The following is a 405,169-nucleotide window of genomic DNA, read 5'->3' on the forward strand; positions in this document are numbered from 1 at the left end:
ATCGACGATTTGAGTTAAGAGCTCATTGGTTTGCTTATCCACTTCCTTGGTGGATTGAACATACAGAACTAGGCCGACGATAGAGGAAGATATCACTATAACGATCACGAAATATACGAACATACGCAATGCCAAGCTAGATCTCATTATTTGATCCCCAGCATACTACGGTATTCCGTCGGCGAGCAGCCTGTCATCTTCTTGAAAATTTTAGTGAAATAAGGGTAGTTCTGATAACCAATCGTCACACCGACATCAACAACCTTATAATGTGGCATCTCGAGAAGTTTCTTAGCCATTTCGATCCGTTTCTTCATACGGTATTGAACAAACGTTTCATTCGTCATTTTCTTGAAAATATAACTAAAGTATGTGGGTGCAAGTCCCATTTTCTCTGCCACTTCTTCGAGGCTCAGCTCTTCCGAAATGTTATTGTCAATGTAGGACTTCGCTTCTTCAAATAAGCTCTTCTGATTCCCACCCCGCCATTGAAACAATTGATGATACAGATGGACGAACTCTGATCGTAAATAGTCCATAGCTTCAATCAAGCTATTCAATTGTACTGGCGAAGCCTGAGTGGTAAAAGTCACCAAGCCACGAGAGTTCAGTTTTTTGACTACAATCTTCAACCCATCTGCCATCATCTGATCCAACTGCTGAACTTGAATCCCTTTCATCATGTCGCTTTGTGACCACTCATCTATAAGGGCATGGAGGGCAGCCAAATCCGCAGACCAAATCGTTGCTTCAACGCGTTCCAGCCACTCCTCTATTTGAAAGAAGGAGATGGGCGTCGCCTGATCTTGCTGTACAAGCAATTTATTAAGCACGGGATACAACTCATGTTCCGTAAGCGGTTTCAATAAATATTCTTTGACGCCGAAAGTAAGGCATTTCTGTGCGTAAGAGAAATCATCATACCCAGAAATGACAACAACAGGGAAATTCACATGCAACTCTTGAATGGCTTTACACAATTCCAATCCGTCCATCTTTGGCATCCGTATATCCGTTAGCATCATATCCGGACGTTGCTTGTTGATTTGCTCGAGAGCCTCTACCCCATTCGCTGCGACGACCGTGCGAAATAAAGGGCTGCACTGCCTGACAAGCTGGGCCAGCCCCATCCGAACCATCGGTTCGTCATCTACAATGAGGATATGTTTCATTTCGCTAGCACTCCCTTTTTGAGCTGGGTTAAAAAAATCCTTGTGAACATTTTACCACAGTGCTAATTCATAAGTAACTTTTTTCTACACTATACGCCTCGTAGTCATACCATTGTATTATGTTTTTTTACGATCCTATATGTTATTTTACTACATGCATTCTCCAGATCCCCACCTATGATTTAATGGACCCGACCATCATGCCCTTCATAAAATGCTTTTGCAAGAACGGATATACCAACATGATCGGTATTGTAGCGACGACGATAACGGCCATTTTCAGCCCCTCGGGTGAGACCAAGAGCATCAAGTCTGAGGTTGTATCCGATGATCCCATATTATCCGTAATAACAATCTCCCTTAACCGAACTTGGAGCGTAATCAGCGAGCGCTTGTCAATATAATAGAGGGCTTGTGAATACATATTCCAATTCGATACCGCATACATAATCCCCATTGTAGCCATGACCGGTTTCGACAGTGGCAGTACGACTTTCCAGATCATCCGAAGCTCGCCACATCCATCAATACGGGCTGAATCCAACAGCTCAATGGGAAGATGGATAAAAAAAGAACGCATCACGAACAGATTAAAAGCGCTTATCGCGGATGGAATCATTAATACCCAAAGTGTATTAAGCATATGCAAATTTTTCAAAAGCAAATAATTCGGAATCAATGGTGCATGGAAAATCATCGTTATCAACACAAAAACCAATGCAGGTTTCCGAAATACGTATTCTGAACGGGATAACGGGTACGCTAAACTTGCTGTTGCCGCTAGATTAATGAACGTTCCGAGAACGGTAATCGTTACACTATTGCGAAATGCCATCCAGATGGTGGAATCCTTCAGAATCATATGATAATTCTCCAGCGTAAATCCTACCGGCCATAGGCTGACCTTTCTGCTATTAATTGCGACAGCGTCGCTGAAGGATTGGGCAATCACATGCAGCAGTGGAAGAAGCATAGTAAGTCCGATCATTAACAGCAATATCATGTTAACTACCTGAAATGCTCGCTGGCTGGTTGTAGAAATCACATCTTTTACCTCCTTGTGACTAGCGTTAGTATAGACTCTCTCCTGTTGTTCTTTTACTCAGCGTATTGCCAACAATAATTAATGCTAAACCAACAAATGATTTAAATAGTCCAATCGCGGTGGTGAAGCTATATTGACGATCGACCAACCCTGCTCGATACACGTAGGTATCCAGAATTTCTCCATTTTCGCTGTTCAGAGGATTCAGGAATAAATACACACGTTCGAAACCGAAGTCCATAAAATGCCCGATTTGCAGCAGTAGCAATATCGTAATCGTCGGGAAGATAGATGGTAACGTAATCGACATCACCTGACGGAACCTGCCCGCTCCATCGATCTCAGCTGCTTCATACAAATCTGGGTTAATGCCAGCAATTGCAGCAAGATATATAATGGTACCCCAGCCGCTGTCTTTCCATATGCCAGATCCAATCAGAATAGATCGGATGTAACTGCTCTCGCCCATAAAATAAATAGAATCCACACCTAACCAACCTAACACTTGATTTACAATGCCTGTTGTCGGGGACAGCAATCCAATAATAATTCCGCCGACAATGACCCATGACAGGAAGTGCGGCATGTAAATAATCGTTTGTACCAATCTCTTATATCCATTAAACCGAATTTCATTCAGTAATAAGGCCAGAACAATAGGTACGGGGAATGCAAATATAAGGTCATACATACCGATTAACAGTGTGTTTTTCAAAATGATCAGAAACTCCGGATACGTAAATAAACGTTTGAAATGTACCCAACCAACCCAAGGACTGCCCGATATCCCCTTGAAAATATTATAATTTTGAAACGCGATGGAGGAACCGAATAAGGGGATATACTTAAACACTGCAAAATACAGGAGCCCAGGAATTGAAAGCATATACAAGGGCCAATATTTCTGAATAAATGCCCACTGAGATCGCGCATTCGCAAACTGGAACTGTTTTTCTCCAGAGATGTCCGTTTTCGAAGCCATAGGATTAGCTCCCTTCATTTTTTTGGCATCAACATGTTGATCTTCGTGCCTTGCCCAATCTCGCTTACAATCTGCAATCCATACTGCTCACCAAACACCATTTGAATCCGACGATGCACATTTAAGATACCTATGCCGCCGATCCCTTGCGTCGATCCACTTTCTGCAAGCCGGTTCTCGCTAAGCTTCTCCCGCAGCTCTTGCAGTCTTGCTTCTGCAATCCCTACGCCGTTATCTTCTACACTAATCCAAAAAATCGAATCATCTTCGCCCGCGTGAACACGAATAGCATGGTGGTCCTCCACACCGTCTGGAAAAGCATGCTGAAACGTATTCTCCACTAACGGCTGAAGTGTCAGCCGCACCATATGACGAAGCAAATAAGTCGGATCAATGTCTACTTCCATATCAAACTCTCGTCCGATCCGGTGTTTCATCACGAGCAAGTAGTGCAGAACATGTTTAAGTTCATTGGCTACCGTGATTTCTTCCAAATGAGTCTGTACAGAATAGCGAAGCATATAGGCCATTGCCTTCACGATCTCATAGATTTCCTTACTATCCTTAATAACCGCATAGCATACGATCGTTTCTAGCGTGTTATACAAAAAGTGGGGATTGATTTGTAGTTGCAGCGATTGAAACTCAGCTTTCTGACGCTCAATACGATTTTCCTGATCCCTTAGCTCGGCTTGATATACTTCATCAACAAGCTCTGCGAGTCGACTAACCATCAGATTATAGCGATTAATCAGCTCTACAATTTCATCACGGTGATTGGGAAGCGGCAGAATGACCCACTTTCCTTTCTCCGTTTCACGCATCGCGCTTTTTAGTTTGCGTATCGGGCCTGTGATCGACTTCCCAAACCTGAAGGCAAGCCATAGAGCGAGAATGAGTGTAAACCCTCCAACAATAATCGTTGTAGTCCGTATCGTGTCGGTTGGTCTATGCAATTCATCGACGGACATGGAGACAACAAGCCGCCAATTGCCATATTGGGAACGACGGCTCATGAACATGCGTGATTTCCCATCAATCTTAGAGGTGAATGCATGCGTACCCGCTTCTATAACCTGTTGATGAATTGCTTCCGGCATCCCCTTGCCGATCTGCTCTGCAGTTGGATGATAGACATAGTTTCCGTTACCGTCGGTGATAAAGAAATAACCATCGCTCTCTAAATCGATGCCCTTCCATAACTCAGACAGCTCCGAAGCTCTCATCTCAATGGCGAGAATACCCTTAAGTTCTGTAGACGAAAGCCCGCGGATACGGCGAACGAGCGTCAGTGTCTGATTGGCTTGCTCCGGTAAAATACTATGATTCAGTACAACCAAACTGCCATTCGTCGTCGTATTATGTTGGAAATAGTCTAGCTGTTGTTGTATTTGCTCCTTCGTGAACGAACCCGCGTTAATCCCGTTGTAAACATACATGGCATTGCCATTGAAATTCATTAAGAAGATATCAGTAATTTCCGGATTTCTTATAAAAATAGGTTCGATGCCTACTTCTTTGACAAGTTTACGAAGTTCGTAATAAGGATATCCGATTTCCCCTTCTGGCAGATCAATGAATCGTTTAACATCGTTATTGCTGAGCAAAGACACCATGGAGCGCTCATATGCGCGAATATAATAGTCAGTGTGATATACCGCATTACCTACGACTTGAGTCAACTGCTTCTCAACAATGTGTTCCAACTCACGCGAAGAGGCTTTGTACGAGAAGTAACCAACGCTAGTTAAAGAAATTAAAATGACGACGAGGTAAGATAGAAACAACTTCTGATATAAATTAAAATTTTTCATTTAATTCCTATGGAATTACGGTATTCCGACGGGGACACGCCATAAATTTTCTTAAAGGTTTTGGTAAAATGCGGGTAGTCTTCATAACCTACTTCAATGGCGATATCAAACGTTCGCATATGAGGAATGGCGAGCATGTCCTTCGCTTTTTCCATCCTTTTATTCATCCGATAGCTTACAAACGTTTCGCCCGTCATCCTTCTAAATAACGTACTGAAATAGGATGGAGAAACCCCGATCAAATCCGCCACCTCTGTTAGCGTGATCTCAACAGATAATCGCGTATCGATGTAGAGCTTCGCCTCTTCCATTGGATCTTTGTAATTACCCTGCCGTGAACATTGTAGTTCTTTCATCAAAGCTCTCATGCGACACTCAAACAAGATATACAGATCCTCTCGCGTCGAAGCCTTTAGCGGATCTTGCAAACCTGGCATGCTAAATTGTTTCTTTTCTTGAAAAAAGTTGCCCAATAGGTGCAATACATCATCTAATTGATGTTTCAATTGATTGATAGTTAACAAGCTGCAACGTTCTCGCCACTCCGTCATGAGTTGGGTCATTTCATCCATCTGCAGCGACCAAATACTCTCTTTTATCCGTTCAATCCACTCTACGTACCCTGAGATCGATATACAACTTTGCGCATGCAGCTTGAGAATCTGATCGAATATATCGTGCAAATCAGGCGGCGTAACAGGTTTCAACAAATAGTGCTTTACCCCGTAAGACAAACACTTCTGCGCATACTCAAAATCGTTATAGCCGGAAATGACGACCTTAAGCAAATTAGGATGACTATTGTGCAGGATGCGACAGAGCTCTAATCCATCCATTTTGGGCATACGTATATCGGTGATGAGTAGGTCCGGCTCAAAATGGCTAAACCGATCGATTGCCTCGAGTCCGTTATTCGCCGTCTCAATCGTTTGAAATGGTTGCGTGTATTGTTGGGCCATCTTCATCATCCCGCTGCGAATTATCGGTTCATCATCCACAATCAGTACTTTCATCCTTCAATCCTCCACACGCCTAAGTATGACTGATAGATGAAGCGGAGCCTCCAAGATCGAAACTTGCCTCAGCTTCAGTTCAAATTTGTCAGTGCTGTCTCTTAGTCCAACAGCTGATTCAGGAAATAAAAGATCTATTGGTTTGCAGCCTTGTGTAGAGCGGAGCATGATGTCGAGCCTACCTTCAGACACATCCCACTCTAACGTGCACTCGACTCCGCCACGCGCTAGCAGTGGACCCGCTTTTCCTTTTCTCCAACGGGCAGGCAGCGCAGGTAAAATATGCAGCTCACCGGGAATTGAGAAGAGCAGCATTTCTTGGATGGCAGATGTCCATCCCATATTGGCATCGATCTGCACGGGAGCCCAATCCATGTCAACACCGATTCCCATACCGCGCCAGTCATTATGCAGGGTAATTAGATTGTTCATGACACAGGATCGGGCCAATGTCTCCAGACATTCGAGTGCCGAATCGCCTTGACCCATTCGCGCATAATTGTTCGCCATATGCGCCAGCGACCAGCCTGATTGCTCTTTCAATCCCAAACCTAAGCGTTTCTCAATGGATGTGACGAAAGCTTTGTAAAGAATAGGATCGTTCTCACGCGTTACCTCAGTTCCGGGAAATACAGGGTATACATGCGATTCATGGCGGTGATGATCATTTTCCTCATAATAAGGATGCATCCATTCCCTAATGGCGCCATCTTCCGTTAGTTGATACGGAGGGATTCGTTCAAGCATTTGCCGCCATGTCGAAATGTCTTCCAGATACATCCCAGTTGTCTCGGCCCCTTCGATGAGGTGTGTCAGAAGCTCCTTGGCAATGGCAAAGTCCATCGTTGCGTTCATCGTGGTTCCCATTGAGCTGCCAGGACCCTTCCAATAATTTCCTGGTGTATTTTCTGGTGAATTAGAAGGGGAACTCTTCCAGTATCCGTCATCATCCATCGTAAAAAAGTCTTCATAGAACAAAGCAGCCTCCCGCATGAACGGCAGCGCCCGCTCTCGCAGAAATGCCAAATCTCCCGTGTGCAGGTAGTAATCATAATAATGTTGACTAACCCATCCCGCTCCCCCTGTCCAGTGAATAATATGCGGGGACGTATGCTTTAACAGCCCTGAGCCTGGTACGCTAGGTGCCGGGATAAAGATTCCGCGACAGCCATACAACTGTCTGGCATTGACTCGGAAATCATCCATGAGCTTTTCCATATAGTTAAAGACGGCAAGTAACAGCTCTGTCATGTTGCCCGACAATGCCTGCCAATACATCATCTGAAGGTTCTCATTGACCATGTGAAATGCCCAAACAGCGTCATAATCGCCGAACCATAAGCCGTATAAATGGCAAGGCTGCCCCTCTGCACGAGAACTTGATATTAGCAAGTAACGACCATATGCCCACATTTTCTCAATTAGTGCGTCTGGCGCTTCCCCTTGATAGGCTTGCATCAACAACTCTTCGTTGGATAACTCCCGCCCATCTGCTGCTAAGTCAAACGCCATCGCCTGAAATAAGCGGCCGTGTTCCAGCACGTGATCTGAAAGCAAGGTATCATAGCAAGTGGGAAGCTCGTTCAGCTCTTCATCCAATCTGCGCCATTCACTTTCCCTATTTCCACGAGTAAATAGCTTAATAATGACGAAGACCGACTCGGCATTCTTCACGGTTATACCAACCTGTCCGGAACTTGTATGTCCACCTTGATGGATGACGCGGGCTACGCCTCCGAAATCATCCCCGTCCGGATGTTCTGCGGCATAATAAATGGTATTACCCGTAGATTGCATGTCTTCGCCTTCGGGGAACACAATACCTGACTTGCGAAAGTCTCGTTTATCATGAAGCTGCATGCGTAACTGCGCTTCAATCGATTGCGGTCCCCATTTGCGAATATCGATGACGACGGCATCCGCAGTTCGGGATACAAACAACCTCCGCTCGTAACGGGTATCCCCATCTGTCCAGCTAACGGACACTTCTCCAGTCTCCATTTGAAGCGTTCTTTTATAGGAGCGGAATGCTCGGCGAAGGGGCATGAATATCTTAAGATCTCCCAGTGGCAGAGGGGACGCCAGTTTGGGTTGGTAACCCTGATCTTTCAGTGCATCTGAAAGCACTTTGTCTGCTTCGGGAGCTTGACCTTCATTCAGCAAGCGTCTTACCTCTGCCAATCGATCACTCACATCCGGCAGCGGCATCGTAACACCGTTCCACCATAAGTCTTCGTGGTTCAGAAGAACCGTCTCTTCGTGAACCCCTCCGTAGACAGCCGCTCCAATCCTACCGTTACCAGAAGGCAATGCTTCCCGCCATAAAGAACGCCACCAAGAAGCTGGATAGTTCATTGAGATGAGATTTTTCGTGTTCACTGATGTATCCTCCTAGTCATTGTGCATAAAGAAGGAAAAGTATTTGCTTGGAAAACCAAACAAATACTTTCCATCATGCACATGGGCAGCTATTTTCGATTACTTGAAACGATCACACCTGAGCCTTTTTTATAACGGTCGTTTGCTTCTTTAAGAATCTCGTTTCCGCCTTTGCTCTTGTATTCTTCAATCACTTTCGGCCAGTCTGATATCGGCTCTTTGCCATAGATCATTTTGATCATATGGTCAATGATCTGTTTAGGACCAACATCATCGCCTAGTGGCGCTAAATCCGGATACCTAGAGAAAGATTCAAGTCCTGGTACAAAACGAACCGATCCTAGACCTTCTTTGGAAACAACCGTATCCAAATACTGAATCATATCTCGACCTTCCGGCGTCAACTCTTCTCTTGCCTTATTGTATTTCGCATCATGGACGAACCAGAACATGCCCCGGAATCCGTCCTCATCGATCTCTTCTGGTTTGGTTGGCGGCGTAAACTTCACTTTGCCATTCTCCATGGTGTACGTTTCGCCTTCAATGCCGAATGAGAAATATTTCTCAGCTTCCGGTGTCGTCATCCATTCAAAGAATTGAATGATTTTAATCGCTTTATCCTTCGATAGCTTACTATTCAAGTAGTAAGATGTGTTAATACTTGAATACAGCATGTGACCTCCCCAATTCTCAGGTCCACGCGGAGAAGGAATAATGTCAATTTGGGCATTCGGAACTGCCGTCTTGACCTTGTTGCGGTAATTGGATAATCCGGCCGCGTTGGCCGACCACATCCCGACCTTGCCGGCATCAATGTTTTTGCCGTAGTCCGTAGAGGAAATGGACGCAAAATCCTTCGGAATTAATCCTTCATCGAACATCGCTTTGTACGCTTGAAGTGCTTTTGACATATTATCTACATCAAAAAATTTCGGAACCACTTGGTCTCCCTGTACTTCGAATTGAGAGGGAAGGACATCATAAGCTCCCAGTATGGTATCTGCATATTTGAAGTTTTCACGCAATTGATAGGGATTTTCAACTCCTATCTTTTTAAAAGCACGCATGACGTTCAAGAAATCATCAACTGTTTTGGGTGCGGGCAAACCTGTTTGAGCAAGCAAATCAGCCCGAATGAATGTCGCACGCCTAGATGGATTGGATAACCAAGAAGGTATTCCGTATATTTTTCCGTTGAAGCTCGTTTCTTGCCACGCTTCCTTCGGTACCGCTTTCATAATATTCGGTGCATATTGTTTGATCAGGTCATCAAGCGGCATGAACACACCAGCTTCCACCGAGCCAGCCATACCTTTCGTGGTAGCGCCTCCAACATTTTGCACAACATCAGGAATATCATTGGATGAAAACATCAAGGACATTTTGGAATCAAAATCTTTGAGTGGGATCATCCGAAGGTCTAAGTCCGCTTTGGTCAATTCCTCGAGCTTCATCACCCACTTTTCTTTATTAACATCTGCTGATTTCTCGGCATATTTATTCCCAGATGTCGTTATCGACATTGAAAATTTCAGCTTTTCATTTACCTTTGCAGTCTCTTCACTGCTCTTCTGTGTAACTTCACTACTGCATCCTGAAATTACGCTGATCGCCAAAACACCGAGCCATACCTTACCCCATATTTGTTTCACATACCCACCTCTATTTCAAGATTAACTCAAGTTACACTTGGTTATTCCTATCTTAATCTTCCAAATAACCGATGGGCATGTATTTTTTTACACTACTCTTGTGTTTATTTTTAAAAATGACTAGCCCTGGTGCCCAAAGACATGCACAGGTGTACTCACGATATAACCGCGTTCATCCGTGATTTGAATGAAACATGCAGACGTGTTTTCCTCAAGTACTGCTCGAATTTCATTTGAACCCCATTCGATGTGTGCTTCCTTCGTAAGCCATTCAATCTCAAACCAGTCTGATATCTGTGTCGCGTATCGCAGCTCTGCCTTCACAATGGGAAGCTCTGACCTAAATACGACGATTACTTCCCCCACGTTCACTTCTTCACGTAGAATCTGTGGCAGTGCGCGACCACCCTTCGTTATGTGATCAGCAAAGGCATAAATCTCTGGTGGTTTCCATCCCGCTGCATGCGAGTGTCTCAATCCAAAATGAATGCTAAGGCTTGAGTCCACGCTGCCCTTGCATGACGCTTGATACGATTTACTAAATAAGTGAAGCGGAAAATGAGGATCATGACTCCAATTCACCCATAGCATGGGAATCGTAATCCGATCGAAATACGCCGAAGGATCCCACAATTGCTTCATCTTCTTCGCATACTCAGGCGGCATTTGCTGAAAGCTTTGTCCATACTTATTGGTTGCTTCGAACAAATAGCCACAGCCATAGACTGGAATGGCATAAGAAAACCGTTCATCCACACCTGCAACAATACTAGCCACGATTCCTCCCCACGAAATCCCGTGCAGGCCAACTTGATCGCTAGCCACGTTTTCAAAGGAACGCAGAAAGGAATGCGCCAGAATGACATTCGCAACGGCGTGGAACATCCACTGCTCTTCCACGGGGATTACATAATCTGCAAATTCAACTTGCCGAGAGGGTCCGCTCCATGCGTGTTCTGGCCATACACCTTCCGTAGTCTTGGTCGTAGCGATATGCCCTTCCAGATCCATGGCGATGGCTGCATACCCCCGGTCGTTCCACAGCTGTACCCATTCTTTGAAAGCAGTCCCTCCGCCTCCATGAACGAGAACTACGCCAGGGATCTTGGCTCCTAATGCAGCATCAGGTATCCCATAATAGGCAAATACGCGTGTTTGCTTACCTTGGTAAGGCAAGGCCTCATACATAATGGCTTTGATCTGATCATCATCCATTTCAGGAACGGATACTGCCTGTGCCGCTTGATATAGTGATTCCAGGTTCCATGGCAGAGGCGGGTGATTGTTTTCCCTGTTTTGATATTCGTTTCCCACTTGATTTCCTCTCTCCTTCGCTTCGTATTGATTATCGTGCCGCTATCGTTATTTGGGCAGATTGGAGACCGATCGATGTTCCCGAAACCACAATCTCCCCCGGGGTACTTCCGCTCTGAATTAATAACAGGCAATAGCCATTAAATGCCCGACGACGATTCGCCTTATCAGGTTCATGACTGCTTGGATTACCGTTGCCAACCCCCAGAATGGTCCCGGCGCCTTCTACCGTGAAGTATACTTCGTTATCCGCGATCGGTACAAGGTTATCCGCTTGGTCACGAATCGCTACTTTAACTACACAGACATCCGTTCCATCCGCCTGTATGTCGGTGCGATCTGGCTCCATATGTACTCGGTATGGTGAATCCGTCGTCTTCACCTTTTTCTCAGCAAAAAGTTCGCCTTCCTTATAGGAAATTGCTGTAAGTTCCCCAGGTTCAAAAGGAACTTTCCATTCTAAATGCCCAGCTTTAATCATAGGCTGCATGCCAAGCGTTCGTCCATTTAGCTGCAGTTCAACCTCATCCCCATTGGAATAAACCCAGACGTCCACCAGTTCGCCTTCTTTTCCAGCCCAATTCCAATGCGGCAACAGATGTACCATAGGCTCTTCCGTCCAAACGGATTTGAGATAATAATAAACATCTTTTGGGAAACCGCATGTGTCCATGATGCCAAAATGAGAAGAAATGCACGGCCACCTGTAAGGAGTGGGCTCGCCACGATAATCCAAACCTGTCCAAAGGAATACGCCTGTCAAAAATGGATTCTCAATTACGTCGTTCCACGCTTTTTCCACGGTACAAGACCAAGAAGGCATATAAATCCCTTCATAGGATGGACAATAGCCTCGTTCTGTATCAATGGCATAAATACCGCGGGTGGTTGTGCTGCTAGCGCTCTCACTTCCAAGAATGATTCTAGACGGATGATTGAAATGATCGGTCAGATCTTGTTGCTTTCTTTGCCCGTAATTGTAACCGACAATGTCAACTTGATCGCTGTACCCCTCTCCATTCCAGCCATGATTCATAGCCGCAAGCGTTGGTCGAGTAGGATCCAGTTTGCGGGTCAGATTGGCAAGTGTTCGAAGAATGCGTGAGCCTGTTATCTTTCCTTCCAATATCTCTTCATTCTCCATGCACCAAACAATAATTGAAGGATGGTTTCGATCCCTCCGGATTAAGCTTTCTAGATCGGCAAGCCCGCTAGGAGAACTATCCAGCTTCCGATTCTCATCAATGACCATCATGCCTATACGATCACAGATAGCAAGCAATTCCGGGGTAGGCGGATGATGTGCGCTTCGATAAGCATTACAGCCCATTTCCTTCAATAACTGAAGCTTATATGCGATAACACGATCTGGTAAGGCAACGCCAACCCCTGCAAAATCTTGATGATTACAAGTACCCTTGAGTAGAACAGGTTTTCCATTGAGTAGGAATCCTTCTCTCGTAAAAGCAAGGGTACGTATACCGAAATGGGTTTCATAGGTATCCACGACTTTCTTCCCCATACTCACTTCCGTGATCAATTGATAAAGAACTGGATGATCAGGTGACCAGCATTGTGGGAGTGCTACATCTACCCTGTTCTCGACTTCCACCTGATCGAACCAGGCTACCTCTACGCTTTCCGATGTAAAAGCAACCATCTCACCGGCTTCATTCACGATCGTGGAAGTAAGCCAACATACGCGATCCTTCTCATACTCGTTGTGAATAACTGTGCGGATGACTACCTCAGCACGCTGCTCCGTCACATGAGGTGTCGTTACATAAGTTCCCCAATGTGCGACATGGAGACGGTCCGTTTTCTGCAGCCATGTATGCCGATATATGCCGCCTCCCTCATACCACCAGCCTTCATATCGCGTAGCGTCGACTCTTACAACGATGACATTATTCCCTTCATCACCGTAGCGCGCTTGATCAGAAATATCATAATGGACTTCCGTGTATCCACTTTCATGTGTTCCAAGCAGATGTCCATTAAGCCATACGGTACTGACACCCATGACGCCATCGAAATGAATAGTTATCTTTTTCCCACAATCTTCGGCGGGTAACGCAAACATTTTCCGATATAAGCCAATACCCGTAGGCAAATAGCCATGACTGCCAGGCCGGCTTCCAAGGTTCGGATCATTCCGCACTTGTTCCTCCACAACCTAATCGTGAGGAATGCTGATCCGTTGCCAATCCTTTGGTACAAGGGCATCTTCTGTCGTTTGATCTACAAAAGCAATTTCTAACCATTCTCCCTGTTCTTGACTCCCAATGTCTGTGATGCCACCTGTCTTTCCTGCTTTTACAGCGTATGGAATCGGTATATCCCCTTTATGGAAAAACCAATCCCTGTCGAAATTCACTTTCGATCTTACTTTTTGATACGTCATTTCAATGCACTCCTTTAACAATAAATGTATGCCATATAACTTTATTGAAATTATATCCCCGAACAAAACCTTCAACAATCAAAGAATATTTATGATAATATAACAATATTAATATGAAGAATGAGCGTGATGACAATGAAACATTTCTTCTGGCATGTCCTAACCGATATTGACTTTCAATTACCTCTTTATCTGGTCTCGACGGGCTACTGGGTGAATCAACCAACCGTAGTGAGAAAGGATGGCTACAAGGCATATCAATGGATTCAATGCTTTGATGGGCAAGGAATTCTCGAAATCGAAGGGAAGTCGATGACACTTTCCAAAGGACAAGGCATGTTACTATTCCCGGAAGTACCTCACCGGTATTATCCCGTAAAGGAACCATGGACGGTACAATGGGTTGAATTTAATGGACATTTCGCTGGGCCACTTCTGCAATCCATGGAATTTAACTGCTCTATGGTTCTCTTTATGACGAAGCCTGACTTGGTCGAAGCCAGAATCAATGAAATTAATCATCTGTACAGCATTCGCAATCAAATCTCAAGCTATGATGGTTCCCATCTGTTGTATGGCTTGCTTATGGATTTATTCCGATATACATCCACATCAGATACGCGCTCGAATCAGGAGCAATTGGAGCAGCTAAAGCCGGTTATCGACTATATCCAGCAGCACTTTGGGCAGCCCCTAACCCTTCAGGACTTGGCCAATCAACTGGGTGTTACACCACAATATACGTGTGTTCTGTTTCAACAAACATTAGGTACAAGGCCTTTCGCCTATATCAACCAGTATCGGATTCTTAAAGCGAAGGAATTTCTTCAATTATCCCCTGATCTCGAAATCAACCACATTTCGGCGAAGGTTGGCTTTGAAAGTCCAAGCTATTTTATTAAGTTGTTTAAACGAAGTGAAGGCATCACGCCAAATCATTTCCGAAGCGTGTACAAACCAACATGAAAAGGCTATATCTCACTGTAGATGAACTACGAGAGATACAGCCTTGTTGCTGTTAATTCGAGCAATAGTAGCTTGAGAATAAAAAATCAGTTTCCTTGTTTTCTAAGGTTACTTCCGGCCAATATTAGTTCCGCTAGGTGTTCCTGTGCCGATCAAATCACTGCCTGTGGTAAGCTTCAAGAAGTTGCCTACATTCGGTGACCCATCGGCATTCCGAGTGAGCGTTGGCGTTAAACTTACGAAGTCTGCATCACTCGCTAGGAGACCTGCAGCATTGGTACTCTTCCCGCTTTTCCACCAAACATTCGAACTAGCTACATCCGTTCCGCTGGTCTTGTCACTCGAAGTCCCTTTGTAAGACAAGTTATTCGTGAACGTATGTGTGCCGGTGTCAAAAGTAAAATTGCCTTCACCATTACTAAATGATGTATTATTCGTCAGCGTAATGGATCCAGGGTTACTGTTGAACGTAAATCCGTGTTTTTTATTGAGATAGGCGACGGAATTAATCACAATATGGTTGACTGCTATTTTTTCCCCACCTAATTTATACCCGTTCCCGTCGCTACTGCTGGTCGAGTTTCCTGACGATGTTTGACCGTTATGATGCGCTACGCTATTCTTAATCGTGATCGGATCAATCGGCCCTGTATCCGATTTGGTATACAAATCCCAACCATCATCCGTGTTGTACGACGAAATACAACCATCAAACACATTGCCAGGTCCCGTAGTTAGCTTAGCAGCGAATCCATCCGCATCTTCCCCGTTATCGGGATCGAAATTGTCGTGCGAGTACACGTTCACAATGTTATTGTTTGCAGGCCACTCACTACGAGTTGCTGTTGAAGCAAAGCGACCAAGCTGAACGCCTGTATCCCGATTATCGTGGACGTCCAAATTCTCCAAACGATTGTTATTCCCTGCTACATATACACCATTATCGGCGGCTCCCTTAATCTCGATCCCCTTAATCGTCCAGTAACTGCCATTCACTTGTAAGCCTCTGGCATTCAGGGATACATCTGCTAAATTATAGCTCTGTGAAGAGAAATCCAGGACTGGCTTCTCGGATCCATAAGGCATGATTTGTTTGATTGCGCTAGCAGTACCATTATTCGTTCGATCAATTGTAATTTGATTGTTGTAGCTATACGTTCCGCCTCGCAAATAAATAACCCCGCCGGGAGCTACCTTCGTCAGCGCTGAACTCAGTGTCGTCGGGCTTGTCAATGTCCCTGGATTGCTATCAGAGCCATTCGGATCCACATAAACTGCGCCTGCTGTTGGAGGAGGCGTAGGTGATGGACTTGGTGACACTGAAGGTGATGGTGTGGATGATGGTGATGGCGATTGTGTTGGTGCCGGTGTCGATGTTGAACCGGAGCTATCGGAAACGAGGATATCATCAAAACTTGCTGCCGCCTTAAAGCCCACTAAACCAATGCCGCCAGAACTTAAGCTCGTATCTGTTGCTGTTAGCTGCAAAGTACCATTCACATATATGCGTATTGTCGATCCAGCTAGTTCTAGCTTAACGGTATACCACGTACCTACGGTAAGCGGGTAATCCAAGGTAGCCAATGTCGTACTGGAACCGCTTACCTTTTTGCGAATTTCAAGCTTGCCTCCATTGCTATTATACAATGATGCGGCGTAGAAATTGTTTCCATCTTGATAACGACCCGCCACATAGACGCGATTGGAACCATTCCAATTATCGATTTTCACCTTGGATTCAACGGCATAATCTGTCCATGATGCATTCCCCGTTGATGCGCGCCCTTCACTCGAACTGGTCTGGCGATACACATAGGAGCCATTGTCTTGAACCACCGTCCATGCGCCATTCTGTGTCGACCAGCCGCTTGCGTCCCCATCATTGAAATTGTCACTGAACAGATTTGCTGCGAAGACAGAAGGAATGACCAACACGCCAGCAATCACTGAGGATGTTAGTAGCGCTGTAAGGGAGTGCGCAGGTTTAAGCTTTTTCATTATTGAATTTCCTCCTTCAAGTGATTTCTTGCTTAATGAACACGTTAACATTTAATCCATACTGCCACGTTAAAGTGAGGCTAAGCCGTTAATCAGCCCCCCCCTCATCCTTATTTCTCCCGGCTTCAAAGAGGAATTAACCTGTATCCAAGTCACTATCCGACTATATCCAGTGATTACCAAGTGCGGCAATAATCATTTTTACATAAATTAACTTTTCAATCTAAAAATAGGTCTCTTTAACCAGGAACAATCCCTAGCTCAGAAGATAATCATTTAGTTTGTTTTGAGGCTAGAGAGCTGTTCTGAAGGTGCGTTCTAGTTAGGTTCTACATTGCCCTGCGTTACCGCGAGTATAATCGTTTCCCTCGCATATTCAAATTCTTTCATCTCCTAACGGACAAGAAAAACGTTATTTGGCATGGAGAGAGACTTCCCCGAATCTAACGGACACGTCTGCTGCTATTTGCACCTAAACGCACGAAATAAGCAAAATTCTAGTGAATAGTGGCGTTTGTGTCCGTTAGAAGTTCAAAAACACTGTTTTGGAGCAAATAACGGCCACTGTGTCCGTTAGCCAACTACTTTCATCTAAGCGCTCAATCAGTTGTATAAATCGCTTCCTCCGCTTCGAACTACAACGAACAAAAAACCGCTCCCCTGCATCGCTCCAATGAGCGCTATGCAATGAAACGGTGTGTGCTTCAATCCGTTGATCTCCATTCTCAAGGTGAACATACATCCAGTTCTATACTCGGATATCATGCTGTTTTCCTTTTTCCAAAAAAGTTATACTTAATCCTATGAATCCCCTAAAAGGAGTGATCCATCCTTGCAGTATGAACGCCTGCCCCTAGCTGCCGGCTACACGATCCAAGAGAAATACGCCCAATTCACCGACCATGATTTACATATGCATGATGCTCTCGAGGTCAGTATAGCGCTGGACCAAGGGATGAAATACAAGATCGGAGATGCCTGCTATTATGCAGGTCCAGGGGATATCTTCCTGCTGCGCCCCTTCGAGCCACATTGGAATTTAACCCAAGAGGAGGGGCAGCCCAGTCGCTGGATTATGCTGCTCTTCTCTCCATCTTTCGTTGGGGTCATGCCCCGAGGTTCCAGTTTGCTTACACCTTTTTACATGACGAAATCTTCACCACTCATTCCAGCGGATTCGGTCTACGCTCAATCGGTAAAAAGACTGGCCCTTGAAGCTCTCGAGGAAGCGAAGCACGCACTGCCCGGCTGGGAACTTCAGCAGCAAACCTTGATGATTCAAATGCTTGTTCATATGCAGAGGTACTATGTGACGCATAACCGCGATCAACTACAAGAGGATTCCTCCGCGCAGGGCATTATCCAGGCCATCGAATATCTCATGTCGCATTGGGCTGAGGAAATAGATATGGACATTGTGATTGAACGATCTCACCTCAAGAAAACGTGGTTCTATACCAAATTCAGGGAAATGACGGGCTTAACTCCGAATGAATTTATCATTCGGTTACGGCTTCAATATGCCGGTCATTTGCTTCAATCCACAGCGAAATCCATTACGGACATCGCCCTAACTTGTGGCTTCGGGTCAGCGAGTTATTTTAATAAAGTATTCAAAGAGCTCCAGCACTTGACTCCAAGAGAATACCGCAAGCGTTGAACCCTTGTCGTACCCACTCCGCCTAGAGTTGGTATCCTGATAGTTGAACACGGTCTTCCAGCAGCTTGCCCGTCTTCGCGTAACGGCAGTTCGCCGCTCCAACTTGGAAGGCATAGGCGCGTCTTGGCTTATCCGTATGGTTCATTTTACTGTGGTGAAGCGTTTCGCGATGGAAAAATACCGCATCCCCCGGTGCCATCGGATCGCAAGGCGTTCCGTTAGCAGGCTCAGCTGCTCGCTTATGCCCCTCTTCTGTATTAAGATTGGGTTGTCGACCTAGAAGATGGGAACCAGGCGCGAGCCAAAGTCCCGCATTTTGCTGCGTAATCGAATCAAGTGCAATAAAACCATTCAGCATATGACCAAGAATGTGCGTATATTGATTATCCTGGTGCCACTCGAGTCCCTTCCCCTGCGGATCCACGACAGCGTACATCCCCATCCACAGCTTGACCTCATCGCCCAAAATCCGTTCAAACACACCAACGACATCCTGATTCGTCAGAAAACCTGTTGTTTCAGGATAAGCAGCTTTCTCTTTGGCGATATCGATAATCGCATGACTTTTCCATTGCCCATCGCCTAGCATATTCGCGAACACCGCATTCTCATGGTTGATCGCTTCCACGGTCTCCGCAGTTATAAATCCTGGTGCATAGAAGTATCCCTCCCGATAAAACTTGTTGATCATTTCCTCTGTTAACTGAAAGTTCGTAACTCTTGACATCGCAACTGCCTCCTCATGATCCCTTGATTACTTCCCTTTCATCGTACTGAATGTAGCGTGAAATTTCTTGCAATTACGAGAGCGAGAATTAGCAATTTTGTTCAGTGGCGGCATGTTTCATGGTTCTGGAGAAAGAGAAATTGCCGCAGATTAGTGATCTGCGGCAGTTGGATAGAGCGTTTGTCTCTATTTGCTAGACTAGATGGAAAAAGTACAGTTATTTCCGCGTTTTCTCCCCTGTTTTATAAAATAACTGGAAAACATACAGCTAAAATCAGGCTTTCTCAGCAATCTTAGCCGAAACACGAAAATTAGATGGAGTTTTTCCAGTTAGAATCGAATCTAGTTCAAATTGAGTTGAAATAACTGGATATTTTCCATCTATTTACGAAAACTGCTCACTCAGCCGGTTTAGCGAGTTGAAACATCCCATTGCTCACCTCGATGTGCCAAATAACTGTACGCTCCAACGGATGCTTGTTCGGCTGATGAATGGTCAACTGGAGTGTAGTCCCCGATTCATTCTCGTACAGCGTGCCGTCCAAGCATTCCCAATCCCGTGGCGTCAGCGTATCCCCCGCAGGTTCAAATGGCCCCATCGGTGTAATTACTTCACATCGACCACAATGGAAGGCAGCAATCGTCCGTGTACATACGGCAGTAAACGCCAACGACCTTTTTCCGGGAGCATCATCAGGGTAGGAAGATGTCGGTCAGCACCATTGTTTGCTGGCCCTAAAGCGTTTGCTGATGACGATAGATTAGATGAAAATACTTCGACAAATGTATGCGTTCCTTCTTTTACGGCATAAACTTGGAAGGGCCCAGCAAGCTCTTCATCCGTCCCCCAGAAATGCCACATATATTTCTGATTCCTTCCAGCTATAAATCCAGCATCAATAAAGCCAATCTGTTTTGCAATACCGCGCATCCAATAATTTCCTGATTGAAACATCGGACTTAGCTCCCAAGATGGTGTTCCCAAATTTACGGTTACATGTCCGAATAACTGATCGTCTAATTTCACGTCTAATCGCCACATGCCTTCAAGGGGAAGCGCAAATCGGGTCGTATACCTGTCAAGGCCAAGATACCCAGGGCTAGGTGTTTTAATTTTCTCAGAAGCGACTGTTTCACTTCTTCCAGTTTGTAGCTGTACAGCCTGAATAGTTAACGTTTTACCTATAAAGGTCTCCATTGCATCTTCAAAATGGAACATATACCCATTCATTTCTCCAGCCCTCGCGTTAGGCTCAGGAGCTACATAAAAAATCAGACGCCCCTGCTCATAGTAAGCTTTCTGTTCTTGGACAATCGCAACTTCAGAACTCGGCGTTCCTACGAAACCAAACACAATCACAATAACTAGGAGTAAAGTAGCTACAATCCCCCATTTATATCTACGCCTAGAGGAATCACCCACTTCCTTGGCACGATGCATGACACGATTTGCGAGTTGTTTTGTAAAATGTCGATCTGCAAAAGGCGAATCTGCCATTCGCTTTGCCCAGGCAGGCTTTTCATCATTCATACCCTACACCTCCTCCTTGTTATAGGTAACTAAAGCATTCATCTTTTTCTTGGCCCGGTTTAATCTTGATTTGACGGTACCAACCGAGACATGCAATAGCTTGGCGATTTCATTCATTTTAAGTCCATAATGATAATCCAGAATAATCACTTCCCGATATTTACGAGGTAATGTCATTACCAAGTCCCAAAGATCACGGGTGTCGCTCCGATCGAAAACAACCTGCTCCGCAGCTGGCGAGCTGCCCGTCGAGATGAACCGATCCGTCAAAGTTACTTTTCGAAAGAATGCCCCTTGCAGATAATGGAGTGATTTATTTCTTGTGATTGTAAGCAGCCAACTCTTCACCGAGCAATCCCCGCGAAACGCATACATCCCAGTAAATGCCGCAAGGAATACATCTTGGGATATATCGTCTGCCACATGAGAACGGTGTGTTAAGAAAAAGGCAAAGTTCCATACATCATCCCCGAAATCTTCCATTAAGTCTCGTAGTACAAGCTCCCGGTCGTACCCTTGAGCCAAATATTTTAAATACTCGAAATCGTTCGCCACGCGCTCACCTCTACTAATAAGACCGTACAACTCGGAAAAGGTTCCTTATTGTGGAAAAAAATAGCTCCAGACTTATATAAAGTCTAGAGCTACCGTTTTACCGTTCAAGTATTATTCTTTTACACGGTCCAAATAATCCTCAGCCAACATCGCGAACAACACGTGATCCTCACGTACGCCGTTAATTTCTAACAGCTTGCGAGCCAGTCCTTCTTGTCGGAAGCCTGCTTTTTCCAAAACACGCATCGAGCCCACATTACGCGGCATGACACCTGCTTCTACACGTTGTAATCCTATTTCTTCAAACGCGAATTTCATAATCAGTTGAATCGCTTCTGTCATATACCCTTTTCCATTATGCGCCTGATCCATGCTATAACCGAGAATGCACTTCTGATGTGGCCCACGTTGGACTTCAAAAAGCGAAATATCACCAATAAGTTGATCCGTTTCCGTTAGAAAAATGCCGAACGCGTATCGCTTATCTTCTTCTCTTTGTTTGATCCCGTTTTCAATACCCTTCTCTTGTACTTCTTTTGTATAAACAGATTCACAGCGCTTAGGACTTACGCCCTCGAATAATTCACGATTACGCAGCATGTGGTTTAGCATATCATCAGTGTCACTTACATCCAGAATCCGGATATAGACTCTTCCATTCTTGTTATTCATGAATTCCATCATCCTTTATCTCGAAGTCCTGTTATTATACGTCGGAATAAAGAATGGTTCAAATCACACTATTTTTGTTTATGAAAATAGCGCTGTAATTGGTTAGCAAGCTCATCATCCGAAAGGGGATTCCGGTGTGTGTTTTCCAAGTAAATATATTTCTCCGTTTCTGGCATGAGGTATTCTTTGTACCAGTGGAAAAAGTCTGGACTATCCCCCTGCATACGCAGGAATCGGCGTAGTGTATCTACATTAGTAACGGTACTCGCGATATTCGTTAGCCAATCGGCACGATAGAAATTCGCCCATTTGCCATGCTCAGCCAAGCGAAGTGCCTGTAAACCTTTGTCGTAACACCACATGGATTGTGAAGCCAATACGAAGGCTTGCGCATACTGCTCGCTGTAAGCAGCTATATAAGAACGGCAGAGCCAGAGCAATCCCTCCGAACCCGTCTGGTGAATGACACCTGGCAGCCACAAATGGTCAATAACTCGCTGTTTGTCCTCACCATCCAACTTGCTCAGCAGCTCCTCACATACCTGGACCCACTTAGACCAAGAAGCATGCCCCTCTTCACCTCGCTGTTCAAACCATTGTATTTGCTCAGCGAAACTACATTCTCCCGTCGCCCACAGCAACCCGCGGTCCGCTTCACTTGTACGCCCTTGCAGCCAATGCCCGATTAATCTTCGCGCAGGATGATGATAAAACTCGTCTCCAGCCAAATCATCAGCATGTGGCCCATAAGCAATGGAGGCTTCTGTATACGTGCGATACAAATCGGCAATTTCTTCCTGATGACTTGGGTAATAGCGACTAACAAATGCCTGTAAATGAGTCTCGATATCCATCGTTCCTTGAAGCCACAGTTCACGAACAAGATCTAGCATATACATGTGCTGACGAATATTCCCGCAATTCAGCAGGAGATAATCGGTACATCCCGCTTCAAAAGCGCTCTCCACTTCCTCCTTCACAAAGGCAGCCGCACCCTGAAACATCGTCAAATGATTCGATGCTTGAAGATCATGGAAGGTCACGTGGTAATAGATACCATGCTGACCACCATCATCCGCAGCAGGCAGCGCTGGCATCCGCACATTCACATTGCCGTGTCGGCGTGACACCATTTTACCATACCCATTATCCGCCCAAATTTTGATCACATCATGTGGCAATTCAATATAACCGCCCTTATATAGCTCCGCAATCTCACCATACAAAGCTACACAATAGACAGGGTTCTCAACGGCTTCCTTAATCATCTCATATTGACGATAAATGACGCGGGAAATCATTTCCCCACGCTTGGTTGGTGTATCAAAGGATGGATCATTCTCCCAAAAAGGCTTATCCCCCTGCCCTCTGAATGAGAGCACCCACAGGATGTTTTGATCCTTTTGCTTCTCAATGGCTTCCAGCCATAGTTTTTCAAATAATTCAGGGGCTTCCTGATAGCTGGCCGATCTGCCAGTATAAGCTCTTAGGAACATTTCTGCGCCCAAAGGCTCCGCATGATGATGGGTTAACCAAAGGCCCATTTCTACTGCAAGCTCCCAATGAATACCTGTCTTCGGTAGATCCGTCCCCGGAATCACCATATTTCCACCGCAGCGAAGCAGCGCTTCAAAAACAGGCAGCCATACTTCACGCGAAGGTGGGTACGTCTCTTTCCATCCAATGAGACATACCTCATCGTTGACGAACCACCCGCGGAATCTCACTTTAGCTACTGGTGAGTCATACGGTTCGCAATTCACTTCTATCGTAGTGCGTTGCTTAATCGGCTGATCCATCCAATACCAAAATGGATGAATGCCTAGCATCGTTTCACTCACATGCAAGATACCGTAAACGAGCCCCAAGTCATCATTCGCCACGATATGCAGCTGCAATTTCTCACCATCGTGCGTATATCGCAGAGCAAATGCTTCCGCATGCATCGCACAGCCATCATGCTCAGACGCATAACGTATGACAAGCTCTGCTTCAGCAGGTTCATGTACAAGAATTGGCTCCGTACCGAGCACATGCAGGATATCTCTCGTCAGCATATCTAAGGAGTGACGAACTGGTGTTCCCAAACGATCTGGCGGACAAATGGAAAGCCTTCCCTCCAGCCGTAACGTTGATTTACTATTTACATTTATATGCATGTCTATACCCCTATCGAAGGAAAAAATCATGGCGCGTCCTAAGAAGCGACAACGCCATGATTCAAAGCAATCAATTATTTTTTTACTGCTGTATCATACTCTTTCGCTTTTTTCATTAATTCTTCGTAAGCTTGATCTGCTGTTGCTTTGTCGAACATGACTTTCTCTACGATCGTTTTGTAATCTTTCTTGAAGTTACCCCAGCCTTGCGGTTCAGCCACGAATTTCTGTGCTGCCGGTCCTACTTTGTTAATAAAATCAACGGATGTTTTGTCAGACGCGCTGAAATTTGGTGCTAGTGTCGTTACGATTTTCGCATTTCCTGGAATACCACGTGTTAATGATAGTGTTTTCCCTGCTTCCTGGTCGTTAATGAACCAATCAACGAATTTCTTCGCTTCATCTTGTTGCTTGGAGCCTGCGTTCACACTCCAGAACATGCCTGGTTTCAACCAACCACCCGTTTGTCCTGCTTTCGGAAGTGTTGTAAATCCAAAAGCGTCTGGTTTAAGACCATTAATAGCACCCACTTGGTTGGAGAAAATGTGACGAGCAAGCGCTGTTCCATTGACCACACTATCCATTTTCGGATCAAGCTCTTTGTCTGTCACCGTAATATCAGCAGGTGTAACGATGCCTGCTTTACGCATTTCGGATTGCTTATTCATGTATGTAATCCATGTATCTTTATCGATGGATAGCTTGTTGTCTGTAAAAGACTGCCCTTTACCTTGGCTAAGCTGATAAGCTGTATAGTCAACTAAATCTGAGCTTTGATCAACGAAAACGTATTTATCTTTCCCTAGTTTGGCTTTGGCATCTTGACCGAATTTATAGTAATCATCCCAAGTCCAATCCCAAGCTGGTGCCTTTAAACCTAATTTCTCAATCACCGTTTTATCGTAAGCCATGCCAAGTGCGGCAGTTCCTAACGGCATTGCGAAGAGCTTGCCATTCACTTTACCTGATTCAATAAGTGCTTTATCCATATCCGCTACATTAATGCTTGCTAGATCAGCGACCAAATTACGTCCAACATACTCATTCAAGTAAGCAGCATCCATTTGGATAATGTCAGGTGCATTTTTCGCTGCGAACTGAACGCCGAGCTTATCGAAGTAGCCGTCCCAACCGGAGAATTCGCTTTCAAAAGTAACATTCGGATGAAGTGCCGTATATTGAGTTAATGCCTTCTGAGTCGCATCATGACGCTCTTGCGCTCCCCACCAAGCAATACGCAATTTGACTGGAGCGGCTGGTTCCGCTTTAGTCGTGGCTGCTGCTGTTGGTTGAACCGAAGCTTTCGCTGGCGCTTCCTCCGTTTTGGATCCACAAGCTGACATGGATGCCACGACAACAAGTGATAGTGCAGTAGTCATTAATTTTTTCTTCATTGTATAATTACCCCTCTCGCATATGTCGATCTCACACACTTATCGTATCGCTGAAAGCCTCAACGGTATAGGAGAGAATCGAACTGATTTCTTTCAGTTTTTGAAACAAGCGGGGAGAAAACCTACTTTTTCAGCAAATCACTCGGGTTAATTCCGCAATATTTCTTGAAAAGAGTACTGAAATATGGCACATTTTGATATCCAACCTGCTCAGAGACTTCATAAATCAACAAATTCCCTTCTAAGAGAAGCGCCTTCGCTTTCTCCAGTCGGACACGAATGACATAGTTCATAAAGGTTTCCCCTGTCACCTTTTTAAACAACTGATTCAAATAATTTTTCGAGATAAATAGCTGTCCCGCCAACTCATCCATCGTAATGTCTTTGGCATAATGCTCATGAATGTAACCGAGCATAAAATCGACGGCTCCTTTATGCTTCTGGTTAATGCTTGGCTGTCGCTTCAGTCCAATGCTTTTCACCTTGGCTTGAAGGAAGCTCTCTACATCCGCACGATGAATAATCGTATCCGTTGACGTTACCAACTCATTCTCGTCCGTAGGGGTAATCGACATGTCTGCTTGCTGTGCTGCATATTGCAGCAACGTCCAAATTTCCGTCGCTAAGACACGATAGAATAGCTTGGGATCGCCGCCTTTAGCTGACGCCTCTTGCCGATTAATGAACCGCTGAATATGCGACCACAGCTCTTCTTCACTGCTTTCCTGCAAAGATTGGGAAAGATAACGGACCAGATCCACCGCACCTTGTCCTTGTTCAAATGCTTGTAATGATTCGAAAGCAACATCTGCTGACTTTTTCAAATCTTCCCATTTACTAATGCGTTCACCTACCGCCGCTTTCACCGTTAAACCCAAATATCGCAGCATGCTGCTTGTTAAGGTCTCTATGAAGCGAGCAGATCGTTCAAGAGATTGCTCATCTGCTTCGCTGCGAGGAATATGTAGAACAAGTGCTGAATACGGCCCGAATAGCCAAATAAACGCTGATTCCGGCCATTCCTGCTGCGTCAGCTCCTTCGTGATATTGGACATGGCGAAGCGAAATAAATGCCAATCTGCCACTGAGATATCCGTCACCCTGTCTGTCTTCACCAGTTCAAGTACGACGACCTGCTGATCATAGTCTGTCCAGTACGCTTCGACATGGGGCAGTTTCATGTCAGCCGAATTAGGCTGAAGAGTACCATTAAGCAGAGCGGCAAGCTGCTCATCGGCCATTTGTTTCTCATAGTTTTGAACAAAACGAACAAGCCGCTTTTTCTCCATTTTTTCCAGATAGAAATCTTCTAATTGTCCAATCGTCCGAAACAAAACTTCGCGAATCTGTTCGATTGTTATTGGTTTATTCAAATAATCGTCGACATCCAGTCGAATCGCTTGCCTCGCATACTCAAAATCGGTATATCCGCTATGAATAATAAATCTGCCCTGAAAGCCTTCCCCCCGCAGTTTCTCGATCATTTCAATCCCGCTAATACCAGGCATATATAAATCCGTAATGACGATATCAGGCTCTACTTCACGGATTAACTCTAGTCCACTTTCTCCGTCAATCGCCTCTCCCGCGAATTCAGCATCCAGCTCGGCCCAAGGAATGATATGCCGTAAACCTCGCAAAACCTGAAAATCGTCATCCACTATGGCTATTTTCCACATGCTCATTTACTCCCTTATGTTATGAATATGGTTATTGGTCTGATAGTGGGAATCGAATGTCAACTTGAACGCCACCTTGTTCCCGGTTGCTCAGTTGTAAGTTATATTGATTGCCGAATAAGGCATCCAGTCTTTCCTTCACATTCCGAAGTCCATAGCCTCCGCGCTTCCTAGGCTTGTTCTGCCAATTATCACTGAGCCCCTTGCCATTATCTGTAATGGTTACATATAAGTTGTTCTCATCTCGATTAATGTCTATACCTATCTCAGCTTCGGAAGCGCCATGAAAGCCATGCATAAACGCATTTTCTACGAACGGCTGCAGAAAAATCTTCGGCATCAGAGAGTGCTTACAGCTCTCATCCACTTTAATTTGATATGACATTTTATCTTCCCAACGCACCTGCTGAAATTTCAAATAGTGTTCAATGTGCGCGACTTCCTCCGTCACAGCCACCAGACTATTCGTATTAGATAGCGCTAAACGAAACATACTCGCGACTTGCGCGAGCATAGAGCTGATCTTATTCTGCCCCGCCTCGATCGCTGTCCAGTTAATCTGATCGAGCGTATTATATAGAAAATGAGGATTGATCATCATTTGCAACGATTTCAGCTCTGCTGCCCGCTGCTGCACATGCTGCTCCCGCAGGGATGCATAGAGGTCTTCGATGCGTTGTGTTAATTTACGATACCCATGAAATAATTTCCCAAACTCATTCTTATAGTCGGTTGGTAAACCTTGATCTTCCCCTGGTGAATACTGCCCCATGGCTCGAATCAATTGATTCATCGGTCTCATGAATCGGCGGGATAAGAATAAGGTAAGCAGCAGCACGAGCACAATCGAGGTAGCTCCAAGAAGAAGGAAGAGCTTCGCCATGCTTTTACTGCCTTTGGTCATTTCACCCCAAGAACTTGCCTCGAAGAGTGTCCACTGGGAATCTGGTGATTTGGCCCAAACGAAGAAATCATCCTCCACACGTAAGGAACCGCTTGGTTTATCCAGCTCCCCCTTCAATGTGAGTGTCGCTTGCTGCAATTTGCTGCTGTTGCCAGAATGCGTAATCAATCTGCCTGCTGCATCAAGTAACGCCATATTGGTCGTGTCGTCTTCACTTGAAATCAGATGCCGAATGCTCGATACCTTAATATTGAAAACCATCAAGCTGTAATACTGATTGCTATTATTGATGACTTTGCGGGCGAAACTTATCACCGATTCTTCACGTCCATTGGTCATAATTTTGTGCTCGCCAAGCCAAGCGCTGTCCGTTTCTAGAATACTCGGATACCATGCTTCCTTATCTAATAGCGACATCTGGAAGAACGTAACAGGGCCTTGGGTATCCGAAGTAAATGGGTAATCTGAATAGACATGGATCGATTGCAGAATCGGCGTACCGAAGACAAGATAGTTCAATTGACTCTGCAGATCCGTCTCGATTTGCAGGCGCTCATAAGCGTCCTTATCTCGTAATCGGCCGTATAGGAGATCGACATTCTTAGCCGAGGTTCCCGAGGTCTGCTCAATACCAATTAAGCTTGTGCTCATTTTTTTGCTCAATTCATTCAGCAAGCGCTGCTGATAGAAAGAAGTATTGGAAGCAATTTCACTCGAAGTCCCCGAATAACTAACGGCAATAACAATACCGATCAACATAGCAATAATGACGGCTGAGCTGAAGAAATAAACCGCGATAATGCGATACGTTTTGAATGGATTTTGCAGCATGTCTCTGCCCTCCGTATGATTCAAACTAAGGTCTTATGCAAAGAAAGCCGCAGCAAATGCAGCAGCTTTCCTAGTCAATCCTAAGCTTATCCTTTTAAAGCACCCGAAGCAATACCTTCGACGAAATGCTTCTGTGCGATGAAGAAAATGATCACGGCAGGCATAACAGAGACTAAAGACATGGCTAACATTTGCCCCCACGGCACCGTTCCCGCAGAATCAATGAACAGCTTCAAGGCTAAGTTTACTGTGTATTTATCGACGGAATTGATATACAGTAATTGACCAAAGAAATCATCCCAGTTCCAAAGGAAACAATAAATTGCGACTGTAACCAGTGCAGGCTTGGTCAATGGAATGATAATGCGCCAGTAAATTCCGAACCAAGAACATCCATCTATTTTCGCAGACTCATCCAACTCTTTCGGTATGGAACGAATAAATTGCACGAGCAAATAGATGAAGAAGGGGCCGCCCACGCCGCCTGCGAGCAAATGAGGGACATAGAAGGGTAAATACGTATTAATCCAATCAAATTTACTGAATAACACATACTGAGGTACAATCGTTACTTGCGTCGGAAGCATTAACGTCACCAGCAGGATACCGAACCAAAGCTTACGAAGCGGGAAGTCTAGTCGGGCGAAAGCAAACGCAACAAGGGAACAAGATACGATACTTGTGAATAATACGCCAATAATTAACTGAAAGTTATTGATATAGAATACGCTGAAGTCATAGTTAGGAACCGATACCCAGCCTTCGGTGTAATTAGCCCAACGGAATGTTTCGGGAAATAAATTCGGCGAGCGCATCTCATCATTCGTTTTGAGCGAAGCGCCTAACCACCAGAACACGGGATACATCATAATGATGCTTGAAATTAGTAATAATAGATGGGTCAAACCTTGGCGTCTTGCCATCATTTCCCCTTCCCTCCTTGCGTCTCATAGTAAACCCAGTATTTAGAGGTTGCGAAAATAAGCGCGGTTACCGCTGCAATAATGACCAGTAGAATCCAAGCTAGCGCTGAGGCATAGCCCATTTGAAACTTCGAGAATGCTCGCTCATACAAGTACATGACGTATACATACGTTGAATTTACAGGCCCCCCATTGGTGATGATAAATGCCTGTGTAAACATCTGGAAGGAATTGATCGTTGATTGCACAAAGTTGAACAAAATAATCGGAGACAACATCGGCAGCGTGATCGTGAAAAATTGTCGTACCTTGCTCGCGCCATCTACGGAAGAAGCTTCATACAAATCCGTTGGAATTTGTTTCAGTCCGGCAAGGAAAATAATCATCGCCGATCCGAATTGCCACGCAATAAGTAGTACTAGTGTCCCTAACGCAGTGTCAGGGTCAGCAATCCATGACTTCCCTTGAATGCCGACAAGCGCTAAGGCTTGGTTAATAAAGCCGTCTTTGCTGAAAATGTTTTTCCATAGAATCGACACTGCGATACTCGTCCCGATCAATGATGGGAAATAGATCATCGTCCGATAGAAGGAAATCCCTCTGATTTTCTTATTCAGCAGCATCGCCACCAACAGCGCTGTAACGAGCTTCAGTGGTACGGAGAATACGACGAATAGCAAAGTTACCTTGATGGACTCGCGGAAAGTATCATCCTCCATCACGATATGCTTGTAGTTCTGTGCCCCAAGCCAATGCGGTGCATCCAGCAAGGAGTAGTCCGTAAACGAGTAATACAAGGACATCAGGATTGGCCCTAGTGTTAACAGGAAAAAACCAATCAGCCACGGGGACAAAAAGAGGTAACCGGCCACGGGAGACTCCCATCGGCTCAGAAACGGGATTTTCTTTTTCTTCGGTTTTGCAAGCAAACGGTCTGTTTGCTCCACGGTGCTTTCCATTAATCATTCCACTCCCTGTTCAAAGCGCTACGAGATTCGCTTGTTATCTTATAGGTTTATTATAAAAGGCATCTCCGATTAGTTACATTGCGCATCGAATGAAGTTCTTTCACTATTTCACAGTAAAAAAACTACGACTGACCAATCAACTAACAAGGACTTCCAACCACCTCTGTTGAAGTATGTAAGACATACTTTAACGGAGGTTTTCTCATGCCATTACCGAAGAACCGGATCACTCCTGAAAGAAAAATATACTTCCAGCCCGAATTTTCTTGCTGCGTTCACTGCGGAGCAAAACTGAAGCGAAGTCATACGGCTTGGAAGAAAAATATCTCTACACTAAACGGTGTCATTCAAGCTTGGAGCATGGCCTATGTTTGTTCTAATGCAAACTGTGCCTACCCAAAAACATACTACAAATCCGCGGAAGCAGCGTTGCTCGCTATGAAGCATACTTCATATGGCTTTGACGTGCTTGCCTTAGTTGGTCAACTTCGCTTTAAACAACATATGACCATTGCTGAAATTACCGAAGAACTTATGGAGCGAGGTGTGTCCACATCGGAGCGTAATTCGCAAAGATTGTATGAACGCTATCTAACACTGTTACGTTCGAGTGTGACCGAATTTGTGAAGGATGAACTTCAGCACGTTGTCAATCAACACGGCGGAATTATGATCTCCATGGACGGTGTCCAGCCTGAGAAAGGGAATGAGACCCTTTATGTCATTCGAGAAGTTTTCAGTGGGACAATTCTCGTCGCAAAAAGCGTAAAGAGTAGTTCTGCTGAAGAACTGAAGAGCCTCATTCAACCTGTTATCGATTTAGGTTTTCCCATCATCGGCATCGTTTCAGACGGACAGCAGTCTATTCGTCTAGCTATGGAATCACTGCTACCAGAAGTTCCGTATCAATATTGTCAGTATCACTATTTAAAAGATATTGCCAAGCCTATCGTGGATCTAGATCGAAAATTAAAAACGGGCATAAAGAAAAGCCTTCGCGGTATTCGTGCTATCGAAAGAAAGCTAGAACAAGATGTCTCCGAAGAAGCCGAAGTTGCAAGAGATTATTTGGCTTCGGTGCGTTCTGTTCTTTTGGAAGATGGTAATCCACCGCTGGATTTGCCAGGTCTTCGAATCTATGAAACATCAGAAGCTATACAGGCATCCCTTGAAAGTTGCCTGAGTAAAAAAAGAGCCCTCTCTACTTCAAAACATAATCAGAATATTCAGTAAACTTAATGAATTCAGCACACTGTACATAGATGTAAAACGTTGGTCACTCCCACTCCAGTACGTAGCAGATATTTTAAATCCAACTGACGACCAAAGCAGTGATTCGGTACGATTTCACATGCAGTGTTTGCTACAGTGGGTAGATTTGACCTATACCAAAGAAAGTGATCAAATCATGGTTTCAAATCTGAGAAGCTACACGAAGGGATTTTGGAAAGGGCTTTTTACTTGTTACGACCATTCACATGTCCCCCGTACAAATAATGACCATGAGAGATTCTTTAGAAAAACGAAAACACGCCATCGGCGAATGACAGGACTTCGGAGTTGGAACGAGTACATCGTTCGCTCCGGAGAATTTGTTGTATTTGTTGATGACGCACTCCGCCAGAGGAACTTAGTAGGCAGACTCCAGAGCATTACCTATGAAACTTTTCATACCGAAAGACAACGCTGGTCCCTACGGTTACAGGAAACAACCAATCGTCGTCGCTTCAGAAGAAATCCCGCGAAATACCTTAAAGCGGCAGAAAATAAATTCTGTATGTTGATTGGTCAGTCGTAGAAAAAAAAGAAGACCCAGAGCACTGTCGCCCTGGGTCTTGCCTTAATACGATTACTTATTCACTACAATCCGATGAATCAGAACCGCCGCCTGTGCGCGGGAGAGCTCCTGCTTCGGATGAATGCCTGTTTCATCGCCTTGAACAAAGCCTTCGGCGGTAAGGGCTGCAATGCTGCCTTTGGCGTAGTCAGAAATGTCGGAAGCATCTGTATAGTCTAGTTTTACCTCTATTGAACTTGGACGACTAGGAAGCTGCTTACTTACTTGAAGCGCTCTTGCGGTCAGTACCATCGTATCCTCACGCGTGATCTGTTTCATCGGTTCAAACAAGTTATTTCCTGTCCCCGTTGTAATACCATATGCCTTGGCATTGGTGAGCGCATTGAAATAATAATCATGGCTGGCTACATCCGTGAAGGCATCCGTTGTACGCGTTGCAAGATCCAATGCTCGCATTAATAGAACAATGAAATCTGCTCGTGTAATGCTGTTTTGTGGGTCGAACTCGTGTATATTCCTGCCTTCAATAACTCCCTTGGCTGCAAGTGTTTCAATCGACGCTTGTGCCCATTTCACAGAAGCTAGATCCATGAAAGTCGGACTCTTATACATAATTGCATACTGGCTAAAATGTTTAGTTGTAAAGATGACTTGACCTGACTGTACGTCATAATGCCCATTCGGTACAGGAATCATCTGTCCTTGTGGATTGACATAAAAAACGGCGATGTGATCCGGATTCTGCTTTTCTTCTTGTGAAGGCAAATAAGGAATCTGAATAGTAACTGGTGCTTCTGGATTATGCCAAGCAATGGACTCTCCATTGGCTAGAAGCTGTATGTCGTAAACAGGATGATTATCAATCGAGTTAGCTTTCTTTAAGCGAATTTCCACCATATCACCTAGATTGCCCAGACCATTCAGCATTTGATCAGATATCACAATAGTACCTAACTCCGATTGAAGTTTAAGTTCAAATGCATGCTCCTTCGCCTTCAACAGCTCTGCTGGGAGCAGCAGGCCAACTTGATCTAAGGATGAGTTGTTGGGTTTCAAGTTAACAACGATTACTTTTTTGCCATTGGAATCATCTTGTGTGGATTGAATAGCGCTTTCTAAGTTAGCCTTAGTAATCGTTGCAGTCCCTTGGTCGTTCGACTCTAGCAAAAATGGGGACGGGTCTTTCGTCGTATTCGTTCCCGTGTCTGGCTTCGTAACCGGATCAGGATCTGGTGATGGATCTGTGGTTGGATCTGGATCTGGTCTCGGATCAGGATCTACAATCACTACTCGTTTGATCTCAAGCGCATGTTCTGAAGCCGTCGCTTGAAATAGATCTCCCCGCCCATTCGTTACATCTGATCTCGTTAATCGGATGACTGTTTCACCTGCGGGAGCTAAGTCTTTTACCTTCCAATTTACAACGAAGAGATCGGTATCTGGCGGGATAGCTTGATTGACATCCGCCATCAACACTTTCATCGTAAGTGATCCCTCAGCTGTTTGATCACTCTGAATAATTTGCAATTGCGATGAGCTTGGAAGTGTAGATATCCACTGCAGCTTTGTTGAATCAAAGCCCACGATGAGGTCAACCGAATACACGGCCGAGTACACACTGCTCGACACATTGTTAATTTGGAATGTAGATTGCATCGATTGGCCTGGTGTCGCTTCTGCGACGCCTGTTAAAGATGCTATGGCTCCATGTGCTTGCAAGAACAATGGGTTCACTGACGTAGTCTGTCCAACCGTCACCGTGACATTACCCATCGTAGCTTCGTCATAGCCTGCTTTTTGTGCTGTGACCGTAAATTCTGTATCAGGCATCACGTCAGAGAAGGTAAATGTACCAGTCGCATCTGTTATCGTAGTTCTTGAGTCGCCAAGTTTCGTAAGCGTTACATGAGCACCAAATACATTATGGTTACTTTGATCCTTGACTGTTCCTGATATTTGACCATAAGGACTATTGGCCCTGTGAACGCCAATCTCATACGTTTCGTTTGCAGTTCCATCTGGTGAAACTACGTAAACGACAATGAGATTTTGTCCTTCCACTAAAGGAATTGCTTCTGAAGTTGCACCATTTAACACCGTTTTTCCATTGATCGTGATATCCGCTTGGCTGTTGCCTGCAGTCGGAACCAGTGTGAGGTCATGAATGTAATAGGGTACATTGATTTGATATAGCGTTATGCTTGGATCAAAATCAGGTGATAATGTACCACCATTCACAAGTAGTCCTTGTAAAGATGCATCTACCTGAGCAGAGATCCGATGAATCGAAACGGTATAGGTTGCCGTTGTCAGATTATCTTCTGCTGTTACAACAACGGGAATGTCCGTGTCATCTCCAGTTAAAGCAATGGAATCAGAACTATTACCACTTCCAACAGGTACACCGTTTACAAGAATTGATTTTACATTAGGACTGCTAGCTACAGGTGTCAGATTCACCTGCTCCACGTTACTCGGTACTTGTATCGCGTAATGTGTTTCATCCAGACGTGTTAAGGTTCCTGCATCACTTGATAACTCTGCAAGTGTTGCGTCTGACTTCGAGTAACCAATCCCTTGCGTGATTCGGACATTATCGATATACACACTGCCATAATTGGTGCTGTTCGCATAAAAATCAATTTTCTTAATATCCGCCATAGCGATTCGGTATGGGGCACGATCTACTATTTTAATACCATCGATGTATAGATCGAAACTCTGTGCAGCCATGTCGATCACCATACGCGTGTTATACCATTGGCCTACAACATACTTCATAAAATCAGTCGTCGTTGTACCCTTATATCCCTTTATTGTGCCTTTATCAAAAGCAAAGCTAATGCCAGGGTTCGTTAGATTCGTACTGCCATACACATAGGGCAAGCTAATCCAGTTATTCCCGCTAACATACGTGTCTTTTCGTTTCAAATCGGCTTCAATGGTGACAATCCCTGTTAGTGGTGTAGCAAAAGTCTGAGACAAACTGGTGCTTCCAGAGTTGCTGCTTCTCGTTAAGAGGACACTTTTATCTGACACACCAGGGACCTCAGCGACCTCAACACTCCCGCCACTTGCGCTGACAGTCAAATTATTTCCCGAGCTCAATGTTCCTGTCGAAAGATTATTAAATGTATGATTGTACAGCACTTGCGGTTGTTTGCTCGATAGCAACACTTTGCCAATATCCGTGAGACTCTCCGGTGTAATACTGACATTACCTTTGGAAACCGTAAAGTAACCTGCTTTCGAGAGCACAATTGTGTAATTCTCGCCGATCGGCACCTGACCTAATTGCAAAATGCCTGTATGATCGGTTGTTCCGCTTGCAATTTCCTCACCTTCATACATGACTTTGGCAGAAACTCCCTCAAGCGCGGACATCTTCTCATCCAAAATGGTTCCGCGTAGAATGCCATAAGGACTTGTGGACGTAATGACAATATCCAATGTCGTCATATTCGGTGGTTGAATCGCGATTGTCGTCGTCGTCGTCGTATAACCCGTTTTTTCAGTTTTAAGCTCTACCCCCGAAGCTAACGGTACATCCGCAATCACGAACGAGCCTTTCGCATCACTGGTTGCCGTATAACTCACCGTATTAACAACCATGGATATCTTCGCTCCAGCAACTGCTTTGCCAGAACCATCCTTTACTTTTCCGTTCACTGATTCAGTTGTGCTGCCTGCTTCTGTGTAATATTCAAAAGCCCCGATATCCGGGAGCCCGTTATACAGCGTCTTACCCGCATAGTCTTTCGAACCGTTATTCGGCATCGCTATTCCGGCATTGATCATCGCTGAACCTGACTTTGAACGGAAACCTAGCGCTGAATCTAACCTAGGTCCTGTTTCAATTGTTCCAGAGGGGCCACTCACCGTGCTTACAAATTTAGGATCTACTTGTAGGGCCTTGGTATCACTAGTAGGAATCATTAATCCGGTACCATAATAATTGTTATTCTCGTAGAACGTTGTTCCACTAGTCGTAATCGTTGCTCCTGCACGTGTCGTGTACAGATTATTATTCCGAATGTTGTAGGTTGCGTCTAAGGATGTGCCATAGCCGTAGATCAAATAATTACTTTTATCATTATAAATGGTGTTGTTGTACACCTCAGCTATCGCCTTCTTATCCGAATGCAGATATATGGGGTATCTGGTGTTGCTTTTAATCACATTGTTACGAATCACGGTATCGCCGAATGAAAATTGGCAGATTAGAATGCCATCTCCATTATCATGAATATAATTATATTGAATGAGTATTTTTGTTGTCGCTTTATCCGGATCAATCCCATTGGAATCGGCTCCGCCCGCTTTTTGCGTTGTCTCATAAACCTCATTGTGCTGCACGACGATATCATCTGCATAGTACATTTCAATCCCTGAGGTTCCTGCCTTATAGACGACATTATTTTCAACAAGTCCGCCTCTGATATCAGTCAAATACATCGCATTACAGCCATATGCCGTATCTTTTTGCGTTATATAATTGTCTCTAATAATAATATTGGTATGCGGTGTGAATTTCGGATCGGTCCCATTGGCTCGCTCGCCCCAGCCCGTCGATACGGCAATGGTATTCCCATCCGCATCCTTCCCATCCCCTGTGTATTGCTTAAATGTAATACCCGCGAAAGAAGTATTCGTAATTGTGGATTGTTCCACAATGACATCATTAATAACTGTCGCTTGACTAGGGGGACTAAATATATTTGGCACAGTTGTGTCGAATACGATGCCTCCTGTTTTTTTGGAACCGTCCCAGCCAGTCTTAAAACGGATGCCTGGCTGTGGTGGAACTGGCTGTGTACCGCTAATCCAGTTGATTTGCCCTGTTACATCATGAACATCGACAGCTACGATACGGAAATAATCCAAGGTTGTACTATTATCACCAGAGATATGAATCCCCCTGTAATCACCAAGGTTCTCTCCTGGTGTTGCCGTTGCTGGCTTAGCATTGGATACGTCTACATGATGAATCTCCCAATACTCCTGATTGAATAAACGAACCGCATCTTGTACCAAGCCTTTCCCTTGTATGGCAGGCTTACTCCCGCTGCCATATTGATCAATGATAATCGGCATGCCTGGGCTGCCTGAGCCCTTGGGCCATAACTGACCTTCCCAAACTTCACCTGATTTGAGCAAAATCTGATCCCCAGGTTGAAAAGTGGTAGCATTTACTTTTTCTAGCGTTTTCCAAGCTGTGCCTTCACTTGTACCTGTATGCGAATCATTACCTCCTGTCGCATCTACATAGTAGATCATCCCCGTGACGGGTGACGCCTGAACACGAGATACCGGAAGCAGAGAACTTACAATTCCAAACACGAGTACAATGGCGAGGATCAAGGATGACCATTTCAAACTTTTGGGCTGAAGCAACATGTGTGACCTCCTCTTAATTTCGATATGCCATATTATAAGATCGATTTTCCCATCAATACCAGTAGGTAAATGAACGATTCTCTTTCACTATTCCAATCATTCGGGTTCACTTCGCACAAAAAATCCCAAATCACCGTCTCCGGCAATTCGGGATTTCAACAATCGTAATCGTTATGGCGTATATACCCTTACATTGTCTACATTCGTTGTGCCCGTTTGTGAGTTATCCGCATAGAATTCGATCTTTGACACATTCGCTACTGCTGCTCTCATTGTCGCTTGGGATAGCTTCAACGTGCCATTAACATAGAAATCAAATTTATCGGTATTCGTATCTAGCACGACTTTGAAGTCATACCAGGTGTTCGCCGTGAAGGCTTGAATGGTCGTCCAAGTCCCATTCACATTAGCTTTGATATTCCCTGAATCCATCGCGATGGATTCAGCTACGACACCAGTACTGTCATAGAGGTAGGGCAAGCACCACCAAGAGTTTGTTTCACTCCGTTTAACTCTTGCCTCCATCGTAATTGTACCGCTTGTAGCTCCAAACGATTTGGACATAGAGGTTTTGGCCGATGCCGTCGGCTTGCTGAGCTGCACACTCTTATCGGCGGCACTTGGTATGGCTTGCACGGTAATCGCATTCGGACTTGTGCCGTTGGCAATGGTCCAACCTGTTGGGGCACTCCCCGTGGTCACGGCATCGAATGTATCATTTACCAAATAAGTAGGTCCCGTACTGCCTCCCGTAACCTGCGTTTCATCTGCACCAATATCTGCTGAGCCTGTGTATAATGTATCTCCCCAGAAATCAAGCCCGCCATTAGACGCAATCGTAACCCCTTGATTAATAATCGGAGAGCTCGTTTGAAGCTTATAGCCGCCTAATGTGCTCATAGCAGGTCCGCTCGCTTCTGTTCCTGTACCGCCAGTTCCTGGACTCACTAATTTCGGGTCGCCAGTTTTCGGATTCGCATCTCCAGAGGGAACCGTAAGCCCAGTCCCATAGTAACTATTCGTATGATAAGCAATACCTCCGCCAGTTGTTAGCACCGCTGAACTCTGTGTCGAATCCAGAATATTATTTCTTATCTGATAGCTAGCATTAATATAGGACCCGTAACCATAAATCAAATACGTGCTATTCGTATTGTAGATCGTATTATTATATATTTGCGAGGTCGCAGCCGAATCAGAATGGAGATAAATTTGATATCTCGAATTACCTGTAATCACATTGTATCGGATGATGGAGTCGCCAAAGCTGAATTGACACAGCAGGATCCCATCTCCATTGCCATGAACATAGTTGTATTGGACGACCTGTTTCGTCGTACCTTTATCCGTGTCGATGCCGTTAAAGTCAGCGCCACCGGCTTTTTTCACCACACCATACGTCTCATTCTTCTGTATAACTACATCGTCTGCATAGTAAGTTTCAATCCCCGAAGTGCCCGCAGCCGCAACGACATTACTCTCAATCAACCCTCCTTTAACGTCTGTCATATAAATACCATTACAACCATAGATCGTGTTAGCTTGGCTAATGAAGTTATTCTTAATCGTAATATTCGTAAAAGGAACCCAATTCGTATCCGAAGCCGAGCTCCGAACACCCCAACCTACCGAAACGGAGGCATTGCCATTGTTATCTTTTCCATCCCCGGTATATTGCTTGAAAATAATCCCCCCAAAAGAAGTGTCCTTAATGGAACTATTGGAAATGACCACATCGTTAAATTTACTCTTCACTGTTGCTGCCGCCGGCGCTAGCACGTTCGTTGACATATCGAACACAATGCCGCCAGTTCGCTTGGAACGATCCCACCCTGTCTGGAAAGTGATACCTGTTGCATTATCGGCCACATCGCCGCCAATCCATTTGACTTCACCACTTACATCATGCACATTGAGCCCATCTAAACGGAAGTAATTGAGCGTTCCAATATCTGCTCCTGTAATATGTACACCTCGAAGATCACCTACGGAACCCGTTGTTTGGTTACTAATATCTAGATTGTGAATTTCCCAATATTGCTGATTGTACAAATAGACGGTAGCCTTCACCGCACCTTGGCCCTGAAACTTTGGTTTGGCTCCTGTGCCATATTGATCAATGATGATGGGGTTCCCTGATGTACCCGAGCCTTTCGGATATAACTGACCCACCCAGGTATTCCCGGCCTCAAATAAAATGCGATCGCCAGGCTGGAACGTTGTGCTATTCACTTTCGTTAATGTTTTCCACGCCGTTGCCGTACTTGTGCCATTGTTTGAATCACTGCCGTTGCCAGCGTCGACATAGTAAGTTGTATTTGCAGCAAATACGGTTGCCGGTACAAGCATTATCAATAATGAGAACATCATCATAATGGTTACGACGAATGCACTTAACCTTTTACCCTTTTTCATAAATAATCCCATGATCCTATCCTCCTCCTAATTGTAAGCGCTTAACTTTTTTGCGGAAATAAAACGACTTACTTGCATGTGTACTCCATAACGATCCAACTTCCTGCTCATCCCTCCCTTTGTCTCAACAGCCTGGCATCTCGCTAGGATATTTACTCATGTTGTATGTGCCCGCCCATTCAATTTTGAGTTCAGTATAATTCACAATTAGGGGGAGAACATAGGGGAGGATTGAACAAATTTCTTTCATTTTATTAGGAAATAAATGGATAAGATACAGTTGTTTTCTCCTGAAATCTTGAATAATTTCATTTAACTGTAAAATATACATGTAATTCGAATAGAATACTTCGAAACCACTCAAATACTGAGAATTAGCTGTACATTTTCCATTAAAACTTAAAAATTAAGCTAATAACTCAAATATAGATGGAGTTTTCCCAGTTATTTGGTTGCCCACACCCCTTGCGGCACCTGCCAGAAGCTATATCGAAAAAAAAGCGAATGCCAATAGGCATCGTTAACAGAATTTCAACTATTTGTATAGGTATAACTCCATTCAAGCTACCTGCTTCCGAAAGGTCATCTTCCAAACCCACCAAAAATCTCAGGCACTTCGCTTGCCTCAACAGGCCGGCCAAATAAGTATCCTTGTACCGTATCGCAATGAAAGTCTTGCAGCAGGCGTAAATCTTCCTCATTCTCTACCCCTTCTGCAATGACATTAATCTTCAGATTGCGAGCTAAGGTGATGATCGTGTTGACGATGGCTGCATGTGTCGGGTTCACTGATATATCTTTCACGAAAGATTGGTCGATCTTCAGATGATGGATCGGAAATTCTTTCAAGTAACTCAATGAGCTGTAGCCTGTCCCAAAGTCATCCATGGCGATCTGCAAACCCATATTCTTAAAACTATTTAATGTCGCTAGAGCGACTTGAACATCCATCGTCATACTTTCTGTAATCTCCAACTCCAAGTACTGAGGCTCGAGCCCTGTATCTTGTAGGATATTGGAAATTTGCTCACAAAGTGATCTATCGTAGAACTGCTTCGATGATAAATTCACAGCTATGGACACCTTCGGTAATCCTAACCTCTGCCAGTGCTTATTCTGAGCACAAGCCTCCTCAATCACCCATTTGCCAATGGGATAAATAAGACCTGTTTCTTCCGCAATCGGAATAAATTCTAACGGTGAAACCCGCCCAAGCTGAGGGCTATCCCAACGGATTAAACTTTCAAAGCCGACGATCTTATTTTCTATCACGTTGACCTGCGGTTGGTACATCAGGATAAACTCGTTCTTCTCCAGCGCTTTACGCAAATGCTTCTCCAGCGTCATACGCCTCTCGATTTTGGCATAGATGTGCGGGCTGAAATACTGAACCTGATTTCCGCCAAGCTCCTTCGCGTAATCCATCGCGATATCGGCGAAACGAACGAGCGTTTCAGGATCTTGGTCATCCTCTGGAAACTGACTAATCCCGATGGACGGCGAAATGTAAATTTCATGCTCCTGAATCCGAATCGGTTGATTGATACTTTGAACAATGTTCTGTGTATAGACATCCAGCTCATCCTTCGATTTATGCTTCACGAGCCCGATAAATTCATCACTGCCCACTCGAAAAACATGCAAATTATGAGTCAGAAAGCTATTCTTCAACCTCCGGGCGATGACCTGAAGAATACGATCACCAACCTCATGCCCTAACGATTCATTGGCCAACTTGAACTGGTCTAGATTCACGAATACAACGGCGAAGCGCTCCTTCTGTACAATGGCATCTTCAATCCATTTCGTTAATACCTGTCGATTGGGAAGGCCTGTTAAGGGATCATGATGGATCAAATACCGGATTCGCTCTTCCATACTCCGTGACTCCGTAATATCGACAGTTAATGAGATAATCTCGCGAATGACGCCATTATTTTTGATCGGTCGAAGCACCGTTAAGAAATAATAGCCATGCCATTCCGTCTCGAAGTCAACAACCGCTCCCATCGACCAGGCCCATTCATAGTATTGCAGCATGTGATCTGCCATATATTTGGGGAAGATCGTGTGGATATCCTTACCTATCGCTTGTGCCTCTTTGATCCCCAGTCGATCGAACAAGGAACCCTGCCATGTGGTGTAGATAAATTCATCCTGCTCTTTGCGAAATTTCTTTAAGAGTCCGTTTTGCTGCCTAATCTTCTGATGGAGCTCATCTTGAAATTGAAGCAGATCCTCTTCCATTTTAAGTAGAAAAGTAAGCATTTCGATATGGCTTTTGACGGATAGCTCTTTCCCGAGCATGTTGGTCTCATTACGTAGGAATAACTTTTTTCTCATGGCTGTTTTGCACCTTAACAGAAATTCCTCTTCCGTCAGGGCATTACGTGTTTTCTGAAAAAGAGTTTCCTTCTGAAAAAAATCCATCGCGCCGTACTCCAGAGCTTTCATCGCTGCGTTCGAGCCTTCTTCCGTGTAGCTGCTCAGCATGATAACCGGTACCGGATGAAATGTCATAATTTGATTCAAAGCCGTTAAACCATCCATTTCCGGCATCTCGATGTCGAGTGTGACCAGATCTGGCTGTAGTTCTACGATTTTGTCCAAAGCATCAGCACCATTAACCGCGAATCCCACTACCGTAAATTGTGGATCTTGATCAAAGAGTTTGGCAATCATATTACGCATTACGATGGAGTCGTCGACAATTAAGACACGGAATGTTCTCATACTTGTCACCTAATTCTTAAGTATTCGTCTTCAACTGCGAGAGGAGCTGCTCTCGATCGAAAACTTGGATAAGCCGATCCTCTTTCTTATAAATACTCCGAATCGTAGAAAGCGAGGCTTTGCTTTGAACAATCTCTTCATGGGTATCGTGCTCAAACACAGTTACAATTTCGGTTACGGAATCCACAGCAATACCAATGGATTGTTCCCCATCCCGCACAATGAGAACACGAGATTTCGCGGAACTGGATGGTGTAGACAATCCCATACTGCTACGCAAGTCATAAACCATCAGCAATTCTTCTCTAATAGTCAAGATGCCCAGCACATGTGGGCCAGCCCCAGCAATCTTCGTCAAAGATGGCATCGCCAATATTTCTTGCACATGTTCAAGATGGAAGCCGTACCATTCCGCATCGAAATGAACAGTGACCAACTCTCGCTTTGTGTTATGTTTGCCTTTATTTACTCGATCCTTCATGCCGAAACGAACATGTCCAGAAGATGATTTCTGCATCATCGCGTTCACATCTAGAATGAGAGCAACCAATCCATCTCCAAGAATAGTCGTTCCAGCAATATACGGAATGTGACCGACGATATCATCTAAAGATTTAATAACGATTTCTTGGTTGGCAATTAATTGATCCACGACCAGACAAATCCGTTTCTCTGCCATCCCGATCATAAGTATCGACCTCTTGGTCTTAGATGCCTCTTCGTTCACGCTGCTCTCTGGTGAAAGCAAGGTATTCAACCTCAGTAAAGGCAGGATTTCACCTCGTACATGGCAAATTTCTTGACCATGAAGCAGTTGAATCTCTTGTTCATTGTACCTGAAGATTTCAATAATGTTCGAAAGAGGTACGGCGATCGTCCGCTGCGCTTGACGGACAAGAAGTGAGCGAATAATAGCCAAAGTTAAAGGCAATTTCAAAGTAATCGTGGTTCCTTTGCCAATTGCCGTCTCGATATCAATCAGCCCATTCAACTTCTCAATATGCGAACGAACAATATCCATCCCAACGCCTCTGCCTGACAACTCTGTGACTTGCTCTGCCGTGGACATACCAGAGTGGAAGATGAGCTTAATGATTTCCTTCTCTGTCATAAGCTGCGATTCTTCTTCTGAAATAAACCCCTTATCCACTGCTTTCTTGCGGATACGTTCTGGATCAATGCCACGGCCGTCATCTGTGACCGTAATCACGATCGAGTTCTCTTCATGTGCAGCCTTCATCCGGATATGCCCTTTTCTTGGCTTCCCTGCTGCTTCCCGCTGGTCAGGTGTTTCCAACCCGTGATCTGCCGCATTGCGGAGGATATGTATCAGCGGATCGCTGATTTCTTCAATCAACGTGCGATCCAGCTCCGTTTCTTTCCCTTCGATCGTCAAGGCAATCTCTTTATTGGCTGTTTGAGACAAATCTCTAATTAAGCGAGGAAATCTGCTAAAAAGCTGCTCGATGGGGATCATCCGCGTCTTCATCATGCCATCACGCATATTGCTAACGATTTTGCCTAAATGGTGGGTAATATCTTCGAGTAAATGAATATCAGCATCTTGTTTATACTTGTCTTGCAACCGCTTCTTAACTTCAACAAGCCGTGTATTATCAATCAGCAATTCGCCAACCAAATTAATTAAGTGCTCTAAACGCTGAACATCCACACGAACGGTATGGGAAACTGCAGCGGCTTCTTTCACAACGGCTGGTGCTGGTTTAGCTGGTTTATGCTCAGCATCTGGTGTCGAAGTCGATGACCGCGCAGATTCGTGTCCTTGATCCTCGGGCTGAGCTTGAAAGGGTCCAACAATCACTTCTGACAATTGCGAAATGCGATTGATTCTCTCTTGGATCTCCTTACAATCTTGGTTCGTTGAGATAAGAAAATGGATGGGAGCCTCAAGGTCTTCATCTGCACTCGACGCATTGAAGTGCGGCTGTGTCGATAACACATCGCCCATTTCCTGAAGCTCACGAAGCACGAGTACGGCACGGACTGCTTTCATCACAGTGCCTGGTTCAATTAAGATGCGTATAGACAGAAGTTCAGGCTCCGCTGTGACGGATTGTACAGGCACAAGTGCTGGTGCTGGTTCCATAGGTATGGAATCCCCATGAGATAGCTGCTCAAGAACGGCAATGAGATGCTCCACCGCTTGCTCTTCATAATTCCCTTTCAAGAAGAGCTCTCTTTGCTGCTTCATGTAATCAATACTTTGGAACAACACATTCATTAGTTCTGTGTTCACTTGAATCCGATTATTGCGGAGATGATCAAAAATATTTTCCAGTTTATGCATCATTTCTTTCAGCTTATCAAACCCCATAGCAGCGGCTGAGCCTTTGAGCGTATGAGCGATCCGAAATATGGTTTGAATCGTTTCCGGCTTACTGCCATTCTCCTCAAGTTCCAATAGACTTTTATCCAAGAGAAGAAGCTGTTCACTCAATTCATCCAGAAAGACACCCATATAGACTTCCATCTGAAAATCACTCATTGCCCCGTACCTCCTGGAGAAACAGCTCGCCGATATCTAATATCCCAACAAAACTGCCATCAATTTCACCGATAGCTTGTAAGTATATGCTGCCTTGTTGACCAAATTCCTCTGAAACAGGCTTGACTTCCGTAAATCCGATCACTCTGCTCACACAATCCACCACAAGCCCTAGTGTTTTACCAGCTAGATGAACAATCATGATGCGTGTATGCTTCGTATCCATGACAGGTTTAATTTGCAGCATGGAGCGCAAACAATAGATGGGGATAATAATGCCGCGTAAATTGATGACACCACGCAAATTTTTCTTATTTCCTGGCAAAACCGTAATCTCATGCATCTTGATGATTTCTTGAATATACGCGATAGAGAAGGCATAGTGCTCTTGCCCAATCTGACCTTCAACATATAAAGGAGTGACCGTCGTTGTCATGTGCAACCCTGCCCTCTCACACTTTGAAATTTGAAACGGATTGATTCAAATCATCTGCTAAAGAAGCTAACGATTGGGAAGAGCTTGCCGTTTCCTCGGCAGCAGCCGCAGACTCCTGGCTAACGGAGGCAATGTTTTGAATGAAGCTAAGCACTTCTTCTGATTGAGCGGATTGCTGCTCGCTAGCGGCAGCGATTTCTGTCACTTGCTGTGCCGTATTCGCGACCATCCGAACGATATTATCAAACTGGATTCCTGTGCGTTCCGATAGATCGGCTGCTTCTGAAACTGCTTTGACACTCAAATCCGTATTGTTTTGCATCCCTTTAATAATAATAGCAATTTGTTTCGTTGCTTCACCGCTGCGTTCAGCTAATTTTCTAACCTCTTCCGCAACAACCGCGAAGCCTCTGCCCTGCTCTCCTGCTCTTGCCGCTTCGATTGCAGCGTTAAGTGCTAACAAATTCGTTTGGTCGGCAATATCATCAATGACCTCAATAATTTGGCCAATCTTCTGTGCATCTTGCTCGAGCAAAGACATCTGCTTCGATACATTCCCCATAGAAGTAATAGAAGCTTGTACCGCGATTCCACCTTCTTTGGCACCGTTTCTTGTTTGTTCAGACAGTTCAGCAACCACCTCGGCATTTTGGGCAACAGAGTCGATGGCAAGTGAAAGTTCTTTAAACAAGCTATTTACGGTTTGCGTGGATTCCGCTTGATGCATGCTTCCTTTAGCGATTTGCTCCGTTGTCGCAGAAATTTCTTCTGCAGCAGCTGCAACATTTTGGGAAGAAGATACTGTTTTACTGATGAGCATTCGGAGATTTTCTAACATATCATTAAAGGCCTCGGCCAATGCGCCAAGCTCGTCCTTCGTTTTCGAAGTTGCTTTCTCTCTCAAGTCGCCTTCAGATGCTTTCGTGACGACGGATAGAAGGGATTGAACGGTTTTCGAGATACTGCCAGACATATATAGCGCTACACTAATCCCCATCAAGATTGCGAATGCACCAAGTATGATAATGGTCAGTGTGCCTGATTGATTCTCGGATACAGCTGTATCCACTTCTGCTTTGGCGCCTACCTCATTATAGTGGATCCACTTTTCGAATAAATCCGTTGTTTGTGTACGAGCTGGTCTTACTTGCGTGATCGCATCATAGGCCAACTTATCTTCATTCTTGCTTGCTAGCCCAATAATCGTATCCGCTTGGTTCATATAAGTTGTCATTGAAGCCAATATTTCCTCATAAATTTTCGTTTCTTCCCCTGTGTTTACTAATTCCGCATATGCTTTCATTTCTTTTAAAGCATTTTCTTTGTTTTGTATGATGTTGGTCTGAGCACTAGCGATTTTATCGGGATCCGTTTCAAGAATGATTTGATGAAATGCCACTCTGACTTCAAAGAAATCAGTTTTAATTTGATCAATCTTGAGAATACTAGGTAGCCAATTTCCCTGAACATTTACTGCTGATTTTTGAATGGCATTCATACTCATAATAGCCACTAGCCCAACTGTAAATGTGAGTACGAGTACAAGGATAAATCCTGCTAATAATTTCATTCTAATCGTTGCCTTCATCATTAAATCCCCCTAAGTATTGGTTACATGTTTTTTAATTGAATCGCTGAGAACACAAGATCAATGATTTCCCCACGTGCTTGATTTAAAAAACCTAATGATGTTTGTTGTAAATTTTCAATCGAGATACAAGATGTTAAAAGAATCTTATCCGTGAAATAATACATAGAAAGTTCGTAGGAAGAAGATACACTCTTAACAACTTCACTTATATTCGTGTTCTTGTATTTCTCAGGAAGTTCAATCGCATACATTAAGTACAATGGTTCATCTGGCATTTGTGTCATCTGAAAAAAATCTTTATACATATTCGTCGTAAACGCTTTCCATCGAAATCCAAATTGATAAAATGGCTCCTCCTCCCAATTCGGCTCGAATTGTGATATTAATTCGAGAAATTGCTCGCGGTAGTAGTGGATTAGATTCATTGTTGTAGTCCCTCGCAATTCCATAACAAAATTTGTTATTTCTCAATATCCTAATCTTACCGATGAATTGTTGTGAAACTTCTATTTCGGATTTTAGCTAAACATGTTTTTTACTAATAATTAGCTAATGATTGTCAGAATTTTAGGTTAAAGTGATTAGAAAAGTCCTAATTTGTAAGGATTTTATCATGAAATTAAGCCTTAAGACCTACGTACACCCTTGCAAATGCAAGACTTTTAACCCTGTCACATTGAATATCCACGTAAAAAGCGAACAAAAAAACGCCCCTCCTTCTGCTAAATTCAGCGAAGGATGAGCGTACTTCTTTATGTATTATATAGCTCTGCGTATGGCGTCCAAAACACGATCACCTTGAAATGGCTTAACGATGAAATCCTTAGCTCCAGCCTGAATCGCTTGTACGACCATGCCTTGCTGCCCCATGGCTGAGCACATCACAATTTTGGCATTCGCATCTTTTTTCCTAATTTCCTTAACCGCTTCTACGCCTTCCATCTCAGGCATCGTGATATCCATCGTTACGATATCCGGTTTAAGCTCCTGATACTTCTGGATAGCTACGAGTCCATTTTCCGCTTCACCAACAACATCATGTCCACCTTTCGTCAAAATATCCTTTAGCATCATACGCATGAAAGCTGCATCATCTACAATTAAAATTTTCGCCATGATCTCTCACTCCTCTTATTAAGACTCTTTCAATAAAACGACACGGATATCTCCAACTGTCTGAATGGAAATAGGCAGCATCAGCTTGTTAGCCTGATTGTCACAATGGTAATTCTCCTCCAACAAAGACGGCGGCGTAATATCCAATGCAACACCTTGTTCACCAAGGATCGTGGTGGTTCTGCCTGCAATAATGTTGGCAATTTCGCTCACACAGCTATCTAGCATTTCACCTTCCATGTACATCCCAAAAATCGCTTCGCTCATTCGACTAAATACGACACGCTGCCCATCTAAAATCATACAATACTCACTATTCGTGAAATTGATGGAGACGCCAATTTCATCCTTACGGATCGGTTCATTACTTATACTAACTTCGGTTTGATCTAATGATTGCGGTAGCATGTTGCCAATTGATACTCGGACGCTGTCCAGTAATAAATTTTGCAAGTTCTGAGTCATACTTCTCTCCCCTATTCAGTTGGTTGTAACCGGTTAACACTTCGTTCAATACACTCACTTTAGCCTATAATTGTTAGATAACTACAATCCTAATTGTTAAAGATGTATGTGAAAATGAAAAAAAACGGAGCCCGCTTATCGCGGTGCTCCGTTTTTTTACGTTTGAGACGCTAAGATAAATCATGTAATAATTGCTGGAATGCTGCGGCATCTGTTCTAAATTGTTCAACTGTGTCCCCCATAACAAACTCCATTAGCATGTAGCGGTCTTCACGGGTATCAATCTGTGCCAAGTATTGAGACCACTCGTGAATCCCCTCAGCAAATGGTCTGCGAATATCGCCTTTCCAATAATAAGCGTGAAGGTTTAACAGCTTCTTTCGCGCCGCTAATTCCTGTAGTCCTTCACAACGTTCTTTCACGGAAAGCTCCGGTGTTGGCTGCCACAAGCAATACAGATTGGCATGATCTGCCTCATCCAACAGCCGCATAGACGATTGATTCGTGTCCGTTAGTGTCCCTCTATGCCACTCAAGCGCAACTTTTATACCTTCTGCAGCAGCCATCTCAGCGATATGTGTAGCTTCTTTAGCAAGGCGTGCATAATAGTCAGAATCCGCTGCCGATGAGGGCAATGCTCCTGCCCAAATGCGAATGAGCGGGGCATGCAAAGCTTTCGCAGCAATCAAGCTCTCTCGAAAAACTTGCTCAGGTTGTTCGTTTGCAAGCAATCGAAAATAGGAACCATATGCGGCTACCTGCATGCCGGAATCAATTGTTCTTGTGTACAGATTGTGTGCTCCAACCTCATCCCCAGGCCCAACATGCGCATTCTCCGACCATTCAATTGCTTTCAGCCCACAATGGCTGCTTAATTCGAGTATTTCAATTGCTGATCTTTCACGAAATGTGACGGATACAATTCCAGGTAAAATCATAGTTGCTTCCTCTCACTTTAACATAGTCTCAAATTACATAATTCCCTAAACGATTGTATTTGTAAAGAAAAAAAAGACTCCAGTCACCCAAGTAGGAAGAGTGATTGCAGTCTTTTTAAACATGTACCTAAAACAAATCGTCTAGCGTTTGAAACCTTGCAGTTGTTGTTCAGCGATTTGTACTAGTCTCTTCGTGATTGTACCACCGATTGAACCTGCGTCGCGAGTAAGGAGATTTCCATTATAACCATTTGGTTGCAAGGCAATCCCTAATTCTTGTGCAACTTCATATTTCAATTGATTTAAAGCGGCTTTGGCCTGTGGAACTAGCAATGTGTTGTTGTTAGCCATTCGTAAATCACTCCTTCTTGTGGTGTAAACTTAGGATGTGGAGTGTAAGGAAATCTTATACATTCAAATATTTATTTTTCATGTTTTAATGGAATGACAATGGAGAACGTTACGCCAGTCTCTTGCGTTGTGAAATCAATACTTCCTTTATAGCGTTCAATTAACTGCTTAATAATATGAAGGCCAAGACCTTTATTGTTCTTTCCTTGTTTGGTCGAGAAGCCTGATTCAAATATTCTTGTGTGGATGTCAGGAGTAACAGGATTACAAGAATTCTGCACCTGAATCGTGAGTTGGTTAGCTTGAACAATGCCTTCCACATTGATTTTTCTTTCGTTGACAGGCAACTCGATCGTCGCGTCAAAGGCATTATCGATTAGATTGCTTAATATGCGGACTAAGTCCGTGGTTTTAATCGTCGTGAGTCGCAAATTTTCCATATTTTTAAAATCAACTTGCATGTCAATGTTATGCACTTCGGATTGTGCCAACTTCGCTTGGATAATTCCGCTTAATGCTGGAATATTAATTTCAACCGCTTTAATTTTGTTATCCATCATTTTCGCTTCTTGGATTAGAGGATCTATGTAGTCTTGCAGACTTTCATATTTCTTTAATTTAATCATCCAGGAGATGGTTGTAATATGGTTGATGATATCATGACGCTGTTCTTTGATCGACTGAACAATCGAATTAATATTCGCCAGATACACATCTTGAACTGTTTTCACAGCTCCTTCATTCTTCTTCCGCGTAACCGAATACAGAATGATAATAACAACGCAGACTAACAGTGTGACAATGCTCATGAATATAAAAACTTCACGAAACTGCTGATGTAATGTTTTTTCGATCTGTGTGTAATCGGTTGCAACCATAACCACTTTGGGTAAGTCATCACGCTTATACTTCAGATTGGTTGTGACCATCGGTGTAAAGCTTTTTAGAATGTTCGTTCCATTAATTACAACATTGTAAAACACCGTACTGTTCTTGGTCAGCGCTTCCTTTATTTTGCTCTCTTCAATGCCGTCCCTATACTTATAGCTGCCGTTTAATAAGAGTCGCTCTGAATACCAGCTAGCCCTATTATTTGGTGTTGGCGTTTTATCAAAAATCTTTTCCGGATTTAGGACGCCAATCTCAATTAAATTTCCTTTATTATTGTCAAGGAGCTCCTGGATACTAGCATCCACACCTACTTTTTGGCGATAATGTTCAAGGCTGCTGGATACGTCCAAATAGGGATTAATAATATAATTCGTCGTTCCGTCGTAATATTCTCCCCATTTCCTGATATTGGCATCATCCGTCGAAGCAGTATCAATCGGGCCACTCCAGAAATTTTCGAGGGTCAAGCCAGTACCTACATCTACACTTTTACGATCCGTTAACTGTAATTGCGCTGAATATACGATCCCCCACGTTTTCGAGCTTGCGTTGATTTCTTTGGGATCCGAGGATCTTACCCCAATGAAATCATCACCTCGTCTCTCGAATAATGTAATCCCTTTAATATTCAATTCCTTCGCCAAGGTAACCAGTTGTTCGTTCGTGACTTGGTGGAAATCAGGATGTAAGGACTTCTGAATAACAATCGAAGCGGTCCGTAGTTCATGACCCAACATTTCATCATAAGTTGCCTCTACTTCACTTTGCTTTCCAAGTTCCGCAGAAATCGTAGAAGTCACTAATTGTATTTTCTCTTTTTGATGATTATTTAGAAGCACCTTCGAATGTTGAAAATAAGTTAGATTCATACTTAATATGGCGATTAAGAAAATTAGTATTGTTTTTAATGGGAACTTGTCTACTGATGAAAACATGCTTACGACTCCCTCAACAGCATTTTGTATCCTTATTATAAAGCAAATATGTCGAATTTTGCAGTTTTTTTAAAATAATTGTCCTTTGGTGTATTTTAGATAATCGAAAACGATTTTTAGTATCTCAAGTGTTTCCTTATACTGCTGTAAAAGGGCTGATTTCTCAAATCTTTCGTGGGCGATATCCTCTTCTATTAAAAGCAACAACCAGAAGGAATACAACGCACTGTATTTATGATAATCCGAAATGAAGTTACCTTGTGTTGGAGATTGAAGGTTCTCGCGAACGGAAATATATCTAGCAAGAATTGCGAGACGTGAATCCTCCTGGATGACCAATCGCCTGTATTGCGGGCTCGTAATGTCCATCAACGTATACAGATCCCAGAATACGCTATTCGTATGAGCGTACTCCCAATCGAAAATATAGACTTGATTTTTCATCTCGGCGATGTTTAACGGATACAAATCTCCGTGCGCAATAACGATTTCATTTTCAAATTGATCCTGGCGTAGAATATCCTCATAAAAGTAAGTGATATGCTCATCTCGAAATCCTAGACGCTCGAATAATTGCCTCGTTTGCCTATCCTTAGCCAAAATATAACGCTGAATTTCCTTAATTTTCGGAGTGTGACCCTCAAATTGTTCAGGTAGAAGTGATGTCGGCAAGAGATGCCAATAAGGGATAAATTCTGAAGTTTTTAACATCATCTCACTGCTGAAGTTATGCTCCAATTCGCCCAAATCTTCGAAAACCATCCATTCCTTTTCCGGCTCCAGCGTTTGAGAAGCGAAGAGGATCTTGGGGATGTTCACCTCAGGAATTCGGACGAATAAATTCGCTTGCAGCCATACTTCTTTTCCCTTATTGGGATAGTTCGTAAGTGGTTTATAAATAAAACTCGATATCGTATCAACTACATTCACCTGAATGCGCTCAACCTTCTGACCATTACGACCCACGTAGATAACTTCTCTTACATGCGGAATACCATCACGAACCTTGCCAGATTCTAAGAAGATTCTCTCGTTCATTGCTGTCATTATTTCTCACCGTCCTAGTCCTGCTCATTATCTTAATTTACCATATCACAAATGTTAATAGGCATGATATCCACGAAAAAATATGATATATTTTGCATATAGAGTTAATTCATAGTCGCCATGGAGGCTTACTTATCATGTTACATGTACTTGTAGACGAAAATGATCAAACAGCTTGGTATCCCAATTATCTCAGCGGTTTAAAAAAAGGACTTGATTCCGCGGGAGTCCCGTATACCTTTTCCCCTCAGCTGCCGGAGGACCCACAGACTCCCGTTTTGATCACACGCTTCACGCTATTTGATATGATCAAAGAAGCAAGTCCAGTTCCCCAGCATCTGTATATTCAAGAACATGACGTCTGGAACCCTTTCACGAACGTGTTAGACTTAGAGTCATTATGGATTTTCCGTCATCCCTCATTGAAAGCTATTTTCTATACGAATCCTAGCATGGTGCCTTGGGGCAAACGTTGCCTGCCTGCCGGATCACAAGTCGAAGTCATCGCAGCGGGCTTTCCTTATGACCATGACTATGTGAATGCCACCTTGAATGGCATCACACCTTCTAATGAGCGAGAGAAACTAATTGTCTTCCCAGGCCGAATGAATGAATTCTATCAGCCTTATCTCTCCGTCCGATTGGCATTTGAATTTATGGAGTTAGGGTATCGCGTAGTAATCGCCTCGCCTGTTACACCTTTGTCCCATTATCCAGTTGCCATGTGGAGAGAATTAGGCATTGAAGTGGGAAGGCTGCCGCATGCTGAGTATTATCAACTTTTATCCAAAGCAACAGCAGCGGTATCTGTCACGATTGGCGGTAGTCTCACCTTGGCGCTCTACGAAGCTCAGTTACTAGGCGCCACGCCAATTGCACCAAAGGGAAGGGAAGATCTGCCTCCGTTCACCGAAATGTATAGCCCTAGATATGATCTGCTGCATCCAAGAGAAGCTATTGACATGGTAGAAAATAAAGTCCCTGTTACCATAGATACGCGTTGGTTCAGTATTGATGCCTATGTCCGAACAATACTGGATACAGTTTCCAACCATTAAATTATGACACGTACCTGCGAGATTTGGAATGGGTCCCGCCCACGCTGGAACGCCTATAAGACTTAGTTACTCCTAGTAAATAGTAAATAAACCAGTTAACTTCCGCTATTGTAGATGTTAACTGGAAAATCTACAGCTATTTATGCGAAATTTCCTCAAAAATTCGAATTAACTGGAAAACATGTAGGTAAAACTGCCTATTTTATTCAGATCGGGCAAAATGGTTAAAATTAACTACAGATTTTCCATCTATTCTGGGTTTGTTCGGAAAACCCTAAGATTTAACTGTAGATAATCCATCTATTTGCCGGGAGATAAAAAAACGCTCACTCCATAGGAGTGAACGCTTCGCTTCAAACTCTAAACACTAGGGAAGAACATTTCCCGCGGCACGATATATCTCATACCATTCTTGACGAGTCAACTGAATATCGCCAGCTTTGGCGCAATCGATTAATCGATTGATATTCATTGTCCCCGTAACAGGCTGCATCCGCGCAGGATGACGAAGAATCCATGCAATCGCGATTGTCGTATTGGATACTTCATATTTCGCCGCGATTTCATCAATCTTCCCATTCAACTCTGGGAATTTCTCGTTATCAAGGAAAACACCTTCAAAGAACCCGTATTGGAATGGTGACCAAGGCTGAATCGTGATATCGTTCAATCGGCAGAAATCAAGAATGCCGCCATCACGGTCCACTGCGGAATCATTCAGCATATTCACGTTGATACCATTCGAAATCATCGTTGCGTTGGTAATGCTTAACTGCAACTGATTCGCTACAAGCGGCTGTTTGACCGACTTTTTCAGCAATTGAATTTGGAGAGGTGTCTGGTTGGAAACACCGAAATGTCTGACTTTCCCTGAGCTTTCCAGTAAATCAAACGCTTCAGCAACTTCTTCAGGCTCCACTAAAGCATCAGGACGATGTAGAAGCAGAATATCTAAGTAATCCGTTTTGAGCCTTTTCAAAATGTTGTCAACTGATTCCAAAATATGTTCTTTGGAAAAGTCGAACATCCCTTTGCGAATACCGCATTTGGACTGCAGTATAATTTTCTCTCGTACATCATCGTTCATATGGATGGCATCCGCGAAAATTTCCTCACAAGTCCCCCCACCATATATATCCGCATGGTCGAAGAAATTAGCTCCGATATCCAAAGCCCCTTGTACGAAGCGTTCAGCCTCAAGCTTGTCCAGCGAGTTAATTCTCATACAGCCTACTGCAATAACCGGAACTTCTAAGTTACTGGTTCCAAGTTTCATTGTTTTTATCATAAATAATTCCTCCTTCAAAACTGCATCACATACTACTTGTTCCTGAGTTACCTCTCCTATTGTCACACATTGCTAACTCATATTCAAGAATCGCGATCCCTGACATGTAGAACGAAGCAAAAAAACCATCCACACAATAGACAGCCGATTAGCTGTTTGTGCTGGATGGTTTCCACAAGTTACCATGTATCGCTTATCACTTTTTCAAATAAAAGATTGCCGCATCATTCGCGACCACGTTCACACTCAAGTTCCCGTTCCGATGCTGTGGACGCTCGCCATATAAGCTCTCTTCGACATGCCAGCCTGCTTTCATCACCAATGGCACTTCTCTATCTTCCTCGGAGTAGTTGATCAAGACTGCAATCGTTGTGTTCACATCCGAAGGGTGCTCCGTAATCCCGATTTGCGGCTCGTTCACATGAAGAACACGAGCGCCCCGCGCCTCTCGGGAAATGGTTTCATACATTTTCCAGTACGGAAATTGCTCCGGATTGTAGCTGACTCCTGGCTGTTGCGACATCGCTAACTCGAGTGGCAAGGCACAGAAGTAGACGATCCCTTGGCCATAAGTTGCTTTGGTTAGTACGGGATTGCCATCCGCTTCTGCAGCCAAAACTTCCGCACGGTCGTTGCGGAAATCCAACTTAAACGTACTTGGAATGGTGAGCGGAATGTCGCCGCTATCCGCTTGTAGGTAAGCAACCGCTTCACTTGCTCTGCGACGGCGATTCTGTACAGTAAGCCCTGTCAGCTCTGCAAAGTTGAGCATATACCCGTCATTGGAGGACACATATAGTGTCGCACCTTCGCGGACTTTCTCCAGCAGCTGCTCCCAACGCTGCTTCGCAACCCCGAAGACGCCAGTTACGCAGGGCAACAGATAGAAGTTCGCATCCGGCAGCGGTTGATCCTCGAAGCGGAAGTCGATATCGAAACCGGCTTGCTTCGCTAACAGAAAGGCCCCAATGGCCGTAGCCCAATGATCCTGTGTGCTGTTAAGAATACATACAGCCTCGACGCTGCGCGCTGGCAGATTCTCGAAAGGCATGGCTTGAATGACTTTCTTGAGCCGGCCCATTTCATGCAGTGCTGGTTTTACGCGCCCTTCCTCCGTCATGAGCCCAAGCTCGCCTTCACAAGCTACCCAGTCATATGGTGCATGGTTAAGTTTCGTTTGATCATTCGCACACCACCACAACAAACCAGGAAGACCATGTGCCCACTGCGATAGCATGCTCGTACGTGCAAATGCCGCAGCGACCTCTTCACCGCAAACCATGGGTCCCATCGTTCCCATTTCCTCAGCGAAGCAAGGCTTCTCCCCAATCTGTGCGTACAACAAGCTTTCCATCGTGGCATGTATCGTTGGTCGCATCGAAGTCAATGGATCGAAATCCATGTAAGGTGTCCAGAACGGGTAAGGATGTGTTGTCAAAATATCCGTGAGCTCCCCTTGATCCTGCATCGTCCAGTTCCCCTTCGGATGCAAGCTATGCATCCCTGAAATGAGCGGACGCGTCACATCCTTCGCCTTAATCGCATTCGCAATAGAGGCCGTCCACACATAAGCCTCTTCTTGAGAGGCAACCTTGCCCATCACGTTACACTCGTTCCCGAGATCCCAAGCAATGATGGAGTCGTTATGTTTCATTTGTTTCACGAAATACTGAACGAAGCGTACTTGCCAGCGAATGGCATCTGGATCGGTCAGAATCGCCTTGCCCCTAAGAGCAGGGGGAACGAACAACCGACCACTCATCCAGCCCGTGACTAGTCCGACAATCAGCTTGATGTCATACTTCTTGGCGATGTCCGTAAAGGCTTGAAAACGCGCCATCATTTCTTCAGACATGCCCGCTTTACCCGCTTCTGTATCCGGCAATCTTTCTTCACCGAACCGGTAACCGAAATGCTGCCCTTCCCCTGAGTACATATTCTCAATCGGCTGAAAATCCGGCCACAACGGGAATACTCGTATTACTTCAATACCCGCATCGGACAATCTGAGTAAATCAAGATCGACCTGCTCGGGATTCCAATCCGACCACATCGCGGTTCCTGCATGCGACGCCCAATAATTACAGCCTACAAAAAATGTGCTTGGCAAATTTAATAACTGATTCAAGATACGTTCCTCCTAGTAGTAGCTGACTATAACGTATCTCAAGCGTACATAAAGTTAGACGCATACACTATAATAAAAATACCAAAAAGTATAACGATTCTACTTTTTGTAAGTCAAAGAACCGAGCAACAGCTGCTCGGCTCTTCCAATCTCATCTCGCTAATTACTTCACGAACTTAATGACATCATTTAAACGAGGTATTTATCCGCTGGAATTGGAACTCCGCCTCGAGGATGTTCAACCCCTTGATAGCTAGCTGGCAAATTAGGATCTCCGGAAATGTAATCGGGAAGCTTCGGTTAAGGGAAAATAGGTCTTTGGAAGTCCATGCCATTCGGAGCAAAACCATCTATAAACGCGGTAGCGATAAGTGTATCTGGCGCTTTTTCGTGCTCAACCCAGTCAACCATTGCGGCTAAAATGTCATGTTCGCGATCAACTGGTAAACTGGAAACACCTCTAAAACCTATCTCATTCAACCCCGGTCCACCTCCACAATGACCCATTCCTGGCACAAGGAATAACCGGAAGAAATCCTGGGTTTGATCAAGGCCTCCCTGATGTTCAATCACTCGCTCATAGTAGTGGAGTGCATCTTGATACGGCACAAGCGGATCCGCCATGCCAGTGTACAACAAGATTTTCCCACCTAGAGCTTTCATCTCGCTGACATCGGGATTATTTGCATTAAGAATTGGCGCTAATCGCTCATTCAACGTATCCAAATCATGATCAAAATCAAATGTCGAATAATCGAAATCCGCCCCGAACACCCAATGAAATGGATATAACAGCGAAGATGGTAATTGTTCTGGATCTTGTTGAAGATCCAGCCCTCCCCCACAAGCCTCACTCCCAAATGGAAGTGGTGTGTAGATACGTTCGCCTGTTCGTGGATTGGTTGGACCCGCATAAATCAGCTTCAGTGCGGAGATCTGTTCTTCGGTGAGGCTAACCCCGTCATCGTCAACCTGTGAAGCCGCCAACGTCTCTGGGCCGAATTGCAGAACCCTTGGGTCAGTAAAGAAGTTATCACCATGAAGAACACCGCCATCCTTCCCCCGTCCATGTTCGACTACTTTGCGAGTTATGGATGCAATTTGTTCTTTTGAAAAATGCGCACCTGTTCTTTGATTCGTTGCTTTGAAATTCCACAAAAATCCAGTATGCAAGTGAGTGCGATTGTTTGCTGGCGCCCCAGCGATAATGCCGTGGTAATCAGACGGATAGCGCTGAGCTTCCATTAACGCTTGTTGCCCACCCGTTGAACAACCCATGAAATAAGCGTAGCTGGCTGATTTTCTGTAATATAATTGGATGAGCGATTTCGCCGCTACCGTCATCTCGTGTGTGGCACGATAACCGAAATCCACCCATCGTTCAGGATGTCCTATCGCCTCGAAGGCATTTGGCGAAGTGCCCATATCCGTATTCGCTGTCGCATATCCTCGCCGCACGCCAAGTGCAAGTGGATTGTAGCTAATATAACTTGCACTACCTCCATTGCCCGTGCCGAGGAATCTGCCATTCCAATCTTGTGGCAGCCAAAGCTCCACTCGAATGTTAGAATCCGAGGTTGGCCTCAGCTGGAGGCAAACTCGGCAAAATTCTGGTAAGTCCGTAAAGATTCTACCGTCCTCTAAGGTGAGACTTCCTTCTGGCACCATTTGAACATCCATAATCGTACAACCAGGTATGTCAACATTCTTAAATATTCCTTCCAAGACGCCGTCCTCCTCCTAAAAAATGTTCACCATATTGACTTCAATGACATCTGATTTCAAACACTCTAGCATGATCCAATCCATTCGTGCTTAAGACTTCCAAGCGTAGCCTATTTACTTGCTCTAACCCTACATGGCGTGTTACTTGCCGTTGGTAATTATCCTGTATCATCATCACTTGACGAGCATCCTTGTCTGGCATCGCAGTATACGCAATAACCCGGAAATCCTTCAACGTTTCCGGCTGCGGTCCCCATTCATTTTTCTTATGCAGCTGATCCTCTTGTGTCAGGGTTAGTCTCCGGTGCATGCCTGTATCAAGCACGATGGTGATCTCGCTAATGGCAACTGGTGTTTCCCATGCTAACTCAATCCAAGGTGCTTGATCATCAGGACGTGACATCCACCTGTGAGAACCAGGAACGACGAGGTCTAGCCTAACGCCGTTTGTGCCATGCATGGCACGGGTATAGCCATCTATTACATTCGATGCTTGGCCTTGAGGTTGTTCGGAAGAAGCTCGAACTGTCGCTTGGCTACACAAGTTATCGCTAGCGGGAATACCAGGAAGAAACGCATCCTGCCCGATAAGCCTTTGTTGCGTTTTCCCAATCAATTCTTGATTCTTATAAGCCATCTCAAGTGAAATACCTTCTTGAATGGCCAAAGCGGCGAATGTTCCCGCACCTTGCCCCATTACACCACAAGTAGCCATGACTCTCGTGCTTGAAAAAGCAATATGTGTAGCGGATATATGACGTCCAACAAACATCAAATTCTCCACATTAGCACTGACCAATGACCTTAAAGGGATGCCATAAACATGGTTTGTATGCGGTTGATGGCAGGGATCGATCTCTTTGGCCTCAATCCCCTGTGGTGGATGTGTATCCATCGGCCACCCTCCATATGCGATGACATCTTCGAAATGAACCGCTTCTTCTAGATCCCTTTGTGACAATACATGCTTGCCGATGAATCGACGTGATTCCCGCTTGCCTGGCACGAAGCCGAACCAATCCAGCGCCCACGTCTCAGACTCTGGGTGATGACCACTATTTTTGATATGATCCCAAACGCCCATCATGATAGCAAGCAGTTCGTCACGAATCATTTCGTTATCTGAGATTGTATCCAGTAATCCGCCAAACTCCACCCACCAATACCCATATTCCCATGACGCATGACTGCGGTATTTCAAATCCTCTTCAGAATATCGCTTCGCCCATACAGGAGGGATGAATGCCATCGGTTTACCCATATTTCTTGCTGTAAATAACAGCGAAGAACCGAGACGATACGTATCGGCTACTTCCCCAGCGAAAGACTCTCCATATTGCTCGGAAGACTCACGTCCTGTCGTGAATCGCGCTCCTGCTTCTTTGCCAAGACGACCGTCTCCTGTACAATCCATGAATATGTTCGCACAAATTTCGAAGCTATGCTCCGTGCTTTCCCTCGTTGCCCAAGCTGACACAATCCGATTCCCATCCATTCGCACGCCAATTATGGCCGTATTCAGCATCAACGTCAGGTTCGGTTCCGATCTGCATTTGTCATATAAAAGGAGATCCAGCATCGAAGCGCTTCGCTGTGGATTGCGGACAGCGCACTCCAGAAGAATTTCTTCCAGGATGCCACCTTCTCTTGCTTCTGTTTCTAATACTGTCCCTCGTTTGGAATGCGCCGCCCCGACAATATGCATACGGATCTCGGAAGAGGCATTGCCTCCCAGCACTGAGCGATCCTGACAAAGCGTAACCTTGGCACCATTCCTAGCAGCAGCAATGGCAGCTACAACGCCCGAAATGCCGCCACCGGCAACTAGGATATCTGTGTGAACCAGTTGTTTCTTGCTATCTCCACTTATCATGGCTATTCTCCCTCACGATCTTATTTAGAATGACAGAATAATTTCGTAAGCGCATACATTCCTGCAAGAATACCTTTCTTCCCCTTGCCAGAATCGTAACATATATTTTTTTCATAGTAACCCTTCTTCCTCTAGTATAGAATAATTTTTTTACAAATATATTGTGAGCTTGGACGGCACGGATAACGCTTCTAGCACCAAATAGTCCGAATTTGCCGAATTAATCTCACTATCCGCCACATTGTATTGTGTTTAGTCCGAATTAACCCAACTAAATCGACCAATTAAGCCTCCGAACAAGGATATTCGGTAAATAGTTCGGCAGAATCGGACTATGGGTCTTTTTCACAAGTAATCCTCGTTTTAATTCGGAAATTTCGGACTAACGCAGTCTCCGCCCCTGCTACACAAAGAAAACGCCGCTAGCTCCAGTAATAAGGAACTAGCGGCGTTTCTAGCATAAGCCTAATGCCAACTTTTATTTCGGGCGCGCAGCGACCCCTGCCAAGAAGCTAAGCATGAACTGTACCGCTAGTCGCGAGGTCACATTGCGCACATCGATAGTTGGATCGATGCAGACGAAGTCCAGTCCCTGCACCTGCGGTAGCGATCCGAGTCGGTAAAGAGCATCCAGTGCATCCCACGGATTCATCCCGCCAGTACCAATCGCGGGGCATCCCGGTGCGTAAGCCTGGTCAATCACATCCACATCGAAACTCACGTACAGCACATCCGTGCCGTTCCCCGCAAGATGAAGCGCCTGGTCGAGCACAGCATCCATGCCCATCCGACGGATATCACGAGATGTATACACATGTACCCCTTTACCCTTCACGTAGTCATGATAAGGTTTCGAATTCATGAAGCCTCGAATGCCAATTTGTACGATGTGATGTCCCTCTACCACACCCGATTCGAGGATACCTCGGAATGGCGTACCGTTGGTGACGCCACCATCCTCAAAATTACGGACATCATGATGGGCATCAAAATGAAGAATACCCACTTTTTTCCCAGGATGACGGCCCACGAAAGCTTTGATCGACGGGCAGCTCGTCGAATGATCGCCGCCGAAGATGATCGGAATTAAGCCCGGCTGGTCGATATATAGCGCGCGCAAGCTTTCCTCGATGCGGCGGTGACATTCCGCGATGTCTGTCACATGCATTTGGATATCGCCGAGGTCGCGAACGGCTATGTCTTGCAGATCAACACCATACTCCATAGAGTATGTCGTAAACGACTTGAACGCCGCACGTACAGCTGCCGGTGTCGTCGAAGCACCTGAATGCGAAATCGACGACTTAGACAGCGGAATGCCGATGATGCCTGCAAGCAATGGCTCTTGACCGTCCCACTGGCGAATCCAATGGGCAACCTTGGTTTCCTTGTGATCTCGGAACACAGCTTGATCAGGTGATTTGAGAAAAGGGATCTCATGGCTCATCGTGCCCCCTCCTCCTTACCTGATTCTTTTGGCATGATGGTACGGTCCCATACGATCACCTTTCCGTTTTTGATGACCCCAAACGTATGGTTAATCCCGAAATGATACGGCAAATATGCCAGATTCGGCGCATCAAATATGGTTAAATCCGCACGCTTTCCCACCGCAATCGAACCGATATGTTGCCCTCGTCCCAAGGCATTCGCCGCGTTGATTGTGCATGCCGTTAAAATCTCCTCCGGCGTCATCTTCAGGTTCAGCGATGCCAACATCATGACGAGCTGGATCGACTCGGTCGGACAGGACCCCGGATTATAGTCCGTTGCGATAGCCACCGGCAGTTCAAATGCATCGATCATGTCGCGGGCACGCGCATGCTTAGTCAGGCCTAGATTGAACGAAGTGCCCGGCAAGAGCACTGGAATCACGCCTTGTTCCGCCATGGCAGCGAAGCCTTTATCGGTCGCTGCAAGCAAATGTTCAGCGGATATCGCACCGATTTCACCTGCCAGTTCCGCTCCGCCAAGCGGTTCTATTTCGTCTGCATGTATTTTCGGAAGCAAACCGTACTCCAAACCTTTTAGCAGAATTCGGCGCGTCTGTTCAATAGTAAAAACACCTTGCTCACAAAACACATCGCAAAACTCCGCAAGCTCCTCTTCAGCCACCATGGGAATCATGTCATTGACGATGAGGTCTACATATTCCTCGGTACGACCTTTATACGCCGGCGGCACCGCATGTGCCCCCATAAATGTCGATACAATTTCGACTGGGTTAGTATCATTCAAATGTTTTGCCACACGCAGTTGCTTCAATTCATCTTCCAGGGTGAGACCGTAGCCGCTTTTCGCCTCAACTGTCGTGACACCATTCAACAACATCTCGTTCAAACTTCGATGCGCCTTATCATAGAGCTCCTGCTCACTCGCTGCGTGTGTACTTTGCACTGTGTTAAGAATGCCACCGCCCTGCGCCAAAATGTCCAAATACGAGACACCCGACCGCTTCAGCGCCAGCTCATGTTCACGGGAACCGCCATGAACGAGATGGGTGTGCGGATCAACCAGCCCTGGCGTGACCATGCGTCCACCTACGTCGATGATTTCTACAATTTCTACGCTTGCAAGGAGGCTCATGACATCTCGTGCTGCTCCAAACGCCACGATTCTCCCTTCGCGAATAGCTACCGCCGCCTCGGTGATTACATCGACTTGCTTCATTTGTTGCCCGCAGCGCGGTACATTCCCAGGAGGGGAAACCAAACGACCAATCCCCGTAACGAGTAAATCAATCCGCTCCATCTCCTCAATCCTCCTTCAATGTCCCTGCTCACGCATAGGTATGCGGATCCCGTGCTCTTCCGCTGTCTCAATCGCTTCATCATAACCCGCATCCACATGGCGGATAACCCCCATGCCGGGGTCAGAGGTCAGCACACTGCGGAGACGCTCATCTGCTTCAGACGTCCCATCCGCAACAATTACCATGCCAGCGTGCAGCGAGTAGCCCATCCCGACACCTCCGCCATGATGGACAGAAACCCAAGAAGCTCCTGCTGACGTATTGATCAGCGCATTCAGGATCGCCCAGTCACCAACGGCATCGGAACCGTCTTTCATCGCTTCCGTTTCACGGTTTGGCGACGCGACGGAGCCACAATCCAAATGATCGCGACCGATCACAATCGGTGCTTTCAACTCGCCAGTTCTCACCATGTCGTTTAATGCCAGACCGAATTTTTCGCGCTCACCATAGCCTAACCAGCAAATACGCGCCGGGAGACCTTGGAACGCGACACGCTCACTCGCCATCGTAATCCAGCGGCGCAGGTGATCATTGTCCGGGAACAACTTCACCACAAGTTCGTCTGTTTTGCGAATATCTTCCGGATCACCGGAGAGTGCTACCCAGCGGAAAGACCCTTTACCTTCGCAAAAGAGCGGCCGGATATAAGCTGGAACGAATCCGGGAAAATCGAAAGCATTGGCAACCCCTTGGTCGAAGGCGACTTGACGAATATTGTTGCCATAATCGAACACAACGGAGCCCATTTGCTGAAGGTCAAGCATCGCTTGCACATGGGTCGCCATACTGCTTTTAGAAAACTTCACGTATTGCACAGGATCCTTCTCACGAAGCAGCGCTGCTTCGGCCAACGTAAATCCGATTGGAATATAGCCAATTAGCGGGTCATGAGCCGATGTTTGGTCTGTCACGAAATGTGGCTTGATGCCGCGACGCACGAATTCTGGGTATATGTCCGCAGCGTTACCTAGCAAACCGATGGCTAGCGGCTTATTCGCTTCCATAGCTTTACCTGCCAGCAGCAGCGCTTCATCCAGTGTTTCAGCCAGCACATCGCAGTAACGAGTTTGAATTCGGCGCTCAATGCGCGTTCGATCAACTTCGACCGCAATGACAACGCCCTCATTCATGGTGACGGCTAACGGTTGAGCGCCGCCCATGCCGCCAAGGCCTGCGGTCAACGTCAACGTACCTTTGAGCGAACCGCCTGTATGTTGGCGGGCCGCTTCGGCAAAGGTTTCATACGTACCTTGCAAAATCCCTTGCGTCCCGATGTAAATCCAACTGCCCGCGGTCATTTGGCCGTACATCATCAGCCCCTTCTGCTCCAGCTCACGAAAATGCTCCCAATTCGCCCATTTGGGCACGAGTACAGAGTTAGAGAGCAGCACGCGTGGTGCACGTTCATGGGTTCTGAAAACACCGACCGGCTTGCCGGATTGAATTAACAATGTTTCATCGCTTTCCAGGCGCTGCAATTCGCGGATGATAGCATCAAAGGAAGGCCAGTTACGAGCCGCTTTGCCGATGCCGCCATACACAACGAGATCTTCCGGTCGTTCTGCGACATCCGGGTCGAGGTTATTCATCAGCATACGCATAGCCGCTTCCTGTACCCAGCCCTTGCAAGATAGATCAGTACCGCGAGGAGCGCGTATTTCTCGCTTCTGAGGATTGGAATTCATCTTAGTGATCTCCTCTCATGTCAAAATAACTTGCCAGTCACAGCCTCAACCGCTTGCAGCCACTCGCCTTCCAGTAAAGCAGTCGCCACGTTTTCGATATCGCGGGAGGTCGAACGGTCCTCCAGAACAGGGGGAACGAGCGCCCGCAGCTTGTCGTACAGAACCCGGGTCGCCGGAGCAAGGCCCTCCGTCCCTACAAATTCAGCTGCTTCCGCTGCACAAATCAACTCGATCGCCAGCACCTTAGACACGTTGTCGATGACCTGCACGGCATGGCGCGCTGCTGTTGTTCCCATAGACACATGGTCCTCCTGATTCGCCGAAGATGGTATCGAGTCCACGCTTGATGGGTGCGCCAGCACTTTATTTTCCGAAACGATCGATGCACTTACATATTGCGCGATCATCATGCCTGAATTCATCCCTGGTTGATGGCTCAAAAATGCAGGAAGTCCACCTGAAAGCGCTGGATTAACCAGCCTTTCGGTACGGCGTTCCGAAATGTTCGCGAGCTCGCTCATGCCGATTTTCAGAAAATCCATCGCGAATGCGATCGGCTGACCATGGAAATTACCGCCAGAGATGACGAGACCTTTCTCCACGAATAACAACGGATTGTCCGTCGCAGCGTTCATTTCTATTGCAATCTTATCCTGCACATAGGCAAGAACTTGGCGTGTCGCACCATGCACTTGGGGCAGACAACGCAGTGAGTAAGCGTCTTGTACACGAAGCTCGCCTTGGCGTGTCGTCAACTTGCTGCCTTTCAGCAGCTTGCATAAGTTCTTCGCTACGCCGATCTGTTCTGGATAAGGGCGTACCTGATGCACCTCTTCCGCAAAAGCTTCCGGAATGCCGCGCAAGCATTCAACTGTCAGTGATGCAACTACATCGGCAATTTTCGCAAGTGATTGTGATTGGATAAGCGCCAGCGTACCAATGGATGTCATGATCTGTGTGCCGTTAATAAGCGCTAGCCCCTCTTTTGCCTGCAAGCTAATCGGTTTAAGCCCTGCAGTTGCGAGTGCTTTCTCACCCGGCAGACGTTCACCCTTATAAAATGCCTCGCCTTCTCCCATCAGCACCAGTGCCAAATGTGACAATGGAGCCAAGTCACCACTAGCACCAAGTGAGCCTTGTTCCGGCACGACGGGGTGTACGCCACGGTTGATGCAGTCGATCAATAGCTGCAGCGTTACCGGGCGGATGCCCGAATATCCTTTGGCTAGCGCGTTTGCGCGCAGCAACATCAATGCGCGAACCGTCGGTTCCGGCAGCGGTCTGCCGACGGCGCAGGCATGGCTGCGAATCAGGTTAACTTGCAGCTGGACAGCGTCTTGTGGTGAAATCGTCACGTCGCTGAATTTGCCGAACCCCGTCGTGATCCCATAGACCACTTGGCCAGTTGCAACCAGTTCCTCCACCATGTTGCGGCACGCAATCACACGCTGGAGCGCCTGTTCATCTAGTCCGACCGGTACATGATCATAAACAACCGAAGCTACTAACTCTGGTATCAATTGCACCCCGTCTAATACAACCGGAGTCGCTTCTAAGTCGTTTTCCTGCTGTTTGTATACCATCGCCATGTCAACTCAGACTCCTTCCTTTCTCGCTTTACCAAAAGAAAGGGACCGTACGGAAGTTGTTAGCTTCCATACGGTCCCTTTTTTAAATAAGAGGGTTATATGCGATTGTCCGGTATCAAACTCCAGCCGATCCTTCATCGCGATCACCACTTTATCGTTTATTATGTTTTTTCCTAATCTTACCTAATCTTATTTTCACACGCTGGTTCGCGAGCTGTCAAGATGGCTATAAGCCCAGTTGTCGCCGCTAGTCTTGTCGAATTACGCATCACCGCTTAAGGATCGGTTCCAATTGTGCAATGATATCCTCCATTTGCTTCGAGCATTGCTCGTACATCTCTTTGGCCTTTTTATTATTGGTGGACAATCCATACAACATTAAATCGCCTTCGCATTTTTTTAATATTGCAAATAGCGATGCTTTTTCCTGTGGCACAGGTACGGCGATCTTATCATCATACAAGTCCACAAACAATTGGCCGTAAGAATCCACTTGACCTAGAAATACATTTTCAACTGTAACCCCTATTTTAACTAATTCGGTATTCAACCACGCTCTGCTAAAGCTTAGTGTAGCCAATGATTCATCCATGATTACGCCATCCATGATCACCGCTTGGGGCTCTTTCTCTGGCGCAACCTTAATGCCTAAATGTTTGGGAGTCAACGGTAAATTCTCTCGCGTTAACAGGACATTAATCTCTCCGCTTGGTTCCATGATAGCAAACTCGACATCAGCAACTTTAAATACCGACCTCTTGCGCAATTGCTCCATGAGTTCATCTGTGGTTAGGCGTTCTTTCTTTAAATTATCTTCCATAATCTTGCCTTCACGAATGAGTATAGTTCCTTTACTATCAATGAAATCCCGCGCTTTTTTACTTTTCATCTGCAGAAATTCAATGCCCAACGTACAAGTCACCCATACCCCAAGAGAGACCAATCCAAGATACCATTTCGTATCCGTGTCCAGCGATATGTACGCCGCCAGATTACCAATTGAGATCCCGGTTATGTATTCGAAGAAGGAGAGCTGGGTCACTTGCCTTTTACCTAACAGTTTAGTCATAAGGAACAGCACCACAATTGATAAAAATGTGCGTAAAACAATTTCAACCCAATCTAACACATGGGATCCTCCTCAATATCTAATAAATTCCATTGTATTCAATTGTTTGTTGAATGCGTGAAATTTATGCAAATAAAAGGAAATTATTCCAATCTCTATTATACCTTACAAACCCCATGGTAACCTAGCAGATGATAAAAAGGTCCATTCATATCGCTGCTTAGCCGCCATTTGATATCGCTAATTAACGCATAGGCATGCTTGGCCTGTACCTGATCATAAGCCTGAAGCAGCGTGACTTCCTGTTCACATCGTTTCATACAATCCATCAGAAGTGCATGTCTATTTTCCAACTTCGTCATCATGAGCATGCGATACCTGAAGAACATCTCCGTGTGCACTTTGAAAACTTTAACGACCTGTATTTGATAGTCCAGACATTTCCTCAATGCCGTATAGTCCTCATCAATGAGCTCACCTTGACATTGCTCTAAGATTTCACTCATTTTCAAGATATTTATAAGTGCCTGTTCTTTCTCAGCGACGATAAGCGATAAATTTTCTTCCGTAGGCTCTAAAATCCATTTCCGTTCCTGACCTGCTGTATTATAAGGATGATCCATGTAGGCCAGCTGCCACTCATATCTTTCTATAGAGCCAATAAATGAGGAATGAAAATTATTCACGACAGATTCAATGGCATACTGTGCTTGTTCCGCGACTTTCTCCGACAATTGGAAAAATTCGAGCATCTGATCAGGGTATCCCCTTCTCTTACACATTCGCCATATATCGGCGAGCCCTATATTCATATCCCAACAGGTCTTGAAATAGACATCATATTTAATCGACTGTACGCCTTTCAATACCGCATAATCCCCGATAAATGTGGTGTTCGGACCTAGGGCATATCCCCGTATCCTGCACATGAAGCCACTAATTCCCTTGTCGTAGTAATGCCGCATGCGATCCGGTATGAATTGCAGCGCACAAGTGATCCATCCAGCCCAATCCCCTCTGTACTCGCCGCCGAGATCGAACTCTACCCATTCCCTGCCCGGAGAAAGTCTGCCTGGGAGTGTTGCTGGCGAATGGAAACGATAGAAGTCCTCAACCTGCATTTTACTTCGAGAGTCGCAACGTTCAGGTAATCTCCCCAGAATATCTTCATACACTTTCTCACAATCAGGATGATGGGTAAAGCTAGAACAGATAATCCTCGCATCACTTCTGCCTGCTTCATCCATGGCCTCAAGCGCTTTCTCATACATCTCGAGGAAAAGCTCCCCAATCGATCTTGTATCTGTCTCAGGACGATAGCATTGCCAGACTTCCATAGCCTCTCCTGTCCAAAGTTCAATACCGGAAAGGGCAGGGAAATCCACCATGACCTCTTTAATTTTGGATTTGTAGAATAGCCAAGTATCCTCACTATCTAACCGCAGCACGCATAATCCCGTATCCGGATTGCGATAGAACATGTCTGGGTGTTTCTTAAGCAGGTCTTCAGGGATATTAAACTCGGTGCAAGACAGGTAAAAGTCCATTCCCCAGTTTTTCGCCTCATTAATAATGGAACGAAGGCATTCCTTGGCAAGCTTAATCTTGCCCAACTGATCTTCTCTTTTCAGAATCGGAAAGTATGCAAAATCAAGGAATGGATACCAGCTCATACTGATCCAACTATCGATCCACATCAGATGATTAACTCGTTTTCTGGCCAAAAGTTTGATCAGGTTGAGATTCTCTTCCAGGTTTTCCATCGATGTCATCGAAGGACCCCAATGCCGCTCAACGCCTCTTTTTTTAATATCAGGTGTAGAGGTCATATTTAATCGGGGTAACCGCACCTCACCATCCAGAACGTATGTTTGGTCAAGGATTTCACATATGCCATAGAGGATTGCCTGTTCACTTGCACCGGAAAGATTGATATGATAATAACCATCTTTCATTACTGTAACAATTACAAACGTTTGTTCACTATAACCTTCAATTACTTGCGGCTCGAGAATACGAATTCGGTTACCTTCACTGGAATCCGTACACAAGGACAGGTTCTTAACTTGATACTCGTCTCGCCATTCTTCGATCAACAAACCCACCGCATTATTCGTAATGATGCCGCTGTTATAGCAAATCTCAATACTTAGCTGACAATCACCATGTTTTGTTATGTGCAAATCCATCTTGCCAAATTCTCCTTCCATTCAAAGCTAACAATCAGGCAACAAGATGATTTTACCCGTAGGTTCAATAATAGGCAGCCTGACGGTAACTTTGGTTCCTTTACCCGCTTCGCTAACGACATTCAGACCATATGGTGATCCAAATTGTAGTTTTAATCGCTTATTAATATTACCTAGTCCTATGCTTTGTTTGTCCGTTCCTGATAGTTCTGCATGCTCGTCATCTCGAATGCCTTTACGTAGTTCGGCTAACCGTTTGTCCGTCATTCCGATGCCATTATCCTCAATGTCAATTTGCATATAACCATGTTCGGATATGTGTCCGCGAATAAACAGACGTCCAACGCCAGATTTCATTTCCAGGCCATGGTACATCGCATTTTCCACAATCGGTTGAAGAATCATTTTCAACGACTTCATTTCTAAGAAAGACTCTTCCATCTCGATCACGATCTCAAATTTACCCTTATACCTGATGTCCATAATTAACAGATAATCTTTAATACAGCTCATTTCGTCCTTGATACTCACGATCTCTTGGCCCTTAATGCTATATCTGAATATGCGCGACATCGCTGACGATATACTGACGACCTCACTCACATCATAGGCCAAGCCAATGCTACTCAGGCAGTTCAATGTATTATAAAGAAAATGGGGATTAATTTGGCTTTGCAGCGCTGACAGTTTCGCTTGTTTTTTCGATAACTCGGCTTCATAGAGAGACGTTTGGTTCTCAACAATATCTCGCGTCATCGTCTCTACGTTATCCAACATCTGATTTATATGGGTAGCAATAATACCCACTTCGTTTGTTGACGGGATTTTTAATCTATGCTTTAAATTCCTCTCACCCACATGCGATAGGAATCTCACGATTAACATGACAGGACGTGTCGTATTATACATAAAAATACTGCCTATTACCGTCAATAGGACGATCATAATAATACTCAACCAGATGCCTAAGGAAACGATTGGCTTCATATCACTTGTAAGCTCGGCAATCGGAAGAACACTGATGACTTTCCAGTTCACACTATCAATCTTCTTATATTGGACGAGCGATTTTTTACCCTCATACACAATTTCATCTTTGGCTGTACTGCTTATGCCTTCCTGCCAAAAAACATTCTCATAGTAGTCGCCTGCTTTAAGCCCTTTATTACTTGCAATCACTCGATTGTCAGTATCAAGGATCAGAAAGAGTGAATTCTTCGTTAATTCGGTTGTATTCACTAATTTCTCTAATTCCCTCGTATCAAGTAGGAAAATACAGTTACCGATTTTGGAATAATCCCCCGTAGCGTCAAAAGAAGAAAAGATAGGTGAAATATACGAATAATAATAGAACGCATCACTGTTGTCTCTCACAATCGATGAAAACACAGGTTTAATAAACTCTTTGCTTCGAAAATTGTACATTTTCCCCAACGTTTTCAATATATCATTGTTGTAATGCAGATTGTCTGAGATCTGTCTGTCATTATTATTTAAGAGAAGAATGCTATAAATATTTTGATTGGAAGACCTTGTATGCGTGAAAATTTCAGAGACATAGTCATTTAATTCCGCACTCCGAATGCTATTCGTCGACACCATCAATTCCTGTACATACTTACTATAACTAACCGTTATGGAATCTCTCTCCACACTTTTAGCTATCGTATCTACATTTAGTGCTACCTGTTCCATCAGATTGCCCGCATACTTAGCCGCACGTTCCCGAGTAAGTGAATTGAAGAAAACATTATACATGCTCTGTATCAAAATCATCATAATCAGTGCAATCAGGATTAACAGCGATATTTGGTGCTTCAGCTTCAGATTACTAATTAAGCGCATTCAAGTCTCCACTCGTTTTACGATATTTGGAAGGTGTACACCCTAAATTCCGTTTAAACACTTTATTAAAATAGAAATAATCACTATAACCTACACTCTTACATACGTCTGCAATAGACAAGTTACTATTCTGGAGCAATTCAGAAGCCTTTTTCATCCGCAAATCCGTCATATATTGCGAAAACGTCATGCCCGTAACCTTTTTAAACAACTCACAACAATAACTCACATTAATGAAAAATTTCGTGGATAAGTCCTTTAGAAATAGTTCCTCATGAAAGTGTTTATTAGTGTACTGCAACAGTTCCTTAAATTTATTATTGGCATCCCCTTGTTGATCTCGTTCTGGATCCGATAGCAATTCAAATACATATTCGCTTAGCGATTCTAGATTCATGAACTTTTCTTTCATTTCACTATAATCCAGAAACTCAAAATCCAGTAATTGACTACTGCTATCACTGTCTTTTAATGTATGCATAACAAATTCATTCCATAAAAACACCGCGTCTTCAATACCTAAATGGTGTTCACTAAAAAAGGCCGTTATCACGGAAGACAGTTCCTTCATGTTCTTATATTGAACGCGTTCAAGTGCTTCAATAATGCTTTCAGCAAACTGTTTAACTACACTTTTTTTGCTCTTTTTGTATAATGAAACTCGCTTTGAACGATCGACAAAACAATCATTGCTTGCGATATCCGACGTTTTTAAAAGCATGGATACATGATCAGCTCCATCACTGGATAAACTAATCCCTGCCCTATCCACGACATGTTCTTTGGAAATAAGACTACGATAGATCAACTCACTCTGATCTTCATCACTATTAATAATAAACACAGTTTTTCTAGGGCCTAATTTTAAGGTAGTTAGTTGTGCTCTACTTCCTAATTCCAATAATACGACATCATCATATTCCGCATTTTCAAAATACACCGTTACAATCTGATATTTCTTGTAAGGTTTATGCCGCAATCGCGTATTCAAAAGAGACTGATTATCCTTAAATTCTTCCAGCAAAGACATATATAAACTTAAATCATTTGTACTGCGTTTATTCTCTAACTTTCTATAAAGCTTGTCTAACATTTCCTCTGCCTTTTCCATATCCAACGGCTTTAATTGATAATCCATTGCACCTTCCTGAAGTGCATGCTGCACATAGGAGAACTCTGCAAACCCACTAATTACGATAAAATCAGTGTCTATCCCTTGTGATCTCGTTTTTTGCATCAGTTCAATCCCTGTCATGTCAGGCATTCGAATATCCGTAAAAACGACATCAGGATGTTCTTTACAAATTACTTCTAAAGCTTTGGCTGGTTCGGTCGTTTCACAAATAATTTTAAACCGATTCCCGTTGCGCTCGATTAATTTACGAATACCGATCAGAGCCCAAGGTTCATCATCAACAATGACCACACGATACATACAGGATTCACCACATTTCTGCCAGTAATATCTGGAAAGGGAACTCTTTATCCGTGGACAAAGAGTTCCCTTTTTCTTGACTTATACTAATAATAGCATAACCACAATTATTTAATTTTAGAATTTTTCTTCGCAGAAGGCAACAATTCTGGTGTAAGTTTCAGTTGCTTGAAATCTTCTGCAGATAACATCTTATCTTTATTTTTTTGATAGTAGTCGTTGTAGAACGCATCCACATCTTCACCGCCGGCTTTTTTCCAAAGCTCTTTCGCATCTGCTACAGCTTTCTCAGCTGTTAAATTAGGTTGTGCTAGTGCTTTTAAGAGGAAATCGTCGACAGCTTTGGTTCCATTCGTTTTCTTCAAAAGCGTATCAGAGGCAAGTGCTGGCAGTGTTTGTTGCCATTTTCTTGGATCAATAGCTTCTGGCTTATTAACAACTTGCGCCATCTTATAGTACAAATCTCCAAACTCTTGCAAGACAGGATCGCTCGATTTGAGATATGAGTTGTAATATTCATTGGCAAGCGGACTAATTGCAGAACCTAAGTTAAAATCGAAAGTTCTAATGATACTGTAATCTGTTGCATAATCGTATTCAATTTTATTCTTCGCCGGATCTACTACAACTACAGTACCTTCAGCATCTCTCTTTTTATAAACACCTTCAGGTCCATTTACCAAGTAATCGGAAACTTTCGGATCGTTTAGCCAGTTAATGTATCTAGCAGCCGCATCTGGATCTTTGGTTGCTGCATTAATAAAGCCAACTGTAGATGGTCCACCATTGATATAGCCTTCAAATGTTCCATATTTTGTCGCAGGCAAATCAAATGTATCCAGTTTAGCAGTCGGATTAGCCTTTTTGAAATTCGCAAATGTTGGTGAATTCAGTTGACTAAATTTCCCAGTCAAGAAAATACCGATCTTGCCATTCGTGAAATCCGTTAGTGCTTTGTCGCCTTTATCAAGTAAGAAGTCCGGATCAACAACCTTCGCATCAACAATTTGTTTCGTAAACTTCAACCAATCTTGGATTCTGTCCCATACAAATGTCAGCTTGCCATCAACGACAGCATACTTCTCCGGATTACCAAAACCAAACATATGAGAAAGCACTCGTTGGGAATCCGCATTTAACGTCAATCCATAGGTATCATTCTTACCATTACCATCCGGATCTTTCTCTGTAAATGCTTTTGCTACAGCAAGCAAGTCTTCAGGTGTTTTTGGCATAGGAAGATTTAACTTTTCTAACCAATCTGCACGAATGACTGCAGCGTGATTAGGTGAAACAGGTGATACGGTTCCGACCGTGTAACGTTTACCATTAACTGTCGTAAGCTTTTGAAGTGCTGGATATTTATCTAAAGTCTTTTTATAATTGGGCATTTTCGCCAGCAACTCATCTGTGATTTCTAAAGCTTGCCCTTTGGAAATAAATGGCGTCATATCTTCATAGTTGGCTACGACATCCGGACCTTCCCCAGCTGCGAACAGCATGTTCATTTTTTGAGGAGCTTCTGTTCGTGGTACCACAATGAATTTCACTTCTTCAAACGGCGCATTTTCTTGAATCCACTTCGTCCAACGGTTATTATCATACGTACCTTCGGAAGCAGGAATGAGTCCTCGATCATAAACCATAACCGAAACTTTACCTTTTTTCACGTTAGCAGCGGGGGTAGTTGTTGTAGCAGTTGCATTACCTGACTTTTTAGGCTCTTCTTTCGTAGTGCTGCATGCGGTAAGTCCAACAGAAACAGCCATCACAAACGATAATGCTACCACACCTCGAAATTTTTTCTTCATACTCATGTTGCCTCCCTTTTTTAGTAAAAATATGATCGAAATTATGAAATCGCTTTCGATATATATGTGAAGAATACGAATCAATTATCGTACCCTTTACAATCAACAAATATTCCCTACATCTTAGCTTCAATGCGCTTAACTTAACCTTTAACAGACCCTAGCATAACACCTTTAACAAAATACTTTTGCAGGAATGGATAGACGGCAAGCATCGGCAATATCAGCACAACAACACCAGCAGACTTAACTGATTCGGAAATGACCTCTCCTGAACCAGAAACCGCACCTAAATCTTGACTCGTCCCCAATTTTATTTGCTCTAATTGGAAAACCATCTGCTGTATGAGCACCGGTAAGGTATACCCCCTCGAATCACTGATATACATCAGTACTTTCAAGAAACTATTCCAGTACGCAACTCCGTAGAAGAGGGCTAATGTAGCTATTACAGCTTTGGAAAGCGGAAGATACATCTGAAGTAAAATTCGCCATTCGGAACAACCATCAATTCTAGCCGCTTCTTCCAACTCTTCGGATATATTTTCAAAGAAAGACTTCATAATCAACATATTGTAAGGGCTAATTAGTGTTGTTAACCAAATGGACCAGTAGGAGTTCATTAATCCAAGTGATTTCACCAATAGGTAGGTTGGAATCAAACCACCGCTAAACAACATAGTGAAGACGATTAGAAAGGTTACTTTTCTTCTAGCAAACATTTTCCTTTTGGACAAGGGATACGCACAGAGAATTGTGAAAATCATGCTAAGCGCAGTCCCAACTACAGTAACAACGACACTATTCTTAAAATATTTAAATAAATCTGTGGATACAATTAAAACTTTATAAGCTGCTGGTGTAAAATCAACCGGCCATAAAAATACTTTGCCTGATTCAATAGCTGCACCGCTGCTGAATGAAGTAGCAATAATATAGATGAGCGGAAGTAAACACGACAGCGATATAATAAATAGCACGATGTTATTAATTTTATAAAAAGCTTTTTCTCCCGTCGAGATTTTCAAGGGCCTGTCCCTCCTTCATATGTCTAAGTTGTTAGTCGTTTAAAATAAGGCATTCCCTGACATCTTCGCTAATCGGTTCGCCACAAGCACAAGGATTAAACTAATCACAGAATCGAACAATCCCATGGCTGTCGTTAAACTAAATTCGCCTTGTTGAATACCCATTTCATAAATAAAGGTGGGCACAACATCCGTCATATTCTTTACAACTGGATTTTGGAGAACGAAAATCCGGTCAAATCCAACTTCCATAATTTTCCCCGTTGCTAAGATAAACGTTAGGACGATGGTTGGGACCAAACTAGGAAGTGTAACTTTCGTAATTTGCTTCCACTTGTTAGCGCCATCGACAACCGCCGCTTCGTAATACGTAGGATCTATGCTCGAAAGTGCTGCTAAGTAGATAATGGCATTAAAACCTGCATCTTTCCAAATCCCACTTCCCAGGAAGATGCTCATCCACGCTGTGTGATTAAACAAAAACTGAATGGGTTCCCCGCCAAAATACTCAATAATAAAATTGATTGGGCCATTTTTAACAGAGAATACGTTTATAATAATACCGCCTACGATGACCCATGAGAAAAAGTGAGGCAAATACAGAACCGTTTGTGATGCTTTTTTGAACCATTTCATTCTTATCTCATTGAGTAGAATAGCTAATATAATTGGAAACGGGAATGAAACAAGGACGGTTAGTAAGCTAATCACTAACGTATTCCTGATAATTTCTAACGTATGTGGCTGGTCAAATATCATTTTGAAATTCCGAAGCCCTACCCAGTCACTTCCCATAATACCATCTATGAATCGATAATCCTTAAAGGCAATCACCGCACCAAACATGGGTACATAGGCAAAAATAATAAAAAACAAAAGTGGCAGTGCTATCATGGTATACAAAGGTATGTTTTCTTTAATTCTAATTTTTCTGTGTAGTTTCTCACTGTTTGTCATTTCGGTTTCCTCCTGAAGCGATAAGTTCTGTCTTAGGTTTGTTGGCTTTATTTCGACTTCCTTTCTTGTTGAAAACGTTTTATTAATTGTGCTTCGCAATGTTATTTGATGTTTTTATTGTATGGCATAAATGGACTAAGAAAAATGTAATTAAATCGTTTCTTTTATGTACTATTTTCGTTATTGGTAGGCAGGAGGACCCAGAACGAGATCATGGCTCGAAGACATTGTTGGTGAATTTTGTAGGTAAAGGGAGACTTGTGCACTATACTTCTAATTTTTAACTGGAAAATGTACAGCTATTTTAGACAAATTCCCTCGAAAATCCGTTTTAACTGGAAAACATGTAGGTAAAACTGCCTCTTTTGTCTAGATCGGGTAAAATGGTTAAAATTAGCTGTAGGTTATCCATTTATTCACCGTTTGATCGAAAAATCCAAAGAGTTAACTGTAGAAAATACATTTATTCTCGTCATCATGTAAGGAAAATCACAAAAACCCAGCGACTCTTACAAGCGCTAGGTTCGTGTGAGTAGATGTACTTTACTAACTACCGGAAGGAAATATCTAAATTAATTGCCGCTTAGCAAGTTGAGCCGGCGAACCTGATACGGAGGTCAACAGTGTGAGGCGGACATGAAAGTGGAAATCCTCCGCCTTCAACACATACTGCGGAAGCACGCCAGGTCCGCAGCTGGCACTGCCGATGCCGTTCTGCGCTAGATCGAGATGCAAGAAGATGCGGTCACGTTCCTTTAAATCAAACGTATGCTTCGCCTTCTCTAGGTCTTCACTCGTATAGCGACGAGCTGTGAACCCGAACTGCGGCGAACCTGTCGCCAACAGACCTGCTCCTTGCGCATTCGTCATCGCGAGCCATCGCGTGTCGGAGCGATTGCCGTTTTCTTGCGGCACGATATATTCGGTGAACAGCTCGCGCACAGTACGCTGATAAATTCCAAACTTCGCGGCTTGCTTAGAATCCGCATACGTTTCACCGGGGCCACGGCCATACCACTCCGCCTGTTCACAATCGTTCGGCAGCGCCAGACGAAGTCCGACGCGAGGGAAAGTTTCCGGAGCGTCGCCGCCCTCGATCGATCCGTTTACTTCGATCGCCACGTCTCCGTTGGCATAGATCGTATACGTGTACAACGTGTCTACCGACCATTTGAGAATCGGTGGCGCTACACGTACTTGGCAGGTAATCGTCACAACCGTTCCACTGTTGTTACAGCTCCAGTCCAAGTCCATTATACGATGCTGCAGCCAGTGCAGCCCTTTCAACTTCCATAGGACCGTTGCTCGTTGATCATCCGCGAGGGAGGTCCTCCAATCGCCGATCGGCCGCATATCGTTGTCCGTCGGAGCACGCCACAGATCGAGCTTCGGCCCTTCCTCTAACAGACGTACACCGGCATGTCTCCAGCTAGCGATAACACCGTAAACACTGTCAAACTGAAGTTCAAAATCACTTCCCTGTATGTCCAACATCACACCGTTCTTCGTAACAGATAATGGTGCGTAGTCAGACAATTTAGCGGTAATTTTAAGCTCCGATTTATTCGGAAGTTCAAATTGAGCCCACGCAACCTCAAAACCAGCTTTAGCCCATGACGTATCAGCAGCAAGCAGAACGCTGATATTTAACCAGTAATCGGTTGCAGGCTGCAAGCGTTCTGGCAGTACATAATGAATGTTCATGTTGTCCGTACGGCCTGGCTCGATCTCGGGCAGCTCGCCCTTGCCTGAGCAAACAACTTTGCCGTCAGCCATGACATCCCATACCAATTGTAAATGCGTCAAATTCACGAAATCGTATCGATTCGTTAGCTTCAACAACCCTACCTGTAAATCTAACGCTTCGATGATCACAGGTTCCATCACTTTCTTAAGTTCCAAAAGTCCTGCCGATGGCACACGATCTGGGTTAACAAGACCATCGATGACGAAATTCATATCGTTCGGGGTTTCTTCAAAATCTCCGCCGTAGGCGAAAAATTCCTTACCATCAGCTGTCCGCTGACGGATGCCTTGATCAACCCATTCCCACACGAAGCCACCCTGCAACCGCTTGTAGGTATAGAAGACATCCCAATATTCTTTCAAGCCGCCTGGCCCATTGCCCATGGCATGCGCATATTCGCATACAATATGGGGTTTATCCAGATCTTCACGCTGGCCAAGTTCGTGCAACTGCCAAATCCTGTTGTACATCGTACTGTATACGTCGGCACTCACAGCTTCTCGATCTTCGGCGTAGTGCACCAATCGTGTTGGGTCGTGCTCCTTGGCCCAGTTATACATCGCTACGTGATTACAACCGTAATACGATTCATTGCCCAAAGACCAGAGGATAATAGAAGGATGATTCTTGTCCCGTTCAATCATCCGTTCAATCCGATCCAAATAAGCCGGTTCCCACTCAGGGTCATCACTTAATTGATTCGAGTTGTCTGTCCGATGGAAGCCGTGGCACTCCAAATCGGCTTCGTCAATGACGTAAAGTCCGTATTCGTCACACAGATCATAGAAGCGTGGATCGTTTGGATAATGGGAGGTACGGACCGCGTTAATATTGTGTTGCTTCATTAGAAGTACATCTTGTAACATCGATTCAAGAGGTATGGTTCGCCCAAGATCGGGATGATGATCATGTCGGTTGACTCCCTTGAACTTAATTGGCGTCCCATTTACAAGTAGTAAACCGCCACTCAATTCGACACAACGGAATCCAACACGTGCGGATGTAACCTGCGTAGTTTCGCCAATTACCCGGATCAACAGCTTGTACAAGTAGGGATCTTCCGCAGACCATTTCCTCGGGTTGACGACAGGAAGCTTAAATAAAGTCTCTTGCTCCTGCTTCAAAACACCGCCTGTTATGACTCCCTCTGCATAACCGCCTTCTACTGCTTTCCCACTTGCATCAAGTAGTTGCAGTTCGACACTAACAGCTTCCTTAGCTTCGTTCCTACTTCCCAAGCTTAATCTGACTTCAAGAGAAGCATCGCGGTATTCACTATCAAGAAGTGTACGAATGGAGTAATCGTATACGTGCGTTTGCGGTGCAGCTGTCATATACACGTCGCGGAAAATACCGCTCAGCCACCACATATCCTGATCCTCGATATAAGAGCCGTCCGACCACTGCATGACACGAACCGCAAGAACGTTCGTCCCCTCGTGAATGTGGTCCGTGATATCAAACTGCGATGGCATGCGGCTGCCTTTACTGAAACCTATTTCCTTGCCGTTTACCCATACGAAGAACGCACTATCTACACCTTCAAAATGCAGCATAATCCGCTGCCCGTTCCAGCCAGCGGGCACCGCAAATTTCCGGCGGTAGGAGCCTGTCGGATTTTCGGTCGGCACTAGCGGCGGGACAACCGGGAACGGGTAGACAACGTTCGTATAATGCGGTTTGCCATAGCCGTGCATCTGCCAACAAGAGGGTACTGCAAGATCATCCCAGTCGCTTGCATCGAACTCTTCCAGATGAAAGCTCGAAGGGGCATGTGCTGGTGTCGGCGCATAATTAAATTTCCAATTTCCATTTAACGGCACATAGTAAGGAGATAACTCCCGTTCATTGCATAAAGCACTCTCATCGTCTGCAAACGGTATGAATGCAGTTCTGGCTGGCAGCCGATTCCGCTGCAGCAGCTTGTGATTTTCCCAGTCGTTCTTCATATGATCTCCTCAATTCTCATTAACTCGTCCTGACTGAAATCCAGATTTTTCAAAGCAGCAACGTTATCTTCAATCTGGCTTACCTTACTTGCCCCTATGAGAGCCGAAGTAACCTTTCCTTCTCTAAGTACCCAAGCGATGACCATTTGAGAAAGTCTTTGATCACGCTCTAGCGCAATAGCGTTCAAGCGTATGATTTTGGACATGACCTCATCCGTGATGGCATTGACACTCAAAGCTCGACTTGCGCTTGCAGCCCTTGAATCGGCAGGAATTCCGGTGAGATATCGGCTGGTCAGCAGTCCCTTTGCCAAAGGTGAAAAAGCTATGGAACCCATTCCTTCCTCTTTCAGTACATCCTGCAGCTCGTTTTCTATCCATCGATCAAACATATTGTACTTGGGTTGGTGAATCAGACAAGGTGTACCCAGTTCCTTCAAAATGCCAGCAGCCTGTTTGGTCTGCTCAGCGCTGTAATTAGAGACGCCTACATACAAGGCTTTTCCCTGTCTCACTGCTGTGTCAAGTGCTCGCATCGTTTCTTCTATAGGCGTCTCTGGATCACATCGATGTGAATAGAAAATATCAACGTAGTCAAGTCCCATCCGCTTAAGGCTTTGGTCTAGGCTGGTCAACATATGTTTCTTTGAGCCACCGTCTCCATATGGGCCTTCCCATATGGGATTGCCTGCTTTGGTAGATAGGATCAACTCATCGCGGTAAGGTTTGAAATCAGCTTTAAATAAACTACCGAAATTCTCTTCGGCAGTACCTGGAGGCGGCCCGTAATTGTTGGCTAAGTCAAAGTGGGTAATGCCAAGGTCGAATGCACGGCGCAGCATTTCACGTTGAGTTTCTAAGGGATTTACACCGCCATAATTTTGCCAAAGTCCGAGGGAAATAGCAGGCAGTTTGAGGCCTGAATTACCACACCTTGTATACTTCATGTTGGCATATCGTTCATTTTTAGGTGCATAGTACATACAATAACCCCCATTTGGGAAGAGAACCCCTTGTCCAAGGACAAAGAGTTCCCTGCTCATTAGTTCAGTCTCGAATTTTCTTCATTCTATGGCATACGTTCATCAATAAAAATGTACTAATCTCGGTTCTTTTATGTCATATATTCGTAATTTGACTACTTAATACTTACTCCAACGTTACTAACTGACAAACTTTTCAGTTCTTATGTAAACTTTTCTTTCCCTGTATACTAACTGTGAACAAACAATTGATTGATGGAGAGGCTGATTGAGCCTAAGGAGGACTTATGGACAAAAAACGTATCATTATTACTGGTGGCAGCGGTAAAGCTGGTCAGTGGATTTTAAAGCATTTTGTTCAAAATAATTACGATGTTATTAATCTAGACGTCAAGGCTCCGGCGGATCCTATCTGTCGGACGATTATTACGGATCTCAATGATTTGGGACAGGTACATAACGCGCTATCGCAGTATAGCACCAGGAGCCGGCAAGAAGTGGCGGGTATTGTGCATTTTGCCGCTATCCCTCAAGCATATACGCACACGAACGACATATGCTTCCGAAATAATGTCATGAGCACTTACAATATTTTGGAGGCTGCTGCAAACTTGGGCATTGGGAAAGTCGTGCTCGCTTCGAGTGAGTCGTCTTATGGCATATGTTTTGCCAGCGAATTTTTCGAGCCTCAGTATTTACCGATCGACGAAGAACACCCCCAACTCCCGGAGGACAGCTATGGCTTGTCCAAGGTTGTGAACGAAGTAACCGCGCAGGCTTTCAACCGGCGTACCGGCATGCAGGTTGTTAGTTTCCGTCTAGGGAATATTCTTGTCCCCGAGAGCTATGCACAGCTGAAAGCCAACTTCGACGATACGGAAGCGCGTTTGCGAATCCTGTGGTCTTACATCGATGCAAGAGACGTTGCTTCTGCATGTCTTAAAGCGATTGAAACAGATGGGCTTGGCGCGGAGGCATTGATCATCGCTGCCGATGATAGTTCATCGAACCGGCTTACCCAGGAGTTAGTCGAGCAATACCTCCCCGGAGTCAAAGAAATTCGTTCCTCGCTAGATGGAAGAACATCTCTTATTTCTAACGCAAAGGCGAAAAGAATATTAGGCTGGGAACCTCAATATAAGCTGATGGAGCAAGAGTAAAGGAAAAAGAGAGGCAGTAAGCCTCTCTTTTTCTCTTTGGCTGAGTTAATCCAGCCTGGATAAGCAATAAAAAGGCGTGGGCAAAGAACGGATTCACCGCTCTTCACCCACGCCCAACACTTCACTAGATGTCTACTTCATTCCTTTAACTGCCACTTTTGATTGCCTCCACTATTATCTGTCCACTGAGTAAGCTGAGCTCCGTCTGCCGTCGTCCCACCACTATCTAATGCTTTACCGCTCTTGCGATTAATGAGTTTCGAGTATCCATTTCCAACATCAACGATCTGCCATTGCTGATTGGTTCCGCCGTTATCCGTCCATTGAGCGACTAGAGCTCCATTCGTCGTAGAACCACCTGTCACTTCCAGGACTTTTCCGCTTTTGAGGTTTTTGATCTTATAATAGCCGCCGCCAACATCAACAAGCTGCCACCGTTGATTCTTGCCACCACTATAATCCCATTGCGATATTTTGGCTCCATCCGTCGTAGAACCACCGAAAACTTCAACAGCTTTACTTGTATCTGCGTTCATAATCTTTATAGTAGCTGGATTTGTGTTAAAAGTAATATTGGATGTGTTCGCACCGATATCAATTAGACCCTGGGAAGCATTCGTGATTAAGTTACCGTTCATCTTTAAATCTGTGATGGTTACATTGGAAACTTTGCTAGAACTGTCGTAACCTTGAATGAAGGAATGAAAATTTCTGGTATCCTCAAAGCTAACGCGAGTCAGTTCTATATTGCTAACGGGACCAACCTCGCTACCACTATATTTGGCCGTCCAGACGAGGAGCGGAGACGTTCTGAATTGGCCGCTGGTTCCATTATTGAAAATCCTTTCCGTACGGATATCGATAAAATGAATATCGTCCCATACTCCATTCCCTTGGTCATGGTCTACACTGACGCCACGATAGCCCTGGATCACGTCAATATTGATAAACCAAACATCGCTAATCGCTGCATTTCCTTGCATACCGACCTTCGTACCCGCTGATTCGGTAAAAGCAACCGAATTTTTGTATACGACATCCGTCATCGGTTCTTCCGTTGATGCTTTCGCATCAAATACGTCATCGCCGGTATAGGCGAAGCATTGATCCACAACAGCAAAGGAAGTATTAACAAGATCGAAACCATCGCCATGAATCCAGTTGACGTTATTGATAATCTTTACATTATTAATTTTGACGTTAGTAGCGTCCTGAATTCTAAAGTTCCAAGTTGTTCCATCTCTTAATGTGAAACCCTCGAAGGTTAGGTTATTCGGCTTCGTACCTGACGCGTTTTTGTATGAATGGATGATATATTCTCGATTCGGCCCACTATCGCCTGTTGTGAGCGTCGTCCCATTGGAGTCGATCATCCCTCTTCCTTTGATAGCTACATTAGAGGCCCCTACGATACGAATGTTGGCATTGGTAAAAATGGTGTTCGTGAAATCATAATCGTTTACATCCGATGACCCGCGAAGTACGGAACCAGCAGCTAAATAGAGGGTGACGTTACTTTTAAGCTCAATTTGAGAAAACTTGTAAATACCAGCAGGGAAATAAACAGTGCCTCCGCCGGAACGAGCATTCGCATCATTGATGGCTTGTTGGATTTTGGACGTCATCAAATTCCCGCCTGTTTTATCTACGCCTGAATAATCCATAATGCTTTTCACGCTTCCGCCATTAGGCGTTGGTGCATCTGTCTCCACAGGATCAGCCATAATGACAAGATTCTCCAGGTTATTAATCTTGATTACTAAGTACCGAGATCCGGCTTGAGGAAGGGAAAAAGTTAGATCCTTTCCGCTTACCGTTGCTTCGATGCCGTAACTATGAGGACTAATATTATAGGAAGTGATATTTTCCGAAGCAGTTACTTTAAATGTTGCTGTTCCGGAATAAGACAACTGAGCAAAGGAATAATCAAACTGCCTGGCAACCCTGACAGTAGTCGAATCAACCTTCAAAGTGTAGGCCGAGCTTGTACCGAAGTAAGAAGGATAAGTCACGACGGTAGCCGCCGATGCAGGCTGAGCCATGCTAACAGTGAAACTAAACATTAGAGCAGCAACCACGATAAGTTTTGCCAACCAATTTCCGATTCGGCTATTCACTTTACTAACATACATTATTATTTCGCCTCCAGTTTCATTCTACTTGCCTACGTTCATCCTTAAAAATGAAATGATCTCGCATCTTTTATGCAAAATATTCGCTAATGAGACTGCCTGGTCTACTGCGCAAATAACCGATATTTCTGATTGTCTCCGCCATTATCTGTCCATTGAGTGAGCTGAGCTCCGTCTGCCGTCGACCCGCTGTTATCTAATGCTTTACCGCTCTTGCGATTAATGAGTTTCGAGTAGCCATTTCCAACGTCAACGATCTGCCACTGTTGATTGGTTCCGCCGTTATCTGACCATTGAGCGACTAATGCTCCATTCGCTGTAGAACCGCCTGTCACTTCTAGAACTTTACCACTTTTAACGTTTTTAATTTTGTAGTAACCACCGCCAGCATCGATAAGCTCCCACCGTTGATTCGTTCCAGCATGATAATTCCATTGAACGATCTTTGTTCCATCCACCGTACCACCACCGAAAACTTCAACAGTTTTACCTGAATTTGCGTTGGTAATTGAGTAATTCGTGACCACCGTGTTAAACGTAATGTTGGATGTGTTTGGGCCCATATCAATGATTCCTTGTGTAGGATTCGTGATCATGGTACCGTTCATCTTCAAATTCGTGAAGTTTACATTGGAAACCTTACTCGCGCTGTCATAACCTTGAATGATGGAGTGGAAATTGCCCAGATTCTCATAGGTAATGCGGGTCAGTTCTACATTGCTAATCGGGCCAACCTCCGTTTTATATTTGGCTGTCCAGATGAGGAGTGGAGCCGTCCTATATTGGCGTTATCAAAGATCTTTTCTGTGCGGATGTCGATAAAATGAATATCGTTCCATACCCCGTTGCCTTCGTCATGACTCTACACGCATTGTTATTTCGCCTCCAGTTTACTTGTGGTTGCGTTTCATTCATTACGTACAAGTTACGCTGCGAATCTGTCATCCATAATGGTTAGCAGGCCCCCCTCCTCACTCAAGTAAGCGTTTGCAAACAACTTCATTCTATGGCATATATTTACCAATAAAAAGGGAATAATCTCGTTTCTTTTATGCACTAAATTCGTTGATGGTATGCTATGGTAAACAAAGAGAGCCCGCAATATATGCATGGCTCTGATAATGGTTTTATTTCTACTATACCTTGTTAGTGCTGGAAGTCACCGTTATACCGGCTGTATAGCTACCCACACTAACTCCTGCGTCCGTGACATTCGAAATGACATTCCCACACAAATTAAGGTCGTTAAATGTAACATTTGTCACATCATTCGCATCACTTGAGCCATACAAATGTATGGGGTTAAAAGCCTGTTTTTCGAAATAAGCGCTATCAATAAAAACATTCTTTACAGGTGCTGTACCTGCTTCTATTTCTACAGGAATACTTTTCCCCATGGAGGTAAATACGTAGTTTTCCACCCTCGTATTTACAAAATGGATATCACTCATCAGTTGCTTCCCTGAGGTTGCTTCTACCACAATGCCTCGTCGTGCCTGAACAACGTCGTTATCTTCAAACCAGACGTCATACATGGGGCTGTGGGATTGCAAACCCGCTTTGAGTCCCGCACAGGACGAGAATACAATATTGTTTTTGAAACGAACATTATACATGGCATAGTCAGTTATCGTTGATTTTGCACAAAGAGCATCATCCACGGTCATGACAAAATTCTTTTCCGCTACCGCGTTCCTAGTTCCGCATAAATCGATACCATCATTCATGATTTTATATTGGTCGGCATTTTTGTGATTAATAACCTTAACATGTCTGACCGTAAATCCTTCGCCACCTTGAATACCGTTAATCGTCCACGTGGTCGAGTCCTTGATGATGATGCCCTCTATCGTAACATGATCGGAATGGTTACCTACGATCACATTTCTTCTGTACCCGAGAAAGGTCGATGATGCACGATCTTTATCCATAATCGCTATGCCACTGGCATCCAGGATGCCTCGCCCTATTATTTTGGCATGAGGAGCATGGTCGATCCGAATCATGGGATCAATAAATATTTTACCTTCCCTACTAGTCGTATAATCATAAAGGGTTCTGTCCGGATTTGACTTGATGACGGCCCCGCCTTGTAGGTAAAGAGTGACATTGCTCTTGATGTACAGGATGTCCTTCACTTTGTATACACCAACAGGAACATATACGATTCCCCCACCTGCTGCTGAGGCATCATCAATAGCCTGCTGGATAAGATGGGTAACATCGATCGTCCAGGTGTTGTCTGCCTGATAAGGAGCGTCGATAATATTATAGATACCTGTCCCTGAAGGTGGCGGAGCATTGCCTTCCAAAGGGTCGGCAAGAACAACCATCTTCTCCAAGTCATTAATCTGTATAACCAGATAGGATGGCTTGACAGAGCTGCTGTCGATCGTGAAAGTCAGCTGATTCCCACTTACTATCCCGGTGATCCCCATGCTGTGTGGACTTATATCATAACTTGTGATTGGCTGACTTGCCGTGATAGTTAATGTTGACACCCCTGAGTAGGAAAAATGAGCATAGTGGTAGTCCAAAAAATGTTCAACAATGACAGCGTTCAGGTCTACCTGTAACTGAAATTCCGAGCTTGTTGTCGTATAAGTTGGCTTCAAGTAAGTAATCAAAGTAGCAACACCTCTCCATTATTGGTATAAATTTCTAGGCATGCGTCTCAATAATTCCCTGCACATTCTCTCACTTGGCGGATAAGGTCAGGAAGGTTTAGCAGTACATCACCATCGTACCAACCTTTCCACTTCCCTTTCTCCGCATGCATACGGATAACTGATGCCAGCTGAAGCTCTGCTAATGCCTCCAAGATTCGGCCACGCGCCTGGTACTTTTCGCTTGTAGATCCGGCAAGTACAAACTCCGCTGCAACAGATAGATGATGAACGGTCCGATATAGCGCACGGATGAGAGTTAGTTGGACGATCAGATTGGTCGTAAAGAACTCTCTGCGCTCCTCGTCTATTTCCTGCAAAGCCTGATGAGCCGCGTTCAAAGCCATGTCCCACTTCGGAAGAGCATCTCCAGTGGCATTTTTATAATAGCTTATGAAATCCTCTGCTTGATCGAAAGCCAACAGGGTTTTGTTCTGGATCTCGTCTTTGGTAAACGGTTGACCATTCAGGATGGCCACCAGCTTAACTGTAAGTCTACGGCACATGCCGTCCATCAGGAGCATACGACCTGCGTATCCCCGGTTGTCCAAGGCGTGGAATGCGCCGAAATAACCTTGATATGCAAGAGCAACTGCCCCTCCAACTTGCTGACCGTAATGTTCGACAGACCAATCTTGCAAGTACGCTTCTGGTTGGTAATTCCCAAAATTCCAACCTATTGCCGCCGTATATTGGGTTCCAAGCAGCATTTCTCTGAGGTTCGTTACATTAACAACTAGGTAGTCTGTATTTCCTTGTTGAACAGCTGCTTGCAGATTGTAGTAAATTTTCTGCGGTGAAGTCCCCTGGACCTGATGGGGTCCACAACTCCAGAAAGCAACGTGATAGTAAATCCCATACTGCCTATCTGGCTCTCGTTTTACCTCATAGAAGCTGTCACCCAACATCTGAGTCGGTCCAAAATCCGCATGGATAATGATCGTTTCTTTCGGGAAGGATAGATGTCCCCCCTTCAGAAGCTCCATACCTTCCATCCACAACGTGGCTGTAGAGGCGAAGTCATTGTGACCTAGTGCTTCGACAATAATCTCATGTTGCTTAGCAATGGCACCAGCAATCAACTGACCTCTTCCACTCGCTGTTTCTGGCGCATAGGGATCATCTGCCCAGACAGGCTTGTCGCCCATGCCACGAAGACCAAGTTGCCAAACCACATTGTCATATCGTGCCCAACGGCTTGCATAAAGCCGCCAAACCTCCTCATACTTCTCAGGATTTTTCGTATAGGACAGTGGTTCAACATCTCCTTTTTCCTGCCAATAGCGTCGAACCCTTTTGGGGAATACCCCTAACGGCTCAATGTGATGTTGGGAAATAAGTAGCCCGCGCTCTGACACCCGCCTGACCAAATCCTCATCGGACGGATCGAGGATGTCTAACAAGGAGCACGGGATCAGCAGATTCTGTTTGAGACGGAGTGCAGTCTCCATAATCGGTTCCAGTGCGTTCGCATAACCCGCATGCTTCGTGAAGGCATTGTTCTGGAAATCCTGATCGAATTTCCCAGTCCATCCCAGCAACAGATCCTCATCATTGATGAACCATCCTCGGTAACGGAACGTTGTAGGTCCATCCATCAACGAAATGCTGCCCAAATCAAGACTTTCCTTGGGTGCAGGTGCATGGCCTGTCCACAGATACAAGGGATTCACGCCCAGAACAACTCGGCTAAATTCGTAAATCCCATAGATCGCCCCTCTGGTATCACTGCCAGCAATTACGAGATGACGCCCTTCTTCGCCTATACTTTTAACAAAATAATATTCTTTTTTTCCATCGATATCACTGAAATCTATCTTTTTCTTCTTTAAGAAATCTGAAAAAGCAGGATTGCTTAAACTTCCTACTAGAATAGAAAAGCCCTCTACATCCGAAAGGTACTTTCGGCAATCGGCCTGAATGTTCATCACATGGCTCAAATCACGAATTAAATCTTGCAAAGCTAGCCCAATACCCTGATGTTCCTGAGCGTCAATCCTGATTTCCACTGTTTCTTTTGCTTGTAAAAACAATATGATACACCTCTCTGCTTCTCTTGCGATCATTTCACACTTCGCTATAGCCTTTTTTAAAATTAGTATGATTACTATATCGCATAAGTTCATCAAGAAAAATGTACTTGCTCCGTCTCTTTTATGTAATATTTTCGTATTTGAGCTCTAATCTAATCAATTGCAAGAGTTCCTCAAGGCATAGACAAAGAAATAAAAAGAGCCCGCCAACATCCCCAGACCGTAGCTTATCGCTATGGGATGGTTCCTACTTTGGCGGGCTTCTATTTGGACAAGCGCCTTTAGTAAACCAAAGGCTTGCTTATTTCAGGGTATCCAGGAGGCTCTTAAGCTCCGGATTAGTCTCTAGAACGTGCAGTACAATAGTTAACGCTTCGGCACGGGAAGCCTGCTTGGCTGGAAGAAACATACCCTCTCCCACCCCGCTGATGATGCCGGCTGCCGCCGCTTGCCCGATCTGCTCCTTATTCCATGTCTCATCCAGATCCGAGAAGCTGGAGGACGCAGTATTAACGCTATTCAGGTTAATGATCTTGGAGATCATTGCAATAATCTCCGCACGACTGATTTCCCGATCAGGCAGGAATGTGCCGTTCTCGTAGCCGGAAATTATACCTTTTTGTTGCAAGGCTATAATGGAGTTTTCAGCCCAGTGACCGGAAATATCACTTAAGGAGCTTCCGTTAGCGTTACCTGCAAGGCCAAATACCTTGGCAATAACCGTAGCGAACTCCGCTCTGGTGATGCTTCCATCCGGGTGGAAGCTGCCGTCCTGATAACCGGTAACCAATCCTAACTTCACAAAGATACCAATGGTGGAGTCAGCCCAATGAGAAGAAGTATCCGTAAATTCCAACGGAGCCGGAATGGACTTGGCTTCCTCAACTTTTTGTGCGAAGCCGGTTAGCACGCTGGCAATATCAACGACATTGGCCATGAATTGCACTCCCGGCTGTACAGGTTCAGTCACTGGTTTTTCTGGATCCGTTCCTGTTCCTGCTCCTGCTCCTGCTCCTGTTCCTGGACCTGCTCCTGGACCTGCTCCTGGACCTGCTCCTGGATCTGTTCCTGGATCTGTTCCAGCAAGTGCTTCTACTGCTGCTTGAATTGCTGCTGCTGCTTCATCCACTTCCTGCTGTGTAGCATTCATATTTGCAGCTACATCTTTTCCTGCATTCAATTTAGTAACTAATGCTGCCCAACTGCCTGCTGTGTAGTCTGCTTCTTTCAATGCTTCTACAGATGCTATTGCTTCATTCAGTTCCGTTTTATCAACAACTTCTGGATCTACAACTACAAGTGCTTCAACTGCTGTTTGAATTGCTGCTGTTGCTTCAGCCACTTCCTGCTGTGTAGCATTCACTTTTGCAGTTACATCTTTTCCTGCATTCAATTTAGTAACTAATGCTGCCCAGCTTCCTGCTGTGTAGTTTACTTCATTTAATGCTTCTACAGATGCTATTGCTTCATTCAGCGCCGTCTTATCAACAACTTCTGGTCCCACGGAATCAATGGCTAATGGTACCTTCACACCATTGTAAGTAAAATCGCTGACTTTGATATCAATTGCTGTTTGTCCCCCGCCTGAACCTGCATAGAAACCTACAGAAAGTTGTGCACTTGCTGCCAAATTTGCATTTGTAGTCGTTTTAGGTGTTCCTTTGTCTGTAATTGCTGTCCAAATTTCACCATCATAGCTATAGGAATTAGTAAATGTACTGCCCGCTTTTTGAATTTTTACGTAAACATCCTGATTATAATTATCATCTGCGTTGTAATATTCAGAGGTACCTCCTGAGGTTGACATTACACCGAGCGCCTGAGGGTGACTTCCCCCCATTATGCCGCTGTGATAACGCCGTCCTGCTGCTACCGATAAGCTATTCGGATTCGCTTTATCAAAGACTGTGATAAATCCACCTTGATAATTTGCCTTAAGGCCACCGGAAATCTTAGCAGTGATCGTAAAGTCTTTATCGCCTGCCGGTACGTCCATAGCGAACATGTTTTTCCAGTTATTAGCGCCAAGTACTCCCGTTTCTGTTGTAATTGTTGCAGAATCGGTATTATTGATAATAACATTTTCACTTCGGTTAAGAATTGACCATTTATTACTATCAAGAACATACCTTGGAGGTGTAACCGTTACTTTAATTTCTTTTTTTACAGTTGCGTTGAAAGCAGAAGTTACCGTTACTGTAGTCTCACCTTCAGCAACGCCTCGGATGACACCGTTCTGATTAACAGTTGCGATTGTTGCATCTGCAACACTCCATATAACATCTTTGAATTCTGCTTTTACCGGACTGAGCGTAAGTGCTACCGGATTAGATAAATATCCTTTTTCTACGGACACTTTTGCCGGAGTGGCAACGATTGAAGTAATGCTATCCAACTCTGCTGTCGGAACTGCACGTAAGGCATATCCGCCACCATAAAGTACATTTACGTCCAATACGGTTTGGTTTGTAACATTCGGGATAATTTTCATATCTAGATCTTGTCTGCCGTTTTCTGTGTAAAGCAATACCGTATACGCTTTGTCTGCGTCAAGCGATTTTAATGGAACTTGCATCGTTTTTGGATTCACACTGATTCCAGAAACATACCAGTTCGTTCCGGCTCTTCTTGCTATGTTCAGATAATCGCCAACTTCACCATTAACTAATTCTGTTTCATCCCATTTTTTCGGGTAATTTTTATAGTAGGACATGCCTTCTGGGTTACTTCTATAAGCATCCGGCGGAGAACCCATACTGTGAATTCCGTCTTCAATCAACGCTGTCAATGCGATCTGGAATCCCATAGTCGTCTTGTTAGGATCTTTAGATTTGATTTCTTCAGTAACCTCTGCCGGTCCAATTGCCGCTCGGATAAACGGAATCATTGTGTACTGTTCCGCAGTAATACCTCCTGCTTCCTGTCCACGGATTGCTTCATGTCCATATACGTTTGGATACGTACGAATTTCACCGGTTGGTTTATTTGCACCATGTGCAAGAACCATGAGCTTGTACTTCGCCGCATCTTTATACAGATCATCATAAAGCTGCATATTACTCTGGCCTTCCCCATCAAAGAAATCCGGCTTGATGCCTACGATACCTTGTGCAGCCCATTCAGAGAAGTGCTTGTCGCGTTCTGCTTGTGTATCAATATCGCTTACATGTACCCAAGCCCACAATCTAACTCCTTTTTCTTCTGCTAACGCTTTTACTTGCGGCCACCAGTCACGCACACCAGTCACGTTACCACGACCGCCCAGAGCCCAGCCTTCATCAAGGATATAATAATCCCATCCGATTTCAGCTCCAAAGTTAATCCAGTTCACATGTGTTTCAGCTTTGGACTGATCACTGATTCCACTTCCCCAGTTAGCTACCCATGACCAGGAAGATAAACCTGGGTCTACCCATGATTCATAATCATATTTTGCATAATCTGCCGGCGTACTCAAGTTTTCAATCATTGTATTTTCGACAATGTCTTTCGTAGTACCTGTGATGGCCGCTCTCCATGGAGATTTGAAAGGCGTCGTTGTCACTACAGCCTTCGTCCCTTGTGTCTTAGAGAATGAAACATCTAACATCCCGTTGTCTTTGACTGTAAACATAGAACCCGTGTAAGTTCCGTTGAGGTCTGCTTCTGAGAACAGCGTCCAGACACCATTTTTCCCATATAAGAATGGTATGGAGGGAGTAGAGCCCGCTGCTAATCCTTCAGTTGTCGTTTTTGTATACTGACCTTCATAGTTCCATGTAGCTGAAGTATAGTTCATCCAATATACATCTGCTTCTTTCGGAAGCTGCAAGCCTGATACTTCATCACTGATTTTAATCTCTTTGGCCACATCTGTGTGGACAGCATATCTGTATGCCGTTCCATCATCATAGGCGCGGATTATCAAATCAAATGTAACAGAATTATCATTCTTCCTTGCAAATGTAAGCGTTTGTTCTTTGTAGTGATTGGTATATTCATTACTCTTACCGGAAAGCACCTTATAGCTTTCGTTGATTTCTTTCACTTCTGAAGTTTCTCTTAATACAAGACCACTCGTAAAGTCACCTAAGCTGGTTACTAAACCAAGTGGTGATGTCCCAATATTTTGTACACCATTCTTTTCCGCAGTATATTGCAGAACGCCACCTGTGATCATTTCTACCTTCATCTTGGTATGGCCATCTGGAGATGAAAGTTCCCATGATTCTTCTGTCTCAATATCTCCAACTTGAATGGCCAGAGTAGCTGTTCTTGTAACTTCGCCCAATGTTGCTTTGGCAGTAATGACTACATTACCGTTATGTATACCTGTAACAACACCATTTTGACTAACCGTTGCCACATCTACATCACTGCTTGTGTAAACTACCGAATCAAATTCTGTAATCTCACTACCATCATAATCTGAACCTGTCACGTTAAGCGGTTGTGTATGTGCAGCACCTACACCCATTTCTGTTTCACCAGAAAGCACAACGGATTTTAATGCCTTTGAATTTATAGCGAAAGGTACCGGTTCACCACCAATTCTCAGATCAGAGAACGTGATGTTTGTAGGTGTATTCCCGCCACCGTTTGCCGCTGCGATTCCTAAATAAATCTTCTCAGGGTCAATGAGTGCATTACCCTTGTCTATGAATTCATAGTTCTTGCCGCCAGTGGTATCAATAATCTGATTCCAATCTGCTTTGTTGTCACTGTACGCCGCTGCATAGAAACCAGTGATTCTTCCGTTCTGCTTCTGAAGTTTCAGATAGAACTCATTGCCGATGGTTGCAGCACCTTCATAATACTCGCCAGGCGTACCACCATTCTGCATAACGCCCATGAGCATGTTTGTTCCATATGTTCCGCCAAGAAATCCATGAAATCTGCGGACCACACCAACGGCATTCGCACGGTTTTTTCCGCTTGCGATCATCAGTTGAGCTCCCTGATAGTTCGCCGTAAAATTCCCTTTTACTTTCACAGTAAAATCATAGTCCGTCTGGTTCGGAAGCTGATAGTAAAGGGTGTTTTTCATTCCCCCTGCATCATTAATTGCTCCACCTTCCGTTGTGATCGTAATACTTCCATCCGCATTAACAACAAGTTTTCCATTTGTCGGGTTTTCTACTTCCCATGCACTATCCAACACCATGCTTGCTCCTGCCGCAGCTGGCAGCTCCGCCGCAAATGCCTTGTTTACCCCATTTGGGTCAGATACATAAGTAGCTTCGGACACCGATGAAATTCCAGCTTTCGTGACGTTGCTTTCATCAGAATTATATTGGTCTTGTTTAAATAGAGGTTGTTCAGAATTGGCAAAGGCGGCATTCGGCAATCCAATTGGCAGACTGACAATAAGCAAGCTCATAATTAAGAATAGTTTTACCGCAATTTTCGGTGTAGAACGTCTTTTTTGCAATGTTACTCCTCCTCTTTTTCTTCATGTTACCTATCGGCCTTAGCACTTAGACTGACAAGTGGCTCAGGTCCGTCTCCCCCGTAATGGTAACGGAATCTCTGGGATTACAATAATTTTCTAGCCATTCGTACAATGTGCGTTGAGGCATTTCGCGCTCTAGAAACAATGTCCCCACCCTTCATCGCATAGCCTTCCAATGGCTTCAATACATACAGGATAACATGAATGTTGGCGCTTCCATGAGTCTCATAATTAATGTTGACTTGTCCATTTCTATGGTCAATCGACTTCTTTTACTATCCGTTTCTTTTCAACATATGTTTATATTCAGTAGGGGAATGTCCCTCAATTTTTTTAAATAAATTCGTAAAGTGACTAGGATTGAAATACCCGACAAGTTCCGCCGCCTCTTGTATCTGGACAGTTCCTTCTGCTAGAATTTCCTTGGCCTTGTTAATTCGAAGTTCAGTCAAGAAACGCATAATTGTAGATCCCGTTTTCTGATGAAACACGGTACTCAAGTAATTCGGCGTGACATGAAAATGCACCGCAATTAAGTTTGTACCGATCTCGTTCCTATAATTGGTCTTCATGTATTGGATAACTTTCTGCACAATATCCTGGGATGGTTCATCCTTGTTCATTCGTTGCAGCATTCGTTCACCACGCTCCTTCAAAAGCACAATACACCTAGACATGGACGTGCCAGACTCAAGCTGAATTCGCATTGTTGTTGTTAAATAAGTGCCAATTGATTCCATAATGCCGCTACCTTCAAAAAGACGTTCACTCGCTGCAGCGTATTGCTTAATCGCAAACAACGCATCCATATATCCTGAGTACCGATTCTCGCGGTAAGCCTTAACCAATCTCTCCATTCGTTTGCACAGTTCGTGATGTTCACTACTAAAGTGCTGAAACGAATGGTTGTTCCACATTTTACCCAACCCCTTCAAGATACGAAAAATACTGCTCTGAATGATGCGATTCACATATTGATTAATATCATGCAAAGGTAAATGCTCCTGTGAAGAAATGACCGTTAGCTTCAATTCAGAACTATTCCAGCTATCAATAATTTGTTGCAGTCGCAAGATAAATTCGTTCCAGCTTTCCTTGTCTTTGACGCTGTACCGAGGGCCCCCAACGATCGTATACTGACCACTCGGGAGGGCAAAGCAGGTAAGCAACACTCCTTTTGCCGTAAACTCTTCAACAATCCGGTTGATTGAGATGTATACCTGTCTAAACAGTAAGGATTCAGCTGTTCCTTCTAGAGAACAATCCCAAAAAACGACAGCCATTTGAACATGCATGTATGTATACTCGTCCTTAATGCAAACATTATCCTGCTCAAATCCATAACACAGATTCTGCACGGAATTCGCGAATTGTCTTTGTTTGTCTACAACCCTTTCTTGAATAGATGCCTTTGCAGAAAGTAACGCTTCCCGCAACTCCCCTAAACTAAGAGGTTTTAGCAAATAGTTAAGGACACCAAGCTGAATACCTTCTTGGGCATAAATGAACTCCGAATAGCCTGATAAAATAAACCATTCCGTGTGAGGAGAAACAACCTTACCTTCTCTAATAGCTTCAATGCCATTCATACCAGGCATCTTGATATCCACAAAAGCGATATCAGGACGCTGCGCTTGAAGGATGTCTAACAGTTCAGAGCCATTGCCCGCTACTCCCACAACTTCCCACTCACCTTCAATTTGGCGAATCATACTAAGTAATGTTTGTTGTGCTAAATATTCGTCATCGGCAATTACTATTTTCAATTGAATGCCTCCTTGATAGGAATTCGAATATGTATGCGAGTGCCCTCTCCAATCTTGCTGTCCAAAGCAAATTCACCTTCGGGATATGCAAGCTGCAAGCGTTCTTTAACATTGGTTAGACCTACACTTTTCCCAGCTTTACTTACATCAAATCCAGCACCATTATCCGTAACCGAAATAGCTAGCGTATGATAGTTCACCACATGAACATCGACGTTCAATTCCCTTTGCTGATTCAGAGGTTCAATTCCATGAATGATACTATTCTCAACAAGTGGTTGAAGTAATAACTTTGGAATTTGAACGCTCATGCTCTCTGTGTCATATCTAATACGGTATTGCAAACGATCCTGGAACCGGAGCTGCTGCAATTGGCAGTACCAAGTGAGAAAGTCGCACTCATCCTTAACGCAAGTCCAATCTCGCCCAGCAAGAATATACCTAAGCATTTTACTAAGGTGAATGATCGACTCTTCCAGCTTCTCATGCTCTCCAATCCGATTAAGACCAATAAAGCCATTTAAGATATTATAAAGAAAATGGGGTTGGATTTGAGCTTGCAAGGACCGATATTCCGCTTGCTGTTGATTAAATTTCGCTTGATATTCGCGAACAATAAGCTCTTCCACTTGATTAATCATTCGATTAAACGCTAAACCAATTTGCGCTACCTCATCCGTCCCCCTAACTTGCAGACGTGTTTGCAAATTACCGATTTCCACTTTCTTCATCGTCCAGATGATTTCTTTAAACGGACGAATAATCCACTTTGATAGAAGAAAGAAGACAATGACTGTTAAGAAAAGTCCGCAAACAGCGAACAATCCCCCGATAATGTACAACCACCTTAGCTGAGAGATAATTTCTGAATTTGGCAAAAAAAAACCAACTTCCAATGGGCTGTTCCAATATCTCGGCGAATAACCGTGTACGTATTTTCATCCTCTACTAACGAAACTGAGGACTCCCCTACGCTTTTACTCATTAATGTAGATAATGGTGCTGTGGAATAAACCACCTGTTGATTGTCATCGAGAACAGCAATGGTAGCGTTTACGTTAAATTGGAAATCTTGGATTAAATTCCGCAGCACCCCAGTATCTGCATCGGCAATAATAAAAGCAAGCTGTAACTCCGTATCAGGATCTCTTATAATCCTAGCTACCGAGAATACATCTGTCTCTAAAGGCTGCTTCAAGTAGTCTTGCTTATGACTACCAATAAAGACGGCCGACCCCTCTGCTGCCAACGCTTTGCGGTACCATTCTGTGGTAGAAAAGGGATAATTGTTAACTGGCGCTGTCAAACCTGTTGATTTGGCATAGATGGAGCCATCTGAAGTGACCAGCGTCGTTCCTGATATATCTTTTCTAGACATCCGAATAAAATTATGGAACTTTTCATTCAGCACTTCATCCATCTTCAATTTCTCAAGGGGGGAAAGCTGCGCTATAGGATCTTGTTTGGCTTTATATTTAAGCGCCTTCATAATATCGCTGTCAAAGTACGGCGTTAAAGTGAGTCGCTCCAGTTCATTCAGATAGCTTTCAATGTTTTTCGTAAAGGCAGCAGCTGTGCTTTCGGTATATTGTGTTGTCTGATGCAGCAGCAACTTTTGAAAAAAGTTCGGTAGAAAGAATACGATGATAACCGTTGGAATTACAATCGTCCAGAAATACAGCATCATGAGCTTAAAGCGAAAAGAATCAGATCTCATTGCGTTCCTGCCTCCTAGCTTCTAGCCCTTTTATTTGGATAGTCGATTGACTTCTTGTTTCATAAGTTGACCGAACTTCTCTGGAGCTACATCGCCTGCTAGCAACTCAATTCCCAGACTCCGCATCACATCCCACATCCCATTTGGCAAATATATACGATCGAAATAGGGGGTGACACGTACTTGTTCATATAGCTTATAGAACGGTACAAATTCATGTTCGGGAGTTACCCCCTTCAATCCCGGCGGAATTTTTACGACGTCTGCAATTTTTTTCATATTGGACGGCTTTGCGAATTCATTCACCAGCAGCTTTGCTTCGGCCAAATGTTTGGACTTTCTCCAGATGCCCATTGTGTTGCGTTCTCCGCTTGAAAAAGCAGGTTTTCCTCCCACACTTAATGATGGAACTGGCATAATACCAATTCGTGTTTTCGGGTTTACTTCATACGCATCGTCTGCAAAAGAGGGAGAAGCAAATGAAAATGCGACTTTGCCTTCGGCAAACAACTCGGGCAAATCGCTGTATTTTGCCGTGAAAACATCTTGATTGATATATCCATTATCGAACATTTCCTTCCATTTCATGGCAAGCACATTCCACTGGCTCCAGTCCGAATCTGTCGCTGTCAGCGGGTACTTTTTAAAAACATCTGACTTTTCAAATAGAGAGCTTGCGAAATAATCAAAATACTGTCCGATCGTCCATGAATCAATGCCGGAAAAAAAGAAAGGAACGACTTTCCCGTGGCTTTCTTTCACAATCTTATCCGCGGCCATCATCAACTCATCAAAAGTAACTGGCACTTGAGTATGATATTTTTCTAAAACATCCATGTTATAGGAGAAGCCATCCCTCGCTTCACTAATAGGCAATACGTATACTTTCCCCTCGTCATCCGTTACAACCGATTTTATCGTATCTGTCAATTGACTCGCCCACGGCTCATCTCTAAGATCCACCAAATACTTCCCATATCGAATCTTGGCCCAACCATGTGTGTCGAAAATATCTGGCAACTCGTTGGTGGCAAGCTTAACTTTCAGAATCTCTTCATACTGAAAACCAGGGAATTGCAGTTCCACTTTAATTTCCGGGTGTGTGGCCTCGAAGGTGCGTGCAATCTCATAATACACGTTCTGTACTCTTACATCGGTCACATACATGTAGACGGATAACTTTACTTCGCTTGAGGATGCGATCTTTCCACGATCCACCGCAGCCACCTGCTCCTGCTGATTGGATCGCCCCGTATCAGCTATTGTGCAACCCGATAGCATAAGAGAGATGGAAAGCAGCAAGTAGACGAACAGATCCACATATTTTCTCATCAAAAGCCTCCGACTTACCTATAATTTTCTTCCTTAATTCAAAACGGTTACTATTCAATTTGATAACGCTTACCTATTGTTGTTTGATAGATTAATGCTCGTATTTCCTTTCGTAATCTTTTTATAAGGTATCCAGACATATAAACCATCTGCCATTTCGTAGCCAATGTTGGTTTGATCCGGAATCTGTCCAGTGGCCAAGCTATGAGCCACGGCATAGGTTGCTTTTCCTTGATTTACTGCATCATTCAGCACGGTTCCCAGAAGTGCCCCATCTTCCATCGCTTTCATAGCCGAGGCTGTGCCATTGACACCAACAACGGGGATAAATCGATCGGCTGCCAAAAAGTCGTTCTCTTGTATGGCGTCAATAGCCCCAAGCGCCATATCATCGTTATTGGCAAAAACAGCCTCTATTCGATTCCCATATAAACCTAGAAATGTCGACATTTTCGCTCTCCCCTTTGAGCGCTCCCACATTCCCGTATCCTCAGCTAGCTTTTCCACCTTAATACCCGCATCTTCTACGGCTTTAATGGCGAATTTGGTTCGCAACTCGGCATCCTGATGGCCAGGTTCTCCTTTCAACATCACATATTGCAGGACATCATCCTTGTTTTTATCCGCTTCCGGATGCGACTTAAAATAGTCAGCGATCAGTTGACCTGACATTGTACCGGATTGTTCCGCTTTAGCGCCGACATAGTAAACCTTGTCCCATTTTTTCATAGCATCTGCCACAGGCTCCCGGTTAAAAAAGACCACAGGAATGTTGGCTGCTTTTGCCTTCGTAATCATCGCGGCTGCTGCAGTCCGATCTACGGGGTTAATCGCAAGAGCATCCACCTTTTCTTTCACAAATTTATCCATTTGATGATTCTGAGTCGATTGAGAGTTGCGACTATCCGCGAACTCGACGATGACATGGCTATCAGCTGCTGCAAGTATGCTGTTCCTCACTTCTGTCATGAAAGTATCATCAAACCTGTAAATTAGGACTCCAATTTTCAAGGGAGATTTCGGTAAAGTTGAATTTGTTGCAGATTGTGACACAATGTTTATTGGCGCATTAGGATCATCTGATCGCATGATGCTGCATCCGCCCATCATAAGTAAAAGTGGAGTTGCAAGGATGTATAATTTCACTCTCTTCTTCATCACATAGTCTCCATTTAAACAAAATATAAATATTCCCATTATCCTAGAATATTTATATTTCAATGTACATGCATTTTTCTCATATCTCCTACTCTATTTTTAAGGTTACTGGTGACGCTCCGATGCGAAACTGTCATCCATGATAGTTAACAGGAATCTCCAAAAAGTAACCAGTTGCAAATAACCCCATTATATGGCAAATATTCACTAATTAAAAGGGATTAATATCGTATTCTTTATGCACTAAATTCGTTTAAACAATTTATAACATCCTCCTTCTCCATAGCGCAAAACCGATCCAAATAACAATAACTAACGCTATTACAAGTGTAATAATCCATGAGAAAGGATCTTTATCAGCAATGGGTAAGGTAACATTCATACCAAAGAAACTAAATACAAGTGTAGGCAGCGTTAAAAAAACTGTAAATAACGTTAGAGTTTTCATTGTTTTATTTAATTCATTTGATATTAGGGAAGAATACGATCCCGTTATGCTATTCAAAATTCTTGTGTATAATTCTGTGGTTTCAATGGCTTGATTATTTTCAATTTTTAGATCTTCCAGAAGATCTTTGTCATCCTCATATAATGTTAAGGATTTGGTACGAAAAAGTTTGGTTATAACATCCGCATTAGCCTTTAAAGAAGTGAGAAAGTAAACTAAACTTTTCTCAATTTCCATTAGGTCATAGAGTTGCTTGCTTGTTAATGAATCACGCAAATGACTCTCTATTTTAAGTCGTTGTTTGTTGAGCAGTTTTAATTTTTCTATATACAGCGTTGAAAATGACAATAATATCTCTAGAGCAAAACGACTCTTCATCGAAGTGTTAACATTTTTCTTGATCATATTTTCTAAGGAGTTACTAGATTGGTTACAAACAGTTACGACGTAATCCTTTCCTAAAATGATTCCAATAGGAATGGTAATATAAGAATCAAATGCATGCGTATTCTCATCAATAATTGGGAAATCGTTAATAATTAGTGTGCACTCCGTCTCTTCATCATATTGAATCCGTGCACTTTCTTCTAAATCTAACGGATCTTCTAAGAATTCAATTGGAATGTTGTATAGTTCAGATACCTCTATAAGTTCTTCCTTTAATGGGGCAGTAATATTAATCCAGCAATCCTTTTCGAAGTGCCCTATTTTTTCTAGATTTCCATCGCAAGAGGATTTGTAGGTAATCAACATCAGTTATCACTCCTTTCTAGCCACCTTAATTAGATGCAGCTCCTGGACACCTTCCCATGGGATTATTACCTTCAGATGAACATTACTCCCTTTCATTTAATATGATTGCTGGAATATATAAGCTTCCGATTAAAACAGTATTCCCAAGTTTGCTTATTTGATGTCGAATTTTGGTAAGTGTAGCTTATATGGACCTCTGTCAAGAAAGTAGACACTTACTAAGAGAAATTAACTAACGCTTAATGTAATATAGTTCTTCAAATCGATCAGGCGAGACGTAGCCCAAAGAACCATGGATTCTTTTACGGTTGTAAAAAGAGCACAATGTACTCGAACATGTCTTGTTAGGCCTGTGCTTTTTTCCAAAATTTCGTGCAGTAAACAAATTCCTTCTTCAGTATGCTGTGGAACACGCCCCCAAACAAATTAGATGGATTTTATGTAGTTATTTTTGGAGAATCTCCTCAATTGGGAGCATTAGATGGATTTCCTACAGTTAAATTCCGCTCAAATCATCCAAACTGCCAATCCCACTTATATTAGCTGTACTTTTTCCATCTATTCGCTAAATCACAGGGAATACGCCAAAATTAGCTGTATTTTTTACATTTATTTAAAAATCCAGCTACTCAACTGACCTCCTACTCCAACTTTCTCTGCTTTTTCTACTTCTACTCTCCCTGCTACACATAGAAAAACGGAGCCTACTTGGCCCCGTTCATAATCAAGACTATATCTTGGGTTGGATAACTTCCAAAGCCGGTACAGCTTTACCAAAACGCAACGCTTCTCGCTTCACTGGCGCAGCCCAACCTACTGCATTGGAGATGACGCGCAGTACGTTCGCATCATGATAAGTCGGGTACAACTCATGACCGGGACGGAAGTAAAAAATCTTCCCTTGTCCCCTATGAAAGCAGCAGCCGCTCCGAAAAACATTGCCACCTTCGAACCAACTGGTAAACACCACTTCGTCTGGTGAGGGAATATCGAAGAATTCGCCATACATTTCCTCCCGCTCCAATTCAAAAAATGGGCCGATGCCCTCCGCAATGGGATGGCCTGGAGCGATTACCCAGAGCCTTTCTTTTTCCCCTACATCGCGATACAACAAGGAACAGGTCGTACCCATTAGCTTCTTAAATACCTTCGCATAGTGGGAAGAATGTAGCGCGATGAAGCCCATCCCCTGCAGAACGCGGGAAGCAACGCGATCAACGATCTCGTCCGTCACCTCCTTGTGAGCGACATGCCCCCACCAGATAAGTACATCCGTATTGGCCAGCACTTCGTCAGTCAAGCCGTGCTCGGGTTCATCGAGTGTCGCTGTATGAATAGCAAAGTTCCCCGTTAAACCTTCAGCGATAGTATGATGCATGCCATTCGGATACAGCTCTCGAACATTTGGCTTCGTCATCTCATGGCGATACTCGTTCCATATCGTTACTCTGATCGTCTCATTCATCGCTTTCTCTCCTATTCTTCAATCTTTGTCCTGAGCTCGGACAAATGACAGCCATCATTGAACAGCTGAATGGGATATGCAGCACTTTCTTTATACCGTTCTATGCGTCCGAAAGTAGGTTTTATATCTACAAATTGATTCCCAAATTTCCTACTTAACGAAGAAATGACCTTATCAAATTGACGCAATATCTCATTCTTATCCGGACGGCCAGGTGACGGACTCGTCGATAATTGCACAACCCGAATTTGACGTTCTTGCAGTCTAGTCAAGAGTGCGAATCTTCGAGCAGGTACGGCTGACGATAACATACCAGTGCGAGGCGTGAGACTTTCGCCTAGGAAGACGACGGTATCTTGACGTTGTAACAACATCGGAACGTCCCTTCCTTCTACCGCCGCAAAGCGGCATATAATTGACCTAACAAACCAGTAGCCATCTGGAACATCACGCGATAACCGCTTCGTTGCAGTGCTTCCCCGCCTTTATTGCTCTGTGCAACATGCCCTAGAACCCCGTCTGGCGTTACATATTGGAGCAGCGACCGTAGCGCACGCTCAGCTGCTAACCGCGCGTGCTCCGGCAGAAGACCGAAATTGGCGCCAAGCGCGAGTGCCGCAGCAATCCCTGCCGAACCTGAGGTATCTGGTCCTGTTGACGGCTCATCCAGAAACACCGACCATAAGCCTTTTGGCGATTGATACGAGAGCGCCACGTTCGATGCACGGATAAATTCAGCTGCGCAACGATCCGCACCAGCGCTCGAGTGCCCTGCTTCACGCAGCTCCATGAGCGTCCGGATCAGTCCGAGCAAGTACCAAGCATGCGCCCTAGCCCAGTGACGGAAAGTAAGACTTCCATCCGTATAACATCGAAGATAGAGATCACCGTCAGAGTGTGTAAGCAGCTGGCGGCGCACCTCTAATTGCCGTACAGCCGTCTCTGCCAACGCCGCATCTTGCCGAACGCGAGCCAACACTGCCATGGGATAAGCGACCGTATAGCTGCCTTCGGCAGATAGCATACCTGTGCCGCAAATGGCTCCATCCTCACGCAGGTGGGATATCCATAAGCTTATCGCTTGCTCCATGACAGGATGATCTGGCTGCAAACGTGCCCATGCAGCGAATGGCAGCGTACCTTCAATACCGTACACTTTTCCGTCAGATGGCTCACTAAGCGGGTCTTCGTATTTCAGACGATTGTTGTCGTCCAAATAGAGTGCCAAATGCGCTCTCGCCGCTTCTTCAAATCGCGGCTCCCCCAGTGCCTGACTCAAATCCATCAGCCCGTCCAGCACACAACCTTCCAGCCAGCCGAACGGCTGAAGGGAAGACAAGGACGACAGCATGCGAAGCATTTGTTGCTCGCTCGCAAATTGTTGCGTCGATGCACTATCCGATACAAGTAGATGGGGAAACAGAAGTGAAGCTTGGTCACGCAATGTTGAGTCCGGTACTAGAATCCAAAACGGCATGCTTCCCTCTCGCATCCGCAATTCAATCCCTTCCTCAATGACAGCTTCCCAATCATCTGGAATGAGCTGAATTGCAAAAGGTTGCAAAGTAGACGCATAACGAATATCAAATACATCCACTAGGCGTCGAGATTTGATTGTTACGGCCTCAATCAGCACCATTTCTCGAACATCCAGAGCTGCAGTAATTCGAAGTTGAATAGAGTCTCCCACTGGGAATACCGGAATCACTTTATCCGTCCAACCCATACGAACTGTTAGTGATTGTGATCCACCTACCGCTACCGCTTGCCATCCGAACGGAATGCGTTTATTCTCCGGCACCGCAACTTCGACTGTTTGCATGATTTCCGCAAGATGATACTTCAACGTCAAGCATACCCCCTCCTCTCATACGAGCTTCGACAAGCGCAGCAACTGCTCATAACTTATCTGTACGGATTCCATCGGATCGCGACGACAGCGATCTTGTTCGACAACGTACCACTCGATGCCATGCTTTTCACCCCACTGTAGAATAGGCACAAAATCGATCTGTCCCATCCCGATTTCAGCGAAGGTTTGCTCCTCGTCATCCGTCATATCTTTCAGATGAATAATCGGCATGCGTCCCGCATAGGGCTCAATAAACGGATACGGATCGTATCCGCCTTTTTTCACCCAATAGACATCTATCTCAGCAAGCAGTGCATGATCTTCAACCGGATCCAGCAAGTAACGAAGTGCGGACTGACCGTCCACTTCCGTCTCGAACTCGAACGCATGGTTGTGATAACTTAGTCGCAGTCCCCGGCTTTTCAAGTACGCAGCGTACTCATTCAGAAGGCGCTTCATTTCGCGAAATCCATCTGCATTCTTCCAATCATCCGGCGTATTGGAGCAGATTAAATCCCGCGTACCGAATATGGCTGCATCCTCGATCAGTTGCTCCATTTGATCTCTCAGTAGTGGAATACTCACATGAAGGCCCGCTACCTTCATCCCTGTCCCTCGAACGACTTCTGCCAACTCCTTCGGGTCGTAACCATGATAGCCAGCGAACTGTACGCCAGCCCATCCCATATTACCTAATGTCTCCAGCACTTGTGGGAAATTCGTCTTACAGCTTTCCCGCAATGTCGCCAGTTGTATCGCCATTTTGTGTCTCATCGTTGCCTCCAACCTCGCATTCTCCTTCAACCGTTGAACCATCCGACCACTGCAAACGGTAGGAGCAGCGTTGTTCCGTATATATAGAGATTGTTTGCTGATCCAAATCATAATGCAGTGTGGCCAGACGATTTACCGATTCCAAATGTACATGAAAATGCTTCGTATACACGTACCCCCCGACCTGCAAGACACCACTTGGAGCCAATTCGATGGGCAGGCCATGCCGCTGACGATTCGCCTCCGACCGTTCTTGCAAATCATGAAGCTGCTGTATTGTGGCCCTTCCCATATGACTCCGATCGCCTACGCTCGGTAATTCGTCATACTGAATCAGATGGGCCTTGCCCAACAGATTCAGCTGTTCCACATACAGCCGCGACATGATAACAGGAATGCGAATATCCCCATCGCCATGCGTCAAGTACAAGGGCGTATGGAGATTCGCTGCAAGCGCCAACCCGCTTCGCGCCGCATAGCGTTGCGGGTCATCCTGCGGATGGCACCCGATCCATACATCCATGTCATCTCGGAATTCACCTGTTAGATCTTGCTCATACCAACGTGCGTAATCCGATACGCCATACAAAGCGGTTGCTGCCGCAAACAGATCAGGAAACTTGGCTACCGCAGCCAAAACATTTCCGCCACCACCGCTGCCGCCTTCTAAATAGACCAGCTCTGGATCAACAATCCAATCGCCATATTCCTTGCGTACAAACTGCACCGCATCATAGATGTCGATCAATTCCAAACCGTTGCAATCCGCCACGCCGCTCGAGAAAGCCCGCCCGCGCATATCCACCTGAACGACCAAGTATGGCGACTCGCCAGGCTGTTCACGTCGTAAGGGTTGAGGCATACTCATATGCCAACCGTGTAACTGAATGAGAATCGGTGCAGGCAATATTGGCTTTATGACATTCATGGCTAGACGCAATTCCGGAGTGACGGAAGATGCGTAATACAGGAAATCTTGATAAGGTGAACGGAAAGGTTCAAGCAACGTCTTGTTCAACCTTTCACTGTCTTCGTATTGTTCAAGCATGTCTATACTCCTTTCGATACGCAGGAGGAACTTACCACTTTAGACACCTCCTAGCTTCTTCGGTACTAATCAAGCCTAACTTCCCTACCGCTCTCAGCGGATTCATAAATGGCACTTAAAATACGGATCATATCCACACCACTCTCTGGTGTGTTGATTGGCTCCTCTTCTCTGAGAACACACGCGATGAAATGATGAATATTACTCGCATGCGGCCTGACCTCACTTCCCCCGAATCGAGGTGATATATCACAAAGCACTCCTTCGATCTCCGTGATCAACTTCAATTCAGCGTTCTTCAAGCTGCATCCAGCTTTCGTCCCACGAAGCTCCATGAACTTGAGATCATCTTCCACATTCGAAGCCCAGCTGAACTCGATTTGCAGCGACGCGCCGTTATCGAATCGAATGAAGCCCGTAGCGAGATCTTCCACATCAAAGACACCTCCATCTTGTGTCGTACCAAATCGCGAATCGGCGGAAATCTGTACCTTCGCATCGGCAAACTTGGTATATGCCGCTCCACTCACTGCGACTGGGCGAGGATTGCCCATCATCCAAATAGCCACATCAATCATATGGACACCAAGATCGATTAATGGCCCTCCTCCAGACATGGCTTTGGTTGTGAACCACCCTCCTCGACCGGGAATACCTCTACGGCGAATCCAACCTGTTCTGCCTGTATAGATTTCGCCCATTGCACCTGACTCGATGTAACGTTTGAGGAATTTCGCCTGCGGAGTGAAACGATTATTGCGCATCACCATGAGCAACTTTCCTGAGCGCTTGGCTGCATCCGCCATCTTCTGAGCTTCCTCAGGACTCACAGCATCCGGCTTCTCACAGAACACGTGAAGGCCGCGTTCCAGTGCTGCAATGGATACCTCGGAGTGATAGATATTAGGCGTACTAACCCCGACCACATCCAGCGTTTCCTGCTCCAACATGTCTTTATAATCACGATACACACGACTAACACCCAACTTGTTCGCCTGTTCTTCCGCATTCGGGAGATGTGTATCACTTATCGCTACGATTTCCACATGTGGACTGGATAACCAGGCAGGAGCATGCGACCCGGCAAAAATTTTCCCAGCACCAACAATACCAACTCTTAACTTATTCATTGCAAAATCAATCCTTTCCATTTCTTCATATTGGAGTGAAGTCGTTACCCTATCACCCTTTGACCGCACCGATCGTTAGCCCTTTGACAAAATATTTTTGTAAGAACCCGAATAGAAACATGACTGGGAGCGAGGTAAGTACCATCATGGCGTACATAATGGCATCAGTTGGCACGTCGGATGCACTAATGGGATTACCCATGGGGTCGACCCCACTGCCTTTTACCAATTCGATATACGACGTAATATTTTTTAAAATGAGCTGAATAGGGTATAAAGAGACTTTATCGATATACAAAATGGCATTAAACGTCTCGTTCCAGTAATGTAAGGTCATCATTAACGCCACCGTTGCTAGCGCAGGTTTCGAGAGTGGCAGCACGATGCTCCAATATGTTCTGAAATCAGATGCCCCATCAATCTTGGCCGACTCAATTAGTGGTGCAGGAATTTCTTGAAAAAACACCCGCAGCATAAAAATCTGAAAAGGCGCTGCAAAGGCAGGAATAATTAACGAAATCAGCGAGTTCTTCCATTCCAGATACTGCACGATAAGAATATAAAGCGGCACAATACCGCCTGAGAATATCATGGTTACGAAAATATAGAAGGAGATCGCATTTCGCAAATGGAAATCTCGTCGGGCCAACGCGTAGGCAATCATCGACGTCACCAGTAGGTTACCTGTCGTTCCGAAAACGACAATGAAGAGCGAATTCTTGTAACCCGCCAGCAGGGAGGATGGATCCATCCATATAAATCGGTACGCTTCCCAGGAAAACTTCTGCGGAATCAGCTGATAACCGTAAGTTTGGATCACAGCTCCGTCTGTCAACGAGATCGATATGGTAAGCACAAGTGGCAGCAAGCACATCGCACAGAACAGAATCAGGCACATGTGGACTAGCCATTTGTGAACAGTATTTTTCTTAGTCATCATTCGGCCACTTCCCACCTTAAAATAGTCCATATTCTTTGTTGAACAATTTAGCAACACGGTTCGTCCCCAAGATCAAGATGAAGCCAACAATGGATTGGAACACCCCAACGGCTGAGCTCATTGCGAAATCACCATTCACAGTCAGCGCACGGAACACATACGTATCTAGTACATCCGTGACGGGAAACAATGCACTTACGTTTCGCGGAACGAAATAGAATAATCCGAAATCCGCACGCATAATATGTCCGATCGCAAGGATCGTCAACATCACCATCATCGGTGCTAGAAACGGGATGGAAATATGTCGAACGGTTTGTACTTTCGTCGCCCCATCGATCTCTGCTGCTTCGAATAGCTCCTTATCGATGCTCATCAGCGCCGAATAGTAGATCAAGCTGCTGAATCCCGTCCCCTTCCAAACGGCAACGAGAGGAAGTATGATGAGCCAATACCACGGCTCGGAGTAGAACGCCACCTCATATCCCGTCATCTTGCGGATCAGCGTAGACAGCAGACCAGTCGATGGATTCAATAAGGTAGTCAGCATCAAACCAACCAATACCCAAGAGAAGAAATACGGGAAAAACATAACGGATTGGTACACCTTCAATGTTTTTTTGCCAGCAACCTCATATAACAGCAGGGCGAAAAAGACACCAGCCAGCAATTCAACAATAATCAGAAGTCCATTGAGCCCAATTGTATTGCGCAAAATACGCCAGGCGTCTGCTGATTGAAAGAAAAACTTAAAATTGTCAAAGCCGTTCCACGGACTTCCCAAGATCCCCTTCGTCGGCACATAATCTTTAAACGCCATCATGATGCCAACCATGGGCAGATAAGCAAACACAAATATTTTAATGATGGCTGGCAGCGACATGACGATTAATTGCCAATGGCTGATGAAGCGTTTGTGCTTCTTGCGAGGGACTCCCACACTCATTACGTTTTGCACTCCTTTTCTGCATAATCTAAACAGCGATTGCTCGGCTTACGGCCTAAGTATATACGGCGCTTATTTCCCTCGAATACTGCAATATTGTCCAATTGAGCTTCAATTATGGAAGCTGTTCAGTTTCCTCCACTTTTAAAGCCAACAGCAGCCGTTAAATGCAAAAAAACCGATCAACAGGATCTGTTGGTCGGTTTCAGAATAAGAATTATGCCAGCTAGCATCAGCTAGGCTCCGAGTTCGTAAGACTCCTGAACTCATTCGGCGTAATGCCGTTGTATTTTTTGAACAAGGTATAAAAGTAGTTAATATTGATAAAGCCGCTGCGTGCCGCTGCCTCTTGGACGGTCGTTTCCATATTTTCCAGCAAGGATTTCGCTTGATCCAAACGATAACGAGTGATGTATTCACCTAAGGACTCTCCCGATGCTTTCAGATATAAGGTCCTCAAGTATTTGGCCGATAATTGCAGATGCTGTGCAATCAGTTCCGGATTGAGATTCGGATTCGCATAATCCTGTTCCACGTAGGCTTGCACTTGGCTCAAAATGCCGCTGTAACGCTCATATTTCCTAATCGTCTTTTGCGAACGGTGAATGACCTCAAGAGGACCTGCGAATCGCTCATTAAGTTTATCCATCATGTCATCCAACGTCTCAAAGCCAGCCAAACGACCTGCTAAGTCAATAAACGGTCCATAGTGAATTTCATCAGCTAGCACGGGGAACTTCTGCATGCCTTCCTTCAGTGAGAGCGCGAGTCGAAGCACCGTAGATTGCAAAGAAGCCATGGAATAACCACGTGTACTTTCGATCATTCGCCTACAACTCAAACGAACTGCGTCATCGTCTCCCTCAAGTAGAGCATCTATAATCTCCGCCACGACCCCCTCAGGAAACACGAAATCCTTCTTCTTGATCTCCTTAATTCCTGAGACATATAGCAGCGAACGCGGGCCATAGAATAACTTGTATTCCAACGCTTCCCTGCATAAACTGATGCTGCCAGGGAGCTCCTCCATTTCCTCTAATCCTTCTCCCAATGCGGCTGAAAGCGACACGCCAAGAAACTTCTCCACGTTGTCCTGGATGGCCTTCACCAGCTCCTCCAATTTGACAGCACTTTCCTCGCTGCCCTGAGCATCCAGATTAAGCAACATACCGATGTACCCGTCTCCAAGATCGACCGCCTCATTCCTGAACTGAGCGCTGGCCAATTCGCCAATCACATTCATCATGCCGTAGGATAACAAAGCACGATCCTCTAGTGAGTATTGCTCACCGAATTGTTCATAGTGGTCGATTTTGAAGAGGACTGTCATAAAGCCCAATTCCAATTGAAAGTTGATGCCGTAACGGGCCAGCCTTTTTCGCACCATCCCGTCTTCCATTTTCTTCGTCACTAACATACGTAGAAACTGCTGTTTCTTCTCAAATCCGTTCGTTTTTTCATTGTCATATTTGTTCTCCAACTCGCGAATCCTACTGCTGAACAGTCCGTACACGAATTTGGAAATGTATCTGACAGCCAGCACCGAAAGCAGCGTGACCACGAGAAAAATGATCAATGTCCATAACATGACTTGCTTCAGTTTACCTGAGACGGCCTCGTAAGGCGTGAATTTGATATATTTCCAATCCAAAATGGGCGAAGACACATAGGTAATCAAATACTTAACCTCGTCGATTGTTTTGATCAAGTAACCAGAAGAGCTGCTCTGATTACTGATCTCACGCAAATCTTCATCGCTCCCCTGAATACGATCCAAATAGTTATAGCGTTCATTCCCCAACACAATCAAGCCAGATGAATCGACCACCAACGTATTGTTGCTCATTCGTGGATCCATTGATTCAATCGTATTCTTGAGCCAAATCTGTGACACATTGAGAACAAGAGCATTGTCAATCTGAGTGGAGTTCCCGTCATAGAAGACGAAAGAGTAGATTTCATCCTTTTCAGGTCGTTCCGCAAGCATTTGCGTGTAGCCGGTAGGGGCAGGAATTTTGCGTGCGATCGGATGCAAATTGGCCATTCCGCCATCTTTTAGCCTATGAATCATATCTTGATCGGGAAAAGTCGAAATGGGAAAGGCCTTGCCATCAAAATAAATCAAGTTCGCTCGTTTATTATAAATATAAATCGAATTCAGGAAAGGCAGGTTGATATTGACCACCCCCACCTGGCTAAGCAGAGAGGCCGTTTCAAGCTCGCTTAAATCCACTTGATTTAACAACTTGAGCACAGCAGGGTTGGCGTACAGCTGCATCAACGTCATCTTGGCTGCCTCGAACATGAAATTCGTGCTGTAACTAATTTGAGCGAGCTCCTCAGCCGTATACGTCTGAACCTGTTTAATGGAATGCCGCTCATAATTCACATACATCGAAGAGGACATCACGATATTCGCCGCTATCACGATGGCGACGAAGGAGATAAAGATCTTGAAGTAGCTGAGCATGGCTCCTCTTTTGTTGCGGCTAATGAACGTGAACATCGTACGCCTCCCTTGCGAAATGAAAAGGAAAATCCAAATGATCTCGCAGATGATACATCATCATCTTCAAGATCATTTGGATGTTGAATCTATCATTGCCCAGGCTCTACCTGGGTAAACTGTTTACTTCTTTGCAGCTATGAAGGCATCAACTTGTTTCTGTTTCTCAGCCAGCACCTTATCTATGCCAGCTGTCTTCAATTTGGCCAGGAATTCGTTATATTTCTTCTCCGTATCGTCCCCAAACATGCCAGTGTTGAACGCAGCTCGGTATTCATTCACGATGGCTGCACTGTTCGCACTCTCCGCCTTGATACTGTCGACGTTAAAGCTAAAACCATAAAGTCTCGATACCTTGGCCGACTCATTCAAAGCTTTGGTTTTCTCCCAAACATCATCCGGTTGCGTGCCGCTGATATAAGCATTGAACTGATTACCGAACATCCATCCATAAGCGGGACCGTACTTGGCACCTGGCAGAGGCTCTACTCTTTTGTCGCTGATCTTCTTGTAATCAACACCTTCAGTTCCCCATACAAGTAAATTATACAAATCTTTGTCTGTATTCAGTAACTCAATCACCATTAATGCACGCTCTGGATGCTTGGAGGTAGTTGAAATAGCTGTCATCGTTGCGATGGCATTCGGTGACGTTAGAATGGGATCGCCGAGTGGAATAATGTATTGATCAGCTTTGTGCGTGTTCTTAACGGTCTCCTCAATGCCTGGCATTAATGTCGCGATTGGCGCAGCCATATACTTCGTAGCATCAAAGGTTGGTCTTGTTAAGGAATCTTTGGCGATGAGACCTTTCTTCTGGAAATCTTTCAGTGTCATAATAAAATCCTTAAATTCTGGCGTATCATATTCATTGAACACTTTCGGATTTGAATCCAAAGATTTGGCCGCGCCGGGCACGTCTGAGCCGCCAATAGATTCCCATTCATAGGACGGGAAGAAATAATTGAACACATTGTTCTTCATTTGCGCATTGTATAATTGGTCCGTTTTATCTGCTGGTTCCCCCGCCTTCACTTTGTCCAAATAAGGAATAAGGTCCGACAGCTTCTTAACGCTTGTTGGATTGAAATTGTATTTATCCGCTAAGGCTTTATTCACATTAAACCCTGATTGACGAGCAAAAATTTGTTGATTGATGCTGGCGTAGATTTTGCCGTTCACTTTGGCCGCGTCCCAAATCGTCGGTTTCAAAAGCTTATAGGTCTCAGGTGCATATTTAGGCAGCATCGTTGAGATATCTACAAACGAACCTTTGGCTGCTTGATCAAAATAATTTAAGTAAGCCGGTGAGGTAAAGGCAAGATCGAACTCCTCCCGTGCGTTCACCATGACGGACATTTTTTGCGTATAATCCCCGTTTGGTACTTTAATGAACTCGACCGTTGTGTTGATTTTCTCTTTCAACACCTTGTTAATCCCATCGTAAACTTCCTGATCTCCCGGCTTGGATACACCAAAGAAATAATACTTGAGGTTTACAGGCTCGAGCGCCTTCTGCTGAGTTGGCGAAGACTCAGAGGCAACTTGCTGCGCTTCTTTATTCTGACAACCTGCCAATAAAACTGCCGACGTCAGGGAGAGAATTGCTGATACTTGGAAAAACTTCTTAATCATGGTTTTGGACCCCATTTCCCCTGTTGGATGTTCCAGTTTCAGTATAGCGCTTACAATCTCGAATATCTATAATGCGCTGCATCCTCGACTAGACAATTCGAAGTATATACCAGACGACTGCCGCCAAATACTGCAATATCGTCTGAATGGGCTTCAAATACGGTACTTTTTCGGTAGTATCCGATTTTGGAGGTCAACGGACAATCGTATATGCTCCACAAGGTAGTGAGGTTTGTAAGATATGGAGCGGCTTGTACGCTGTACAGCATGTATAACTGGAAAATATACAGCTATTTACGGGGATTTTTCGTGAAAAGTCGATTTAAATGGAAATCATGAAGTTAATTATGCCTCTTTTATTCAGATCGGGTAAAATGGTTAAATTTAACTGTATGTTATCCATTTATTCTGTGTTTACTTAGAAAATCGAATGATTTAAATGCAGAAAATCCAGCTATTTGCCAGAAGCATAGAAGATCGCCACATAGCATCCGGTAACTGAATGGTAAGAAAAGGCCCGTGAGCAGGAACTCACGGGCCATTCAATACGATGAACAAGCTTATAAGTATTTCATGAGAAAATCTAACGGTTCATCTTGGGGATTAAACTCGTGTGCGCCGTCAAATACAATGGCCTGAAAACGATTACTGATGCCTAAACGATCGTAGTGGATCTGAGCTCGAGCGCTTTCTTCCACAAAGCCTTGCACAGCGAACAACTCATCCCGTGACCCGCCTTCGATATACAGGGGTCTCGGACAAATCAATCCACACACTTCTGCATCGAGAAACTTATTGCCAGAATTGTGCCAAGTCCAATCCGAACGCCCGTGGGTAAACCGATCATTCACGAAACAGGAGGATACCGCAACGCCAATCCGCGTATCCAATGCTGTGGCACATAGCGTATAAAATCCGCCGTAGGAAAGGCCGACCATGCCGACCCGCTTCGCATCGATGTCCGGCCGCTCGAGTAGATGATCCAGGCTACGCTGGATTTTGAACAATTCAAGCGCTGTGATTGAGCTCCCGAGCTTCTTTAATTGGACATCGATCTGCTTGCGGTCGAATACGGGGCCGAATCGACCAGTCTCCCACAGCAGTAGTTGAGGGGCGAAGACCGCGACTCCCCGCTGAACAATCCTGCGGGTCATCTCATTGTAATTATCAGAATCGAAGAAGCCAGCCGTCATTTCAGGTGTTCCCTGCCCCCCATGCTGCGAGATAACCAATGGAAAAGGTCCATTGCCTGTAGGTCGCATCAGTATTCCGTAGGCATGCAATCCCTCGCGCACAGGAATCGTGACCCGGAAAATGTCACCCAGCTCATCCTCCCCAATTAGCTCGTAGGTAGCCTCCTCTTGAGGCTCATTTGCTGTCTCTTCATGGCTAGATGTTAACACAGGGAGTCCCAACATCGCAGCGAATTCCTTCCGATAGTGCTCCATGCTGCTACTATAAGACTCACAATCTGTATAATCCGGCGTAAAATAAGACTTCCTTCGTACTCCTGATTGATGCTGCAGTCTCGTAATCCAAGCTGTCAGCTCCGTGTATTGCTGCATGCGATGATGATTCCCTTTATCCTCAGGCTCACGATAGAAACTCCTCACACTGCTGTTCCGCCCCTCTCGCTTTTCTCCCACTTGATCCTCACTTTCCGGATTCAGCTCCCGCTCGGCTCAATCGCCAGATTATTATAATAATAAGCACCTGTACGGGTACTCCACAGCACGTATTCCACTCTGGAGATGTTAGTAGCCAGTACATTCTGCATGGACTGCACACCTGATGTCCACGTACGCCCTGCACCTGCCATTTCCTGGACCTTAACGCTAGCCGTATGTGCATCGAAATCAAGCTCCAATGTCACTTGGTACCACATGTTCTCCTGCAAATACGCCGTACTTACGAGTGTGTAGTCCTGATCCAACTTCACCCGCAGTGTGGAGTCGATAATGACAGTCGCAATCACTTTGCCGCTCTTATCGCGGAAATTCACGAAACTTTGCGGATTGGTCACGCCGCTCTCCTTCATGACCTGATAGGATGCCTTGACTTTCCCCGCGATTCCAGCTGTGCTGTAAATTTTGGTCGTCGTGCTTGAAGCCGTATCGGTCGTAGAGGTCTTGTAGAGATGCATACTCTTATCTGCGTCCGTAGGTGCATTCTGAATCGTAAAATATCCTAAATTCGTCGGCGATACGACGTAACCTGATGCTCCACTAATGTTCCCTGTGGTGTAGGTATCAAAGCTCTCATAAATACCACCCGTCACTGGAGCCGAAACAACAATCTGTTTCTCAACTGGATATGTCTCCACCTCGGTTTCATGACTATCTGTCAGTGAAATACGGGATAGCAGAATATCCGAGGACGATGTCACTGTCTTCGCTTTGAAAGTCGCTGCGAACAAATCGATCGCATTATACCCGCTTAATGACGTCCCTGTACCAGTAAAAGTAAGCTGAACAGACCCATATACCGCTCCTGTCACACTTACCGATATCCCGTCATGCAGGGAAGAAATGGCTTTAAACTCAAAAATATTGGGATCGTAAGTAATTTCTGCAACCGTCAGGTTCAGTGTGCTGTTAGGCACAACTGCCCCGGTAAGCGTAATGTTCGAATTCGTAATCGCTTTGCCGACTCCTTTTAGTGAAGCAGACGGATCTTCTGGAATCGGCACCACATCCTCACCCGCTAAACCCAAATCTGTTTCACTGAGTGTCATACTGCCGGATCGCGCATACAGACCGAAGTAGCCATCTTCCGTTATCCGATCAGGACTTGTGTCCAGATAAGTAAAGACGTTCACTCCGTCCACATTCAAAATAATTCTTACGCCATTACTTTCAGTAACCGCGCCAGCTTGCACGAAATGCGTCTCATGGAATGGCATCGCCGTATTCGGATAAGAGGCTGCTCCGAGACTGTCGAACCCAGCGATCTCGCCAAAGAAAACCGTTCGAACACCTCCCGAGAAGCGATGCAATTCAATGATGTTCGGTTTGAAACAGATCATGTACAAGCTGTTGTCGGTAGCTGCAAAGTCCTTCTCAACTTTCTGACTGCGAAGCACGATGGATGGCCACCCGCCAGTCGCGTTAATCTTCAAATTCATCGACAGCAATTCATCTCCGAATGTCCGATCTTCATAGATGGCATATCCGCTTCCTGGTGTATTAATGTCTAGCATGCCTTCACTTGGGGTAATCGTGCCGCTGGTCAATTTGGAATACCAGTTCCGTGGATCCCGAATCGCACCGTTGAGGGAATAAGCAGGAACATCCAGACTATTCGCATCACTGAAATCCACAACATGGATTTCAACTTCTTTGCTGACAGAGATACCGTTAAGTGAACTCGTGAACGTTATATCTGCTGTGCCAGGCGCAAGCGTTGTCAGCAGTCCGTAAACAACCGTTGCGACAGAGGGATTGCTGCTGGCAATCGTCATGTCTGTTCCACCAAGAATTTGGCCTTCTCTTGTAATTCCGCGGGCCACCAATTGTCTTGTGCTGCCAGGAGCGAAAGTCATACTCTCTGGTACGACATGCTTCACATTTTCGAGCGCATAATATACGTCAATATCGTCCAGTTCGTCGTCCACGTACACATCAATCATTTTCCGAACCAGACTATTATTCAAATACACATACATGACGATCTCGGTATGACCAGAATCCACCGCAGTAACCGTTCCGCTTGCATCCACAGTTGCGATCGATGGATCTTTACTCACATAATACGTTTGTGCAGATGCAAGATTAATAGCCGTCCCGTGCCCTGTTTCCGCTTGAAGTGGAAGCGTCACTGTATCCTCTGAAGCTAAGTTTAAAGCATCCGGCACATTCAGAATCTCAATAGTTCCCTCTGCAATATCCTGATAGGCTGGCTGAAGTCCCGCATTCGCGATAATGGCTTGCGCTTCTATTGGCCAATTGCCATTGGGATAGATGTGATCATTCATTTTGACATTCGTGTCGCTGGAACTTTTATTCCAGAAAGCACTCGTCGTACTGTAATTGTTATCAAGCACAATGTCATGCGTGTTCACATTCGTAAACGCCCAGTTCGTGTCATAAATATCGTCCCAGATCGGCGTAGCTCGAAGATCGACAACATTGTTTTCTATTTTCCAAAAATCAGAGGATTGGTCCATATAAATAGTGGAATATCGGTTCATCTGATTCTTGATATAGTTACCAGAGATGACATTGGGATTCAAGGTAGTGCCGCCTGTCACGCCAAACGCATAGATCGCACCGCCGTCAAAGATTCCCTCACCCATGAGATGATGAATAAAGTTATCTTGCACCTTGGCATTCACCGTTGTCGTCACCGGGGCGTACACGCTCCCGAAGAAGCTGATTCCCGAGTAAGGAACATTGAAAATTTCGTTATGTGAGATATCGATATCCATCGGGAAGGCTACCGTAACCGCCGTCGAACCTTTATATTCAACACCAATGTCATGAATGTAGTTGTTTAGAATATCATTGTTCTTCAGAATTTCCCGCTCATCCGAAGGATTGTAAACAGAGGCCGTTTTCTTTGAAGTCTGTCCAGCATTGATGGCCGAACCAGAAATATCATAAAATCGGCTGCCTTGAATCAGGTAGTTCTGAACCCCAGCTAGCAAATTCACACCTGTTCCACCCATGCGTGAGAATTCGCTGCGTTCGAACGCCATATTCTGTGCATATTGCACCGTAATGGCTGCTTTCGGCAGCTCTAGCGTTCCGACCTTGTAATTATTCTGCTCGTCAATCCAACCTCCCTCATCGGTGGGCTGCATCCAGGTCGAATAAGCAAAGCCGATCCCCTCAAATCGGATATCATGCGCCGGTGTAGAAACGCTTCCGCCAGTAATCGTGACCAAATTCTCCAGTACTGGCGCTGTTACAACCGCGCTTTCCATGTTCTCTCCTGGTCTAGGTTTGTAGTAAATCGTCTCGGATTGATCGTCTAGGTACCATTCTCCTGCTTCGTCGAGAAATTCATAGGCATTCTCTAGGTACCACTGCTCCAAATGCGAACGGTTCATCACCGATGTCCACAAAGCGGAGTTTAACGTGATTGCCACCTTCCCTGATTGCGCCGAAATCGACTGAACCCTCACCCGAGGAGAGGTCCATGCCCCTTTGAACACCGCTTCCACATCACTAGGTCGCTGCAAATCTGCAAGCCAAAGGTCGTCACTCACATACCCCGTTGAATTCTTGACTGGATTCGTTAATCCACCCTCCATTCTAGCCCGGGTAGCTCGGATGCCATTGATATACAGCTGCCGAGTTTCTAGATTCACCGCGGACGCAGCATAAATATCATGCTCCTCATCGTATAGGGTCCACCCTGTGATGTCCCTGCCGCCTTCGATGACAGGCTTCTCATTCCCGTAAGCAGCATAAATAACGGCATTTCCTTCCGTACCGGAATCACTCTCATTCAATTGCCAAGTTGTCGATTGCGTATAACGCCCTCCGCGCAGATAGACCACGATATCCCCGGTCATCTCATCATTGGCCTCGCGAACAACTTGCTGGGCTTTCTGCAACGTAGCGAATGGGAGCGCCTCTGTTCCTGGATTCTCATCATCACCATCCGTCGAGACATAATAAGCCGCTTGAATGCCGCTCTCCACGATTTCAGGCTCATCCCCATAAGCCGTATCTGGCGGGAATACCCCCATAAATAAAGCCATCCAAATAGCCATCAACCCAGCGATTACTCGTGTTCCCCGCTTCTTCATTACAAAACCTCCTCGATCCTTGTAATCGTTTTCAAACTTCCGCTCCCTGTGCACTCCCCTCCTTCATTACGTTCAGAACGGATATTCGAATCCAATGCTTCTTCAGTATAGCGAACTGTCTAACGTGAAAAATAGTTTAACATCAGCCTATTCGACTTCAAAATCGGCTGAATGAAAAGAAAAAAACAGCAACAACGCCAATGGCGAGTTACTGTTACACGACTTACACGAATTTGCTTGGCGGCACTTTGTAGTGTTTCTTGAATGCTTTGGAGAAGGAGTACGCATCAGGGTATCCTAAGAGTGCAGCGACTTGCTGCATCGAATAACGCTGCGTGTAGACCAAGTCTCTCGCTCGGTTCATCCTTAGTTGGATCATATACTGTCCCGGCGTAACACCCAATGCTTGTTTGAAATACCGGATAAAATATTTCTCCGACATCCCAGCCACCTCAGCCAATTCCGTAATACGAATGGGGCGATGCAAGTTCTCCTGAATATAAAGGATGGTGGGTTGCAAAAACACTAAATTTCCGGCATGTTCACTTCTAACCGAATCGTTCAAAAATCCCCCTTTGTAGGTTCCAGCACCATAGCATTCCAGAATTCGGGCGATTAGAATCATCAAACTGCCCTTCAACCGCATGCCCGACATGCCAACTGCCTGCAGGTTCTCTTGAAATATTTTCCGCAAACCATCTGCTTCCTCTTCAATAAGACAACCAGCGACGACACCGCTCAAAGGGAAGGACTCTAGAATGCGTTGCTGCTCCCCTAGTCCAAAATCAAAATGAAGATAAATAAAGCGGCATGCTTGTGTACCGTTCATTGCCGTGTATGGGATTCCCGGGTAAAACAACACCAGATCGCCAGCCGTCGCTGTATGGATCGTCTTCCCTGCCTGAATCTCGACCTGCCCTTCTTGGATCAGCCAAAGATCATAATTATGATGGGATTTACTCTCCACCCAACCTGCGTTATGAAGGATCGTATTATAAGAAGTAATGCGTAAAGAGACATGCTCCGATAGATCATTAAATAAATCCGTACCCTTCATCGCCTGATCACCCCCTTACTTTTTGACGTGAAATCCCTAGGACTATAGTTTTCCTAAGTATTCAAGAAGTTATAAATCATACTATTTGACATCTATGTGGAACTATCCTGCATTTTCTCTCGGAGCTAATCTCTTATAATTAAGGCATACCCTGAAATGGAGGAAATAAACATGTCTACTACGCAGATTCAGAAACCCAAGGTTGTCGTCATCGGAGCAGGAAGTTTGTTTTTCGGTCGCCAGTCCATCTGGCAAATGGTGCATAGCCAATACTTGAACAAAGGCACGCTTGCTTTGGTCGATACGGATGAGAAACGATTGAATAAGATGGTGACTCTAGCTAAAATGGTCGCTGCAGAGAATCAAGTGGAATTAGTGATTGAAGGTTCTACCGACCGTAGAGACGTTTTGCCTGGTGCGGATTTCGTCGTCCTTAGCTTTGCTGAAGATACGGTCAAATATAGAGGTATCGACTGTGCCATTTCGGAAAAATACGGCATTCGCATGTGCTCAGGCGATACAATTGGACCAGGTGGTATTTTCAGGGCCATGCGAGAGCTCCCTGTCATTATGGAATGTGCTCGAGATATCGAAGCATTATGTCCTGATGCTTGGGTCATCAATTACATTAACCCATCCGCCGTTCACGGGATTGCCTTGAGCCGTTATGCACCGAAACTGAAGAGCTTCGCTTTATGTGATGGTCATCATATGCCAGGGAAGAAAATCAACTACGCTTGGCGCGCGGGCATTGTGGCAGATCCAAGTGAATACACAGCGGATATGGACAGTCGCTTCGATCTGCGCATTGCTGGCGTCAATCATTTTACTTGGATGCTCCAGGCGGACTATGATGGTGCCGATGTCATGCCTCGTATTGCAGCTTCTATGAAGCAATCCGCTGAGACCGAAACCGCTGGTGGGGATACTGGCGCGAAAGCGAAGGACAATGATGCCATAAGCTATCAATTGTACGACATTTACGGCTATGTGCCGACATGCACGCCACATACGAAGGAATATCTGCGTTTCTGGCAAGGGCTCGGTCGTACGCCGGATGCCATTCCTCCGTTATCCATATGGGAAACAGAAGCGCGTTATATCCGCCATGATGCCATGTGGAAACAAGTCGACGACTTCATCGAGGGAAGAATTCCGATTCAGACGTACATGGACACCTTCGGCCCCGATCACGCGACGGATATTATCGAGAATATGGTCGGAGGTTTGGGCAAACCCTTCTATATCAACACTACCAATCAAGGTGCTGTGCCCAATATGAATGACGACGCCTTCTTAGAGTTATTATGTGAAGTATCGATGGACGGAATCAAACCGTTACCAGTTGGCGATATGCCTCGGGGACTTCGTGGCTTGCAGGAACTCGTCCTGGATGCGCATGAACTGACGGCGGAAGCCGTTGTCGAAGGCAGTCGCGAAAAGTTGAGACGGGCTATGTTGACGGATCCGTTGGTCAATTCCATCGCAGATGCTGATCGTATCATCGAAGAGCTGCTGGAGTTGGAGCGGGATGTCATTCCGAGCAGTTGGTATGCGACAATGGAACAGGATTCCTTGAAAGCGCTGGTTTCCAATCCAGCAAGATAGCTAAGCAAATAACCAAAGTCCGCTGCCTCCCAATCAGGAGACAGCGGACTTTCACTTCCTATTCCCTTTCATACCAATACCCCGGAACCCCACGAACAAGCCGCATTAACGCCTCCATGTAGAAGTAATCCCCCCAGATGACGAAGTCATCCGGTGACATGCCTCCTCGTACATGGTAGGAACCATGGCGCAGCAACCCTTCTGCCTCTGGATCATCGCTAGTCAAGTAGTTCTCCGTCAGTGACTTCATGCAGCGAAACACCGCTCTTTCGAATCGCTCTCGATCAGGATCTCCTTCCGGCAAGCAGTCCACAAGCTCCAACATTCCGCAGCATGCAATCGCTGTAGCCGAGCTGTCCCTTGGCGTTCCCGCTTCAATCAGTACATCAAAGTCCCAATACGTCACTTGATCAGCTGGCAGACGCGAGATGAAATAATTAGCCATACGACGGGAAACATCCAGATACACCGGATTCTTCGTATATGTATACGAAAGAATAAATCCGTATATGCCCCAAGCTTGTCCACGCGTCCACGTTGAGCCGTCATTGTAGCCCTGGTGCGTACCGCCCCCAACTGGCTCACCATTCTCCTGGTCAAAATAGAACGTATGGTACGAGGAATCATCGCCACGTACAAGATATCGCCGGCTCTTCTCCGCATGGGCAAGCGCAACTTCCAAGTACATCTTATTGCCGGTCTTTTCATATGCCCAGTACAAAAGCGGAATGTTCAGCAGGCAGTCGATGATGATGCGGCCACCATTCTTGGGATCGCCAGCAGGTCCCCAAGCCTGAATGTATCCTCCAGCTGGACGCCACCTTTTCACGAGTATATCCGCTGCTTCCAGCCCCAGCACCTTAGCCTCTTCCTCACCTTCCAGCATCCACCACGCCACCGCTGACGGCAAATAGAGAAAGCCAATATCATGGTGATCCAACACCTTGAACCTATCCAATCGATGACGGAAGCTGTGCACTGTACGTACTGCAGCATCCCGGAACGTCTGATCTCCAGTCGCTTCATAGCTGAGCCAAAGCATGCCAGACCAGAAACCCTCGGTCCAGTCCTGATGATCACTCCTTTTATAATCGCCGCCATCAAGTCCCGTCCAAGGAAAGAGATTCTCGAATTTATGTATATTTCGCCGTGTTTTCTCCACAGCATGCGTTAACGCTTCTACCCACATCGTCAAGCGCCCCTTTTCAATGGATTTAACAACTACCCTTTCACAGCCCCAACCATAACGCCCTTAATGAAGAAACGCTGTAGGAATGGATACACGCAAAGGATAGGTAAGGTCGCTACAACAATAGTAGCGTACTTGATCGTCTCCCCGATCTGAAACATATCGCCACCCGTACCAGAAGACATGCTGTCCGTTGAATTGGAAATGAGGATTTCACGCAAAATAATTTGCAGCGGAAACAACTCCCGGTCCTTGAGAAAGATTGAAGCATAGAACCACCCGTTCCATTTGTCGACTGCATAATACAAAGCGATGACAGCAATCGTAGGCAAGGACAGTGGGATAATAATACGGAATAAAAGGACAAAATGATTCGCTCCGTCAATCTTTGCCGACTCTTCCAAGGCATCTGGAATGGAGGCGAACGCCGTCCGCATGATGATGAGATTGAATGTACTAACAGCAAAAGGAATGATCACGGACCACAGGGAGTCCAGCAAACCCACACCTTTGACAATAAGATACATCGGGATCAAGCCACCACTGAAGAACATCGTAAATAAAATGCCGAACATGATCCATTTGCTCCAGAACACATTCTTGCGGGAAAGCACGAAAGCGCCAAGCGCTGTCAAAAGTAGATTGAAGGCAACGCCAACAATAACGATAAACAATGTATTTCCGTACCCAACGATAATGGCCGAATTTGAAAAAACGAGTTTATAAGCCTCCAAGTTAAAACCAAGTGGCCGCCATAATATCCCTTCATGGGCTACAATTTGATCGGCATCGCTGAAAGAGGCGAAAAGCACGTGAAGCAGCGGGTAAATCGTGGCCGCCATTAACAAGGTCAGCACAGTATAGATGACGGCATTAAAGATCCGCTCTTCCCACTTCGATTGGATGGACATCCGGGCACTACCTTTCTTCGTAAAATCAAACCAAGAAGCAACCTGCCAGGCAAGTTACCACAAACTATTGTCAGTCACTTTCTTACTGAATCGGTTCGCCGCTATAAGCAACAACAAATTCAAAACAGAATTAAACAATCCGACAGCCGAGCTGTAGCTCCAATTAAATTCGAGCAAGCCTTTACGATAAACAAAGGAAGAAATGACATCTGAAGTCTCGTACACGACAGGATTGTATAACAGAATAATCTTTTCAAAACCAACATTTAACAAATTCCCGGACCGCAGAATAAACATAATGACAATGACTGGCAATATACCCGGCAGGGTAATGTTCCGTATCTGCTGCATGCGGGACGCACCATCGATACGCGCTGCCTCGTACTGCTCCTGATCAATGCTCGTGAGCGCAGCCATATAAATAATGGATTCCCAGCCGATACGTTGCCAAATATCCGAGATCACATAGAGGGATCGGAATAGTTCCGGCTTTTGCAGCATCGCCTGACCATCCGTACCCATCACCGAAACGAAAAATGTATTAATAAAGCCGCCACTGTTCGTAAAGTCCTTAATCATCCCGCAGATGACGATCATCGAAATGAAATAAGGCATGTACGTAATGGACTGTGCTGTCTTTTTGAAAGTTTTGTTTTTCACTTCATTCAGAAGCAGGGCGAGCAGAATCGGCATCGGAAATTCAAACAAAAGTGAGTACAAGCTTATGAGAATCGTATTTTTAAAAATGCGCCAAAAGTAATAGCTATTGAAAAAGCTCTCAAAATGGGCAAATCCCACCCATGGACTGTCCAAAATGCCTTTCATCGGCGAGTAATTTTTGAAGGCGATCATCGCTCCGTACATCGGTGCATAGTGAAACAAGACGTAATAAGCAAGCACGGGTAAAATCATCAGATACAAATATTTATTCGTAATAAAATCTTTCGCAACGGTTCTACGTAAGGAACCGGCACGGGACGGAGCAACGGGGGCAGCAGTAGTCTGCAGGTTCCGGTTCATGCACAGATCTCCTTTATTTATAAGTGAGGAGAGGCTTTGATTTTGATGAAAGTCATCGCCTCTCCTTATGCAACGGATTAACGTTTGTTGTAACGATCAAGTGCCGCTTTCTGAATCCCGATAGCACGTTCGATCTTCAGCGATTTGATTTTATCCACATACTTGTCGAACGAATCGATCGGCTCTGAGCCCAAAATAATTTTCAACGACATTTCATCCACTAAAGTTTTCACGTCGTTCATAATCGTCGCGAATTCCGAACTTTCATCCGGCGTAGGCGTAATTGGCGGAAGGAGGTATTTGTCTGCATCCGTTTTCGACCATACCGTGATCCCGTCTTTTTGCTCCGGCATCGTCAAATATTGCTCGATATATCGTTTATCTTGCACGAAAGGACCGTTATACCCGCTGCGTGCATACATCGCCAACGCTTGCGCAGGAGCCAGCTTATCCGGATTCTTCATGACAAGATCCGTGTATGTTGGATAGCCGTTTTCCATTTTATAGCTAACGCCTTCGATCCCGAAGTTAAAGAAGTTGTGACCTTCTTCGCCATAGGCATAATCAAGCAAACGTACGGCTGTTTCCACATTCTTCGAGTTGGCTGTAATCGCAACGCCGCCAGTTGTCACAAAAGAAAAGTCCTTTTGACCGAACTTTGGCTTGTCACCACTTTTCAGAACTGGATATGGCGCTGGAGCGAACTGAGCTTTCGGTTCTTTTTCCTTCACGATTGGCTGCCATTTGCCGATGCCTGCACCGGAATTCCATACAGTTGCCCCACTTTTACTTGAAGTCATGTTAGAGTCCATCGTCTTGGTATCGACTGTGGCTATGTTTTTGTCAATTAATCCCTCTGCATACCACTTCTGCATCGTTGCTAGGAATTGCTTATACCCAGGCTCCATAGGACCGTATTTGATTTTCCCGTCTTCCTGATAGAAATTCTTGATCACCCCGAAAGCCCCAGTGAATGCACCGCCATCCAAGCCAAACAGTGCCGTAGGCATACCTAAGAAGGTAAGTGGAGCCGCAACGCCTTTCTTCTCTTTAAACAATTTGAGTAAATTGTACCAATCGTCCATCGTTTGCGGCATTGGGAGTCCCAGCTCATCCAACCAGTCTTTCCGAATAATTGGCCCTTGGTATGTCTTCAACAGATCGTCTCCGCGAATGAACGGAAAGGCATAATAGCTGCCGCTGTCTGTCTTAATTTGCTTATCGACTTCGGGATGCTCCTTCAAATATTTTTTTAAATTCGGTGCATACTTATCCATCGCATCATTTAGTTTAAGGATATAGCCGTCGTTGATCGCCTTTTCTGGACCACCTGGAAAACCAGTGCTCCACACGTACTCGATCATATCCGGAAGCTCACCTGAAGCCAGCAACACGTTCAACGCTTCTTTTGCTTGATTCGCAGGCGGTTGAATGAATTTCAAATTAACGCCTGTCCGCTTCTGCCACTCTTGAAAGAAAGGTACCTCCTGGAACGTTGGTTTCACGCTTCCGATGTTTCCATTGAGCTCCGCCCAGTAGGTGAGTGTTTTATCCGCTTTCATCGGATAGCTGAATGTACCTGTTGTCGTCGCAGGTGTGGCACTTCCCCCATCCTTCGGTTGTTCGGTTGCCGTCTCCTTGGAACAACCAGCGATAACGGAGCCTGACAGGGCTAGCAAAGTTGCCAATGTTACGATTTTTTTGTTAACTTTCATAACGATTACCTCCCTTTTCATTTGACAGCGTCTATGTAACGCCTCGGTCCTTACAGCCTTCATATTGCCGCTTGCGATCACAAAAAGATATATCGAAAAGTTCCAATTTCATTGTTAAAACAGGCTGCAACATGCACAAAACCGCCAATTCCATGTCATTTTATACGGAAAACGGGCAACCACTTCGTGGCTACCCGTCTACCCCCTCAGCTCACGAAATTTGCCCGGCGTAATGCCTTCGAACTTTTTAAATACCCGGATAAACGTCGCCGCTTCATTAAAACCAACCTGCTTACCGATCTCCACGATTGCTTGATCCGTGAAGCCCAAGAGTGCTTTGGCCTGCTCAATTCGGACACGGTTAATATAATCGAGCAGTCCCTCCCCCGTTTGTTCCTTATATAGTTTGGACAGGTAACTCGCTTTCAATTGAAACTGCTCGCCTAGCAACCCTATATTTAAATCCATATCCTGATAATGTGTTTCTACATAGACATTTACTTTGAAAATCAACTCCCGCAGCGATTCCGAACGCCCTTTCAAAATGCTTACGTCCAGTTTGGCTGCTGTATACTCACACACATCTTCCAATAGCAAGTTAAGCTGCTCAACCATTTCCTTCACCGTATCGCTGTTGGCCATCGTCTCCATCCAATTCGGATGCTGGGCTAGGAAGCTTTCATCAACTTCCCCAAGCTCATGGATTGTTTTCATCATCGTGGAAATCAAGTTAAACATCAGTGTACGAACCAGCGTTACGGAGGTCACCGATTTGCCGTAATTGCGCTCAATAACTTCGTCTAGCACTTCTCTTGCGCGCTCCAAATCGCCTATTTTAATAAAATTCATCAATCGCTGTTCAATCTGCAACGGGTAGTAATAGCCCGTCATTGGTTCCTTGTGGAGTTGATCATAGGCAATAATTTTCTGCTTGCCTAATATGAGCTTATATTCCATGGCATCTAGCGCCTCTTGATAAGCTTGTGAAATACCAGCAATCGTCGCTTGTACTCTCGAGATCGATAACGTCAGTTTCATCCGGTACCGCTCCAATAGAAACTGTTGCGCTTCTTCAGAAATCGAAACGAGCTGTTGCATTCGACCTTCCTCGTCGTCTTCAGCGAAATTCACAATGCATGCCAACATATCGCCGACTTCCGCTACGTACCCGCGATGTCCACGCATGCCAACCAATTCTTCCACCACATTCGTTAAAATGAACTGCGCCAACCGACTTTTCTCATGCGGCCCAATAGATGAAATGCTGATATTGACTTCTTCAGGCGCTTCCATAAAAAATAATAATACGGCAAAATGGTCGGAATGCAACTCAATTTGATGCGAAATTAGTGCCTCTTGGAGCGGAATAGGTCCATCAAGCCGCCCTTTGAGCAGACGCGCGAGCATATTAGAACGCAGCATATTATGCTGTTGCTGTAGCTGAACCCGTATCGCTTCTTTTTCACTGAGCGTATCGGAGACGGCACGATGAATGAAGCTGAGCTCATTCACTTCTTGTTTGGCTTCATTGCCCCTTGCTGCTTCTGCCCCGGCTAGCACTTGTACTAATCGTTGGATCGGCGAGTAATTCCTACGCATGAAGAAGAGCGTTAAGAAGGCCGCCCCGACGAGACTAATCGCGACACTAATGTACATCACATTGCGGACATAAACAGCTTTTTGCCAATACAATTTGCTTGGAATAACTGATATATAAGTGAGTTTAGAGACTTCAGAATGAAGATAATAAATCTCCGATTGCTCGTCACTCGTTTTGTTATAAATAACGCCGCTCTCCCTTGCCCCTAGTTGATCCAAGATCGAAGCTGGGAGGCTCGTACTCGTATTCGACAGCAGCACTTTGTTCGCTTCATCCAGTAGGTAGACGTCCCCGCCGCTAAACGATTGCACCTTGGCAATCGCTTTATTGAATCGCTCCACATCCGCCATTACAACCACGGAGCCCGTAGGTCTGCTGATCGCCCCCGCAGGTAGACGCGTAATAAGCGCCAACGCTTGCTTTGAATACATATTGTCTTTGCGAGGCAGCATCGTAAAAGTCGTGCTTCGATTCTGCTTCACCAACTTCAACCAATCGGCATAGCTGATTACTCCTGTCTCATGAATGGTTTCGAAGCCCGCTTGATAATCCCGGGAACTCCCAGGCAGCAAAACGGTATTCTCCCCCTCCCAAGTTACATAAAATTGGTCCACAGAGGCATAGGAAGTCTGATACATTTGAAACTCTTTGGCAACTTGATACGCCGTATACTGCTCATCACTGCTGGACATCCGCGTATAAATCAAACTCTGCACGCGTGTATTCCAGGTAAGCTCCATGCTGAGCCGCTGCATCATCTCAATCTGAGTATCTATCGTTTCTCTCACTTGCTGGAGCATGGTATCGTTAGCTCGATGAATTTCCCCGCGCAACGTATCGCTGGATTCCCTATATAAAATTAAGCTCATAAGAATTGGAATAATAAAGACAGCACTATACGAAATGAGCCATGTAAAAATGACACTTTGGCGCTTCTTCCATAGATTGATTTTGATCGGCATGCGCTCTCTCCTTTGGGGTGTCGTCTCGTATGTAAGCATTCCGTTCATTTCCCCATCCTTCATATTCTCACATATTGCTAAATAGCCGTATAGTGTGGATTTCTGGCAATACGACTCCCTCCATTATGACGGTTTTCCCCTAAGAAAGGGAATGTCTATTTTGTCCAATTACGTTGTTAAAATAATTACGTCTAGACGAAAAAGAGGGAGCCCAAGGCTCCCTCTTCTGGATTTAGTTCATGAAGTTCACGTAAATCAACAATCTGTTCAGCACAACTGCCGCTTCCGCTCTTGTTGAATTAGCAGCTGGCGCGATCTCATTGTCGGATCTACCGTTCATTAGTTCAGCTTGCAAAGCTGCTGCAAGCGGCTCTTTGGCCCATGGGCTTATGAGCGATTGATCTAAGAAATTCTTGAGTTTGTTTTGGCTCGCATCGCCTTGCACCTGCTTGCCTGCGAGCTTCATCGCTGATGTGATCATAACAGCCATCTGCTCTCTCGTGATGGGTTGATTCGGCATAAACATATCTGAGCCGATGCCTTCGATCAGCTTCGCCTGTACCGCCGCCTCAACCGCATCATAGAACCACTCGGTCGGCGCTACGTCATGAAACGTAGGTTGACGAACCGGCTTCGCTTGGTAGCCAAGTGCACGAACGAGCATTGCAGCGAACTCCGCCCGTGTGACCGATGCTTCTGGCACAAAGCGACCCTCCGATTGACCTTGCAAGATTAGCTTGGAGGCTAACTTATCAACATCGGCTTTGCTCCAGTGACCGACGAGGTCATCAAATGTTGTATCGCCTTGGATTATCGTGTAAATGCTCGTGCCGTTTCGCTTCATGCGCACTTCCGTTTGTCCGTTAGGAAGTGTATTGAATACCGCTGGCACATAACTCAGCCTGCCTGTTTCTGGATCATATCGTACGGCGGTTGCCGTATTCGCGTTCAGTTTCGCAGGAATGAACAAGGTACGCTCCACGTAGAGATTCCCGAATTGCGTTACCGGAGCAATCGTCCCATCCTGCTCCAATGTCACCTTGTAATCCACAATCTGACCTACTACTGAAACGTTGCGAAGACCTGAAGCGTTTTTCACGCGATCTTCTAGCGAAGAATCCGCTTTTTCAATCGTGACGGCCAAGGTACTTGTCGACAATTGTGACAGATTTGCCAAGGCTCCGCCAGGCATAAACAACGCCAATGGCAAGGAGATCTCGCCTTGCTGCGATCGAATGACAACTACTCCTTCAGGTGTTGTCTCCGATGCTTTTTGAAGGATGTTAGCTGGGAGCTTCACAACGAATGAACTGCTGCTAATAGACGGAGCAATGACAACTGCCGATGTATTCGGAGTCCATGCTTGCTTAAGGACATCGGCATCCACGGTAACCGTTGTAACTTCTCTTCCTTGGCTGTCTTTGCTTGTTTGGATGGCATCATCCGATAGTTTCAACTGGATGATACTATCTTTCGCTGGTGTCACAGGTTTGGATGGTTCACCAGTGCCAGAACCCGATCCAGTGCCAGTGCCAGTGCCAGTGCCAGAGCCAGAACCAGAACCAGAGCCAGAGCCAGATCCAGAGCCAGAACCTTCGCCTGTTGACGGGTTCAATGAGACGAATCGCAGCGTCGTCACTTTCCCTGCAGGTGCGCCAGTGGACTCATTGGCCGCCCAACGAACGTTAAGTTCGTGAGGCCCGTTAAAATTGATGAGTTTGAAAACTTCTGCATCGTATGTTGCATATTCACTGCCATCTAGGCTATATTCCAGCCCTGTAGTCATCCCCGTCACCGTATTCGCAGCGTCATCCGCTGTGAGCTCAGGTGCCTTCGGCACAACATACACAGTGACCGCAGTTTGCAACTCGGCGTGAGCCGTTGTTGCTGTAATGATCGCTTTGCCAGGCTGCTTCGCTGTTACCAAACCGCTGGCATCGACAGATGCAACTTGCTCGTTGGAGGAGATCCAGCGAACAGTCGTATCATAAGCATTCGAAGGTGTCACTTCCGCGCTAAGTGATACACTCGTCTGCTCAGCCTCTTCAGACGGCTGATCCAATAACACGGCTTGCTCCTCCGTACTCAGCTCCAATCCTTGCGGTTGAATTGGCTGTATATAGGTGTACAACTTCACATTGTCGATCCACAACGGTGCATCCACCGCCCCATAAGACGTATAGATCCGGATATTATCGATCGATGACGACGATTCGTAGAAGCTGAGTCCAGCCTTTTGCAGTACGCCGTTTAAATAGACATTGACCTTCTGGTTCGCAACATCAACTTCCAATCGAATATGATGCCATACACCCGTTGGAACAGATCCAAGCGTGTCCACTTTGCCATCCTTGTACAAATAGCGTAGGGTTCCACTAGTTAACAAGCGGACAACTGTTTTCTCACCTTGCCGCAGTTCATAGAACGGTGTTTTACCGCTGTTTTTTTCTTTCAAATCCCATTCCGCCACGAAGGTGCCGGTTTGCTCCGCAAATGATTGCTTGATCGAAGCGCTAAACTTGTTGTCATTATCATTCAGCAGGATGCTCTTATTGTTCGGATTCGGATCGTCCACTACCTGTACAGGAGCCGTTGTACTTTCAGCAACTTGCCAGGAGCCACTTCCTGCATTAAACGTACTATATACCAGCGTCTGCTCGCCAAAACGATACACAGAGATATCATCAACGTACAGGATCGCGTCCTTCTGCAACGCATCCGTTTCGAAGCGAATGCCGCTGATCGCTGTGACTGGATTGGCAAAGCTTGCGCCAACCGCCGCCAATTTATCGTCCACATAAACATCATATTTGTTGTGCGGAATATCGATCGTCAGTCGAACTTTCGTCCAAGTAGCTGCCGAAACGGGTTGAATATAATGCTCAGCACCCTGTCCGTCAAGCCAATAAAGCGCCCCCGAGCGTGTCACTAAGCGAATGGCTGGTGTTTCGCCGCTGAGTAGCTTGAATTCTTCGCCTTTCGGGCCATACGGCTCCGCAAACGTCCATTCCACTTCGGCTAGCTCGGAAACCGACGGAAATAATCGGGTAGCGATGGCCGAGGCTTGATCGCTCATATCGAGCAGGCGTAAGATGTTGCTCGACTCCTCCGGCAACCGTTCGAGCGTCACAATCGTTTGCTGCGCATTACTAACATTCCATCCACTTGGACCGCCACCAATGGCTTCCAGTCCATTACCTTCGTTATCGAAAGCGGCGTACAGGTTAGCCGAATGGTCTAGCTCACTGTTTACACCTCTCGGATTGACGATTGCTGGAATCGGCGGATGATCCGACGGTCTCGGCTTAGCAGGATCGGTGTCGAACACCGCATGGAACGTGCGTCCTACTGATCCGTTCACACGGACTACCAATCGAATCGTCGGGTATAGCTGAGTGACCATAATCTGCGGATCTGCCTGCAGCATGCCTGCAGCGGAGCGATCCAGCTCAAGCTCAATGGCACCTGAATTCTCCAACGTAGGATCAGAGACAGCGACCTCTAGACGATTATTCTCCTCCTTGATCATAACCGCAGCCTGTCTGGAGCTCGTCACCAAATCCGCCTTCACCTTCTGATCCTTCCAGAAATTCATCGCTGTGAGGCCCAGCCCTTGATGTCGAACTGCCTGCGCCTGATCATTGTTCACCAGTACCTCATAGGTTGGGTGCTCTGCGAATTGCTTCACTTGCTCAGCCGTTTTATTCGGCAAAATGGCATAGCTATACGTTTGCCCTTGCGGGCTTTTCCCGTGGTCAAACCACAGGCTCAGGTAGTTGCGAGATACCGGTGCGGATTGCGCCACACTCTGATTCACATCGCTCCAGCGACCCGTCCGCTGTTCCCGGAGCCCATTTATCGTCGGTCTATCAGGGAAATAATACCCGATATCTGATTGCGCACCGTTTCCGCTGAAGTGCATCCACTGCACGCCTGACATTCGCTCGGTCCAGCCTAGTCCGGAGGACTTAGCTTGCCCGTCAACAATCAACGGATTGTCGCCACTCGCATTCAGCTTGCGCTGTTCCACGATCGTCTCGATCGTCCGGTTATCACTGCTCGAGATGCCAGATCCCAGTGCAACAATCTCGTCTCCGAACATAAACCACGATTTATTCGCTTGCAGCGTGGTACCAATCTGTTTCAGCTGCATGCCGGAACTACCATAGGTGCCCATCTCGACACCGCCTGCCCATGCATTGGCCGGCTTGCCTTCACCGTCACCGTTTTGGTAGTTATCAAACACACGCGGTCTTGTATCTACCGTCGTGCCCGGCAAGCGGTAACGATTCGCGGTTGCCCAATAGTCTTCCATATACTGTGACTGATCACCGTTGTATAGGTAGGTCATACCATCACCGGTATACCAGCCTTCGCCGTTTTCACCGTTGGTCAGCTCATAGGTCTGGATGCGCTTCGAGCTCTTACTGACGCCGAACGAATAGTCATCGCGAATTTGCAGACTTCTAGCCATACCCGCGAACTCATAATAACCTGCGGCTTCTCTATCCGGAGCTATCGAAACGTCGCCAACCCATTGCTTCACAGAACCAATCAGATTCATTGAGGATAAGAAATTGTAGTAGTTAAACTGAGTCTGATCCTGCGTAATCCACGATTTCAGCATGCTCTTTAGTTTCTGCGCATCTTCCGCTGGCGCATTTAGCGCAAGCCTTGCGAGCGCTGACATGATGCCTGCTGCGGTTTTCTGGGCATTATCGGATCCTCGAACAATAGATCTGCCGTTCACCATGTCCATCGTCATTCCTTTATAAATCAACGGGGCAACCCCATCATAGATCCATTTATAAAAGTTGTTCACATTCGGATCGGTAATCGGCCAAGGACTGCCGTTCAGCAAGTAAAGCAGCTGGCTGACCCCTTCCAGCATGACCGAGCCGTAACTGCCCGTGTAGGCGACCGAGGTATGCATCACGAAAGATCCATCATCGTAAAACCCATCCCCTGATGTTACATAAGCAAACAACGGGGACATTTCGGACCCCACAGCGCGTATGCGTGACTCCGATTTCAACAAAATAGCATCCACGAGTTTATACATTAAAATATCAGAACGATTCGCCCCTGTATAATAAGAACTCGTATCAAACAAATTCGATTGGATATCTGGGGTATAATGGTCAATCGCTGCGATATAGCGAGCGATTTGCTCCGGTGCCAACGCATCGTACATCATCACGATGATATCTGTCATTTTAGCCGGAATGCCAATCTCGAAATTCCACCAGTTGCCAAAAGCCGTGCCTGTCTCACTATATTGCTTGACGTATACCCACTCCAGTGCCGAAACAATATCGCTTTGCAGTTGCAGATTGTGGTACAATGCCCCGCCTTTCGTGGAGTAAGCATACGCCATCTCGCGAATTCGCGAAATGTTGTTATGGATGGCATCGGAATTGCCGCTGCTCACAACGGAATCCGTCCACAGCACTTGGCGGTCTGCCGCTTTCTGCAAAGTCGACCAACGCGTCTGACCATTTGTCGTAAGTGTCGCTACCTTAGCCAACACATCGGTGTCTGCCGTATCTAAATTGTCACCGCCATCAAGACCCGCTTTGCGTTTCAATCTTAATCGCTCGAATTCATCGGAAGCTACTGCTTTCTCACTAACTTTGATCATGGTGCTTGCTGTTTTACCTCCATCCACACTAGTCGCTGTAAGCGGCGTCTCACCAAGTTTAAGACCTGTCACTACACCTGCCGAATCGACAGAAGCAATCGTCGCATCGCCAATCGACCAAATGACCTGCTGATTGCTTGCCTGTGCCGGCTGGAAAGTGGGGACTAGCGTAATCGTGTCTCCTTTTGTTACAGTAACCTGGCTTGGCAAAGATATCGAAGCCACGCCCGGCGGCAGCACGGTCACATGCGTCGTCGCATTATAACCGCCATCTTCACTACGTGCGGTAATCACGGCTTGCCCCGCCGATTGTGCGGCGACCAACCCTTGCACGTCGACCGTGGCGATCGCCGTGTTGTTACTTGTCCAAGTGACCCTACGGTTCGTAGCATCTGCAGGCGTAATAACAGGTATTAGCTGCGCAGTTCCTCCTGCTGCTACCGTCTGATCAGCTGGCAAAGCAATGCCAGTAACCGGCACGTTATTGGAAACGGTTATGTTGGTTGAGGCTACTTTCCCGCCATCCAATGTCGTTGCCGTAATTCGTGCGGTTCCAACACCCACACCTGTGACCACGCCATACGTATCGACAGTCACCGTTGCTGGATTTTCCGAGCTCCAAACCACACGCTGATCCGCCGCATCTTCAGGCATTATCTGAGCGGTAAGCACTTGCTGCTTACTTACGCCAATCGTAGCCGCTTCAGGCGTCAGGGAAACGCTTTCAACTGGTGCGTAGGTGTAGATCCGCACATCGTCCAGATAGGAGCTACCAGGCAGCGCCGTTCCTGTCTGTGTAAATTTAAGCGTGTTGATCGTGTCCCAGGTCGCCCCTAACGTAACACCCGTGACGACTTGAACATCATTTAGCAGCACATCCGCCTTTTTGCCGGTCTGATCGATGATTGCTTTGACGCGATACCACGTATTCGGTGCATACTTCCCTAAAGACGTATTCAAGATGGACATTTGCCCTGTTTCCGTCAGTGTGAGAAAGTTCTTCCATACGCCGCTTGTACTTTTTACATCTAACAAACGGATATGTCCAGTGTCTTGTGCCCGCACCGACGCTTCCAACACCACCTTACCCGCGATGTTCAAACCGAATTTACCCGTGTACAGTTGGGTGCCGGCAGTACCTGACACCAGCTTCAAACTGAGATCACTCCGACCGTAAACAGCTTCCCCAACCGTATAATCTGTTCCAGCTTTGGCATTATACAACCCCCAATTCCCGCCTACTTCCGCTGTTGGACCTGAGGTTGAGGGCGCCGTAGGGTACGTATTAAAGCTTGCAGCCACATAATTAGTTACTGCTGCCTGTGCCGTGTTCGGGCCTGTCATACTGAATGGTATGAGCAAATGACTTGCCATGGCGGCAATGAGGATACAAGCACTCCTCCTTTTGTTAAACATGGACATCTCCCCCTCTTGAATCGATACCTACACGCTCATTATAGAAGCAACGCAGCTACTGTTATATTTCCATTTCATCCAAAGGGCTTAACAAATTATTTACACCATGTACAATATGTCCACTTTGATTAACAATACTGTTCAACTGTGTGCCTGCGTCTCATTTCGTGTCGATGGCATTCCTTTACATGCGATCTCGGCGCTCATAAGTTGTTAGTGGAGTTTGGGGCGACTTGGGTCCAATATTACTTCTATTAACTGGAAAATATGTAGCTATTTATTCGGAATTCACTCAGAAAATCGAAATAACTGTAAAACATGTAGTTAAAAATGCCTTTTATGTTCAGATCGCGTAAAAGGCTTAAAATTAGCTGTAGGTTATCCATCTATTCTGCGATAGATCGAAAAACCCAGAAGTTTAACTGTAGAAAATCCATCTATTTGTCAAACATGCTTATAAATTCTCTCGTGTGTGATAAAAAGGCGGCATAGACCGCCAATTTTGATAGTTGTGCGCTAGCACACGACGGCCAGTGTCGCTACTTCCCTTGCGCACATGATTTGTGCGCTAGCACACGACGGCCAGTGTCGCTACTTCCCTTGCGCACATGATTTGTGCGCTAGAGCGCGACAGCCCATGGGGCTACTTCACTTGCGCACATGATTTGTGCGCTAGCGCACGATGGCCAGTCGGGCTACTTCACTTGCGCACATGATTTGTGCGCTAGTGCCCGACAGCCAGTGGCGCTACTTCCCTTGCGCACATGATTTGTGCGCTAGCGCCCGACAGCCAGTGGCGCTACTTCCCTTGCGCACATGATTTGTGCGCAAGCCCGATGCAGCGTTGATCGAGAAAAGCCAAAAAAAATGCTCGGGATTATCCCGAGCATTTCCATAACTAACATACAATTTGTGTTACCCGCTTCCTCAAGCCGCCTCTTTCGAGCCTTTTTTCACCAAAAGGAAGTAAGACAGCATCGCTGCAGCGCTAGTTGTTAAAATAATGACACCCAGCGGAACCGCCGTGTGTTCCCCAGCAATCCCGACTAGCGGAGAAACGACCGCTCCGAGTAAAAAGGGAACGACACCCATTAACGCGGCCGCGCTGCCCGCCATATGTCCCTGGCTCTCCATCGCAAGCGGAAAAGCTGCTGTCGATGTAATACCGATGGACGCTACAAAGAAAACAAGCGGAATCACGAGTGCATACAACGGCCCGTGGAAAATACCCACTAGCAAGACGGCAACGCTGGCTGCTCCAGCCATATATAGACCGAGCAACAAGAAGAATTGCTCCGACACACGATGAGCCATCCGACCAACCAACTGAGAACCGATAATCAAGGTGATTCCATTGGAACCGAATAAAAGGGCAAATACCGTAGGGGAAACCCCATAAATATTTTGATAAATAAATGGTGTGCCCGAGACGTAAGCGAATACCCCCGCGATCATGACACCCTGTGCGAGCATATAACCCGTGAATGAGCGGTCGCGCAATAGCGATCCATAATTGCGCAGTTGCTGAGCAAAATTACTAGGACTGCGGCGCTCGATAGGCAGCGTTTCTTTGAGACTCCATTTGGTCATGGCAAGGAGGAACATTCCCAGAAATGCCAATGCGACGAAGACGCCAACCCAGCTCGTTAGCGATAACACACCACTTCCTGCCACTGGCGCCACAAGTGGGCCCAAATTTCCAACTAGCAAGAGTAGAGAGAAAAATTTCGTGAGTTCGTGGCCGCTAAACATGTCACGTGCGATTGCCCGGGAAATGACAATGCCCGCTGACGCAACAAACCCCTGCACGAGTCGTGCAAAGATCAGCAGCCAAATACTCGGCGCGATCGCGCAAGCAATGGATGCCACAACATAGAGAGCCATGGAAATGAGCAGCGGTTTGCGCCTGCCATAGACGTCACTGAGTGAGCCCATAACCACTTGGCCAACACCAAGTCCGAGTAAACAGGCGGTCAGGCTAAGCTGTACGAGGGATGCTGTTGTACCGAATTTCTCCACAATCTGTGGAAAGGCCGGTAAATACATATCAATGGTAAAAGGGCCGAGTGTCGAAAATAAACCGAGCAGCAGCGCGAGTCGAACGACATGCTGATTGTTCTTGTTTGTCATCTTATGAGTTTCTCCTATACTCCCATTCCATATCCGGAACTTTTCTCTGTATTTGGTTACACCATAACATAACTGTATTGTTTTTGACAACAGTTAATTGTTCACATCGAAATGAAAAACAGACAACTGATCATTCATCAGCTGTCTGCTTCTTTTATTTTATTGCTTGCTGCCAATCACCAGCACCAAGGATGAGTTCAACATGCCATTCATAGGAGGTTTGGGCTGCAATCCATTGCGCCGTCCCGTTTTCGACGGCCATTTCAAGTGAATCGTAATAACCAATACTAGGCTCTAGTGCACAGGTAACTCGATCATTGAACATCCCTTCGTCTATCCATACCCCTAGATAAGGAATTTTATCGGGTGATACAGAGACTAGTAGAAAGTTACCGCTATCTTCGCCAAGTAAGCCAGACCAACCCTCTGTCACGGGTCCTCTGTAATAAAACTTTCGCCCATCACCTTTCACGATTGGGGAGAGCAGCGATACATCCTTCCATGGATAGGACGCTCCATTCTTCAAGGTATGCCCCTCGTACACACAGAGCATCTCTTCCATCTCTGCTGGAAGAAGTATGCGTGTAGGTTCCGTGATGGCGAACTGCGGATGCGGCACCCACAGGAAGGGAATAGACTGGTCACTCATATTCTCTACCCGGTACGTCAGCCTTACACGATCCCCAGTTGTAAACGAAATTCGTCTCGTAAAGCAATACGGAAGCTGCGGACTCTTAACCGAGCAAATAATCTCGTTCCCTTCGATCGTATATGCCCATGGGAGTGCCCATACTTCACCATGATCGGGTAGATTAACACCCTTATCCAACTCCCACGGACATGCCGCAATCGTTGGAAAACATTCATCCCAGCCGCTCATATCCCAATCTGTGAAGGTAGAGCCGTATTCAGGTACTTGCAGTGCACGATCACCCGAATCCAGCATCCATTCCTTTTCAGTTGGTTTATTTACGATGGAGACCAATTTCCCTCCGAGTTCTGGGACTGTTTCGATACGGATCTGTTCACTTTCAAGGATGACCGATGTAAAGCCTTTATAGATACCCATTTGCACGTTTACAACACAAGGATTACTCATTCAACCAATCCACGATGAATCCGTGCACCCGTATGATTCGCTTCCTTAAGAAGCGCTAAGTCAAACTGCTCTTTCGCCAGCTCCTTATGCCCTAAACCGAGATGCCCTAGCCCCATCATATAGCGACAATGAACTTCATTACGGACATTCAAATTATCTTCGAACACGAGGAAGTCAGGTAAAGAAACGGCGAAATAGTCGAATTTCACTTCATCAAATAGATGTTTCTCCGCATAATCAACCAGTTTATTAAAGCGACGCTTGGCTTCCTTCTCATTACCCAATGCCAGCCAAGCCATCCCTTGATAGAAAATCATATCTGGCGGCTGATCATTGTAATACATCGCGCTGGCCGGCTCTTCTAATCCTTGCGATGCAATGCCGAAGCATTCCTGTGCAAGCTCAGTTTCATGTAATCTAAGATGTGCAAGGCCGAGGTAGTAGTAAACATTGTTTTCTTGTGCGCCTGATAACTTACCTTCTCCTAAATTATCCGGATAGACGAGCGCATGCCGCAATAAAGTGACAGCCTCTTTACAGTGATTCTCGGCCAATGCTTGCTTGGCTAGTTCGACATGGGCAAATACGTGCTGGCCTGTCACTTTGCCCTCTCCACCTTCCCAAGGGTGGAAGCTACGTGCTTGGAGTGCTTGTACAGCTTGCTCATGGAAACCTTGCGCATTCAGCAAGGTAATATACTCGACATAGAGATCGTCACGCTTGTTAACCAACGCTTGATGTTCCCCAAGCTTAGTGCAGCGGGTCTCTGCCGTATATCCAAGCTTTTTGTACAATTGATCCAACTCATAGAAAACACGTGCATCATCTTGTCTGCAAGAGAAAGCCTTCTCCATAGCTGTAAGGGCTGATGCTGCATCTCCGCGTTTGTTGAAATAAGCGAGGGATAGATTCCGATGTACGGTTGGGAAATCATCTCGTATTGAACGTGATGCTTCCCAATGCGTAATTGCATCTTCGTGTCTTCGTTTATCGTAATACCAGTTCCCCAGGTAGTAATGCGCTTTGTCATCCGTTGCATCGACCGCGATCACACTTAACAGCACTTGTAAATCGAATAGACTATTCGGGAAGCAGTAGTCTGATGCTGCCGTGTTGCCTGACTTACGATATAACGCGCCTCGTTCCGAATGACCAATTCGCTCATTCAGATAACTCAATGTGTAAGCCAACATGGGATATACGTCTGACTGATTGTGATCTTCCACGACTCGGTCCAGCAATTCAATCGCTTCCTCAAACAATCCGCAATTCGCATAATCGGCTGCTACATTCAAATAATTATGTGCATCTCCGCGCATAAGTCGCATAAGCTCAGCTTTCATTTCGCTAGCTTGTGATTGCTCCCCTAGACTGGAAAGGATAAGATATCTCTCATTCGCTGAACCGAAATCAGCGATATCAAGCGATAATGTCTCTTGGGAGTAGACGAACGCTTCTTGTGTCCGTCCAAGCTTGCGAAGAAGCGCAGCTTTCAAATGGCGTGCTTTGTAATTGCGTGCGTTCCGTACCAGTGAACGTTCAACGAGTTCCAACGCTTCTCCGTAAACACCTTTTTCACAAGCAATTTGAGCGAGTGTGAAGAAACCCGCGTCCTGCCAAGCGGCTGACCACGTCGATTTATACAGCGCAGCAAAAGCTTCTTCCAAACGTCCTTGAAGCTTAAGCGCAACACCTAATTGATAGAGTGCTTCACTGTCGTAAGGATTCGGATTCCGCCACGTGAGCGACTTCACCGCTGTACGGAAATGAGCTTCTGCTTCCGTAAATAAACCGCGGCGGAGTAATAGTGTACCGTAGGCGACATTAATTCGGCTGTCGCTTGGGTCACGTTTTAACCCTTCCAAATAATAAGATTCAGGCTCAAACGTTGCATGGCGATACTGTTCCAGATGCAATCCAGCCAAATATAGCTGCTCATTCGTTTGCAACTCTTCAGGAGACTGCAGCGGCTTAGCTGCATCGGGCACTTGCTCAATGGATGGTTTCGCAGGCTGATAAGCAATCAGCAAGGTGCCATTGGCGTCCCGAACTGTCAGTTTCAAGTCGTGTGGTTGATCGGTGCCATCCAGTGTAATCACGGACTTGAACGTTTGCGTTGGAGACAGCTGTACGACTTCTTTCAAATACGTGCGGCCACTGCTTCTTAGTTCCACGATAGCACCCTCAAATACGGAAGTCGCATAAGCAAGCACAGTCGCTTCGCCTGTCTTCTCATCAACTTCTAAGTTGATGGCCGCATCGATGGATGCATTTTTCACGACACCGATATTTTTGTAAGGCATGAAATACTGCTTGAATGATTTCTCTTCATACGGCTGAAGCCACGTGAAATCTGGTTGATTGTCTGTATAAACACCTGTCATCAATTCGATGTAAGGGCCATCTTCATCGGTTAGATTGCGATCCCAAGCTTGGCCGAACTCGCCATTCCCCCATGTCCACTGCTTTTTACCTGGTGAAACATGATGATTCGCGACATGCAGCAAGCCTGCCCCAACCCCATGATCATAACCACCGACGAAGTTATAGTCGGATTTATAAGCCATATAGGAGGTCGGCACCGGAATATTTTTATAGCGTGAAATATCAACGCCAGCCGAGTAGTCCATTTTGTAATACGTTCCTGTCGCGATTGGAAATCTAGATACATCCCGTTTACCATGGTCGAACACCGCAGTTACATCTGGAGGAAATACCGATTGCGTATGCTCATTCACCGCTACCGCCGGGTTAGCCCACCATAGGAATGTCTGTGGTTCCGGCGTGCGATTGTACAACTGAGCTGATATTTCCAGATACGCTTTGCCCGGATAGAGGGTGAAACCCGCTGTAACTTTTGTTCCGTACATCCGGTCAATTTCACTGACCCAAACGGTCGCGCTGCCATCTTCATTTTCGGTTAGCTTATACTCAACTGGACCATACGTATTCGGACGGTGATGCTGTGGCCAGTTAAACTCGATACCGCCTGAAATCCATGGTCCTGCTAGGCCAACCAAGGCTGGTTTGATCACGCGATTGTAATAGACGAAATCGTAATCATTCGTTTTATCTAGGGCACGGTAAATGCGTCCGCCAAGTTCAGGCATGATCTCAATGCGAACATATTCGTTTTCCAACATCACCATTTGATAGGATTGTGGTTTCTTCTCATCTTCAATTTTATCGATAACCGGATGCGGATACACCTTACCCGAACTTCCTTGATAGACACGTTTCTCTAGGAACATGGGATTGCGATCTGGCTCTCCGATAGCATAAGTCGGAATCGACGTTGTTTCTTCCCAAATGCGAACTTTCTGACTCAACATGATCACTCCTTTATCTTATTGTCTCTACTTTACCCTGACAGAAGCCAATCGCCAATTGACAAAATGCTTAATGTAATGGATTATATTCTTATTTACTTGAAGGAAGTGTTGGAAACTGGATACCACTAGAAAACCTGAAGGATTTAAAGAAGAGAAATTATTTGTTCTCCCCGATTACATGCAGACGGAACTAAACCGTTCAGAATTGACACGCGATTTTTTCATAAGCGATATTGGATATTTCCCCCAAGCACAGCATCATTATCGAGAACGTCCCGAAGGCAGCGATGCCCATATCTTCATTTTTTGCTCAGACGGAGAAGGCTGGATCGAGTTGGATCAACAACGAACAATCGCTTTGACTCAAAATCATTTAGCCGTTATTCCGGCCAAAACGCCCCATCGTTACGGAGCATCCTCGCATACACCATGGAGTATTTACTGGTTTCATCTACGTGGTGACCATGTCACTTCTTTCATACGCATGTATGGGATGGATACAGGTCCACTTCATTTACCGATTGGCGCTATGAGCGAATTTAAAGATGTTTTTGATAAGTGTTATGCTCTTTTATCTGACAAAACGTATTCGTTACCCATCCACACGCACGTATCGCAGTCCATTCGGCAGTTGATTAGCGGCATAGGCATCAGTGCTGGAGGTACGGCCAAAGACAAAAAAAGAGAGCAGTATCTCGAACTCGCCATCCGCTACATGAGCGATCGTCTGGAGGATTCGATTAAGCTCCCTGAATTGGCCAAGCATACGGGCTTGTCGAAACAGCATCTCATTTTGTTATTTAATGAAGAGACCGGATTCCCTCCGATTGAGTACTTCTTGCGTCTGAAAATTCAGAAGGCCGCCCAATTGCTTAGTTTAACAGGTCTGACGATCAAAGAAGTTGCCGCAACCATTGGGATCACAGATCCCTATTACTTTTCGAGATTATTTAAGAAAATGACGGGTTCTTCACCTAGTGCTTATCGGAACGTTCCGAAGGGGTAAGGTCTTTCTCCATAGAGAAATGAAGCTTAATCGGCTTACTCACATCTTTACTTATCCATTGAGCAAGTCGATAGTTGCCATTGCGATTCGGCATCAACCCCGGTAGAAGCTCCAGCTCAACATCGTCAGATTCACCAATAAGCTGAATCACATAACGTGAATTCGCATAGGAGACAACCAGCTTATTCCCCTCTATGCGAATGGTACTCTCATCCGTTCCGTTGGATACGAGTACTGGAACCGTGACGCCAATAGCGGATAATGGCATGTCTTCTGCTGCTTCAACGGACCATTCAGTTGTGACACCTTCGACAGCAATCCGATACGATTCTGTGATCGCCGCTATGCCCTCGACACCGGGTCTTGGCAGCATATCTGCAATGGCTCGCTTATAAGCAAGATGAAGATCATCACCCGGTGTACGCAGATCCATCTCGTTTAAGAGTTGAAGTCCCGTTGCGGCATAATGGACTTGAAAAGACAAGGCAGCAGCATCTGCTAGAACATTTGCCAGATTGGCTTGCCAATGCATCTCCTCAGGTTTCGTTGGCACCCCGTCCTTATCTAAGGAAACAAAAGCTTCGTGTTTTCTTCTGCCAAAGCCTGCTAACCTATGCCAAACGCCGTGCCCGTCCCTCCAAGTGAGACCGATTGCTGCTGGTGTATGCGGACGCGGAATGACTTGCTTGGCTACAAAATAATTCATGTGAACATTTCCGCTAAGCCCAGGTATTCCCATCGAAAGTGCCGATTCCTCTGGCAATTCCGCTTTGTGCAAGCGAACCCAGCCGGTTGCGTCATGCCCCATTTGTGCTGACGTATCCATGACGACATGATAACTGCCTTGCTGCGGCCCTGCTGTTGCATAGATCCGATGAAATGACTCGATCGGTACGACATAGCCGCCTAAATCCGCAGGCGTTGCCTGTTCCTGTATGCTTTCTTCAGCACTTTCAAAGCATGAAGCAGCAATTTGAGCCGCATATAAGCTGTACGTCGAATAATAGGCGTAAAATTCCCACCCATTTCGAAGCTCGCTAGCGAATCGATTCTTCAACAACCGGAATTCTACGGGATCTTCGATCCAGCGTAGAATCGATTGCAGCGCTTTCCTTGCAGCGCGCTTGAAGGTCCCAGCCCATGCGAGATCTCCTTCCTTCGCATAGCGCGCAGCCTCACGTTCACAGAGATAGGCATAGGTCAAATCATTCCAAATGATTTGGTTACTCCTGCCTCCAGAGCTCGTCCCTCCTGTTGTAGATTGCATAAACAGCATCGTTTGGGCACCCTTACGCAGCTGCGAATCTAGGAATTCCTTCCATTCCCCGTCATATCCAGCATCTAGTAGTCCGCTAAGCTGTTGGCGTGCCGCCAAATCATAGGCAGCTGGTAGATTCGGATCGCGATAGAGCCCTTCCCGCGTGAAGCGCGTCATTTGCGGTTTCAGATACTTATCGATGAAAGCCATAGAATCCGTTAAACCTTCGCGATACCTCATCATTTCGCCATGCATCGCATAGGTCGCCCAGTTGCGGATGGAGCGAATATCAGGGAAATTACGAACCGTTTGGCAGTAGAATGACTCTGGCTCAACCTTGGACAAATTCATTTTCCAAGCATCGCTTCTCTTCGTTTCCACCATCGACGTCAGTAATTGATAAGCCCGAACCAGCATGTAGGTCGTGAAATCAGCGTGGTCGTCCGGGACTCTATTCTCCCCTAAACAAGTACAAGCCCAATCCATCGCGAGCAAAATTAGATCTTGCAAATCCTTACAACGATCATTTGCGAGTAGAATCGCCCCAGCTTTGGCAAAAGAAGCGGTCGCAAACTCATGTTCTTTCCCATCGCTAGGATCTAATATTCCTCCGTTTTCATTTTGAAATGGAAAAAATTGACGAACGCGCGCTTCAGCGAAATCCAGATAGCTGTCACGAGATAACCCGGTTACTGCAAGATTATCGTGCTTACTCGCTTGTTGAAACTTATCAATGTGAGGTTGAATCGGGTTGAATCCCTTTAAACTTTCTAAATAATCCATTTCATCTGCGCTAAACATGCTGCACCCCCAGGTCATCGTTAATCTTCTCTGATTTCGAATCGAAACTGGACCGTCATTTCCAGTTCCACTTGCTTGCGATCCAACACAATCCGGTAAAATGGCATACCCGACTTGTAGTGAGAGTCTACCAGGAGATGTTCGATTTCAAGATTCCACTGCTCAGGATCGTAGATGAGTGTCACGGCATTCATTTGCAGCCGGCCGTTCCCTGTCGCTTGAGGCTCTAGAGAACTGATGAAAACCTCTTGAAACGCAGCTGATGCTTTATTCAAAATAACGTGATCCGTTATGAGCAATTGGGGGATCTCATCAAATGGACGTTTCCACACAAACTCTCGCGTGAGGCGTTCCAATGCAACGCAGTCGTAAGCTTTCGTCAAATCAAGGGTTACTTCTAGTTCATTTTCTGAGATTTGCTGGTGCAGGATCTCTGATCTGTATGACTTGCCAAATCCTTGTCTGCAGCCATCTACAATGGGGACGGAATGCCCATGAGAACCTGCGTTGATCATCTCGTACCTAATCTTGGGTTGAAAATATTGTCTGGTGTAGCGTCCTAGTCCTAAATCAGCCAGCACATTCTGACCATTCACATGTAAAATAAAGTGCCCCAGATCATTATGATTGTGTGGCTCTTCATTATGCCCACCTTTAGCAGCAAATGCTGTAATCCCACCATGCGCATGTTTAACTTTCGAAATAACCCATTGATTTCCTGTGAAAATTTGTTCCTGAATCCTCTCGCTATCATCTGCCGCGTGCATAATTTCCGAATCCAATGACCACAGCATCCCTCGCGTTACATCTAGCCAATTACCCGGAACAGGTTTCATTCGGTATTCGTCTGTTGGTAGCTGCAGATTGGGTACATATTGCTGTAAGCGCTGAATAAGTCCTAGATTCAAGGTGACCTCCTCGGCCGAATCCGAGAAATTGACGACTTTCCCCGCTGTTAGCATACAAAATTGCGGAAACTGCGAGATCGCTGCAACCTTCTCATCGCTGAGAAGTGAAATCCGCCCATGGGTTCGTTCTTTTAACAATTCTGCAAAGTAAACGAAATGTGAAAACCCATATTGCCAATAGGCTGGCCCCTCTGGTGTTGCACCCTGCTCATCAAATCCAGAAAAGTAATTCCGCAAGACCCCGATCACACGCCAAAGCATGCCAGCCAGTTTCTCACTATCTTCGATCATGTAAATGGCCGTTGCCCCTATACTTGAGGAGCATACCGCTGGCCAATTATTTGTTTTCAGTTCCCAGTTTTGAGGTGTGGGGTCATTGAAGTATACGTTGAAAATCCGCTTTTCAATCTCCTCATTCACCCGATGAATAATCCAAGGATGCAAACGATCTTGAAGCAAATGAACCGTCTCCGCCAACGTGAATGCGGTCATCCCAGCTAGAAGGTCTACTGTTTCACGAGGTGGAACAGGTTGATCCCAGATACCGTTCGGATATTCATTCACGTATAGTCCCACATGTGCTGGTATTACCCACGTGTATTCATTGCATACGTTCCAAATCGCGTTCTCTAGTCCTGACTTCCATTTCGGATTATCTTCTGTCATCGCAAGCGTGCTGAAAGTATGAATACCTGCATACAACTGTTCGAAAACATTCTGATAGATCGCTCGATCTCCCGTATCACCAAATAAAGTGAACTCCGTAAAAAGCGGGGCTCGAACGGGATTTTCAATAAGATGTTCTGCCCTCTTTTCTAAGGAAAGCCAGAAATCCGAGTAGTTGTCATCTGTCCGGATCCGACGCCAATTCTCAGGATCAGTTGCTTCTGAATAAAGGGTACGTGGTAAATGCTGCGTTTCCTCTAATGCATTCTTTAGCTGACGAAAGGTTAATTGTTGAAGCATATTTATTTCCCTCGCTTTCCTAATAGAAAAGAGCCATTGCTGACAATTGCAATGACTCCATATACGTTGGTTATCTATACATTAATTTTACGAAACTGGGCGAGGTATGAATAGGGAGTCAATTTAAAGATAAAGCTAATAAATTGCTCTCGTGAAAGAGGCTGGATATGAAAAGCAATTAAAGTTACTTTTTTCAACTTATTTTCAACTTATTCATGTAGACGTCTTATGAACAAAAAGAAGGCACTCCTTGTGAGAGTGCCCTCCTTGGCATCGTTCGATATACCTATTCAATCGCTTGTGTTGCTACTAATAAGTTATACAGGACTTGAGCAGCTTCGGCACGAGTCGTGATGCCTTGCGGATCGAATTTGTCCGCTGAGCGACCTTGAATCAAGTTAAGGGACAATGCCGTTTTCACAAATTCAACCGCCCATGGTGATACTTGATCCACATCTGAGAAAGAGTGAGTGGCTGTACTAACAGCTTTACCATTCTTATACTCGTATGCTCTGAGAAGCAAAGTAACCATTTCCTCACGAGTAATTTGCGCATTTGCGTCAAACAATGTGGCGCTCTTACCTTGGACAATACCAGCCTTCACAGCAATGGATACCGCATCAGCATACCATTCGCCTAATTTCACATCGGTAAATGTCATTCCGCCTTTTTCCGTAAGTTTCAAAGCTCTAACCAGAAGCACTGTGAATTCAGCACGAGTTACACTGCGTCCTGGTTCAAAGGTCGTAGCACTTGTACCGGTCAAGATTTGCTTCGCTGCAAGTTCCTTGATTACGTTGGAGGCCCAGTGTCCAGATGGCACATCCGTGAATGTCTTCGTAACTTCAAGAAGAGCATATTTACTAAAGTGGTTGATTTCCGCCGATATGACACCATTGTTTACTTTGCCTCCGACATACTCGAGTTTACCGTCATTCGCCAGATAGTAGATACCTGCCAATTTCGGATTCATCGAAGGACTAACCTTGAATTCAAGCTTGATCGGTTTATCAAACTTCGAAAGATTGATCGTTTTCCCGTCAGCTGTTTGAATGGATAAATTGAATTCAAACACATCACCGAATAGTTTGTTTACTGTATTCGCAGACTGACTACTTTTGTTAATCAGTTCTTTCGCATCCGCAATGGATAGCGGGTTCATCTTCAGTGAAATGGTACCACCTTTTAACTCATCCGCGGAAAGTGTTCTTGTTAGTTGCTTTAGCACATCGGATGGAATAGAAAGTGTCAACGCATCTGATTTGATTTCCAAATTGTTACGCTGAATTAGATCAGCCGTATTCCCCGGAAGTTTGATACCCGTCGTGTTAGCAGGAATCTCGAGTGTTGTTCTTCCGTTTTCGCTTTTCGCTAATTGGCCAGGATCAACAATGACAGTACCATCTGGTTTTGGTACTGGTGGGATATAACCACCCGATCCATTATTCGGTTCTTGTTTGAACGAAACATGGATTGTATGATTGCTCGTTACGCCCACAAACGTGTACGTGTTGCTTGTTACCGTTACATTCGTAGCGTCTACCATCAACGTATCGATCAAATAACCACTGTTCGGTGTAAAGCTGAACGTTCGATCTGCACCATTATCGACATTTACGCTGCCGCTCGGGCTAATCAAACCGTTGCTGCCAGCACTTGCCGTGATTGTATGAGATGTCAGCGGTGCTGGTATGAACGTAACATGAATCGTATGATTGCTTGTCACATTGGTAAACGTGTACGTATTGCCTGTTACCGTTTCACTTACACCGTCTACGGTCAATGCGTCGATCAAATAACCGCTATCTGGTATGAAAGTGAAAGTTGCGTATGTTCCTTCCGTTACAGTTACGTCGCCGATGATGACACCACCGATGCTTGCCGTAGCCATGATCGTATACACGTTTGGTGGAACTTCCGTGACATTGACGTGAATCTCTGCACCGGTGTTCGCAAAACGGTTTCCATCGAAACCATTCCAAGTAAATACATCTGCTCCTACATAATCAGTAGCAGGCGTGTAAGTGAAGTTGGCAAAATCGCTTGCGAGAATCACTTGATCTGCCACTATAGCTGTTCCGCTTAACGTCAGTGTACCATGGGTTGGCAGTGTAAGAATCTTCACACTGCTCAAGGCATCACCATCGAGATCATGGAAGCCAAAGTTTGCAGCCGTAAAATAAACTGCTGTGTTCACAGTAGCTGTCCGTGTTGTGTTAGAAACGATTGGTAGCTTATTCAATGAAATCGCTACGGTTTTGGCAACTGCTTTCCCTAGATTAATACCATCGTAGCCTACAAAACTCAAGGCACGAGGTGCAACGCTTGGGGGTGCTACGTTGTTTTTGTACTGCACAGCTTGGAGTGCGGCTTGCCATTGAGCGGCAGTTGCACCACTTGCAGATGAGAGCGTAAGAATACCTGCAGTTGCATCGTAGCTGCCTGCAATATCTCCCATTGAGCTTGGAGCATTAGTTAGCTGCAAGACATCTTCTGTTTCCTTAAGGCCATCCATGATGCTTACCATTACTTTTGCAGAATTGGGTATCGCAGTAGTATCCATGTCTTTAAAAGTAATCGCATTATCAACAACTACACCCGTTGTATCCGCATAGTATGTGGTCGTATTGCCTGATGGTGTGATCACAGGACCCATCGTGTCAATTGAGTTGGTTACCGCTACATTGTCCCAGTAGGTAGTTAGAACATCGGATAACGCATTCCCCCAAAGGCCACCAAAGGCAATGAAATCGGGCGATTCTGTCGTCAGTGATTCTGTATGCACGAGTGTACCATCAATATATTCTTTGAGCTTACCTGTTTCGGTTAAATCAAACTTGAATTGATGCCATCCTAATGATCTTGTAACGCCAGATTGAACAAACTTATTACCACCAGTACCTGTGCTCGGAGCTCGTTTCGCATACTGGTTTCCTACATTTTGTGTTGCATCCTTAAACTGTGCGAGGAACCAAGAGTTCATAGGAGTAGCCGTATTAGATTTCAGTTGAAGCGCCTGGTTAATCTGAGTCGCATCTGGATTGCTGTCGTAAAACCAACCGCTAACAACTTTGTTTAATAAATTCCAGCCTGAAAGCGTTTGGACTAAACCATTCTTATTGGCGTTATTCGCAGCCGTAGAAGCACCCTTTGAGGCAAAGCTTTGATAGCCATCGTAGCTATTTGCTGTACTCGTGTCAGGTACTGCTGCGGTATCAGCTGTTGTCCAGTTGCCAAGTTTTGACGGGCTTACGGATGTATTGGCTTTTATATTCTCAAAGTTTTCAAATAGGTGTGTCTGGATTACGTTTAAGAAGAATCTCTTTGTAATCACTGTAGCCCCATCCGTTACCGTACAGGTAACTGTATACAGGCCAACCGGAAGTGACATGCCAGATGTAAATGTACTTGTCGTACCGTTAGCATTTGTCACGCTCATGGTAACCTGCGGATTATTCCCGCCTCTGATGTTGGGTATAAAAGTCACTGCGGCACTGGTAACTGATATGCCGATTGTTCCCACTGTTAAGTTGTTGGGGACAGTGAAGTCCAGCGGTGCTGTAAGTGTTGTTGTATCCACAACTGTCACATTATCAAAGTTACCCGAGCTGTTACCGCCTGTGAAAAAATCTCCCAACGCAATCGTGTTAAAAGAAGAAGCCTTGTTGGAATACCCTATCCAAGTTTGATCCATATATAGATCCACACCGGTACCGGATGAATAATCAAATGTCAGCTTGTGCCAACCTGATGTACGAGCAACACGGGATGTTGCCCATGCTCCTGTGCCCATTGTATACGAGTAATACTGAGCGGAGTTGTCTGTATGGACTCCCATGCCGTACATGTTGCCGAGTGCAGCCAAGCCACCAGCCCCACTATTATCTACATGTGCAACTAGACTCTTGGTCGGAGCCATGTCATCATAGAAATCCACAGTGGCAACCTTAGAATAGGATGTCTCGAGGATCTTGTAGATGGCACTTTGGTCACCACTGCCGTCCAGCTTATAGCTGTGTGTGCCTTCCGACTTCTGTGTTGTATCCAGAGCTGGTGATCCGAAACCCCATACCCAATTTAATGGATTCCATGTCGTATCTTCAAAACCATCCTTATAGGTATAAGGTGCTGGATAGGATGGGAATACAGTCTCTGTCAAACCAAATTCATCCACATAACCTCTTAATTTACCGCCGTTACCATTTTGAGCCGCATAGATGGTAACACTGGTGTCGTTAGGTCCTGTTGTAAAGGTGACATTGATTGGCCTAGCGCCTGCACCAGCAGGCCCATAGATCATGGAGGAGTATTCTTTTTTCACTGAACCACCGCTCAAGCCTTCGACTCCGAACTCAATAAAGTCTGTCGTAGAGTCAGGTGTAGAGTCAAACAGTACGAAGTCACTAAAAAAGGCATTACGTGGCGTCGTTGTATTCGTGTTTGTGAATTTCAAATAAACATCATAAGTCCCAGCTCCAAGTGGATTAGTAACGCCAATTGCAGTTTTATAGGACCATCCGCCTGATGATGCGTCATCGCTAAATGGGTCTGTGGCAATCAATACTCCGCCAGCAGCAGGATCTCCAATATACATGTCGATCTTACCCGTAGTGGAAACAGAAGATGTACCAAAATACACTTTGTCCACGCCCGGTGCAAACTCCACATCTTTGAATTTCAAGGTGGTGTCAGCTCCGGTGATCAAGTAACCATCGGTTGCACGGTAAGAAACAGGATTAACGGGTATACTGGACGTCTCCATATCACCAGCAAACACATAGTGTCCCATTACCTTTCCCCATACACTTGCGTTGTATCTTGTGTTGGGTTTCACGAGAATCGTTTGGGAAATCTTTTCGCCGTTTTCCAAAACAACTCCTGTGAAGCCATCTTTGATCAATCCGCCGTTTTTGGCTCTATAGTCCCATGCATTATGTTTGATAACTTCTGGACTATCAGCTGCCGGAGTTGCCGTCCAGTTATTCAAAGCGTCGACAAAACCACCATTCTTCACCAACTGCCTGTAAGGAATATCGTGTATCTGGAAAGTTGGGTTGATAGTAGCCGCATTGGCAAAGTCATATCCCGCTTTCCAAGTCACGCCAGGTTGGACCGCGCCCGGTACCGCAGAAGCAGAAGTATGTCCGTCTGTAACACCGGCAATCTCCGCACTACGGTAGCCTGCTGGATTGGCCAAAGCAAAATTGAAGTTGGCTGCATCTACAAACATAGATCCAATATTGGCAACAGTACCAAGGACATTGAGTTTCTCAGTCGCTCCACCAGAAACCTGTGAGTTAAATGCACCTGTGAAGATATTGCCCATGATCACAGTTCCATAATTGCCGAGTGTATCGTTAGCATCACCCCAGCTGCTATACGCCGTGGCATTGTTATATGCCGTGTTGTTCACCACGACCATACGCTCGCTAGGTGTGTTAATGAGAAAACCGACGCTAGTATTCCAAACGATGTTGTTATAAATCATGGCATTATTGGACACGTTGTCGAAATAAATACCTTCACCATTTGGCGTATCATGTACGGTATTATGGTGAACTTCAGAACCTCCAAAATCGTGGTTCACAACATAAAAGACACCGCCGTCATAGGAAATCTTCATGGCATCATACATGTCATTGTACTGAATAACGGAGCTGCTAAACTTGCCGCCAATCGCACTGCGACCTGTAGCATGTATGGTATTGTGGCTAACTAGTTGATTGTAACCATAAATGGTGACTCCGTCAGCATACACACCATAACGGTCAACGTCGTGTATGTGATTGTTAATGACCTTGTTGTCATGACCTTTCATAATGATTCCAGCGCCGAACATATCTTTGATTTCACTATCACGCACCGTGTTGTTGTAGCCATCCAGTGTAAAACCTGAAACCAAACCATCTGTTATTATACTCGTATCAAAAAGTCTATTGTAGGAATCCACTTTTTCAATAACTGCACCCTTTAATGTGTTGTCGTGGGAGTTTGCGAAGTTGATTCCGGCAGCTCGTACGTCAATACCTTGGATGGTAATTCCTGAACGACCATCTAAATTAAAAACATACGCTCTTTTCTTTGCCTCAACGGCACCGCCGCTTGGATCCACCACAACATTGGAGCCATCCGTCAAAACCATATACAGTTTCCCAGCGGTAACATCCTTATACCAAGCTGCTGTATTGGCTGTTGGGGCTAAGGCAATTCTCTGCAGTGCAGTAAGGGAGTTAGTCAGATAAAAACCAAAGCCTGGGCTCGCGCTTTTCGGGAAATAACCGGAGGTATAAGGCCATTTAAAGGTTAATGAAGTGCTGCTGGCCGTAACTTCACCCGTATAAACGGTAAATCCATTAGCTACAGATGAAACAAGCAACGCACCTTTCCAGGCATCCGTTGTTGTCACAGGTAAGTTACCAGTTACAGATTTGTTAGAATACGTCATATAGCGACCATCAGGTGTTCCGACAGGCCCTGTAGGATCAGTAGTAAATTTTGCATACTTTGTCTTAATAAACATCTCACTATCCTTGATATTTGGCCATCTGGCTTGGCTCATGGATACGGGTTTCCCCGCTGCATCCGTATAAAAGACAATATTGCCATTACCATTGTCAAAATCCCAAGACATAGGTGCTTCATAAATGTTTGCACCAGCGGCTGAGGACGTCCATCCTGTCACCAAGTCGCCTCCGGACATGATCACTTTTTCACCGCCGTAGTTCTTAAATGTTACATTGTCACTTGCAGGTGTAACCGTCTCACGATAAACGCCAGTCCTAATCTCGACGGTGTCACCGCTAGCTGCCATAGTAGCGGCTTTTTGGATGGTCTTAAACGGTGCGGCTAAAGAACCATCGTTAGCGTCGTTTCCATTTGTACCATCAACGAAGTAACTTGCTGCAGCAGCAGCAAATGTTTGAACCGGCATGGATAGAATAGGCGCGCAAATCATTAGAATCGCTACCAATAGGGCAATTATCCTGCGCGATTTTGTAAACGCTGTCATTTGGGAACCTCCTAAAATAAAATCGATTTTTGAGTAAGAGAAAGAGAGCCATTGCAATAAAACAATGGCTCTTTTCTTTACATCAATTTCCTACAACCTATTTCTTCGTTTTCAAGAACTCATCCACTTGCTTTTGTAGTTCAGCTGTAATTTTATCTGAACCTGCCTTTTTCATTTTGTCAATAAATTCCTTGTATTTCGCATCAGAATCAGGAACAGCGCCTGTTTCAATAATTTGTGTTGCTCCTGAACCCGCATATTCTTTTACAACAGCCTGAATCTGAGCAAGCTCTGTTTTAATTGGATCTAGATTAGGTTTATATCCTAGTAAAGGAGAAATTGTTGCACCTGCATTGGTATCTTGCCAAATTTTCGTGAAATTTTCTGGATTTGCTTGTGTTTCGAAACTATTAGCTGTATTACCAGAAGCCCAGTTCCATTGACCATATTTCGCATCTGGAGTCCCTTGACCTGAGTAACCGATAGTTTCAATTTTAGTATCAGAAATCTTCTTGTAATGCTTACCTTCAATCCCCCATACAAGAAGGTTATATAAATCTTTTCCTTTCTGCGAATCTAATAGGTTTAGAAGCTGCATCGCACGTTCTGGATTTTTAGACGTTCTAGGAATAGCTAAGTTAGTAGAATCAGACAAGTTGGAGATCACATATTTCTCTTCCATAGGAATGACCTGAACGGGGAATCCATATCGTGTACTATCAATCTTGGATTGATCTTCAATGCTGCCTACCATCGTATGGAACCAAGCAATATTTCCGTCTGCCTTGCCTTCATCTTGACGTTGATTTTGCATGCTCAAGATATCTTTGCGAATGTACCCTTTGGCATACCAATCCGTCATCGTTTTGATAAACAACTGCTCTTGCTCGGTTTCATAAATATTGACTACCTTTAAACTTTTCGGGTCTTTCAAATCACCAGCTAATTTGAATGGTGCTGTTAACATGTTGTGATGCTGCATTCCTGGAAGATTCGCTGTGCTAAAGCCTTTGCGTAATTGGTTGTTCTGCTTCAACTTCTCCAGATAATTTTCAATAACAGCTAAAGATTCTTTGGAAACTGGCCCATATTTATAAAAGGTTTCCTGCGCAAGCTTCGGATCGATATATCCTTTATCGATAAACTCTTTCGGTACACGCAGCGTTGGACGATTATCTACAGCTTGTTGATAGTTTGGAATCGCATACAATTTACCATTCACACGGGCACGGTCCAACACCCAAGCAGGAATCTCTTTTTTGAGATCAGGTGCGAATTTATCAACCAAGGCATCTAGCTCCAAATAAGAACCTTTGTTGACTTCACCTGGATAATCCAAGACATAACCTGTCCAAGCAATGTCAATTGGTTCTGCCGCTGCCGCCATTAACTTCCATTTATCTGCATAAGCCGTGTTAACAATGGGTTCAAATTCAACCTTTGTATTTGGCAATAGCGTAGCCAACTTCTTGTTAAACTCATCCCAAACCTCTTGCGAATCCGCTTGTTTCCCTGAACCAAACGTGACAAACTTTAATGTCACCTGCTTTGGTGCTTCTGAGGCTGCAGCACTTGCTGTTGCGTTAGTCGTTGTGGAAGGTGAGTCAGTGCTCGTTTTACTACATCCGGTTATAAGTAAAGCCGTTGTCATACTTAGAACAATCGTCTTGCTAAACACACTTTTAAGCGTCTTCATATTTCTTTTATCCCCTTTCAATCTGCTCAAATAGTATATTATACAACTCCGAAGCCAAGCAACAACCTCGGAATTGGTATAAACATGTAATTATCCTTTTACAGCTCCAACTGTAAGACCTTTAGAGAAATATTTTTGAAAAAACGGGAAAACAAGCAGTAATGGACCCGCAGCCACAATGGCCATTGCAAAGCGAATGGATTCAGACGGAAGTTTATATAGATTCACATTTTCCATCGTTAAATTGTAGGTCATCGCATTCTTGAGGAAATCGATTTCCATTAAAATTCGTTGCAACAGAAATTGCAGCGTGTAGAGCTTTTCATCACGAATATAAATTAAGGAAGTAAACCAATCATTCCATTTGTCTAATAATACGAATAGCCCGATGGTTGCAAGTGCTGGTTTAGACAATGGGAGTATAATTTGCCAATAAACTCGAAATTCACTAGCGCCATCCATTTTTGCAGATTCGACCAGAGCATCAGGCAAACCTTGAAAAAACGTGCGTAAAATAATGATATAGAAGGCATTTGCAAGTGTCGGAAGTATATACACAAAGATCGTATTATTTATATGAAGATACTGTGTGATGAGAATGTAACTCGGAATAAGTCCCCCACCGAATAACAGCGTGAAGAAAATAAACATCACAATCGGTTTACGAAGCTTAAAGTTTTTGCGAGAAAGCGCATAGGCACAAGTGGACATCACAATCAATCCACAGAACATACCTCCCACTGCCTGAACAGATGTTGTTAGATACGCGTATAAGATTTGGTCCGGCTTGCCGAATATGAGTTTGTATGCGGTAAGATCAAACTGCATCGGAATTAACTTATACCCATACTGCAACAATGATTCCTCGTTAGAGAAAGAGACGGCGATAACGAGTAGAAACGGTATGATAAACGCTAAACTAAATAATATCAAGATGACATGAATGAATTTATTTCCTAAATTAGCAGAGAATGACTTAGACATTCTGGGCGCCTCCTTCATACTTATTTCGAACACATTAGAATAACGAATTCTCAGGTCTTATTTTAGTTACAATCCAATTACTAATGACGATTAGAATCAGTCCAACAACCGATTGGAACAATCCTACAGCGGCCGATATGCCAAAGTCCCCAGCACGTAATCCTCGATAAACGTACGTATCAATGACATCCGTTGTTGGATATAACACCCCGATATCCCTAGGAATTTGATAAAACAACCCAAAATCTCCTCTGAACAAATTACCAATAGCCAGAATAATGATGATGGTCAACACTGGGGCAAGCGATGGAAGTGAAATGGCGAAAATTTGTTTCATTCTTCCTGCCCCGTCAATTTTGGCAGCTTCAAACAATTCCGGATCAACGCTCATCAAGGCTGCATAATAGATAATGGAGCTTAATCCAACAGTCTTCCAAATTTCAACCGATACGATGATGTAAGGCCAATACTTGGCATTCGAGTACACATCAATCGATTCGAATCCGAAGAATTGCAGCAATTGATTGAAATAACCTAATGTAGGATTGAATAGCGCGTAGGTCATGTATCCGACTAATACCCAGGATAGAAATTTCGGCATAATCATCGATGTTTGATAGAATTTCAAGGCCAATTTCCCACGAATCTCGAACAGCAAAAGCGCCACTGAAACGGCTGCAATATTACCCAATACGATAAATATAGCCGCATAGCTTACTGTATTTCTTGTAATCCGCCAAGCATCCATGGAGGTAAAGAAGTATTCAAAATTTTTGAACCCAACCCAAGAACTCCCTAGAATGCCTTCGCTATACTTGTAATCTTTAAAGGCAAGTATGATCCCGAACATCGGGGTATAGTGGAAAATCAGGTAATAGAGAATCGCTGGCAATGTTAGAGCAAATAAAGCTATATTTTCTCTAACTAATCTTTTAAAGGAATTACTTCTGAGTGGCTTAGCGTTTACTTTACTTTTTGTTTCATCCGATAGGTTATTTATGACTGTCTCTCTCATCCTGCGCTCCCCCTTTGCTTTAATTTAATTCTACGAAATAGGGGTATAATTGAATAGGGAGCCAAATTAAACAAACGGTTAGCAAATTGTGCAAATCACGGGGATAAAGTTACTGAATGCAAGTAAGGTTACTTATTTCAACCAATACAGTGAAAGAACCTAGAAACACTCCAAATTCGAGCTGCCTTTGAGCTATAATGAGGTAAGCGATAAGAAATGCATACAGCGAGAGGATGGCGTACTATGTACAAACTTGTGCTAGTTGATGACGAAGAGATTGTACGCAGAGGATTAAGATATTTCCTGGATTGGGAATCACTTGGGTTTCAAATCGTAGCTGATTTCGAGGATGGTAAAGAAACAATTGACTATTTAAAAAACAATGAAGTTGACATTGTGTTATCAGATATTCGAATGGCAGAGATTAATGGCATCCAATTAGCCAAGCATATCTATGAGAACTACCCGCAGATTCGTGTCATTATCATTAGCGGTTACAAGGATTTCGAATATGCCCAACAAGCCATTGCTTATAATGTAGAGAATTATTTGCTAAAGCCGACGAAATACGATGAAATTACACATGTCTTCGAAAGTTTGAAATTAAAGTTAGATCAACAGAAAAGTGCTACCATTCACCAGCAACAGCAATCTGTTCGCTTTGATGAGCTTCTTCCTCTATTGAAAGAGCAATTTTATACAGATTTAGTCATGGGAGCCTTACGGAATACGAATGAGCTTCATAAACGCGTACAATTATTATCTCTTTCCTTAGACCCAACCCATTGTCCATGTGCTTTGGTTGACTTAGAGCTATGTGAGCCTGAGAAGCTGACCATAAAGCCAGAAAAGCTCACTTATTCATTAAAAAGTATTTTCCTAGCTGAGAATGATCATTTCTTATATAAGGCCGTATTTAATGAATATCAAGGAATGAAGTTACTTGCTTTTCCGAATCAGGAAATACGGCAAGAGGACCTAGAAAATCAACTTGTTCTAGAGCTGAATGAAATTATTTCTCGAATCCGAAACAATTTTGATATTGAGATTCGTTATGACGTAACAGCTACATTTCATAACATGGTTGAACTAGCGCAATTTAGTGTACCCTTAAAGCTGGTCTATGAAGAGACACGGGGAAAAGATCGGTTAGAGCCAATCGAATATGACATTCTGTTGGAGAAGTACAAGCTGTTCATGGCCCATATTACGGACGGTCAAATAGAAAATACCATGAGCTTGCTTGATCGATTCATGGACGAATTTCGAGATTTGCCAATCTCCTTCGTTCATCGTTTGATCATGGACCTGTTCGCTATGGTTTTTCGCTATTATGCTGATCGGGGCTTGGTTGGCAAAATACCTCATGAGACCGCTCACAATTACCATGCTGTCATTGAAATAGGCGATCTGGAAAATGTACGTAAATGGGCCAAGCAGTTCATCCGTGATCTCATGGTACTTAATGTGAATTCCAAAGAAACGAATGCCAAGTTAATCGTCGATGCAGCGCAGAAGTATATCCTGCAGAACTTTCATCGGGATCTGTCGCTTGAGGAAGTGGCTAATCATGTTTTCTTGAATCATATCTACTTTAGTCGGATTTTCAAGCTAGCCGTAGGCATCAATTATATCGACTACTTAACTCAATTACGTATTCAAAAAGCGATTGAATTGTTGGAAACTCGCCAATATAAGATTCATGAAATTACCGAGAAAGTCGGGTATCTTAACAGCAAATATTTTGCTCGCCTGTTCAAACAAACAACGGGCGTCAGCCCTAAGGATTACATTCGACAACAAAGCTTGCGTTCAGAAGGTGCTGCACATGAAAACAAACCGTAATCTACTTCAAGCGGTCCGAATGTATAAGTTTCAAAGCCTTTTTATCAAGAGTTTAATCTTGATATTTCTGCTCGTGATCGTTCCTTTCACAGGATTAAGCATCGTGATGTATGTGCAAATGAATAAAGCCATCGAGACAGAAATAAGCGGCGTTAATATGAATGCCCTTTACCGTGTAAAGGACAGCATTGACACGATTTTCAAACAGATGGACCATGTTTCGCTAGAAATGATTTATCAAGATGACGTTGGATCCTTTATGTTATCTCCTTCTGACACCAACGATCTTTCTACCAAAATGCAATCCATACATGACAAGATTTCAATGTACACGCGATCCTTTAAATACATGGATTCCATTTACGTGTTTTCGGAAAAGAACACCTATATGCTCTCCAATCGTTTTGACTCTCCCTTAACTGAATTTGATGACAAAACTTGGTATAAAAACGTCTATCAGAAAATGGACAGCAATCGCACGTTTATGGATCTGCGTAAACGAAATGATACGTATCCATTCTACATTTCCTTTACGCGACCTGCTTATCTCTATGAGAATAAAATTGGTGCTGTTACTGCGAATATTGACATTGAAGAACTTCGTAAATTTCTAAATCAAGCCGATAAGCAATTAGAAAATACGTACATCGTTGGTGGCGATGTCGTTGTTTACAGCCATAATCGGAATGATTTCATGTCCAACATCCGTGACATTGATCTTCTGAATCGTGCGGAAATCCTTACTGAAATTACATCTCCTACATCATCGATTAAAACGATTCATAAACAGAAATATATTGTTTCTGTGCTTCCTTCTGAGGATAAAAATTTAACTTATATTTCGTTGCTGCCGCTCAATAATTATGAGCAAAAGATGAAGGATCTCCGTACTTTTTTATATGTGTTTTCTGCCATCGGCGTTATCATCGTCTTGGTCGTTTCTATTTTGATCTCTATTAAAACGTTTTCCCCTGTTAACCAAATCATGTCGATGATTGAAGATCAGGAGAAGTTAGAGCCTCTCATGGACTCCAATGAGAAAAGTAAATGGAACGAAGTACGAACCATCACCAGTTCGATCTTTCGAACACTCGACGCCAAGAAAGGCCTCGAACAGGAGCTTCAGCTCCGTATGCATTCGTTACGAAAGGCCCAAACGATCGCTCTGCAAAATCAGACGACACCGCATTTCTTATATAACACCTTGGAAACGATTAAATACCTAGCTATCGAATTAACCAAAGGTCACAATCAAGTATCCAAAATGGTTACAGCCCTTTCAGATCTGCTGCGACGTAGTCTGGATACCGATCAGCCATTGACTGATATTCGGGATGAAATCCAGCATGCAAAGCAATATGTGGACATTATGCAAGCTCGATATCCGAATAAATTCGATGTCATCTGGCAAGTCCAGGAAAGTCTACTTTCTTGCCAAATCTTAAAGATTTCCATTCAACCGCTATTGGAAAACGCGTTTCAGCACGGGATTATTCCTACTCGGAATCCAGGACAGATTATCATTACAGGACTGCGTACATCGGACGGGATTGTCATCACCGTTTCTGATAATGGGAAAGGAATGCCAGAAGATCAACTCGTTAGTCTTCAACAAAAGCTAGCCAGCGGGGTTAATTTGGAGGAAAAGCATATTGGTTTAAAAAACTTAAATCAGCGTATTAAATTACTGTTCGGTGATGCGTACGGGGTGTTCATTACCCCAAATCTACACAGAGGTTTAGCCGTATTTATCGTGATTCCTGAAAAAAGTGACAGTCAAGACATCGAATAAATCAATGAAAACAGCCGGTTTAAGAGTCGTTTGACTCCGAACCGGCTGTTTTTATAGCAATCGCTCCATTTTACGCCAAATCTGCTGGCCCTCTATCGCTTCTTCCCATAGGTCAAAATGAGGGTACATCACCTCGTGCCAATTCGTCGGTGATTGCTTCGTGGTCAGCAAGCCTTGACGAGTGTTCGAGCTAATCCTGCTTGGTAACTCATGATAGGAGAATATCAGCCGGTTATGCATACCAATCATATACGTCTGATTAAAGCTGTTGGGTGACTCTTCTTGCTTCTGGTAATGATAATAGATATAGCTCGGCACCATCTCTGGCTTTAATCTCGCTATCGAACCTACGCGCTCATCTATCGAATGATTGCCGCGCCAATCTTCATCCGGTATGCCATCATGAAACACGTCGATCATGGGAATTGTCAATCGATGCAATGTCTCATTGGTGCTGACACTTGTGTCGGGTTCTTTGGGCCACTTCTCCAGATAGCGTTCGAAAGAAACGGGCCAATCCCACATGGAAGAACTGAACCTACTTACTGCCTCGGCATAGACGCAAACATATAAATCGCAAGCGAATACAGCTGCTTGTTCTAGACCTGCAGTACCCCATTCTTCACGCAGTGCAGCTTCATGTTCCTTTACGATTTGCTTGAATTGGTTAGCCGTTCCTCTACGCGTTTGTGAATAGAACAATACTCTTTGCATGCCCTTCACTCCCCTACATGCCCAAATAAAAATATTTCGCATTGTGCATACGTACATTCGCACGCTCTTGGTCGCTCCAATAATCCGGTAGCAACTGTTCGAATAATTGAACAACCTCTTCGTACGTACCTGCCATTAAAGCAACCGGCCAGTCGCTGCCAAACAGGATACGCTTTGGACCGAATTGCTCTGCCGTGTGACGTATATACGGTGCTAAGCGCTCTGGATTCATGCCCTCTGCGGGAGTGATCATGCCAGACCATTTACAATATACATGAGGGAACTCGGATAACTTATTGATATAGTCTGACCAAATCTTTATTTCACCCGTGCGAATAGGGGGACCACCTAAATGATTAATAACGGCTTTTAAGTTGGGTACTTGATTTAGAATTTTTAATACTGCTGGGCATTGTTCAGAACCAATAAGCAGGTCGACTTTAAAATCATCTACCTCCAACAACTGGAGATTCGCTATCATTTGATCTGACACTTGATCTTTGTATGTCTCGAAGATAGCTCGGTCCAACCTGATCCCAACAAATAGCGGATTGTTACGTAAACGTTTATAATCGTCAGCAAAAGAATCCGCACATGGATCAAGATAGCCGACTACACCAAGGATTCGCTCATCTTGACTTGCGAGTTCAAGCAGAAATTCCGTCTCTGCAACTGTCGGCGCTGCCTGAACCGCTATGAATCCATGTAATTTGTCCGTATGCTTAGCCCCAACAGCGTCAGCTAGATCGGATGGCATGTAATTCTGGTACAGAATCGGATTACTGGGCTTCAGCCAATGATAATGCCCACGCTCCAACTGCCAGAAATGGACATGCGTATCGAGGTAAGCAATCATACGATTCGACCTCTGATCAGCTTCTCCGCAGATTGTTCCACTTCTGCACGCCATGGTGTCTCATAGGTCGGCTGATTCACATATCGTTTCATGTGCAGCTTGAGTTGAATGCCCGCACCTGGAGCCAAACTTACAGGCAACCACTTGCCATCGACGTCGCCTTCGTCAACTTTATCGCCGTTCTGATTATAGCTTTCCATGTACGTAAACTGATGTTCACCGAAGCTGCCCGCTTGTACAACTACTTCATGTTCTTTAAATAAAGACAAGTTTACCAATGTTAGTGTAACAAACTCGTCGCCTAACGCTTCAACCAAAGCACCGATATCCTCCGGTAGACCGCAACGCTTACGTTTTGCATCGAAATAACGTACTCGAGCATGCTGCAAACCACCATGTGAGATGTGCATGGGAGCGCCAAGCATCATTTGAAGCAACCCTTCAAAGTAAACCGGCGAATATTCCTGCCATTGATGAATGCTGTACGGATGATCCCAGTCCCAGCTAGTTGGATCCCCCTCGGGTGAGCGCAGCTTTTCTAACTGTAGGGTGATCAACTCTAGATTTTGCTTTAAAATTTGCTCCGGATAATCAGGGAACTGACCTCTCATATATAAATACCAAGGCACTGTATTCGCAATATAATGTTTCGTTTCCTTACGCGTTACTGGATTTCTTCCCGAAATAGTTGGCATATCAATCTTGCGGAAATGATCCTCGTAGGGAATCCGGTCTACACGAGTTGCATCTTCCTCCGCCATCGAAATTGTCCATAGGTAAATAGGATACGTCGGAACTTGGATTCGATAGTCCGTCCAACCAGCATCAAAATGCTTATTCGGCACATGCCATTTCCCATTGATTTCTTTCCCTAATTCCCAATTTAGATCCAATTGCGAACGTGCCAGATCTAACTTACTACGATCACCTGAAAGAAGTACGGCATTCATGCCCGCATTTGTCAGTGGCTCGATAATAGACATAAATCCGTGCGGCCAGCGGTAGCCATAGTACCCGCCCCACCATTTGCCGTCATTGTACTCACCGATCGTATCACTTAATCCAACGTTATCCGGAATCAGCCCACCGTTACGCTTCGTGCGTTCTTCCCAAGCTGCCAAATAATCCAACACCCACTGGCGATAAGATTCATCACCTGTATACATAAAGGCATTGGTCATGAGTCCAGTCGAGTTCAAATTAAGAGGGACATCGCCTTTCGCTTTACGCTCATTCATTCGGCTTATAATCTCGCGGTAAATGTCATCGTCGGACCACTTGCACTTTCCGCTAGCGAAGTCCACACCTGGAATATCTTCGAATGGGGCTAAGTAATCGTCGAGTACACCGCGGTGCGTGACCCAGTCTTCTTCCGTCATCTCAAACCGTGGTCCCTTGCTGCCTGTAATTGGCGAACGCATCAGCTTCAGCTCCGCATCAAAGTTAGGGACTTCCGGGTTCCTACCCATATAGAGCTCAGCAAACTTCACTGCACGCTGTCGATTCTTCAGTAAATGCGGATCGGATAAACCAAGGAAATAAAAATATAAATAGCCTTCGCCATGATGCATCCAATCATAATAAGCGTCGAATTCATTATGAATTTGACCATATTCGGTCCATTGCCACGTAATGGCATCCCACATAAGACGGGATAATCGCTGAATTTCTTCATTGCCGCCAAGCGTGTACAACAAAGATAAATTCATAAACGCTTCATAAGGGTCATCGGATCCATCCATTCCTGGCCAGTCTTCTCGCCAAACAATGGTGCCATCCTCCCGCGTATAGCGTCGGACATATTCAACTGCTGCTTCATTTAAAGTATCGATTAATTTCCGTTCCATAAGTGCCCAAGTTGGCGGACTCCACGCATCGGCTGCATGGATCGTACTCGTCGTGGCATTGGAGCTATTCTTCTGTGACATGGATCTTTCCTCCTACCAAAATGTATCGTGTACGCCGCGCAGCTTGCAGACCGCTTCTGCGAAGAAATAATCGCCGTAGATCATCGGTACGTTTACGTGTGTTTTCTTAGGGCGATTAGCTGTGCCCATGCGAAGAATGGCTTCCTCACTCGGGTCATCCCAAGCTGTGTATCTCTCGTTTAATTTGAAAATCAATTTCTCAGCCGAGCGGCGATAGAACGCCGACTCACGCTCAGGAACCAACAGACTCAACTCCAACATCCCACTCGCTGCACAAGCTGTGGCACTAGAGTCCATCGCCATATCTTCTTCCCACGGCGCTCGGAAATCCCATGGCGGCAACCCATCCTCGGGTACACTCGCCAGGAAGAAATGTGCTGCACGTTTAGCCGCATCGATATAGCGCTGATCCCTTGTGTAGCGAGCACTCAGCGCCATGCCGTATAGGGACCACGCGGTGCCGCGTGACCATGCCGAATCCGGTGAATAACCCTGCCCACCAAGCGCTTCTTGTCTTCCCCCCGTTTCGGGATCGAAACACACAATATGGTGAGATGACCCATCCGGACGAAGAAATTCTCGCAAAGTCATGTCCGCATGAAGAACAGCCACATGCCGAAACCGCGGATCCCCCGTCTCTTCACTTGCCCAGTAGAGAAGCGGCAGGTTCATCATGCAGTCAATAATTGCCCACCCCGTCCGCTCAGGTTGGTTCCAAGCGCGAATGAATTGCCCTTTCGCATTGTATCGTCCAACCAGATGACTAGCTGCCGTCAAGGCGCGCCGTTTCGACTGTTCACTGCCAAGCAGCTTGTACTGTGCCACGGAGGATAAGCTCCACATAAACCCTACATCATGATGCAGCGGATAAAAGTCAGCAAGCACGGGGTCCATTAAGGTTTCAATCTGGTCTGCTGTTTCTTTGAGTTGATCTTCCTTCGACTCACGATAAACTAACCAGAGTAAACCTGGCCAGAACCCGTTCGTCCACCAATCCGCATCTTCACTGTTATACTTGCCATCGTAGGAGATATATGGGAAATCAGCGCCGATGGAAACGTTCATATGCTCTACTTTGCCTATAATTCTATGCCACAACTCGTCTATCCATGGTGCATTCGTCATCTGAAATTAACCCCTTTACCAAGATAATGGCTGACCTGGAAATAAAGCGAGCAGCCGCTCCAATTCATGTTGTGGCAATCCTACTCCATCGCAATAGCTAGCATTGAGTGCAAGCGATCGCATTGAAGTCGTTCCCGTAAGGGTAACCGTAATATCCGGACTAGAAAGGCTGAATCGCATAGCAGGCTCAATAAGCCCTTTGGGTTCCGTCTTTCTCAGGAAGTCCAACTGTCCTATGCGGCGCTGTGCTTCTTTAAACAACGGCGCATCTTGCTTGATAAATGGCGCTGGCGACTCAGCAAGAAGTCCCATTCCTAGAACACTTCCGTTAATAACGGATACACCATATTCCTTAGCTGTCGGAAGAAGCTCATCCATAGCCGTATAGTCGATTAGCATATAGCGACTGAACGTTTGAATCGAATCGATATGCCCTGACCGAATAAAAGGAAGTAACAACGACGGATTGAAAGCATTAACCCCAATCGCTCGCACCTTCCCTTGTTCTTTCAGTTTAAGAAAAGCAGGAATGGTTTCATTCATCCCCATCTCTGAGTTTAGTTCCGAAAGCTCATGCATCTGAATGAGATCTACATAATCCGTGCCCAGACGTTTCAGACTTTCTTCCACGGAAAGAATCGTATTCTCATAGGTATAGGGCACTCCGCGCATCACGGCTTTGGTAGCTAGGAAGACCTTATCCCTTTTTCCTTGCATCGCCTTCCCGATTCGCCGCTCACTTTCTCCCTTGCCATATAACGGTGCTGTATCGATAAAGTTGATCCCGAGCTCCAAAGCTCGATCGATCACCTCGGTTACTTGTTCGTCTGTTACTGGACCGAAGTCCCCGCCAAGCGGAGCGCCACCAAGCCCGAGCTTTGATACTCGAATCCCATTTTTACCAAAAGTTGTATACTCCACAGGATCACTTCCTTTGTCTCTTCTCTAATAATTTAATACTACGGAACTGGGTTAAACATGCATAGGGAGTCAATTTAAAGATAAGTAGGATAAATTGTTGTACACGGGTACTTGGGGTCACCAAAAACAAGTAAAGTGACTTATTTAAACTTTACCTTTTAACTCTTTGAAATAATCGTCGATGCGAATAATCTGACTCTCCAATCGCGACTTCTCAGCGGCAAACGCCATCAGATGACTCTGAACAGAAGCCCGTGCACTTGTTAGTCCAGCTTCTTCCCCATCACGGCTAACTAAACGAATGAATTCCCGCATAATTCCGTGATCACCACCCCCATGACCATCCAATGGTGCATTCATTTCAATCGTTCGCGTCTCACCCGTAATAAAATTACTAACTTCGATAACGTTTTTCTCCATATCGGCTCTGATCTGACCTCCTGTTCCCATCAGCTTCATCGATCTGCCTCCTTCTTTGGTGAAGGCACACATTGTAAAGGCAACAGTAACCTCGTTCGCGAACTCCAAATTGACGACCTGATGATCTACCACATTGTTATCACAGTGATATACGCATCTGCCGTATGGCCCGTCTTTCAAAGCTTGAAGGACTCCTTCTCTACCGTCATCGTTACTGACAACTTTTCGCAGCATAGAACCTACCCAGTCCTCTCTGTCCAAGTACATTTTAGGAGCATAGTAGGGACATTCGTTCTGGACTGGGCAACCATCTAAACAATACAATGGCGCTCCCTCTGGGGCACTTTCTGCACGAAAATGTGTTAACGCGCCAAATGACGACACCTTCGTGCACTCGGCATCCGCTAGCCAAAGCAATATATCCATGTCATGGCAGCTCTTCGCTAATATCATTGGACTAGAAATATCGGAGTTTCGCCAGTTTCCTCTCACAAAACTATGTGCTTGATGGCGGTGTTCCACATTTTCCGTATGTTGAATAGAAATAAGTCTGCCTATCGCTCCATCAACGAGTAACTGCTTAAGTTTCTTATAGAATTCGGTATACCTAAGTACATGGCAGATGGAAAACACTCGTTTATATGTTTCGGCGTATTCCCCCATTTGGACGCACTCGGTCGGACTCGGTGACATCGGCTTTTCGAGTAGCACATGATAGCCTTTCTCCAATGCTCGAATAGCCGGTTCAAAATGCATTTGGTCTTGCGTGCAAATTAATACTGCATCAGCAAGCTTCGGCCCATCAAGCAGAAGCTCCCAGCTTTCATATACATTTGTATCCGCAATACCATGAGTCTGCTGGAATCGTATCCTTCTTATGGGGTCAATCTCGGCGATCGCTACAAATTTCACTTCATCAGGGTAGTCGAGAGCATAGGATGCGTAAGCATCTGCTCCTCTTTGTCCCGCTCCTATTAATACCGCTGTGATCGTTGCCATCAGATATTCGCTCCTTTAAAATAACCAAATTTATGGAGTCATCTCTCCCCTTGATACTTGGCATTCACTGCCTTTATCAAAAGAGAGGCCATAAAAAGCATTATAGCTTCTCATGGCCACGTTCAATTACTTGCTTGTAGCTTTCCAAGCATCAAGTTGTTTTTGCTTCTCAGCAATAATCTTGTCTCCGCCTGCACTCTTGAGTTTTTCAAGGAATGTTGGCAAATACTTGTTAGGATCAACTGAACCAGAAGCTAGTGCGTTATACAGCTCTGCAATGACTGCATCGGTGTTAGCTTTCTCTGCTTTCACTGGCGTAAAGTCAAAAACGAAGCCCAGTGCATTGGAAGGTGTTGCGTTCTTATTGAGATCTACCCACATTTGCGTAAACTTCTGATCGTTTCCTTTTGGGTCGCCTTCCGATAAATAGGAAAGTGCCATGTTACCAAATTCCCAAGGAGCAAACATCTGGTAGCCGCCTTCTTTAAGCGTTTCTATGCGAGTATCAGAAATCTTCTTGTAATGCTTACCCTCGACGCCCCAGACTAGTGTGTTGTAAATTTCTTTATCCGTATTTAACAAATTGAGGAACATCATCGCTCTTTCTTTATTTGGCGAATTGGCGGATATAGCCGTTATAGTCGCTGCAGCTTTGTCTGTCGTAAGCAGCGGCTTCACGAATTGGAAGTCATAGGACTGTGTATCTGGATTGAAGCCGGACATTCTTCCTGTCGCTTCCATACCTGCTGCTGCGAAAGCCACGGAGTCAATATCGATCTGGCCCAATTGCAGTGCATTCTTTCCAGCCTTCCGATCAGCATTCGTATCTTTCAAGGTCGCTGCGTCTTTCCGTAAATATCCTTTGGAGTACCAATCCCTCATCAATGTGAGATAGTCTTTGAATTCAGGTGTTTCATACTGATTAACTACCTTGCCACCATCTTTTAAGTAAAGATCGCCTGGCGTCTTTGCATCACCTAAACTTTCAAGGCCAAACATCGGAGGCGCAGTTGTGAACGCATCGGTAAACTCCCAAGGAACTAGATTAGGCTCGCTCTTCTTCACTGTTTCCAGGAATGGCGTTAGGTCAGATAACTTGGTCACCGACTTCCAATCCAGTTTGTACTTATCCGCTACTGCTTTCTGTATGATATAGCCGTACCCAGCGGTTGACTGTTGGAAGACAGGAACCCCATAAATTTTTCCTTTCACTTTAACGGCATTCCAGAACATATCTGGGATACCTTTCTTCATGTCCGGATATTTGGCTATCAAATCATCTAACGGCGCATAAGCGCCATTCGCTACATTTTGAAAGTAATTGTTAAAGCCTGCCGCTGTCCATACGAGATCATAGGGTTCGCCAGAGGCCATAGTAACTTTCATTTTCTCTTCGTACGCACCCCAATCAATAAGTTTCAATTTAACTGTGGCATTGATTTTCGGTTTTATGAGTTTATTAACAGCATCTTCTACCGTCTGCAAATCCTTCTGAGGGCCGTTCGGGAAGTAATACGTAAGCTCAACTGGTGCTAATGGAGCTACTGTTGGTTGAGCAGATTGAGCTGCTGCCGTACTTGGGGCGGGAGTTGCAGAAGGCGTTGGCTCAGTCTTAGTAGTACTACACCCAGCTAGTGCGACAGAGAAACCAATACTCAGCATAACAAGCGAACGTTTCATTTCCATTGATTTGTTCATTGTTTGACCTCCAAATTTGTTTTTATATGCTAGACGGGCTGATGCCCGGTGAAGCCGGGGAATTAAGATTTCACTGCGCCTAATGTAAGCCCTTTGACAAAGTATTTCTGCAAATAAGGGTAAGCGAGAATAATTGGCCCCACGGATAAAACGCAAGTTGCCATTCTTGCGGTCTCGTCTGGTTGTAAAGCTGCAGCTTTCTGAGTCAATGCATTTCCTTGGAGGAATGCGATGTTGTTCATGATCGACTGAAGGAGAAATTGCAGCGTATACAACTTTCCGTTCTCAATGTATAAAGCGGCAGTAAACCAATCGTTCCAGAGAAATACAGCTGTAAATAAACCGATGGTTGCAATAACTGGCGTCGATAAGGGAAGAACCAGCTTCAGAAAGGTATGAAACTCGCCTGAGCCATCAATTCTTGCGGATTCTATGATGGATTCCGGAATGGTGTATGTAAAAAAATTCCTCATGATCAGCACATTAACCGATGACACCAAATATGGAACGAAAAGTACAAATATCGTGTCCTTCAGATGAAGGTATTTCGAGATTAGAATGTACGATGGTACTAAACCTCCGCTGAATAATAGGCAGAATACGACTAAGAAAGATATTATGCTTCTGTACTTCACTTCTTTTCTTGAAAGACTGTACGCAAACAAAGACGAGATGATCAGGTGCAGCAGTGTTCCGACGAAGGTTACGATGATGGTTACAAGGTAAGCTCTCAAAATAGGTGAATTCCCGTTCAGAATGTAGGAATAAGCATTTAAACTAAATTTCAAGGGAATGACATGATAGCCCGACTGAAATATCGACTGCTCATCGGACAGAGACACAGAGAGAACAATGAGCAAAGGTATCAGGCATATTGCGCAATACACCATGAAAATAGCGTTAAGAATAAAGTTAGGAAACGTGAGTCGTTTGATCATCTTGTCATCCTCCTAGAACAATGCACTGTCACGATCGTATAATCTAATCAAAAAGTTCGATACAAGAACTAGGACAAATCCAACACATGCTTGATACAGACCAACGGCGGATGACATTCCGAAATCGCTCATGCTTTTCAGAGATCTGTAAACGTAAGTATCAATGACGTTCGTGGCGCTGAACAATACACCTGACTCTTTCGGCAAGTTATAAAACAATCCCCAATCGCCAAAAGCGGCGTAAAAAATTTTCCCCGCCTGCAGCAGCAGTAAAGTAATCGTGATCGGGGCCAGCATCGGAATCGTAATTTTGATAGCTTGCTGAAACTTACTAGCGCCATCCATTTTCGCAGCCTCATAATACTCGGAGGAAATCCCAGCTATCCCTGCTGCAAAAATAACCGAGAAGTAACCAACGTTCTTCCACACATAGCTCGCCGGTAGAATAAACCACCAGTAGAACGGTTCGGAATACCATTGGACAGGCTCGACATTGAATTGTGTCAATAACGTATTAATAATACCTTTGTCCATACTTAGGAAGGTGAAAAGCAAATATTCAGCTACCACCCAAGATAAGAGAAAAGGAAGCAGTAGAATGCTTTTGTAAGCACTCGCAAGATAACGATTGCCAATTTCATTGATGAGAATCGCAATGATGAGTGATAATCCAATGCCAAGAATAATGAAGATTAGATTGTAAGCAATTGTATTGAAGGTGATTTGCAAAATTGCATCTGATTGAAATAGAAATTTAAAATTCGTGAAGCCTACCCATTTACTCTTAAAGATCCCTTTTATGGGGTTATATTCTTGGAATGCAATGACAACCCCTAACATCGGCAGATAAAACATGATAATGATGTAGATGAGTCCAGGAAGCATCATGAGATAAAAAGTTTTGTTTTTAATTAGTTCACTTATAACGGGTATGACAGGCGCTCGCTTTTTTATGGTTGTTTTCGATTCCACAAGCATTCTCCTTTGTGTGGCTGTGATGAATTTGATGTCCCCATCATAAATCGAAAATTAATAACCTGAATACGGAAAAAAAACAGTTTATCACTGATTTTTAAATGAAATCGGACTACAAAATCTAATCAAATCACTGAAAAATGAACCAAAACGGAAAAAGTTTATGCAAAAAGAGCATTCACCGAAATCCAAGGCGAATGCTCTTAGTTCACTTTATTTTAATCAACTTATTTCATTGTCGCTTTCCAAGCATCCAATTGTTTTTGTTTCTCAGCAATAATTTTATCGGAGCCTGCCTTTTTCAATTTATCCAGGAATTGTGGCAAGTACTTCTCAGGGTCTACCGAACCACTCGCGATCGCATAATAAAGTTCATCAATGGCAGCATCAACATTCGTCTTCTCTGCTTTAACTGGTGTAAAGTCAAAAACGAATCCCAGTGCCTTTGAAGGTGTAGCGTTCTTATTGAGATCTACCCACATTTGCGTAAACTTCTGATCATTTCCTTTGGGATCACCCTCTGATAAATAGGAGAGCGACATATTTCCGAATTCCCAAGGAGCAAAGATTTGGAAGCCCCCATCTTTGATCGTCTCAATCCGGTTTTCCGCGACTTTCTTGTAATGCTTACCTTCAACGCCCCAGACAAGTGTATTGTAAATTTCTTTGTCAGTGTTCAGAAGGTTGAGGAACATCATCGCTCTTTCTTTGTTTGGCGAATTCGCAGAGATTGCCGTCATTGTCGCTGCAGCTTTATCTGTTGTAAGTAGCGGCTTCACGAACTGAAAGTCATAAGACTGTATAGCTGGATTAAAGCCAGACATTCTACCTGTTGCCTCCATGCCAGCTGATACTAATGCTACGGAGTCAATATCAATCTGGCCCAATTGAAGGGCGTTCTTTCCCGCCTTACGATCTGACGAGGTTTCTTTTAACATCGCCGCGTCTTTCCGCAAAAACCCTTTGGTGTACCAGCTTCTCATCAACGTAATATAGTCTTTAAATTCTGGCGTTTCATACTGATTGATAACCTTGCTTCCATCTTTAATGTAAAGATCGCCTGGCGTCTTCGCATCCCCTAGACTCTCAAGCCCAAATAAAGGAGGGGCAACTGTGAACGCATCGGTAAACTCCCAGGGTATAAGAGTAGGCTCGTTCTTCTTAACGGTTTCCAGAAATGGTGCTAGGTCTGATAACTTGGTGACAGACTTCCAATCCAGTTTGTACTTATCCGCTAATGCTTTCTGTATAATGTAACCGTATCCAGCGGTTGACTGTTGGAAGACAGGAATTCCATAAATTCCCCCTTTCACTTTAACTGCATTCCAGAACATATCTGGAATACCTTGTTTCATGTCTGGATATTTGGCAATCAAATCGTCCAACGGCGCATACGCCCCATTCGCCACATTTTTAAAGTAATTGTTAAAGCTAGCCCCTGTCCATACGAGATCATAAGGTTCGCCAGAGGCCATGGCGACTTTCATTTTTTCTTCGTAAACGCCCCAATCAATCAGCTTCAGATGAACCGTGGCATTGATTTTTGGCTTGATGAGCTTATTAACAGCATCTTCTACAGACTGCAAATCCTTCTGAGGACTGTTCGGGAAATAATAGATAAGTTCCGCTGGCGCTAATGAGGTTTCTGTAAGTTGAGCTGTTTGTGCTGCCGCCGTACTAGGCACAGGGGTAGAAGTCGTGGGTTCCGTCTGTTGAGAGCTGCATCCAGTGAGTGCTACAGAGATACCAATACTGAGCAAAACAAGCGGACGTTTCATTTCCTTTGATTTGTTCATTGTTTGCCCCCCCATGGGTAGGTAATTAGCCGAATACCAACGATCTACATACAGAAAAATAACTACTGAACACCGATTTTTAATACAAATAGGTCTACAAAAACTAATCAAATCTCTAAAAAATGAACATAGATGGGAAAATAAGACTTTTAATTTGAGTTTCTATAGGGGATATACTAAAATTGATTTGCATCGTACTTCCTTCGATAGAGGTGGCAGCATGTACAAAAAATTGTTAATTACTTTCGTTGCGAGTATCACTGCCTTGATTATAATCCTTTCCTCGCTGTTGTACTACAACTACACTTCTTCTTCGATTGAGACTGTAAAAGAGATGAAAGGAAATATCTTATCTAATATCAGCTACAGTTCTGTATATATGGATAATATTTCAAAAAAGTTTTGCCAATCGTTAATGCTTAACAATTCCATTATGTCTTTCGCATACAGCAAGGAACAGGATATTCTAACGATCAGCGGTGCTATGAAAACATTGAATAATTTAACGATCCCCAACAGCTATATTTACTCTGCCTATATATACAATAAACAAATCGATACCTTCCTCACTACAAACACCTTCTATGATAGCCATGAATTTTTTGATAAAGAAATCGTTGAGATGTTAAAAAGCTCTCAAGTTGCCAAATCGCCAAGTTTATATCCAATTCCAAGAAAAATCCCAGTAACAAATGATTCAAATGTACGCGATAAGAATGTATACACCTATCTTTTGTTTGATACAAATAATAACAAAGGTGACTTCGACAGTGCAATCGTATTGAACGTGGATGCGGACTGGTTAAGGCTGACTATTTCATCCTTAGATAACAAAATGGGAAAAGACGGAAATGAAATCTTCATCTTGGATGATAAGGGCGAAATCGTAAGCCACTACTCACCTGAAATGTTCAAACAGAATATTTCGGATCAGAGTTATATTCGTGACGTTCTTCAAACAGCAGCACCATCAGGTACCTTCTTTCAACAGCTGCATAATAAAAAATACGTGATTTCCTATGTTTCTTCGGATGAATTGAAATGGAAATTCATAAGCTTAACGCCTTATGATACATTTTTTTCGAGTGTCAAAAAGAATGGTTTCCTTACACTTGCCTTTTGTCTAATCGTTCTTGTAATGGGACTATTATTCGCTTTTCTGGCATCTAAGAAGCTTTACCATCCTATTGGAACGCTTACGAGAGGGATTAAACAAAAGCTGGGCCAAGATAGCAAACCTGAGAAAAACATTGATGAGGTTAGCTTTCTCTCAACTGCTTTCAATGGCATGATCAATAAAACCATCCTGTTGGAAAATATGAAACGAAATACAGCGCCCCTTCTTAAAAGTGATTTCCTGAAAAATTTAGTTATGGGCCAGACCTATCTGCCTCTTGAAAAAATATTGACCAAAGAAAGCGAACTTCAAATCGATCTAAATCTTGACAACAACCTGTTCTTGTTTATGTTGAAAATTGACTTTTATAAAGATTTCGTCGACCAGCATAATGAAAAAGATCGTTCTTTATATAAAATTGGAATTTCAAATATTGCCAAGGAAATTACCCACGAGTATTACAGAAATGAAGTTATCGAGACTGGATTCGATCAATTCACCCTATTGGCTGACATTGGAAAACTTACGGAGGAATCGGATTCGTACATAGACATCTTCCATGATATCGTGACTAGAATCCAATTCTGTGTCGAGAAATATTTGAACATTTCATTAACCGGAACGCTTGGCTATGTGATTGATTCACCTGATCAAATCAAATATGCATATGAAAAAACGCTTAACTTGTCCATGTATCGTATGAAATTAGGCCATTATAGTATTATTACCTCAGAGATGTTAAATGACTTGGATGACAGTTCTTTCCAATTTCCCGCCTCCAAAGAAAAACAGCTCATTGATTCCCTGAAGCTAGGGAACAGTGAAGCTGCAAAAGTAGCCTATAATGACATTATTAAAGCCATGGAGCATTCTTCGTATGACACGATTTTAACATCTGTCATCTATTTATTTTTCTCCATTTACAATTCTCTCAATCGAATCGTTGAAGGCTCACAATCTACATTCAATGCGATATCGATTGATTTTTTCAACAAAGTAGCCGGATTTGAGACCCTAGAAGAAATCGAACGTACATTTTTCAATTTATTTGATGATATTATTCTTTTAAAAGATGGTACAAAAGATAAGAAAAAGAATATGATCGTTGACACTGTAATCAATATGATCCACGCTAACTATCCTGATAAAAATCTTACATTAACAAGCTGTGCTGAAGCCTTAACCATTTCCTCCGTTTATCTAGGCAAGCTGTTTAAAAATGCAACCGGCAAATCGGTTGCTGAATTCATTACTACAGTTCGCATGGAGAATATCAAGGACTTACTGGGCCAAACACAAATGCCAATCAATGAGATTTTGGAAAAATGCGGCATAGAAAAATCAAACTACTTTTATACCAGCTTTAAAAAGTACTTCGGTGTATCACTTACTGAATATAGATTACAAAATGTTAAGGTACGTAGTGAGAAGGAAATTTTATAAGACCTTACGTTACATGAATGAAGACCTTGTCATCTTCAATCTTTACCGGATATGTTTTTAGGCTGACACATACCGGCTTACGCTTCGCTTCACCCGTCGTATAGTCAAACCGCCCATTATGCTTAGGACATTCAATCGTGCTTCCCATGACAAGCCCATCAGCTAAATGAAACTTCTCATGGGTGCAGAATCCATCAGTCGCATAATAGTCACTTTTGTCTGATCGATAAATAGCAAACGTACGATCTTGATAATCGAATCTAATAACATCTTCTACTTCAATATCATCGACTTCGCAAGCTTCAACCCAACCCTCTGTATTAGGCATATGTACCTCCAAGTAAGATAAGATTTATTAAACGAGTCCATGCGGACGAAAATTAATTAATCATTGCTCGTGGTTCGGTAGTCGAATAAGGAGATTTGGACCATAGAACGCCGGAAGCCCGACAAACATAAGTGGTAATATACAGCTTCAGTGAGGCACAACTGCTCGAACGGACACTCTAACGCTGGAATATCCAGCTTCAGTGTGGCACAACTGCTCGAACGGACACTCTAACGCTGGAATATCCAGCTTCAGTGTGGCACAACTGCTCGAACTGACACTCTAAAGCTGGAATATCCAGCTTCAGTGTGGCACAACTGCTCGAACTGACACTCTGACGCTGGAATATCCAGCTTCAGTGTGGCACAACTGCTCGAACTGACACTCTGACGCTGGAATATCCAGCTTCAGAGTGGCACAGCTGCTCGAACGGACACTCTAAAGCTGGAATATCCAGCTTCAGTGTGGCACAACTGCTCGAACGGACACACTGACGCTGGAATAACCAGCTTCAGTGTGGCACAACTGCTCGAACGGACACACTGACGCTGGAATATCCAGCTTCAGTGTGGCTTAACTGCTCGAACGGACACCCTGACGCTGGAATATCCAGCTTCTGTGTGGCACAACTGCTCGGACTGACACTCTAAAGCTGGAATATCCAGCTTCAGAGAATGGCCGCTAGTTCGACAGTCGTTGTGAGGTTCGATTCCTACAACTTATTACTGAAGAATTTGCTTGATATCGCATAACTTTCTTGCCATCTTTGGATGCAGGAAGGATTAATCCTTTAATAACGAGTAATTTTAAATATTTAGCGGAAGTTTCTCTGTTGATTCGTAGCGCCCTAGCTACTGAAATTGGCGTGACCATACCTTCATTGCTTTCAACCCATTTCCAAACAGCATATTCTATGGGATGTAACTGGAGTAGATTAGATGTATCTTCCACCCCCCACTTCGCTACAGCCTGCATCAGTGTTTGTTGACATCTACGTGGATTGTTTTTAATATCATCCAACGAAAAACGGAAAATTTTCCAATCGTCCAAGACAAGGTCATTATGACGATGTAGATTGTCGTCGTATCGATTGCGGTCAATGTTTCGAAAATGGGTCCCGAAGGGGTCAATCTCAATGCATATGAGCACGGCGTTGACGATGAACGCAAAATCCAAGTATCGCCAGCCATCTTTAAAGTCTCGGATCTCATATTCGGCGAACAGTCGTCGAAAGCTAAGGAAGGCTGGCCACCAGACTTCCTTGAGGAACAAAGTTTCAGCGTACCGTTTATCGCTAAGCAGCCTCCGTTTTCTTTCTCCTGAGCTTCCATTTATTTGCTCTTCCATAAATCTTGCGTAAGCACGATCAAATGACTCGTCAGATTTCAGTAACTCCTTTATCGGCTCCATTTTTTTCTGCCTCCCGGAAATAAAATAGCCGCCTGTCAGGTTCTAGGAACCAGTAACAGGCGGCGCGTACTTCACGACCTGCTTTGATTATACCACAATAACCAACCCAATATATGGTAATAACTTGTAAAATAGTGAACCGCTTCAAAGCCCGTCGTCGTGACTTATCACCCCGACTGAGATACCGACGAAAGATCTCGATCAGTTACCCTCCGACGCTCAGCAAATTCTCGGCACCTGGGAACGACATAGGAATGATCTTTCCGCATCATCCAGATTGCCGCCCACGTCTCGCGGATAGCTGCCGTGAAGCTCGGGGCAGCAGCTGGGCAGTCAAGTTTGATCTCCTCATGCAAAGCAGGCAAATTATAATAGGGAACCAACGGAAACATATGATGTTCAATATGATAATTCATATTCGTGTACAGAAACCGAAGAATACGGTTTGTATAGAACGTCCTCGCACAAAGCCTGTGATCGAGTGTGTCTTCATACAAACCCACATGCTGCGTTGAGACCAGCAAGCCGTTCAACAAAGCGCCATAGAACGATGGCAGCCCAACGAACATGAGCGGTAAAATGCTCCCTAAATAAAAGCACAAAAGGATTATAACGCCATAAACAAGAATAAAAACGCGTGCTTCCACAAATAATTTCCGTTGCTCGCTAGTCGGGACCAATTCCTTCTCCTCGGCGCTTAGAAGTCCGATTGCATGCTTGAACAGATAGGGCCAGGTACTGTAAATAAATGATTCTCGTAAAATATATCGAAGCACACGTTGCAACTTCGGAGGACGCGGTTCCATAATTTCCGGATCGCTGCCCACGATGATCGTATCCGTGTGGTGGCGCGCATGCGACCAGCGAAAGTTTGTCGCTTGAATCAAAATCAGAAACGAAGTGAACTGATACAAGGCTTCGTTCATCCACGCCGTTCGAAACATCGTGCCATGGCTGGATTCATGCCATTTGGATACGGCAGGTACCGTGTAGACGGTTCCATATACGATGAAGGCGGGTATTGCCCACCACGTCCCCCAAGACAGATAAGCTACATAACCAAAGACGATCGAAATAGCTATCCATAGCAAGGTGTCCCGAATTGCCGGACCGTTCTTGCGGATCATGAGTTCCTTCATACGTTTTCGTGGAACCGGACATTGGTACCATTCTCCTGAAACAAGCCCTTTCTCGATCGCTTTTTGCCGTTCTGGCCCTAGAATACTATAATCCCGTTGTCTAGTGTTTCCCATATGTTCTCTCCTCGTCACTCTGTATTTTGCTTCGATTCTGAATAAGCTAAGCGTACCAGATGGGTTGACACTTGACTTCCCAGAACATATTAAATAGGATCAGACACATAGGAGCAATTCGAACATAGGGAAGGAAGGGCTGATAATGACTAAGATCCACTCGTCTAGTTCGATGCGATGGGTTTTCCCTCTGCATGCTGATAATACTGAGAAATTGGAAAGCGCGACCACCATCAGACTCGTTCCGGAATTGCTCGTTGTTGGATACCAAAAATATGCAGAAGCCTATCCCATTCCCCTTCACTGTCATCATCACGCATATGAATTCGTCTATTTGCACAGCGGGAGTGCTACTTGGGAAATCAATGGTATCTCTTATCCTATGAATGCTGGACAATGGTTTTACACCCGTCCAGGAGAGCTTCATAAAGCTCGCTTCAATCATTTGGAACCTAGCCGGATCTGGTGGATGATCGTGCAGGATCCAGAAGGGACCCCGAACTGGTTCCGCTTAGAAGGCTCTGATCGCGAGTTGGCTGCTTCTCGCTTACAGCAACTTCCACGGGTATTTCGCGCAGGCCCTCGCGTGCACGAACAATTCGTTCGCTTGAAGGCGACATTAGAAACAGAGAGCCCTGATCAAGCATTTTTTGCCCGGCATCAGGTTCTAGACATCATCATGGGACTTCTGCAGCCTACTTCCTCCAAGTCAATAGAGCCCGGTGTCAAAGATGCGGTGATCCACTCCGTTCATCAACTAACGCAAGCGCCAAATCATCGATATTCCGTTGCGGAGCTGGCCCGTGCATCTCAGATGAGCGAGTCTCATTTCTATAAAGTGTTTCACGACATATTCGGGCAGTCTCCTGCTGCTTATATGGAACGCGTAAGAATGGAACGTGCCTGCTCTCTTCTGCAAACGAACATCTCCATTACGGAAATTGCCTTTGAACTAGGCTTTAAAACCAGTCAACACTTCACGACCGTGTTTCGGAAACATATCGGTAGTTCTCCAAGTGAGTGGCGAAAAACGGGACTCTAAGAGGGCTTTAAAAATTGCTGTAGCCTTTCCAGTTATTTCAATTTCAAGACAGAAAAGGACTTGAAGCGAAAGTGCCGCTCAAGTCCTTTTTAACCCTAATAAAAAAAGACTGCATTCACCCAAGGAGGAATAGGTGCGTGTAGTCTTTTGTGTTTGTTTGCAAATACGATCAACTTAGCGTCTGAAGCTTCCTGCCGAACCAGAAAGTTGTTGTTCTGCGATTTGCACTAAACGCTTCGTAATATTGCCACCAATGGAGCCAGCATCGCGTGATGCAAGGTTGCCATTGTATGCTTGAAGCTGAATCCCTAACTCTTGTGCCACCTCATACTTCAGTTGATCCATTGCTGCTTTTGCTTGTGGAACTGCCAATGTGTTGTTAGCCATAATTGTTATTCACTCCTTTTCTTGGTGTGATATTATCATGTGGAGTTTTGAAATTATTATACATGCCTGCGTTAATTTTTTTCTTTTAATTTTTTGAGATCGTTTTTGTAAGCATGCTTCAGTTTCAGTAATGCCTCCACAAAATAGTAATCACCATAAATGAGCGAAGCATCTACATAAATATTTGCCATAAAATATCCGGTCCCATGCAGCAATAATCCCTCTGAATCTTCCTGCCATTCTGTGTAGTCCTGATACAAGGAAAACAATATCTCTTCAGCAGCCTGCCTATAGCGTAATCCCTCAGCCGCTCCCACAATTGTAGCTATTTCTAAAAGTCCCGAAGCGGCAATCGCCGCAGCTGCAGAATCTCGCGGCGCGTCATCTGAATCCTTCGGCAAGCGAAAATCCCAATAGGGCACCTTATCCGCAGGTAAATGGTCAAGAAAGTATTGCGCAACTCGCTTCGCAGTAGATAAGTATCTTTCTTTGCCTGTATAGGTGTAGCTTAGCGCAAATCCATACAGCGCCCATGCCGCTCCTCTGGACCAGGCAGAATCTGCCGCATATCCTTGACCAGCCATCGATCCCACACGAGCACCTGTCTCCGGGTCGAACGCTACAATATGATGGACCGATCCATCTTCTTGCATGAATTCTTTGAGCACCATATCGGCATGAAGCTCAGCAATATGACGATACCGCGGATCAGCAATCTCTCCAGATGCCCAATACAACAGTGGTAAATTCATCATACAATCAATGATCGCCCAGCCACTGTGATCTTCATTCCCCCAATTGGGCCACGCGCGAATGAAGGATCCCGCAGGATTATACCTTCCTGCAAGTAAGCTTGCCGCCATGAGGGCATGCCGTTTGGCAGCTTCATCTCCCAGATGCTCATATTGTTTGATACTGCTCAGCCCGAACATAAAGCCTACGTCATGATGCAAATGCTCAAATTCCCATAAGGTTTGACTGATTTGCTCTTCACACGCAACAGCCAATTCCTGCAGACGTCCATTCTTCGTTTCGCTATAAACCAACCATAGCAGTCCTGGCCAAAATCCTGCTACCCAGTCATGGGCCGAAGTCATCACGTAGCGGCCCTTCTCGGTACCATTCGGAAATGCTGCACCAATGGTATGACTGTTTTTTTCAATTTTATCTACAACCTGTTCCCAAGCCTTCTCTAACCATGCATTGTCCATGTTTATCTCCCCTTCTTCTACCTATACTATTGCTTCCGGAAAATGTCCGGCGTCACACCATAATATTTTTTGAATCTTCGTATAAAATGCTGCGGGCTTTGGTATCCTACTTTTTCAGTGATTTCATAAATCTTAAAGGATGTTTTCTCAAGCAGCCTCTTTGCTTCTTCCATTCGTGCATGTAAAATGTATTCACTCAAGTTTAAGCCCGTAATTTCTTTATAAATTTTGGATAAATAAACAGCATGCAGATACACATGCTCACTAATCGATTGCAGGGTAACATCCTTTGATAAATTCTGATGAATATAAGCTTGGATTTTATTAACCAGCTGTTGGTGATTCTCATCATCCACGGTAGGCGCACCCTCAATCAGAGCTTCGAGAATAAGGATGCACCATGCTTTTAATTGCTTCGCCGAATGAATAACACTATGTTCTTTATGTACGGAGCTAATGCCGATAATATCTTCCAAGACCTTACCTTTCTTATGAGCCAAAAATGTGAAACAGCTTAGGATATGTAAGTAGGCTTCTCGAAGATGAGCGCGTGAGTCTGCCTGTTTTTGTTCCAATTCTTGAAAAATTGTATGTAATTTCTCATTCAATTTGTCGAGATTATTGCTCTCCATCAGTTGTATCAACATAGGGGCTTGGTACAAGGAACGCAACGGTTCCAATCCACGGCTGGAGACATCATACTTGTTCAAGTTGAAAACCCCTTGTCGTTCCGATGCACTAATGGCAGATGAGACGACTGACGTATAGTTGGCATGGACTTCCTCAGGAAAGCGTGCTGGCGTAGACAGGTAGATGGCAACGGTTCCTTTTAAATAACGATTAACTTGTTCCAATAAGAGATTGGCAATCGATACGAGTCCCTCCTCACTCCAAGATGTACCTTCGGAATGAATCGGTTTGAGCATCAAGGAGACATTGTCTTGTGGTGCTTTTCTCGTCCACAGACTGAAATGACTTCGAAGCAATTCCTCTGCCATATTCATGACGGCATATTCAAATAATTTCATATCCGAGGGTGTGTATGATTCATAGAAATGTGGATCAAATTGAATGACCATGAACCGAATGCAATCACCCTGTGCAAAGGGGATTTGATACATCTCCAGCTTTTCTGTCAGCTGCTTATGTGAGATATCCGCTCCTTGCAACAGTTCATTCAGTACATTTTCTTTTAGAAGTGGCAAATTTTGATGGAGAATCGCGTTGGCCTGTTCAAAGGCTTGCGAATGCTGTAAATCATTTTGACGCTTACTGATGACGCGGCTTACAGCATCTATGAGCAATTGATCACGCACAGGTTTAATTAAATACTCAACGGCATGGAGTTCAATTGCCTTCTTCGCATACTCGAATTCTGCATAGCCGGTCAACAGAATAGCATCAATTTTCCGATTGGATTCATGAATTTGTTCTAATATATCGAGGCCACTCATGCCTGGCATGCGGATATCAGTGATGATGATATCAATGGGGTGCATTTCCATAATCGCAAGCGCTCCTTGGCCTTCATACGCTTTATGAATCGTGGATATCCCTAGTTCTTCCCATGGTAAAGTTGCTGCTAACGTATCTACTTGATGCTTATGATCATCCACAATCAGCAATGAAAACATGGTATCACTCACTCCTTTGCTGCTTTCTCCCAACTTAACTCAATTCGTAAACCACCTAGAGCTGAATTATCCAATCGCATACGGGAACGCTGTCCAAAATAATAGTGGAAGCGATGATAGACATTCCAAACCCCTTTCTGCGGGGAATCATTGTGTTCATCTTCCGTCTTAAGCCTTAGCTTCGTCAAAGCTTCCGTTGATAAACCTGGCCCGTTATCCTCAATGATGAGCCGGTAGTGCGGGCCGTCATCGAGACCTACAATGGTGATAAGGCCGTTCAATGAAATCTCCTCGAGCCCGTGTACAATGGCATTTTCAATGAGCGGCTGAATCATCAGCTTAGGAATCTTCATCGCTTTCATCGTCTCGGGCACGGAAATGATGTACCTAAATTTATCCAACTGCTGATTCATAATATTCATATAGTTGACAGCCAGCTCTAACTCCGTACCCAAAGTTGTCTCCAACGTCTCATTTCGGGTCGTATATTTATAGTAATCTCCCAAATTGTGAGCCATCGCAATAACGGATTGATTTTTGTTCATTTTAGCCATATTCACGATATAAGCTAGACAATTGTAGAGGAAATGAGGATTAATTTGCGATTGAAGCTGTTTCATTACGGCCTCTCTCGAGCGGATTTCTTCAGCATACACACGCTTAATCAACTCATCAATTTCTTTCGCCATATCGTTAAAGGAATCAAACAATTGTCTAAATTCGTCCTTGCGTAAGCTCTGAATGCGATAGGCAAAATTTTTGTTCTTAATATGTTCCGAGCTGCGAATCAGAATGCGAATCGGGACCTGGATGTAGAAGTATAAGAAATAGGCTGCTACCATGCCGAGTAAGAGAAGTAAAAAAAGAATAATGTAAAATAAATTCCGACTGTGATTGACCGGGTTTAAAATCTCCTCCAAGGGCTCAATATCGACCAAGCTCCAGTTAAGCTTTTCGGAAGGAAGGACGTAAAGAATATATTTCTTGCCACTTAGCTCTACGATGGTTGAACGCTTCGTCATCTCACTCGCGTCTTTGAAAGGATACTCTTTCATGAGCTGCCGAATAAGTGTCATATTCGCCGTACTATTGTAGACAATTTGGTCGGAACTGCCATAGAAAAAGGCATCGCCATTACCAGCTAGCTTAAACTCGTCTAGTAAATTCGCAATATTTTTTGTAAAAAAATCAACCCGTATAATGAAATCCGATTTCATGATATCCGCCGGCTCCGCATGATAAGGGGAAACGAAGAACCGTGAAAATGCATCCGTTTTGACACCGCTTATATCGACTTTCGTTAATTTCCAATTGGCTGTGTAGTCCTTTAAGATCTCCTCTTGATTCAATTCTGTTGAGGGTACCGTAGACAAAGCAAGATCAATTTTCGGAAAATAAAGCGTAATAATGTTCATAATTTGATTGGTCATACTGAACAAGTTGAGCTTGCTCTCAATAGACTGAACCACACTTACGCGATCATAACTAGCAGGGGGCAATTCACCATAGGCTACCCTTTTAATTTCAGGATCTTTGGTGACGAGTGTGGCGTAGATCATATTCTGATCCAATAGGCTTTCAATTCGGTTGAGAAAGTACGACAGCTTCTCTTCATTCCGTGTATTAATTTGATTTTCAATGACATTTACACTCTGTTTATAGGAATAGGCGTAAAGGGCAAGAATGACGATTAAACTCATCACGATAAGAAGGATCACTCTTTTGATTAGATTCATAGCCGATGCTCCCTATCTTCCATTTGCTCTATTATACCAATTGAAAGCCTATTATTGTTAAAATCATACAATGAAAACAGCTCCTAGGATTTCCCTAACAGCCATTTCATTTTTGATTTATTCTTTTACCGACCCCAATGTCATCCCTTGTACGAAGTACTTTTGCAGAAAAGGATACACGAGCAAGATCGGGACTGTACCGATAAAAATCAGTGCGGATTTTAAAGAACGCTCCGATAATTTAGCCAAATCCTCTGGATTGAGACCAATTTTCGTAAAATCGAAGCTAGCAATTAAGGCTTGCAGAAAAGTAGCTAATGGAAAAAGCTCTGCTTTGTTCATATAAATCATACCGTCAAACCAAGCATTCCAATGAAAAACCATCGTAAATAAGGACAAGGTGGCAATGGAAGGTAAAGAAATTGGCATGAATATCGTGAACAGGATACGGAAATGTCCTGCCCCGTCCATCATCGCTGCTTCTTGCAGTTCTTTGGGAATCCCACGGAAAAAATTCATCATCAGGACGACATTGAAAACATTAACAGCAGAAGGCAAGATCAACGCTAGGAGGGAATTGGTTAGACCTATTTTTTGAACGACCAGATACGTTGGAATTAAGCCGCCATGAAACAGCATCGTGAAGACAAAAAACCAAGCATAGAAGGTTCTTCCTTTGAAATATAAATCGTCTTTCGACATCGAATACGCCGCCAACATCGTAAGGAACATGGTAAATGCGGTTCCAAGCACCGTCCTAAGTACACTCACTCTGAAGGCGATTAAAAAGTTATTACTGTTCAATGCCTTCTCATATGCGGTTAAATTAAAGCCGACAGGCCAAAATTTGACTAAGTAAGCTGTCGTCGCATAGTCTGAACTAAACGACACAGCCAAGACATGAACCATGGGAAGAATACAGAGAAAAGCTGCTAGTGATAGGAATATATAGTTCGAGAATTGAAACATTTTCATGGAGAACGATAATTTAATCATGGCTATATCCCCTCAGAAAATCCTGTAATTTGCATATTTGGATGCTAATTTATAAGTCGTAGCAATGAGAATAAATCCAATGATGGATTTGAAAAATCCAACTGCTGTTGCAAAACTGTATGACCCTTGCTGCAAACCAATACGGTAGACATAGGTGTCAATAATATCGCCTTTCGGATATACAAGTGGATTATAGGTGTTAAATACCTGATCAAAACCGGCATTTAAAATGTTTCCTAATGATAAGGTAACAATAACAATAGCTATAGGAATCACGGCTGGGATGGTAATGTGAATCGTTTTCTGCCAATTATTTGCACCGTCGATATCAGCAGCTTCATACATATTCGGGTTAATGCCTGCCATAGCAGCCAAATAGATGATCGTGCCGAATCCAAAATCCTTCCAAACATCACTAACGACTAAGGTAAAGCGATACCAGTTCCCGCTCCCCAGAAAGAAGATCCGATCCAACCCCATCCATAACAGAAGTTGATTAATCATGCCATTCGTAGATAGCAAATCGGTAAGAATACCACCGAGAATGACCCAGCTAATAAAATGAGGCAAGTAGACCAGCGATTGAATAATTCGCTTAAAGATGACGGCACGAACTTCATTCAGTAGTAAGGCGAAAGTGAAAGGTGCCAAGGCGCCGGCAATAATTTTGAAAACAGCAATGATAAGCGTATTCCAAATGACTTGCAAGGCCGTTGGATCATGAAACATAAATCTAAAATGCTTCAATCCTACGAAAGGTGAACCGAAAAGTCCTAACCATGGTTTGAAGTCTTGGAAGCCAATCGCAAATCCGACCATTGGCGTATAGCTGAAAATCAGCAATAACACAACGGAAGGCAATAGAAACACATGTAATGGCCACGTTTGTCTTAGATTGAAGAAGCCTTTTCGTTTTTTTAGGGGGATTGCCCTCTCTTGCAAAGCGTATTTTATCGTTTCCGATTTCATCCGATTCGTCTCCTATCGATCGTCAGGACTTCTCTATAAAAAGAAAATGCGGAGAACCCTACTTACACCAGCACTCCGCATTTCTTATCAAGTCGTGGAACAATTACTTCAGGCTAGCTGTATACTCATTCACTTCTTTGGTAATTTGTGCACCGCCTTGATCATTCCATTGCTTCACAAAAGTATCAAAATAGTCCGTTTTTTGTTTTCCGTAAATAATTTGCAGAAAGGCTTGCTCTTCCAAGGCAATGAGCTGCTCCCATTTATCTTTCATTGTCGGCGTGTTTGCGCCAAAGAATCCACTTTGCACATCTTTGTTCAACTGCTGGAACGCAACTGAGAACCCATCAATCGTTAATTGGCCATTCTCTGCGGCTAGTTTCTGCTCAAACACATTGTCTCTCTTCCCCGCTGCGACACGTTGATAAATGTTAGGACCAGGCATGACGTTCGTAGGAGCTGTTCCTGAACCTGGTGACATCAGCAGATAAGCATTCAGACTCAGCGTACCTTCAGGGATGTTCTTCCAATCCGGCTTGCCATCTTTCATCACATAGTCATAACCTTCGCCTTTACCGTTAGCAAATGGGCACGCTGCATCCTCAACTGAACAGCCGTACATCGTATCCCAATATTTAAAGATGGCTTCCATATTCGTAAATCCTTCACGGAACACATAATTCCCATAGGACGGCGGTGATGCCTGCCTTCCCACTTCTCCTTTAATTCCCGCTGGAATCGGATATGGTTTGAAATCCAAGGCTAGATTTTTGGCTTTGGCTTCAGTCACTGCCGTACCTACTGGCCAGCCGCCAGCCCACCCTGGCGCAAAAGTGATTCCAGCTTTGCCAGAAGTAAAATCAGCCATAGCTTTCGCTGCGTCTTGCGTACCGAAGTCAGGACTGATATACCCCTTACTGAACCATTCTTGTAATTTGCCTAACGCATCCTTCACACTAGGCTTCGTTGAGCCGTATTGCAGTTTGCCATCTGTCCCTTTCAACCATTGGTAGGGTTGGTCTTGGCCAAAGATAAACGAAGCATCCGTCATGAAGTTCATCGTTGGTTTATGATAGCCGGTGTTTGCCCCGAAGGCCATGCCATACGTATCTTTTTTCCCATTGCCATCAGGGTCATTGTTTGTAAACGCATCCATAACAGCTTCATATTCTTGCACATTCGTTGGCGCTTTAAGATTTAACTTCTTGAGCCAATCCTCTCGTATCCACATAACGGTGTTCCCTACGATCCCATTCGACAGTGTAGGCAAACCATACAATTTTCCGTTTCGCTTGACCAAATTCCAAACTTCCGGATTTTTCTGATACGATTCTTTCACCCTTGGCGTTGCATACTTCTCAAAGGCTTCGTCAATGGATTGAATTTTCTTAGAAGCTACCAGATCTTCAAACACGGTACCAGAGGCAGCGAGAACGTCCGGCAATGCTTCGCCGCTCGTTAAAGCTAAACGAACTTTCGTTTCCAATGCACTCGCGTCCGTGACCACCCATTGATATTTCGTCACAATACCCAGCGTGTCTTTGAACCAACGGGAGATTGGATTATTCTCAGGCGTGTCACCATTGCGCAGCTTATCGGACGGTTTCAAGGCAATTGCTGCCGTGATCGTAACCGGTGGATCAAACTTCGTTCGATCATTCTCTTTCGCTACTACTGTTGTAGTCTTCGTCGCCACCGGACTTGTAGCTGGTGAAACAGTTGGTGTATCATTTCCGTTCGTACACCCAGCCAAAACGCTCATACCTAGCAAGATGCTGACTAATGCTTTTTTTGAAGTGAACTGACGCTTCATGTAATTTGTACGCCCCCTTGTGAACTAACTATCTTACTCTTTTATTATGGCACCTGATAAAAAGGAATGAAATGATCGGGATTTAAGATCATGAACTTTCATTAATCAATCGCTTCGCTCTGAATCACGACTTTCCCGATCTGCGGATGCCAATAATTACCTGTAGTCTGTTTGTACACGATTTTCAAGAACTGTGTTCCAGCCGGAACATTACCGCTGTAGGTTACTTTCTTCCAATCAGTTGCTGATACGGCTTTCACAGGTGAAATAATTGTGTAGATCCCATTACCCGGCGAACTGTAGAGTTCGAAGTCAACAGAAGTCTCGTAGGGCCAGAACCATGTGTCCACTTGATAACTCTTCATGTCCATGTCTGGAGCTGCTTTGTATACAATCCATTCATCGGTATTCCCATTTCGCTTTAACCTTGAAGTATCCCCTCCGAACTTCGTATCATTGGCGGTGTCGAAGCTCAACTTACCGGAATTCTCATACATTTTGCTAAAATTATACACATCATCTGTCACTGTTGCGCTTGACGGCGTTGGTACCTTACTCGTTAGTGTCACCTTGCCAATCTGTGCATTCCACGTATTGGACGAGTGCTGTTTATAAATGATTTTAATATATTGCGTTCCTCTTGGGATCGTTCCGCTGTAAGTCACCTTATTCCAAGCACCTGAGCTTGTTGTCGTTGCAATAGTCGGCGTATAGGAGGAATAGTTCACATTATCTGTAGATATCGCAAACTGAAAATCTGTGGACGCCTCATAGGGCCAGAACCATGTATCCGCGCTGAAACTCCGTAGCTCCATATCCGGTTCCGCTTTGTACACAATATACTCATCTGTGTTCGAAAGTCTTACTAATCGCGTAGCATCATCACCGAATGCTGATGGATTAGCTCCACTAATGCTCAGATTTGCACTTCGCTCGAACATCTTGGTATCGTTGTAGACATTGTCAACGACCGTAATACTTGTCGGCGGAGGAACAATACTCGTCAACGTGACTTCACCTAGTTGCGGGTTCCAGTTATAGGCACCATTCATCATGTAAACGATTTTCAGATACTGTGTTCCTGTTGGCAGCATGCCGCTGTAATTTATTTCTTTGTAGTTTTCAATTCCACCAGTTTTGGTTGGCGTAAACGCTGTATACGTCACATTATCTTGCGAGGTATAGAAAGCAAAGTCGGTTACGCCTGCATCTGGCCAAAACCATGCCTTGGCAGTAAAGCCGGTAATATCCTTATTCGGCTGGGCTTTATAAATGAGATACTCATTGGTTATTGTTTTTCGGATTAACCGAGAAGAATCGCCATTAAATTTACCAGGCTCTCCTCTGTCAAATTTAAGATTATTACTATGCGCAAACGTAAGGGATAGGTCATCCAACACATCGACAATCGTATCTGGAATCGGGTCAACGACATGAATTGGAGGTGCTGTCGGCGTCGGTAAAGGCGTCGACACAGTTGTGTTCAATTGCAGCTTTAGTTTGTGCGATATGCCATCTCTGGCTTGGGTATTAACCTCAAACTTAATCGTAGGTGTGAGCTGTAAGATCGTAATGCTTGCGTCTTTGGAAATCACTGACAATCCGGCTTTATGAATTTCGTAAGTTACCTTAGCTTGCAGATGCGTAGGATCGGAAACCGCGACATCAAGCATACTCCCCTGATCCTGCAACAGGATGGAGGAAGGATTCGATGCCGTGAGATAGCCAAATGTACTTGGTGCCCAGAAATTAGCTCCCAGAATACCTTGTGTTTTCTCCTTCACAGCTTGCACATTCGTATTATTCACTAAGATTTCAATGTTAGGATTAAGGCTGTAACTCGCTGTTTCTTCTGCTGTTTTATTCGGCAGCAAGACGTAAGCGTAATCTTGATAGAACGGATTTGCTCCATGGTCCAGCCAGAGTGTCAAATAATTCTTGCTTAACACCGTCGGCGGTCCGCCATTATTAACCTGAGACCAGCTGCCTTGTGACACATCTCTTTTACCTTTCAGGGCTGTCGGTTGCGGGAAGTAGTACCCGCCAGTTCCTGCGAGGTACGCATAAGAAACGCCGTTCATCGTTTCTGTCCAACCTAATCCGGCCGGCTTCGTTACCCCATTCACCACAAGCTGTTCATCCCCTTTAACCCTTGTGGAGACATGCAGCGGATCTAACACAGGACCAGCAGCTTGCGGGGCATACACTTGAATCTCAGAAACATCATTGGACAAGTCGGTATCATTGCCATGGAAAGTAAATGTGATGTATCTGGCCGTTGTATCAACGACATCGTAGGCTTCAACCTCTGAGGAAAGCACAGTGTTATGACCGCTAAACACAGGCGTCCATGTTGTCCCGTTGACAGATGTTTGAATATCAAAGGCATATTGTTTCTCCTTGCCATGCGGGAAGCTGATTCCTACATGCCCGATCTCCTGAGTGCTGCCTAAGTCATACTTCAACCACTGCCCATCGCCTGTCGTTGACCAGACGGTTCGAATGTCATTGTCCTTCGCCTTCGCGGATTGACTTGATGCTGAGCTATCTGTCACACCGTTCACATACAGTGGCGTCACTGATGGGAGGATGAGAAGATTGCCTGCTGTACATGGTGCATAGATTTGAACTTCCGTGATGCTGTTCCAAGGTCCCGTAGAGTTCTGATGACCGATAATTTTGACGTATCTTGCTTGCGTATCCGGGAAATCGATGACTTGAAGCTGCGAGTCACTTACCAGACTGGAATTCCCCCTATACTCTTGATTCCATACTACGCCATCCTCTGAAGTCAATATTTCATAATTCGTCGTTCTTGCAGATTGAAGTAAGAAGTTAATTCCTATATACCCCACAGCTTGTATCTTTCCAAGATCATATTGAATCCATTGTCCATCACCTGACGACGACCATCTAGATCCAAGATTATTATCAAACGTATTCTCAGGCAGATTCCCATCATTCCCGCTATCCTTTACGGCGTAGATTTTGTGACGTAATGGTTCACTGCCAATTGGTGAAGAAGGAGGTGAATTCAAATCAATGCCATGTGTCACACTCGCTGTTGTAAGCATGCGATTCTCAACCGTTGTTTCAATCGTCCGGTTGTCCGTACTTGTGATACCTGTCCCCAGCGCAACCACTTCATCATCAAACATAAACCAGGATTTCTTCGCCTTTAACGTGCTTCCATATCCCTTCAAATCCATACCCGCTGTGGCATACTGTCCTTGAAGTTCTGTACCTCCTGCCCAAGTTGTCGGACTCCGATACCCTGCGCCATCCGCATCTTCCCTCAGCATCGTATCGACGGTTGTTCCAGGAAGCCGATATTTATTGACTGTTGCCCAGTAATCGGTAAATTGGAGCGGATCCTTGTTATAGAGATAGGTCATACCTACACCTGTGTACCAGCCCTTAGGATTTTCATTATATTTTTCATCATACTCGTATGTCCCAATACGATGCGACGACATACTAACGCCAAAGCCAAATTCAGGACGAAGATGTACGACTTGATCCATCCCAGCATAGACTTTTGAAAGTACCTTCTCTTCTCTTGGTATTACACTGCTGTCATTCATAATTGCCTTGGCAAGGACAAGCATACTTAAATTAATATCGTTATAGAAATTAAACTGACTGTCAGCTACAATCCAAGCTTTCACCATCGCTTTCATTCGCTGTGCATCAGCCACAGGAGCGCCCTGAGATAGGCGAATAATAGAGGCCATGACGCTATGGCCAGTGATATGATCTTGGAAGTTATTGCGTGAGATCGCTCTCCCTCTGGTCATATCCATCATGGCACCATTATAAATGAGCGGTTCAAAAGAATCGTAAATCCAATTGTAAACATTCGCTGCGCCACTAGAAGTTGGTTGCCAAGAAGAACCATTAATCAGCATAAGCAGGTACGATAATTCCTGCAACAAACTTACGCCATAGCTGCCATTGTACGGGTAAATTTCATGTTGAATAAATGATCCATCCCGATAAAAGCCATCCCCTGATGTCACATAATCAAATACCGGATTCAGAGCATCCTTGGCTAAGGTCAGCTTTGCAGCAGATTTAAGAATCACGCCACGTAAGGCAACGACTTGGCATTTCCACATCAAGTTCGCTCCTGTTGCCTCAACTTTTCCCTTATTTGCTTTGCTCGGATCTGGAGAAAATTTCTCTATCGCATTCATGTAATTCGTTATTTTTCCCGGCGTAGCAATAAGGTCGTCATACATAAGTACGACAATGTCATTAATAAGTAGAGGAGTCCCGATCTCCAAGTCCCACCAATTTTCAATCGGTACTGTTGATTCATTGTAACGGTTCGCATACATCCAATCCATCGCGTAAATAATTTTCGCCTTTAGATCCAGATCACCGTAAACACCGGAATTAATCGTCTTGTAAGCTAGCGCCATCCCCTTAATGCGTTCGTAATTCCCTGTAATCTGAGAAGTATCCCCCGTTACGTCTAAATCTTTCCATAAATAAGCTGATGTTGTACTCATCGTACTCGCACTCGTTTGACCTATACCGCTTAGCTTAGATGCTATGTCCGGATCAGATGTATCTAACGATGCTCCTCCTGTCAAATAATTCATCCACCTGATCCGCATCGTATCATAATCATCGTCTGCCGCATGCACCCGAGTTGTGCCAATAAGACCTACTAACGCTAAAATTACAACCATCATCAATAATAAAAACACCTTCATTCCACTTCGTCTAGCTAGCATTCATGAACCACCATCTTTCCTTAGAATAGAAACGACTTTGTTTCCCCATCATTATTCCACTCGCAGCTAGATATTGGATATGATCCTTTATGAAGATCATGAACTTTCGTTAACAAATGTGGGATAAATTGAGAAGACCCGTACCATGCAGGTACGAGTCCACTGTTTTTATGTCTTGCTCGCTTAGATTTGAATCCCCTTACGTTCCAGTTCTGCACGCAAACTATCTGCCATAATGTCATAGCCAAGCACATGCGGGTGAAGCCCATCGTCTGCAAGCCCATCCCGCAACTGGATGCCACCTTCCGTGGTCATCTGCGAATGGTAATCGACATAGATAGCTTCATGTTCGTTGGCTACTTTTTGAAGTTGCTCGTTTACATGGCAAATACTCGTGTTTCGTATCTCATTGTTTCCCGATTGTGGCATATTCGTTGGCAGAATGGAACAGATCACAGGTATAATCCCGTGTTCTCTTGCCTTTACTACCATTTCCTGAATATCATCGACAAGTGCTGGTATGATTTGCTCCGCTGTTCTCCTATGCTCAGTTATCGCGCCATCCAACGACCAGAAATTGTTCACGCCAATTTTAATCACCACAACCTTCGGTTTCAATTGAATCACATCAGCATCAAATCTTCTTAACACATGGCTGCTAATATCCCCACCAATTCCTCGGTTTACAATAAAATTACCGCCGCGACCAAAATAGCCATTTAGCTCCCACATATGCGTTATTGAATCGCCAATAAATACAAAATCAACAGGTACTTTGTGCGCAATCAAGACCTCGTTACCTAGATCGAATTCTCCTCTGCGGCTATCTGCTGCTGCTGCCGTGGCAAAGAAGCCTGGTTTTACAATTTCTACTCGTTTAGTTGTCATGTTTTATTTCCTTTCTGATTCGATTAGAAGTTTCCATTCGGAGTGACATCGAGTAAGGTAAATCTTTATTCTCAACATCTGTCTCTTTCGGCGTGTCCGACATCTCAAATTGAATCAAGGCGCCCTCCATAAGCTGATCATGAGCAAAAAATAAAGGCAGATGCGGCTCATTGTTAACCTGTACACTTTGTACATAAGGATGATCGGCTGCGTTATGCTCGGCTTCGATTACAATCTGTTTGCCGCTCTCCAAATGGATTGTCATACACTCAAACATCGGACTTCCGATGACATATTCAGGCACACCGGGACATAATGGATACATCCCCATGCAGGCAAAAATATACCAAGCACAAAGGCTCCCGTTGTCTTCATCACCGGGCAATCCATCGGGTGCAGAACTAAACAGTTCCTCTGCCGTTTTCCTAACCCAGAATTGCGTCCCAGCTGGTGACCCAGCCGCCGCAAACAAATAAGGAATATGAAAACTAGGCTGATTGCTAATCGCAAATTGTCCGAAGTTAATCGAAGCCATTTCCGACATTTCATGGATTTCAAAACCGTAGCTGCCCACCTTAAATTTAGGTGAAGTTGTCATTAACTCGTTCATGCGAGCTAAGAAAACGTCTTTCCCTCCCATGACCTCGGCTAATCCAACGATATCGTGTTGAACAGCCCAACTGCACTGCCAGGCCCCGCCTTCACAATAAGCTCCTCCCCACTCAATCGGGTCAAATTCTTCAACCCAGCCGCCATCCGTCTTCTTCCCCCTCATAAAACCTACCGTAGGGTCTAGTAATTTGGCATAGTTGGTTGCCCTTTCCATTAACAGCGTGTAATCCTCAGGTTTCCCGATACTCTTCGCAAGTTGAGCAATGCAAAAATCGCCATAGACATAATCCAACGTATTGCTGACACTTTCGTGAAATTGATCCGCTGGCAAATAACCATATTCTTGGTAAGCACGAAAGCCTTTCCTGCCAAGATGAGGATCCTCCGCTGCTCGACAGGCATGCTTCAGCAAGCCTTCATAAGCCGTTTGAACATCAAACCCTCCCATGCCTTTTACAAAAGCATCTGCAAAAACCGCATCAATTAAAGTCCCCGGCATGGCACTGCGTTCGCCAGGTGAAGACCACTTCGGCATCCAACCGCCTTCCTTATACGCACTAACGTAAGATTCTAAGATTTCACCTAAACGGGTTGGAAACAGCATGCTAAACAACGGATAAGAGGTACGATATGTATCCCAAAATCCATTATCACAATACATCGGTCCGCTCACAATTTGACCATTATAGGGGCTGTAATGAACCTTTTCCCCCTGATCGGTAAATTCATGCCAAATCCGTGGAAACAAGCAAACGCGGTACAAGCAGGTATAAAAAGTGCTTAATTTATCCTCATCTTGATCCTCCACCTGTATGCGATTCAACGTCTCCTCCCACGCCTGCGTTGCTTCCGCTCTAATCAAGTCGAATGATTTTGTACCTATTTCCTGAGTAAGGTTGGTTATCGCCTGCTCGATACTTATAAAAGAAGTGCCCATACGAAGATTAACTTCGCCTGATTGCGGTACGTTCAATCCAATAAAAGCACCTATTCGGTCCCCTGCTTCATGTAAGCTGATAGATGCATTAAAATTCTGATCAAACACACCACACGCTTGCACATCCAAATCACAATCAAAATCAATCACAACATACATCGCATAATTCTCAGGAACGCCGCCCGAATTCGCACGAGTATAGCCCGTTAGCCTTCTTCTTACTGGGTCAATAGATACGGACGATTCTCCGGTAAACGGCGCTACTATCACTCTCGCGTCTTGCCGATCATCGAAAGTCATTCGCATACTAGCACAACGTTCTGTTGGGCTCAATTCCAATAACGTGTTGTAGCGTTGCAGCCTTATACGAAAATAATCGGGCTTGATGGACATATCCTCACTACGGAATGAGGAGGATCGCTTAGCGACGGAAAGGGCAAGCGGACCCGTTTGCGGCAGAATAGTCAGATGCCCGTAATCTTCAATCCATGGGCTTGGCTGGTGAGTCAGCCGAATCCCTTCAAAATGACGATGGGATGGATGGAAATACCAGCCTTTACCTGCTTCATCCGTTTGGGGGCTCCAGGCTGCCATTCCGAAAGGTCGCGCAATTAAAGGAAGTGTATTCCCATTGGAAAAATGGAAGGTAGAAGCTGTCCCCTGTAAGGGATTCACATATTGCAAAACATTCATAATCGTAACAACCTTCCTTTCGGATATTTCCTTCATTGTAATCAGTACGTCATCTCACTACTTATCAAAATTATGAAAAACATCTCATTTTTTAAGATTTTAGATTATGATAGCAATAACCGATTCTCATTTAAGGGCGTGATTTCATGATTCCTTTCAACTTACCTGGAGACCCTGAACTCCACAATTCCTTTCCTTATACATTTAAAATTCACAAGCTAACTGCCGATGTCCCGCCGCATACACATAATTTCCTTGAATACACCTATTGCTTTAACGGCAGCGGAACAGAAATTATCAATGGGATTGAGCGACCTATTAAGCCGGGCACGTTCACCCTCTTACTTCCACATCAGGTACATCAAATCAGAATAACGCGAGGTCAAGAGCTGCATCTCTATATTGGGGCCATTGGACTGCAAGCCATATATGGTTCCGATGACGTTGCTGCCTCATTCAGTGACATCTTGCTTCGTGCGGGTACGGAAGGAGATCCGTCCTACCAGTTGGAGGATGAACTCTCCAGCCAGCTTCTTCCTATATTTAAGAGGATGCATCAGGAAATCCTTAGCAGTGAACCCTTGAGTCAGCTCATGTTCAAAACGAAATTAACCGAAGCATTGATCTTATTGGAGCGCAGCTGTTTTACCAAGATAGACAACGATACCTATAAACCCCCTAATAAAAAAGGGAAAATGTGGGAGATCATTCTCTATGTCTACCAACATTTCCGCGATGATATTAAGCTGGAAACGTTGGCAGAGCGTTTCTATTTAAGCGTTCCGCATATCAGCACTTCTTTCAAATCTAGCATCGGAGAAAATTTTCATATTTTCCTAGAGAAAATAAGAATATCGCACGCGTGCAGCCTGCTCATTTCCAGCAATGAGCCCGTGACCGCCGTCTGCTTCGAAGTAGGCTTTACATCCTATGCCACCTTTTCACGCGTATTTAAAGAACGGCTTACGATGACCCCGTCTGCTTATAGGAAACTTAATAGTGGTTCGTAGATTGGACACATACCAAAAACCTGCTGATATTGCTTATCAGCAGGTCCTGCACACTTTTTAATTTCTATCCCTTTTATTCCAGTTGAAATCCGATTCGATACTGACCAACTACAGCCCCTAAGCTATTGCGAATTTCATCTGGACACAACTGACGGAGACGCGCAATTGTAGTCTCATCCTGATATCCGATTTGAGTAAGAATATTGGCCACGACATACGCCCACTTTTCTTCACTTCCATCTGCAACCTTTAAAGCAAAAGCCAATCTCTCTCGTTTCAGAGCAAAACAGTAGATGCCTTTGGCTCCGCCTTTCGCAACAATATTAGCATCATTCAACAACGCTGGACAGATGAGCCCTGTTCCGGATACCCAATCCGGACAGCCATTCATGGCTGCGGTCAAGTCGCGCACAGCAGCGGAAGTGGCCGTATCCTCAATCAGCTCGGGATGTGCGAGCTTCAGAAACGCTTGCGCCGCATGATACAAGGGCATCGCATAGACTGGAAGTCCGCAGCCATCTATACCAAGCTGTATGCGATCCCCCTGGAGGCCCGCCATATCGCCTATGATCGCTCGCAGCTTCTGCTGCAGCGGGTGATCATCCTTTTCATATCCATGAAGCGCGTATTCTTCTGCCTGACATACGGCAAGCATGCCAATGTGCTTCCCTGAACAGTTATGATAGAGCTTCCTTTCCAGATGACCATCATGAAGCACTCGATAATGGCTTGCCGTATGCAAGGGAAAGGATGCCCCGCAAACCAATAGCCCTTCATGTAAACCAAGCTTAACAAGCAACTTTTCTAACGTATTCACATGAAACGACTGTCCTCGATGCGAAGCTGTCAGAATAGCCTGTTCCTCCAAGGTTAGATCATATTTCAAATGAAGCTGTCTGCGAAAAAAGGGAATCGCCTGGAAAGGCTTTGCCGCCGAGCGTAAATACGTGACATGATGGGGATCGCCTACCTGATATCGGATGTTACCTTGCAGGTCGATCCCAACCACATGTCCCCAGAATTCGCATTCCACTAATTGTCCACGCCATTCTTCCACAAGCAATGCTGCCTTCGTCATCCGTAGCTTCGTACCTCCCTACGCCTCATGCCACAACCGCCTTGCATTGTCCATCGCGATCTTCGAAGCTGATTTGCACTCCTCCATGCCTTCAAATTCAATGGTAAGATAACCGTTGTATCCCGAATTCTTAATGAGCTTCATGATTCGACGCATGTCGATATCTCCTTGACCGACGATCGCGCCTCTTAGATAGTTGCCATTCGCGGTTGTAAACCAAGCGCCTTCGCCGGGATGCTCATCGTACGGTCTGAAGTAAAAATCCTTCACATGTATCAGTGAAGCATACGGCAAATTTTTACGCACACCGATCAGCGGCTGCTCATCGACACACATGAAATTGCCGATATCCAGTGTCGTCTTAAAGTTAGGGCGATTAACCTCCGTTAGAACGCGCTGAACACGATCACTTGCCTGTACGCTGAAGCCGTGGTTTTCAATGGTCGTGGTGATCCCATACTGCGCCGCATAATCGGCAATAAGACGACTCCCTCTTACCATCGCGTGTAAATTCGCTTCGAACCATTGAATCGTCATCTTATCAGGCGGTAAAGTAAAGGCAGTCACATCATGTCGCATATGTGTCATACCTAGCCTATTCACCAAATCAACATGATGCTTGACTCGTAGTATCTCAGCTTCGAAAGCCTCTTCTGTGTCCTGGACGAAGTTAGCCGGCATCGAATAATTGGATAGTTCGATGCCAACTTCCTTAGCCTTCTCGCGGACTGCGGCTGCTAGTTCGGGCTGATCAATCAGTGTAAAACCGTAGGGGACGATTTCCATATGTTCGCCGCCATGATCTGAAATCCACTGAATGACGTCTAGGACTGTCATTTCCCCTGTTTTTAATGCACTCAGTAAGCTATATGTGCTAAGACCGATTTTCAACGCATATTCACCTCTATTACTTATTCGATTTCCAGCGCGATCACCGTATCCATATCGTCTGGTAGTTCAGCGCCGGTCAAATGAATGAATGCCCCACTTTCAGTATCCGAATAATGTTCTGCCATCCATGGTGTAGAAACCTTCAGTTCTGAGCCGTCTGCGAGGAGCCTCGCCTTCTTGATTTTCCCCTTAAGCCCCTGGAAATAAATCGGTCCGATGCCTCGATCAAATACGTGGGCATATACCATATTCCCGTTCTGTGTATAGCGTCCCCATTCAGGCTTCGGTAGCGAGGAAGCTCCGCAGCCATAAATACTTTCGCCATTACGTCGCATCCATTCGCCAACCGAGGTCAAAATTCGAGTGGACTCCACCGGAATTTCTCCTCTTGCATCGGGTCCGACATTTAGAAGCATATTACCGTTCTTACCGACACATTCGACTAAAGCTCGAACGACCTGTTTCGGTGATTTGTAGGCATAATCCTTCGCATGATAGCCCCAATTGTCGTTGAGTGTTATACAGGCCTCCCATGGTACATTTACTCCGTTTTCGTCAACAATCCCGCCGGGAGGAACGATTTGCTCAGGAGAATAAAAGTCGCCGGCATACACTTCCGGTTCTGACTTTTTAATATCTCCACCAAGCCGATTGTCAATAATAATGTCTGGTTGCAGCGAGCGAATCAGGTTAACCAGCTCCGTTGCCCTCCACTTTTCACCTGTCATATCATCGTAGGAGAAATCGAACCACATGATATCTATTTTACCATAATTTGTAAGTAACTCTTTCACTTGTGCATGCAAATAATCCACATAACGCTCGAATTGGATGGATCGGTTTGCATAGGCTTCATTGTCTCTCATCGGATGAATGCGATCCCCATAGGACGGATAATCATCGTGATGCCAATCAATCAGTGAATAATAAAAGCCGACCTTCAATCCTTCATCGCGAAAGGCTTCTACATATTCCTTGATCAAATCTCGCTGCGCAGGTGTGTTCGTCGCGTTGTAGTCCGTAAACTCGCTGTCAAATAAGCAGAAGCCATCATGATGCTTCGTCGTAAGGACAGCATATTGCTGCCCCGCCGCTTTCGCTGCCCTGGCCCAAGCCCGCGGGTCATAGCGGTCCGGTCGAAACTCTTGGAAGTACGGTTCGTACGCCTCATTACTCAGTTTCTCGACACTTCGGACCCACTCCCCCCTAGCGGGGATTGCATACAATCCCCAGTGAATAAACATACCGAACCTTGCTTCCCGGAACCAATCTGTTCGCTCCCAACGCTTGTTCATGTTTTCCCTCCATTTTCTCGAATCGTTACCTGCCATCACTTTTTATACACTTTATCGTAAGCATCCTGATAGATTTTGATGAATTGATCCATGCCGGAATCTTTAAGACCTTTCACATAAGCATCCCAATCTTTGTCAATGCTTTTGGCTCCCATGATGAACTGCAGCATAGACTGTTTAACGTAATCCGTAATAATCGGCTTCAATTGCTTCACTTGATTAGCCTGATCGTTCGTTAAGAAAATATCCGTCGGGAACTCTTCTTTCGGTTGGTGTCCCTCATACAATTCTTTGGTAGCCTTGTACAGACGGGTTTCCAAACCATCCATCGTATAGATTTCTTGGCTTGCTGCATAGGCAGTTTCTCGATATTCAGAAGAACGAAGTCCAGGTCCCATTTGATTCCAATGGTCGTTCTGCACCTGACCTACACCATAGGTCGTTTCTTTCACCTTGAACTTAGCAGCGGTTCCGCGTGTGTTCTTATCATTCGGATCCGCTTTCACCCAGTTGCGGCCTTCTTCCCCGAAGTTGGACAATGTCGTGCCCTCATCCGAGTAGAGATAATCGGCTAGACGAATGGCGGCTTCTGGATTTTTATTTTTATTCGTCACGGCAAACACTGAGTTTCCAATGCCAATGTAGTGACCCGTGAACGACGCTCCATCTGGACCCGTAAGTGGCGCAATCGGATCATAGTCTTTGTGGCGTGTTGCCGTTGGAGAAGCATCTGTGAATTCGCCGAACCAACCTGCAGGAATCGCACCAGCTATCGCAACACCAGGACTATTCCCTTTTTGGGAAAGCGCATCCGATTTCTGAGTAAAGGCTTCCTTATCAATCAAACCTTCCGCATACAGTTTGTTTAAGAATTGCAGACCTTTTTTGAAGCCTGGTTGGTCGACCGAGGTTGCCAGTTTGCCGCCGTTCATCATGAAATAATTGTTGTCCGCATTGAAATACACGAATGCATTCATGACGAATGTCTCAATATCCGTATGCCAACCCGTTGGAGAGCCTGTGAACGCAATTTCGTCTGCTTTGCCATTCCCATTTGGATCCTTTTCTTTAAACGCTTTTAACATGTTATAGAAATCGTCTGTCGTCTTCGGTGTGCTAAGGCCCAGTTTTTGCAACCATTTCGTATTCACCCACATTTTGGCAGAAAACTGACAGTGGTAGCACTCATTCACGGAAGGTATCGCATAAATGTTGCCGTCCGGCGCTGTAATTGCCTTCTGTAAGTACGGAATATCTGTGAACGCTTTCTTAATATTCGGCGCGTATTGATCAATCAACTTGTTTAACGGGAGAAGGACGCCTTGTTGACCGTACAACAGCTGCTCCTCTTTCGTTAAATTACCTTGCATGAAAATATCGGGATAGTCTCCACTTGCTAGCAGTAACTGCTTTTTCTCATTCAATGCCGCTGTTTCTCCAGGCACTAGCTGCCAGTTCAAATGAATATTCGTCTTACCTTCCAAATATTTGGTGAACCAATTCGTATTCAAATCGGCAATATTCGCAGATTGCGGCGCGAAGGCACTCATTGTAATTTTATTTGTGGCAATCGGAAAGCCAGTTGCATTAACGCCTTTTCCGCCATCGGAGCTTGCAGCACCTGTTGGACTAGCGCTACCTTGTGGATCATCATTGGACGTGCAACCCACTACAGGCAATGTTATAAATAAAATCAGGACCGCCGATAACCAAGTTTTTCTGGTTCCTTTATTTACCATGCGTAAACCCTCCTAGTTTTTCATAGCTATTCCATTTCCATGTGGACACAACCTTAACACTCTTCCCAGCATCCCTCCCCTCAATGTGTTCCTGGTTTCAACCTTTCAGCGAACCAATCAAAAGCCCTTTCACAAAATGCCTTTGTACAAACGGATATAACATGAGAACAGGAGCGCTCGCCACGACGATCAGTGAATATTTAAGAAGTTCTTTTAACCCTTGCCGATCCGCAAGTTCTTTGACATCCTTAATCATCGTTGGATCAATGGAGTTCAAGATCAGAATATTTCGCAAAATAAGCTGCAACGGATACAATTTAGCCGATTTCAAGAAAATCAACGCTTCAAAATAAGAGTTCCAATAGCCTATGGCATACATAAGAACGAGAACGGCAATGATCGGTTTGGACAACGGGATGACAATGCGGAGTAGAAACTTAAAATCGCTGCATCCATCTAAATGTGCTGCCTCCGTTAATTCCGAAGGAATTGAGGTTTGAAAAAACGTCCTTGCAAGAATGACCTGCCATACGGAAATGGCACCTGGAATAATCATTGCCCATCTCGTGTCGAGCAGCCCCATTCCTTTAACTGTTAAATAATAGGGAATTAATCCTCCGTTGAACAGCATTGTAAAAATAAACAGTGCGGTGATGACGTTGCGTCCATAAAAATTTTTACGCGAAAGCGGGTAAGCCGCTGTTATCGTCAACGTTACGCTAATCAGTGTCCCGAAGAATAGATAGAACAAAGAATTCCCGTAGCCCGTCAGGATTTGCGGATTCTGAAATACGGCCTTGTACCCTCGAAGGGTTGGCTCAACAGGGAACAACCACACCTTGCCTGAGATCACAGCTGACGAGGAGCTGAATGATGAACTAACGATATAAATGAGCGGGTAGGCCACAATGATTAAACAAATAATCAGAAACACATAAACAAAGAACAAATACATTCTGTCGACACTATTTTCAAGAATGCGTGTAGGTGCCTTACTCGCTTTGAGCAGCACGGTTTGCTCGGAATTCACCATCTCATTTACCTCCTACCACAAGCTTGTCTCCGAATTTTTCCTTGCCACATAGTTGACCACAATGAGCAGTAATAAATTGACAACCGAATTAAAAAGTCCGACAGCTGCAGAGAAACTGAAGTTCGCCCCGACCAAGCCCATTTTGTAAACATACGTAGATATGACCTCGGACGCTCCAACATTAATCGCATTTTGCATCAGGTACACCTTTTCGAATCCAACGTTCATGATTTGACCAGCATTCAGAATAAGTAAGATAACCGCCGTCGGCATGAGGCTCGGCAAGTCGATATTTACCATCCTTTGAAACCGTGATGCACCGTCAACTTTCGCCGCCTCATACAAATGCGGGTCTACCCCTGCCAGAGCGGCAATGTAAATGACCGAGGCATAGCCTGTAAACTGCCAGACGTCGGAAAGGACATAAACAGTTTTGAAATAGGCCGGCTTGGACATGATATTTTCCGCTGGAAATCCAAACTTATCCGCTAAGAGATGAACGAAGCCAAGCTGTGGAGAAAGGAACAGCATAATGATCGAAACCATGATAACCGTAGAAATGAAGTAAGGCGCGAAAGTGACTAGTTGTACGGTTCTTTTAAAAATGCCATTTTTCAGTTCATTCAACGCCAAAGCAAGTATAATTGGTGCCGGAAAGCCGACAAGGAGAGAGTAAAGGCTGAGCAGCGCTGTATTTTTGATCACCCTCCAAAAAATGGGCAGATGGAAAAAGTCCACGAAATGCTTGAATCCGATCCAATCACTTCCCCATATTCCTTTCGTGACCATAAAGTTCTTAAACGCGATTTGTACGCCAACCATCGGTATGTATTTAAAAATGATCAAATAAACAAGTGACGGCAGAATAATCAGATAGAGTTGCCAGTTTTTCTTTACCATTTTAAGTGCTATACTCATGGTACTCCTCCTCGATGCAATGGCGATTCGCTTTGTATTAAGCGCTTACAAACCCAATGATAACGGAGTACAGCTCATAATTATAGTGATCATTTTTAAGCAGGTACTGTCCGTTTATAAGGTGGTGTGCTCCGTGAAACTGAAGCCAGCTTTCAGTTATCAGAATTTGTCGATTGTGAAAAAAATGGCAATAGGCTACATCTTTATCATCTTTATTCCGATTATTTCATTCGGCCTGTTTCTTTATAATCAGAACTATAATAGCTTTCTCGAAGAATATGCGCAAGGCAGACAAAAAATTGTGAATCAAGTTCTTAATAACGTCAATTTAAGTACGGTACAGATCGAATCTGCCTATCAGTTATTCCAAAATAATTCGAACACGATTGCCTATTTAAGTGGGAACTACCGGAGCGATTTTGAGCAAGTTTCCAATTTTTTAACCTATATCAGACCCTTGTTTTCTTATATTTTGTCATCTAATCAAATGATCGATGGAATGACCATCTACATGGAGCAGCAAAACGGTATGATTTTCCGACCCGAAATGGCAAGGATGGACGAGTTCAAGTTGGATGAGAGCATTAAGAAGCTTCCGCTAGGTATAGGTAAATGGATAACGTTTACGAATGGCTCTAATCCAGACATCAATCTTCATTATTTTCATAAAATTGGAAATCGGAATTTTGAGCAAGATATCGGACTTCTCGATATCAAGGTCACTTCTAATTTCATAAAACCTTTATTGGAATCGCTTAATTTAAACAGCAAAAGCAATTTTTATGTACTTGATCAAGATAATAAGGTCATTTCTCATATTCAAAAAATTCCCTTATCCAAAGATTCAGAGATGGCCTTATTGAACCAAGCCCTCCAACTTAATGCCAAATACGCGTATCACACGTTTAATGGAAATAAAATGCTGATTGAATCCTTTTATTCTGACAGCTTGAAACTGCAGTTTGTGATGATGGAGCAAGTAGACACCGTCTTTATTGGGATCAAAAAAAACAAGTATATTCTTGTATTGATTGTCGCTCTCCTTTTACTACTTCTTTCCGGCATCTACTATCTGATCGCCAGTTCGATAACGAAGCGCATTCTGAAGCTTTCCAAGCATATGCGGCAAGTTGACGAAAACCATTTCCCTATCTATCGCGGGGAAATTAATAAAGACGAAGTCGGACATCTGACTTCCTCTTATAATGCGATGATCAGGCGCATGGATGAGTTGGTTAATACCGTCCATCGTTCAGAAATGCTGCGAAAGGAATCGGCCTATCTCATGATGCAGGCACAAATCAAGCCTCATTTTCTATACAATACACTCGAATCGATTCGCATGATCGCAGAAGCCAACGATGACCCCGAAGTAGCTGAGATGTCCTATACGCTAGGCAAGCTATTCCGCTACAGTCTATCTGGAACGAAAAATGAGACTTCGCTGCGAGAAGAAGTGGACAATGTCAAAGACTATATTAAAATTCAGCAAATTAGATTGGCTGACCGCCTGAAAGTAACGTTTGAGATCGACGCGGCTATCGATAACTTCCAATGTCCCCACTATATGCTGCAGCCGATCATTGAAAATAGTATTGTTCACGGGATTGCGAATGTAAGAAAACAAGGATCACTTTCGATCCGGATTTGGGAAGATTCTGCGTTCATGTTCATTAGCGTTGTTGATACGGGTATTGGGATTGAGGAAGAACGGCTTGTACTTCTCCAAGGCGTGTTAAACGGCACCATGGATGTCCATCGTTTGCAAAAAAGTGGCGGAGGTCTCGGGATTATGAATGTAAACGATCGTGTGAAAATGTTTTTTGGCGAACGTTCCGGTATTCAACTGGAGAGTAAGTTTCATGAAGGGACGACATGTATACTCAAGTTAGCTAAGGGGGCAACACCATGAAGCTGATGGTAGTCGATGATGAACCTATCATCTTAAATGGTATTATCCGTATGATTGAGAAAGCGCATACACCTTTTATCGAGATCATCGGTGCTGCTGACGGCATTGATGCCATGTATAAACTAACGTCTTTTCAACCTGATTTGATCCTTACCGATATTCATATGCCTGAAATGGATGGACTCACTCTGATCAAGGAAATACAATCTTTGAACCTTTGCAGCCGGTTCGTTATCTTAACTGGTTATGGAGATTTTGCTTATGCCAGACAAGCACTTCGCCACCAAGTCATCGACTATTTGTTGAAACCGATTAACAAGGAAGAACTCATCAACGTACTAAATCAAATCGGGAGAAGCATTCAGGATGAACAAAAGCAAATCAGCGAGTATGACCTACTTCTGCTCAAAGAACATATTCTATTCAATACGCAGTTTGATGACTTGCCGTTTAAACCTGAACAGTTGCAATCCCTGTTTCCCCATCCTTATACGACGATAATCGTGATCCAAGCAACCAATCATATTCCGCTTTTGACAACCGAATGCCTCTCAGGTATAGGTACAGCATGTATTTTCCAGAAATTGTACACATTCCAATCTCGCTTCTTGCAGCAAATTATCATTATTACGAATAGTGTGCATGTCCCAACAAATGAAGATTTACAGCTTGCATGTGGCGAGTTGTTCGGTACCGAGATAAAACAAGACATCGGAATTTGCATTGGGGTTAGCATTCGGAAGAATGATAATGAGCGTATACGTGATCTGTATATTGAGGCTATGGCTGCGATGTTATTCAATCGATACTTCTCCTCGAGCACCATAACCATCTATAAACCGGAGTCGGAATACATACACCAAAACTTTGACAAACTTATAAAATACATTGAACGTTCAATTGACGAACAGCTTTCAATAGAGCAGATCGAGAAGGATGTACATTCCATACTTCCTCATTTTCCAAGCAATACTGTAAGTACTAACAAGCTTCGCAAGCAGTTTCTTATCTGTATTAGTGTTTACTTGCAAAGTGTTGGCCTGACGCCAGAAGCCATCTGGGGTGAACATGCAGCATCTAAGCTTTTTTCTTCGAACAACACGTCACATGCAGATATCCATATCTCGGAGATTATCGCGCAGCTCATTCAACATATTCGCACCTCCAACCACCACCATCCGAACATGCATACAATTGATAAAATCGTCGCTTTCGTGGAACAAAATTACAAGCTGGATTTATCGCTCGATGCGGTTGCCGATCATGTGCAAATGCACCCTAATTACATCAGTATGTTGTTCCGGAAAGAGATGGGACTGACCTTCCTTCACTACTTGCATACCTTTCGACTAACCAAAGCAAAACAAATTATGCAAGATAATCCTGAATGGCCGATCAACACGATTGCAGAGCAAGTTGGTTACGAAAATCCACGGCATTTTTTCAAAGTATTTAAAAAATTCGAGAACATTACGCCTGGACAATTCAGGCTTGAAAATCATTCTTTTTGAAGTTCCATACAACGAAAAAAGCCAGAAACGCTAAAGTTTCTGGCTTTTTAACGTGAAACTAGGAATCCAATTCCTCATACACGGCTATGCTTACTGTTACTTCCGTAAGTATACCTCCGTTGCTGCCTATTGGAGTAACCGTACTTATGGAAGCACTGCTTACAGGAGCTTCCGTATCCCCCTTAAAATAAGCCCAATCCGTCTGGATTCCCACCAGCAGTGCTGGTGCGCTGGCGTTTTCAATCATACTCCCAGGTTGAGCTCCAATGGAAATTCGCGTTCCCTTCATTAGGCTTCCTGTAAAACCATGCAATTGACTTTTTTTCATAATCCCTTCCGTCAATACTCTTCCTGACTTGCCTGGTATTATTCGCTCCAACGTAATGCCAACAAAGCTTCCAGGAGAATCAGCAGCGCTCATGAGCCGCAGCGTGGTATTATCGGTATCAAAACGCACAGCAGCAAATCGAGGAATGCCAACCTGGGTATTATTCTGTAAGGTTAACTGCTTATCTAACACCTGTGGATAGTATTCAGCACCTGTGACGTTATACTCGGCCACTCTGCCTGAAGCACCTAGAATCCCATTTATTTTTGCCAATATAGAGCTATTGGTTTGATTGGTATAATTTTCATTAAAAATGATCGTTTTAGTTGTTCCATCTTCAAAGGTCACTTGAAGTGTTTTATTAAGGATGGTAAGGTCCCCCAGCCTTCTTCCGAGCGTATTATTAACCTCAATGTTGGCATTCAGACCGACTTTGATGCCGGATATATCCCAATAGCCGTATAGATAACCACTCAGGCCACCGCCTCCGTCTCGGGTTTCATACTGACCTAGAATAGCTGGTACTGCATCACCGCTGACCCTTACACTCGAACTGCTGCCTGTGGATTTACTAAACAAAGCTAGTGCTCTTCCTCTATGCTCATCCGAATAGCCAATAGGTGAGCTGTTATTAAAAGTAACTTTATAATCCGCATGATTGGCATATTGATTCTCTGGTTTTTGTGTAATCCAGGGTGAATCGTCCTGAACCATGTAGGTTCCTATAATCTCCGTATTGTTGAAGATAACCTCATCTTGGGTTCCACTTCCTAACGATTGTATGATAATAGGCTTCAAAGTTTCCGTGGAAACAATTTTACTGTCGTTGATGATATTGACCTGGGGTTTGGTGAAATCCTCCCGATTATGCACATACCAGCCATCAGCTTTGGAAACAAACGTGCTGCTATACACAATCTCCGTTACACCGCTGGCTGAACCATACCCCCAAGCATGAGAGCCTACCCCGCTGATCCCTCCCCATACCTTGGCCGGGTCTAGATCTGCGGGTGGAGTAACCCCCGGATGCGCTGCCATCCAGCTCTGTCGATACTCTACTGCTTCCAGATTGCCGTAATGCTCAATATGGGAATTTTTTACGATATGGATAGCATCCCTATTATTGCCATTGTCTTCACTGTGAATCGGATATCTCATGTTTTTGGCGGTGACGGTGAGATTCTCCAGGTTTGCTGTTGCCTTCAACCATACGGTCGATTGATTGGTAATTTCACTGTTCGTGGCTGATGCAGCATTCTCTCCCTTTAGGATAACTTGTTCCCTATCGGTTCCTCGAAGTGTAGTAAACGGCTTTACCACCCAATTTTTCTCTGTGTACACACCCGGATAAATCAGAATGACATACTGCTTGGCAGAGCTGCTATCCTGTATGCTATCATTTGCCAATTTCGGAGAGAGATAATCACCGTTTCCATCAGGCTTCACTGTCAAGGTGACTGTTTCGTAAACTCCTTCTCGGACTGTTACAGACGAAGCAGCCATTTTGCCGCCATCCACTGTTGCAACCGTGATCTGAGCGATTCCCTCCTTTTTCCCGTAAACAGCGCCATTCACGTCCACTATAGCCACCTCAGGATTGTCCGAGCTCCAAATAACTTTCCTTTCTACAGCATTCTGAGGCTCAATTATAGCCCTCAGCCTCGCTATCGCCCCAGGATTCATCTCCATGGCCGTTTTATTAAGACTGATGCCCGAGACTCTAGCAGGGATAGGATCATTGGCATAAGTCACCGGCAGAATCTCCACGTCGTCCAGATAGAAGCTATCTGCCACTGCTGGAAAATCCGTATAAATATACATGGTCAAATTGGTAATAGCGCCGGTTTCATTTAGCTTGAAATACCCTTCTGCCTTTTTCCAAGTAGAGGCATCCATCGCAGGCCCTGTTACCATCACCACCTGTTTGGTCTCTCCATTCACTTTGTACTGCAGACAAATCCGCAGCTTCTCCCCCGCTGTGGAGCCGGCAGCCAGCTTACCCCAAGCCGAGTAATAGTATTCTTTACCATTCTCTACGACGGGGAAAAGAATTTTTCCATAAGCATACTCCTTGGTTACTTTTACCGACTGATGACCGGAATGATACTCCGTGGTGCTTAGCTCAGCAGCGATTCTTTCACCCGATGGCAGCGTATTCATTTCCATCCCTGGATCTGTTAAAACATTATCTCCAACTATCTTGAATGGGCCAGAAACAAACAAGGTCTCTTCTAGCGCTTCCCAAGCAACGTTGTAACCAAATAGTTCGTTTAAATCATCAGATGACACTAACAGATCATAGCTCGTCATCACAGGAACATGCTGTAAGGTTACGGCTGTATTTCCTTTATAAGCTGTAAGCTGTCCAGGCACGACCCGAATAACATGGCCATTCTTTATCGCTAGGATAGCTCCGGTATCATCTCGTTCCGTCATAATCCCGTCTTTCGCCAGAACTTCAGCAAGCGGCAGCATGACGTTGCCGTCGATCATTTCCAGCGGAGTTACGGTTTTTATCGGTTGTCCATTCAGGTACATTTTCACTCCCGCAATGGGAACCTTCACCAATCCTATCTGGTCAATGCTAAAATCACCCGCAGTTGTAAGGGGATCGAACCGGATTGCTTGGATATTTCCCGTCCACTTCTTATTGCTCCACATGGGAACATAATAATCCGTGTAACCGCTATCATTTGGCTTCATTCCATGTTTGATCCGTTTCCGTTATGAAATAAATCTGTCCAGCTGTATCGCTAGAACTATTTTTCATGCGGATATGGATATACGGGTTTTCTTCTGCTGAAATCCCTAAGGCAGGCGGTGAATGAATACCTGGATCACTCCCTGTTGATGTACCTGAGTAGTGTCCTCCTGCTGTGCTTACTTGATAGACTTGCTTCGCTACAGTCCAACCTTCACTGTCCCCATCTGTGTTGAAATCCCACAACTTGCTGTACGTAATAGGACTAATGTCCGTAATGGGTGGGACTTCCACTGTTTTTGGAGGAACAATCCGCCCTTGGGGATATAAGCCTCGGATTCTTTCTTTTTGCGCCTCTGTAGGAACAGTGTCCGAATGTTCTCCACCCTCAGTAAACACATTACGAATCGCGTTCAGATAGTGGAAACCGTTTAATCCCGCTGGCATGATAAAGTGGCCTTCACCATATTCATTCCAGTTATCCAGAAGAACCATCTTCCGGCCTACACTGTTTGCTGGCAAAGATGGCACAAAAGTGCTCTTCACCCATTGACCCGTTGACTGGAACTCCTCAGGCGCAGCATAATAGCCGGCGGGTCCATCCCAGGCACGATCGTCCCTTCCCATGCTGACAACGGGAACCACATCCATGGAACCAGCATCTCGTTGCTGCTCCAGCTTAATCTTTTGCAATTCTTCTTTCCCTGCAAAAGCTCCCCAAGAGTAGGCAAACATGGCATCAAGTCCGGCGTCATTCTTCATTTCTTGTATCATGGAAGCGTCCGAACTTGAATTTGAAATCAGAATAGTAACATCATCGAAACCGGCATCTCTAGCTGCCTGTCTTAAAAACTCCACTTCTGCCTTAACACCCGCCGCAGTTCCTCCAAAATTCCGTTTCAAGCCGGAATAACTAAAAATCCCTATGACAGGCTTATTGTCGATGACTACATACCTAGGATCTTTGAAATAGTATTCCATCCAATACGGTACAACATTGTTTCTGAAATCCTGGCTTCCGCTAACCTTGGAGGATGAAGCCTCCCACATGATCATAAAATCGGCTTTGTCGCTGTACTTGGCATTGAAATAACCATCATGAAGCGCCGCACCCAGGCGAGGCTCCTTTATCGGCTTTCCTTCTGAGCCTGTCGGTCTATACCAACAATACATCTGGAAGTCAATGCCATGCTCCGCCATCCATTTGATTTCCCAGTCTGCAACTTCCGGATTGCCTTCGTCATAATAACCAAGATAAGGCGTCCTTTCTGGATATGGATTGATCCGATCCCATCCAAGGTGCTGCCCTTCTCTCCACAAAGAACAAGCCTGAGCTCCTACCAGCTCATCATCCGAGTTAGCGGGAATAGGTGCGGGCACATAATCCAGAGGCTCTGCCTCCTCGTGATACAAGAGGATATCATCCAGCGACATGCTTCCCCTATTTGGTCCTCCGATTGTAAAGTTAACACGGTTTACACCGCTAAACGGGATGTCAATTTGCTCCACTTTTAATTTGCCGTTGAGATAAAGATCCGCTTTGCCGGTTACGGTATTTAATTTGAGTTTTACATGATACCAGAGGTTTGGAATGTAGTCGTAGAAGGCCACATTTTGACCATTTGCGCTCTTATAAGCAAATTTCCCGTCTGCTGTAAGCCATTGGAAGACTGTCGAATTTTCATTTTTTAGCGTTGCTGAGAAACCGTCCGCTTTAACGGGAATAAATATTTTGTACTCAAAAATCAGGCTTCCTTCCTGAGAAGGAATGGATTTTTCCATGCTCATATCTCCAGCAGCATTTGTCGCGTTCATCTTCAGACTAAACACATCCGGCGGCTTCGAATTATCCATTTTCTCCACAGCAATCACACCACCATTAGGCAGTGAATTCCAATCCTCGGGTAGAGGGCCTTGTACTGTGGATATAAATTTCTCATTAATGGCATACCCTTTGTGAATCTTTACCGGAGCAAAAAAGAGTTCTCCCGTTGTTACATCACCCGTAATAACGAGAAAGTTATCTATCACTACCACATCGTTCGTAAAACTCTTCTCCGATGCTTTTATGATACCGTTTACATAAACCTGAACCTTTTTTGCATCCAGATCAACGATTACTTTGACTCCGTATTCGACATTAGCGTTGATGGTCTGGAGATTGTGACTAGCTTCACCAGTTTCCAGAACTAAACTTCCATTCATCACCCCAAGGCTGACCCCTACGGTTCCTCCGCTTCGAAGCTGCCACTTTACGCCGTTTACGACCGATGGCATCTTAAAACGGTATTCCAGGGTCATGATTCCGTCATTCTGAGATCGCATTTTTTTATTCATGGATACGGGAAGTACATCACTTGTGTCACTGATTTTGAACCAATTGTTAAAACTGTATGAAATCGATCCTCCAGCTCGTCTTACATCCCATCCGCTGGCTACGACTTCACTCGGTTCGTATGACGTGGCGAGGTTAGAAAAATCTTCATCCAACAGGTATTCCGCTTTGTCCGGAGTAGTTGTCGTTTCTGCATAAACAGTGGAAGTTTCCCATGGATTTACGGTTAAAGTGGACAACATGCAAACAATCATAAGGATCGCAAAAAGCATGCGCCTTATCTCCATATCACTTACCCCCTTCATGACCTTAAGTTGTTTCTTGCACCTCTTGGCATAGCATCAACAAGGCAATTCCTTGACCCCATGGCATGATAGACTGCCGGGGAATAGCATTATACGCCAGAATACTTTTTTGAATGCCCGTTCCTGCCGAAACATCCTGCACCGTACCCTCTTCCGAAATATGCCGAAGTACAGCCTTATACCCTTTCTCCGCGCAGAGTAAGTATTTTTTATCCAAATAGCCCATACGCACGCTTTTATTAATTCCATATACAAATCCCGCCGTCGCAGAGGTTTCCTCATAGGAGGAGGCGTCATTGAGAATGGTAGGCCACATGCCATTGTCATTTTGAACTGCCGCCAGTCCCTCGACCTGTAGGTGGATTCTTTCAAAAAACCATTCTTTTTCCTTTTCATAACCACGCAAGGTTGCGAATATTTCCGGTATGCTGATCGTTACCCAGCTGTTTCCTCTTGCCCAGAGACAGCCGCTGAGATGATAATTACCCGACAGACTGTATCCATGGTAAAGCAACCCATTATCCCTGGTTTGAAGGGCTTCGATATGAAGCCTTGCCTGCAGCAGTCCTTCCTCGATATAAGCTGCTTTATTCAGGATCTGTCCCAATTCCGTTAAGAACACTCCGGCCATAAATACAGTATCTACCCACATCTCTCCGGCAAACTTATCGTTAATAACCGTATGCTCAAGAGCCCCATTAGATAAACGTGGAGCTTCCTTCATGAGCCAACTGGCAAATTTTTCGGCAAAATCAAGATAATGAAGTTCTTCCGTTTCTCGATAGAGCAGCAAAACCGAGAGCAGCGGTGCGGTAGTATTGATGTTATACGAAATCTGCTGGCTGTTCGCCATGTTAGAGTCGATAAACGTTTTGATAAAGTTATAAATCTCCTGACTTCCGGTTGTCTCATACACTTTCCGCAATCCGTATAAAGCGACGCCTGCTCCCCAGTCCCAATCGCCTTTCTTGTCTACATTAAAATCCATCCCCATGGTTGTTCGTGCTACTTTTTCCAGAATTCCATTCACTTTTCACACCCCCGGTTACTCTTGCCTAACTGTTATCTGATTAAAATCGTAGGTTGCCTTTTTTCGGTTAGACTTTACTTCAACAATTCCACTGTTAAAAGCTGAAAACATATAGGGCCCGTTATAGGTAGGATAAGGAAAGATCACCTTTTCTCCATTTACGGTTCGCTTAGATTTGTCCATCGATAGTTCCCCCTCCGAGGAGGAATGGTACGATAACTGCATATTTACAGGGTCAAATGCAACACGGTTTTGTAAAATCGTCCTGCGAAACGTTGCAAAATCCGGGAAGTTCATGTTATCTCCCACTTCGCAAATGACCGCATTGCACCTACCCTGACTTCTAATTTCCCTTCTGGCAAAGTCTCCATCTTCTGTCCAGTTATACCCATTGTGGATAAATATAGAGATATAAACCAAGGACTTTCTTAGAAAAAGGTAATTCCCCTCTTCCTTCACCTCATCGAAGGCATCCCTCGGAACATGGACATGAATCCAATTCAGCGGTTGCTCCTGAGGGATCTGATACATGGCCATCACCACATTTTTTTCGCCAAAAAAGTGCCCGCAACCGCAACCCAAATCTCCCGTCCAGTAGCCATGCTCGCTTCCCTCCGTGCCATGATGCCCAGGATGATGACTGAATATTTTCAAATTGGTCTCCTCCACAAGGCTCAGATCCCATTGGTGCTGCTGATGATGGGCATACCAACCCGCTTCACTACCTAGACGGTATGAATCTTGGAAATTCACAGCTCCCATGATATACCGGGGAGTGTAATAGGTATATTTATTGATGCTTCCCTCCTCCTGCGGCAGCTTTTGGTGAGGAGTTTCACAAGTTATGCAGTGTAAATGCTTGCTTTCCTGGTGAACATAGGGCTGCGTTCGCCCTAGTGCAATCTCGTAAATCTGTTGATGGGGCTGATAGCCCGAACAAATGGCAGCAATGAGGCAGGGACCTTGGATCTCCTCCCTGTAGCCATGCCCGAAATACAGATAGTAGAGAGGAAAGGTACCGCTTCGGGCATGATCCAACGCAACAGGCGCATAGATGCGGCCATGGGCCCCTCCGTACAAACCGTCGAGGCTATCGCATACCATGTCCAGCATTAGCAAATCCAGCATCATCTCTGCAAGTTTAATTAGTTCCAAATCGTAAGCAAAATCATAGAGACACAGCAGACACTCCACGACCTCTGGGAGATAGCTGGAGGAATCAAACTCAGCCCAGCCCCGCTTGGCGCGAAAAACAAGGTATTCCCGGAGAAGGTTTCCTTCCTCCTCCAGAAGCTCCTTTCCTTTCTTTCCATACGCCTTAAAGCGCTCTTGCGGATATTTCTGTGCAGCCAGATACCGGGAAGTATGAAAAAGCAACATGTGATTCTCTGACTTGTACTTGCTTTCAAAACCATAATTCAGATAAAAACTTCGTATGGAGTTGATAGTCAACTCCTGCAAAAGTCCAATTGGTTCAAACTGGTAAAGGGCACGTATCAGCTTTATGGCCGTAAAATCCGATTCTCCTTGCGGATCGCGGCCATAAGGATGGGGATGCTCAAACCACTCAGATGATCTCATCAAACTCTGATTACTTTCCTCCACATACATGGCTTTACTCAGGTTCGCAATGGCCATACCTCCATATAGATCCTTGGACAAATCCTTCTGAATTTGCTTATCGAGCAAATAGGAGCTTCTTTCTTCAAGGCTAGCTATCGCATTGCTTGCCAGAAGCTCCGCATCGTCGGACAATCGAATGAAATCCATTTCCATCTCACCTTATTATTTTTTAGCTAGGAACTGGTAAATGTCCTTCGTCAAGAAAGCATTCTTTTTATTCTGCTCATACCACTTCGCGTACCAATCGAAAGTCTGATTTTGTCCAATCTTCTGCTTCAAACTCTTAAGATCGTTCATCGCTTGATCAACGGAATAGGCGTTCCCACTTACTACTGTCTTGGCAATAAGATCCTTGCTTTGCTGGGTCCAATCATTGTTGATTTTTAACAAATCAGCTGGAAGTGTAGGCATATGCTCACCATGTGTTAACATGTACAGCGGCACTGCGGGATTTTCGTACAGATCACGTGTTTCTTTTCTGATTCCAGCCCATTCCTCAGCATTTGGAATATTCTTATCAAGAACTGGAACGTTACATACCTCTTTGGAATCAATCGTTGTCGCTGTCATATACATATCGGTGTTGTAGCCTATTTCAATTTTACGTAAATCCGGATTAGTCGCTCTCGGACATCCGAGCTCATCATTTTTCCAATGAACGTTTTCCGTGCCGAATTTAAGCATTTTCCATGTCTTTTCAGCTAGCATGAAATCAATCTCTTTCACTGCGGAGACCGGGTCCTTTGAGCCCGCATAAACAACCGTTGTCATCTGTAGCGGATTTAACATTCGGATCGTGTATTGTCCAAACTCTGTCTTAGGCATCAGCATGGGGGATATCGTTGCCTCTTTATTTGTGCTGCGGAGCGTCGTTAGTAAATCAACGTTCGCGTTATCAGCCACATAGATTCCAAGCTTGCCAGACAAAAAGTCTTTCTTCGCCTTCTCGCCGTTCTTATCCGTCAAGTAATCACGATCAACAACAGCTTCGTCAAACAGTCGTTTCTTGAAGGAAACGGCCGCTTTCATTCTCGCTTCCTCTTCGACCAGCTTGTCATCTTTAATGAACATCGTATTGCCATGCATAGCATCAATGGCTTCATCCCCTAAATAAGCGAGTGAATAGCCGTACGTGTCCTTCTTCCCATTGCCGTCCGGGTCTTGTTCGGTGAACGCTTTCGCTACTTTAAGCAGATCATCCGGCGTTTGTGGTATGGGCAGCGAGAGCTTTTTTAGCCAGTCGGTGCGGATGAATACAGCTATTTGTACGGTGCTAGGAATAACTCGCCCGATTTCGTACAATTTACCATCAGGCTTTGTCCCGATCTTGCGCATAATAGGATACTTTTCCAGCATCTTGCTGTAATTCGGCGCATATTGTTTGATCAGATCATCCAGCGGCAGCAGCTGCTTCTGGGTATACAGTTGATCCCGATAGCCCGTTTCAAATTCGTTGATCACGTCGGGAGCTTCTCCTGAAGCAAACAACGTATTGAATTTCTGCTTCGATTCAAACCTCGGAATGGCAACAAATTCAACATCCGCTGGCCCGTTTTCGTTAATCCATTTCGTCCAACGATTGTTCGTAATTGATCCTTCCGCTGGAGGTGTGTTGCCACGGTCGTAGAGGGACATTTTGATCTTGCCCCGTTTCTCCGGTGCTGTTGGAGATGATCCTGCTTTTGTTGGTGAGACGGAAGCTCCACTAGCCTCTTCTTTTGGTTTACTACAAGCCGCGAGTACCGTCCCTGCCGCCAATAAAGTCACCACTGCCATTAACGTACTTTTCTTCATTTTGTCTTCCACTTCGTTCATCCCCTTTTGTATGTATAGACTGATTTCGAATCCTTTCATCTTTTCGCCATTACGATTTATCCTTTGATAGCGCCAAGCATCACACCCTTTACAAAATACTTTTGCAGAATCGGATATACAATCAGCATGGGCAGTGTCATGATCACAATGCCCCCAGCTTTCACAGCCTCAGGAGACATATTCTCCAAATCTTCCGGCTGCAAGGCGATCGTCTGCATCAGCATGCTCTGACTCTGCACCATCTGCTGAACGAATACGGTCAAATTCATCTTCTCCGCATCATTGATGAATATGAGGACGCTCAGGAAGGAGTTCCAGTAACCAACCGCTAAAAATAGACAAACCGTCGCGATAACAGGTAATGATAACGGAAGAAATATTTGTACAAGAAGCCGCCATTCCCCACAACCATCGATGCGTGCAGACTCCTCAATCTCTGTAGGAATACCTTCGAAATAGGTACGCATGAGCAGTAGATTATAGGCGCCAACCAACCCAGGAAGCCATAAGGACCAGTAGGTATTAATGAGGCCAAGGCTTTTCATCAGAAGAAAGAAGGGAATCAGCCCACCGCTGAACATCATCGTAAATACCATGGCCAGGGTAATAAATTTGCGCCCAAAGCAGTATGTACGAGACAACGCATAAGCGGCAAGAGTCGTGCAGAGCAAGCTCAACCCCGTTCCTACTATCGTGATGTTCAAGCTGTTCAGAAAAGAGGGAATGACCCTTGAACCGATAAATAGAGTTTTATAAGCTTCCACATTAAAATGAATCGGCCAAAGCCAGACGAACCCGGAATCGATAGCCGCTGAGTCGCTGAACGAGACAGCGATAATATTAATTAGCGGAATAAGACAGCTGACGGCAGCCAGCAGCAGAATTGTATGAACAGAAGCATTAAACCATTTCCCTGCGTAATTTTCTCTCACGTTCTGACTTCCTTTCAAGCCCGATTACCATAGGCTCTGGTTGAATTTACGGGCAATACGGTTTGCTGTTAACACAAGTGTGAAGCCTACTAATGATTCGAATAACCCCATAGCAGCTGGAACGCCGAATTCGCCCCCCTGAATTCCCGTCTTGAATGTATACGTACTGATGACTTCCGAAATATCGGCGACAACCCGATTCTGCATCACATAGATGTGATCGAAACCAACCTCCATGACACGTCCTACACCAAGGATGAGCATCAAAATGATCGTAGGTCGAATGCCAGGAAGTGACACATGCCACATCTGCCGCCATTTGCCAGCGCCGTCCATTGCAGTCGACTCGTACAAGCTCGGATCGATCGTCGTAAGCGCCGCTAAATAAATGATCGCCGAAAAGCCAGCCTCTTTCCAAATACCTGCACTCAAAAAAACAGCAATCCACGAAAACGGTTGATAAAGGAAGGCATAACGTTCACCGCCCAGCTTTTCAAGTATGTCGTTCACCATCCCGGAATCCTGAGAAAACAAGGTGATAAAGATGCCGCCGACAATAACCCAGGAAAGGAAATGGGGCAAATACAACAGTGTTTGTACGATTTTCTTGAACCACATTTTTCGAACCTCATTCAGCAGCAGAGCAACCAATATCGGAAATGGAAACCCAATAAAGCTTAATAAGCTCAGCATGAATGTATTGCGGATGATCTTCCATCCAAGTGGATTATTAAACAAATAATCAAAATGCTTTAATCCAACCCATGGACTCCCCCAGATTCCATCCCAAAAGTTATAATCCTTGAATGCAAGGACGATCCCGCCCATCGGCGCATACTTGAATAGGAGAAAACAAATAATGGCTGGAGTCAGCATGATATACAGCGGAATATTTTGCTTCAGATATTTGCTGCCACGCTTTCTCGTATCTCTGGTTCGAACTGATTTATCCATGTCCAAAGCTGTGTGCTGCGAAGATACTTGCATGTGACTTTACCTCCTATGTCGCCCTGCCGAGCGTGTATCGCTTGGTTGTGATCGTTGCTATTCCGTTCACAACTCAACACTACACGGAAGTCCCTTAGCAAGGCAATTCACACATTTAGACGCGATGCACAACTTCAATAATCAGCAGGAGTTCAGGGTTTAAACGGCATGCCCCACGCTTAGTGGCATGCCATGCACAGTTTTCACACAAGACTCTGTTTCCACAATTCCCTGCACTATTGGGGACAAACGGCTTGTCGGCTAAACAAAAAAACGACCCATTCAGGGACTTTGTTGATCTATCCCTGAATCGATCGTTTTCGATACTTCCTGATTATTATTGTTGGAACTCCTTGCGATATTCACCAGGAGTCCGGCCCACTAGTTTCTTAAATACGCGAATAAACGAAAAGGTATGTGTATACCCAACCTTCACTGCGATTTCCTGGATCGCAATGGATGTTGTGACCAGCAAATATTTAGCCTGTTCGATTCGTTGGCCAGCCAAATAATCAATGAATTTCTCACCGAATTCTTCTTTAAACAAGCGGCTTAAATAATTCGGTGTCAACTTAAATTTCTCACTCAGCATGACGAGTGAGAAATCCGGATTGTAATACTCGTTTTCGATATACACTTTCACTTGGTCAATCAGATCATGCTGGCTTCGTTGCGCGCGAAGGCTATCCAGCCTCCTGCAGGCATCCTCCAGAATACGATGTAATTCTTCCTCCAATTCATCTACCGTGTCGAAAGACACAATCCATTCATTAATTGGATTCATGGCATACTCTCGCCAACATTCCAAATAATCTGCGGACAACCCCGACATTTCCTTGTAGAAGTGAAATAATAAATAATTCATCAGATTGACAACTTGTTCCCGTGAAAATAACTGTATGCGAATTTCCACAAACAGGGCGTTATAGTGGCCTTCCCATTCTGCTTCACCGAGCCTGTAGAAATGGACCAATTCACGAATAGATGGAAGGGATCGGAATATTTCTTCGCCCGACTTGTTATTGATATCCTTGAATTCAATAACGCTGCTGACACCGACTGTGGTCTTATAACTGAGTGCTTCTAACGCTTCTTCGTAGGAACTAGATACCCCCTGAATGCCTGACACTTTCGTTCCAAGTCCACAGGTGATCGTAATCGCTACATTTTCGTGGATCCAATCCACTGTTTTGCGCATAATCTCTCGAAACGGATCACCTGCTGCAATCTCATTCGGCAGTTGACAGACGACGCACAATCGATGCTTTTCGATCCATTCTGGACAGATCAGAATACCCTCATTCTGGTTCAGTTCTTGAACAACGTTATCAATAATAAATTTAATCAAATATTGATCCTTATTATTGTAAGTTGAGGTGAAATTCGAATACTTGTCGATCTCGATAATGGCCACCACATATTGATCGTATGTCTCATGAAATCCGAAACGAGATAACTCCTTTTCCCATCCCTCTTCCAGCTGAAGCTGCGTCCCGGTCAGCAATTCTTCGAACAGATATCGCCGACGGTAGCTAAAATTCTCGTCGTTCTCTAGCCGATACTTGCCGAACTGCTCGAGTAGATGATCAAGTAGATTGTCAATAATTTTGAATTCATCATACTTGACTTGTCCAAGTATATTGGGTCTCTGCAGCGGAACGGATGAGAGCCGCTCCAGAAGTGACTGAATCGGCTTGTAGTTCTGCCGACTCGCGTATACAATCCATAGTGCACCCGCAAGAACCGTGATGATGCCGATCACCAGCCAGAAGGCATTGAGGTTCGAGAGAAAGCGAAAGAAGACGCCGTCGATAAATCCGCTTCTAATCGTCCAACCTGTGTACTCCGATTTCATAACGGTAAAATCTTCCCGATCTAGGCTAGCTCCTCCGTCTATCGCGTCGTCACCGATGATATAATCTCCATTGGCATCAAGTAGGTGAAGATAGCTGAATTTAGAACTGGACACATTGTTGACGAGCTTCGCGATCGTATGTAATTTTATATTTGCAACAAGAACGCCCTCTGTTCCCAACGGCAACGGCATTCGCATGACTAGAGATACGACGGACGTTGTCACTCCGGCGTTGTCGATATACTGACGACTTATACTCCAGCGATTAGCAGGGGGAGCGGCAATTAGCGTATTCAAATATTGGCTATTGGAAAATTGATCGAGCCCCATCATCGACGTGTCACTTAAAACGATTTGGTCACGTGTACGATACAAATACACCGATTCGATCTCGCTGAAGCTGTCTCGCAGCAAAATTAATTTCTTATATACGTCACGGTCGTTAAGATATCGGTTCTGAGAAAACGGAGATGTACTGTAAAAATCGATGACAGATTGGTCATCGAGAAATGTCTGCACGATATATTGTTCGACCGTTCGCAGCTTGGAATCGATGTATTGCATGGTATTTTCTGCATAGATCTCGTTCGCCTTCAGCGCTTGCTGCTTGGACAATTCACTCATAGTGACGAAAAATATCCATAGCAACACTATAATAACGAGAATGAATACTGGCAGATAAGCAAATACAAGGCGATTTCTCCACTTCTTCCTCATGTCAACATCCCCTTTATTCGTACAAAGTACAACGAGTCGGATAGACAAGTCAATACTCAATTTGGAGAAACATGCACATTTAGAAGAATGAAGGCAATGAATGAACCCTATGCCGAAACTTTTCCTATATTTTACAGTATAACATTTTGATTTCAATTATTATCCATTAATACCAAAGAAATGAGGATGAACAATGAAAACGAGCTTTCATACTTTGCATCTTAAGAAGCTTTTGCTAACTTTTACTGCTGTAGGACTCTTGCATACAAGTCCTCTTATTGTATCTTCCGCACAAGCTGCCGCGGACTCTTCCTCTACTTCACCACAACCGGTAAAGGTGTCCGCAGGTTTGGAATCGTATAGCCTTCTCGATAATGAGGGACATGTCTGGATAATCGGTAAACGCGTCCCTACTAGAGTAAAGGGCTTAGAAAATGTTTCTGACTTTGCTTTCAATGGCCGAGGGTTGGCTGCTCGGGAAGATGGGACGGTGTGGGAATGGTCTTATCAATATAATTCACCTGAGGATACGACCTGGTACTTTCCTGTCACTTCTCCGGTTCAAATTCCACAATTAAAAAATATTGTTAAAGTAGCTGAAAATGCTCAACAATTAAACGCAGCTTTGGATAAAGAGGGAACTGTTTGGGTGTGGAATACCAAACACAGCCTGGAGAAAAGAGAAGAAAAAGCTCCTGTGCCGATTCCTGGGCTGAAAAAAGTAAAAGGTATTACCGTTTTTAACGGTCAGGTTATTGCTTTACAAGAAGACGGGACCGTGTTTAGTTCCACTGGATTCGATGATTATACCTACAACTTTTCTGCAAATTGGAATTTACAGATCCATGAAAATACATCCTATAACATTAGAACAAAACAAGTTCCGGGTTTATCTGACATTGTTGAACTAGGAAAAGGAACGAATACAAGGCATCTGCTAGCTTTGAAAAAAGATGGGACCGTCATGGCATGGGGCGATAACCATTATGGTCAACTGATAGGCAAACACGGGGATGCTGAACCGATAGAAGCCGTGCAGGTGCCAGGGCTAACTGATATTATTTCGCTAACATCCGGAAATACACATAGTCTTGCACTTAAAAAAGATGCTACGGTCTGGGAGTGGGGCTATCTAACTATTGATGGAAGCCATGATTTTGAACATATTACCACACCTGTGCAAGTTAAGGGATTGGACCACATTACCGCGATTAGCTCAGGCTTTGGCTTCAATACAGCCATAGGGCAAGATGGAACACTTTGGGCATGGGGAGCAAATAATTTCGAACAGTTAAGCGACGACACCAATACCCCCAAATTTAGTCCGGTCCATGTTTCATTTCCGAAACCAAGATGGATGCTTGATCTTCCAAAAAATTGAATTTCAATCGTGGAATAGAGCCAATCAATGCATGTTAATAATCATTTTAAAAGGAGTTCCTCCAAGCTGTGCAGAATTCCCCCATCTAGAGTAGACCGACAATGATCGGCATTCAAAATGGGGGATGAAGATGACTATTTCAAGCATGTTCAACAGACAAGATTTAAAGCAAGAATCACATCTTTCTCTTCGTGACCAAGACGTTATTCGCCGGAACTTTATTGTTTTTCTTGCCATTTCTGCTACCGCTTTACTCATTTATATGAGTGTGCTTACCTTAGGCGCGGGAGAGATGGACTTTAGTCTTACGTTTACGCTCATATTTGAAACAATCATTTGGTTGACGTTTGCCTACTTGCACTTCACCAAGAAATTTATTCATTATTTATGTTATTTCGCGGTCATTACCAGTGGCATTTCAACTACCGTGCAACTGATTGGAAAATCGGATGTCACCAACATCTTTTCCGTCTATTATATGATGATCATGGCGCTTATTTTCATGAAAATGCTGCCTTGGCTCATCTCTGCTGTATGGGGACTTGCTCTGGTCCTCTACCAATTCGTCGGCCAAAAAGATGCGCTGCAAATCGATCCGCAAACAGCGCCAACCTATCTCATTTATTTTTTCTTAATTAGCGTTCTGATGTTCGCCGTTTTGAAGGTTACTGGCTATATGCACAAAAGTATGGAAGAAGCCCGGACGCAAGCGGAGCAGTTCCTTGCCCTACAGCAGGAACAACGCGAAATCGCCGCTAAGCAAGTTACGCTGGTCACGGAGCATCTGCATTCCATCTCACAATCAGCCGAGGAAGATAGCTCTTCCTTTGATGAAATGAATAACGCCTTCCAGGATATTGCAACAGGCGCAGGCGATCAAGTCGATTCAACACTATCCATTACGGAGTCCGTGAATCACATGAATGAGCTGATTAAAGAGATGTCCGACTCGATCTACAACTTACTCGGAAAAACATCCGAAGCAGCTACACTGTCCGACCAAGGTCTCGGCCGTATGGAGCAGCTTTCAGATACTTTCTTAGCTTTCACCAAAGATATTGAGGCTGTTTCTCATGACACAACTTCCCTGATCACGCGTTTAGATGAAACAAGCCAATTCAGTCATACGATTCAGGATATCGCGAATCAAACGAACCTCCTCTCGCTCAATGCCAGCATTGAGGCGGCAAGAGCCGGCGAACATGGCAAAGGCTTTGCCGTCGTCGCGAATGAAATCCGTAAGCTGGCCGATATGACAGCCAAATCTGCCATTCGCATTTCCGAGCAGTTGCAGGAATTCACAACACTGTCTAGCCAAACTCGCTCCCGAATGGATCAAGTCTCTCTGCGCATGCAGCAGAGCACGGAGATTACAGGCCAAACGAAGCAAGCGTTCGAGTCCATCACCGATTCCGTTACGATGCTTAAGGTGCTTTCTACGAGTTATGGCGAGCTCATGGATCGGATCAGCAACTCGTCCGTCACAATCAGCGATTCAACGAACAACTTGGCGGCGATCTCTGAGGAAGCATCGGCGACACTCGAAGAGTTGTCCGCAACCTTGCAATCTCTGCTCGTCAACAATCGCAAGAACTTGGCTCGTATTAAGGAAGCGGAGCAAAATTTGCGTGTGGTTACTCAATAGGGCTGTATACCATTATTCATTAAAAAACGGAGCCCGCAAACCCGCGGCGCTCCGTTTTTTTAGAATTCAAACTACAAATCCTCCGTATTAAGCGTAAATCCTTCGATAATGACGTCTTCATCAACCTCGATCAAAATACATCGTTTTCCGTGATAATTCACCTGTTTCACGTATTTCAAATCTTGCGGACTGACTGTAATCGTGGCGATCTTCGTATCAATCTTAATCGATTTTGAAGTGAACTTCGGCATGACGCTGCTCGCTTTGATTTCGTAGTTTTTGTCGTCGACAACGTTTTGGAATGCTCGTTCCACCTTTTCTGTCGTCACATTCTCCACGCCACTCGCCGACAGCATGCGTTCCACATCTTTATAATCCAGCTTTGGAGGCTCTTCCTCCTCGTTGGATTCGATGACCCGATGAATTTCCTCGTACACATGAGCAATCGTAGCGGCATCAAGCTGATCCCCTGCCAATTCATTCACGATATCTTCAAAAATGGCTCTCTCTTCTAATGCTGTCACGGTCTTCTCGGCATTTAAGACTTGCTCGATGTATTGCCAATTCGGTTCATGCGCTCTGCCCGAGCAATACAGAATGCGATTCACGTCGGAGTAGTTGTCCGTTACACTAGGATAGAAAAAACCTTGCTCCGGCGTGTTCAATTTGATGATCGGATCTACGAAGACATTATACTTATATTCCCTCTCCACATAGTCAAACATGAGCGTTTTCTTTTGTTGTTCCGTAGAATTCACGCTGCACAGAATGAATAGATTCGCGAACATCTCGTTCTTTTCGCTCTCCATGGCATCTTCGTTCCTACTCTTGGTCGGCCGTGAATATTGTCCACGAACAAAAGTAACCACAGTATCCTGCTCGTATACGGTATCAACCAACATTTTCTCCACCAACAAAAGCATCAGATCTTGCCATTCTTCCGCATTACCGGTCACCAAACCTTGATGCAGAAGCACCTGTGTAGGCTGCTCCGCTTCGTCCTGAAACTTTAACTCATACATCTTCTGATCTAATTCGCCGGTCAGCAGTTTCTTGAAATTGAGCATATATAGTTCCTGCTTTTCCCTTTCGACTAAGGCGAACGGTTGGCGCTCAAAATGGTAGATCTCGTTGGTTTCCTTCATGATGTACACGTTTAAAATATCGTGAATTTTAAGCATTTCGTTATCCAATTTAAAATGCTTCCGAATATGTGCGATTTCTTTCTTTATCATGGTCCTGTAGACGCTCCTATGAAGTAAAATGGACTTCCTAAATGCTCAAATCATAACAAAAGCCCTTCATGAGAAGGGCTTCCACCGTTGCTTCCCTTTATTTCAGATCCAAACTAAAAATGAACAGCACTTCATATATCTCGTAATTGAACATATAGCGATAATTGACACTACTTATGAACTACTTCCTGTATGTTAATTCATAATTATAGATTTCTCAACAATTTTGAGTAACTATCTTCAAAATAAATAATAATTGTAATGTTCAGGCGTACATTTACATTATAAATACGGATCCCGCGACCGAATTGTGCTCATTGTGTACTCTGCCTAATGATGAGATTAGGCTCTAACACCGTCAGTTTTGTCACTTTTTCTTTCTGAATCAATTTGGATAAAATTAACATTGCCTGCTTGCCTAGTTGTTCACTTTACTGCGAAACCGTCGTAAGTTGGCAATCTTGGTTACATGCTGTGACTGGCACGCCGTATTGGTAACATTGGAAGGGTCACGCACAAACAAAAATATTCCCCCTGATACCTTCCAAGATTATGACATCTCTTACTTTGTAACAGATGTTGATTCTTTCAAGGAAATTGATCAGTGGCTTCGAGTTTTCGGGATTCGTGTTATGATGCAAAAACCCGAAGATATGGAGCTTTTCCCATCAGAATTAGGTAATTGGTTTTCATATTTAATGCTTTTTGAGGATGGAACTAAAGTAGACCTAACACTTATTCCCATTAATGAGGTGGAAGATTACTTTACCAATAGCGACGGCTTAGTTGAGGTATTGCTTGATAAGGATACTTTGGTTAAACACGAAGTGATCGTAAATGATCGGCAATATTGGATTAAAAAGCCAACAGCAAGAGAATTTGATGATTGTTGTAACGAGTTTTGGATGGTTTCAACCTACGTAGTAAAAGGATTAGCGAGAAAAGAAATACTTTTTGCTATTGACCATTTAAATGAGATAGCAAGACCAAATTTATTGAGAATGATGGCTTGGAAAATCGGGTCTGAGCAAGGATACACCTTTAGTGTTGGGAAGAACTATAAATTTATAAATCGTTACCTCCCAAATGAAGACTGGGATAAACTCCTATCAACCTATTCAGAGAATGGATATCAGGAAATGTGGAATTCATTATTAACTTGTTATGAGCTATTTAGAACATACTCAAAAGCTCTGTCAGAAAGTCTCGGGTATCCGTATCCAGATTATGATGAAACCATTACGAAGTATACTGAAAGTATTTATTCTTCGTTAGGTAAACTATGGGCGGCTTTACTTATAGATAAACTTTGTTAAAATGGAATGTTTTGAATATAGTTCATCCTGCTGGGTCTTGATCATTCGCATCCAAAATCCCTCCAGAAGTAAAGTAAAAGCCCCCTTGTGAAAGGGAGCTTTGGCTTTTGCGGGTCAAAAAGGGATTCTTTTTGTACTTATTACGTAGTCATGTTCGGCTGCCCACTTCACGAGGCCATTCCAGAAATTTTCACAAACTGAAACGATTTTTGAAGGTTCTGATAACTCTCCAGACATCACCATTCGCACAACATTGTCGAATCCTTCTGGACGGCTAGGGAGTTCCAACGCTTCCGGTAAAACCATTGAGCCAGTCGAGAAAAGTTTTTGGTTGTGTAACCCTTGCGTCAATGGCCAACTTCCTTCAACCGTAGAGGCAGTTTTAAGGAGAACGTCCGCACTTCGGACTTCCACTTCTGCTTTCCAAGGCCCCGCCGACCATTCATAGCTAAAATCTACGGATTCGCTGGATTCATTTAGTACGCAAAACATCTCAATGTCTGAAAAGGGGCCGTCCGTACCTCTGGAAACAGAACCATAGACTCCAATGGCAAGGATTTTTTCTCCATACACCTCGTGTAATCTCGAGGCAATTTCGTGGCAGGTTTCAAGTCTTTCATTTCGAGAAATATTTACAGGTCCATTCATGTGCATTAGTGTGCATCTCCCTTTGATTTATTTGGGTGAATAGTCACTAACACATGGATGGAGGACCTCGGGCTTTGGCTTAGCGGGGGACTTTTTGGGGATGCATTTGATTTCCTCCTACAAAGTTTTCTTATGGAAATTGTACCCAAGACAAGTTATTTTGACAAGGTGTGGCGCGCGTTTCACAAAAAAACTTGCCGGTACAGACAGCGCGGAGAACCCTTAACATAAAATGAATTGGATGGATATATCGATTGCTAATTGGATGGTTACATCCCGTGGATGAACTGATACTATGATTCTGAAAGTATCGTTTTCAATAACTTAAAGGAGTGATAATTTATGTCGTTATATCTTTACTATTTTATATTTGCTGCTATTTTAATTACTGGTGGAGTAGCAACAATAGCGATTGGACACTCTAATTCAAATAAAGAAGGCAATCCGGGATATGATCGCCAAACAAAAAGCATATTCGTTAATCTTACTCTTTATTATGCGGTTATTATCCCTCTAGGATTAATAGCTTTGATCGTTTATATTGTAAAATGAAAAAGAACCTTAGTTCAGTAACTCACTGTACTAAGGTTCTTTCGTTTCTTTTTATAGCTGAAATAAAGCATTACTTCTATAAAAAATGGTTTATTAGAAAGAAAAAGAACCCTGAAAAAATGGAAATAAAAAATATAATTGTTAATGGGAGAAGTCCATCCAATTTCTGCTCATAATTGTTGCTATGTGAATTATTCATTCTTATTCTCTCCTTTTTTCACGTTATTACTGTATTGATTCTGGACTTTTTACATTCAATTTCACGTTCATCTTCACGGATGAGACGAGCCCCACCTATAGCGATAAGCAAAGGACTTGATACGAGCGCAATGCAAAGCATAATGAAAGATAGCAAAGCTGTCACTGGTCCATCTCCTTCCCTCAGTGAATAACACCAAGATTACTTAATAACTATCATAAATTTGAAGAGGACGAATGTAACCAACCAATTACTCAGTTTTTATGCCAACCAATATTGATCTAATCCATGTTCACAGAATGCTAAAGAAGAAAACATCGGTTATTTTTCATAAAAAGTGGTATTATAAATGTAAAATTGGTCTGGTTTGATCTAATATTCAAGGGGATTTTTAAGATGTGGAAACCTGATCGCAGTAGTAAAAAAGCTCTATATGAGCAAATAGCCGACTATCTCGAGCAAAGAATTTCCTATGGGGAGTTTCCTCCGGGCAGTTTGCTGCCCCCCGAACGAAAACTTGCTGAACAATTTGATGTGAACCGCAGCACTGTCATTTCAGCATTCGCGGAACTGCGATCTATGGGGATTATCGAGAGCCGCATTGGTAGCGGAACTCGGGTAAGTACATCCAAATGGGGGGCCACTCCGAAACATACGCCAAACTGGAGTCGGTTTGCTGAAGGAGGAAGCTTTCTTCCTAACCTGCCTTTTTTACGGAGGATCCGCGAAGCGCTAGCTCATAATCCATCATTAATCGATTTTGCGAGCGGTGAGCTATCGGCTGATCTAGCTCCAACTGATGAAATCGCTGCACTCATGAGTAATAACGCATACACGTCCTATTTGGGTTACGTTAACCCTCAAGGTTCAACTCCATTAAGAGAGGCTTTGGTTGATTATCTAACTAATTATCGAGGAATCCGGACAACAGAATCCTCCATTCTTATCACATCGGGCTCTCAACAATCGTTGTTTTTAATTACGCAGTGTCTTCTGTCTCCAGGTGACGCAGTTGCCATAGAAGATCCTTCCTACTGCTATTCGCTGCCCATGTTTCAATCTGCTGGCCTTCGCTTGTTCCGCCTCCCAGTCGATAATCATGGCGTACAGCCAGAGGATATTCGCACTTTATACAAAAAACACCGTATTAAAATGGTGTTTTTGAATCCGAATTACCAGAATCCAACTGGAGCGGTACTAAGCGAAGAAAGACGCAGACGTCTTCTTGATATCATTAGTGAATTAGGACTTCCAGTAGTAGAAGATGATCCCTATAGCTTAACCTCGTATGACGGTGTCCCTCCTTTGTCACTCAAATCCATGGATACGACGGGTTCGGTTCTATATATTGGTTCATTCTCCAAGATCGCAGCTTCTGGCTTACGAATAGGATGGATGGTAGCTCCTCGTTCTATAGTGGAAAGGCTAGCCGATGCTAGGCAACAGATGGATTTTGGATTAAGCATCATTCCCCAGCAAGTTGCGGGGCAATTTTTACAGTCAGCTTATTTTGCTCCTCACTTGGAGCGTTTGCGAATTCAGCTTCAATTTAAACGTGATTTACTCATCGAATCTTTAGAAAAGGAACTTTCAGGTCTGATTGAGTACGTGGTGCCCGTAGGAGGCATTCATTTTTGGTGCAAATTGATTCCGAGTATTCCAGACGGTATATTGTTGGAAGAATCCATTAAGAAAGGTATCGTCATGGTACCCGGGAGTGTTTATGGTTCCGATTCGGGATACGTGCGCTTTACATTCGCTAGGGCGAAGTCAGACGAGATTGCATTGGGGATATCCAGATTTGCTGAAGCACTACGTGAGCTGATTAAATGAAGACTTATAATGAATAACCCCATCCTCCAATGAGATAGGGTTATTTTTATTTCAAACCTTTTGAAAGTAAATATGATCTATAACATCTGTTTCATGTACAGATTAAACCTTCTGAATTGCTCAATTTCACGCTCATGCGTTACCTTGAAATCAGAAGATTTCTTACCGCGACTCTTCAAGGTAATATCTAATCCCTCCAGTTGTAAATAGTAACGGGTGCCTATTTGATAATGCCTTCCTTCATATAAACAGGATGCTCCCAAATAATTTTGCAACCACTCTGCTTTTTGCGGGTCCTTATTCCAGTTATCGGTTAACCAAGCGTACAAATCTGGTTGAAACGTAGCCAACATCCCGCTATATCCACCACCACCTACTTGCATAACCTCGAGCACATGTGGATTATTGGCAACAAATACTTTGAGCGGTGTCCCTTCGGTAGCCTTGATCTTAGCCTTGATTTGCTCCAAATTATTACTGCACTCTTTCATAAAAGTGAACCGTCCTGTTTCGCCGCACCATTTCAACAATTCCGGGGACAACAGTCTCTGATATGGATTTGGGCATTCGTACAGACCGAATGTCACTTCAGGAAATTGGGCTAGCACCTTCTCAGCATTCGCCTTCCATACCTGCTCGTCCTCATGCTCTTGAGCAAGACGATTAGTTACCAGGACAACAGCGTCCACACCCGTTTGTGAAATTGCTCTAATCTCCTCCAGCTGTTGCTGAAACGATTCAGATATATGCCCCGAAGCCACAACTGGAACACGTCCTGCTGCTTTCTCTTGTACAAATCGCGCTACGGCGACTCTTTCTTCCAAACTAAGCAGTATCATTTCACTGGACTGACAAACGGCGAATAAACCATGAACGCCTTTATCTATGTACCAGTCGATTAATTGTTCGAGAGCGGTATAATCAATTTCATTGTCATTCGTATATGTCGTTAGCATAACAGGCCACACACCATTAGGTATTTCTTTCATTTTACTTCCACCTCTCATCATTATGTTTATCCTTTAATCCCCGTTGTGGAGATGCCTTCTACAAAATATTTTTGGAGCGAGAAGAAGATGACTAATGCAGGCAATAAAGCGACAACTGACATGGCGAGTAACGGTCCCCATGCCGATTCCCCCGATGAATCCAAAAATAGCCTAAGTCCTAAAGGTACCGTAAACAGCTTTGCTGAATTTAAATAAAGTAGTTGGGTGAAAAAATCGTCCCATGTCCATACGAATGTGAACAAAGCTGTTGTAATAAGCGCAGGCGTACATAGCGGTAATATGATACGTGCATAGATTTGCCATGGACCACATCCGTCGATTTTAGCCGATTCGTCCAGATCCTTGGGGAGTCCACGTATAAATTGGATCATCAAGAAAATGAAGAAGGCCTCTGTACCCAACCATTTCGGGACAAATAGTGGGAAATAGCTGTCGATCCATCCTAGATTACGGAATAGTACGTACTGCGGAATAATCGTTACGTGATGGGGAAGCATAATTGTCATCATCATTAACCCGAACCAAACCTTTTTCAAGATAAAGTTCATTCGTCCGAATGCAAACGCTGTCAATGAAGTAGATATTAAATTACCAATCACGCATAGTAGACAGACAACAAAAGAATTAATAATAAAAGTGCTGAATTTATTTCTAGCTATTCCTGCCCAGCCTTTCACATAATTGTGTAAGGTAAATTCAGAAGGCCAAATACTTGGATCCGAGAATATCAAATTGCTTGGTTTAAATGAGCTCGCGATTAACCACGCTATCGGATACAGCATAAGAACCCCAAGTGAGATAATGACCAGATGCAGCAGCCAAGCGCGACTCCCCAGACTTTTGGTCATCACTAGTTTCCTCCATCCCCGTATGTGACCCAGTATTTGGACGATAGGAAGATGAGTGCTGTAAAAATTGAAATTATAATCAGCAGTACCCAAGCCATCGCCGAGGCATATCCCATTTCAAAGTAAGTAAATCCTTTCATATACAAATACAAGGTGTAAAATAAAGTAGAATCGATAGGTCCTCCAGTACCCCCGCTAATAATAAAAGCCTGAGTAAATGACTGGAAAGCGCCGATAATTTGAATAATAATGTTGAACAGCAACACGGGCGTGAGTAACGGAATCGTAATTTGAAAGAATTGACGTACCTTACCTGCTCCATCAACTTTGGATGCTTCATAATATTCATGTGGGATTTGCTTCAAGCCTGCTAGAAAAATAATCATAGATGAACCAAACTGCCACGCTGCTAATAGTGAGACTGAAAACAGCGCGTATTTCGGATTGGCCACCCAGTCCGGTCCTTGATAGCCGAACAGGCTTAGTAGAATCTGGTTGATCACCCCATCCCCACTGAACATTTTTCGCCAAAGTACGGCAATGGCCACGCTTCCACCAAGCAAGGTCGGGATATAATACAGTGTGCGATATATCCCGAGTCCCTTTAACCCCATATTAAGCAGCATTGCAATGGCTAAGGCAAAGCCAAGTTTGAGCGGTACAGAGGTGAACACGAATGTAAACGTAACTTTCAATGAATTCATATAATGAACATCATTCGTAAACATTGTTTTGTAATTATCAATTCCAACCCATACCGAGGGCTTTAACATGTCATATTTGGTGAAGGACAAGTATAAAGAACTGATCATCGGACCAAGTGTAAGCAGGAAGATCCCAATTAACCAAGGTAGGAGAAAAAGGTAGGCAGCTATATTATCCTTCCAAGCTCTCTTCAGTTTGTGACCTAATCCTTTGTTCGTAGCAGCAACCGGATTCATCAGGTTTCCTCCCCTTACAGATTAATAAATATGGCATCCGGTTATTTCTTAATTGTTTTATCGAAGGCATCTACGACTTCCTGGGCAGCTTGATCAATGGTAGCTTTATTGAACATCACCTTTTGTGATGCGCTGATAACGGTGTTATTAAACTCAGTGCCATTGGGAAGATCCAAATCTTTAGGACCTGCTTTAGAAATGTAGTTCTCAAAATAACTGTAGAACTTCTTCTCGGTTGCTGTAATCGTTGGTTTGATCATATCGCGAACTGCGGAAGAATTGGGAATGCCGCGCTCACTTCCAAGAATTTTGGCCGCTTCCTCATCATTAATGAAGAAATTGATAAACTGTGCAGCTTCCTTGGGATGCTTCGATGTTTTATTAATTGTCCAAAATTGGCTAGGATGAACCCACAGTCCATTTTTGGCACCTGCCCCTCCGGATGGCAATGCTGTAATCTGCAGCTCATCTTTCATGCCATTCTGGAATGCCGTCAATTGATTCAACCAGCTCATTAGAAATACGGTTTTACCTTTAGGAAATATGGAAGTGTCCACTGATAAATCTGTATAGGTTGACGCTTCTTCCGGCGTTGGGAGCAACCCTTCCTTACGCATGCGATCCCACATACCGTACCATTTGGCGATATCTGCTTTATCAAACCCTGCTTTACCATCCTTATAGATGGTCTTGCCGCTTTGACGCAGGAAATAGTTCATATACAATGAATATCTAGATTGATCGGCAAATGCATAATAACCAGGTCCCAACTTTTGAACGACCTCTTTGCCGTATGCTTCATAATCTTCCCATGAGAAAGTATCCTTAGGTGGCTCCATACCTGCTTTTTTGATGAGATCACTATTATAGAAAAAGCCGATGCCATTCGTGCCAAGACTAATTCCATAATACTTCCCTTGATCTTTCCCAGGCTCCATGAATGCCGGTTCATACTTCTCCAAGTTAATCTCTTTGCTGGTTACATACGGTGTAATATCTAGAACAGCACTGCGTGTCACCAGATCAGTTATGCTTCCAACATTAATTAAGTCTGCAGCATTTCCACCCGCAATTTGGGTATTCAGTTTATCAGTAAATCCATCGGTACCGGAGTATTCAGCATTAATTTTAATATTTGGATATTTCTTTTCAAAAAGTTCAATGACCTTTAAAGTCCGTTCGTGGCGTCCAGCTGTTCCCGACCATGTTGCCCGTAGTTCTACATTCTCCGCCTTCGTATTCTTAACTGCAGCTGTAGTAGCCTGTCCCCCCACTTCCTTATTAGAGCATGCAGGCAGAACAACTAATACGGTGGACAATACTATAAAGGCGATCTTTTGGCTTTTGTTCACAGACAATCCCCCTTGTATGAATGATTCATTTCATGAACTTGCGTTCTACTCTCTTCTGTATCTCTTGCGTAATTGTTTCGCCGCCCTGCTCTTTCCATTGCTGAACAAAATGATCAAAACTATCTAAGGGTGCATTGCCTCTAATAATGTTTAGGAAAGCATCGTGCTCCATACTCTCCAAATGAGTCCACCTGGGATCTATCGTTGCTGCAGAGTCAGAGAACTCACTATATATTCGTTCTATAGAAGCCTGCACAATAACCGACGCGCCGTGTTGTCTTGCTTGGGCGCTAGCCCACGCATCGAGATTTTTCTTCGGATTTTCCTGATCCAGCAGCACATTTTTATACAAGCTTAAATAAGGCGGGGGAAGCTTCTCTGCCAGTATTTTACCTTCTAGCACATTCTTCACAGCTTTATAAGCGCGTCCAGCAGAATCCACATAATCAAGTGGAAGATCAAATGGATAAAGATAACGAGGCTGCACATTATTAGTCTCACGATATGACTTCAGTAATTGTAGCGTCGTATTCTGATCATTTCCAGTTGTGGTTAGGTAGCTATCCACACGTTCGTATTGCGTGAACTGATTAAGCAACCGTATGGCGGCCTCAGGATACGGATAACCTTTCTTAACAACAAGATATCGGTTTGTGATAGGATCCATTTGCGATACAAATTTCCCTTCATTATCCAATGGAGTTGTGTAGGCTCGCCACTCGGCTGTTGTATCAGACTTAATAGAAGCTTTTAGAGGTCCGTACGGTGCAAGCCAAGAACCAATTAAGATACCCGCCTTATTCGCGATGATTAACTCGTTAGGCTCTTTGCGTAGACCGAAATCAGAATCGATAATTCCTTCCTTATACCAAGCAGCTAGCTTAGCCAATGCTTCCTTCGTTTCTGGAGCAATCGAGCCATACTGCATTTGTCCATTTCTATCCCTACGCCAGCTTTTGGGGAATGAATGATATGCCGCAAATACAGGAGTAAAGCTATGATCTCCAGGCATCCCTATGGTATCTTGCTTTCCATTGCCATCAGGATCTTGCTCGATAAACGCCTTGGCTATCTTCTCTAAATCTATTAATGTTTGTGGGCTTGACAGCTGCAGTTTATCCAACCAATCCTGTCGTATCCAAGTAAGGAGTACGGAATCTGCTTCTACCTCAATGTTTGGCAGCGCCATCAGTTTGCCACGAAACGTGACGTCTTTCATGGCAACTCCATGCGTAGAATCATACATTTCTTTTACAAGCGGCGATGCATATTTGCTGTATGCCTCACTGAGGTCAACCAGCATATCCTTCTCTACTAACGTACGAAGTTGCTGCCTATTCACTGTAAAAGCATCCGGTAAATCGTTAGCCGCTATCGCTTCGTCCACCTTTTGCCTGTAGGCATTTCCCTCCCCCATAGCCTGCCAACTGTGAAGAACTTTAATATTCGTCTTGCCTTCAAAATAACGCGACCAAGGATTATCCTCATACGTGTCACCTTGTGCCAACTTGCTTGGTTCATTTGGCAGAGAAAAGGCAATCTTCATGGTTATCGGTTCTTTGTATTTACCAAGTGACAACTCTTCTCCTTTCGCGTTAGCATCACTACATAGCCTGTTGATGGCGTCAGCACAGCTTGGTGGTTGATGGGGGCAGCATGCTGACAAAGTCAGCATCGAAGTCAATAATATGGATAAATGCTTCATGTTCATCTAAGTCCCCTAACTACTGTGCTTATCCTTCCTTGTTATCATACAAGAATAAAGGTTGCCTAAGAGATAGAAAGGGGTTTCAAATCTTTGATTTTTCATCCGCTCTTTGAGAACGAAATTCAACCCTCATCAAACCATTTTCGCTTCCTAGCCATCCGATACTCTGTAGGCAGCATACCTGCTTTCTCTCTGAACACCCTACTGAAATACTTATCATCACTAAATCCTACGGAAGCAGCTATTTCATATATGGCCATGTCGCTAAATTCCAACAAGTTCTTAGCTTGCTTTACACGAAGAGCACGAAGGTAGTCCCCAAACGATTCCTTTACAAGCTTCTTAAAGCATTGACTGAAGTAACTTCGGCTCATATTGACTTCCTTAGCCACTGCTTCCTGATTCAGATCAAAACCAAGGTTCATCTGCATAAGTCGGATGGAGCGAACCAGACTTGACATGACTTCCGTCGTCACGGAAAGCTCATAGGTTTTCAACTGAATATGTGCAGCGTATTCCGCCGACCACCCTTTCCATTCATACCAAAAACGGATCCTTTTCATCGTCGCTGCAAGTTGAGGAGCAGCCGTATGCCAATGAAATACTTCTTCCCAATCACTCACTATTCGCTTTATAACAAGATGAATTTGGTCATATTCGGGGTGAATATCTTCCGTTTCCTCCATCAACATGGACCATTCCGCTTTATTTATAGTCCATGTAAACTGCATCCAGTTGGATAAACAAGCCTCAACAGCACTCGTCTTTTTCCCGCCAAATTGCTGTTCCAAATCTGCATAGGCGATTCGCATTAGAATTGTCTCAGGTCTAAATGTATAAAAAACCATATTCTTAATGCATTTCACAAGTAATCTAGTTACCTGTTCTATCGGCTTTCCATCTAACCCACTTACAAATACGGCACACCATCTACGCAAAACCATATCATCGATGATTTTTACAAGATCGTCATACGAATAGGGCTGACGCAGAGGCAAAAACCATACGTCATCAGCGATTTCTACTATTCTGTGCTTGCGAATAAACGGTTGTTGCAGTAGTTCGGAGCCTGGGGGTGCTTCATCCAACGAACAGAATACGATACCGGAATGTTCCGAATGGTTTTTCGAGTGAGTTTCTGACTGTCTTTCCAGAAGGTATTTCTCCTCGGTATGAATACGATCTACGATCCGCCCCACTGTCTCTTCGAAATTCTCCATGTCCAACAAGGTTTTCACCAAATAGTCTATAGCTCCCAGCCGAAGCGCTTCCTGTACATAATTAAATTCATGGTGACATGTAAGTACGACCGTCCATATTCTCCGTGGCATTACATTCACTTGTTGAATAAGTTCGAAACCCGACATGCCTGGCATCGTAATATCTGTAATTAACAAATCGATCTCAAGCGTCCTCAGCATATCTAAAGCCGACTTACCGTTAGCCGCTTCCCCAATAATATCAATACCTTGAGCTGACCAGTCCACCATGGAAATAATACCTTTTCGTACTAATCTTTCATCATCTACAACAATCGCTTTAATCATCGAAATCCTCCTTGGACATTACTGGAATCTCAATACGGATTACCGTTCCTTTATCTACAATACTGTCGATGGACATCTTACTGGCCTCTCCGTAATACCTTTTAATTAAACGACTTACGTATTGCAACCCAATTCCTAACCCTCTGTTCAAATGTTCATTGTTTGCAGTTAACAACTTGTGAAGCGTCTGCGCATCCATCCCCTGCCCGTTATCCGAAACTTGTAGATGTAGTATGTTCCCTTCATTTTTATGTATGGCCACTTCGATATAATTGTTTCGCTCCCTATTTCCATGATAGATAGCATTCTCAACTAACGGCTGGAGCAGGAACCTTGGAATCGCAGCATTTCTGACACTGGCATCCATATCTAACCTCACGTCAAACTCATGATCATAACGTATCCGTTGCAGCTCAATATAGTTATTTAACGCCTCTACTTCTTCCTGTACGGTTACAATCATACTTTGTTTGCCTAAATTGTAATGCAAGACCTTGACCAGCAATGTTACTAGACGATCAATTTCCTTCTGACCATTCATTCTCGCCAACCATTGTACGGTGTTAAGCGTATTGTGAAGGAAATGCGGATTAATTTGTGTTAACAGTTTCTCAACTTCCAATCGGCTTTTCTCTTTCCCATTTTCCTCTACTTCAGCAATAAGAGCATTAATCTTCAGCTTCATATCCTGAAAATTGATGAGCAGGTGATCAAATTCTTCAACATGTGTGAATTGAACAGGAGAATTTCGATTTTCCGCCATGTAAATAATTTCTTTGTTCAGTTTTTTCATAGGCCTATATATCGTTTTCCAAATAATAAAGGCAAGCAGCAGAGCAAACAATGTCGTTGCTACAACGAGTACTGCGATTTTTCTCAACCAAGCGTAAATTTCTTGATTATACGTTGTTTTCTTAACCGCAATAACGAGCTGCCAACCCTGCTCACTTATCGAATTGAATAACATATACCCTTTATATTCCTCCTCATGGTCTACAGCTTGCTTGATCCGTAAGCTATCCGACTCCGAGAAAGCCTTTTCATTTTCCATGTAGGTAACTTCCCCACGCGCATTAATCAGAAGGTGAGATACTTCAATTCCGAAAGCTTCATGATTCAAAATTTTGCGGAATAAATTATAATTCGTCTCAAGATATACATATAACTTTAAATTATCCTTCGTTTCCAGCTTACGCAGCGAGGAAAAGACAATGTTATTGCTGCTCTTATACATGGTTTTGTGCGGTCCGAAATAGACAGCGCCTTGATATTCCGTAAAATGTGGCAGCGATTTCATGGGAAGGGCGGGATCCACCTGTAAATTCTCAAACTTGTACGGTTGACTGGATTCAGGTTCATAATAAAATATCATACCTAAATTCAGGTTCGTATAGCTGATCATATTTATTTTATCTTTGATGTTTGTCGACATAGTTGCCTTATCGAATGAATCGCCCTGAGGTGTTAAATATTGCTGCACATCGTTCACAATCTTGCCGTCCACGGCAAGCTGCCTTGAAGCAAAATCAAGGTTATTTAATACATTCTCAAGACCAATTCTTTCCTGTGTAAGTGTTGCGAAAATACCATTCTTGATTTTATTCTCAAGTATGGAGTAAATACTTCCGTACGTAATGACAGTTAACAGCATAACAGGTGTTAGTCCAGCAATTAGTAAATAAATGACCAAGCTTCGCTTCAGTGATCTTGAGGTGAAATTGGCAAATCGGTGCCCCTTTTTCAGAAATATAGCAATCGCCTCATTTCAACTTAGATTGATGTACAAGAGTTCCCATTCACTATGGTTATCGTAGTGTTAGATTTTTTAACTGTCAACGTTAAAAAATTGATGCTTGAATGTCATAAAAAAATACAGTTCAGAAATGAATTAGGAGTTTGTGTTTATCAACGCAACAAAAAATTGTGATATTCCATAATTAATTAGAAAACGGAGCCCGCAAACCTGCGGTACTCCGTTTTCGTTGTTTCAGAAAGCATATAGAACAACTTTATCAGCCATAAAATATAATTATTAAGGTCTTCTCCGAAAATAGGGCAATCAGTTAAAGCCCGCTGATTGTTTCAAATGCTTTAAATAACGGGCACGGATCAGTAGAAAGTACAGGAATTGTGCGGCAAGGAAAACGATGCAGACCGTCATGGCTGAATGAATCACTGGCGCATGGAGCAGGTTATGCAGAGCGTAGAGCGCAACCGAGCTATGGATAAACGCGACCGCGAGCGGTACGAAAAACAACAACGCCATCTGTATACTCGCCACTTTCTCAAGCTCCTTGTCGGTCAACCCGATCTTCATTATGGAACGGTATTTCATCTTGTCATCGTTCAGGTCGGTAAACAGCCGGAAATATAGAAAGCTTCCCGAGGCAATAAAAAATACGCAACTGACAAACACCCCGACGAAAAGCATCAGATTATAGGTTCGCTTCATCTGTTCCTCCAAATAGGCAGGAGATGCGAACCAAAAACCGGAAGTTTGTGCATAACCGAGCTGCCCAGCGATGGCCTCCCCCGTGTCCGCCGTTGAATCGGCGCTGTCCGTATCGTAAGCGGTAAAAAGCTGATCATTTTTCGGATTGCCAAAGGAGTCAAGCATCCGATCCTGAACGATCAACAGGGGTTCATCGACAATGGGAGGCGTGACCGCCTTTCCGATGGTTTGTTTCATGTCCAGTGTGACGGATGTTCCCTTCACTGACCACTCGTGTTCCGGAAACGACTGATTTTTCATGGTCCAAATGGTCGCTGCTTCATTTCCCTGCAGCGACAGTACCGGGTAATCCAAGGCTTTGGCAAGCTGGGTATACTCGGACAGGCGGATAAAGTTCAGTGATTGTCCATTTATCGAATCGAAGTTTGCAATATGGACGGACCATTTATCATAACGAATTCCACGTTCTTTGAGCACTTGCTCGATTATTCTCGTTTGAGAGGCTGCTTGCCCGACATCGCCGTTGGTTTGGATGTAATTATAGGCGAACGTGTACGCATCCGAGATTTGTTTGTGGATGGTTTCCAGAAATCCCATCAAGCCACCCATGGCGCAAATGGCGACTGTCGAAACGATCGTCACGAGAAAGAACATGCGGGCGTTGTCCTTCATGCGGTAAGCCATGTCGGAAAAAACAAGCACATTCGTTTTGCGCAGAAAGACAGAGCGCTTGCTTCTTAAAGTGCGGATCACAAACACGCTCAACTGTGTGTACAACAAGTAAGTGCCGATGATGACGATGACCGTGACCGGCAAAAGCGCGAAAACAACCGTCGCGCCTTTCACCAGGAACGATATGATGTATCCGGCAAGAAGAAGGCAAACCGCTGTCATTGAAAGAAAAACGGATGATTTAGGTTCAGGCTTCGGTTTGGCGCCGCCTTTCAGCAGATCGATCGGCTTGCTGGCCCGTACGAATGCGGCAGTGAATGCGGAGATGACGAGAAACAACAGCACGAATGCGGACAGAGTGAGCAGAATTGCTTTGCTTGGCAAGTAATATGGCAGCGGGCTCATCTGCATGACATCGGCCCCGATCATCATGAATAGCTTAGCGAACAGCATGCCGGCGGCAAGACCTGCCACTATGGAAGCGAAACCGATCACCATGCTTTCGATAAAGACGACCCATCGCAGCTGATTGTAGGTCATGCCGAGTATGATGAGAACGCCGAATTCCTGTTTGCGGGATTTCAGGAAGGCACTGACGGAATAGAATACGAAGAAGATAGAGAACACATAGACGATATATTCCGCTACCATGATTGCCTGGGCTGCCGACCAATTGAAACCGGAATTTTTAATGGCAGGGTGAAAAATAAAAACAGCATAAATGAAAAAGATCATCACCGAAAACGTGCTGCTCAGAAAAAAAGCGGCATACGTTCGTTTGTTCCGGCTAACATTGCGGAAGGCAAATTGTCGCAACGTCATTATATTGACCCTCCCGATCCATTAGCTTAATGGTCATCACAAGTCGTGAACTCCTTTTATTTGACACGAAGCGGTGAAAGCTCATGTGCATTCCCTCCCATTAGCGAAAGCATATCGATAATCTGTTGGAAGAAAGCCTGCCGGTTGTTCCCCCGGTAAAATTCATTATAGAGCCGACCGTCCTTGATGAATACGACCCGGTGGCAATAGCTAGCCGCGAGCGCGTCATGAGTGACCAGCAGCATCGTCGTATGATCGGTATGGTTGATGACCTCCATCATTTCCATGACATCACGTGATGATTTGGAATCAAGATTTCCTGTCGGCTCATCGGCCAGTAGCAGCGAAGGGGAATGAATGATGGCCCTTGCAATGGCGGCCCTCTGTAGTTGCCCTCCCGACACTTCATAGGTTCGTTTATTCAGAATTTGGGTGATGCCCAGTTTATCGGCCACCAGATGAAGCTTGGCGTCCATCTCCTTCACGCTTTTCCCATCCAGTGTAAGAGGGAGAATGATATTTTCCCCGATGGTCAGCGTATTTAGCAGATTAAAATCCTGAAAGACAAAGCCCAGCTTCCGCCTGCGGAACAGAGCCAGATCGTGTTTGGATAACAAATGGGGATTTTCTCCATTAATCAACACTTCCCCGGAGGTTGGCGTATCGATTGTGTATATTACGTTCAGCAGCGTTGTTTTGCCGCTGCCTGAAGGACCCATTATGCCGACAAACTCGCCTTTCTCGACAACAAGGTTCATGTCGCTCATCGCCCTATAGGCGATGTTGCCATCATAAACTTTTCCCAGATTGCGCACGATTAACATATCCATCTCAAGTATTCTTCCTTTCATACAGTCGGAATTTCGAATTCCCAATGCTCTCTCGCATCATCATAACCGATCCTGGGTCGCGATCCCATCGATTATTCTTAAACCAATCTTACAATGCTGTAATAAAACAAAGCATGTTCATGGAGCTTGAACATGCGCGATTCCCATCCATATACGTACTGCTGTTCCTTGTCCCTGCTCGGATTCAAGCTCGACGCGATGATCAAGCTTTGAGGCGATCTCCCGAACCAGGTAGAGGCCCATGCCGGTGGATTCGCCGAACCTTCTTCCGTTTTCCCCTGTAAAATACGCGTCGAACACCCGCTTAACATCCTGTTTCGGGATTCCGGCGCCGTTATCCCGAATCTCAAGAAAGGCTTGCTGTCCGCGCACCTCAGAGGTAATCAGGACACGGTTGCTTGCGCCGGCCGAATACCGCACCGCATTGGTGATTAATTGGCCGAGCGCGAAGGCAAGCCACTTGTCATCGGACATGACCATCAATCGATCATCCACCTGAATTTCCGGGAAGACTTTATTGCGGATCCATAAATTTTTGTGTTCAGCTGCCACTTTACCGACCAGCTGACGAAGATGTACCGGCTCTGCCACGAAATCCTGCTCGAACGCATCCAATCGTGAGGTATACAGCACCGTGTCAAGCCCCTTCTTCAGCTTGTCTATTTCCTCTCGCATGCTGTCAAAGAAGGGGTCGGTTTCTTTCTGAACCGCAAGGTGCATAACGGATAGCGGTGTTTTCATCTGGTGCACCCACTGATTGATAAAGGTGATGTGATCGTCTAGTTTCTTACGATATCGCCAAATATCGTTCTGATAAAGACGATACTTCCCCTGGAGCAGATGCCCAAGTGCATCCGCAAGCGGTGCATGCCCGACAAATTCGACTGATTCGTCAATGGACGAAAGAGGACGAGTTAGTCTCTGATACATTCGAAAATGGCGAATATAGCGGTATATCAAGTAAAAAACGAACAAGGCCGTATTTACCATACAGATGTACACGAGATCGAAAGTATTTCGGAACCCGGATAAGCGGCACATATAAACAGTCAGCAGAAGCTGTCCGGCATACATGACCACTAATGGAATATGCTCTCTCCAAAACAGCCTCATGGCTCCTCCCTCCAGAAAGGCCGCAATTTATACCCGGCTCCCCTCACGGTTTCCAACGCTTCTTCAACGCCGAGCTCAGATAATTTTTTGCGGATGCGCGTAATATTGACATTAAGCGTGTTGTCGTCAACTAACTGTTGACCGTCCCACAGCTTATCCAGAAGCCAATCGCGACTGACCACCTTGGGGCTGCTTTCCATGAGTGTTTCCATCAGCAAGGATTCTTTATGACTGAGATCAATGGTTTTTCCGGAAAAGGTCAGCTCAAGCCTTTCGGGATACAACACAAGTCCTGCGCATTCCACGGTCCGTTCACTCTTGCCCGGGGCGTACGAGCCGTAAGCCCGGCGAAGCTGGCTCTTGATCTTGGCCATGACCACTTCATAATCGAAGGGCTTCGCGATATAATCGTCCGCCCCATTCTCCAGCGCCATGACCTGCTCCATCTTGCCGTCGCGGGCGGAGATAAACAAAATCGGGCAGGTGGATACCGTTCGGATTTGCCTGCACCAGTAATAGCCGTCGTAACGGGGCAGATTGAGGTCCAACAGCACGAGAGCCGGACGAATGTCCTGGAACACCTCCATAACTCGGTCGAACTCCTGGACCGCTTCGGCTCGATACCCGTATTTCTCCATGTATGATTGAAGCATCTGCGCCAGCTTGAGATCGTCTTCTACAATCAGGATACTAAACATAGGATTTGGCTCCTCTTCTGATTTAAAAGCACCAGCCTGCCTTCGCCGGTACTGTGTTTCTATGGTTTGAATAAGGCTGGATTAGTTGCTGTTGTAATCTATTATAACTTTAAGCGGCACTCTTTCAAGTTGAAAGAACCCGTTTCACGAGTCCTCAATACCGCGATCCGAATTACAAAGTTGTAAGGTAGATGTAAGGCAAATCGATAGTGAAGGCCAGCCTGGCAGGATAAGATAAGAACAAATAATAACAGAAATTTATTAAAGGAGAATCGATATGAGGCTGTTTGAACTGTTGCTTTTTTTGTCAAACATCGGCTTGTTTGCATTAACCGTCCTATTAAAAAAAGGACATCGTAGAATTCCAGTATTCGTTGCAAGTGGGATTGCCACATTATTACTGCTCATTCATTGGACGGTGGAAGGATACAGAGTTCAGCTATTTTTCCCATATGGCATAACGATCATTTTTTTAGCCATTTCAGGTTATCGCTATTATAAAAAAACCGGCCCGAAAAAAATCCCACGATTCATTTTAGGTTCAGCTTATACCGCTATAGCGATCATGCTAGTCGTAACAGCGGGTCTTATGTATGCTTTTCCTGTATGGAAACTACCTGAACCGACAGGCGAATTTAAGGTAGGAACGCAATCTTTTCATTTCGTGGACACAAATAGGGAAGAGATTTTCGACGAAGCCAGAGGTGGCAAGAGAGAATTGATGGTTCAGGTATGGTATCCGGCTCAAGCTGGCACCGGCAAGTACGCTCCCTTTATTCCCGATACCCGGATTTTACGTTATATGGCTGCAAACTATGGCCTTCCCGGGTTTACTTTGCAACATCTGAAGTACGTATCCAGTCATGCTTATTCGGTGGCCGAAGTCTCTTCCGCACAGACTTCATACCCGCTGATCCTAGCGAATCCCGGCTTCGGCTCTTCCAGGTTCCTCCACACGTCGCAAGCCGAAAATCTCGCGAGTCACGGATATATCGTGGCCGTGATCGACCACACCTACAATACATTTGCAACCGAGTTTCCAGACGGTCGAATCACGACCAGCTCAACCAACGACTTATTTTCGCCCGACCATGATTACCAGACGGAAAGCGGAAATCGCGACAAGTTGGGAGAAATTTTAACCGACGATGTGGCGTTTGCGCTGGACCAATTCGAGCTCATCCAATCGGGGCAGATACCAAGTCATCTAAAAGGGAGGATTGATCTCGGTCATGTCGGGGTGTTCGGTCATTCCATCGGCGGAGCGACAGCTTATGACGCTTCTTACGATCCGCGAATCGCGGTTGGAGTAGACCTGGATGGAGCGCTTTATCGACTGCGTGACAGAGAGAGTATGCGAAAGCCGTTTTTATTCATGAACTCGGAAAGCGAATTCGAACGATTAAAGATGGTGATGGATAACCATGCCTACTCGGAGGCAGAGCTTAAACGTATGGGCAACACAAGAGCGTGGATGGATCAAGTAACGGAAGACAAAAAGTTAGAACTTGAACGGATGCGCGAAACAGTTGCCGCAGGGGGACAATTCCTCTATATCGACAATACGGAGCATTTGAATTTTACCGACATACAGTTCATTTCTCCGATTTTCAAAATCCTGGGCATTACAGGAAAGATTCCGCCCGATAGAGCGAACTCCGTTATCAATGCCTATATGCTGGATTTCTTCGATATGTATCTGAAAAATCAAGGCGGAACCTTAATGAAAGGACCGGATAGCCGCTTTCCGGAGGTGAAGTTCGTAAACTCGCTATTATAAAGTACGGAACAGGCTACCGATTTTGCTAAATAGAACCAGCCGATCGTTCGGTCAATCCTAATTTCGATGCGGTTAAACCGAACAATTGATGGATGAGTTGAACGACAAAAAGGGGTGACGAATGATTACATTCGACTTGCCCCTTTTTGATCATATGCATGGCTTCAATTCCTTGCCGAATCATTGATTCTTGATCAGCCCTGTAGACTTTTTTGGTATTTCTCTGCGTCTTCTGTGACAAGACTGCACCACAGTGATCGCTCAAAACATACAGGCACCGCCCAGCAAAGTAAACATAATCAGCATTAATTAGACTCGGCTACAAGCGGACCTGCCAGTTGCCGTGTGAAAAACAATTTGCCAGGCAACGTCGGCATGAAGGTCGACGGCAACCAAATATTGGCTCCGTGTCGGAGAGTCACCCAAAGCGATAAACCTTGCCATTGCATACCTCTGTCCAGCGTCCCGTCGCAGCCTCCGATAATCCAGTCGGACTGGAGAAACAGGCCAGGGCCTATGGTATTTGCGCCTCTTTCATTGCAGCAGTTTTTTGTAGTTGAGATTGCTATTTTACAGATAGGGTATAACTAACGAATTACTTGATGTTGGTTGCGACATACGCAAGATCCCAGATATTAATTTTGTTATCGTTGTTCATATCAGCAACCTTCGCTTTTGCCCAATCTGCGCTGGTGGAGTTCTTGCCATAGTGATAAGCAACCGTCGCAAGATCACCTACGTCAGTGACTCCATCAGGGACTCCATCTTTTCCACTAATGTCTGTCGACCTGTAAGCCGTGGCCTTGAAGGTGTCGGTGGCACTATTAAGTGCTGCGAGAGCACCGTCTACTTGTGATTGAGTAGAATTCGTGTCGTCTCTTACAACAATTGCTGCGTTGATTGCTACATTGAATGCATCCTTAGCCGATTGCGGATATTGGCCAGGTTTAGTACCGACTACAGCCGCGTTGTACAGCGTCTGTGCACTCATAACAGCTGCAATCAAAGCAGTTTTATCCTGTGGTACAGCACTAATGGTAATAGTCTTACTGCTCGGTACCGCAGTAGTTACGGTTCCATCGAAACCGCCAGTTTTCGCTTCAGAGACTGCAATGATCCCAGTAGTATTCTGAATACCGGCCTTTATTCCAAAGGTTACATTCAAAACAGCTGTGCTGGTTCCAGTTAGCCCTCCGATATTAACGGAAATGATTCTCACTTTTCCAGGGGTAACCGTATCTTCTCTCAGAACCTGAATGTTACTGTTTGCACTTGATGCACTGATATAATCAAATACGCTGGAATCGTAGCTTAATGTGATATCCTGTGCGTATACGCTTTGTGTCACGCTATCCAGGCTAACAACTGCTGTGAAAGTACTTCCAGGTGTCGCACTGTCGCCAGCTGCGATTGTTGCTGTAAGCGATTTCGCTTCTCCATTACCGGGTGTATAGATTCCAAGATCACCCAGGTCAATCCCGTAGCTGTTCTGAAGTTTCTCGTATTCGCCTGCAAAGAAATCATCCATGTATGCATGTCCAAGAACGAATCTGTCCGGATTCACGGCGCCATAGTAGCCGGCATTGGCATTACTCTGACTGTCAAACAGTACATAGCTTCCCTGCCATCCTGAACCAGCTACACCCCAGCTGATGATGTGATCGATGTAAGGGGCAAACCTATTGAACAGTTTGTACATCAGGGCGTACTCATAACCAAGAGCGTCAGACTGTCTAACATTCAGCACTGCAGGTGCGACCGCTCCGCCGCCTGGCGTGTTAGTCGGCATCTTAAGGTCAAGTTCTGAGTAGGCAATACCGGAAAGAAGGCCTTCGTCAATGAGAGAAGCATAGAGGGCCATGGCATATTGGTTATCGCTTGCAAGCGTCTTTCCAATCGAATCGTGTCCCTGAATACCCATGTCTTCGATAAGGGGTCTTCCGTCATACAGTGGATCGGAGAGCCATGCGGTGTTCACTGCGCGAATCATGTTGTATACAGTTCTCGCTTTGGTGCGATTAGAAATGTCGTAATCGTTATAGGTCAGTTTCGGAGGATCATTCACGATATACGCATCAATGCTGCCAACGTTGTCGTGTCCATCGAGCTTCATGTACGCCGGAAGGTTAGCGTAGTTGGCTTTGTAAGCCGCCGCCATCTTGGCGTTAGGGGCCGCGATGTGTGCGTTTTTGAAGAGCATGTAAATGTAATGCTCGGTGATATCGCCGCCAATTAGATCATCCGACATGGCAGAAAGCCAGTTCGTATTTTTGAGTGACTGTCTCCAGCTGTTAGGATCCGCGGGGATCGTTTCGCTGTGACGGCTTTCGTGAACCTCTTCGTTAAGTACATCCCATGAATGGATGGGAATTACTCCGCGAGATACACTTGAGCCATACTTCGTATCTGTGGTCAGGAAGTGTCGCATTACATACATGGTGTGGTTAAACTGCACTCTTCTGGCCATTTCTTTGTCTACTTTAACCGTAGTTGTAACGCCGTTGCCCAATCCGTAGTAATCGGTTGTTCCATTATATCCCAAGGTAAGGGTCGAGGGAATCATCTGTCTCATCCATGCAGGGGCCTGGTTGTACCATGCCAAAACGTGGGCGTGAGACTTATACTGTCCAGGAGTTCCGGAATCCCTGATTGCTTGATAAGAGCTCGTCGGGAAACTGTATTCACCTACACCAGGCGTGGTGGTTGCACCGCTCAGAGCCTCGCCAGTAACGCTTTTCAACCAGCTCGGGCCGCGGGGATGCGTTGCATCCGCCTTGAGATTGTTGCCGTCGACAAAGATTTCATAGTGATTAGCTCTGGTTCCGGTTACTGCTCCAGTTCCGATCGTACCGACCATGAACGTGCCATTCTGCTTGTTGTAAACATTCTTTAAAGGCGTTACGACACTCTGGTTTTCCTTGTTAACAACGTTAGGAAGCGCAACGCCGTTAGGGTCCGGTGCGGTGATTTTGATGTTGCCGACAAGAAGCATACCCGTTTCTGCTGGACGCCCATTCTCGCCATGGAGCTCAAGAATGAAGTTCGAGGAGGTGCCTGTTGTGGCGGTAATGCTTGTGTGCTTCAACAACCAAGTTTCACCGTTGAAGGAGCCAATCCAGTCAGGGTTAAGGTTGTTGTACTCGTATTCCCTGAGATAGGAATCGATGTCAGAGCCGGCATTCCTAATTCTCCACCTCATGAATTTTCCTTGCGCGCTCTTGGGATAGAACACATCAAACTCAATATTTGAGCCTGCGGGAACATCTACACTTGGAGACAACGGAGACTGAAGAGTCATTCCTCCGAAGGTGGTCTTTCCATTATGGACGTAATTGATCTGGAGCACATCAGATTTTCCTTGGGAATCTGCGAACGGATATGGAATCATTTTGTATGTACCACCAGCAAAGTCAGCAGGGACACGGTTGTCAAGCGGGGTTCTTGAGGTCCAGACATTGGTTGGCGCAGTAATATTTACAGGTACTTTACCAGGACCCGGATCAAGACGGAAATAGGGATTTGAACCGTCTGCTTTGATTTTTCCAGTGAAACTCTCTATTGCGTTTTCGAGGCTGGCTATGGCTTCGCCGGCAGGAGTGAGCGCATTGCGCGCGAACGCAAGCGCGTTATTAAGATCTTTGAGTTCGTCAGCGTACACCCAAGGGAAAGCTTTGTTCACATCGGTTCCAACGTCAGTCTGGCTAATCTGGAGCGGGAATTCCTCGTTGCCAGCTTTTAAAGCTTCGGCTTGTGCAATGAGGTCGTTCAGTTCATGTGTCAGTTCGCCTCCGGCCGCAGCGGCCGGGACGGGGGCAAATGCGAATAAAGAGAACAGCATGATGACTACGAGCATGCGGGAGACGTTGATTAATGGTTTTTCACGGTTCATCTTGGTTTTACTCCTTTTCTTGAGGCAACCTCTACAATCTCGGTTTAGAGTCGCCAAATTTTTAAATATCGGAAAATTTTACAACTTTACCGATAAAAATGTTGTTTTTGTTAATGATTTTGGATTTCTTAATGAATTGACCATCAAATATGCCTCCGTTTCTTACTGAACACGTGTACCTTGGGTTACGTCGTACGGGCTTGACGATCAATATAAACACCTCCCTCTTCATGTTGGGCAGATTGCGAAAACGCTTTCTCCGAGGCGAATACAAGGTCTCGACCTTCTACATCCTTAACAATTGAATGCAGCCCAGCTGTTTGTCACCGACGGTGTAGACTATTTTCTTATCTCTGCCACTCTGTATTGACTATTAATATTATGATATACAAACCTTAGAATTAACTCCATGGATGGATAATAGATCATTTGTATTTTTTTAGAAAGCGGTTACAACTTGGACCCTAGTTCATGATCTCTGTTCGCCTTACTTTCATCAAGACCCCTTGATATTCGGATTGTGAAGGTCACAACGAAAATATCCGGCGCTACGTTGGCTGGTTCTTAACAGTGGTGGAAAGATGAAACTCGGTTCCCTCATTGAGAGATAACCGAGTTCCTTAGGTTGCATAGAATTATTTCTTGTAGGATTGTTGATACGCTTGTCTTCTTTCTTTCATGACGGCCTCACCTCCCGCATCCTTCCAATCCTTAACTTGCTGATCATAGATACTGTCGATTTCGGTAGACTTGGCCGTAATAATCTTTGCAAGCATCTGCTTGACCTTGTCGTTCAGAATCTGCGAATACTTAATTTCAGCCTGAATTGGAATGTCCACGCGCGGGCCCGTATAGCCGTCACGTGCACCCGTCTTAATACTGCTGATGGTGAAGTCTTTAAATTGCGGGTCGGTCGCATTGGCTGCCATATTCTTTTCTGGTGTGTCCGTACTCACGTATTTGCCATTCATAATCATGGCGTAATCTTGATTATTAAATAGAATCTGATTAGCTTCAGGCGTTGTCAAAGCAAATGGAATGCCGTCGTCACCTATTTTGTATGAAACGCCTTCTTGTCCGAATTGCAGCGCGATAAGATTCTTCGGTTCCGCCATCCAGTTCAAATATTTGATAACTGAATCAACGTTTTTACTCGCTGCTGGAACCATCAGATAAACACCGCTAGGAGAATATATTGGTTTAGGATACTTGCCGTTCGATGCTTTGAACGGATCAATCGTCGCGAGAACAGCTTCGGGATTGTTTTTCTTCAGGTTTGCATAGTATCCACTGTAAATAGGATCGTTTGTGTTCGGTGAGGCAGAACCTGCAAGACCGCCTACGACTTGCTTGTTAAATGTCTGGCTGAAGTCTGCCGCAAGCGGGAAGTCTTTATCGAGCAGGCCTTCGTTGTATAGTTTGTTTAGGAACTTGAATGCATCCTTGTTACCAGGCAATGTCCACCCATCTGGATCAGCGAACAAGTCCTCTTCGGTAATTTTATTCCAATCCCAGAATGAGTTGGTCAATGGTTTAATATGGAACATATCTATCAACGTAAAAGGAATCACTTTTCCGCCAGTATTACCCGGATCCTTCTCCTTAAACGCTTTCAATGTTTGATACCACTCATCCGTCGTCGTCGGCAAAGGCAGATTTAATTTATCCAACCAATCTTTACGGATAATACTTGTCGTTTGCGATTGGATAACCCGTAACGCTGGAATGGTAAATTGCTTGCCGTTAAAAACGCCGTCCTTCAGTGTTGGAGCAAGCACTTTCTTCAACTGTGGTCCATATTTCTCAATCGCTGCCCCAAGATCCGCAATGCCACCGCTTTGCACGTAACTTTGAACAGTTGGCTTGTCGTACGTAAAGACGAGATCGGGCGCAGTTCCGGAAGCCATTAATACATTCAATTTCTTGACCTCCTCGGAGCGAGGGACAGTGATGAATTTAACCGTGATATTGTTCGGATCTCCGAAGTTCTTCTGAACATACTGCGTCATGAAATTGTCAGTGATTGGCGGTGCGCCTGCTGGCGCATTACTTCGATCAAATAGCTCAACCGTCAAATTGATCGGTGGACCTTTCGGGGTCTCGCTCGCAACTGTCGAACTTCCCGGAGTAGCTGAGTTACTTGGGCTGTTTTGTGAATTGCTGCAGCCTGCCAGCGCGATAGCAGACGTCGCTAAAACTGCCATTGCTACTGTAATGGTTTTGCGAAATTTTACTCGCATGCGTAATCCTCCCTTTAATCTTTTAAGTGTATAGTGAATTCAACCGCTTGAAACGGTCGAGACAGCTATCAGCCTTTAACTGCACCCACAAGCATACCAGAGATAAAATAACGTTGGAGCCATGGGTATACAAGTAAAATTGGCACAGTTGCGAACATGATGCTTGCCGCCTGCAAGCTCTCTGGCACTGGAGAAGAACCTCCAAATCCTTCCTGGGCTATGGCATCGTTCACCTGGCTGTTAATCACGATCTCATATAGCTTTTGTTGAATCGGATATAGGTGTGCGTCGTTAATATAGAACAGCGCATCCTGAAACATGTTCCATCGATCGACCGCAGAATACAAAGCCAATGTCGCTAAAATCGGTAATGACAACGGTAGCACGATTCTCATCAAATAGCGTAAATGACCACAACCGTCCATCCAGGCAGAATCTTCTAGTTCAGCTGGGATCTGGGTGAACGATGTTTTCAGGATAATTAACAAGAATGCATTAATGAGCAGAGGTAAGACCAGCGACCATACGCTATTCAACATATGAAGCTCTTTTATCAACAAGTAGTTTGGGATAATTCCTGGATTAAAGAACATCGTTATGATGATTAGAGCGAACAGGATGTTCTTCCCCTTAAAATTCCGCCGGCTAAGTGGATATGCAGCTAGGATCGTGGCGATCAAGCTCACAATTGTGTAAATGACAACAAGCCAGATCGTAAACAACAGCGAGCGGATCATGCTTAGGTCACCAAATACGTTCTTATACGGTTCGAAATTTAAATCTATCGGCCATAATGTCACTTCGCCAGACATGATTGCCCGATTACCACTGAGCGATAACGAGAAAATATGGATCATGGGCACCGCGCAGAACAAACAAAAGATGCCCAGTAGAAGCATAATAACCGTATTGCCTATTTTCTCAGCCGGATTTTGAATCATAGATGTACCCCCATTAAAAAATGCCTTGATTATTGATTTTTCTCGAAATGAACTCTGCCGACAGAAGAAGAATTAATCCGACTACGGACTGGAACAAACCGACAGCAGTTGCAAGTGCAAATCTTGCGGATTGAATCCCTACAGAATATACATAAGTGCTGATTACTTGAGCGTAATCCATCACATATGAGTTCTTCAGAACATAAGGTTGCTCGAAGCTGATATTGGCCATATTACCAATCTGAAGTATGAACAGGACGACAATGGTAGGCTTTATGCCTGGTAAAGTAATATGCCAGATTTTACGCATTCGGGTTGCACCATCCACTTCTGCCGCTTCATACAATTCCTTATTAATTCCCGTAAGTGCTGCTAAATACAGAATCATTCCCCATCCGGCATTGCGCCAAACCCCTGCCCCAACATAAGTTGCAATCCATAGCGCCGGTTTTTCCAAAAATGGAATGGGGGAAGCCCCAATTGCCATCAACATATGATTAATCGAACCATTATTGGTTGATAACAACTCGATGGCCATCCCCCCTACAATGACCCACGAAATAAAATGGGGCAAATACATCAACGTCTGGCTAATCTTCTTGTACCACTGCGCCCGAAGTTCATTTAGAAGAAGTGCTAAAATAATGGGAACCGGAAAGGTAAGCAATCCGAGCACGTTCAACATCAACGTGTTTCGAAGTGCCTTATAAAATTCGGGCATGGCGAAGATTTCCTTAAAGACTGCGAACCCTCCCCATGGACTGGCCCAAATCCCTTTAAATATGTTGTAATCTTTGAAAGCAACCATAACGCCAGCCATCGGAATATACCTAAAAATGATGAAAAATGCCATTGGTACGACTATCATTACATATAGTGACCACTGTCTTTTCAAATAGGCAACGCCACCTCCTTTGACTGTAAGAATGGAGGTTGTTGTGCTAGCTTTAGTTTTCATTACATCCTTCCTCTCCATATGGTATACTCACCTATGTGTATTTTTTACATAATCTCGATGGCTTCTATGATTTTTTCTTTTTATACTTAAATTGTAAATTTAAGCGCTTTCAAAATCCATGGAAAAACTTTATACCGTTTGTATAAATTATGGATGACTTTTTATTTCGCTCATAACAACAACGAAAAGAACCTCCGAATAAGTGAGAATCAAAGGTTCTTGTCAGGTTAGAACAACACTATATGTTGTTTAGCGTGCATTTGTTTCAGAAATATAGACTATCCTATTAATATCCTATTGCTTAGGGTTTCAAATTCCTGTCGATCAGACCTACTATTCTCTATCAAAATTCTGGATGGAGGGAAACCTTTTATTTTTTTGAATACCTTACTGAAATAATAAATATCTTCAAAGCCGCATTTATAAGCTGCTTCCTGTACAGTAAATTCACCGCTAAGGAGAATATTCTCAGCATTATTGATTTTCATTCTGTTAATATATTCTTTAACGGATGCACCCATGTATTTCTTAAATAGAGTTCCAAAATATGCAGTGGTCAAGCCAGCAATGGATGCTAGCACCTCAACTTCTATTTGATTTTGCAAGTTGCTTAAAATGTATCTAATGGATCTCTGTATTCGTTTGTCTATGTTCTCATTGTTGTCTTTATAGTATAAAGCCTTGAAATAATAATGAAGGATCATAAGCAACAATGCGCGTGCTTTCATTTCATGACCTTTATTTTTCTTTAACCATTCAAATGTTAATTCATTGTACAGTGAATGTAATTCTTCAGGCTCGCCGATATGAGATATTAATGGAAACGGTAGATTAACATCCTTGCCTTCCTTATCGTAGAGTTGAATATTCAGCGCGTAACTGGTCATTAGATTTGCAGAGTCAGTGGTTGCACTTCGGCGACTGCCCTTAGGGATGCACAGGAGATCTCCTTGATTTACTTCATACACATTTCCATTAATGCAGTAGTAAGCCCTTCCTTTGAAGATATAGGTTAAATCGTAAAAATCTGTTGTCGCATCTTCAATAATCCAATTAGGTGTGGAGTGTCTATTGCTGAATAATTCAATTTGAGGATTAATCCCGAAATATTCCATAGAAATTATCCTTTCAAATATAATATTTTAAAAATAACAGCCCTAGAACGCTCATACTGGAGCGCCCAAGGGCTATTAGTCAATTTGGCCGCTATGATTTGTATCGTAACGTTTATAGAGGTTCCAGTCTAATGAATAAGAAGTTTGATTGTAGTGCTAAGCCAATACGCCTAAATCACCAATTGTAGGAGTTGCGACTTTACTGCCCCAAGAAATTATAAATAACTTGAGAAGCCTCTGCTCTAGTTCCGACTCCTTGAGGTATGAATAAATTGCCCTCTCGACCCTCAACAAAATGCAAAGCTCGCGCATTCTTGACATAAGTCGTGGCCCATGAAGATATAGCGTCTTCATCATCAAAAGCGGTTACCGAAGACATAGCAGCATTACTGTGTTGCTTTTCATAAGCACGCATAAGCATAGCGACCATTTCTTCTCGTGTAATCGATGCGTGAGGTGCAAAAGTCGTTTCACTCTTTCCTTCTACAATTCCTGACTTCACCGCAGTCGAAACCTCAGGATAGAACCAGTCTGATACCGACACGTCCGAGAAATTGCTATTTCCATTATCGGTTAAATGAAGTGCTCTCACCAGTAAGGCAGTGAATTCAGCCCTGGTGATCTGACGTTCTGGCTCGAAATCCGTGCTGCTTGTACCCGTTACAATATGCCGAGAAGCAAGCTCCGTAATCACATTTTTCGCCCAATGAACATTAGGTACATCCTTGAAGTTTTTAGTGTATTCTATAGCAGCGTATTTACTAAAGTGATAAATCTCGGCAGATATTACTCCATTTGCGTAGGTACCCCCTATAAACTCAAGCGTTCCATCATCCGCTATATAATAAATGGAGACTAGCTTAGCATTTTGGGAAGGATCTACTTTGAATCGCAAAGTGATTGGTGTAGTGAAATTTTTCAATGACGTAATCTCATTCCCACCTGTAACTATTTGCAAACTGAATTCGTATACGTTGCCAGATGGCTTTAAATCAACATTATAAGACTGCTGGCTCTTGTCTATAAGTGTATCTGCTTCATTATCTGAAAGAGGTTTCATAGTGAATAAAAGCCTGCTGTCATTCCATTGTTCAAGAGATAAATTACCTCTTAATTGCTGCAGCACCTCGGAAGGAAGCTCCACACTAAGATTTTCCTTCTTAATCTCCAAATGTGTCTTAGGATCACTTCCAATTTGGTTCAACGATATATTCACTTCATTGGCAGCAGCCGGAAGCTCAATCGTTTTTTTACCTTTACCATCATCTGTAATCTTTACTGGTTCACTAATAGGGTCAGTGGTTCCACTTCCACCGCTACCATCGTTACCACCATTACCACCATTACCACCATTACCACCATTTCCACCATTTCCGCTATTGCTTTTCTCAATACTAATCGTTTTTTGTGAAACATCGACTGCATCTGAAGATTGCAATTGAGAATCAATTAAAGTGATCTTAGCAAGCGAAATGTCGGCTGAACCAACAGAAAGACTTTCAAATGTAAGTGTATATAAGTTAACATTCCCATCTAATCCTCTTTTGGGTCCTACACTTGTGTGTGCCAATTGAAGTTGATTTCCGTTTTGTATGGTAGGGACTGTAAATTCATTTTTCACATCGCTTACAGCAGTTATATATTTGAGCTTTGTCGAATCATAAGTAAGGTTTAACTCATAGGCATATAAGTCATTCAGCTGCTGGCCTCGAATAGTAACCTTCAGTTCGCTGCCAACAGTTACTGAGTCGGAAGTTGTTGTCAGAACTAACTGAGGTGAATCCTCCGCATGTACAGGAGATACAGGAAGCAAATACATTGTGCATAGAAACATAATTGCAAGAACACTACCCATCAAACCTTGTCTTCTAAGCATACCTTCTTCATCCTCTCCACCGAAATACCGGAAGGAAGGTATTGAATAACCTTCCTCCGGAAACCATTGCTTGCTTTAATAATTCAGGATTAGTCTTGCGATGAACGCAAGGTCAGAGATGTCAATTCGTCCGTTATGATTATTATCATAACGCTTAATTTCGTTCCAGTCCGATGAATCGGAAGTTAAATTATAGCGGTTAGCTAAGTAGCCTAAATCACCGATTGTAGCTTGTGTAAGAATAGAATTCGTGAAGGTTTGCAGTGCACTGCTAAGCAGCAAGGCCGACTGGTTGACCTGATCTTGTGTAGCCGTGGCATTCGATGCTACTCCTTTTGCAGAGTTAACAGCTGCTTGCAATGCCGTTTTGGAGCCGAATGGATATTGTCCCCACAGAGAACCTACCGTTGCCGCATCGAGACTCGCGACTGCTGATTCAATAGCACCATTTAGAGCAGTTTTATCGATTACGATTGCTTCAATGGTAACGGTATACGGCGCACCGCTATTCACATTCGTAACCGTTCCGATGTCGTCGGATACTTTAACATTTGTCAGGTAAACGGAACTATTTACCGTACTGGATGTAGAAAGTGCCTTAAACTGGAATTGAAGAAGGTCCCCACTTGCGTACACAGCATTCGCTACGCCTTGAGAGTATGCCAGGACACGAACTTGTCCCGGAGCTATAACTTGACTGTCTGCTACGGTAACACCTGTTTTCAAGGATTGAACACCTTGAAGCTCCAGTTGGGAGGCGTTAAAGTTTAACGTTACATCCTGCGCATATACGCCTTGTGTTACGTTTACTAGTCCATAGTTTACGTTAAACGACTGACCAGTAGTAACAGTCGTTGTTCCTGTTAATGCCGCTGAGAATCCTGCTTGCCCAATAATAGTAAAGGCATTTACAGTTATCGTTGAGGTACCTTTCGATAGGCTAAGTACATAATCACCATTTGATCCAAGGATTTGGGCGGTAACCCCAAGTGAAATTAAATTAGCATCATTATTAAGTAATTGTTGAGCTTTTGTTTTCAGTGTTACTGCGTCATCACCGGTTGCATTCGGAACTGTAATCGTAGTACCGATTAGCGTTGCTGCTTGTTCTACTGCCTGTTGATCCGCACTAACATCGCCTGAATTAGCCAATGTCTTCACTAATGTCACATTGGAGAATGTCGCTTGCAAATCTGCTGTAGCACTAAAGTTGGCTGCGTACAATTGCAATTTGGCATCATTAAAGAATTCTGGGGAGAAAGTTGTCGCAACATTTGCTGAAGTATTACCTAATGGTGAGTAGGTTGAACCATTATCCCTTGAATAGTACCCTTGCACATCATTTCCAGTCTTCACTATACGAAGATAATAGTCTGTACCACTTAATGTTGTTTGGCCCGTCGTATTAGAATGCGGCGTGCTGCCTACCATATCCGAATTATTGATTTTAATAGAAGTACTATTCTTTCTTGCATTGATTCGGAAGAATTCACCCGTGGAAGCTCGGCTCATCCCTAGACCAATTTGTGTATTCTCTGCAAAAGAAGCGTCACTTAGTGCTTTATTCACGGTGAGTTTCGCTGAAAGTGTCCAGTTCCCGTTAGCAGTACCCGGGAATTGCAGGATATTATGGCTAATCGGATAATCGGTATCCGCTTTTTGAGTTGCGATTGATGCTCCCGTTGCACTGTAAGTTACAGCACTTTGGGGATTTTGAGGATCCGTTGGGTTCGCTACCTGCCAACCTGTTGGAAGACCATTGGCAAAACTTATGACCTCATTAGTACTAAGTGCTATCTTATAGGTTTTCACATTTTGACCTTTAATAAAACGTACAACAGCAGTACCTTGCGTACTATCCGCTTGAGAAATACTTACTTGTACATCTTTATCATTCGTAGATGCCGTTACAGTTGGAATTGTACTTCCAGTTACTGTGTACGTATAGTCAAACTTATTAGCATCAAAGTTGGAAGGTTGCGCTCCATCAACGAAAACACTGTACGATGGTATCAAATCAGGTGTTAGTGATAGTTGATCTGCATAAAGAATGTTGGAATCCTTCGCATATAGAGCCAAAACAACCTTAGCAGTACCATCTGGTTCACTATAAGTGAATGGTTGGTTAGGTGTCTCATGCCAGTCTGCTATCTTGATATCTACAGGCTGGAAGGAGGTTAAGCTGAGTGGTCCGCCCTCAAGGATGCGGCCAACAAACTGGCCATTATTCCAATAGGCAGGATCCCCGGCCTCACGAGCTGCGTATGGTTCAGGCATATCGCGACCATTGATTGGGGTAATGCCTAGTTGATTACCTAAACTATCGTAATATACCAGTTGGGCTTCCACGTCCCCAGGGTTTTCAGCAGCAATATCATAGCTTCCTGGATTAGTCTTCATGGCTAGGAAGTACCCTTTGAAATTGTACTTTTCTCCCTTGACCAGTTTACCAGTAACATCTTGCCACAATCCGTCATACTGCCCTTGGGCATTGACTCGGTTGGCGATTTTTCCAGATCCAGCTACTTTCGACGTGCTGCTGTTTTTCAGATATCGGGATATACCCGAGTAGCTCTGAATGTTATCCGCTGTTAAAACTGGTCCTGTAACGGTCTGTTCAAACGTTCCATTGTTATAACGACCTGCAGACCAATTGTTTGTATTGGAGGCTGTTGTCGTATCAAAGTCTCCATTAAGTAGAATATTGCCTGGTATGGAAACCGTTGAGTTGTTGGCGGCTGTACTCCAATCGGAATCGTTGGCTCCGAATAAGAAACGGTCTACGGTAATCGTATCACTGGATCCGCTCGCAGCAGCTACGATATAGAGATCCTTATGGCCATATGCGCTAAGATCACCTGTATCTACCATATCCTGAAACTTGCCAAATTTATCATTAGCCGGCACGTAAATATCAGCTACTTTTGTTCCATGAGATAGGATATCTCCTGTGTTGTTCACAGATGTTCCCACAGGCAAGACGTATGCTTGTAGATTGCCACCTTTAGCTGCCTTCGTCTGTGCGGTCAGGTATAGCAAGTGTCTACGAACCACACCGCCGTTAGCAGAACCATCTGCGAAGTTTAGATTTTTGTAGGCTAGGTAGTCTCCATTTCTCAAAGTGACTGCCTCGTTGGCACGACCGGCATTACCTGTTGTAGTACCAGGTACGCTATTGTCATTTCCTTCCGCTTCAAGGGAAGAGAAAATATCGCGCTCGCCATCAAGACCGTTATAAGTGGCAAATGTGCCCTGTGACGGTACAATGGTAACGATGCTAGCGGAAGGGATGTCAATAACGAACTTGCCATTACTTACAGGAATCGTAGCCAGCTTCTTCTGGTTCTCACTGTCCGAGGTACGGAACACAGTTACGCTTGAGGTACCTGCTGGGAAGTCCTTCAATGTGAATTCCAATGGCTGAACACTGTCATCATTCTTCGCGTTTGACACTGTCATCGCAAAATCATTATTCATTGGGTTCTTGAAACCGACAACATTAATATCGGTTGCAGGTGCACGTGTTACATCAAAGCGTACGTCGCCCGGCTTAATAAATCTAGAGAAATGACCATAGCCGTAAAAGCGTTTGAACAAACGGTATTCGCCAGTTAGTGTACTTGCGTGCCCAGCCTTCTGTTGGGAATTGGTGTGTGCGAAGCGAATCAGGTCGGAACCATCTGCTCCGTTGCTATCCCACATGCTCCACCAGACGAAGCCATTGAAACCCGGATTACTGGTAAACATATTGGTCAACAGGTTGGACCAACGAACAGCATCATTGATATTCTGATTGTTATACCTTTGCGTATAAGCACCTGCAGAACCATCATTAGTATCTTGATTCATAAATTCGGCTTGCCATAACTTATATTTCGTCAGATATTCCGGATACTTGGATCCATCCTTGGTATAGTCCAATGGACTTTGGGAAAAGTCACCCGTATGGTACAGTTTCGTGTCATCTGTCCCGATACCGACCGTGCCATACAAGTGAGTCGTAAACGTGTCGAGATATGGATTTTTATCTGTTGCATTACCCGGGTCAGTTTCAGAAAATACTGCGCCGCCTCTGCTTAAAGACGCACTAAGGTTGGTACCATCTACAGCAGCAAGCTTAGGTATGAAATCTATAATCTTACCACTTGGGTTCTTAATATCGTAGAGCGCACCGCCTGGCTGCATCGATTTCTTCAGGGTAGGACCGACGTAGCTGTCAATAATTTCTGTCACATAGGCAGCGCTTCCGCCTGCAAGGTCAACTTCATTAAAGGGATTGATATCGGTAATGGGAATGCCGTACTGCTCCCACATACCTCGGATATAATTGACAAGATAATCAGCAAAAGCTTGGTAATAAATTTTTACTGGCTTTCCATCGATTGTAGCAACGTCCGCTCGAATAATCTTGTTAGGTGCATTGGTTGACGAATTACTCATCCAATATGGCGCAGTCCATGTGCAGGCATAGAATTGATTCACGCCATACTGCTGAGCCTGAAGCATTGTCCATACCTGATCGAAGTCAAAAAGCTCTTTCCGTGTTCGTGGCGTGTTTTTAATGATTACAGGATCTTGGCCTGGCGCACTCAAGAGATTGGTAGGGCCTCCATCGTCATTAGCAATCGGTTGATTCCAAGATGGGGAATCCCATACAAATCCCTCTACAGGTACCAATGTACCTGGGGCATGTTCAGGCTCGTTGGGCCAAATACTATCTGTATTCCCGTCATAGAAACGGTCGCTTGCTTCAATCTTATATCCGTACTGACCGGCCGTTCCTCTCATAGGAATCGGATTATTCTGGATATCGAATCCTGGTTTTGTAACATCGGCAAGCAAGCCAGTCAAAGGGTTGAAGCCTGGGCTAGTTGCTGTCGCATTAGCCGTGGTGAGGCCACCGTTATCGCCGATGATGACACGTACAATATCGTGTCCAGTTCCGTCTTTTTCACTGAATGTCAGATTCAGCAAATGTCTGACAGTATCCTGATGGCCTGCTGAAGCAAGCTGCATCATATGGACGGAATCTGTGAAGGCATAGGCAGCACCTAATCCATCCATGGTCTGATATTGCGTGTACCAGTTAGCTGTAACTGGAGCAGCAGTAACCGCTGCATGAACTGAAGGTGAAACCACCATAGGGGCGATGGCCGAGAGCATAAGAGCGCTAATCAAATTAATTGAAAGCGACTTTCGCCAATTATTTATATTCATTCTACATGTTCCTCCTTAGCTTTTTGAATACGCTTTCACTTACTACATCTTCGAATCTTCGCTAAAGCTCCATGGCAGCAATCTTAAACTGCATTTGTTATAGCCAAAACGTTCCGGAATGCTCGAATTCGATTTTGTTCCCCCTTCTATTTTTGATCAATATATTCTCACCTGCCTGTTACTATAGTAACAACTAGGGAATAAGTAATATATATGAATGATCCACGATTTGTTATAAAATAGACCGAAAATATATAAGTCAGATGCATGACCTGTGAAACGATAATCTACAAACCATTTTGCACGTCTATTAATCTACAAACATGGTAACAGATGGAGAAAATCAGGCTTCAAATTCCGCATTATTTAGCCCAATATGGTCTTGTAGCGATCACGGTCTCTCCTGTTTTTATCGCCTTTTCAATCATCATGCCCAAGTAGTGATCCTGGGAGGCCTCTGACAAACTGTAAAACTCTGAACCGCCATTGATATAGGCAGCCATCTTCGCCAGACAGCTGGCGATAGCAATTTCATCATCGTAAAGCCTAGCAGGAGCAAAAGGATTGTGATACAACCATTGTTCCCCGCAAAGAATTCCTTGCAGAAAGTAACCTTCTGCATTTTCATATTCGCCTCGGTTGACTCGTTTCATTTCCATTTGCAATGGCACCGTGTTCTCCTGCTGAATCAGAATCCGGTTGTCGAAGATTTCTCCCCGCTCTCCCCTTACGGAGAGATGGTTGGAACGAGTCCAAGAACGGTGCTGGTCTTTGGTAAAGTCATAAATCCCCAGCCTGTCTCCGAAATCTAACCACGCCATATCCCTTTGCATCGGAATCATCCTGTCTTCCGTTGGTGGACCGCTCCGCGTCGGACCACTAACCCATCTGGATTCAAAACGCATGGCTTTGATCTTGACTTCTTCAAAGGTGATACCTAGCATTCGACGGATCAAACTGACGGCGTGGTACAGATGGGAGATGGAGACTGTCGTTTCCGTAACAACTCCGAGTTTTCCCGAACGGATTAGGGCCAAACGTGCTTCCTGCACGGGATGAAATTGGTATTGTTCAGCTACTTGTACGCGTGCTCCTGTCAATGTTAACTTGTCATGAAGAAGTTCCAATCCCTGCATATCCGGTGCAGGAGGCGTTTCTACCAAAACCGGAATCCCTATTTCCGCTAGCTTAAACAGGTAATCTAGGCTCTGAGATCCGCTTACACATAGCACAATGAAGTCCGGTTGCTCATACTTTAGAAGCTCTTCTAGAGAAGGATACGCTGGAACTCTCCATTGTTCTTGCATCGTTATCCTTTTAGATACATCTCTTATCACCATACTGATGATCTGGAAACTCTCCGGTAAGGCTTGCGCAATTCGCAAAAAATACTGCGCACGGAAGCCAGCTCCTCCGATAATGCTGATTTTCACTGCCATTTTATTAACTCCTAAATAATTCAATATTTAACTAAATATGTAAATAAATCACATGAATAAAGAATTAAGTCATAGATAGCTTTTTATTGAAACGAGGCGCATGAGCGAGAATACCTTCACGTGTATACAACAGGCTTTCTTTCGTTAACGGCAGCTGAACCGGTAGGGCTGTTATAGCCGCTTCGTAGATGGCAGTCACCAATTCGATGACGTTCCTTCCCTCATTACCATCAATCATGACATCTCGTGAATGATTTTCAATATTGCTTAATACATCATGAATTTGTCCGGAGTGACCCGTAAAAAGCAATGAATCTAACTCGTTATAGTATTCATCGATCTTCTGCTCCAATACGGTGTTGCGTTCCGGAAAACCATTCTCTAGCTGCGTCGAGGCACTTATCTTCCAAGGAGCAGAAACCCTTGCGTTCTCTGCTTGAAAAACAATCTGCTGCTCTTCGCCATGATGATTGACCGAACATGTAATTTGGGCCATGCTGCCATTTAAGTAAGACAAATGGGCTATTGATAGATCCTCTACTTCCGAATTCGGATGCAAAGCATTGCTCATGACAGCTTGTACGGTTTCGGGCATACCCATCATCCACTGCAGGATATCAATATGGTGAACACCATGGTTAAGGGTGCATCCACCGCCTTCCGTCTCCCAGGTACCTCTCCACCACAGATCATAATAATTTTGACCTCTCCACCAGTGTGATTCCACCTTGGCATGGATAATTCTGCCGACCAGACTTGAAAATAACATCGTTTTTAGCTTCATAATGGGATCGAATTAACGGTTTTGCTCAACTACAGACAATATCCGCCCCGATTGGTCCGCCGCTTCAATCATTCTGTCGCATTCTTCCAATGACATCGCCATGGAGTACATGCTTGCCTGCATTGGGCATCAGCGATAGATCCTGTTCCGATAAGAGCAATACGAATCAAGCACTTCCACTCCTTTGGATGCATATATATTATATTTGTCAGTAACTCATTGGTAGAACAGGTAGAGAGATCATAGTTTAATGAGGTCTGTCGGGTTCATGCCTGTCATTTTTTTGAAAAGAAGGCTGAAATAAGGAAAGTTTTTGTATCCAACACTCTCTGCAACCTCATAAACCAGCATATTTCGTTCCAAAAGCAGTTCGCGAGCTTTCTCAATCCTGACACGAGTCAGATAGGTATTGAAGGTTTCACCGGTCATATTTTTGAAAATGATAGACAAATGGTTCCGTGAAATGAACACTTTATCCGACAGAATAGCCAGCGTTAAGTCCTCCGCATAATGCTCATGAATGTAGTGCGTAATGAAATCAACGACCTGACGGTGTTTACTGCTCCCCTTCCACTGTCTGCTGTCGCATATAATGGAAATTTTTTCGGATAACCACTTCTGCAGCTGATCAGGCTGGATCAAGTCCTTTATCTCTTTCGCAATCTGGTCGTTCGTGAATAGATCGTCAAGTACATGTCCAGCCTCATAAAGACAGTACGAGATAATCCCCCATAATTCACTACCTAGCATCTGAACATATTCAGATCTTATCCCCACCTGGTTCTCCAGTTCTCCAATGTAATCAGCAACGAGCTGCTGAGCCTTCGTTTTCTGGACACCCTTCATGGCATTCGCGAGCTCGTAAGAGAATTTCACTGGAAACAAGGCGACCTGCTCCTGTTCGGCTGCCGCTTCCCTCTGATATACATAAAACTCAAAGGATGGGCTTACTCGCAGTTGTCTCATATCGATAGCACGGAATGCTTCCTCAGTTGAATCTGGCATTTGAGTCCAATCGGACTTGATGCTTCCGCTTCCGACTCGGCTCATCAATTTCAGATAACTTGCAACGCTTTCAATAATCTGAATGCTCAAATCTTTAATGGCTGTGTGTGTGTATTCATTGTTATCGGATTCCGGATGTATAATTAATACAGCACGAGTGCTGTGAAGCTCTGTATACTCGACAGATGGAAATACCTTACGGGCCAACTCGTAAACGATATTGCTAACGGCGAATCGATATAAGTTCCAGTCCGATACTGAAAATTTGCGTACCCTTTCATCACGAACTAGTTCAATCCCGATCACTGCATGGTGGGTATTGGACCAGAAACGATACGGCTGAGGCAAGATTTCTCCGCTTTGGTTAGCGCTTTCTAATGTACCAACCACAGCTGAACGCACCCATTCCTTCTCAATAAACGGCTCGTACAGCATTAGCTTGTGCTCCAACTCGCCTTGCTTTATCCGTTTTTCTTCCACATCCATCAGCTCTTGGATTACCTTGTTTAGAATCACTTTTAACGTCGGCATGCTGATCGGCTTTGATACATAATCACTGACGTTATACCTCAGAGCTTGTCTGGCATGTTCAAAATCAGAATACCCGCTCAATATGATAATTTTTCCAGGAAATTCTTCCTTTCTTAACTGTTCAATCATATCTAAGCCATTCATAAGGGGCATGTATATGTCCGTTATAATAATATCCGGCTGTGTACTTCGGATCATATTTAACCCATCGAAGCCGTTCATGGCTTCCCCAACCCACTCTGCTTCCAATTCATCCCAAGGAATGGCACGCTTCATTCCTTGAAGCACTTGGCGCTCATCGTCAATAATCGCGATCTTCCACACCATATTTACCTCCTTTAGCTATTGCATTTAGTAGCATTCAAGAGTAACTAGCCTAACATGTATGACTGGATCCTATGCGCTTCCGACTTCCATCATCTTCATAATAACGACCTATTATAAAGCTTTAAATAGGAATGATGCACAAATTATTATAAAATATCACGATTCCTTCATTCTTTCATTTTTCAATTACAATTATTTGGTCGGAGGCTCGGTCAATAACGGAAGGAATATTTCTACCCTAGTCCCCCCCTCTTCCCGCTCGTACAACTCAACACCGTAGATATGCCGGAAATAACCAGCAATTCTTTCCCTTACATTGCGAACACCGTAACCTCCCGTATGACGTTTCCTCTTATTCTCCACCACTTGTTGGAGACCAATACCGTCATCATCGATGATGATTTGAAGCGAGTTCCCCAAACGGTTCATCTGAATATGGACATAACCGGCCAGCCTTGTGTTAAATCCATGAACGATAGAATTTTCTACGAAGGGCTGCAATGTCAGCTTAGGAATATACAGTTCCATAACATCTACGGGCACATCAATGGCATAATGAAGACCGTTCCCCCAGCGAAGTTGCTGGATTTCCAGGTAGCATTTAATATGCTCCAATTCATTTGCAATCGGAATGAAACTGTCTCCGTTAGATAAGCCGATCCGAAACATTTGTCCCATTAGTTCCAGAATCCGGCTAAGCTCTTCGTGTCCGGCCTCAATGGCCATCCAGTTCAGCTGGTCCAGCATGTTGTAGAGAAAGTGAGGGTTAATATTAGCCTGTAGCGCTTCAATTTCAGCTTTACGCTGCTGCTCATATCGCTGCTGGAGGGATACGTACAAATCCTCGATCCGCTCGTTTTGCTTTCGGTAACCGGCAAATAAATAACCAAACTCATTCTGGTAATCTCCTGGCAAATCCTGATTCTTACCACCGATCGAATAAGAGCTCATGGCAGAGACCAGCATATTAATTGGCTTTGTAAATTGTCTGCTTAAATAGAGGGTCAGCATTAACATCAGCAGTACAGCGGCAACACCAATGATACCGATAACCTCCGCCAAACGGATGCTACTGGCAGTAATCTGATTCCACGGTGTCATCTCGACTAAAGTCCAATTGGAATCATTCAACTTCGAATATACCAAAAGCGAATCTCCCACCGTGGAATTCCCGCGAATATGGATAAAGCCGGATTTCTCCGTTTCCATGTTCACCCTTTGACTCATTTCCAACTGCTCCTGCATGTCACCTATTTTCAAAATTTCCTGCCCGTTACTATCTGTCATAATCCGGTTGGAATCCCTTGAGCGGCCTTTTAACAGGGTTCGGATTTCTTCCGCTTTCACATGAATAACAACGACACCTAAAAAAGTATCATTAAATAATATTTTCCGCCCAAAACTAAGAACTGGAACATTCCCCGTGAAGCTAGGAATTTCATACTCGGATGTCCACGCAAAATCACTCTTGTCCAAATACTGACTCCATTCCCTCCGATTATCCAAATCTTCTATATCCCAGAATTGGATGTAACTGTTTTCTTCTTTTCGGAAAGGACGCTCCATATACAGATCAATACCTTGAATGATCGGAATGGAATACGTAAGATTGGCCATCGCATTCTGGACATTATCGGCTTTTTGGTGCCGATCGAATTCATCCTGACTATTCCAAAGAAGTCTAATCAATTCGTTGTCACGGGAAGTAGACAAGGATATCTGCTCAATCATGGTTAGCCGTGTTGAAATTTCGTTATTCAATTCTTCCAGCAATTGTTGTTGATAATGGGAGGTGTTTTTCACCAGAGCTTTAGAAGAAATATTGTAGCTCGTCCACACAATACTGACTAGAACCAGAAAGATAAGAACAAAAAAGCTGCGGAAAAATAGACTCTCAATACGAAACTTCTTGAAAATGTTAGTCATCTGGGGTATCTCCCAACTTTGATTACTGTGAAAGAAAACGGTAAAGCTACGAAGGAAACTCGTCTCTTTACCGTCCAATTTGCATATTCAAATTAATCTTAACCTTTAATACCCGTTGTCGCAATGCCCTCAACAAAATAACGTTGCAGAAACGTAAATACGATTGTTGCAGGGAGTATGGATACTAGAGACATTGCCAGCAATTGGCCCCATTCTTGAGCTGATTGAGCATCATTGATCATCCGCAACGCCAAACCTACGGTATATTTATCTACCGAGTTTAAGTAGAGCAAGTGGCCAAGGAAGTCATCCCAGTTCCATAGGAAACAGAAAATCATGATTGTTACGATGGCGGGTTGGGTCAGTGGCAGAACCACACGCCAGAATATACCAAACCATGAACAACCGTCAATCTTTGCAGACTCATCAAGATCCTTTGGGATACCTCTGATAAACTGAATCAGCAGGAAGACGAAGAAACTACCGCCCGCTCCACTTGCTACCAAGTGAGGAACCACAAACGGAAGATAGGTGTTTACCCAACCCAGTTGGTGGAACATCGCATATTGCGGAATAATGAGTACCTGTGAAGGCATCATCAAAGTCATCATTAGAATAGAAAACCAGAGATTCTTTAACGGGAAATCTAGACGTGCAAAGCCGAAGGCTACCAAGGTGGTTGAAAAAAGTGTTGCTATTAAAACCATGGCTTCAAGACCGAAAGTATTCAGATAAAAGTCAGTAAATGTGCGTCCGGGAATTGAATGCCATCCATCCGTGTAGTTGCTCCATTTGGGAACCGAAGGAAAGATTCCAGGCGATCCAAGCTCAGCATTGGATTTAAGCGATGCGCCTACCCACCAGATCAAGGGATAGACCATAACAATACTGAACACAATCATAAGGGTATGGCGGACAGTAGAATTCCATTTTATGCTCATTTCCTTTTCTTCCCTCCTGTGTCCGTTTCATAGAAGACCCAATACTTTGAAGTGCCAGCAATAATGGCTGCTACTATAACAATCATGACCAGCATAATCCACGCTAAAGCTGAAGCATATCCGAGTTCATAGCGACTGAAGGCCCTCTCATATAGATACAATGCGTATACATACGTTGAATTCATCGGCCCGCCATTCGTAATAACGAAAGCGGAAGTAAACATTTGGAATGAATTAATAACACCCATAATTAAATTAAAGTAGATAATCGGTGAAAGCATTGGCAGCGTAATTTTGAAAAATTGTAAAACCTTATTCGCACCATCAACGGATGAGGCTTCGTAAAGATCGTTTGGAATTTGCTTTAATCCTGCAAGGAAGATAACCATGGCTGAACCAAACTGCCAAACTGTTAGGAGAATCAGCGTCCACAACGCTGAACCTGGATTCGTGATCCAACCTTTTCCTACTATACCGAATATGGATAGAATTTCGTTAAAGATGCCGTCAACACCAAAGATATTACGCCACAAAATTGATACGGCAATACTTCCACCAATTAGAGAAGGGAAATAAACCGCCGTACGGTAAAAGGAAATACCTTTCATTGCCTTATTTAAGAGTGTTGCCACCAACAAAGCCGCAATCAATTTCAACGGCACCGATGCCAGCACATATTGAAATGTTACTTTGACTGATTGGGTAAATCTCGGATCATCTGTAAAGATACGGGTGTAGTTCCGTAAACCAATCCATTTGATGGGTTCGAGCAACGTATAATCGGTAAGAGAATAATACAATGATAGAAACATAGGATACGCCGTCAAACCAAAGAATCCGATTAACCATGGAGAAATAAACAAATAGCCTGCTAACGGGGCATCCCATCTGCTGAAAAACTTGCGTTTCTTTTTCACTTCAGCCCCGTTTGCAGCAACGATAGTAGAATTGTTCAAGTATAATCACCTCTGTACTTTCTTTATAATCGGTATTTTATAACTTAATTATATAAGTCACTCATCTTTGTCTAAAGTAGGGAAATCATCGAATTATTATAAAATATAACGAAAAACGAAGAAGCTAGCCGTGGCTGCTTCCTCGTATTGCGATACATAGAGAGAATTACTTTAGGAATAAATCAATCGTTCGGCCATGTCGGCAATCCCACTTTTTCTGTAAAAATACGTATTGATCCGATCTCTCCATTCTTTGGCATGCTCCACTTGTTCTTCCATACGCTCAGCAACTTGCTTATGCAGTACCTCATCCATGGTTCCAGCTAGACTGTCCCATTGTGAAACAAGCTGCTCTGCCTTTTCCACACCTTCGAAATGCGTGTCATATATATGCTGAATAACGGTTTTGCCTGATTGAAGAACGTGAGTATAAGGAACATGATGGAAGAAAAGCAAAAGTTCATCCGGGCAATGGGCTAGAGATTCATATCGTTCAAAATTAGGTGAATTGTATTGGGACGTATATCCAGTACCTGTTGCCAGTGTCCGATCTACACCGATTCCATGCCAATCGGCATAATGATAGGTCCCCCATTTGGCGTATTCGTATCCATCTACATCAGGGCCATAGTGCGTATGGGGGGTAACCATAAATCCAACGCCTAGCGGTGCCGTATAGGACTCATAAATAGCTGGCGAACTCAATAGCATGTTCTTAATTACATGGATGATATTTGCATTATCGCCGAACGTAAGCTTGATCCATTCCTCGGCAATATGCTCAGCAGTCAAGTCTGGATTCCAAATCAACCTACCATAGCCATACAAATTGGCTTGCGCCAGCAAATGTCCTGTCCAATTCATGTCATCTCCAATATTCGAAACAGCAGCAATCCCTGCCAACCGATTGCCATGAACCGAACCACTAGCAATTCGCTTAATGGTGGATCCGTTACCTTTGGTGTAGGATTCAAAGTCTAGGATTTCCTTCCATTGAGGGATCAAATAAAATAAGTGTCGTTGCTGCCCTGTATACTCTTGGGCAATTTGGAATTCTAGCACCTGATTTGTGGACGGCATGGCTCCCAGCAGTGGAGATACAGGCTCTCTGACTTGGAAATCCATGGGACCGTTTTTGATCTGCAAAATGACGTTATCCTTAAAGCGACCGTCCAAGGGCTTGAAGTGATCATAGGCGGCTCGAGCACGATCCGTTTTTCTATCGCGCCAATCCTGCTTGCAGTTATACACAAAGCAACGCCAAATAACCATGCCACCAAAAGGCTCTAATGCTTCAGCCAGCATGTTGGAGCCGTCAGCATGATCTCGGTCGTAAGTAAAAGGTCCCGGTCGGTTCTCCGAATCTGCTTTTACTAAGTACCCGCCGAAATCCGGGATAACTGCGTAAACGTCAGCTGTTTTAGCTTTCCACCATTGGCGTACATCCGAGTCAAGGGGATCCGCAGTCGTCAGACCTCCGATTTCAATAGGGCTGGCATAATTAACCGATAGAAATAGCTTGATTGCGTACTTACGGAAAATAGCAGCCAGTTTGGCCACGTCAGGCAAAAACTCTGTAATCAGTTTACTTTCCACTTTATGTACATTCACATTATTGATCACAATACCATTCAGCCCTGCTGAGGCAAGCATTCTAGCATAATCTCGGATACGGCCATGATCTTCACTAATCAGGTTGTCTTTGAAAAAGATGGATTCACCTGCATACCCTCTTTCCACGCTGCCGTCCATATTATCCCACTGATTGATCATTCGTAACTTATTGATCGGATTTTCAACAATATCTAATTCGTTAATATCCGAGCCTGTACTTAACAACCGAAGCAAGTGGAAAGTTCCGTATAAAACACCATTAGAGGTATTTGCACCAACTGCCACACATGCGTTTTTCTTATCCGTTATGATGACATAGCCTTCCTGCCCGATCTGTGCAATTTTCTCCGGAGTTACTAGACGATCTACTATAGGATTGTTGCCGAATGTTCCAATGGCAATGACATGTTTCTCTTGTTCTACAATATCGGGCTTCACGCCTAAGATACCCTCTAGTCCATAGGTTAATTCAGATACTGCGGTTTGGATAACGGCATCCTTTTCCGTTACGTGAATTCGGTTAAAATCCGCATATTGATCAAATTGATCACCAGGTAACAATTGGCGGTATCCTAACCATGCTTGATAGCCGCTGCCAGCTTGTAAGTTAGATAATGTACCCATGTATAAATAAATCCTCCTCGTGTTGTCTTCCTGATTTTCTCAGTTTTTGTATTCCCAAATGTCACCTGAAAGACTTTCTATTATACATCCACTGGCCCATGGCATTAGGCAGAACCAGGTACTTGCCGGCGAGCCGTCGCGATATGTCTCTGTTAGAAGCCCTTCTGAATGACAGAATCGCTCGGACATCCAACCCTTCTTCCCATAATCAAATTCATTATCGTACCGATTATAGGTCTGACATCCCCATTCGATGGTATCCATCATCCGATCGCGGACATAGTGATCGTTCGTGTTCTCCACATAGTACAGCAGCTCATCAACAATGTTGCTGGACATAGGATGGATATGCGGATTCGCTGTAGAAGTGACACTGCCCCCACAGCTCGACCATCCAAGTTTACTGAGTGGCGGTACCTTTATCGGCGAATTATAACAGAACTTGAAGGTAAATTCGTAGTCTATCGCATCCCTCATATGCGCCAAATATAGCTTATCGCCTGTAAGAGCATGCAGGTATCGAAGAGCCTTTATATATGCTAGAATACCCTCCGAGTCTACTGCTTTGTCTGCGTCGAGGGGAGCTCCGTAACACTCCATTCGCTTTACATAGGTATCATAATAATGTCTTTCACTTCTCCGTAAGCTTTCAATATATGTCTTATCTCCAGTCAACCAGCTTTTATACGCCATTGCCGCCATACACCATGTACCGCAAAAAGCATCATATTCTATGCCAGCGCCTGTTGTTTCCGATAAAATGTAAGGGTATTCGTCATCTGTATTTTTTGTTCCCTCCATTTTCACAAGAACTTTCGTTACAAAGTCCAGCCAATCATCATGGATGCATTGCTTCATACGTTTTTCGTACTCATATGCTTTGAGAATATAATACATGGCCTGACCTATCAGGTAAGAGGTATGCCCTGGTGTGTGCATGCCGTCAAACCACCAACCGTGGTTGGACCAAGTGCCATTGTCATAAGTTTCAAATGGGAGCCCCGTAGCAGGGTTTAGGGAATTCTCAACCATATTCGTAATACTGGTCAGAGCCTGAGTTCGCATGGATTCATCATCAAGCCGCAGTGCTGCCATCAGGACGGGTACTGCTACTGACAATCCATTTGTCCAGGTTAGAGAAAATATCTTATTATATCGATATCCACCGTTTTCTTTATCTTCAATAACAAATCCTGAATAACTCCGGTCTTCTGGAAGCCATGCATACTGATAAATTGCCTTTGATAAGTCTGCTACTGTTGTTATTGGATCGCTGGCTTTTCTCGGGCTTTGATGATAGCGATAATAAACCTCTTGAATCGCTGCATTAATGCCCAATTCTGATTCAGCCTCATATGCATATAAGTCCATCGTAAACGCCACGGATTCCCCTACGGCCAACTCAAAGCAATTCTCTTCAAGAGGTGCCCGATCTTTAACTAGTGTCGCCTTAATGAACAACCACGGCGCATTTTCATAACCAAGCGTATAACCGACAGTTCCTTTGGAGAGGGAACACGTATATCCGCCGTACTGATAAAATTCCCCTTCGATCTCAGGCTTCCATTGCTGCTTAATGCCATTTTCATAGATGAAATACGGGCTGGCGCTTAATCCGTATATGTTCCCGTTGTCATATACAAATGCAGCAGGGTGAGAGAGCCGATCACTTCTTACCATCCACCAAGGCGATGCCGGACGTGGCGGATTACCTTCCCTCAATCTCGGAAACTCTTTGGGCACGTTCAGGGGAGCTTCCCCTCGATTTCTGCCATACATGAATGCGGGAAGGAAATAACGAGGCTCTTTTTTCACAAACGGCAATTCCACATGGATCACCCCTGACCATGCAACACTGCCTTCATTGCTTACCAATATCTTTGCCTGGTAGGGATCTTTGGGGCTGCCCGTTCCACCGATTATATTTACCAAAGCGCTTAAACCAGCATCTTGCAAATCCGTATAATCCATGCTTTTTACGCTTCTAGCTGTTAGTATCAGACTTTCCATGATATCCTCCAATCCCCATTCAAAAAGATTAAAAGATACCCTGGAACAAGTATCCGTTCCAGGGCATCTGACTTAGACTACTTTTCGTATGACTTCGATGCAGACTTCAACTGATCAAAAGCTTGTTGTGGGGTAATTTTACCAAAAGTAAGTTGATCACCGACCAACGTCCAATCCTTGTCAATGAAATTGGTCCAGCCGCTTGTTGAATCCCAAGTCTGACCGTCTTTCTCTGTTGCACGAAGCAGATCCAAACCGACTTTATCTTGGTCACTGAAGCTAGCTTGAAGAAGGGCCGAAACGTCCTTGTTAGCAGGCAAACCGCGTACTGTTCCCAAAATTTTAGCTGCTTCAGTATCATTAACGAACCAGTTGACAAACTTCTTAGCTTCTTCCTGTTTTTTCGAGTTTGCACTAACAGCCAAGTACATCGAAGGCTTCAACCAGCCGCCCGGAGCGGAAGCGCGAGGCATGGTCACCAAAGCGTAGGCACCTTTTTTCAAGCTATCATACGTACCGTATCCATTAGAGAAAGCATAGCGTACTAAGATTTTTCCTGAAACCATTAGATCCAATTTAGGATCATTTTCTTTGTCAGAGGCATTTACGTCAGCTGGAGGAACAAGTCCTTCTTTGCGCAATTCTTCGAATTTCTTAGTCCATTCTAGGTAAGTCGCTTGATCTACATTAAATTTGCCATCTGGGGAGACAACCGATCCTTTCCCTTTTGCATACTGATAGGCTGAGTAGACGAAGTAATTACCGCCGTAATCCTTAGTGAAATACGTTCCACTAGGTAATTTCGACTTGGATTCTTTAGCTAGTGCAAAGTATTCATCCCAGTTCCAACCATTAGCAGGATTCTTAATGCTTAGTTTATCCATTGCCGCTTTGTCATAGATCATACCAAAGGCAACAGAACCAAGAGGAATACCGTATTGTTTACCACCGGATTGTCCGCCTGCCATCAGTTTGGCATCAAATTTACTTACATCTACAGTTGGCGTCAATTCAACTAATTGCTTGCGGGCAGCCCAATCAGGCGTCCAGCCCGGGTCAAGCTGTACAACATCTGGCGCATTGTTAGCAGCTGCTTGTGTGGACAATTTGTCCAGATAACCGTCCATACCTGAGTACTCAGGTTCGAACGTTACGTTCGGGTTGTTCTTGGTGTACAATTCAAGAGCCTTCAAAGTTGCGTCATGACGATTCTGAGCCCCCCACCACATAATGCGAAGCTTAACTGGCTCTGTGGATACCTTTGCTGTCTCTGTCGGTGCGGCAGTTGGCGCTGAACTAGTAGTTGCTCCTTTGTCGCTAGCACCACAAGCAGCCAGTGATCCTACCAAAGCAGTTGTTGTAGCCAAAACGGCTAAAGAACGTTTCCATTTAAACATTGTTACCCCTCCTGAATGTCATTTATTGTTTTTATTTCTGTTACTATCGTAACAACTCAGCAATGAGATTGATATATGAATGATCCACGAATTGTTATAAAAAAGACCGAAAATGTTTGGAGCTAGAATCATAGTTATGGTAGCAATGAACTTTCATTCCCCTCTGTCGTATCCAGCATCTAGTTAAAAATTATATCAATTTAAAATGATATCAATTTGGGGTGAAATATACTTATAATGGTTTTGTGTAAAGCGGATTTAACTGACATTGCATACAATAAGGGGGGAGTCGTGTGAAAAAGCAGGGATTGGGTCTAAAACTGCAAAAGTTGCATTCTTTAAATGCTTGGATCATATTGTTTCTGGCAATTAGCGGTATTTTACTTTATCTACCACCCATGCGCGCTTTATTAGGTGAGGGCCGGGTTTGGCTGAAGCAGCTGCATATCGCAGCTGGATTGGTATCTCTGGCTTTAATAATTATATACCTTCCGTACATCCGCAAGCATCTTCGCCTGCTGACTACCCGCAAAGCCCAGCAGGGTAATCTGATGCTTGTACTTGTACTATTGGCAGGCTGGATTGTGTCGGGACTTGTCTTATGGAGATATCGGTCATTTCCTCCAGCTTGGAACAATTCGGCATTACTCGTTCATGATTTACTGACTTGGGTCGGCATTCCATACGCCGTTTACCACTCCGTCACACGAAGTCGTTGGTTGAGAAAAGTCGGCCGGGAAGTTGGTCGGAATCAATATCCCCCCTTGGGCAAACCAATGGAGATCGGTACGTATGAACCGACAACGGGCAGAATTTCCCGCCATATGTCTCGTAGATCCTTCATCAAGACGGGTGTGGCGGCGGTTGTGGTGGCGGTCGCCATGCCCCCTTTTATCCGTTGGCTGAATTCTGCAGTAGGCGGCTCGAACCTCTCCTCACTTCAAGAAGAGGAATCCGTGTTCGCGGATTTTCTACAGCCGACGCCTTTGTCGGATTCACTGCCACCGAAGGGGGGCGGAGCGAAGGGCAGCTTCCGGATCTATACAGTGACAGACATACCCAAGTTTGATCCCGATAAGTGGACATTCACTGTCGACGGGCTGGTTAATCAGCCTTTCCAATGGAGTTGGACCGAATTTCTGGCTTTTCCCCGCCAAGTGCAGGTCAGCGATTTTCACTGTGTCACAGGTTGGTCAGTCAACAGCTGTACTTGGGAGGGCATTCCTCTGAACAAACTGCTAGAGCAAGCAGGAGTTAAGGAGGGGGTGAAGATGGTGAAATTTTATTCAGCTGATGGCGCATATACGGACAATATCACCATTGAACAGACCTGGATGGAGGACGTGATGGTTGCAGTCATGCTAGATGGTAAGCCAATTCCTAAAGACATGGGAGGCCCTGTTCGGCTAGTGGTTCCACAAATGTACGCATACAAATCAGTAAAATGGCTGAACCGGATCGAGCTCATCGACAGTGATCATACTGGCTACTGGGAACAGAGGGGCTATGCCAAAGATGCCTGGATTTGGGTTCCGCCTATGTAATTCGCATTGATTCTCATAATAATTTAAGCAATTCTAGTGAACCAATCTACCATACCTAACCTTCAAATCCCGTTTCGCCACTACTATAAAACTGACCCTAACGATCATCGGGAATTGCTATGGGTTCATTTAAATGGGGGCCCATCGTAGGTTATTATGATTAATTTTCCATATAAGGTAAAATATGATATTCTCCCAAACGATTCAATATTTCTCAAGATCGTCGTATGGGAAATCTCTAATCCTCTGCTCTTTTTCAAGCTGGGAAAGAAACGAGTAACTTGAAGACAAAAAAATCAGGATACCCTATAGGGGGTGCCCTGATTTCCATTTTATGATTTTATTTCTTAAGAGCTATTACTTTAAGAATGACTGAAGTAGCTTCCCCTTTACGAAGCTTTGAACCTCTAATATTACCTATATTATTCCTTGCGACTTCTAACGTTCCCTTGGTCAGGTCGGGGATTTCCACTGCTTTACTGTGAAATAATCAACCATGAAACGGTTAAGTATCATGGCTTTTACAGTCCTATCATCTTCCCTGTAAATTATTAGGTCCCGCAATCAATTAAGATCACGAGACTTTGTAATAATATTTCTACTTCTTTAATTTTTCATTAAACTATTCTGGAGTTAGGTCGCCGTATCATCCCCTTAGTTCTCCAGCAGCTTTGCGAGCAAGGTTAGGTCAGTAGGAGTCAGAACGCCATCTCCATCCAGATCGGCCGGCTTCAAGTGCTGCCAATCTGGATCAACGCTCCCTTTACCCAGGTTAACGGAAGCGACAGACAAGTCGCCTACGGACACTTTGCCATCCCGGTTTACGTCCCCAGGAATAACACGTTCAACGAGAATGTCCATCGAGGCAGAAGCTGCTTCGCTTTCGTTGCCCAGAGCGTCGCCTAGCCTTACTTTTGATACCGTAACATTCGCTATACCCGTTTGTTGAACGTTTTTGGCTTTGAACGAAATCGCGATTATGTCCCCCTCGCCGGTGAACCCACAGCAAAGCCCTTGGCTCGCTACAATGACCCGCAGCTTGCCTTCAGCTTGTTTAACAACTCTTACAATGCTGATGCCTTCCCGTAAAGATTGAACGGAAACGTATTTCAGCCATGCAGGATCGAAGTCGACGATAATATCTTGAGCGTACACGCTTTCCGTTACTCCCTTTAACCCGTACCGTACGACAAAATCCTCTCCCGGACTGACAAAGCCGGCACCGGTTAACATCGATTGTGCAGCTGTGCTGGAATTGCTGCTCTGCACCCTCACAGGAACAGCCACTGACAAATGGCTGTAAGTTGCCGTAATGACCGTCGATCCTACCGACAAGCCAGTTACTTTACCCGCAGCATCCACTCCCGCTATGAGCGGACTGCTATTTGCAAACTCGGCATAAGCCGTCACATCCCGAGATGTGTTGTCTGAATAGAGTGCCGTCACCGCCAGTAGCTGCTCGCTGCCTATGTCAACGGGCGAATAAAGCCCGCTAAGCTGCAGCATTCGCACCCCGATAGCTTCCACCGTCAGCTCGTAGAAGGCGGTTCGCCCTCCGAACGTCGCCGAAATCACAGCCGTTCCCGCGCTTAAGCCTGTTACCAAACCATAACGCGACACCGTCGCTACCGCATTGTCGCTGCTTGCGTACTGCACGTCGGCCGTCACATTGCTTTCCGCTCCATTATCGTAGCTTGCAGCCGCTGACAATTGAACGCGATCGCCCTTGATTAACGGAGCGGGGGAGCCCGCGCTCAGTTGAAGCTCTTGAACCGTTGCCCCTTCAGCTTTCTCCGAAAGCGAAACGATGCTGTTAGGCGCGACCGTTACCGTCACCTCTCCGGCCGTTGAGCCTGCAATGTCCTGTCCCGGCGTATTCCGTGCGAATTCGCCACTGCTGCGCACGGAATACATGCGGCTCCCAACCCCGGTAAGCTTCACTTGACGGGTTTCGGTTGCGGCGTTAATCAGGATGATTTCCATCCTGCTGTCGGGCTTTTCGAACGCGACGGTGTACAGGCCGGAAACCGTCGAAGCCTCTGGCCTAGCCCCGATCATGACCGAGCCCGGCGGTGCCGCATTATAAAAATGCTTAAGCATGTCATAGACGGGGTACCACGTTTTGCTGTTATAGCTGTAGATGACTAAACCTCCGCTATCCGTCGCCGAATACGCGAAGTATTGCAGCAAATTCGCCTTGCTGTAAGTGAGCGAATCGTGAATGGCAACGGCGTTATTCATCGCGCGCGACCATTTATCTTTATCAGTTACGATGATCTGGTCCTCTTGCTCGCCGACATGCAGCTTCACGCCGTAAGTCTGGGCCACTTCCTCATACCGCTGCAGCCCTGCGACAGATCGCTCGTAAGCGTGATAGGAAAGCGTATTAAAAAGCCTCTGCCCTTCTTGATTCGCATAAGCGTCTTCGAACAAGACACTTTCTGCATACTGTGCGGCAGATATGGTTGCTGAGTTCGTATCACCAGCCAAATACTCGGTACGATAGCCATTCGCTTCCAGCTTCTGTTTAAGTTTTTGCGTAAGTGACGCGTATCTTGCTGGCGTAATACCGTTGATATAAACGCCGCCGCCGTTCGGCTCGTTGGCGACCGCGATATAGTCGAACGTCACGCCGTAATGCAGGCGGGCATATAGCAAATAGCCTGCCATGCTTTCCACGTATTCGTCGTCCATATCGGGCGGCAGCGTCATCTGGGCACCAGACCAATTGTACCCTGCCGGCTTGCCGACCATCCAGTTTGGAAACCGCCACGAACCGAGCGTCAGCTTCACGCCCCGGTTATAGAGCATTTGCAAAGCTAACAGCTCCTGATGCACATCTCCTTTGTCTCCCGCTTGAAACTTACTCCAGTCGAAGGTTTGCGAATCACCGTTGTCGTTCACTTCCTCCATTAAATACCAGTAGCTGCGCACGCGTATATTCGTCGTTTTCAACTCATCCAGCATCTTATTCATGTAATTCGGATCGTTCGCAGCGAACAAAGGAACATATTGCGGATATATGTTGCCGCCCCAACCCTCGATCGTCTGGTGCCGTTCAGTTGTATCAATATGTACGGTCTCCAGGCTTGGCCCGGTGCTCTCGTACGCCTCGATCTCGAATATGCGCGCCACTGTATCATATTGACAACCGTCCGTCACATATACGCGAAGCTTCTGCGTCTGAACGGGCGCAAATGTCAGATCGTTAAACTGCCCGAGTTTGCCGTCCTTGGTATTGCTGGAAACCGAAGCTGCCTTCACCCACCTGGTGCCGTCCCAATATTGAATCTCGAAATCAACGAGCTGCCAGCCGGGAGACGTCATGTTGCCGCTCCACAGCCGGACGTTATCGATACTCACAGGAGCATTCCACTCCAGTTGAAGCCACTCCGGCGTCTTTGGCGTGCCTGCCGGCGGGGTTGCGTACCATTTAGAGCTCCATCGGCTCGCATTATTGTCCTTGATCCCATCTATGGCTTTATCCGGCGTGTCCTGGGCTCCGTATGTGCTGGCTGTTACGGTTGCGCTCGGAGCGATGTTCGCACTCCCTGCCGCTTCGGCCAGAAGATTTGACCACGGCGAAGGAGCAATGAGGCCGATCACAAGTGTAACAATCAACATTATGATTACAGGTAATATCCTTCTTTTCATCAGTTAACCTCCGTTACTTTTTAGTCTCCGAATAATTGAAAGCGTTTACTTGCCATTGGAAAGAAAAGGCCCGCCATCCTCCGCTAAGCGACCCGAGCCTATTCCACAATCCAGAAATGCTATTTTTTATCCCCAAATTTCAGCTTGTACTGATCGGCATACTCCTTCAATATTTTTTGAACGTCAGGATCCGCCTTTAGACGGTTCAAGTAGGCGTCCCACTCCTCCATTGTGCTTTGGCCGACGACAACCTTCGTTAGGATCGTGTTGCGGTCCTTGAACAAATCGGCCGAACGCTTCGCATTCGTATCAGAGATGAGCCCCTCTAACGGATTCGGCACGCCTTTGGCCGCGTATTGATCGGATACTTTCTTCTGAACCTCGTTAAACTCCGGTGTCGCTTTCGCATGCAGTGCCTTATTGTACGGATCGTAATAGCCGACCATCAGGCTTGCGTTGCCGATTTCCTTCTTGTACATCTCATCGTTCACTTTCGGAAGGCCGTTTTCCTTCGTATGGTGCTTGCCCTCGATGCCGTATTTCTCGAAATCGACGAATTCCTTGGAAGCAGACTGATCTAGGTACTTCAATATTTTTTCGACTTTATCCTTCGGTACCTTAGAGGAAATCATGATACCTCCCAAGTAACCCGACGGCAGAAAGCTCGCGTCTCCTCCCGGTCCTTTGAGCGGCGGCAGCGTCAAAATTTCTGCCTTCGGATCCGTCTTTTTCGTATTCGTCCAAATGTCCCAAGCCCCGTTGATCGAGCTGCCTACAACTCCGGCTTTGCCACTCTGAAACATCTCCGTATCTTGGCCAAATTTCTGTACGGAATACTCTTGGGTAATGATTTTATCCGCGTACAGTCCCCGGAAATATTCGAGCATATCACGGTAACCATTGGTCATCCACGGAATAAGCAGCTTATCTCCCTCGAACGTCGGCTTATTTGCCCCGAACGCCGAACCAAGCGGCGCACTTGCAGAATTGAGCGTAGCGCCGAACACCGCCAGCCCGTACGTATCGTTTTTCCCATTACCATCGGGGTCCTTCTCTACGAACGCCTTCAGCACGTCGCGCAGTTCCTCCACGGTCGACGGCGCCTTTAAACCCAACTTATCGAGCCAGTCCTTACGAATATGCAGTGATTGATCAGTCAGTCCACGTGGACGCGGAATCGCAAATACCTTGCCGTCAATTTTGGAATTATCCCAAATTTGCTTTGGAATTCCCGCCAGATTCGGATATTTTTTCAAATCTCCGAGGTACGGAGTCAAATCATGGAATGCTCCCTGACGTACCGCCCCGATCGTAACGGGGTCGAACAGCTCCAAATTAACGACGACATCAGTCAGTTCGTTCGAGGACAGCGCCAGGTTCAACTGTTCTTTGTAAGCGTTAAACGGTATCGCTTTGATCGCTAGCTTAACGTTAGCTAGTTTATCTAACTCCTTGTAGTAGTCACTCTGGAAATTAGGCGGCTCGTTATAGAGTGGGGTCGTGAAGCTGATTGCAACGGGTTCCTCCTGCTTTGTAACCACACCTGTCGCAGCAGGAGATGGCGAACTTCCTTTACTATCCGATGGTGTTACGTTCCCTCCGCAGCCAGCTAACATCGAGAGAGATAACGAAACTGCAAGTGATAAGGCCAACACACGTTTTCTTTGTACCATTTTTATTTCCTCCCCTTTTTTAACCCTTAACCGAGCCGAGCAGTACACCCTTGGCAAAATATTTTTGCAGGAACGGATACACCAATAAAATCGGCAGCATGACAACAATTAAGGCGGCCATCTTGATCGTCTCTGGAGGCAGCTTGGCTTCGGAATCGAATTGCGTAGCGTCCCCCACCATACTGCTGTTTGGTTCGAGCACAATTTGCTGCAGCAGCACCTGAAGCGGCCATTTCGTCACATCACGGATATACAGCAAGCCGCTGAAATAGGTATTCCATATTCCCACTGCGAAAAAAAGCGAGAAAGCGGCAATCGCAGGCAGTGATAGCGGAAAAATAATCCGCACGAACACTTGAATGTCGTTACAGCCATCGATTTGCGCGGCATCCTCCAGACTGGGCGGCAAGCTCTGAAAGAATGACTTGAGTACGAATATGCTCCACGCACCCGTCAGCCCCGGCAAAATAAGTGCCCAGAGCGAATTGATCAGACCAAGCTCCTTAACCAGCAAATAGTTCGGCACAATTCCCACGCTGAACAGCATGGTAAACAGTGCCATCAGAAGTAGGAAGCGGCGTCCAGGCAACTCCTGTTTCGTCACCGCATACGCAAATGTTGTCGTAAAGAGTAGATTCAGGACCGTTCCGACAATCGTGATGAATGCCGTCGATTTAAAGGAATGAAAGAAGCTGTCTGTCGACAAGATGTACCGATAGGCATCCAGCGACCATTTGGGCGGCAGCAGTACGAGCTCCCCGCTTACGTAGACACTTTCATCCGTGAACGACACCGCCAAAATATAAACGAATGGAAACAGCATCGTAAGTGCAACCGCAATAAGAATGATGTAGTTGAAAGCATCGGCAGCTTTCGAAACGGCGGTAGTTTTTGACCTAATCATTGATTTCTCCTTTCCCGATCAATAAAGCCCCTCTTCGCCTGAACGTTTGGCAAGCTGATTCGCCGAGACAACAAGCAGCAGCCCGACCACCGATTTAAACAAACCGACAGCAATGCTGTAGCTCAGCTCTCCAGAAAGCACTCCGCGCTTATATACATACGTGTCGAATACCTCAGCGACAGGAAGCACTAGCGGGCTTTGCATCAGCAGCACCTGCTCAAAGCCGACATCCAACATATGGCCAAGCCGGAGAATGAGCAAAATAATGGCGGTACTGCGGATCGCAGGCAATGTAATATGCCAGATCCGCCGCAGCCGGCCTGCTCCGTCTACATAAGAGGCCTCATACAACTGCGGATCGACCCCGGCGATCGCGGCTAAGAAGATGATCGTCCCCCAGCCGATTTCCTTCCAAATACTTTGAGCGGTCAGCAGTCCCCAAAAGTAGTTTGGATCCGACATGAAGCTGATTTTGTCCCAGCCCAAGGCAGCGAACACTTTGTTAACCAGCCCGAAATCGACAGACAGAAAAAAATAAGTAAAGCTGACGACGATGACCCAGGATAGAAAATGAGGCAAATAAACAATCGACTGAATAACCCGCTTAATGGACTCTCGACCGACTTCGTTAAGCATGACCGACAACACGATCGGCAGCGGAAAATAAAATACGAGTCCAAACAAATTGATGAGCAGCGTATTCCGGAACAAGTTCCAAAACTGATTGCTCGCAAATAGATTGGCGAAATGCTGGAAACCAACCCATTCGCTTTGCCAAAATCCACGGAATGGACTGTACTCCTGAAAAGCAAGCAAAATACCCCACATTGGAACGTACTTAAATACGAGAAAATACAACGCCGCTGGGAATGCCAGCATGTAGATGTATTTGTACCGTTTCATCCTCTTCCACATTAGACGGTTGCTGCTTTGATCTCGCCTAGTGGCAATAGGAACGGCTTCTAGTGAACCTGAGTTTTGAATCGTTCTCTCTCCCTTCGTTCTGATTAGCCGACTACGACTACAAACAGCTTAATCCGGGAGTAGAGCGGCTGAATAGGTGCAATTGTTGTCGGTATTGGACACTGCCCGAACTGCCCGTTCTATAAGGCCTTTCCGGCATCGCCGGACAGTTTCGACACTGCTGAATCATCGTCCAGGTAAAAAAATGACCGCCCAATCGGGCGGTATTTTACGTGCGTATGGATGCCTCCATCAACGTTTTACTGCTGATTACGGAAATTGGCCGGCGAATAACCAGTCATTTTCTTGAAAACCCGACGAAACGTTCGATCGTTGTAGCCAACCTGCAGGGCGATTTCGGAGATCATCGTATCGGTGTTCAGCAGAAGCTCCTTGGAGCGTTCTACTTTAAGCTCAGCAATATACTGAATAAAGTTATGGCCCGTATGTTTGTTGAACAACCTGCTGAAATATGCGGCGCTGACACCCGTATATTCCGCCATCGAAGTAAGCGAATGATCCAGATCCAGCCGTTCCTGAACGTATGATTTGGCTGCTTCGATTATGACTTTGCCTCGGTCGTCTATTGCATCTTCAAATAAGGGCAGCAGAACCGGAAACACCTTCTCTTCAAACCATCGCACCATATCTCCGATCATTCGGCAGGATACAATATGCTTCATCGCGTCCACCCCGGACAGCACCCTCGCCTGCTCGGGCGAAAGCTCTTGTGCCTTTCGCCTGAGCTGTACGAATAAGGCATAAAATGATTCATAAACCGACGAAACCGGATAGTTGCATTTAGTAACAACCTGCACGAACTGTTCAAAGTAGTGCCCGAAGCCTTCTCTGTTGCCTTTTTGTAGTTCCTGTATCAACGAATGTTCAATCTCATAGGGATAGATGAGTTCATGCCGAAAGGCTGACAAGTCCGCAAATGCGATTGTCTGGTTTCCACCTGCCGTGATTCTCGTTGCTAATGCTTCCTCCGCTTCCAAATAACACTGGCGAATTCCATCTATGTGGTCGCATACCGCACCAATACCTATCGAGCAATCGAATTTCAGATATGTGTTTACCGAAAGCCGGACCGATTCGGCCAACTGGTTGAAGACCGTCCGGCACTGTGTCGCTTTCGTCTCAATCGGTACTTGCACGACAACGATCAGCCGGACTGCATCCTGACCAAAGACAAAATAACCGTTCACATTGTGCTGCTTCATAAGGTCCTGAAAGATACTGGATATAGCCAATAAAATCAGATGCTTGTCATCCTTCTTAAACCTGCTGTATTGCTCGTAGTTTTCAGGTTCTATCAAGATGACGTCCCACCATGCGTCAGCTTGAATCTCATATTGCAAAGCCATTTCCCTGATCCGCTCTGGCTGCTCGTTATCATAATAACCGTAAATCATTTGCATCATGAACGATTCGCGCAAAGAAAGTGTCTGCTTGCTCGATACATCATGGTATTGGCCGATCTGGTTCTTCAAGTTGCCCCAATGATCTTGTATGAGCGCCCATTCATCTAATTTCGTTCCTCCCCGCGCAGATGGCACTCCGGCTTCCTGCCTCAACAAATTGCGGATTGGAGCATAAAGCTTCCTCGAATTCAAGTAGATAAGCAGCATGCCCAAGATAAGCGCACCTAGACAAACGAGCACAGTCGTCTGCGCAACCTGGTTTTTTGGCGAAGCCATGACCGATAGTGGGATATTGAGAACCGTCATCCATCCGTTCATATCCGATTTTGCGTAAACCGTGTAAAAGCCTGCTTTCGCATAATTGAAAAAGCCCGATCGTCCATTCGCGTCCAGCTTCTGCTTCCAGCCCTCCAAATCACCGCCAAAGATCGATCCAAGCTGAGACTTATCGTTATGGGAGACAACTACACCCGTTTCGTCCAAAAGCATCAGACTTCCCCTATCGAACCTCTCCACTGCACCCAAGACCGAATGAAAAGAACTTTCATCCACCTCGACGGTCAAATATGCGCGTGGCGTATCCGTAAAAATAGGTAGCGGCTGCACAAAGGTAATGACGTCGAGCGAGCCTTTCTTCAGCATCATCCATTTCGGCTTAGACATGGCTCCTACCGCATTGAGGAAAGGATAGCTGTCCCTCATAGCGTCAAATTTCTGATAACCCTTCTCACTGGACAGCACGAATTTCTCCTCCGGCAAAAAAAGATTGACCGTATTCGTAAACTCGATTGACCTTGACGCTGCGGTCAACTTGTCCAACACATCGACCATTTCTACAAAGTCGCGGCGATCAGTCCTGTACAAATATTGCTGCATGCCCGGGTCAAGCGTAATCCCGCGCGATGACTTCGATATGGATTTCAAAGCGCCGTCGACGCGCTCCTGAATCTGTTCGATCATTTCGAGGTTAGCCCTATTTACCTGCCGTTCCAAATGGTCGGAGACGATCGCATATGTCAAAAAAGCGGCAAGAAGAATGGGGATGCATAGAACAATAATTCCGAAGCCAAGCAGCCTCCTGTAATACATCCCTCTTGCGAGAACCGATTGGATGGCATCTCTAATCATACCTATGCTTCTCCTCCCTATTCATTACCGTCATGATTTCCTTTATTATAGCTACAATAAAAACGTTTGCATACTTACTCTTTCAAGTTCGAGACATGTTGGTTAAGTCCACTGCTCTTCGTCAGTTGCTACCTAGTTTTTAAAATGTTTAAAGTTAGGTGTGTTTGAGTAACTCAAACGTCAGTTTAAAACTTATTGACATAGTACGCTTATATGAAAAAAAGCCGTTTCATCTAGTCCAAAAGGATCTAAATGAAACAAGCTTTTATCTTAGATCGCTATTGGCTACCCAAGCTTAGCAGACTCATCAAAGACTTCGCTTCCATGCTGTCTGTGCGAACAAGACCTTCGGAGCCGGCAAAACTCTACCGCATAGCGGAAAGAGCCCGGATAGCCGCCTACACGACGAGCGTTCGCAACCCCGATCCTGCCGATTTGACCGGTATCGATCTGCTGCTTCATTTGCGCATATTCCGGGAAAAAGCGCACGACATGTCCAACGAATAGTCGGACCCCATATTCCTCGCAGCATGCGATCCTTTCTTGAGCATCTTCCAGTTGATGGGCAACTTGCTTCTCACAAATGACATGTTTCCCCGCTCTTGCGGCTTGAAGCACGCTCTCCTTATGCAAGTAAGAAGGGACTACGACACTAACCATGTCAAACGCGGCTGCCGAAAGCATCTCCTCAACGACCCATCTCGAAATCAGCTGATACTCCATCCGTCAATACGCCTAAACGTTCAAATACCACCGTATAATCCCTCTCTCTTTCACGTGTCCAAGCATCTCATTATCCTGGTTTCAATGTCATAACTATATCAACAATGTCCTTCATAAAGTTGGCTTTTCTTTCGATGTAAATTTACATTTTTTACGCTTTACATCGTCTCCAGAGTTACTCAATTCACCTCGTCCATGGCAGGTAAGCGATGATTTTATTTTCATTTACAGTTATTTATGAAAAATAACAGAAAGAAGAAATTGTGATATTCCATAATTAATTAGAAAACGGAGCTCGCAAACCCGCGGCACTCCGTTTTTATTGTTTTTAGGCTCGGTACTAGCTTTCTATGTTTGGTTTTTACCCTTTCTCACCATCCGTGTGTAGTGTGTGATATCTACTATATTAGTTACCTTTCTAGTTAAATCTCCCAAGAAAAAAGATGAGAAAGAAAAAAAGTAACGTTTAGGCACTTTCTTCAAAATCTTAAGCAAATATTTGTGAACAATGGCCGTTGGTTATCAGCTATTTTTACTATTGGTTTCATCTGTATGTTTATTAATTTTAAGGGCACTTTTTTATTTATCAGACATACTGGAGGTTAAAAGCTTCTGAAAAGGATGCCTGATTGCTATCCCTTCTGCTGCACTATGTCTTGCTTCATTCATTACAGGTAGAAAAATTGAAAAAAACGAAAGATTAACGAAGTGGATCACTTTTTTTGGGAATAGCAATAGTAACTGCCTCTCTTGTTGTATCTGGCATGGTTCAATCCCTATGCTGGTTAATTACTTTAATTAGTATTGCAGCATTGGTATTGGTGTTACTCTACCCTGCTTAGATTCCTTAATAACGGAAGGAATAGATAAAGCAGAAAGAGGCACAATAACTTTCATCTATAGTTCTATGAGGTTCATTGGCGTTGCAGTTGGCCCCCCACTGGCTTCAGTTCTTGTGAATTTTTCGCTTCAAGTTATGTTCTATAGTATATCTGGTACTTGTGTAGTTGCTGGCTTCATACACTATTCGCTATTAAACCAATTCAAGAAGTAAAGTCTGCAAAGTAAAGAAGATCTCCAATTATTGGAGATCTTTTTCCTATTAAACATGGAGCTCGGGCATTAATAATTAATGCTAATATATTTAAAGGTAAGTGGTCCATATAGCTCACGACATTAAAAGATCTTAAATCTGGGTATCCTAACATTGAATTCAAATCATGTTAAAAAGGAGACCCTTAATGAGAAAGATTATTATGGTTACAATTTCTACTGTTTTCATATTAACATTCAGTTTTCATGCGGTTAATAGCTTACATATATCAGGTATTAATGGACCGAGAGTTGTTGCATCTGGAACTCTGTGATGACCCCTTTTCCTGCTAAAATCGCAAGAAGAATTCGCAGATATTCCTCTAATTCATTAAGCATAATAATAAATTGAGTTTAAATTTTTGTAGGTGTAGGGTTAATTCATAGGCTTGATTATTTAATTGGTCTAAAGTATTTCCAGCATTAGGAAGCCGTGCTTGATTGAGCAGTTGATCGAATTTAGAATAAAATGATTATCTTTCGTCTCAACAACACTATTTATATCCCTCTTTTATTTCAATACTCTAAATTATGACTATTAGTATGCTACTTTAATGGCAATCGGACGATAGAAGTACCATAGTATATAAGCCATTATAATTGGGAAGTCCTTTTCATAACATCGAAGCATCTGATGTGGTACTAGTACCGTTAAAGAACCAATAATTCACAGAATAAAAGCAAGCTGAATCCTAATAATAATGTAGGCTTCAAAGGCCAACATAGATATTTTAGGAGGAACAATAAAATGAATCAATTCGGACAGCAAAGCCTAAACAATGCATCTCAATCGTCCTATACAAACGGATACGCTAATTCTAATACCTCGCAGGAGCCGGTCATTTCTCATTATGGCGGCTATCAGACTCAATATTCACAGGACAACGCATTTACGCAGAATAATTCACAGCCAGTCATTTCTCATTACGGCGGCTATCAAGCACACAATTCCCAGTATAGCTTTCAACCCAACCATGCATCCCAAACAAATGCTTACTCTCAAAGCACTTCACAGCCGGTCATTTCTCATTACGGCGGCTACCAAGCACACAATTCCCAGCACAACATTCAGCCTAACTATGCATCTCAAATAAATGCTAACTCTCAATATGCATCACAACCGGTCATTTCTCATTATGGGGGCTATCAGGCACAGAATTCCCAGTATAGCATGCAACCCAAGCATGCAGCCCAAATGAATGCTTACTCTCAAAACGCCTCACAGCCGGTCATTTCTCATTACGGCGGCTACCAAGCACAGAATTCCCAGCAAAGCATTCAGCCTAACCATGCATCTCAAATGAATGCATATTCTCAAAACATCTCACAGCCGGTTATTTCTCATTACGGTGGCTATCAGGCACAGAATTCCCAGCAAAGCGGATATCCACAACAAGGATCAATACAATCGTCACAACCGGTCATTGTGCATTATGGGTATACCAGTAACTAACATAGTCGATTAAGTAAATTGAGGGCCTTCACCTCTAGTATTTATGGAGATGAAAGTCCTCTTTTATGGTTTAAGTATGAGTGCCGCAGCGAGTTCACCATCCGCACCTCCATACTGCTCAAGAAGTATTCTAGCCATTCTTGGATCGCGTTTACTAACCTTTACAGGATATTGAAGCTTCTTTTCATAAATCCACATCGACTGACCTCCTTCTCAAACTTGCCATGGCCAAGATGTCTCCTCCCATTGCCAAGGCTGCCTCATGAAGCTATGTCCAAAGGGCATCAGTGGACCAAATTCCATTTCAAACTTTCCAACTATATGCATACGTTTCTGAACAATATGATTGTATTGCTGAATGACGTTTAGATCACCAAAATCACTTATTCTACTTTATTTGGTTAGATTCTCCAGTACCAAAAAGTTAGCACGACATTTAAACCTACGAAAGAAATTTAATAAATTGAGTTAGCGTTCAATTCCACCAAATCCCATAATAGTAAAGTTTCAAATTAATCTTTTGAGGAAATAATTAAATGGGAATTTAGTGGAAATCCAAAAGATGAACCTTTGCACTACGGTGAAAAAGAACTAAATAAGGATTAGATTGTCTTGGCTTACAGATAAAAAAATGAGCAGGATCCCAGTGGGATTCTGCTCGCTTTTTAAACCATGATATAACTAAGGTTTCAAAATTATTTTAATAGCCTGATCCTCCTTCTTATTAAAAATGCTGTATGCATGCTCCGCATCATCCAACTTCAATCGATGGCTAATGATATCGGTTGGGTCAAATATACCTTCTTTGATTTGACGATATAATTCAGGCATATAGTGAATGACTGGAGCCTGACCCATCTTCAGCGTAATATTGCGGCTAAACAAATCACCAAAAGGGAAAGCATTGTAATTCATCCCATAAACCCCAGTAACCTGAATCGTGCCACCTTTGCGCACCAGTTTAGTAGCCATTCGGAATGCCCCAAGTCCACCACCTTGGAGCTTAAGCATCGTTTCTATTTTCTCCACAAAGGCCTTCTCCGAATCCAGTCCTACAGCATCGATGACTACATCAGCTCCACCGCCTGTAAGCTCAGCTAAATATTGAAGCAGATCATCTTGTTTTTTAAAATTAAAAACTTCGACATGATTCGTTTTACGTGCATGCTCCAAACGATAATCCACATGATCGATCGCGATAACACGTTTTGCACCTTTCAACCAGGCAAACTTCTGTGTCAGCAATCCCACGGGTCCACAGCCCAGAATAATGACGGTATCACCAGCCTTGACTCCTGCATGATCCACACTCCAATAGGCTGTAGGAATAATATCAGAGAGAAATAGAAGTTTCTCATCCTCCATTTCAGCATCCTCAGGGACTTTGAAAGGGATGAAGTTCCCATAAGGAACACGCAGCAACTCAGCTTGTCCGCCTGCATATCCGCCGAAGGTATCGGAATAACCGAAATACCCGCCTGTATCTCCATGTAAAAAATCATTCGAATTATCACACTGGCTTTCTAATTGATGGTTACAATACCAACATTGACCACAAGCAATGTTAAAGGGAAGGATGACGCGGTCTCCCTTTTTCACTTTGGTAACATCTGTTCCTATCTCCTCTACAATTCCCATCGGCTCATGCCCAATAATAAAGTCGTCTCGCATATTCGGTATTTCCCCATTATAGAGGTGAAGATCCGAACCACATATGGTCGTAGTTGTGATACGAACCAGAATATCATCCGATTTCTCTAGCTTGGCATCTGGTACTTCTTTAACTTTCACATTTCTAATCCCCTGATAGGTTAAAGCTTTCATTTTTACCCTCCTTTTCAATGATTTCATTGTTCTTCACCGATACCCCCTTAATTATCAAGTAGAAGCGTAATGTAGTTATAACTCCAATAACTGGGCAAGTTAGGAGGTAATGATGGAAAAGCGAGAGGAAAGGAGTTCTGAGAATGCTATAGAAAATAGTTCCTAATTCCATTTTCTCGGATATACAATCACTCCACCTTTTACCGTCCAGTAAATTCAATAATATTCCATATTTATCCTCCACCCTGACGAGTGTAAGATCTCTTGTCCTTGTTGCCATTTCTCTTGAAAGAAAATCAAATTTCATTAAATGATCTGGAAGAGAACTGGTATCTTTACCTTTTAAAGGAGTGGCTACTCTGAACTGCATCACATCGGTTGTTTCGGGGGAGGCCCCCTTGAAGACATTTTTAAGAACGATCGTCTTACCGAAAAATCGAGTAAAATCGACGATCACGTAGTTTCTGGGTAAATTCCCTCATGGTCACTTCATAATACGAACCTTTCTTGTATTGGTCGATCGGGGTAATAGTTTTGGGAATCGGCAGTTTATCGACGAATTTTGAAGTTTTACTTTTAAGAGCATATGAGTGGAGACCTCCTCACGGTTAATACCTTAAGAAAGCGTATGAACGACCGATGTCCCACAATGTTTAATTGTGGATTTCCCCTTCATCTATTACAAAACAATTAATGATTTCATCATTACTTTTTCTGTAATCTTGGAATATTTTCCTTTGAATAGTTGAGCGACGAACCTTTATTACGGAAACGCTACTGAGCGAGCTATCGGCAATAATGACTTGTCCAAAATCCGCTTACGATAATATGTCATTGTCCTCCAAATGCTGTTGGTGGGATTTAAGTAAGACCTCTTTAAACTGTACACGTCTTCATTCCAAGATTATTGGAATGACGTTTCTTCATATTTATTGAGCTATCGTTCTGCGTTAGCAGTACAGGTATATTTTGGAAACCAATAGTTACCTTATTAGAAACAGTAGATCATGTCCAGCACCGTTCCATCTGCGATATTTCAAACAACATATGTCCTTAAATACTATGCCATTAAAGCTTCAATTTTTCGTTCGTTCTTACCGCAGTAACGTTTCTGTTGTCCAGCACCACATTCAATTGTTTGTTCTCGAGGTCGCTCCCCTTCCGTTCATCAGATGTTTCGTCATTTGACTACTTCAGGATGCAACTGCCCGTCGCACAAAGAGACCCACAGCAACGGGCTGCGGGTCTAAGTTTATATTTTAAAGGGGGGCTCCGTCGAACTTTTCATTTGCACTAGAAGCCAAGTTATAATTGATGATCCGCTCGATTTCACGGATCGCTTTATAGTGATAGCTTCATAAGCACCTAGGTATCCGGGAGAAGTTCCGCCCGCTATACAAGCCTGAACGGCGTAGCCGTGTTGGTGCGCCCAAATGATGAAGTCGCGTAGTTTGCCTGGATCGTCCTCCAGGATGTCCATACCGGCAAAAGAGCCGACAGCCAAATAAAATGTTGTAATCGGATCGGAGCCGAACGTCGCCGTATCTTGAGCAAGCGTATCGAGTACTGTCCACGAATTTGGGTTAAGCAGCAACTTGTACGTTTCAGACTCCCAAATCTACATGGCGCGATCCTGCTTAGGCATATAGAATGGCTCATTCGTTTTATCGCCATTCCCATTGGAATCCCAATTGTAAACGTATTCATTTTGAAACAGAACAGTATTCAACCATGCGCCGTTATTGATCCTAACCTGCCAGCTTAACGGAGATCCGAATCGACACTGTACCACTGATGGTTACGCCGTCGGTTGGATTAATGATGTTCACCTGATGGAGTCCTGATTCTGGATTGTTCACATTTACGCTAACCGTTTGGCTCCATACCCCGTAACGCGTGATGATGTCACTGCCTCTGGCGATCACCTGCACTTCGCCATTATAAGAGCTGTTATCAAAATCATAATACTAGCTGCCCGTATCGTCTCCTTCCGGATCGACCATCACCGTGTCGACCTGCTTTTCCCCATTAATAAACAGTTTGGACCTCATATGCTTTCGTATACGTTCCTGTAAAACGAGTGACGCCTTTGACTAGCTGTGCTCTTTCCTTTGGCGTATCGATCGTAACTCCTGGGTCTACAGCCGCACCCGCATGAGAAGGCATTCCCACCATCACAGCCAGCAGAAGAAGGGATATAAGCAATCCTATGTGACAAAGTTTTTTCGGGAGCATGACCAATGTATCCACTTCCTTTAATTTAACATGACTAATAATTAGTAAGATCGGATGCTACTCCTCCAGCATGAAGCTCGAGCCAAACAGCATCCGTCCTATCTCAACAAGTTTTGTCTTGTTGCTAATTGCGGCTTTATTTCGATTTCAATTCGACAGACTCTACCCGTTTATTAGCCGTTTTATAGGTATCTACCAGTTTCTGCACGCCTAGTCCTTCAATTTCCTTAACGTATTTATCCCATTCGCTCAAGCTACGAGAGCCCGTAACAAACTTAGCGAAGTTTTCATCTCGGCTCTTTTTCACCGCTTGACCAGTCACAGCCAATCTCTCGTTCTCCTCTTCCGTAAACGCCGGTTTCGGCTGCATTGCCGGTAGATCGTATTTCACAACTTCCTGATAAGCCGCGCGCAAATCTTTGGAGAACAGGGACAAATGCGCTCCGAAATCGATCCAAGTGTAATCGCCGCTCGTCTGAAGGCCTGTTTTCTTGCGCATTTCCGTTACATCTGTAAATTCAGGCTTAAATTTCTTCTGGCCATTCTCCACCGTGAACGTCTCGCCTTCTTTCCCCCAGCTCGTCAACGTTTTACCTTCCTCGGAGTAAAAGAAGTCCATATATTTCATAATATCTTTTACGTTTTTGGATGTGGATGCCACCGTTAAACCACCCTCCAAATATTGGAAGTATGGATTCAACTGCTTGCCGCCAGAAATCCCGGCCGGAGGCGCCATGAATTGCATGTTATACTCTGAATTGTCCTTTCTCATGGCGTTGTTGAAGAAGTCAATACGGCTGATATAGTCGATCGTGATGAACGAATTGCTATTGGAAATCATGTCCTGCCATTGTTTCGTTTGCGTCGTCAGGAAATCAGGCGGGATCAATCCTTCCTTATAAAACTTATTCCAAGCGCCCAACATCGCTTTGTACGCATCTTCCGTCGGTCCGAATCCCCAATCCTTTTTGTCGAAATTATAGTAGACGTTCTCACCAGTATTGAAATTCGTCGTGAGGTTGGCGTACATTTCGTCGGGAATTTGACCGAAACGCATGGAGAGTGGGTAACTGCTCGGATACAACTCCTTCAGCTTTTTCAGAACAGTATACAGCTCATCGTAGTTTTTCGGCGGCGTCAAACCGTTCTTGCGGAAGATGTCTTCCCGGTACAGCCAAATCATCCGGTTTGTTTCCCCAAAGCCTTGGTTCGGGAACATGTACATCTTTCCTTCCGAGGAGAGAACTGCTTTGCCCTCTTCTGGATATTTCTTCAACCATGCCGACAGGTTCGGCATCTGGTTTAAATAATCGAGAATGTTGACGAGTGCACCTTGCTGACCAAATTTATTCGCGGTCACGCGGGTTGGAATATACATCAAATCTGGCATACTATTGGAAGCCACTACCAAATTTAGCGAATCGCCCAGTTTACCGGATGGTGTCTGTACGTCAAGCGTCACACCAGTTTTTTCTTCAATCCATTTCCAAATTGGCCAATCCTTACTGTACGGAAACGTTGGGTTGCTATCCAACAAAGCTTTGAAGGTTTTCTTCTCCAAGACTGGCGCCGAGGTGCTTCCATTACTCCCCGATGCCGTATTCTTTGTTTCTCCGCTTGCATTCTCCTCCGTCTTGCTGCCAGAACATCCCGCTAAAATCGATAATCCAAGCATCACAGTTAAAATCATCATTGCGTTTCTTTTCATTTTTTTCCCCTCTTCTTCTTTTGGTGGCTGACTACATTCCTTGTGCATTTGTGCGTTATCCTTTTACTGCACCAATCATGACACCTTTGACAAAATATTTCTGGATGAACGGATAGACCAATAAAATCGGCAACGTTGAAACCATGATTGTCGCGAATTTCAACGAATCCTCTACAATGAGATTATCACCTCCAATTCGAGTTACATCGCCGGATGCGACGTTGCCGGCCAATACCAGATTGCGAAGAAGAACCTGGAGTGGAAAGAGATCCGGATCTCTTAGGTAAAGCAGCGGCAGCATAAAATTATTCCATAACCCCACCGCGTAAAACAGGGAGACAGTTGCGATGACCGCCTTCGACAACGGAAGGACGAGGCGAAAGAAAATACCGATATCTGTTAGCCCGTCCATTCTGCCGGATTCTTCAACTTCCTTCGGCATGTTGCTGAAAAAAGTGCGCATAATAATCAAATTCCATGTACTCACCGCACCTGGAAGCACCATGCCCCAAATGGTGTCGACTAAACCCAACGACCGTACTACCAGGAACGTAGGTATCATGCCACCACTGAAAAACATCGTGAAAATGATGAGCACAGTCATGGACTTATGAAACCCCATATCCTTTCGCGACAAGGCATACCCCCCCATAGAAGTAATAATGACGGAAATAAGTGTTCCCAAGCCGACATAGATCAGTGTGTTTTTATAGGAGATCCATATTTTCGGATCTTTAAAAACCAATTCATACATCTTCAGATTAAATCCTTTGGGCCAAAGGCTAATCTCCCCTTTCATGACAAATACATCCTTGCTTAATGAAACGGCCAACATATATATGAATGGATAAAGCGTAACGACAATGACAAGAAGCATGATCAGAGAATTTACTAGGCCGAGAAGGCTGATGCGTTTTTTCATACCGTTAATTCCTCCTTTACCATAAGCTGTTTTCTCCCAATTTTCTGCTAATGTAGTTCGCTGAATAGATAAAGATCAGACTGATGATGCCCATAAATAAATCGATCGATGCCCCGTAGCTAAAATTGCCTTGCTCTAGACCTACTCGGTAAACATAAGTGCTGATGATGTCCGCCGTCGAATAAATGGCCGCATTGTACATAAGAAATACTTTTTCGAAGCCGATTTCCAATACTTTCCCCACATTTAATATAAAGAGGATAACAATCGTCGGCGCAATGCCAGGCAGTGTGACGTTCCACAGTTTTCCCCAGCGTCCCGCTCCATCAATACTTGCTGCTTCATAGAGCTGCGGGTCCACAGCGGTCAGTGCCGCCAAATATATGATCGATTCCCAGCCGATTTGCTGCCAAATATCCGAAGCGACGTAGATGGTACGGAACCAACCGGGCTCCATCATGAAGTTGATTGGTGAGAATCCGAACCTTTGTATAATCTGATTAATCAAGCCGCCAGACGGAGATAGGAACATAATTACCATGCTGGCAACAATCACGTTCGAGATGAAATGGGGCAAATAGCTTACTGTCTGGACAAACCGCTTTAAAGCCATATTTTTCAATTCGTTTAGAAGGATGGCCAGAATAATAGGAGCGGGAAAGCCGAACAACAGCTTGTAAAAGCCCAATAAGAGCGTGTTACGCATCAATAGAAAGAAATCTGGATTTTGGAAAAACATCACATAATATTTGAACCCTACCCATTCACTAGCCCAGATGCCCTTAAAGAGATTAAAGTTTTTGAACGTGATCACCAATCCAAACATAGGGATATAGCGAAAAATGACATAGTAGAGCAAGCAGGGCAGAACCAGCAACCATAAATATTTGTTATGGTTCCATGATTTTCTCAGCAGACTCGTTGTCTTAACCTGATTGAACGATTCGACGGATACTTGCTTCTGCTTCTTCTCGATTGCGTGCGTATTCGTTTGGGTCATGCGCATATCTCCTCATTCAGTTGTAGATGCTTGCCTGCTGCTGGCGCCTTCGTGCAGCGGGCTTTAATATCGTCATTATACACATGCCATTCTCGAGAAATAAATCGCCACATTTAATAGAGAACACGCAATTTATTGGATAAGCAAAGAAAGTGTGTATGAATTAAAAGAAATGAATATTTTCCTTTAGATCACTATCCCGTAGTATAGTTGTATGATGAATGTTACTATGGATCCAGCAGGATTTGCAGAAATCGACATAGAGAACATGGGGGTCTATCGGGTGTTAAAATTATGGCGGTTTAGTTGGAAAACCAATTCCTTATTCGCAAAGTTAATGACCAGTTTTCTTGTTGTGATAGCCGTGCTCGCTGTCTTCAATTTCATATCCTTTTTATTTCTGAAATCGAAAATCTACGAAGAAATCGTCAAATACAACCAATCGAACCTAAATCATACGGTGGACCAATACGAGAATCATTTCAGGCTAGTCAGGGAAACGATTATTAGTTTAAATCAAGATGACATATTTATGGCGAATCTGAATCTTTTGCGGAATGTACAGAAATTAAACGCGTATGACAAAGTAGACAACGTCATGTCGGTGATCAAAGTGCTGATCGCCAACCCTTTTCTTTCTATTGACAATATCATGCTCTATTTCAAAAACGATTCTTATGTGGTGGAAAAGGAAGGGACGAGCGGGGCTAATGACTTGTTCTCCAGATATTATGCCAGCAGTGCATATCTTCCGGAATTTTGGTTTCGCCAGTTCGACGAATCCTATACTTACCGGTTGATCCCTACCTCCTCATTCACGGAAATCTCAGCTAATATCCAAAAGAACAAAGGACAGCTGCTTCCGGCTATTGTTAAGCTGATGCCTTATAAAGACATGTATTTCATAGTCATGCTTAATCCGACTAAAATGTTCAACTCGTACCATTACTCAGATCAATTTGATTTATACATAATAAATGAAGAAGGTGTAGCAATATTCTCTTCGTCTCCTAGCATGAAGGCACCGCTGAACCAATCTTTTGAAGGGCAGAACGGAAGCTTTACCAACAATAATCTCTATTATTTCTATCAAAAAGGACAGTTGACCGGCTTGACCTATGTTAGCGTCGTTCCGATCAAGAGCATTTCTAATCAGTTGTTGCGTTTGAATATTGTTTTCATTACTTTACTGGTAATCATCATCCTGTTAAGTATCATAACGTCTGTGGTACTCACGATGCGATTAAACAGGCCTGTCAAAAAAATCATAGAGGCCGTTCAGCAGCGTCACCCATCAGGCGTGCCGGTGAGCAGTCCTATCTACGAATTTAATATGATTAGCGAAAAAATGAGCAGCATCCTCCGAACAAATGATCAGATTACGGAGGATTTGGACAAAAAGAAAGACGAGCTTCGGTATTATGCTTACACAAATAAATTGCGAAACATCCATATGAACTTAACTGAGCTACGAGAGCTGGTTGTTGCCGATACCCCTTTCACGCTCGTGCTGTATCAGTTGACGATGAAAGATAAATTTGGGGAACTCGATTCCGAGCTCGAAAAAGCTGTATACTTTATCCGGGAATATATTAATATTTTCCTGTCACAGACATTCAAGGACACAATTACGTTCCAAATGGATAAGGATACGGCGATTACTCTACTCTTCGGCCCGGACGAGACGGCAGACATTGAATCTGCGTTGGAGCAATTAATTCAGGTACTTGAAGTAGACCGGGACCTGTTTTTCCTGACTATCGCTGTAAGCCCGATTTACCCTGATTCCGGCCATTTGATTTCAGCTTATGAATATGCATCCACCATGTTACTACAGCGGAAATTGAACGACGAGACTCAACTCATCCGCACGTTCCGTCCTGCGAAAGGTGCTGTACATTTCACTGTACTAGTGGAAGAGGAGTTCTCCACTCGGCTCATGTCCGGGAATGAACAATCGCTATTGGACTGGATTCACCGGCAACTGGACGCCCTCTGCAAAAGAGAAGCCTCCGTGGACGAATTCAGAAGGTTCGCCAAAGAAGTTTACGGACAGTTGAACAAGTCGATCATGAAACTAAATTTGCATCGGGAACAAGGTGAGTTGCCGCCTCTGGTTTTAAATCACCTGAACAGCTTTTACAATATCGAAAAATACAAACAATGGTTCAAACAACTTATATCGCCAGCCATAGAAAGAGTGAATCACAAGAAATCGGAACACGATCGGATGACCTATTTTATCCTTGAGTATTTGGTCCAGCACCTGGAGCAGGACATCACGCTGGATATCATGGCGGACAAATTAAACATTACGTCAAGCTACTTATCAACCTATTTCAAAGAAAAAACAGGAGCGAACTTCAGCGATTATTTGAACGGCTTGCGCATGCAGAAAGCGAAAGAATTACTGAATAACCTGGATCTGAAAATCCAAGACGTCTCCGTCAAGGTTGGCTATCAGAATGTAAATTCGTTTATCCGCATGTTCAAACGCTACTCCGGTATTACGCCTGGTGAATACAGGAAGAGATACGGCACGCTGAGGACGTAATATCACCAAAAGAATCCTCCTACAAGAAGCTTAATTGCAGGAGGATTCTTTCAGGTTATTTACATACTGAACACAAAAAGGAGGAACTATGAAATATCTTATTCAACCTACGTATACGGATTCTCCCGTTTCTTGGAATGCAATTAGCGATTTATCCATCGATCATTATCTTTGGCTAGACAATGGCTACAAGCCGACAGTAAAAGTAAAGCTGATGTACACGTCCGAACGAATTCATCTGCATTATAGCGTATATGAAGCGAACCCCACAATCACCTATCGCACAATAAACGAACCAGTTTGCAAAGACAGCTGTGTCGAATTTTTCTTTCAGCCACTGCCAGAGTCGGATCCCAGATATCTGAATTTCGAGTTGAACGCAGCCGGTAATCTTCTGCTGAAACTGGGCACCAATCGGTTTGACCGGACCTATTTGCTGGACGTTGATTCGGCTCTTTTCCTCATCCATGCATCTCCAGAATGCTATGATCGGATTACCAAAATGCCGTATTGGCAGCTGGAATTTTCCATCCCTTTCCGCTGGATCCAAACGATATTTCCGGATTTCAGTCCTGAGGCTGGCCGCAAGATTTGCGCAAATTTTTACAAATGCGGGGATCATACGCCTATTCCACACTATGGATGTTGGAATCGAGTCACTTCGTCCGTGCCTGATTTCCATCGAAGCTGCGATTTCGGTGAGCTTGAGCTTGGTTAACCTTTAGCTTTCAGCTTTTATTCTACATGCTTGTAGGCAGAGCCCTTATAATAAAGGCTTCTTAGTGGCCAAAGGGGGATCTTCTTTTGACTAAATCTCTGATTTCATTAATATTCATAAAATCAATGTCCCCCCACACCAGCACGACCAACAGAGAGAATTAAGTTATGAAGTACTTCTGAGACAAATAAAAGCAGATAGTTCATTGAACTAACGTTCCCGCTAGTTCAACGAGCATTATGATATTCAAAATTAATGATGCTGTCGAGCCATTTGCATTTCCCAGACACGGCTTCTGGTATCGGTAGGTTTGTACTTTTTTAAGAATCCGTGGTCAAATGTAAAAAAGGCGTAACCATCTTTGTAGCCTATTTCAATGAAATGCTTCCCCTCCTCCACAAAAAGGGATGAATAAAAAATTTCTTCTATAGGCGCATCAGGGAAGAGACTTCTATCCCATTGAATAACTGTCGATTCAAAACGATCATATTCTGCGACCCAACGATGGATCTCCACAGCATGCGGGACCCAATCCGTCTGGTTTCCGACCCATTCAGGGACACCGTCATTGTCGAGATCCATCGGAATGGCCGTATGTCCTTGAAAATCTGTTATCTTCCATGAATCGGTTTTAGGATGATAAATCAGCAATCCATTCTGTGCCCCTATTTCACCAAAAGGGATTTCAATAGCCGCGCCAGACACATCCCCAGTTATGAAATTCATCGGATTAATCCAAGCTTGATTTTCATTAAAATTAGGCAAGTTACCCAACTTCCATTCCGAGTTCTTACCCTTGAGATACCCCGTATATATTGGGGAGGCATCACCACCGCTTTTATAAATATGTACTTCCGCCTCAGAGCGAGTTAGAGCAAAGCTTTTGATAAGCTTCGCCTCAGAAGGAGGAGTCCCTGACTCTAGTGGTTGTCCCAAACCTTCACCGAAGGGAAAAGCTATATTCTCAAGAAACATGTCAGGTCTATAGACCGATTGCTGGTTACTATGTCGAGAGTTTACTGTTGGCATACTAGTATGATGAACCTCATCATTACTGCAAGCGAGAATACTAAGCAATATCGGTATCATTATAGCGATAAACCGCACTATGTTCGTCAATATATAAATCCCTCACTCTCCTATTTGTCTTTATCATTAAATACTATCCTTTAATTTTAAAAAAAGGATGAACTTGCGCGTTTAGTTAAACAGACTGCCGTCGATGACGGCAGTCTGTTAGGGTTTTATTTAATGGCATCCTGGGCTTTATATTCATCTTCTAACTTCATGTATATTTCGTAAGTTCGTGTCCGATCTGTGGAGAACATTGTCCCTCCAGGCAATTTCATTTCGATAGGTGATTTAACCGTGAAGCGAATGTTTGCTGTTTGCAATTGACCGACAAAAAAATAATCTTCATCGTTTTGCCCTCTTTATATTACCATAATCTTGAAATTTGATGTCATCAAAATAGAAATTCTTGTTTTACGCTCATGGATTTTGAACATTAACACAATCTTTTCAATCGTTTGTTCAACAAAACAATAATGTCATTGAAGCGCACCGCGTAAGCGAAGAAGGCTACTACTGGATTAGGGTAAGTGTGACAACAGCCATAGAATTGAATGCTTTGCTCGAAGAACTTTTAATATACGGCAATTACAAATTAAGCCCATCAATTGGCCAAATGAAATAGTGAAATCACTAAAATACTTAAAAATACTTAAATATTACTTTAATTCACTTATATTTTATGATAATCTTACTTATAAGAGGTGATGATGATGTATCAAGAAGAACGATTACTGAAAATACTCGACTATATTAATGAACACCATGCGATGAGTGTAATGGATATCTGCTCTCTTCTAGATGTATCTAGGGATACAGCCCGAAGAGATATTGTTAAATTAGTACAAGAAGGGGTCGTTATTCGTACACATGGAGGCGTCGCTTTACCTCAATTGAAGAAGGAAATAGCCACCTATCAGGAACGTTTAATTGACGAAACAGACAGTAAAAGTAAAATTGGGAAGATAGCAGCTAAACTAGTTCAAGATCGGGAAACAGTCATTTTAGACGTATCAACTACGGTACAGTCTGTAGCAGAACAAATTTCAGCTAAAAATATTACAGCTGTCACACATTCCATAGACATTGTAGGGATTCTCTCAGGACGGGAAGATCTCCAAGTATATGTGCTAGGTGGCTATTTACATACCAAAAATCGGTTATTATATGGACCTTCCGTCATTGATAAACTAAGAGAATTAAGAGCTGATAAGGCATTTATCGGAGCTACATCTATACAAACTGATGGGCTTTACTTTCCTTACGAAGATGATGTTTCTGTAAAAAAAGAGATGGCCCGCAGATCGGATCAGGTAATCGTCGTAGCTGATTTCACGAAGTTTACAAGCAAATCGGTTTATCGTTTAGATTTTGACTTTGTGGATATTTTGATTACCGATCAAGAGGTGCCTAACGAAATAAGAGAAGTACTCCATAATAAAAATATAGCGATTATTCAATGTGAAGAGAAAGACAAATACGAGGAGGATAACATAGATGAGTCTTAAAATTTTGCACAACGTAAACGTGATCCAACCAGACGACCTTGTTCTACCTGCCACACTTTGGATAAGAAACGGAATTATTGAAAAGCTAGAAAGTGGTCTTTCTTCTCTTCCGGAGGGCGAATATGAACTTATGGATGGTCAAGGACATTTATTGATACCTGGTATGATCGATGTGCATATCCACGGTGCTAACGGGTTCGATATGATGGATGGCAGTGTGGCGAGTATTCAGGAGGTTTCGCGTGCTTGTGCTGAAACGGGCTGCACCTCATTTCTGGTTACCTCCGTTAGCTCTACAATTGAAGAATTACTAGCCATGATTCGTAGTGTGAAACGTGTAATCGGGCGTGAAGTCGGGGCCAAAATTGTCGGGCTTCATCTAGAGGGTCCGTACCTGAATCCGAAGCGTAAAGGTATGCAAAATGAACGATTTTTACGACATCCGAATCTTACTGAAATGAAAGAAATTTTTAACGAAGCAGATGGACTGATTAAGATGGTTACAATAGCCCCAGAATTACCTGGCGGGATGGAGCTCATCTCTTTTCTGAAAGAAAATGGCATCATAATCGCGGTTGCGCATTCGGATGCCACATACGAGGAAGCAAAGCAAGCCTTTGAAGCCGGAGCGAGTCACGTTACGCATTGTTTCAATGGCATGCGTCCGATTCATCATCGTGATCCCGGTCTGGTTGTAGCCGCTTTTGAAGAAGAACATGTAAGCCTCCAAGCGATTGTGGATGGTATTCATTTGCATCCTGCGATCGTTAGAATGATGCATCGTCTGAAAGGACCAGATGGCATGGTACTTATCACAGATGCTTTGCAAGCCATGGGACTAGGTGACGGGAATTATGTGTTCGGTGGACATCATGTTACGGTTTCCGACGGTGTAGCTCGACTAGAGGATGGGACTTTAGCCTCCAGTACGGTTACGATGAATGAGGCACTTCGTCTAACCGTAGAAACCGGCATTTCTTTAAAAGACGCGGTTCAAATGGCTTCAACCACACCTGCACGAATATTAAGCCTTGATACCCGAGGCAGAATCTCCACGGGCTTTGACGCTGATCTTGTCTTGTTAAATGAACAATTCCAAGTGCAATGGACAATGATTAAGGGTCATATCATCTAATGTTTGGGTAAATTCTCTCTAAGCAGGAATCATCGAAATCCTCGATTACCAATACGCATACTTCACATTAATACAATTTTCCATACATTGATTATTCGTGGATAAATAAGATTTCCCTGCAATTAACATAAGGAAATGCAATCGAGCCAAAATGACCGACTGCCTTCTCTGGTGTTAAACTATAGTTTTCCTTTAACTGAATTGTATATTCATTAAATGTCTTAAGCCCTCTCTCGACTGTCCCTTTTTATGTCTCGCCGCGACTTCTGGAAACAATAGATCAATACCAAAAAAGTTACAAACCTCTTACTAATTGTTTATTCTTCACGGATTACTACTCCCCTTCAAAAAATAAGCAGACAACTGAGAATTCATCAGATGTCTGCTTATTTTTTATGTTCATTCATTTTTTTGTATAAAAATTCAGTCCAAGTAATTCTGAAACAAAACGTCTAAACTTTACTGCAACAATTCCAATTAATTCTTGAATTTCACAGTGTGAATTGTAACTTGTTTTGTCATTTCTATTGCATTATTTTCGTTGTTATCGTATTTAACTTTTGGCATTTTCTGTATTAATATTTGACGGTTTGCATGAATATTGTAATATGAAACGTCGAAAAAAAATGAAAAAAGACAAACTTACGTTCCCATTAATATCATAACAACGTTCTTGATAACAAATCAATATATTTTAGGAAATCAAAAAAATCGCCGTTTTGTCGGCGATTTCTCTTATCATTAAATCCTATTAGAATTTCAAGTATTTTTGAACAGACTGGTCAAAATAGTAATACCAATAATCTTTGGATGACCAACCATACTTCTCACGAGCAATTTCTTCTGTGGCTCTTTTTCCAAGTTCTTTAAAATATTGTATTGGGTCATTAACAATTATATCTGGTATAAAATTTTTGTTATGTGGAATCAAACCATATTTTGCGAAATAGCCACCATAATATCTTAAACGTCTAAGATTAATACCATGAAGACTACAAATTTGGTTCATCTTATATGACTTATTGATATCTAATAAAACTTTACTGTATCCAAAATTTATTAACTCATCGCACTCACCCCAAACATCCCCGGGCTCTATGTATGCATATTTAACCTAATTTTGTCCTATTCTTCAACTCTACTCGCCTATCTAGATATTGTTGTATACTACTAACAAAACTTTGAGGAGGATATGTTGAATAGAATGCTTCCATAGAAATATCTCTATAAAAAAGTTCAGATAAAATATTATCGAGAGTTAACCTAAATTTCGTTTCAATTCCAACTGCATAATACAAAAGCTCAAAGGCCTGACCACTTTTCCTAGGAGAATAAAAAATGTTTTTATGCTTTAGGTATAATAGTGTTACTGACAAATTTTTGTTATTCTCTGAAAACCTAGATGAAAAAATACTTCTATCAAGCAAATAGAGCCAATCTCGAATTATTTTTTCCTGTTTTTCGTTTACGTTAATATTACTAACTTTTTTCATGTTCAATCTTACTCGGCAATGAGGACACATACCATTAATGATATTAATATCTAAATAAGGAATATCTTTTAGACAATTAGGGCAATTGTCTTGTAAGAATTGATTATGTATGTCACATATATTAATATTTTTAACTTGCCAAATTCTTTTAAAGTAGAACTTCTCACTTAAACATGTAGTACAGAATCTTCTTTTTGTAATACTGCCGTACGGCTTCCTTAACAGCTTCAGGTTCGTTGTCCCACCAGACTATTCGGCTGTTGTAGTTACTTTTATTCTTAAGCCAATTAAAGAAAGGTAATGAATGCCTCTTTTGCAACAACAAACAATCAGGCTATACTTACTCTCAACTCCCTCTGGACAGTAAATATGAAAGAATGAAGCCATTTTCTCCTCCTATATATTCACAAAAAAAATAGACTATTCCGTTTCTCAAAACGGATGTCCATATATGGTGTGTAACACTATAAGAAAATACAGTGGATTCATAGTTAGCATTTAGTATTATAGACAATAGTATTAACCTATTTTGGATACTGTTAAATTCATTTCAGCTCATTGCTAAAACTGAAAAGGGCTTTGCTATTCTTGACGATATGGAGTCCACTACAAGCCCCTATCCAACATTTATAGCGGATTAATCGATTCCAAAAAACAATTTAATAATGTCATTTCATTTTCTACAAGCCTGTTTATTCCATGTCTTATTTTTTCTAACACATCTTTATTCTTAGTTAAGGAGTACTTCAAAATCGAGTTTCTATGATACAATGTTTCTCTTTCAATTATTTGGTATTTTACAAACAAACTATCAGCGTTCTTAAGTAAGTCGTTGGTCCCCATGTATTTTATTCTAGAAAGCATACATTTTTTATGATCCCAAAGTGCATGGAAAGGTCGTTTATCAATTTTTTTATCTTCACCGTGTAGTAGACGGCTTAAATAATCATCTAGATGCTGATATACAGATATACCGTAAATAAATTCGTCTTTATAAGTATGAAGTCGTTTATCGTATTGGAAGGAATTTTTCGAATAGAGATATTCAATTATTGAATTGGCGACAAAGTTTAAGTCAAAATCAACGGAGATCTTCTTGTATTTATACATAGATACTCCTCCCAACAAGTCTTCGATTTGACTAACGCTTTTATAAGCATTCTCCAATTCAGTAAAAGTACATCTAGTGAACATGTACTTGCCATCTTTCAAGGAACCGGCAATAAAAAATATCTCCTCTTCAATGTCGTAGCCATAAACAAAGACATTATGAACAAATTTATATGATTGATATGCATTTGAGTCAGGTATGTAATATTCATCAATATAAAAATAATTATAAAAATCAAGATTAATTGAATTAATTAAAAACTCGCAGATGTTTGATTCCCATTTATTTTTTATTAAACTATTATCGACATGTTGCCGGGGGACAAATATCGTGTCATTATGAGCCCAGTCTGTAAAACCTATCATTAATGATTGTTTATCACAACAGAGTTGTACAAAATGTGAGTGGTACCACGGCAATGTCTCTTCATAATTTGCGATTATTGAAAGTACATTTGACTGGATGCTATAGGAAGTAATCTCTGGATATTTCATCGGCAATATTTTCTTCATTGTTACCTCCATCCATAAAGTATTACTTCATCACTCATCATAGTACCGGAACCCGTATTATGATCAATACCTGCATCAAGAAGTGCCTTGGATCCGTGCGCCACAAGAGTTCTTTAATCGATGTAGATTTTCCATTTGTTAACGTTCCAGTTAACATGAGTGTCGATTTTGCTGATTTATAGCCCTTCGATTTCTCGTTGGGCTATACTCAGAAATACTGGGTAATAAGATAAACTCATCACAAATTATAGAACCTAGCTGCAGTCCCGCCCAGAATGGCTTCGCGATCTGCCTGACTGTAGTCCGCTATCGCGCGATTCGTTTCGTTCCACACTTTGCAGTAATCCCCAGCAAGATTGGCCACAGGCCAGTCGCTGCCGAACATTAACCGTTCAGATCCGAAGACGTCCATTGCATGATTGATATAAGGCTTAATGTCATTGGCTGACCATCGATCCCAGATCGCAGCCGTATTTAATCCCGATACTTTCGCATAAACATTCGGATACTGAGCGGCGATCGCCATGCCATCCGCCCATGATTGAAATAAGCCTTCCCGAATCGGCGGCTTTGCCAAATGATCAATAACCAACTTGAGATTTGGAATGTTTTCTGCCAATGTTGGAACATGTTTGAGGTGTTCGGGGAAAATAGCCACCAAATCGTACGGAACACCGGCTACTGCTAACACTTTCAACCCTTCCATCACATCAGGACGAATCACCCAATCGGGATCTGGCTCTTCGTGGTTAAGATGCCGCACACCTTTGAAATAGGGGTTCTTGAGATACGTTTCAAGCTTTCTCGAAACCTCATCCGGCCGATCAAGAGGAACCCAACCGACAACACCGGCGACCCAAGTATACTGTTCGGCCACCTCAAGCATATAGTCCGTATCCGCATAATGATTCATTGCCTGGACAAGAACGGTTTTGTCTACGCCGCACGCTTGCAAGAATGGCTCAAGTTCAGGCGCTTCAATATTTCTGTAAATCGATTTCGTCTCCGCAGTCGGCCAGTGGTACGGGATACGTTCAAAATTCCAAAAATGCTGATGTGAATCAACCTTCACACAGGTTCCTCCCATCTCTCACTTTTTATAATCGTGAACCCATTGGTTAAGTCGATGAACTAGCGTCCGTGAACTTTCGGTTCCCTTAAGTAGAAACTGCTGGATCTCTGCGCCTGCACGGTCTTGGAATCCAATATAGCCATTAAACCGCGGTCGCATAGAACCAAGCTCAAGCGTCTCCAGCGTATCTTTGAAAAATCCATTTGTGACCCTATTTACTTCAGCATCTTTCCATGCACTCAAATGCCCAGGCTGTCCACCGTTTTGAACAAAAGAAGATTTCTGATAGTCACCGCTTACGGTCATCTGGAGAAAGTTGACAGCATGTTCACGATACTTGCAACGTGAGGAGATGGCCAAGCCGACCCCGCCGATCATACTCCCACTCGGGCTTCCGTTCGAGGAAGGAATATTCGTGCAGCGGATAAGACTAGGGCGGAAAGCTTCTCTTGCATAATTGGAGTACCCATAAATCAAAGGAACATAAGCAATCTCATTAGTCGTTGACATCAATTCGTACATACCGATCGGATCGACTGTGGCCGATTGCCGATGTGAAACAGCCAGTAAATTCATAAGTACGCTAAGCGCCTCTTCTCCAACAGCATATGGGATATCCGCATCCTGGCTCCAGAAGGCTTCACCGCCAATTTGTGCGCATAACGTAAAATAACTGGCATATGCGTGTACAGGTACCAGCGGAAGTCCAATCCGACTTCCTTTTGGAAGCTTCTTAACTAACGCAAACACATCGTCCCAACTGCGTGGTACCTCTAATCCTGCGGCTTGGAGCAGATCTTCACGATAAGCAGCAATCTGGGCCGCAGCATCTGCGGCAAGCGCCCATTGCCTTCCCTCCCAGGTGTAGCTATCAAAGCTTAATCCAACACGATGTAACTTTTGATCGGCTAAATACGAAGGAGATAAAAGATCATCTAACGGCAGCAGCAGGTTCTCGGAAATAGCCGCACCAAGATGAGGATGATCAATCATGATCAAATCATATCGATCAGCGAGAAGCTCCAATGGATAATTTTCAAAGTCCTGTAAAGAACGGGCATCCCATTCAATCTTGACGTCCTGATGCATTCGGTTATAGTCGGAAGCTGCGGCAACCAGTGGATCTACTCCCCGTTCATGCTGCCAAGTCATCCCTCGAATCGTTATCATCTAGATCCTCCATTCTACCCTTGCAACGATTTCTTCCTTACCAATAGTAAATGTTCACATACCAATACAGCGGCACCATGCTGATTGATCACTTCCAGTTGTTCTACGACAATTCCGTGATCCTCTCTCTTCGCGTAAGCTCTTTGTTCTTTGATGGAAATACGTACGTGAATCGTATCCCCGATAAACACCGGTTTGATAAAACGCAGTCGGTCATATCCATATGAGAACGCTTCGGGATTTATTTCTCCGGCACTCATCCCAACACCGACACTAAAAATCAAAGTGCCATGCGCGATACGCTGCTTGAAATCTTGAGTTTTGCACCATTCTGCGTCCATATGGTGAGGATAGAAATCACCCGTTTGCCCCGCGTGCACCACAATATCAGTTTCAGTTATCGTACGGCCGAAGGTTTCTCGGCTAGCGCCAACTTCATAATCTTCGAAAAAAATGGATCGCATGCTCATCATCACCCCTATGGAAAACTTGATATATTACAGTTGGTATTCATTACGTACTTTCAACGTATCCTCGCCAATTCGCGGCGAACCTTTAGCTGAAGGAAGTAACTGACCGTCTATTCGCATCGGACAACGAGTCGTGATCATAGCGGAGCCGTTACTGCGCCTTACTTCTTGCATCATGTTCAACGTTTGAAAAGCTTCCTGCTGCATAAGCTGGTTCCAATTCAATACCTCCGTGCAGGGAAAGCCAGCCGGTTCAAGGCAATCCAACCATTCTCTGGTGCTTTTCCGCAGGAGATGATCAGACACTATTCTTTTAATCTCGTCTCTTTCGGTAAGCCAAGAATGGGGATCCACATAACCTAGCAAACCTTCGCATTGCAGCAGCTTTCCTAACTCCGTTACAGATCCCTGCGCCAATGCAAGAAAGCCGTCCTTCGTCCGGTAAATCCCGTAGGGCGCTCCCATGTACGGATTAGCATTGTGAATCTCACTTCGAACCGGCAAATGGCAGCCATTATTCAGGAAAGTAGTTAGTTCCATAAATTGAAAATCCAGTATCGATTCAAACAAACTAACCTGAACATGGCAGCCTTCCCCCGTAATTCCTCTTCGTAACAGTCCAGCTAAAATACCTTGAACAAGATGGGCGCCTGCCGACATATCGGCAAGGGCCAAGCCAAATGGCGTCGGCGGTTGCCCCTGATTACCATTTAACCAAGTCATACCTGAGAGTGATTGGACAAGCAAATCCTGGCCCGGCATTCCAACCCATGGACCTTCATTGCTGTAACCTGTGATTTCACCGTAAATCAACTTTGGATTTATCGCTTTCACCGCTTCGTAGTCCAAACCAAGTTTTTGCATCACGCCCGGCCGAAAATTTTGAATGAGTACATCCGCTTGCTCTATCAGCTTTTTGACCAGTCGAACATCTTCCGAATCCTTTAAATCAGCAGCAATGCTTTCTTTGTTACGGTTAATAGAATGAAAGAGCGTGCTATCACCATCAAGCTCCAGATTTGATATATATAGCGTCCTGCATATGTCCCCGACCACCGGTCGTTCAATTTTGATCACACGAGCCCCCATGTCAGCTAGACGAAGCGCCGCCGAGGGGCCGGAAAGAAATTGACTGAAATCGAGAACCAGTATGCCTTCAAGAGGTTTCGTAAGAGTAACTCCGCTCATGTTGTCACCGCTCTCATCCATCTATCAAATTGAAGTCCATCTCAATCTTTCCATTGTTTTCACCGATGGCAGGCGCCCATTGCGCGGATTTGATGCGTTCACCATTAATCCGAATTGGACAACGTGTCGTCCTAAGCGGTTGCTGACCGGGACGGCCTACCTCCTGAATCATATCCAGTACTTTGAACCCTTCATGATTCATTAATTTATCCCAAGTAAACACGTCAGAGCTCCAGTAATCCGCAGGTTCTAATACACTAAGCCACTCCTCCGTCGTTCGCTGCTTCAAATGCTCGACAAGAAGTCCCTTAATCTCATCCCTGCGCGTAAACCATTCCTTCGGATCGGTAAACGCCGCCACCTCTGGACATTCGAGCAATTGTCCCAGACGGACGATGGAACCCATCGCTAGTGCGATATAACCGTCTTGCGTTTCATAGATGCCGTATGGCGCACCCAAATAAGCATGGGCATTGTTAATATGGCTGCGCTCAGGCAATTGACCACCATCATTCAAATATGTAGTCAATACCTCAAACTGAAAGTCAAGCATCGATTCTAGCAAACTTACCTCGACAAGCCCGCCTTCATCTGTCCGTCCGCGTCGAACCAGGCAGGCCAAAATGCCCTGCGCTAACTGCGCGCCCGTGATCATGTCAGCTATCGCAAGCGCGAACGGCATCGGAGGCTGGTCACCATTCCCATTCAAATAAGCGAGGCCCGTCAAGGATTGAACGAGAAGATCTTGTCCTGGCTTGTTTTTCCAAGGCCCCTCTTTTCCGTATCCGGTAACCGTTCCATAGACAATACGAGGATTTATTTTCTTCACATCCTCATAGCCAAGCCCAATTTTCTCCAAGGTCCCAGGACGAAAGTTTTCAACCAACACATCCGCTTGACCGATCAGCTTGATGAGCTTGGCCAGATCCTGCGGATTTTTCAAGTCGGCGGCGTAGCTTTCTTTGTTACGATTAATCGTTTGAAACAGAACACCGCCTTCGTCCGTTTCAAGATTGTTCAACAACAGTTGGCGGCAGCCGTCCCCAGACCCTGGCCGTTCAATTTTAATGACCCTTGCGCCCAGATCGGCCAGACGAAGTGTCGCTGAGGGTCCGGACAAATACTGGCAAAACTCTAGCACCACTAATCCTTCCAATGGTCTCATCACTTACACCTCAACATTTATTGAATTTCATCCAATCGGACGGGCCGATTTTCAGCCATGGACCGATAGGCCGCAAATAACATCTGTATCGTTAACAAATTATCTCGAACACTATTCTCAGGTTCGCGATCTTCCTCAATCGCTCTCATCAATTCTCCCATTGTCCCCATGAATGCATGCGGGAACCATTTGCCCTCAAGCGTTGGGCTGAACCAATAATTGGGGTCAATTTCTTTCGAAATAAAGCTGATTGTATCCTCTCTGCCAACAGGATAGTTATACAACGCGCCGTTCGTCCCATTAATGATTCCTTTTGTCCCTTCAAATCGGAAAGTCGCGAACCAATCCTCCACATTTGCCCAGTTATTATGGTTGTCATGAACGAGTCCTCTTGTCTCACCAGGAAATTTCATATGCAGCATCGTTCTGGTCTCGCCTTTCACCCTTTGTCCCGGATACTTGGCCCCATCCGCATAAATATATTCGGGTGTACCCAACAAGAATCGAATGGAATCCATGTAATGAATACTGTGGTACATGACCTCGAGCGTATCGACTTCCCGTAAAAATGACCAGTTGGCAAAATTCGTGTTCACATTCACCTGAATGGTAGCCTGGGTCACTTCTCCGAGCCAGCCCCGTTGAATGATCGAGTGACTCGCTCTTATGCCGGGAGCCCACCGCATTTGCTGGTTGATCGCTCCCTTGACGCCTGCGCGATCACACATGTCGACGATGCTTTTAGCGGAGCTAAAGCTGTCTGCAAGCGGCTTTTGGCATAGGACGTGTTTTCCGGCCGCAGCGGCCATTCGCACGATATCCGGCTGTAAATCCGCGGTTAGCGCAATATCAACAATCTCGACTTCCGGATCGAAAATCAGTTCTTCCACGGTATCGTATACCTTGGGAATGTCATACCTGTTTGCGACGATTTCCGCTTTATTTCTTGTTCGATTGGTAATCCCGACAACATTAAACCCTGCCATACGATAGGCCGGAAGATGCGCTTCGCTTACGATTTCACCAGCGCCCACAATCCCGATACCGAAAGATTTGTTCTTGGGCAGCTTCGGTTTATAGTCTAGATCCAACCATGAAGTGTGATCTTTAACGTCCATGTTAGCCCACCTTTACATTTGTCCGTAGTTGTACGACTAGACCATACTAATGCCTTATCTGTAACCGGCAACCTTTTCAAAAAAATTCGCAGTGCCCACCTGTCCGCCCTTGAGCACTAGTTCAAGACCCTCAAACTGAGGGTCTTTCGCATAAGCACGGCAGAGCGGCCCTCCCGGATCCAGTGCAGCTATACATTCAATCGCATACACCCCTAGCTCCCTCGTCACATACCCTGAGGTGTCTCCTCCTGCAATTAAAATACGAGTAATGCCAAGCTGTCTTACTAGCTCTTTAGCTACAGAGCCTAGAGCCATGCCTAACAATCGGCTGCTCTCTTCCGCCCTAATTCCCTTATCGGCCAAAACCTCGCGTAGGGCTGCGATGCTCTCATCATTTGGACCAGTTGCCGAATACATCATGACATTCTTCCCCTGGGACAGCCATTGCCCAGCTTCCAGCTGCAGCTTTACGCGGGCAGCCTCTTGCGTTTCTTCCATGAGCAGCTCAATTGTTGGTACACGAATCCCTACAAATCCTGCTTCCAAGGCAAATTGAATCTGCTCTTCTGTGACTGGCGAACAGCTGCCTGAAATTACGAGCAGGGGAGATGGAGACACTTGACTACTCTCTCTTTTTGGCGTTTCAGTACCCGCCCCAGCTGATGTCCCTAATGCTTTGCGCCAAATTGCTCCTAGCGCATACTCAACCCCGGAGGAGCCGATGACAAATATTCCTTCTTGCTCCGCTGCCTCATCCGAAATAAGTCTGCCCGCTGCTTCCAATCGCCGCTCATCCAAGACATCAAATAGAAGTAGATCAGGCTTTTCTTGCTGGATGACCTTCTCAAGGCGCTCTCGTACCTGGGCATCAGTGCCGTCTAGCGCCAAAATATCCAATAGAGCTGTTCTCAGAGCAGTCTGTTTCGCCAAATGCTTTCGCAAGTCTGATTCCGCCATTGGCGTAACAGGATGCATGGACATCGTCGGATGGTGGTCTAGCCGATGTACCTTTCCCCCACCCATTGCAAAATGGTTGCCAAACAAAGTATAACGGCCCAAATACGGCACACCGACAAGCATGGGAATGAATCGGCCGCCGAACACATCCCGCCCAATTTCCGCTGCTTTGCCGATATTACCAGTGCCAGGCGAAGAGTCAAAGGTTGAACAAACTTTATAATGCACGACGGCAGCTCCAGCTGCTTTTAATGTTGTAAATATCGGTCGCAGTTCCGTCTCCATTTCCTCCGGCGTTAAGGAACGTCCCACCCCAGCCACGCCGAAGCACGCAACATCTGGAAATCGCTCAAGCACTTCAGGTGCGGGCGGCGCTAAGAACAAGACAGTTCTTAATCCGGAATGAAACAATGATTCGAGTACATCCGTGGAACCAGTAAAATCATCACCATAATAACAGAGCAGCCTTTTCGTCACTGAACTTACGGCATTGTAACCTATTACTACCGGGGATTCGTCCACTAACCCTCACCCTTCCCGTATTTCTCAATCGCCCTTTGCAAAATAGGATGCTGAGCCGCATAGGTGTCAAGAGGGATGCCCTGAACCGCTGCTTCCCAACCTAGCTTCATACTCTCAAAACCTGCTGCAGGACCATCTGGATGCGCCAACATGCCTCCGCCGGCCAAGTGCATGACATCCACAGTTTCCGTTGCTGCATAGGTAGCCGGAGCGGTCCCTGCCCACTGGGCTGAGGATACGACTGGCAGCGAGCTGTAGCCGCCAAAGAGAGGGGAAGTACAAGCTTTTATAGAGCGAACGACCGATTCATTACTCTCGTAAAACTTACTATTTAGACCATTCACGTGCAACTGATCTGCGCCGGCTAATCGGCATAGCTTTTGATAGGCCGTAAACTCTATCCCCAGCAACGGTGAACGAGTCAGCATTCCCCATTGATTGCGATGTCCATGGATCGGAACTTCGCTGAACTGGTTCAAAAACGCAAGCCCCGACAACCCGATGCTAAGGATGCTAACCATCACGCAGGTACCGCCTGCTTTAACGACCAAATCATGATTTCTTTGAAGCTCATCATAATCACCTGTAATGTTAAATGCATACATGAGCTTTTTGCCTGTGGCATCTGCAGCCCTTTCGACAGCTTCCATGACTGCTTTCACTTTATCAGCCAAAGGTGCGCAAGGTGGATTCGCATTCAACTCATCATCCTTAATGAAATCCATGCCAGCTCTCGCCAGCTTCCCTACTAATGTTGATAATTCGTCTGTCGTTAATCCGATGCTCGGCTTCACAATCGTCCCCAGAATCGGTCGATCATAGACGCCTGTCAGCTTCCTTGTTCCGCAGGTACCGAACTTCGGACCCGGATATCGCGCCGTAAAGGCGTCCGGCAGTTCCAAATCCAGTAATCGAAGTCCTGACAGCTCCTGAAGCTCAAATAAATTGCCAGCAACAGCAGACATTAAATTAGGAATGGAAGGCCCGAAATTATGGAGAGGAAAAGATACCGTCACACGTCCACGCCGATATCGACCGTCATGATTGGGTGGCGTCTTAGCCCCTGGAAGTGAAGGGGCGTTCACTTCCTCGAGCGGTTCAATATTCTCTATTTTTGCGCCATATAAGTCCTTAAGTGTCAACGTCTCTCCCGGGACAGAGGTGAACGTCCCGGTTGACTGTTCGCCAGCAATACAAGTAGCTGCCCGTTCCAAGGTGTACGCTGTTTCCACTAAATAAACAGCTGTTACGCGATCTTGACTCATACTTTTTTCGCCTCCAAGGCAGCAGCTAGCAGCGCCTTCACCTGCTCGACGCCCGATCTAGGCGAGGAAAGAACTGGCGTGCTGGTCGCCTCGGCCAGCGCTTGCTCCATACGCGCCATCGAGCCTTGCGCCAATACCAATACATCGGCCGTTTCCGCAACCCGCTTCGCCGTTTCCAGCAATAGACGGTCATGCTCTTCCGGGTTACCGCTGATCAGAGCATCAAAGGCCCCCTCTGCGAGTCCGCTCACAAGCTGCACCTGAGCTCCTGCTTCATCCGCTTTACTCTGAATGAGTCGTAATGTCGGTTCCAAGGTTGACGGCAGCGTTGCCAACACGCCAATCCGCGCATAGCTGGCTACCGCTCTGGCGGCCATCGAATCATCAATTCGAACAATCGGTATCCCGATGACTGTACGCGCATCCTCTGCTACGTCCCCAACAGAGGAACACGTATTGAGAATGACGTCAGCTCCAAGTTCCTCTGCATGCCGATAATACTGAACCAGATGGCGAGACACGAGATCCGGGATGTGCCCTGCACGATTCACATCACCGATTAAGCTATCATCAATAATACTAATAAGGCGAATATCCGGCAGCAGCTCTTGAAACACCTTTTTCAAAGGGTCTGCTAAGCCCTGGCCTGTGTAGATTGCAACTACCGTTTGCATCGTACTCCTCCTTGTGTAATCCGCTCAGCAAGCAGAGCAGACTGCGAATGATTCCATGCCTTACCAGACAAATTCCTTATCCAATCGGCGATAATCCCCAGTACGCATTGGCGCCTCTTCAAACACTTGACGTCCGCTGTACAACGGCTTTTTCTTGCCTTTTGGCGTGATATTCACGACTTCGTCCCCGCGCCATTCCGTTTCAAATGTTTGGCCTACTGCATTCTCTATCGTTGTGCGCAAGCTCAGCGGGAAGGTTACCGTGATTTTCTCCCCTGCGACTGCGGAACCAAGTAAGAGGAAGTGCTTGTTCACCCAGCTGCTCGCTTCGCTTCCCTTCCCCTCGATCACTTCACCATTACGTTCCCGCACATACTTGATTTTCGTAAAGCCAGCCCACTCTGGAATTCGAATCTGCAGCCTTGAAATATCCGTGTGAATATCGAGGACGACTTTCCCTTCGTGAGGCAGGTAGGAGCTGACATCCAGCCATTTCGAACCGCGGTTCAAAAGGAAATTGACGCTGATCGTACCTTTTTTCTCCGTAATCGTGTGACTCCAACCCATGAATAGACCGCGTGTTCCAGAGCCTAGACAACAGATCTGTAAATCGCTCATATGACCGCGCCCTTCGTTCACATCGCAAACAAAATCATTAGGCGCCGAGTACCCGGCAAATGATCCCCGCGTGCGCTCCGCAACTTTATAAAAGCTTTTGTTCGCATGAATGTCACAGGACTTATCGTCTGTTTCCTCCACCCAATCCAGATCTAGCAGTTGGGATTCTGCCAAATGGTTGCGTAAGAACCGCTCCACAGTTCCCCAATATTCCACATAACCGCTTTGCGCTAAAGTAATACCTGTAGCAATCAAATCAACCAACGAGCATGTTTCATGTTCGTAGGCTTGTTCATGCAAGTCTCCTGGTGTCCATCCAAAAGTCGTACATTTGGTCAGCGCCCAATCGTAGCTTTTCTTGACCCAAGCCAGCATCGCTGCGTCACCTGTCCATACACCAAATCTCGCGATTGCATCCAGCGTACCAATGCGTGTATGGAAATGCCCGCTCCGATACGCGAGAGAATCGTTGAAGCTGCCGTCTTGATTAAACACGCCGCTTCGTTCGATGATCAGCGCTGTGAAAAATTGGCACAGTTCAAAAGCATCCTGGTTGCCCGTTAACTCATGATATTTCAATAAAGGCATCACCAATCGACCGCAAAATGCCGCCGGATCGGGCGCTAAACGCAGCTGAATCGCGTTACGCGAAGGCCAACCCGTTTCTTTATATTCGGAAGCCGGATAATACCAAACATCGCGCTCTTTAATCGCGATACGTTTTAAAGCCGCCACATGGCGATCAGCCACTTCTTTCACCTTCAGGTCGCCTGATTCCATAAACCATGACGTCAAGGATAAAATGACAGCCCGCTGATCAATCAAATTAGCATTAGGCTCCCAATCATGCGTTGGGTTAATCTGTCTATAGCTCATGCCGTCTTCCTTAAAAAAAGACAGCAGATTCGCGCGATAGCGCTCCTCAACCTCCTTGCCGAACTCTTCTCCTGACATATGACGAGCCAGGATGAGACCATCGATCATTCGTCCATGCGATGAACCGTAATCCCAATCGCCATGTGTCATGAAGGCAGGTTTATGCATCAAATCAGCAGCAAAAAAAGGAATATAATTATGATCGTGATCCGCCATGCCAATCATGGCATTAATGGCGTGGGCGGCACGTTCCTCCAGCATAAGTGTATCGGGAATTAAACGACGTTCAGACATCTATTTTTCGCTCCTCATCATTTTTTGTTGAACTTTCGAAAATATAACTTCCTGATCCGATCTTTTGTGGCGTCGCTGCTTGATCAGTCATATGGATCGTTGCTGTCGTATTGGCAGGTACATCGACATGTAGTCGGAAGTTTCCTTCATCCGAGAGTTGCCACTCCACCTTAATGCATCCGTACAACGACTCATAGCTTGCCTTGACCCAGCTTAAGTTCCCGCCAGGCTTCGGTCTAATGATCACATGCTGAAAGCCAGGCTGCTCAGGATCCGCTTCAATACCGGCCATATATCGGAACATCCACTCACCAATGGAGCCGAGGGAGTAATGATTGAATGAATTCATCGTAGGGGTCTGGAAGCCCTGATCCTCCGTCCACCCATCCCAGCGTTCCCAGATCGTGGTTGCACCGTGCTTAATCGAATACATCCAAGATGGAAACGCTTCTTGCTGAAGCAAGTTATATGCGACGTCCAAACTGCCGTTGTCCGTTAGCGCTGGCAATAAGTAGCCTACGCCGAGAAAGCCCGTCGACAATCGGTTCCCGCGCCCTTGGATATCCGTTACTAGATGCTCAATCGCTTGTTTAGACTGGTTTTCCGTTAAGATTCCGAATTGTAGCGCTAACACATAAACCGTTTGTGTATCGCCGTGAATGCGGCCATCTTCCGCGACAAAAGCTTTACGGAAAGCTTTAGCGATATCGTCAAATAAAGCCTGGTACTGGTCCGCATCCTCGCTTTTCCCCAATACACCTGCAATTTGCGCAAGCAGCTTCGTGCTGTAAGCAAAGTAAGCGCTAGCCAACACTTCGTTCGGCGTGTCAGCACCAATTGATAGCCAGTCGGCATAATTCGCATAACCTGGACGTACCAGCTCATCGGTCGTGTTTTTTAAATAATTCACCCATTTGACCATGGCCTCGTAATGCGTTTCAAGGATTCGTGTATCTCCGTACATTAAATAGATCGTCCATGGAATAATGACACCGGCATCTCCCCAACCAGAGTTGTCCGGTGCGAACCAATTCAGCCTCGTACTCCAGTTCTTGTACCGAATCCAGCCAGCATCAGGGGCCACATCTGTAAAAGCACCTGAAGGCTGCTGACAATCCACCATATCCCAGACATATTTGCTGAAAAATCGGGATACGTCCATATTGTAAGCTGCGGTACGGGCAAAAATTTGCGCATCCCCCGTCCAACCTAGCCGCTCATCCCGTTGCGGACAATCCGTCGGCACTGATAAGAAGTTACCGCGCTGCCCCCATGTAATGTTGGAATAAAGCTGGTTCACCATCGGGTCCGATGTCTCCAACTTCCCCGTCACTGGCGTATCGGAATGAACGACTTTGCCTTCGATCGTATCCAGATCTGGCTCTCCAGGAAAGCCAATCAACTCCACATAACGGAAGCCGTGGAACGTAAAGTGAGGCTCATAGCTCTCTAGACCTTTTCCATTCAAAATGTAATGATTCTGCTGGCATGCTTCGCGCAAGTTCTCTATATATAAACTGCCGTCCGGATTCAACATCTCCGCATGACTTAATATCAGCTCAGTTCCACTTTCGCCTTGCACCTTCACTGACGTCCAACCGACCATATTCTGGCCCATATCATAAATGTAAGTGCCCGCAGCTGTCTTGTTGATGCTGATCGGTTTCATCGTTTGCGTTATGCGGATCGGTGGTTCGATTGCAGCCACTAGCAGCCCATTATATCCAGCACGAACATCTGGCATTTCCCATGACGAATCATCATAGCCAGGCTCATGCCATCCGATTAATTCCGCTCTTGCATCGTAGGTTTCCCCTTTGATCATATCGGAATATTGAATAGGTCCTCTGTTCGTAGCCCACGAATGATCCGTTATGATCCTTTCCATGGTTCCATCTTCGTAATCTAGGCTTACCTGCATGAGGAAAAAGGGTCTTTCTCCATATACCTTATCTCCGAGAAATCCAACCGTTCCGGCATACCATCCGTCTCCTAAAATAACGCCAAAAACATTACTGCCAATCTTTATTTGATCTGTCATATCTACCGCTTGGACCTGTACACGGATGTTATAATCAGTCCATCCTGGAGCAAATCGATCGCCGAGCCGCTCACCATTCAGATTCAACTCATATACACCTAATGCTGTCGCATAAGCGATAGCTCTGCGTACCTTTTTCTTGACTTCAAACGATTTTCTAAAAAAAGGGGATGGCTGCATGAGCAGTCCTTCCTCGGACTTGCGCCCGATCCACTTGGCCTTCCATTCACTGCGTGATAAAATCCCCATCATCCAATACGCCGTCTCGCTCCATTCAGATCGCCCATCAGCACCGTCCCAGACGCGAACCTGCCAATAATACGCTCCTTCAGAGTGAAGTGGTTTACCCTCATATTGCACATGGGTTGAAGCGTTCGAGCTAACTTTACCGGTATCCCACATGTCGGCTTGGTTATCCTCAAGCTTATCAGGTGAAGTAGCCACCCTAATTTGATAAGCACTTTGCACCACCCCACGGTGATCAACTTGTAATTGCCAAAACAACCGAGGTTTAAGGACATCGAGGCCGATGGGGTTATGTGTATATTCGGTTTTACAACTTGTGACTCGTATCATGATTCGTTAACCTCCAACTCAAAAATAAAAAGATTGCCAACAACTACCTAGGCAGAATTGCCGGATCATTGGCAAACTTTTATGTTATCCCATCCTTATTCCTTGGAAATCATGTGAGCAAAATCTGCAGTGATCGTGTAGCTTCGGCCGGCTTCGGCCGTGAAAGCGATCACCCCATCTTCGACCTGCTCCCAATCTGCGGCTTCAACCGCAATTGGCACTGCTGTGCGCACTTGGCAGCGTCCAGACTGTGAAGCTCGGATAGCTGCACTCCGCAGCTTCCCATCTGCCCAGTCTAGATCGAGCTCGTAGCCACCGCGTGCGCGGATGCCGCTTATCCGGCCGGAAGGCCAAGCCTTCGGGAGCGCAGGCAGCAAATTCAATTCGCCAGCATGGCTCTGCATGAGCAGCTCGGCGATGCCTGCCGAAGCTGCGAAGTTGGCTTCGATTGTGAGCGGATAGAATGTGATTTTCGGATGGCGGTGCGCATTGAATAGGTTCGGAAATGGATTGCCCAGCAGCTTCGTCAAATACGAATGTGCTCTCTCCGCATCTTCCAGACGCGCGTATATGCTAATATTCCACGAATAGCACCAACCGATCGTATCCTCGCCTTCGTGTACGCGACGGCGATCTAGGCTGACACGAGCAGCCTTTGCCAGTTCTGGCGTACCGCGAACCGTAATCTGATTGCCCGGATGCAACGGATACAGATGAGCGGTATGACGATGGCCCGGCTCTGCTTCATCAAAGTCGCGATACCATTCCTGCAATTGGCCGTGCTGACCGATTCGCAGCGGAAGCAGCCGCTCCAGAGCATTCTTCAAGAATTGTCTGAACTCCGCATCCATTTCCAAAACACGCGCAGCTTCGATACAGTTCGTGAATAGCTCTCGCATAAGCGCTATGTCCATCGTTGAGCTCATACTAACCGCAGACCGTTGTCCATCGGGTGCAATAAATGTATTCTCTGGAGATGTCGAAGGCACCGAGACGAGATTCCCTTCGCCATCCTCCACCAAGTAGTCGAGACAGAACATCGCTGCTTCCTTCATAATCGGATAAGCCTTGTTCCTAAGAAATTCCTGATCGACCCCGTACGCGTAATGCTCCCACAAATGCTGGCACAGCCATACGCCGCCCATTGGCCAGTACGCCCAGCTTGCCGAGCCTTGGGAAGGACTCGTATTACGCCACAGATCGACGTTATGGTGCGAAGCCCAGCCCTGACAGTTATAGTAAGCCTTCGCCATACGCTCTCCGGCGATTCGCATATCTTCCAGCAAATCGAAAAGCGGTTCATGGAACTCAGCGAGATTGCAGACCTCAGCAGGCCAATAGTTCATCTGCGTATTAATATTCGTCGTATAGTTGCAAGACCATGGCGGCTTCGTCATGTTATTCCAGATGCCCTGCAGTGTCGTCGGCTGCGTGCCAGGACGCGAAGCGCTAATCATCAGGTAGCGGCCGAACTGGAAGAACAACTCAGTAAGCTGCTCATCCGCTTGACCAGCCCGTACAGCCGCGATCCGTTCATCGGTCGGGATGTCATCGTGGCTTGGCGCGTCAAGCTCCAGTTTCACGCGATCGAAGTACGGCGTGATGTCCGCGATATGGCGTTCCCGCAGCTCGACGTAGCTCAGCTTCGCCGCTTCGTTCAACCACCCGTCGCAACGCGGTCGCGGGTCCAATCCTTCGAGCGCGGGATCGCGGTCGAAGCCGTTAAAGCTGGTCGCAGAGGTCAGCAGCAGTGTTACTGCATCCGCTCCCTTTACGACTAGTCTTCCGCCATGCGTCTCGACAGTTCCACCCTCAAGGATGGCCTGAAGATGAACCTGAAACTGAATTCCTTTATTTTCCTCGTAGACCACTGTATCTTCTGATAGCTCTTTCTCGTGATCCAGCAGGCTTGGCGCTGCGCCAGTCAGGATGATGCGGTCGATGCCAAATTTCTCGGCGCGGTAATTAAGCCGGCTGGTGAGCGCCGCCTCTAGCCCGATTGCTCCCTTACGGTCGGCTTTAAATCGCACCGCCATCACCTGATCGACGGCTGACACGAACACCTCTCGTTTTATGCGCACACCATTCGACACATATTCGGTCTGGCACAAACCGGTGCGCAGATCAAGCTCACGCCGGTAATCTTCCACCGAGGAAAGATGGCTCATCACGATCTCCAGATCGCCCATAGCCTGGAACGCATTGCCGACTGGCCCCAGCATATGCTCCTCAATCACCGCTTGAGCATCGCTGTAACGGCCTTCGAAGATGAGCTTGCGGCTCTCCTCTAAAAAACGCAACGGCTCCTCGCGCTCTCCTCCCCGCTTCGTACCCGACCACAATGTGTCCTCGTTGAGCGCAATCTGCTCGCGCTTGATACCGCCATAGACCATGCCGCCCAAACGGCCGTTGCCGACAGGCAGCGCCTCGACCCATTCTTCAGCCGGCTGGCGGTACCACAGTTTCATATGATTGCCGCCTGTATTGTCTCTCATTGGTTCAGCTCCCCCTGTAGTTGTATATGATCTAACACTTCATGCTTTACACTTGAACGACTGCCAAAATCCGCACATCCAACGCTCCCATTTGCAGCTTGCCCTCATGCGAAGTGCCGCTTAACAAATCAACATAGGTGCCTGCACCTAGCTGAACCTCCGCCACTGCCTCGTTATGATTGAGCAAGAACAGAAAATCTCTTCCGTCTTTGACACGGACGGACGCCTCCACACCGGAAGGCGTATCCAGCACTGGCTGTATGCCGCGCGTTTCACACAAATGTCCAATCAGTCCGCTCAGCATAGATGGCTCCGGCGAGGTCGCTACGTACCATGCTTCACCTGCTCCTCGTCGGTTGCGCGTAAGAGCAGGGAATCCTTGGTAGAAGTCGCGCTCGAATACGGCAAACGACTCAGCTCCTTCCGCATGAACAACATCGCACAGTACACCGCAATCGTACGAACCTTTCAGATCGCCAAGCTGCGATGTCATGACGACGCGATTTCGCTGATGTTCCATCGGTGCGTCGATCTCCTCCACCCATATCCCGAGCAGCTCGCGAAGCTCACCTGGGTAGCCCCCAGGCGTAACTAGATCGCTTTCGTTCACGATACCGCTGAATGTTGTGGTAACCAGCGTGCCGCCCTGTTCGACGAAATGCTCTAAGCGTGTGGCATAGCCCGGATGAAGCAAATACATCACCGGGGCAACCACAATCTCATAATCAGCCAGATTCGTATCCACACTAATGAAATCAACCTGTAGATTCCGGCTGTAGAAGGCGTCATAATACTTCTCTATTTCCTTGACATAGCGTAGGTCCACAGTAAGCCCGCTGGAATGCTCGATGGCCCACCAGTTATCCCAGTCGAACACGATCGCCGCCCGCGCATCAGAGCGCGCGCCTATAAACGAATCGCCAAGCTGCTGAAGCTCGCTGCCGATCTTGGCGCATTCCCGGAATACCCGGGTATTCTCATGGCCGGCATGATCGATCATGGCACCGTGGAACTTCTCGAAAGCGCCGAGCGAACGACGCAGTTGGAAGTACATAACCGCATCCGCACCTCGAGCGATGGCATGATGGCTCCATAGACGGTTTACGCCAGGCCGCTTCACAGCATTGCGAGGGCGCCAGTTAAGCTGGGTCGGGCACGATTCCATCAGCAAGAACGGATCTCCGCCTTTCAATCCTCGCATCAAATCGTAGCGCATCGCCATCTGGCTTGGGGTCATGTCGTCTGCCGGATACATATCGAGCGCAATGACATCCAGTTCCTTCGCCCACTTGAAATAATCTAGCGGCTTGTACGTGCCGTTGCCTTGAAAGTTCGTCGTCACAGCCGCCTCCGGACTTACGTCCTTGATCGCGTCCCGTTCCAGCTTGTAGCAGGCCAGAAAGGCATCTGAATTAAAGCGGTCATAGTCGAGTGAAATGCCTTGGAAGGCGGTTTCATCCGGATTGATCAAACTTATGTGCTCGCTGAGTGCGCTCGGAAGTACGATTTCGTTCCAGTCATAGAACGTATGGCCCCAGAATCGGGTATACCAAGCGCGGTTCAGTTCCTCGAGTGTGCCGTACCGGTCGCGCAGCCATACGCGAAACGCCTTCTCGCAGTTGTCGCAATAACATCTCAAACCGTATTCATTATTAACATGCCACAACAGCAAAGCTGGATGATCTTTGTAACGCTCTGCGAGTTTTCGCGCCATACTCTCCGAATAGAGCCGGAAAGTTGGGCTGTTCGGGCAAGAATTATGCCGTCGTCCGAACTTGCGCTTGCGGCCGTCATACTCGACGATCATGACATCGGGATACCGCGTCGCCATCCATGCAGGATGTGCCGCCGTCGATGTACCAAGGCAGACCTTAATCCCCTGTGCATGAAGCTTATCCATCATCTCGTCCAGCCAGTCGAAACAATATGTGTTCTCATCCGGCTGATTAAGCGCCCACGAGAAAACATTGAGCGTGACAATGTCAACGCCGCCGATCTGGAACAGCCGCATATCTTCATCCCAGATTTCGCGAGGCCATTGTTCCGGGTTATAGTCTCCTCCGTACATGATTTTCGGTAAGTTCTCCGTAAACATCAGCTATTCGTCCCCTTGGCATTAAAGAATAATTCGAGCTTTTACATGTAGGTAAGCGCTATCTTTTCTATTCATTGTAATCGCAGAATGATAGCATTACAGCGTTCATTATTAATGAATTTGCTTTAGATTTTGCACAGATAACCTTCATTGAATGCGAAGCCCGCTTTGTTGAACGACAGATAGCCATTGTTTAGCGATCAAACCGTGTCCTGCCGCCGTCGGGTGAACGCCATCCCAAATCCAGTAGGACGGTTCAGCTAGCATGCAAGCCTCATTAAAAGTGGACTGCAGCGGCACGAAGACGGCTCCGAATTCGTCGGCAAGCTTCCTTACGATATCTTGGTAGCACACGATCCGTTCCTGCCAGATTTCCCATCTATCCGAAACTTGAGGAAGTTTGAGTATAAACGGCTCACACAGCACGATACCTGCTCCCGGAAGCACTTCAGATGTCTCCTCCAACAGATGTCGATAAGCCCTCTCGAACCGGTCCGATGCACCACCGTGTTCTCCGTTGACGATCCGCGCGGCGTCATTGACTCCGACCAGGATGCTTATCACATCGGGCCGGAGACTTAATGCGTCTTCGTTCCACCGGGCGTACAGATCGAAAACACGGTCTCCGCTGACACCCCGGTTAATAAACAAGGGCTGCTTCTCGGCCAGCTCAAGCCCCAACTTGCTGGCTATAATGTAAGCATAGCCATGTCCTAATATATGGTTAAGATCATTGTTGCGTCCCCTGCCACCGTCAGTAATGGAATCGCCTTGGAACAGAATCGTCTTGCATTGCGGCATATTGTTCAGCACCTCTCTTACTTTAGATTTTGCACAGAATTAGCGTGAAAGAGGGAGACCTGGCGCCGCATATCCTTGATCGACATCGTCAAGCACCAGCACCCAGTCGTTCCCAGGTGCGCTTACCGCTTGCGGAACGAACTCTTGCGCTCCCTCGTTATCAACCACACCTGCGGATTCACTCTCACCTGTTCGAGGATTAAACCACCAAACCGCGGCCTGCTTGCCAGAGAATAGACCAAGCTGCAAGGTGATCGACCGACCCGTGTAGGTGTACGCCATCAAATAGCTTTTGCCCAAGCTCACGAATAAACGATCGTATCGGTAACCTTGATCACCGCAAATCGTAGTATCGTCTGGCGTCCGCTCATCATAAGGTCTTGAGAGGAACAGATGCTTCAAATGGACCATCTGCTTCGCGCCGTCATCATCCAAGGCTTCGATCCAGCTTCGCGTGCAGCCGTATGCGCCGACGCCCCGCTCCTCTGAATGAAACTGCATAACTGCATTGTGTCCGTAGGTATGCCCGAATGCGCCTGCGAACACAGCCCAATAGGCATAACGCCTTACGTCGTCTGTCGTCCATCTTGGCGCTTCAAGGTTATGTAACCCATGTGGAATATCCTCATAAGAAGGCTCGCCATCTATCGTCGGCTTCGCCGGTACTTCGGACCAATCCTTTTGCACAAATCGCCAGTTGTCTTCGCCGACTAACGTATCGGGATTGGCCTCATCCATCTGCTCATAGCTACGATGCCCCGACTGAAACATATTAAAATCGAGCCAATCCTCATTATGGAACCACGTCGAGGACTGTGTCCGTCCGTACGGATGGAACGTCATCAGGTGATTGGGAGCAGCCTTCCGTATCGCGCGGCCCATATGGAGCCATGCATCCCTATGATCGCTGCCACGGATATCGCCTCCATTCAACCAGATCACGTTAGGACGGTCCTTGTAGCGATTACCGACCCATTCACCATAACGCTCCGCTGTCTCGGCATTGGGGGAATAATACTCAACAACGCTGCCCCATACAGGGACAAGCGCAACATACAGCCCTTCACGCTCAGCCATGTCGATCACCTCATCCGCATAGGACCAATAGCTTGTAAACGATTCAGTATGTTCCGCATCGGGTTGATCCAAATCGAGATCCCGGAACGGCACTCTCCCGTACGCGTTCGCAGAATTCAAATCATGCACAAGCATAATCTGGATGACGTTGTAGCCCTTGTTCTTCCGGTCACGCAGATAAGTTAGCGCCTGCTCCCTCGTCGTCCGTTTTAAGATCAGCCATGCCGTGTCGCCCAGCCAAAAAAACGGAGTACCGTCAGCATGCTGCAAATGGCGTCCGTTATCCGAAACAATGAGTCTTCCGTTATCCCAAGCTCTATGATTATTCATTTCAATTACCTCCAGTTTCATCTACAATATTCGCCGAAAGTTGAATAATGGCATGCCTGAAGAGCCTGATGCGCAATTACGCTCAAGCTCGTTTTATTAAGATCAAGTGATCATCTCTCTACCTGGTTCCCCAGCCATCGCAAATATACGCCCAACGCCTCGGCATAACTGTCCAGCAGTTTCAGACCATTTATGGAGAGCTCTTTCATGCGTTCAGATCGCCCTTGAACCCCGATTTTGTATAACATCAATAAAAACATCTTCCATTCCTTATAAATCGGCTCAAGCAGGGACATCGCTTCGTGATAGCCGGAACGAAGCACAAGACCTGCTTCCTCCGCATACATCTGTATAAATTCGATATGGCTCAGAATGCAGCCAACACGCAAGCCGTAGTACACTTCCTCACAGGACTCCTGCAGTTCCTTTTTACTCATGGTAACCCACTCCGCCAAATCCAAGATCACATGTCTGACAGCGTTGATCCCCCCTGATTCAAGTGCTCTGTCCCAATCTAGGAACGAAGCGATATGGTCCATATAAGCACGCGTCACCACCGAATTGGGCGTCGTCCGATTGTCGGAAGTCGGGCGGTAAAAGGTGATGCACGTACAGCCTTTTTCCAACTCATCCAATGCGACTGGTCCTTGGTACGTATGTATGCAGCCAGATTTGTCGCGCAAATGAGGGTCAACTACATAGGCCTCATTGCGCTCGACGTCCAATCCATAAAGCGTAACAATATGACCGCGGGCTGCATTCTCTGTATAAGCCCTGTGATAACTCAAACATCGGGTTCGTACTGATAACAACACAGGATATCCTTGTGCCAAACTGTCGGTGCAGTCGTTCACAAGATTCACAGGGTATTCCTGTGAGGTGTTATGGAAGGAAAATTGCGGTTGAATCTGTACGAATGGCGTCGTAATTTGCTCCATCCTTTCAAACCAGAACGTCTTTGGGTCCCCAAGATAAGGAATATTCATGCCCCCGCACAGAAAGAATAGCGCCGCCTCCGTCAGATTACTCCCCGAAACACGAAGTGCCTCCTGCATGTTGGCGTATATACAGTCATTGCCTGTTTTTACCTGAATATCAGCAATACATATATTCAAGCTTGCTCCTCCTCTAGACGCCGAACAAGTGTCGCAATTTGGTTCAGCGTACACAGATTCTCAATCAGCATATCTTCCTCTTCAATCAAGATATTAAACTTCAGTTCCAACGCTACGACGAGTTCCACGGCAGCAAGAGAACTAAAATCATAGTTTCGCAGATCGTCATCCTCGCTTAAACCAAATACTGTCTCCTGATCCTGTTTCATGACATTCGTCAGCAAAACCCTTATCACATCATAATAGGTATGTAGTGAATCCACAGTCATTTCACCCTCCTTCAACGCCATTTGCACGACAGTAAAATACATCTGTAAGGACTACTGCATTTTGTAGTGCTGCCGATATTCGCTCGGTGTAAGACCGCAGTACTTTTTGAAAACACTGAAGAAGTGTCGGACGCTCTCGTATCCAACTTGCTCGGATATACGGTGTAAGGAATCCATCGAATCGCCCAACATCAGTAACTTCGCCTTCTTAATGCGGTACAGATGTAAGTAATTGATCAGCGTCAGCCCAGTCTCTTTACGAAAGAGCGAGGAGATATAATTGGGATGCAAGTATACATGTTCGGCAATTTGATCAAGTGAAATATTTTCCCTATAATGTGTCTCGATATGACGGATAATTTTTTTGACGTTTTTGGACATTTGATCGTAGTCAACGCCCGGGACAGTTTCTTCCCAGTCCGATGAGGCATGAGAGTTAACCTCATCTTCACTTTCCAGCAGCTCGAGCGACAGATTCGTCATCACATCATAAAGCTCTGCCTTATTAATTGGCTTCAACAGATAATCAATCACTTTACAGCGTATGGCTTGGTGCAGATAGGCGGGATCATCGTATCCGGTCAAAATGATGAAGCGATCGCATAGGCCGCGCTCACGGACTTTACGTATCAGTTCTAGTCCGTTCATCTCCGGCATCTGAATATCGGTAATAAGCAAATCAGGACGGAAGTTCTCCAGCTTTTCAAGCGCATCAAATCCATCATGCGCACTGACGATCCGCGAGCATGGTGTCTGCCCTTTCTCAATGATATTAATTAGCCCCTTTAACATAAAGGGCTCGTCATCTACGATCATCAAGTTAAGCATGCTATCCCTCCATGTACATACGGATCGATTCGGTTCGATTCCGCTGTACCCATTATTGGAATTTTATTCTATCTATTTAAGTTTAGCATTCTGCTTAAATTTTAAGCAATATGATCAATTGGTTATTTGTCGGCGTACAAGCGAACGGGACCATACAGGCCGCCGGCCGCAAACGCCTTTTCCCAATGCTCAGGCATTGAATCTGGCTGCCAGTACGACACTTTCGGATTCGTAGATCCACCGACATTGCTTGACGGGCGGCCGATTTCATAATGGGTACCCAACGTGTTCGTCACTCGAATACGCAGATGATGCGTTCCCGGGCCGCAATCAAGCTTAAATCGATATGGGCCCCATGCGCGTACACCGAGCGGTTTGCCATTCAGCCATATCTCCACCGTGCCGCGAACATGCCCCAGCTCTAGTACCGCGTTATTGCCCTCATTCCATTCGAGCATCGACTCATATTCAACTACGCCACTATGATGGGGCAGACACAGTGCAGATCTCCAATCGCCGAGTTCGCCTTGCACCTTCGCAACCTCGAACCGAATCGGAGCGAGCAGCACGTCCGTCTCTGTACTCATATCACTTGGCACGATGCGAAGTGCAGCCATTGTACCGGCCAATTGCGCTTCGAACCGCGCTTGACCGTCACGCATTGCTTTCTGCTCGCCGTCTATCCAACATTCACACTCTCCAGCGCAGATGACCTGAAGCGCCGTGGCTCCAGCCGGGAGTGGGAAGCGCAGCCAGATCGGTTTCCCTAGCTGAGATGTGTCGCGGACGAACGGCAATGGCTGAGACGTCGGTTTGGCATCCGGCATCAGCCAGCCGACATTTGGTAACGGATGAGTGCGGCCTGGGAGCCACATCGTCTCCGTCTCGGCAAACTGCAGCACGGCTTCATGCAGAACCTCGGAGTGCTGTCCCTGTTCATTCAACCACGATGGCCCGGTGCAGAACATGTGGTTGCTTCCATCCACACGCTCGATCACGCCGTCCACCATCGCCACACCTTGACCCTCTGGCATGATAAGCTCGATGGTATTGTCGCCGCCCTGCCAGTACCGCGTCAGATCAATCTCTTCTTGACCCTGCCGGATATATGGATTGAAATCGCCATGCTCAGACATTTGCTTGCCGTTCACATAGAGCGCAACGCGCTCCTTCGCACAGAAGATGACGCGAACGCGACTGACACCAACATTCCCTTGCTCGGAAATCGTGTATGACAACCGCGTTTTTGAATTAGGGCTAGGCGAATAAATCCACTTGGGCAGTGGCTCCTGCTCTTCCGCGCACAAGGTAACCCCTGTGCGGATCAGCCCACCCGCCAACGCCTCCGCACACAGCAGCAACGAATTGGCTCCGTGCTTCAGGCTAACGGCCGATGTCTGCTCCTCAGGACCACCGCTGTATGCGATCCGTTCTCCATTCACCCATAGGGCTATTGCCGCATTGCTCTCCGTGCGCAGCCAGTACGTCCCGGCCTTCGGCGCTACGACATGCGTCCTCGCCCATACCTTATCGCCAAGATCCGCCATACTCAAATTCAAGAACTTGCGGGGGACCCGACCCATACGCCCCGCCCATGTTCGGAACGACAGATCTCCCAGCGTATTGCTGTAGACGACCCGCCATTTGCTGCTATCATCAAAGCTCTGATCCCGAGATGCTTCCCAGTAAGCAGCCTCGCTCCACAGTCGCTTCGTCCAGACCGAATCGTCAAAGTTACTCACATGCCAGTAAGCTGCTATGCCGTCTGCTTCGCTCTCCTCACACGCGACAAGCAGTTCACGGCGCTCGATCGGCGCAAAAGCCGTTTGCCCGCCATGTAAATCAAAATCCCCATAACGATTATCCAGCGTGGGCACTGCGAGTACTTGCCAGTCATTCAGCTCTCTCACCAGGTCCTGTACTGCAGGAAGTAACGGTACTTCTGCCGGCTGCGCCAGTCTGTCCGATGGAGGCCTGGATTGGCTGAACACCTCAGCCTCCTTATGATCCCATGGGCATACGACGAATGCCGCTGGCCAGCTGTCGAACTCCACTTCCAGCTCAACCCATTCACCGTCCCTGCTATAGGTAAGCGGGGATACCTGCCCACTCACCGGATCCCACAGCTGCGGATAGCCTGCAGTGCGCAGACGATAGCGCGCGCTCTGCGGAGGCCGTGCCCCCTCACTTGATGGTTCATGCATCGGCAGCAGCTCTCCCGCTTCCGGCAGCAGAAGGAATATATCAGCGTCCTCTGTCCTGCGCATCAACGGCATATTCGGCCCTTTTGCACGACCCAGCGACTTCGATTCAAGAATATCTAACACTTCTTGGGTGGAGCTGACATAGATAGCTCCCTCTAGCACGGGATCATCCTCTCCACACTGCACAGCAATAACCAGTCCGCCGGTTTCAACCCAATCTTTCACCTTCGCCAAGGCAGCATCATCCATCAAAGTGGTCCCACATAGCAAAAGTGCTGAGAACGATTCGTCGCCAATTCGGAGCTTGCCATCCGACACCTTCGCAATCTCCAAAGCGGAATCGTCCGTCACATCAAAGTCGATGCATGCGGAGCGAAGCGCACCTGGTTGATTTCGCTCCTTGCGATTCCAGCGGCCTGTCAGCGATTGGTAAACCTCTTGAACATGCCCGATTCGCTTATGTGGCACCATGTTGGCGACGGCCATCGGATGCTGGAGTGGCCCTCCGTCTGACAGCGACATCCAACCGCATGCCGCGTGCGAAGGATAATGAACCGCAACATCGGCAACATGCGTTCCTTGCGTTAACAGCCAGCACGCACGGCTGACCGTGTCGGCAAACACGCCGTAATGCTCATAATACGGCTGACGCCATCCCGTGTCGGGCGGCGCCCACTCCCACCATCCGCCACGCGTACTGTAATAGACAGAGTGAGGACTGTAAAGCGTCACGCCAGACTGCAGCCAAGGCACAAGCCAGTGCATCGTCTCCTCCATCGTTCCGCCCCAACCGCTCGTATGGAATGACTCCAGGAACACGCGTTTGCCCCCGTGCAAATGAACCATCGAAGCATGTGGCTTGATCTCGCCATCCATATCACTGCCAGCGGCATTATACCAGCGATGCGTGCGCATATAATCCAGATAAAGCCGTTGCGCACCATGCAGATCGACGCGACGCGCAGGTCCGGCCTGGTCGCAGCACTGCAGCATATTATGGCGCTTGTGCCACTCATATTGCAGTTTGAATACCGCTTCCTCCGCCAGCTCGGTCGCTAGTTCGTAAACGCGCCGGCGTATAAGCGAAGCTCCCTCCATATCTTCAAACAAAGCCGGCAATGCGGCAATCAAGTCCTCTCCATACCGCTGGTCATACAGCTTGGGAAGGCTATCTGTCCATAACGGCATCGATGGAAGCTCATCCTGGAAGCTGCCTCCAATCGTCCGACCTAGTTCATTCGGAAAACGCCTCTCGAACTCGCCGTAAATGCGATCGTACAACTGCACTGTTGCGCGCTTGTCGAGCCAGTTAAATCCTTGCCGAACCGTTATGTACCGGTAGCCGCCACTCTCAGTTAGCAAGGCTGCACCTTCAGTCAGTTCCTCGCCATGTGCAAGTCTACGCAGCTGGTAACCGGCCCATTCCGGATGCTCTGCGACAAGGTGAGCCGGGAAGTTGGTTCCCGAAAAGCCGATTTGGTCGTAGAAGAAAATACGCATACCCAATCTTTGAGCTTCACGCAGAGCCACTTCGAACATCGACCACCAACGCTCGCTAAAATATGGCGGATCGTCGGCAACGCTTCCATATTGAGGGCCCGTCGGCGCAATATTGATGATGCCGATATTGCGCAAGCCTCCGCTGCGGAATTTCTGTAATTGCCATCGAATGCGTTCCGGGGTTACTTCCTCCGCACTCCACCACCAGAAGGGCACTGGACCGAAATCCGGATCCGGTGAAGCAAACCTCTCGCGCAGATTGTTGTAATTCATATTAGGATCCTCCTGAAATTCAAAAATAAATGGCTCGACTCAATGGCCGAAATGCTTACGCATTTCGGCCATATCGGCAAGCATCCACTTTTGTAGCGTTTACATCATTCTACGTTTAAAAGTTTTTCTGATATTCTTTGTATTTCGTCGTAGCCCAGGCTTCCAATTTCGGAAGTCCCATACCTTCGGCCTTTTTCATCATGGCTTCGTAATTCGCTTTGGCTTCTGCTTCGGAAGCCGCCAAATAGATTTTCAATTCTTCGGTCGTGACCATATTTGTGATTTGATTTTCAATCACTTGCTCATCTGTATCCGGCTCTGTAGAAACCAGACCCAGTGCAGGGTTGAACTTAAGAGCGGCCCTATTAGCAAGACCCCATTGCGTCATTTGAGAAGTCGGGCTATAACGTTGTAGTGCTTCGTTAACGCCGCTGCTGCCAATCAGACCCCACCAAACAACACCCATTTTCTTTTGAATTTCAGCGTTGTTGAAATCATATTTCATAACCGGATATTTCTCTGCTTCGTTATATTCCCAATCTTCGCCCTTAATACCGTAAAGTCCAAGCTTTTGTCCTTCTTCACTGTACATGAACTGCAAGAATTTAATTGAAGCTTCTGGGTTTTTGTTCCTTTTCGTAATATACATGCCTGCCCAGCCGGATCCACCCATCGGAACACCCGCTTGGTCGCTAAGCAGTTTCGTCACTTGCGTCATTTTGAATGCTGTCCCAAGTTTTTCCAATTGCGCGTTGGTCGCATCCGCATTACCGTGGCCATGGGCAAAGGCTTTACCGTTCAATACCAATTGATCATCTTGCTGAGCGTCCTTAAAGGTGAAGTTCTCAGCCGTCATATATCCTTTGCGGTACAGATTGTTCATGTACAGGTAGTAATTCAAATAGTTTTTATCTTTCAGGTAGTATTTCGCAGCACCGTCTATGTCCACGAAGCCTTTGGCTTTCTTCAATCCGAAGTTGATACGTAGATTTTGACCGATTTGATCTTTATCCCACACGAGCGGCGTCATATCCGGAAACTGAGCTTTCACTTTGCCCAGAACCGCGGTGAGATCATCCAAGTTATTCAGTGGAGGATTACCAATTTTCTCCATAATATCTTGACGGAAAGTCAAACCGCTCGTGCCTGGTATTGCTTTTGTATTATCTTTCCACTCTTGCTCCGTAGAGTATGCATTTCGTATCGTATAGAAGTTACCGTCTGGCATCGTGTTGACGCCCATACGTTCTTTACTAATTTTGAAATCCGGCGCATACTTCTTGATTAAGTCCCCCAATGGATAGGATACATTACTGACGGCCATGCGCGTCAGATCAGTAGCTGTATATACCAAATCAGGTAAATCGCCTGAAGCGATCAGAAGCGGAAGCTGTTTATCGTCCGTAGCAACCTGAACATTCAGCTTAATTCCGGTTTTCTTAGTAATTTCTTCCGGAACCTTGCCGCTCCAGTCTTTCAGAGACCACCATGGCATATTGACGAACACCGTAAGCTCTACAGGTTTTTGGTCAGCTTTCTTGGCTTCTTGCGTGGCAGCTGGTGCGGTACTCGCCTTGCTAGTTTCCGTACTGTTGCCACTGTTGGCGCTTGAACAGGCTGTAAGTAACATCATCCCTGCAAGCGCTATCAACCCTGTCGATTTAAAAACCTTCTTCATTGAATTGCCTCCTTTTTATCTCTACCTTAAATTATTTATGAAACGGAATAAACCCTCTTTTTTATTTGTGGTTTTATTCCGCGTTCCATCAACGTCATACACTAGAAATCAAACAAATGCTGCTTAACCCTTTACAGAACCGATCATAATTCCTTGTACAAAGTACTTTTGTAAAAAAGGATAGACAAGCAGGATCGGTATAACTGCGATAACCATGGCTGTCACCTGTATCGAAAAGGTTGTCACACCCGTAACGGCCGCAGCGTAATCCGCAGAAGCCATATCCGTTGGAACCATACCCTGATTAATAACTTCCATCATACGGTAGGTTAATGGCCGGAGCGAATCCTTATTGACAAAATAGGCCGAATCCATCCATGAGTTCCATTGGCCTACGCCTATAAACAATCCCATTGCAGCAATCAGTGGTTTGGAGACGGGTAGGATGATTTTCAAAAAAATAGTTAAATCCGAAGCCCCATCTATTCGCGCCGATTCCTCCATCTCCGCAGGTATCTCACGGAAGAATGAGACCGCAATAATGAGGAAGAAGATTGTCACTGCACCTGGAACAATATAAACCCAAAATGTATTGAGTAATCCTATGCTGCGCAGTACAACGTAATAGGGGATAAGTCCGCCCGAGGTGTACATGGCAATGATAAAAAATGAAAAGTAGAACTTCTGAAACACCAGATTACGATACGCCAGACCATACGCTGTCAAACACGTAAAAAAGATCGTGACGGCCGCTCCGATACCTGTCCTTATCACGGAGACCCCAAAAGACTTAATCCACTTCGGATCGCTGAGAAACTTCTCATAATTGTTGAAGGTAAAATCCCTTGGCCAAAAATAGATGCCTCCCAGCGTGGTATCAAGCCCGTTATTGAACGAAATAATAATTAAATAGTAAAAGGGGTACATCGTAACCAGCGCAATGATGACAAGCAAACTAATATTTACAGTGTCAACAATGCGATCTTCGATCGTTCTGCGATGCATAATTGACTCCTTTCCGCTGTTAGAACAAGCTGTTTTTGGTGACTTTTTTGGATAAGTAATTGCTTCCGAATACAAGAATAATAGCGATTACCGATTGTATTAAGTCGATTGCCGTCGCATAAGCGTACCGTCCTTGCGCTAAGCCCATCTTAAACGCATACGTTTGCAATATTTCCGAGCGTTCATTATTAATCGAATTACCGAGCAGGTACGATTGCTCAAAGTTGGAACCAACAAGGCCTCCACCGAGCATGCTTCCAACTGCGAGAATAAGTACGACGATAATCGTGCCACGGATACCAGGCAGTGTGATATGCCAGATGCGGCGCAATCGACCAGCTCCATCCATTTCGGCCGCATCATACAGCGTAGGATCAAGACCGCTGATCGCTGCGAGGAAGATAATCGCCCACCAGCCCGCTTCTTTCCACATGGCCGTCGTGACTGCTAGTCCCCAGAAATAATCCGGACTGGATAGGAAAGGAAGCGACTCCTTCACAATGCCTAAACCCTTTAATAAATCGTTTACAATACCAGAGTTGGTCGACAAGAAGACAACGAGCAACCCGGAAACAACGATCCACGAAATAAAATGAGGAAAGTAGCTGACTGTCTGTGCGAATCGCTTAAAGAGCTGATGCCGCACTTCGTTAAACATAATGGCCAATAAAATCGGCATAGGGAAGGTAAAGACCAATTTCAAAAGACTAATAGCCAGCGTATTCGTTACAATCTGCTTGAAATTGTAAGCGTGGACAAATTCATTGAAATATTTGAGCCCTACCCATTCACTAGTAAAGATCCCTTTAATACCTGTCGAGATTGAATAATTTTTAAATGCCATCAAAATGCCGAACATCGGCAAGTAATGGAAGACGAACACAAACAGCATTCCCGTTAAAACGAACAAATGAGCATATTTCTGTTGGACAATTTCATGCCAGATGGATCGTTTCACTGCCGTGAGCTGCTTTGTCCGCTGTGATGTGCCTACCTTCGTTAGCTGCTCCAAACCATCCTCACTCCTCCCTCTCCCCCCGACTCAAGCTGCCGCTTGGAGAATATGACTTTATTGTATAGTCGATAGTTTGACATGAATAGTGTTGAAAACTTAAATAACAGGGTTCATTTTTAAGGTATTTGTAAGCGTAATCAAATTTCACAATTACCGAAATTGTGAAGTGAATATTATTAATTTTTTTGCTTAATATTCAGAATTAGGACGCTTTCAAAAGTATGATATAGTTATATTTCTCCTATTATTGGTCAGAATTCTTTGCGTTTCTCTCAAGCTTACGTTAGAGGTTTTGCTCGCTAAATCTAAGCAACATTTCAATCTTTATTTCGAGTTTCGCGCGCGAAAAGAGCCGACCGTTTATAACCCGATCGCGCTCGTCAAGGCATATATTGCCGGCACTCTGAAACAGTACATCACTACACGCAAGCTCGATTACGTCATTGAACTGCTGGCACACACCTTCCATGGCGCTTCACCAGTCGCCCACAACGCCTCCAGCGACTGGTGATCTCGAATTGTGTCCATGCAAGACCAAAAACCTTCATGCCGATAGGCCATCAGTTGACCGTCTCGCGCAATGAGATCGAGCACATCGCTTTCTAAGCTGTCCGCATCTCCCTCGATATAATCCAACACCTGCGGTTCTAGCACGAAAAACCCGCCATTGATCCATCGTTCCTCCTGATCCCGTTTCTCGTGGAAAACCTTAACTTGATCTCCCTCGGTCAACATCGTGCCGAAACGTCCTGGGGGGCGCACTGTGGTTACGGTCGCAAGCTTACCGTGCGATCGGTGAAAGTCCAGTAGCGCCCTTAGGTTGATATCGCCGACTCCATCGCCGTAAGTCATCATGAATGTTTCGTTTCCAAGCCTAGGTCTCAACCTCCGCAACCGTCCGCCTGTCATCGTCCGCTCCCCAGTATCGGTCAAATGTACAATCCATTCTTCGCTGCCGTTACCAGACTTACTAACCGCACCTGTACGCATATCAATGGTCAAATCACTCGTATAATGTGGATAATGCAGCATATAATGCTTGATCATCTCACCTCTATAGCCAAGTGCGAGCTCGAATTCACCGAAGCCCTGAGAGCCGTACAGTTTCATAATATGAACCAGTATCGGCAGTCCTCCGATCTCAACAAGAGGCTTTGGCTTCACGTGCGTTTCTTCAGCCAGCCTTGTACCGAGCCCACCGCACAAAATGACCACCTTTGTCATCGTCGTTTCCCCTGCTTTCATATGTTGAATAGAACTAGCGCTAGCTGTTTACGCTGGTATAGCTTCTGATTGCGCGCTTCCAAAGCAATCGGCATAGAACTAAAAACAGTACCGGAGCAATGAAACCCCAAATCATCATATAATTCGGCAGCCTTCCCATTACATAGAAAGGAGACAAATTGGTGATGAGAAATACCGGAAGCAGAAAGCTTCCGACAAACTGGAGACTTTTACTGTATATGGTCATTGGCATATAGTTCATGTCCCATAAAAGAGCAGACGCATCATTAATTCCTTTCGACTGTACCGTCCAGAATGATAACAGCGACGGTAATAATAATAATGCGTAATTAAGTATGACCCCACAGATCGTAAACATCACATACATCAAGACATTATCTATCGTCACAGGCATTTCCAATCGCCGCCAAGCAATCACGATAATGATGATTCCCGCAATGATATTCGTCGATGACAACCCAAAATTTAATTTAGTCAACGTCGAAATAAACTGGAGGGACACCGGCTTGGTGATCATCATATCCAAAGTACCATTTCGAATGTGTCCGGGGAGCCGGGCGAAATTAATATAAAAGAACAAACAATAAATACCTGTCATAAATGTAAATGACCCCACACACAGTAGAATGCCGTCAGGTGTCAAGCCATTAACCGTTACCCCTGCGCGATAGACAACTAGCACATAAAGCAGTTTGATACATAAATAACCAACTTCAATAGACGCCCCAAAAATAAAATTCACACGGTATTCCATTTCAGACATGAAACTGTTCTTGCAAAAAAGCCAGTAAATATACAAGTAGCGTTTCGTCTGCTTCAACAATTCGCTCATCTGTGTTTCCTCCTATTTAGCCTCCAACCGCTTCATATCTGCGCATCCCTGCTTGCCACAACAGTTTCGAAACGAACAGGAATACAACTAGCCAGATCAGTTGGATGCTCATTCCAGACATGATACTAACACCACTTACTTTGCCGCTTAAGATATTGACAGGGAAGTATATGACATATTGAAACGGGAGCCATTGAAGCACCCGCTGTACTGGCGCATTAAAAATATCAATCGGAAACATACTTCCACTAGCTATGCCTGCAAGTAAAGTAAAGGTAGCAAAAATCCCCCATGCCTCGATAACCCAAAAACTAATTGCGCTGATGCAATAATAGATCGAGAAGTTTAATAGTAATGATAGCGGAATCACGATGAGAAAGCCGATAACCGCCTGCCACATGAGTTGAAAGTCAAGCGTGACATGCAAAATAGCAATTACAATTGCATTAATCACAACCAATACCGCAATCCGAATACTTTTGTCGCCAAGAAATTTGAACACACGAAAGTAAAAATAAGAGATCGGTTGCACTATGAACTTGTTCAAACTACCTTCTTTCACATCCGTGGAAATCTCGCGCTCGAACCCTGCAGCTACAACTGTAGAAGTGAGAATCGCTAGAATGGAATAGGCAATCATCTGAGAATAGGTATAATCAAATACAGTAGTGGATGACGAATTGCGGAAAATAGATGTCCACAGATAACATTGGATGACAATCGGCAGCGCGCCGCTAAACAGCCGAATAAAGAAATCAACACGATACTCCATTGCGCTGAGCGCACCCATTTTAAAACATTTAGCGTACGTTTTCCATGGAAGCGGAAGCATCGGTGTTAACTCCTCTCTCGTACAGACGCGCTATGCCTTCTTCAATTGGAATATCCTCTATGGTCAGATCCACTACTGGGAAATTCGCTAACAAAGACTGTGCACATGACTTAAATTGCGAACGGTCCACCTCAATATGGACATAAATACCATCATAGGACTGAATTTTTCCATAGGCTCGGAAGCGGCCCACTTCCACTGGCTCCTCTAATTGCAGCTTGATCACTTTGCGGTCTCCGAGCGTGTCATTCACCCTGGCAAGATCCCCATCGTAGACAACACTACCGTTGTTGATCACGATCGTACGCTTGCACAAAAACTGAATATCCTCCATATAGTGGCTTGTCAAAATAATGGTTGTGCGTTTCGTCTGATTATACTGTTTCAAAAATTCTCGAATTTTGCGCTGAGAGATGATGTCCAGACCAATCGTCGGCTCATCGAGAAACAATACTTTCGGATTATGGAGAAGTGCTGCAATAAGCTCCATTTTCATCCGCTCACCAAGCGACAACCTCCGAACCTGTACATTCAACAAGTCGCGCACGTCTAGCAGCTCCGTTAGATCTCCTAGTGTCCGCATATATTGATTATCCTCCACCTCATAAATGGCTTTATTGAGATGGAAGGACTCACTGGCTGGCAAATCCCACCACAGCTGATTTTTTTGGCCCATAACGATTGAGAATTGACGTTTAAAAGCTTTTTGACGCTTCCATGGGTTGTACCCAAGCACGCTTGCTTCCCCTGCGCTCGGATATAAAATACCGGAAAGCATCTTCAATGTGGTTGTCTTACCAGCCCCATTAGGACCAAGAAAACCTACAATTTCCCCTTCTTCAATTTCGAAGGAAACCTTGTTAACTGCTTCCTTATACAGCTTTTTGCGTGCATACAAGTTGGTTAAAGAGTGGCGAAGACCCACTTCTTTTTTGTAGTATTCAAATGTCTTGCTCAAGTCCTTTACGACAATGGCTGGCACGTGTGTCATCTCCTTCAAAGAAGCCATTTCTATCTATGAATCTGTCATGCCCTTCGGCTAATGTCTTGCAAAGCCGATTGGTAAATGGTATCAGCGATTACGATGCGCTCCTTCACTTGGTTGAACGGTTCGCTTGGTTTTCCCTGTCTCAGCGCATCGCGAATAGCTCTTAATTGATTCGTGTAGTAGTTCATCGGATCGAACTCTATGTGTTCACGATGTCCGCCATCTAACCACTCGATCGTTAGGCGGATCTTGTAGTGTCCGACATTGGCACGGAAGAAATCGCCCAAAGTAACCGTCGCTTGTTCGAAGTGGCAAACATGCTTGGACTTGTATGGCATTTCAAATGAACCTATGAAGGTCGATTTCAGGCCATCGGGGAATGCAGCCTTCGCATGAAAAGTCCAATCGCATCCATTCGGACCTGCGAAATCGGACTGGCCGGAGAACCGGCCGCCTTCCAACCCGTGGATGGCCTGAATGAATTGAAGCCAATAACAGCCAAGATCACGAAATACACCGCCACCTTTGGTAGGATTGCTTCGATAATTTCCACGGAAATTGTCCTTAGGGGTAAAGCTAATCCTCGTCTCCGTCTTTAACAACCGCCCGTATCGGCCGTCTTCGATCATGGATCGAAGTGTGTGCTGCCAAGGATGATGCTGCACCATCAGCCCTTCCCATATTTGTACATCTGCCTCTTCAGCCGCCCGTTCGATCCTCTCCCATTCGGTCAAATTTGAACAAATCGGCTTCTCAACCAACACCGCTTTGCCCGCTTTGGCAGCACGAACAGTCCATTCCTCATGCAGTTCATTGCTTAGCGCGATATAAACAAGATGGACCTCGGGATCATGGACTAATTGCTCGAAATTGTCGTAGACTTTCGCAATACCGTACTCCTCGGCGAGTGCCTTAGCCTTAGACACCGTCCGATTCGCCAGCCCTCCGATTCGAACCCCCTCAACCTCGCGTGCTGGTTGAAGCAGGGCACGTGGCAGAATTGCCGGACATCCTAAAGAAGCTACAACGATCTCCTTATGGTTGAAGATACTCATATATGCTTCAGATTTGCAGAGCTCGTCAAGTAGAGCACACTGCATTTGGAGCAGGCTGGCGTCAGTTCCGTATTTATTTTTCCACGTATCCGGTCGTACTGGTCAGAATGCCATAGCTCACGCAAGCCGCTATTATTTAAATTGCCCACGGTGAATTCCGAGAAAAATTTGCACGCAGAGGCACTACCATCCGGCAGGACATCCACTCGCGTAGACAATGCTAGACACTTATCGGCACAGCGCACATTCATAACCTGTCCGCGAACGAAACTTTCAATTTCATCGGGCTCAAGTCCTGGTTGAAATCGAATGCGCGTTGTCCAGCTGCGGCTTTTAATCAGTTTTAAATCTTCAAGTAAGGCAGGGACATTGTTGGGGTTAATTTGATATTTAAATCCATGCCAGTTGCATTTCCGATCGCTGATATCCGTTAACCAATTGAAGTTTGCATTGAAATACTGATCCATCTCCTGAGAAGCCTCATCCGAAATAAACCAGGGGAAGCAAAGCAGAACGAAATCAATTCCGCTTTCTTCAAAGAAGGCCATCAATTCCGGTAATCGACCAATCATATAATCGTGAATGACGCAGTGAACGGAAATACCGCCTTTAAAGACGCCTTGCTCCCGAAGCTCGGTCAGCTTCTGGATCTGCTCCATGGTTTTGCCAAACGAACCTTTGCCCCTGATTAGGTCATGTTCCCTCTCAAACCCTTCAATCGCGAACAACAGCTCCAAATCCTTACCTAGAGCGAGAAGACCATCCATATGTTTGTCAATCAGCAAGCCATTTGTGCAAATAAGGGTTTCCCTGCGATCGGCAGCCACTAAGGCTAATATTTCACTAAACTTGCGATGGAACATTGGCTCTCCGCCCCATAAGTAAAGCCTCGATTTCGCATCTCTCGTCTCATCCAGAATATTCTTGATGATCTGTACATCGATATCCAAATTTTGCTGTTCATCATCCATATCATGATGATAGCCGGTTTCGCTCCATTGATAGCAATGCTTACAGCGCAGATTGCAACGATTCGTTATCTTGATACCGATAGATTCGGGCATATCCGTTTTGTATAAACTGTCCATCTCCCTGCCTTTGCGCGCCACGACAACGTTGCGAACGGTACGCTTCAAAGAATCAAACAATTCTTTATCCACTTTCAATTTGCTGGTCGGTTGCATGAAATCCCCTCTTTCCATGGAATCGTTTACACCTTACTTTGGCTTTTCGTTGTAGAACAAACAACACCCCTGACAGATCGGAAGCAATTCCTTCTTTAAATGATTACGGTATTTGCTATAACGCGGACCATTCCAAATATCCAGTAAAGGCGTCTCGTTCACATTGCCGAGTGTCAAATCATAAAAAGCGTGACATGACGTCACATTGCCGAGCGCATTCACCTCCGTACTGATCCATGGAAAGACACACCGTTTCTTTACCTTCGACATCTCGTGCCAATTGGCAGTGAAATACTTGCGAATATCTTCAACTGTATTGAATTTTGGATACAAATTCACGAAGATTCCCCTACGATCACACTCTTCCTTGACAGCTTGCACTTGATTGAAAATCCCTTCAAAGTCCATATCCGCAAATTTACTGATATCTTGTACAAACCCTCGGGCAATCGGAGCGCCTTTGACATCGAATTTCTCTTCCAGCAGCTTCACATATTGGTTATGATTCTCCTCGGTTAGGTACGATTGCATTTCAATACTGATACAATCAAGCTTAGATAAGTCAATGCTTTCAAAAAACATACGGGCAATCTGCTTATGGTTAGAAGGCGTCACAACCATATTGAGGCCAATTTCCATATTGGATTCGGGTCTTGCCTCTCTGGCGTCATACAGCTTTTCTATACCTCGTTTCGCTTTCGCAAAAACGCCCTTTCCTCGCTGCTCATCATTGAATTCCTCCGGTCCATCCAGCGAAACCCAGATGCGGTCAACATTGTACTTTACAAGCATTTCCGCTTTGCTCGCTAGCAGGGTCCCGTTTGTCGGCATTTGCACAGTACTTCCATAATGGGTAATCAACGCCAACAACTCTTCGAGGTGCGGATACATCAGTGGCTCACCACCGTATAGATCATAAAATGGCTTTGCGTGACTGCACGATTCGACAATCTGCTTAACGACGTTTATATCCAACTTAGACAAAATCGCCTTCTCGTTGTACGCACCGCTTTCTCCCCATTCATAGCACATTCTACAACGCAGATTACAGCTCTCCAGCAGTTGCAGGAATATCCAACGCGGGGCGGAGTTTCCAAAAGTCGGTTTAGGTGATTCTGCCTCCATTTTTGCTTCGCTCATTCTCATCACTCCCTATGTAAATGCCAGATTTAATTCAATATACGGAGTCCTAGTTCCGCAAATATCTCTTGCAGACGGGTCTCCACAACTAGACAATCTTCTTCCATTCGATAGACAATCGCCACATACAAACGGCCCTTTCCTGGTACATTGAGCGCGCTGCCCGCAAGTAAAGTATTGGCCGACAACAGCACGATACCAGGCATTCCACACTTCGGATCAAATAATAACCTCTCACGACCAAGGCAATCTAGAATCTGTTCATACGATGGCTCATGCGTATAAGAAATACTGTAATACGTTAACATAGATTGCATGCCATGCCTGGCAACGAATGCATCAATCCCATTCTTCATATGACTCATCGACTTGCGTGCATTAATCTCCACGATCGGCATCCATTCATTTCCCTCAAGCCGCATCGAATCTACACAAACATCGCCCCAATAGCCATCTGCATACATCGATTTTCCGATTTGTTCCATGAGTTCCAGGTATCCCGTCGTTTCCATATCCAAGTGGAATGCCTCATTCGGTGTTATGATACCTCGAAAAGCAAAATCACTATTGATCATCTGCTGCACGGATACCAACCGGAAATCACCTTTCTCCGAGAGATGAAATAAGGTGGAAAAATCTAACGTCTTCGGCAGTAATGGCTCTAAGATCAGCCGTGTATGACAGCCCTTCTTCTCCTGTGCAGCCAAAAAGCTGGCAATACGGCGAAGCACTGTCTCTTCACGTACGTGAATGATACCCTTGCCAGATACGCCGTAGTCGTCCTTAATCAGCATGGGACCTTCCTTAAGCATCTCTAGCGCAATCTCTTGCACTTCCTCTGCGCTTGTCGCTATGCTTGCAGGATTAGGAATGCCCAGCCTCGAACGCATATCTGTGGAATAATGTTTGCCGTTCACCCTCCGAATGATCTCATTACCCGGTTCGCCATACGCAATCCCCAGCAACTCTGATAGTTGCTTATGGTGGGGAAGAACGGCGAATGAACTGAACGTACAATCAGACGGCAACTTGGGAAGATTCATCATGTCCATGTTTTCGTCTGCCGTATCGCACACGACATTTTGAAAATCAAATCCGATTGAAGCGAGATAGTCCAAATGCGTGGCATGCATTGGCTGACGTGTCAGCACATAATCGCCAGGACGGGCTAGGCTGAACATTAGTTCATCCATCAAGCCTACAATTCGCTCTGCTTGTTTGTCTGCAACTTGAGGCAGCTTCGACAATCCCTGCTCCCGCCAAAACCGTTCCGCATTGAATACGCCACTCAGCGCTAGAGGACTCTTGGTCTCGCGCAAGCTCTCCATCTTATTCTCGCTCTCTAATGAATGCACAAAAGGCCTCAATTGAACTGAGATGTTCTAGATCAAACTCATCGAAATCGAATTCGACTCCGAACTCATCTTCGATGCGGAGAATAAAGTTGACTAACTGCAGCGAGTCCAAACCTGCGTCTTCCGTAATACTGGAATTGGCGGTTAGTGTTTCGGCCAGTGAAGGATCTTCCTTCATTTCAGCAATAATTTCGGCAATTTTCTTTTCCATTGTCGCTCCTCCTGTTATCTGTTCCATCTCGATTAACTCCTCCTCATTTGGGTTTGCAACACGAATTCCGGCTTTCCCAAGCAATATCGACCGTCGATTACCTGAACACGTTCGAACAACAACTGTCGAGCAGTAAACTCCGGCCAAGCCGTCACCAAAGCGGCCAGATCGCGTCCTTCCAGCGCTTCCTCTAACGAGTGCGCGTAGCGGATTGGGAAACCGTAAGCCTCGCGAAACCGTGATATGGCTAACGGGTCGTAAGCGACAATATTCGTCACACCAAGCTCTAGCAGGTGAGCGATGATATCGGCAGCTGGCGTATCGCGCACATCGTCACTACCTGGCTTGAACGCCAGACCAAGAACAGCAACCTTAGCTTGGGGCCCACCTGCAGCTACGATACGTTCCGCGAACGCCCGCTTCGTGTGGGCGTTCACCGCTAGCACCTCTCTGAGAAGCGCGGACTCACGTCCAAGCGTCTGGGAGTATCGGTACAGGGACAAGGTATCCTTTGGCAGACAGTATCCTCCGAAACCACAACCAGGATACACATAGCTCGCCATCCCCCCACCTTGCCAGCGTCTATCTGCATGAAGCAGCCGGAAAGCCTGCGAGATATCAATTTCCTTGCTGCCTTCTGCGAGCGTAGCTAGTTCATTGGAAAAGCTGATCATCGTCGCCAGCAATGCGTTGGAAGCCATTTTGGTGAATTCTGCAGTCCCAGGCGACACGGAAAGTACAGGAGCACCAAACGGTTCATACAGTTGTTCAAGTTGACGCATACTATATGCGTCGCAAGCTCCGATCACAATCCGATCGGGATGGATAAAGTCCTGCCATGCCCGCCCCTCTCGCAAAAATTCCGGATTATGTGCTAATCCAACTGACTCGCCGACCGTGTGACCGGAGTTCTTCAACAGCGGTTCGATGATTTGTGTCGTTGTCATTGGCGGTACGGTCGACTTGATCACTAGCGTACAGTAGCTATCCTTCCTCATCAGAGGAAGCGATTGACGAATTGCACCTGTCAGCGCATCCAGATCCGCCGCCCCGTCGGGGCGACTTGGCGTACCGACGCAATAAAAGATGATGGAGGTATGTTCTAGCGCTTCAGCCAACGTTTCACAAATAATCAGACCGCTTCCAAGCAGCGCATTCAATTTCTCCTTAAGGCCTGGCTCATGAAATGGCACTTCGCCGTTTCGAAGCTTCGCCCTTAGATTGGCATTCGAATCGTAAGCATATACCAGCCTGCCTGTCTGAGTGGCCAAACCTAGTGCCGTCGTCAGACCGACAAATCCCAAACCAATGACAGCGATCATAATCGAACACCTGCCGCATCCTGAAGAAACGACAGATAACGGCGAACCCCATCATGTACGCTTATGTCGGGTGCATAGCTGAGTACCTTGCGTGCCTTGGTCAAATCAGGGCATCGCCGTTGCGGATTATCGGTCAAGTAATCGCGATCAGCGGCTTGCTCCATACGGATGACGCCACGATACCCTGTCAGTTCTTTGCCTGCCTCGGCATAAATTGAGGCTAGCCCTGCAACTGACAGCTCCTCTGCGTCCATCCCGATGTTGAACGTGTCGAACGCGCTATGCGTCAACACCTTCAAAATGCCGGGTATCGCGTCGGCAATGTAACAGAACGTGCGAGAAGGACGACCGTCCGAATAGATGACGATATCTTCCCCTTGCAGCACATTGCGTGCAAAGTCCGCCGGCAGTCGGCGATCCTCCGGTCGCATGCCAGGTCCGAACACATTGAACGGACGGACAATTCGAACCGGTAAGCCGAATGACGTTGCGTACACATAGCACAATGTCTCGCCAAGTCGCTTAGACTCGTCGTAGCAGGCGCGTGGACCGGTGCATGGTACATGGCCAAGATAGGTCTCAGGCGTAGGAATCGCATCTGCCGAAGGACTGCCGTATACCTCACTGCTGGAGAAGAACAGCAAGCCTCGCAGCGTATCCGACTGCTTGTAGTAATTCAGCAATCGCTCGAGACCATACACATTGGCTTTAATGGTCTCGAGTGGATGTTGTCTGTAGTAAGTCGGAGAAGCGATTGATGCCATATGCAGCACATAGTCTGCGGAAGCAGCAGAGCCGCAGGAGCCTAGATCATCATTGGCAACATCGTAAGTATGAACCTCTAGCTCGGCATGTTCGTTTCGCGCTGTCATGATCCATTCGGGCTCTCCGAACAGAAAGCGATCCAGCAGCACAAGCTTGCGCAGGCGGATTCCCTGCGACTTTAGACCAAGTAAAAACTGCGTTAAGTAAAATCCCAGGAAACCTGCTCCTCCAGTAAGGACGACTGTTCGATCTTGAAATTGGGCAGTCGAGCCGAACTTGTCAAACATGTGGTACAAGTCCTCGCGCAGCACATCTGAAGCAGACAGCGGGCGCAGGCGGACGACTTTCCCGGCTAACTGTGGTTCGTTCATCCTTCACTTCCCCTTTCGTTATGAGTTAAGCGCCGCATAGCGCATTGGCATACTCCTCGATATAATCTTTCGCATTCGCTCTGGCTGCGAGCAGCCGTTCATGCAGTGGAAGCAGTGCTTCGCGCGAATATCCCGCCGCTTTCCAGTCGGCCATCGGGATACCGAAGCCAAGCTTTTGCCATAAGGCTGCATTATGTGCCTCGTGTTTGCCGAACGGATCCAGCATGATAAGCGGCGTTGCTGAAGCAAGCGAATCCATTAGAGTGCCTGCTCCCGGCTTGCTGATAATCCCGCTGGCATGACGGATGACACCATACAATCCGTGATGCTCTAGCGGAGCTTTATATACAGGCGTTTCACCAGGCACAATTTGTGCAAACGGCGGGAAGCCTGGAGTCCTACCAGGAGATATCTCCCAAGCCCTCCATTTCGGATCATTCATAAAGCAGCGATTGCCATTCAATTCTTGACCCGCTTCTTCCTCCAGATAGGCGACAATATCCAATGAAATGCCTAATCGTTCAAGCTCTTCGGCCTCGTTGCGGTAGGTTCCAATGCCCCACCCTCCGCCATGTACAACATAGCTCGGCCTACGAGTGTCATACGAGATCGGATCCTCTTCTCCAACCGGAATACAGCGCTCGATGTCTCCGATCTCCGCACGGTATAGCCAGATCTCCTGGTATCTAGATTTGAAGTCCGGAACAAACTTTTTCATGCTTTTCCAAGATGGTGAGTAGTCCGAGTCGACATACAGCAAATCAACCTGCGGTGCTTTGTGCCTGTTGCTAATGCGATGCTCTCGGTACAAATCGAGAATATATACCCAATTCCCGGATAATGCGATGAAATGCTCGCGTTCCTCGAGATCCCATTGCTCGATCAATCTCTGTGCAGCCCCTACATCAATGCTGTCACGTATATCCTTAGGCAGCTTGGTTGCCAGCTGTGCCGCTGCAAAATGAATGTGATACGCTGCTTTACTGTCATCGATTCGACGCTGCTTCTCCGGATCCAGCACCGATTCAAACACAAAAATATCACTTGATACACCGCGTTTCTCAAGTCCTCTAGCTACAAGGATACCTGGTATATAAAAGCCAAGCCCGAAACCCGAACACAATATCGTTGTATGGCGATTAGTCATGGTTGTCCTCCACTTTACGCAAAATCATCACCGCATCCGTATTAGGGTATTTGAAATTATAATTGGTCATATGGATTAGCCGCTTTTCGATCACGGACTCCAGTACCAAACCTTTAGGCATATTTTGCAGCATATGCTCCTTCAAACTTTCTAACGTGAATTTCCAGACAACGCCGTCGATCGAAGAATTAATCATATAGGCTCCTGTCATTTTCTCGTCTGCACTTGTTTTCTGTATCGACACTGGATCAGCAACGATGACGATACCTCCAGGTTTCAGCACACGCAACGATTCCTCCAACGCTTTGCGAGTACGACGAATATGATGAAAACAACGGGCAAACAACACTACATCGAAACTTTCATCTGGAAACGGAGCTTTACAAATATCTGCATGTACATAACTGTCGAATCGCCCCATGCGCTTACCCAGCTTCAGAGAAGGAAGATTCACATCCAAATTCGTGAAGTGAATGCTCGTATTGTTGCGGTAATATTTGTTTAGTAATCCAGGTCCGCAACCAACTTGCAGCACCTCGCCTGACATTTCGGGCAACACATCAAATACACGTGACGGCTTCGGAAAGTTCTGCAGCAATAGCTCGATTTCATAGATAATCGGATGCCTATACATAAATCGAACAAATTTACTTGTATAAAAGGGATTCTTCATCTTCTTCTTAAGACGCAAGAGATCATAGCGGTTAAGGTAATAGATGGGTGATAGCCCCACAAAAAATACGATGGATGCCAGTTGTACGATAAAAATTCGAAGCGCAGCCCATGCGCCGGTTTCTGTAACTAACGCCTGTCTCGATATGGCTGCGGATTTGCGCCCATCCCCCATGAATCAGTTCCTCCTTCTATATTTTCCTACAATTCTTCTGTGATCTTGACATCATTTCCATTCATTTTTCTCTCGATTAAGCCAGATAGTTTTCTTATCGAAGAAAAGTTTTTAAATAATAGTTCCTCTGGTTTAAAATTAATGCTGAAAATATCCTCCAGATCAACACTCAAAGCCATTAAATCCATCGAATTTAAGCCCAGCGAAGGCAGATCTTCATCTAAATCGATGTCCCCTTGCAACTCTTTGAGTTGTTTCACTTTAATAACAATCTCATCCGCGATTTTATTCATAGTATCCTTCATTAACCTCCTATTTTCATCCCAGATTCGATCCTATCCTTAAACTCATCTAAAAATTAATATAGGGTGTCACCCCAATTTTCATATTTCAAGTGAAATTACGCGCTAGCGCATCATACAGCTCATCCTCGGCGCGTATAATATTTTCCAATAATTCTGTGTATATCGAATCAAACGCCCAATGACCTTTCAGCATATTATGCATGATGAACATCTTCGTACTTTCAATGGCATCTATGCTTGTCTCCAGATACGCCAGTACATTGTTTTTAGATTCATATGGAAAATACCTAACGAAATAATCGCTTAGGATTTGCCTTCTCTGTTGGACTAAATTTAAACCGATCAGAATTTTATTTTGTTCAATCCGTTTAAATTCATCGTTTAACAGAATGGGTTGTGCCTGTGTTAATGATGTCAAGAATAAGCAAGCTTCTTTGTTTGTATAGGTATACCCTTGCGTCGTTTTCTCGACTTTTGAAGCATGGAATTTCCGAACACTATCTTTGATCACACCAGTTACATAATCAGAATGTGAATGACTCATAAAGTCATCTAAGTTCTTCTTATTTACATCAATTGTAGAAATATTCGCCAAAAGATGTAACGCATCCATCACATCTTTTTTATTGATCACGCCAACTTCATGGTTTTCCGGAAACGGTATATAATTTTCAGCATGTAAATCATTAGGACTGTCCACGTAATAGATATGATCTTTATCATGCCAAATTAAAAGGATGACATGTCCTGGCCTAGTATAATCGCCCTCCTTCACTTCATAATTTTTATTGTATCTTTTAAAAAATGGAAGTCTCGATGTGATCGTTCTTAAGAGTACATATTTGCCATTACTTAGATAATATTCAATTTCCGAAAGTGCTTTAACTGAATCCCCTTTATTGATAAGCACATTATTAATCGCAATCACATCAGAAAAAACTAATTCGTCACTATACATGCGAATCTGTTCACCCTGATGATTAGTTGTGAGCTTGTATGTCAAATTTCCTACAAACAATTTGGTTAAATGTGCTTGATCGCCTATATAATGTTGCTTTGCTACTAAATAAATAGCTCTTTCAACGCAGTTATTGACTCTTCCAACAACCGTATCACCTTTCAGAAAATTCGAGTGTATCGCATTTTCCGGCATAACCATTTCACCTCTTTTTATACTTTGTAGAAGCATCGTTCAACTCAAGGAAGCGTTTACACACAAACAATTTCACACCCCTTTTTTTTGGAAATCATGCTCATGTCTTTCTTATGTTGTGATAGTAGCAATATTAAATTTTCTAGTCAATGTTGAAAACAAATGAACAATCTTACTATTTATTACTCTAACATTGTAATTTTCATCACTGCCTGATGCCATGATCGCATGATATGATATTAGTAAACCTTAAATACGAGGTGGACCTTATGGAAAGCAACAGAAAAGTATTGCCAAGAACTGAACCACTCCTCAGTACCTGTCCTGACGAGGCGAATCTGTTATCGATATTGTTAAATTACGAAGAGTCTCACACCTGGGTGTATACGAACTTTATCCAATTGCAATTCATAACGAGAAATTATAATGGGACCTCCTTTCCAATTAAACATTACTCCCCTGTATTAAAAAAAGTATGCCCCTACGTGATTATTCAATCCATTGACAAAAAAGTGATTGATACGTATTTCACAGAAAATAAATTCAGCGATTTTGTCATCAAGGCGATCAATGACGATCAATATGTGCAAACCTGCCTCAATCATACACATATATCTAGCTCGGATTTTAATCAAAGCCATGCCGTTTTTATTTATGGCTATGACAAAAACACAGAAACGTTCCTCGTCGCCGATAATGGCTTCGGGGAAGGTCAATTTGCTACCTCCACTTGTACATTTGAGGAACTAAACAAGGCCTATTATGAAATGAATGCCCGGTATGATGTAAACATTCAAATGGGCGGCAAAGTTGAACTGTTTTTATACAACAAAAAAGCCCCAAGATTCTTGCTAAACTTATCCGCCATTCGTGATCAAATCAACGACTATTTATTTTCGCTGAACTCCGATTCAAGAATTAACACGTTTAGCTGCAATGAAATATACGGCATCTGCATTTACGACAAGTTGCTCCAACATGTGGAACAGGTGAAGGCTCAGAATACCTGGTCCCATTACCGCCCCTTTCATATGCTGATGGAGCATAAATCGCTCATGGTGCATCGGTTAACCTATTTAAGAGATCATCACGGAGTTTCCAATTTGGATGCCATCATTGACGGCTATAAAGAATTGCACAAGATTTGCAAAATTAATGTAGCCTATAACCTTAAGTATGAGTTCACGAAAACTTCCCTGAACTTGGATCGAATCATCAAAAATCTTACTTCAATCATGGAAAATGAAAAAAAACTACTTGAACTATTACTAGACGTGCTGTCCAATCAACACACAGAAGAACCTGTTTCATAAATTTATTCAGGGAGAGATTAAGATGAATGCTATCCATATCGTAACAGCCATTAGTGATGAATATTGCAGGCATTTAGCTGTCATGCTGCGTTCGTTATTCGAACATAAGAAATTGGATTACAACGTACATTTATATATTCTGAACAGCGGACTCTCCGAGAGAGTGACGAATACGTTAAATGATGCCACTCAGGACTATCCTTTGCAGATTCACTATGTCCTTGTCGACCGGTCCATGTATAAGGGATTAGTCGAGCAGCCGCATATTAGTTTGGAAGCTTATTTCCGTATTCACATCCCCGAATTGTTAAGTCAGGATGTAAAGAAAGTGATCTATATCGATCCGGATACGATTATCAAGGAAAATATTTATGATCTGTGGAATATCGACATAAGCGATTATTATTTGGGTGCCGTAGAATGGGCGTTCGGAGACAATCGGATGAGCATATTGTCCATCCCGGAACAATATGGGTATTTTAATGCAGGCGTCTTGCTTATCAATCTCGAGAAGTGGAGAAAAGAAAACGTTGCGCAGCGCGTTTGGGATTTCTTGAACAACAATCCTGACAAAATACGACATATGGACCAAGACGCATTGAATGCGATATTGTATGATAGTCGGCTTTCGCTCGATCCCAAATGGAACTATACAACAGGTCATCTGTTACTACTACGTTTGGATATCGCCCCTGCGATCATTCATTTCAGTGGCCCACGGAAACCTTGGACTCAGGGGCATCCGCTGGAAGAGGAATATTTTAACTATCTGAAAAAAATGAAGTGGGATTATGATCTATTGTTTGGGCTTAAATTGCCCGCTCCCGTCCAATCCTAGGTTTCAACAACAACAAAATCCACCTTGCTTGCCAGATACCGATTCAATATCTGATAAGCAAGGCGGATGCTCGCATTTGTAGCGGAAATCACTCGACGATAATCACTTTTTGTTTGTAAAAAATAAAGCTGCCAGATCCAATCTCAAAAACCGCATCATTCAATTCGTCTCGAAGTTTTTTGACACCTCTCGGCCATACCGCCTGCTCATCTTGCCCGCAGATAGCTTTCGTCACGTACACGATCCCCTTGGCATTTGGCGGAATTGTCACGCTGATCGATAGCTCATCCTTCTCATCTCTCTCCCAGCGCACTCTCGCATACCCTGGACGCAGCTGCTGCCAAGCTTCTGCCCATTTCATATCACCCGGCATATAGGGCTTAATCATGATATTGTAACGATCCGTTTCTGTATCATAGCGGAAATCTATACCTGCCAGACCCGTAAACAGCCATTCCTCCAGATGTCCCAGCATAAAGTGATTTTGCGACTTGCCTACTGTCGGTCCATCCCACGCTTCGGTAAGCGTCGTGGCTCCATGCGCGATTTGATACCCGTAGCTTGGCTTCTCCGTAACTTGCGACATCCGGTGAATGACATCCGATCTGCCAGCCCGGCTAAGTGCAAGCAGCAGATAACGATAGCCTACATCGCCAGCTGTAGTCTGATAGCCGCGTTCGGAAATTTGCCGTACTAGCTTCTCAATCAGCACAGCTTGATGCTGCTCGGGAGCCAGTCCAATCGCGATCGGCATGGAAAGCGCAGTATCACTGCCAGTTGCGTAGCTGATTGCCTGTTCGTCCCAGTATTTCTCCTGAAATGCTGTTTGGATGGATGCGGTCAACTGCTCGTATTGCTGCACATCCGCTTGCTCGTGCAGCAATGCTGCTATTTTCTGCATGACAACGGACATACCATAATAGATCGCTGTTTCTGTGAAAGGTATAGGCGTATTTTGCGAGTGTCCAGGTCCTGCCGGACCGATGTCATACCAGTCGCCCAGCCCCTCGGTGATGATGTACCCCTCCGACTTTTCCGTTAGATATGCCAGATATCGCTTCATGCCCTGATAGTGTTTCTGAATCAAATTAATATTGCCATACCGTTGCAATACTTCCCAAGGGGTTAAGATATACGTTCCGCCCCAAGCCGTAGCGTCACGGAATATTTTCAGTGTTTCACCGAACTCGACATACTCCGGTGCGATCGTCGGCACCATGCCATCGAGTAATTGGGCATCGGAGATGTCCTGCAGCACCTTCTTCAGCATCGCTTCAACATCGTAGTTGAACATAATTGAGGGTCCCATCAAATGAACTTGCTCTAACCAACCGAGCTTTTCTCGATGCGGGCAATCCGTGAATACACTCTTCGTATTGCTAAGTATCGCCATCGTGATCATTTCGTGAATCCGATTAAGCAGTGGATCTGAGCACTCGAATCCTCCTGCGGTTTCTAGCTCAGGATACAGCATTTGTCCTTCAATGCCATACAACACCGGCAAGGAAGACTCTGCTTGGGAGCTGAAAGCTTCAGGAATTGCGCCTTCAATCATCACATAACGAAAGCCAGTATATGAAAACTTCGGACGCCATTCCTCCATACCGTTGCCACTTAAGATATAAATAAACTCGCTCGGGGACCCTGTCCACTTCTGATTAACCAAGCCGTCTTCCGTCATCAGTATTTCAGCACAAGTCAATACAACCTTCGAGCCCGCAATCCCGCTAACACGAATCTTCGGCCACCCGGAGAAGTTCTGGCCTAGATCCACCACGTATACGCCAGGTTTGGGATTGGAAATTGACTTAGGCTCGAATGTACGCATCACCTTAACCGGCGGAGCTGATTGCGCAATAAGTTTGCCTGAAGGCCCCTCGATCTCAACGGCAGGATACCATGAAGCAGCGTTCCCATCTTCTCTCGTCGCGTCGTATTCTTCGCCGCCGTACATACAGGTAAACAGCAGTGGACTATGACTGGCTTGCCAGCTGCTGTCCGTACTGATCCTCTCGCATGCGCCGGTGACATATTCAATAACGATATCGGCCAAGCATGTAGGCGTACCGAACGAATCCTTAAACTTCACATATTTTCCGCCAGGAATGTGATAGAAGCCGTTCCCCAGCTCAATTTGAACGATATTTCCATCAGACTTCAGCTGCGACGTAATATCATAAGTCGTGTACAGAACGGTCCGGTCATAGTTCGTCCAGCCTGGATCAAGCTCATGATCGCCTATTTTCTTACCGTTCAATAGCAATTCATAATGCCCAAGCCCGCTTATATACACCCTCGCGCGTGTAACCTCATGATCGACATTAAAGTGACGCCTAAAGCGGGACGCTCCTTTCGATTCCACGGTCACGTCCGGATTGGCGATCCACTTTCCCTGCCAGCTTCGACTGTCCAGCTGCCCCATTTCCCACCAGGCCACTACGCTGTCATACTGCGTCCCCGCTTCATCTTCAATGTTAACCTTCCAATAATACCTCTGCCTAGGCTGCAGCGCAGTACCATGATAAGGAATAGCCGTATGATCACTGCTGCTGACCATTCCGCTGTCCCATGCATCCGAATCGCCATTCATCAGCCCTGCATAGCTCGTCGCAACCTGAATCCGATATGCCTTCTGCTGAAATGCCAGCGGCAATTGATCAAGGAACGACCAGCTCAAGCGGGGAGCCGTTTCATCTAGACCGATCGGACAAGGCCTGCCTTCTGTCCGCAGAGAACCAATCGCGAGCGGCAAGGACGTCGCAACTGCAATCGTGCGGAATTCGGGAAAAATATTACATGTCGCATCACCTTCCATCGGGCGCCTACATGCAGTATAGAAATGATACAAGATCCCGTTATGGGTAATAACCGACGGTTTATGAGCAAACACGGAATCGATCGCATGACCTTCGCCAATCCGAATGATCGGCTCGTCATATTTGCGCCAGTCCAGTAAATTATCCGACAGCGCAATCCCTTCCTGTGCCACTTTATAATTAAATCCAAAATAAAACATCGTCCAGCGCGATCCGTCACGCAGCACACAAGGATCACTAACGAACCCGCTATCCCAAGCGTTCGGCGTTACTTGAAGAACCGGATTATGCGCATGGCGCGTCCAATGGACAAGATCCTTCGAAGTCGCTAGACCCGTCTGCTCGATCCAAGCGCCTTCATCTTTATCTTTTGCATTGTAAAATAAATAGAAAGTACCCTCATACTCCAACAGACATTCCTTATATAACCCGCCTTTCTCCCATTCCCCGCCATCCTCCGGCACGAGAATCGGATTCTCCAGGCGATGCCAGTTCATTAGGCTCTCGTCTTCTGTCCATGCAAGACCAATCTTGGCAGATCCCGCTTCGTAACCATCACCTGGATAAGAATGATAAGCTAACCAGTACTTGCCGTTCCATTTCTTTAAATAGCCTGGACCTTGGATATCATTGTCACGTAACATCCATGTGCCTGCAATATTGCGAGAATCCCATCCGTTACCTTCTTCATCTCTGGTCAATATGATCGACAGATGCTGCCAATTCAGCAGATCGTCGCTTGTAGCCAATGCAGTCTGATATCCTGTTCCATCAAAACCGACATACATCATGTAAAATCGGTCATTGTGCCTAAACACAAACGGGCAATCTACGGCGTGGCTGTCAAATGCTTCTTTCGCACCTGATCCGACAAGCAAAGGCTTCTTCCATTTGTACGGTGTCAAACAACTAGAAATATCCATTATGCATGACCTGCCTCTTTAAATGGCTTCAGTCGAACCGTAAATTCCGTCGATTCCGGAGCAAGCAGATAGGACGGCAAGGTAGGGGCATAGCCGCAGCTATGATTGCCAATTCCCGATTGTTTCCAATCGGCATTGATTTCCACATCGCCCAGTTGGATTAGATCCGTATGATGTTTGGCTTCGCTCAAATCCTTGGTTGAATATCGGCTTGCACTAACTTGCCCTAGCGGCATCCCCGCTCCAGTAATAAGCAGTCCAACGCCGTTGACGTCCGTGACAGTGGCCCAGCGCACGTCCGCCTTGCTTCCACTCTCTTGCGGCTTGATATAGGGCACGAATTGCTCATCGACTGTCCCTTCGTACACACCAAGCTTTCCACTGGATTTGCGGTCGGCGTAACATTCATGTGGACCTAGGCCGAACCATGAGAAGCGATCGAATCGATTCGGCATCGTGAACTGAATACCTGCTCTGGGCAGAGGCGGCAATCCTTCCTTCAAGGGTTCAAGCCGGTTCTCCAGCTTCACTTCCCCGCTGCTGTAAATCGTATATAGTTGCTCTACTTGGAATAGTGGCCGGGTACCTTTTACGCCGAGCACGGATTCCGTCTTGATCTGAATGACCGAGTGGTCCTCTTGCGTACTTAACTCGATTCTGCGTACGTAGGCGTCAAGTTCGTGATACCCTGCTTCACGCCACTGCTTCGCCAAATGGACGTCATTGTCGATCGGTGCCCGCCACAAATTGATGCGAGGTCCTTGCGTGAGCAAAGATACGCCTTTATATTCCCAGGCCGTTATTTCTCCGTTCAGCTTATCGAACGTCAATGTGAAGACGTCGCCGTCGATGCGAATGAATCGATCGTATTCCGCAGCTGACAATCTGGCCAACACCTGTGTATTGGCGGCAGACTCTGAACAAGCCGAATTGTTCAACGGCACGTCCGCCCATGCCACCTCGTGGCCTGCCTGCGCCCATTCCGTGGAATCGCGCAGGACGAAGCTGACATGCAGCCAATATTCACTGCTGTGATCCGTCGGGCGCGTGCTGAAAGGAATTATGACGAGTTCCTCTCCTCCTGCCGGAATATCTAGCGACGCAAGCGTCCCTTCCTCTAGTAGGATGCCATCACGATACACAGACCAATGGATAGCAAGATGCTTCAGCGAAACCATATCGTACCGATTGCCTATCCGTAATACACCTTGCTCCGGTTGCACCGGATGAACGGTGACCGGTTCGATCGCCTTCTTGAATTCAAGTAAAGCGGGCTTGGGGGTACGGTCGGGAAACAGTAATCCGTCGATGCAGAAATTGCCGCTATGAGGCTCATCACCGAAATCGCCGCCATAGGCGTATTGGAGGCTTCCGTCGCTTGTACGGCGGCGAATCGCGAGATCGGTCCACTCCCATATCAAACCTCCGCAAAGCCGGGGGTATCGGTAAACAGTGTCCCAATATTCCTTCTGATTGCCTAGCGCATTGCCCATCGCATGCCCGAATTCAACCATCAGATAAGGTCGTGACTCCTCCTTCTCCCCCTCGGCGATCAGCATGTCTACGGAAGGATACATGGAACTGATGATGTCGACGATCGGTGCATCCTTAGCCCGTTCGTAATGAATCGGACGTGTCGGATCCGCCTCTCTCGTCCAAGCAGTCATGGCATCGTGATTGTCACCATAGCCCGACTCATTCCCGAGGGACCAGACAATGATGGAAGGATGGTTCTTGTCCCGCTCTACTACACGAACCATCCGATCGAGGAATGCCTCCCTCCACGCAGGATCCTCAGCTAACCGGCTTTCATACGCATTCTTCTCGTCGGGATTGTTGATCCAACGACTGATCTCCCCGAGAAATACACAACCATGCGTCTCCAGATCCGCTTCGTCGATGACATACAGCCCGTATTGATCACACAGATCAAGCCAGCGCTCGTCGTTCGGATAATGAGAGCAACGAACGGTATTTATGTTATGCTGCTTCATCAGCGTAATGTCACGAACCATCGCCTCCATCGTCGTCACATGACCGAGATCTGGATCGAATTCATTACGGTTCACACCGCGAAGGACAATCGAAATGCCGTTGACGAGCAACCGTCCGGCTTCCACTTTCACATCCCTAAATCCAATTGTGTAGCGATGTGCTTCTACTACATGACCTTCCGCATTGGTCAATGTCAGCAGGAGCGTATAAAGAGCTGGTTGCTCAGCGGACCACAGTTCAGGGTTAATTACTGGAAACTCAGCCTGGACGACAGCTTCCGAGCGAGGAGCAAGCGCATCTACGGCAAGCGTCGCGCTTGCGAGTTCATGCGCCGATTCGAGCAGAACCACATGAATGCCGCAAGCTTCACCCCACAGTTCAGATCGATTCGTTAAAGTAACGGCAAGCTCCAATAAACCTTCCCGGTACGTCTCGTCTAAGTAAGTCCGAATGCGGATGTCGAACATATGTACGCTAGGGACTGATAGCAGATAAACATCCCGAAATATCCCGCTCATCCGCCATTTATCTTGATCCTCGAGATAGCTGCCTGTCGACCATTGATAAACGCGTACCGCTAGCTTGTTCTCACCAGAGCGGAGATAAGGGGTAATATCAAATTCCATCCGATTATGGCTGCCTTGACCGAAGCCCACTTCCTCGCCGTTCACCCACAAATGAAAAGCCGCATCCACACCGTCGAATGCGAGAATGACAGATCTGTCGATCCAACTGTCAGGGACGGTAAACATCCGAGTATAGCAGCCCGTCGGATTCATCTTCGGAATGAACGGCGGGTCAACCGGAAACGGATACTTGCTACTGCTATATAAGGGCACGCCATAGCCGTGTAACTGCCAATTCGACGGAACCGAGAGTGTATCCCACGCCTCGCAGGAAAACGATTGTTCATAAAACCGTTCCGGAGCTTCAACCGGGCTCTCCGCGTAGTAAAATTTCCACTCCCCATTCAGACATCGATAATAAGGAGAGGCCGTTCGATCGTTCACGAAGGCCTCTTGTGAATTTGCGAACGGGATTGAAGCGGCCCTGGGACGTTCTACGTTTCGCTGCAGAATGTTTAAATTTTCAAAATCGGGCAAATCGGCAATTACTTTTCCAACATCATCCATATCCTACTTCCTCCTAACATATAAGCTAGCTAATTCAGCAATTGTCATGCCTCAGGTATTGAAAGCTTCAAGGTAAATGTCGTACCTTCGCCTTCGCGACTTTCAATCAGCATACACGTTTGTCCGCCGTAGAACGTACGAATACGTTCACTGACATTGTATAAACCGTGACCAGAATTCTCGGTCTGGAGAGCCTGTCGATCCAGCTCGTTGCCAAGCACGCCTCGAATCAATTCCAAACGTTCCTCCGAGATGCCCGGCCCATTGTCGGAGACACTGATTAGGAGCTCAGCGTTTTCTCGTCTAACGACGATATCAATCACCCCAACCTTGCGAATGCGCCCGATGCCATGGTGGATGCAATTTTCCACTATTGGCTGCAAAATAAACCGCGGACAGCGAATATCGTCGATATTCGTTTGTATCTGGATGGAGAAGCGCAGCCGATCCAACAAGCGCAGCTTATGCATATCGAAATAATGCTGAACATGATCGATTTCGTGCGTCAGAAACGTCTCGTTATCTCCCGAATTCAACGTGTATCGAAGAAGCCTGCCAAACGTATATATCGCATCGACCACTTCTTGATCGTTATTGATCTCTGCCAGCATACGAATTGATTCAAGTGTATTGTAAAGAAAATGAGGCTTGATCTGTGCTTGCAGCACAAGATATTCCGCCTCCTTCTTCATGAGTTCGGCTTTATGAACGGTATTTAGAAGATCATCAATGCGATGAACAAGTGAATTGTAGGATCGGGTCAGAAAGTCGATTTCATCATTCGATGTTCCAACCTCGTAAGAGGTCAGCTTGTTTTCGTCCACATTTCTCATATGCTTTGCCAAACCAATAATTCGGCTAACAAGTGAGGAAGCCGTCGCGTAATAAATCCCCGTCAGCACAGCCAGTGATCCCAATAGCGAAAGCGCGAGAAAGAGCACCTTGGACCGGATGTCGACGAATACTTCATCCATCTGACTGAAGAAGTAGAACGTCGTTGACAGCTCTGGGATCGACAACTTGTTCACAAGCGTCCTCTGCTTGCGCAAATAGGCGTAACCTTGATTGCTTTTTTCGGCCATATCTAGCAAGTTTGCTATCTCTTCGTCGTACAGCCCGATCCCACCGCTGTGGTAAACGGTTTCGCCTCCTTGCGCAATCACTACTTGCATGTTCTGATTGACATCGACCGCCTTGAGGAAATTTCGCAGCAACGAATCATTGGTTATAATCTCTAGCACAGCCAGCGGCTTCGTATAACTATTATTATAAACGCGTTGATAATAGCTCAGGTTCGGAAGTGCGGTGGTGTCGTCTCCACTACTGCGCAGCCAGACACCTTTATCTGCTTTCACATTGCCAAGCATTCCTAATGGCTTCTTATCCATTTCGTTAAGGTCCTCAAGTTCACCGGTGACCGTGTGGACCTCATGCATTATTTTATACAGCTTAATAGACGAAATCTCTTTATGATGCGATTGCGCATAGAAAAATAGGGGTCGAATGTCTTTGAGATAATTGTATACAGATTGTTGCTCAGAGGAATTATAGCCACTAAGATAATCGATCAACTGCTGATTGTTCATGAACAGATCATGAATCGATTCCACCTGGTTCAGACTCGACCGGAACCCATCGCCAGCTTGAATGATTAGCTTCTGCTTTCCTTCCGAAAACTCTGAGGTGACATCCATATAAAACTGATTGTACAAGTAAGCACCGAACACAATAATCGGCAAAATCACGAGCAGTAGGTATCCAAGTGCCATTTTCTTTACAATCCTAAAATTCTTCATTTCAACGGCCATCCTTTGCATCAAGCAGCCCGATTGAAGCGATGTCATTCTGGTATTGGCTCTTAATCCAATGTCTGACCATCCCTGAATTCCAATTGGACATTATACTTATATTGTATAGATGTGCACTTGGGATGAATAGTGCTAAAAACTTAAAAATCAACGAACATTATTAAGATCGCTGTAAGCGCAATCAATAGATTCGTATTTGCAACGCTCAAGACTCATTCTTTCGCAATACCGAAACGACAGCTCTATTCCATCCTGCCCTGTACACATCCCGCAATTTCGGATCTATCAAGGGCGAATAGGTCTGATTAATCGATTTCTCAGTTTTTTTTACTTCCTCTAATGAGGGCCAAAAACCGATGCCGACACCACCGATATACGCGGAACCCATAGGCGATAATTCAGCAACATCTGATTTAACAACTTTTTTGCCAAGCAGATTGGATTGGAATTGCATCAAACCTGCATTCTCAGATGCGCCACCATCAGCACGCAATTCTTGTAGTTCAACCCCTGTTTCACTCTCTATTAGATGAACAGCATCATCGACCTGATAAGCGATACTTTCAAGCGCTGCCCGAATGATATGAGCTTTGGTTGTCCCTCGATTCATTCCAGTAATTGAAGCCCTAGCGTAAGAATCCCAATAGGGTGCTCCGAGCCCCACGAAGGCCGGTACTAAGTACACGCCTTCACTATCTGGCGCTTCTTGAAGTAATGCCTCCATTTCGTCGAAAGTACGGAATATTCCAAGATTATCGCGCACCCATGACAAGCTATCCCCTGAGGTGCGAATAACAGCCTCAACGGCATACGTTACTTTCCCTTCTATTCCCCAAGCGATTGCACTTACCAATCCGTTCTCAGCTTGAACCGGTCTATGACCAACATTCATTAACACGGATGTCCCCGTGCCATAGGTCGCTTTAGCCATCCCAATATCGAAGCATTGATTTCCGAATAGGGCTGCTTGAGAGTCTCCAATGACGCCCGTGATGGGGATACGATTTTCGCCAAATAAAGTAGGGTCTTCTGTGTATCCGAAAATATCATCTGATGATTTAACCTCAGGAAGCAAGGTGATCGGAACCTCGAATAGGTTGCAAAGCTCTTCATCCCATTCTAGAGCATGAATATTAAATAGGGATGTACGGCTTGCATTTGTGTAATCCGTTGCATGCACGTTTCCTTCAGTCAACTTCCATATTAACCAGCTGTCCATGGTTCCAGCCCGAAGATGTCCGGCATCCAGCTTTTCCCGGATGCCCTCCACATGCCCAAGAATCCATCGCCATTTGGCAGCTGAGAAGTAGGGATCCAACATTAAGCCGGTTTTGGATCGTACCTCATCCTCCGCACCTGCCGTCTTAAATGCTGCACACAGATCTGCTGTCCGTTGGCACTGCCATACAATGGCATGATAGACGGGAAGACCCGTCAAACAGTCCCAAATGACAGCTGTTTCTCGCTGATTCGTAATCGTCATGGCGGCAATTTCCTCATAACCAATCCCAGCGGAGTTTATAGCTTCATGTGCTGAGCGTTTGACATTGTTATAAATCTCCATCGGATCTTGTTCAACCCAACCAGGACGTGGATAGAAGGTTGTGTGTGAAACCGTACTGCGCGTTATTATGGAACCCTCACGATCAACGATAAGTGCCTTCGTTCCAGATGTACTTTGGTCAATTGCCAGCATATATAATTTATTCATACAATTACTCCTGTTTACCGAGCATTTCTAACGCGATTTGCCTAAGATTGTTTTTGCTTATGCCATAATACTCGAATACTTCCGAACTTTTCCCAGCAATCGCTGGTTCATCTGGAATCCCGATAATACGCATGTGAACCGGATGATTTTGAACAACGACTTCAGCTACAGCTGCACCTAGTCCACCAAGAACGCTGTGTTCTTCTACAGTGATAATATGTCCTGTTTCTTTGGCAGCTTGTATAATGGCTTGTTCATCCAGTGGTTTAATGGTGTGCATATTGATGACCCTGCAAGATACGCCAGCCTGCTTTAACGCTTCATGCGCATCAAGTGCTACACGTACAGTTTCTCCAGCGGCAATGATGGTGATATCTGTTCCTTCTCGCATCCTTACGGACTTTCCGATAATAAATTCGTAATCGTGTGATTCATACACATCTTCGACGGCATTACGGCCTATGCGAATGTAAACTCCGCCATTATGATTTACAAGCGCTTCTGTCATACGTTTTGTTTCATGTCGGTCAGCAGGCAAGATAACCGATAATCCTGGGATGGCACGTGCAACTGCAATATCCTGCACAGAATGGTGAGACATTCCCAATGCGCCATAACTAACTCCACCGCTAATACCAACCAGCTTTACATTGGTTCCCGAATAGGCTACGTCCACTTTGATCTGCTCAATGCTTCTCATACTCAGAAAGCAAGCCGGTGAAGTCACGAAGGGCTTTTTACCGCTGTGAGCTAGTCCTGCGGATATCCCTACGATATTTTGCTCTGCTATACCGACCTCAACGAATTGATCTGGGTATGCTTTAGCGAAAGGTGCCATGGCTGCTGATCCCCTTGAATCACTAGCAAGTACCATAATGTCACGATCATCTTTAGCAAGCTCGAGCAGTGTTTCACAAATGACTTGTCGGTTAGGGATTGTGTTCATTTAACATACCTCCCCCTTCTGTTCAAACATTTCTAAAGCTGCAGTTAACTCTGCTAGCGCTCTCCCTAATTCTAACTCATTCGGTACATGATGATGCCAGTGAGGGACATTCTCCGCAAAGGAAACTCCCTTGCCTTTCACTGTATTCGCCATGACTAGTGTTGGCTTACCAGCTACTGCTGGAACTGCTGCAAATGTTTCAACCAAAGCATTCATATCATTGCCATCAATTGAAACAACATGCCAACCAAATGCTACCCATTTATCTTCAAGGGGGTCCAGCCCCATTACCTCTTCCGTTGACCCACTAATTTGCAACCGATTTCGGTCAATAATAGCAATTAAATTATCTAATTTATAATGTGCGCCTGCCATAGCTGCTTCCCAAACCGAACCTTCCGCTTGCTCACCATCCCCCATTAGGCAAAAAGTCCGATATGGCGCACCATCACGTTTAGCAGCAAGAGCCATTCCTACCCCGACTGCCAAACCATGGCCAAGTGCACCTGTGTTCATCTCGATACCAGGTACTTTGTTATTCGGGTGACCAATAAGCTTCGTGCCAAATTGGCTGAATGTGGCAAGGTCTTCTCTTGGGAAAAAGCCTCGATCGGCAAGTATGGACCAAAGGGATTCTACGGAATGCCCTTTGCTTAAAATAAACCGATCCCTATCTTCCGCTTTTGGATTCTTAGGATCAATGTTCATAATGCGATAATATAAGGCAGTTAATATATCTGTATTGCTAAGTGAGCCGCCGGTATGGCCTGTTTTGGCAGTCGCAATCATTTGAAGTAAATCCATCCGGATATGTGTTGCTTTGGCCTGCAGCGCTTTGATTTCCATATTTGCCTCCTCCTTCTTACAAGCCCTTGCCTCGCAGCCATGCTTGAATTTCACTTTCTGTTGGATCCACAGGATCCGGTGTCAGCCCCGGAATATATTGACAGGCCTCATATAGAGATGGGATCACGTTAGCATGAATCCCGACCGAATGATGCACATAAGGTCCTTTGACTAATTTTTCTTCCCAAAGCGGCCAATCATTTACTTCTACCCATACATAGGAACCTCGTGTATACGGCCCTTGAATACCTTGAGCACGCCCAAGAAACAGTTGATACTCGCCATGATCTCCGTCAAACCTAGCCAGCGTCATACCGCCGCCTTTAATTTCTCCTTCATGCGTTCCTGGAGCATGATCATCGAACAAAAAGTGCTTACGAAGCTTAGGCTTCTCTTCCACGGAAAGTGATACTGGGAAGTTACCACAGTGGAAGAGCAATTCACCATTGGCATTCTCCGGGTGCCGAACTGTCAAATCAGCGAAGAAAGTTGGCGCTTGATTCATAGCAGCAGCTTGCACCATGACCGATGTAATCGCCCCATGTATGTCTGTCTCGCAGGTTACTGGAATTTGTTCATCCGTCAGAATGGCATTAGCTAAGCAAGGCATAATCCCCATAGCTTCTTGTAAAGAAGACCAACATTGAATGGCAATCGCTGTACTGCCTGTTTGCAAGGCATATTGTTTCATCGCGACTTTTAATGCCGCGATCCGCCTTACGTCCGCTTCCGTCACCTCCGTCCAATCCAGTTTGGCTTTAATGTAATCGATAGCTTGAGCTAATTCAGAGGAATTCCCGTTCTCAACACGCTTGGATGCTCGCTGAATATCTACGAGTGTAATCGGATAAAGCTCAATGCCAAACCGTTCCAACAACTCGCCTTCGTTGCACATCATTGTCCAGAACGAAGATGGCCTTGGACCAATTTGCAGAATGCGAAGTGCGCGGAACTGACGAACAACATTAGCCGCTGAAATAAAATTCGAAAACCCTCTTTCAAACACAGGGTCGTTCACACGTGTATTCGTTACATAGGAAAACGGCACATTAAAACGTCTCAGAACCTTACCAGTAGCAAATAGACCACACTGTGTATCGCGAAGCCTCATCCCGTCTTCGAGGGGCGCCTCATCACGCGGGCCCCACAAAAGCACAGGTTTTCCTAGCGCTTTACCTACACGTGCAACGGTATCCTCTGTACCGAAGTTACAATGCGGGAAGAAAACAGCATCAACCTTCTCCTGACGAAACCGCTCGATAATGAGGTCAGCGTTAATATTGTCGTCGTATAAAAGACCTTCAGAATTAATTCCCTCAAGATCCACGATGTCGATATCGAGCCCAAAGCTTTGGATTTTCTCCTTAATAAGTACTTTGTACTTAAAAGCGTCTTCTGCACTAAAGACAAAGCGTCTTGTAGGTGCGTAGCCAAGTTTTAACTTTTTCAAATTGTATGCCTCCATTTTGTTTAGTATTTAAGTTTAGTTCAATCCAACAAAATTAACTAAACAGATTTTAAGTAATTTAGTTAATTTTCAATTATTTATAACGTAAAACAAATCTAACACGGCGTTTTTCAGGCGTCAATTACAAATTTAGCTTGAATTTAGTTTATTTTTATATAATTTTTAGTTGCAACTATTTTCCCAATTGTACAATTAGTAAATTTGTTATAAACTAAACTAACTAAACAGTTTTAGCGAATGGGGATTAATTAATATGAAAATGGAAGATATCGCCAAACTAGCAGGCGTGTCCAAATCTGCTGTTTCGTTTGCACTTAGCGGGAAACCTGGAATTAGCAATGAAACGCGAGAACGCGTTCTTGAAATCGCACGAGAAAACGGTTATGCACCCAAGCCGAAATTATCAGCCAATGAAGGCTCTGTGAAATCCTTAACATTTTTGGTCTTTACGAATTCAGGAATCGTCCTCGAAGCGTATTACCAACAACCTTTCTTTCGAGAGCTGATTCATTTCATCGAAGAACGATGTCGAGCCAAAGGTTACTCCTTACTTTTTTCAACCATCAATATGGCCTACTTCGAACAAGAAATTCGGGTGTTTTCTGAGGAAAATCAAAGTGATGGTGTCATTCTACTTGGTACTAACCTAACCTCAGTCGATATATTGGATATTGCAAATCGGTTAGGCCCTCGTCTTGTCGTACTTGACAACTGCTTTGATACATTACCTGTTCATTTTGTCGGGATCAATAATAGGATGGGTGCTTATCAAGCGGGGGCTCACTTATGCAAATTGGGGCATCGTGAAATCGGATATATAGCTTCGAATGTTCATCTCCACAACTTCGAGGAGCGAAAAGAAGGCTTTCAGGAAGCACTGAAGGCATATGATATAAAGATCAAGCCTGAACACTTCTTTTCTGTGGCACCTACAATGCTTTCATCGCAGGATGATCTGAAAGCCCAAATCAAATCTTACTTAGATACAGATCGTAACCTGCCAACTGCTCTTTTTTGCGAATGTGATTATATCGCTATTAGTGCAATGAAGACGTTAACTGAGCTTGGTATACGGATACCTGGGGATGTTTCCGTTATTGGATTTGATAACATTACGGAATCACAAATCATTTCACCTGAGTTAACAACTATCCATGTTGAAAAGCAGCGAATGGCTCAATTAGCAGTAGATTTAGTTATTGAATCTATCGAAGTAGGACTAGAAATAACATCCAAAATCAGGGTCGACACCCGGTTTGTTGAGCGACGTTCTTCGCACAAATGAGCTTAATTCGGAGGAGATTATCATGAGTACTCATTGAGTTTTTGGGATATGTTTCGCAACCGTCTTCACACAATCTCGCTGTAAATTTCATATTCAGGGAATTTACAGCGAGGTTTGAGGAATACCTATATTGGAACATCAGTAGGTTTTAGAAAGGGGAATCCAGATGGCAAGCGAATTAAGATTTTTCTCAGAAATCCCAAGTTGGCTAACGATTTCCGGCGAATTTGGAGATATAGAAAATATCAGTAAACTATCTGAGAAATATAATTTTTATGGATCGTTAATATATTTTTTTAATAATTCATTTGATCCTTGGATCCTTACAACAAAAGTATTAAATAATACAGATCATTTAGTACCTCTAATAGCAGTCCAGCCATACTATATGCCTCCTGTAACATCTGCAAAAATTATAAAATCAATCGCGACGTTATATAAACGTAAAGTTTGTTTGAATTTTGTTACAGGGGTTTATGAATCTGAAATAAAGGCAATGTATGAATCCATTGATCCGAAAACAAAATACGCTAGACTTCGAGAATACATAAATGTTGTTTATACTCTTTTAATGTCAGATAAAGAAGTTAATTTCCATGGAGATTATTATAAATTTTCGAATTTAGATGCCCGAGCGTCAATTCCTACTCATTTAATGCCTGAAATTTTTATTCCGGGTTCTTCAGATGAAAGTATACTTCTAGCACAAGATGTTGCAGATACTGCATTATTAAGGCCACATCCAATCGAATTATTCAAAAAATTATATCTACCGAAAATCGAGAAAAAAGAACTAAACCTAGCTATACGCATTTCCATTATTACTAGGGATAGTTCTGAAAAAGCATGGGAAATTGCAAATTCAAAATATATTCAAGATCGACATGGTAAAATGATTACAAAGATAAGAGGGAAATCTTCATCTCACAATACAAAACTGATGGCAAACTTAGCATTATCGCAAGAAATATATGATGATGTTTATTGGATGGGAGCATATCTCTCTGGAAATAAGGTTGATGATCCATATATTGTCGGGAGTTATTCAGATGTTTCGAATTATTTGTGCAAGTATATGGATTTGGGAGTACGTACTTTCTTAATCGGTAACATTGATGAAACAAACGAGGAAGCAGAACATATTTCTGAAATTATGAAAAGATTAAAAACTTATCATACTTTAATGGACAATAATTTTTTGGGGTTGAAAAATCTGAATAACTAAAAAAAATGTGATATTCCATAATTAATTAGAAAACGGAGCCCGCAAACCCGCGGTGCTCCGTTTTTGTTGTTTCAGAAATGTTTAAAATTAGAAGCGGACCGCGGCAAAATTAGCGGTTTGTAGCAGTATTCATTAGGAAAAATTATTTAGAAATAATTCTACATAGGCATATCATTAGAAACCATCATTGATCCTAAACATTTCCTTTATTATTGTTATTATTTTGTTGATATTATGACTGTCTTGTTCGAGGCATCCCATTTGACCTCAGCGCCTAATGCTTCACTGACGAGCCTAATTGGGACAAATGTGCTTCCGTTGATTATTTGAACTTCTGCATCTAGCTCTTTTACTGCTCCATTAATTTCCACCTTTTTAGAACCAACCTGAAGTTTTAAAGACGAATCTGATTTAGTCGCAACAATAGTACGAGTATCATTTTCCCATGTTACTTTTGCATGTAGCGCCTCGAATATTTTCCTCATTGGAACATATATGGACCCCTTAATATTTTGAGGATCTTCTTCAGTTGAATAATCTTGAAGTAACCCATCTATCGAAACAAATATGTGATCACCATACGAAGTAACCACACCGCCAGCTTGTCTTGCTATTAACCAATTCAAAGAATCTTCACTGACAGGATTATTAGCTAAATATATTTCCCAAAGATTGCTTTGATTATCTAAAACTGAAATATCCGATAAATTATTATTAATAAGAGATACCCTTCTCAGGTCCGTTTGTGAGGACAACACTGACAGATTAGAAATACCATTTCCATCCAAATATAGTGATTGTAATTTATTAACTTTTTCTAACGGCAACAAATCAGTTATCCGATTATTTCGTAGTTCCAACGATGATAGTTTAGTTTGACCTTCAATTCCTTTGAGACTGGTGATCCTATTATCATTTAAGGAGAGTGAAGATAGTTGTGGAAGACTCCCTAAAAACTCAATTGAGTTTATTCCATTATTATTTAAATAAAGCGAATACAAATTAGGCATTTTAGTTAATGGATCTAAATTAATAATTGGGTTATGACTTAGATTTAGAAACCATATTTTTTTCAAATCACTGAGTGGTGTAATATCTGAAATTTTGTTGTTTTCTAGATAAAGTGTATCTAGTACATCTGAACCATATAATGGTGAAAGGTCTGAGATTTCATTTGATGTTAGATCGAGCCTATAAAGATTAGTCAGATTCTCAAGAAAACTAATATCTTTTAAATGTTGTGATCCTAAATTTAGATTCGCAAGATTTGTGAGTTGTTTTATTGCAGCCAAATCTTTAATCGGATTGTTCGACAGTTCTAAGCCACCTAAATGAGTAAGCCCATTTAACGAGTTAATATCTTTTATCATATTATCTTGAATACCCAAGTAGCTCAAATTTAGTAGATTTCTTAAAGGAGTTATATCCTCAATCTGATTATCCTTAAGGACAACATATTTTAAAGAATGAAGTTCCGACAATGGGGAAATATCGCTAATTTGATTATCATAGGCAGTAAAGCGTTCTAATTGTTTGAAATCTTTTAGAGGTGAAAGATCAGAAATTAGATTATCACTTAAATTTAATTCTTTTAGTTGTGAAGCTCCTTTAAGGAAACTAATATCTGTAATATTGCTCGCAGCTAAATCCAAAACTTCTAGTTGCTTCATTCTCCCTAATAATTCCATATTACTCAATTGGTTGTATCTTAGCGTTAATACTCTAAGATTTTTCAAGTCCAATAATGGACTAATATCTTTGATTTCATTTACTGCCAAGAATAAATTCCTTAAATTTGTTGCGTGCTCCAATCCATTTAAATTAGTAATCCCTTGCCAAGTTGTTGGCCCTAATGTAATCAACTGATCCATGTCATCTTGGGTTAATGGAGAATCGTCTTTTTTAAGTTGTTTACGAATAACCTTTTCAAGAGCTTGATCTTCAATAGTTACAACATTACTCACTTTTGCAACCGCACTAAAAGGAACAATAAGAACAGAAGTACAAATAAGACTTAGGATTACAACACTCAACAAGTATAACTTTCTCACTTAGTAAACCTCCTATTTAATTAGAAAAGTCATCTTCTAAGTCCATACCTTAATTGGTTTTAATATTAATTGTAGAAGTTGCATCGTCCCAATCCAAGGTAGCTCCTAAAGTTTCTGTTATAAATCGAAGCGGCACCATCGTTGTGTTTTGATACAATTGTGGTTTAACTTCAAAAAACATGTCTTCCTAATTAACAGTAACTTTTCTTATTTCATCGATTAGACTTGCATGCCGCTTCGGCACTATTAGATTGAAATTCCAGAATAGATTAACCATAACCACAATTAATCAAATATCCTCATTGTCTAATTTTTCGTTCTGTGACTGCACAGGGAATTCCATGACCGCTGTTAGACCTCTTTGGTCCATACCACTTGCAAGAATGAGGCGGCCGTGATGCGCCTTCGCAATCCTTGCCACCATCGGAAGCCCCAAACCGTGACCTTGCTGGACAGGCCGCTTTCTCCTTGTTGAAAAGTGCAATTCGGTAATCTCCGCCAATTGCTCTTGTGGGATTCCCCGTCCAGTATCCCTTACGATAAAGCGATACTGAGAGCGGTCATTGGATAGAGAGGCTTTTATTATGATTTTGCAGCCCTGCGAGTTATGACGCACACTGTTCTGGACAAGATTACTGATTGCCCGAAGCAGCAATTTCGCGTCCCCATTGATCTGAACCGCTTCATCGGCTAGTTTCAATTCAATGTCATACCGGTCATCCAAACCGTTATTCAAAAATTCCGTGACAACCTGTCTAGCCAGAACCGATAATCGGATATGCTTCAACTGCAAAGGCTGCATTTCATACTCAAGCATGGAGACCAGATTCAGGTCACTTACAAGTGAGCGCAGCTTCTCGCCTTGGCGCCGGATAATACCGGCCTGATGCCTCTGCTCCTCCGGCAAGTCCGAATGATCCTCCATTTCGCTTGCATAGCCGAGAACGAGCGAGAGAGGCGTCCGAATATCATGAGAAATCCCAGCAATCCAGTTGGAGCGTGCTTCATCCCGTGCCTGCAGCGCGGCTGTCTTGTTCTGAAGTATAGCTGACGCGGAATTAATGCTCTGGGCCAAATCACCGAATATACCTTTAGCGTCCAACTGAACCGCTTGCTCCCTGGATAGATTGTGAACTCCGTCCACCAGAGGGCGTATCTTTCTTATGAGACGCGTGCCAATGACAATAGATATCAGCAGAGCCAAAGCCAAATTACAAAGTAGCAGTAGTACAACCCGCAGGGGCAACGAGCTTATCCAATCTGGAAGAAAATCCAATTGATACTTCCAGTGGCTTTTCTTGGGATACCCTACCACCATCAGGCCATCCTTATGTTCCGACGTATAAACCGGATAATCCATAAGGTAATACCGCGAGAACTTGGCTACATCGACTAGATTGTAGGATTTAGGAACATCATTAGGTAGATGGTAGTCCCATCTCACATGACCTTTTTCACCGAGCAGCATGGCCCATGCATGATTCTGCTGCAGAAGCTCGGTAGCCTGCTCGTCCAGTTGAAAGCTGTCGTCCTGCTTCTCCAAGCTTTGGGCCACTTGCTTAACCATGTCTTTTGGGGACGGATGCTGGTAATTTTCTGTGAACACCAGCGTACCTAGCAGTACGAAGTTAAACATCAGCAAAAATATCGAGATAAATATGGTCGCGGCGATAAAACGGCGTAATATGCGAATAATTCCTTCCACGCTAGCGTGTCTCTTTCACTTGCAGTTTATATCCCAGTCCTCTGACCGTGAGAAGATGGATCGGTTTGGAGGGATCGAGCTCGATTTTTTCGCGTACCCGCCTGATATGGACCATTAATGTATTTTCGTATCCGTAGCTGTCGTCTCCCCAAACGGCCTGGCATAAGGCATCGCTCGTGACGATTCGGCCTTGGTTCTCATACAACTTCACAAGAATCGCATGTTCCTTAGCCGTCAAGGGCAGCTCCTTGTGATTCCTGTACACGACAGCGCTATCCAGATCAATAGTCTGTTCCCCCAATCGGAAGACAGACAGACGCTCTGCCACGGGAGAGGAGTAGAACCGCTTTAGAATCGCCATCAGCCGCAATACCAGTTCGCGCGGTAGGAACGGCTTCACAATGTAATCATCTGCCCCCAAACCCAGTCCGAGCAACCGGTCTTCATCCTCGCCTCGGGCGGAAAGAAAAAGGACCGGCATGTCCGAGAACTGTCTAATGGAAGATAAAAGCGAGAATCCGTCGCCATCAGGCAGCATGACATCCAGAATCGCGATATCCGGCTTGCCTGTGCGGCAGATCGACAGAGCTGAAGCGCAGTCGGCTGCTGTGTAAATCCGGAAAAAGCCCTCTTTTCTTAAAAATCTTTCAATCATAATTCTGATTTCTGGTTCATCATCTACAATTAATATTTTTTTGTTTTTTAAATTCTCCATGCAGCACCCCCAATTTATTATACATGAACAAGGGAATTAGCTGTGTTTTTCTAATTCTATTTAAGGTTGACGTAAGGTTATCTAAAGACTAAGGAAAGGTGGATTCATTACTGTTGAAACAGAGAAGAAATATTTAAAAAGACTTGAATGGAGCTGACTTTCTTATGAGTGCATTAGCTATTGTGCAAACACAAAATCTGTCCAAAACTTACGGGGCAATTAACAGTGTAAATAAGGTTGATTTACATGTTCAGGAGGGAGAAATCTATGGGTTTCTGGGTCCAAACGGAGCAGGGAAAACAACTACGCTAAAAATGCTGCTCGGACTCATCAAGCCTTCTGAAGGGACAATCCAAATTTTCGGGGAAAGCCTGAGCAAACATCGCCCATCCATCCTGCAACGTACCGGATCACTGATTGAATCTCCCTCCTACTACGGACATTTGACAGGGCTTGAGAATATGAAGGTCATGCAGCACTTGCGGAACGTGCCAGATAAAAACGTACATGAGGCGCTTCGTATTGTACGGCTGGAAAATCAGAAAAATAAAAAAACTGAACAATATTCGCTAGGAATGAAGCAACGGCTAGGAATCGCAATGGCACTGCTGGCCTTTCCCAAGCTGTTGATCCTTGATGAACCGACGAACGGACTTGATCCTGCAGGCATTGGTGAAATTCGGGAGCTCATCAAATCATTACCCGCACGTTATGGTGTAACTATATTGCTCTCAAGCCACTTGCTCTCGGAGATCGAACAGATCGCTACCTCAGTAGGCATTATCAGCGAAGGGAATCTGTTGTACCAGGGCAGTATGGCAACCCTGCGGCAAAAAAATAGAAACGCCATTTTTATGAAAACAGGGGACAATGCCAAAGCGGAGCAGCTACTTTACACTCAAGGATACAGTCCAACACAAAGCGGCGGCCGACTTGAGTTGGGCAATCTTCAGGATACGGAAGTGGCGGAAATAAACAGATTGCTTGTTGATCATAAAATCGCTGTCACTCGGATCGAGGAGCAAAAGAAAAGTCTGGAGGATATTTTCCTGGAGTTTACAGGAAAGGAGCGGAGCTTGTGATCAAAATATTAGGACTGGAATATTTCAAAATCCGCCGCAAAAAAATATGGATCATGATTATATTATTTCTTGTCATAGAGATGCTGTGGGCCTTTATATCCATTAGCCGGTCCATTGCGAGCAATCCGGATCACGCCGTTTGGGAATCTATTTTTTTTAGTATATCCTCCATGAATGGCTTTTTTATGCCGATTATTTCAGCCGTTGTCGTCTCACGTATTTGTGATATGGAGCATAAGGGATCGACCTGGAAAATGCTTGTTGCTACCAATGTGGGACGCGGGCATCTCTACGCGGCGAAGTATATATGCACCAATAGTTTGCTCCTGTATGGAATCTTTGTACAGGCCTTATTCATAATAGTGTTCGGACTCATAAAGGATTTTCCCGGTACGCTTCAGATCGATTTACTAATCAGGTTCATTGGGGGTACTCTACTGACGACTCTCGCTGTCACAGCACTTCAACAATGGGTTTCTTTTGCTATTAAAAATCAGGCTTTTGCGCTGTGCTTGGGCATGCTTGGCGGCTTCATCGGAATGACCGCCGGATTATTCCCGGCTGCTATTAGACAAATTTTTATCTGGTCTTACTATTTGGATCTCAGCCCGGTTACTTATCTATATGCCGAGCCTGCGAGCGCCTATCTGGTACAGCCATTAAGCTTTGGAATTGTAGTGGGGGCGTTGATTATGACCGTCCTGTTCTATATCGCCGGGAACATCCATATAAGCCGGCAGGAAATCTGAGGAGGGAAGTTGATGAAACGAAGTATTTCTGCTGAATGTTTTAAACTGCGCCATTCCCGGATTGGTCTTGTAATCGCTATACTTCCAATCATAAGTCTGTTGATTGGATGTGCGAATTATTATTTTAATCAGGGCGCCCTGCAAAATGGTTGGTACAGCCTGTGGACCCAGGTCAGCCTGTTTTACGGTGTGTTTTTCCTGCCTATTCTGATTGCCATCTGTTGTTCCTATATATGTAGACTGGAGCATTTAAACCGAAATTGGAATATGGTTATGACCTCTCCTGTTTCGGTTGCCAGTGTGTTTCTTGCCAAATTGATTGTCGTTAGCATTTTAATCTTGTTGGCGCAAGCGCTGTTCATGGGACTCTACTGGCTTGCAGGTACCTTGTTCTCCTTACCTGGGCCTTTCCCTGTAGAGACTATAGGTTGGGCGATACGCGGATGGTATGCTTGTATGTCCATTAGTGCTCTTCAATTGGGACTTTCGCTGCGGATCCGCAGCTTCGCTACGCCTATCGGCATCAGTCTGTGCGCGGTCTTTATCGGTCTGGGCATGTATATTGCCAAGTTGGGAATATTCTTCCCGTTCTCATTGCTCAACATTGGCATGAGTGTGATGAGTCAGGATAAGTTGACGGTCATGCAGACCTTTCTGTTTTGGATGATCAATTTGGCTTTCATTATTATTTTTGCGTCGATGTCTATTCGCCGGTTGAAGAATAAAGATATTGTCTCCTCCTGATTGCGCTTAGGAGGAATTTAAAATGAAAAAAATATTGCGAGTGCTGGGCTCATCATCGTGATTGGGACATGCTTGTGGATGTTCTTCTTCAGCTCCGAGAAGCTGATGCCTGAAAATTCTGCGGGAAAAACCATCTATTATACGATGATAACCGGCCTCGGTATTCAAGATGAGAATGGACGTTACAACCATGAGCTGACTTCATATAATGAGAAAGGAAAAGAAAAGAAGCTTGGTTTTTCGGCCAGAAAGCAATTGAGAGAAGGAGCTTATGTTCAGCTATATAACACGCTGATTCGGGGCGTCACGCACTGGGAAGAGGTTACCTTCGAGGAACTGCCTGAGGCGGTTCAGTGGCAATATCAACAATAATACGGATGAATTCATGTTTTATTGAGGCTTCAAATCAGGCCTTTTAAAGCGATTCAACAAAAAGGGTTACTTAAGACTAAAGTAATGAGCAATGCGAAATTTGTCATACCGAATTGAATATTGTTAGGTTAATCGATGGGTAAAATATCCCCCTTATACTGGAAATTGTTAAACGAATTTAATTCCGTAAGGGGGTTATCCACTGATGACTGATGTAAATAAAGCAATAATACTTGGCATAATAGAGGGCTTAACTGAATTTTTACCGGTATCGTCTACTGGACATCTTATTTACCAGGCAATTTGCTTGGCTTTGAGGGAGACGCTGCAATAACTTTTAAAATTGTTATACAGTTGGGTGCAGTGAAGGCAGTTCTAGTACTTTATTGGAAAAAAAGTAGATTCAATACATAGATACTTATATTCCGATCTCCCGCATTTTCGCCATGACCTTCTCCATCCTATCCTCAATATCTACACCACTATACTTCGGTAGCCGCATTTCGCTCACGATTTTTCCGTCGCACATAAACATTATACGCTCCGTTTTCGCCGCAATCTTGGCGTCATGGGTTACAAGCATAATCGCAGTACCCGCCGCGTTGATTTCGGAAAATAGATTCATAATGTCTTGCGCAGCTTCCTGATTTAGGGCACCGGTAGGCTCGTCACCAAAAATAATCTGCGGATTGCTCATAAGGGCGCGGCAGATACCCGCACGCTGAAGCTGTCCACCCGACGCCTGGGTAATGTCCCGCTTTTCCAGATCTGCTATGCCCACCTTTTTCATAAGCGTTCTCGCCTGTTCCGTGATTGTCTTGACGTTCCTTCTGTTGTCACGCATGGACGGAAGAATGATGTTATCCAGGATGTTCATATTCTTCATCAACGTAGGCTGCTGAAACACAAAGCCCATTTGGGTTCTGCGCAGGTTAGCCAGCTCATTTTCGCGGAGTGCTGATAAATCCCTGCCGTCAAAAGTAACCTTCCCTCCATCAATACTATCCATCCCGCTCATCGCGAACATCAGGGTCGACTTTCCCGAGCCTGAAGGTCCCATCACCGAAACGAACTCCCCCTCGTTGATACTGGCGGACACTCCGTCAAGAACCTTGCGCCTTTCATCACCCAGACCATAAACCTTTTCTATATTTTCACCGAGTATGAGCTTCTTCATATTCATTATCTACTCCTTAATATTGCCGGATATTGTGATTTGTCCCGTTCCCGATGTGCCAATCTTGGTTGCGATAAGCACTGAACCGATCAGCATCAGCGGGCACAGCAGATACGCCGAAAGCGGATTGACTACAAAGTTGAACGACGATGCTCCAAACGAAGAAATAATTGCTCCCGATAATATCTCTCCGAGAGTGTTAGCCAGAAGCGTCCCGAGAACAATTCCAATAATGAGCAAGAATACCGAACGCGAAAAATACTGTGTGCTCAAATCTGAGATGGTAAAACCTAATGACTTCATAACGGCAATAGAATATCGGTCCTTTGCCACAAGCATTTGCATAAACAACATAGTGACCAGAATACTAATAACCAGCATCGTCACAATTGCGATCAGTGCGGCCTTACCGACAGAGCTAATGGTCGAGCCGAAGGTCTGCGTAACATATTCATTAATGCCTGTTACCTTTGCAAAACTAAATCTGTCTGCATATTCCTTAATTTTTCCGTCAACAAAAGCTTTATCTGAAAGCTCCGCATAAATAACGGACCACATCATATCATCCGAACGCTCTGTAAAAGCAGCCTTTGCAGTCTTCCCGCCATTGGTAATGTCGGAATAAATTCCGCATACCGTGAGATCTTTGGTCTTGCCGTCAATCACTAGCGTAATGATATCGCCAACCTTTTTGCCGAGTTCATCGGCGTTCATTACTGACAGTGCAATTTCGTTGTCTGCGGCTGGTCGTCTGCCTTTGAAATATTCCACGGGGAAAATCGAATGGTCGCCGAGCTCGATTTTGAGCCTCTCCCCCAATCCAACCTCCCTCTTTACTCTGAAGGTTTCAGTTGAAAGCAAGACATATCGCGATATGGAGGTGTCGCTCTTCATGACCCTTGCAACTTCCACTACCTTTGCTGCGATATTGTCGGTCTGTTGAATATCCAGGCGCATATCGCTATTACCTATCCCCATATAGATTACGAAGCTTTTGGAGGAAATCGTGTTGTATAGGTTCTGGGGAACAATCATAATAAATGCAGCGATCACAAGCACAGCAAGCATTGTCGCGTATAGACTATTCCTTGCAAGCACATCTTTGACCCCTAGAAAAATATTCGCGTTCAGCAGCCTGTTTGCGCTCAGCGTAAAATGCCTTGCTCCCACGGATTTGTCCTGTGAAATACCGAACCGTACAGCTTCTGCCGCAGAGATTTTCCGGAAGCGTCTCAGCACCCTGCTCACATAGCCAATGATGGCAAGGAACACTAGCACTACGCCGATTACTCCGAACAACAATGCTAAGGAAGAGTTCTCGCTTCCCCCCATATATAACCTTATATTTTCAAGCAACAGGCCTCTGAATACAAATGAAAGGGCAAATCCAACAATACAACCAAAGGCCGCGATTCCCGTGTACTTCGTAAGATAAATTTTCTTAATGTCAGATACACGCAATCCGATTGCTTTCATAACACCGATTTCGCGGTAATCACTCTCGATGGTGGCAAGGAGCGTAAAACGTATACACATAAATGCGATGGCAACGACAAGCACGCTTACTAGAAGGATGACTGCAATCATAAGTCCGTCAGACATGGCATTCAGCATTTTGAACAGAGGATAAGTGATCGTGGGGCCGTTGGCTTCAAGCCCAGCAGAGGCGTAATCTTCTTTGAATGCCCCGAGCATGGACAAGTCTTTGAGTCTGAACTCAATCAGATATTCTGTGCTTCCGAAGTTCTGTATTTCGGCGTAGTCATGTTCGCTTACAAGAAATCTTTTGGACGAGGCGAGCAGCGAATTCATCTGAGAATCACGAAGAAATCCGGATACGGTAAATGTATTCCCGCCGATTACAGCCGTATCCCCGGCCTTCGCGGTGCCGTCCTTCATATAGCCAATTGGAACATAAAGCTCCCCGTCGGATACCGTGATCATATTCCCATCAAAGTCAAGCAGGTAATCAAATTTCCCGCTCTGCGTGCTGAAGCCGTTGTCCTGAACATTGTCCGCAAGTGATTTGCCTTCAATGATAATCCGCGAGCCTTCAACATTGAGAAACTCAAGCACTTGAAACTCGTCTACCTTGTCGTTCTGCTCCGCAAAAGCTGTAAGCCGCGCATTATCCAGTTCCCCTGAATGCATCTGTAAAAAATGCGGGGTTTTTGCTTGCGTCATGAGTGTATCAATTGCACTCGTAAGATTGACGACAAGTATGGACGACAGAGAAACAAGCATAGCTGCAGCAGCGACGAAGATTGTGGTGGTCAGCGTAATTAGTTTACTTTTTAGCATATCATTGCGGATTATCCTGTAGTACATACGCCACCTCTGTCTTCAAGCCTTCTAATGGATTTCAGGTTATACAAAATGACCGAAGCAGCACTTAACAGTATTCCGGCGATAATAATCAGAAGTCCCGTTCCCCGGCCGCTGCCTGTACCGATGATCCTGCCCACACTGCCCGCAAGTTCTCCGCCTTCAATCAGCAAGGGAGTGAACACATAATCCGCAAGCACTCCCGACAGCATATATGCCGCAATGAATCCAAGCTGTGACAATAACCCGATAAGTGACCAGGCCCTGCCCTGAACGGAATTTTCAATGTTGGTGCGGACCAGAAAATCCAAGCTTGTGTTGGCAAATGGTAGCGTTGCAAAAAAGAGAAACCCTGAAATACCCAGAAGGATAATATTTTCCCGAAGTCCGAATACCGCCATAAATATGCCTTCACAAAAAAGAGAAAGCGAAAGGATTTTGACAAAATCCTTTTTGATCGGAACAGTTCCAATCAACACACTCGATGCAAGCATCCCCAGAGCGATAATGGTCTCAAGCGTTCCTAATACAGTGCTGTCCGAAAAAGCAAGGATCATTGGCATAGTAAGCGTTTCGATGAAACCAAGAAAAAAGGTCATTACGGAGGTCATAATCACAAGTACAAGCACACCTCTATTAATAGAAACGGCTCTCCACCCTTCCTTAAATTCACACATAAACGACCCGGTTTCTTCAGATTTCTTGGAAGCAAGACCCCTGCGTACCGCAAGCGTCGAAGCAACGGTTACAAAAAAGGTGCAAATGTCGATCATAAGCAGCAGCTTCACATCAGAGACAATGAGTAGAAATCCCGCAAGTACCGGAGAAATCAGATATTTGGCTGAACCTGCCACCTGAATAAAGCCGCTTGCCTTCGTATACCGCTCCTCGGTAAGCAGATCCGTAACCGTAGCTTTGTACGCTGGATCAAGCAGCGATGAAAATACCGAGCTTATGGTCACTCCTACGCAAATCTGCCACAGCTGCGCTTCTCCGTTCAGCAGACAAATCAGAATAAATACAAGTCCTAACGCAGAGAGACTATCACCCAGTACCATTAGCATTCTCCGGTCATAGCGGTCCGCAAGCACTCCTGTCACGGGACTTAACAGCAGCGATGGCATAAATGCAAGCAGAGTGACCAGTGTCATGGCCGATGCCTGCCCTGTCTGCTGATAAATATAAACACCAAGCCCAAATGATGTAAGCCCGCTTCCAATCGCCGAAACAAGCTGTCCCGACCACAGCATAAGAAATTTGCCGAAAGCTCCTCCCGGATTATTCATTGCCGTTACCAAACATCTGCATAACGCCCATCAGACTTCCGCTTTCGGCACCAAGCAGCCTTTCTACGTTAAAAATAAACGCCAGCATACGTGAAGTGCGCAATTCGTTCGTCATATCAACCTTATCATCATCAAAAATGGTATTGGCATATACGATAACCATCTCCATACATTCATACGGATACGGCGTGTTGAACTTTCCCTGCTCAATACCCTCGCGGATGATTGGTGTCAGGATCGGCGGAACGCCGCTTATAATGACCTTTTGAATTTTCTGATGCATCAGCGCGTTCTGGGGCCTGTGAATATGCTCCATAATTTCCTTGCCGCTTCCGCTCCCGTTTTCGCTGCTTATGTTCAGTGCCATGACCACGCGGAGAATGCGCTCGATAACGGGTACGCTCTTATCCAGGGCAACTTCCTGCGCTGCACCTAAAAGCTTGATGCTGTACCGTTCAATCAGAGCGTCCATAATATCCTCCTTCGACTTGAAGTGATGATATAATGTTCCCCGTGCGATTCCCACCTTGACCAGAATATCGTTCGTACTTGTACCGTCAAATCCCTTCTGTCCAAAAAACTCATCCGCCGCGTCAAGTATTTCGTTTCTGCGTTCTTCGGCTTCTTTTACAACTCTCATCGTGCATCTCCTTGTTATAAGTCAGGTTATATATGAATAGACCGACTGTCTGTCTGTTATAAGGTAAATGATAGCATATTGTTTGAAGGAGTGGAAGTAGGTATGACATAAATCATGGGAAAGGTTTGGAGTTCATAAAAGAGGGTGTCCTACACAAGCCATAAGTATGCTGGGGGCTTACCGTTCAACCCTGCGGAAAATGCGGTGGACGACAAGCAAAAGGAGTAAAGGGTGTACTACCGAGTCATTTGGAGTAAAAAGAAACCAAAGCCACAACTCCGGCTATTTGCTAGAGTTGCGGCTTTTTAACAAAACAAATAAATTCATAAAATGAGTAAATATACAATAAACCGAAAAACATAACGAGAATGATCACAACTCACGACAATAAAACTCATTTACTTGTGTTAGGTTCACCGAAACATCTATAAAGCGAAATAGAACAAAATTACTTAATGACGACGTATTCCAAGTTAACCAGCTTGGCGTAGGTTACGATTTGGTCTGTCGTCAGGTTCAAGGAAACGATGTATGGTGGCCGCCGCATCACATCATCACATCATCCTATGATATTCCATAATTAATTAGAAAACGGAGCCCGCGAACCCGCGGCGCTCCGTTTTTGTTGTTTCAGAATTCGTTAGAATTATAACTACCCAACGGCAAAAATGAGTGTTTGTTGCTGAATTAATTAGAAAAAAATTTTAGCAAAATTTCTCCGTATGCAAAATTATGCAGGCCTTCAAATTCAGCTAGATAATTTCTCTTTTATATCTTGCATAGTCCACATCTCAATTCTTGGGGTACATTTTTCAGAAAAGTTAAGTGCTGATCCTGTAAACCCTGAAGTAGAGATCAGTATTCCACCTCCAGCTCCATAAGCATGAATTGCTCCTAAGAGTTGCTGAACAGTGTTAATCGAACATTTAGTGCTTAGACTTGTTTTCTTCACCTCAACCAATAATTTCTTCTTGCTGTTATCATAAACCACAAAGTCATATCCGTAATCCCTTATGCTTTGTTTATTTATTACTTCAAAACCCTTTCTTTCAAAAGAATCCATTACTATTTTTTCAAAATGATCATAATCAAATTGCTCGAAATCAATATTATTATTTTCAAATAGATTTAACAATGTATCAATGTCAGCTTCTTTAAATTCGTTTTTATCATAACGAATAATATCAGAATAAATATAATTAAGAACTTTAAATGCAACATCTGAATTATAAGGTCCCCCCTCAAAGTATATTAGTCCTTTTAAATTTGAGGGAATCTCAACATCATATGGGCAAATAATAATTACCTGTTTCCCATTACCAATAGCATATCCAATTTCAAAAAATACATTGTTACTAAAATTATTGATAATTGCTAATACAACATTACTTTTTTTAATATTTCTTTGAATGGTTTCAACATCGTAATTAGATTCATATGGGTCATTAAGAATGTTCATATCTATTTGTCGATGTAGATTAATCTCATTTTGTTTTCTAAGGTTTGAAATCAAGTCATATGCATCATGTTTGTCAGAGTAGGAAATAAAAATGTTCATGTGTGTACCGTCTCCTTCACTCTAGTAAGTGCCCAAAAATCATAAAGAGCTCTAGTTCGTACTTCTTCATCTTCCTTGGTCTGAGGGGCTCTGTCCGTAAAGGACTCCAATACATTTTTTATCTCTAAATATTTCATGTCAATAAGCTCTACAATCTTCACATTCACATTGTATAAAATGTCCTCTTTTTTTGCCGAAATTAAAGTATTGTCAACACCAAAATATTCTCTTTGTAAATGAACATCCCAGCCGTGACAACTTTTGTGATTCCATCTACCTGGACTTGGTGTATATGCTGTTACGTTAATGGAACGTAAAAGTGTATTTATTATCTGTAAAATTTCATGCGCTTTCCATGTTACAGCACCTAATTCTTGCTCGGCAATAGGTAAAGTCTCCATGTCATATACAAATAAATGGCCTTTTTCCTCAAGCCTTATTATTGATTCGTAAAGTATATTTGACAATGTTCTAGGATCAATTTCATGAACTGTATTTGTTAATGTAATAAATTCAAACTTCTCATCCTCAGTTATTATTCGGTCAAAATTATGTATATCTCCTACTTCAAATCTATTTTTTAATTTAAGATCAGCAGCAATTGATCTAGTAGTTCTAGTATTATCATTTTCAATGTCATATCCATTATAAAGAAGCTTTGACATTGATGTTGCATTCAAACGTTCATTTAAGTTTGCTAATATCTGACCCTTACCACAACCAATATCTAACCATTTGTATTGGGACAAACAAGGGTTATCTAAAATGCCTTTTAAAACTGTAAGTATAGCATGATGTTGACTTAGTAGTCTGTCTTTATCGTAATATGCTGTTGCATCAATACTGCTCATCTTGTAGACCCCCCTATAGTAATTACACATTCTTAATTTCTATATAACCAAAAAGTCCAACTATACTTGATTTTTTGATAAAGATAGATATCACAAAGTTAGTAAATACTTTATTAATAAGCAATTACTCTTTCTAGACACTACACGCCCGCAATAAATAATAAGTTATTTCACGAATTTTTGACAACGACTTTAAATGACTAGAGAAATACGATCTGGGTAATGTCAAAAAAGCATGTTGTTTGTAATTAGCATATTCTTTAAATTTTCAAACAGATAGAACTATAAAGTCTCATCGCCGGACTTGATTTACCAGTATATTTATAGATATGATTTCTTTTACTTTTCTCCAGATTCCTTAAGCCATGCAGAGCACATGCCGCTTTAATTCCACCCGGTTCGTTCCTAAGTACATTTTCTTTTATTTCAAAAAAGCCGTATTCCAATTCTGGGAATTCCAAAATAGCTGACTTAACTGATGTAGTAGAGTTTTTATGCTGAAAAATCTTCAAAAGTATATCTGCAGACAAATCATCAAAAGAATAGTGATCCATAACAATTCTAGATATCCAAAAAAGTTCAAATTCTTGAAGAGTCGATGAACCAATTTTATTATTAATTTCTTGCCAAATCTCACCATTATCATCAATATCAGATATGAACCTATATAAATTTTTTATTAGATTGGGATATTTTGATATTACTAATTGTACTAGTTGAAGTGTTTCCTTTTTATCATCTTTCAATAAAGACAGCGCTAGTTCAACATCTTCCTCAGATACGTTTTTTTGATATATTATTTTCTTTAGGTAGTCCGTTTCTTTTGAACTCAACACTATTTCCTCATTATGATTTTCATCATCGTAATTTCTGATCATAGCTCTCTTAGTCAGAAGTGATTTTTTCAAAGTGTCTAACTTCCTCTCATCAAAATCACTCTGTTTCCAGCCAAACTTGGTTTTCTCTGAATTTAAAAATAATCCTCTTTCACCCAATAATCCTTGGACGTATATTACATCTTGCTCTAGACTAACAAGACTGTCAGAAAATAGAAAAACATCATCTAAATATCGAATAATTGCTGAAGAGTTAAGTCCTCGAGCCCTTTCCAAAAAACTAAGGAAAAAGTTTCCGAACAGCTTTGCCGGGTAGATACCTTGTGGAAAGCAGTTAATTGACCTCCCACCTGTAATTTCCCTAAGAAATTTACCAAAGTATCCACCTTCTTGACGTCCTAAATAGTCAGTAGCGAAACTCGCTAGATCATGGTGATAGAAATTATTAAAACAATTCATAATGTCAATCTTTGCAAAGTACTTGTACTTTCGCTTCAATAAGTATTTATTCATACGAAATTCGTGATATTCTTTATAGGAATTTGAAGGTTGATCACCATTAAAATAATATCCGTAGTTAAGGCGCTCTATTGAACTTCTGTCCTTTTGAAATTTCAATTTGTTTCTAAGCACAAAATCATAAAAGAAGTACGTTGATATTGGATCAAGTAAGTGCGTCTTTCGAAGATGAAACTTATCTTTAAGTGCATATACAATAGGTGAAGAAGCAAAAGCTGATGTTTGTTCTGCAAAAATATCTTTATAAACGTATTCTCTTAGTTCAGCTTCACCTTTTTCCAAGAAAAACCTATTACTGTTTAATGGAAATAAACCTTTGATGTTATCTTCTGCTATGAAATCAATTAGTTCCATCATATCCTCCGCAATTCGTTATTATAAGATATGTAATTTAATATTACTTGCAAAAAATTTAAATTAAAGTAAGAATAGCTTTCTTCACGTCCTCATTAAGTTTAACTTCACTAATATCACCTACTAATTTCCAAGTAGATAGTATGTGTGCCGGCGAGCTAAACATTTCACCAAATTCTAACGCTAACATCCGAGGTAAGTTTTTTCTACGAAAAAACAACGAATTGTCATTACTTACTCCCATGTTTAAATATTGTGGTAGCTTTAATAAATGTTGAGGAATTGTTATCTCCCTGCCTGAATCACTTATTATTTTTTCAACTATGGAAATGTAACAATTTGCAATATGAACAATATTCCTCTTACCATCCTGAAGAATATGAATAACTTTTGAAATAGAATTTTGACTATCTCTATTCTGGATTCTAGGTTGCCTTCCAATTCCATGTTGATAAAGAATTGATGCAATTTCAAAAATACTCTTACCATTAACCCAAGCCCGAATAAAATCATTTATAATTTGAGGAGTAGTAAATAATTTATGGACATTATCTACTAAATAACTATTTTCAAGTTTATTAATATTATTCAAAAACCATGTAATCCAATCTCCTTCAGTAGCTGCCTCAAAATCTAGTAAAATGAGGGTATTTTCAACATTAATGCTTTTTATTAATGATTGAGCACTATGTATTGAAATAGCATTCTTTTGTGCAATTTGAAGTACTCTTTGCATATTGATATCATCTTGTGCAGATTGTAGCCATTTATTAGTTTTCAATATTGCCTGATCAACCATATTATCATTTAACATATAACTAGCCAGCGTTTTTTTTATCGTTACAGAATCGATGGATAAATCGCGTGCAGCTGCATGAATTAGAAACATATAGTTATCTGGATCACTATCTTCAAGACTGATTGCCGCATTTACGATCAGATTGGATAAACCAGACCCTACGGGTACTACAGCATCAATTCGTTCTAGGTAAGATGTGTATTCACTTTCTAAACTATAACCCCTTTGATCATAGGTTGAAGGATATTGAGGAACAATTGTTCCAATAGATTGAAAACCCAATCCTGGCCGTCCTGCCCTGCCCAACATGTTAATAACTTCTTCCTTAGACATTGGCCTAGGAATATCATCAACTGTAAACTGTTTAGTGGTATTTACTACCACCGCAGAGGCTGGCAGATTAAGACCCTGTGCTAATGTACCGGTAGAACAGATAACTCCAACCTTTGAGGTTTTAAAAAATTCCTCTACTGCTTCTTGTTCTTCTTCTATTAGTGCTTGTGTATGAATACCGATCCCATTAGATAGTCCGTTTAACAACTCAGATTGGTAACCTAATTCCAACTCAGCAAATGTAAGATATGCTTTCACCTTATCATTCAATTCCTGATTAAATGATCTAATTTGTTTGTGTTTATCAATTTCTCCTATTAAGTGTCTTGTAGTTTGAGAAAACACCAAAACTGGCATACTACAACTTGCTAGCCAGTTACCTAACTGACGGGATATGTCATTACCGTACCCTGTAACATTCCAATTATTATTATTTTTTTTAAACCTAATGTTCAATTTTTCTGGTATTCTAATAGGAAAAGCTGAATTTCCTCCACCTTGATTCCAAACATCTTGTACACAAAAGAACAAATCTGCAGTTATTTGTACGTTATATGAACTTCTCCCGCTTTCTTTTGCCAAACGAATGGCTGCCGTATATTCATTCTTTGGGTGAGAAATAAATCCTCTAATGGTCCTCGAAGGACGCCATCTAGTAAATGTTGTGTTAACAGGCATTTGATTTAAATTGTTAAGCCATTTGGGAAGGATCTCTGAATTATCAATCAGAGCAGATAATAAAAGATACACGCAATTAGTTGCATGGTTAGATATTCTAGATAACAACGAATCTAGTAATGCTCCCCTATGACCCTCTTTTATGTTATGAAATTCATCAACTACACATAGACTCAATTCAGCAAATATTTCAGGTCTATTCGATAATAAGGAAGAACACTTCTCAGGAGTCATGACAAAAATTCGCTTGTTATCATCTTGAAAATCAAATTCTATATTATCAAAATCGTCTACAATGATTGATTGTCCTTGAAACATATTTTGTACATCGCTAATTTTGTTCATTTTGGTATTTATTTGCCTGCATAATGCTAACGTTGGAGCAAGATAGATAATTAAAGAACCCCGCTGAAGTGAAGTAATAATTTTATGTTCAGCTATTAAGCTCTTTCCAGTGCCAGTTGGTATTGCAATTATATCGTTTTGATGGTTAAGTAATCCCTTATCAAGCGCTTCTTTGTGTGGTGGCCAAATTAAGTAATCCCCTTCGTTTATGTACCTTTGCATGTGAACGCCCCAAATGTCAGCTGAACAATCTAAAGGCGCTTTAATTATAGAAATTGCTCTAGAACCATAAGCTTTGTTAGTTAACAAAAGTAGCAAACATATTTGTGCTATCGTATATTCTTGGCAATCTATAGAAATATCATAAAGTCGGGTTATCTTTATTGATACTTGTTCATTCCATTTTTCATGATGATCAAGAAGTTCCGATTTAATTAGTAATATACATTCATTCAGTTCCCAAAAAAGTATTTCGCTTGTAGTAGATTCTAGTTCTGTATAATCATTTGGTACAAGTGTGATTTTAGGGACTTCAAGAGAGACTATGCTGTTTAACTCAAGTGAAATTATATGTTGAAGATTACGAATTAGTTGTAACTGATTAGCAGACTCATTACTTGGAATCGTCAATTCATTTAAGTCTACTATTATTTGTGCCGCATTCGGATCGTAACCAGCAATATAATACAATAATCCTGCTGTAATTCTGTTAAGAATCTCAGCATCATATATTGAATATGCATTAGATATCTGCAATTTAGGAGCTAACGTCTCATATGCTTGTGCACAAACCAATGCAGCACCTTCAATTAAACTCATATCCAACTCATCATCATAAATAAGCCTCAATAATAGGGATTTGGATAATCTCTCCAATACATTACTACTATCTATATTAAAGGCAATACTACTTTCGTATGATTTAAAGATATTAACTCTTGCATTTTCAATTGTAATTCTCAGCAACAATTCTCTTATATCTTCGCCTGAAATCTCATCAAGTAGTGTAGATGCCCGCTTATATTGTTCTTTTGCATATTGATCAAGCACTTAGGTCTACCCCTTTGTTATCAATATGATCTAGGATTATTTGTGACACCTTGTTGTAGAATTTCGTTAATCTTTCTGTCCCAAATGCTTCACCTTGTTTTCTTTCAGCTTCTGTTACATTCTCAAGGTAATTAGTGTAATCTTTGAATTGCGAACCACCATGAGGTCTGACGGATTGATGTTCCAAAGTAATTCTATAAATGTATCTATCTTTCCAAATTGTCTCCTTAGATATCTTTTCGCAAAGCTCATTTCCATTTAGATCTAACAAATCCGCTGACTCTGCTAATAAACTCATTTCTTGACGAATATCAGCAGTTGTACTCCCTTTGCAATGCCTGTTAAAAGCATCAAATGCTTCTTTCGTTCCTTCAGAAGGCGTTTCTCTATTTTTGGCTTCACCAATAATTAAGTAATAGTCTAGTTCTGGTGTACAAGCGAGAGCAGCAACATCAAGCCCAGGTATCTTTGCACTGAGATGTACTTTATTCATAGCTTTCAATGTTAGATTCATATTTGGAGTGTACTCGATGTTGTAAACCATAGTGTATGCTAACACTTCTAAGATAAATGGATTTCTTTCTTTTTGAAAATGCTCTATCCGTTTTTCTGCATCACTATATTTACTCCCTAAAAAGTACGAACTGATCATTTTGTCTACATCTACGTCAAGTTCATCTCCTGGAACTAGCTTATTAAGTGCAGCCACAGTCTTTTTCCATATCCCTCTTTTAATATGATAGCAAATAGATGCAAGATAGTTTGCCTGCTCATCAGAATTTACATCAAAACCATTTGGGATAAATTCAATATGTAGATTCGCCCCTGATTCGTCTTTAAAATAGCTATGGCTTGCTTTAAACAGTTGATATAGTTTTTTTATTTGATCTCCAAGAGGTGTAGTTAAGTCCATATATCCCCCTTATATTTGAATGTATAAATTATGCAATAATAAAACTCTCTAATTTCCTATATTTCCAGTGTTTAACACTTAAAATTCGACAATCTATAGGTATTTCCTCCTATTTCAATTTAATTTAAAAGAATAAGAGATATGTTAAATTATTATTTTCAGCCGCGGCAACTAAGAGATTATTAATGTGCTTCAGGGTGAACAAAGAGGCTACCGATTAGTTTATCGTTAGCCCCACATTTACTTTTTTTTTCTTATTTTTTCTACAACCCGGTAGTTGAAAATTTTATCTAGTTACTATCTCTGTGTGTAGTAAACTTAAAGTTAGTATTGGATCTGTTTAATGAAATCATCAAAAAAACGGTTAACTTTACTAGTTCCTATTCTGTAACCAGTTAGAACTTCAAGATCACTTGGACAGAATAACTTTAAAATATTATTGGGCCAGTCATCTGTCAACTTGAATGAATCCAATACATTCCAGTGAAAATAATTTTCATCACCAATAAACCAGAATTGATTATCTTTTCCTTCATCATAGGTTAAATCAGTAAAACCAATTCCCCCTTTTGAATGATAGTTTAAAAACCATCTAAGTCTCTTAAGAACTAAATAAAAATCAGTTAAAACTAATCCATTCCAAACGTCACCTTCGTTGCGAATATTATCAAACATAAGCATTGAGGAATCTCTATTCATTACGTTGATACATTTGCTTTTACACAATGAAAGTTCTATTTTACATTTGCTACACTGATTAATCGTAACATCCTTAAACGTTGTAAGCTGTAAGCAGCTTGCACAGTAATTTATCAATAATAAATTATGCTTTTTGCAGACAATGATAGGAGCAATCACCCAATGAATCCGATGATATGATTTTTCAAGCAGGCAAGCTGGACAAAATTTGCTATAATTCTGTTTTGGGGACAAATTATATCGAAGTAAACCACAATGGTAGATATAGTAGATTGAATTCCTACTATAGAAAAATTCATTTTCTTCATTCAAAAGAAGTAAAGCACTTTTCAAATCACCTACTCCTTTTTTTAAATGTAGTGAAATATGGTCGGTTATAATTTCAAAAGTAACATAGTTACTACATGCGGCTCTAAACATGTAACCCTCAACCGACTCATCCTCATAAATAAACAATTGATTTTTTAAATTTGACACTCGATATCACTTATCTCCCAAACCTATATTAATTCTCAATGTATTCCATTAGGGCTTTTTTAAATTTTCCTTTTCCATTGCAACATTTAGATTAAACACTTTCTCATCAAAAGGATTAATCACTTTCGGTCTTGTTACAAAAGATAATAAGTCAAATCCTTCAAATAGGTGCTTCTCTTCTAACATGTCACTTCCATCTTTCAATGCTTTTGAAGAAGCATGCCTAAGTAAGTGATAGATTGTCCTAGGCGTACCCAAACTTGCATAGTAAATTTTTCCAGCAAGATATGGATCAAAAATTTTCGAACTGCTTCGATCTGCAAATGGCAACTTTGCCTCGATGCCTTTAAGGTATCCACGAAATTCTTTTTGTTCATCAGGATTAGAATACGGAAATACGTTAAACTCTTGTTTATTAGGGAATCTTTCATCTAACTGTTCATTAGCTGCAAAAATTCTCTTCGCTTTTTCCTTAATTCCACCAAAAACAATTGGTATCTTAACATCATTATCAAATTGTTTTATCCAGTCTGCAGCCTTATATATCACTTTTTGAGTATCTGATGCGACAATATGCTGGGCCTCATCGATGAATACCACTCCAACTTCAGAGTCTTCCATTTGATGTTTAAGCATTCCTGTTAGTACTTTTTCAGATCCTTTGTTATAAAATGGCTCACCTAAACTCTCCAACATTTTTGACGCTACGTTTAAAGGTGATGAATTGGCAGCTAATTCCACTCTAAGTACAGGAACAGATTCGTACCTAATTGTATGCCCATTCCTTATTCGTGTTTTCTTCTGCCTCGGGTAAGCTAATTCATACGTTTTAAATAATGTTGATTTCCCTGCTCCTGTATCTCCCAAGATGACTAACCTATCATTTAAGTGATGGCAGTCACGAATCATGTCGTATAGATCCGTAAATCTCTTATGGTGGACAACAATATTTTCAATATCAAATAACCGTTCTTTGAGGTCCTTCTCATCTATCTTTACTCCATTAAGGCGCTTATATTCTTTATTTCCGTCCACTTTTTCCCCTCCTATGCTAACCTTGAAGTCTCATATGTTGGCAGATCATCATCGATATCTTGGTGCCTTTGAACTGCAGTATCTACTTTTCCCTTTGGCTTGGTATTTACTTCGGCAGTACTTATCATAGTAGACTCGGTTCCTTTTTTGGCTTCTTCTACCGCTTCTTTATCCTGATTTGCATCTTTTCCTTTTTTCGCTCTAAGTTCTTCTTCCGTTAGTTGACCTACATAGTGAAAAGACTCCGGTTCTTCTGGTGCCCCTAGCATTTCATAATCAAAAGCTCCTAGTGCAAGTCCCTCTAAGATACTCACTTCCTCTTGAAGTGTTTGCGGATAACCTCTACGTTTATCTTTATCTTGCTGCTGTTCAATTGAGTGTATATTTGCCATTGCTTGAATTATATGAGTATCATCAAATTCACGTCGTTTGCGCCCTTCTGTTAAACAAATTGCTTTTATCTGCTGATAAGGTATTGGAAGCGAAGGCTCCAAATCATAATGCTTCTCATACTCATTAATTCTATTCGGATCAATTTCAGCTTCAATATAGCTGTAATCATATGGATTTTGTACATATACCTTTTTGACATCAGCAAAATCAAACCTAACCAATACTTCTAAAGCTTCATTACCTTCTTGTTTCATTTTGTTCTTAAGCTGCATCAACTCTTCACTCCAAAACCATGTTTCTGAGAGAGTAACTCCTTCAGATTGAATTTTTCTCTTTTTGCTTCCACCACAAAGAGCTAATTTAATTTCCTTTTTTGTAAAAGGCAATTCCTTAATTAAGCTAGGATCTCCTGCAAATGCTCTTTCCCAAATTTGGTGTGGCGTACCACCTATCCGGCTGTGACTCAAGTTGTGAGAGATAATATCAACAAAAATAATGTGGGCTATATAGTAAAAAGCTTGCAATGTTATACATGCTTTCCCTTTGGAGTCATACATTTTTCTTTTATACATATTAGAAAAAGTTGTCCCCTTTAGAGTATGAACTATATCATTAAACGTTTTTTGGCCTCGCTCGACTGTTCCTTTTTTGTGACCAGCTGCAACTTCTGGAAACAAAAGATCCATACCAAAATTCTCACATATTTCTTCAATGTTATATGAATTGTTCGATGAAGCATTATCAATAACAAGTTCTTTAGGAATTCCGTACGCAGTCCATTCATTGATTACGTCCGGGTATAACTTCTTAAGATAAACCTTCGGTAAAAAGCAGTGAAGCAAACATTGTCTGATTGCAAACGAATCCGGTGCATCGAATGTTATATAGAAACCTAATGGATTTCCTGAAAACACATCAATTGCGTAAACTAACCAAGCTTTTTTTCTCTCCAGTGTTTTAGGATCAACCATAAATAAATCAATCGGAGTCCAATCCAATTCAACACGTTCAAGTGGACGGGTTGGTTTTTCAACCATTGGCTTGGAACCATCCCTTTCAAGCTTAGCTGCTACAGCACCTTCTCTTGCTGCTTGCTGCCGATAATAGTCCCGCTTTTCTTTAACAATACGCCAAATTGTTTGAACTGATCTAATGATTGCTTTATCATCCTCATCTCTCGTCTCATTAATTTTATTAATACCACCTTTATACATCCGATGAATGTCCCTGTATCTAATCTCTTCGCCTGTATATAGTTTTTCCCCCATTATTCTTTCTAGGGATTCAATGACCTCCCCTAATGTCCTTCTCTTGTTAGGGCCAGGCTTTCTTTTTAACAGGTATCTTGCATCACCATATTGCTCCCATAATTTCTTCCAATTATAGAAACTTGCTTTACTTACAACAATATTTTTCTCATCTTTTAGTGTTTTTAAATAATCATCCAATTTAATCTTATGAAAATAACCTTTGATCACAGGGTGAAGAACCTCAAGCTTCATATTTATCTCAGTTTCCTCATCTTCTGTAAATTCAAGATCCATTTTTATTTTATTGGCACGTTCTCCAGTATCTTTAAATGTTAAACGTTCCTCATAAAATGCAACTTCCAATTCAAAAATAGAGTAAGTTTTTCGTTGCTTATATTGTATTAAATCAACAATAATATCTTGTTTTTCTTTCCGAATAATGACATACTCCATGCCATCCATAAGAAAAAGCGTTCCTGATGAAAACTTGTTTCTAGCCATATTTTCATCTCCTATACAACCCATACATAAGATTTTTGTGATAGCCGCTCTTTAACTACTTCAGCTTTAACTTCGTGAGCATAGATAAGTTTATGTAAATTTAGCATCATCATTGAAGATTCAACAATTTCGCATTGCTTTAGTAATTCGGCAACTGATTGAGGACCATAATAAGTTAGAACCGTCTTAATAAATTCGGTTACTGCTGGCGTAGTTTTATGCGCTTTTACTTCAAGTAACAACTTCAGATTACTTTGAAGATAACCTATGCGAATTTGTTCCTCGGTTATAACATGAAAAGTCCATTTTTTTTCTAGACATAGAAGTCGTGCTGCTTCAAATTTAGCCTTATTCAAATTTGTATTCACATATTTAGTCAATTTAACCTCAATTAAAAAGTGTTGCCCGTCCGTTGTTACAATCAGGAAATCTGGAAAATACCTTCTTCTCCTGCCTTTATAATGAAATCTTATGCCAACTGGCTGAAAGAAAATTTTGGATACTTTACTATCGAAATTTGCTATTCGAACATAATCCCTTTCGAGTAAGCTCTCGGTATGAATAATTCTAAGACTTTTAGATCGGCTAATTTTACTCCGATAGTTTCTTCCTCGAGTTGGTCTAATTCGACGAGCCACAAGTTGAACCATAAAAAACTCCCCCTGTTCCTGAATTACTTAGAATTAGTTTTTCCATGATTTGATTAATATAGACCTAAAACAAAGAAAACGCGGAACCAAATTGGCCCGTGTTTTCTTTGTTTTAAATTAAATTTTTCCTTATTATTCTTTCTTATGGTGCATTTACTTTGCTTTACTCTCATTTGTAATCCAAGAAATCTCGAATACAAACTCCAAATCTCAAATAGGGACATTTAATTATTTGAAGTTGTGGACATGAAGCAGCGTAAATGTTTTACTGCCGTGATGGGCCACCTTGATGAATTTAAAATTTTTATATAAGTTTGTGTAACTTAACCCATAAGTTTGCCGTTTTGGAATGCTTATGCTTCCAATTTTCTAAGTACCCTTGGTAATGATTGGGAAATTAAACGCAAATTAATTTACATTTTTCACTAAATATATTCTAATCTTATTAGATAATCGAGTGAATTTTTATAATCTATTTAATTTGATGGATATATTCTGAAGGCTCTTTAGTAATGAATAAAACGTTGTCTACCGATATAGAACTTTTCGCCGCAGCATTATCACAAGTATGTGTTATCGTAAGTAAAGATGAAATGATCGACAACACTGGGATTATTCGTGAATATTGCAAGGATTTCGTGAGAGTCGGCGACTCATGGTTCGCTCGAAATACGTAATTCAATGTAATAACTAAATAAGATAAACAAAGTTAAACGCATAAATTGCTTTGTAATTGCGACACATTGAATATGCTAAAAATAACGACGATATAACTCTCTTCTTCGCTCACCGCGCAGTTGAGCGTAAATTTGAGTTGTAGACGCTTTCTCATGTCCGAGCATACCTTGAATGAAATCGAGCGGTGCTCCGTTATCTAATAATTGGCATGCATAAGTATGGCGGAATCGATGTGGATATACATTTGCAGTAATATCACTCCTTTTAGCAAGCTTCTTCAAAGACCAACGTATTGTTGGAATCGTCAATCGACGGATAGGGTTCGTTTCGGTGACAAACAATGCTTTACAAGTATCATTTCTGCTCTCCAGATACCTCTTAAGCCAAACCTTGCACTCCGTAGTAAAATAAACCTCTCTTTGCTTGGATCCTTTACCATTCACAATAGCAGAACAGTTCTCCCAGTTAATGTCTTCTAAGTTTATTTTCTGTACTTCTCCAACGCGGCATCCTGTGCAATATAGAAACTCTAACAATGCGTGCTCTCGATGTGAGCGACAGGAGATCTTAAGATGAATTACGTCCTCCTCAATCAGAAATTTCGGAATTCGTTTGTCCATCTTTGGTTCTCTCAACTTAATAGAAGGATTCCGCGGAAGATGTCCTTCTTCAAATGCAAAACGAAAAAGGGAACGTACAAATCGAATTCGATGCCCTAAACTACTGGGTTTTAATTTCTCAGATACCCTCGCCAAATAGTCTTTAAGTATGATTAGAGATATTTCCTCTAGCTCAAGATCACCAAGTTCAAGAACTAACATCTTTAATTGTAGAGAGTATGCTTTCAATGTGTGTGAACTAAATCCTAGAATACGTTTATCAGCCTCATATAGCATCCATAGATCTTTTAAATTCATAATAAAAACCCTCCCAAGTTTTGTTGATTCTAGTTTCGCTAGAAATTGGAGGGTTTAATCTTATATTCCAATATTTAACTATCGTTCCTTCGTTAGTTGAATAAGCTATTGTAATTTCTTTATTTTCAAAATTTCCAATTCATAACTTAAATCAGATTGAAACCGTTCATCCCATTCATCTGGATTATTTATCATGATTGGAAATTTGCTTTTGCTTGATAAGTAATGCTTCAATTGCATAAAACTACTAATTGGAAATTCATTCCCATACCATTGTTTCCTATAACCTACAATCCCGTGTTCACTTAAGATTGCCTCTAATGTCAAAACTATCTCATGTATAAAATCATTAAAAATGCATTCCTTATCAATACGCGTCTCAAATGGTAATGTTTCTATTCCATCCTTAAATACATCTATTTTTATTCTAAGTTTACCATTTTCTTTTATTTCTAAATTCCAGCGATGTATGGCAGGTTCTGAATCCCAACTAAAAATTACCATATTTTTAACCTCATCAGGTTCTACACATTCTGGGATTAATGATTCAACAGCCCTTACCAAATCTACAAGTGGTTCAGATAAATAACTCGGTCTAATATAGACTCTAACGTCATCTATTTCAAGTTCAACGTTAGCCCAACCAATGCTATTCAGTTTATATGTGAACTTCATTCAGAATGCTCCGTTTCTTAGAGTTATTGTAGTTATGGTTTATTGAAGTATTTAAGCAAACGTTCTTCCGTTAGGTTACTAGCTACCAGTTATTAAAGAACTTTCTATATCTCAGTTCATGCAACTGTATTTCTTTTGAACAATTTTTACAGTAGTAAAGAAGCTTCAAATGATATTTGTTCCCATAGTAATAAGTACCGCTCATGTTGTACCAACCGCTTTCGAGCAAGGTCTTATCATTCTTTTTAACCAACTTATTCATGCAGTCAGGACAGATCTTCTTAAAGAACAGTAATCGAAGAAGTTCTTTTGGTCTCAACTCAAATTCATATGATGACATCCCAAAATCCCCCAATGTGAGCTCGTCTTCTCACTCCATATTACCACATATTGTAACTATACTGCCTGTTAGTTTAGTAAGTTACAGGCGTATTGCTTATCGGCAATCGGACAATGTTCTTGATCCGATAACTAAAAAAGCCCGCGGTTTATGCGGACCTCATTCGGACAATGTTCTTGACAACCGACACGACAACACCAATTCATATTCTGGTTCAACTAACCTTCCCAATACTTCAAGGTTTCGTAACTGGCTTTCCCCCACGCTCTACTGCCCAATAGCTTAACAGCTTCACGGTTCAT

At 44.4% G+C, this 405,169-nt stretch carries 276 protein-coding genes and 4 pseudogenes (1 of these 280 running past the window's edge); 37 read left to right on the forward strand and 243 right to left on the reverse strand.

Going from position 1 to position 405,169, the window contains the following annotated elements; all coding sequences use genetic code 11:
• The 11 genes from GC096_RS07315 to GC096_RS07365 all read right to left on the reverse strand — a co-directional run.
• Positions 1–147: the start of a cache domain-containing sensor histidine kinase gene (locus GC096_RS07315; RefSeq protein ID WP_216626055.1), read on the reverse strand. The gene continues 1,683 nt to the left of window position 1, outside the view; the window shows 147 of its 1,830 coding nt (coding positions 1–147); its start codon is at positions 145–147; the stop codon falls past the left edge of the window.
• On the reverse strand, positions 147–1,172 hold the full coding sequence (locus GC096_RS07320) for a response regulator (protein WP_171629584.1): 1,026 nt from the start codon (positions 1,170–1,172) through the stop codon (positions 147–149). Before GC096_RS07320 ends, GC096_RS07315 begins: the two co-directional genes overlap by 1 nt.
• Positions 1,173–1,347: 175 nt before the next feature.
• Positions 1,348–2,175, reverse strand: a complete 828-nt coding sequence (locus GC096_RS07325; RefSeq protein ID WP_171629839.1) for a carbohydrate ABC transporter permease — start codon at positions 2,173–2,175, stop codon at positions 1,348–1,350.
• Between the two features lie 67 nt (positions 2,176–2,242).
• Complete coding sequence (locus GC096_RS07330; protein ID WP_171629585.1) at positions 2,243–3,199, reverse strand: ABC transporter permease; 957 nt, start codon at positions 3,197–3,199, stop codon at positions 2,243–2,245.
• A 14-nt stretch (positions 3,200–3,213) separates the two neighbouring features.
• Positions 3,214–5,013: a sensor histidine kinase gene (locus GC096_RS07335; RefSeq protein ID WP_171629586.1), complete on the reverse strand. Its 1,800-nt coding sequence runs from the start codon at positions 5,011–5,013 to the stop codon at positions 3,214–3,216.
• Complete coding sequence (locus GC096_RS07340) at positions 5,010–6,026, reverse strand: response regulator (protein ID WP_171629587.1); 1,017 nt, start codon at positions 6,024–6,026, stop codon at positions 5,010–5,012. The genes GC096_RS07335 and GC096_RS07340 overlap by 4 nt, the downstream gene beginning before the upstream one ends.
• A 3-nt stretch (positions 6,027–6,029) precedes the next feature.
• Positions 6,030–8,405, reverse strand: coding sequence for a glycosyl hydrolase family 95 catalytic domain-containing protein (locus tag GC096_RS07345; protein WP_312886215.1), 2,376 nt, complete (start codon positions 8,403–8,405; stop codon positions 6,030–6,032).
• 89 nt (positions 8,406–8,494) lie between these two features.
• Complete coding sequence (locus GC096_RS07350; protein ID WP_312886216.1) at positions 8,495–10,057, reverse strand: type 2 periplasmic-binding domain-containing protein; 1,563 nt, start codon at positions 10,055–10,057, stop codon at positions 8,495–8,497.
• Positions 10,058–10,177: 120 nt separating this feature from the next.
• Positions 10,178–11,371 (reverse strand): alpha/beta hydrolase family protein, encoded by a 1,194-nt coding sequence (locus tag GC096_RS07355; RefSeq protein WP_171629588.1) that lies wholly within the window; start codon positions 11,369–11,371, stop codon positions 10,178–10,180.
• A 31-nt stretch (positions 11,372–11,402) separates the two neighbouring features.
• Positions 11,403–13,532: a beta-galactosidase GalA gene (gene galA, locus GC096_RS07360; RefSeq protein ID WP_171629589.1), complete on the reverse strand. Its 2,130-nt coding sequence runs from the start codon at positions 13,530–13,532 to the stop codon at positions 11,403–11,405.
• A 15-nt stretch (positions 13,533–13,547) separates the two neighbouring features.
• Positions 13,548–13,775, reverse strand: coding sequence for a hypothetical protein (locus GC096_RS07365; protein WP_171629590.1), 228 nt, complete (start codon positions 13,773–13,775; stop codon positions 13,548–13,550).
• 129 nt (positions 13,776–13,904) lie between these two features.
• Between GC096_RS07365 and GC096_RS07370 the strand changes: the two genes are divergently transcribed.
• The gene (locus GC096_RS07370) at positions 13,905–14,741 is read left to right on the forward strand and encodes an AraC family transcriptional regulator (RefSeq protein WP_246302638.1); all 837 of its coding nucleotides are present in this window, start codon (positions 13,905–13,907) and stop codon (positions 14,739–14,741) included.
• 108 nt (positions 14,742–14,849) lie between these two features.
• Here the strand turns inward: GC096_RS07370 and GC096_RS07375 are convergent, their stop codons facing one another.
• Together GC096_RS07375 and GC096_RS07380 are read right to left on the reverse strand one after the other, a co-directional pair.
• Positions 14,850–16,061 carry a right-handed parallel beta-helix repeat-containing protein gene (locus GC096_RS07375; RefSeq protein ID WP_171629842.1) on the reverse strand — a complete coding sequence of 404 codons (1,212 nt, stop codon included), beginning with the start codon at positions 16,059–16,061 and terminating at the stop codon, positions 14,850–14,852.
• A gap of 84 nt (positions 16,062–16,145) precedes the next feature.
• Positions 16,146–16,790, reverse strand: a pseudogene (locus GC096_RS07380) (3-keto-alpha-glucoside-1,2-lyase-like domain-containing protein); the annotation flags it as partial.
• Positions 16,791–17,571: 781 nt separating this feature from the next.
• Between GC096_RS07380 and GC096_RS07385 the strand changes: the two are divergent.
• Positions 17,572–18,399, forward strand: coding sequence for a helix-turn-helix domain-containing protein (locus GC096_RS07385; protein ID WP_171629592.1), 828 nt, complete (start codon positions 17,572–17,574; stop codon positions 18,397–18,399).
• 22 nt (positions 18,400–18,421) lie between these two features.
• Here GC096_RS07385 and GC096_RS07390 read toward each other — a convergent pair whose 3' ends face one another.
• The 11 genes from GC096_RS07390 to GC096_RS07440 form a co-directional block, all read right to left on the reverse strand.
• A complete protein-coding gene (locus GC096_RS07390; RefSeq protein WP_171629593.1) occupies positions 18,422–19,126 on the reverse strand; it encodes a phytanoyl-CoA dioxygenase family protein in 705 nt (234 codons plus the stop codon).
• A 398-nt stretch (positions 19,127–19,524) separates the two neighbouring features.
• The gene (locus GC096_RS07395; protein ID WP_171629548.1) at positions 19,525–19,725 is read right to left on the reverse strand and encodes a hypothetical protein; all 201 of its coding nucleotides are present in this window, start codon (positions 19,723–19,725) and stop codon (positions 19,525–19,527) included.
• A gap of 8 nt (positions 19,726–19,733) precedes the next feature.
• Positions 19,734–20,657 (reverse strand): DUF4871 domain-containing protein, encoded by a 924-nt coding sequence (locus GC096_RS07400; protein ID WP_171629594.1) that lies wholly within the window; start codon positions 20,655–20,657, stop codon positions 19,734–19,736.
• Between the two features lie 3 nt (positions 20,658–20,660).
• The gene (locus tag GC096_RS07405) at positions 20,661–21,212 is read right to left on the reverse strand and encodes an RNA polymerase sigma factor (protein ID WP_312886217.1); all 552 of its coding nucleotides are present in this window, start codon (positions 21,210–21,212) and stop codon (positions 20,661–20,663) included.
• Between the two features lie 111 nt (positions 21,213–21,323).
• Positions 21,324–21,884, reverse strand: a complete 561-nt coding sequence (locus GC096_RS07410; protein WP_171629595.1) for a GNAT family N-acetyltransferase — start codon at positions 21,882–21,884, stop codon at positions 21,324–21,326.
• Between the two features lie 68 nt (positions 21,885–21,952).
• The gene (locus tag GC096_RS07415; RefSeq protein WP_171629596.1) at positions 21,953–24,043 is read right to left on the reverse strand and encodes a glycosyl hydrolase 115 family protein; all 2,091 of its coding nucleotides are present in this window, start codon (positions 24,041–24,043) and stop codon (positions 21,953–21,955) included.
• 74 nt (positions 24,044–24,117) lie between these two features.
• On the reverse strand, positions 24,118–25,437 hold the full coding sequence (locus tag GC096_RS07420; protein WP_171629597.1) for an ABC transporter substrate-binding protein: 1,320 nt from the start codon (positions 25,435–25,437) through the stop codon (positions 24,118–24,120).
• Positions 25,438–25,559: 122 nt separating this feature from the next.
• Positions 25,560–27,116 carry a response regulator transcription factor gene (locus GC096_RS07425; protein WP_171629598.1) on the reverse strand — a complete coding sequence of 519 codons (1,557 nt, stop codon included), beginning with the start codon at positions 27,114–27,116 and terminating at the stop codon, positions 25,560–25,562.
• A 31-nt stretch (positions 27,117–27,147) separates the two neighbouring features.
• The gene (locus tag GC096_RS07430) at positions 27,148–28,851 is read right to left on the reverse strand and encodes a cache domain-containing sensor histidine kinase (protein WP_171629599.1); all 1,704 of its coding nucleotides are present in this window, start codon (positions 28,849–28,851) and stop codon (positions 27,148–27,150) included.
• An 86-nt stretch (positions 28,852–28,937) separates the two neighbouring features.
• Positions 28,938–29,774, reverse strand: coding sequence for a carbohydrate ABC transporter permease (locus tag GC096_RS07435; protein WP_171629844.1), 837 nt, complete (start codon positions 29,772–29,774; stop codon positions 28,938–28,940).
• A complete protein-coding gene (locus tag GC096_RS07440) occupies positions 29,774–30,733 on the reverse strand; it encodes a carbohydrate ABC transporter permease (protein ID WP_171629600.1) in 960 nt (319 codons plus the stop codon). Before GC096_RS07440 ends, GC096_RS07435 begins: the two co-directional genes overlap by 1 nt.
• 213 nt (positions 30,734–30,946) lie before the next feature.
• Between GC096_RS07440 and GC096_RS07445 the strand changes: the two genes are divergently transcribed.
• The gene (locus tag GC096_RS07445) at positions 30,947–31,975 is read left to right on the forward strand and encodes a transposase (RefSeq protein WP_171629601.1); all 1,029 of its coding nucleotides are present in this window, start codon (positions 30,947–30,949) and stop codon (positions 31,973–31,975) included.
• A gap of 616 nt (positions 31,976–32,591) precedes the next feature.
• On the opposite strand, the gene GC096_RS07450 is transcribed toward GC096_RS07445, so the two are convergent.
• The 13 genes from GC096_RS07450 to GC096_RS07510 form a co-directional block, all read right to left on the reverse strand.
• Positions 32,592–37,937, reverse strand: a complete 5,346-nt coding sequence (locus GC096_RS07450; protein ID WP_171629602.1) for a carboxypeptidase regulatory-like domain-containing protein — start codon at positions 37,935–37,937, stop codon at positions 32,592–32,594.
• 171 nt (positions 37,938–38,108) lie between these two features.
• Positions 38,109–40,364 (reverse strand): right-handed parallel beta-helix repeat-containing protein, encoded by a 2,256-nt coding sequence (locus GC096_RS07455; RefSeq protein ID WP_216626056.1) that lies wholly within the window; start codon positions 40,362–40,364, stop codon positions 38,109–38,111.
• Between the two features lie 570 nt (positions 40,365–40,934).
• Positions 40,935–43,085, reverse strand: a complete 2,151-nt coding sequence (locus GC096_RS07460) for an EAL domain-containing protein (protein ID WP_171629603.1) — start codon at positions 43,083–43,085, stop codon at positions 40,935–40,937.
• 16 nt (positions 43,086–43,101) lie between these two features.
• On the reverse strand, positions 43,102–45,591 hold the full coding sequence (locus GC096_RS07465; RefSeq protein WP_171629604.1) for a chemotaxis protein CheA: 2,490 nt from the start codon (positions 45,589–45,591) through the stop codon (positions 43,102–43,104).
• Entirely contained in the window at positions 45,584–46,027 is a 444-nt protein-coding gene (locus GC096_RS07470; RefSeq protein ID WP_171629605.1) for a chemotaxis protein CheW, read from the reverse strand. The genes GC096_RS07465 and GC096_RS07470 overlap by 8 nt, the downstream gene beginning before the upstream one ends.
• A 16-nt stretch (positions 46,028–46,043) precedes the next feature.
• Positions 46,044–47,618 carry a methyl-accepting chemotaxis protein gene (locus GC096_RS07475; RefSeq protein ID WP_171629606.1) on the reverse strand — a complete coding sequence of 525 codons (1,575 nt, stop codon included), beginning with the start codon at positions 47,616–47,618 and terminating at the stop codon, positions 46,044–46,046.
• Positions 47,619–47,638: 20 nt separating this feature from the next.
• Complete coding sequence (locus GC096_RS07480; RefSeq protein ID WP_171629607.1) at positions 47,639–48,043, reverse strand: hypothetical protein; 405 nt, start codon at positions 48,041–48,043, stop codon at positions 47,639–47,641.
• A gap of 334 nt (positions 48,044–48,377) precedes the next feature.
• On the reverse strand, positions 48,378–48,734 hold the full coding sequence (locus GC096_RS07485; RefSeq protein WP_056615144.1) for a response regulator: 357 nt from the start codon (positions 48,732–48,734) through the stop codon (positions 48,378–48,380).
• Between the two features lie 18 nt (positions 48,735–48,752).
• Entirely contained in the window at positions 48,753–49,199 is a 447-nt protein-coding gene (locus GC096_RS07490; protein ID WP_171629608.1) for a chemotaxis protein CheX, read from the reverse strand.
• Positions 49,200–49,369: 170 nt separating this feature from the next.
• Positions 49,370–50,137 carry a sugar phosphate isomerase/epimerase family protein gene (locus GC096_RS07495; protein WP_171629609.1) on the reverse strand — a complete coding sequence of 256 codons (768 nt, stop codon included), beginning with the start codon at positions 50,135–50,137 and terminating at the stop codon, positions 49,370–49,372.
• 141 nt (positions 50,138–50,278) lie between these two features.
• Positions 50,279–50,488 (reverse strand): alpha/beta-type small acid-soluble spore protein, encoded by a 210-nt coding sequence (locus tag GC096_RS07500; protein ID WP_056615159.1) that lies wholly within the window; start codon positions 50,486–50,488, stop codon positions 50,279–50,281.
• Between the two features lie 71 nt (positions 50,489–50,559).
• Entirely contained in the window at positions 50,560–52,314 is a 1,755-nt protein-coding gene (locus GC096_RS07505) for a sensor histidine kinase (protein WP_171629610.1), read from the reverse strand.
• 69 nt (positions 52,315–52,383) lie between these two features.
• Positions 52,384–53,361 (reverse strand): phosphotransferase, encoded by a 978-nt coding sequence (locus tag GC096_RS07510; protein ID WP_171629611.1) that lies wholly within the window; start codon positions 53,359–53,361, stop codon positions 52,384–52,386.
• A gap of 137 nt (positions 53,362–53,498) precedes the next feature.
• On the opposite strand from GC096_RS07510, the gene GC096_RS07515 reads away from it, so the two are divergent.
• A complete protein-coding gene (locus GC096_RS07515) occupies positions 53,499–54,419 on the forward strand; it encodes a hypothetical protein (RefSeq protein ID WP_171629612.1) in 921 nt (306 codons plus the stop codon).
• A 367-nt stretch (positions 54,420–54,786) separates the two neighbouring features.
• Here GC096_RS07515 and GC096_RS07520 read toward each other — a convergent pair whose 3' ends face one another.
• From GC096_RS07520 to mgrA, 17 genes are all read right to left on the reverse strand, one after another.
• Positions 54,787–55,704 (reverse strand): aldo/keto reductase, encoded by a 918-nt coding sequence (locus GC096_RS07520; protein ID WP_171629845.1) that lies wholly within the window; start codon positions 55,702–55,704, stop codon positions 54,787–54,789.
• Between the two features lie 199 nt (positions 55,705–55,903).
• On the reverse strand, positions 55,904–57,835 hold the full coding sequence (locus tag GC096_RS07525) for a glycoside hydrolase 5 family protein (protein ID WP_246302629.1): 1,932 nt from the start codon (positions 57,833–57,835) through the stop codon (positions 55,904–55,906).
• 300 nt (positions 57,836–58,135) lie between these two features.
• Positions 58,136–59,560, reverse strand: coding sequence for a tannase/feruloyl esterase family alpha/beta hydrolase (locus GC096_RS07530; RefSeq protein WP_171629613.1), 1,425 nt, complete (start codon positions 59,558–59,560; stop codon positions 58,136–58,138).
• Positions 59,561–59,600: 40 nt separating this feature from the next.
• Entirely contained in the window at positions 59,601–61,433 is a 1,833-nt protein-coding gene (locus GC096_RS07535) for an FAD-dependent oxidoreductase (RefSeq protein WP_171629614.1), read from the reverse strand.
• 478 nt (positions 61,434–61,911) lie between these two features.
• Positions 61,912–62,880, reverse strand: coding sequence for a formimidoylglutamase (gene hutG / locus GC096_RS07540; protein ID WP_171629615.1), 969 nt, complete (start codon positions 62,878–62,880; stop codon positions 61,912–61,914).
• Positions 62,877–64,184 carry an imidazolonepropionase gene (gene hutI / locus GC096_RS07545; RefSeq protein ID WP_171629616.1) on the reverse strand — a complete coding sequence of 436 codons (1,308 nt, stop codon included), beginning with the start codon at positions 64,182–64,184 and terminating at the stop codon, positions 62,877–62,879. The genes hutG and hutI overlap by 4 nt, the downstream gene beginning before the upstream one ends.
• A 15-nt stretch (positions 64,185–64,199) precedes the next feature.
• On the reverse strand, positions 64,200–65,873 hold the full coding sequence (gene hutU / locus GC096_RS07550) for a urocanate hydratase (RefSeq protein ID WP_171629617.1): 1,674 nt from the start codon (positions 65,871–65,873) through the stop codon (positions 64,200–64,202).
• A 20-nt stretch (positions 65,874–65,893) separates the two neighbouring features.
• A complete protein-coding gene (hutH, locus tag GC096_RS07555; protein WP_171629847.1) occupies positions 65,894–67,456 on the reverse strand; it encodes a histidine ammonia-lyase in 1,563 nt (520 codons plus the stop codon).
• A 274-nt stretch (positions 67,457–67,730) separates the two neighbouring features.
• On the reverse strand, positions 67,731–68,591 hold the full coding sequence (locus GC096_RS07560) for a DUF421 domain-containing protein (RefSeq protein ID WP_171629618.1): 861 nt from the start codon (positions 68,589–68,591) through the stop codon (positions 67,731–67,733).
• A 98-nt stretch (positions 68,592–68,689) separates the two neighbouring features.
• Positions 68,690–70,720: a hypothetical protein gene (locus GC096_RS07565; protein WP_171629619.1), complete on the reverse strand. Its 2,031-nt coding sequence runs from the start codon at positions 70,718–70,720 to the stop codon at positions 68,690–68,692.
• Positions 70,721–70,747: 27 nt separating this feature from the next.
• Complete coding sequence (locus GC096_RS07570) at positions 70,748–72,565, reverse strand: sensor histidine kinase (protein WP_171629620.1); 1,818 nt, start codon at positions 72,563–72,565, stop codon at positions 70,748–70,750.
• Complete coding sequence (locus GC096_RS07575; RefSeq protein WP_171629621.1) at positions 72,552–74,000, reverse strand: response regulator; 1,449 nt, start codon at positions 73,998–74,000, stop codon at positions 72,552–72,554. The genes GC096_RS07570 and GC096_RS07575 overlap by 14 nt, the downstream gene beginning before the upstream one ends.
• A gap of 107 nt (positions 74,001–74,107) precedes the next feature.
• Positions 74,108–75,811, reverse strand: coding sequence for a type 2 periplasmic-binding domain-containing protein (locus GC096_RS07580; protein WP_171629622.1), 1,704 nt, complete (start codon positions 75,809–75,811; stop codon positions 74,108–74,110).
• 143 nt (positions 75,812–75,954) lie between these two features.
• A complete protein-coding gene (locus GC096_RS07585) occupies positions 75,955–76,839 on the reverse strand; it encodes a carbohydrate ABC transporter permease (RefSeq protein ID WP_171629623.1) in 885 nt (294 codons plus the stop codon).
• 39 nt (positions 76,840–76,878) lie between these two features.
• Positions 76,879–77,796, reverse strand: coding sequence for an ABC transporter permease (locus GC096_RS07590; RefSeq protein WP_171629624.1), 918 nt, complete (start codon positions 77,794–77,796; stop codon positions 76,879–76,881).
• 567 nt (positions 77,797–78,363) lie between these two features.
• On the reverse strand, positions 78,364–81,492 hold the full coding sequence (gene lacZ, locus GC096_RS07595) for a beta-galactosidase, LacZ type (protein WP_171629625.1): 3,129 nt from the start codon (positions 81,490–81,492) through the stop codon (positions 78,364–78,366).
• Positions 81,489–82,475, reverse strand: coding sequence for an L-glyceraldehyde 3-phosphate reductase (mgrA, locus tag GC096_RS07600; RefSeq protein WP_171629626.1), 987 nt, complete (start codon positions 82,473–82,475; stop codon positions 81,489–81,491). Before mgrA ends, lacZ (GC096_RS07595) begins: the two co-directional genes overlap by 4 nt.
• A 287-nt stretch (positions 82,476–82,762) precedes the next feature.
• Between mgrA and GC096_RS07605 the strand changes: the two genes are divergently transcribed.
• Complete coding sequence (locus GC096_RS07605) at positions 82,763–83,635, forward strand: NAD-dependent epimerase/dehydratase family protein (RefSeq protein ID WP_171629627.1); 873 nt, start codon at positions 82,763–82,765, stop codon at positions 83,633–83,635.
• Positions 83,636–83,772: 137 nt separating this feature from the next.
• Here GC096_RS07605 and GC096_RS07610 read toward each other — a convergent pair whose 3' ends face one another.
• The 24 genes from GC096_RS07610 to GC096_RS07725 form a co-directional block, all read right to left on the reverse strand.
• On the reverse strand, positions 83,773–85,767 hold the full coding sequence (locus tag GC096_RS07610) for an RICIN domain-containing protein (RefSeq protein WP_171629628.1): 1,995 nt from the start codon (positions 85,765–85,767) through the stop codon (positions 83,773–83,775).
• Positions 85,768–85,871: 104 nt separating this feature from the next.
• Entirely contained in the window at positions 85,872–86,363 is a 492-nt protein-coding gene (locus GC096_RS07615; RefSeq protein WP_171629629.1) for an RICIN domain-containing protein, read from the reverse strand.
• A gap of 540 nt (positions 86,364–86,903) precedes the next feature.
• A complete protein-coding gene (locus GC096_RS07620) occupies positions 86,904–88,394 on the reverse strand; it encodes a glycoside hydrolase family protein (RefSeq protein WP_171629630.1) in 1,491 nt (496 codons plus the stop codon).
• Between the two features lie 47 nt (positions 88,395–88,441).
• Entirely contained in the window at positions 88,442–90,466 is a 2,025-nt protein-coding gene (locus tag GC096_RS07625) for a glycosyl hydrolase 115 family protein (protein WP_171629631.1), read from the reverse strand.
• 301 nt (positions 90,467–90,767) lie between these two features.
• On the reverse strand, positions 90,768–95,876 hold the full coding sequence (locus GC096_RS07630) for a glycoside hydrolase family 97 N-terminal domain-containing protein (protein ID WP_171629632.1): 5,109 nt from the start codon (positions 95,874–95,876) through the stop codon (positions 90,768–90,770).
• A 296-nt stretch (positions 95,877–96,172) separates the two neighbouring features.
• Positions 96,173–97,663, reverse strand: coding sequence for a response regulator transcription factor (locus GC096_RS07635; RefSeq protein WP_171629633.1), 1,491 nt, complete (start codon positions 97,661–97,663; stop codon positions 96,173–96,175).
• Positions 97,660–98,541: a sensor histidine kinase gene (locus GC096_RS07640; protein ID WP_171629634.1), complete on the reverse strand. Its 882-nt coding sequence runs from the start codon at positions 98,539–98,541 to the stop codon at positions 97,660–97,662. The genes GC096_RS07635 and GC096_RS07640 overlap by 4 nt, the downstream gene beginning before the upstream one ends.
• Positions 98,511–99,380 carry a cache domain-containing protein gene (locus GC096_RS07645; protein WP_171629635.1) on the reverse strand — a complete coding sequence of 290 codons (870 nt, stop codon included), beginning with the start codon at positions 99,378–99,380 and terminating at the stop codon, positions 98,511–98,513. Before GC096_RS07645 ends, GC096_RS07640 begins: the two co-directional genes overlap by 31 nt.
• A gap of 30 nt (positions 99,381–99,410) precedes the next feature.
• Positions 99,411–100,712: an ABC transporter substrate-binding protein gene (locus GC096_RS07650; protein WP_171629636.1), complete on the reverse strand. Its 1,302-nt coding sequence runs from the start codon at positions 100,710–100,712 to the stop codon at positions 99,411–99,413.
• Positions 100,713–100,781: 69 nt separating this feature from the next.
• Complete coding sequence (locus GC096_RS07655) at positions 100,782–101,870, reverse strand: galactose ABC transporter substrate-binding protein (RefSeq protein ID WP_171629637.1); 1,089 nt, start codon at positions 101,868–101,870, stop codon at positions 100,782–100,784.
• Between the two features lie 262 nt (positions 101,871–102,132).
• Entirely contained in the window at positions 102,133–103,071 is a 939-nt protein-coding gene (locus tag GC096_RS07660; RefSeq protein WP_171629638.1) for a magnesium transporter CorA family protein, read from the reverse strand.
• 730 nt (positions 103,072–103,801) lie between these two features.
• The gene (locus tag GC096_RS07665) at positions 103,802–104,536 is read right to left on the reverse strand and encodes a ThuA domain-containing protein (RefSeq protein ID WP_171629639.1); all 735 of its coding nucleotides are present in this window, start codon (positions 104,534–104,536) and stop codon (positions 103,802–103,804) included.
• An 11-nt stretch (positions 104,537–104,547) separates the two neighbouring features.
• Positions 104,548–104,910 (reverse strand): SGNH/GDSL hydrolase family protein, encoded by a 363-nt coding sequence (locus tag GC096_RS07670; RefSeq protein ID WP_171629640.1) that lies wholly within the window; start codon positions 104,908–104,910, stop codon positions 104,548–104,550.
• A gap of 17 nt (positions 104,911–104,927) precedes the next feature.
• Positions 104,928–106,388: a glycoside hydrolase family 88 protein gene (locus tag GC096_RS07675; protein ID WP_171629641.1), complete on the reverse strand. Its 1,461-nt coding sequence runs from the start codon at positions 106,386–106,388 to the stop codon at positions 104,928–104,930.
• A gap of 15 nt (positions 106,389–106,403) precedes the next feature.
• Positions 106,404–107,162 carry a sugar phosphate isomerase/epimerase family protein gene (locus tag GC096_RS07680; protein ID WP_171629642.1) on the reverse strand — a complete coding sequence of 253 codons (759 nt, stop codon included), beginning with the start codon at positions 107,160–107,162 and terminating at the stop codon, positions 106,404–106,406.
• The gene (locus GC096_RS07685) at positions 107,113–108,210 is read right to left on the reverse strand and encodes an alpha/beta hydrolase family protein (protein WP_171629643.1); all 1,098 of its coding nucleotides are present in this window, start codon (positions 108,208–108,210) and stop codon (positions 107,113–107,115) included. The genes GC096_RS07680 and GC096_RS07685 overlap by 50 nt, the downstream gene beginning before the upstream one ends.
• 65 nt (positions 108,211–108,275) lie before the next feature.
• Positions 108,276–109,340, reverse strand: coding sequence for a Gfo/Idh/MocA family protein (locus tag GC096_RS07690; protein ID WP_171629644.1), 1,065 nt, complete (start codon positions 109,338–109,340; stop codon positions 108,276–108,278).
• A 52-nt stretch (positions 109,341–109,392) separates the two neighbouring features.
• Entirely contained in the window at positions 109,393–110,280 is an 888-nt protein-coding gene (locus GC096_RS07695; protein ID WP_171629645.1) for a carbohydrate ABC transporter permease, read from the reverse strand.
• 16 nt (positions 110,281–110,296) lie between these two features.
• A complete protein-coding gene (locus tag GC096_RS07700; protein ID WP_171629646.1) occupies positions 110,297–111,226 on the reverse strand; it encodes an ABC transporter permease in 930 nt (309 codons plus the stop codon).
• A 232-nt stretch (positions 111,227–111,458) separates the two neighbouring features.
• Positions 111,459–113,732 carry an AraC family transcriptional regulator gene (locus GC096_RS07705; RefSeq protein WP_171629647.1) on the reverse strand — a complete coding sequence of 758 codons (2,274 nt, stop codon included), beginning with the start codon at positions 113,730–113,732 and terminating at the stop codon, positions 111,459–111,461.
• Positions 113,733–113,855: 123 nt separating this feature from the next.
• Positions 113,856–115,367 carry an ABC transporter substrate-binding protein gene (locus GC096_RS07710; protein WP_171629648.1) on the reverse strand — a complete coding sequence of 504 codons (1,512 nt, stop codon included), beginning with the start codon at positions 115,365–115,367 and terminating at the stop codon, positions 113,856–113,858.
• A gap of 560 nt (positions 115,368–115,927) precedes the next feature.
• Positions 115,928–116,980 (reverse strand): alpha/beta hydrolase family protein, encoded by a 1,053-nt coding sequence (locus GC096_RS39310; protein WP_171629649.1) that lies wholly within the window; start codon positions 116,978–116,980, stop codon positions 115,928–115,930.
• A 53-nt stretch (positions 116,981–117,033) separates the two neighbouring features.
• Positions 117,034–121,122, reverse strand: coding sequence for an Ig-like domain-containing protein (locus tag GC096_RS07720; RefSeq protein WP_171629650.1), 4,089 nt, complete (start codon positions 121,120–121,122; stop codon positions 117,034–117,036).
• Positions 121,123–121,345: 223 nt separating this feature from the next.
• Entirely contained in the window at positions 121,346–122,179 is an 834-nt protein-coding gene (locus GC096_RS07725; RefSeq protein WP_171629651.1) for an AraC family transcriptional regulator, read from the reverse strand.
• A 171-nt stretch (positions 122,180–122,350) separates the two neighbouring features.
• On the opposite strand from GC096_RS07725, the gene GC096_RS07730 reads away from it, so the two are divergent.
• The gene (locus GC096_RS07730) at positions 122,351–123,787 is read left to right on the forward strand and encodes a family 4 glycosyl hydrolase (protein ID WP_171629652.1); all 1,437 of its coding nucleotides are present in this window, start codon (positions 122,351–122,353) and stop codon (positions 123,785–123,787) included.
• Between the two features lie 58 nt (positions 123,788–123,845).
• Here GC096_RS07730 and GC096_RS07735 read toward each other — a convergent pair whose 3' ends face one another.
• The 9 genes from GC096_RS07735 to GC096_RS07775 all read right to left on the reverse strand — a co-directional run bounded on the left by GC096_RS07735 (position 123,846) and on the right by GC096_RS07775 (position 144,802).
• Positions 123,846–124,976, reverse strand: a complete 1,131-nt coding sequence (locus tag GC096_RS07735) for a glycoside hydrolase family 88 protein (protein ID WP_171629653.1) — start codon at positions 124,974–124,976, stop codon at positions 123,846–123,848.
• Between the two features lie 32 nt (positions 124,977–125,008).
• The gene (locus tag GC096_RS07740; RefSeq protein WP_171629654.1) at positions 125,009–125,887 is read right to left on the reverse strand and encodes a carbohydrate ABC transporter permease; all 879 of its coding nucleotides are present in this window, start codon (positions 125,885–125,887) and stop codon (positions 125,009–125,011) included.
• A gap of 54 nt (positions 125,888–125,941) precedes the next feature.
• Positions 125,942–126,907 (reverse strand): ABC transporter permease, encoded by a 966-nt coding sequence (locus GC096_RS07745; protein WP_171629655.1) that lies wholly within the window; start codon positions 126,905–126,907, stop codon positions 125,942–125,944.
• 77 nt (positions 126,908–126,984) lie between these two features.
• Positions 126,985–128,622 (reverse strand): type 2 periplasmic-binding domain-containing protein, encoded by a 1,638-nt coding sequence (locus tag GC096_RS07750; protein ID WP_171629656.1) that lies wholly within the window; start codon positions 128,620–128,622, stop codon positions 126,985–126,987.
• A 198-nt stretch (positions 128,623–128,820) separates the two neighbouring features.
• A complete protein-coding gene (locus tag GC096_RS07755) occupies positions 128,821–131,184 on the reverse strand; it encodes a helix-turn-helix domain-containing protein (protein ID WP_171629657.1) in 2,364 nt (787 codons plus the stop codon).
• Positions 131,185–131,416: 232 nt separating this feature from the next.
• Positions 131,417–138,241, reverse strand: coding sequence for a polysaccharide lyase family 8 super-sandwich domain-containing protein (locus GC096_RS07760; protein ID WP_171629658.1), 6,825 nt, complete (start codon positions 138,239–138,241; stop codon positions 131,417–131,419).
• Between the two features lie 927 nt (positions 138,242–139,168).
• Positions 139,169–140,371, reverse strand: a complete 1,203-nt coding sequence (locus GC096_RS07765) for a multidrug effflux MFS transporter (RefSeq protein ID WP_171629659.1) — start codon at positions 140,369–140,371, stop codon at positions 139,169–139,171.
• A gap of 154 nt (positions 140,372–140,525) precedes the next feature.
• Positions 140,526–141,470 carry a hypothetical protein gene (locus tag GC096_RS07770; protein WP_171629660.1) on the reverse strand — a complete coding sequence of 315 codons (945 nt, stop codon included), beginning with the start codon at positions 141,468–141,470 and terminating at the stop codon, positions 140,526–140,528.
• Complete coding sequence (locus tag GC096_RS07775) at positions 141,467–144,802, reverse strand: DUF5107 domain-containing protein (protein ID WP_171629661.1); 3,336 nt, start codon at positions 144,800–144,802, stop codon at positions 141,467–141,469. The genes GC096_RS07770 and GC096_RS07775 overlap by 4 nt, the downstream gene beginning before the upstream one ends.
• A gap of 178 nt (positions 144,803–144,980) precedes the next feature.
• Here GC096_RS07775 and GC096_RS07780 point away from each other — a divergent pair, with 178 nt between their 5' ends.
• Entirely contained in the window at positions 144,981–145,808 is an 828-nt protein-coding gene (locus tag GC096_RS07780) for an AraC family transcriptional regulator (RefSeq protein WP_171629662.1), read from the forward strand.
• On the opposite strand, the gene GC096_RS07785 is transcribed toward GC096_RS07780, so the two are convergent.
• The 6 genes from GC096_RS07785 to GC096_RS07810 all read right to left on the reverse strand — a co-directional run bounded on the left by GC096_RS07785 (position 145,777) and on the right by GC096_RS07810 (position 160,445).
• Positions 145,777–147,867, reverse strand: coding sequence for a hypothetical protein (locus GC096_RS07785; protein WP_171629663.1), 2,091 nt, complete (start codon positions 147,865–147,867; stop codon positions 145,777–145,779). The genes GC096_RS07780 and GC096_RS07785 overlap by 32 nt on opposite strands.
• Before the next feature lie 20 nt (positions 147,868–147,887).
• On the reverse strand, positions 147,888–149,741 hold the full coding sequence (locus GC096_RS07790) for a heparinase II/III family protein (RefSeq protein ID WP_171629664.1): 1,854 nt from the start codon (positions 149,739–149,741) through the stop codon (positions 147,888–147,890).
• Positions 149,742–150,027: 286 nt separating this feature from the next.
• Positions 150,028–156,750: an S-layer homology domain-containing protein gene (locus tag GC096_RS07795; protein WP_171629665.1), complete on the reverse strand. Its 6,723-nt coding sequence runs from the start codon at positions 156,748–156,750 to the stop codon at positions 150,028–150,030.
• A 97-nt stretch (positions 156,751–156,847) separates the two neighbouring features.
• On the reverse strand, positions 156,848–158,446 hold the full coding sequence (locus tag GC096_RS07800) for an ABC transporter substrate-binding protein (protein ID WP_171629666.1): 1,599 nt from the start codon (positions 158,444–158,446) through the stop codon (positions 156,848–156,850).
• 90 nt (positions 158,447–158,536) lie between these two features.
• Positions 158,537–159,430: a carbohydrate ABC transporter permease gene (locus tag GC096_RS07805; protein WP_171629667.1), complete on the reverse strand. Its 894-nt coding sequence runs from the start codon at positions 159,428–159,430 to the stop codon at positions 158,537–158,539.
• Positions 159,431–159,464: 34 nt separating this feature from the next.
• Positions 159,465–160,445, reverse strand: a complete 981-nt coding sequence (locus GC096_RS07810; RefSeq protein WP_171629668.1) for an ABC transporter permease — start codon at positions 160,443–160,445, stop codon at positions 159,465–159,467.
• Positions 160,446–160,688: 243 nt separating this feature from the next.
• Between GC096_RS07810 and GC096_RS07815 the strand changes: the two genes are divergently transcribed.
• Both GC096_RS07815 and GC096_RS07820 read left to right on the forward strand, forming a co-directional pair.
• The gene (locus GC096_RS07815; protein ID WP_171629669.1) at positions 160,689–162,290 is read left to right on the forward strand and encodes a response regulator; all 1,602 of its coding nucleotides are present in this window, start codon (positions 160,689–160,691) and stop codon (positions 162,288–162,290) included.
• Complete coding sequence (locus tag GC096_RS07820) at positions 162,274–164,082, forward strand: sensor histidine kinase (protein WP_171629670.1); 1,809 nt, start codon at positions 162,274–162,276, stop codon at positions 164,080–164,082. The genes GC096_RS07815 and GC096_RS07820 overlap by 17 nt, the downstream gene beginning before the upstream one ends.
• Positions 164,083–164,133: 51 nt before the next feature.
• On the opposite strand, the gene GC096_RS07825 is transcribed toward GC096_RS07820, so the two are convergent.
• From GC096_RS07825 to GC096_RS07870, 10 genes are all read right to left on the reverse strand, one after another.
• Positions 164,134–164,796 (reverse strand): hypothetical protein, encoded by a 663-nt coding sequence (locus tag GC096_RS07825; RefSeq protein ID WP_171629671.1) that lies wholly within the window; start codon positions 164,794–164,796, stop codon positions 164,134–164,136.
• Positions 164,797–164,809: 13 nt separating this feature from the next.
• Positions 164,810–165,652, reverse strand: coding sequence for an amidohydrolase family protein (locus GC096_RS07830; RefSeq protein WP_171629672.1), 843 nt, complete (start codon positions 165,650–165,652; stop codon positions 164,810–164,812).
• Positions 165,649–167,580 (reverse strand): DUF8034 domain-containing protein, encoded by a 1,932-nt coding sequence (locus GC096_RS07835; RefSeq protein ID WP_171629673.1) that lies wholly within the window; start codon positions 167,578–167,580, stop codon positions 165,649–165,651. The genes GC096_RS07830 and GC096_RS07835 overlap by 4 nt, the downstream gene beginning before the upstream one ends.
• Positions 167,581–167,592: 12 nt before the next feature.
• Complete coding sequence (locus GC096_RS07840) at positions 167,593–168,705, reverse strand: glycoside hydrolase family 88 protein (protein ID WP_171629674.1); 1,113 nt, start codon at positions 168,703–168,705, stop codon at positions 167,593–167,595.
• Positions 168,706–168,720: 15 nt separating this feature from the next.
• Positions 168,721–169,626: an aldo/keto reductase gene (locus tag GC096_RS07845; protein ID WP_171629675.1), complete on the reverse strand. Its 906-nt coding sequence runs from the start codon at positions 169,624–169,626 to the stop codon at positions 168,721–168,723.
• A gap of 144 nt (positions 169,627–169,770) precedes the next feature.
• The gene (locus GC096_RS07850) at positions 169,771–171,045 is read right to left on the reverse strand and encodes a Gfo/Idh/MocA family protein (protein WP_171629676.1); all 1,275 of its coding nucleotides are present in this window, start codon (positions 171,043–171,045) and stop codon (positions 169,771–169,773) included.
• A 126-nt stretch (positions 171,046–171,171) separates the two neighbouring features.
• Complete coding sequence (locus GC096_RS07855; RefSeq protein WP_171629677.1) at positions 171,172–172,743, reverse strand: ABC transporter substrate-binding protein; 1,572 nt, start codon at positions 172,741–172,743, stop codon at positions 171,172–171,174.
• A 62-nt stretch (positions 172,744–172,805) separates the two neighbouring features.
• Positions 172,806–173,681 carry a carbohydrate ABC transporter permease gene (locus GC096_RS07860; RefSeq protein WP_171629678.1) on the reverse strand — a complete coding sequence of 292 codons (876 nt, stop codon included), beginning with the start codon at positions 173,679–173,681 and terminating at the stop codon, positions 172,806–172,808.
• Positions 173,682–173,693: 12 nt separating this feature from the next.
• Complete coding sequence (locus GC096_RS07865) at positions 173,694–174,569, reverse strand: ABC transporter permease (protein ID WP_376769480.1); 876 nt, start codon at positions 174,567–174,569, stop codon at positions 173,694–173,696.
• Positions 174,570–174,883: 314 nt separating this feature from the next.
• Entirely contained in the window at positions 174,884–176,452 is a 1,569-nt protein-coding gene (locus GC096_RS07870; protein ID WP_171629680.1) for an ABC transporter substrate-binding protein, read from the reverse strand.
• A gap of 220 nt (positions 176,453–176,672) precedes the next feature.
• Here GC096_RS07870 and GC096_RS07875 point away from each other — a divergent pair, with 220 nt between their 5' ends.
• The gene (locus GC096_RS07875; RefSeq protein ID WP_171629681.1) at positions 176,673–179,012 is read left to right on the forward strand and encodes a helix-turn-helix domain-containing protein; all 2,340 of its coding nucleotides are present in this window, start codon (positions 176,673–176,675) and stop codon (positions 179,010–179,012) included.
• Positions 179,013–179,016: 4 nt separating this feature from the next.
• On the opposite strand, the gene GC096_RS07880 is transcribed toward GC096_RS07875, so the two are convergent.
• The 3 genes from GC096_RS07880 to GC096_RS07890 all read right to left on the reverse strand — a co-directional run bounded on the left by GC096_RS07880 (position 179,017) and on the right by GC096_RS07890 (position 182,003).
• The gene (locus GC096_RS07880) at positions 179,017–179,340 is read right to left on the reverse strand and encodes a MocE family 2Fe-2S type ferredoxin (RefSeq protein ID WP_171629682.1); all 324 of its coding nucleotides are present in this window, start codon (positions 179,338–179,340) and stop codon (positions 179,017–179,019) included.
• A 681-nt stretch (positions 179,341–180,021) separates the two neighbouring features.
• Positions 180,022–180,750, reverse strand: a complete 729-nt coding sequence (locus GC096_RS07885) for a putative endonuclease domain-containing protein (protein ID WP_171629683.1) — start codon at positions 180,748–180,750, stop codon at positions 180,022–180,024.
• Between the two features lie 167 nt (positions 180,751–180,917).
• A complete protein-coding gene (locus GC096_RS07890; RefSeq protein WP_171629684.1) occupies positions 180,918–182,003 on the reverse strand; it encodes a fatty acid desaturase in 1,086 nt (361 codons plus the stop codon).
• 145 nt (positions 182,004–182,148) lie between these two features.
• Here GC096_RS07890 and GC096_RS07895 point away from each other — a divergent pair, with 145 nt between their 5' ends.
• Positions 182,149–183,045: a helix-turn-helix transcriptional regulator gene (locus tag GC096_RS07895; RefSeq protein WP_171629685.1), complete on the forward strand. Its 897-nt coding sequence runs from the start codon at positions 182,149–182,151 to the stop codon at positions 183,043–183,045.
• Between the two features lie 174 nt (positions 183,046–183,219).
• On the opposite strand, the gene GC096_RS07900 is transcribed toward GC096_RS07895, so the two are convergent.
• The 10 genes from GC096_RS07900 to GC096_RS07945 all read right to left on the reverse strand — a co-directional run bounded on the left by GC096_RS07900 (position 183,220) and on the right by GC096_RS07945 (position 199,699).
• Positions 183,220–183,432 (reverse strand): alpha/beta-type small acid-soluble spore protein, encoded by a 213-nt coding sequence (locus GC096_RS07900; RefSeq protein ID WP_056615323.1) that lies wholly within the window; start codon positions 183,430–183,432, stop codon positions 183,220–183,222.
• 71 nt (positions 183,433–183,503) lie between these two features.
• Positions 183,504–184,643, reverse strand: coding sequence for a glycoside hydrolase family 88 protein (locus tag GC096_RS07905; RefSeq protein WP_171629686.1), 1,140 nt, complete (start codon positions 184,641–184,643; stop codon positions 183,504–183,506).
• Between the two features lie 26 nt (positions 184,644–184,669).
• Positions 184,670–186,277, reverse strand: coding sequence for a response regulator transcription factor (locus tag GC096_RS07910; protein WP_171629687.1), 1,608 nt, complete (start codon positions 186,275–186,277; stop codon positions 184,670–184,672).
• An 8-nt stretch (positions 186,278–186,285) separates the two neighbouring features.
• Positions 186,286–188,013 carry a sensor histidine kinase gene (locus GC096_RS07915; protein WP_171629688.1) on the reverse strand — a complete coding sequence of 576 codons (1,728 nt, stop codon included), beginning with the start codon at positions 188,011–188,013 and terminating at the stop codon, positions 186,286–186,288.
• Between the two features lie 117 nt (positions 188,014–188,130).
• Positions 188,131–189,009: a carbohydrate ABC transporter permease gene (locus tag GC096_RS07920; RefSeq protein ID WP_171629689.1), complete on the reverse strand. Its 879-nt coding sequence runs from the start codon at positions 189,007–189,009 to the stop codon at positions 188,131–188,133.
• Positions 189,010–189,021: 12 nt separating this feature from the next.
• Complete coding sequence (locus GC096_RS07925) at positions 189,022–189,978, reverse strand: ABC transporter permease (protein ID WP_171629690.1); 957 nt, start codon at positions 189,976–189,978, stop codon at positions 189,022–189,024.
• Between the two features lie 103 nt (positions 189,979–190,081).
• Entirely contained in the window at positions 190,082–191,791 is a 1,710-nt protein-coding gene (locus GC096_RS07930; RefSeq protein ID WP_171629691.1) for an extracellular solute-binding protein, read from the reverse strand.
• A 101-nt stretch (positions 191,792–191,892) separates the two neighbouring features.
• Complete coding sequence (locus GC096_RS07935) at positions 191,893–196,533, reverse strand: polysaccharide lyase family 8 super-sandwich domain-containing protein (RefSeq protein ID WP_171629692.1); 4,641 nt, start codon at positions 196,531–196,533, stop codon at positions 191,893–191,895.
• Between the two features lie 183 nt (positions 196,534–196,716).
• Positions 196,717–197,421 (reverse strand): GDSL-type esterase/lipase family protein, encoded by a 705-nt coding sequence (locus tag GC096_RS07940; RefSeq protein WP_171629693.1) that lies wholly within the window; start codon positions 197,419–197,421, stop codon positions 196,717–196,719.
• The gene (locus GC096_RS07945) at positions 197,411–199,699 is read right to left on the reverse strand and encodes a GH92 family glycosyl hydrolase (RefSeq protein ID WP_171629694.1); all 2,289 of its coding nucleotides are present in this window, start codon (positions 199,697–199,699) and stop codon (positions 197,411–197,413) included. The genes GC096_RS07940 and GC096_RS07945 overlap by 11 nt, the downstream gene beginning before the upstream one ends.
• Before the next feature lie 110 nt (positions 199,700–199,809).
• Here GC096_RS07945 and GC096_RS07950 point away from each other — a divergent pair, with 110 nt between their 5' ends.
• Positions 199,810–200,673: an AraC family transcriptional regulator gene (locus GC096_RS07950; RefSeq protein ID WP_171629695.1), complete on the forward strand. Its 864-nt coding sequence runs from the start codon at positions 199,810–199,812 to the stop codon at positions 200,671–200,673.
• Between the two features lie 73 nt (positions 200,674–200,746).
• Here the strand turns inward: GC096_RS07950 and GC096_RS07955 are convergent, their stop codons facing one another.
• From GC096_RS07955 to GC096_RS07980, 6 genes are all read right to left on the reverse strand, one after another.
• Positions 200,747–201,751 carry an asparaginase gene (locus GC096_RS07955; RefSeq protein WP_171629696.1) on the reverse strand — a complete coding sequence of 335 codons (1,005 nt, stop codon included), beginning with the start codon at positions 201,749–201,751 and terminating at the stop codon, positions 200,747–200,749.
• 18 nt (positions 201,752–201,769) lie between these two features.
• The gene (locus tag GC096_RS07960; protein ID WP_171629697.1) at positions 201,770–202,642 is read right to left on the reverse strand and encodes a sugar phosphate isomerase/epimerase family protein; all 873 of its coding nucleotides are present in this window, start codon (positions 202,640–202,642) and stop codon (positions 201,770–201,772) included.
• 20 nt (positions 202,643–202,662) lie between these two features.
• Entirely contained in the window at positions 202,663–203,937 is a 1,275-nt protein-coding gene (locus tag GC096_RS07965; protein ID WP_171629698.1) for an alpha-L-fucosidase, read from the reverse strand.
• 35 nt (positions 203,938–203,972) lie between these two features.
• Positions 203,973–205,676, reverse strand: a complete 1,704-nt coding sequence (locus GC096_RS07970) for an ABC transporter substrate-binding protein (protein ID WP_171629699.1) — start codon at positions 205,674–205,676, stop codon at positions 203,973–203,975.
• A 97-nt stretch (positions 205,677–205,773) separates the two neighbouring features.
• Complete coding sequence (locus GC096_RS07975; protein WP_171629700.1) at positions 205,774–206,709, reverse strand: carbohydrate ABC transporter permease; 936 nt, start codon at positions 206,707–206,709, stop codon at positions 205,774–205,776.
• 12 nt (positions 206,710–206,721) lie between these two features.
• Positions 206,722–207,627 (reverse strand): ABC transporter permease, encoded by a 906-nt coding sequence (locus GC096_RS07980; protein ID WP_171629701.1) that lies wholly within the window; start codon positions 207,625–207,627, stop codon positions 206,722–206,724.
• Positions 207,628–207,760: 133 nt separating this feature from the next.
• Between GC096_RS07980 and GC096_RS07985 the strand changes: the two genes are divergently transcribed.
• The gene (locus tag GC096_RS07985; protein ID WP_171629702.1) at positions 207,761–209,539 is read left to right on the forward strand and encodes a sensor histidine kinase; all 1,779 of its coding nucleotides are present in this window, start codon (positions 207,761–207,763) and stop codon (positions 209,537–209,539) included.
• Positions 209,536–211,050, forward strand: coding sequence for a response regulator (locus GC096_RS07990; RefSeq protein WP_171629703.1), 1,515 nt, complete (start codon positions 209,536–209,538; stop codon positions 211,048–211,050). Before GC096_RS07985 ends, GC096_RS07990 begins: the two co-directional genes overlap by 4 nt.
• A 58-nt stretch (positions 211,051–211,108) precedes the next feature.
• Here GC096_RS07990 and GC096_RS07995 read toward each other — a convergent pair whose 3' ends face one another.
• From GC096_RS07995 to GC096_RS08030, 8 genes are all read right to left on the reverse strand, one after another.
• Entirely contained in the window at positions 211,109–214,081 is a 2,973-nt protein-coding gene (locus GC096_RS07995) for a stalk domain-containing protein (RefSeq protein WP_171629704.1), read from the reverse strand.
• Complete coding sequence (locus tag GC096_RS08000) at positions 214,068–216,701, reverse strand: glycoside hydrolase family 99-like domain-containing protein (RefSeq protein WP_171629705.1); 2,634 nt, start codon at positions 216,699–216,701, stop codon at positions 214,068–214,070. Before GC096_RS08000 ends, GC096_RS07995 begins: the two co-directional genes overlap by 14 nt.
• A 22-nt stretch (positions 216,702–216,723) precedes the next feature.
• Positions 216,724–217,749 (reverse strand): glycoside hydrolase family 88/105 protein, encoded by a 1,026-nt coding sequence (locus tag GC096_RS08005; protein WP_171629706.1) that lies wholly within the window; start codon positions 217,747–217,749, stop codon positions 216,724–216,726.
• Positions 217,750–217,764: 15 nt separating this feature from the next.
• Positions 217,765–219,519, reverse strand: a complete 1,755-nt coding sequence (locus GC096_RS08010) for a hypothetical protein (protein WP_171629707.1) — start codon at positions 219,517–219,519, stop codon at positions 217,765–217,767.
• 15 nt (positions 219,520–219,534) lie between these two features.
• The gene (locus tag GC096_RS08015) at positions 219,535–221,178 is read right to left on the reverse strand and encodes an extracellular solute-binding protein (RefSeq protein ID WP_171629708.1); all 1,644 of its coding nucleotides are present in this window, start codon (positions 221,176–221,178) and stop codon (positions 219,535–219,537) included.
• 65 nt (positions 221,179–221,243) lie between these two features.
• Complete coding sequence (locus GC096_RS08020; protein ID WP_171629709.1) at positions 221,244–222,119, reverse strand: carbohydrate ABC transporter permease; 876 nt, start codon at positions 222,117–222,119, stop codon at positions 221,244–221,246.
• Positions 222,120–222,143: 24 nt separating this feature from the next.
• On the reverse strand, positions 222,144–223,073 hold the full coding sequence (locus tag GC096_RS08025) for an ABC transporter permease (protein ID WP_171629848.1): 930 nt from the start codon (positions 223,071–223,073) through the stop codon (positions 222,144–222,146).
• Between the two features lie 370 nt (positions 223,074–223,443).
• Complete coding sequence (locus GC096_RS08030; protein WP_171629710.1) at positions 223,444–225,678, reverse strand: helix-turn-helix domain-containing protein; 2,235 nt, start codon at positions 225,676–225,678, stop codon at positions 223,444–223,446.
• Between the two features lie 193 nt (positions 225,679–225,871).
• Between GC096_RS08030 and GC096_RS08035 the strand changes: the two genes are divergently transcribed.
• Both GC096_RS08035 and GC096_RS08040 read left to right on the forward strand, forming a co-directional pair.
• Complete coding sequence (locus tag GC096_RS08035; RefSeq protein ID WP_171629711.1) at positions 225,872–227,059, forward strand: RCC1 domain-containing protein; 1,188 nt, start codon at positions 225,872–225,874, stop codon at positions 227,057–227,059.
• Between the two features lie 130 nt (positions 227,060–227,189).
• On the forward strand, positions 227,190–228,704 hold the full coding sequence (locus GC096_RS08040; protein ID WP_171629712.1) for a methyl-accepting chemotaxis protein: 1,515 nt from the start codon (positions 227,190–227,192) through the stop codon (positions 228,702–228,704).
• Between the two features lie 71 nt (positions 228,705–228,775).
• Here GC096_RS08040 and GC096_RS08045 read toward each other — a convergent pair whose 3' ends face one another.
• Positions 228,776–229,939 (reverse strand): DUF4317 domain-containing protein, encoded by a 1,164-nt coding sequence (locus GC096_RS08045; RefSeq protein WP_171629713.1) that lies wholly within the window; start codon positions 229,937–229,939, stop codon positions 228,776–228,778.
• A gap of 491 nt (positions 229,940–230,430) precedes the next feature.
• On the opposite strand from GC096_RS08045, the pseudogene ant(6) reads away from it, so the two are divergent.
• A pseudogene (ant(6), locus tag GC096_RS08050) lies at positions 230,431–231,255 on the forward strand (aminoglycoside 6-adenylyltransferase); the annotation flags it as partial.
• Between the two features lie 114 nt (positions 231,256–231,369).
• Here the strand turns inward: ant(6) and GC096_RS08055 are convergent.
• Positions 231,370–231,909 carry a kanamycin nucleotidyltransferase C-terminal domain-containing protein gene (locus GC096_RS08055; RefSeq protein ID WP_171629714.1) on the reverse strand — a complete coding sequence of 180 codons (540 nt, stop codon included), beginning with the start codon at positions 231,907–231,909 and terminating at the stop codon, positions 231,370–231,372.
• Positions 231,910–232,245: 336 nt separating this feature from the next.
• Between GC096_RS08055 and GC096_RS08060 the strand changes: the two genes are divergently transcribed.
• Together GC096_RS08060 and pdxR are read left to right on the forward strand one after the other, a co-directional pair.
• Positions 232,246–232,455, forward strand: a complete 210-nt coding sequence (locus GC096_RS08060; protein ID WP_171629715.1) for a hypothetical protein — start codon at positions 232,246–232,248, stop codon at positions 232,453–232,455.
• Between the two features lie 595 nt (positions 232,456–233,050).
• The gene (gene pdxR / locus GC096_RS08065; protein ID WP_171629716.1) at positions 233,051–234,487 is read left to right on the forward strand and encodes a MocR-like pyridoxine biosynthesis transcription factor PdxR; all 1,437 of its coding nucleotides are present in this window, start codon (positions 233,051–233,053) and stop codon (positions 234,485–234,487) included.
• Positions 234,488–234,564: 77 nt separating this feature from the next.
• Here pdxR and GC096_RS08070 read toward each other — a convergent pair whose 3' ends face one another.
• The 11 genes from GC096_RS08070 to GC096_RS08120 form a co-directional block, all read right to left on the reverse strand.
• On the reverse strand, positions 234,565–235,476 hold the full coding sequence (locus GC096_RS08070) for a dihydrodipicolinate synthase family protein (protein WP_171629717.1): 912 nt from the start codon (positions 235,474–235,476) through the stop codon (positions 234,565–234,567).
• A 26-nt stretch (positions 235,477–235,502) separates the two neighbouring features.
• On the reverse strand, positions 235,503–236,345 hold the full coding sequence (locus GC096_RS08075) for a carbohydrate ABC transporter permease (protein WP_171629718.1): 843 nt from the start codon (positions 236,343–236,345) through the stop codon (positions 235,503–235,505).
• Positions 236,346–236,347: 2 nt separating this feature from the next.
• Positions 236,348–237,286: a carbohydrate ABC transporter permease gene (locus tag GC096_RS08080; RefSeq protein WP_171629719.1), complete on the reverse strand. Its 939-nt coding sequence runs from the start codon at positions 237,284–237,286 to the stop codon at positions 236,348–236,350.
• Between the two features lie 41 nt (positions 237,287–237,327).
• Positions 237,328–238,638, reverse strand: a complete 1,311-nt coding sequence (locus GC096_RS08085; RefSeq protein WP_171629720.1) for an ABC transporter substrate-binding protein — start codon at positions 238,636–238,638, stop codon at positions 237,328–237,330.
• Positions 238,639–238,663: 25 nt separating this feature from the next.
• Positions 238,664–240,349 (reverse strand): extracellular solute-binding protein, encoded by a 1,686-nt coding sequence (locus GC096_RS08090; protein ID WP_216626059.1) that lies wholly within the window; start codon positions 240,347–240,349, stop codon positions 238,664–238,666.
• A 119-nt stretch (positions 240,350–240,468) separates the two neighbouring features.
• Positions 240,469–241,893 carry a helix-turn-helix domain-containing protein gene (locus GC096_RS08095; protein WP_171629722.1) on the reverse strand — a complete coding sequence of 475 codons (1,425 nt, stop codon included), beginning with the start codon at positions 241,891–241,893 and terminating at the stop codon, positions 240,469–240,471.
• The gene (locus tag GC096_RS08100) at positions 241,886–243,583 is read right to left on the reverse strand and encodes a sensor histidine kinase (protein WP_171629723.1); all 1,698 of its coding nucleotides are present in this window, start codon (positions 243,581–243,583) and stop codon (positions 241,886–241,888) included. Before GC096_RS08100 ends, GC096_RS08095 begins: the two co-directional genes overlap by 8 nt.
• Positions 243,584–243,952: 369 nt before the next feature.
• Positions 243,953–245,839 (reverse strand): FtsX-like permease family protein, encoded by a 1,887-nt coding sequence (locus tag GC096_RS08105; RefSeq protein ID WP_171629724.1) that lies wholly within the window; start codon positions 245,837–245,839, stop codon positions 243,953–243,955.
• Positions 245,840–245,895: 56 nt separating this feature from the next.
• Positions 245,896–246,669 (reverse strand): ABC transporter ATP-binding protein, encoded by a 774-nt coding sequence (locus tag GC096_RS08110; protein WP_171629849.1) that lies wholly within the window; start codon positions 246,667–246,669, stop codon positions 245,896–245,898.
• A gap of 138 nt (positions 246,670–246,807) precedes the next feature.
• Positions 246,808–247,803, reverse strand: a complete 996-nt coding sequence (locus tag GC096_RS08115; protein WP_171629725.1) for a sensor histidine kinase — start codon at positions 247,801–247,803, stop codon at positions 246,808–246,810.
• The gene (locus tag GC096_RS08120) at positions 247,800–248,501 is read right to left on the reverse strand and encodes a response regulator transcription factor (protein ID WP_171629726.1); all 702 of its coding nucleotides are present in this window, start codon (positions 248,499–248,501) and stop codon (positions 247,800–247,802) included. The genes GC096_RS08115 and GC096_RS08120 overlap by 4 nt, the downstream gene beginning before the upstream one ends.
• 277 nt (positions 248,502–248,778) lie before the next feature.
• On the opposite strand from GC096_RS08120, the gene GC096_RS08125 reads away from it, so the two are divergent.
• Positions 248,779–250,281: an alpha/beta hydrolase family protein gene (locus GC096_RS08125; RefSeq protein ID WP_171629727.1), complete on the forward strand. Its 1,503-nt coding sequence runs from the start codon at positions 248,779–248,781 to the stop codon at positions 250,279–250,281.
• 25 nt (positions 250,282–250,306) lie between these two features.
• Here the strand turns inward: GC096_RS08125 and GC096_RS08130 are convergent, their stop codons facing one another.
• From GC096_RS08130 to GC096_RS08210, 17 genes are all read right to left on the reverse strand, one after another.
• Entirely contained in the window at positions 250,307–250,546 is a 240-nt protein-coding gene (locus tag GC096_RS08130) for a hypothetical protein (RefSeq protein WP_171629728.1), read from the reverse strand.
• Between the two features lie 330 nt (positions 250,547–250,876).
• Positions 250,877–254,170 (reverse strand): endo-1,4-beta-xylanase, encoded by a 3,294-nt coding sequence (locus GC096_RS08135; RefSeq protein ID WP_171629729.1) that lies wholly within the window; start codon positions 254,168–254,170, stop codon positions 250,877–250,879.
• Positions 254,171–254,805: 635 nt separating this feature from the next.
• Positions 254,806–256,410, reverse strand: coding sequence for an extracellular solute-binding protein (locus GC096_RS08140; protein ID WP_171629730.1), 1,605 nt, complete (start codon positions 256,408–256,410; stop codon positions 254,806–254,808).
• Positions 256,411–256,478: 68 nt separating this feature from the next.
• Positions 256,479–257,351 (reverse strand): carbohydrate ABC transporter permease, encoded by an 873-nt coding sequence (locus GC096_RS08145; protein WP_171629731.1) that lies wholly within the window; start codon positions 257,349–257,351, stop codon positions 256,479–256,481.
• 13 nt (positions 257,352–257,364) lie between these two features.
• Entirely contained in the window at positions 257,365–258,309 is a 945-nt protein-coding gene (locus GC096_RS08150; RefSeq protein WP_171629732.1) for an ABC transporter permease, read from the reverse strand.
• A gap of 278 nt (positions 258,310–258,587) precedes the next feature.
• Positions 258,588–259,424: an AraC family transcriptional regulator gene (locus tag GC096_RS08155; RefSeq protein WP_171629733.1), complete on the reverse strand. Its 837-nt coding sequence runs from the start codon at positions 259,422–259,424 to the stop codon at positions 258,588–258,590.
• A gap of 199 nt (positions 259,425–259,623) precedes the next feature.
• A complete protein-coding gene (locus tag GC096_RS08160; protein WP_171629734.1) occupies positions 259,624–261,300 on the reverse strand; it encodes an S-layer homology domain-containing protein in 1,677 nt (558 codons plus the stop codon).
• A 75-nt stretch (positions 261,301–261,375) separates the two neighbouring features.
• Positions 261,376–266,517: a cohesin domain-containing protein gene (locus tag GC096_RS08165; RefSeq protein WP_171629735.1), complete on the reverse strand. Its 5,142-nt coding sequence runs from the start codon at positions 266,515–266,517 to the stop codon at positions 261,376–261,378.
• Between the two features lie 362 nt (positions 266,518–266,879).
• Positions 266,880–267,956 carry a Gfo/Idh/MocA family protein gene (locus tag GC096_RS08170; RefSeq protein ID WP_171629736.1) on the reverse strand — a complete coding sequence of 359 codons (1,077 nt, stop codon included), beginning with the start codon at positions 267,954–267,956 and terminating at the stop codon, positions 266,880–266,882.
• A 64-nt stretch (positions 267,957–268,020) separates the two neighbouring features.
• Complete coding sequence (locus GC096_RS08175; protein ID WP_376769479.1) at positions 268,021–268,740, reverse strand: Gfo/Idh/MocA family protein; 720 nt, start codon at positions 268,738–268,740, stop codon at positions 268,021–268,023.
• A gap of 240 nt (positions 268,741–268,980) precedes the next feature.
• Entirely contained in the window at positions 268,981–270,603 is a 1,623-nt protein-coding gene (locus tag GC096_RS08180; protein WP_216626060.1) for a response regulator, read from the reverse strand.
• Between the two features lie 192 nt (positions 270,604–270,795).
• On the reverse strand, positions 270,796–272,529 hold the full coding sequence (locus GC096_RS08185) for a sensor histidine kinase (protein WP_171629737.1): 1,734 nt from the start codon (positions 272,527–272,529) through the stop codon (positions 270,796–270,798).
• Between the two features lie 98 nt (positions 272,530–272,627).
• Positions 272,628–273,470: a carbohydrate ABC transporter permease gene (locus GC096_RS08190; RefSeq protein ID WP_171629738.1), complete on the reverse strand. Its 843-nt coding sequence runs from the start codon at positions 273,468–273,470 to the stop codon at positions 272,628–272,630.
• Entirely contained in the window at positions 273,467–274,426 is a 960-nt protein-coding gene (locus GC096_RS08195) for a carbohydrate ABC transporter permease (RefSeq protein WP_171629739.1), read from the reverse strand. The genes GC096_RS08190 and GC096_RS08195 overlap by 4 nt, the downstream gene beginning before the upstream one ends.
• Positions 274,427–274,597: 171 nt before the next feature.
• Positions 274,598–276,664, reverse strand: coding sequence for an alpha-glucuronidase family glycosyl hydrolase (locus tag GC096_RS08200; RefSeq protein ID WP_171629740.1), 2,067 nt, complete (start codon positions 276,662–276,664; stop codon positions 274,598–274,600).
• A gap of 39 nt (positions 276,665–276,703) precedes the next feature.
• A complete protein-coding gene (locus GC096_RS08205) occupies positions 276,704–278,674 on the reverse strand; it encodes a hypothetical protein (RefSeq protein WP_171629741.1) in 1,971 nt (656 codons plus the stop codon).
• A 77-nt stretch (positions 278,675–278,751) separates the two neighbouring features.
• The gene (locus GC096_RS08210; RefSeq protein WP_171629742.1) at positions 278,752–280,071 is read right to left on the reverse strand and encodes an ABC transporter substrate-binding protein; all 1,320 of its coding nucleotides are present in this window, start codon (positions 280,069–280,071) and stop codon (positions 278,752–278,754) included.
• Positions 280,072–280,364: 293 nt separating this feature from the next.
• Here GC096_RS08210 and GC096_RS08215 point away from each other — a divergent pair, with 293 nt between their 5' ends.
• The gene (locus GC096_RS08215; RefSeq protein WP_171629743.1) at positions 280,365–281,615 is read left to right on the forward strand and encodes a molybdopterin-dependent oxidoreductase; all 1,251 of its coding nucleotides are present in this window, start codon (positions 280,365–280,367) and stop codon (positions 281,613–281,615) included.
• 654 nt (positions 281,616–282,269) lie between these two features.
• Here the strand turns inward: GC096_RS08215 and GC096_RS08220 are convergent.
• The 6 genes from GC096_RS08220 to GC096_RS08245 all read right to left on the reverse strand — a co-directional run bounded on the left by GC096_RS08220 (position 282,270) and on the right by GC096_RS08245 (position 292,084).
• Positions 282,270–285,269 (reverse strand): cohesin domain-containing protein, encoded by a 3,000-nt coding sequence (locus GC096_RS08220; RefSeq protein WP_171629744.1) that lies wholly within the window; start codon positions 285,267–285,269, stop codon positions 282,270–282,272.
• A 119-nt stretch (positions 285,270–285,388) separates the two neighbouring features.
• Positions 285,389–286,942 (reverse strand): type 2 periplasmic-binding domain-containing protein, encoded by a 1,554-nt coding sequence (locus GC096_RS08225; protein WP_171629745.1) that lies wholly within the window; start codon positions 286,940–286,942, stop codon positions 285,389–285,391.
• 19 nt (positions 286,943–286,961) lie between these two features.
• Positions 286,962–287,846 (reverse strand): carbohydrate ABC transporter permease, encoded by an 885-nt coding sequence (locus GC096_RS08230; RefSeq protein WP_171629746.1) that lies wholly within the window; start codon positions 287,844–287,846, stop codon positions 286,962–286,964.
• An 18-nt stretch (positions 287,847–287,864) separates the two neighbouring features.
• Positions 287,865–288,749, reverse strand: coding sequence for an ABC transporter permease (locus tag GC096_RS08235; RefSeq protein WP_171629747.1), 885 nt, complete (start codon positions 288,747–288,749; stop codon positions 287,865–287,867).
• Between the two features lie 320 nt (positions 288,750–289,069).
• Complete coding sequence (locus tag GC096_RS08240; RefSeq protein ID WP_171629748.1) at positions 289,070–291,361, reverse strand: helix-turn-helix domain-containing protein; 2,292 nt, start codon at positions 291,359–291,361, stop codon at positions 289,070–289,072.
• A gap of 285 nt (positions 291,362–291,646) precedes the next feature.
• Positions 291,647–292,084, reverse strand: coding sequence for a Gfo/Idh/MocA family protein (locus tag GC096_RS08245; RefSeq protein ID WP_171629749.1), 438 nt, complete (start codon positions 292,082–292,084; stop codon positions 291,647–291,649).
• Positions 292,085–292,946: 862 nt separating this feature from the next.
• Here GC096_RS08245 and GC096_RS39530 point away from each other — a divergent pair.
• Positions 292,947–293,138, forward strand: coding sequence for a hypothetical protein (locus tag GC096_RS39530; protein ID WP_446686383.1), 192 nt, complete (start codon positions 292,947–292,949; stop codon positions 293,136–293,138).
• Positions 293,139–293,924: 786 nt separating this feature from the next.
• Positions 293,925–294,629 carry a hypothetical protein gene (locus tag GC096_RS08250; RefSeq protein ID WP_171629750.1) on the forward strand — a complete coding sequence of 235 codons (705 nt, stop codon included), beginning with the start codon at positions 293,925–293,927 and terminating at the stop codon, positions 294,627–294,629.
• 78 nt (positions 294,630–294,707) lie between these two features.
• On the opposite strand, the pseudogene GC096_RS08255 reads toward GC096_RS08250, so the two are convergent.
• From GC096_RS08255 to GC096_RS08300, 10 genes and pseudogenes are all read right to left on the reverse strand, one after another.
• Positions 294,708–294,827, reverse strand: a pseudogene (locus tag GC096_RS08255) (manganese catalase family protein); the annotation flags it as partial.
• A 15-nt stretch (positions 294,828–294,842) separates the two neighbouring features.
• Positions 294,843–295,016 (reverse strand): spore coat protein CotJB, encoded by a 174-nt coding sequence (locus tag GC096_RS08260; protein WP_312886223.1) that lies wholly within the window; start codon positions 295,014–295,016, stop codon positions 294,843–294,845.
• Positions 295,017–295,310: 294 nt separating this feature from the next.
• Positions 295,311–296,453 carry a zinc-dependent alcohol dehydrogenase gene (locus GC096_RS08265; protein ID WP_171629752.1) on the reverse strand — a complete coding sequence of 381 codons (1,143 nt, stop codon included), beginning with the start codon at positions 296,451–296,453 and terminating at the stop codon, positions 295,311–295,313.
• Positions 296,425–296,910 carry a cupredoxin domain-containing protein gene (locus GC096_RS08270; protein ID WP_171629753.1) on the reverse strand — a complete coding sequence of 162 codons (486 nt, stop codon included), beginning with the start codon at positions 296,908–296,910 and terminating at the stop codon, positions 296,425–296,427. The genes GC096_RS08265 and GC096_RS08270 overlap by 29 nt, the downstream gene beginning before the upstream one ends.
• A 795-nt stretch (positions 296,911–297,705) precedes the next feature.
• The gene (locus tag GC096_RS08275) at positions 297,706–298,047 is read right to left on the reverse strand and encodes a hypothetical protein (RefSeq protein ID WP_171629754.1); all 342 of its coding nucleotides are present in this window, start codon (positions 298,045–298,047) and stop codon (positions 297,706–297,708) included.
• A 154-nt stretch (positions 298,048–298,201) separates the two neighbouring features.
• A complete protein-coding gene (locus GC096_RS08280; RefSeq protein ID WP_171629755.1) occupies positions 298,202–298,378 on the reverse strand; it encodes a hypothetical protein in 177 nt (58 codons plus the stop codon).
• Positions 298,379–298,481: 103 nt separating this feature from the next.
• On the reverse strand, positions 298,482–298,688 hold the full coding sequence (locus GC096_RS08285; protein ID WP_171629756.1) for a hypothetical protein: 207 nt from the start codon (positions 298,686–298,688) through the stop codon (positions 298,482–298,484).
• Between the two features lie 136 nt (positions 298,689–298,824).
• On the reverse strand, positions 298,825–300,396 hold the full coding sequence (locus tag GC096_RS08290) for an extracellular solute-binding protein (RefSeq protein ID WP_171629757.1): 1,572 nt from the start codon (positions 300,394–300,396) through the stop codon (positions 298,825–298,827).
• A 55-nt stretch (positions 300,397–300,451) separates the two neighbouring features.
• Positions 300,452–301,318 (reverse strand): carbohydrate ABC transporter permease, encoded by an 867-nt coding sequence (locus tag GC096_RS08295; protein WP_171629758.1) that lies wholly within the window; start codon positions 301,316–301,318, stop codon positions 300,452–300,454.
• Positions 301,319–301,334: 16 nt separating this feature from the next.
• The gene (locus GC096_RS08300; RefSeq protein WP_171629759.1) at positions 301,335–302,318 is read right to left on the reverse strand and encodes an ABC transporter permease; all 984 of its coding nucleotides are present in this window, start codon (positions 302,316–302,318) and stop codon (positions 301,335–301,337) included.
• Positions 302,319–302,601: 283 nt separating this feature from the next.
• On the opposite strand from GC096_RS08300, the gene GC096_RS39315 reads away from it, so the two are divergent.
• Positions 302,602–304,872, forward strand: coding sequence for a helix-turn-helix domain-containing protein (locus GC096_RS39315; protein ID WP_171629760.1), 2,271 nt, complete (start codon positions 302,602–302,604; stop codon positions 304,870–304,872).
• An 88-nt stretch (positions 304,873–304,960) separates the two neighbouring features.
• On the forward strand, positions 304,961–305,590 hold the full coding sequence (locus tag GC096_RS08310; protein WP_171629761.1) for a carbohydrate-binding family 9-like protein: 630 nt from the start codon (positions 304,961–304,963) through the stop codon (positions 305,588–305,590).
• Between the two features lie 252 nt (positions 305,591–305,842).
• Here the strand turns inward: GC096_RS08310 and GC096_RS08315 are convergent, their stop codons facing one another.
• Entirely contained in the window at positions 305,843–306,709 is an 867-nt protein-coding gene (locus tag GC096_RS08315; RefSeq protein WP_171629762.1) for a hypothetical protein, read from the reverse strand.
• Positions 306,710–307,374: 665 nt separating this feature from the next.
• Between GC096_RS08315 and GC096_RS08320 the strand changes: the two genes are divergently transcribed.
• Both GC096_RS08320 and nagA read left to right on the forward strand, forming a co-directional pair.
• On the forward strand, positions 307,375–308,169 hold the full coding sequence (locus tag GC096_RS08320) for a DeoR/GlpR family DNA-binding transcription regulator (protein WP_171629763.1): 795 nt from the start codon (positions 307,375–307,377) through the stop codon (positions 308,167–308,169).
• Positions 308,159–309,304 (forward strand): N-acetylglucosamine-6-phosphate deacetylase, encoded by a 1,146-nt coding sequence (gene nagA / locus GC096_RS08325; protein WP_171629764.1) that lies wholly within the window; start codon positions 308,159–308,161, stop codon positions 309,302–309,304. The genes GC096_RS08320 and nagA overlap by 11 nt, the downstream gene beginning before the upstream one ends.
• Before the next feature lie 751 nt (positions 309,305–310,055).
• Here the strand turns inward: nagA and GC096_RS08330 are convergent.
• The 40 genes from GC096_RS08330 to GC096_RS08525 all read right to left on the reverse strand — a co-directional run bounded on the left by GC096_RS08330 (position 310,056) and on the right by GC096_RS08525 (position 357,863).
• Positions 310,056–310,313 (reverse strand): hypothetical protein, encoded by a 258-nt coding sequence (locus tag GC096_RS08330; RefSeq protein WP_171629765.1) that lies wholly within the window; start codon positions 310,311–310,313, stop codon positions 310,056–310,058.
• Positions 310,314–310,413: 100 nt separating this feature from the next.
• Positions 310,414–310,797, reverse strand: a complete 384-nt coding sequence (locus GC096_RS08335; RefSeq protein ID WP_171629766.1) for a hypothetical protein — start codon at positions 310,795–310,797, stop codon at positions 310,414–310,416.
• Between the two features lie 627 nt (positions 310,798–311,424).
• On the reverse strand, positions 311,425–312,420 hold the full coding sequence (locus tag GC096_RS08340) for a hypothetical protein (protein ID WP_171629767.1): 996 nt from the start codon (positions 312,418–312,420) through the stop codon (positions 311,425–311,427).
• A gap of 238 nt (positions 312,421–312,658) precedes the next feature.
• Entirely contained in the window at positions 312,659–313,492 is an 834-nt protein-coding gene (locus GC096_RS08345) for an amidohydrolase family protein (protein WP_171629768.1), read from the reverse strand.
• Between the two features lie 18 nt (positions 313,493–313,510).
• Positions 313,511–314,662, reverse strand: coding sequence for an ABC transporter substrate-binding protein (locus GC096_RS08350; RefSeq protein ID WP_171629769.1), 1,152 nt, complete (start codon positions 314,660–314,662; stop codon positions 313,511–313,513).
• Positions 314,663–314,676: 14 nt separating this feature from the next.
• Positions 314,677–315,126 carry a MaoC family dehydratase gene (locus tag GC096_RS08355; RefSeq protein ID WP_216626062.1) on the reverse strand — a complete coding sequence of 150 codons (450 nt, stop codon included), beginning with the start codon at positions 315,124–315,126 and terminating at the stop codon, positions 314,677–314,679.
• 33 nt (positions 315,127–315,159) lie between these two features.
• Complete coding sequence (locus GC096_RS08360) at positions 315,160–316,320, reverse strand: CaiB/BaiF CoA transferase family protein (protein WP_171629770.1); 1,161 nt, start codon at positions 316,318–316,320, stop codon at positions 315,160–315,162.
• A gap of 13 nt (positions 316,321–316,333) precedes the next feature.
• Entirely contained in the window at positions 316,334–317,485 is a 1,152-nt protein-coding gene (locus tag GC096_RS08365) for a CaiB/BaiF CoA transferase family protein (RefSeq protein ID WP_171629771.1), read from the reverse strand.
• A 17-nt stretch (positions 317,486–317,502) separates the two neighbouring features.
• Complete coding sequence (locus GC096_RS08370; RefSeq protein ID WP_171629772.1) at positions 317,503–318,603, reverse strand: Gfo/Idh/MocA family protein; 1,101 nt, start codon at positions 318,601–318,603, stop codon at positions 317,503–317,505.
• Positions 318,604–318,657: 54 nt separating this feature from the next.
• Positions 318,658–320,082 carry a four-carbon acid sugar kinase family protein gene (locus tag GC096_RS08375; RefSeq protein ID WP_312886221.1) on the reverse strand — a complete coding sequence of 475 codons (1,425 nt, stop codon included), beginning with the start codon at positions 320,080–320,082 and terminating at the stop codon, positions 318,658–318,660.
• Positions 320,082–321,347: a ribulose-bisphosphate carboxylase large subunit family protein gene (locus GC096_RS08380; protein WP_171629773.1), complete on the reverse strand. Its 1,266-nt coding sequence runs from the start codon at positions 321,345–321,347 to the stop codon at positions 320,082–320,084. The genes GC096_RS08375 and GC096_RS08380 overlap by 1 nt, the downstream gene beginning before the upstream one ends.
• Positions 321,344–322,021 carry an aspartate/glutamate racemase family protein gene (locus GC096_RS08385; protein WP_171629774.1) on the reverse strand — a complete coding sequence of 226 codons (678 nt, stop codon included), beginning with the start codon at positions 322,019–322,021 and terminating at the stop codon, positions 321,344–321,346. Before GC096_RS08385 ends, GC096_RS08380 begins: the two co-directional genes overlap by 4 nt.
• Positions 322,022–322,081: 60 nt before the next feature.
• The gene (locus GC096_RS08390; protein ID WP_171629775.1) at positions 322,082–323,809 is read right to left on the reverse strand and encodes a glycoside hydrolase family protein; all 1,728 of its coding nucleotides are present in this window, start codon (positions 323,807–323,809) and stop codon (positions 322,082–322,084) included.
• A complete protein-coding gene (locus GC096_RS08395; protein ID WP_171629776.1) occupies positions 323,802–326,426 on the reverse strand; it encodes a family 78 glycoside hydrolase catalytic domain in 2,625 nt (874 codons plus the stop codon). The genes GC096_RS08390 and GC096_RS08395 overlap by 8 nt, the downstream gene beginning before the upstream one ends.
• Before the next feature lie 95 nt (positions 326,427–326,521).
• Positions 326,522–328,921 carry a glycoside hydrolase family 95 protein gene (locus GC096_RS08400; RefSeq protein ID WP_171629777.1) on the reverse strand — a complete coding sequence of 800 codons (2,400 nt, stop codon included), beginning with the start codon at positions 328,919–328,921 and terminating at the stop codon, positions 326,522–326,524.
• 46 nt (positions 328,922–328,967) lie between these two features.
• A complete protein-coding gene (locus tag GC096_RS08405; protein WP_171629778.1) occupies positions 328,968–331,016 on the reverse strand; it encodes a beta-galactosidase in 2,049 nt (682 codons plus the stop codon).
• A 147-nt stretch (positions 331,017–331,163) separates the two neighbouring features.
• On the reverse strand, positions 331,164–331,817 hold the full coding sequence (locus tag GC096_RS08410) for an SGNH/GDSL hydrolase family protein (protein ID WP_171629779.1): 654 nt from the start codon (positions 331,815–331,817) through the stop codon (positions 331,164–331,166).
• 39 nt (positions 331,818–331,856) lie between these two features.
• A complete protein-coding gene (locus GC096_RS08415) occupies positions 331,857–333,224 on the reverse strand; it encodes a glycoside hydrolase family 140 protein (RefSeq protein WP_171629780.1) in 1,368 nt (455 codons plus the stop codon).
• Between the two features lie 110 nt (positions 333,225–333,334).
• On the reverse strand, positions 333,335–334,339 hold the full coding sequence (locus GC096_RS08420) for a BtrH N-terminal domain-containing protein (RefSeq protein WP_171629781.1): 1,005 nt from the start codon (positions 334,337–334,339) through the stop codon (positions 333,335–333,337).
• Positions 334,336–334,608 (reverse strand): acyl carrier protein, encoded by a 273-nt coding sequence (locus tag GC096_RS08425; RefSeq protein ID WP_171629782.1) that lies wholly within the window; start codon positions 334,606–334,608, stop codon positions 334,336–334,338. The genes GC096_RS08420 and GC096_RS08425 overlap by 4 nt, the downstream gene beginning before the upstream one ends.
• A 51-nt stretch (positions 334,609–334,659) precedes the next feature.
• A complete protein-coding gene (locus GC096_RS08430; protein WP_171629783.1) occupies positions 334,660–335,436 on the reverse strand; it encodes a response regulator transcription factor in 777 nt (258 codons plus the stop codon).
• A 122-nt stretch (positions 335,437–335,558) separates the two neighbouring features.
• Positions 335,559–339,413 (reverse strand): hypothetical protein, encoded by a 3,855-nt coding sequence (locus tag GC096_RS08435; RefSeq protein WP_171629784.1) that lies wholly within the window; start codon positions 339,411–339,413, stop codon positions 335,559–335,561.
• A 115-nt stretch (positions 339,414–339,528) separates the two neighbouring features.
• Positions 339,529–341,091, reverse strand: a complete 1,563-nt coding sequence (locus GC096_RS08440; RefSeq protein ID WP_171629785.1) for an extracellular solute-binding protein — start codon at positions 341,089–341,091, stop codon at positions 339,529–339,531.
• A gap of 123 nt (positions 341,092–341,214) precedes the next feature.
• Positions 341,215–342,096, reverse strand: a complete 882-nt coding sequence (locus tag GC096_RS08445) for a carbohydrate ABC transporter permease (RefSeq protein WP_171629786.1) — start codon at positions 342,094–342,096, stop codon at positions 341,215–341,217.
• A gap of 19 nt (positions 342,097–342,115) precedes the next feature.
• Complete coding sequence (locus GC096_RS08450; RefSeq protein WP_246302632.1) at positions 342,116–343,108, reverse strand: ABC transporter permease; 993 nt, start codon at positions 343,106–343,108, stop codon at positions 342,116–342,118.
• Between the two features lie 438 nt (positions 343,109–343,546).
• Positions 343,547–344,335 carry a glucose-1-phosphate cytidylyltransferase gene (gene rfbF, locus GC096_RS08455; protein WP_171629787.1) on the reverse strand — a complete coding sequence of 263 codons (789 nt, stop codon included), beginning with the start codon at positions 344,333–344,335 and terminating at the stop codon, positions 343,547–343,549.
• 40 nt (positions 344,336–344,375) lie between these two features.
• Positions 344,376–345,188, reverse strand: coding sequence for an ABC transporter permease (locus GC096_RS08460; RefSeq protein ID WP_171629788.1), 813 nt, complete (start codon positions 345,186–345,188; stop codon positions 344,376–344,378).
• Positions 345,189–345,204: 16 nt separating this feature from the next.
• The gene (locus tag GC096_RS08465) at positions 345,205–346,020 is read right to left on the reverse strand and encodes an ABC transporter permease (protein WP_171629789.1); all 816 of its coding nucleotides are present in this window, start codon (positions 346,018–346,020) and stop codon (positions 345,205–345,207) included.
• A complete protein-coding gene (locus tag GC096_RS08470) occupies positions 345,989–347,002 on the reverse strand; it encodes an ABC transporter ATP-binding protein (protein WP_171629790.1) in 1,014 nt (337 codons plus the stop codon). Before GC096_RS08470 ends, GC096_RS08465 begins: the two co-directional genes overlap by 32 nt.
• Before the next feature lie 44 nt (positions 347,003–347,046).
• The gene (locus tag GC096_RS08475) at positions 347,047–348,063 is read right to left on the reverse strand and encodes a Gfo/Idh/MocA family protein (protein WP_171629791.1); all 1,017 of its coding nucleotides are present in this window, start codon (positions 348,061–348,063) and stop codon (positions 347,047–347,049) included.
• Positions 348,060–349,247: a radical SAM/SPASM domain-containing protein gene (locus GC096_RS08480; protein WP_171629792.1), complete on the reverse strand. Its 1,188-nt coding sequence runs from the start codon at positions 349,245–349,247 to the stop codon at positions 348,060–348,062. The genes GC096_RS08475 and GC096_RS08480 overlap by 4 nt, the downstream gene beginning before the upstream one ends.
• A 33-nt stretch (positions 349,248–349,280) precedes the next feature.
• Positions 349,281–350,387: a radical SAM protein gene (locus GC096_RS08485; protein WP_246302633.1), complete on the reverse strand. Its 1,107-nt coding sequence runs from the start codon at positions 350,385–350,387 to the stop codon at positions 349,281–349,283.
• A 29-nt stretch (positions 350,388–350,416) separates the two neighbouring features.
• Positions 350,417–351,742 (reverse strand): ATP-grasp domain-containing protein, encoded by a 1,326-nt coding sequence (locus GC096_RS08490; protein ID WP_171629793.1) that lies wholly within the window; start codon positions 351,740–351,742, stop codon positions 350,417–350,419.
• Positions 351,717–351,953, reverse strand: coding sequence for an acyl carrier protein (locus GC096_RS08495; protein WP_171629794.1), 237 nt, complete (start codon positions 351,951–351,953; stop codon positions 351,717–351,719). The genes GC096_RS08490 and GC096_RS08495 overlap by 26 nt, the downstream gene beginning before the upstream one ends.
• Before the next feature lie 32 nt (positions 351,954–351,985).
• Positions 351,986–353,275 carry a UDP-glucose dehydrogenase family protein gene (locus tag GC096_RS08500; protein WP_171629795.1) on the reverse strand — a complete coding sequence of 430 codons (1,290 nt, stop codon included), beginning with the start codon at positions 353,273–353,275 and terminating at the stop codon, positions 351,986–351,988.
• A complete protein-coding gene (locus GC096_RS08505; RefSeq protein ID WP_216626063.1) occupies positions 353,272–354,411 on the reverse strand; it encodes an NAD-dependent epimerase/dehydratase family protein in 1,140 nt (379 codons plus the stop codon). The genes GC096_RS08500 and GC096_RS08505 overlap by 4 nt, the downstream gene beginning before the upstream one ends.
• 25 nt (positions 354,412–354,436) lie before the next feature.
• Positions 354,437–355,558 (reverse strand): UDP-glucuronosyltransferase, encoded by a 1,122-nt coding sequence (locus GC096_RS08510; protein ID WP_171629796.1) that lies wholly within the window; start codon positions 355,556–355,558, stop codon positions 354,437–354,439.
• Positions 355,551–356,405: a class I SAM-dependent methyltransferase gene (locus GC096_RS08515; protein WP_171629797.1), complete on the reverse strand. Its 855-nt coding sequence runs from the start codon at positions 356,403–356,405 to the stop codon at positions 355,551–355,553. Before GC096_RS08515 ends, GC096_RS08510 begins: the two co-directional genes overlap by 8 nt.
• 26 nt (positions 356,406–356,431) lie before the next feature.
• Positions 356,432–356,710, reverse strand: a complete 279-nt coding sequence (locus GC096_RS08520) for an acyl carrier protein (protein ID WP_171629798.1) — start codon at positions 356,708–356,710, stop codon at positions 356,432–356,434.
• 85 nt (positions 356,711–356,795) lie between these two features.
• Entirely contained in the window at positions 356,796–357,863 is a 1,068-nt protein-coding gene (locus GC096_RS08525; protein WP_171629799.1) for a hypothetical protein, read from the reverse strand.
• Between the two features lie 269 nt (positions 357,864–358,132).
• Between GC096_RS08525 and GC096_RS08530 the strand changes: the two genes are divergently transcribed.
• Both GC096_RS08530 and GC096_RS08535 read left to right on the forward strand, forming a co-directional pair.
• Positions 358,133–359,176, forward strand: coding sequence for a hypothetical protein (locus tag GC096_RS08530; RefSeq protein WP_171629800.1), 1,044 nt, complete (start codon positions 358,133–358,135; stop codon positions 359,174–359,176).
• A gap of 22 nt (positions 359,177–359,198) precedes the next feature.
• Positions 359,199–360,014: a glycosyltransferase family 8 protein gene (locus GC096_RS08535; protein ID WP_171629801.1), complete on the forward strand. Its 816-nt coding sequence runs from the start codon at positions 359,199–359,201 to the stop codon at positions 360,012–360,014.
• 88 nt (positions 360,015–360,102) lie between these two features.
• On the opposite strand, the gene GC096_RS08540 is transcribed toward GC096_RS08535, so the two are convergent.
• The 7 genes from GC096_RS08540 to GC096_RS08570 form a co-directional block, all read right to left on the reverse strand.
• Complete coding sequence (locus tag GC096_RS08540) at positions 360,103–363,753, reverse strand: family 78 glycoside hydrolase catalytic domain (protein WP_171629802.1); 3,651 nt, start codon at positions 363,751–363,753, stop codon at positions 360,103–360,105.
• Positions 363,753–366,881, reverse strand: a complete 3,129-nt coding sequence (gene lacZ, locus GC096_RS08545) for a beta-galactosidase, LacZ type (RefSeq protein WP_171629803.1) — start codon at positions 366,879–366,881, stop codon at positions 363,753–363,755. The genes GC096_RS08540 and lacZ (GC096_RS08545) overlap by 1 nt, the downstream gene beginning before the upstream one ends.
• 44 nt (positions 366,882–366,925) lie before the next feature.
• On the reverse strand, positions 366,926–368,677 hold the full coding sequence (locus GC096_RS08550; RefSeq protein WP_171629804.1) for a sensor histidine kinase: 1,752 nt from the start codon (positions 368,675–368,677) through the stop codon (positions 366,926–366,928).
• Positions 368,678–368,894: 217 nt separating this feature from the next.
• Positions 368,895–370,400 (reverse strand): glycerol kinase GlpK, encoded by a 1,506-nt coding sequence (glpK, locus tag GC096_RS08555; protein WP_171629805.1) that lies wholly within the window; start codon positions 370,398–370,400, stop codon positions 368,895–368,897.
• A 4-nt stretch (positions 370,401–370,404) separates the two neighbouring features.
• On the reverse strand, positions 370,405–371,346 hold the full coding sequence (locus tag GC096_RS08560; RefSeq protein WP_171629806.1) for a transketolase family protein: 942 nt from the start codon (positions 371,344–371,346) through the stop codon (positions 370,405–370,407).
• A complete protein-coding gene (locus GC096_RS08565; protein WP_171629807.1) occupies positions 371,347–372,192 on the reverse strand; it encodes a transketolase in 846 nt (281 codons plus the stop codon). It lies immediately after the preceding gene.
• A 16-nt stretch (positions 372,193–372,208) separates the two neighbouring features.
• Positions 372,209–373,642 (reverse strand): L-fucose/L-arabinose isomerase family protein, encoded by a 1,434-nt coding sequence (locus GC096_RS08570; protein ID WP_171629808.1) that lies wholly within the window; start codon positions 373,640–373,642, stop codon positions 372,209–372,211.
• A 271-nt stretch (positions 373,643–373,913) separates the two neighbouring features.
• Between GC096_RS08570 and GC096_RS08575 the strand changes: the two genes are divergently transcribed.
• Positions 373,914–374,945: a LacI family DNA-binding transcriptional regulator gene (locus tag GC096_RS08575; RefSeq protein ID WP_171629809.1), complete on the forward strand. Its 1,032-nt coding sequence runs from the start codon at positions 373,914–373,916 to the stop codon at positions 374,943–374,945.
• A gap of 166 nt (positions 374,946–375,111) precedes the next feature.
• Positions 375,112–376,170 (forward strand): LLM class flavin-dependent oxidoreductase, encoded by a 1,059-nt coding sequence (locus GC096_RS08580; RefSeq protein WP_171629810.1) that lies wholly within the window; start codon positions 375,112–375,114, stop codon positions 376,168–376,170.
• A 218-nt stretch (positions 376,171–376,388) separates the two neighbouring features.
• On the opposite strand, the gene GC096_RS08585 is transcribed toward GC096_RS08580, so the two are convergent.
• From GC096_RS08585 to GC096_RS08600, 4 genes are all read right to left on the reverse strand, one after another.
• Positions 376,389–378,221 (reverse strand): leucine-rich repeat domain-containing protein, encoded by a 1,833-nt coding sequence (locus tag GC096_RS08585; RefSeq protein WP_171629811.1) that lies wholly within the window; start codon positions 378,219–378,221, stop codon positions 376,389–376,391.
• Positions 378,222–378,270: 49 nt separating this feature from the next.
• Positions 378,271–378,402, reverse strand: a complete 132-nt coding sequence (locus GC096_RS39535) for a stalk domain-containing protein (RefSeq protein WP_171629812.1) — start codon at positions 378,400–378,402, stop codon at positions 378,271–378,273.
• Positions 378,403–378,510: 108 nt separating this feature from the next.
• Positions 378,511–379,926, reverse strand: a complete 1,416-nt coding sequence (locus GC096_RS08595; protein WP_171629813.1) for a sensor histidine kinase — start codon at positions 379,924–379,926, stop codon at positions 378,511–378,513.
• 1 nt (position 379,927) lies between these two features.
• Positions 379,928–380,641, reverse strand: coding sequence for a response regulator transcription factor (locus GC096_RS08600; protein ID WP_171629814.1), 714 nt, complete (start codon positions 380,639–380,641; stop codon positions 379,928–379,930).
• A gap of 164 nt (positions 380,642–380,805) precedes the next feature.
• Here GC096_RS08600 and GC096_RS08605 point away from each other — a divergent pair, with 164 nt between their 5' ends.
• From GC096_RS08605 to GC096_RS08625, 5 genes and pseudogenes are all read left to right on the forward strand, one after another.
• Positions 380,806–381,723, forward strand: coding sequence for an ABC transporter ATP-binding protein (locus GC096_RS08605; protein WP_171629815.1), 918 nt, complete (start codon positions 380,806–380,808; stop codon positions 381,721–381,723).
• Entirely contained in the window at positions 381,720–382,472 is a 753-nt protein-coding gene (locus GC096_RS08610; RefSeq protein ID WP_171629816.1) for an ABC transporter permease, read from the forward strand. The genes GC096_RS08605 and GC096_RS08610 overlap by 4 nt, the downstream gene beginning before the upstream one ends.
• A gap of 12 nt (positions 382,473–382,484) precedes the next feature.
• Positions 382,485–383,216, forward strand: a complete 732-nt coding sequence (locus GC096_RS08615; protein WP_171629817.1) for an ABC transporter permease — start codon at positions 382,485–382,487, stop codon at positions 383,214–383,216.
• 78 nt (positions 383,217–383,294) lie between these two features.
• Positions 383,295–383,588 carry a YxeA family protein gene (locus GC096_RS08620; RefSeq protein WP_171629818.1) on the forward strand — a complete coding sequence of 98 codons (294 nt, stop codon included), beginning with the start codon at positions 383,295–383,297 and terminating at the stop codon, positions 383,586–383,588.
• Between the two features lie 205 nt (positions 383,589–383,793).
• A pseudogene (locus GC096_RS08625) lies at positions 383,794–383,984 on the forward strand (undecaprenyl-diphosphate phosphatase); the annotation flags it as partial.
• Positions 383,985–384,006: 22 nt separating this feature from the next.
• Here GC096_RS08625 and GC096_RS08630 read toward each other — a convergent pair.
• The 13 genes from GC096_RS08630 to GC096_RS08690 form a co-directional block, all read right to left on the reverse strand.
• Positions 384,007–384,765, reverse strand: a complete 759-nt coding sequence (locus GC096_RS08630) for an ABC transporter ATP-binding protein (RefSeq protein WP_171629856.1) — start codon at positions 384,763–384,765, stop codon at positions 384,007–384,009.
• A 9-nt stretch (positions 384,766–384,774) separates the two neighbouring features.
• A complete protein-coding gene (locus GC096_RS08635) occupies positions 384,775–387,093 on the reverse strand; it encodes an ABC transporter permease (RefSeq protein WP_171629819.1) in 2,319 nt (772 codons plus the stop codon).
• Positions 387,078–388,376 carry an MFS transporter gene (locus GC096_RS08640; RefSeq protein ID WP_171629857.1) on the reverse strand — a complete coding sequence of 433 codons (1,299 nt, stop codon included), beginning with the start codon at positions 388,374–388,376 and terminating at the stop codon, positions 387,078–387,080. Before GC096_RS08640 ends, GC096_RS08635 begins: the two co-directional genes overlap by 16 nt.
• Complete coding sequence (locus GC096_RS08645; protein ID WP_171629820.1) at positions 388,369–389,016, reverse strand: TetR/AcrR family transcriptional regulator; 648 nt, start codon at positions 389,014–389,016, stop codon at positions 388,369–388,371. Before GC096_RS08645 ends, GC096_RS08640 begins: the two co-directional genes overlap by 8 nt.
• A gap of 748 nt (positions 389,017–389,764) precedes the next feature.
• On the reverse strand, positions 389,765–390,574 hold the full coding sequence (locus GC096_RS08650; RefSeq protein ID WP_171629821.1) for a restriction endonuclease: 810 nt from the start codon (positions 390,572–390,574) through the stop codon (positions 389,765–389,767).
• Positions 390,571–391,425 carry a class I SAM-dependent methyltransferase gene (locus tag GC096_RS08655; RefSeq protein WP_171629822.1) on the reverse strand — a complete coding sequence of 285 codons (855 nt, stop codon included), beginning with the start codon at positions 391,423–391,425 and terminating at the stop codon, positions 390,571–390,573. Before GC096_RS08655 ends, GC096_RS08650 begins: the two co-directional genes overlap by 4 nt.
• Before the next feature lie 260 nt (positions 391,426–391,685).
• Positions 391,686–393,137, reverse strand: a complete 1,452-nt coding sequence (gene drt5, locus GC096_RS08660) for an antiviral reverse transcriptase Drt5 (RefSeq protein ID WP_171629823.1) — start codon at positions 393,135–393,137, stop codon at positions 391,686–391,688.
• Positions 393,138–393,192: 55 nt separating this feature from the next.
• On the reverse strand, positions 393,193–396,339 hold the full coding sequence (locus GC096_RS08665; protein WP_171629824.1) for a DEAD/DEAH box helicase: 3,147 nt from the start codon (positions 396,337–396,339) through the stop codon (positions 393,193–393,195).
• Positions 396,332–397,252 carry a hypothetical protein gene (locus GC096_RS08670; protein ID WP_171629825.1) on the reverse strand — a complete coding sequence of 307 codons (921 nt, stop codon included), beginning with the start codon at positions 397,250–397,252 and terminating at the stop codon, positions 396,332–396,334. Before GC096_RS08670 ends, GC096_RS08665 begins: the two co-directional genes overlap by 8 nt.
• Positions 397,253–397,576: 324 nt before the next feature.
• On the reverse strand, positions 397,577–398,428 hold the full coding sequence (locus tag GC096_RS08675; protein WP_171629826.1) for a TniQ family protein: 852 nt from the start codon (positions 398,426–398,428) through the stop codon (positions 397,577–397,579).
• A 48-nt stretch (positions 398,429–398,476) separates the two neighbouring features.
• Positions 398,477–399,463, reverse strand: a complete 987-nt coding sequence (locus tag GC096_RS08680; RefSeq protein ID WP_171629827.1) for a TniB family NTP-binding protein — start codon at positions 399,461–399,463, stop codon at positions 398,477–398,479.
• Positions 399,464–399,474: 11 nt separating this feature from the next.
• Positions 399,475–401,607 (reverse strand): TnsB C-terminal domain-containing protein, encoded by a 2,133-nt coding sequence (locus GC096_RS08685; RefSeq protein ID WP_171629828.1) that lies wholly within the window; start codon positions 401,605–401,607, stop codon positions 399,475–399,477.
• Between the two features lie 11 nt (positions 401,608–401,618).
• A complete protein-coding gene (locus GC096_RS08690) occupies positions 401,619–402,257 on the reverse strand; it encodes a TnsA endonuclease N-terminal domain-containing protein (protein WP_171629829.1) in 639 nt (212 codons plus the stop codon).
• Between the two features lie 512 nt (positions 402,258–402,769).
• Between GC096_RS08690 and GC096_RS08695 the strand changes: the two genes are divergently transcribed.
• On the forward strand, positions 402,770–402,934 hold the full coding sequence (locus GC096_RS08695; protein ID WP_171629830.1) for a hypothetical protein: 165 nt from the start codon (positions 402,770–402,772) through the stop codon (positions 402,932–402,934).
• A gap of 75 nt (positions 402,935–403,009) precedes the next feature.
• Here the strand turns inward: GC096_RS08695 and GC096_RS08700 are convergent, their stop codons facing one another.
• Together GC096_RS08700 and GC096_RS08705 are read right to left on the reverse strand one after the other, a co-directional pair.
• Positions 403,010–403,852, reverse strand: coding sequence for a tyrosine-type recombinase/integrase (locus tag GC096_RS08700; protein WP_171629831.1), 843 nt, complete (start codon positions 403,850–403,852; stop codon positions 403,010–403,012).
• 105 nt (positions 403,853–403,957) lie between these two features.
• Complete coding sequence (locus tag GC096_RS08705; RefSeq protein ID WP_171629832.1) at positions 403,958–404,527, reverse strand: hypothetical protein; 570 nt, start codon at positions 404,525–404,527, stop codon at positions 403,958–403,960.
• Positions 404,528–405,169: the final 642 nt, after the last annotated feature.

This window comes from Paenibacillus plantarum (genome assembly GCF_013141695.1).
In the GTDB taxonomy this organism is placed as follows: domain Bacteria; phylum Bacillota; class Bacilli; order Paenibacillales; family NBRC-103111; genus Paenibacillus_E; species Paenibacillus_E plantarum.

Coding starts and splice junctions, on each gene's coding strand:
- GC096_RS08430 (WP_171629783.1), bottom strand. CDS start 335,436: ATGCTTAACTTGATGATCGTAGATGACGAGCCCTTTATGTTAAAGGGG.
- GC096_RS07840 (WP_171629674.1), bottom strand. CDS start 168,705: ATGACGAATGCACCATGGATAGACGAGTTGTGGCATAGAATTATAGGC.
- GC096_RS08690 (WP_171629829.1), bottom strand. CDS start 402,257: ATGGTTCAACTTGTGGCTCGTCGAATTAGACCAACTCGAGGAAGAAAC.
- GC096_RS07580 (WP_171629622.1), bottom strand. CDS start 75,811: ATGAAGAAAAAATTTCGAGGTGTGGTAGCATTATCGTTTGTGATGGCT.
- GC096_RS08230 (WP_171629746.1), bottom strand. CDS start 287,846: ATGATTAGGTCAAAAACTACCGCCGTTTCGAAAGCTGCCGATGCTTTC.
- GC096_RS07765 (WP_171629659.1), bottom strand. CDS start 140,371: ATGACAAACAAGAACAATCAGCATGTCGTTCGACTCGCGCTGCTGCTC.
- GC096_RS08440 (WP_171629785.1), bottom strand. CDS start 341,091: ATGAAGAAGGTTTTTAAATCGACAGGGTTGATAGCGCTTGCAGGGATG.
- GC096_RS07795 (WP_171629665.1), bottom strand. CDS start 156,750: ATGACAGCGTTTACAAAATCGCGCAGGATAATTGCCCTATTGGTAGCG.
- GC096_RS07340 (WP_171629587.1), bottom strand. CDS start 6,026: ATGAAAGTACTGATTGTGGATGATGAACCGATAATTCGCAGCGGGATG.
- GC096_RS07400 (WP_171629594.1), bottom strand. CDS start 20,657: ATGAATGATGAAAAGCCTGCCTGGGCAAAGCGAATGGCAGATTCGCCT.
- GC096_RS08340 (WP_171629767.1), bottom strand. CDS start 312,420: ATGAAGAAAATATTGCCGATGAAATATCCAGAGATTACTTCCTATAGC.
- GC096_RS07465 (WP_171629604.1), bottom strand. CDS start 45,591: ATGAGTGATTTTCAGATGGAAGTCTATATGGGTGTCTTTCTGGATGAA.
- mgrA (WP_171629626.1), bottom strand. CDS start 82,475: ATGTACTATGCACCTAAAAATGAACGATATGCCAACATGAAGTATACA.
- GC096_RS07370 (WP_246302638.1), top strand. CDS start 13,905: ATGACAATGAAACATTTCTTCTGGCATGTCCTAACCGATATTGACTTT.
- GC096_RS08685 (WP_171629828.1), bottom strand. CDS start 401,607: ATGGCTAGAAACAAGTTTTCATCAGGAACGCTTTTTCTTATGGATGGC.
- GC096_RS08080 (WP_171629719.1), bottom strand. CDS start 237,286: ATGAATCCGGTTGCTGCTACGAACAAAGGATTAGGTCACAAACTGAAG.
- GC096_RS07460 (WP_171629603.1), bottom strand. CDS start 43,085: ATGAGAACATTCCGTGTCTTAATTGTCGACGACTCCATCGTAATGCGT.
- GC096_RS08175 (WP_376769479.1), bottom strand. CDS start 268,740: ATGAAGCTAAAAACGATGTTATTTTCAAGTCTGGTCGGCAGAATTATC.
- GC096_RS07430 (WP_171629599.1), bottom strand. CDS start 28,851: ATGCTGCAAAATCCATTCAAAACGTATCGCATTATCGCGGTTTATTTC.
- GC096_RS08170 (WP_171629736.1), bottom strand. CDS start 267,956: ATGGCAGTGAAAATCAGCATTATCGGAGGAGCTGGCTTCCGTGCGCAG.
- GC096_RS07940 (WP_171629693.1), bottom strand. CDS start 197,421: ATGACAACTAAACGAGTAGAAATTGTAAAACCAGGCTTCTTTGCCACG.
- GC096_RS07900 (WP_056615323.1), bottom strand. CDS start 183,432: ATGGCTAACAACACATTGGCAGTTCCACAAGCAAAAGCAGCAATGGAT.
- GC096_RS07935 (WP_171629692.1), bottom strand. CDS start 196,533: ATGCTAGCTAGACGAAGTGGAATGAAGGTGTTTTTATTATTGATGATG.
- GC096_RS08190 (WP_171629738.1), bottom strand. CDS start 273,470: ATGAGCATAAAATGGAATTCTACTGTCCGCCATACCCTTATGATTGTG.
- GC096_RS07775 (WP_171629661.1), bottom strand. CDS start 144,802: ATGTTGAGTCAGAAAGTTCGCATTTGGGAAGAAACAACGTCGATTCCG.
- GC096_RS07980 (WP_171629701.1), bottom strand. CDS start 207,627: ATGAGTATAGCACTTAAAATGGTAAAGAAAAACTGGCAACTCTATCTG.
- GC096_RS08000 (WP_171629705.1), bottom strand. CDS start 216,701: ATGGAGATAAGGCGCATGCTTTTTGCGATCCTTATGATTGTTTGCATG.
- GC096_RS08520 (WP_171629798.1), bottom strand. CDS start 356,710: ATGAAGGATACTATGAATAAAATCGCGGATGAGATTGTTATTAAAGTG.
- GC096_RS07710 (WP_171629648.1), bottom strand. CDS start 115,367: ATGATTAAGAAGTTTTTCCAAGTATCAGCAATTCTCTCCCTGACGTCG.
- GC096_RS08435 (WP_171629784.1), bottom strand. CDS start 339,413: ATGAATTACAACAATCTGCGCGAGAGGTTTGCTTCACCGGATCCGGAT.
- GC096_RS08630 (WP_171629856.1), bottom strand. CDS start 384,765: ATGAAGAAGCTCATACTCGGTGAAAATATAGAAAAGGTTTATGGTCTG.
- GC096_RS08135 (WP_171629729.1), bottom strand. CDS start 254,170: ATGAACCGTGAAAAACCATTAATCAACGTCTCCCGCATGCTCGTAGTC.
- GC096_RS07880 (WP_171629682.1), bottom strand. CDS start 179,340: ATGCCTAATACAGAGGGTTGGGTTGAAGCTTGCGAAGTCGATGATATT.
- GC096_RS07450 (WP_171629602.1), bottom strand. CDS start 37,937: ATGTTGCTTCAGCCCAAAAGTTTGAAATGGTCATCCTTGATCCTCGCC.
- GC096_RS07860 (WP_171629678.1), bottom strand. CDS start 173,681: ATGATCAAACGACTCACGTTTCCTAACTTTATTCTTAACGCTATTTTC.
- GC096_RS07480 (WP_171629607.1), bottom strand. CDS start 48,043: ATGAATCTAATCCACTACTACCGCGAGCAATTTCTCGAATTAATATCA.
- GC096_RS08140 (WP_171629730.1), bottom strand. CDS start 256,410: ATGCGAGTAAAATTTCGCAAAACCATTACAGTAGCAATGGCAGTTTTA.
- GC096_RS08535 (WP_171629801.1), top strand. CDS start 359,199: ATGAATGCTATCCATATCGTAACAGCCATTAGTGATGAATATTGCAGG.
- GC096_RS08605 (WP_171629815.1), top strand. CDS start 380,806: ATGAGTGCATTAGCTATTGTGCAAACACAAAATCTGTCCAAAACTTAC.
- GC096_RS07470 (WP_171629605.1), bottom strand. CDS start 46,027: ATGACAACGACGGTCACTCCTTTATATGTTGAAGGTCAGATTGGGCAA.
- GC096_RS08355 (WP_216626062.1), bottom strand. CDS start 315,126: ATGCGATCCATTTTTTTCGAAGATTATGAAGTTGGCGCTAGCCGAGAA.
- GC096_RS08290 (WP_171629757.1), bottom strand. CDS start 300,396: ATGAAAAGAAACGCAATGATGATTTTAACTGTGATGCTTGGATTATCG.
- GC096_RS07535 (WP_171629614.1), bottom strand. CDS start 61,433: ATGATAAGTGGAGATAGCAAGAAACAACTGGTTCACACAGATATCCTA.
- GC096_RS07435 (WP_171629844.1), bottom strand. CDS start 29,774: ATGGCAAGACGCCAAGGTTTGACCCATCTATTATTACTAATTTCAAGC.
- GC096_RS07455 (WP_216626056.1), bottom strand. CDS start 40,364: ATGGGATTATTTATGAAAAAGGGTAAAAGGTTAAGTGCATTCGTCGTA.
- GC096_RS08225 (WP_171629745.1), bottom strand. CDS start 286,942: ATGGTACAAAGAAAACGTGTGTTGGCCTTATCACTTGCAGTTTCGTTA.
- GC096_RS08635 (WP_171629819.1), bottom strand. CDS start 387,093: ATGTACTACAGGATAATCCGCAATGATATGCTAAAAAGTAAACTAATT.
- pdxR (WP_171629716.1), top strand. CDS start 233,051: ATGTGGAAACCTGATCGCAGTAGTAAAAAAGCTCTATATGAGCAAATA.
- hutG (WP_171629615.1), bottom strand. CDS start 62,880: ATGAGCCATGAGATCCCTTTTCTCAAATCACCTGATCAAGCTGTGTTC.
- GC096_RS08025 (WP_171629848.1), bottom strand. CDS start 223,073: ATGGATAAATCAGTTCGAACCAGAGATACGAGAAAGCGTGGCAGCAAA.
- GC096_RS07395 (WP_171629548.1), bottom strand. CDS start 19,725: ATGGGGCCATTTGAACCTGCGGGGGATACGCTGACGCCACGGGATTGG.
- GC096_RS07850 (WP_171629676.1), bottom strand. CDS start 171,045: ATGGCAACGATCACAGCGGTATTAATAGGAGCGGGACAAAGAGGAGCA.
- GC096_RS08425 (WP_171629782.1), bottom strand. CDS start 334,608: ATGACTGTGGATTCACTACATACCTATTATGATGTGATAAGGGTTTTG.
- GC096_RS08465 (WP_171629789.1), bottom strand. CDS start 346,020: ATGCTTCCGCTTCCATGGAAAACGTACGCTAAATGTTTTAAAATGGGT.
- GC096_RS07495 (WP_171629609.1), bottom strand. CDS start 50,137: ATGATTTTACCTGGAATTGTATCCGTCACATTTCGTGAAAGATCAGCA.
- GC096_RS07330 (WP_171629585.1), bottom strand. CDS start 3,199: ATGGCTTCGAAAACGGACATCTCTGGAGAAAAACAGTTCCAGTTTGCG.
- GC096_RS07750 (WP_171629656.1), bottom strand. CDS start 128,622: ATGAAAGTTAACAAAAAAATCGTAACATTGGCAACTTTGCTAGCCCTG.
- GC096_RS07885 (WP_171629683.1), bottom strand. CDS start 180,750: ATGGAGCCGATAAAGGAGTTACTGAAATCTGACGAGTCATTTGATCGT.
- GC096_RS08370 (WP_171629772.1), bottom strand. CDS start 318,603: ATGGACGTTAAAGATCACACTTCATGGTTGGATCTAGACTATAAACCG.
- GC096_RS08550 (WP_171629804.1), bottom strand. CDS start 368,677: ATGAAGAATTTTAGGATTGTAAAGAAAATGGCACTTGGATACCTACTG.
- GC096_RS08580 (WP_171629810.1), top strand. CDS start 375,112: ATGGCAAGCGAATTAAGATTTTTCTCAGAAATCCCAAGTTGGCTAACG.
- GC096_RS07805 (WP_171629667.1), bottom strand. CDS start 159,430: ATGTCTAAGTCATTCTCTGCTAATTTAGGAAATAAATTCATTCATGTC.
- GC096_RS08180 (WP_216626060.1), bottom strand. CDS start 270,603: ATGGTGTGGAAGATCGCGATTATTGACGATGAGCGCCAAGTGCTTCAA.
- GC096_RS07700 (WP_171629646.1), bottom strand. CDS start 111,226: ATGAGTGTGGGAGTCCCTCGCAAGAAGCACAAACGCTTCATCAGCCAT.
- GC096_RS07445 (WP_171629601.1), top strand. CDS start 30,947: ATGCCATTACCGAAGAACCGGATCACTCCTGAAAGAAAAATATACTTC.
- GC096_RS07950 (WP_171629695.1), top strand. CDS start 199,810: ATGATTCCTTTCAACTTACCTGGAGACCCTGAACTCCACAATTCCTTT.
- GC096_RS07835 (WP_171629673.1), bottom strand. CDS start 167,580: ATGTCACAGAAGAATAGCTCCAATGCCACGACGAGTACGATCCATGCA.
- GC096_RS07770 (WP_171629660.1), bottom strand. CDS start 141,470: ATGAGTAATCCTTGTGTTGTAAACGTGCAAATGGGTATCTATAAAGGC.
- GC096_RS08235 (WP_171629747.1), bottom strand. CDS start 288,749: ATGAAACGGTACAAATACATCTACATGCTGGCATTCCCAGCGGCGTTG.
- GC096_RS07790 (WP_171629664.1), bottom strand. CDS start 149,741: ATGCTTCAACAATTAACCTTTCGTCAGCTAAAGAATGCATTAGAGGAA.
- GC096_RS07365 (WP_171629590.1), bottom strand. CDS start 13,775: ATGACGTATCAAAAAGTAAGATCGAAAGTGAATTTCGACAGGGATTGG.
- GC096_RS08120 (WP_171629726.1), bottom strand. CDS start 248,501: ATGTTTAGTATCCTGATTGTAGAAGACGATCTCAAGCTGGCGCAGATG.
- GC096_RS08205 (WP_171629741.1), bottom strand. CDS start 278,674: ATGGAAAGTCTGATACTAACAGCTAGAAGCGTAAAAAGCATGGATTAT.
- GC096_RS08090 (WP_216626059.1), bottom strand. CDS start 240,349: ATGAACATGAAGCATTTATCCATATTATTGACTTCGATGCTGACTTTG.
- GC096_RS07740 (WP_171629654.1), bottom strand. CDS start 125,887: ATGTCCATCCAATCGAAGTGGGAAGAGCGGATCTTTAATGCCGTCATC.
- GC096_RS07875 (WP_171629681.1), top strand. CDS start 176,673: ATGTACAAAAAATTGTTAATTACTTTCGTTGCGAGTATCACTGCCTTG.
- GC096_RS07735 (WP_171629653.1), bottom strand. CDS start 124,976: ATGTGGGTAGAAGCGTTAACGCATGCTGTGGAGAAAACACGGCGAAAT.
- GC096_RS08250 (WP_171629750.1), top strand. CDS start 293,925: ATGAATCAATTCGGACAGCAAAGCCTAAACAATGCATCTCAATCGTCC.
- GC096_RS08220 (WP_171629744.1), bottom strand. CDS start 285,269: ATGAAAAGAAGGATATTACCTGTAATCATAATGTTGATTGTTACACTT.
- GC096_RS07855 (WP_171629677.1), bottom strand. CDS start 172,743: ATGAACAAATCAATGGAAATGAAACGTTCGCTTGTTATGCTGAGTATT.
- GC096_RS08245 (WP_171629749.1), bottom strand. CDS start 292,084: ATGGAGTATCAGCTGATTTCGAGATGGGTCGTTGAGGAGATGCTTTCG.
- GC096_RS07325 (WP_171629839.1), bottom strand. CDS start 2,175: ATGATATTGCTGTTAATGATCGGACTTACTATGCTTCTTCCACTGCTG.
- GC096_RS07920 (WP_171629689.1), bottom strand. CDS start 189,009: ATGATTAAATTATCGTTCTCCATGAAAATGTTTCAATTCTCGAACTAT.
- GC096_RS07490 (WP_171629608.1), bottom strand. CDS start 49,199: ATGACTCAGAACTTGCAAAATTTATTACTGGACAGCGTCCGAGTATCA.
- GC096_RS08360 (WP_171629770.1), bottom strand. CDS start 316,320: ATGAGCGGAGTTACTCTTACGAAACCTCTTGAAGGCATACTGGTTCTC.
- GC096_RS07890 (WP_171629684.1), bottom strand. CDS start 182,003: ATGGGAAACACTAGACAACGGGATTATAGTATTCTAGGGCCAGAACGG.
- GC096_RS08320 (WP_171629763.1), top strand. CDS start 307,375: ATGTATCAAGAAGAACGATTACTGAAAATACTCGACTATATTAATGAA.
- GC096_RS08265 (WP_171629752.1), bottom strand. CDS start 296,453: ATGAAAGCTTTAACCTATCAGGGGATTAGAAATGTGAAAGTTAAAGAA.
- GC096_RS08410 (WP_171629779.1), bottom strand. CDS start 331,817: ATGCCGCAATGCAAGACGATTCTGTTCCAAGGCGATTCCATTACTGAC.
- GC096_RS07615 (WP_171629629.1), bottom strand. CDS start 86,363: ATGATCACGAATCCTACACAAGGAATCATTGATATGGGCCCAAACACA.
- GC096_RS07390 (WP_171629593.1), bottom strand. CDS start 19,126: ATGTCAAGAGTTACGAACTTTCAGTTAACAGAGGAAATGATCAACAAG.
- GC096_RS07660 (WP_171629638.1), bottom strand. CDS start 103,071: ATGTTGATTACCTACAAATCCTCTTGCGATGGAAATCTAGAAAAAATA.
- GC096_RS08295 (WP_171629758.1), bottom strand. CDS start 301,318: ATGAAAAAACGCATCAGCCTTCTCGGCCTAGTAAATTCTCTGATCATG.
- GC096_RS08040 (WP_171629712.1), top strand. CDS start 227,190: ATGACTATTTCAAGCATGTTCAACAGACAAGATTTAAAGCAAGAATCA.
- GC096_RS08335 (WP_171629766.1), bottom strand. CDS start 310,797: ATGAAAAAAGTTAGTAATATTAACGTAAACGAAAAACAGGAAAAAATA.
- GC096_RS07725 (WP_171629651.1), bottom strand. CDS start 122,179: ATGAAGGGTACGGATTTATTTAATGATCTATCGGAGCATGTCTCTTTA.
- GC096_RS07730 (WP_171629652.1), top strand. CDS start 122,351: ATGTCTACTACGCAGATTCAGAAACCCAAGGTTGTCGTCATCGGAGCA.
- GC096_RS08165 (WP_171629735.1), bottom strand. CDS start 266,517: ATGAATATAAATAATTGGCGAAAGTCGCTTTCAATTAATTTGATTAGC.
- GC096_RS07565 (WP_171629619.1), bottom strand. CDS start 70,720: ATGGATTTGCACATAACAAAACATGGTGATTGTCAGCTAAGTATTGAG.
- GC096_RS08055 (WP_171629714.1), bottom strand. CDS start 231,909: ATGCACATGAATGGACCTGTAAATATTTCTCGAAATGAAAGACTTGAA.
- GC096_RS07865 (WP_376769480.1), bottom strand. CDS start 174,569: ATGATGCTTCCTGGACTCATCTACATCATTATCATGTTTTATCTGCCG.
- GC096_RS07650 (WP_171629636.1), bottom strand. CDS start 100,712: ATGAGAAAATATGTGGATCTGTTCGTCTACTTGCTGCTTTCCATCTCT.
- GC096_RS07905 (WP_171629686.1), bottom strand. CDS start 184,643: ATGGACAATGCATGGTTAGAGAAGGCTTGGGAACAGGTTGTAGATAAA.
- GC096_RS07685 (WP_171629643.1), bottom strand. CDS start 108,210: ATGCTTGAACAATACGAAGACAGTGAAAGGTTGAACAAGACGTTGCTT.
- GC096_RS07410 (WP_171629595.1), bottom strand. CDS start 21,884: ATGAATAACAAGAATGGAAGAGTCTATATCCGGATTCTGGATGTAAGT.
- GC096_RS08395 (WP_171629776.1), bottom strand. CDS start 326,426: ATGATACGAGTCACAAGTTGTAAAACCGAATATACACATAACCCCATC.
- GC096_RS08700 (WP_171629831.1), bottom strand. CDS start 403,852: ATGAATTTAAAAGATCTATGGATGCTATATGAGGCTGATAAACGTATT.
- GC096_RS07930 (WP_171629691.1), bottom strand. CDS start 191,791: ATGAAGCGTCAGTTCACTTCAAAAAAAGCATTAGTCAGCATCTTGCTA.
- GC096_RS07515 (WP_171629612.1), top strand. CDS start 53,499: ATGTTACATGTACTTGTAGACGAAAATGATCAAACAGCTTGGTATCCC.
- GC096_RS07810 (WP_171629668.1), bottom strand. CDS start 160,445: ATGAGAGAGACAGTCATAAATAACCTATCGGATGAAACAAAAAGTAAA.
- GC096_RS07745 (WP_171629655.1), bottom strand. CDS start 126,907: ATGAACCGGAACCTGCAGACTACTGCTGCCCCCGTTGCTCCGTCCCGT.
- rfbF (WP_171629787.1), bottom strand. CDS start 344,335: ATGACAAAGGTGGTCATTTTGTGCGGTGGGCTCGGTACAAGGCTGGCT.
- lacZ (WP_171629625.1), bottom strand. CDS start 81,492: ATGAAGAACGACTGGGAAAATCACAAGCTGCTGCAGCGGAATCGGCTG.
- GC096_RS07610 (WP_171629628.1), bottom strand. CDS start 85,767: ATGTATGTTAGTAAAGTGAATAGCCGAATCGGAAATTGGTTGGCAAAA.
- GC096_RS08650 (WP_171629821.1), bottom strand. CDS start 390,574: ATGAACATTTTTATTTCCTACTCTGACAAACATGATGCATATGACTTG.
- GC096_RS07820 (WP_171629670.1), top strand. CDS start 162,274: ATGAAAACAAACCGTAATCTACTTCAAGCGGTCCGAATGTATAAGTTT.
- GC096_RS39535 (WP_171629812.1), bottom strand. CDS start 378,402: ATGTTTTTTGAAGTTAAACCACAATTGTATCAAAACACAACGATGGTG.
- GC096_RS08285 (WP_171629756.1), bottom strand. CDS start 298,688: ATGCTCCCGAAAAAACTTTGTCACATAGGATTGCTTATATCCCTTCTT.
- GC096_RS07915 (WP_171629688.1), bottom strand. CDS start 188,013: ATGAATCTAATCAAAAGAGTGATCCTTCTTATCGTGATGAGTTTAATC.
- GC096_RS07800 (WP_171629666.1), bottom strand. CDS start 158,446: ATGAAGACGCTTAAAAGTGTGTTTAGCAAGACGATTGTTCTAAGTATG.
- GC096_RS08390 (WP_171629775.1), bottom strand. CDS start 323,809: ATGTCTGAACGTCGTTTAATTCCCGATACACTTATGCTGGAGGAACGT.
- GC096_RS08615 (WP_171629817.1), top strand. CDS start 382,485: ATGAAACGAAGTATTTCTGCTGAATGTTTTAAACTGCGCCATTCCCGG.
- GC096_RS08510 (WP_171629796.1), bottom strand. CDS start 355,558: ATGACTAATCGCCATACAACGATATTGTGTTCGGGTTTCGGGCTTGGC.
- GC096_RS08095 (WP_171629722.1), bottom strand. CDS start 241,893: ATGATTAAAGCGATTGTTGTAGATGATGAAAGATTAGTACGAAAAGGT.
- GC096_RS08705 (WP_171629832.1), bottom strand. CDS start 404,527: ATGAAGTTCACATATAAACTGAATAGCATTGGTTGGGCTAACGTTGAA.
- GC096_RS08460 (WP_171629788.1), bottom strand. CDS start 345,188: ATGAGCGAATTGTTGAAGCAGACGAAACGCTACTTGTATATTTACTGG.
- GC096_RS07575 (WP_171629621.1), bottom strand. CDS start 74,000: ATGTATCGTGTGGTCATTGTTGATGATGAACCTTGGGCTCTGATCGGT.
- GC096_RS08445 (WP_171629786.1), bottom strand. CDS start 342,096: ATGCATCGCAGAACGATCGAAGATCGCATTGTTGACACTGTAAATATT.
- GC096_RS08115 (WP_171629725.1), bottom strand. CDS start 247,803: ATGAGGCTGTTTTGGAGAGAGCATATTCCATTAGTGGTCATGTATGCC.
- GC096_RS07785 (WP_171629663.1), bottom strand. CDS start 147,867: ATGTTTAGCGCAGATGAAATGGATTATTTAGAAAGTTTAAAGGGATTC.
- hutU (WP_171629617.1), bottom strand. CDS start 65,873: ATGAATTCCAATCCTCAGAAGCGAGAAATACGCGCTCCTCGCGGTACT.
- GC096_RS08310 (WP_171629761.1), top strand. CDS start 304,961: ATGAAATATCTTATTCAACCTACGTATACGGATTCTCCCGTTTCTTGG.
- GC096_RS08670 (WP_171629825.1), bottom strand. CDS start 397,252: ATGGACTTAACTACACCTCTTGGAGATCAAATAAAAAAACTATATCAA.
- GC096_RS08145 (WP_171629731.1), bottom strand. CDS start 257,351: ATGATTCAAAATCCGGCTGAGAAAATAGGCAATACGGTTATTATGCTT.
- GC096_RS08210 (WP_171629742.1), bottom strand. CDS start 280,071: ATGTTTAAATGGAAACGTTCTTTAGCCGTTTTGGCTACAACAACTGCT.
- GC096_RS07910 (WP_171629687.1), bottom strand. CDS start 186,277: ATGTTTTCATTGCTGATTGTGGATGATCATAAGCATCAAGTAGATACG.
- GC096_RS07830 (WP_171629672.1), bottom strand. CDS start 165,652: ATGATTGCTTACCTCGATACGCATGTCCATTTCTGGCAGTTGGAGCGT.
- GC096_RS08240 (WP_171629748.1), bottom strand. CDS start 291,361: ATGATTAGAGATGCCATCCAATCGGTTCTCGCAAGAGGGATGTATTAC.
- GC096_RS08540 (WP_171629802.1), bottom strand. CDS start 363,753: ATGGATATTTCTAGTTGTTTGACACCGTACAAATGGAAGAAGCCTTTG.
- GC096_RS08565 (WP_171629807.1), bottom strand. CDS start 372,192: ATGGAAATCAAAGCGCTGCAGGCCAAAGCAACACATATCCGGATGGAT.
- GC096_RS07975 (WP_171629700.1), bottom strand. CDS start 206,709: ATGGTGAATTCCGAGCAAACCGTGCTGCTCAAAGCGAGTAAGGCACCT.
- GC096_RS07320 (WP_171629584.1), bottom strand. CDS start 1,172: ATGAAACATATCCTCATTGTAGATGACGAACCGATGGTTCGGATGGGG.
- GC096_RS08405 (WP_171629778.1), bottom strand. CDS start 331,016: ATGTTTACGGAGAACTTACCGAAAATCATGTACGGAGGAGACTATAAC.
- GC096_RS08485 (WP_246302633.1), bottom strand. CDS start 350,387: ATGAGCGAAGCAAAAATGGAGGCAGAATCACCTAAACCGACTTTTGGA.
- GC096_RS07415 (WP_171629596.1), bottom strand. CDS start 24,043: ATGCATATAAATGTAAATAGTAAATCAACGTTACGGCTGGAGGGAAGG.
- GC096_RS08035 (WP_171629711.1), top strand. CDS start 225,872: ATGAAAACGAGCTTTCATACTTTGCATCTTAAGAAGCTTTTGCTAACT.
- GC096_RS08575 (WP_171629809.1), top strand. CDS start 373,914: ATGAAAATGGAAGATATCGCCAAACTAGCAGGCGTGTCCAAATCTGCT.
- GC096_RS07755 (WP_171629657.1), bottom strand. CDS start 131,184: ATGCCGATCAAAATCAATCTATGGAAGAAGCGCCAAAGTGTCATTTTT.
- GC096_RS08330 (WP_171629765.1), bottom strand. CDS start 310,313: ATGAACCAAATTTGTAGTCTTCATGGTATTAATCTTAGACGTTTAAGA.
- GC096_RS07870 (WP_171629680.1), bottom strand. CDS start 176,452: ATGAACAAATCAAAGGAAATGAAACGTCCGCTTGTTTTGCTCAGTATT.
- GC096_RS07995 (WP_171629704.1), bottom strand. CDS start 214,081: ATGAAGCCAAATGATAGCGGTTACACGGATTATTATGTTCCCATGTGG.
- GC096_RS07590 (WP_171629624.1), bottom strand. CDS start 77,796: ATGACAAACAGTGAGAAACTACACAGAAAAATTAGAATTAAAGAAAAC.
- GC096_RS08560 (WP_171629806.1), bottom strand. CDS start 371,346: ATGAACACAATCCCTAACCGACAAGTCATTTGTGAAACACTGCTCGAG.
- GC096_RS07780 (WP_171629662.1), top strand. CDS start 144,981: ATGCAGACGGAACTAAACCGTTCAGAATTGACACGCGATTTTTTCATA.
- GC096_RS08300 (WP_171629759.1), bottom strand. CDS start 302,318: ATGACCCAAACGAATACGCACGCAATCGAGAAGAAGCAGAAGCAAGTA.
- GC096_RS08150 (WP_171629732.1), bottom strand. CDS start 258,309: ATGAAAACTAAAGCTAGCACAACAACCTCCATTCTTACAGTCAAAGGA.
- GC096_RS08380 (WP_171629773.1), bottom strand. CDS start 321,347: ATGAGTCAAGATCGCGTAACAGCTGTTTATTTAGTGGAAACAGCGTAC.
- GC096_RS08515 (WP_171629797.1), bottom strand. CDS start 356,405: ATGGGGGATGGGCGCAAATCCGCAGCCATATCGAGACAGGCGTTAGTT.
- GC096_RS08010 (WP_171629707.1), bottom strand. CDS start 219,519: ATGGATTTCATTCGATTGTCCGACGATGCGGAGCTTCTGGCAAGCAAT.
- GC096_RS07945 (WP_171629694.1), bottom strand. CDS start 199,699: ATGAAGGAAATATCCGAAAGGAAGGTTGTTACGATTATGAATGTTTTG.
- GC096_RS08620 (WP_171629818.1), top strand. CDS start 383,295: ATGTTCTTCTTCAGCTCCGAGAAGCTGATGCCTGAAAATTCTGCGGGA.
- GC096_RS08695 (WP_171629830.1), top strand. CDS start 402,770: ATGAATAAAACGTTGTCTACCGATATAGAACTTTTCGCCGCAGCATTA.
- GC096_RS08155 (WP_171629733.1), bottom strand. CDS start 259,424: ATGGAATATTTCGGGATTAATCCTCAAATTGAATTATTCAGCAATAGA.
- GC096_RS08640 (WP_171629857.1), bottom strand. CDS start 388,376: ATGAATAATCCGGGAGGAGCTTTCGGCAAATTTCTTATGCTGTGGTCG.
- hutH (WP_171629847.1), bottom strand. CDS start 67,456: ATGGTATACAAACAGCAGGAAAACGACTTAGAAGCGACTCCGGTTGTA.
- GC096_RS07420 (WP_171629597.1), bottom strand. CDS start 25,437: ATGAAGAAAAAATTAATGACTACTGCACTATCACTTGTTGTCGTGGCA.
- GC096_RS08600 (WP_171629814.1), bottom strand. CDS start 380,641: ATGGAGAATTTAAAAAACAAAAAAATATTAATTGTAGATGATGAACCA.
- lacZ (WP_171629803.1), bottom strand. CDS start 366,881: ATGGATGATGTTGGAAAAGTAATTGCCGATTTGCCCGATTTTGAAAAT.
- GC096_RS07925 (WP_171629690.1), bottom strand. CDS start 189,978: ATGAAATCGGAAACGATAAAATACGCTTTGCAAGAGAGGGCAATCCCC.
- GC096_RS08480 (WP_171629792.1), bottom strand. CDS start 349,247: ATGCAACCGACCAGCAAATTGAAAGTGGATAAAGAATTGTTTGATTCT.
- GC096_RS07690 (WP_171629644.1), bottom strand. CDS start 109,340: ATGAATAAGTTAAGAGTTGGTATTGTTGGTGCTGGGAAAATTTTTGCC.
- GC096_RS07645 (WP_171629635.1), bottom strand. CDS start 99,380: ATGAGATCTGATTCTTTTCGCTTTAAGCTCATGATGCTGTATTTCTGG.
- GC096_RS07655 (WP_171629637.1), bottom strand. CDS start 101,870: ATGAAGAAGAGAGTGAAATTATACATCCTTGCAACTCCACTTTTACTT.
- GC096_RS07895 (WP_171629685.1), top strand. CDS start 182,149: ATGACTAAGATCCACTCGTCTAGTTCGATGCGATGGGTTTTCCCTCTG.
- GC096_RS07605 (WP_171629627.1), top strand. CDS start 82,763: ATGGACAAAAAACGTATCATTATTACTGGTGGCAGCGGTAAAGCTGGT.
- GC096_RS08525 (WP_171629799.1), bottom strand. CDS start 357,863: ATGCCGGAAAATGCGATACACTCGAATTTTCTGAAAGGTGATACGGTT.
- GC096_RS08495 (WP_171629794.1), bottom strand. CDS start 351,953: ATGGAAAAGAAAATTGCCGAAATTATTGCTGAAATGAAGGAAGATCCT.
- GC096_RS08030 (WP_171629710.1), bottom strand. CDS start 225,678: ATGAGGAAGAAGTGGAGAAATCGCCTTGTATTTGCTTATCTGCCAGTA.
- drt5 (WP_171629823.1), bottom strand. CDS start 393,137: ATGATGGAACTAATTGATTTCATAGCAGAAGATAACATCAAAGGTTTA.
- GC096_RS08500 (WP_171629795.1), bottom strand. CDS start 353,275: ATGATCGCTGTCATTGGTTTGGGATTTGTCGGTCTGACGACGGCACTA.
- GC096_RS07665 (WP_171629639.1), bottom strand. CDS start 104,536: ATGAATGAGACGATCAGAGTAACGATATGGAACGAGTATCGCCATGAG.
- GC096_RS07440 (WP_171629600.1), bottom strand. CDS start 30,733: ATGGAAAGCACCGTGGAGCAAACAGACCGTTTGCTTGCAAAACCGAAG.
- GC096_RS08350 (WP_171629769.1), bottom strand. CDS start 314,662: ATGATAACGATTCGAGGGATGACTTGGCAGCATGAACGGGGAGTAGAT.
- GC096_RS07720 (WP_171629650.1), bottom strand. CDS start 121,122: ATGAAGAAGCGGGGAACACGAGTAATCGCTGGGTTGATGGCTATTTGG.
- GC096_RS07955 (WP_171629696.1), bottom strand. CDS start 201,751: ATGACGAAGGCAGCATTGCTTGTGGAAGAATGGCGTGGACAATTAGTG.
- GC096_RS07705 (WP_171629647.1), bottom strand. CDS start 113,732: ATGTTCACGTTCATTAGCCGCAACAAAAGAGGAGCCATGCTCAGCTAC.
- GC096_RS08400 (WP_171629777.1), bottom strand. CDS start 328,921: ATGAGAGACAATACAGGCGGCAATCATATGAAACTGTGGTACCGCCAG.
- GC096_RS08365 (WP_171629771.1), bottom strand. CDS start 317,485: ATGAGACCATTGGAAGGATTAGTGGTGCTAGAGTTTTGCCAGTATTTG.
- GC096_RS08045 (WP_171629713.1), bottom strand. CDS start 229,939: ATGATAAAGAAAGAAATCGCACATATTCGGAAGCATTTTAAATTGGAT.
- GC096_RS08475 (WP_171629791.1), bottom strand. CDS start 348,063: ATGAGTATCTTCAACCATAAGGAGATCGTTGTAGCTTCTTTAGGATGT.
- GC096_RS08125 (WP_171629727.1), top strand. CDS start 248,779: ATGAGGCTGTTTGAACTGTTGCTTTTTTTGTCAAACATCGGCTTGTTT.
- GC096_RS07670 (WP_171629640.1), bottom strand. CDS start 104,910: ATGTTGTTACAACGTCAAGATACCGTCGTCTTCCTAGGCGAAAGTCTC.
- GC096_RS07990 (WP_171629703.1), top strand. CDS start 209,536: ATGAAGCTGATGGTAGTCGATGATGAACCTATCATCTTAAATGGTATT.
- GC096_RS08200 (WP_171629740.1), bottom strand. CDS start 276,664: ATGGGTACATTATCTAACTTACAAGCTGGCAGCGGCTATCAAGCATGG.
- GC096_RS08110 (WP_171629849.1), bottom strand. CDS start 246,669: ATGGATATGTTAATCGTGCGCAATCTGGGAAAAGTTTATGATGGCAAC.
- GC096_RS08505 (WP_216626063.1), bottom strand. CDS start 354,411: ATGAACGAACCACAGTTAGCCGGGAAAGTCGTCCGCCTGCGCCCGCTG.
- GC096_RS08160 (WP_171629734.1), bottom strand. CDS start 261,300: ATGCTTAGAAGACAAGGTTTGATGGGTAGTGTTCTTGCAATTATGTTT.
- glpK (WP_171629805.1), bottom strand. CDS start 370,400: ATGAATAAATTATATATGCTGGCAATTGACCAAAGTACATCTGGAACG.
- GC096_RS07760 (WP_171629658.1), bottom strand. CDS start 138,241: ATGTTTAACAAAAGGAGGAGTGCTTGTATCCTCATTGCCGCCATGGCA.
- GC096_RS07500 (WP_056615159.1), bottom strand. CDS start 50,488: ATGGCTAACAACAACACATTGCTAGTTCCACAGGCCAAAGCCGCTTTA.
- hutI (WP_171629616.1), bottom strand. CDS start 64,184: ATGGAGCGGATTGATTTACTCGTTACGGGGATTGGTCGTTTGGTTTCC.
- GC096_RS08530 (WP_171629800.1), top strand. CDS start 358,133: ATGGAAAGCAACAGAAAAGTATTGCCAAGAACTGAACCACTCCTCAGT.
- GC096_RS07425 (WP_171629598.1), bottom strand. CDS start 27,116: ATGTGGAAAATAGCCATAGTGGATGACGATTTTCAGGTTTTGCGAGGT.
- GC096_RS07335 (WP_171629586.1), bottom strand. CDS start 5,013: ATGAAAAATTTTAATTTATATCAGAAGTTGTTTCTATCTTACCTCGTC.
- GC096_RS07825 (WP_171629671.1), bottom strand. CDS start 164,796: ATGCAAAGAGTATTGTTCTATTCACAAACGCGTAGAGGAACGGCTAAC.
- GC096_RS07505 (WP_171629610.1), bottom strand. CDS start 52,314: ATGTTTTCATCAGTAGACAAGTTCCCATTAAAAACAATACTAATTTTC.
- GC096_RS08385 (WP_171629774.1), bottom strand. CDS start 322,021: ATGCAAACGGTAGTTGCAATCTACACAGGCCAGGGCTTAGCAGACCCT.
- GC096_RS08185 (WP_171629737.1), bottom strand. CDS start 272,529: ATGACTAACATTTTCAAGAAGTTTCGTATTGAGAGTCTATTTTTCCGC.
- GC096_RS07970 (WP_171629699.1), bottom strand. CDS start 205,676: ATGGTAAATAAAGGAACCAGAAAAACTTGGTTATCGGCGGTCCTGATT.
- GC096_RS08060 (WP_171629715.1), top strand. CDS start 232,246: ATGTCGTTATATCTTTACTATTTTATATTTGCTGCTATTTTAATTACT.
- GC096_RS07485 (WP_056615144.1), bottom strand. CDS start 48,734: ATGGCGAAAATTTTAATTGTAGATGATGCAGCTTTCATGCGTATGATG.
- GC096_RS07695 (WP_171629645.1), bottom strand. CDS start 110,280: ATGATGACTAAGAAAAATACTGTTCACAAATGGCTAGTCCACATGTGC.
- GC096_RS07475 (WP_171629606.1), bottom strand. CDS start 47,618: ATGATGAAGGCAACGATTAGAATGAAATTATTAGCAGGATTTATCCTT.
- GC096_RS08645 (WP_171629820.1), bottom strand. CDS start 389,016: ATGAGAGTTGTAAAAGAAGCCGAAGAACGCAGAAACGAAATACTTGAC.
- GC096_RS07965 (WP_171629698.1), bottom strand. CDS start 203,937: ATGAACAAGCGTTGGGAGCGAACAGATTGGTTCCGGGAAGCAAGGTTC.
- GC096_RS07570 (WP_171629620.1), bottom strand. CDS start 72,565: ATGCGCTTAATTAGTAATCTGAAGCTGAAGCACCAAATATCGCTGTTA.
- GC096_RS07815 (WP_171629669.1), top strand. CDS start 160,689: ATGTACAAACTTGTGCTAGTTGATGACGAAGAGATTGTACGCAGAGGA.
- GC096_RS07510 (WP_171629611.1), bottom strand. CDS start 53,361: ATGACAGCAATGAACGAGAGAATCTTCTTAGAATCTGGCAAGGTTCGT.
- nagA (WP_171629764.1), top strand. CDS start 308,159: ATGAGTCTTAAAATTTTGCACAACGTAAACGTGATCCAACCAGACGAC.
- GC096_RS08415 (WP_171629780.1), bottom strand. CDS start 333,224: ATGAATAATCATAGAGCTTGGGATAACGGAAGACTCATTGTTTCGGAT.
- GC096_RS08105 (WP_171629724.1), bottom strand. CDS start 245,839: ATGACGTTGCGACAATTTGCCTTCCGCAATGTTAGCCGGAACAAACGA.
- GC096_RS07680 (WP_171629642.1), bottom strand. CDS start 107,162: ATGAGACACAAAATGGCGATACAACTGGCGACATTGCGGGAAAGCTGT.
- GC096_RS08075 (WP_171629718.1), bottom strand. CDS start 236,345: ATGACCAAAAGTCTGGGGAGTCGCGCTTGGCTGCTGCATCTGGTCATT.
- GC096_RS08655 (WP_171629822.1), bottom strand. CDS start 391,425: ATGAGCAGTATTGATGCAACAGCATATTACGATAAAGACAGACTACTA.
- GC096_RS08070 (WP_171629717.1), bottom strand. CDS start 235,476: ATGAAAGAAATACCTAATGGTGTGTGGCCTGTTATGCTAACGACATAT.